Source organism: Bradyrhizobium sp. USDA 4506, from assembly GCF_054058795.1.
This window is the reverse complement of sequence record NZ_JBSSBM010000002.1, coordinates 7,988,259-8,438,810: the sequence shown is the minus strand read 5'-3', so window position 1 is coordinate 8,438,810 and position 450,552 is coordinate 7,988,259. Positions and strand designations below refer to the sequence as shown.

The 450,552-nt window shown below is 65.0% G+C and carries 427 protein-coding genes, 3 tRNA genes, 1 other RNA gene, 3 pseudogenes and 2 riboswitches (2 of these 436 running past the window's edge); of the genes and pseudogenes, 202 read left to right on the top strand and 232 right to left on the bottom strand.

All coding sequences use genetic code 11. The features are described 5' to 3' along the window. The 5 genes from rpoH to ACVIHF_RS41885 all read left to right on the top strand — a co-directional run. Positions 1-171, top strand: partial view of an RNA polymerase sigma factor RpoH gene (gene rpoH / locus ACVIHF_RS41905; RefSeq protein ID WP_024581019.1) — the end only. Its footprint begins 726 nt before the window's first position; 171 of the gene's 897 nt are visible here — the last part of the coding sequence; the start codon falls outside the window, past its left edge; it ends in the stop codon at positions 169-171. A 447-nt stretch (positions 172-618) separates the two neighbouring features. Further along, positions 619-1,026, top strand: a complete 408-nt coding sequence (locus ACVIHF_RS41900; RefSeq protein ID WP_253604095.1) for a hypothetical protein — start codon at positions 619-621, stop codon at positions 1,024-1,026. 413 nt (positions 1,027-1,439) lie between these two features. Further along, on the top strand, positions 1,440-2,459 hold the full coding sequence (locus tag ACVIHF_RS41895; protein ID WP_141340036.1) for an OmpA family protein: 1,020 nt from the start codon (positions 1,440-1,442) through the stop codon (positions 2,457-2,459). A 178-nt stretch (positions 2,460-2,637) separates the two neighbouring features. After that, positions 2,638-3,447 carry a phosphotransferase gene (locus ACVIHF_RS41890; protein ID WP_253604097.1) on the top strand — a complete coding sequence of 270 codons (810 nt, stop codon included), beginning with the start codon at positions 2,638-2,640 and terminating at the stop codon, positions 3,445-3,447. Between the two features lie 177 nt (positions 3,448-3,624). Continuing rightward, positions 3,625-4,437 (top strand): aminoglycoside phosphotransferase family protein, encoded by an 813-nt coding sequence (locus ACVIHF_RS41885; RefSeq protein WP_253604099.1) that lies wholly within the window; start codon positions 3,625-3,627, stop codon positions 4,435-4,437. Positions 4,438-5,588: 1,151 nt separating this feature from the next. On the opposite strand, the gene ACVIHF_RS41880 is transcribed toward ACVIHF_RS41885, so the two are convergent. The 7 genes from ACVIHF_RS41880 to ACVIHF_RS41850 all read right to left on the bottom strand — a co-directional run bounded on the left by ACVIHF_RS41880 (position 5,589) and on the right by ACVIHF_RS41850 (position 11,774). Further along, on the bottom strand, positions 5,589-6,476 hold the full coding sequence (locus tag ACVIHF_RS41880) for a L,D-transpeptidase (protein ID WP_456793810.1): 888 nt from the start codon (positions 6,474-6,476) through the stop codon (positions 5,589-5,591). A 956-nt stretch (positions 6,477-7,432) separates the two neighbouring features. After that, positions 7,433-7,810, bottom strand: a complete 378-nt coding sequence (locus ACVIHF_RS41875) for a VOC family protein (protein WP_283064371.1) — start codon at positions 7,808-7,810, stop codon at positions 7,433-7,435. Between the two features lie 178 nt (positions 7,811-7,988). Next, positions 7,989-8,609 carry a peptidoglycan recognition protein family protein gene (locus tag ACVIHF_RS41870; RefSeq protein ID WP_456777571.1) on the bottom strand — a complete coding sequence of 207 codons (621 nt, stop codon included), beginning with the start codon at positions 8,607-8,609 and terminating at the stop codon, positions 7,989-7,991. 35 nt (positions 8,610-8,644) lie between these two features. After that, positions 8,645-9,850: a GGDEF domain-containing protein gene (locus tag ACVIHF_RS41865; RefSeq protein WP_253604106.1), complete on the bottom strand. Its 1,206-nt coding sequence runs from the start codon at positions 9,848-9,850 to the stop codon at positions 8,645-8,647. A gap of 231 nt (positions 9,851-10,081) precedes the next feature. Further along, positions 10,082-10,336 (bottom strand): hypothetical protein, encoded by a 255-nt coding sequence (locus ACVIHF_RS41860; protein ID WP_456793809.1) that lies wholly within the window; start codon positions 10,334-10,336, stop codon positions 10,082-10,084. Positions 10,337-10,642: 306 nt separating this feature from the next. Continuing rightward, positions 10,643-11,254, bottom strand: a complete 612-nt coding sequence (locus ACVIHF_RS41855; protein ID WP_456793808.1) for a LysE family translocator — start codon at positions 11,252-11,254, stop codon at positions 10,643-10,645. 115 nt (positions 11,255-11,369) lie between these two features. Beyond that, positions 11,370-11,774: a response regulator gene (locus tag ACVIHF_RS41850; RefSeq protein WP_057018055.1), complete on the bottom strand. Its 405-nt coding sequence runs from the start codon at positions 11,772-11,774 to the stop codon at positions 11,370-11,372. Positions 11,775-11,934: 160 nt separating this feature from the next. On the opposite strand from ACVIHF_RS41850, the gene ACVIHF_RS41845 reads away from it, so the two are divergent. Next, positions 11,935-12,804 carry an SDR family NAD(P)-dependent oxidoreductase gene (locus ACVIHF_RS41845; RefSeq protein WP_283064377.1) on the top strand — a complete coding sequence of 290 codons (870 nt, stop codon included), beginning with the start codon at positions 11,935-11,937 and terminating at the stop codon, positions 12,802-12,804. A gap of 613 nt (positions 12,805-13,417) precedes the next feature. Here the strand turns inward: ACVIHF_RS41845 and ACVIHF_RS41840 are convergent. From ACVIHF_RS41840 to ACVIHF_RS41830, 3 genes and pseudogenes are all read right to left on the bottom strand, one after another. Beyond that, positions 13,418-14,266, bottom strand: a complete 849-nt coding sequence (locus ACVIHF_RS41840) for an FRG domain-containing protein (RefSeq protein WP_076827937.1) — start codon at positions 14,264-14,266, stop codon at positions 13,418-13,420. 153 nt (positions 14,267-14,419) lie between these two features. Further along, on the bottom strand, positions 14,420-15,226 hold the full coding sequence (locus tag ACVIHF_RS41835) for a lytic murein transglycosylase (RefSeq protein WP_076827939.1): 807 nt from the start codon (positions 15,224-15,226) through the stop codon (positions 14,420-14,422). 168 nt (positions 15,227-15,394) lie between these two features. Further along, positions 15,395-15,805 (bottom strand): annotated as a pseudogene (locus ACVIHF_RS41830) (ester cyclase). A 454-nt stretch (positions 15,806-16,259) separates the two neighbouring features. Here ACVIHF_RS41830 and ACVIHF_RS41825 point away from each other — a divergent pair. Then, on the top strand, positions 16,260-19,076 hold the full coding sequence (locus ACVIHF_RS41825; protein ID WP_253604118.1) for a CHAT domain-containing protein: 2,817 nt from the start codon (positions 16,260-16,262) through the stop codon (positions 19,074-19,076). Positions 19,077-19,246: 170 nt separating this feature from the next. Continuing rightward, complete coding sequence (locus ACVIHF_RS41820) at positions 19,247-19,483, top strand: hypothetical protein (RefSeq protein ID WP_026192271.1); 237 nt, start codon at positions 19,247-19,249, stop codon at positions 19,481-19,483. 159 nt (positions 19,484-19,642) lie between these two features. On the opposite strand, the gene rpoD is transcribed toward ACVIHF_RS41820, so the two are convergent. Next, entirely contained in the window at positions 19,643-21,775 is a 2,133-nt protein-coding gene (rpoD, locus tag ACVIHF_RS41815; RefSeq protein WP_057018061.1) for an RNA polymerase sigma factor RpoD, read from the bottom strand. A gap of 366 nt (positions 21,776-22,141) precedes the next feature. Beyond that, positions 22,142-24,151, bottom strand: coding sequence for a DNA primase (gene dnaG, locus ACVIHF_RS41810; RefSeq protein WP_456793807.1), 2,010 nt, complete (start codon positions 24,149-24,151; stop codon positions 22,142-22,144). 210 nt (positions 24,152-24,361) lie between these two features. Between dnaG and ACVIHF_RS41805 the strand changes: the two genes are divergently transcribed. Then, positions 24,362-24,916 carry a chlorite dismutase family protein gene (locus tag ACVIHF_RS41805; protein ID WP_076827947.1) on the top strand — a complete coding sequence of 185 codons (555 nt, stop codon included), beginning with the start codon at positions 24,362-24,364 and terminating at the stop codon, positions 24,914-24,916. Positions 24,917-25,071: 155 nt separating this feature from the next. On the opposite strand, the gene ACVIHF_RS41800 is transcribed toward ACVIHF_RS41805, so the two are convergent. The 3 genes from ACVIHF_RS41800 to ACVIHF_RS41790 form a co-directional block, all read right to left on the bottom strand. Continuing rightward, the gene (locus tag ACVIHF_RS41800) at positions 25,072-25,470 is read right to left on the bottom strand and encodes a gamma-glutamylcyclotransferase family protein (RefSeq protein ID WP_456794174.1); all 399 of its coding nucleotides are present in this window, start codon (positions 25,468-25,470) and stop codon (positions 25,072-25,074) included. A 109-nt stretch (positions 25,471-25,579) separates the two neighbouring features. Then, complete coding sequence (locus ACVIHF_RS41795; protein ID WP_456793806.1) at positions 25,580-26,392, bottom strand: transglutaminase-like domain-containing protein; 813 nt, start codon at positions 26,390-26,392, stop codon at positions 25,580-25,582. Positions 26,393-26,394: 2 nt separating this feature from the next. Further along, on the bottom strand, positions 26,395-27,294 hold the full coding sequence (locus ACVIHF_RS41790) for a transglutaminase family protein (RefSeq protein WP_168855223.1): 900 nt from the start codon (positions 27,292-27,294) through the stop codon (positions 26,395-26,397). A gap of 104 nt (positions 27,295-27,398) precedes the next feature. Here ACVIHF_RS41790 and ACVIHF_RS41785 point away from each other — a divergent pair, with 104 nt between their 5' ends. Both ACVIHF_RS41785 and ACVIHF_RS41780 read left to right on the top strand, forming a co-directional pair. After that, positions 27,399-28,196 carry an N-formylglutamate amidohydrolase gene (locus ACVIHF_RS41785; protein WP_456793805.1) on the top strand — a complete coding sequence of 266 codons (798 nt, stop codon included), beginning with the start codon at positions 27,399-27,401 and terminating at the stop codon, positions 28,194-28,196. Positions 28,197-28,324: 128 nt separating this feature from the next. Continuing rightward, complete coding sequence (locus ACVIHF_RS41780) at positions 28,325-30,064, top strand: adenylate/guanylate cyclase domain-containing protein (protein WP_456793803.1); 1,740 nt, start codon at positions 28,325-28,327, stop codon at positions 30,062-30,064. Positions 30,065-30,233: 169 nt separating this feature from the next. Here the strand turns inward: ACVIHF_RS41780 and ACVIHF_RS41775 are convergent, their stop codons facing one another. From ACVIHF_RS41775 to ACVIHF_RS41755, 5 genes are all read right to left on the bottom strand, one after another. After that, complete coding sequence (locus ACVIHF_RS41775; protein WP_016839685.1) at positions 30,234-30,416, bottom strand: hypothetical protein; 183 nt, start codon at positions 30,414-30,416, stop codon at positions 30,234-30,236. Between the two features lie 7 nt (positions 30,417-30,423). Next, positions 30,424-31,566 carry a PepSY-associated TM helix domain-containing protein gene (locus ACVIHF_RS41770; protein ID WP_256558834.1) on the bottom strand — a complete coding sequence of 381 codons (1,143 nt, stop codon included), beginning with the start codon at positions 31,564-31,566 and terminating at the stop codon, positions 30,424-30,426. Positions 31,567-31,596: 30 nt separating this feature from the next. Next, positions 31,597-33,891 carry a TonB-dependent siderophore receptor gene (locus ACVIHF_RS41765; protein WP_456793802.1) on the bottom strand — a complete coding sequence of 765 codons (2,295 nt, stop codon included), beginning with the start codon at positions 33,889-33,891 and terminating at the stop codon, positions 31,597-31,599. Between the two features lie 303 nt (positions 33,892-34,194). Next, complete coding sequence (locus ACVIHF_RS41760; protein ID WP_253604137.1) at positions 34,195-35,400, bottom strand: NAD(P)/FAD-dependent oxidoreductase; 1,206 nt, start codon at positions 35,398-35,400, stop codon at positions 34,195-34,197. A gap of 113 nt (positions 35,401-35,513) precedes the next feature. Continuing rightward, positions 35,514-35,846 (bottom strand): hypothetical protein, encoded by a 333-nt coding sequence (locus ACVIHF_RS41755; protein WP_253604139.1) that lies wholly within the window; start codon positions 35,844-35,846, stop codon positions 35,514-35,516. A gap of 178 nt (positions 35,847-36,024) precedes the next feature. Here ACVIHF_RS41755 and ACVIHF_RS41750 point away from each other — a divergent pair, with 178 nt between their 5' ends. Continuing rightward, the gene (locus tag ACVIHF_RS41750) at positions 36,025-37,107 is read left to right on the top strand and encodes an IS630 family transposase (RefSeq protein ID WP_253604297.1); all 1,083 of its coding nucleotides are present in this window, start codon (positions 36,025-36,027) and stop codon (positions 37,105-37,107) included. Between the two features lie 61 nt (positions 37,108-37,168). Here ACVIHF_RS41750 and ACVIHF_RS41745 read toward each other — a convergent pair whose 3' ends face one another. Continuing rightward, the gene (locus ACVIHF_RS41745) at positions 37,169-38,119 is read right to left on the bottom strand and encodes a helix-turn-helix transcriptional regulator (RefSeq protein WP_253604140.1); all 951 of its coding nucleotides are present in this window, start codon (positions 38,117-38,119) and stop codon (positions 37,169-37,171) included. Between the two features lie 369 nt (positions 38,120-38,488). On the opposite strand from ACVIHF_RS41745, the gene ACVIHF_RS41740 reads away from it, so the two are divergent. Next, positions 38,489-39,421, top strand: coding sequence for a helix-turn-helix domain-containing protein (locus ACVIHF_RS41740; RefSeq protein WP_456793800.1), 933 nt, complete (start codon positions 38,489-38,491; stop codon positions 39,419-39,421). 12 nt (positions 39,422-39,433) lie between these two features. On the opposite strand, the gene ACVIHF_RS41735 is transcribed toward ACVIHF_RS41740, so the two are convergent. Both ACVIHF_RS41735 and ACVIHF_RS41730 read right to left on the bottom strand, forming a co-directional pair. Further along, complete coding sequence (locus ACVIHF_RS41735) at positions 39,434-39,613, bottom strand: hypothetical protein (protein WP_456793799.1); 180 nt, start codon at positions 39,611-39,613, stop codon at positions 39,434-39,436. A gap of 9 nt (positions 39,614-39,622) precedes the next feature. After that, positions 39,623-39,856 carry a DUF6894 family protein gene (locus ACVIHF_RS41730; RefSeq protein WP_253604146.1) on the bottom strand — a complete coding sequence of 78 codons (234 nt, stop codon included), beginning with the start codon at positions 39,854-39,856 and terminating at the stop codon, positions 39,623-39,625. Positions 39,857-40,049: 193 nt separating this feature from the next. On the opposite strand from ACVIHF_RS41730, the gene ACVIHF_RS41725 reads away from it, so the two are divergent. From ACVIHF_RS41725 to ACVIHF_RS41715, 3 genes are read left to right on the top strand one after another with little or no spacing between them, the layout of a single operon-like run. Further along, a complete protein-coding gene (locus ACVIHF_RS41725) occupies positions 40,050-40,712 on the top strand; it encodes a TetR/AcrR family transcriptional regulator (RefSeq protein ID WP_310879691.1) in 663 nt (220 codons plus the stop codon). Further along, entirely contained in the window at positions 40,709-43,390 is a 2,682-nt protein-coding gene (locus ACVIHF_RS41720) for a molybdopterin-dependent oxidoreductase (protein ID WP_456793798.1), read from the top strand. Before ACVIHF_RS41725 ends, ACVIHF_RS41720 begins: the two co-directional genes overlap by 4 nt. Beyond that, positions 43,387-44,310, top strand: a complete 924-nt coding sequence (locus ACVIHF_RS41715; RefSeq protein ID WP_456793797.1) for an FAD binding domain-containing protein — start codon at positions 43,387-43,389, stop codon at positions 44,308-44,310. Before ACVIHF_RS41720 ends, ACVIHF_RS41715 begins: the two co-directional genes overlap by 4 nt. 64 nt (positions 44,311-44,374) lie before the next feature. Here the strand turns inward: ACVIHF_RS41715 and ACVIHF_RS41710 are convergent, their stop codons facing one another. From ACVIHF_RS41710 to ACVIHF_RS41695, 4 genes are all read right to left on the bottom strand, one after another. Beyond that, positions 44,375-46,162, bottom strand: coding sequence for an adenylate/guanylate cyclase domain-containing protein (locus ACVIHF_RS41710; RefSeq protein WP_456793796.1), 1,788 nt, complete (start codon positions 46,160-46,162; stop codon positions 44,375-44,377). 149 nt (positions 46,163-46,311) lie between these two features. After that, the gene (locus ACVIHF_RS41705) at positions 46,312-46,929 is read right to left on the bottom strand and encodes a LysE family translocator (protein ID WP_028333127.1); all 618 of its coding nucleotides are present in this window, start codon (positions 46,927-46,929) and stop codon (positions 46,312-46,314) included. Positions 46,930-47,175: 246 nt separating this feature from the next. Further along, positions 47,176-47,718: a hypothetical protein gene (locus tag ACVIHF_RS41700; protein ID WP_456793795.1), complete on the bottom strand. Its 543-nt coding sequence runs from the start codon at positions 47,716-47,718 to the stop codon at positions 47,176-47,178. A gap of 7 nt (positions 47,719-47,725) precedes the next feature. Further along, positions 47,726-49,165, bottom strand: coding sequence for an LVIVD repeat-containing protein (locus ACVIHF_RS41695; RefSeq protein ID WP_456793794.1), 1,440 nt, complete (start codon positions 49,163-49,165; stop codon positions 47,726-47,728). Between the two features lie 120 nt (positions 49,166-49,285). On the opposite strand from ACVIHF_RS41695, the gene ACVIHF_RS41690 reads away from it, so the two are divergent. The 4 genes from ACVIHF_RS41690 to ACVIHF_RS41675 are packed head-to-tail and all read left to right on the top strand — an operon-like array spanning position 49,286 to position 51,065. Next, positions 49,286-49,600 carry an ArsR/SmtB family transcription factor gene (locus ACVIHF_RS41690; protein WP_028343393.1) on the top strand — a complete coding sequence of 105 codons (315 nt, stop codon included), beginning with the start codon at positions 49,286-49,288 and terminating at the stop codon, positions 49,598-49,600. Further along, complete coding sequence (locus ACVIHF_RS41685; RefSeq protein ID WP_253604166.1) at positions 49,593-50,057, top strand: SRPBCC family protein; 465 nt, start codon at positions 49,593-49,595, stop codon at positions 50,055-50,057. Before ACVIHF_RS41690 ends, ACVIHF_RS41685 begins: the two co-directional genes overlap by 8 nt. Then, a complete protein-coding gene (locus tag ACVIHF_RS41680; protein ID WP_057018077.1) occupies positions 50,050-50,517 on the top strand; it encodes an SRPBCC family protein in 468 nt (155 codons plus the stop codon). The genes ACVIHF_RS41685 and ACVIHF_RS41680 overlap by 8 nt, the downstream gene beginning before the upstream one ends. A 32-nt stretch (positions 50,518-50,549) precedes the next feature. Beyond that, the gene (locus ACVIHF_RS41675) at positions 50,550-51,065 is read left to right on the top strand and encodes an SRPBCC family protein (RefSeq protein ID WP_456793793.1); all 516 of its coding nucleotides are present in this window, start codon (positions 50,550-50,552) and stop codon (positions 51,063-51,065) included. A gap of 193 nt (positions 51,066-51,258) precedes the next feature. Here the strand turns inward: ACVIHF_RS41675 and ACVIHF_RS41670 are convergent, their stop codons facing one another. The 8 genes from ACVIHF_RS41670 to ACVIHF_RS41635 form a co-directional block, all read right to left on the bottom strand. Next, the gene (locus ACVIHF_RS41670) at positions 51,259-51,696 is read right to left on the bottom strand and encodes a hypothetical protein (RefSeq protein ID WP_456793792.1); all 438 of its coding nucleotides are present in this window, start codon (positions 51,694-51,696) and stop codon (positions 51,259-51,261) included. 3 nt (positions 51,697-51,699) lie between these two features. Beyond that, positions 51,700-52,068, bottom strand: a complete 369-nt coding sequence (locus ACVIHF_RS41665) for a nuclear transport factor 2 family protein (RefSeq protein ID WP_092087414.1) — start codon at positions 52,066-52,068, stop codon at positions 51,700-51,702. Positions 52,069-52,147: 79 nt separating this feature from the next. Next, positions 52,148-52,618, bottom strand: coding sequence for a MarR family winged helix-turn-helix transcriptional regulator (locus ACVIHF_RS41660; protein ID WP_283064440.1), 471 nt, complete (start codon positions 52,616-52,618; stop codon positions 52,148-52,150). A gap of 32 nt (positions 52,619-52,650) precedes the next feature. Continuing rightward, a complete protein-coding gene (locus ACVIHF_RS41655) occupies positions 52,651-54,261 on the bottom strand; it encodes an acyl-CoA synthetase (RefSeq protein ID WP_456793791.1) in 1,611 nt (536 codons plus the stop codon). Positions 54,262-54,530: 269 nt separating this feature from the next. After that, the gene (locus tag ACVIHF_RS41650; RefSeq protein ID WP_456793790.1) at positions 54,531-56,051 is read right to left on the bottom strand and encodes an FAD-dependent oxidoreductase; all 1,521 of its coding nucleotides are present in this window, start codon (positions 56,049-56,051) and stop codon (positions 54,531-54,533) included. Between the two features lie 27 nt (positions 56,052-56,078). Then, the gene (folE, locus tag ACVIHF_RS41645; RefSeq protein ID WP_456793789.1) at positions 56,079-56,696 is read right to left on the bottom strand and encodes a GTP cyclohydrolase I FolE; all 618 of its coding nucleotides are present in this window, start codon (positions 56,694-56,696) and stop codon (positions 56,079-56,081) included. Positions 56,697-56,814: 118 nt separating this feature from the next. Continuing rightward, positions 56,815-57,270, bottom strand: a complete 456-nt coding sequence (locus ACVIHF_RS41640) for a GatB/YqeY domain-containing protein (RefSeq protein WP_028333117.1) — start codon at positions 57,268-57,270, stop codon at positions 56,815-56,817. Between the two features lie 58 nt (positions 57,271-57,328). Beyond that, positions 57,329-58,030 carry an alpha/beta fold hydrolase gene (locus ACVIHF_RS41635; protein ID WP_456793787.1) on the bottom strand — a complete coding sequence of 234 codons (702 nt, stop codon included), beginning with the start codon at positions 58,028-58,030 and terminating at the stop codon, positions 57,329-57,331. 160 nt (positions 58,031-58,190) lie between these two features. Here ACVIHF_RS41635 and carA point away from each other — a divergent pair, with 160 nt between their 5' ends. The 5 genes from carA (at position 58,191) to ACVIHF_RS41610 (ending at position 63,829) form a co-directional block, all read left to right on the top strand. Further along, positions 58,191-59,384, top strand: a complete 1,194-nt coding sequence (gene carA / locus ACVIHF_RS41630) for a glutamine-hydrolyzing carbamoyl-phosphate synthase small subunit (RefSeq protein ID WP_057017029.1) — start codon at positions 58,191-58,193, stop codon at positions 59,382-59,384. 149 nt (positions 59,385-59,533) lie between these two features. Then, on the top strand, positions 59,534-60,031 hold the full coding sequence (locus ACVIHF_RS41625) for a PaaI family thioesterase (protein WP_253604173.1): 498 nt from the start codon (positions 59,534-59,536) through the stop codon (positions 60,029-60,031). A 137-nt stretch (positions 60,032-60,168) separates the two neighbouring features. Then, complete coding sequence (locus ACVIHF_RS41620) at positions 60,169-61,269, top strand: mandelate racemase/muconate lactonizing enzyme family protein (protein WP_080666992.1); 1,101 nt, start codon at positions 60,169-60,171, stop codon at positions 61,267-61,269. 71 nt (positions 61,270-61,340) lie between these two features. Continuing rightward, complete coding sequence (locus ACVIHF_RS41615) at positions 61,341-61,862, top strand: cupin domain-containing protein (protein WP_253604174.1); 522 nt, start codon at positions 61,341-61,343, stop codon at positions 61,860-61,862. 503 nt (positions 61,863-62,365) lie between these two features. Further along, positions 62,366-63,829, top strand: coding sequence for a DUF1254 domain-containing protein (locus ACVIHF_RS41610; protein WP_456793786.1), 1,464 nt, complete (start codon positions 62,366-62,368; stop codon positions 63,827-63,829). 107 nt (positions 63,830-63,936) lie between these two features. Here the strand turns inward: ACVIHF_RS41610 and ACVIHF_RS41605 are convergent, their stop codons facing one another. Next, complete coding sequence (locus tag ACVIHF_RS41605; RefSeq protein ID WP_253604176.1) at positions 63,937-64,464, bottom strand: Dps family protein; 528 nt, start codon at positions 64,462-64,464, stop codon at positions 63,937-63,939. Between the two features lie 123 nt (positions 64,465-64,587). On the opposite strand from ACVIHF_RS41605, the gene ACVIHF_RS41600 reads away from it, so the two are divergent. The 5 genes from ACVIHF_RS41600 to ACVIHF_RS41580 all read left to right on the top strand — a co-directional run bounded on the left by ACVIHF_RS41600 (position 64,588) and on the right by ACVIHF_RS41580 (position 70,638). After that, on the top strand, positions 64,588-65,277 hold the full coding sequence (locus ACVIHF_RS41600; RefSeq protein WP_253604177.1) for a class I SAM-dependent methyltransferase: 690 nt from the start codon (positions 64,588-64,590) through the stop codon (positions 65,275-65,277). Between the two features lie 77 nt (positions 65,278-65,354). Beyond that, positions 65,355-65,430, top strand: a tRNA-OTHER gene (locus tag ACVIHF_RS41595). A gap of 322 nt (positions 65,431-65,752) precedes the next feature. Beyond that, positions 65,753-69,217, top strand: coding sequence for a carbamoyl-phosphate synthase large subunit (gene carB, locus ACVIHF_RS41590; protein WP_456793785.1), 3,465 nt, complete (start codon positions 65,753-65,755; stop codon positions 69,215-69,217). 197 nt (positions 69,218-69,414) lie between these two features. Further along, positions 69,415-69,888, top strand: coding sequence for a transcription elongation factor GreA (gene greA / locus ACVIHF_RS41585; RefSeq protein ID WP_018269816.1), 474 nt, complete (start codon positions 69,415-69,417; stop codon positions 69,886-69,888). Between the two features lie 354 nt (positions 69,889-70,242). After that, a complete protein-coding gene (locus ACVIHF_RS41580) occupies positions 70,243-70,638 on the top strand; it encodes a DoxX family protein (RefSeq protein ID WP_057017035.1) in 396 nt (131 codons plus the stop codon). A 125-nt stretch (positions 70,639-70,763) separates the two neighbouring features. On the opposite strand, the gene ACVIHF_RS41575 is transcribed toward ACVIHF_RS41580, so the two are convergent. Further along, positions 70,764-71,243 carry an Lrp/AsnC family transcriptional regulator gene (locus ACVIHF_RS41575; RefSeq protein WP_016845095.1) on the bottom strand — a complete coding sequence of 160 codons (480 nt, stop codon included), beginning with the start codon at positions 71,241-71,243 and terminating at the stop codon, positions 70,764-70,766. Positions 71,244-71,525: 282 nt separating this feature from the next. Between ACVIHF_RS41575 and trxB the strand changes: the two genes are divergently transcribed. The 3 genes from trxB to dapA all read left to right on the top strand — a co-directional run bounded on the left by trxB (position 71,526) and on the right by dapA (position 74,859). Then, positions 71,526-72,491: a thioredoxin-disulfide reductase gene (gene trxB, locus ACVIHF_RS41570; RefSeq protein WP_253604180.1), complete on the top strand. Its 966-nt coding sequence runs from the start codon at positions 71,526-71,528 to the stop codon at positions 72,489-72,491. Between the two features lie 2 nt (positions 72,492-72,493). Then, positions 72,494-73,414: a LysR family transcriptional regulator gene (locus tag ACVIHF_RS41565; RefSeq protein WP_026192264.1), complete on the top strand. Its 921-nt coding sequence runs from the start codon at positions 72,494-72,496 to the stop codon at positions 73,412-73,414. Between the two features lie 530 nt (positions 73,415-73,944). Further along, entirely contained in the window at positions 73,945-74,859 is a 915-nt protein-coding gene (gene dapA / locus ACVIHF_RS41560; RefSeq protein ID WP_456793784.1) for a 4-hydroxy-tetrahydrodipicolinate synthase, read from the top strand. A 105-nt stretch (positions 74,860-74,964) separates the two neighbouring features. Here the strand turns inward: dapA and ACVIHF_RS41555 are convergent. Continuing rightward, a pseudogene (locus ACVIHF_RS41555) lies at positions 74,965-77,359 on the bottom strand (heavy metal translocating P-type ATPase). A gap of 65 nt (positions 77,360-77,424) precedes the next feature. Here ACVIHF_RS41555 and ACVIHF_RS41550 point away from each other — a divergent pair. Then, on the top strand, positions 77,425-77,700 hold the full coding sequence (locus ACVIHF_RS41550; protein WP_018269815.1) for a metal-sensitive transcriptional regulator: 276 nt from the start codon (positions 77,425-77,427) through the stop codon (positions 77,698-77,700). Positions 77,701-77,778: 78 nt separating this feature from the next. Here ACVIHF_RS41550 and ACVIHF_RS41545 read toward each other — a convergent pair. The 5 genes and pseudogenes from ACVIHF_RS41545 to ACVIHF_RS41525 form a co-directional block, all read right to left on the bottom strand. Next, positions 77,779-78,678: pseudogene (locus ACVIHF_RS41545) on the bottom strand (IS481 family transposase); the annotation flags it as partial. A gap of 284 nt (positions 78,679-78,962) precedes the next feature. Continuing rightward, the gene (ychF, locus tag ACVIHF_RS41540; RefSeq protein WP_456793783.1) at positions 78,963-80,060 is read right to left on the bottom strand and encodes a redox-regulated ATPase YchF; all 1,098 of its coding nucleotides are present in this window, start codon (positions 80,058-80,060) and stop codon (positions 78,963-78,965) included. Positions 80,061-80,182: 122 nt separating this feature from the next. After that, entirely contained in the window at positions 80,183-80,797 is a 615-nt protein-coding gene (gene pth / locus ACVIHF_RS41535; protein WP_253624882.1) for an aminoacyl-tRNA hydrolase, read from the bottom strand. A 55-nt stretch (positions 80,798-80,852) separates the two neighbouring features. Continuing rightward, positions 80,853-81,575: a 50S ribosomal protein L25/general stress protein Ctc gene (locus tag ACVIHF_RS41530; RefSeq protein WP_283064486.1), complete on the bottom strand. Its 723-nt coding sequence runs from the start codon at positions 81,573-81,575 to the stop codon at positions 80,853-80,855. A gap of 276 nt (positions 81,576-81,851) precedes the next feature. Continuing rightward, positions 81,852-82,112, bottom strand: coding sequence for an accessory factor UbiK family protein (locus ACVIHF_RS41525; protein WP_050384261.1), 261 nt, complete (start codon positions 82,110-82,112; stop codon positions 81,852-81,854). 177 nt (positions 82,113-82,289) lie between these two features. On the opposite strand from ACVIHF_RS41525, the gene ACVIHF_RS41520 reads away from it, so the two are divergent. The 8 genes from ACVIHF_RS41520 (at position 82,290) to ACVIHF_RS41485 (ending at position 90,169) form a co-directional block, all read left to right on the top strand. Beyond that, complete coding sequence (locus tag ACVIHF_RS41520; protein ID WP_456793782.1) at positions 82,290-83,024, top strand: dienelactone hydrolase family protein; 735 nt, start codon at positions 82,290-82,292, stop codon at positions 83,022-83,024. A gap of 15 nt (positions 83,025-83,039) precedes the next feature. Continuing rightward, entirely contained in the window at positions 83,040-83,882 is an 843-nt protein-coding gene (gene lgt / locus ACVIHF_RS41515; RefSeq protein WP_456793780.1) for a prolipoprotein diacylglyceryl transferase, read from the top strand. A 99-nt stretch (positions 83,883-83,981) separates the two neighbouring features. Further along, positions 83,982-85,040: a class I SAM-dependent methyltransferase gene (locus tag ACVIHF_RS41510; protein ID WP_456781767.1), complete on the top strand. Its 1,059-nt coding sequence runs from the start codon at positions 83,982-83,984 to the stop codon at positions 85,038-85,040. Beyond that, complete coding sequence (pgeF, locus tag ACVIHF_RS41505; RefSeq protein ID WP_456783649.1) at positions 85,037-85,804, top strand: peptidoglycan editing factor PgeF; 768 nt, start codon at positions 85,037-85,039, stop codon at positions 85,802-85,804. The genes ACVIHF_RS41510 and pgeF overlap by 4 nt, the downstream gene beginning before the upstream one ends. A 74-nt stretch (positions 85,805-85,878) precedes the next feature. After that, a complete protein-coding gene (locus tag ACVIHF_RS41500; RefSeq protein ID WP_456793779.1) occupies positions 85,879-86,811 on the top strand; it encodes a MerR family transcriptional regulator in 933 nt (310 codons plus the stop codon). 102 nt (positions 86,812-86,913) lie between these two features. After that, entirely contained in the window at positions 86,914-87,534 is a 621-nt protein-coding gene (locus tag ACVIHF_RS41495; protein WP_456793778.1) for a hypothetical protein, read from the top strand. Between the two features lie 179 nt (positions 87,535-87,713). Continuing rightward, positions 87,714-88,667, top strand: a complete 954-nt coding sequence (locus ACVIHF_RS41490) for a ribose-phosphate pyrophosphokinase (RefSeq protein WP_028344316.1) — start codon at positions 87,714-87,716, stop codon at positions 88,665-88,667. Positions 88,668-88,924: 257 nt separating this feature from the next. Beyond that, entirely contained in the window at positions 88,925-90,169 is a 1,245-nt protein-coding gene (locus tag ACVIHF_RS41485; protein WP_456794172.1) for an IS4 family transposase, read from the top strand. A gap of 146 nt (positions 90,170-90,315) precedes the next feature. Here ACVIHF_RS41485 and ACVIHF_RS41480 read toward each other — a convergent pair whose 3' ends face one another. Then, a complete protein-coding gene (locus tag ACVIHF_RS41480) occupies positions 90,316-91,122 on the bottom strand; it encodes an SDR family NAD(P)-dependent oxidoreductase (protein ID WP_456793777.1) in 807 nt (268 codons plus the stop codon). Between the two features lie 106 nt (positions 91,123-91,228). Beyond that, complete coding sequence (locus tag ACVIHF_RS41475; protein ID WP_456793776.1) at positions 91,229-91,810, bottom strand: 6,7-dimethyl-8-ribityllumazine synthase; 582 nt, start codon at positions 91,808-91,810, stop codon at positions 91,229-91,231. Positions 91,811-91,888: 78 nt separating this feature from the next. Continuing rightward, positions 91,889-92,042, bottom strand: a riboswitch (FMN riboswitch). Positions 92,043-92,483: 441 nt separating this feature from the next. Here ACVIHF_RS41475 and ACVIHF_RS41470 point away from each other — a divergent pair. Together ACVIHF_RS41470 and proC are read left to right on the top strand one after the other, a co-directional pair. Then, entirely contained in the window at positions 92,484-92,984 is a 501-nt protein-coding gene (locus tag ACVIHF_RS41470) for a type III secretion system chaperone family protein (RefSeq protein ID WP_016844492.1), read from the top strand. Between the two features lie 150 nt (positions 92,985-93,134). Beyond that, the gene (proC, locus tag ACVIHF_RS41465; protein WP_456794173.1) at positions 93,135-94,010 is read left to right on the top strand and encodes a pyrroline-5-carboxylate reductase; all 876 of its coding nucleotides are present in this window, start codon (positions 93,135-93,137) and stop codon (positions 94,008-94,010) included. 123 nt (positions 94,011-94,133) lie between these two features. On the opposite strand, the gene ACVIHF_RS41460 is transcribed toward proC, so the two are convergent. The 5 genes from ACVIHF_RS41460 to ACVIHF_RS41440 form a co-directional block, all read right to left on the bottom strand. Further along, the gene (locus tag ACVIHF_RS41460) at positions 94,134-94,544 is read right to left on the bottom strand and encodes a thioesterase family protein (protein WP_456793775.1); all 411 of its coding nucleotides are present in this window, start codon (positions 94,542-94,544) and stop codon (positions 94,134-94,136) included. A gap of 150 nt (positions 94,545-94,694) precedes the next feature. After that, positions 94,695-95,939: an IS4 family transposase gene (locus ACVIHF_RS41455; RefSeq protein WP_456794172.1), complete on the bottom strand. Its 1,245-nt coding sequence runs from the start codon at positions 95,937-95,939 to the stop codon at positions 94,695-94,697. Between the two features lie 258 nt (positions 95,940-96,197). Continuing rightward, positions 96,198-96,401: a tautomerase family protein gene (locus tag ACVIHF_RS41450; RefSeq protein ID WP_018269806.1), complete on the bottom strand. Its 204-nt coding sequence runs from the start codon at positions 96,399-96,401 to the stop codon at positions 96,198-96,200. Between the two features lie 119 nt (positions 96,402-96,520). After that, a complete protein-coding gene (gene hisS, locus ACVIHF_RS41445) occupies positions 96,521-98,122 on the bottom strand; it encodes a histidine--tRNA ligase (protein ID WP_456793774.1) in 1,602 nt (533 codons plus the stop codon). Positions 98,123-98,265: 143 nt separating this feature from the next. Then, a complete protein-coding gene (locus tag ACVIHF_RS41440) occupies positions 98,266-99,345 on the bottom strand; it encodes a branched-chain amino acid aminotransferase (RefSeq protein ID WP_456777606.1) in 1,080 nt (359 codons plus the stop codon). A gap of 330 nt (positions 99,346-99,675) precedes the next feature. Between ACVIHF_RS41440 and ACVIHF_RS41435 the strand changes: the two genes are divergently transcribed. From ACVIHF_RS41435 to ACVIHF_RS41425, 3 genes are all read left to right on the top strand, one after another. Then, positions 99,676-100,224, top strand: a complete 549-nt coding sequence (locus ACVIHF_RS41435) for a MarR family winged helix-turn-helix transcriptional regulator (protein ID WP_092089044.1) — start codon at positions 99,676-99,678, stop codon at positions 100,222-100,224. A gap of 19 nt (positions 100,225-100,243) precedes the next feature. After that, positions 100,244-100,948 (top strand): response regulator, encoded by a 705-nt coding sequence (locus ACVIHF_RS41430; protein ID WP_038377300.1) that lies wholly within the window; start codon positions 100,244-100,246, stop codon positions 100,946-100,948. A 113-nt stretch (positions 100,949-101,061) separates the two neighbouring features. Beyond that, on the top strand, positions 101,062-102,447 hold the full coding sequence (locus ACVIHF_RS41425) for an ATP-binding protein (protein ID WP_456793773.1): 1,386 nt from the start codon (positions 101,062-101,064) through the stop codon (positions 102,445-102,447). A 1-nt stretch (position 102,448) separates the two neighbouring features. On the opposite strand, the gene ACVIHF_RS41420 is transcribed toward ACVIHF_RS41425, so the two are convergent. The 3 genes from ACVIHF_RS41420 to ACVIHF_RS41410 all read right to left on the bottom strand — a co-directional run bounded on the left by ACVIHF_RS41420 (position 102,449) and on the right by ACVIHF_RS41410 (position 106,348). Further along, the gene (locus ACVIHF_RS41420; protein WP_456793772.1) at positions 102,449-104,584 is read right to left on the bottom strand and encodes a TonB-dependent siderophore receptor; all 2,136 of its coding nucleotides are present in this window, start codon (positions 104,582-104,584) and stop codon (positions 102,449-102,451) included. Positions 104,585-105,474: 890 nt separating this feature from the next. Continuing rightward, a complete protein-coding gene (locus ACVIHF_RS41415) occupies positions 105,475-106,005 on the bottom strand; it encodes a DUF3617 domain-containing protein (RefSeq protein WP_456793771.1) in 531 nt (176 codons plus the stop codon). 43 nt (positions 106,006-106,048) lie between these two features. Next, entirely contained in the window at positions 106,049-106,348 is a 300-nt protein-coding gene (locus ACVIHF_RS41410) for a hypothetical protein (protein WP_028341043.1), read from the bottom strand. A 166-nt stretch (positions 106,349-106,514) separates the two neighbouring features. On the opposite strand from ACVIHF_RS41410, the gene ACVIHF_RS41405 reads away from it, so the two are divergent. The 4 genes from ACVIHF_RS41405 (at position 106,515) to ACVIHF_RS41390 (ending at position 109,362) form a co-directional block, all read left to right on the top strand. Continuing rightward, on the top strand, positions 106,515-106,991 hold the full coding sequence (locus ACVIHF_RS41405; RefSeq protein WP_283064523.1) for a hypothetical protein: 477 nt from the start codon (positions 106,515-106,517) through the stop codon (positions 106,989-106,991). Between the two features lie 114 nt (positions 106,992-107,105). Beyond that, on the top strand, positions 107,106-107,792 hold the full coding sequence (locus tag ACVIHF_RS41400) for a ribonuclease T2 family protein (RefSeq protein ID WP_057016621.1): 687 nt from the start codon (positions 107,106-107,108) through the stop codon (positions 107,790-107,792). Positions 107,793-108,027: 235 nt separating this feature from the next. Continuing rightward, entirely contained in the window at positions 108,028-108,888 is an 861-nt protein-coding gene (locus ACVIHF_RS41395) for a 23S rRNA (adenine(2030)-N(6))-methyltransferase RlmJ (RefSeq protein WP_456793770.1), read from the top strand. 261 nt (positions 108,889-109,149) lie between these two features. After that, positions 109,150-109,362: a cold-shock protein gene (locus ACVIHF_RS41390; RefSeq protein WP_016844477.1), complete on the top strand. Its 213-nt coding sequence runs from the start codon at positions 109,150-109,152 to the stop codon at positions 109,360-109,362. A gap of 272 nt (positions 109,363-109,634) precedes the next feature. On the opposite strand, the gene ACVIHF_RS41385 is transcribed toward ACVIHF_RS41390, so the two are convergent. Further along, complete coding sequence (locus tag ACVIHF_RS41385; RefSeq protein ID WP_253604218.1) at positions 109,635-110,258, bottom strand: outer membrane protein; 624 nt, start codon at positions 110,256-110,258, stop codon at positions 109,635-109,637. 266 nt (positions 110,259-110,524) lie between these two features. Here ACVIHF_RS41385 and uvrC point away from each other — a divergent pair, with 266 nt between their 5' ends. From uvrC to ACVIHF_RS41350, 7 genes are all read left to right on the top strand, one after another. Then, the gene (uvrC, locus tag ACVIHF_RS41380) at positions 110,525-112,624 is read left to right on the top strand and encodes an excinuclease ABC subunit UvrC (protein ID WP_456793769.1); all 2,100 of its coding nucleotides are present in this window, start codon (positions 110,525-110,527) and stop codon (positions 112,622-112,624) included. Between the two features lie 193 nt (positions 112,625-112,817). Continuing rightward, positions 112,818-113,432: a CDP-diacylglycerol--glycerol-3-phosphate 3-phosphatidyltransferase gene (pgsA, locus tag ACVIHF_RS41375; RefSeq protein ID WP_028333075.1), complete on the top strand. Its 615-nt coding sequence runs from the start codon at positions 112,818-112,820 to the stop codon at positions 113,430-113,432. Then, positions 113,429-113,680, top strand: coding sequence for a molybdopterin converting factor subunit 1 (gene moaD, locus ACVIHF_RS41370; protein ID WP_456793767.1), 252 nt, complete (start codon positions 113,429-113,431; stop codon positions 113,678-113,680). Before pgsA ends, moaD begins: the two co-directional genes overlap by 4 nt. Positions 113,681-113,747: 67 nt before the next feature. Continuing rightward, positions 113,748-114,215, top strand: coding sequence for a molybdenum cofactor biosynthesis protein MoaE (locus ACVIHF_RS41365; protein WP_456793766.1), 468 nt, complete (start codon positions 113,748-113,750; stop codon positions 114,213-114,215). Next, on the top strand, positions 114,215-115,174 hold the full coding sequence (gene prmB / locus ACVIHF_RS41360; protein WP_456793765.1) for a 50S ribosomal protein L3 N(5)-glutamine methyltransferase: 960 nt from the start codon (positions 114,215-114,217) through the stop codon (positions 115,172-115,174). The genes ACVIHF_RS41365 and prmB overlap by 1 nt, the downstream gene beginning before the upstream one ends. 164 nt (positions 115,175-115,338) lie before the next feature. Further along, positions 115,339-116,751 carry an EAL domain-containing protein gene (locus tag ACVIHF_RS41355; protein ID WP_456793764.1) on the top strand — a complete coding sequence of 471 codons (1,413 nt, stop codon included), beginning with the start codon at positions 115,339-115,341 and terminating at the stop codon, positions 116,749-116,751. Positions 116,752-116,766: 15 nt separating this feature from the next. Then, on the top strand, positions 116,767-117,621 hold the full coding sequence (locus ACVIHF_RS41350; RefSeq protein WP_076825548.1) for a TIGR01459 family HAD-type hydrolase: 855 nt from the start codon (positions 116,767-116,769) through the stop codon (positions 117,619-117,621). A 425-nt stretch (positions 117,622-118,046) separates the two neighbouring features. Here the strand turns inward: ACVIHF_RS41350 and ACVIHF_RS41345 are convergent, their stop codons facing one another. After that, the gene (locus ACVIHF_RS41345) at positions 118,047-118,442 is read right to left on the bottom strand and encodes a response regulator (protein WP_016844467.1); all 396 of its coding nucleotides are present in this window, start codon (positions 118,440-118,442) and stop codon (positions 118,047-118,049) included. A gap of 213 nt (positions 118,443-118,655) precedes the next feature. On the opposite strand from ACVIHF_RS41345, the gene ACVIHF_RS41340 reads away from it, so the two are divergent. From ACVIHF_RS41340 to arfB, 8 genes are all read left to right on the top strand, one after another. Further along, positions 118,656-119,627 (top strand): bifunctional riboflavin kinase/FAD synthetase, encoded by a 972-nt coding sequence (locus ACVIHF_RS41340; RefSeq protein ID WP_229190504.1) that lies wholly within the window; start codon positions 118,656-118,658, stop codon positions 119,625-119,627. After that, the gene (locus ACVIHF_RS41335) at positions 119,624-120,175 is read left to right on the top strand and encodes a sugar O-acetyltransferase (RefSeq protein WP_310879660.1); all 552 of its coding nucleotides are present in this window, start codon (positions 119,624-119,626) and stop codon (positions 120,173-120,175) included. Before ACVIHF_RS41340 ends, ACVIHF_RS41335 begins: the two co-directional genes overlap by 4 nt. 210 nt (positions 120,176-120,385) lie before the next feature. Further along, positions 120,386-123,400 carry an isoleucine--tRNA ligase gene (gene ileS, locus ACVIHF_RS41330; protein ID WP_456793763.1) on the top strand — a complete coding sequence of 1,005 codons (3,015 nt, stop codon included), beginning with the start codon at positions 120,386-120,388 and terminating at the stop codon, positions 123,398-123,400. Beyond that, positions 123,373-123,894, top strand: a complete 522-nt coding sequence (gene lspA / locus ACVIHF_RS41325; RefSeq protein ID WP_310879658.1) for a signal peptidase II — start codon at positions 123,373-123,375, stop codon at positions 123,892-123,894. Before ileS ends, lspA begins: the two co-directional genes overlap by 28 nt. 101 nt (positions 123,895-123,995) lie before the next feature. Beyond that, positions 123,996-124,727 (top strand): hypothetical protein, encoded by a 732-nt coding sequence (locus ACVIHF_RS41320; RefSeq protein ID WP_028341057.1) that lies wholly within the window; start codon positions 123,996-123,998, stop codon positions 124,725-124,727. A gap of 152 nt (positions 124,728-124,879) precedes the next feature. Continuing rightward, a complete protein-coding gene (locus ACVIHF_RS41315) occupies positions 124,880-126,271 on the top strand; it encodes a M16 family metallopeptidase (RefSeq protein WP_310879657.1) in 1,392 nt (463 codons plus the stop codon). Then, on the top strand, positions 126,268-127,632 hold the full coding sequence (locus tag ACVIHF_RS41310; protein WP_375166629.1) for a M16 family metallopeptidase: 1,365 nt from the start codon (positions 126,268-126,270) through the stop codon (positions 127,630-127,632). Before ACVIHF_RS41315 ends, ACVIHF_RS41310 begins: the two co-directional genes overlap by 4 nt. 509 nt (positions 127,633-128,141) lie before the next feature. Next, a complete protein-coding gene (gene arfB, locus ACVIHF_RS41305; protein WP_310879656.1) occupies positions 128,142-128,561 on the top strand; it encodes an alternative ribosome rescue aminoacyl-tRNA hydrolase ArfB in 420 nt (139 codons plus the stop codon). Between the two features lie 264 nt (positions 128,562-128,825). Here arfB and ACVIHF_RS41300 read toward each other — a convergent pair whose 3' ends face one another. Continuing rightward, positions 128,826-129,125 carry a hypothetical protein gene (locus tag ACVIHF_RS41300; protein WP_057016634.1) on the bottom strand — a complete coding sequence of 100 codons (300 nt, stop codon included), beginning with the start codon at positions 129,123-129,125 and terminating at the stop codon, positions 128,826-128,828. 390 nt (positions 129,126-129,515) lie between these two features. On the opposite strand from ACVIHF_RS41300, the gene ACVIHF_RS41295 reads away from it, so the two are divergent. From ACVIHF_RS41295 to ACVIHF_RS41280, 4 genes are read left to right on the top strand one after another with little or no spacing between them, the layout of a single operon-like run. Then, the gene (locus ACVIHF_RS41295; RefSeq protein WP_456794171.1) at positions 129,516-129,836 is read left to right on the top strand and encodes a c-type cytochrome; all 321 of its coding nucleotides are present in this window, start codon (positions 129,516-129,518) and stop codon (positions 129,834-129,836) included. Then, positions 129,837-130,232, top strand: coding sequence for a VOC family protein (locus tag ACVIHF_RS41290; RefSeq protein ID WP_057016635.1), 396 nt, complete (start codon positions 129,837-129,839; stop codon positions 130,230-130,232). Positions 130,233-130,286: 54 nt separating this feature from the next. After that, complete coding sequence (locus ACVIHF_RS41285) at positions 130,287-130,835, top strand: Twin-arginine translocation pathway signal (protein ID WP_069278855.1); 549 nt, start codon at positions 130,287-130,289, stop codon at positions 130,833-130,835. A gap of 17 nt (positions 130,836-130,852) precedes the next feature. Continuing rightward, positions 130,853-132,421, top strand: a complete 1,569-nt coding sequence (locus ACVIHF_RS41280) for a GMC family oxidoreductase (protein WP_253604242.1) — start codon at positions 130,853-130,855, stop codon at positions 132,419-132,421. Between the two features lie 305 nt (positions 132,422-132,726). On the opposite strand, the gene ACVIHF_RS41275 is transcribed toward ACVIHF_RS41280, so the two are convergent. Continuing rightward, positions 132,727-133,047: a ribbon-helix-helix domain-containing protein gene (locus ACVIHF_RS41275; protein WP_310879655.1), complete on the bottom strand. Its 321-nt coding sequence runs from the start codon at positions 133,045-133,047 to the stop codon at positions 132,727-132,729. Positions 133,048-133,280: 233 nt separating this feature from the next. On the opposite strand from ACVIHF_RS41275, the gene mutL reads away from it, so the two are divergent. After that, a complete protein-coding gene (gene mutL, locus ACVIHF_RS41270; RefSeq protein WP_456793762.1) occupies positions 133,281-135,098 on the top strand; it encodes a DNA mismatch repair endonuclease MutL in 1,818 nt (605 codons plus the stop codon). 127 nt (positions 135,099-135,225) lie between these two features. Here the strand turns inward: mutL and ACVIHF_RS41265 are convergent, their stop codons facing one another. The 3 genes from ACVIHF_RS41265 to ACVIHF_RS41255 form a co-directional block, all read right to left on the bottom strand. Then, the gene (locus ACVIHF_RS41265; RefSeq protein WP_253604246.1) at positions 135,226-135,852 is read right to left on the bottom strand and encodes a hypothetical protein; all 627 of its coding nucleotides are present in this window, start codon (positions 135,850-135,852) and stop codon (positions 135,226-135,228) included. Positions 135,853-135,979: 127 nt separating this feature from the next. Beyond that, the gene (rsmD, locus tag ACVIHF_RS41260; protein WP_456793761.1) at positions 135,980-136,543 is read right to left on the bottom strand and encodes a 16S rRNA (guanine(966)-N(2))-methyltransferase RsmD; all 564 of its coding nucleotides are present in this window, start codon (positions 136,541-136,543) and stop codon (positions 135,980-135,982) included. A gap of 6 nt (positions 136,544-136,549) precedes the next feature. Continuing rightward, positions 136,550-138,589 (bottom strand): pseudouridine synthase, encoded by a 2,040-nt coding sequence (locus tag ACVIHF_RS41255; RefSeq protein ID WP_456793760.1) that lies wholly within the window; start codon positions 138,587-138,589, stop codon positions 136,550-136,552. A gap of 140 nt (positions 138,590-138,729) precedes the next feature. Here ACVIHF_RS41255 and ACVIHF_RS41250 point away from each other — a divergent pair, with 140 nt between their 5' ends. Continuing rightward, on the top strand, positions 138,730-139,176 hold the full coding sequence (locus tag ACVIHF_RS41250) for a nucleoside deaminase (protein ID WP_225163883.1): 447 nt from the start codon (positions 138,730-138,732) through the stop codon (positions 139,174-139,176). Between the two features lie 312 nt (positions 139,177-139,488). Here the strand turns inward: ACVIHF_RS41250 and ACVIHF_RS41245 are convergent, their stop codons facing one another. After that, positions 139,489-140,394, bottom strand: coding sequence for an alpha/beta fold hydrolase (locus tag ACVIHF_RS41245; RefSeq protein ID WP_310879653.1), 906 nt, complete (start codon positions 140,392-140,394; stop codon positions 139,489-139,491). A 120-nt stretch (positions 140,395-140,514) separates the two neighbouring features. On the opposite strand from ACVIHF_RS41245, the gene ACVIHF_RS41240 reads away from it, so the two are divergent. Continuing rightward, positions 140,515-141,171: an acyl-CoA dehydrogenase family protein gene (locus ACVIHF_RS41240; protein ID WP_456793759.1), complete on the top strand. Its 657-nt coding sequence runs from the start codon at positions 140,515-140,517 to the stop codon at positions 141,169-141,171. Continuing rightward, a complete protein-coding gene (locus ACVIHF_RS41235) occupies positions 141,141-141,749 on the top strand; it encodes an acyl-CoA dehydrogenase family protein (RefSeq protein ID WP_456793758.1) in 609 nt (202 codons plus the stop codon). Before ACVIHF_RS41240 ends, ACVIHF_RS41235 begins: the two co-directional genes overlap by 31 nt. A gap of 135 nt (positions 141,750-141,884) precedes the next feature. On the opposite strand, the gene ACVIHF_RS41230 is transcribed toward ACVIHF_RS41235, so the two are convergent. Further along, on the bottom strand, positions 141,885-143,210 hold the full coding sequence (locus tag ACVIHF_RS41230) for an adenylate/guanylate cyclase domain-containing protein (RefSeq protein ID WP_253604256.1): 1,326 nt from the start codon (positions 143,208-143,210) through the stop codon (positions 141,885-141,887). A gap of 46 nt (positions 143,211-143,256) precedes the next feature. Next, positions 143,257-144,534: a phosphoribosylamine--glycine ligase gene (gene purD / locus ACVIHF_RS41225; RefSeq protein ID WP_456793757.1), complete on the bottom strand. Its 1,278-nt coding sequence runs from the start codon at positions 144,532-144,534 to the stop codon at positions 143,257-143,259. A 165-nt stretch (positions 144,535-144,699) separates the two neighbouring features. On the opposite strand from purD, the gene xseA reads away from it, so the two are divergent. Beyond that, positions 144,700-146,322: an exodeoxyribonuclease VII large subunit gene (gene xseA, locus ACVIHF_RS41220; protein ID WP_456793756.1), complete on the top strand. Its 1,623-nt coding sequence runs from the start codon at positions 144,700-144,702 to the stop codon at positions 146,320-146,322. Between the two features lie 16 nt (positions 146,323-146,338). Here the strand turns inward: xseA and ACVIHF_RS41215 are convergent, their stop codons facing one another. Further along, a complete protein-coding gene (locus tag ACVIHF_RS41215; protein ID WP_456793755.1) occupies positions 146,339-147,169 on the bottom strand; it encodes a dienelactone hydrolase family protein in 831 nt (276 codons plus the stop codon). A 186-nt stretch (positions 147,170-147,355) separates the two neighbouring features. Between ACVIHF_RS41215 and ACVIHF_RS41210 the strand changes: the two genes are divergently transcribed. Further along, a complete protein-coding gene (locus ACVIHF_RS41210; protein ID WP_016848019.1) occupies positions 147,356-147,583 on the top strand; it encodes a DUF2093 domain-containing protein in 228 nt (75 codons plus the stop codon). A 14-nt stretch (positions 147,584-147,597) separates the two neighbouring features. On the opposite strand, the gene lpxK is transcribed toward ACVIHF_RS41210, so the two are convergent. From lpxK to ACVIHF_RS41180, 6 genes are all read right to left on the bottom strand, one after another. Next, a complete protein-coding gene (gene lpxK, locus ACVIHF_RS41205; RefSeq protein ID WP_310879649.1) occupies positions 147,598-148,620 on the bottom strand; it encodes a tetraacyldisaccharide 4'-kinase in 1,023 nt (340 codons plus the stop codon). After that, a complete protein-coding gene (locus ACVIHF_RS41200) occupies positions 148,613-149,947 on the bottom strand; it encodes a 3-deoxy-D-manno-octulosonic acid transferase (protein WP_253604265.1) in 1,335 nt (444 codons plus the stop codon). The genes lpxK and ACVIHF_RS41200 overlap by 8 nt, the downstream gene beginning before the upstream one ends. Then, positions 149,910-150,623, bottom strand: a complete 714-nt coding sequence (locus ACVIHF_RS41195) for a lysophospholipid acyltransferase family protein (protein ID WP_050384219.1) — start codon at positions 150,621-150,623, stop codon at positions 149,910-149,912. The genes ACVIHF_RS41200 and ACVIHF_RS41195 overlap by 38 nt, the downstream gene beginning before the upstream one ends. Next, complete coding sequence (locus ACVIHF_RS41190) at positions 150,620-150,868, bottom strand: DUF4170 domain-containing protein (protein WP_016848023.1); 249 nt, start codon at positions 150,866-150,868, stop codon at positions 150,620-150,622. Before ACVIHF_RS41190 ends, ACVIHF_RS41195 begins: the two co-directional genes overlap by 4 nt. A gap of 160 nt (positions 150,869-151,028) precedes the next feature. Beyond that, complete coding sequence (locus tag ACVIHF_RS41185) at positions 151,029-151,838, bottom strand: 3'(2'),5'-bisphosphate nucleotidase CysQ (protein ID WP_225163891.1); 810 nt, start codon at positions 151,836-151,838, stop codon at positions 151,029-151,031. Then, positions 151,825-153,213: a TldD/PmbA family protein gene (locus ACVIHF_RS41180; protein WP_310879648.1), complete on the bottom strand. Its 1,389-nt coding sequence runs from the start codon at positions 153,211-153,213 to the stop codon at positions 151,825-151,827. The genes ACVIHF_RS41185 and ACVIHF_RS41180 overlap by 14 nt, the downstream gene beginning before the upstream one ends. Before the next feature lie 274 nt (positions 153,214-153,487). On the opposite strand from ACVIHF_RS41180, the gene ACVIHF_RS41175 reads away from it, so the two are divergent. Continuing rightward, positions 153,488-154,012 carry a DUF6101 family protein gene (locus ACVIHF_RS41175; protein ID WP_310879647.1) on the top strand — a complete coding sequence of 175 codons (525 nt, stop codon included), beginning with the start codon at positions 153,488-153,490 and terminating at the stop codon, positions 154,010-154,012. 298 nt (positions 154,013-154,310) lie between these two features. On the opposite strand, the gene ubiA is transcribed toward ACVIHF_RS41175, so the two are convergent. Together ubiA and ACVIHF_RS41165 are read right to left on the bottom strand one after the other, a co-directional pair. Beyond that, positions 154,311-155,243 carry a 4-hydroxybenzoate octaprenyltransferase gene (gene ubiA, locus ACVIHF_RS41170; RefSeq protein WP_310879646.1) on the bottom strand — a complete coding sequence of 311 codons (933 nt, stop codon included), beginning with the start codon at positions 155,241-155,243 and terminating at the stop codon, positions 154,311-154,313. 10 nt (positions 155,244-155,253) lie between these two features. Beyond that, positions 155,254-155,988, bottom strand: coding sequence for a hypothetical protein (locus ACVIHF_RS41165; protein WP_092086865.1), 735 nt, complete (start codon positions 155,986-155,988; stop codon positions 155,254-155,256). Positions 155,989-156,437: 449 nt separating this feature from the next. Between ACVIHF_RS41165 and ACVIHF_RS41160 the strand changes: the two genes are divergently transcribed. The 6 genes from ACVIHF_RS41160 (at position 156,438) to ACVIHF_RS41135 (ending at position 162,689) form a co-directional block, all read left to right on the top strand. After that, on the top strand, positions 156,438-157,214 hold the full coding sequence (locus ACVIHF_RS41160; protein ID WP_456793754.1) for a 16S rRNA (uracil(1498)-N(3))-methyltransferase: 777 nt from the start codon (positions 156,438-156,440) through the stop codon (positions 157,212-157,214). Between the two features lie 323 nt (positions 157,215-157,537). Beyond that, complete coding sequence (locus ACVIHF_RS41155; RefSeq protein WP_456793753.1) at positions 157,538-158,704, top strand: ATP phosphoribosyltransferase regulatory subunit; 1,167 nt, start codon at positions 157,538-157,540, stop codon at positions 158,702-158,704. Continuing rightward, the gene (hisG, locus tag ACVIHF_RS41150) at positions 158,701-159,678 is read left to right on the top strand and encodes an ATP phosphoribosyltransferase (protein WP_456793752.1); all 978 of its coding nucleotides are present in this window, start codon (positions 158,701-158,703) and stop codon (positions 159,676-159,678) included. The genes ACVIHF_RS41155 and hisG overlap by 4 nt, the downstream gene beginning before the upstream one ends. A 141-nt stretch (positions 159,679-159,819) precedes the next feature. Then, positions 159,820-160,866 (top strand): glycosyltransferase family 2 protein, encoded by a 1,047-nt coding sequence (locus ACVIHF_RS41145; protein ID WP_456793751.1) that lies wholly within the window; start codon positions 159,820-159,822, stop codon positions 160,864-160,866. Next, a complete protein-coding gene (locus ACVIHF_RS41140) occupies positions 160,863-161,705 on the top strand; it encodes a ChbG/HpnK family deacetylase (RefSeq protein WP_310879642.1) in 843 nt (280 codons plus the stop codon). Before ACVIHF_RS41145 ends, ACVIHF_RS41140 begins: the two co-directional genes overlap by 4 nt. 129 nt (positions 161,706-161,834) lie before the next feature. Further along, positions 161,835-162,689: a DUF2076 domain-containing protein gene (locus tag ACVIHF_RS41135; protein ID WP_310879641.1), complete on the top strand. Its 855-nt coding sequence runs from the start codon at positions 161,835-161,837 to the stop codon at positions 162,687-162,689. 209 nt (positions 162,690-162,898) lie between these two features. Here the strand turns inward: ACVIHF_RS41135 and ACVIHF_RS41130 are convergent, their stop codons facing one another. Further along, on the bottom strand, positions 162,899-163,705 hold the full coding sequence (locus ACVIHF_RS41130) for a L,D-transpeptidase family protein (RefSeq protein ID WP_456793750.1): 807 nt from the start codon (positions 163,703-163,705) through the stop codon (positions 162,899-162,901). Between the two features lie 310 nt (positions 163,706-164,015). Here ACVIHF_RS41130 and ACVIHF_RS41125 point away from each other — a divergent pair, with 310 nt between their 5' ends. After that, on the top strand, positions 164,016-164,792 hold the full coding sequence (locus tag ACVIHF_RS41125; protein WP_456793749.1) for a protein phosphatase CheZ: 777 nt from the start codon (positions 164,016-164,018) through the stop codon (positions 164,790-164,792). Positions 164,793-165,027: 235 nt separating this feature from the next. Continuing rightward, complete coding sequence (locus tag ACVIHF_RS41120; protein WP_092086845.1) at positions 165,028-165,306, top strand: hypothetical protein; 279 nt, start codon at positions 165,028-165,030, stop codon at positions 165,304-165,306. A gap of 224 nt (positions 165,307-165,530) precedes the next feature. On the opposite strand, the gene ACVIHF_RS41115 is transcribed toward ACVIHF_RS41120, so the two are convergent. Continuing rightward, entirely contained in the window at positions 165,531-166,049 is a 519-nt protein-coding gene (locus tag ACVIHF_RS41115; protein ID WP_026192247.1) for a hypothetical protein, read from the bottom strand. A 317-nt stretch (positions 166,050-166,366) separates the two neighbouring features. On the opposite strand from ACVIHF_RS41115, the gene ACVIHF_RS41110 reads away from it, so the two are divergent. The 3 genes from ACVIHF_RS41110 to ACVIHF_RS41100 all read left to right on the top strand — a co-directional run bounded on the left by ACVIHF_RS41110 (position 166,367) and on the right by ACVIHF_RS41100 (position 168,895). After that, positions 166,367-166,663 (top strand): co-chaperone GroES, encoded by a 297-nt coding sequence (locus ACVIHF_RS41110; protein WP_018269780.1) that lies wholly within the window; start codon positions 166,367-166,369, stop codon positions 166,661-166,663. 204 nt (positions 166,664-166,867) lie between these two features. Continuing rightward, a complete protein-coding gene (gene groL, locus ACVIHF_RS41105; RefSeq protein WP_038388056.1) occupies positions 166,868-168,514 on the top strand; it encodes a chaperonin GroEL in 1,647 nt (548 codons plus the stop codon). 90 nt (positions 168,515-168,604) lie between these two features. Next, complete coding sequence (locus ACVIHF_RS41100; RefSeq protein WP_092086841.1) at positions 168,605-168,895, top strand: hypothetical protein; 291 nt, start codon at positions 168,605-168,607, stop codon at positions 168,893-168,895. Positions 168,896-168,926: 31 nt separating this feature from the next. Here ACVIHF_RS41100 and ACVIHF_RS41095 read toward each other — a convergent pair whose 3' ends face one another. After that, on the bottom strand, positions 168,927-169,295 hold the full coding sequence (locus ACVIHF_RS41095) for an antibiotic biosynthesis monooxygenase family protein (RefSeq protein ID WP_456793748.1): 369 nt from the start codon (positions 169,293-169,295) through the stop codon (positions 168,927-168,929). Positions 169,296-169,393: 98 nt separating this feature from the next. Between ACVIHF_RS41095 and ACVIHF_RS41090 the strand changes: the two genes are divergently transcribed. Then, positions 169,394-169,870 (top strand): MarR family winged helix-turn-helix transcriptional regulator, encoded by a 477-nt coding sequence (locus ACVIHF_RS41090; protein ID WP_253604291.1) that lies wholly within the window; start codon positions 169,394-169,396, stop codon positions 169,868-169,870. A 108-nt stretch (positions 169,871-169,978) separates the two neighbouring features. Then, complete coding sequence (locus tag ACVIHF_RS41085; RefSeq protein ID WP_283064620.1) at positions 169,979-171,178, top strand: hypothetical protein; 1,200 nt, start codon at positions 169,979-169,981, stop codon at positions 171,176-171,178. A gap of 18 nt (positions 171,179-171,196) precedes the next feature. Here ACVIHF_RS41085 and ACVIHF_RS41080 read toward each other — a convergent pair whose 3' ends face one another. Further along, on the bottom strand, positions 171,197-171,394 hold the full coding sequence (locus tag ACVIHF_RS41080) for a hypothetical protein (protein ID WP_168856536.1): 198 nt from the start codon (positions 171,392-171,394) through the stop codon (positions 171,197-171,199). Between the two features lie 249 nt (positions 171,395-171,643). On the opposite strand from ACVIHF_RS41080, the gene ACVIHF_RS41075 reads away from it, so the two are divergent. After that, complete coding sequence (locus ACVIHF_RS41075) at positions 171,644-172,171, top strand: ester cyclase (RefSeq protein ID WP_309144997.1); 528 nt, start codon at positions 171,644-171,646, stop codon at positions 172,169-172,171. Between the two features lie 202 nt (positions 172,172-172,373). Here the strand turns inward: ACVIHF_RS41075 and ACVIHF_RS41070 are convergent, their stop codons facing one another. Next, positions 172,374-172,841, bottom strand: a complete 468-nt coding sequence (locus ACVIHF_RS41070) for a PaaI family thioesterase (RefSeq protein ID WP_310879634.1) — start codon at positions 172,839-172,841, stop codon at positions 172,374-172,376. Positions 172,842-172,860: 19 nt separating this feature from the next. After that, positions 172,861-173,436 (bottom strand): bifunctional transcriptional activator/DNA repair enzyme AdaA, encoded by a 576-nt coding sequence (locus tag ACVIHF_RS41065; RefSeq protein WP_253609800.1) that lies wholly within the window; start codon positions 173,434-173,436, stop codon positions 172,861-172,863. A 206-nt stretch (positions 173,437-173,642) separates the two neighbouring features. Here ACVIHF_RS41065 and ACVIHF_RS41060 point away from each other — a divergent pair, with 206 nt between their 5' ends. Then, the gene (locus ACVIHF_RS41060; RefSeq protein WP_456793747.1) at positions 173,643-174,320 is read left to right on the top strand and encodes a hypothetical protein; all 678 of its coding nucleotides are present in this window, start codon (positions 173,643-173,645) and stop codon (positions 174,318-174,320) included. A 57-nt stretch (positions 174,321-174,377) separates the two neighbouring features. Here ACVIHF_RS41060 and ACVIHF_RS41055 read toward each other — a convergent pair whose 3' ends face one another. Together ACVIHF_RS41055 and ACVIHF_RS41050 are read right to left on the bottom strand one after the other, a co-directional pair. Then, positions 174,378-174,794, bottom strand: a complete 417-nt coding sequence (locus tag ACVIHF_RS41055; RefSeq protein WP_253604295.1) for an META domain-containing protein — start codon at positions 174,792-174,794, stop codon at positions 174,378-174,380. 155 nt (positions 174,795-174,949) lie between these two features. Next, a complete protein-coding gene (locus ACVIHF_RS41050; RefSeq protein WP_038380167.1) occupies positions 174,950-176,620 on the bottom strand; it encodes an L-lactate permease in 1,671 nt (556 codons plus the stop codon). 310 nt (positions 176,621-176,930) lie between these two features. Between ACVIHF_RS41050 and ACVIHF_RS41045 the strand changes: the two genes are divergently transcribed. Beyond that, the gene (locus ACVIHF_RS41045) at positions 176,931-178,676 is read left to right on the top strand and encodes an ABC transporter ATP-binding protein/permease (protein WP_456793746.1); all 1,746 of its coding nucleotides are present in this window, start codon (positions 176,931-176,933) and stop codon (positions 178,674-178,676) included. A gap of 172 nt (positions 178,677-178,848) precedes the next feature. On the opposite strand, the gene ACVIHF_RS41040 is transcribed toward ACVIHF_RS41045, so the two are convergent. The 5 genes from ACVIHF_RS41040 to ACVIHF_RS41020 all read right to left on the bottom strand — a co-directional run bounded on the left by ACVIHF_RS41040 (position 178,849) and on the right by ACVIHF_RS41020 (position 184,195). Next, the gene (locus ACVIHF_RS41040; protein WP_057018099.1) at positions 178,849-179,844 is read right to left on the bottom strand and encodes a TorF family putative porin; all 996 of its coding nucleotides are present in this window, start codon (positions 179,842-179,844) and stop codon (positions 178,849-178,851) included. Positions 179,845-180,239: 395 nt separating this feature from the next. Further along, positions 180,240-180,656 carry a histone gene (locus ACVIHF_RS41035; RefSeq protein ID WP_310879631.1) on the bottom strand — a complete coding sequence of 139 codons (417 nt, stop codon included), beginning with the start codon at positions 180,654-180,656 and terminating at the stop codon, positions 180,240-180,242. A gap of 214 nt (positions 180,657-180,870) precedes the next feature. Further along, entirely contained in the window at positions 180,871-182,187 is a 1,317-nt protein-coding gene (gene glcF, locus ACVIHF_RS41030) for a glycolate oxidase subunit GlcF (RefSeq protein WP_310879630.1), read from the bottom strand. Then, positions 182,184-183,422, bottom strand: a complete 1,239-nt coding sequence (locus ACVIHF_RS41025) for an FAD-binding protein (protein ID WP_456793745.1) — start codon at positions 183,420-183,422, stop codon at positions 182,184-182,186. The genes glcF and ACVIHF_RS41025 overlap by 4 nt, the downstream gene beginning before the upstream one ends. A gap of 152 nt (positions 183,423-183,574) precedes the next feature. Further along, the gene (locus ACVIHF_RS41020) at positions 183,575-184,195 is read right to left on the bottom strand and encodes a hypothetical protein (RefSeq protein WP_456793744.1); all 621 of its coding nucleotides are present in this window, start codon (positions 184,193-184,195) and stop codon (positions 183,575-183,577) included. A 397-nt stretch (positions 184,196-184,592) separates the two neighbouring features. Here ACVIHF_RS41020 and ACVIHF_RS41015 point away from each other — a divergent pair, with 397 nt between their 5' ends. Further along, positions 184,593-185,075: a putative quinol monooxygenase gene (locus ACVIHF_RS41015; protein ID WP_225162242.1), complete on the top strand. Its 483-nt coding sequence runs from the start codon at positions 184,593-184,595 to the stop codon at positions 185,073-185,075. 143 nt (positions 185,076-185,218) lie between these two features. Here the strand turns inward: ACVIHF_RS41015 and ACVIHF_RS41010 are convergent, their stop codons facing one another. Next, positions 185,219-186,364 carry an acyltransferase family protein gene (locus ACVIHF_RS41010; RefSeq protein WP_456793743.1) on the bottom strand — a complete coding sequence of 382 codons (1,146 nt, stop codon included), beginning with the start codon at positions 186,362-186,364 and terminating at the stop codon, positions 185,219-185,221. A 320-nt stretch (positions 186,365-186,684) separates the two neighbouring features. Here ACVIHF_RS41010 and ACVIHF_RS41005 point away from each other — a divergent pair, with 320 nt between their 5' ends. Further along, complete coding sequence (locus ACVIHF_RS41005; protein ID WP_456793742.1) at positions 186,685-187,098, top strand: hypothetical protein; 414 nt, start codon at positions 186,685-186,687, stop codon at positions 187,096-187,098. A gap of 97 nt (positions 187,099-187,195) precedes the next feature. Here the strand turns inward: ACVIHF_RS41005 and ACVIHF_RS41000 are convergent, their stop codons facing one another. Next, positions 187,196-188,689, bottom strand: coding sequence for an FAD-linked oxidase C-terminal domain-containing protein (locus ACVIHF_RS41000; RefSeq protein ID WP_456793741.1), 1,494 nt, complete (start codon positions 188,687-188,689; stop codon positions 187,196-187,198). Between the two features lie 235 nt (positions 188,690-188,924). On the opposite strand from ACVIHF_RS41000, the gene cycA reads away from it, so the two are divergent. Next, entirely contained in the window at positions 188,925-189,317 is a 393-nt protein-coding gene (cycA, locus tag ACVIHF_RS40995; RefSeq protein ID WP_018269764.1) for a cytochrome c-550 CycA, read from the top strand. 192 nt (positions 189,318-189,509) lie between these two features. On the opposite strand, the gene poxB is transcribed toward cycA, so the two are convergent. Together poxB and ACVIHF_RS40985 are read right to left on the bottom strand one after the other, a co-directional pair. Beyond that, positions 189,510-191,246 (bottom strand): ubiquinone-dependent pyruvate dehydrogenase, encoded by a 1,737-nt coding sequence (gene poxB, locus ACVIHF_RS40990; protein WP_456793740.1) that lies wholly within the window; start codon positions 191,244-191,246, stop codon positions 189,510-189,512. Positions 191,247-191,357: 111 nt separating this feature from the next. Then, positions 191,358-192,320, bottom strand: a complete 963-nt coding sequence (locus ACVIHF_RS40985) for an alpha/beta fold hydrolase (protein ID WP_456793739.1) — start codon at positions 192,318-192,320, stop codon at positions 191,358-191,360. Positions 192,321-192,678: 358 nt separating this feature from the next. On the opposite strand from ACVIHF_RS40985, the gene ACVIHF_RS40980 reads away from it, so the two are divergent. After that, positions 192,679-192,855 (top strand): hypothetical protein, encoded by a 177-nt coding sequence (locus ACVIHF_RS40980; RefSeq protein ID WP_018269760.1) that lies wholly within the window; start codon positions 192,679-192,681, stop codon positions 192,853-192,855. A 97-nt stretch (positions 192,856-192,952) separates the two neighbouring features. Here ACVIHF_RS40980 and ACVIHF_RS40975 read toward each other — a convergent pair whose 3' ends face one another. Both ACVIHF_RS40975 and ykgO read right to left on the bottom strand, forming a co-directional pair. Continuing rightward, entirely contained in the window at positions 192,953-193,621 is a 669-nt protein-coding gene (locus ACVIHF_RS40975; protein WP_225162236.1) for a tetratricopeptide repeat protein, read from the bottom strand. Between the two features lie 123 nt (positions 193,622-193,744). Beyond that, positions 193,745-193,870: a type B 50S ribosomal protein L36 gene (ykgO, locus tag ACVIHF_RS40970; RefSeq protein WP_002718645.1), complete on the bottom strand. Its 126-nt coding sequence runs from the start codon at positions 193,868-193,870 to the stop codon at positions 193,745-193,747. 469 nt (positions 193,871-194,339) lie between these two features. Between ykgO and ACVIHF_RS40965 the strand changes: the two genes are divergently transcribed. The 4 genes from ACVIHF_RS40965 (at position 194,340) to ACVIHF_RS40950 (ending at position 197,462) form a co-directional block, all read left to right on the top strand. Beyond that, positions 194,340-195,224: an amidohydrolase family protein gene (locus ACVIHF_RS40965; RefSeq protein WP_438077701.1), complete on the top strand. Its 885-nt coding sequence runs from the start codon at positions 194,340-194,342 to the stop codon at positions 195,222-195,224. Between the two features lie 164 nt (positions 195,225-195,388). Then, complete coding sequence (locus tag ACVIHF_RS40960) at positions 195,389-196,228, top strand: dienelactone hydrolase family protein (protein ID WP_456793738.1); 840 nt, start codon at positions 195,389-195,391, stop codon at positions 196,226-196,228. Next, the gene (locus ACVIHF_RS40955) at positions 196,225-196,968 is read left to right on the top strand and encodes a haloacid dehalogenase type II (RefSeq protein WP_225645662.1); all 744 of its coding nucleotides are present in this window, start codon (positions 196,225-196,227) and stop codon (positions 196,966-196,968) included. Before ACVIHF_RS40960 ends, ACVIHF_RS40955 begins: the two co-directional genes overlap by 4 nt. 20 nt (positions 196,969-196,988) lie before the next feature. After that, the gene (locus ACVIHF_RS40950; protein ID WP_456793737.1) at positions 196,989-197,462 is read left to right on the top strand and encodes a YbaK/EbsC family protein; all 474 of its coding nucleotides are present in this window, start codon (positions 196,989-196,991) and stop codon (positions 197,460-197,462) included. Here the strand turns inward: ACVIHF_RS40950 and ACVIHF_RS40945 are convergent. The 4 genes from ACVIHF_RS40945 to ACVIHF_RS40930 all read right to left on the bottom strand — a co-directional run bounded on the left by ACVIHF_RS40945 (position 197,459) and on the right by ACVIHF_RS40930 (position 202,891). Next, complete coding sequence (locus tag ACVIHF_RS40945) at positions 197,459-197,839, bottom strand: hypothetical protein (protein WP_168856521.1); 381 nt, start codon at positions 197,837-197,839, stop codon at positions 197,459-197,461. The genes ACVIHF_RS40950 and ACVIHF_RS40945 overlap by 4 nt on opposite strands. Before the next feature lie 141 nt (positions 197,840-197,980). Beyond that, positions 197,981-198,970 (bottom strand): tripartite tricarboxylate transporter substrate binding protein, encoded by a 990-nt coding sequence (locus tag ACVIHF_RS40940; protein ID WP_456793736.1) that lies wholly within the window; start codon positions 198,968-198,970, stop codon positions 197,981-197,983. 398 nt (positions 198,971-199,368) lie between these two features. Continuing rightward, positions 199,369-201,804, bottom strand: a complete 2,436-nt coding sequence (locus ACVIHF_RS40935; protein WP_456793735.1) for a Nal1-like putative serine protease — start codon at positions 201,802-201,804, stop codon at positions 199,369-199,371. 172 nt (positions 201,805-201,976) lie between these two features. Then, entirely contained in the window at positions 201,977-202,891 is a 915-nt protein-coding gene (locus ACVIHF_RS40930; RefSeq protein WP_016846155.1) for a LysR family transcriptional regulator, read from the bottom strand. Between the two features lie 116 nt (positions 202,892-203,007). Here ACVIHF_RS40930 and ACVIHF_RS40925 point away from each other — a divergent pair, with 116 nt between their 5' ends. From ACVIHF_RS40925 to ACVIHF_RS40905, 5 genes are all read left to right on the top strand, one after another. Further along, the gene (locus ACVIHF_RS40925) at positions 203,008-203,760 is read left to right on the top strand and encodes an SDR family NAD(P)-dependent oxidoreductase (protein ID WP_456793734.1); all 753 of its coding nucleotides are present in this window, start codon (positions 203,008-203,010) and stop codon (positions 203,758-203,760) included. Positions 203,761-203,835: 75 nt separating this feature from the next. Next, positions 203,836-204,534: a pirin family protein gene (locus tag ACVIHF_RS40920; protein WP_092086905.1), complete on the top strand. Its 699-nt coding sequence runs from the start codon at positions 203,836-203,838 to the stop codon at positions 204,532-204,534. Between the two features lie 146 nt (positions 204,535-204,680). Next, positions 204,681-205,280, top strand: a complete 600-nt coding sequence (wrbA, locus tag ACVIHF_RS40915; protein WP_456793732.1) for an NAD(P)H:quinone oxidoreductase — start codon at positions 204,681-204,683, stop codon at positions 205,278-205,280. Positions 205,281-205,518: 238 nt separating this feature from the next. Beyond that, positions 205,519-207,135: a B12-binding domain-containing radical SAM protein gene (locus ACVIHF_RS40910; RefSeq protein WP_253604324.1), complete on the top strand. Its 1,617-nt coding sequence runs from the start codon at positions 205,519-205,521 to the stop codon at positions 207,133-207,135. Between the two features lie 132 nt (positions 207,136-207,267). Beyond that, the gene (locus ACVIHF_RS40905) at positions 207,268-208,215 is read left to right on the top strand and encodes a DUF5996 family protein (protein WP_456793731.1); all 948 of its coding nucleotides are present in this window, start codon (positions 207,268-207,270) and stop codon (positions 208,213-208,215) included. 20 nt (positions 208,216-208,235) lie between these two features. Here the strand turns inward: ACVIHF_RS40905 and ACVIHF_RS40900 are convergent, their stop codons facing one another. Next, the gene (locus tag ACVIHF_RS40900; protein ID WP_168856515.1) at positions 208,236-208,382 is read right to left on the bottom strand and encodes a hypothetical protein; all 147 of its coding nucleotides are present in this window, start codon (positions 208,380-208,382) and stop codon (positions 208,236-208,238) included. Positions 208,383-208,546: 164 nt separating this feature from the next. Here ACVIHF_RS40900 and ACVIHF_RS40895 point away from each other — a divergent pair, with 164 nt between their 5' ends. Beyond that, positions 208,547-209,653: a glycoside hydrolase family 5 protein gene (locus ACVIHF_RS40895; protein WP_456793729.1), complete on the top strand. Its 1,107-nt coding sequence runs from the start codon at positions 208,547-208,549 to the stop codon at positions 209,651-209,653. 51 nt (positions 209,654-209,704) lie between these two features. Beyond that, positions 209,705-211,249: a hypothetical protein gene (locus tag ACVIHF_RS40890; RefSeq protein ID WP_456793728.1), complete on the top strand. Its 1,545-nt coding sequence runs from the start codon at positions 209,705-209,707 to the stop codon at positions 211,247-211,249. 60 nt (positions 211,250-211,309) lie between these two features. Here the strand turns inward: ACVIHF_RS40890 and ACVIHF_RS40885 are convergent, their stop codons facing one another. Next, positions 211,310-211,909, bottom strand: a complete 600-nt coding sequence (locus ACVIHF_RS40885; protein WP_028332990.1) for a 3-keto-disaccharide hydrolase — start codon at positions 211,907-211,909, stop codon at positions 211,310-211,312. Between the two features lie 218 nt (positions 211,910-212,127). Here ACVIHF_RS40885 and ACVIHF_RS40880 point away from each other — a divergent pair, with 218 nt between their 5' ends. The 3 genes from ACVIHF_RS40880 (at position 212,128) to ACVIHF_RS40870 (ending at position 213,307) form a co-directional block, all read left to right on the top strand. Continuing rightward, positions 212,128-212,598, top strand: a complete 471-nt coding sequence (locus tag ACVIHF_RS40880; protein WP_225645673.1) for a cupin domain-containing protein — start codon at positions 212,128-212,130, stop codon at positions 212,596-212,598. 71 nt (positions 212,599-212,669) lie between these two features. Beyond that, positions 212,670-212,909, top strand: coding sequence for a DUF2171 domain-containing protein (locus tag ACVIHF_RS40875; RefSeq protein WP_456793727.1), 240 nt, complete (start codon positions 212,670-212,672; stop codon positions 212,907-212,909). Between the two features lie 56 nt (positions 212,910-212,965). Beyond that, a complete protein-coding gene (locus ACVIHF_RS40870) occupies positions 212,966-213,307 on the top strand; it encodes a hypothetical protein (RefSeq protein WP_253604337.1) in 342 nt (113 codons plus the stop codon). Here ACVIHF_RS40870 and ACVIHF_RS40865 read toward each other — a convergent pair. Beyond that, positions 213,281-217,396: a bifunctional diguanylate cyclase/phosphodiesterase gene (locus ACVIHF_RS40865; protein WP_456793726.1), complete on the bottom strand. Its 4,116-nt coding sequence runs from the start codon at positions 217,394-217,396 to the stop codon at positions 213,281-213,283. The genes ACVIHF_RS40870 and ACVIHF_RS40865 overlap by 27 nt on opposite strands. A 403-nt stretch (positions 217,397-217,799) precedes the next feature. Between ACVIHF_RS40865 and ACVIHF_RS40860 the strand changes: the two genes are divergently transcribed. The 4 genes from ACVIHF_RS40860 (at position 217,800) to ACVIHF_RS40845 (ending at position 222,579) form a co-directional block, all read left to right on the top strand. Further along, complete coding sequence (locus ACVIHF_RS40860; protein ID WP_456793725.1) at positions 217,800-218,852, top strand: Ldh family oxidoreductase; 1,053 nt, start codon at positions 217,800-217,802, stop codon at positions 218,850-218,852. A 24-nt stretch (positions 218,853-218,876) separates the two neighbouring features. After that, on the top strand, positions 218,877-220,241 hold the full coding sequence (locus ACVIHF_RS40855) for an LLM class flavin-dependent oxidoreductase (RefSeq protein ID WP_310883262.1): 1,365 nt from the start codon (positions 218,877-218,879) through the stop codon (positions 220,239-220,241). Between the two features lie 12 nt (positions 220,242-220,253). Continuing rightward, positions 220,254-221,039 carry a fumarylacetoacetate hydrolase family protein gene (locus ACVIHF_RS40850; RefSeq protein ID WP_057015462.1) on the top strand — a complete coding sequence of 262 codons (786 nt, stop codon included), beginning with the start codon at positions 220,254-220,256 and terminating at the stop codon, positions 221,037-221,039. Positions 221,040-221,523: 484 nt separating this feature from the next. Next, positions 221,524-222,579: a serine hydrolase domain-containing protein gene (locus ACVIHF_RS40845; RefSeq protein WP_456793724.1), complete on the top strand. Its 1,056-nt coding sequence runs from the start codon at positions 221,524-221,526 to the stop codon at positions 222,577-222,579. A gap of 54 nt (positions 222,580-222,633) precedes the next feature. Here the strand turns inward: ACVIHF_RS40845 and ACVIHF_RS40840 are convergent, their stop codons facing one another. Beyond that, complete coding sequence (locus tag ACVIHF_RS40840) at positions 222,634-223,554, bottom strand: LysR family transcriptional regulator (protein ID WP_310883293.1); 921 nt, start codon at positions 223,552-223,554, stop codon at positions 222,634-222,636. 111 nt (positions 223,555-223,665) lie between these two features. On the opposite strand from ACVIHF_RS40840, the gene ACVIHF_RS40835 reads away from it, so the two are divergent. Beyond that, complete coding sequence (locus tag ACVIHF_RS40835) at positions 223,666-224,100, top strand: hypothetical protein (RefSeq protein ID WP_456793723.1); 435 nt, start codon at positions 223,666-223,668, stop codon at positions 224,098-224,100. Between the two features lie 57 nt (positions 224,101-224,157). Further along, positions 224,158-224,652 carry a hypothetical protein gene (locus ACVIHF_RS40830; protein WP_456793722.1) on the top strand — a complete coding sequence of 165 codons (495 nt, stop codon included), beginning with the start codon at positions 224,158-224,160 and terminating at the stop codon, positions 224,650-224,652. A gap of 301 nt (positions 224,653-224,953) precedes the next feature. Here the strand turns inward: ACVIHF_RS40830 and ACVIHF_RS40825 are convergent, their stop codons facing one another. After that, the gene (locus tag ACVIHF_RS40825; protein WP_057015467.1) at positions 224,954-225,409 is read right to left on the bottom strand and encodes an Lrp/AsnC family transcriptional regulator; all 456 of its coding nucleotides are present in this window, start codon (positions 225,407-225,409) and stop codon (positions 224,954-224,956) included. Positions 225,410-225,566: 157 nt separating this feature from the next. On the opposite strand from ACVIHF_RS40825, the gene ACVIHF_RS40820 reads away from it, so the two are divergent. Then, positions 225,567-229,043, top strand: a complete 3,477-nt coding sequence (locus tag ACVIHF_RS40820) for an indolepyruvate ferredoxin oxidoreductase family protein (RefSeq protein WP_456793721.1) — start codon at positions 225,567-225,569, stop codon at positions 229,041-229,043. Here the strand turns inward: ACVIHF_RS40820 and mctP are convergent. The 4 genes from mctP to ACVIHF_RS40800 all read right to left on the bottom strand — a co-directional run bounded on the left by mctP (position 229,014) and on the right by ACVIHF_RS40800 (position 233,117). Beyond that, the gene (gene mctP, locus ACVIHF_RS40815; RefSeq protein ID WP_076827599.1) at positions 229,014-230,504 is read right to left on the bottom strand and encodes a monocarboxylate uptake permease MctP; all 1,491 of its coding nucleotides are present in this window, start codon (positions 230,502-230,504) and stop codon (positions 229,014-229,016) included. The genes ACVIHF_RS40820 and mctP overlap by 30 nt on opposite strands. 10 nt (positions 230,505-230,514) lie before the next feature. After that, positions 230,515-230,700 (bottom strand): DUF3311 domain-containing protein, encoded by a 186-nt coding sequence (locus ACVIHF_RS40810; protein ID WP_057015470.1) that lies wholly within the window; start codon positions 230,698-230,700, stop codon positions 230,515-230,517. Positions 230,701-230,845: 145 nt separating this feature from the next. After that, complete coding sequence (locus ACVIHF_RS40805) at positions 230,846-231,817, bottom strand: tripartite tricarboxylate transporter substrate binding protein (RefSeq protein WP_253604353.1); 972 nt, start codon at positions 231,815-231,817, stop codon at positions 230,846-230,848. Positions 231,818-232,205: 388 nt separating this feature from the next. Further along, a complete protein-coding gene (locus ACVIHF_RS40800) occupies positions 232,206-233,117 on the bottom strand; it encodes a LysR family transcriptional regulator (RefSeq protein ID WP_456793720.1) in 912 nt (303 codons plus the stop codon). 143 nt (positions 233,118-233,260) lie between these two features. Between ACVIHF_RS40800 and ACVIHF_RS40795 the strand changes: the two genes are divergently transcribed. The 3 genes from ACVIHF_RS40795 to ACVIHF_RS40785 all read left to right on the top strand — a co-directional run bounded on the left by ACVIHF_RS40795 (position 233,261) and on the right by ACVIHF_RS40785 (position 236,843). After that, positions 233,261-234,409: an HlyD family secretion protein gene (locus tag ACVIHF_RS40795; RefSeq protein WP_456793719.1), complete on the top strand. Its 1,149-nt coding sequence runs from the start codon at positions 233,261-233,263 to the stop codon at positions 234,407-234,409. 331 nt (positions 234,410-234,740) lie between these two features. After that, entirely contained in the window at positions 234,741-236,357 is a 1,617-nt protein-coding gene (locus ACVIHF_RS40790) for an MDR family MFS transporter (protein WP_310883301.1), read from the top strand. A gap of 27 nt (positions 236,358-236,384) precedes the next feature. Further along, entirely contained in the window at positions 236,385-236,843 is a 459-nt protein-coding gene (locus ACVIHF_RS40785; protein ID WP_057015474.1) for a carboxymuconolactone decarboxylase family protein, read from the top strand. Positions 236,844-237,085: 242 nt separating this feature from the next. Here ACVIHF_RS40785 and ACVIHF_RS40780 read toward each other — a convergent pair whose 3' ends face one another. The 7 genes from ACVIHF_RS40780 to ACVIHF_RS40750 all read right to left on the bottom strand — a co-directional run bounded on the left by ACVIHF_RS40780 (position 237,086) and on the right by ACVIHF_RS40750 (position 242,881). Next, positions 237,086-237,946 (bottom strand): D-amino-acid transaminase, encoded by an 861-nt coding sequence (locus ACVIHF_RS40780; protein ID WP_028332971.1) that lies wholly within the window; start codon positions 237,944-237,946, stop codon positions 237,086-237,088. A gap of 331 nt (positions 237,947-238,277) precedes the next feature. After that, complete coding sequence (locus tag ACVIHF_RS40775; protein ID WP_057015476.1) at positions 238,278-239,009, bottom strand: amino acid ABC transporter ATP-binding protein; 732 nt, start codon at positions 239,007-239,009, stop codon at positions 238,278-238,280. 69 nt (positions 239,010-239,078) lie between these two features. Continuing rightward, positions 239,079-239,771 carry an amino acid ABC transporter permease gene (locus tag ACVIHF_RS40770; RefSeq protein WP_225162205.1) on the bottom strand — a complete coding sequence of 231 codons (693 nt, stop codon included), beginning with the start codon at positions 239,769-239,771 and terminating at the stop codon, positions 239,079-239,081. 2 nt (positions 239,772-239,773) lie between these two features. Continuing rightward, positions 239,774-240,505 (bottom strand): amino acid ABC transporter permease, encoded by a 732-nt coding sequence (locus ACVIHF_RS40765; protein WP_050385176.1) that lies wholly within the window; start codon positions 240,503-240,505, stop codon positions 239,774-239,776. 151 nt (positions 240,506-240,656) lie between these two features. Further along, positions 240,657-241,574 carry an amino acid ABC transporter substrate-binding protein gene (locus tag ACVIHF_RS40760; RefSeq protein WP_057015477.1) on the bottom strand — a complete coding sequence of 306 codons (918 nt, stop codon included), beginning with the start codon at positions 241,572-241,574 and terminating at the stop codon, positions 240,657-240,659. 30 nt (positions 241,575-241,604) lie between these two features. Continuing rightward, positions 241,605-242,468, bottom strand: coding sequence for an alpha/beta fold hydrolase (locus ACVIHF_RS40755; protein WP_456777677.1), 864 nt, complete (start codon positions 242,466-242,468; stop codon positions 241,605-241,607). Further along, positions 242,465-242,881: a hypothetical protein gene (locus ACVIHF_RS40750; protein ID WP_310883303.1), complete on the bottom strand. Its 417-nt coding sequence runs from the start codon at positions 242,879-242,881 to the stop codon at positions 242,465-242,467. Before ACVIHF_RS40750 ends, ACVIHF_RS40755 begins: the two co-directional genes overlap by 4 nt. Before the next feature lie 387 nt (positions 242,882-243,268). Here ACVIHF_RS40750 and ACVIHF_RS40745 point away from each other — a divergent pair, with 387 nt between their 5' ends. From ACVIHF_RS40745 to ACVIHF_RS40735, 3 genes are all read left to right on the top strand, one after another. Next, on the top strand, positions 243,269-244,234 hold the full coding sequence (locus ACVIHF_RS40745) for a Bug family tripartite tricarboxylate transporter substrate binding protein (protein WP_038384272.1): 966 nt from the start codon (positions 243,269-243,271) through the stop codon (positions 244,232-244,234). Positions 244,235-244,389: 155 nt separating this feature from the next. Next, the gene (locus ACVIHF_RS40740; RefSeq protein WP_028332964.1) at positions 244,390-244,875 is read left to right on the top strand and encodes a tripartite tricarboxylate transporter TctB family protein; all 486 of its coding nucleotides are present in this window, start codon (positions 244,390-244,392) and stop codon (positions 244,873-244,875) included. 6 nt (positions 244,876-244,881) lie between these two features. Then, positions 244,882-246,390 carry a tripartite tricarboxylate transporter permease gene (locus tag ACVIHF_RS40735; RefSeq protein ID WP_310883304.1) on the top strand — a complete coding sequence of 503 codons (1,509 nt, stop codon included), beginning with the start codon at positions 244,882-244,884 and terminating at the stop codon, positions 246,388-246,390. A gap of 234 nt (positions 246,391-246,624) precedes the next feature. On the opposite strand, the gene ACVIHF_RS40730 is transcribed toward ACVIHF_RS40735, so the two are convergent. The 3 genes from ACVIHF_RS40730 to ACVIHF_RS40720 all read right to left on the bottom strand — a co-directional run bounded on the left by ACVIHF_RS40730 (position 246,625) and on the right by ACVIHF_RS40720 (position 250,653). Beyond that, a complete protein-coding gene (locus ACVIHF_RS40730) occupies positions 246,625-247,470 on the bottom strand; it encodes an IclR family transcriptional regulator (RefSeq protein ID WP_310883305.1) in 846 nt (281 codons plus the stop codon). 246 nt (positions 247,471-247,716) lie between these two features. Then, a complete protein-coding gene (locus ACVIHF_RS40725) occupies positions 247,717-249,006 on the bottom strand; it encodes an MFS transporter (RefSeq protein WP_310883306.1) in 1,290 nt (429 codons plus the stop codon). A 267-nt stretch (positions 249,007-249,273) separates the two neighbouring features. Then, the gene (locus tag ACVIHF_RS40720; RefSeq protein WP_456793718.1) at positions 249,274-250,653 is read right to left on the bottom strand and encodes a M20 family metallopeptidase; all 1,380 of its coding nucleotides are present in this window, start codon (positions 250,651-250,653) and stop codon (positions 249,274-249,276) included. Positions 250,654-250,890: 237 nt separating this feature from the next. Here ACVIHF_RS40720 and ACVIHF_RS40715 point away from each other — a divergent pair, with 237 nt between their 5' ends. Continuing rightward, complete coding sequence (locus tag ACVIHF_RS40715) at positions 250,891-252,270, top strand: LLM class flavin-dependent oxidoreductase (RefSeq protein WP_456793717.1); 1,380 nt, start codon at positions 250,891-250,893, stop codon at positions 252,268-252,270. A 282-nt stretch (positions 252,271-252,552) separates the two neighbouring features. On the opposite strand, the gene ACVIHF_RS40710 is transcribed toward ACVIHF_RS40715, so the two are convergent. The 3 genes from ACVIHF_RS40710 to ACVIHF_RS40700 all read right to left on the bottom strand — a co-directional run bounded on the left by ACVIHF_RS40710 (position 252,553) and on the right by ACVIHF_RS40700 (position 256,053). Further along, positions 252,553-254,217, bottom strand: a complete 1,665-nt coding sequence (locus ACVIHF_RS40710) for a thiamine pyrophosphate-binding protein (RefSeq protein ID WP_456793716.1) — start codon at positions 254,215-254,217, stop codon at positions 252,553-252,555. 130 nt (positions 254,218-254,347) lie between these two features. Continuing rightward, a complete protein-coding gene (locus ACVIHF_RS40705; protein ID WP_456793715.1) occupies positions 254,348-254,863 on the bottom strand; it encodes a GFA family protein in 516 nt (171 codons plus the stop codon). A 62-nt stretch (positions 254,864-254,925) separates the two neighbouring features. After that, a complete protein-coding gene (locus tag ACVIHF_RS40700; protein ID WP_456793714.1) occupies positions 254,926-256,053 on the bottom strand; it encodes an alkene reductase in 1,128 nt (375 codons plus the stop codon). A gap of 161 nt (positions 256,054-256,214) precedes the next feature. Here ACVIHF_RS40700 and ACVIHF_RS40695 point away from each other — a divergent pair, with 161 nt between their 5' ends. Both ACVIHF_RS40695 and ACVIHF_RS40690 read left to right on the top strand, forming a co-directional pair. Further along, positions 256,215-256,598: a winged helix-turn-helix domain-containing protein gene (locus ACVIHF_RS40695; protein ID WP_016846469.1), complete on the top strand. Its 384-nt coding sequence runs from the start codon at positions 256,215-256,217 to the stop codon at positions 256,596-256,598. A 253-nt stretch (positions 256,599-256,851) separates the two neighbouring features. Then, positions 256,852-257,280 carry a hypothetical protein gene (locus tag ACVIHF_RS40690; RefSeq protein WP_456793713.1) on the top strand — a complete coding sequence of 143 codons (429 nt, stop codon included), beginning with the start codon at positions 256,852-256,854 and terminating at the stop codon, positions 257,278-257,280. 183 nt (positions 257,281-257,463) lie between these two features. Here ACVIHF_RS40690 and ACVIHF_RS40685 read toward each other — a convergent pair whose 3' ends face one another. Further along, positions 257,464-258,960: an aldehyde dehydrogenase family protein gene (locus ACVIHF_RS40685; RefSeq protein ID WP_456793712.1), complete on the bottom strand. Its 1,497-nt coding sequence runs from the start codon at positions 258,958-258,960 to the stop codon at positions 257,464-257,466. Positions 258,961-259,152: 192 nt separating this feature from the next. Between ACVIHF_RS40685 and ACVIHF_RS40680 the strand changes: the two genes are divergently transcribed. After that, positions 259,153-260,004: an SDR family NAD(P)-dependent oxidoreductase gene (locus ACVIHF_RS40680; RefSeq protein ID WP_456793711.1), complete on the top strand. Its 852-nt coding sequence runs from the start codon at positions 259,153-259,155 to the stop codon at positions 260,002-260,004. A 241-nt stretch (positions 260,005-260,245) separates the two neighbouring features. Here the strand turns inward: ACVIHF_RS40680 and ACVIHF_RS40675 are convergent, their stop codons facing one another. Further along, positions 260,246-260,626 (bottom strand): hypothetical protein, encoded by a 381-nt coding sequence (locus ACVIHF_RS40675; RefSeq protein ID WP_456794170.1) that lies wholly within the window; start codon positions 260,624-260,626, stop codon positions 260,246-260,248. Between the two features lie 345 nt (positions 260,627-260,971). Here ACVIHF_RS40675 and ACVIHF_RS40670 point away from each other — a divergent pair, with 345 nt between their 5' ends. Continuing rightward, entirely contained in the window at positions 260,972-262,381 is a 1,410-nt protein-coding gene (locus tag ACVIHF_RS40670; RefSeq protein WP_456793710.1) for an aldehyde dehydrogenase family protein, read from the top strand. Between the two features lie 71 nt (positions 262,382-262,452). Then, positions 262,453-263,028 carry a DUF2478 domain-containing protein gene (locus ACVIHF_RS40665; RefSeq protein WP_456793709.1) on the top strand — a complete coding sequence of 192 codons (576 nt, stop codon included), beginning with the start codon at positions 262,453-262,455 and terminating at the stop codon, positions 263,026-263,028. 241 nt (positions 263,029-263,269) lie between these two features. On the opposite strand, the gene ACVIHF_RS40660 is transcribed toward ACVIHF_RS40665, so the two are convergent. The 8 genes from ACVIHF_RS40660 to ACVIHF_RS40625 all read right to left on the bottom strand — a co-directional run bounded on the left by ACVIHF_RS40660 (position 263,270) and on the right by ACVIHF_RS40625 (position 270,162). Then, positions 263,270-263,476: a hypothetical protein gene (locus tag ACVIHF_RS40660; protein WP_024581255.1), complete on the bottom strand. Its 207-nt coding sequence runs from the start codon at positions 263,474-263,476 to the stop codon at positions 263,270-263,272. Between the two features lie 82 nt (positions 263,477-263,558). Further along, a complete protein-coding gene (locus ACVIHF_RS40655; protein WP_456793708.1) occupies positions 263,559-264,554 on the bottom strand; it encodes a hypothetical protein in 996 nt (331 codons plus the stop codon). Further along, positions 264,551-265,672, bottom strand: a complete 1,122-nt coding sequence (locus tag ACVIHF_RS40650; RefSeq protein WP_456793707.1) for a GNAT family N-acetyltransferase — start codon at positions 265,670-265,672, stop codon at positions 264,551-264,553. The genes ACVIHF_RS40655 and ACVIHF_RS40650 overlap by 4 nt, the downstream gene beginning before the upstream one ends. Then, positions 265,669-266,868 (bottom strand): hypothetical protein, encoded by a 1,200-nt coding sequence (locus ACVIHF_RS40645; RefSeq protein ID WP_456793706.1) that lies wholly within the window; start codon positions 266,866-266,868, stop codon positions 265,669-265,671. Before ACVIHF_RS40645 ends, ACVIHF_RS40650 begins: the two co-directional genes overlap by 4 nt. Beyond that, positions 266,865-267,740 carry a HesA/MoeB/ThiF family protein gene (locus tag ACVIHF_RS40640; RefSeq protein WP_456793705.1) on the bottom strand — a complete coding sequence of 292 codons (876 nt, stop codon included), beginning with the start codon at positions 267,738-267,740 and terminating at the stop codon, positions 266,865-266,867. Before ACVIHF_RS40640 ends, ACVIHF_RS40645 begins: the two co-directional genes overlap by 4 nt. After that, positions 267,737-268,804: a hypothetical protein gene (locus ACVIHF_RS40635; protein WP_253604390.1), complete on the bottom strand. Its 1,068-nt coding sequence runs from the start codon at positions 268,802-268,804 to the stop codon at positions 267,737-267,739. The genes ACVIHF_RS40640 and ACVIHF_RS40635 overlap by 4 nt, the downstream gene beginning before the upstream one ends. A 303-nt stretch (positions 268,805-269,107) precedes the next feature. Further along, positions 269,108-269,383, bottom strand: a complete 276-nt coding sequence (locus ACVIHF_RS40630) for a YiaA/YiaB family inner membrane protein (protein ID WP_310881450.1) — start codon at positions 269,381-269,383, stop codon at positions 269,108-269,110. Between the two features lie 83 nt (positions 269,384-269,466). Beyond that, the gene (locus tag ACVIHF_RS40625; RefSeq protein WP_253604392.1) at positions 269,467-270,162 is read right to left on the bottom strand and encodes a PspA/IM30 family protein; all 696 of its coding nucleotides are present in this window, start codon (positions 270,160-270,162) and stop codon (positions 269,467-269,469) included. 112 nt (positions 270,163-270,274) lie between these two features. On the opposite strand from ACVIHF_RS40625, the gene ACVIHF_RS40620 reads away from it, so the two are divergent. The 3 genes from ACVIHF_RS40620 (at position 270,275) to ACVIHF_RS40610 (ending at position 272,756) form a co-directional block, all read left to right on the top strand. Beyond that, the gene (locus ACVIHF_RS40620) at positions 270,275-270,883 is read left to right on the top strand and encodes a TetR/AcrR family transcriptional regulator (protein WP_050385268.1); all 609 of its coding nucleotides are present in this window, start codon (positions 270,275-270,277) and stop codon (positions 270,881-270,883) included. Positions 270,884-271,180: 297 nt separating this feature from the next. Next, positions 271,181-271,390, top strand: coding sequence for a cold-shock protein (locus ACVIHF_RS40615; protein ID WP_028341292.1), 210 nt, complete (start codon positions 271,181-271,183; stop codon positions 271,388-271,390). 232 nt (positions 271,391-271,622) lie between these two features. Next, complete coding sequence (locus ACVIHF_RS40610) at positions 271,623-272,756, top strand: acyl-CoA desaturase (RefSeq protein WP_310881520.1); 1,134 nt, start codon at positions 271,623-271,625, stop codon at positions 272,754-272,756. A 26-nt stretch (positions 272,757-272,782) separates the two neighbouring features. Here the strand turns inward: ACVIHF_RS40610 and ACVIHF_RS40605 are convergent, their stop codons facing one another. Next, the gene (locus ACVIHF_RS40605; RefSeq protein ID WP_253604394.1) at positions 272,783-273,154 is read right to left on the bottom strand and encodes a cupin domain-containing protein; all 372 of its coding nucleotides are present in this window, start codon (positions 273,152-273,154) and stop codon (positions 272,783-272,785) included. Between the two features lie 300 nt (positions 273,155-273,454). Here ACVIHF_RS40605 and ACVIHF_RS40600 point away from each other — a divergent pair, with 300 nt between their 5' ends. Next, positions 273,455-273,739: a hypothetical protein gene (locus ACVIHF_RS40600; RefSeq protein WP_253604395.1), complete on the top strand. Its 285-nt coding sequence runs from the start codon at positions 273,455-273,457 to the stop codon at positions 273,737-273,739. Between the two features lie 272 nt (positions 273,740-274,011). Here ACVIHF_RS40600 and ACVIHF_RS40595 read toward each other — a convergent pair whose 3' ends face one another. Together ACVIHF_RS40595 and ACVIHF_RS40590 are read right to left on the bottom strand one after the other, a co-directional pair. Continuing rightward, complete coding sequence (locus tag ACVIHF_RS40595; RefSeq protein ID WP_310881451.1) at positions 274,012-274,836, bottom strand: amino acid kinase family protein; 825 nt, start codon at positions 274,834-274,836, stop codon at positions 274,012-274,014. Positions 274,837-274,849: 13 nt separating this feature from the next. Further along, complete coding sequence (locus tag ACVIHF_RS40590; protein ID WP_310881452.1) at positions 274,850-275,662, bottom strand: amino acid kinase family protein; 813 nt, start codon at positions 275,660-275,662, stop codon at positions 274,850-274,852. Between the two features lie 301 nt (positions 275,663-275,963). On the opposite strand from ACVIHF_RS40590, the gene ACVIHF_RS40585 reads away from it, so the two are divergent. Beyond that, positions 275,964-278,111, top strand: a complete 2,148-nt coding sequence (locus ACVIHF_RS40585) for a hypothetical protein (protein ID WP_456793704.1) — start codon at positions 275,964-275,966, stop codon at positions 278,109-278,111. A gap of 68 nt (positions 278,112-278,179) precedes the next feature. Here ACVIHF_RS40585 and ACVIHF_RS40580 read toward each other — a convergent pair whose 3' ends face one another. Then, positions 278,180-279,157 (bottom strand): zinc-dependent alcohol dehydrogenase family protein, encoded by a 978-nt coding sequence (locus ACVIHF_RS40580; protein ID WP_253604401.1) that lies wholly within the window; start codon positions 279,155-279,157, stop codon positions 278,180-278,182. 119 nt (positions 279,158-279,276) lie between these two features. Here ACVIHF_RS40580 and ACVIHF_RS40575 point away from each other — a divergent pair, with 119 nt between their 5' ends. Both ACVIHF_RS40575 and ACVIHF_RS40570 read left to right on the top strand, forming a co-directional pair. After that, positions 279,277-279,858 (top strand): TetR/AcrR family transcriptional regulator, encoded by a 582-nt coding sequence (locus ACVIHF_RS40575; protein ID WP_456777701.1) that lies wholly within the window; start codon positions 279,277-279,279, stop codon positions 279,856-279,858. A gap of 142 nt (positions 279,859-280,000) precedes the next feature. Further along, positions 280,001-280,357 (top strand): hypothetical protein, encoded by a 357-nt coding sequence (locus tag ACVIHF_RS40570; protein ID WP_456793703.1) that lies wholly within the window; start codon positions 280,001-280,003, stop codon positions 280,355-280,357. A gap of 32 nt (positions 280,358-280,389) precedes the next feature. On the opposite strand, the gene ACVIHF_RS40565 is transcribed toward ACVIHF_RS40570, so the two are convergent. The 5 genes from ACVIHF_RS40565 to ACVIHF_RS40545 all read right to left on the bottom strand — a co-directional run bounded on the left by ACVIHF_RS40565 (position 280,390) and on the right by ACVIHF_RS40545 (position 286,012). After that, positions 280,390-282,465: an FAD-binding oxidoreductase gene (locus ACVIHF_RS40565; RefSeq protein ID WP_456793702.1), complete on the bottom strand. Its 2,076-nt coding sequence runs from the start codon at positions 282,463-282,465 to the stop codon at positions 280,390-280,392. Positions 282,466-282,526: 61 nt separating this feature from the next. Beyond that, a complete protein-coding gene (locus tag ACVIHF_RS40560) occupies positions 282,527-283,141 on the bottom strand; it encodes a glutathione S-transferase family protein (RefSeq protein WP_229192412.1) in 615 nt (204 codons plus the stop codon). A 199-nt stretch (positions 283,142-283,340) separates the two neighbouring features. Further along, a complete protein-coding gene (locus ACVIHF_RS40555) occupies positions 283,341-283,754 on the bottom strand; it encodes a Rieske (2Fe-2S) protein (RefSeq protein ID WP_141339593.1) in 414 nt (137 codons plus the stop codon). 7 nt (positions 283,755-283,761) lie between these two features. Continuing rightward, on the bottom strand, positions 283,762-284,874 hold the full coding sequence (locus ACVIHF_RS40550; protein ID WP_092089441.1) for an amidohydrolase family protein: 1,113 nt from the start codon (positions 284,872-284,874) through the stop codon (positions 283,762-283,764). A gap of 73 nt (positions 284,875-284,947) precedes the next feature. After that, on the bottom strand, positions 284,948-286,012 hold the full coding sequence (locus ACVIHF_RS40545) for an amidohydrolase family protein (protein ID WP_456794169.1): 1,065 nt from the start codon (positions 286,010-286,012) through the stop codon (positions 284,948-284,950). A 237-nt stretch (positions 286,013-286,249) separates the two neighbouring features. On the opposite strand from ACVIHF_RS40545, the gene ACVIHF_RS40540 reads away from it, so the two are divergent. Next, positions 286,250-286,729, top strand: coding sequence for a hypothetical protein (locus ACVIHF_RS40540; protein WP_456793701.1), 480 nt, complete (start codon positions 286,250-286,252; stop codon positions 286,727-286,729). A gap of 6 nt (positions 286,730-286,735) precedes the next feature. Here ACVIHF_RS40540 and ACVIHF_RS40535 read toward each other — a convergent pair whose 3' ends face one another. Next, positions 286,736-287,449, bottom strand: a complete 714-nt coding sequence (locus ACVIHF_RS40535) for a DJ-1/PfpI family protein (protein ID WP_456793700.1) — start codon at positions 287,447-287,449, stop codon at positions 286,736-286,738. A 64-nt stretch (positions 287,450-287,513) separates the two neighbouring features. On the opposite strand from ACVIHF_RS40535, the gene ACVIHF_RS40530 reads away from it, so the two are divergent. Further along, entirely contained in the window at positions 287,514-288,509 is a 996-nt protein-coding gene (locus tag ACVIHF_RS40530) for a GlxA family transcriptional regulator (RefSeq protein ID WP_456793699.1), read from the top strand. A 57-nt stretch (positions 288,510-288,566) separates the two neighbouring features. Here ACVIHF_RS40530 and ACVIHF_RS40525 read toward each other — a convergent pair whose 3' ends face one another. Both ACVIHF_RS40525 and ACVIHF_RS40520 read right to left on the bottom strand, forming a co-directional pair. Next, entirely contained in the window at positions 288,567-289,115 is a 549-nt protein-coding gene (locus tag ACVIHF_RS40525; protein WP_076827645.1) for a carboxymuconolactone decarboxylase family protein, read from the bottom strand. Positions 289,116-289,408: 293 nt separating this feature from the next. After that, the gene (locus ACVIHF_RS40520) at positions 289,409-290,326 is read right to left on the bottom strand and encodes a LysR family transcriptional regulator (RefSeq protein WP_283064738.1); all 918 of its coding nucleotides are present in this window, start codon (positions 290,324-290,326) and stop codon (positions 289,409-289,411) included. Positions 290,327-290,440: 114 nt separating this feature from the next. Between ACVIHF_RS40520 and ACVIHF_RS40515 the strand changes: the two genes are divergently transcribed. The 3 genes from ACVIHF_RS40515 to rnk all read left to right on the top strand — a co-directional run bounded on the left by ACVIHF_RS40515 (position 290,441) and on the right by rnk (position 292,253). Continuing rightward, positions 290,441-291,007 (top strand): chromate transporter, encoded by a 567-nt coding sequence (locus ACVIHF_RS40515; RefSeq protein WP_076827649.1) that lies wholly within the window; start codon positions 290,441-290,443, stop codon positions 291,005-291,007. Then, positions 291,004-291,534 (top strand): chromate transporter, encoded by a 531-nt coding sequence (locus ACVIHF_RS40510; protein WP_057017908.1) that lies wholly within the window; start codon positions 291,004-291,006, stop codon positions 291,532-291,534. The genes ACVIHF_RS40515 and ACVIHF_RS40510 overlap by 4 nt, the downstream gene beginning before the upstream one ends. A 299-nt stretch (positions 291,535-291,833) precedes the next feature. Beyond that, positions 291,834-292,253: a nucleoside diphosphate kinase regulator gene (rnk, locus tag ACVIHF_RS40505; RefSeq protein WP_456793698.1), complete on the top strand. Its 420-nt coding sequence runs from the start codon at positions 291,834-291,836 to the stop codon at positions 292,251-292,253. Positions 292,254-292,258: 5 nt separating this feature from the next. Here rnk and ACVIHF_RS40500 read toward each other — a convergent pair whose 3' ends face one another. Both ACVIHF_RS40500 and ACVIHF_RS40495 read right to left on the bottom strand, forming a co-directional pair. Next, entirely contained in the window at positions 292,259-292,453 is a 195-nt protein-coding gene (locus ACVIHF_RS40500) for a hypothetical protein (RefSeq protein ID WP_057017911.1), read from the bottom strand. A 141-nt stretch (positions 292,454-292,594) separates the two neighbouring features. After that, positions 292,595-293,659, bottom strand: coding sequence for a ketopantoate reductase family protein (locus ACVIHF_RS40495; protein ID WP_456793697.1), 1,065 nt, complete (start codon positions 293,657-293,659; stop codon positions 292,595-292,597). 245 nt (positions 293,660-293,904) lie between these two features. Between ACVIHF_RS40495 and ACVIHF_RS40490 the strand changes: the two genes are divergently transcribed. From ACVIHF_RS40490 to ACVIHF_RS40465, 6 genes are all read left to right on the top strand, one after another. Next, positions 293,905-295,131 carry a TetR/AcrR family transcriptional regulator gene (locus ACVIHF_RS40490; protein WP_082653828.1) on the top strand — a complete coding sequence of 409 codons (1,227 nt, stop codon included), beginning with the start codon at positions 293,905-293,907 and terminating at the stop codon, positions 295,129-295,131. Positions 295,132-295,521: 390 nt separating this feature from the next. Beyond that, positions 295,522-296,760: a branched-chain amino acid ABC transporter substrate-binding protein gene (locus ACVIHF_RS40485; RefSeq protein WP_057017914.1), complete on the top strand. Its 1,239-nt coding sequence runs from the start codon at positions 295,522-295,524 to the stop codon at positions 296,758-296,760. Between the two features lie 165 nt (positions 296,761-296,925). Then, the gene (locus tag ACVIHF_RS40480; protein WP_016847025.1) at positions 296,926-297,873 is read left to right on the top strand and encodes a branched-chain amino acid ABC transporter permease; all 948 of its coding nucleotides are present in this window, start codon (positions 296,926-296,928) and stop codon (positions 297,871-297,873) included. After that, positions 297,870-299,162 (top strand): branched-chain amino acid ABC transporter permease, encoded by a 1,293-nt coding sequence (locus tag ACVIHF_RS40475; protein ID WP_456793696.1) that lies wholly within the window; start codon positions 297,870-297,872, stop codon positions 299,160-299,162. Before ACVIHF_RS40480 ends, ACVIHF_RS40475 begins: the two co-directional genes overlap by 4 nt. Continuing rightward, a complete protein-coding gene (locus tag ACVIHF_RS40470; RefSeq protein ID WP_028332917.1) occupies positions 299,159-299,908 on the top strand; it encodes an ABC transporter ATP-binding protein in 750 nt (249 codons plus the stop codon). The genes ACVIHF_RS40475 and ACVIHF_RS40470 overlap by 4 nt, the downstream gene beginning before the upstream one ends. Continuing rightward, a complete protein-coding gene (locus ACVIHF_RS40465) occupies positions 299,908-300,603 on the top strand; it encodes an ABC transporter ATP-binding protein (RefSeq protein WP_050385202.1) in 696 nt (231 codons plus the stop codon). Before ACVIHF_RS40470 ends, ACVIHF_RS40465 begins: the two co-directional genes overlap by 1 nt. Positions 300,604-300,893: 290 nt before the next feature. Here ACVIHF_RS40465 and ACVIHF_RS40460 read toward each other — a convergent pair whose 3' ends face one another. Continuing rightward, on the bottom strand, positions 300,894-301,940 hold the full coding sequence (locus ACVIHF_RS40460) for an AraC family transcriptional regulator (RefSeq protein ID WP_229159805.1): 1,047 nt from the start codon (positions 301,938-301,940) through the stop codon (positions 300,894-300,896). Positions 301,941-302,256: 316 nt separating this feature from the next. Here ACVIHF_RS40460 and ACVIHF_RS40455 point away from each other — a divergent pair, with 316 nt between their 5' ends. Together ACVIHF_RS40455 and ACVIHF_RS40450 are read left to right on the top strand one after the other, a co-directional pair. Next, entirely contained in the window at positions 302,257-302,547 is a 291-nt protein-coding gene (locus ACVIHF_RS40455; RefSeq protein ID WP_310881464.1) for a hypothetical protein, read from the top strand. Between the two features lie 80 nt (positions 302,548-302,627). Then, complete coding sequence (locus ACVIHF_RS40450; RefSeq protein WP_456792940.1) at positions 302,628-303,593, top strand: IS481 family transposase; 966 nt, start codon at positions 302,628-302,630, stop codon at positions 303,591-303,593. Here ACVIHF_RS40450 and uca read toward each other — a convergent pair. The 7 genes from uca to ACVIHF_RS40415 form a co-directional block, all read right to left on the bottom strand. Beyond that, positions 303,590-307,132, bottom strand: a complete 3,543-nt coding sequence (gene uca / locus ACVIHF_RS40445; RefSeq protein ID WP_456793695.1) for an urea carboxylase — start codon at positions 307,130-307,132, stop codon at positions 303,590-303,592. The genes ACVIHF_RS40450 and uca overlap by 4 nt on opposite strands. A gap of 3 nt (positions 307,133-307,135) precedes the next feature. After that, complete coding sequence (locus ACVIHF_RS40440) at positions 307,136-307,789, bottom strand: urea amidolyase associated protein UAAP2 (RefSeq protein ID WP_310881466.1); 654 nt, start codon at positions 307,787-307,789, stop codon at positions 307,136-307,138. Further along, positions 307,786-308,631, bottom strand: coding sequence for an urea amidolyase associated protein UAAP1 (locus ACVIHF_RS40435; protein WP_253604430.1), 846 nt, complete (start codon positions 308,629-308,631; stop codon positions 307,786-307,788). The genes ACVIHF_RS40440 and ACVIHF_RS40435 overlap by 4 nt, the downstream gene beginning before the upstream one ends. Then, positions 308,628-309,461, bottom strand: coding sequence for an ABC transporter ATP-binding protein (locus ACVIHF_RS40430; protein ID WP_168858506.1), 834 nt, complete (start codon positions 309,459-309,461; stop codon positions 308,628-308,630). Before ACVIHF_RS40430 ends, ACVIHF_RS40435 begins: the two co-directional genes overlap by 4 nt. Continuing rightward, positions 309,458-310,276, bottom strand: coding sequence for an ABC transporter permease (locus tag ACVIHF_RS40425; RefSeq protein ID WP_253604432.1), 819 nt, complete (start codon positions 310,274-310,276; stop codon positions 309,458-309,460). Before ACVIHF_RS40425 ends, ACVIHF_RS40430 begins: the two co-directional genes overlap by 4 nt. A 46-nt stretch (positions 310,277-310,322) precedes the next feature. Beyond that, positions 310,323-311,396, bottom strand: coding sequence for a putative urea ABC transporter substrate-binding protein (locus ACVIHF_RS40420; protein ID WP_456793694.1), 1,074 nt, complete (start codon positions 311,394-311,396; stop codon positions 310,323-310,325). A 77-nt stretch (positions 311,397-311,473) separates the two neighbouring features. Then, positions 311,474-311,584, bottom strand: a riboswitch (guanidine-I (ykkC/yxkD leader). 334 nt (positions 311,585-311,918) lie between these two features. Beyond that, positions 311,919-313,727, bottom strand: coding sequence for a peptidoglycan-binding protein (locus tag ACVIHF_RS40415; RefSeq protein ID WP_456793693.1), 1,809 nt, complete (start codon positions 313,725-313,727; stop codon positions 311,919-311,921). 247 nt (positions 313,728-313,974) lie between these two features. Here ACVIHF_RS40415 and ACVIHF_RS40410 point away from each other — a divergent pair, with 247 nt between their 5' ends. After that, positions 313,975-314,100, top strand: a complete 126-nt coding sequence (locus tag ACVIHF_RS40410; RefSeq protein WP_456793692.1) for a hypothetical protein — start codon at positions 313,975-313,977, stop codon at positions 314,098-314,100. A gap of 152 nt (positions 314,101-314,252) precedes the next feature. Next, positions 314,253-314,690: a hypothetical protein gene (locus ACVIHF_RS40405; protein ID WP_456793691.1), complete on the top strand. Its 438-nt coding sequence runs from the start codon at positions 314,253-314,255 to the stop codon at positions 314,688-314,690. Between the two features lie 76 nt (positions 314,691-314,766). On the opposite strand, the gene ACVIHF_RS40400 is transcribed toward ACVIHF_RS40405, so the two are convergent. The 5 genes from ACVIHF_RS40400 to ACVIHF_RS40380 all read right to left on the bottom strand — a co-directional run bounded on the left by ACVIHF_RS40400 (position 314,767) and on the right by ACVIHF_RS40380 (position 323,371). Further along, complete coding sequence (locus ACVIHF_RS40400; protein ID WP_456793690.1) at positions 314,767-315,528, bottom strand: hypothetical protein; 762 nt, start codon at positions 315,526-315,528, stop codon at positions 314,767-314,769. Between the two features lie 13 nt (positions 315,529-315,541). Beyond that, positions 315,542-316,117, bottom strand: a complete 576-nt coding sequence (locus ACVIHF_RS40395) for an invasion associated locus B family protein (protein WP_253604436.1) — start codon at positions 316,115-316,117, stop codon at positions 315,542-315,544. Further along, complete coding sequence (locus ACVIHF_RS40390) at positions 316,114-320,319, bottom strand: beta strand repeat-containing protein (RefSeq protein ID WP_456793689.1); 4,206 nt, start codon at positions 320,317-320,319, stop codon at positions 316,114-316,116. Before ACVIHF_RS40390 ends, ACVIHF_RS40395 begins: the two co-directional genes overlap by 4 nt. A gap of 336 nt (positions 320,320-320,655) precedes the next feature. After that, positions 320,656-321,708 (bottom strand): helix-turn-helix domain-containing protein, encoded by a 1,053-nt coding sequence (locus tag ACVIHF_RS40385; RefSeq protein ID WP_456793688.1) that lies wholly within the window; start codon positions 321,706-321,708, stop codon positions 320,656-320,658. A 748-nt stretch (positions 321,709-322,456) separates the two neighbouring features. Continuing rightward, positions 322,457-323,371, bottom strand: a complete 915-nt coding sequence (locus ACVIHF_RS40380) for a LysR substrate-binding domain-containing protein (protein ID WP_253609803.1) — start codon at positions 323,369-323,371, stop codon at positions 322,457-322,459. 173 nt (positions 323,372-323,544) lie between these two features. On the opposite strand from ACVIHF_RS40380, the gene ACVIHF_RS40375 reads away from it, so the two are divergent. Continuing rightward, positions 323,545-324,057: a GNAT family N-acetyltransferase gene (locus tag ACVIHF_RS40375; RefSeq protein ID WP_456793687.1), complete on the top strand. Its 513-nt coding sequence runs from the start codon at positions 323,545-323,547 to the stop codon at positions 324,055-324,057. 208 nt (positions 324,058-324,265) lie between these two features. Here ACVIHF_RS40375 and ACVIHF_RS40370 read toward each other — a convergent pair whose 3' ends face one another. The 3 genes from ACVIHF_RS40370 to cpdR all read right to left on the bottom strand — a co-directional run bounded on the left by ACVIHF_RS40370 (position 324,266) and on the right by cpdR (position 326,327). After that, positions 324,266-325,243 carry an IS481 family transposase gene (locus tag ACVIHF_RS40370; protein ID WP_456793686.1) on the bottom strand — a complete coding sequence of 326 codons (978 nt, stop codon included), beginning with the start codon at positions 325,241-325,243 and terminating at the stop codon, positions 324,266-324,268. Between the two features lie 571 nt (positions 325,244-325,814). Beyond that, a tRNA-Val gene (locus ACVIHF_RS40365) sits at positions 325,815-325,889 on the bottom strand. Positions 325,890-325,967: 78 nt separating this feature from the next. Next, positions 325,968-326,327 carry a cell cycle two-component system response regulator CpdR gene (gene cpdR / locus ACVIHF_RS40360; protein ID WP_016843340.1) on the bottom strand — a complete coding sequence of 120 codons (360 nt, stop codon included), beginning with the start codon at positions 326,325-326,327 and terminating at the stop codon, positions 325,968-325,970. 306 nt (positions 326,328-326,633) lie between these two features. Here cpdR and ACVIHF_RS40355 point away from each other — a divergent pair, with 306 nt between their 5' ends. The 3 genes from ACVIHF_RS40355 (at position 326,634) to ACVIHF_RS40345 (ending at position 329,923) form a co-directional block, all read left to right on the top strand. Next, a complete protein-coding gene (locus ACVIHF_RS40355) occupies positions 326,634-327,521 on the top strand; it encodes an N-formylglutamate amidohydrolase (protein WP_456793685.1) in 888 nt (295 codons plus the stop codon). A 571-nt stretch (positions 327,522-328,092) separates the two neighbouring features. After that, positions 328,093-328,872 carry a histidinol-phosphatase gene (gene hisN / locus ACVIHF_RS40350; RefSeq protein WP_456777748.1) on the top strand — a complete coding sequence of 260 codons (780 nt, stop codon included), beginning with the start codon at positions 328,093-328,095 and terminating at the stop codon, positions 328,870-328,872. A gap of 82 nt (positions 328,873-328,954) precedes the next feature. Then, entirely contained in the window at positions 328,955-329,923 is a 969-nt protein-coding gene (locus ACVIHF_RS40345; RefSeq protein ID WP_456793684.1) for a tripartite tricarboxylate transporter substrate binding protein, read from the top strand. An 8-nt stretch (positions 329,924-329,931) separates the two neighbouring features. On the opposite strand, the gene ACVIHF_RS40340 is transcribed toward ACVIHF_RS40345, so the two are convergent. After that, positions 329,932-330,825, bottom strand: coding sequence for a LysR family transcriptional regulator (locus ACVIHF_RS40340; RefSeq protein WP_456793683.1), 894 nt, complete (start codon positions 330,823-330,825; stop codon positions 329,932-329,934). 93 nt (positions 330,826-330,918) lie between these two features. Here ACVIHF_RS40340 and ACVIHF_RS40335 point away from each other — a divergent pair, with 93 nt between their 5' ends. Then, on the top strand, positions 330,919-331,671 hold the full coding sequence (locus ACVIHF_RS40335) for a sulfite exporter TauE/SafE family protein (protein ID WP_456793682.1): 753 nt from the start codon (positions 330,919-330,921) through the stop codon (positions 331,669-331,671). Positions 331,672-331,701: 30 nt separating this feature from the next. Here ACVIHF_RS40335 and ACVIHF_RS40330 read toward each other — a convergent pair whose 3' ends face one another. Beyond that, on the bottom strand, positions 331,702-332,337 hold the full coding sequence (locus tag ACVIHF_RS40330) for a LysE family translocator (protein ID WP_253604447.1): 636 nt from the start codon (positions 332,335-332,337) through the stop codon (positions 331,702-331,704). A gap of 239 nt (positions 332,338-332,576) precedes the next feature. On the opposite strand from ACVIHF_RS40330, the gene ACVIHF_RS40325 reads away from it, so the two are divergent. Both ACVIHF_RS40325 and ACVIHF_RS40320 read left to right on the top strand, forming a co-directional pair. Next, positions 332,577-334,376 (top strand): adenylate/guanylate cyclase domain-containing protein, encoded by a 1,800-nt coding sequence (locus ACVIHF_RS40325; protein ID WP_057016253.1) that lies wholly within the window; start codon positions 332,577-332,579, stop codon positions 334,374-334,376. 60 nt (positions 334,377-334,436) lie between these two features. Next, positions 334,437-335,096 carry a hypothetical protein gene (locus ACVIHF_RS40320; protein WP_310881477.1) on the top strand — a complete coding sequence of 220 codons (660 nt, stop codon included), beginning with the start codon at positions 334,437-334,439 and terminating at the stop codon, positions 335,094-335,096. 63 nt (positions 335,097-335,159) lie between these two features. Here ACVIHF_RS40320 and ACVIHF_RS40315 read toward each other — a convergent pair whose 3' ends face one another. Next, positions 335,160-336,107 carry an alpha/beta fold hydrolase gene (locus tag ACVIHF_RS40315; protein ID WP_016844028.1) on the bottom strand — a complete coding sequence of 316 codons (948 nt, stop codon included), beginning with the start codon at positions 336,105-336,107 and terminating at the stop codon, positions 335,160-335,162. Between the two features lie 221 nt (positions 336,108-336,328). Between ACVIHF_RS40315 and ACVIHF_RS40310 the strand changes: the two genes are divergently transcribed. Continuing rightward, positions 336,329-336,805: an Hsp20 family protein gene (locus tag ACVIHF_RS40310; protein ID WP_456793681.1), complete on the top strand. Its 477-nt coding sequence runs from the start codon at positions 336,329-336,331 to the stop codon at positions 336,803-336,805. 81 nt (positions 336,806-336,886) lie between these two features. Here the strand turns inward: ACVIHF_RS40310 and ACVIHF_RS40305 are convergent, their stop codons facing one another. After that, complete coding sequence (locus ACVIHF_RS40305; protein ID WP_456793680.1) at positions 336,887-337,720, bottom strand: hypothetical protein; 834 nt, start codon at positions 337,718-337,720, stop codon at positions 336,887-336,889. 470 nt (positions 337,721-338,190) lie between these two features. Here ACVIHF_RS40305 and gltB point away from each other — a divergent pair, with 470 nt between their 5' ends. Both gltB and ACVIHF_RS40295 read left to right on the top strand, forming a co-directional pair. After that, positions 338,191-342,927 (top strand): glutamate synthase large subunit, encoded by a 4,737-nt coding sequence (gltB, locus tag ACVIHF_RS40300; protein WP_456793679.1) that lies wholly within the window; start codon positions 338,191-338,193, stop codon positions 342,925-342,927. A 136-nt stretch (positions 342,928-343,063) separates the two neighbouring features. Further along, entirely contained in the window at positions 343,064-344,521 is a 1,458-nt protein-coding gene (locus ACVIHF_RS40295) for a glutamate synthase subunit beta (RefSeq protein ID WP_225163834.1), read from the top strand. A gap of 176 nt (positions 344,522-344,697) precedes the next feature. Here ACVIHF_RS40295 and ACVIHF_RS40290 read toward each other — a convergent pair whose 3' ends face one another. Beyond that, a complete protein-coding gene (locus ACVIHF_RS40290; RefSeq protein ID WP_456793678.1) occupies positions 344,698-346,389 on the bottom strand; it encodes an outer membrane beta-barrel protein in 1,692 nt (563 codons plus the stop codon). A 260-nt stretch (positions 346,390-346,649) separates the two neighbouring features. Here ACVIHF_RS40290 and ACVIHF_RS40285 point away from each other — a divergent pair, with 260 nt between their 5' ends. Then, positions 346,650-347,657: a KpsF/GutQ family sugar-phosphate isomerase gene (locus ACVIHF_RS40285; protein WP_057016246.1), complete on the top strand. Its 1,008-nt coding sequence runs from the start codon at positions 346,650-346,652 to the stop codon at positions 347,655-347,657. Positions 347,658-347,757: 100 nt separating this feature from the next. On the opposite strand, the gene ACVIHF_RS40280 is transcribed toward ACVIHF_RS40285, so the two are convergent. After that, positions 347,758-348,297: a carboxymuconolactone decarboxylase family protein gene (locus ACVIHF_RS40280; RefSeq protein WP_456793677.1), complete on the bottom strand. Its 540-nt coding sequence runs from the start codon at positions 348,295-348,297 to the stop codon at positions 347,758-347,760. Between the two features lie 87 nt (positions 348,298-348,384). Between ACVIHF_RS40280 and ACVIHF_RS40275 the strand changes: the two genes are divergently transcribed. Then, positions 348,385-348,720, top strand: a complete 336-nt coding sequence (locus ACVIHF_RS40275; protein WP_456793676.1) for a winged helix-turn-helix transcriptional regulator — start codon at positions 348,385-348,387, stop codon at positions 348,718-348,720. A 189-nt stretch (positions 348,721-348,909) separates the two neighbouring features. Here ACVIHF_RS40275 and ACVIHF_RS40270 read toward each other — a convergent pair whose 3' ends face one another. The 3 genes from ACVIHF_RS40270 to hemH all read right to left on the bottom strand — a co-directional run bounded on the left by ACVIHF_RS40270 (position 348,910) and on the right by hemH (position 351,623). Beyond that, entirely contained in the window at positions 348,910-349,356 is a 447-nt protein-coding gene (locus tag ACVIHF_RS40270) for an NfeD family protein (RefSeq protein ID WP_028332871.1), read from the bottom strand. A gap of 41 nt (positions 349,357-349,397) precedes the next feature. Further along, a complete protein-coding gene (locus ACVIHF_RS40265; RefSeq protein WP_076827695.1) occupies positions 349,398-350,402 on the bottom strand; it encodes an SPFH domain-containing protein in 1,005 nt (334 codons plus the stop codon). Between the two features lie 183 nt (positions 350,403-350,585). Then, a complete protein-coding gene (gene hemH / locus ACVIHF_RS40260) occupies positions 350,586-351,623 on the bottom strand; it encodes a ferrochelatase (protein WP_456793675.1) in 1,038 nt (345 codons plus the stop codon). A 114-nt stretch (positions 351,624-351,737) separates the two neighbouring features. Here hemH and ACVIHF_RS40255 point away from each other — a divergent pair, with 114 nt between their 5' ends. Then, positions 351,738-352,136, top strand: a complete 399-nt coding sequence (locus ACVIHF_RS40255; RefSeq protein WP_016842609.1) for an MAPEG family protein — start codon at positions 351,738-351,740, stop codon at positions 352,134-352,136. Positions 352,137-352,294: 158 nt separating this feature from the next. Here ACVIHF_RS40255 and ACVIHF_RS40250 read toward each other — a convergent pair whose 3' ends face one another. The 3 genes from ACVIHF_RS40250 to ACVIHF_RS40240 are packed head-to-tail and all read right to left on the bottom strand — an operon-like array spanning position 352,295 to position 356,152. After that, positions 352,295-353,416 (bottom strand): nickel/cobalt transporter, encoded by a 1,122-nt coding sequence (locus ACVIHF_RS40250; RefSeq protein ID WP_456793674.1) that lies wholly within the window; start codon positions 353,414-353,416, stop codon positions 352,295-352,297. Further along, the gene (locus ACVIHF_RS40245; protein WP_225648381.1) at positions 353,413-354,051 is read right to left on the bottom strand and encodes a DUF1007 family protein; all 639 of its coding nucleotides are present in this window, start codon (positions 354,049-354,051) and stop codon (positions 353,413-353,415) included. The genes ACVIHF_RS40250 and ACVIHF_RS40245 overlap by 4 nt, the downstream gene beginning before the upstream one ends. A gap of 13 nt (positions 354,052-354,064) precedes the next feature. Beyond that, complete coding sequence (locus tag ACVIHF_RS40240; protein ID WP_456793673.1) at positions 354,065-356,152, bottom strand: M3 family metallopeptidase; 2,088 nt, start codon at positions 356,150-356,152, stop codon at positions 354,065-354,067. A 130-nt stretch (positions 356,153-356,282) separates the two neighbouring features. Between ACVIHF_RS40240 and ACVIHF_RS40235 the strand changes: the two genes are divergently transcribed. The 6 genes from ACVIHF_RS40235 to ACVIHF_RS40210 all read left to right on the top strand — a co-directional run bounded on the left by ACVIHF_RS40235 (position 356,283) and on the right by ACVIHF_RS40210 (position 361,250). Then, entirely contained in the window at positions 356,283-356,543 is a 261-nt protein-coding gene (locus ACVIHF_RS40235; protein WP_168857868.1) for a hypothetical protein, read from the top strand. Positions 356,544-357,214: 671 nt separating this feature from the next. Next, the gene (locus ACVIHF_RS40230) at positions 357,215-358,357 is read left to right on the top strand and encodes a type III PLP-dependent enzyme (protein WP_456793672.1); all 1,143 of its coding nucleotides are present in this window, start codon (positions 357,215-357,217) and stop codon (positions 358,355-358,357) included. A 130-nt stretch (positions 358,358-358,487) separates the two neighbouring features. After that, positions 358,488-359,105: a GNAT family N-acetyltransferase gene (locus ACVIHF_RS40225; protein ID WP_456793671.1), complete on the top strand. Its 618-nt coding sequence runs from the start codon at positions 358,488-358,490 to the stop codon at positions 359,103-359,105. 12 nt (positions 359,106-359,117) lie between these two features. After that, entirely contained in the window at positions 359,118-359,285 is a 168-nt protein-coding gene (locus tag ACVIHF_RS40220; protein ID WP_456793670.1) for a hypothetical protein, read from the top strand. A gap of 92 nt (positions 359,286-359,377) precedes the next feature. Beyond that, a complete protein-coding gene (locus ACVIHF_RS40215; protein ID WP_456793669.1) occupies positions 359,378-359,767 on the top strand; it encodes a RidA family protein in 390 nt (129 codons plus the stop codon). A 40-nt stretch (positions 359,768-359,807) separates the two neighbouring features. Then, a complete protein-coding gene (locus ACVIHF_RS40210) occupies positions 359,808-361,250 on the top strand; it encodes a homospermidine synthase (RefSeq protein ID WP_028341360.1) in 1,443 nt (480 codons plus the stop codon). A gap of 122 nt (positions 361,251-361,372) precedes the next feature. Here ACVIHF_RS40210 and ACVIHF_RS40205 read toward each other — a convergent pair whose 3' ends face one another. From ACVIHF_RS40205 to ACVIHF_RS40145, 13 genes are all read right to left on the bottom strand, one after another. Continuing rightward, positions 361,373-362,113, bottom strand: coding sequence for an acetoacetate decarboxylase (locus ACVIHF_RS40205; protein ID WP_076827705.1), 741 nt, complete (start codon positions 362,111-362,113; stop codon positions 361,373-361,375). Positions 362,114-362,232: 119 nt separating this feature from the next. Next, positions 362,233-362,565: a hypothetical protein gene (locus ACVIHF_RS40200; protein ID WP_092087548.1), complete on the bottom strand. Its 333-nt coding sequence runs from the start codon at positions 362,563-362,565 to the stop codon at positions 362,233-362,235. An 81-nt stretch (positions 362,566-362,646) separates the two neighbouring features. Then, the gene (locus tag ACVIHF_RS40195) at positions 362,647-363,363 is read right to left on the bottom strand and encodes an MgtC/SapB family protein (protein ID WP_038384367.1); all 717 of its coding nucleotides are present in this window, start codon (positions 363,361-363,363) and stop codon (positions 362,647-362,649) included. A gap of 98 nt (positions 363,364-363,461) precedes the next feature. Then, complete coding sequence (locus ACVIHF_RS40190) at positions 363,462-364,481, bottom strand: WD40 repeat domain-containing protein (protein ID WP_176937088.1); 1,020 nt, start codon at positions 364,479-364,481, stop codon at positions 363,462-363,464. Continuing rightward, on the bottom strand, positions 364,481-365,536 hold the full coding sequence (locus tag ACVIHF_RS40185) for a CobW family GTP-binding protein (RefSeq protein ID WP_225163849.1): 1,056 nt from the start codon (positions 365,534-365,536) through the stop codon (positions 364,481-364,483). The genes ACVIHF_RS40190 and ACVIHF_RS40185 overlap by 1 nt, the downstream gene beginning before the upstream one ends. A gap of 55 nt (positions 365,537-365,591) precedes the next feature. Further along, the gene (locus tag ACVIHF_RS40180; RefSeq protein ID WP_253604471.1) at positions 365,592-366,464 is read right to left on the bottom strand and encodes a metal ABC transporter substrate-binding protein; all 873 of its coding nucleotides are present in this window, start codon (positions 366,462-366,464) and stop codon (positions 365,592-365,594) included. Between the two features lie 5 nt (positions 366,465-366,469). Further along, entirely contained in the window at positions 366,470-367,339 is an 870-nt protein-coding gene (locus ACVIHF_RS40175; protein ID WP_168857863.1) for a metal ABC transporter permease, read from the bottom strand. A gap of 5 nt (positions 367,340-367,344) precedes the next feature. After that, entirely contained in the window at positions 367,345-368,100 is a 756-nt protein-coding gene (locus ACVIHF_RS40170; RefSeq protein WP_028332852.1) for a metal ABC transporter ATP-binding protein, read from the bottom strand. Between the two features lie 5 nt (positions 368,101-368,105). Then, positions 368,106-368,297 (bottom strand): hypothetical protein, encoded by a 192-nt coding sequence (locus ACVIHF_RS40165; RefSeq protein WP_225648378.1) that lies wholly within the window; start codon positions 368,295-368,297, stop codon positions 368,106-368,108. A 930-nt stretch (positions 368,298-369,227) separates the two neighbouring features. Beyond that, positions 369,228-369,548: a LysR substrate-binding domain-containing protein gene (locus ACVIHF_RS40160; protein ID WP_456793668.1), complete on the bottom strand. Its 321-nt coding sequence runs from the start codon at positions 369,546-369,548 to the stop codon at positions 369,228-369,230. A 70-nt stretch (positions 369,549-369,618) separates the two neighbouring features. Beyond that, the gene (locus ACVIHF_RS40155) at positions 369,619-370,359 is read right to left on the bottom strand and encodes a class I SAM-dependent methyltransferase (protein WP_057016230.1); all 741 of its coding nucleotides are present in this window, start codon (positions 370,357-370,359) and stop codon (positions 369,619-369,621) included. A gap of 24 nt (positions 370,360-370,383) precedes the next feature. Next, positions 370,384-371,871, bottom strand: coding sequence for a glycoside hydrolase family 71/99 protein (locus ACVIHF_RS40150; RefSeq protein WP_253604473.1), 1,488 nt, complete (start codon positions 371,869-371,871; stop codon positions 370,384-370,386). A 471-nt stretch (positions 371,872-372,342) separates the two neighbouring features. Then, on the bottom strand, positions 372,343-373,260 hold the full coding sequence (locus ACVIHF_RS40145; RefSeq protein WP_092087561.1) for a LysR family transcriptional regulator: 918 nt from the start codon (positions 373,258-373,260) through the stop codon (positions 372,343-372,345). Between the two features lie 252 nt (positions 373,261-373,512). On the opposite strand from ACVIHF_RS40145, the gene ACVIHF_RS40140 reads away from it, so the two are divergent. Further along, a complete protein-coding gene (locus ACVIHF_RS40140) occupies positions 373,513-374,826 on the top strand; it encodes an MFS transporter (protein WP_456793667.1) in 1,314 nt (437 codons plus the stop codon). Positions 374,827-374,846: 20 nt separating this feature from the next. Further along, positions 374,847-375,920: a tartrate dehydrogenase gene (locus ACVIHF_RS40135; RefSeq protein ID WP_253604478.1), complete on the top strand. Its 1,074-nt coding sequence runs from the start codon at positions 374,847-374,849 to the stop codon at positions 375,918-375,920. An 89-nt stretch (positions 375,921-376,009) separates the two neighbouring features. Here ACVIHF_RS40135 and ACVIHF_RS40130 read toward each other — a convergent pair whose 3' ends face one another. From ACVIHF_RS40130 to ACVIHF_RS40085, 10 genes are all read right to left on the bottom strand, one after another. Then, positions 376,010-377,173 (bottom strand): IS4 family transposase, encoded by a 1,164-nt coding sequence (locus ACVIHF_RS40130; RefSeq protein ID WP_253605569.1) that lies wholly within the window; start codon positions 377,171-377,173, stop codon positions 376,010-376,012. 276 nt (positions 377,174-377,449) lie between these two features. Continuing rightward, a complete protein-coding gene (locus tag ACVIHF_RS40125) occupies positions 377,450-378,214 on the bottom strand; it encodes a serine O-acetyltransferase (protein ID WP_456793666.1) in 765 nt (254 codons plus the stop codon). A gap of 153 nt (positions 378,215-378,367) precedes the next feature. Beyond that, positions 378,368-378,859, bottom strand: coding sequence for a DUF2852 domain-containing protein (locus tag ACVIHF_RS40120; RefSeq protein WP_253604484.1), 492 nt, complete (start codon positions 378,857-378,859; stop codon positions 378,368-378,370). A gap of 130 nt (positions 378,860-378,989) precedes the next feature. Next, the gene (locus ACVIHF_RS40115) at positions 378,990-379,691 is read right to left on the bottom strand and encodes a TetR/AcrR family transcriptional regulator (RefSeq protein WP_092087570.1); all 702 of its coding nucleotides are present in this window, start codon (positions 379,689-379,691) and stop codon (positions 378,990-378,992) included. A gap of 122 nt (positions 379,692-379,813) precedes the next feature. Then, a complete protein-coding gene (locus ACVIHF_RS40110) occupies positions 379,814-380,344 on the bottom strand; it encodes a dihydrofolate reductase family protein (protein WP_253604486.1) in 531 nt (176 codons plus the stop codon). A 190-nt stretch (positions 380,345-380,534) separates the two neighbouring features. Beyond that, positions 380,535-380,900 (bottom strand): YciI family protein, encoded by a 366-nt coding sequence (locus ACVIHF_RS40105; RefSeq protein WP_028341377.1) that lies wholly within the window; start codon positions 380,898-380,900, stop codon positions 380,535-380,537. A gap of 103 nt (positions 380,901-381,003) precedes the next feature. Beyond that, positions 381,004-381,429, bottom strand: coding sequence for a YciI family protein (locus tag ACVIHF_RS40100; RefSeq protein ID WP_092087574.1), 426 nt, complete (start codon positions 381,427-381,429; stop codon positions 381,004-381,006). Positions 381,430-381,584: 155 nt separating this feature from the next. Further along, complete coding sequence (locus tag ACVIHF_RS40095) at positions 381,585-382,001, bottom strand: YciI family protein (protein WP_456793665.1); 417 nt, start codon at positions 381,999-382,001, stop codon at positions 381,585-381,587. A gap of 134 nt (positions 382,002-382,135) precedes the next feature. Further along, the gene (locus tag ACVIHF_RS40090) at positions 382,136-382,507 is read right to left on the bottom strand and encodes a nuclear transport factor 2 family protein (protein WP_092087578.1); all 372 of its coding nucleotides are present in this window, start codon (positions 382,505-382,507) and stop codon (positions 382,136-382,138) included. A gap of 145 nt (positions 382,508-382,652) precedes the next feature. After that, positions 382,653-383,324: a glutathione S-transferase family protein gene (locus ACVIHF_RS40085; protein WP_456793664.1), complete on the bottom strand. Its 672-nt coding sequence runs from the start codon at positions 383,322-383,324 to the stop codon at positions 382,653-382,655. 428 nt (positions 383,325-383,752) lie between these two features. On the opposite strand from ACVIHF_RS40085, the gene ACVIHF_RS40080 reads away from it, so the two are divergent. Further along, entirely contained in the window at positions 383,753-384,541 is a 789-nt protein-coding gene (locus ACVIHF_RS40080) for an SDR family NAD(P)-dependent oxidoreductase (protein WP_456793663.1), read from the top strand. Positions 384,542-384,750: 209 nt separating this feature from the next. On the opposite strand, the gene ACVIHF_RS40075 is transcribed toward ACVIHF_RS40080, so the two are convergent. Continuing rightward, a complete protein-coding gene (locus tag ACVIHF_RS40075) occupies positions 384,751-385,317 on the bottom strand; it encodes a histidine phosphatase family protein (protein ID WP_456793662.1) in 567 nt (188 codons plus the stop codon). 70 nt (positions 385,318-385,387) lie between these two features. Beyond that, complete coding sequence (gene cobS / locus ACVIHF_RS40070) at positions 385,388-386,140, bottom strand: adenosylcobinamide-GDP ribazoletransferase (RefSeq protein ID WP_456793661.1); 753 nt, start codon at positions 386,138-386,140, stop codon at positions 385,388-385,390. Positions 386,141-386,318: 178 nt separating this feature from the next. On the opposite strand from cobS, the gene cobT reads away from it, so the two are divergent. The 3 genes from cobT (at position 386,319) to ACVIHF_RS40055 (ending at position 388,337) form a co-directional block, all read left to right on the top strand. After that, on the top strand, positions 386,319-387,332 hold the full coding sequence (gene cobT, locus ACVIHF_RS40065) for a nicotinate-nucleotide--dimethylbenzimidazole phosphoribosyltransferase (RefSeq protein WP_456793660.1): 1,014 nt from the start codon (positions 386,319-386,321) through the stop codon (positions 387,330-387,332). 178 nt (positions 387,333-387,510) lie between these two features. Further along, positions 387,511-387,801 carry a hypothetical protein gene (locus ACVIHF_RS40060; RefSeq protein ID WP_016842535.1) on the top strand — a complete coding sequence of 97 codons (291 nt, stop codon included), beginning with the start codon at positions 387,511-387,513 and terminating at the stop codon, positions 387,799-387,801. Positions 387,802-387,914: 113 nt separating this feature from the next. Further along, on the top strand, positions 387,915-388,337 hold the full coding sequence (locus ACVIHF_RS40055; RefSeq protein ID WP_057016263.1) for a S49 family peptidase domain-containing protein: 423 nt from the start codon (positions 387,915-387,917) through the stop codon (positions 388,335-388,337). Between the two features lie 277 nt (positions 388,338-388,614). Here ACVIHF_RS40055 and ACVIHF_RS40050 read toward each other — a convergent pair whose 3' ends face one another. From ACVIHF_RS40050 to ACVIHF_RS40030, 5 genes are all read right to left on the bottom strand, one after another. Then, positions 388,615-389,025 (bottom strand): VOC family protein, encoded by a 411-nt coding sequence (locus tag ACVIHF_RS40050; protein WP_253604505.1) that lies wholly within the window; start codon positions 389,023-389,025, stop codon positions 388,615-388,617. A 118-nt stretch (positions 389,026-389,143) separates the two neighbouring features. Then, positions 389,144-389,680, bottom strand: coding sequence for an SRPBCC family protein (locus tag ACVIHF_RS40045; protein ID WP_253604507.1), 537 nt, complete (start codon positions 389,678-389,680; stop codon positions 389,144-389,146). A gap of 33 nt (positions 389,681-389,713) precedes the next feature. Next, positions 389,714-390,124, bottom strand: coding sequence for a DoxX family protein (locus tag ACVIHF_RS40040; protein ID WP_253604509.1), 411 nt, complete (start codon positions 390,122-390,124; stop codon positions 389,714-389,716). A 438-nt stretch (positions 390,125-390,562) separates the two neighbouring features. Continuing rightward, positions 390,563-391,840 (bottom strand): RNA polymerase sigma factor, encoded by a 1,278-nt coding sequence (locus ACVIHF_RS40035; protein ID WP_456793659.1) that lies wholly within the window; start codon positions 391,838-391,840, stop codon positions 390,563-390,565. Next, positions 391,837-392,205, bottom strand: a complete 369-nt coding sequence (locus tag ACVIHF_RS40030) for a YciI family protein (protein ID WP_456793658.1) — start codon at positions 392,203-392,205, stop codon at positions 391,837-391,839. Before ACVIHF_RS40030 ends, ACVIHF_RS40035 begins: the two co-directional genes overlap by 4 nt. Before the next feature lie 528 nt (positions 392,206-392,733). Between ACVIHF_RS40030 and ACVIHF_RS40025 the strand changes: the two genes are divergently transcribed. After that, positions 392,734-393,699 (top strand): 2-hydroxyacid dehydrogenase, encoded by a 966-nt coding sequence (locus ACVIHF_RS40025; protein ID WP_456793657.1) that lies wholly within the window; start codon positions 392,734-392,736, stop codon positions 393,697-393,699. Between the two features lie 254 nt (positions 393,700-393,953). Here the strand turns inward: ACVIHF_RS40025 and ACVIHF_RS40020 are convergent, their stop codons facing one another. Continuing rightward, positions 393,954-394,607: a dihydrofolate reductase family protein gene (locus tag ACVIHF_RS40020; protein ID WP_456793656.1), complete on the bottom strand. Its 654-nt coding sequence runs from the start codon at positions 394,605-394,607 to the stop codon at positions 393,954-393,956. An 89-nt stretch (positions 394,608-394,696) separates the two neighbouring features. After that, on the bottom strand, positions 394,697-395,356 hold the full coding sequence (locus ACVIHF_RS40015) for a TetR/AcrR family transcriptional regulator (RefSeq protein ID WP_456793655.1): 660 nt from the start codon (positions 395,354-395,356) through the stop codon (positions 394,697-394,699). Positions 395,357-395,449: 93 nt separating this feature from the next. Here ACVIHF_RS40015 and ACVIHF_RS40010 point away from each other — a divergent pair, with 93 nt between their 5' ends. Then, a complete protein-coding gene (locus tag ACVIHF_RS40010) occupies positions 395,450-396,094 on the top strand; it encodes a glutathione binding-like protein (protein WP_456793654.1) in 645 nt (214 codons plus the stop codon). A gap of 184 nt (positions 396,095-396,278) precedes the next feature. Here ACVIHF_RS40010 and ACVIHF_RS40005 read toward each other — a convergent pair whose 3' ends face one another. The 9 genes from ACVIHF_RS40005 to ACVIHF_RS39965 form a co-directional block, all read right to left on the bottom strand. Continuing rightward, entirely contained in the window at positions 396,279-396,563 is a 285-nt protein-coding gene (locus ACVIHF_RS40005; RefSeq protein ID WP_456793653.1) for a hypothetical protein, read from the bottom strand. Between the two features lie 418 nt (positions 396,564-396,981). Further along, complete coding sequence (locus ACVIHF_RS40000; protein ID WP_456793652.1) at positions 396,982-397,449, bottom strand: nuclear transport factor 2 family protein; 468 nt, start codon at positions 397,447-397,449, stop codon at positions 396,982-396,984. 271 nt (positions 397,450-397,720) lie between these two features. Beyond that, positions 397,721-398,170 (bottom strand): tol-pal system-associated acyl-CoA thioesterase, encoded by a 450-nt coding sequence (gene ybgC, locus ACVIHF_RS39995; RefSeq protein ID WP_028332822.1) that lies wholly within the window; start codon positions 398,168-398,170, stop codon positions 397,721-397,723. Positions 398,171-398,270: 100 nt separating this feature from the next. Beyond that, positions 398,271-398,888, bottom strand: coding sequence for a hypothetical protein (locus ACVIHF_RS39990; RefSeq protein ID WP_456793651.1), 618 nt, complete (start codon positions 398,886-398,888; stop codon positions 398,271-398,273). A 189-nt stretch (positions 398,889-399,077) separates the two neighbouring features. Further along, positions 399,078-399,995 carry a metallophosphoesterase gene (locus ACVIHF_RS39985; protein ID WP_456793650.1) on the bottom strand — a complete coding sequence of 306 codons (918 nt, stop codon included), beginning with the start codon at positions 399,993-399,995 and terminating at the stop codon, positions 399,078-399,080. Between the two features lie 239 nt (positions 399,996-400,234). Next, complete coding sequence (gene ruvB / locus ACVIHF_RS39980; protein ID WP_016842550.1) at positions 400,235-401,284, bottom strand: Holliday junction branch migration DNA helicase RuvB; 1,050 nt, start codon at positions 401,282-401,284, stop codon at positions 400,235-400,237. A gap of 193 nt (positions 401,285-401,477) precedes the next feature. Beyond that, entirely contained in the window at positions 401,478-402,095 is a 618-nt protein-coding gene (gene ruvA / locus ACVIHF_RS39975; protein ID WP_253604535.1) for a Holliday junction branch migration protein RuvA, read from the bottom strand. Further along, entirely contained in the window at positions 402,092-402,619 is a 528-nt protein-coding gene (ruvC, locus tag ACVIHF_RS39970; protein ID WP_057016204.1) for a crossover junction endodeoxyribonuclease RuvC, read from the bottom strand. The genes ruvA and ruvC overlap by 4 nt, the downstream gene beginning before the upstream one ends. A 229-nt stretch (positions 402,620-402,848) precedes the next feature. Further along, the gene (locus ACVIHF_RS39965; protein WP_016842553.1) at positions 402,849-403,595 is read right to left on the bottom strand and encodes a YebC/PmpR family DNA-binding transcriptional regulator; all 747 of its coding nucleotides are present in this window, start codon (positions 403,593-403,595) and stop codon (positions 402,849-402,851) included. A 213-nt stretch (positions 403,596-403,808) separates the two neighbouring features. Between ACVIHF_RS39965 and ACVIHF_RS39960 the strand changes: the two genes are divergently transcribed. Together ACVIHF_RS39960 and ACVIHF_RS39955 are read left to right on the top strand one after the other, a co-directional pair. Further along, on the top strand, positions 403,809-405,587 hold the full coding sequence (locus tag ACVIHF_RS39960) for a methyl-accepting chemotaxis protein (RefSeq protein ID WP_456793649.1): 1,779 nt from the start codon (positions 403,809-403,811) through the stop codon (positions 405,585-405,587). 197 nt (positions 405,588-405,784) lie between these two features. Next, the gene (locus tag ACVIHF_RS39955; protein ID WP_456793648.1) at positions 405,785-407,209 is read left to right on the top strand and encodes a methyl-accepting chemotaxis protein; all 1,425 of its coding nucleotides are present in this window, start codon (positions 405,785-405,787) and stop codon (positions 407,207-407,209) included. A gap of 107 nt (positions 407,210-407,316) precedes the next feature. Here ACVIHF_RS39955 and ACVIHF_RS39950 read toward each other — a convergent pair whose 3' ends face one another. From ACVIHF_RS39950 to ACVIHF_RS39930, 5 genes are all read right to left on the bottom strand, one after another. Continuing rightward, entirely contained in the window at positions 407,317-408,141 is an 825-nt protein-coding gene (locus tag ACVIHF_RS39950) for a TIGR00282 family metallophosphoesterase (protein ID WP_076825021.1), read from the bottom strand. A 2-nt stretch (positions 408,142-408,143) separates the two neighbouring features. Continuing rightward, positions 408,144-408,722, bottom strand: a complete 579-nt coding sequence (locus ACVIHF_RS39945) for a 5-formyltetrahydrofolate cyclo-ligase (protein ID WP_057016202.1) — start codon at positions 408,720-408,722, stop codon at positions 408,144-408,146. Between the two features lie 171 nt (positions 408,723-408,893). Then, positions 408,894-409,054: non-coding RNA, 6S RNA (gene ssrS, locus ACVIHF_RS39940), on the bottom strand. A gap of 265 nt (positions 409,055-409,319) precedes the next feature. Then, entirely contained in the window at positions 409,320-409,703 is a 384-nt protein-coding gene (locus ACVIHF_RS39935; protein WP_028332812.1) for a cell division protein ZapA, read from the bottom strand. After that, on the bottom strand, positions 409,700-410,020 hold the full coding sequence (locus ACVIHF_RS39930; protein ID WP_018269681.1) for a DUF4164 domain-containing protein: 321 nt from the start codon (positions 410,018-410,020) through the stop codon (positions 409,700-409,702). Before ACVIHF_RS39930 ends, ACVIHF_RS39935 begins: the two co-directional genes overlap by 4 nt. 336 nt (positions 410,021-410,356) lie before the next feature. Between ACVIHF_RS39930 and tkt the strand changes: the two genes are divergently transcribed. The 8 genes from tkt to ACVIHF_RS39890 all read left to right on the top strand — a co-directional run bounded on the left by tkt (position 410,357) and on the right by ACVIHF_RS39890 (position 420,228). After that, positions 410,357-412,339: a transketolase gene (gene tkt, locus ACVIHF_RS39925; protein WP_456793647.1), complete on the top strand. Its 1,983-nt coding sequence runs from the start codon at positions 410,357-410,359 to the stop codon at positions 412,337-412,339. 160 nt (positions 412,340-412,499) lie between these two features. Next, positions 412,500-413,507 (top strand): type I glyceraldehyde-3-phosphate dehydrogenase, encoded by a 1,008-nt coding sequence (gene gap, locus ACVIHF_RS39920; RefSeq protein ID WP_016842563.1) that lies wholly within the window; start codon positions 412,500-412,502, stop codon positions 413,505-413,507. A gap of 179 nt (positions 413,508-413,686) precedes the next feature. Beyond that, positions 413,687-414,883, top strand: a complete 1,197-nt coding sequence (locus ACVIHF_RS39915) for a phosphoglycerate kinase (protein WP_456793646.1) — start codon at positions 413,687-413,689, stop codon at positions 414,881-414,883. 131 nt (positions 414,884-415,014) lie between these two features. Beyond that, positions 415,015-416,082 carry a class II fructose-bisphosphate aldolase gene (gene fba / locus ACVIHF_RS39910; RefSeq protein ID WP_057016199.1) on the top strand — a complete coding sequence of 356 codons (1,068 nt, stop codon included), beginning with the start codon at positions 415,015-415,017 and terminating at the stop codon, positions 416,080-416,082. A gap of 316 nt (positions 416,083-416,398) precedes the next feature. Next, positions 416,399-417,424: a class I fructose-bisphosphate aldolase gene (locus ACVIHF_RS39905; protein ID WP_092088011.1), complete on the top strand. Its 1,026-nt coding sequence runs from the start codon at positions 416,399-416,401 to the stop codon at positions 417,422-417,424. Beyond that, the gene (locus ACVIHF_RS39900) at positions 417,425-418,114 is read left to right on the top strand and encodes a thiamine phosphate synthase (protein WP_456793645.1); all 690 of its coding nucleotides are present in this window, start codon (positions 417,425-417,427) and stop codon (positions 418,112-418,114) included. A 7-nt stretch (positions 418,115-418,121) separates the two neighbouring features. Beyond that, positions 418,122-419,204 (top strand): tetratricopeptide repeat protein, encoded by a 1,083-nt coding sequence (locus ACVIHF_RS39895; RefSeq protein ID WP_253604552.1) that lies wholly within the window; start codon positions 418,122-418,124, stop codon positions 419,202-419,204. Positions 419,205-419,433: 229 nt separating this feature from the next. After that, positions 419,434-420,228 carry an inositol monophosphatase family protein gene (locus ACVIHF_RS39890; RefSeq protein ID WP_225163992.1) on the top strand — a complete coding sequence of 265 codons (795 nt, stop codon included), beginning with the start codon at positions 419,434-419,436 and terminating at the stop codon, positions 420,226-420,228. A gap of 14 nt (positions 420,229-420,242) precedes the next feature. Here ACVIHF_RS39890 and ACVIHF_RS39885 read toward each other — a convergent pair whose 3' ends face one another. The 3 genes from ACVIHF_RS39885 to ACVIHF_RS39875 all read right to left on the bottom strand — a co-directional run bounded on the left by ACVIHF_RS39885 (position 420,243) and on the right by ACVIHF_RS39875 (position 425,863). Then, positions 420,243-421,379, bottom strand: a complete 1,137-nt coding sequence (locus tag ACVIHF_RS39885; RefSeq protein ID WP_253604554.1) for an AAA family ATPase — start codon at positions 421,377-421,379, stop codon at positions 420,243-420,245. 116 nt (positions 421,380-421,495) lie between these two features. Continuing rightward, the gene (locus ACVIHF_RS39880) at positions 421,496-424,651 is read right to left on the bottom strand and encodes a multidrug efflux RND transporter permease subunit (RefSeq protein ID WP_310881519.1); all 3,156 of its coding nucleotides are present in this window, start codon (positions 424,649-424,651) and stop codon (positions 421,496-421,498) included. 6 nt (positions 424,652-424,657) lie between these two features. Then, positions 424,658-425,863 carry an efflux RND transporter periplasmic adaptor subunit gene (locus ACVIHF_RS39875; protein ID WP_141341973.1) on the bottom strand — a complete coding sequence of 402 codons (1,206 nt, stop codon included), beginning with the start codon at positions 425,861-425,863 and terminating at the stop codon, positions 424,658-424,660. 541 nt (positions 425,864-426,404) lie between these two features. Here ACVIHF_RS39875 and ACVIHF_RS39870 point away from each other — a divergent pair. The 3 genes from ACVIHF_RS39870 (at position 426,405) to ACVIHF_RS39860 (ending at position 429,217) form a co-directional block, all read left to right on the top strand. Beyond that, positions 426,405-427,391: a hypothetical protein gene (locus tag ACVIHF_RS39870; RefSeq protein WP_057016194.1), complete on the top strand. Its 987-nt coding sequence runs from the start codon at positions 426,405-426,407 to the stop codon at positions 427,389-427,391. A 27-nt stretch (positions 427,392-427,418) separates the two neighbouring features. After that, entirely contained in the window at positions 427,419-428,447 is a 1,029-nt protein-coding gene (locus ACVIHF_RS39865; protein ID WP_057016193.1) for a peptidoglycan -binding protein, read from the top strand. Positions 428,448-428,830: 383 nt separating this feature from the next. Continuing rightward, entirely contained in the window at positions 428,831-429,217 is a 387-nt protein-coding gene (locus tag ACVIHF_RS39860; RefSeq protein WP_456793644.1) for a hypothetical protein, read from the top strand. A 113-nt stretch (positions 429,218-429,330) separates the two neighbouring features. Here the strand turns inward: ACVIHF_RS39860 and ACVIHF_RS39855 are convergent, their stop codons facing one another. Further along, a complete protein-coding gene (locus tag ACVIHF_RS39855; RefSeq protein ID WP_310883518.1) occupies positions 429,331-429,651 on the bottom strand; it encodes a PilZ domain-containing protein in 321 nt (106 codons plus the stop codon). A 323-nt stretch (positions 429,652-429,974) separates the two neighbouring features. On the opposite strand from ACVIHF_RS39855, the gene ACVIHF_RS39850 reads away from it, so the two are divergent. From ACVIHF_RS39850 to ACVIHF_RS39835, 4 genes are all read left to right on the top strand, one after another. Further along, positions 429,975-431,489 (top strand): AMP-binding protein, encoded by a 1,515-nt coding sequence (locus ACVIHF_RS39850; protein ID WP_456793643.1) that lies wholly within the window; start codon positions 429,975-429,977, stop codon positions 431,487-431,489. 144 nt (positions 431,490-431,633) lie between these two features. Continuing rightward, complete coding sequence (locus ACVIHF_RS39845; RefSeq protein ID WP_057016190.1) at positions 431,634-432,605, top strand: S1C family serine protease; 972 nt, start codon at positions 431,634-431,636, stop codon at positions 432,603-432,605. Positions 432,606-432,628: 23 nt separating this feature from the next. Beyond that, positions 432,629-433,711, top strand: a complete 1,083-nt coding sequence (locus ACVIHF_RS39840; protein ID WP_310883516.1) for a carboxylesterase family protein — start codon at positions 432,629-432,631, stop codon at positions 433,709-433,711. 199 nt (positions 433,712-433,910) lie between these two features. Continuing rightward, positions 433,911-434,747, top strand: coding sequence for an IS5 family transposase (locus ACVIHF_RS39835; protein ID WP_253605076.1), 837 nt, complete (start codon positions 433,911-433,913; stop codon positions 434,745-434,747). A 74-nt stretch (positions 434,748-434,821) separates the two neighbouring features. Here ACVIHF_RS39835 and ACVIHF_RS39830 read toward each other — a convergent pair whose 3' ends face one another. Further along, positions 434,822-435,721: an SDR family oxidoreductase gene (locus ACVIHF_RS39830; protein ID WP_456793642.1), complete on the bottom strand. Its 900-nt coding sequence runs from the start codon at positions 435,719-435,721 to the stop codon at positions 434,822-434,824. A 55-nt stretch (positions 435,722-435,776) separates the two neighbouring features. Further along, a complete protein-coding gene (locus tag ACVIHF_RS39825; protein WP_456794168.1) occupies positions 435,777-436,517 on the bottom strand; it encodes an SDR family oxidoreductase in 741 nt (246 codons plus the stop codon). Between the two features lie 120 nt (positions 436,518-436,637). On the opposite strand from ACVIHF_RS39825, the gene ACVIHF_RS39820 reads away from it, so the two are divergent. Further along, a complete protein-coding gene (locus tag ACVIHF_RS39820) occupies positions 436,638-437,525 on the top strand; it encodes a LysR family transcriptional regulator (protein WP_456793641.1) in 888 nt (295 codons plus the stop codon). Positions 437,526-437,588: 63 nt separating this feature from the next. After that, a complete protein-coding gene (locus tag ACVIHF_RS39815) occupies positions 437,589-437,795 on the top strand; it encodes a hypothetical protein (protein ID WP_253624987.1) in 207 nt (68 codons plus the stop codon). Positions 437,796-437,868: 73 nt separating this feature from the next. On the opposite strand, the gene ACVIHF_RS39810 is transcribed toward ACVIHF_RS39815, so the two are convergent. From ACVIHF_RS39810 to ACVIHF_RS39785, 6 genes are all read right to left on the bottom strand, one after another. Further along, positions 437,869-438,546, bottom strand: a complete 678-nt coding sequence (locus tag ACVIHF_RS39810; protein ID WP_456777802.1) for a DsbA family protein — start codon at positions 438,544-438,546, stop codon at positions 437,869-437,871. 36 nt (positions 438,547-438,582) lie between these two features. After that, positions 438,583-439,320, bottom strand: coding sequence for a sulfite exporter TauE/SafE family protein (locus tag ACVIHF_RS39805; RefSeq protein ID WP_051003131.1), 738 nt, complete (start codon positions 439,318-439,320; stop codon positions 438,583-438,585). Positions 439,321-439,536: 216 nt separating this feature from the next. Further along, positions 439,537-440,259: an LrgB family protein gene (locus ACVIHF_RS39800; RefSeq protein ID WP_253604578.1), complete on the bottom strand. Its 723-nt coding sequence runs from the start codon at positions 440,257-440,259 to the stop codon at positions 439,537-439,539. After that, positions 440,256-440,642 (bottom strand): CidA/LrgA family protein, encoded by a 387-nt coding sequence (locus ACVIHF_RS39795; protein ID WP_456793640.1) that lies wholly within the window; start codon positions 440,640-440,642, stop codon positions 440,256-440,258. The genes ACVIHF_RS39800 and ACVIHF_RS39795 overlap by 4 nt, the downstream gene beginning before the upstream one ends. Before the next feature lie 457 nt (positions 440,643-441,099). Further along, positions 441,100-441,579, bottom strand: a complete 480-nt coding sequence (locus tag ACVIHF_RS39790) for a PaaI family thioesterase (RefSeq protein WP_456793639.1) — start codon at positions 441,577-441,579, stop codon at positions 441,100-441,102. Positions 441,580-441,584: 5 nt separating this feature from the next. After that, positions 441,585-442,019, bottom strand: a complete 435-nt coding sequence (locus ACVIHF_RS39785; RefSeq protein WP_057016296.1) for an acyl-CoA thioesterase — start codon at positions 442,017-442,019, stop codon at positions 441,585-441,587. 208 nt (positions 442,020-442,227) lie between these two features. Between ACVIHF_RS39785 and ACVIHF_RS39780 the strand changes: the two genes are divergently transcribed. Then, positions 442,228-442,785, top strand: coding sequence for a TetR/AcrR family transcriptional regulator (locus ACVIHF_RS39780; protein WP_028342569.1), 558 nt, complete (start codon positions 442,228-442,230; stop codon positions 442,783-442,785). Positions 442,786-442,866: 81 nt separating this feature from the next. Here the strand turns inward: ACVIHF_RS39780 and ACVIHF_RS39775 are convergent, their stop codons facing one another. After that, entirely contained in the window at positions 442,867-443,352 is a 486-nt protein-coding gene (locus ACVIHF_RS39775; RefSeq protein WP_456793638.1) for a hypothetical protein, read from the bottom strand. Positions 443,353-443,560: 208 nt separating this feature from the next. Here ACVIHF_RS39775 and ACVIHF_RS39770 point away from each other — a divergent pair, with 208 nt between their 5' ends. Next, the gene (locus ACVIHF_RS39770) at positions 443,561-443,842 is read left to right on the top strand and encodes a PsiF family protein (protein ID WP_168857374.1); all 282 of its coding nucleotides are present in this window, start codon (positions 443,561-443,563) and stop codon (positions 443,840-443,842) included. Between the two features lie 325 nt (positions 443,843-444,167). Continuing rightward, the gene (locus tag ACVIHF_RS39765; RefSeq protein WP_375167014.1) at positions 444,168-445,253 is read left to right on the top strand and encodes an AbrB family transcriptional regulator; all 1,086 of its coding nucleotides are present in this window, start codon (positions 444,168-444,170) and stop codon (positions 445,251-445,253) included. A 234-nt stretch (positions 445,254-445,487) separates the two neighbouring features. Here the strand turns inward: ACVIHF_RS39765 and ACVIHF_RS39760 are convergent, their stop codons facing one another. Then, positions 445,488-446,060 carry a disulfide bond formation protein B gene (locus ACVIHF_RS39760; RefSeq protein WP_456793637.1) on the bottom strand — a complete coding sequence of 191 codons (573 nt, stop codon included), beginning with the start codon at positions 446,058-446,060 and terminating at the stop codon, positions 445,488-445,490. A 113-nt stretch (positions 446,061-446,173) separates the two neighbouring features. Continuing rightward, complete coding sequence (locus ACVIHF_RS39755; RefSeq protein ID WP_456793636.1) at positions 446,174-446,842, bottom strand: imm11 family protein; 669 nt, start codon at positions 446,840-446,842, stop codon at positions 446,174-446,176. A gap of 333 nt (positions 446,843-447,175) precedes the next feature. On the opposite strand from ACVIHF_RS39755, the gene ACVIHF_RS39750 reads away from it, so the two are divergent. Next, a tRNA-Leu gene (locus ACVIHF_RS39750) sits at positions 447,176-447,260 on the top strand. 134 nt (positions 447,261-447,394) lie between these two features. Here the strand turns inward: ACVIHF_RS39750 and ACVIHF_RS39745 are convergent. Then, positions 447,395-448,771: a SagB family peptide dehydrogenase gene (locus tag ACVIHF_RS39745; RefSeq protein WP_310882957.1), complete on the bottom strand. Its 1,377-nt coding sequence runs from the start codon at positions 448,769-448,771 to the stop codon at positions 447,395-447,397. Positions 448,772-448,863: 92 nt separating this feature from the next. Beyond that, positions 448,864-450,552 carry the 3' portion of a TOMM precursor leader peptide-binding protein gene (locus tag ACVIHF_RS39740; RefSeq protein WP_456793635.1) on the bottom strand. Its footprint extends 558 nt past the window's final position, so 1,689 of the gene's 2,247 nt are visible here — the last part of the coding sequence; the start codon falls outside the window, past its right edge; its stop codon occupies positions 448,864-448,866.

The window sequence follows — 450,552 nt, the reverse complement described above, 5'->3', positions numbered from 1 at the left end:
GAGGCGCGGCGTCTGGCGGATGAGCCGATGACGCTGGAAGACCTCGCCGCCGAGTTCGGCGTGTCGCGCGAGCGCGTGCGGCAGATCGAGGTCCGCGCGTTCGAGAAGGTGCAGTCGGCCGTGAAGGGCACGATTGCCCGGCAGGAAGCCGCGCTCGAAGCCGCGCACTGATCGCGCAGCAGCGAGCCAACAGACACGAAAGCCGGCGGCAACGCCGGCTTTTTTGTTGTTTGCAAAGTGGTGCTCGGCACGCACCTCGATCCGGGGCGTGTAGCCATCAATCCGCCTGCCGACGAATGTCCGCATCAGCCTCGGGTGCGGACCCGCGAGGCGCACTCGGTCATGCCGGCTAAGGGGCCAGTTTCGGACCTTCCCGACAGGCTGCAGTGTCTTCGTGCAACGCCACCTGTTCCCCGGATGCGTCAGGTGACGTAGAATGTCACGGCCCTTGAAGCGGGACGTGCCGAAATCACCGTCCGGGCAAACGAGCAGCACTGGTGCTATCGGCAGGCACGCTCTCCTAGAGGCCGTTCTTTTTTCGGTTTCGCACCACCGTTCACCACGAACTTTGCGCGCTGCATTTGCGGCCGCTCGTTCGGTAACGTCGGGAGAAAAGCGATGAGGAAGGTCGATCGAAGGTCCGCACTGGGAATCGCGTTGGCAGCGGTTTCGACTGCCATGATCAAGCCCGCCGAGGCTCAAGCCACGGGCTACAAGGATACGGCACCTTGGCCAGGTGTCGTGTTGCGTGAATATGAAGGCGAGACACCATCCCTGATCCCAGGATTTAAGACGGTCTCAATGCGCGATGTCATTATGCAGCCGGGATCGAAGACCATGGGCCCCCCGATGATGAATGCCATGATCTGCCATATCACCGAAGGGGAGCTTCGGCTTGAACAGGAGGGAAAGACCTTTACGGGCAAGAAGAATTTTGTCTGGACCTGCAACAAGGAAACAAAAGAGCAGGCGTACAATGATGGGAATGTGGTCGCGATCATGCGGATCACGGACCTGAAGGCCTGAGGCTCTCTTTCTTCGCAAGAGATAGCAAGAGATAGATTGCAGGAGCGGATGGCGCACGCGACGGCGCGCCATCCGCGTGCAGGACCGCTTCGGGCCAGAAGGCGATATCCCTGAACTCGGATCGGGTTTCCGCTTCGTCCCCGAAAGCAGGCGTCCTGGATTTTAATGGAGTACGCGGCCCTACTCGCCCACTGCCGCGCGAGCTCATTCCGCCGAAAACCACGGAGTGTCCTATGGCTTCGCCTTCGCCGACTTCGACGGCACCTTCAAGTCACTGACGGGAAATCCGAGGGCGACGATGAACCGGCATAAACTCCAAAGCGACCCATTGATGCGCGGATATTGATACGCGGATATTTCAATCCGGGTCCTACCCGTTCCGCAGTCGGTCTCTCCGTTGGGAGATAGTCAACATGGCATCACCTGGAAAAATCCAGGAGTACGGATCGCAGGCACCGGATACGATTGCGGCGAAGTTATTCAACTTCGAAGTCGGCAAGTTCGCCATAAAGCCGGAACATTCCAATTGGCTGATCAGTGTCGTCGCTCCAAAATTGAGGAGCGGAGGAAGCCTTACAATTATAGGACTTGCAAGTCGTACCGGCAGCGACGATTTCAACATGGAATTGTCGCAGAATAGGCTGCGGGCCGTAATCGATCTGCTTCGCAAACAAGTGCCCAACAATTTCAAAGTTGCGCTCGAGGTGGCGAAAGGGGAACGCGCGGCCAAGTATGCAGGTGAAATGGATGGGGTGGAAAACGAAGCTTGGCGTGGTGTGATCATCTCGGTTTGGAATAAGCCAAATCCACCACCGCCACCGCCACCACCGCCGCCTCAACCGAAACCTCAATTTTATCCGGAGGAACGCAAATTCTTCAAACGTTGGCTTGGCTTCGGCGTCAAGTCTGGCGGACAGTTGTTAATCGGCGGCATCGAGAGCACGACCGCTTACGTCGTGAACCTGGGAGATTTGGAGACCTTTGACCTCCAGATTATTAGCAGCCGGTGGGGACTGGGTCTTGGAGGCAGCGGAGGGGCCGTTGCTGTTATCGGCTTTGGTTTCAGCGTTCCATATGAGTTGCACCGTGAACCCCTGAATGACTGGGGCGTCAATGTCGCATTTACCGAAAAGCTGATCTCGAAATCGGCACTACAATCGATCCATAACAGCAAGTACTTCATCGATGGCTTGAAAAACGGCAGGTACGTGGCACCCGCGCTGAATACGCGAAACACCTTTACGGCTATCGGCTTGCTTCAGAACGTGAGAAATGCGCTCCACACGCTGTACGGAGGATTCGAGGCAGCCAAGGGCTCGGGCGTCATTGTGCTCGACTTGCCGTTTTTAGGTGTGGGACTTGAATTGTCCGCTTTCTTGACGCGAGGAACCATGTACGTCTCGAATCCTTCCCATTGGATTGAACCGAGTTAAAGGCTCGGACGAGACTCGCCAAAGCCTTGCCGCTACCGAGGGACTTCCGGTTCACCTCGAAGACCCGGCGTTCTCGATGGTCACGCAGGCCGTCAGCGATGGTGTCCGCGGCCCCCGCGACGGAGGGGGTTCCTTTTTGCTCGCCGCCGGTGTTTGCTCTGCACGGCGGAGAACGGGCATGCGGGGATCGCTGGGGGAAAAGATCGGTGAAGGCGTCTTCGCTGATGTCCACGCCTGGGCGCCCGGTCAGGTCGTCAAATTGTCCAAGCCAGGTATCCCGCAGTGGGTCGTCCGGCACGAGATGCAAATGACCCGCGCGGTCTTCGCCGCCGGCGGCCCGGCGCCGGAGGTGCTCGGCGAAGTCACCCTGGACGGCCGCTTTGGCATCGTGCTGCCGCAGTTCGATGGGCCGACCCTGACGCAGGCTACGCGCACCGGCGCCATCACGCGTGAACAAGCGGGCGCAATCCTCGCGACGCTCTGCCTTGCCGTCCACAAGACGCGACCGCCGCCGGACGCACTCTCGCTGCGCGAGGCGATGGACGCCCGATTGCGGTTCGGCGGCAGCGTGCTTCCGGAGCGCATCACCACCGGCGTCCTCGCGCTGATCGAGCACCTCTCGCCCGATGACGTGCTGTGCCATTCCGATCTTCACCCCGGCAACGTGATCATGACGGCGCAGGGTCCGAGACTGATCGACTGGCTCGGCGCGGCTCGTGCGCCCGCCGCCTACGAGATTGCACAGTGCCATGTCCTGATTGCCGAGCTTGACCCGGAACACGCCGACGATCCGGAGCGGGCCACGGTCAATTCGGCTCTGCAGGCGGAGTATGCGCGGCTGGCCGGCATAGCCCCTGCGGCGCTGACGGCGGCGATGCAGCCCTATTTGCCGATCGTCCGCGTCTTCCTCCTGCTCGGCGGAGCCATGCCTGAGATGCGGGAGCGGCTGATCCAGCGCGTCGAGGCGGCCCTGCGCCCGGCGGGGTGATTACTCCCGGTCATCCCGCCTACGCCAAGGCTACGCCGGGCCGACATACTCGCTCGGCCGCCGAAGCTTCAGCGAAGGCGGCATGCCCGGCCATGGCCGTTCGAACAACGGCGTCGCTTCGCTCCGCCTATGACGAGTGACCATAGGGTGAGGGTCACAGCAACACGGAGGCTAAAGATGCAGGGATCGCTGGGGGAAAAGATCGGTGAAGGCGCCTACTCCGAAGCCTACGCCTGGGCGCCAGGGCAAGTCGTCAAACTGTTCAAGCCCGGCTTGCCGCGGCGGATGCCCTGGTTCGAGGTGCACATGATCCGCGCCGTCCACGCCGCCGGCGCTCCGGTGCCGGAGGTGTTCGGAGAGGTGACCCTGGACGGGCGCTTCGGCATCGTGCTGCAGCGCCTCGACGGACCGACCCTGCTGCAGCTAACCCGAACCGGCGCGGTGACGTTCGAACAGGCCGGCGCGATCGTCGCGGCTCTTGCCATGTCCATTCACAAGACGCCCCTGCCGCCGGAGGTCCTCTCCATGCGCGAGTATATGGAGGCTCAGTTGGAGCACGACGACGGCAAGCTCCCGAAGCACATCGCCACTGAAATCCTCGCGCTGATCGATCGCTTGCCGCCGGGCGACGGGCTTTGCCATACCGACCTGAGCCCCGGTAACGTGATCATGACAACGGAAGGCCCAAAGCTGGTCGACTGGGTCAGCGCGATGCGCGGGCCCGCCGTCCTCGAGCTTGGGTTCTTGCACGTGATCCTGTCCGAGCTCGGGCCGGAAGTCGCCGACAATCCGGAGCGGCCGCGCGCGACCAATGCGGCGGCGCAATCCGAATATGTTCGGCTGGCCGGCATGTCTCTCGCGGAGCTGACGGCGGCAATGGAGCCGTATTTGCCCATCGTCCGCACCTTCGCCGTTCTCGGCAACGCGGTGCCTTCGCTGCGGGAGCGGCTGATCCAGCGCATCGAAGCGACTCTGCGCTCGGAAGACTGAATGGTGACCTCTCCGCACGCTTCACAGCGCTCCGTCGCAATTCATCGAACGGCGGTTAATTGCCTGGCGTTTTCGAACCTTGCTTGGGCCTCTGAGAGGGCACTGTCGATGGCGAGTCCCAGTCAATCATTTTCAAGCAAATGAGGAGTTCGACGTAGCTTTGTACTTGCCCTGACCCTGCCATGAGTTCGCAACTTTCTCGCGGTCCCGCCGGGACAGTTAGCCAGATCGAGTTTAGCTGCTGCCGCGCAACCGCCTCGTCACTCACGCACTTGCTCGCGTCCTGGGGAAGTCCCGACGCTTTATCGTCAACGGAAACGTCCGCGCAAAGCGACTTGATGTCGAAGTTGGGAACACTGTCTGAAATTTGTACGGGCGGCTGACCAACGAGCGATAATGCCAAGAGCGCTGCCCTCATGAGATCTCCCTCCCCGTCCGGTGCGCCCAGCTGGAAGGCGGATTGAGCTGGGACTGACGCGGCTTCGGAGGCTGTAGCGGCCGCCCTCCGCCCACGACGTTACATTGCGCCTTTTTCCCAGTTTCTATCCACTACGAACCGCAATGCTGCGGCGCGCTACTACTTTTGCGCACGCGATTTGCCTGCCCGTCTGTTGGTGACGAATAGTTCGGAATGGCAATTGCCGCGGGCATTTGCCGATTTACGATGTGCTCAGTGAGACGTGATCCCTAACGCGAAAGGACGGCTGTGACCGCGGGCCCTGCATGCTGGTGCTCTTGGCCGTCGCGATGGTGTGGGGGTTGTAGCGCTGATCATCCGAGCAGAAGAGCGCCCCCGCCGACGACGAAGAAAACGATCGCTAGACCTATCAGGCCGTACTCGACGCCATCCATCCCGATCGACCATCGAACGAGGAACCAAGCAAGCCCCAGCTCAGGGGGTGAGCTGGGGCTGCCGGGGCTGGAAGGCTGTAGCGGCACAGCCTCTACTCACGACGCTACGACTTTCCCGAATTTGATCCACAAGAAACCGCTGTTGCTGCAGCGCGCTACTACCAATGCCCCACGCACGCGATCATACGGTCTCATACAGCGCACCGACGCCTGGCATGCCGCAGGTTACGGTGCGGCCACCCAGCCCATTTTGAACGGGGCTGCTTCTCAAGTCGTAGATCTGGGACAGAAGAATTGAGTTACTGGGCGTCGGCCATCTTCGATCGAGAAGCCTGCGGTTGCGCGTTGACTGCCGAGGGCCGGCTCGACGGCGACACCGGTTCCTGCGATGAGACGGCGGCGTCGGGCGGCGCGCCCGGGGATGGTCGATGGGCAGCTTGTGCCGGAAGCACGATCACTTTCGCGCCGACTTTCACCCGATCATAGAGGTCCATGACGTCGTCATTGGTCAGCCGGATGCAGCCGGATGAAACCCGCTTCCCGATCGTATCGGGCTTGTTGGTGCCGTGGATTCTGTATTCGGTATCGCCCAGATACATCGCCCGGGCACCGAGCGGATTGCCAGGACCGCCCGCCATGAACCGCGGCAGATAAGGCTGGCGCGAAATCATCTCTGCCGGCGGACGCCAATCCGGCCATTCTGTCTTGCGGGCCACGACCTGTTCACCGGACCATGTGAAACCTTCGCGGCCGACACCGATGCCGTAGCGCATCGCCTGCCCGCCATTCAGAACCAGATAGAGGAATGTGTTTCCGGTATCGATGACGACGGTGCCCGGCGGCTGGTGACTGACGTAGTCAACCACCTGCCGAGCAAATTTTCCGGGAGCGTCAGCGGCTTTTGGTGTTTCGATCCGGGGCGCGGGGACCGGGATCGGAACCGGAGCTGGCGCTGGCGCTGGCGCTGGCGCCTGAACCGCCGCCGCTACGTGAATGGGAGTCGACGGCGCAGGACTAGATGGTGCCGGCACCTGATGCGCGGCTTGCTTCCGTATCGGTTGAACGCTCGCCGGCCGCCACAGCAAGCCGTACCCCAATGCGGCAGCGGCCACGACGCCAACTACAACTCTTCCGGCCACTGGTAGCGCGAGCGTCTCGGTCTTTCCACGTTTGGCCCGCTTACCCATACCTCTCCCCTGATCGCTGTGCCCGGAAGGGGTATCCGGCAAATTTTAACAAGCTTCGAAGCGATGTCGCCCAGGCTGGAAATCGCCAAGCGTCGTTAACGCCAGCCCCTGTGCTGCAACACCCATCGTCCACATTCGATCGCCGGTTCGGGCAAAGCAAGGGCCGCCCAAAGGCGGCCCTCGCGCAAAGATGCAACATCACTTCAACGTATAGGTACCAGTCTGGTGATTGCAGTCTTGAAAGGTTCCCTCTTTGATGACCGGGAAAGGCCCTAAGGGTTGTATCGTTGCGGTCATGACCATGCCGTCGTACTTCCCAGTCCCCGCCACTGTCTCTCTGGTTACCTTTCCTTCTGACGTCGAGAAGTACGAAAGTCGCTTATCACCGTCTCGGTCAATGGACTCGCAGACCGTGGTGCCAGTAATCTTCCCACCAAGAGACGCACTAACCCCTACGCACCGGAATGTATCTTTGTCGAAAAGCCCACCCGGAGGATTGCTTCGGATAGAGCCGGTATGCTCATAGCTTCGCGCGATGTGGGTCTTGGAAAATGAGATAGTGTTGCTCGTGCCCGACCAGCACGCCGTGTAATCGAAGTTGCCTTCTTTTGGGAGCTCGGCGGCGAAAGCAGACGGTGCCAACGCAAAGACGATCAACGCTAAGGGATACCTGCATGCGCTTTCCATAGTACCCTCCGTATGGATTGGCAGAACGAACGATGCCAACGCGAGCGTGAGGGGACGCATTGATCCAGATCAATGGATGAAGACGAGGAAATGTCCGCGATGGGTCAAGGCCTGCCCTGGCCAGTCCGTAGGATAGGTAGAGCGCAGCGATACCCATCATCCCACCGCGCAGCACAAGCTTGATCGGTATCGCTTCGCTCCACCCATCCTACGAAGCGGACAAAACAGGCGCTTTTGGCTATGTCGGCCAGGGTCCAAAAGCAGACGAATTATTGCGCGCCGGCGCGGAGACGGGTTGGCCAACCGACACGGACCAACGTTTCATCCGGGTCAGAGACCGCGAATTCGTACATCCCCCACGGCTTGTCTTCGGGTGACTGCTGAAATTCGCGCGCCGCAGCATCAACACTCTCGAGGTAGAGATAAAGCCCAAAAGGGTTTCTGCCCGGCGTCAGCCATCCCTCGACCGCGTCCGTCAGATGTAGATAGCCGCCCTTCCCGTTCGACAGCATGCGATAGGTGTCGGGCTCTCCCGGAGCAGGCCTTTCGCCGTCCGGGCGCGCAAAGCCCAGCCGATTGTAGAACCGCTCCGACGCATCAAGGTCATTACACGGCAGGATCGCGATCAAAGCTCCAGAAGGGCTCATCTTGGTGCACTCCGACGTCACGCAACAAACTTGCGTCCGCTCTTCTCAATGTCTGAAAATTTGTCACCTTTAAGGTGGGCGTTGGGTTGGGACAGCCAGATGACCGCTCAGGGTCAGAAGGCGATATCCCTGAGGTCGGGTCGGGTTGCCGCTTCGTCACCGAACGCCGGCGTCCGCCCTACTCGCCCCACTGCCGCGCCATGGTGGCGAGCGCGCAGCCTTCGCAGTAGCGGGCATCCTTGAAGTCGATCCAGTTGTGGGCGTAGACGCGCTCCGGCGGGATGCCGTAACGCGCGCGCAGCAACTTCACCAGCACCCGCCAGGCCGCGACCTGTGCGTCGGTCGGGCCGGTCGTGACGTCGGGGTAATTGCCGGCGAACTCGACGCCGATCGACGTGTCCTTGTTCACCTGGTGATAGGTCTTGCTGTTGTCGATGTATTTGTTGTCGTTGCGATCGGCGCCGTCTGTGTGGGTCGGAACGAGGTTGTCGGAGACCGCCCAATAGACCGTGCCGTCGGTTTCGACCCAGACCATGACGCCGCGCCGGGTCGGGTTCTTGTGCTGCGCCTCGGCGCCGTATCGCGCCGAGCCCTGCGGCCCCTCGGTCTGGTGCACGATGATGTTGCGCCAGGGATGCGATTTGGCGACGTCGCCCCAGGGCGCCAGCCAGACCATCTTCAAGCCGGGAATCTCGGGCGTGCCTTGCGATCGCGCGATAGTCGCGAGATCGGGCGTTTCGGCCGATGCGGCAGCGGACAGGACCAGCGCGACGAGCGCGGTGAGCAGGCGAGGCATCATCACGGAAGATCCGGTGTCGTCTCTCGTTAGCACGCTCAGGCGCGCTTGCGCAGGCTCGCCTCGACCGTCTCGGGCGCCGGCTTCGGCTCGTAGGTCGCGTAGCCGTTCTTGCCGCCCTTCTTGGCGTCGTAGAGCGCGTGGTCGGCGGCGGCGACCAGGCGATCGGGATGCAGGCCGATCTCGCGGGTCCATTGCGCGACGCCGATCGAGACCGCGATCGGAATGTCCCTGCCGGTGCACTGCTCGGCATCGGCGCGGCAGACCTCGAGCACGCGGCGCGCGATCATCGCGCCTTCGCGCAGCGTCGAGGACGGCAACACGATGCAGAACTCGTCGCCGCCGGTGCGGGCCAGCATGTCGCCCGGGCGGAGCCGCGTCTGCGCCATCAGCGTGAAATGCTGCAGGCAGGCGTCGCCGGCGGCGTGGCCATGGGTGTCGTTGATGCCCTTGAAGCCGTCGAGGTCGATCACCAGCAGCGCGAACGCCTCGCCGTTGCGGTCGGAGCGCGCGCATTCCTCGGTCAGCCGCTGCAAGAGATGGCGGCGGTTGCCGACGCCGGTGAGATCGTCGAGCAGCGCGAGGTCGGCGACCTCGTTGCGCAGCCGGTCGATCGCCATCAGCAGGAAGCCGAAATTGAGCGCCATCGACAGAAACACCATCAGCAGGATCACCAGCGACTGCCCCGCAGAGAAGCGGACGAAGGAGAACTCGCCGGGCTGCAGCAGCGCGCCGACGGCACGCAGCGCATAGATGCCGATCAGCACGGAGGCGACGATGCCGGCGAGCCGGGCACCGGGGCTGACGCGGCCGTTCTCGGACGACAGCAACAGCTTCAGCGTCAGCGCGAACGGCGTGACCTGGGCAATGGTGTAGACCAGGATGCGCATCGGCATGCTGTCATAGGCGAAGATGAAGGTGCCGAGACCGGCGAAAGCCAGCGCCGTGGTCAGCAGGGTGGCGCGCCAGGTCGCAGGCTTGTCGTAGAACCGCTCGATGCCCATCGCGGCAAGGCCGGCGGCGAACACCATCAAGGTCCCGGCCGCGAGCAGCGGCAGCAGCGAGTCCGTCAGCATCACGCGAAGCATCGCGCAGCTGGCCCCGGCGGAGGCGACGAGGGCCGACGCGGTCCAGAACCGCGCCGCGCCGAAAGCAGGATAGCTGCGCGCGACATAGGCCCAGATCAGCCCGAGCGCGAGAAAATTGATAATGAATACCGTCCAAAGCGTCGGAACGCTCAACATCGCCCCTGTTCGAGAGCCGTATCGGCCTCGCCTCTCCTGAAATGACCGTCTGCCGCTAAAGCGCGATGAGATCAGGCTGAATCATCATCGCGCGTTAGATTCTTGTTTTGGCATGATCTTTTCGGAAAACCGCTTCGCACTTTTCCGGATCATGCCCCCCGGGGCGCTTCCTCAAATGACAATCCCCGTTGTCTTACGGAACAGCATGCGGCCGCGCCGCTTAACGGAGCGTCACCCACAACGTGCCAATCCGCGCCGTGGTTTTGAATTGATGAAGATCTGCGCATCCGCCGTTTGCGCATCGTTAAGCATGATGGATGCGCCGACGCCGCGACGCGCGACATGCGCAACGCTTTGCGAAAAAGCTGGCGAAAACGCGTAACAGTTGTGGATAACACGATGACGACGCCGTGACAGCACGCGGCAGCAGCCTCCGAATCTGCTGAGTTTGATATCGAGGATGTTGCGAGGCTGGCCCTCCGCCAAGCATGCCTCGGAGTCGCGTTCAATCCATGAAACCCTGAGAGGATACTATGGCTAAGAAAGCGAAGAAGGCGAAGAAGGCGAAGGCGAAAAAGGCCACCAAGAAGAAGGCCGCCAAGAAGTAACGAATTCCAGCCCGGGTAGCGGCTCTTGCCCTGCCCGGGCACCCGGACCGGGACAACCGGTCGCAGCGACGTCAACCTCGAATTCACCACCCTACATCGATCGGCCCCGAACTGACGGGGCGCAAGGCAGCAGGCGCAACGCCTGCTTTTTTATTGCCTGCGTCCGGGCGTGACGGCCGCGACGTCAGCGCTCCGCCAAGGCGAGCCTGGCGCCGAGCAGGGCAAAGCCAGCGGCAAAGCTTCGCCGCAGCCAGGCCATCACCTTCGGCCGGGTGATGACGCGGTCGCGCAGCGAGGCGGCGAACAGCCCGTAGACCGCGAACACCGCAAAGGTCATCGCCATGAAGACACCGCTGAGCTCGACCATCCGCGCCAGCGGATGCGGCTCGTCGACCGCGATGAACTGCGGCAGGAAGGCCAGGAAAAAGATCGACAGCTTTGGATTGAGGATGTTGATCAGGATCGCGGTCACGATCACCCGCCGGCGCGAGCGCGGCTTGATCTCGGTGTCGACGGCAAGCGCGCCGCGCTCGCGCAGCGCCTGCCAGGCCATGTAAAGCAGATAGACGACGCCGCCCCATTTCAGCGCCGCGAACGCCACGGCGCTGGTGTGCAGGATGGCCGCGAGCCCGAGCATCGCCGCGATCATCTGCGGCACGATCCCGAGCGTGCAGCCGAACGCCGCCGCGACGCTCGCCCGCGCTCCCCGGGTCAGCGCCACCGCCAGTGTATAGAGCACGCCGGTGCCGGGCGAGGCCACCACGATCAGCGACGTCAGCAGAAAGGACCAGGTCACTTCAAATCCGTCACTTCAAACCCTCGGCGGGCGAGACATCGTCCGCCAATATCACGGCGACGGGGACGGCGGAAGCGGCTGCCGGCCTCCGCCCGGCGCCAGCGTCGACACCCCGTTATGACGACCTGCGCCATCCGCGATGCGAAAGCTCCGACGCCTTCATCTCGGCGACCCGGATCACGTCCAGCGGCGCCCAGGGCTTGGCCCAGAACAAGGCGCCTTCGGGCAGGCGCTGCCGCAGCGGCTTGCCCGAGGTGACGATCACGTCGAGATCGGGTCTGTACTTCTTCGCGGCATAAGCGAGCTCGATGCCGGTCATGTTTCCGGCCAATTCGACGTCGGTCATCATCAGCACGACGTTGTCGCCGTTGCCCTGCAGCACCAGCTCGGCGGCCTCGGCGCTCTCGCAGGCGATGACGTCGAACTCGCTCTCCTCCAGCAGCAGCCCGATCATCTCGCGCTGCATCGGGTCGTCCTCAACCACCAGGGCCTTCGCACGGTAGGGCTTTGACTGTCCCATGGGTGTGGCTCCCTTGGTTTGAATGCTTCGGTTCGAGCGCGTAACATAGATTAAATGCCCAAAATCACTGGATGGTTCAGTTCCAATTTGAGAAAAGCGTGGAAATGCCGTGTTCCTCGCTTGGCAACCACCACCCCCGTTGAGATGGAGCTCACCCGACATGACCGCGATCCCTGGATCCGCCGCTGCCGTGACCGGAGCCGCCAGCGGCATCGGCCGCGCGCTCGCGCATGAACTGGCGCTGCGCGGCTGCGATCTGGCGATCGCCGACCGCGACGAGGCCGGCCTGCAGGCCGCCGCCGCGGAGATCGCGAAAGCGAGCCCGCGCAAGGTCACCGTGCATCGGCTCGATGTCAGCGAGCCGGACCAGATCACGGCGTTCGCGGAGGCCGCCGTTACAGCGCACCCCTCGCTCAACATCGTCGTCAACAATGCCGGCGTCGCGCTGCTCGGCGAGTTCGGCGAGTTCGATCAGGCGCAGATGGAGTGGCTGTTCAACATCAATTTCTGGGGCGTGGTGCACGGCACCCGCGCCTTCCTGCCGCAGCTTTCGCGGCAGCGCGAGGCGCATATCGTCAACATCTCGTCGATCTTCGGCATCATCGCCCCGCCCGGCCAGAGCGCCTATTGCGCGGCCAAGTTCGCGGTGCGCGGCTTCTCGGAAAGCCTGCGCCACGAGCTTGCGGTGGCGAACAGCCCGGTGCGTCTGTCCGTGGTGCATCCGGGCGGCGTTGCCACCAGCATCGCGCGCAACTCGCGCGCCGGCACCGGCGTCACCGACAATGCCCGCCGTGCCGAATCGATCGAGCGCTTCGACGCGCTGGCCAGGACCACGCCGACCGCGGCCGCGCAGCGCATCATCGCGGGCATCGAGAAGAACCAGCCCCGCATCCTGATCGGCAAGGACGCATACTTCATGGACCTGCTGCAACGCTTCCGCCCGGCGACCTACTGGAAAACGATGCAACGGATGATGGAGAAGACGGCGGCGCGGCGGATCGCCCGCGATGCCGCGAGGGCGAGCCAGTAGCGCAATGGCGCGGCGTAACCCGCGCATCACCCGTCGTCCCGGCGAAAGCCGGACCCATAACCACAGGATCGGGTTGGCGAGACACGCCGGCGGCCGCAGCGCCATGCAACACGGACATTTGTGGTTATGGGTCCCGGGTCAAGCCCGGGACGACACCGGGGATGTCGCACGAGCAGTGAGCAAACGGCTGCGACGTGAGGCCCTGTGGCGCAGACGCGCATACGCCCGTCGTCCCGGCAGCCGGGACCCATAACCACAGGATCGGGGTGGAGAGACACGCCGGGGCCGCAGCGTCGTGCAACAACAGACATTTGTGGTTATGGGTCCCGGGTCAAGCCCGGGACGACACCGGGGATGCTGCACGAGCAGTGAGCGAACGGCCGCGACGTGAGGCCCGGTGGCGCAGACGCGCATGCACCGTCGTCCCGGCGAAAGCCGGGACCCATAACCACAGGATTGGATTGTTGAGCACGCCGGGGCCACAGCGTCGTGCAACAACCGACATTTGTGGTTATGGGTCCCGGGTCAAGCCCGGGACGACGCTGAGGATGCTGCCGGCCCGCGGGTCATACTGTGCCTGCGCATCACAGCTGCGCGTCATCGTGACACGAGATTACCCGCCCAGCTGCTTCTTCACCCCGAGCGCGAGCCGGAACAGCGGGTCGCTCCGCTCCGAGGGATAGAGCGCGCTCCTCGCCACCTGCGGGAAATTGTCGTTCTTCCAGAACGACGCCGGCGCGAACGAGAATTTGGCGACCAGCCGCCGGCCGAAATCCATCTCGTAGGGAAAGTAGTTTTCCTTCTGCTCGGTACCGGACATCTCCGGATACTCGCCGAGCAGATAGCCCTCCTGGATGTGCGGCCGCACCGCCGACGGCGGGCAGACGCTGGCGAGGCGCACGATCTGCAGGCCGGCCTCGGCGCTCGCGGTGATCGCGCCGCTCAGATTCGGCACGCCGAGCACATAGAGGAAGGCGGTGCCGGTCTCCGCCAGCGAGGCAAAGGAGGCGGCAATCCGGATCGAATGGGTGACGTCGAGCAGCGGCGTGGTGCAGACCTCGTAATGCTGCAGGATCGACCAGCGCAGGATGCGATGCCGCTTCAACCGCTCGAGCCCGAGCAGCTTTTCCCTGGCGTATTCGGCGATCAGGATCCGCTCGGCGCGTTGCAGCGCATCGAACCGGCCGACCAGCGTCGCCTGATCGGGATTGCCGCGGCCGCCGCGAAACAGCGTCGGCTTCAGCGACGAGTTGCGCTTGATGTTCCTGTAGTCGGCGCCCTGGCCGCGAAACAGCAGCACATGATCGCGGTTGAGGAATTGCAGCTCGGCGATCTTGGTGGCGAGCTCGAGATAGGAGCCGACGCGATGGCCCGGCCCCTCCCGCACCGCCGAGTTCTTCGCGACCTGGCATCCGCGGCGGTCGAAGAACGACCAGATTTTTTGGCTACCGATGGTTTCCATGGGACATTGCGCATCTGGGGCTCGCGAAGCGAGAGCCCGGAATTCATTTCTCAACACATGATGCGACCCGATGGAAGCAATCCATCGTCCCGCATTTGCCGAAAGATGGATTGCTTCGCTCCGCTCGCAATGACGGACAAGGCCGCCGCGCCTTCACCGCCCCACGAGCTGATCGGCAAAATACCCGATGGTCTTGCGATAGATCACCGCCCTGTTCCACTCGCGCATCGCCTCGAAATTCGCGGTGCCCTCGCCATAGGGCGCGCCCATCTTGAAGCCACTGGTGTGCAGGAGGTTCGCGGTCGAGGCCAGCACGTCGGCGACCGAGTGGCGCAGGTCGACATGGCCGTCGCCGTCGAAATCGACGCCATACTTGATGTAGGACGACGGCAAGAATTGCGTCTGGCCGATCTCGCCGGCATAGGCGCCGATCATGTCGTTGAGACGGAGATCGCCGCGCTGCACGATCTTGAGCGCGGCGAGCAGCTCGCCCTGGAACAGGTCGGTGCGGCGGCAATCATGCGCCAGCGTCGCGAGCACGCGGAACACCGGCAGCTTGCCCATGTCGCCCTTGCCGAAATCGGTCTCGAGCCCCCAGATCGCGACCAGGATCTGGCGCGGCACGCCATACTGCTGCTCGATCTTCGAAAGCAGCGCGGCGTGCCGCTGCAGCATCGCGCGGCCGCCATTGATGCGCCCGGGCCCGACCCGGGTTGCGACATACTGCTCGAAGGTCTTGTTGAAGGTGTAGCGCTGCCGGCGGTCGAAGGCGAGCACCCCGCCATCCTGCTGCACGCCGCCGAGCGCCGCGGAGATCACGTCCTGCTGGATGCCGGCGCTCGCCGCCTCCTGCGAGAACGACTGGACGAAGGTCGGAAAACTGCCGCCGCAGCGCGCGGCGTAGGAGGGGGTGGCAAGCAGCAAGGCGCCGAACACAACCGCCAAACGACACCTGAGCATGCAAAAAATCCCCCTGCTTCGATTGGCCGATCATGCCATGGAGCAAACGAGGCAGTCAAAGCGTCGGCACGACACTCCATCCTCGGCGGGCAGCTACGCGCCTCCATCCATGTTCGCACGGTGAATGACCACGGCGCATCCATCAACCGATCGGCACGTAGCCGAAGCTCAATCCCTGAGCTGGCGCTCCAGCCCCACAAAATCGATCTCGGCCCAGCGCTCGGAAATCCTGCCGTCCCGAATCCGCCAGAACGTCATGCCGCGGAATTCGACGTGGCGGCCGGTCGGCGCGATGCCGCGCCATGGGCTGCGGTGCCGGCCGCGTCAGACGAAGCGGCCGGCGACGATGTCGCGCTCGGCCACCAGGCATTCCGCCACCGCCGACAGGTCGGCGAAGGTCTCGTGCATCGCGGCCGAATGCGCGATCACGTCCTCGGCGCTCAGCCGCTTGCCCACCGCATGGTCGAAGAAGTCGGGCGCCAACTGCGCGCGGATCGCCTCGGGATCGTGGCGGTTGGTCACGGCGTCGTAATGCGCGAGCACGAGCGCCTTGTTGGCGTCGATTGTGGCGTTGGACATCGGCGATCGATTCTCGAAGGAAAGGTTGTAGAAAGAGAGAGATGCGCCTCATACGCGAATCGGACGGGATGGCGCAAGTGACGATGGTCAGAAAAAGCTCAGCTTTCGGCCGTCGTTCGTTTGCGCGCTGCGCGGCTCCGCCGCCAGCCACGGCGGGCCGGCCGGCCTACCGGCGGTAACATCATCCGTTGGCTTGACTGCCGGTGGCAGCAAGCGGCGGTCGGCGGCGAGCGACGCACCGCACGGCAGCATTTGAGGACGCGAAGCATGAACGCCGAAGCCGCCGGCCGCGACCAAGAAGCACGGGCCGGGCAAGCCGCTTCCGCCACGCGGCCGGCCGCGCTGTCTTGTTCATGCAACGCCGCGCCGCTAAAGCCAGGCACGCCGGCTGCAACGCCGCCGTCATTTGGGGATGCCATCCGATGACGCGTTTGGGGATGAGGGTGTGCTGCCGATGACGATCGCCTTGGGCTTCCCCTTGGGTTTCGCACGCGCGCGCAGGGCTGCCGCATCGATCGGTGTCGTGCTCGCGCTCGGCGCTGTTTTGAGCGCAGCGATCGACACCGCCGCCGCGCAGAACCTCCCCGCCAAGCGTGCGCCGGCGCAAGGTGGCGGCAGCACGCAGGCGATCGCCGCGCAGCTGAAGAACGCCATCGCGCTGACACGCAGCGGCAAGTTCGACGCCGGCTATGCACAGCTGCTTGCAGCACTGGATGCCGCAGACAAGCTCGACGACGCCCAGTTCGTCATGGAGCAGTATTTCGACGCGACCGCGACGCTGCGCGCGGTCAAGCGCGACGATCTCGCCGAAAAACTGTTCGTGCGCGCGTTCCAGAGCAAGGCGGCGGCGCAACGGCCGCCCGGCAATGCCGACGTGCTGCTGATGTACGCGATCCTGCTGTCCGACCACGCCAGGATCGCCGAAGCCGTTCCGCTCTACATGAAGGCGATCGCGGCGTTCAACGCCTATTGGGGCGAAGGCTCCGAGGAATCGCTGATCGCAAACGACAAGCTCGCGGTCGCGCTGTCCGCCAACGGCTCGGCGGCGTCGGCGACCAATTTGGGCCGGCACAATTTCGAGCGCGCGGAGAAGGCGCTCGGGCCCGACCACCGCACCACCTGGAAGCTCGCCAACAATTATGCCGACATGCTGCGCGAGATCGGCGCGCCGGCGAAGGCGCTCGAGCTCGATCTGTTCGCGATCGAGAAGCGCGCCAGACATTATGGCGAGAACCATCTCAACACGCTGGTGACGGTCAACAACGCCGGCCAGGATTTCCTCAATCTCGGCCGCTTCGACGACGCCCGCCGCTATTTCCGCCGCCACCGCGCGATCGCGGCCGCGATGGCGCCGAAGGATCCGAGCTTTGCCGGACAGGCCGACGCCTGGCTGTTCTACACCGACATGCTCGCCGCCGGCGATGCCGCGATCGCGCCGGCCGATCTGGCGCGGCTGGAGGCGATCGTCGCCAATGAGGCGAATTTTGCGGATTTCCTGCGCATCAAATCCGCGGTGCTGGCTGCCGGCCAACGCGAGCAGCGCGGCGAGCGGGACAAGGGGATGCGGCTGCGCGAGACCGCGCTGGCGATCTCGAGCCGCGCCTTCACCGCGCAGCATCCGATCAGCTTCGAGATCAAGCTCGGCATCGCGACCGCCCTGATCGCTGATGATCCGAGCCGCGCGGTGCAGGCCTTCGCCGCGCTTGACCGCCAGATGTTCGACTGGATGAAGCGCGAGGTCGGCACATCGGGCGATCGCGCCGTCGCCGAAGCGATCCGCGCCCATGCCGACCATCTCTTGTTCGCGTTCGGCCGCTTCGCCACCGGCGCCGGCTCCGCCGTGGCGCAGCCGGCCTTTGCCGCCGCCGTGCTGCGCTGGAAGACGCTCGGCGGCGCCGACGCCACGGCGCTGCGCCAGCTCGAGACGGAGGTCGCCGGCAAGGACGAGGAGACCGCGACGCTGCTGCGGACGGCGCTCCGGCTCAACGGCGAGAAACAGGAGCTGTTCTCGTCGGGCAATATCGACGACTGGGCGAGGTCGGTGTGGGGGCGGCAGGACGCCGCCGAGAAGGCGCTGCAGAAGCGGCTCGATGCGATCGGTGCGAAGCTGCCGCAAGACCCGATCCGTCCGTCACAGCTGCTCGCGGCGCAGGAAGCCGTCGTGAACTATTTCATCACCCGGCAATGGAAGGCGGATCGCCAGGCGAATGCGCCGCTGGCGGCGACCGTGCTCTACGCGATCGTCGAGACCGCAACGAGCGAGGCGCGCGTGGTCGATCTCGGCGATCCCGGCCGGATGGTCGACACCGGCGTGCGCACCGAGATCGCGCGGCTGCGCGCGACGCGGGCCGCTGCGTCGGATCCGGACACGCACGCGCCCGACGTCAAGGGCCGCTTCCAGAACCTCCGGGCGCGGCTGTTCGCGCCGCTGGAGCCGCTGCTGAAGGACAAGACCACGCTCTATGTCGTGCCTGACGGCTTCCTGTTCGCCGTGCCGTTCGCGCTGCTGCCTGGCAGTGGCGGCGGCCTGCTGGAGGACAAGTTCACGATCCGGATGCTGACCAGCCCCGATGCGCTGATCGCGATCCATGCGCGCGAGACGCTCGATCAGCGGGGCGCGATGCTGCTCGCCGGCGGCATCGAATATGGCGAGCCGGGGCCGATGCCGCTGCCCGCGACCCGGACCGAGATCGAGGCGATCGCCAAACTCGCCCGCACCCGCGGCGCGCCGGTCGAGATGCTGACCGGACGCGGCGTCAGCGAAGGCACGCTGCGCGCGGCGATCGGCAAGGCGCGCATCGCGCATCTGGCGACGCACGGCTTCTATCGCGACGGCACAGCGTCGGGCCTCGACACGCTGTGGCAGAGCGGCATCGTGCTGTCGGGCGCCGGCGACAGCCGATTTCCGCTGCGCGACGAGAACGACGGCTATCTCTATGCCTTCGAATTGATGGACTGGGACCTGTCCGGGCTCGACCTCCTGGTGCTGTCGGCCTGCGAAACCGGTCGCGGCGACGAGAGCTTCGTCAGCGGCCTGCGCGGCCTGCCGACCGCGCTCGGCATCGCCGGTGCGCGCCGCGCGCTGCTGACGCTGTGGCCGGTCGCCGACGATGGCACCGCGAGTTTTACCGTGCGGTTCTACGAGCACCTCGCGGAGGGGCTGACCTATTCCGATGCGCTGCGCCAGACGAGGCGCGATGCGCGCGACGGCAAGGTCGCGGGCGCGGGCGACGCCAGCGTGTGGGCGGCGTTCGTGCTGTTCGAGGGCTGAGCCGTATATGTCGTTGATGTGACCGGACGGGCACCGCGAGCGCATGCCGGGCCGAACTGCGCCCGGCGTTGCGCAAGGGCGGCACGCAACTCGATCGCGCAGGGCAGACCGGCGCACGGGCGCGGGCGATTTGCTTTGACAGCGGCGCCCCGATCGAGGACAAGCCGCGCATGCCGAAAAAACCCGGGACCAATCCCAAAGGCGAATTCGCCTTCTTCAACGTCTTCTATGAAGACGGCTCGCAGCGCTCCAACCGCCGCGTGCCGTCGGAGCTCATTGGCGGGCTCGACGGCGACGAGCCGGTGCGCGCCTTCCTGCGCGAGCAGGACCGCGAGATCGCCGAAAAGGGCGGCCGCCCGCCACTCGAGATCAAGTCCATCGAGCGCGTCGGCGCCAAGAAGAAGTAGCGGCGTCCACACAACTCTATCCACGTCATTGCGAGCGCAGCGAAGCAATCTCCTCGCGATGACGTCGGAGACGGATCAAAATGAAAACGGCGGGCCCAGGCCCGCCGTTGTTGTTTCGATGGATTGCCGGGTCGAGCCCGGCAATGACAATCGGAAATATTAGTTGTCCAGGAAGCTCCGCAGCTTCCGCGACCGCGACGGGTGCTTCAGCTTGCGCAGCGCCTTGGCTTCGATCTGGCGGATGCGCTCGCGGGTGACCGAGAACTGCTGGCCGACTTCTTCCAGCGTGTGGTCGGTGTTCATGCCGATGCCGAAGCGCATGCGCAGCACGCGCTCCTCGCGCGGGGTGAGCGAGGCCAGCACGCGCGTCGTGGTCTCGCGCAGGTTGGACTGGATCGCGGCGTCGATCGGCAGGATCGCGTTCTTGTCCTCGATGAAATCGCCGAGATGCGAATCCTCTTCATCGCCCACAGGCGTTTCGAGCGACAGCGGCTCCTTGGCGATCTTGAGGACCTTGCGCACCTTCTCGAGCGGCATGCCGAGCTTCTCGGCGAGCTCTTCCGGGGTCGGCTCGCGGCCGATCTCGTTCAGCATCTGGCGCGAGGTGCGGACGATCTTGTTGATCGTCTCGATCATGTGCACGGGGATGCGGATGGTGCGGGCCTGGTCGGCGATCGAGCGGGTGATCGCCTGCCGGATCCACCAGGTGGCGTAGGTCGAGAACTTGTAGCCGCGGCGATATTCGAACTTATCGACCGCCTTCATCAGGCCGATATTGCCTTCCTGGATCAGGTCGAGGAACTGCAGGCCGCGGTTGGTGTACTTCTTGGCGATCGAGATCACGAGCCGGAGGTTGGCTTCCACCATCTCCTTCTTGGCCTGACGGGCCTCGCGCTCGCCCTTCTGCACGCCGTGCACGATCTTGCGGAATTCGCCGATCTCGAGCCCGGTGAGCGCCGCCAGCGACTGGATCTCGTGGCGCAGGTCCTTGATGCGGTCCTTCTCGTGATGGACGAAGTTCTTCCAGCCCTTGGCCGACAGCTTGGAGACGCGGTTGAGCCAGCGCGGGTCGAGCTCGGAGCCCTGGTAGTTGCGCAGGAAGTCCTCGCGCGCGACGCCGTGGCTGTCGCCGAGGCGCAGCAGGCGGCCCTCGAACGAGACCAGCTTCTTGTTGATGTCGTAGAGCTGCTCGACCAGCGAATCGATGCGGGCCTGGTTGAGGCGCAGCGACTTCACCTCGACGATGATCTCGTCCTTCAGCTTCTTGTACTTGCGCTCCTGCGAGGGCGACAGCGACTCGCTCTGCAGCTGGTTGGCGATGTCCTGCTCCTGCAGGCGGCGCAGCTTCTTGTACTCGGATGCGATCTTGTCGAAGGTCTCGACCACCTTCGGCTTCAGCTCGGCCTCGATGGCGGCGAGCGACATCTGGTTCTCGAACTCGTCGTCGTCCATGTCGCCTTCGGCGGCGGCCTCGGCGGGATCCTTCTCCTCGGTGGCGGCTTCGCCACCGGCGGGCGCGGCGCGGAACGGGGTCGGCGACGGCGGCGCTGCCGGCGGCGCGACATGGGCCGGCGCACCGGCCTGCGCGTCGCCGCCATTGCCCTCAGCGGCGGCACCCTCGGCGCCGTTGTTGCCGATCAGGTTCGGATTGATGCCGCCCTTGGACTCGGGGCCGGCATAGGTGGCTTCGAGATCGATGATGTCGCGGAGGAAGATCTTTCCTTCGTTGAGCTCGTCACGCCAGATGATGATGGCCTGGAAGGTCAGCGGGCTTTCGCAGAGGCCCGCGATCATCGCCTCGCGGCCGGCCTCGATGCGTTTTGCAATCGCGATTTCGCCTTCGCGCGACAGCAGCTCGACAGTGCCCATCTCGCGCAGATACATGCGCACGGGATCGTCGGTGCGCTCGCCGGGCTCCGACTTCTTGACCTCGGTGACGGCCTTCTGCGTGACCTCGACGAGCTCGTTATCGGTCTCGTCGTCGCCGTCGTCCTTCTCGTCCTCGCCTTCGCTGTCGTCGGCCTCGGTGACGTTGATGCCCATGTCTGACAGCATCGACATGATGTCTTCGATCTGTTCGGGCGACGTCGTGTCGGAGGGCAGCACTTCGTTGAGCTGATCGAAGGTCACGAAGCCGCGCTTCTTGGCCTGCTTGATCATCTTCTTCACCGCGGCATCCGACAGGTCGAGCAACGGCGACGGCGCGTCAGCGGCATCCTTCTCAGGAGCATCCGCTGCCTTGTCGTCCTTTTCCTTGTCCTTAACCTGCAGCGTCTTTGCCTTGGTGGCCATTCACTAAGCTCCCGAAACGCGGTCATGCAAAATGGCGCCACGCACGCGCATCCGCACGAAATCTAGATTTACTCTCTCGACGCACAAAGGGCGGCGCAATATCTCGCCACCCCTGTCATCCGTCTCGACGGTTTCCAATCTGCAATAGCCCGTCGCGTCTTCCGTAAAAGTGGACACCGGTTTTACGATCGGAAGACGCGACAGATCTAGATCTGACGCATTTTCTGACGGCGAACCGGGAACCACTTCGCCTGAAAATGCTACGGTAGCTATTAAGTTTCGCTTAACCCTGTTTTTGCAGCCAAACCATGGATTTGGCGAGTCTTTTTGCGGGTGCGGCCAGCGCCGTCCGCAGCATTTTTGTTATCAGACATTACGCTGGAACCGGCCCGATAATTCGCCGAACCCTTCAATCAGGGCTTCGGTCCCGTCGGCTTCTGCCATCCGGGCCTGGATATCCTGCAACCATGTCAGATTGGCCTCGCTGGAGTCTTCAGCCAAAGCCGCTTCCGCATCTTTTCTTTCCCTAAGTAAGGCGTGGGTTTTCTGATGCAAGGCAACGAGTTGACGCCAGGTTGATAAAACATCCTCGCGCGCCGCGCCGATCTGCGCGCCCCACACCGCCTGGGTTGTGATCGCCCGCTCAACCCTTTGAAGAATCGGGGATAATCCGCCCGCTTCGAGGTCGGCCCGCATCTTCTCGGCCTGCTCCTCGGCGTCCGGGGAATGGTGATGGTCGTGGGCAAAGGCGGCGATGATGGCGGCCCTGAGCTTGTGGGCCTCGGGATGGGCGAGCTCCAGCGCCGCCACCTCCTCGAGATGGTCGTGCAGCAGCCAGGGGTGGTTGATCAGGGATTGCAGGATAAGGGCCTCGCGGCGGGAGATCGCGCTGCGCTGGCCGCGCATGATCGGACTGTTGGCCAATTGGGGGCTGGCGGCCTGGTAGGGACCCCGTGAAATCCCGGGGGTGGCACCGAACCGGCCGCCCTGCCGGCCGTTTTGGGCAGGTCCCCGGGGGGCAAACTGGCGGGGAGATTCGCCGCCGCGGCCGCCGCCGAAATTGCCCCGACCGTAGCCGCCGCGGCCATAACCGCCGCGGCCGCCCTCGGGCGCAAAATTGCGCTGCAGCCGCTCCTGCAGGTCCTGCCGGTAATAGCGGCGCACCACCTCGTCGCGGATGCCATTGGTGAGCTCGCCGATCCGCGCCTCCAGCGCGGCGCGGCGCTCGGGCGTATCGAAATTGCCGCCCTCGATCTCGCGCGACCAGATCATTTCGGCGAGCGGACGCGCGGCCGAGATCACGTCCTCGATCGCGCCGCGGCCGCCGGAGCGGGCGAGATCGTCGGGATCCTGCCCTTCCGGCAGCAGCGCAATCCGCAGGCTCTTGCCGGGCTTGAGCTGCGGCAAGGCGATATCGGCCGCGCGGTACGCCGCCTTCTGTCCGGCGCGGTCGCCGTCGAAGCAGAGGATCGGCTCGTCGACCATCTTCCAGAGTAGGCCGAGCTGGTTCTCGGTCAGCGCGGTGCCAAGCGGCGCGACGGCGCCGGGAAAGCCCGACGTGACCATGGCGATGACGTCGACATAGCCCTCGACGACGATCAGTTGCGCGCCGTCATGCGCGGCCTGCCGCGCGGTGAACAGATTGTAGAGATTGTCGCCCTTGTGAAACAGCGTGGTTTCCGGCGAGTTCAGGTACTTTGCCGGAACGTCCTTCTCCAGCGCACGCCCGCCGAATGCGATGACGCGGCCGCGGGCATCCGTGATCGGGAACATGACGCGGTCGCGGAAACGATCGAACGGCACCGGCTTGTCCTCGCCGGACACCAGAAGCCCGGCCTCCACCATGTCGTCAGTGGAGATCCCTAACGCGCCGAGATGCTCCTTCAGCGCGAAGCGGTCCGGCGGCGCATAGCCCATCCGGAACTGGAGCTGGGTCGCCGGCGAGATGGCGCGGTCGGCGAGGTAGCCACGCGCCTTGGCGCCGCCGCGCGAGGCCAGCGTGTCGGCGAAGAACTTGGTCGCCAGTTCCATCACGTCGTGCAGGGTGCGGCGGTGCTGCTCGTGCCGCGCGGCGTCGGGCGTCACCGCCGGCAGCGGGACACCCGCCATCGCGGCGAGACGTTCCACCGCCTCGGGGAAAGTCACGCCCTCCGTCTTCATCAGAAAGTCGAAGATGTTGCCGTTCAGCCCGGACGAGAAGTCGAACCAGGCCTGCTTCTGGTCGTTGACGAAGAACGACGGCGTCTTCTCCTGCTGGAACGGCGACAGCCCCTTCCACTCCCGGCCGGCCTTCTTGAGCTTGACGCGCCTGCCCACGACTTCCGAGACCGGAAGCCGGGCGCGCAGCTCATCGAGGAATTCGGGCGTGAAACGCATCAGTCAGGATTTTGGGCTCGGGCGGCGAATCGCGGACAACCGGTTAGCCATATAGCGGCACGGCCCGCCATGCCGAACAATGTGGGGCTTTTCCGGGCTATTCACAGGTCTGGTCCGTCGCGGCTCCGTCGAGCGGGCTACCCCCAAATCCACGGTGGAGAGCCTGTGCGGCAAGCTTGCCCCCTCCCCGCTTCCGGGATTGGATAGGCCATGTTCACGACATTCAGAGGCGGACAGAGCGGCGGCTGGCAGGTCACGTCCATCACGCGGGTGAAGGGCGAGACGCTGCCGAAGGTCGCGGCGTTGTCGATCGTTGCGAGCGAGTCGATCGCGCTGCCGCTGCTGCCGGCGCAGACCTCCTGGCGGCTCGCCGGCGTCGCCAGCCATCTGCGCTACACCGAGAAGGAGGAGCGCGAGAAGCTCTTGGCCGTGCAGGCCGGGCTCGGCCGCAGCGAGGCAACCCACGCAGCGCTGATCCCAATCAGGAAATCCGCGGCGTGGTGGGAGCTGACGCAGGAGGAGCGCCGCAAGATCTTCGAGGACAAGTCGCACCACATCGAAGGCACCCTGAAATTCCTCCCCGCGATCGCCCGCCAGCTGTTTCATTCGCGCGACCTCGGCATGCCCTTCGACTTCCTGACCTGGTTCGAGTTCGCCCCCGACCACGTCACCCTGTTCGACGAACTGGTCGGCATGCTGCGCGCGACCGAGGAATGGAGCTATGTCGAGCGCGAGGTCGATATCCGCGTGGTGCGGGAGGATTGACTTCTCTTTCGTCGTGGCCGGCACAGCCGTCAGAATGACGGCGTCGCTTCCGCTCGCCTATGACCCGGCAATCCATCAAAAGAATGACTATTGCGAAGTGAGATGGATGCCCGGGTCAAGCCCGGGCATGACGAAACATGCGGCACGTCCGAGCGCTAATGCTCCAGGAATTTTCCTGACGCGATCCGTGGCAGCTCGGTGACCGGCCAGTTGTAGAGATAGGTCCACGCCTCGCTCACATTGCCGTCGGCAAGCGTGACCTCGAGCATCTCGCGGACATATTCGGTCGGCGGCGGAAAGCCTTCGCCGCAGGCTTCGTACATGTCGAATTCACGCAGCATGGCCTCGCGCTCACGCAAGCGGAACAGTTCACCATGCACGATGTCGGCCGGATCGTCCGACACGACCAGGCCCGGATAATGCTTCACCAGATAGAGCCGGCCGCTGCACTGCGCCGGCCCGAGAAACTCGGCATTGCCCGCGAGCAGCTTCGCCATCGGATGGTCGAAGCCGCGCATCAGCGTGCCGTAGACGAAAAGAAGATCGGGGGTCATGGGTTCAGTTGTCATTCCGGGATGGTCCGAAGGACCAGACCCGGAATCTCGAGATTCCGGGTCTGATGCTAACGCACCATCCCGGAATGACAGAAAATCCCGGGGGACGCTAGGCCGCCGCCACCTCATCGGTCACGACGACGAACTTCGTCAGCGTCATGCGGCCGAAGCTCGTGGTGAGGGCGACGTCGGCGGCGTCGCGGCCGGTTGCCATCAGGATGCGGCCGATCCGCGGCGTGTTGTGGCGGGCATCGAAGGTGTACCACTGGCCGGACAGATAGACCTCGAACCAGCCGGAGAAATCCATCGGCGCCGGGTCCGGCGGCACGCCGATGTCGCCGAGATAGCCGGTGCAGTAGCGTGCCGGAATGCCCATGCAGCGGCAGAAGGTGAGCGCCAGATGCGCGAAGTCGCGGCAGACGCCGGCGCGGCTTTTATAGACGTCGTGCGCCGACTTCATGTGATGGGCGTGCTGATAGCCGAACGTCACGTGGTGGTGCACGAAATCGGTGATCGTCTGCACCCGCGCCCAGCCCTGCTGTGTGTTGCCGAACAGCGACCAGGCAATGTCGGTCAGCTTGTCGGTCTCGCAGTAGCGGCTCGGCATCAGATAGAGCAGCATATCGTCAGGCAATTGCTCGATCGGCAGCTGCTGCGCCGCCGGATTGACGGGATCCGGCAGCCCGGGATCGCGCACCAGCGCGCTGCCGCGGAAGGTGACGCCACCGCTGGGCGCCACCAGACGCCCGCAGACATTGCCAAAGCCGTCGCGATAGAGGCCGATCGGCACGTCCGGCTCGGTCGAAAGGCGCTCGGTGCCGACGATGTCGGCGTAGCGCGACGGATGGATCGACAGCATGATCACCATCGGGGTCGGCTGCGCCGCCGTGTAGGTGATCTCGAAGCCGACCTTGATCTGCATCGTCAGGCCGTCTCCTGCTCCGCGTTCTCGCCGACCGAGACCACCTTGATGTCGACATCCATGCCGAGAAAGGCGTCCGCCGCGCCGAGATAGACGCCGTGCAGCGGGATCGCCTGGCGCGGGTCGCGCGCCACCGCGACGCGGATCAGATCGCGCGTGCCGACGATGCCGTTGGTCGGATCGAACTCGATCCAGCCCGCGCTCGGCAGATAGACCTGCACCCAGGCATGGGTCGAGCCGCCGCCGACATAGCCGTGCGCGCTGCCGGGCGGCATGGCGAGATAGCCGGAGACGAAGCGCGCGGCGACGCCGAGCCGGCGCAGCGCCTCGATCATGAACAGCGCATAGTCGCGGCAGGTGCCGGACTGCGTGCGCAGCGTGTCGAGCGGATGCTGGGTGCCCTGCTCGTAGCGCTTGCGATAGCTGAACGCCTCGCGGATGCCGTGGGTCATGCCGCTGAGGATCTTGAAAGTCGGCGTCGGCGCCTCGACATCGAGGAAGCGCCGCGCCCAGGCCGACAGCTCACCGTTCGGGTCGCCATATTGCGGCGTAATGAACTGCTGCAGGTCGGGGAATTCCTCATCGTCGTAGAGGAACGGATAGAAATAGGCGGGATCGTCCGGCGTCAGCGCAAACGTATCGGCCGGATTGTGCTCCACCGTCGCGGTCGAGACGAAGGACAGCATGTCGGCGCGCTCGTCGAAGGCGGCGATCGCCATGCTGTTGCCGAACACGTCGTGGATCCAGCGCAGCGACATCGGCTGTGGATCGATCACAAGTGCGCTGTCGAGCACGCGCAGATCATGGCCGTCACGGGGGCGCAGCATGATGCGGTGTTCGCCGAACGCCACCGGGCGCGCGTAGCGATAAACGGTCTTGTGATGAATAGTCAGCAGCGGCATCTTCAAACAATCATCGTGATTTCGGGCTGCATAATCTATAGAGAAAGCTGCCCGATTCCAGATCAGCATGCCGCCTGAATAGGCAAAGTTGAGGAAAAAAGCCCTTGAATTACGGAGGCGGTCCATCGTTCCTGCTCGCGAGCACCGACGCTTCACCGGTTCTTGAACACAATGCCGACGGCCGCTCGCCGTTCCTGTTCACCTGCGACCACTACGGCAGGCTGATTCCCTCTCCGCTCGGCGACCTCGGCCTGCCCGAAGATGAACTGGTGCGGCACATCGCCTGGGACATCGGCATCGCCGGCGTCGCAACCCGGCTCTCGGAGCGGCTCGGCGCGCATTTGATCGCGCAGCGCTATTCGCGGCTCGTGATCGACTGCAATCGTCCGCCGCATGTCGCAAGCTCGATCCCGCTGATCAGCGAGGCCACCACGGTGCCGGGCAATGAAGGCCTGTCGCGCGAGGCCGCCGAGATGCGCCACGCGCAGATCTTCGATCCCTATCACAAACGCATCGACGAGATCATCGACGCGCGTGCGCGTCGGGGCCTGCCGACGATGCTGGTGTCGCTGCACAGCTTCACGCCGATCTACGCCGGCATCGCGCGACCCTGGCACATCGGCACGCTCTACCACCGCGACACGGTACTGCCGCCGCTGCTGCTGAAGCATCTGCGCGCCGAGGGCGATCTCGTGGTCGGCGACAACGAGCCCTACGCGGTCAGCGACGAGACCGACTACACGATCCCCGTGCATGGCGAGGCACGCGGCCTGATGAACTCGGGCATCGAGATCCGCCAGGACCTGATCTCCGACCAAGCCGGCGAGACGGCGTGGGCCGAACGGCTGGCGCGCATCCTCGGCGAGATCGAGGCGACGCTGCGCACGGAAGCGCTGATCTAGCGACTGACGGTCAGCCAGGGCGTGGCCTCTAGCCCGAAGGCGGCTCGACGTGCTTTAATTGGCCGGGTTGAACTTCCAAGTTAGGGTAGTCCGTGGCGCCCGAGCGAGTGGAAAGGCGACTGGCAGCAGTGCTGGCGGCAGATGTCGCCGGCTACAGTCGCCTGATGGGAGCGGACGAGGAAGGCACGCTCGCGCGGCTCAAGGCGGCCAGAAAGAATCTCATTGATCCAACGATCGCCGCTCATCGAGGCCGCATCGTCAAAACGACCGGCGACGGCATGCTTGTCGAATTCGGCAGCGCCGTCGATGCAGTGCGCAGCTCTGTAGAGGTTCAGGGCAGGATGGCGGAGCTCAACGTATCCGCACCGCAACAGCAGCGGATCGAATTTCGCATCGGCATTCACGTCGGCGACATCATCATCGACAACGACGACATCTTCGGCGACGGCGTCAACATCGCCGCGCGGCTGGAGAACATCGCGGACCCGGGCGGCATATGCCTGTCTGACGACGCCTACCGGCAGATCCGGAGCAAGGTCGATGCAGCCTTCGAAGACATGGGCCAACAGAATCTGAAAAACATCACTGAGCCGATCCGCGCCTGGCGAATGAAGATTGGCGCCAGACCTTCGCCTGAGCGCCATCCAACTCCCGCCGAATCGCATCACGTGCGCCCGTTTTCGGGAAAGCCCTCCATCGCGGTGCTGCCGTTTCAGAACATGAGCGGCGACAGCGAGCAGGAGTATTTCGCGGACGGGATCGCGGAAGACGTCCTTACGACCCTGTCAAAGATACAGGAATTGATGGTGATAGCTCGCAACTCGAGCTTCGCGTTCAAGGGGCAGAACCGGGACATTCGCGAAATCGGGCAGATCCTGGGTGCTCGTTATCTGCTGGAGGGGAGCGTTCGAAAGATCGGCAATCGCATCAGGTTGACGGCGCAGTTGATTGATGGTCGAGACGGCGGCCATCTCTGGGCGGATCGCTTTGACGGAGACCTGGACGACGTGTTCGATCTCCAGGACCGAATTACGCAAGAGATCGTCGAAGCGCTCGAGGTCCAGTTGACGGTCGGCGAACGCGCAAGGGTGTGGAGAAAGCGCTCGGGCAGTCCGCTGGCTTATGAGTATGTCTTAAAGGGACGCGCCCTGTACGTTAATTTCGCAAGGCAAACTCACGCACAGGCCCGGAAGCTTTTTGAACAGGCGCTGGAGATCAATGCCTCGTTTATGCCGGCGCTCTACTTGTTGGGTCTGACCCTGACCGACCAGGCGCGCTTCGGTTGGATCAAGGATGAAAATGAAGCGTATCAAGCCGCACTGGGCTGCGCTGATCGGGCTCTCGCCGCCGACCCGAGCTTCGGGGAAGCATACCTGGTGATCGGCTATGTTCGTACCTATCAACGTCGTCATGATGAGGCTGTGGCAGCAGGAGAAACGGCGATCAGCCTCGCTCCCAGCAGCTCTGACGCCCATCACATGGCGGGCATGTACCATGGCTACGCCGGCAATTTCCGAAAGGCCGTCCTCTACGAGGAACACGCCCAACGGCTCAGTCCGATTGAGCGCAACGAATCGATGGTGGACGAAGCGCGCGCAAGATTTCATCTCGGAGATTTCGCGGCGGCGCACGATATAGCCTCCCGCGTGCTGAGGCAGCGGCCGCTCTGGCTGACCGCGCAGTCGACACTCATAGCGGCGCTCTGGAATCTCGGCCGGCAAGATGAAGCGCGGATGATCTCAAGCGACTTGCTGGCGGGCCACCCCAATTTCAGCCTGGCCCGCTGGGCGGGGCTGCTGCCGTATCGTCGACAGGGCGACCTGGACGCATTGGTCAACCCGCTACGCATGGCGGGGCTCCCGGAGTGAAGCCCGATGCCGCACGCCAGGCACCTGCGCGGCCGCGACTGCTTGTTCGGTTGCCGGTACGGCTTCTTGCGCATCTCCGCGGATGAGACACCGCAGGGATCGGCATATTCCGATTGGACCGGCTTTGCTGATTGCCCGGCCGGTTCGAAGCGCGATCAGGCGAACCCGATCAATTCGGCTGGCGCCGCCAGATGAACACCAGATAGAGCAGCACAGGCAGGCCGAGCCCGGCCCACGAGACCGCATCCCACCAGCCGTCGCCGACCAGCGCGCTGATCAATCCGACCGTGCTCACGATCGCGATGACGAGCGGGGCGGCGAAGATCTGGGTCAATGAACGATGCGAGACCATGCTGGCGTCACGACGATAATGCGGGGTTGTCGAGGGAGGCGGCGTTGGCGATCGCGCGTTCCTGGCTCACGCCCGCCTTGCGGCGGCGCATCCACAGATACACGCCGGTCACCAGGATGAAGATGGTCAGGATGTCGAGCAGTGCCCAGACGATCTTGAGCGGCATGCCGCCATAGTCGCCGAAATGCAGCGGCTGCGAGACGAACAGGGTCGTCACATACCAGGGCATGTCCCTTGTGTCGGTCAGCTTGCCGGTTTCCGCGTCGATCAGCGCCGGTTTGAGCAGCCGCGAGGTCAGCGGCGTATCGCCATGCAGGAACACGGCGTAGTGGCTCTTGCTGCTGAACAGGGTTCCCGGGAAAGCAACGAAGCTCGGCGTCATGCCGGGCACCGCATGGGTGGCCACTTCGACCGCCGCATTCAGCGAGGTCAGCTTCGACGGCACCGGCCGGTCCCTGTACTGCGCCGTCATTTCGGCGAGCTGGCCGAACTGCCACATCTTGAGCACGAGGTCGGCCCAGGTGTTGATGACCCCGGTGAAGCCGACGACCAGCGTCCAGGCGACGAGCAGGATGCCCGCGAGATTATGGACGTCGAGCCAGCGCACGACGCGGGTCCGCTGCGCGCGATAGGCGCCGAAACGCAGTTTCCGCATCGACGGCGCGTAGACCACGATGCCGGAGATGATCGCGACGCAGAACAGGATCCCCATCAATCCGAGGAACAGCTTGCCGGGCAGGCCTGCGAACATGTCGGTGTGCAGCTTCAACATGATGTAGGTGAAGCGGCCGGTCACATCGGGCGCATCGAGATAGGCGCCGCTATGCGTATCCATCCGGATCAGCAAATTGTTGGTCGGATCGGCATCGATGGTCGGACCGACGCTGACGAACATCGCGCTCGGATCGTCGCGATCCCAGATCAGGAAGTGAGGCACCTTTCCGGGTGCCTGCGCCAACGCGTTGCCGAGCAGACGGTCCAGATTGGCCGGCGGCGTGCCTGGCGGCACGTCGGGCGGCTTGACCTGGCTGTGCAGGAGATCGTCGATCTGCTCGTGGAAGATCAGCGGCAGGCCGGTGATGCAGAGCAGCAGCATGAACAACGTGCAGATAAGGCTGGTCCATTTATGGACAGCGCCCCATCGCCGCAAGGATCTGGTCGTCGCAGTCAATTTCGTTACCTAGTTCCAGGTGTACTTCATCGTGCCCAGCACCGTGCGGCCATTGCCGAGGCCGCAATAGGGAAGCCCGGTGAGGCAGGATGCAACGTAGAAGTGATCGGTCAGGTTGGTCACGTTGACCTGTGCCTTCCAGCCCTTCAGGTCCGGCCGCAGATAAGCGAAGTCGTAGCTGACCGACGCATCGAGCAAGGCATAGGAGGGAATGACAAAGGTATTGAGGTTGTCGCCGTAGGTCTCGCCGACATAGCGCACGCCGAGGCCGAGCCCAAGGCCCGCGAGCGCGCCGTCATACCAGGTATACTTGCCCCAGACCGCGCCCTGGTCCTGCGCCGTGTTCATCATGTACTTGCCGGCATAGCCGGCGATGCTCGTCGTCACCCGCGGATCGAGATGGGTGTATCCCGCCGTGATCTCGAGCTCGCGCGTGAGATTGCCCTTCAGCTCGAGCTCGAGGCCGCGGACACGCACGGCATCGGTCTGCACGTTGAACAGCGGGTTCAACGGATCGGCGGTCAGCACGTCCTGCTGACGGATATCGAACGCTGCCGCCGTCACCATGAAGTTCGAGCCGTTCGGCTTGAACTTGACGCCGACTTCCGCGCCCTCGCCCGTCGTCGGCCTGAACGACCGGCCGGCGCTGTCGGCGCCGAGGTTGGGCGTGAACGAGGTCCCGTAGCTGACATAGGGCGCGAGGCCGATATCGAACAGGTAGCTCAGGCCGATGCGCCCGGTTTGCGCCGAGTCATCGCGCGAATAGTGGCCGGCCGGCGGATAGAACGCCATGCTGGTGAAGCCGGAGCTGACCCAGTCCTGGCGGCCGCTCATGGTCAGCGTCCAGCGATCGAGCTTGATCTGATCCTGCAGATAGGCGCCGAGCTGCGACTGCCTGTCGTCGCGCAGAATGAAAGGCGCCAGCGAGCTGGCTGACGGAACGGCGGTGCCGTAGACCGGACTATAGGCATCGATCGGCGCAATCGGCGTCGTGCGATAGTCCGTGTTCGCCCACAGATCGAAGTAGTCGACGCCGGCCAGCACCTTGTGGACCAGCGGCCCGGTGGCGAAATCCGCCTGCAGCTGATTGTCGAGCGCGACATTGGCGGCGTTGGCCTTGACGTAGTTGTAGGTGCGCGCGACCAGACGATCCGTCACCATGCCCTCGGTCCGCACCGATGCGAGGTCGTTGCTGACCTGGGTGTAGCGGAGGTTTTGCCGGAACTGGAAGATGTTGTCGAAGCGATGCTCGAACGCGTAGCCGACCGCGAACTGCTCGAGATGATAGCCATCCAGCCCGGGCTCGCCGAGGTAACGGCTGTAGGGAATATGTCCGTTGGGGTTGGGCAGGAACGACACCTGTCCCGGGACGTATTGCTGGTAACCCTTGTTGTCGACCTTCTGGTACTGCGAGAGCACGGTGAAGCTGGTGTCGTAGGTCGGGCGCCAGGTGAAGCTCGGCGCGATGAACAGCTTGTTGTCCTGAACGAAGTCGGTCTGGCTGTTGCTGTCGCGGCCAAGGCCGACGATGCGGTAAAGGAACCGGCCGTCCTTGTCGGCCGGACCGCCGATATCGAAGGCGCCCTGGAAGCGATCGAACGAGCCGAACGATCCCTCGATCTCGTAATGCGGCGTCTCGGTGGGCCGCTTGCTGACCAGGTTCAACAGGCCGCCCGGATCGGATTGTCCATACAGGCCGGATGACGGCCCCTTCAGGACCTCGATGCGCTCGAGACCATAGGTCTCGATGCGCGGGACCGCGAAGGTCGTGGTGTCGGTCGGCAGCCGCAACCCGTCGAGATAGCGCGGCGCGGTGAAGCCCCGCAGCTTGAACTCGTCGAAGAACGCGTTGGCGCCAAAACTCTCGATCGTCACGCCGGGCGTGTAACGCAGCGCTTCGGTGATGTTCTGCGCACCCTGCGCCTGGATCTGATCCTGGGTGACGATCGAGATCGACTGCGGCGTCGTCAGGACCGGGCTGTCGGTCTTGGTTGCGGTGACGCTCTGGCTGGCGAGATAACCGGTGACCGGGCCGTTGCCGCGCTCTCCGCCGCCACCTGCCCCCGGTGCTGGAACGTTCTGCGCGGGCGCCCGGTTCGCGATCGATCGCGGCGTCGTACGTGCAGGACGCGCCGCGCGTCGCGCCGGCAGCGTCCGCCGCGCCTGCTGCTGTTGTTTCGGCGCCTCGACCGTCACCGGCGGCAGCGCCGATTGCGCAACGCTTTCACGCGGCGTCACCACACTCAGCGCGAACAAACCGCTGCCAGCCATGTACCCGGCCGCCAGCGCAGTGCGACGAAACATCCGACCCCCGTCAACTCACATCGCCTTCATCCTCGCCGTCACTAACACGATGAAAGACGTACGCAGCTGATCGGTGATTAGAACACATCCAGTGTTGGGCTTATCGCCGATGGTGTTGCGAGCTCGCAACGTGAACGCAGCGAAACTGCGTCAATGCGCCTCAGATTTTTCGAGCGCTTCTAAGGACGATTCTAAACTGCGTTTCGCTCCGCGATACTTCGAGTCAGTTCCGCGCACAGCGATCGAACGACGCCGTGCGCGGAAGCGATGATCGCAGTTGCGGTGCTCTCGCCGAGCTCAGCGTCAGACTTCGGTGACGTGCTCCGGATCGGCGGATGCGAGCGCCGCGGCACGCTCGGCGCGCGGCGGATAGATCCAGACGGTGTTGATCTCCCGCTTGGTCTTCTTGGCCACATCGCCGACCATCTCGACCTTGCGCTCCCAGCCGCGGGTGAACAGCGCACCGGCCTCGCCGAGGTCGAGGCAGGTGACATAGGCCTTCTGGTGATACGGCTTGGTCGCGACACCGAGCAGCTCTGCCGCGGCGTTGTTGCCTGCAAAGGCGCCCATCCGCGTCGCGTGCTGGCACGACATCAGCGCGTAATTGCCGACATCGTCGCATGCAGCGCGCGCCGCATCGCCGGTGGCGAACACGCCCGCGACCGACGGCACGCGCAGATCACGATCGACCAGCAGCCGGCCGAAATTGTCGCGTTCCGCCGGGATCTGCGTGGTCAGCGGCGCGGCGCGAATGCCCGCCGCCCAGACCACGGTCGCGGCCTCGATATGCTCGCCGCTGGAGAGCGTGACGCCGGACTTGCTGACCTCGGCGACGCCGGCACCGAAGCGGCCTTCCACGCCGAGCTTGCGCATCGCGTCCTCGATGATCGGGCGCGGGCCCTCGCCCATGTCGGGTGCAATCGCGGCGTTGCGATCGACGATGACGACGCGCGGCTTGGCGTCCTTGCCAAGGATCTCGCGCAGCCGCGCCGGCATCTCGGTCGCCGCCTCGATGCCGGTGAAGCCGCCGCCGGCAACGACGACAGTGTCGCGTGCCACTGATGCCGGCTGCCTGGCGAGGTCGTGCAGATGGCGGTCGAGCGCGATCGCATCCGCAAGATTGTCGACGCTGAAGCCATGCTCGGCGAGACCGGGTACGTTCGGACGGAACAGCCGGCTGCCGGTCGCCACCACAAGGCGATCATAAGGCAGCGTCTTGCGCGCGTCCTTGGCGGTGACGATCTGTACGGTGCGGGCCTTGGTGTCGACGGCTTCGGCGCTGCCCTGCACATAGACGACGTCGATCGCGTTGAAGACGTCGAGCAGCGGCGCGGTCAGCGTCTCCGGCTTCGGCTCGTAGAGCCGCGGGCGGACCACCAGGGTCGGCTCCGGCGCGACCAGGGCGATCTCGAGCTCCTCGGGCGAAACGCCCTTGATGTCGCGCAGGCGGGCTGCGGAGAGCGCGGCATACATGCCGGCAAAGCCGGCGCCAATGATGACAATTCGCATGGGTATCTCCTCTGGGTTGACAGTCTCTGATGTCCGCGCGTTGCCGTCGCTGCCTGCCGCTTGCGGCGAAGCCTGTCGCGATCGGCGACGCGAAGAGGTGGAAAGGCGAGCGCCTATTGCCGGGCGCAGCTCGACAGGAACGGCGTGCGCGCCCCGGGCATGCAGGCTGCGCGGCAGCCTCTCGCGCCCGACAGCGCTCCATGGTGAAGGCCGATCGGCAGCGCGGCGCTCGGGAGCCAATCGCGGTAGAGCGCCTGGGCGGCGTCGCTGATCATCACCGACGTCATGGCATCGGCGCCCTGAACGGCCTGCGCCGGCGCATCGGCATCCTCGCCGGTTGCCGACGTGAAGCGGACGGTGAGCGTAAGCCCGTACATCAGTGCAGTCGCGAGAACCCGGCGTCGCCGCGTGACTGCAAGGGAGCTACCGAAATCCTTCCAGGCCATCGCTTGTCTCCGTTGTTGGCGTGGGCGCCACGGTGATCTAGCGAATTGGCCGTATGAGTGCCCCAGAGCGATTGCCTGACCTGAAGAGCGATTGCGGCTAGTGTCCTGAATCAAAAGTTCGGCGGACTCCAAATCGACTCGATGATAGCGGACTCTCCTGATTTGGGGAGGATTGGCGATGGGTCGGCGCTTTGCTCCGCTGGAGCTTGATGAGGTGGAACGTGCTGAGTTGACATCGTTGGCGTCGCGTCGAAGCACTGCTCAGGCGTTGGCGCTGCGGGCTCGGATCGTCCTGGCCTGTGCTGAGGGCGAGCAGAGCAAGGTCGTGGCGGCCCGTTTGGCTGTCGATCCCGACACGGTCGGCAAATGGCGGCGGCGGTTCTCCGAGCATCGGCTTGAAGGTCTTTGGGACGAGCCGCGATCGGGGACGCCACGCACGATTGAGGATGCCCGGATCGAGGCGGTGATCGTTCGCACCCTTGAGACCCAGCCTCCCGGGGCCACCCACTGGAGTTCGCGCAGCATGGCGCGGGCCAGCGGGCTGTCAGTCTCAACAGTACAGCGTATATGGCGCGCTTTCGGCTTGCAGCCGCATCGGTTGGAGACCTTCAAGCTCTCAACCGACCCCGACTTTGTCGCCAAGGTTCGCGACATCGTCGGCCTTTACGTAGCTCCGCCCGAGCGCGCCATCGTACTGTGTGTCGATGAGAAGTCGCAAATCCAGGCGCTGGATCGCAGCCAGCCCATGCTGCCCATGCGACCTGGCCAGCCGGCGCGCCGTAGTCACGACTACAAACGCCATGGCGTCACCTCGCTGTTTGCCGCCCTCGACGTCGCAACCGGCCGGGTCATTGGCAAATGCTATGGACGCCATCGTGCCAAAGAGTTCCGCAAGTTTCTCGATGAGATCGAAGCTGCGGTTCCAGACGATCTGGACGTCCACCTCGTCATGGACAATTACGCAACCCACAAGACGCCGTTGATCCGCAACTGGCTGGCAAAGAGGCCGCGCTGGCACGTCCACCTGACGCCAACCAGTTCATCCTGGCTCAATCAGGTCGAACGCTTCTTTGCACTCATCACCGAGCGTAAGATTAGGCGCGGCATCTATCGCAGTGTGGCGGCGCTACGGGCCGAGATTGCCTCCTTCATCGACCATCACAACGCTGACCCAATGCCGTTCCGATGGACCAAATCAGCTGACGACATTCTCGGCTCAATCGAACGCTTCTGCGCTTACAATCTGCCCGCCAAGGCATAAAATGCCATGAACTTTTGGTTCAGGACACTAGAGCATTTTCGGTTCTTTGCTCGAAAACGCTCTACCGCAGACGGCGCCGCCAATCGCTCGGGGTTTCGCCGGTCAGCTTCCTGAATGCGGCCGCGAACGCGGTCTGCGAACTGTAGCCGAGCGCCGCCGCGATCGAGACCACGGATGCGTCGGTGTCGCGCAGCATGTTCATGGCCTGCTCGAGCCGGTGCTGGCGCAGCCAGGCATGCGGCGAGAGCCCGGTGCTTTCCTTGAATGCGCGGCAGAAGTGAAAGCGCGACAGGCCGGCGTCCGCCGCCAGCGCCGCGAGCGAGACGTCCGCATCGCTGTCCGAGCGCAATCGCTCGATGGCGCGGCGCAGCGCCGTCGGCGCAAGACCGCCTACGGTCACCTGCACGGTCGCAGGCACGCCGGCGTGCGCCGACAGCAGGCGCGTGGCCAAAAGATCCGTCAGTTGCTGCCGGAACAGCGCATCCAGCGCCGCGCTGCCCTCGAGTGCATCAGCGGCGCTCAGCAGCAACCGCGATGTAATCGGATCGGGATGCCCGGTGCGCTCCAGCAGATCGCCGGGAGCGGCGGTGTCGGCCTCGCCGGCGACGCGCGCCAGCGTCGCATGCGGAAGATAGAGCTGAACGACATGCACCGACTGGTGAATATCCCAGCGCGAGCTCGAGCCGGCCGGGATGATCGTCACGACCCCGGACCGGGCCGTTCCGATCGAAGCCACCCTGCCGGTGCGCCGCTCCAGCCGCTGCGAGCCTGCGGGATAGCTCATGACGACGTGGTCGACCATCGGCCTGACCACGTCGTGCAGCGCGTCATGCTTCCAATAGGCGATCGCGCCGCTCGACGGGTCGGCCGCCATGCGAAGCGGCTGCGTCTTGAGCACGCGGGCCATCTCCTGGCCGGCCGGGCAGCGCGGACCGGCCGGCGCCTCGGCCTGCCGCGCATCGGATGCGGCGGGCGAATCCCGCAAAGGATCGTGCAGGATCGGCTTACTCATCACCTGTGCTCGCGTTTGAAGGCTCATGCGCTCCCTCCTTGCGGGCCGGTCTGTCGGACCCATGAGGCGCGGAACTGCCCGCCGGACCTAAGCGCCGCGCGGTTCGAATGTCTTTCCTGAAACGGCCATGCTTTGCCCAATTCTGCGCCAAGCGCGCGGCTGCGACATTTCTGCGTCCGGCACGGTCGATTGGACCAAAGCAGTTGAATTCATTCCGGAATCGCATTGCGCTGAACGACCGGCAGCATCGTTCATGATCGCGTGAGACAACTGGACTGCGCCGCAGCAATCCCGGATAATGAGTGACGGCTTCGCAGGCTGACTGACAAGTCCCTGCCCGGCTGCACATCAATGATGGACTCAACACGCATGGCACAGGCGGGCGCCTACGGGCAGCGGCTCGGGCAATTCCTACGCCTGAGGGATACGCCGCCGGCGCTGATCACGCGCACGCTGCGCAGCGCCGAACTCGCGGTCACCGAAACCCGGGACGACAACCCGGTGCCCGGGCTGTCCGGATCGCTCACCGCCGAGGATGCCTTTCTGGTCAGCCTGAAGCTGCACGATTATCCGGACTGCGAATTGTGGGAGGGCGGCAAGTGCCTCATGAAGCGGGATATCCCGGCGGGCGCGACCTATCTTTACGATCTCAAACGCGATCCGCGCTACGTGATCGACAAGCCGTTCCACTCGCTGTTCTTCTATCTGCCGCGCTCGGCGCTCACTGATTTCGCCGAACAGACCGGCTCGCCGCGCATCGGTGAACTGTCCTGCGAAATCGGCACCGGTCACGACGATGGCGTCATTCGTCACGTCGGGGCGCTGCTGCGCGAGGGATTGCGCCGGCCGGACGAAACCAACCAGCTGTTCATCGATCACATGATGCTGGCGCTGACCGCGCACGTCACCCGGACCTATGGCGGAATACAACATCCGACCGGACCGACCCGTGGCGGCCTCGCCGCCTGGCAGATCAACCGCGCCTGCGAAAAGCTCGAATCCGACCTCAGCGGGAAGATTTCGCTGAAGCAGATCGCGGCCGAGCTCGATCTGTCGGTCGGCCATTTTTCGCGCGCCTTCCGCATCTCCACCGGCCTGCCACCGCACCAATGGCTGCTTCAGCAGCGCCTGAAGGTGGCCAAGCAACTGATGGCGGCGCGCGACCTGTCGCTGTCCGAGATCGCGATTTCGGCCGGCTTCGCCAATCAAAGCCACTTCACGCGGGTGTTTTCCGCCGTGGTCGGCGTCAGCCCGGCGGCGTGGCGGCGCGAGATGCACCGCCCGGCGAGAAGCGAGAGCTGAACAGCGCCGCGCTCAACCGGCCGGCGCGGCTTGAACGGCGTGCTTCGCATGCCATTTGGGACCCGGTCCGCGCATGTAGTGCAGCTCGGGCCGGTAGGGATCGCGAATTCGCGCGATCAGGTTCTGCAAGCCCGTCGTGATCGCGTTCCAGCCGTCGCGCAGAGCGAGCAATGATGCGTGCGGTGACAGCATGGCGCCCTCTCAGTGCGGCTTGCCGAGCACGGATGCGAAGGACAGGATCAGGATCTCCTCGCCGGCGTCGTCGCTGACATGCACGACCCAGTCGCGCCAGTCTTCCAGGCTGACCGTTGCGACAAGCGATCGCATCATGCACGTCGCCGCCTCGCAGGCCTCCGAGAGGCTGGTCACCGAGGTGCCGCGGCGATCCATCAGCACCCCGTGCGTGGTCGAGCAATGGAAAAAGACCTGGGTCATGTGCGTATCCTCGCAAGCTCCGGACCAGAAGGTCATCTTTGGAGCTCCACGTTTCTTCGACGCGACCATTCGAAAGGCGGTTCACACGGACGCGGGCCGCGCGGCGGCCTCGCGGAATGGTGATCAAGCCCCAGCACCGCCTCCTCACCAAATCGCGATTTGACAGTTTTTCCATATTTGTCAAAATCGTCAAATGGGACCGAAAACCCGCATCCTCGATGCCACCATGCTGGTGTTCCGCCGGCACGGCTTTCGCCGCTCCTCGATCGAGCAGGTCGCCGAGGCGGCCGGCCTGACGCGGCAGGCGCTCTATCACCACTTCGAATCCAAGGAAGCGCTGTTCCGTGCCGTGATCGAGCGCGTGCATGAGTCCGCGATCGCGGCCGAGGAGACCGCCCTTGCCGCGGCGGAGACCGCGGGCGGCGATCTCGGCGACATCCTCGCCGCGGGCATGACCGCACGGATGTCGACCATGATCGGCTCGCTGGACGGCTCGCCGCATCTCGAGGAGTTGTATTCCGAGCACCTCGTGCACGCGCGCGACCTCTACCAGACCTACGCCGCGCGCTATGCGGAGCGCATGGTCGCGACGATCACGCGGATCGTGCGCAAGCAGCAGCTCGCGCTGCCGCAGGACCTCTCGCCGGCCGAATTCGCGCGGCTGGTCGAGATGGCGATGTACGCAGCGAAGTCGCAATATCCGGCGATGCAGCCGGCGGATGCGTTCCTGAAGGACATGGCGATCATGGTGCGGACGCTCTGCGCCGGCGCGCTACCGAAATCGCAGAAGCCGCCCGTCAAGAAGGCGGCAATCCCCAAGAGGCCGACCCGCAGGACAACTGGAGGACATCCATGAGCACGACGACCGTCAATGGCCGCGTCGAATCCCTGCCCGATGATCCCGATGCGCTCTTGATCGACATCGTGCGCGACCAGCTCAAGCTAACCGGCACCAAGCTGGTGTGCGGCGCCGGCGTCTGCGGCGCCTGCACCGTGCTGGTCGACGGCGCGCCGGTCGCAAGCTGCCTGATGCCGGCGCACGCCGCCGCCGGCAAATCGGTGACGACGGTGGAAGCCATCGGCGCGTCCGGGCTGCATCCGGTGCAGAAGGCGTTCATGGCGCATGACGCCCTGCAATGCGGCTTCTGCACGCCCGGCTTCATCGTGGAAGCGACCGCGTTCTGCGACCGCTGGCGCGCGACCAGGGGAACGGCGGTGCCGTCGCGCGAGGAGATCGGCGCGGCGCTGTCCGGTCATCTCTGCCGCTGCGGCGCCTATGACGGGATCTTCCGTGCGGTGGCGGATGCCTGCGCCGGCCGTTTCGACGGCGATCATGTCACGGCGCCCCGCATCGAGGCCCGCGACAAGGTGACGGGCGCGGCGAAATACACCGTCGACATCCATCATGACGGCCAGCTCGAAGGCCTGATCCTGCGCTCGCGCGAGGCGCATGCGCGCATCGCCACGCTCGATCTGGCGCCGGCGCGCGCGCTCCCCGGCGTTACCGCGGTGTCGCTGCTCGGCGACGACCGTGTCGTGCGCTATGTCGGCGAGCCGATTGCGGCGGTTGCCGCCCGCGATCGCAAGACGGCGCTGGCCGCGCTGGCCGCGATCAAGCTGACCAGCGAGCGCCTGCCCGCCGTGGTCGGGCTCGACGCCGGACGCAAGGATGATGCGCCCGTGGTGTTCGACAAGGCGAGCCGCAAGCGGGCCGGCAACGTCTCGGAAGCGGCCGGCGGGCCGGCGCCCTGGAAGCAGAACGTCCGCGGGCCGACCGCGGTGTTCTCGACCCGCGCCAAGAAGGCCCGCAACTGGGTGGACGAGGCGCGCCAGGCCAACAACAAGCTACTCGTCGAAGCCACCTTCCGCACCGCCACGCAGCAGCATGCTTGTCTCGAGCCCCACGCCGCGGTGGCGCGCTTCGACGGCGACCGGCTGACCCTGCACGCCTCGACCCAGCAGGTGTTTCACCTGAAGGAGCAGATCGCAAAACGCTACAAGCTCGATCACGACAAGGTCCGCGTGATCGCGGAGCACGTCGGCGGCGGCTTCGGCTCGAAAGCGAGCCTCGGCACCGAGACGATCGCCGCGATCGAGCTGGCCCGCGCGGCGAAAGCGCCGGTGCGGGTCGCCTATGATCGCCAGGAAGAACTCTCGGTCGCCGGTTATCGGCCGGCCGCGGAGTTGAAGGTCGCGCTGCTACCTTCCGAGCAAGGCGGCCTGAAGGCGCTCTCGGTCACCGCGCATGCCGATACCGGGGCCGCGACCAACTCGACCATCGCGGGACTGGCGCGGCTGATCTATCCGGCCGAGGCGAAGGACCTTTCGGATTTTGACGTCATCAGCAATCTGCCGCCCGGCGCCGCCTTCCGCGGCCCCGGCGGTCCGCCGATGGCATTCGCCGTGGAGCAGTCGATCGACGAGGCCGCGCTGCGGCTCAACGTCGATCCGATCGCCTTGCGCAAGCGCTGGGATCCCGATCCCAACCGGCAGCGGCTCTACGATTGGGCATCAGGGCTCGAGATCTGGCGCAACCGCAAGCCGGCGCAGAACGGCCGCTATCGCCGCGGCATCGGGGTCGCCACGGGCTACTGGCTCTATCTGTGGCAGCCGAAGGTGAAGGTCGAGGTCGCGGTCAAGGGCGGCCGCATCGTCGCCAGCACGGCGACGCAGGACATCGGCACCGGCACCCGCAGCGTGCTTGCCGACGCGATCGCGCGCGAGTTCGATCTCGAACCCGGCGAGATCGATGTGCGGATCGGCGATTCCTCGCTGCCCGAAGGCCCCGGCTCCGGCGGCAGCCGCGTCACCGCCTCGGTGATGCCGCCGACGCTGCAGGCGGTGCGGAAACTGAAGGCCGCGATGCTCGAACAGGCCACGCGAAAGCCGGCGCCCGGCTCGAACGCGCCCTGGCGCGAGCTGATCGCGCGCTCGCCCGACATCGCAATGGTGGAGACGCGCGGCGAGGACGGCAAGAACACCGCGCCCGGCATCCGCTCGCCGCTGCGCGAAGTCGGCCTGATGGGCATGGTGTTCGGCTGGATGATGCGCCGCTTCTCGAACATCGCGGTCGGCGCCGGCGTGCCGAGCTCGGTGCAGGTCATCGAGGTGGAGGTCGACACCTGGCTCGGCCATGTCCGCGTGCTCAACGTGCATACCGGCATCGCGGTCGGCAAGATCGCAGCGCCCGCGCTGGCGCGCAGCCAGGCTTGCGGCGCGGTGATCCAGGGCCTCGGCTACGCGCTCTACGAGGCGCGCGAGCTTGATCCGAAGACCGGCGACGTTCTGACCGCGGGGATGGAGGATTATCGCATCCCTGGGATCGCCGACACGCCGGAGATCGAGGTCCATTTCGACGAAGCCGGCTTCGACCATGTGCTCGGCAACAGCGTCGGCATCGGCGAGGCGTCGACGGTGCCGACCTCGGCCGCCGTCGCCAACGCGATCCACAACGCGATCGGCGTCCGCCTCACCGAGATTCCGATCCGGCCCGATCGCATCGTCGCCGCGCTGAAAAGGAGGGATGCCGCATGAGTGTCGCGACTGCAGACGTCATATCCGCGCCCGAATTCCGCGCCGCCGGCACCGATCTGTCGGAGCGTCGCCGCAGCGGCCTGTCGTGCGGCTCGATCATCGATCTCGCCGCCAGTCCCGATACGATCGGTGTTGCGTCGAATGCGGACGGCTCGGCCCGCATCGGCGCCCTGACCACGATCGCTGCGATCGCATCCGATCCGCGGCTCGCCGAGGCTTACCCCGGCATCGCCGCCGCCGCGCAGGGCCTCGCCACGCCGCAGATCCGGCACATGGCGACACTCGGCGGCAATCTCGCCCAGCGCTCGCGCTGCTGGTATTTCCGCAATCCGCAGATCGCCTGCCTCAAGAAGGGTGGCGCCGACTGCCCGGCGCGATCCGGCAACCACCTCTATCACGTCGCGTTCGATCTCGGCCCATGCGTCGCGCCGCATCCGTCGACGATGGCGATGGCGCTGCTCGCCTATGATGCGAAGGTCACCACCGATCGGCGCAGCGGCTTGTCGATCTCCGAGCTGCTCGGCGACGGCAGCAACGGCGCGGCCGACAATCTGCTTGCACCGGGCGAACGCATCGAGCGGATCGAGCTCCCCGTTCCGCTGGCCGGCGAGCGCGCGCTGTACAAGCGCGCCATCAGCCGGACGCATGCGGAATGGCCGCTGGTCGAGATCTGCGTGCGGGCGGTGATCTCCGGCGGCGCGTTCCAGCAGGTCCACATCGCCGCCGGCGGCATCGCCCCGGTCCCGCTGCGTCTGACCGCGTCCGCGGCGGCGCTGCAGGGTAAGCAGATTAACGCGGCGACCATCGCGCAAGCCACCGAGCTGGCGATCTCGGGAGCCAGGCCGCTGCCGATGACCGGATACAAGCTCGAGCTGCTGACGGGCCTGGTGCGCGACGTGGTCGAGCGGATCGTGGCGTAGGATCAAGCGCCCATTCGCGGCCTCGAGACAGCGTCGCGTCTGGAATGCATAGATCCAGGAATTCCTACGCCGGTATGCCGGCCTCACACAGCACGGCGACCATGCGGTCGCCCCATTCGGCGGATCTGGTCGGAAAATTCTGCCGCGCGTAGGACGCGCGGAAATCGGGCCGCAGCTTGAGCAGCCGGCCGGCGATGACGCGCGCCTCGTCGAGGCGCCCCGAGCCGACCTCGTTCATGATCAACGCGCTGAGCGTGTGCGCGTCTTCGCCGATGACCAGCGCCTTGGCGGCGGCCGCACGGCCCTGCTCATACTGACCGAGCATGAAATGCGCGAAACTGATTCCGTTCCACATGGACGCCCGCCCGGGATCGATCGGGCTGAGCCGGAGTCTGTGCTCAAAACTTTCGATCGCGCGTGCCGGCTGGACGCACATGAGCGAAATCCAGCCGCGATATCCCCACGCCGCAGCATCATTCGAATTGAGCGAGATCGCCTCTTCGATCATGGTCTCAGCGCGATCGTAGTCGTGGCCGAGATAGGCAAACATGTGAGCCGCGCGCGCCAGCACGAACGGATCGTCGCTGGCTAGCGCGCAGGCGAGCCCGGCGATCCGCAGCGCCTCCGCCAACTCCTCCGCGCCGGGGGGCGTGCCGCGCGTGGTCTGTTTCAGCAGCGACGAATAGGCCAGCATGACCTGAGCGGCTGCATAGTTCGGATCAAGCCCGCAGGCCTTGTTGAACCACTCGCCGAGTTCAGCGTCGCCCCACTTGGAGCGATCTGCATAGGCCGCAATGCCTCTCAGAAAGAGATCGTAGCTATCGAGACGGTCGGTCGGCTTGGTTCGGGTTCGTTCGATTTCGCTCTGCTGGATCTTCGGAGCTATGATGCTGACGACATTCGCGGTGACCTGGTCCTGCAGGTCGAACACATCCCTCAGTTCGCCGTCGAACCTGTCCGCCCAGAGATGCGTACCGCTGCCGGCCTCGATCAGTTGCGCGGTGATCCGAACGCGGCCGCTCGACTTGCGCACTGATCCCTCCAGCACGTATCGCACACCGAGCTCGTGCCCGACCTGCTTGATGTCGACGGACTTCCCCTTGTAGGTGAAGCTTGAATTGCGCGCGATCACAAACAGCGATCTGAAGCGCGACAGCGCGGTAATGATGTCCTCGACGACGCCGTCGGCAAAGTATTCCTGCTCCGGATCGCCGCTCATATTCTGGAACGGCAGCACCGCGATGGAGGCCTTCTCGGCAATCGCGGCTGGGGAAGCCGGTGCAGTGAACGCGTGCTTCGCGATCGCGGCCGCTGCGGAGGCGCCGCCGACGCGAACTCTCCATGTCCGAATAGGCTCGGCAATATTCTTCAGGACCTGCGGCCCCATGTCCTCGAAGGTCGCATCGACCTTGCCGCGAATGTGCCGTTGCACGTCATCGGAAATGCAGACGCCACCCGGCTCGGCAATCCCCTCCAGGCGCGCTGCGATGTTGACGCCGTCGCCAAAGATATCGTTGTCATCAAAGATGATGTCGCCGACGTGGACTCCGATTCGGAATTCGAGCCGCTGCTCCGTTGGCACGGCAGCATTCTGATCGGCCATGCGGCGCTGCACTTCGACGGCACTGCGCACCGCGTCGACGGCGCTGGCGAATTCAACGAGGATTCCGTCGCCGGTCGTCTTGACGACGCGGCCGCGATGTGCCGCCAGCGCTGGATCCAGCAACGCTCGCCTGACCGACTTCAGCTTGGCCAGAGTGCCTTCCTCGTCGATTCCCATCAGCCGGCTGTAGCCGGCGATATCGGCCGCCAGAACCGCTGCCAGACGCCGATCCATGCTATCGGTGGTCAAAGACATGCCCCCGGACGAGGGGTTAATTTTCGTCGCCGATCAAAGCACGGCTGACGGCCTCCGGGCTAGAGCAAACGTCTGCGCTGCTTGCCCAGGCTGGAAATCGGCGGCATTGTCAACGACGACCTTGAGGCTATCGCCCAGCGGGTCTATCGCGCCCGGGTCAGCGCCAGCCAGATGCCGCCGCCGATCATGAAGCCGCCCGAGATGCGCGACATCAGCCGGGTCCGCTCCTTGGAGAAGAATTTGCGGGCGCGGCCGGCAGCCAAGGCGTAGGCGGCGTCGGTCAGCACGGCGGTCGCCATGAAGGTGAGGCCGAGCAGCGCCACCTGCGGAACGTGCGGCTTGTCCATATCCATGAACTGCGGGATGAAGGCGCCGAAGAACACCAGCACCTTCGGGTTCGAGAGCAGCACCAGAAAGCCTTGCAGGAAGAAGCCGCCGCGCGGCGGCGGCGGCGTGTCGTCGGTGCTGACGCCCTCGACCGGCGAGCGGATCAGCTTGAAGCCGAGCCAGACCAGATAGGCGGCGCCGGCAAAGCGCACCCAGTCGAACCAGTAGCCCATCGTCGCCATCAGCGAGGTCAGCCCGACCGCGACGGTGCCGATCACGATCGCAAGTCCGACCTGCGCGCCCAGCACGTTGGTGAGCGCGGCGCGCGTGCCGTAGCGCAGCCCGTTGGCGATCACCATCGTGACGATCGGACCGGGCAGCAGCGCCAGCGCGATGCAGGCGGCGACGAAGGCGAAATAGGCTTGCAGGGACATGGGAGAGCTCGTTTGTTTCTTATCGTCATTATGCACGCAAGAGCCGAACATGGAAGCGGCCCGCCGCCTCTCCCCGTTCTTCGCGGGGTCGAGACGAGCGAAGCTCGCTCTTAGAGGGTTGGGGTGAGGGGCTCTCTCCGCCAGGCGGTGCGGGCCGTTAGACCTGTACCCCCCTCACCCGGATCGCATCTGGCGATGCGATCCGACCTCTCCCCGCAAGCGGGGCGAGGTGAAGAGAGATCACGCTCAACGGCCCTCCATGGCCGCGATCATCCATGACCTGATCTCTTGCCCCTCCAGAAATTTCAACGTCGCTAGCTGCACGCGCGCGGCATCGCCGCTCCCCTGCGCCGCGACCGCCATCAGGTCGCAGCGATGCGACACCGCGATGCCGATCGCAGTGCGCTTCCCGTTGGGCATCTCGAGATCATAGACCCTGATCCGCCCCGGCATATCGGCGACAGCAACGACATCGCCCGCCTTCAGCGGCACAAAGCGCGGGCTGATCATGTCGACATCGGCGACGCGATCGACCTCGTCGTCATCGGCGACGCCGCCGTCGCAATTGCAGAAGCCGAGCTTTGGCCTGAGATAAACCTCGACGTCGTCACCGCACTCCGCCGCGCCGCAACGGAAAGCCCGGCCGGCAGGCCAGCCGTCGCGCGGAAACGGCCAGCCGATCTCGCGCCACGCGGCCGCGCGCGGCGGCGCCATCTCGTAGCCGGCGACGGCGGAGAGCCCGCCGAGCACGAGGATCATCGCCGCGATGACCCGCCATGAGTGCATCATCGCGTGCTCACGGCAGACCGGCGACGGCGCGCGCCGCGCCGGTCAGTTCGAGGATGTGCAGGCCGGTGTTGGCGCGGTCGACCGCATAGATGTAGCCGCGCTCGTCGGTCTCGACATTGTTGGTCTGGATCGCGGCCTTGCAGCGGTCCTTGCCGTCGATGGTGACGCAGCGCTTGTCGGTCGCCGCCGTGATGGAGGGAATGAAGTACCCCACTTCCTTCGGGTGATAGGGATCGCGGATGTCGAGCGCGCGGACGCCGGCGTTGAAGAAGGCGATGAAGGCCAGCTTCTTGTAGTAGACCGGCGCCATGCTCTCGTTCGACGAATGCGAGCCGAACCGGCCGCCGCGCGCGCAGAACGCGCCGGAGGCCTCGGGTACCGTGTAGCTCGAGATCAGCATCGGCCGCGCCTCGGTGGTGACGTCGGCGAACCACACCATCTGCCGGGCCTCGCCACATTCGTTCTGGATCGCCTCGTCGACGATCATCACGATGTCGCGGCTCTTGCCATCCTTGTCGTGGGCGAATTCGGCGATCGGCATGCCGGGCATCGGAAACACCGTATGCGCGCCGTTCATGGCGGACAGCGGCATCCGCGCGATCTCCGGGTATTTCAGATTGTCCGGCGTCGGCTCCTTCGGTCCGTTCAACAGCTTGTCGCGGTCGACGATCTGCAGGAAGCCGCCCTTGTTGGTGCCGTAGCCGAAATAGACGCGATTGCCCGTTGGCCCGGTCGAGATCGGCCCGTGCAGTTCGGTCGGCACCGCGCCGGTCGCGCCCGGCTCCTGCCCGGGCAGGCCGAAGTCCCTGATCTTCTTTGGCTGCGCGGGATCGGAGAGATCATAGACCTGCGTCATGCGCCGCGTGCGCCAGTCCGGCGCGCCCGACACCAGGAAGGCGATGCCGGTGCTGCATTCCCAAAAACTCTTGTGCGTGTCCTTCAAGCCGCCGATCCGGGTGACGAGCGCCGGATTGGCGGGATCGGCGACGTTCCAGATCTCGTGCGCCTCGCTGCCGAAGGTGCGCAGCATGTAGACTGCGTTGCGATCGCCCTTCGGCAAATCCTTGCCGTCGCAGATCCGCACCATCTGCGCGCCGCCCGATTCATACTTGCCTTCCTGTCCGGGAATGTGCCGCAGATATTTCGGATGCGCGGGATCGGTGACGTCGACGATCGAGGTGCCGTTCGGCTCGGCCTTGCCGGTCACCGGGTTGACGGGATCGGGAATGTCGTCGGTGCCGCCGTGATGACCGATATAGGCGATCCATCTGTCGCCCTGATGATGGATGGTCGGCTGATAGGCGCTGCGCGCCTGCAAATCGTTGGTTCCAACCAGCCTCATGTTGGAGGCCTCGGGCGGATCGCCGATCTTCTGCCGGGCGCTCGCACCATTCGCGAGCAGGACAAGAACCAACGTGCAGCAAACTGCCGTAACGCGACCGCCCATGCGCACCACCCAATGTTCCACACCAATCTGCGTTGGCTGCCGGCGAAGCTAGCACGGTGCTGCCGATGCCAAAACACACGCTCTTGACATGCAACCATTCGGTTGCCTATTATCCGACCCATGGATGAAGTCTTCAAAGCCCTCGCGGATGCCTCACGGCGAACGCTGCTTGACCGGCTTCACGATCAGAACGGGCAGACGCTCGGTGAGCTCTGCGACGGCCTCGACATGACGCGTCAGGCCGTCACCAAGCACCTTGTGATTCTCGAGGAGGCCAACCTCGTCACCACGATCAAGCATGGCCGCGAGAAGCTGCACTATCTCAACCCGGTTCCGATCCATCAGATCGGCGAGCGGTGGATCAGGAAGTTCGAGCGCGGGAAACTCGCCGCGCTGAGCGAGTTGAAAAGACAATTGGAGAAGCGTGATGAGTAAACCGGACTACGTCTACGTCACCTATATTGAGACCACCGCCGACAAACTGTGGCATGCGCTGACATCGAGCGACTTCACCGAACGCTTCTGGTTCGGCTATCGCATCAGTTCCGACTGGAAGGTCGGCTCGCTTTATTGTCTTACCAAGGACGGGCGACGCAGCGTGCAGGGCGAGGTGCTGATCGCAGATCCCTCGAACAAGCTCGCCTACAGCTGGGACGTCGTGAAGGAAGGCGTCGAGCGCGAGCAGGTCTCGCGCGTGACCTTCGACATCGAACCGCACGGCACGGTCGTCAAGCTGACCGTGACGCACGACAATCTCGGCCCGAAGACGCTGCGCGACATCTCCGGCGGCTGGCCGATGGTGATCGCAAGCCTGAAGAGTTTCCTGGAGACCGGGCGCGAACTGCCGGCCGACCTGCTCACCAGCGGCGCCAGGGAGGCCTACCATGCCTAAGCCCGAATTCGCCTACGTCACCTACATCGAGACCACGCCGGACAAACTGTGGGACGCGCTGACCAAGAGCGCGTTCACGCGGCAATACTGGTTCGACACCGAGCTACAATCGGACTGGAAGGTCGGCTCGCCGCTCGCGCTGGTGATGGGCGGCAAGACCACCGACACCGGTGAGATCCTCGAGGCCGACCGGCCGCGGCGTCTCGCCTACACCTTCAAGCACGTGCTCGACGAGGACATGCGCAAGGAGCCGGCAACCAAGGTGGTCTTCACGCTGGAGGCCCATGGCAAGATCGTGAAGCTGACCGTGACCCATGAGGGCTTCGGTGCGGGCAGCAAGCTGCTCGACGGCATTTCCAAGGGCTGGCCGGCGATCCTGTCGGGGCTCAAGAGCCTGCTCGAGACCGGCAAGGCGGTCACGATCCCGCCGGCCGCGCTCGGGATCGACGGCTTCGAATGACAATGAAAATCTATCGACGGGTGCGTACAGACATGAACATCGAGAAATTCAAACCGGCAATCGTCTACGCGATCTACATCGCCGCCACGCCCGAGAAGGTGTGGCAGGCTTTGACGACTGCCGAATTCAGCCGGCAGTATTTCTCCGGCAACGCGATCGAGGTCGACCTGCGGATCGGCGGCGCCTACGTCGTGCGGACGCCCGACGGCGCGCTGCACATCTCCGGCGAGGTGATCGAGTGCGATCCCCTGAAGCGGCTGACCGTCACCTTCAACGTCAACTGGCCGCAGCTGGTCGAAAAGCTCGGGCCGACGCTCGTCACCTGGGAGATCGAACCGGCAGGCGACGGCGTGAAGCTGACGCTCCTGCAATCGCATGACCGTCCGATCAGCGACGACATTCTCGCAGGCGGCCGCACCGGCTGGCCGGCGATCCTCTCCAGCCTGAAGAGCCTCGTGGAGACCGGCAAGGCAATGGTGATCCCGATGCAGCCGCCAGCGCGCATGATGGCCGCGCTGAAGGAATTGGGAATCCCGATGCCGACGTAAGGTTGGCGATACAGTCGCTCCATACTCCGCTGTCGTCCCTGCGAAAGCAGGGACCCATAACCACCGCTCTGCGTGTGAAGTTCGCTGGGGCCACGGCGTCGCACAACAACATATAGCTGTGGTTATGGGTTCCGGGTCGCGCTTCGCTTGCCCGGGACGACGGTGAGGAGGTATTACGCCCAGCCCTCGTAGCTCACGCCACGAGCAAGAGCGCAACAATCAGGTTGGCCGCAAACAGCGTCGCGTCGATGGCGAAGATCCTGAGCATCGGGCCCTTCAGCACCGGCCAGTAAGCGACCCCGACGCGCCCGCCGCGCATCAGCACAGGCAAATTATAGGCGAACTGGCTGAAGTGACACGCGGCGAAAAACAGGAACAATGCGAGCTGCGCCTCAACGCCGTGAAAGAACGGCGGCCTTGCGGCCAGGAAGTACATCGAGAGCAGCCCGATCGGCAGATTGATGCCGCCGAGAAACGCGACGCTGGCCGACAAGGTCGGCGCAATCGGGTTGCCACGCTCCTCGCGTGGGACCAGGATCTTCAGCGTGTTGCGTTGGGCGATGCTGAACTGGACGAATGCGGCGCCAAACCAGAGCGCGTTGAGCAGCAGGACGACATCCGAAAATCGCATGGGCTATTTTCCGTAGAACGCTTCGCTGCGCACCACACGGCCGGCGCCATCGAAGTCCATGAACTCGCTGGCGCGCGTATCGCCGAGTTGCCACCACACCGTCAGGCGCGCGATGGTCTCGTCCCAGCTCCAGTTCAGGATCTTGAGGTCCGCGCTTGCGATGCTGCCATAGGCCTTACGCCAGTAGGCGCGGATATTCTCGGCCCCCGTGACCACCGGGGCATCCGTCAACTTGAGCGCCAACGGGCTGCGCATCTCGGCATCGTCGGCGAAGTGCGCGACGACGGCGTCGATATCGACGTTGCACCAGTTCGCGCACCACGCCTCGACAAAGCGTCCGGCAGCCGCCCGGTCCATGATCTGTTCGCCCATGCGACTGCCCTCCCCCGCGTGACTGCGGGGCAGACTGGCACGACGAGCCTATCACGTCAACTATGTTGACTTGAGGAGGCTAATTGTTGTCGGCGATTGCTCCCATCACCGCCATCCATGCGGCGGTGCCGGGCGCGCCGACGCGACCGAACGCCTCACGGAGCACCTCGCGCTCGTGGTCGGACGCGCGCTGCTCGATGCGTTGCCCTGCTGCGGTCAGGTGCAGCAATTTGGAACGATGCTGCTCGGGCGACCGCTTCGCCGCCACGAGCTTACGCTCCAGCAACAGGCCAAGTGGCCGGTTCAGGGCCTGCTTGGAAATACCGAGCACCTCGATCAGCGAGCCGATCGAGATATCGGGCCGCCGCGCAATGACGTAGAGAATGCGATGATGCGGCCGCGACAGGCCAACCGTGGCAAGATACTGATCGGCCGCCAGCGTCATCCCGCGCCAGCCGTAATACATCAGCTCCAGCGCCGCATCCAGTTCGTGGAGCTTCCTGAGCGAGGCGCGATGCAGGCCGGGGGCCTGCGAGGCAGTCTTTTGCATGTGCGTATCGTGACGGACTTGCCGGAGAGAATCTAGCCCAGCGCCCTCAGCTCCCGCCGCAGCACCTTGCCCGTCGCCGTCATCGGCAGGCTGTCGGCGAACTGCACGAAGCGCGGATACTCGTGGGCGGCGAGCTGAACCTTGACGAACTCCTGGATCTCGCGCGCCAAAGCATCGTTCGGCGCGTAGCCCGGCCGCAGCACGATCCAGGCCTTGATCGATTCGGTGCGGATCGGGTCGGGGATGCCGACCACCGCCGACATCGCGACCGCCGGATGCTTCATCAGCGTGTGCTCTATCTCGGACGGGCCGACACGATAGCCGGCGGTGGTGATGACGTCGTCCTCGCGGCTGACGTACCAGAAATAGCCGTCCTCATCCTGCACGCCGAGATCGCCGGTCAGCAGGAATTCGCCGGCATATTTCTTCGCGGTCGCTTCCGGATTGCGCCAGTACTCGATCATGGTGCACGGGCACGGCTGGCGGACGCCGATGATGCCGCGCTGGCCCCGCGGCAGCTCCTCGCCCTTCTCGTTGACGATGCGGACGTCGAAGCCCGGCGTGGCGCGGCCCATCGAGCCCGGACGGATCGGAAACAGGTTGGAATTGCTGCCGATCACGAGGTTGCATTCGGTCTGACCGAACACCTCATGGGCGTCGATGCCGAAGGTGTCGCGCACCCAATCCAGCAATTCGCCGCCGAGCGACTCGCCGCCGGTGAAGATGCTGCGCAGCCTGACGCCGGAATTCTTTACATTGGCCTGCCGCATCAGCTTCAGCGCGGTCGGCGGCAGGAACACGTTGCGGATGCCGAGCTCGGCCATCATCTGCATCGCCGCCTGCGGCTCGAACTTGCGGGCGCGGTGACCGACCATCGGGATGCCGTGGTACCAGAATGCGAACAGGCCGTTGATCAGGCCGCCGATCCAGGCCCAGTCGGCCGGCGTCCACATCAGGTCGCCGGGCCGTGGCAGGAAGTTGTGGCACATCTCGACATTGGGCAGATGGCCGAGCACGACGCGATGCGCGTGCAGCGCGCCCTTCGGATTGCCCGTGGTGCCCGACGTGTAGATGATCAGCGCGGGATCGTCGGCCGAGGTGTCGACGGTCGCAAACTCAGGCGACGCCGACTTGATCGCGCTCCAGAACGGTCTCGTCCCCGCCGGCGTCTTTTCGCCGACGATATAGATGCTCTTCAACTCGGGCAGGCGATCGCGGATTTTCGCGATCTTCTCCCAGCCGACCTCATCGGTGATCACGGCCTTGGCAGCAGAATTCGACAGGCGGAATTCGAGCGCATCCTCGCCGAACAGCGCGAACAGCGGGATCGAGATCATCGCTGCGCGAAACGCCGCGAGATGCGCGACCGGCAGTTCGAGCGATTGCGACAGGAACACCGCGACGCGGTCGCCGCGCACCAGCCCGTCGTTGGTCAGCACATTGGCGAAACGGCGCGAGGCGTCCGCGACCTCGTCGAACGAGGTGCGCGTGGTGCCGCCATCCTCGTCGACATAGACCAGCGCGAGCCGCCCGGTGCCGTCGGCATGGCGGTCGCAGCACGCGGTCGCCATGTTGAAGCGCGCGGGAACGTCCCAGCGGAAGTTGCGATAGAGTTCGTCGTAAGTAGCGGCTTCCTTGAGCATGGTGTGTTTTGCTTCCGTCCCTCGTCATGGCCGGGCTTTCCCCTGCCATCCGCATTTGCCGCGGCAGATTGTAGAGACGTCGATGCCCGGGACAAGCCCGGGCTGACGAAGAATGTGATGCCCGGATAAAGAACCCCGGATGGAGCGGTCGCGCGAACGCGCGCCCGATGACAGGCTCCGCGCAATCCGGGGTTCTCATCGAGTGGACAGACTCCCCCGGATTTCGCTTCACTGCATCCGGGCTACGAACATCCTTGAGGAGAAAGCCGTCAGGCTGACGCCCGCTCCATTGCGACCTCGGCCTTGAGGCTATCGAGGTCGCGATAGATCGACGCGACCGCGAGCACGCGCCCGCCGCGCTTGTAGCGCAGCACGCAATCCCTGCCGGCAATGCTGCCGTCCACCGCGATCTCGTCCCACTGCTCGGCATGGCCGACATAGTTGATCGGCACGTCGTAATGCTGGCTCCAGAAGAACGGCACCGCGTCGAACACCTCGCGCTGCCCAAGCATATTCCGCGCGGCGGTCTGGCCCTGGCGCTCCGCCACCACCCAATGCTCGACCCGGATCGTCTCGCCGCTGTGCGGATCGGGCCAGCGCGCGATATCGCCGGCCGCGTAGATGCCGGGAACGCTGGTCTCGAGATAGGCGTCGACTGTCACGCCGCGGTCGATGGCGAGCCCGGCCGCTTCCGCCAGCGCCAGCCGCGGCTTCACGCCGACACCGACCACGACGAGATCGGCATCGAGCACAGGCCCGCTCTTCAGGCGGGCTCGCTTGCCCTCGATCGCGGTCACCGTGTCGCCGAGGTGGAATACGACACCATGCTCTTCGTGCAGCGCACGGACGAAATCGCCCATCTCCGGCCCGAGTACGCGCTCCATCGGCCGCTGTTCCAGCCCGACCACGTGAACCTCGATCTGGCGCGCGCGGAGCGAGGCCGCCGCCTCGAGACCGATGAAGCTTGCACCGATCACCACCGCGCGGCGCGCTCCGCTGGCCGCGGCGATGATGGCCCGGCAATCGTCGACGGTGCGTAGCACATGAACGTGGGGCTGGTCCGCGCCCGGGATCGGCAGCCGCACCGGCTCCGCGCCGGTCGCCAGCAGCAGCCGGTCATAGGCGAGCGTTTCGCCGCCGGCGAGCACGACATTGCGGCGGCCGGTATCGATCGACTTGACCTCGGTCCTGAGTTTCAGATCGATCGCCGCGTCACGATAAAAATCGTCCGGCTTCAGCGGCAGCCAGTCTTCCGGCGCGCTGCCGGCGAGGAAGTCCTTTGACAGGTTCGGACGATCCACCGGCGGCGCGGCCTCGCCGCTCAGCATGACGATGCTGCCGCGATAGTCCTGCCGTCGCAGCATCTCGGCGGCGGCAAACCCCGCCCCGCCGCCGCCGACAATCACGATGCTGCCGGGCGCATCGACCGGGCCCTTGACGCGGAGTTTCGGCTGCGCGCGCTTCTCGCGCACGATGATGCGATCGCCCTCCCGCTCGACCTTCCAGACAGCGAGCGCGTTGAAGGCGGGCGCGGCGGTCGCTTCACCGGTGCGAATATCGAAGCAGGCGTGATGCCAGGGGCAATGGACGGTCTCGCCCTCAAGGAGGCCTTCGGCGAGCGGGCCGTGGTAATGGCTGCAATGCGCGTCGATGGCGAAGATATCCGCCCCCGAGCGCACCAGCAGCACGTCCTCGTCGCCGACATGGCCGAGCAACATCGCGCCCGTGAAGTCGGAGAGGGCAACGCCTTGTGTCAGATCCGGACCGGAAGGAGCTTGCTGATCGGCCATATCATTCCTCCATCGCCCTGTGACGCTCTAAACCGCTATGCCGAGGAATTCCTGGCGGGTTAGCGCATTGTCGCGAAAGCAACCCAGCATGCGGCTGGTCACGAGATCGGTATCCGGCTTGTGCACGCCGCGGGTCGTCATGCAGTGATGCGACGCCTTGATGATGACGCCTACGCCCTGAGGCTTCAAGACGTCGTTGATGGTGTTGGCGATCTGCGCCGTCATCTTCTCCTGGATCTGCAAACGCCTGGCATAGATGTCGACCACCCGCGCCAGCTTGCTGATGCCGACCACGCGGCCGTTCGGGATGTAGGCAACCCAGGCCTGACCGATGATCGGCGCCATATGATGCTCGCAATGGCTCTCGAAGCGGATGCCCCGCAGGGCAATCATTTCGTCGTAGCCTTCGATCTCCTCGAAGGTCTTTTCCAGGATCTCCGCGGGACGTTGGTCGTAACCCGCAAAGAATTCCTCGAACGAACGCGTCACACGCGCCGGAGTTTCAAGCAAACCATCCCGCTCGGGATCGTCACCAGTCCAGCGGATGATGGTGCGGACTGCGGCCTCGACTTCGGCCCGGGTCGGCTTGTCGGATTCGGTTTGAGCGGCTCTTGCACGATCCAGCGTATGCACAATCGGGTTCATCGGGCCTTTCCTTTGCGGAGTCATCGCGAGGTCATGCCCGTCAGATGCTCCGTCAGCAGAAAGGTTCCCGCAATTCGGCTCGCGACACTTTGCGCCGCAAGCCAGCCGGGACGAACGGCTAGCCCGTCAGCGCCGCCTTCACCAGGCCGCTGGCCTTGCCGAAATCCATCTGGCCGGCGTATTTCGCCTTCAGCGCGCCGATCACCTTGCCCATGTCCTTGATGCCGGCGGCACCCGTCTCGGCGATGATCGCCGAGATCGCGGCCTTCACGTCGTCATCGGACATCTGCTTCGGCAGGTACGCCGAGATCACGGCGATCTCCTCGCGCTCCTGGGCCGCGAGCTCGGCGCGGCCGCCCTTGTCATAGAGCTCGACCGACTCCTGGCGCTGCTTGATCATCTTCTGCAGCAGGCCGAGCAGGTCGGCATCGGAGAGGGGCGGCTTGCCCTGCCCGCGCGCGTCGATGTCGGCGTTCTTGATGGTCGAATTGACCATGCGCAGCGTGGACAGCTTGCGCTCGTCCTTCGCCTTCATCGCTTCCTTGACCGCAGTATTGATGTCGTCGCGCAGCATTTCGTTGTCCTTGAGCCAGCAATCCCCTCATCTAGGCAGTTTGCACCGGCAGAACAACCTAGTTCCTCAGCCATTCGACCAGCGCATCGGCGCAGGCCTGCGGCAGTTCCAGCTGCGGCAGGTGACCGCAATTGGCGAGCACTACAAGTTTTGCGCCGGGAATGCCGTTGGCCATCTCGTCCGACAGCGAATTTGGCACGGTGTTGTCGGTATCCGACGTCAGCACCAAGGTCGGGCACTTGATCCAGGCCATGCTCGGCCGCGAATCCGGCCGGCTGAGCACCGCGTTCTGCTGGCGGATGAAAGCCTCGGCGCCGACGTCCTCGCTCATGTCGTCGACGATCCGGCGCAGGCTTGCATCGCCCTGCCGCGACGGATGCACGAAGCCCGGAAACAGCTCATCGACCACGCTGCGATATTGGCCGCTTCTAGCACGCTCGATCATGCCGCGGCGACGCGCGGTCACTTGCGGCGTATCGGCCCGCGCCTGGGTGCTCATCAGCGCCAGCTTCGCAACCCGGTCCGGCGCCTGCCGCATGATCTCGAAGGCGATGTAGCCGCCCATCGAGTGCCCGGCGAGCGCAAAGCGCGGCGGCGCCTCGGCCAGGATCCGGCGGGCGATGGCCCCCATATTGTCGTCCCTGATATGGTTGGCGACCGTCACCGGCCCGCATCGCCACAGCGCCGGAATGACGGGGGCGAAAATCCGCGGCGAGCAGATGAGGCCCGGGACGAGCAGGATCGGCATCGTATTATCCATGCGGGAGCTCCGGACGGGTCATTTTCGGCAAGCAAACGGCCGCTTCAGGGAACTTTAGATTAAAAGGCCGTTCGGGCCTGTCAAATCGGCCGGTATTGCCGTGTGAATCCGTGCCCTTTCGCTTTGACGCCGCAGGGTGCGGCGTCTATTTAAAGGGCTCATGACAACATCCGAAAACGCTCCCGCCTGGCCGGACCATAAACCGACCGCGCTCCTTGTGCTCGCCGATGGTACCGTGCTGGAAGGCTTCGGTCTCGGCGCGGAAGGCCACGCCGTCGGCGAGGTCTGCTTCAACACCGCGATGACCGGCTATGAGGAGATCCTCACCGATCCGTCCTATGCCGGCCAGATCATCACCTTCACCTTCCCGCATATCGGCAATGTCGGTACCAACGAGGAAGACATCGAGACGGTGAACATGGCGGCGACGCCCGGCGCGCGCGGCGTGATCCTGCGCTCGGCGATATCAGATCCCTCGAATTACCGCGCCACCCGCCATCTCGACCTGTGGTTGAAGGCGCGCGGCATCATCGGCCTCTCCGGCATCGACACCCGCGCGCTGACCGCGCTGATCCGCTCCAAGGGCATGCCCAATGCGGTGATCGTGCACGCCAGAAACGGCGAGTTCGACCTGCACGGCCTGAAGGAAGAAGCCCGCGAATGGCCCGGCCTCGAGGGCATGGACCTGGTGCCGATGGTCACCTCCGGCCAGCGCTTCACCTGGGACGAGACGCCCTGGGTGTGGGGCAACGGTTTCGGCCAGCAAACCGCGCCGGAATTCAACGTGGTCGCGATCGATTACGGCATCAAGCGCAACATCCTGCGCCTGCTCGCCGGCGTCGGCGCCAAGGTGACCGTGGTGCCGGCGACGACCGCCGCCGAAGACATCCTGGCGATGAAGCCGGACGGCGTGTTCCTGTCGAACGGCCCCGGCGATCCCGCCGCCACCGGCAAATATGCCGTGCCCGTGATCCAGAAGGTGATCGCGTCGGGGACGCCGACCTTCGGCATCTGCCTCGGCCATCAGATGCTTGGCCTTGCCGTCGGGGCCAAGACCATGAAGATGCATCAGGGCCATCACGGCGCCAACCATCCGGTCAAGGACGAGACCACCGGCAAGGTCGAGATCACCTCGATGAACCACGGCTTTGCCGTGGACCAGGCGACGCTGCCGAAAGGCGCGACCCAGACCCATATCTCGCTGTTCGACGGCTCCAATTGCGGCATCGCGCTTGAGGGCAAGCCGGTGTTCTCGGTGCAGTATCACCCGGAAGCCTCGCCCGGCCCGCGCGACTCGCACTATCTGTTCCAGCGCTTTGCCGATTTGATGCGGAAGAACAAGCGCGCGGCTTAGAGCCCGATCGTCATTGCCGGGCTTGACCCGGCAATCCATCCCTTGAAGAAGATGGATGCCCGGATCAAGTCCGGGCATGACGGCTATTGCGCGCGGCTGGCACCGACAGCGGCAATGCGTCTTCGCATCACATCACGGGAAATCTCGACATGACCGCCCCCGCCACCCCGAAGCCCGTCTACGGCGTCTCCTCGATGGCGGTGATGACGTCGATGCCGGGGCTCGACTTCGTGCGCGGCATCTTCGCCCGGACCCTGCCGGAGCCGCCGATCATGGAGAATGTCGAGCCGTTCGACTGCACCGCCGAGACCGGCCATGTGGTGATCCACAGCATCCCGGGCCTGCGCCACTACAACCCGATCGGCTCGGTGCATGGCGGCTACGCCGCGATCCTCTTGGATTCCGCGATGGGGCTTGCGGTGCAGACCACGCTGCCGCAGGGCTTTGGCTACACCACGCTGGAGTTCAAGATCTCCTTCGTCCGCGGCATGAGCCAGGACACCGGCAAAATCCGCACCGAGGGCCATGTGCTCAACGCCGGCCGCCGGGTTGCGACGGCGGAAGCGCGGATTACCGACGACAATGGCAAGCTGCTCGCCCATGCCACCACGACCTGCCTGGTGTTCGAGTTGCCCAAGACGACCTGAAGGCAATCGGATCTTGGCGCCAGATCTTGGCGCATTGGAGCCATGACGAAGCGCGCTGGATCGCGGCCTGCGCTCTGTGATTGAGTTTCCCTGTCCGAGATCAGGCAAACATGATCCGGCCTGGAAAGGAAACGCCGATGATTTCAGCCCATTCAGACATGACCATCCGCGACATCCGCGTGACGATGCTGCGGCTGCCCTGGGCCGACGATCCCTGGCTGAAAGGCGCGGCGCTCGGCGCGACGCGCGACATTCTGATCTGTGACGTCGAGACATCAGGCGGTGTCACCGGCATGGGCTATCTGTTCGTGTTCAAGCCGGCGATGAAGTCGATCGCGGCCTGTCTCGAGGAGTGCATCATCCCGCGCGTCATCGGCAAGGACGCCACCGCGATCGAGGCGATCTGGCGCGATCTGTGGACGGCGACGATGACCTATGGCCGCGGCGGCATCGCCGCGATGGCGATGTCGGCGCTCGACATCGCGCTGTGGGACGCGGTGGGGAAACGGGCCGGCCTGCCGCTGCATCGGCTGTGGGGGCATTATCGCTCCGAAATCCCGATCTATGGTTCCGGCTGCTTCCGGGGCGCCGGTGGCGACGGGATGATCGAGAAGGCGCTGCATTTCGTGAAGCAGGGCTACAAGGCGATCAAGATGCAGGTCGCGCATGTCCACACTCCGGCGCAGGACCTCGACAATGTGCGCCGCATGCGCGAGGCGCTCGGGCCCGACATCGACATCATGATCGACGTCAACATGGGCTGGAGCGCCGATGTCGCCATCGAGATGGGACGCAAGTTCGAGAAGTACGATATCTACTGGCTCGAGGAGCCGGTGCCGGCCGATGATTTCGCCGGCTATCAGCGCATCGCGGCGGCGCTCGACATGCGCGTCGTCGGCGGCGAGACGCATTTCACGCGCTACGACCTGCGGCCGTTCTTTCTCAATCCCTGCCTGCCGATCCTGCAACCCGACCCGATGCGCGGCGGCATGACCGACCTGCGCAAGATCGCGGCGCTTGCGGACACGTTCGGCATCACGATCGCGCCGCATCTGTTTCCCGAACTCAATGTGCACCTCTTGGCTTCGATTCCGAACGGCATCTGGTGTGAGAACATGGCGCTGATCGACGATCTCTGGGTCGACCCGCCCGAAATCGCCAACGGCATGATCACCGCGCCGGAGCGGCCCGGGCACGGGCTCAAATTCAAGGAAGACGTGCTGAAGTTCAAAATCTAGCTGGAACGGTTTGCGGACCGAGGGTTTGTTGGTTTGGAGACCACGCCACCTCGCAGCGCTGGAGAGCCACCATGTCGGTCGTCCGTACCGATATCGAACCACTGACCATCGTCTTCCAGGACGACGGCCTGGTGCCGAACAACCCGATGCCGTTCCTGGTCTACAGGGCCGCCGTCGACGTCAGCAAGAATCCTGAGGCCAGCATCGAGCAGCTGTTCGGCAACAACGGCTGGGGCGCGATGTGGCGCAACGGCGTCTACGACTTCGCGCATTACCACGCCACCGTGCACGAGGTGCTGGGCGTCGCGCGCGGCCGCGCGCGCGTGCAGTTTGGCGGCGAGCGCGGGCAAGCACTCGAGATCGCGGCCGGCGACGTCGCGATCCTGCCCGCCGGCACCGGGCATCAATGCCTGTCGGCGAGCGACGATTTCTGCGTGGTCGGCGCCTATCCGCCGGGCCCCCCGATGGATCTGCAGCGGCCGACGCCGGAGAACCACGCCAGGGCGCTGAAGACGATCCCACAGGTTGCGATCCCCGCGACCGATCCGGTGATGGGCAAGGACGGGCCGCTGGTGCGGCTGTGGAAGCGCTAGGATTCAAGATTATCGAACGGACTGTGCTTCGTTCTCCCCCTTGGGGAAGGTGACGGGATACAGGCAACCTAAATTGATTATCCGTAGCCCAATCGTTATGCGTGGGGCTCTTTTTGCGCGCTCAACGGATTCCCGAAACTATGCGGGCAGAGAATGCCCGTGATCACGGAAGGCCGCTGACGATTCGGCCTGTCGCCATATTGAGCGCTACTCGCTCCCGCTTCCTGCTCGTGCTAGAGTGCCACGCGTGGAGGTAGTGCAGCCCTTTTCAACGTTAAGCCTGCCGGCATCACTTTTCAAAGAACCTTGATTTAAGTCAGCATCGCTGCGGCGATTTATACCGCCAATGACACCTTAAGGCGCGCGATTCATCTGCGGGAGTGACAGAGCTTCCGCGTCCGCTGCTGCTCTTTTTGCGGAGGTCATACACATCACCTGACGGCATCAGATGCTCCGCGCCTCCCACAAGCAACCGCAACACATATCAGAAGAGGAAATTCGACATGTTTCGAGGAATTCTGACGCTGACATTGTCGCTCTGCATTGGCGCGGCTACCGCGCCTGCAGCGCTGGCCCAGACGGCGCCGGCAATCAACGAGCAGGAGGCACACGCGATCGCGGTGGACGCCTATATTTACTTCTACCCGCTCCTGACGATGGACATCACGCGAAAGCAGTTCACCAACGTCGAGCCCGGCAAGGACAACTTCAAGGGCCCGATGAATACCTTCGTCAACGTGCCCGAATACCCACCGGCGAATTTCAAGGGCGTGGTGCGGTCCAATTTCGATACGCTCTATTCCGTTTCATGGCTGGACATGACCAAGGAGCCGGTTGTCGTCTCCGTTCCCGATACCGATGGACGCTTCTATTTGCTCCCGATGCTGGACATGTGGTCGGATGTGTTCGCCTCGCCCGGCTGGCGCACCACGGGCACCAAAGCGGGGACCTTTCTGGTGACGGCTCCGGGATGGCGGCCTGATCTGCGCGACAGGTTTGCGGAGGAGTTCAAGCTTCCGAAGGATACCCAGCGCATCGACGCGCCGACGCCTTACGTCTGGGTCATTGGCCGCACCAAGACGGACGGCCCGCCGGACTACGATGCGGTCCACAAGATCCAGGCCGGCTACAAGGTCACGCCTCTTTCCGAGTTCGGCAAGACTCAGAAGCCGACCGAGGTCAGGATCGATCCCAGCGTCGACATGAAGACGGCGCCCAAGGTGCAGGTCGATACCATGTCGGCCGGCGTCTACTTCGCGCAGGCCGCCGAGCTGCTCAAGCTTCACCCGCCGCACATCACCGATGAACCAATCATCGCGCAGATGAAGAGGATCGGCATCGAGCCCGGCAAGAGCTTCGAAATCAGCAAGGTGGACCCGGTGCTGCAACGGGCGCTGGAGACGGCGCCGCAGGACGGGCAGAAGCTGATGGCATGGAAGGTGCCGACGCTGGCGCGCGTTGCGAACGGCTGGTCGATGAACACCGACACGATGGGCGTTTACGGCAACTACTATTTGAAGCGTGCGATCGTCGCGCAGGTCGGGCTTGGCGCCAACCTGCCGGAGGACGCCATTTATCCGCTCAATCTCGCCGACAATACCGGCAAACCGCTCGACGGCGCCAACAAGTATACGATCACCTTTGAGAAGGGCGCGGCCCCGCCGGTCAATGCCTTCTGGTCGATCACGCTTTACGACCAGGAAGGATTCCAGGTCGGCAACGTGCTGAACCGCTTCGCGGTCTCCAGCTGGATGCCGTTCAAATACAACCCGGACGGCTCGCTCGATCTCTACTTCCAGAACGAAAGTCCGGGCGCGGACAAGCAAGCCAACTGGCTCCCGGCGCCGAAGGGCGCTTTCAACCTGACCATGCGCCTTTACGGTCCGAAATCGGAGGCGCTGACCGGAAAGTGGAATCCTCCGCCGATCGTGCGATTGGAGACAGCGGTGGGTCTGTCAGCTCAGTAGGCTTCAACCGCACTGACCGCAGCCGGGCGGCCAGACCGCAAGCTTCGCGAAGCAGTCCGGAGCAAAGCAGCTCTGGATTTGCTTCCTCGCGGGTGCGGCAACGCAGCTTACGCCGCGTTGCTGCCTTCCTGGCGGCTGGCCTCGAACAGGAACCAGGTGCGGCGCTCGGTTTCGTCGATGAACGTTTCGAGCAGGCCCGCGGTGCCGGAGTCCTCCTGGTCGTCAGCCAGCTTGTGCGCCTTGCGCATCGCAGCCGCCATGTGCTTGTTGTCTTCCATCAACTCGCGCAGCATTTCGCGCGGCGGCACATAATCGTCGTCATTGTCCTTGATGGTCTGATGCCTGGCGATATCGCCGATCGACTTCAGCGTCGCGCCGCCAAGCTTGCGCACCCGCTCGGCGAGCTGGTCGGTGGTCGCGAAGATCGCCTCCGACTGCTCGTCCAGCAACAAATGGTAATCATGGAAATGCCGGCCGCTGACGTGCCAATGGAAATTCTTGGTCTTAAAATAGAGCGCGAAGGCGTCGGCCAGAAGCGTGTTGAGCGAGGTCGAGATCGTGTCCACCGCAGCCTGCGGCAGGTCGCTCGGCGTGTCGAGATCGGGCGAGATCTTGTCAGTCTTGGCTTTGCTCACGTTGGACCTTCCTGTTAGGAACCCGTATTTCGGCGCATTGAACATTGGCCGCCGGACCGCTAACGCATCATCAGCCCACCCGTTCCTGAGGCCAGGAACCCGTTCTGCCGGATACCAAACGCGATGGATGAATGGATCGATTATTACGATTCCACGCATACGATCTATGCGAGCCGACTGCACCGTGACCTGCATTTCCAGATCATCGCAAACGACATCATCGGCTACATCACGTCGCCGGATGCCGTGGTGCTCGACTATGCCTGCGGCGAGGCGCTGTCGGCGGCGAAGGTCGCCAATGCCTGCGCCCAGCTCTATCTGGCGGAGCCGGCGCCCGGCGTACGCGGCCGTCTGGTCGCGCGCTTTGCGCCCGACACCCGAATCCGTGTCCGCTCGCTCGATGATCTGAAGCACATGGACGCGGATTCGATCGACCTCGTGGTGATGAACTCGGTGGCGCAATACATGACGCCGCAGGAGCTCGATTCCGCGTTCGACGTGATCCACCGCCTGCTGAAGCCATCGGGCCGGTTCGTGCTCGGCGATATCCTGCGGCCTGAAGTCGGGATGGCGAGGGACGTCGCGGCCCTGCTGCGCTTTGCGGCGACCCACGGCTTCCTGCGCGATGCGCTGGTCGGGCTGGCTTCAACCGCGCTGTCCGACTACCGCCAGCTGCGCACCCGGATCGGACTGCAGCGCTACCGCGAGGACGAGATGATCGCCAAGCTCGGCGCCGCGGGGTTCAGCGCCCGACGCGCGCCGCGCAACATCGGGCACAATCCGTGGCGGATGACGTTCGTGGCGCACCACTGATCCTGGGTTGCGCCAGCTATTAACGTTACCCACCAGTAAACGTGGCGGCCGCTGAAATAATCAGCAATGATCCACTCGGCCCGGTGGCGGAAGCTTCGACGCGGCAGTGGTGCAACACTGTTTATCCTGGTTCAAATCCAGGCCGGGCCTCCAGCCTTCGCTGCTGACGCAGCTTCGGCTCGGCAGGCCTTCTCGTAGCGAAGGCTGCCGCGGCGTAGCCCGCAGGGCGAAGCCGGGCCGGTAGCCCCTCCCAATCCCGAGCACCCCCAACCGGGCATACGCCGAATGCGGATTTTCCCCCAGAATCGCGGTTGATTGCGCGTTTTTGGGGGTTTCGCGGGTGCGGAAACTGGTCTAAAGACCACCCGCGCGCGAGGGATCGCGCTTCCGGCGCTACAACATGTAGCGCATGGCTCGAGGGACGCGCGGGAAGCGCGCCCTTTTTTTGTGCCTAAATTCCAGTCCGCGAGAGCCGATGCCCAAAAGAACCGACATCTCTACCATCCTGATCATCGGCGCCGGTCCCATCGTGATCGGCCAAGCCTGCGAGTTCGACTATTCCGGCACGCAGGCCTGCAAGACGCTCAAGGAAGAGGGCTATCGGATCGTCCTGGTCAATTCCAACCCGGCGACGATCATGACCGACCCGGAGCTGGCGGATGCGACCTATATCGAGCCGATCACGCCCGAAATCGTCGCCAAGATCATCGAGAAGGAACGCCACGTCGTGCCCGGCGGCTTCGCGCTGCTGCCGACCATGGGCGGCCAGACCGCGCTGAACTGCGCGCTGTCGCTGCGCAAGCAGGGTACGCTGGAGAAGTTCGACGTCGAGATGATCGGCGCCACCGCCGACGCCATCGACAAGGCCGAAGACCGCCAGCTGTTCCGCGACGCCATGGAGAAGATCGGGCTGCAGACGCCGAGGTCGCGGCTCGCCAATGCGTCGGCGCTGAAGAAGTCCGACCGCGACAAGTACCTCGCCGATCAGGCCAAGCTGTCCGGCCCCGAGCTCGAAGCCTTCGAACGGCAGTGGGAAGGCGGCGAGAACGAGCGGCGCAAGCGCTACCAGCAGCAGGCCTTGGCCGAAGCGCTGATGGCGCTGTCCGACATCGGGCTGCCCGCGATCATCCGCCCCTCCTTCACGCTCGGCGGCACCGGCGGCGGCATCGCCTACAACAAGGAAGAATATCTCGACATCATCGAGCGCGGCCTCGATGCCTCGCCGACCAACGAGGTGCTGATCGAGGAATCCGTTCTCGGCTGGAAAGAGTTCGAGATGGAGGTGGTGCGCGACAAGAAGGACAATTGCATCATCATCTGCTCGATCGAGAACGTCGATCCGATGGGCGTGCACACCGGCGATTCGATCACGGTGGCGCCGGCGCTGACGCTCACCGACAAGGAATACCAGATCATGCGCGACGCATCGATTGCGGTGCTGCGCGAGATCGGGGTCGAGACCGGCGGTTCCAACGTGCAGTTCGGCATCAATCCGGACGACGGCCGCATGGTCGTGATCGAGATGAATCCGCGAGTTTCTCGTTCTTCGGCATTGGCTTCGAAGGCCACCGGCTTCCCGATCGCCAAGGTCGCCGCCAAGCTTGCGATCGGCTACACGCTCGACGAGATCGCCAACGACATCACCGGCGGCGCGACGCCGGCCTCGTTCGAGCCGACGATCGACTACGTCGTCACCAAGATTCCGCGCTTTGCGTTCGAGAAATTCCCCGGCGCCTCCTCCACGCTGACCACCTCGATGAAGTCGGTCGGCGAGGTGATGGCGATCGGTCGCACTTTCCAGGAGAGCCTGCAGAAGGCCCTGCGCGGGCTCGAGACCGGGCTGACCGGCCTCGACGAGATCGACATCGAGGGCCTCGGCCGCAGCGACGACAAGAACGCGATCCGCGCGGCGCTCGGCACGCCGACGCCGAACCGCCTGCTGCAGGTCGCGCAGGCGATGCGGCTCGGCTGGTCCAACGAGGATATCTTCAATTCCTGCAAGATCGATCCCTGGTTCCTCGCGGAGCTGCGCGCCATCGTCGAGATGGAAGGCAAGATCCGCAGCAGCGGCCTGCCGACCAATGCGTTCGCGATGCGGATGCTGAAGGCGATGGGCTTCTCGGACGCGCGGCTCGCCGTGCTCACGGAGACCACCGAGGCCGACGTCACCGCCAAGCGCCACGCGCTCGGGGTGCGCCCGGTGTTCAAGCGCATCGACACCTGTGCGGCGGAGTTCGCGTCGCCGACCGCCTACATGTATTCGACCTATGAGCGGCCGTTCGCCGGCGAACTCGCCGACGAGAGCGCGCCGTCGGACCGCAAGAAGGTGATCATCCTCGGCGGCGGCCCGAACCGCATCGGCCAGGGCATCGAGTTCGACTATTGCTGCTGCCACGCCTGCTTCGCGCTCGAGGACGCCGGTTACGAGACCATCATGGTCAACTGCAACCCGGAAACGGTGTCGACCGACTACGACACCGCCGACCGGCTGTATTTCGAGCCGCTGACCGCCGAGGACGTGCTCGAGATCATCGCGACCGAGCGCAAGAACGGCACGCTGCACGGCGTGATCGTGCAGTTCGGCGGCCAGACCCCGCTGAAGCTTGCCCGCGCGCTCGAAGCCGCTGAAGTGCCGATCCTCGGCACCTCGCCTGATGCGATCGACCTCGCCGAGGACCGCGACCGCTTCAAGCGCGTGCTCGACAAGCTGCGTCTCAAGCAGCCGAAGAACGGCATCGCCTATTCGGTCGAGCAGGCCCGCCTGGTCGCCGCCGATCTCGACCTGCCGCTGGTGGTGCGTCCGTCCTACGTGCTCGGCGGCCGCGCGATGCAGATCATCCGCGAGGAGAACCAGCTCAACGACTACCTGCTGGGAACGCTGCCTGAGCTGGTGCCCGCCGACATCAAGGCGCGCTACCCGAACGACAAGACCGGGCAGATCAACACCGTGCTCGGCAAGAACCCGCTGCTGTTCGACCGCTATCTGTCCGACGCAACCGAAGTCGACGTCGACTGCCTCTGCGACGGCAAGGACACCTTCATCGTCGGCATCATGGAGCACATCGAGGAAGCCGGCATCCATTCCGGCGACTCCGCCTGCTCGCTGCCGCCGCATTCGCTCGACGCCAAGACCATCGAGGAGCTGGAGCGGCAGACCCGCGAGCTCGCGCTCGGGCTCGACGTGGTCGGCCTGATGAACGTGCAATACGCCATCAAGGACGGCGAGATCTACGTGCTCGAGGTCAACCCGCGCGCATCCCGCACCGTGCCGTTCGTCGCCAAGGTGATCGGCACGCCGGTCGCCAAGATCGCGGCGCGGATCATGGCCGGCGAAAAGCTCGCCGACTTCAAGCTGAAGAAGAAGAAGCTCGGCCATGTCGGCGTGAAGGAATCGGTATTCCCGTTCGCGCGCTTCCCCGGCGTCGACACCGTGCTCGGACCGGAGATGCGTTCGACCGGCGAAGTGATGGGCATCGACCGCTCCTTCGAGGTCGCGTTCGCGAAGAGCCAGCTCGGCGGCGGCACGCGCGTGCCGCGGCAGGGCACGGTGTTCGTTTCGGTGCGCGGCGACGACAAGATGCGCATCGCGGATGCGGTGCGGCTGTTGCACTCGCTCGGCTTCAAGGTGATGGCAACCTCGGGCACGCAGCGCTACCTCAGCGACAACGGCGTGCCGACGGAAAAGGTGAACAAGGTGCTCGAAGGCCGTCCGCACATCGTCGACGCCATCACCAATGGCGACGTCCAGCTGGTCTTCAATACCACCGAAGGTCCGCAGGCGCTGGCCGACAGCCGCTCGCTGCGGCGGGCTGCCCTCTTGCATAAAGTGCCATATTACACCACTCTTTCGGGCGCGGTGGCGGCCGCACGGGGAATCCGGGCCTATCGGGCCGGGGACCTTGAGGTCCGCACGCTTCAGAGTTACTTTTCCGAAAGCTGACCGCTGCCCGGGCTGAAGGCCCGAAGCGGTCAATTAGCCGAATGGCTGGAACTCACCGCGCGATTGGATGTTGTCACGGCCCTTAGCGGGGCCGAATATCACTGGGCTTCCGGGCGCGTTGGCGCCCTGATTCCTGCGTTAGCTGAACTGGATATTCGTGCACGGCCGCCGGGCGCGCGCGATGAAGGACGAAGATGATGGATAAGGTTCCGATGACCGCGGGCGGATACGCCGCGCTGACGGACGAGTTGAAGCATCGCCAATCGGTGGATCGTCCGCGCATCATCGAACACATCGCGGAAGCGCGCTCGCACGGCGATCTCTCGGAGAACGCCGAGTATCACGCCGCCAAGGAAGAGCAGTCGCACAACGAGGGCCGCATCGCCGAGCTCGAGGACAAGCTCGCGCGCGCCGACATCATCGACATTTCGAAACTGTCGGGCGACACCATCAAGTTCGGCGCGACCGTGACGCTGATCGATGAGGACACCGAGAAGAAGGCGGTGTGGCAGATCGTCGGCGAAGTCGAGGCCGACGCCAAGAAGGGCCGCATCTCCATCACCTCGCCGCTCGCGCGCGCGCTGATCGGCAAGAAGAAGGGGACCACCGTCGAGGTGATGGCGCCGGGCGGCGCCAAGGCCTACGAGATCACCAAGGTCGAGTGGCGGTAGTTACCTTCACGTGACTGGTGCAGAAAAGCCGCGTCCCGCACGCGGCTTTTTTTATGCCCCGCGTTTCTCCCCGGTCTGACAGCAATGTGAATGGAGAGCCGCTGCACGCCATGCCAGTGAGGCCGTGACATGTTTATGCAGTATAATCATGTCGGGGGGACGGAGTTCGGGCTGACGATCGCGTCGCAACACGGATCGCTGCGCGTCACCGTGTCACTGCCGCGTTCTCTCGCAACTGCCATCGCGCGAGGAATGATTCCAGGCGCAAGGTGTTGACATCACACTCCGGTGGCGGACACCGTGTGTTTCTGCATCTTGCAACGTTCCAGTGTGTCAAACAGGGGGTAAATGACAATGGACCAGATGTTCTCCAAGCTCCAGCCGGTGGCGCTCAGCCTGTTCCGGTTCATCACCGGACTGCTGCTGTTTCAGTTCGGCGTTGCCAAAATTTTCAAATTCCCACCCGGGACAATGTTCGAGAAGGTCGAGCTGTTCTCATTGATCGGCGCGGCCGGCGCACTCGAATTGGTGCTCGGCGGGCTCCTGATGATCGGCCTGTTCTCGCGGATCGTCGCCTTCATCCTGGCGGGTGAAATGGCCTTCGCTTACTTCATCGGCCATTTCCCAAAAGGGTTCTACCCGCTGCTCAATAACGGCAGTCTGGCGATCGCGTTCTGCTTCGCCTGCCTCTACCTTGCGACCTCGGGTCCGGGTCCGATCAGCGTCGACGCTGCGATGGGGAAGAGGTAGCAGCGCTAGGCGCTTCCCACTCATTGACGACGTCATTCCGGGATGGCGCGTTAGCGTCAGACCCGGAATCTCGAGATTCCGGACTCGATGCTAACGCATCGCCCCGGAATGACGCGCACGGCGCTCTAGCCGACCGCCTTCAATCCCAGCGGCACCGCGGCCTCATATTTCGAATTGTGCAGCACCAGTGACGTCCTGACGTTGCGCACATGCGGCGCCGCCGTCAGGTGGGTGACGAAATCCTGGAACGTCGCCATGTCGGGCGCGACGCATTTGAGGATGAAGTCGACTTCGCCCGACAGCATCCAGCATTCCCGCACCAGCGGCTCGGCGCGCACGAAATTCTCGAAGGCGCGGAGATCGGCGTCAGCCTGGCTCGACAGATGCACCGAGGCGAACACCGTGACGTCGTAGCCGAGGCGGCGCGGATCGAGCAGGCCGCGGTATCCCTGGATGTAGCCTTCCTCCTCCAGCGCCCGGACCCTGCGCAGGCAGGGCGGCGGCGAGATACCGACGCGCTTGGCCAGTTCCACATTGGTGATTCGGCCATCGGCCTGGATCTCGGCGAGGATTTTGAGGTCGATCTCGTCAAGGTTCTTCGACACGCGACTACAGTTCCCTAGGGGTTTGGAAGGCTTGGCGGGTCCGCCGGCAACTCTCATAGCGCAGCCCGCTGGCATTGCGCAATTTTATTGCGCGTGCAGCGCACGATTTCGCGAATGTGACTTCAGTTCCGGGGAAAAATCGCTGCCATGGATTGCAAATCTTGCATAGCTTCCCAGATATCTTAGACTTGGATTTGACACTTTCAGCACCGCCGTGACCTGCTTCCGGGGTGCTTCCCACACAAGTCCCCGTCAAAGTCCCCAGCAGAGAGGGATCAGCTAATGCCCGCGCCTGTCCACGCCAAGGTCGTCATCATCGGGTCCGGCCCCGCCGGCTACACCGCAGCGATCTACGCGGCACGCGCGATGCTCGAGCCGGTGCTGATCCAGGGCATCCAGCCGGGCGGGCAGCTCACCATCACCACCGACGTCGAGAACTATCCCGGCTTCGCCGATGTGATCCAGGGCCCCTGGCTGATGGAGCAGATGGAGAAGCAGGCGGCCCATGTCGGCACCAAGATCGTTACCGATCACGTCAACAAGCTGGAACTCGGCCAGCGCCCGTTTCGCCTGACCTGCGATTCCGGCGACGTCTATCTCGCCGAGACCGTGATCCTCGCCACCGGCGCCCAGGCGCGCTGGCTCGGACTGCCCTCGGAAGCAAAGTTCCAGGGCGGCGGGGTGTCGGCCTGCGCGACCTGCGACGGCTTCTTCTACCGCGGCAAGGACGTCGTGGTGGTCGGCGGCGGCAACACCGCGGTCGAGGAAGCGCTGTACCTGACCAATCACGCCTCCCAGGTCACCATCGTGCATCGCCGCGATCATTTCCGCGCCGAGCGCATCCTGCAGGAGCGGCTGTTCAAGAATCCCAAGATCAAGGTGGTGTGGGATTCGGCGATCGACGAGATCTGCGGATCGGAGAACCCGAACAAGGTCACCCATGTGCGGCTGAAGAACGTCAAGACCGGCGCGCACACGAACCTCAAAACCGACGGCGTCTTCATCGCGATCGGCCATGCGCCGGCGACGGAGCTCGTCAAAGGCCAGATCAAGCTGAAACCGTCGGGCTATGTCGAGGTTGCGCCGAACTCCACCGCGACCTCGATGCCCGGCCTGTTCGCCGCGGGCGACGTGGCGGATGAAACCTTCCGGCAGGCGGTCACCGCCGCCGGCCTCGGCTGCATGGCTGCGCTCGAGGCGGAACGCTTCCTGGCTCTTCGCGCGAGCGATCGCGCAGCGGCGGAATAATCATGGCACGATCTCGCGACGGATTTACGGATATGGATTGGGACAAGCTGAAGGTCTTTCACGCAGCGGCGGAGGCTGGCAGCTTCACGCATGCCGGCGAACAGCTTGGCCTGTCGCAATCGGCGGTCTCCCGCCAGGTCAGCGCGCTGGAGCAGGAGCTCTCGGTGTCGCTGTTTCACCGCCACGCCCGCGGCCTGATCCTCACCGAACAGGGCGACCTCCTGTTCCGCACCGCGCATGACGTGTTCATGCAGCTGCAGGCGGCCCGCGCAAAGCTCACCGACAGCCGCGAGCGGCCGAGCGGCGACCTCAAGATCACGACGCCGCCGGCGCTGGGCATCAACTGGCTGATCCCGCGGCTCGACGAGTTCACCGCGCTCTATCCCGACATCCGGATCTCGCTGATCGTCACCGACGAGGATCTCGACCTCTCGATGCGCGAGGCCGACGTCGCGATCCGCACCCGCAAGCCGACCCAGCCGGACCTGATCCAGCGCAAGCTGTTCTCCATCGGCTTCCATGCCTACTGCTCGCCGGAATACATCAAGCGCTTCGGCACGCCACGCACGCTCGATGATCTCGACTCGCACCGCATCATCATGCTCGGCGACTCGCAGGTGCCGGCGCATCTGCAGAACCGCAGCTGGCTGATCGATGCCGGCCGCAACGGCTCCGGTCCGCGCGAGCCCTACTTCAAGGTCAACAACATCCTCGGCCTCGTGCGCGCCTGCCAGCAGGGCCTCGGCATCGCCGCGCTGCCGGACTATCTGGTCGAACAGAACAACCTCGTGCAGCTGTTCGGCGAGTCCGACTCGATCGCACTCGACACCTACTTCGTCTATCCGGAAGAGCTGAAGACGGTGGCCCGGGTGCAGGTGTTCCGCGACTTCGTGGTCAGCAAGGCGCAGCGCTGGCCGTCGTGATTAAGCCGCCCTTATCGGGCTGCTTTATAGGGATATCCGTGCTGCCCCCGGTCTCCGCATGACTGACATGCGACCTGGATAGTTGCTGCAAGCCGTCGATGGGGATCATAGTGCTTACACGCTGAGCGTTCGCGTCGCGCATATGTCCCCCTCCTCCAGTGGCGCGGAAGTTCAGTAATCCCTCTTGGAAGGTGATTGTGTCGGCCTCACGTGGCCAATACCTTAAGCCGGGCTCACTCGAGCCCGGCTTTTTTTCATCGCCGTGCCTTTTCACCTCCACGTCATGCGCAAAACGCGCTGCACGCGCCGATCAGCATGTGCATTGACAACAACCTCGCAGCGCAGCATCATTGTCCCATGATCACGACTTCGTGCGCCGTTCTGTCGTCGAAAAAAGCTCCCCTCCCGGGGACACGAGATCGCGCGCGATAAGATCACCTTCGCATTCAGACCGATCCCGAAACCCCGCCGCCTCGACGGGGTTTTTTGTTGGTCCCGTCTCCGGCTTTGCCTTCTTAAGGAGATGGAACATGACCGATCTACACCAGCAATTGCAGGGCCTCTGGCTCCCCCTGATCACGCCATTCCGTAACGGCGAGCTCGACGTCACGTCGCTGCGGCGTCTCGTACGGCACTACGCCAATGGCCCCGTCGACGGGTTCATTCTCGGCGCAACCTCCGGCGAGGGCATGGCGCTCAGCATGGACGAGCAGGAGGGGCTGGTCAGCGTCGTGCTCGACGAACTCAGTGCCAGCTCCCGCCATTTGCCGGTCTGTCTCGGGCTCTCCGGCGCCTCGACCGCCCGGATGAAGGAAGCGCTGGATGATACGGCCGACTGGCCGATCAACGGCTATCTGATCGCCAGCCCCTATTATATCAGGCCCTCGCAACGCGGGCTCGTGCAGCACTTCAACGCGCTCGCCGATCACGCGTCGTGGCCGATCGTGCTTTACAACATTCCCTATCGCACGGCGGTGAACCTGACCAACGAGACGCTGCTGGCGCTCGCGGACCATCCGAACATCGCCGGCATGAAGGATTGCTGTGCCGACCGCGCGCAGTCGATCGACTTCCTCAACCGCCGGCCGGCCGGCTTTCGCGTGCTAACCGGCGAGGATGCGCAAACCTTCGATGCGCTCTCGGACGGCGCCGACGGCGCAATCCTGCTGTCCGCACATCTGGAAACAAACACCTTCGCTGCGATCCGCACGCTGCTGCAGCAGGGCCAGCGCGATGCGGCGCTGGCCGCCTGGCAGAGCGTCGTCGGCCTGACGAGGCTGCTGTTCGCCGAACCGAGCCCCGCGCCGGCCAAGCACTGGCTGTGGCGGCAGGGGCTGATCGACAGCCCCGAGGTGCGGCTGCCGATGGTCGCGGTGAGCGAGGATCTCGCAACCTGGCTCGATGCCGAGATGGAGCGCCGCGCGCAGCTGCTGCTGCCAGCCTAAGTCTTGTAGCCCGGATGCAGCGCAGCGAAATCCGGGGGCATCTCCACGTGGCGAGACCGGCCCCGGATTACGCTGCGCTTCATCCGGGCTACCGATCTTGCTGGCTCAATCCAGCCTAGTCCTCGCCAACCGCAGCGCATTGCCGATCACGCTGACCGAGGACAGCGCCATCGCGGCGGCGCCGACCATCGGCGACAGCGGGATGCCGAACAGCGGATACAGCACGCCGGCCGCGATCGGCACGCCGGCGGCGTTGTAGACGAACGCGAACGCCAGGTTCTGGCGGATGTTGCGCATGGTCGCGACCGACAGCCGCCGCGCGCGCACGAGGCCCATCAGGTCGCCGGTGAGCAGCGTGACGCCGGCGCTCTCGATCGCGACGTCGGTGCCGCCGCCCATCGCGATGCCGACATCGGCGGCGGCGAGCGCCGGCGCGTCATTGACGCCGTCGCCGGCCATCGCGACGGTGCGGCCCTCGCCGCGCAGCCGCTGCACGACCTCGCTCTTGCGCTCCGGCAGAACGCCGGCCTCGACGTCGTCGATGCCGAGCGTCTTTGCCACCGCCCGCGCGGTGGTCTCGTTATCGCCGGTCAGCATCACGATGCGCAGGCCCTCGGCACGCAGTGCCTGCAGCGCGCTTGTCGCGGACGGCTTGACCGGATCGGCAATCGCGATCACGCCGGCGATGCGGCCATCGACCGCGACATGGATCGCGGTCGCGCCGTCCCTCCGTGCGGCCTCGGCCGCCTCGTCGAGCGCAGCCGTCGCGATCTTCAGCTCGGTCATCAGCACCGCGTTGCCGAGCGCAACCTGCCTGCCCTCTACCGTGCCGGTCGCGCCCTTGCCGGAGGGCGAGGTAAAATTGCCGACGGCGGCGAATGCGAGCTTGCGCTCCCTGGCAGCGGCGATAATCGCCTGCGCCAGCGGGTGCTCGCTGCCCTGCTCGACACTGGCGGCAACGCGCAGCAGATCGCTCTCGTCGAATCCTTCGGCGGCAATGACGCGCACGACCTTCGGCTTGCCTTCGGTGAGCGTTCCGGTCTTGTCGATGACCAGCGTGTCGATCGCCTCCATCCGCTCCAGCGCCTGCGCGTCGCGGATCAGGATGCCGGAATGCGCGCCGCGGCCGACGCCGACCATGATCGACATCGGTGTTGCCAATCCCAGCGCGCACGGACAGGCGATGATCAGCACCGTGACGGCGGCGACCAGCGCGAAGGTCAGGCGCGGCTCAGGGCCGAACACCGTCCAGGCGATGAAGGCGAGCACGGCAGCGGCGATCACCGCCGGCACGAACCAGCCGGCGACGCGATCGGCCAGCCGCTGGATCGGCGCGCGTGAGCGCTGCGCCTTCGCCACCATGTCGACGATCCGCGACAGCATGGTGTCGCGGCCGATCTTCTCGGCGCGCATCACGAGGCCGCCGCTCTGGTTGACGGTGCCGCCGATCACGTTCGCGCCTTCGGCCTTCGTGACCGGCATCGACTCGCCTGTGACCATGGACTCGTCGATGACCGCACTGCCCTCGACGACGACGCCATCGACCGGAACCTTCTCGCCCGGCCGCACGCGCAGGCGGTCGCCGACCTTGATCGCGTCGATGTCGATATCCTCGTCGCCATGATCGGTGATGCGCCGCGCGGTCTTCGGCGCGAGACCGAGCAGCGCGCGGATCGCGCCCGAGGTCTGCGCGCGGGCGCGCAATTCCAGCACCTGGCCGAGCAGCACCAGCACCGTGATCACGGCCGCCGCCTCGAAATACACCCGCGACCGCGCCGTGCATGTCGCGGAACGCAGGCGGGAACAGCTGCGGCGCCAGCGTCGCGACCACGCTGTAGACATAGGCAACGCCGGTGCCCATCGCGATCAGCGTGAACATGTTGAGATTGCGGGTGACCAGCGACTGCCAGCCGCGCACGAAGAACGGCGCGCCGGCCCACAGCACGACCGGCGTCGCCAGCACGAGTGAGACCCAGTTCGACCAGTGCTGCGGCACCAGCTGCATCAATCCGAGATGGCTGCCCATCTCGAGCACGAACACCGGCACGGTCAGCGCGAGGCCGATCCAGAACCGCCGCGTCATGTCGATCAGTTCGGGATCGGGACCGTCGTCGAGCGAGACCTGCTCGGGCTCCAGCGCCATGCCGCAGATCGGGCAGCTGCCGGGGCCGACCTGGCGCACCTCGGGATGCATCGGACAGGTGTAGATGGTGCCCGCGGGCGCCGGCGGCTCCTCCTCGCGCGGCTTGAGATACTTCTCAGGGTCGGCCTCGAAACGCTCGCGGCAGCGGCCGCTGCAGAACAGGTACTCCTCGCCCTTGTAGCTGAAGCGGTGCTTGGCGGTCGCCGGATTGACCTTCATGCCGCAGACCGGATCGATGGCGAACGACGCCTCGGCCGGCGGCGTGTCGTGATCATGCTTGCCGCCGCAGCAGGAATGCGCGGCCGCGCCATTGTGGTGATGATCCGCGTGCGAATGGTCGTGCTTTGCGTGTGCCACGAAACTCTTCCCGGCCGGTAACCCGACCTCTTGATTTAGATACCCTAGGGGGGTATATGAGATCTATGAGAGACGAGGTCAAGACATCCTGCTTAAAACGGCTCAAACGGATCGAAGGTCAGATCCGCGGATTGGCCGCCATGGTCGAGGACGACCGCTATTGCATCGACGTGGTGACGCAGATCGCGGCCGCGCGCGCGGCGCTGCGCCGCGTCGAGGAAGAGGTGCTGCGCGATCATGTGGCGCATTGCGTCGAGCATGCGATCTCGTCCGGCGACAAGGCCGACCAGCGGCGCAAGATCGCCGAGCTGATGGACGTAATCGGGCGCGCGGATCGGTGAGCTAAGCGCCACCCCCATACTCGATGTCGTCCCTGCGAAAGTGTTCAGTCCCGTGAGTTTAGCAACGGCCTGGATCGGGGCCTGGTAGCCGAGGCATTTGAGGCGAGTCCGGTTGTAGTCGTGGACGAACTTGGCGATGAAGGCGTCGCGATCGGCATGGTCGATGAAGGTCCGCCGGGCGCTGCCGCGCTTTTGTTCGCGGCCAATGGCTTCGGCGATACGCCGGTTGAAGCGTTCGACGAGGCCGTTGGTCTGCGGGTGGTAAGGCTTGGTCAGGCGATGCTGGATGCCGCGCTGCTTGCAGAGCCGATCAAAGGGGTGGTCGCCGGAAGGCTTCCCGGGCGGCTTGTTCTTCTTGTCGACAGCGAAGCGGTCGGTGAACTCCGCGCCATTGTCGGTCAGGATGGTGTGAACCTGGTGCGGGAAGTCGGCCAGGAAGCGCTCGAGGAAGCCGGTCGCGGTGGCCCCGTCCCGCCTGGAATGGATCTCGACAAAGACGTAGCGGGTGGCGCGGTCGATGGCGACGAAGGCATAGCTGGTGCGGCGCTGCAGGGACGGCAGATACTTCACGTCGATATGGATGAAGCCGATGCTGGCGGTCTCGAAGATGCCGACCTTGGGTTTGTCAGGCTTGGCGAGCCGGCTGATGCCATTGCGCTGCAGGCAGCGGTGAATGGCGCTGCGGGACAGCTTGGCATTGATGCATCGCTGCATCACCTCGACGATGTCATCCAGCGGCAACTGCAGCGACGTCCGCAGCTCGCAAACCGCCCTTTCTTCGACAGCCGACAGGCTGGTCACCAGGTTCTTCGGCCGGTGCGAGCGATCTTCGACCGTCGTGCGGTCGCGCCAACGATAGATCGTGGTCTCGCTGACCCCCAGTTCCGTCGCCAATTCGGCAACCGACTTCCTGCTGCGCTGGATATAGGCGCGCGTCTTCGGCGTCGTCGTGGCGTTCGCGTGCAGGCTCAGTTCCATGACCCGAGGTGCTCCCTGACAAAGGCCACGCCTCGTTCTACACCGATTCCATCAAACCAATCAGCAGGGACCAAACACGAAAGCAGGGACCCATGACCACAGGACGTGGCGATGGAGCGAGCTGGGGCCACAGCTCGCTTCAACAACGCAACCCTGTGGTTATGGGTCCCGGGTCGCGCTTCGCTTGCCCGGGACGACGTGGGAAAGAGCGCCACCCGCACATTCAGCGTCGTCCCGGCCTTCGCCGGGACGAGGTGGGGAAAAAGCTCTCTCGAAATCGATGCTCAGGTATTGAATCTGAAATGCATGACGTCGCCGTCGGCGACGACGTACTCCTTGCCTTCAAGCCGCAGCTTGCCGGCATCGCGCGCGCCGGCTTCGCCGTTGCCGGCGATGTAGTCGGCATAGGCGATGGTCTCGGCACGGATGAAGCCCTTCTCGAAATCGGTATGGATCACGCCGGCGGCAGCGGGCGCCTTGGTGCCGCGGTCGATGGTCCAGGCGCGGGCTTCCTTCGGGCCGACGGTGAAATAGGTGATGAGATCGAGCAGCCGGTAGCCGGCGCGGATCAGCCGATCGAGGCCGGCCTCTTCCAGACCCAGCGTCTCCAGGAAGTCAGTGCGTTCCTCACGCGACAACGTCGCGATTTCGGATTCGATCTTGGCCGAGATCACGACCGCGACCGCGCCCTCCTCCTTGGCGCGCTCGAACACTGCCTTGGAGAAATTGTTGCCGTCCTTGGCCGAGCCTTCCTCGACGTTGCAGACGTAGAGCACGGGCTTCGAGGTCAAGAGCCCGAGCATGCGGAACGCACGCTCCTCCTCCGGCTTGCGCTCCAGTCCGCGGGCAGGCTTGCCGTCGCGCAGCAGCACCAGCGCGCGGATGACCAGCTCGAGCTGCTCCTTGGCTTCCTTGTCGTTGCCCTTGGCCTTCTTCGAGAGGTTATCGACGCGCTTCTCGAGGCTGTCGAGATCGGACAGCATCAGCTCGGTCTCGATGGTCTCGATGTCGGCGAGCGGCGCGATCTTGCCTTCGACATGGGTGATGTCGGAATCCTCGAAGCAGCGCACCACATGGGCGATGGCGTCGACCTCGCGGATGTTGGCGAGGAACTGGTTACCGAGACCTTCGCCCTGCGACGCGCCGCGGACGAGGCCCGCGATGTCGACGAAGGTCAGCCGGGTCGGAATGATCTGCGCGGACTTCGCGACCGCCGCGAGCTGCTCCAGCCGCGGATCGGGCACCGCAACCTCGCCGACATTCGGCTCGATGGTGCAGAACGGATAGTTCGCCGCCTGGGCGGCCGCCGTCTCGGTCAGCGCATTGAACAGCGTCGACTTGCCGACGTTAGGCAGCCCGACGATCCCGCATTTGAATCCCATGTCTTCCTCAACATTCTCTGATCCGTCATGGCCGGGCTCGTCCCGGCCATCCACGTCTTACGTGCACGCGGCAGGTAAGACCTGGATGCCCGGCACAAGGCCGGGCATGACGACAAGGGAGATCAGGCCGGCTTCTCGCCGCCGTTCTCACCCTTGTCGAAAAACCCCTTGGCCTGCATCGTCAGATGCACCTTGTTGGCGAACGACGCGTCGTGCCCCGCAGCCAGCAGGCCGGCATTGTCGGCGACGGCCTGGCACAGGGCCTCCACCCACGCCCGGTCGCTCTTGGCGAAGTCCGACAGCACGTGGCTGTGCACGAGCTCCTTGACGCCGGGATGACCGATCCCGAGCCGCACCCGCCGATACTCGTTGCCGATATGCGCGGAGATCGAGCGCAGGCCGTTGTGGCCGGCGATCCCGCCGCCGATCTTGACCCGCACCTTGGCGGGCGGCAGTTCGAGCTCGTCCTGGAACACGGTGATGTCGGAGGGCGCGAGCTTGAAGAAGTTCGCCGCTTCCTGCACCGCGCGCCCGGAGTCGTTCATGTAGGTGGTCGGCTTCAGCAGCACGACCTTCTCGCGATCGACGACGCCCTCGGAGGTCTCGCCCTGAAAGCGACGGCGCCATGGTCCGAAACCATGACGCCGTGCAATCTCATCGACCGCCAGGAAACCGATATTGTGCCGGTTGCTGGCGTATTTCGCGCCGGGATTACCGAGACCGACAAAAAGGCGCATGGCGCGGCATCCCGCGTCGGCGCGCCATCAGACGATCGCGCGCCGACCTGATCGGTTACTTCTTCTTGTCGCCACCGGCGGGAGCCTTGGCGCCCGCGGCCGGAGCCGCAGCACCCGCAGCCGGAGCCGCCGCAGCGGCCGGAGCTGCAGCACCCGCGGCAGGAGCAGCGCCACCGGCAGCAGCCGCAGCCGCGGCCTTCTGCTCTTCGGCGTAGCCGGACGGCGGCACGAGGGTGACCAGGGTCGCGTCCTCGCGGGTCAGCGACTTCACGCCCTTGGGCAGCTTGATGTCGGTGAGATGCAGCGAGTGGCTGATCTCGAGGCTGCCGACGTCGGCTTCGATGTATTGCGGAATGTTGTCGACCGCGCATTCGAGCTCGAGCGCGTGGGTAACGATGTTCACGGTGCCGCCGCGCTTGATGCCGGGGGCGGTTTCCGCGTTCACGACGTGCAGCGGCACGCTGACGCGGATGGTGGCGCCTTCGCCGAGCCGCATGAAGTCGACATGGACCGGGAAGTCCTTCACCGGGTCGAGGTGGTAGTCGCGCGGAATCACGCGGTGCTTCTTGCCCTCGAGATCGATATCGAACAGCGTGGTGAGGAACCGGCCCGCCAGGATGCGCTGGCGCAGTTCACGGTCGTCGACCGAGATGGTGACGGGGGGCTGGTTGTCTCCGTAGATCACTCCGGGAACTCTCCCGGCGCGACGCTCTGCCCGGGCGGCCCCCTTGCCGCTCTTCGGACGCGCGGTCGCCTTCAATTCCTTGACGGTCGCCATAGCGTTAAGTCCTTGTATTTAAAAAGTTAAAGGCCGCAGCGCGGCCCATGCTCAGGTCCACAGCAAGCCTCCAGGGGTGCGGGGGCCGCGGACGTGGCGGGCTTTTAGCCCTAAAGGGCCGAAATGACAAGGAAATGAAGGGATTTTTCTTGGGTTACCGAGCGAGGATCGTAGCCCGGATGGAGCGAAGCGAAATCCGGGACCACTGCCTCCGCGGGGCCGGCCCCGGATTGCGCTTCGCTCCATCCGGGCTACGGGGCTGCGCTCCGGGCCGTATCAGCCGGCCGTACCGCCGAGCTTGGCTTCCAGCGCCGCGATCCTCGCCTTCAGCGCCTCGTTCTCCTCGCGCGCCAGGCGGGCCATGTCCTTGACCGCGTCGAATTCCTCGCGCTTGACCACGTCGAGGTCGCGCAGGATCCGTTCCGCCTGGTTGCGCATGACCGTGTCGACCTCGCGCTTGACGCCCTGGGCGGCGCCCGCGGCATCGTTCATCAGACGGCCGATCTCATCGAAAAACCGGTTGCTGGTCTGGGTCATTTCGCAAAACTCTCCGCGTTCACTGCCTCGCGCCAAAGACAATGGCGATCTCAGCCATCCGGTTCAAGTCCGCCGCGAATGGCAGGCCTCCCGAGGCTTGCCTTGTCATGCTCCGGTTTCCTTGCAATCGTATGAACTCACAACAGAAATCGCACACATAACGCGAGCAGAAACGCCATGATCGACCAGACCGTCGAGATCCCGACCAAGGACGGCAAGACCACCACCTTCATCACCCATCCCGAGCGCGGCGGCCCCTTCCCCGTCGTCATCTTCTACATGGACGCGCCGGCGATCCGCGAGGAGCTGCGCGACATGGCGCGCCGGCTCGGCACCTCCGGGTACTATGTGATGCTGCCGAATCTCTACTACCGGTCGGGCGTGATGGAGCTCGGTCCGATCCCGCCCGCCCCCGACGCACCCGAACGCAAGCGCATGTTCGAGTACATGAACTCCATCAACATTCCGCTGGTCATGGAAGACACCAAGGGCCTGCTCGCCTATGCCGAGACTCAGAAGGCCGCCAACACCAGGATCATCGGCACCGTCGGCTATTGCATGAGCGGCCGCTATGCGGTGAACGCGGCGACGCATTTCGGCGATCGCGTCAAGGCCGCCGCCTCGGTCTACGGAACGCACCTGGCGACCGACCAGCCCGACAGTCCGCATCTTGCCGCGCAGAAGACCAAGGCCGAACTCTATTTCGCCTGCGCCGAGACTGATATCTATGCGCCCCAGGACATCATCGAGCAGGTGAAGGCCGGCATGAAGGGATCGAACAACGAGGTCGAGATCTATCCCGGCACGCATCACGGCTTTGCGTTCCCCAAGCGTCCGGTCTATGACCGCGACGCCGCCGAACGCCATTGGGAGCGGCTACTCGCGCTTTACCGGCGCAACCTCGTGGGCTGAGTCTCAAGACGCACGATGCCGTTCCTGCTGATCGACTTTCCGGTGTTCAATCCCGTCGCGCTCTCGCTCGGGCCGATCGTGATCCGCTGGTATGCGCTGGCCTATATCGTCGGCATCGTGCTGGGCTGGATCTACGCCCGCTCGCTGATCAAGAAGGAACGGCTGTGGGGCGGCCCGGCGCCGATCACGCTGCCGCAGCTCGACGATTTCATCCTCTGGGTCACCATCGGCATCATCGTTGGCGGCCGCACCGGCTATGTGCTGTTCTACAACCTGCCCTTCTTCATCGCGCACCCTTCCGAAATCCTCGAATTGTGGAAGGGCGGCATGTCGTTCCACGGCGGCTTCCTCGGCTGCGTCGCCGCGGTGATGCTGTTTGCCCGCCGCAACGACATCCCGATCCTGTCGCTCGGCGATATCACCACCGCGGTCGCGCCGATCGGGCTGTTCCTCGGCCGGCTCGCCAATTTCATCAACAGCGAATTGTGGGGCCGTCACGCCGATCCGAGCCTGCCCTGGGCCATGATCTTCCCCAATGGCGGGCCGCTGCCGCGGCATCCGAGCCAGCTCTACGAGGCCGGGCTCGAGGGCATCGTGCTGTTTGCAGCGCTGGCGATCATGATCCGGATGGGCGCGCTGAAGCGTCCCGGCCTGATCCTCGGTAGCTTCATCACGATCTACGGCGTTGCCCGAATCATCGGCGAGCACTTCAGGGAGCCCGACCCGCAACTCGGATTCCTGTGGGGCGGACTTACCATGGGCATGCTGCTGTCGGTGCCAATGATCATCGTGGGCGTTATCATCATCACGGCCGCCGTCCGCCGCAGGGCGAACGGTCCGGCACCGAGTTCAACCTGAACAAGTTCAATCTAAAGCAAGTGCAATCCAAGGAAGGCCGTGAACGAACCCTCCCCGCTGCTGGATGAGATCAGGAAGCTGATCAAGCTGTCCGGGCCTATGCCGGTCTGGCGCTACATGGAATTGTGCCTGATGCATCCGCGGTACGGCTACTATCTGTCGCGCGATCCGCTTGGCCGCGAGGGCGATTTCACCACGGCGCCCGAGGTCAGCCAGATGTTCGGCGAACTGCTCGGGCTGTGGAGCGCCTCGATCTGGCGCGCGATCGGCTCGCCGGAGACGTTCCGCCTGATCGAGCTCGGGCCCGGCCGCGGCACCATGATGTCCGACGCGCTGCGTGCGCTACGCGTGCTGCCGCCGCTCTACCAGTCGCTCAGCATCCACCTCGTCGAGGTCAACCCGGTGCTGCGCGAGAAGCAGTACGCGACGCTGGCGGGCGTGCGCAACATCACCTGGCACGATAGCATCGATGACGTGCCCGAGGGACCGGCGGTGATCCTCGCCAACGAATATTTCGACGTGCTGCCGATTCACCAGATGGTCCGGCGCGAGACCGGCTGGCACGAGCGGACCGTCGGGATGGATGCCAATGGCAACCTGTATTTCGCTCCCGCGCCCGAGCCGACGCCGCATTTCGAGGTGCTGCTGCCGCCGCTGGTGCGCGCCGCGCCACTCGGCGCGGTGTTCGAATGGCGGCCCGACAACGAGATCATGAAGCTCGCCACGCGGCTGCGCGACCAGGACGGCGCCGCGCTGATCATCGATTACGGCCATCTGCGCAGCGACGCCGGCGACACCTTCCAGGCGATCGCGCGCCACAGCTTCGCCGACCCGCTGAAGAACCCCGGACAGGCCGACGTGACCGCGCATGTCGATTTCCAGGCCCTGGCGCGGGCCGCCGAGGATGTCGGCGCGCGCGTCCACGGACCGGCGACGCAGGGCGACTTCCTCAAGCGTCTCGGCGTCGAGGCCCGTGCGGCCGGGCTGATGGCGAAGGCAAGCCCCGAAGTCTCCGCCGACGTTGCTGGTGCGCTGAAGCGCCTGACCGATTCCGGACGCGGCGGGATGGGCTCGATGTTCAAGGTCATGGCCATCTCCGACCCACGCCTCACCTCGATCGCCGGATTGAGCGATCAGCCTGACGAGACCGAACAATGACATTGGGATCACCGCTGCTGTCGTCCATTCCGGGCCTGCGCCATGCCTTCTTCTCGCGCGAGGGCGGCGTGTCGGAGGGCATCTATGCCGCCCTCAATGGCGGGCTCGGCTCGCGCGACGATCCGGCCAAGGTCGCGGAGAACCGGCGACGGATGGCGGCGCAGCTCGGCGTGCCGCTCGATCACCTCGTCAGCGTGCATCAGGTTCACTCGCCTGACGTCGTGGCCGTGACCGGTCCATGGAATGGCGCCGCGCGCCCGAAGGCGGACGCGCTCGTCACCCGCACCGAGGGCCTTGCGATATCGGTCACGACGGCCGACTGCGGCCCGATCCTGTTCGTCGATCCCAATGCGCGGGTGATCGGCGCGGCGCATGCCGGCTGGAAGGGCGCGCTGACCGGCGTGTTGGAATCGACCATCGACGCGATGGAGAAGCTCGGTGCGGAGCGCGGCGGCATCGTCGCCGCCATCGGCCCGCTGATCCGCAAGGAGTCCTACGAGGTCGGCAACGAATTCGTCGAACGCTTCATCGAGGCCGATGCGGAGAACGGCATGTTCTTCATGCCCGCCGAACGCGACGGACACGCGATGTTCGATCTTGCCGGCTTCATCCGCATGCGGCTAGAAAATGCCGGCGTGCTGATGATCGACGATCTCGGCATCGACACCTATTCCGACGAGCGCTGCTTCAGCTACCGCCGCTCCGTGCATCGCAAGGAAGCCGATTACGGCCGGCTCGTTCACGCCATCGCGCTGGAAGGCTGACGCCGGGCACTCCCGCGATTTTTGTGCGACAAGCGTCTTGACTCTCCACCTGCTGGAGACCGGACAAGCGGCGCATGACACAACGCACCTACAGCATCGGCGAGGCGGCGCGGCTCAGCGGAATTTCCGTCCGCAAGCTCCGCTTCTATTCGGACCAGGGGTTGCTGCCGCCGGCCGGCCGCACCGCGAGCGGCTATCGCGTCTTCACCGACGACGAACTGGTTCGCCTCGACCTGATCCGCTGCCTGCGCGATGCGGGGCTCGGTCTCGATGCCATCCGTGAGGTTCTGACCAAGGAACTCTCGCTGGTCGAGGCGCTGCAGCTTCGCCTCGAGACGCTGGAAGCGGAGATCGCGGCACAGCGCCGCGTCGCCTCGGCCCTACGGGCTGCGTTGCGTTCACCGCAACTCACCGAAGCAGACTTGAGGAGATTTTTGACCATGACGCAGCTGTCCCGCACCGAGCGCCGCAACGTCGTCGAACGCTTTTTCGAGAAAGTGTCCGACGGCATCAACATCGACCGGAAATGGATCCGGCAGATGATCGAGACCAGCGTGCCCGAATTGCCGGACCAGCCGACGCCCGAGCAGTGCGATGCCTGGATCGAGCTTTCGGAAATGCTCAACGACCCTTCCCTCGTCGCCAACATCCGCGCCAACGCGGAGGACGTCTGGAATCACCACGTGCTGGATCTCGCCGCTTGGCAAGCGGCCAACGAAACCGTGCTGGCGAGAGCCAAGGAGATTATCGCGCGCGACCTCGGCCCGACGTCGGAGGCCGGCCAGGCGCTGGCGCGCGACTGGCTGGAAACATCGGCGCGATTGCTGAAGCGAAAACCTGATCTGGAATTCCGCAACTGGATCCGCGGCAAATATGCCCTGCACGATGCCCGTGCGGCGCGCTATTGGGAGCTCGTCGCCATCATGCGCGGGCAATCGCCGGACGCGAGCCCGAACCGCGAATGGGCCTGGATCACCGCAGCCATGCGGCACCATCTCTCTGACTGAGCAGGGAAATCCGAAACCTCGTGGCGCGCCGCCCGGATCGGTTAAGTGCTGTGGCCGTCCTGCCCTAGACGTTAAGCCGTTTTAACGATATCGCAGGATGCAATGAGGGAAGCGTCGAACCGCCAGTTTCAAACTGGGACAGCCGTGCGTGCCGCGATCGCATGCTCGTGGCTCGCGATCGCGTGCGCGCTTGGCGGCTGCGCGGCCGGCGGCAACGTGGCCGATTCCTACGCCATGGCCACGCCGGCAAGCAGCGGCGCAACGGTTGCGTTCGAATCGATCGACGGCCCGCCGCCCCAGGTGTTCGACCGCATGGTCGGCGTGCTCGACAGCGAGTCCAAGCTGCGCAGCCTGTCGATCGTGTCGCGCCAGGGCGCTGCCGCCTATCGCGTGCGCAGCTATCTGTCGGCACAGGTGGTGCGCGGCCGCACCATGATCGCGTGGGTGTGGGACGTCTACGACAGCAACCAGCAACGCGCGCTGCGGCTCTCCGGCGAGGAGCCCGCCGGCAAGGCCGGCCGCGACGCGTGGGCCGCCGCCGACGACCTGGTGCTGCGCAAGATCGCCCAGGCCGGCCTCAGCGGCCTGTCCGGCATGATCAATGGCGGCCCGGCGGACAGCCTCGCGCCCGCCCCGGCACCGGACCTCCGCGGGCCCACGGTGGCAAGCACCCCGGCCGCCGCCGCGCCCGAGACCGTGGCGCTCGGCTATTCCGCCGACTAAACCCCGTTATCGCCCGGGGAAATGCGTTTTTTGCCCAGGAAAACGGCGGCCAAAGCCGGCTAATGGGTTGCCATCGGATGCGCCTGCCTGATATTCCCTCGCGCACCGAAAACCCGCCGGTTCTGTAAGGACTTGAGATGCTGAACGTCGTATCCAGCAAGGCGCGGGGGGAAGCATCGATGTCGGCAAAGAACGGATCAATCAAACTCGTCGCCGGCAACTCCAATCCTGCGCTGGCGCAGGACATCGCCAAGGGACTTGGCATCGAACTGACCAAGGCCGTGGTCCGGCGCTTCGCCGACATGGAGATCTTCGTCGAGATCCAGGAGAACGTCCGCGGCTCGGACATGTTCATCCTGCAGTCGACGTCGTTTCCGGCCAACGACAATCTGATGGAACTGTTGATCATCACCGACGCGCTGCGCCGCTCCTCGGCGCGCCGCATCACCGCGGTGGTGCCCTATTTCGGTTATGCCAGGCAGGATCGCAGGTCCGGCTCGCGTACGCCGATCTCGGCCAAGCTGGTCGCCAACCTGATCTCGCACGCCGGCGTTGACCGCGTCATGACGCTCGACCTGCATGCCGGCCAGATCCAGGGCTTCTTCGACATCCCGACCGACAACCTGTTCGCGGCGCCCCTGATGGTGCGCGACATCAAAGAAAAGTTCGACCTCGCCAAGGTGATGGTGGTGTCGCCCGACGTCGGCGGCGTGGCGCGTGCCCGCGGCCTCGCCAAGCGCATCAACACCCCGCTCGCCATCGTCGACAAGCGCCGCGAGCGCCCCGGCGAGTCCGAGGTGATGAACGTGATCGGCGACGTCGCCGGCTACAACTGCATCCTGGTCGACGACATCGTCGATTCCGGCGGCACTCTGGTGAATGCGGCCGAGGCGCTGATCGCGCACGGCGCCAAGGAAGTCTCGGCCTACATCACCCACGGCGTGCTGTCCGGCGGCGCCGCCGCGCGCATCGCCTCGTCGCGTCTGAAGGAACTGGTCATCACCGACTCGATCCTGCCGACGGAAGCCGTCAACAAGGCACCGAACATCCGCCAGATCTCGATCGCCGGACTGATTGCCGAAGCGATCGGCCGCACCGCGGCGGAAGAGTCGGTCTCGAGCCTGTTCGATTAAATCGATATTTGCTGTCGTCCCTGCGAAAGCACTAGCGTGTCTACACGGTTTTGGGGCGCGACAGATTGACTCGGTGCAGCAAGAAGTGGCGTCTCTGCAGCATGTTGTATGATTCTCTCACTGGCGCTTTGATTCGAAGGAGCGCCAGCGATGCAGCCGGATTTGTCTTTGGGTGAGTTCGGGGACGTTCGTCTCGACAAAAGGGGGCGACGCTTCTCCGGGCTATGCTTTGCACGCGCAGCGTCTGCTTGCGCCAGATGGCCCGGGGCGATTGGGCTGCCAATATGGCGTTCTGGCGGTTTGTGAACAACCCCCAAGTCACGATCGATAAATTGATTGAGGGCTGGAGCGCGCAGACGCGGACTGCGGTCAGCGGGCGTCATGTGCTGGCGATCCAGGATACGAGCGAGGTCAAGTTCCAGACCCAGGCGGGACGGCGGCGCGGGCTGGGCAAAGTCGGCAAGGGCAATGCTCGCGGCGTGCTGTTGCATGCGATGATGGCGGTGGATGCCGACAGCGGGGTCTGTCTTGGCCTTACTGGCGGCAACGTTTGGACGCGCAAAGGCAAGGTAAAAATCCCGCATGAGCGGCGCGCCTTGGCCGACAAGGAGTCGGCGCGCTGGGTGACGGCCGCCGAGCAAGGCCGCGACGTCCTGGCAGATGCCCGCATGATCACCGTCGTCAACGACCGCGAGGGGGATTTCTTTGCTCACTGGGCGCTGACGCCAGCTGAGAATGTCCATCTTCTGTCGCGTGCCATGCACGACCATGCGCTGGTCGATGGCGACACACTTTATCAGGCGGTCGAGCGGAGCCGCTTCTGCGACAACGCGGTGATCGATCTGCCGCAGCGAATGGATCGGCGCGGCCGGCAGGCCCATCTCTCGATGCGCTTCGGAACCGTCGTGCTCAAGCGGCCGCAGAGGCCCGGCGTCACCGACTTGGCGGAGGGCATCAAACTCAGCTTCGTAGAAGTGGTCGAGTTGCATCCGCCGAGAGGTGCGGAGCCCATTCGCTGGCTGCTCCTGACCACTCATCCGGTCGCCACCGTTAAAGACGCCTGGCAGATCGTCTCCTGGTACCGCCAGCGCTGGATCATTGAGCAACTCTTTCGCTCGCTGAAGAGCCAGGGTTTGCGCATCGAGGATAGTCAGATCGAGAGCGCCGAAGGCCTGATCAAGCTCGTGGCGGTCGCCACCAGAGCGGCATGTATCGTCATTCAACTCGTTCAGGCCCGCAACAGTGGCGAAGAATTGCCGGCTGAATTTGTCTTCACCGCAGAAGAGATCGAGACGCTCAGGGCCATCAACAAAACCATGAAAGGTCGCACCGAGCTTCAGAAAAACCACCATCGCCCCAACACTCTTGCTTGGGCGGCATGGATCATCGCAAAACTCGGCGGATGGACCGGCTACGCCTCCCACCGTCCACCTGGACCAATCACCTTCCACACCGGAATGGCCCGCTTCCAAATCCTCGCAAATGGCCCGACAAACGCGTAGATGCACTAGTGCGAAAGCAGGGACTCATAACCACAGGCCTTGTTGTTGCGAAGGCTGTGGCTCCAGCGTTGTAAATCAATTCGCATTGGTGGTTATGGGTCCCGGCTCAAGGCCGGGACGACACCGAGTATGCGGCAGCCACCCCGCTAAAACCCCGGCCGCGGAACGTGGCTCATCAGCGTCCGCGCATAGCCGCCATCGACGATGATCTCCTCGCCATTGACGTATGATGAGCGGTCGCTGGCCAGGAACAGGGTCGCGTCCGCCATGTCCTGCGGTGCGCCGATCCGGCGCATCGGCACCACGGCGGTGCGCCGCTCGGTGACCCCTGGCGTGTCGTAGAAGGCCTGGCTCATCGGCGTCACGACAAGGCCGGGGCTCACCACATTGCTGCGGATACCATGCGGCCCCCATTCGGCGGCGAGTTGCTGCGAGAGCATCACGACCGCGGCCTTGCTGACGCTGTAGGCGCCGCTCTGCCCCTGCGCATTGCTGGCAGCGATCGAGGCGACGTGGATAAGGCTGCCGCGTCCGGCCTTCCGCATCTGGCGGCCGAACGCCTGGGCGCAGATGAAATAGCCGGTGAGATTGACCGCCACCACTGCATTCCATTCCGCGAGCGCGAGCGTATCGAGCCCGCCCGGACGCAGCACCGCCGCGGTGTTGACGAGGATGTCGCAAGCGCCGAGCGTGCGCGCGACGGCGTCGGCGGCTGCCGCGACATTGTCCTCGCTGGTCGTGTCGCAGGTCGCGACGAGATGACCGTCGCCGAACTCGCCAAGCTGTGCCTTGGTCTCCGCGAGGGAGCGCTCGTCGCGATCGAGCGCGGCGACCCTGGCGCCGGCCCGCGCGAAACTGACCGCGGTGGCGCGGCCGATACCGCCGCCTCCGCCGGTGACGACGGCAACGCGGCCCGACAGGCCGAGCCAGTCGGAAGAATGTTGTTCGGTCATGGGGCGCCTCCCCCGCGCATTTTGGTTTTATACCGCAAGCATAACCGAACGCGCCGCGGGCGAGAGCGATCCCGGCACGCATGCCGGAATCGCTTTTCCGCCGATGCTAGCCGGGAATCCCCGCCGCGACCTGGCCGCGCAGACGCTCGAGGCTGAGCAGCGTGTTGGCGCAGGCTTCCGCGACCTCGATCCCCTTGATGACGAAGTGCTTGCGGAAGAACTCGTAATGCACCTCGGTCTCGTGGAATTGCTGCGGCGTCAGCACCGCCGAGAACACCGGCACCTCGGTGCGCAATTGCACATCCATCAACGCCTTGATCACGGTGTTGGCGACGAATTCGTGGCGGTAGATGCCGCCATCGACGACGAGCCCGGCCGCGACGATCGCGGTGTAGCGGCGGGTCTTCGCCAGCAGCTGGGCATGCAGCGGGATCTCGAACGAGCCCGGCACCTCGAACACATCGACATTGGTGATGTGCCTCGCCTCGATCTCCTTCAGGAAGGAGATGCGGCACTCTTCCACCACGTCCCGATGCCAGGACGACTGTACGAAGGCAACACGCTGCGGCTTTGCGAAGTGCGGATGCTCCGGCGTCGGCGGAATGGCCGGCGTATCGGGAGCGCTTTCTGCCTGGGGGGGTTGGACTTGAGAGGCTTGAACGTCTTGGTCTTGCAACATCTGATTCATGGCTTTCCTCTTTCAGGACCAGAATCAGGGCACACGGACAACGACACGAGCCCACGCGAAAATCGCGTTGGCTGCCGCAACCGTTCTCTTTCATCCGGACTGTAACCGTCGGCTTCGGAATTGCACCGAATCTGCTGACCCTTCTCCCGGCTTCGCGGAGGAAGGCGCTCGCGGGCTTGGGTTCATCACCCTTACCGCCGGTGGGGATTTTCACCCCGCCCTGAGAACTCGGCACGCCCGGGATGGACGTGCCTGAGCAGAAATATGACCAAAGCGCGACAGCCGGGCAAGGCCTTTGGCATGGGGAAACGGCATGTCCCCATGAGCGCGTTGCGGCTCTGCGAGGTTGATGCGCGGGCCCGACGGCTGATTCACGGGCGCGGCGAAGCGCCGGCAAATGGTTAACAAAGCGTTACGCGAACGCTTAGATTCCGATTTGTTCTCAAAATCACAGATGTGGCGGAGATCAGCTGTGGACGATGCGCGCTTTGGCTGTGGACGGACTCGGCGTGCGGTTGCGCGGATTCCGCAAATCACATCACTTCATCGGCGTCAGGTCCAGGGGCATCCGGAAGCCCGCATCAGGAACTGCACTCGGCCACGACGCAGTATGTCGCAAGTGCCGGCTTCCGTGTGCGTATCAAGCGATCATAAGAACAAGGTCCGAGACGGCATGTCCCTCCTCGAAAGCATTATCGATTCCCGGAACAACCCGCTTGCGGTGGTCGAAGATATCGCCACCGACAACAACTGGGCGTTCGAGCGTTCCGGCGAAGACGAGGTGACGATCGTCTCCAAGGGAGACTGGATCGATTATCAGCTCTCGTTCACCTGGATGGGCGAGATCGAGGCGCTGCATCTCGCCTGCGCCTTCGACATGAAGATGCCGCAGGCGCGCCGCGCCGAGGTGCAGCGGCTGGTCGCCGCGATCAACGAACAATTGTGGGTCGGCCATTTCGATCTGTGGACCCACACCGGCATGGTGATGCACCGTCAGGCGCTGGTGCTGCCCGGCGGCCTCACCGCCTCCACCGCGCAGTGCGAGGCCATGGTGGTCAACGCAATCCACGCCTGCGAGCGCTACTACCCGGCGTTCCAGTTCGTGGTGTGGGCCGGCAAGTCGACCGCCGAGGCGATGGCCGCGGCGATGTTCGATACCGAGGGCGAGGCGTAAGCTCCACGGACTCAATCGTCGTGCGCGGGCTCGACCCGCGCATCCATCCGACAAAGCTGCTTTCATTCCGATGGATTGCCGGGTCAAGCCCGGCAATGACATTTGGCAGCTTGTGGCTCGCGCTTCACTTCACTAGAACCGCCTGTGGTTATGGGTCCCGGCTTTCGCCGGGACGACACCGGGTTTGTGGAGACGCCTGTGAGCACGAGCAGCGCACTGAAAAACTCGACCGGCACCATCGCGCTCGCGGGCGCGGGCAAGATGGGCGGCGCCATGCTGACCGGCTGGCTCGCACAGGGCCTTGCACCCGACCGTGTCGCGGTGATCGACCCGCATCTCTCGCCGGAAATCTCCACGCTTGCCGCAAAGGGCGTGCGGCTCAATCCGCAGGCGAAGGATCTCGGCACGGTCGACACGCTTGTCGTCGCGGTGAAGCCGCAATCGTTCCGCGACGCCGGCGCCGCACTGAAATCCTTCGTCGGTCCCTCGACACTCGTCGTCTCGATCATGGCCGGCACGACCATGTCAGCGCTGGAAGAGGTTGTCGGCGGCGCGGTGGTGCGCGCGATGCCGAACACGCCGGCAGCGATCGGCCGCGGCATCACCGTCGCTGTACCGTCGAAGCGCGTCACCGCCGCGCAGCGCGCGATGACCGATGCGCTGCTGAAAGCGACCGGGCTCGTCGAATGGGTCGACGATGAGAGCCTGATGGACGCGGTGACCGCGGTCTCCGGCTCGGGCCCTGCCTATGTCTTCCTGCTCGCCGAGGAGCTGGCGCGCGCCGGCGTTGCGGCCGGCCTGCCCGAGCAGCTCGCGACCACGCTGGCGCGGGCGACCGTCGCCGGCTCCGGCGAGTTGCTGCATCGCTCGGATCTGCCGTCGGCGACCCTGCGGCAGAACGTCACCTCGCCCGGCGGCACCACGGCTGCGGCGCTCGAGGTGCTGATGGCCAGTGACGGCATGCAGCCGCTGATGACCCGCGCGATTGCCGCCGCGACAAGGCGCTCAAGGGAATTGGCGAAGTAGCGCATGCACCGTCATTGCCGGGCTTGACCCGGCAATCCATCGAACAAGGACGCTTTCTTCCTTGATGGATGCGCGGGTCAGGCCCGCGCATGACGAGTTCGCCGGACCAACGACACAGGCCGCCTACTGCGCCTGGCCCGATGTCCCGGCAAGCCGCTTGTTGAAACTCTCGACATTGACGAGACCGCGGGCGTGGCGGCCTTCGCCGAGTTTGCGCGTGCCCTCAAAGGCCTCGACCTCGAAGCGGATCACGCGGCGCTCGACCGCGATCACTTTTGAGGTCGTCCGCACGGTGGCGCCGACGAGCGCGGCCGCGAGATGGCGGATATCGACCTCGGTCCCGACCGTGACCCAGCCGGGCTGCAGCGCGGCGCGGATGGCATCGCCCGACGCCATCTCCATTTCGAGGATCATCATCGGCGTCGCATAGACCATCGGCATGCCCGGCACGAAGTGACCGACGGTGCGCTCCGGCGGCACCACGAGCATGCGCTCGGCGCTCATGCCGATCTTGATGAAGTCGCGTGCATCCATTGGGCGCCTCAAAACAGGTGTCGTCCCGGGCAAGCGAAGCGCGACCCGGGACCCATAACCACGGATATCAATCGGTCGAAAGCTGAGGCCGCAGCCTTTGCCAATCACCGGCATCGGTGGTTATGGGTCCCTGCTTTCGCACTAGTGCATCTACGCGTTTGTCGGGCCATTTGCGAGGATTTGGAAGCGGGCCATTCCGGTGTGGAAGGTGATTGGTCCAGGTGGACGGTGGGAGGCGTAGCCGGTCCATCCGCCGAGTTTTGCGATGATCCATGCCGCCCAAGCAAGAGTGTTGGGGCGATGGTGGTTTTTCTGAAGCTCGGTGCGACCTTTCATGGTTTTGTTGATGGCCCTGAGCGTCTCGATCTCTTCTGCGGTGAAGACAAATTCAGCCGGCAATTCTTCGCCACTGTTGCGGGCCTGAACGAGTTGAATGACGATACATGCCGCTCTGGTGGCGACCGCCACGAGCTTGATCAGGCCTTCGGCGCTCTCGATCTGACTATCCTCGATGCGCAAACCCTGGCTCTTCAGCGAGCGAAAGAGTTGCTCAATGATCCAGCGCTGGCGGTACCAGGAGACGATCTGCCAGGCGTCTTTAACGGTGGCGACCGGATGAGTGGTCAGGAGCAGCCAGCGAATGGGCTCCGCACCTCTCGGCGGATGCAACTCGACCACTTCTACGAAGCTGAGTTTGATGCCCTCCGCCAAGTCGGTGACGCCGGGCCTCTGCGGCCGCTTGAGCACGACGGTTCCGAAGCGCATCGAGAGATGGGCCTGCCGGCCGCGCCGATCCATTCGCTGCGGCAGATCGATCACCGCGTTGTCGCAGAAGCGGCTCCGCTCGACCGCCTGATAAAGTGTGTCGCCATCGACCAGCGCATGGTCGTGCATGGCACGCGACAGAAGATGGACATTCTCAGCTGGCGTCAGCGCCCAGTGAGCAAAGAAATCCCCCTCGCGGTCGTTGACGACGGTGATCATGCGGGCATCTGCCAGGACGTCGCGGCCTTGCTCGGCGGCCGTCACCCAGCGCGCCGACTCCTTGTCGGCCAAGGCGCGCCGCTCATGCGGGATTTTTACCTTGCCTTTGCGCGTCCAAACGTTGCCGCCAGTAAGGCCAAGACAGACCCCGCTGTCGGCATCCACCGCCATCATCGCATGCAACAGCACGCCGCGAGCATTGCCCTTGCCGACTTTGCCCAGCCCGCGCCGCCGTCCCGCCTGGGTCTGGAACTTGACCTCGCTCGTATCCTGGATCGCCAGCACATGACGCCCGCTGACCGCAGTCCGCGTCTGCGCGCTCCAGCCCTCAATCAATTTATCGATCGTGACTTGGGGGTTGTTCACAAACCGCCAGAACGCCATATTGGCAGCCCAATCGCCCCGGGCCATCTGGCGCAAGCAGACGCTGCGCGTGCAAAGCATAGCCCGGAGAAGCGTCGCCCCCTTTTGTCGAGACGAACGTCCCCGAACTCACCCAAAGACAAATCCGGCTGCATCGCTGGCGCTCCTTCGAATCAAAGCGCCAGTGAGAGAATCATACAACATGCTGCAGAGACGCCACTTCTTGCTGCACCGAGTCAATCTGTCGCGCCCCAAAACCGTGTAGACACGCTAGTGCTTTCGCAGGGACGACGAAATGAATGCGAATTATTTTTTCGCCGCGGCCGCGCGCTCGACGAACGACTTGCCGCCCTTCATCTTGTGATGCAGCGGCGCTTCGTTGATCTGGATCACGACCGCGTCGGCATCGACGCCGAGATTCTTCACCAGCGCCTGGGTGATGTCGCGCATCATGCCGAGCTTCTGCTCGTCGGTGCGGCCGGCGGCCATGCTCACGGTGATCTCAGGCATCGTTGCTCTCCCTCTTGTTGTCGCCATGGCCGGGCTCCTCCCGGCCATTCACGTCGCCGTGCATCAAACAAGAGGTGGATGCCCGGCACAAGGCCGGGCATGACGTCACAAGCGAATGGCTATCCCCACGCCACGTCATGCCGCGCCAGGACCTCGCGGACCCTGGCGACCAGATCGGCCTCTGCGCAGGAGAACTGCGCCGGACGCGTTTCACGCCATTCCTGGTTGGAGGCGATCGCAGCGGCGGCCTTGGCGCCCTCGATCAGATCCTTGATCTGCACCTCGCCGCGCGCCTTCTCGTCCGAGCCCTGGATGATCACGCAGGGCGAGTTGCGGCGATCGGCATATTTGAGCTGGTTGCCCATGTTCTTCGGATTGCCGAGATAGAGCTCGGCGCGGATGCCGGCCTGGCGCAACTGCGCGACCATCTTCTGGTAGTCGGCGACGCGATCGCGGTCGAACACGGTGACGACGACAGGGCCGAACTCGGCCCGCGTCTCGAGCTGGCCGAGCATCGTCAGCGCGGCCTGCAGGCGCGATACGCCGATCGAGAAGCCCGTCGCCGGCACCGGCTCGCCGCGGAAGCGCGAGACCAGGCCGTCATAGCGGCCGCCACCGCCGACCGAGCCAAACCGCACCGGGCGGCCCTTCTCGTCCTTGGTGTCGAGCAGCAGCTCAACCTCGTAGACCGGGCCGGTGTAGTATTCCAGGCCGCGGACAACAGAAGATTCAATACGAACGCGCTTCGAACCATAACCCGCCGAACGAAACAGGGTTAGCATCGACGAAAGCTCTTCGATTCCCTCGTGTCCAACGGTGCTTTGACCCACAAGGCTGGCCCAAGCTTCAAGGGTCTTCGCAAAGTCCGGATAGGTGTTTGCCCCATCTCTGTGGATAGCCTCGTCTTCTGTGGGCGGAGGCTCCTCTGAAACAGAAGAGAGATGCTCAAGTTCGTGCTCTGGAAGCACGAATCGGAGGACACGATCTATCGCGTCCTCCGAAAGTCCGGCGCCTTTCGTAAAGTCGCCCTTCCCTTCTTCACCGCCATCCCAACGACCGGGCCCGAGAAGCTTACGTATCTCGGCGCGCGGAAACTTATCAGCCTTATCAATTGCCCTAAGTACCGTGAGCCGCTTTCCGGCATTCTCGTCACCGCCGAGACCGATCGCCTCGAGCACGCCGTCGAGCACCTTGCGGTTGTTCACCTTCACGACATAGGAGCCGCGCGGAATGCCGAGCGCTTCCATCGTGTCGGCCGCCATCATGCAAATCTCGGCGTCGGCCGCCGGCGTCGCCGAGCCGACCGTGTCGGCGTCGAACTGCATGAACTGGCGGAAGCGGCCGGGACCGGGCTTCTCGTTGCGGAAGACATAGCCGAACCGATACGACCGATAAGGCTTCGGCAGCGCGTCGAAGTTTTCCGCGACATAGCGCGCCAGCGGCGCGGTGAGGTCGTAGCGCAGCGATATCCACTGCTCGTCATCGTCCTGGAACGAGAACACGCCCTCATTGGGCCGGTCCTGGTCGGGCAGGAACTTGCCGAGCGCGTCGGTGTATTCCATCGCCGGCGTCTCCACCGGCTCGAAGCCGTAGAGCTCGTAGACGGCGCGGATCTTCTCGACCATCGCCCGCGTGGCATTGATCGCGGCCGGGCCGCGATCTTCCAGCCCGCGCGGCAGGCGCGCCTTCAGTTTCTGGGGTTTCTTGGGTTTCTCGGCCATGAGCGGCCGTTTACCAGCCGGCGCGCAAGGCGGCAACCGGTGCCGCTACGCTGTCGTTCCGGGGCGCGTCGAACGACGCGAACCCGGAATCTCGAGATTCCGGGTTCGATGCTGCGCCTCGCCCCGGAATGACGTTGCGTCCGTCACTGGACGTTCCTGATCCAGTTATGCGGGTCGTTGGTGCGACCGTACTGGATGTCGACCAGCTTCTTGCGCAGGCCCATGGCGACCGGGCCGGCCACGCCGCCGCTGATCTGGAAGTCGCCGCTCGCCGAGCACACCTTGCCGATTGGCGAAATGACGGCCGCGGTGCCGCAGGCGAACGCCTCCTTCAGCTTGCCGCTGGCGGCGTCAGCGCGCCATTGCTGGATGGTATAGGGCTCCTCGCGCACACGCGTGCCGGCATCCTTGGCAAGCGCGATGATCGAGTCGCGGGTGATGCCGGGCAGGATGGTGCCGAGCGGCGGCGTCAGCAGCGAGCCGTCGTCGAACGCGAAGAACACGTTCATGCCGCCGAGCTCCTCGATGTAGCGGCGCTCGACCGCATCGAGGAACACGACCTGGTCGCAGCCCCGTTCGATCGCCTCGGCCTGCGCGCGCAGGCTGGCGGCGTAGTTGCCGCCGCACTTGACGGCGCCGGTGCCGCCGATCGCGGCGCGGGTGTAATTCTCCGACACCCAGATCGACACCGGCGCAGGGCCGCCCTTGAAATAGGAGCCGACCGGGGAGGCGATGACCGAGAAGATGTATTCGGCCGACGGCTTCACGCCGAGGAAGACCTCGCTCGCGATCATGAAAGGCCGCAGATAGAGACTGCCCTCGCCACCCGGGATCCAGGCGCGATCGATCCGCACCAGCTGCTCGACTGCATCGATGAACAAATCCTCGGGCAACGGCGCCATCGCCATGCGCTCGGCCGAATCATGGAAGCGGCGGGCATTGGCGTCCGGCCGAAACAGGTTCACGCCGCCGTCGTCGCGCTTGTAGGCCTTGAGACCTTCGAAAATTTCCTGGGCGTAGTGCAGCACGGCGCCGGCCGGATCGAGCGGAAAATTGGCGCGGGCCTCGATGCGGGCGCTGTGCCAGCCCTTGCCCTGGCTGTAGCGGACGATCGCCATGTGATCGGTAAAGACCCGGCCGAAGCCGGGGTCCACGAGCTTCGCCGCGCGATCCTTGTCGGACGTCGCATTCGGCGAAGGCTGGATGTCAAATTTCAAAGTCATTTTTCTTGCTTTCCGCTGTCGGAACCGGCGCGATACCCAGCGCCGGCCTGTTTCCCCCGGAGCCATCAGGCTCGGCTGGCCCGAACTTCACCACCGCCGGCCGCGCCGCCGGCTTCCATCGCCAACATGCCGTTTAGACATGCTTTTGCGGAATGCTGAAGTCCAGTATGTTTGCCGAAATGCCGCTCGACAATCGCACGGTAGTCCAATTTGCGGCCCAAACCGCCTCACAGGCTCGTTCAGGCCGCCTTAAACGCTGTCGAGGACAAAACGACCTAATGTTTCGTCGTGACATGCAGTTTTGTAACATTGAACCCAAGATACGTCAATATGACTGACATAAATTTCTCAGGCATGGCTGCCAAGCCCGATTCGCAGGGAGACGACAACGCTCCTGGGGCGGGGGTACGCGACCTGCGCTGGGACATCATCGAGCTGTTGTTCTTCGCCTACCGCGACTTTGTCGGCGACGCCGACCAGGAGCTGGAGGCGTTCGGCTTCGGCCGCGCCCACCACCGCGTCATCCACTTCGTCACCCGCTATCCCGGCCTGAAGGTCGCCGACCTGCTCGACGTCCTGCGCATCACCAAGCAGTCGCTCGGGCGCGTGCTCAAGCAGCTCTTGGACGAGGGCTACATCGTGCAGAAGACCGGCAACAACGACCGTCGGCAGCGCCTGCTCTACGCCACCCCGAAAGGCGAGGCGCTGGTCGCCAAGCTCGCGGGGCTGCAGACCGACCGCATCAACCGCGCGGTCGCCGGCATCGATCCGGCCGGCGTCGAGACGGTTCGCCAATTCCTCCGCGCGATGATCGACCGCGACGATCCCGACAAGGTGCTCGAAGCGATCTTCGGCGGCGGCAGAAAAACGAGGGAGTGAGCTGGTGCAGGCTGCAACCATGATGCGCGCGCCGGTCGAGCCGGCCGACGACGCGCCGCATCTTCTCCTGGTCGACGACGACCGCCGCATTCGCGACCTGCTGTCGCGCTTTCTCTCCGGCGAAGGCTACCGGGTCACGACGGCGATGAGCGCCACCGATGCGCGCGCCAAGCTGCTCGGGCTGCATTTCGACCTGCTGATCCTCGACGTGATGATGCCCGGCGAGAACGGCTTCGACCTCGCCCGCTTCATCCGCAGCTCCTCGACGGTGCCGATCATCATGCTGACCGCCCGCCACGAGGCGGAAGCCCGCATCGAGGGCCTGCAGATCGGCGCCGACGATTACGTCGCCAAGCCGTTCGAGCCGCGCGAGCTGGTGCTCCGGATCGGCAATATCCTCAAGCGCACCGCGCCGCCGCAGGTCGCAGTCGTCGAGCAGATCGCGTTCGGCCCCTATATTTTCCATATCGAGCGCAGCGAACTGCGTCAGGGCGAAGAGATCATCCATCTCACCGATCGCGAGCGCGAGATGCTGCGCATCCTCGCCAGCGCGCCCGGCGAGACCGTGCCGCGCGCCGAGCTGACCTCCGGCGGCACCGTCAACGAACGCGCGGTCGACGTGCAGATCAACCGCCTGCGCCGCAAGATCGAGCACGATCCCGCCAATCCGCTGTTTCTGCAGGCGGTGCGCGGCATCGGCTATCGCCTAGTGGCTTCGCCCTGAGCATGACCCAGAAAGTAGCCCGCATGAGCGAAGCGATATGCGGGGTTGGCAAGCCCCGCATATCGCTTCGCTCATCCGGGCTACGAAATCCCATCGCTCTATAAGTATCGAACATGAGCACGCTCGACTCCGGCCTGACCCTGATCCGCAACGCCTCGCAGCACGTCTCGAAGGCGAACGGCTGGATGGGCAACGCGTTCAAGAGCTGGATGCCGACCGGCCTCTATGCGCGCGCGCTGCTGATCATGATCGTGCCGATGGTGATCCTGCAGACCGTGGTGGCGTTCGTGTTCATGGAGCGGCACTGGAACACGGTGACGCGGCGCCTGTCGGCCGCGGTGGTGTCCGATATTGCCGCGCTGATCGACGTCTACAAGAGCTACCCGCAGGACAAGGACCGCGCGCAGCTTCGCCGCATCGCCCAGAAACTCCAGCTGGTGGTCGACTTCCTTCCCGCCGGCGACATGCCGCCGCCGGGGCCGAAGCCGTTCTTCTCGCTGCTCGACCAGACGCTTTCGGTGCAGCTCGGCCGCCAGATCAGCCGTCCGTTCTGGATCGACACCGTCGGCAAATCCAATTTGGTCGAGATCCGCGTGCAGCTCGACGATTCCGTGATGCGGATCTTCGCCCAGCGCAGCGCGGCCTACGCCTCCAATTCGGAGATATTCATCTTCTGGATGCTCGGCACCTCGACGATCCTCCTGATCGTCGCCGTGCTGTTCCTGCGCAACCAGATCAAGCCGATCCTGCGGCTCGCCGACGCCGCCGAAAGTTTCGGCAAGGGCCGCGAGGCGCCGAACTTCCGGCCACGCGGCGCGCGCGAGGTGCGGCGCGCGGCGCAGGCCTTCATCGAGATGAAGGCGCGCGTCGAACGTTCGATCGAGCAGCGCACCGCGATGCTCGCCGGCGTGTCGCACGATTTGCGCACCATCCTGACCCGGTTCAAGCTCGAGCTTGCCCTGATCGGCGAAGGCCCCGAGATCGACGCGATGCGCAAGGACGTCGACGAGATGTCGATGATGCTGGAGGATTATCTCGCCTTCGCGCGCGGCGATTCCGGCGAGGTCGCGCAGCCGACCGACATGGCGTTGGCGCTGGAGGAATTGCGCAGCGACGCCGAACGCCACGGCCACACCGCAACCGTTGCATTCCACGGCCTGCCCGTCGTCACGGTGAAGCCGGCCTCGTTCAAGCGCTGTCTCGCCAACCTCGTCTCCAACGCGGCGCGCCACGCCAACACCATCTCGATCACCGGCCATCGCGACCATCGCTATCTCAACGTCACGGTCGACGACGACGGGCCGGGCATCCCCGCCGACATGCGCGAGGAAGTGTTCAAGCCGTTCCTGCGGCTCGACGATGCCCGCAACCAGGACGAAGGCGGCACCGGGCTCGGGCTTGCGATCGCCCGCGACATCGCCCGCTCGCATGGCGGCGACATCATGCTCAGCGAAAGTCCGATGGGCGGCCTGCGCGCCGTCGTGCGGGTGCCGGTGTAACCTACCAGCGGTAGGACAAGGTGCCGATGACCTGCCGCCGTTCGCCGGCATAACAGTAACCGGACTGGCAGGTCTGGTAGTGCGTGTCGAACAGATTGGTCGCGTTGACGCGCATCGTGGCGCCGAGGAAGCGCCGGTCCAGCTTGCCCAGATCGTAATCGATCACCGCATCGAACAACGTCGTCGCAGCGTTCTGGAACGTGTTCTGGTCGTTACCGAAGTTCGTGCCGATATAACGCACGCCGAGACCAAGCCCGAGGCCTTCGACGGGCACGCCGGACTGGAACGTATACTTGCCGAAGGCGGCGAAGGAATTCCTCGGCATGCCGGAGAGCTCATTGCCGGTCGTATCGGGATTGCCCTGCGTGATCACGACGTTGAGATGGGTGTAGGCGGCGGTGAGATCAAATCCCTGCTTGAGCGCGAGCTTCGCCTCGAGCTCCACACCCTTGGATTCGACCTGCCCGGTCGCTGCCTGGAATGCCATGTTGTTCGGATCGGTACGCAGCACATTGTCCTGCGTGATGTCGAACACCGCGGCGGTCAACAGCACCGGAACGTTCGGCATCTGGTACTTGATGCCCACTTCCTTCTGCTCGCCGGTGGTCGGCCTGAACGGCAATCCGGATGCGTCGATGCCGACCTGCGGGGCGAATGCCGTCGCGTAGCTGATATAGGGCGCAATGCCATTGTCGAAGACGTAGCTCAGGCCCGCACGGCCCGTGAAGGCGGTCGCCTTCTGCGTTGACGGCACGCCGTCGAGACCCGCGGTCGTGGTCTGCGACACCCAGCTCTGGCGGCCGTTGAGCGTCAGAATAAAGCCTCCGAGCTTGGCCTGCTCCTGCGCATAGACACCGACCTCGTCGGTCGACTGCTTGTTGAAGATCGAGAATGCCGGCGTCGCGATGGCCTGGGCGCCGTAGTTCATGGTCAGGAGATTGAGATCGGGCGCCGGGCCGTAACCGATCTTGTCGTTGTAGTAGGAGTGACCGTAGTCGACGCCGAACAGCACGGTATTCTTGATCGCGCCGAGCATGAACTTGGCCTCGGCCTGATTGTCGAGCGTCACCGTGTTGAAGCTGTCCAGGATCCGCCACGCGGACCGCGACGCCAGATTGGTGCTGCTGTCGATTGAATCGATCTGGGTGTATTTCGCGTCGACGTCGACCTGGTAGAAGCGGAAGTTCTGCCGCACCGTCCACACGTCGTCGACATTATGCTCGAACGCGTAGCCGATGCGATATTGCTTCTGATCCATCGCGCTGAACGCCGGATCATTCGAATAGATGTTGGTCAACTGTCCGTCAGGCGTGCGGAAATTGCCGATGCTGGCGGCGGTTCGGCTCTTTTGATATTCGCTGAGGATGGTGAAGGACGTGTCGGCGTCCGGCCGCCAGGTCAGCGCCGGCGCGATATAGGCGCGATCGTCGTCGTTGCCGGGGTACCAGGTCTTTGCGTCGCGAAGCAGGCCCGTCAGCCGGTAGTACAGCTGATCGCTGCCGGGCACCGGACCACCGACATCGAAACTGCCCTGGTAACGGTCGTAGGTGCCGCCCTGCAGCTGCACCTCACCGAATGCCGTCAACGGCGGCCGCTTGGTCGTGACATCCACGATGCCTCCCGGAGAGCCGAGGCCATAGAGGCCCGAGGCTGGTCCGCGGAGGATCGACACGCTGTCGAGACCGTAAGGTTCGATCTTGGGAATTGCGAAGTTGCCGCCGCCGTGGCGCAGGCCGTCGCGATAGATCCCTGTATAGGTCGCGTCGAAGCCACGGATGTAGAAACTATCGAACCTTGGATCATAGCCGAACGCCGTGGTCGTCACGCCGGGCGTGTAGCTGACGGCGTCCTTGAGCGTCTGAACGTTGCGATCCCTTAGCTCCTTTTGCGTCACGACCGAAAGCGACTGCGGCGTTTCGATCAGCGCTGTGCTGGTCTTGGTGCCGGCCGTGCTCGCGGTTGCGACGTACCCCGTGGTCGTACCGATCGCGCCTCCTGTGCCTTGCGACCGCGGAGCCTGGCTCCGGGCGGGCGCCGCGGCACTGCGGCGCCGGTTCGCCGCGACCGCGCGCGAAGTCCTGGTGTTCTGGCTTGAAACGACGGCACCGCGCTTCCTTGCGGCGCCAGGTTCATCCACCGTCACTGCGGGAAGTTCGCTGACATTGCTCTGCGGAGGACTTGTCTGCGCCTGAGCGCTGGCGACGTCTGCACCCATTGGCACAAGTATGACCGAACCGAGTAGCGCCGCATTGATCGCAGCCGTTGATGCGAGCAAGCCGCGCTTGCTCCGCAACGAAGCCGTTCCCACCGAACAAATCCCCACATTGCCTTACGCCGACATCGATCGAGTCGCGTTTGCGACAAGGCCGACATCGATTGGGGCGGACTTCTATCGGCGGGATGATCGAAATTCCACACGCGCAAAATAGAATCGATGGAAGCAGCAACGAAGCGCAACACTGGAGTGATTCAAGATGCGCATCACTGGAACGATTCAAAACGACATGTTGGCGCGTCAGGCTTTCGACACGACGAATGCGATGCGCGTCGTCTCTCGCAGAGAGTCTCGAACGCGGGAGCACGCGGCGATCATTCAATGATGTTGCATCCCGTCGACGTCATCGCGCGCCAAGGAGCGCACGAACGCGGTGAACCGTCATCTCCGCGCAAAGGCTATCGCATTTCGTGGCGGCGTGCTCGTGGCCATCCTTCGAGACGCCCGCCTTCGGCGGGCTCCTCAGGATGAGGTCTTGTTCTGCGGCACAATAGTAGACCCTCATGGTGAGGAGCGCCGCTTGCGGCGCGTCTCGAACCACGAGGCCAAGCACTTGCGCGGTCGCCAAGGGGCATATGCGATAGCCCTGGGGGTGACGGGAAGGATCAGATGGATTGCGCATCGCGTCAGCGCAAGGTTGCTCCGCATTTTCGTCGCGAGCTACTCGAAATGATGGTGCGGCAAGCGGCGCAGCCTCTCAGCGTGCGAGGCGATGCATTCAGGCGCGCGGCAACAGCCGGATGCGCTGCGCGCTACTTCTGCTTGGGCAGGAGGCCCTTCAGCTTTTCCATGTCCTTGACGTTCATCTTCATGCCGCCGGGCATGATGATGTCGCCGGCCTTCTGGTCGCTCTTGCAGGCGCCGAGCCATTTCGCCTCGATGGTCATCGTGGTGTCGCGCGAGCCGGCCGCGCCGCCCTCGGCATGGGAGGCGCTCTTCACCGTGTAGGCGGAATTAAAATCGCCGACGATCTCGGCATGGCTCTGCATCGTCATGCCGGCGACGCTGCAGACGCTGTCGCTGACATAGCCGGTCGCGGTCTTCTGGATATCCTGCTTCGAGCAGACTTCCTTGGCCATCGGCGAGGCCGCCGCGCTCATCTCCTTGTCGGTGGTCTCGTCGGTGCAGTGCTGCATGGTGATTTCGGGCATCGGCCCGCCGGTGCGCACCATCTTCATCTCCCACAGACCGGCCTTGCGGATCGGCAGGTCGACGGCACTTGCGGCGCCAGCGGACAGGACAAGGCACACAGCCGAACCAAGCAAGGCAAGCTGTCGGGTCATGCGGTCGGCTCCCGGCTGAACGATCGAAAGATCCGGTGCGCGCTCAGTAGAGCGTGCGCAGCGGCCTCTGGGCTGCGCCATAGGGCACCCAGCGACAGGCGAAAGAGATGTAGCCGCCCGGATAGTTCTGCATCGCAAGGAACTTAACCACCTTGCCGTAGGAGGCGCAGTGATCGACTGCGAGTTGCCGGGCGTCGCTCTGGGTCGCCAGCGTATAGGCGATGATACCGCCGGTATCATTGCCCTTGAACGGCGGTACCGGCTGCATCCAATCCGCCCGCGCCGGCACAACGGCCAGCATCCCGCAAACGGCAACCAGGCACGCGGCCAATTTCCTTCGCATCGCAGACTCCATTTCGCTTCGAGCCAACATAGAGTGCGCCGGCGACCGTGAAAAGAACGAGCCGGCTCCCCAAAGTGGACTTCTCCGCAGGTGTTGCCGCCCTGCACTTGACCTTGCCGGGGCTTCGCGGCACCGTCCGCGGCATCGGATAATCGGGTGGATTCCCATGCGCAACCTGTTCAACTCCCGCAATAAACTCGGCCGCAAGCTCGGCCTCGGCGCCGCACTCGTGGTCGGCCTGCTGGCTTTCGGGGGTACGGCCCAGGCCGCCAATCCGCTCGAAATGAACTTCTGGCTGTCCGGCCCGCGCTATGACGGCAATGTGGCCCCATGCGAGAAGGCCCTGACGGTCATCAGCACGCAATTCCAGGAAAAGGAAGCCACCTTCTGGAATTCGCCGCTCGTGATCACCGGCTTCAACGGGATTCACGAAACCGCCTTCCGTCCCTGGCAGTCCGACAATATTCCGCGCCGTTATTGCACGGGCGAGGCGATGCTGAGCGACGGCAAGGTGCGCAAGGTGCACTATTCGATCATCGAGGATGGCGGCTTTGCCAGCATCAATCAGGGCGTCGAATGGTGCGTCGCGGGGCTCGACCGCAACTGGGCCTATAACCCGTCCTGCAAGGCCGCCCGGCCCTGATCTCCGACCAGACTGCTCAAGCAGGAGCCGCCGCCATTTGGACGGCGGCTTTTTGTTCTTGAAATGTTCTCGCGGCCTGCTAGGCTCCGGGCGGTCGAGTGAGGGGAGCATTTGATGCCTCGGTTGGACACGATTTCCCGATTTTTGATTTCGGTTGCTATTATTCTGTGCGGTGCGGTCGGGGCGTCGGCCCAGGATCGCCGCCAGAATGCGCCCGGTGAGTTCGATTTCTACGTGCTGTCGCTGTCGTGGTCGCCCTCGTTCTGCGAGGCGGCGAGCGAGCGCGGCAACAACGGCCGCGGCACGCAGGCGCAGTGCGGCGGACGGCCCTATTCCTTCGTGGTGCACGGCCTCTGGCCGCAATATGAGCGGGGCTTTCCGGAATACTGCCAGCGGCCCTCGCCGCGACTCGCCCGCAGCATCATGAGCTCGATGCTCGACCTGATGCCGGCGCCCGGGCTGATCTACAACGAGTGGGACAAGCACGGCACCTGCTCCGGTCTCGGCGAACGCGCCTATTTCGAAGCCATCCGCAAGGCCCGCGCCACGGTGAAGATCCCCGAGGAATTCCTGCAATTGTCGGAGCCGAAGACGGTCGCACCCGACGAGCTGGAAACGGCGTTCATCAAGGTCAATCCGGGCCTCAGCAACTCCGCGATCTCGGTGACCTGTGACAGCAAGCGGCTCAGCGAGGTGCGGATCTGCCTCAGCAAGGATCTGCAATTCCGCTCCTGCGAGGAAATCGATCGCCGCGCCTGCCGCCGCGATCAGGTGCTGATGCCGCCGGTTCGCGGCGGCTGAAACTCTCTGCGTCATGGCCGGCAGACCCGCGCTGCGCGTCGTCGCGCAGAACGCCCCGGCCACCTGCGCCATCGTGAAACAAGCAGGATAAGGCGCAGATGCCCGGGAGCCGGCTACGCCAAGGCTTCGCCGAGCCCGCACGTTAACCCCGCCGAAGCTTTAGCGAAGGCCGGGACAAGCCCGGGCATGACGAGTACAACATGCGCACTCTTTGGGAGCGCAGCACGATCATCACATGAACTACCGTCACGCCTTTCATGCCGGCAGCTTTGCCGACGTCATCAAGCACATCGTGCTGGTGCGCATGCTCACCTATCTGCAGGACAAGCCGGCGCCGTTCCGCGTCATCGACACCCATGCCGGCGCCGGCCTCTATGATTTGACGTCGAGCGAAGCGCAGCGCGGCGGCGAATGGCTCACCGGCATCGCCCGGCTGATGCAGGCGCGGCTCTCCGACCAGGCATTGCCGCTGATCGCGCCCTATCTCGACATCGTCAGAGCATTCAATCCGAAAGGCGACCTGAAAGCCTATCCTGGTTCGCCGTTGATCGCGCGGGCGCTGCTGCGTCCGCAAGATCGCCTCACCGCCTGCGAGATCGAACCGACGGCGCGCAAACAACTGATCGACGCCTTGCGACGCGACGCGCAAGCGCGCGTCGTCGATCTCGACGGCTGGATGGCGCTGCCCGCATTCGTGCCGCCGAACGAACGGCGCGGCCTGGTGCTGATCGATCCGCCGTTCGAAGCGAAGGACGAGTTCGAGCGGCTGGCCAGTGCTTTCACGGAAGCGTACGCGAAGTGGCCGACCGGCTCGTATCTTTTGTGGTACCCCGTAAAAACCCGGAGAGCCACCGACGAGCTAACGCGCAGTGTGGCCGCTGCAGCAGCAAGCAGCCGGCCCGCCGGCAAATGCCTGCGATTGGAATTCAGTGTGGCACCGCAAGAAGCAGGCGCAGGCCTCGTTTCCACAGGGCTTTTGCTGGTGAATCCGCCGTGGACGCTGGCGAATGAGTTGAAGATCATCCTGCCCGAACTCGAGAAGCCGCTCGGTCAAGGCGGCGCGGGACGCTTCAGACTCGAGACGCCTAAACCATGATCGACACCTCCTACTGAAAAGTTCAATTTTGAGCATAGGCAATTTGCGCGGAACCGTATTATGCTCATCCTGTTACGACTGGCTTTACGTTCCGCTTCCGCGAATGGTTGCGGCGGAGTGACAAGGCCGAAATAAAATCCAGGCGGACCGGCGGCGTGACGCCGGCCTGTTCAGGTGGCCAAGCTTCCGACAAGCGAATGTCGGTCAACCGCTACGCGGCGTGCGCGTAGCGGTGGAGCAATACGGGGGAGGAGTTTCCCGATGGCCATGACTGGGACAGTCAAGTTCTTCAACGGAGAGCGTGGCTACGGCTTCATCAAGCCTGATGATGGCGGCCGCGATGTGTTCGTTCACATCACAGCCGTCGAGCGTGCAGGATTGAAGGACCTGACTGAAGGACAACGCATTACGTTCGAGGTTGAGCCCGACAAGAAGGGCAAGGGCCCGAAGGCGGTCAACCTGGTGGTCTCATGACGAGCGCTCGCGATGCGCGGCTCGGGATGAACACCGAATGAGGCGTTGCGTGTGAGTTGACTGCCGAGCGCGGCTAGCGCTCGCTGGATGACCACCTGCATGATGCGGACGCGACTGGCGGTGCCGCATATCCCACACGTGCGGCCCACCGATTGGATTCGCGGACGCCGCGGCATGCATGCCGCCGTGCACGACGTTGAGATCATCAACACAAAGAAAAACCCGGCCGCGCAAGGCGCGGCCGGGAGTTGATGGTCGACGTTTTCTTGTTCTCAGAAGTGATAGTTGATGCCGGCGCGAACCAGGCTGAAGCTGTAGCCGTTCGACACGCCACCGGTGATCGTGAAATTGCTGTTGGCAAGGTCGACGTAGAGATACTCGATCTTGGCGCTCCAGTGCGGGGCAAAGCCCATTTCGGCGCCGGCACCGACGGTGAAGCCCGCATTGGTGTGGCTCTCCGTGATGCCGAACGTCTCGCCGCGCAGTTCGCCGAAGGCGAGACCGCCGGTCGCGTAGAACAGCACGTTGTTGACCGCATAGCCGGCGCGGCCGCGCACCGTGCCGAACCACGGGTTGGAGAACTTCCACGGCGCGAACCGGTCGTCGGCTGTGGTGCCCTGGATATCGGCCTCGATACCGAACACCCAGGGGGAGCCGTTCTGGAAGTTGTAGCCGGCCTGTACACCGCCGACGAAACCGGACGGCTTGGTCGGGTTGTTCTCGACCGAGCCCCAGCCATAGCCGACATTGCCGCCGAGATAGGGGCCGGCCCAGCTATAGGCATTGAGCGGCTGATAGACGGTATAGGGCGATCCGTAGTTGAGATCGGCCGACGCCGCCGAGGTCGTCCAGCCTGCAACGATCAGTGCCAGCGCACGCGCAACAAACCGGGGCATTGGTACTCTCCAGAACGCAACTGCCGCAGCCCGCCGGCCAGGGCCGGCGTGGTTACGGAATTCCACTTTTTTCGCTAAGGTTTATCGAGAGTTTTAAGTTAAAGGGCTGTTAAGCCCGGTTACCGGCCCGCTCATCAGTCTTAACAAGGTGTTACACACCCCTCCCGCATGCGCGCGGGGCCCCGGTAACCTCCTGCAATCGAGGTGCTTTTTGTTGGTGCCGTCAGCGCTGGCGACCGGTCGCCCAAGCACTTAGTTTACGGCCCATGGTTCACGATTCTCCCGAGCGCCCGACGCCGGCCCCCAAGGTTGACTCCAAGGCTGCCCCCAAGCCACGGCGCGGTTCAAAGTCCGACCTGCCACAGGACGATCTGGCGCTCGATACAAGCGACGTCGATCCCGAAACCTCCGCCGCCGAGGAGGACGACGAGGCACGCCTGCCCGAGGCTTCGGAGGACGCCGCCGAGGCGGTCGCCGAGGGCACGCTCTCGGTCGGACATGCCGCGATCGAGAACGCGGTCCGCCTCGCCCCGACCTCGCCCGGCGTCTATCGCATGCTCAACGCCGCCAACGACGTGCTCTATGTCGGCAAGGCGAAGAACGTCAAAAAGCGGCTGTCGTCCTATGCGCGGGCCAACGCGCCGCTGCCGGCGCGCATCCTGCGTATGATCGCGGCGACCACGCAGGTCGAGATCGTCTCGACCATGACCGAGACCGAGGCGCTGCTGCTCGAAGCCAATCTGATCAAGCAGCTCCGTCCGCGCTTCAATGTGCAGCTGCGCGACGACAAGTCGTTTCCCTATATTCTGATCACCGGCGACCATTGGGCGCCGCAGATCCTCAAGCATCGCGGCGCGCAGTCGCGGCCCGGGCGCTATTTCGGGCCGTTCGCCAACGCCGGCGCGGTCAACCGCACCATCACGGCGCTGCAGCGCGCGTTCCTGATCCGCTCCTGCACCGACGGCTTCTTCGAAAGCCGCAGCCGGCCCTGCCTGCTCTATCAGATCAAGCGCTGCGCCGGCCCCTGCACGCGCGAGATCGACTTCCCCGGCTATAGCGAACTGGTGCGCGAGGCGACCGAATTCCTCTCCGGCCGCAGCCACGCCGTGAAGGAGCTGCTCGCGGCCGAAATGGAGAAGGCCTCCGGCGAGCTCGAATTCGAAACCGCGGCGCTGTACCGCGACCGTCTCGCGGCGCTGTCGGCGATCCAGTCGCAGCAGGGCATCAATCCGCGCACGGTCGAAGAGGCCGATGTGTTCGCAATCCACCAGGAGGGCGGCTACTCCTGCGTCGAGGTGTTCTTCTTCCGCACCGGCCAGAACTGGGGCAACCGCGCCTATTTCCCGAAGGCCGAGAAGAGCTTCACGCCCGAGGAGGTGCTGTCCTCGTTCCTCGCGCAATTCTACGACGACAAGCCGCCGCCGAAGCTGATCCTGCTCTCGCACGAGGTCGAGGAAAGCGCGTTGCTCGCCGACGCGCTGTCGGTCAAGGCCGGATCCAAGGTCGAGGTCACCGTGCCGAAGCGCGGCGAGAAGAAGGAGCTGATCGGCCACGCCCTCACCAACGCGCGCGAGGCGCTCGGCCGCAAGCTCGCCGATACCGCGACGCAAAGCCGGCTGCTGGAGGGCATGGTCTCGACGCTCGGCCTGCCGCACACACCCAAGCGGATCGAGGTCTACGACAACAGCCACATCCAGGGCACCAACGCGGTCGGCGCGATGATCGTGGCGGGACCCGACGGGTTCATGAAGAACCAGTACCGCAAGTTCAACATCAAGTCCGAAGGGCTGACGCCGGGCGACGATTACGGAATGATGCGCGAGGTGCTGGAACGCCGCTTCAAGCGGTTGCTGAAGCCGCCGGAGGGCGAGGCCGCAGCCAAGACGAAAGCGGATGACGATTCGTTCCCGCAATGGCCCGACCTCGTCATCATCGACGGCGGCCGCGGCCAGCTCAACGCGGTCCGGGAGATCTTCCAGAATCTCGGGCTGACCGAGGTCTCGCTGATGGCGGTCGCCAAGGGTCCGGAGCGCGATGCCGGGCGCGAAACCCTGTTCATGCCCGACCGCGAGGCCATCAAGCTGGAGCCGCGGGACCCGGTGCTCTATTTCATCCAGCGGCTGCGCGACGAGGCCCACCGCTTCGTGATCGGCTCGCACCGCAAGCTGCGCAAGAAGGACATCCGCGAAGCCGGCCTGCAGGAGATCCCGGGCATCGGCCCGTCCCGCAAGCGTGCCTTGCTGCACCACTTCGGAACGCTCAAGGAGATCGAGCGGGCCTCGATCGCCGACCTCGGCAAGGTTCCCGGCGTCAGCGCCGAGAGTGCCCGCAAGATTTTCGAGTTTTTCCACGCCCAGCCGGGTTAAACCAAAGGCGAGTCATCAGGGCGTCGCCTGCGACAGGGCATCTAGGGCATGATGCGGAAAAGTGTGAGGCAGTTATCCGAAAAGATCATGCTTAAACAACGGGCTAAGGCGCTATGACGATGCAGCGCAATCTGGTCGCGCTTGACGCGTCCGCACGGTTGACCTTCTCACTTCAGCGGTATTGGTAGAACGGATGAACATCGCCACGACCCGGGGACAGACCAAGACCATGTCCCTCCCGAATATCCTGACCTACGCCCGGATCGCCGCGATCCCGGTGGTGATCGGCTGCGTCTACTGGCAATCGATCCTGGACGGCCCGTTGTGGCTGCGCTGGGTGGCGCTGGCCGTGTTCATCGCGGCGGGGGTCACCGACTATCTCGACGGCTATTATGCCCGGATCTGGGACCAGCAGTCCGCCTTCGGCCGGATGCTCGATCCGATCGCCGACAAACTCCTGGTCGCCTCCAGCCTCTTGATGCTGGCCGCCGACAATTCGATCCATGGCTGGACGCTGTGGGCGGCGATCGTGATCCTGTGCCGTGAGATCCTGGTCTCGGGCCTGCGCGAATATCTCGCAGGGCTCAGGGTCAGCGTTCCCGTGACCAAGCTGGCGAAATGGAAGACGACGATCCAGCTGGTGGCGATCGGCTTTCTGATTGCCGGCGAAGCGGGCGAGCAGGTCTTCCCTGCCACCACCTTGATCGGCATCGTGTTGCTCTGGATGTCGGCGATCTTCACGATCTACACCGGCTGGGATTACTTCCGTGCCGGCATCCATCACCTCATCAAGGAGGATGAGGGATGAAGCTGAAATATTTCGCATGGGTGCGTGAACGCGTCGGCAAGGCTGAAGAGATCGTCGAGCCGCCGGCCGAGGTGCGCACCGTCGGCGACCTGATCGGCTGGCTTGCGGCGCGCGACGATGCCTACGCCTATGCCTTCGAGAAGCCGACGGTGATCCGCGCCGCGATCGACCACACCCATGTCAAATCGGACGCGGCGATCTCCGGCGCCCGCGAGATCGCGTTCTTTCCGCCGATGACCGGCGGGTAGGATAGCGTTTTCGAGCGAAGTGGGTACCGGTTCGCGTGAAGAAAACGCGTCAAGCAAAGAAGTCCACATGACCGTCGCAGCGACCATCCGTATCCAGCAGGCCGACTTCGACGTCGCGCAGGAGATCGCGGCCTTGAGCAGGGGCCGCACCGATGTCGGCGCGGTCGTCAGCTTCAGCGGCATCTGCCGCGGCAGCGAACAGGGCGAGCCGATCGCGGCGCTGACGCTCGAACATTATCCTGAAATGGCGGAAGCCGAGATTGGACGCCACGCCGACGAGGCGCTGGCGCGCTGGCCATTGCAGGGCCTCACCATCATCCATCGTTTCGGCCGCATCGCGCCGGGCGAGAACATCGTACTGGTCGTGACCGCCTCGGCGCACCGGCAGGCCGCGTTCGAGGCCGCCGAGTTCCTGATGGACTATCTGAAGACCAGCGCACCGTTCTGGAAGCGCGAGGAAAGCGCGCGCGGCGCGAGCTGGATCGAGGCGCAGGGCCATGACGACGCGGCCGCCGCGCGCTGGACCAAATCCTGATGGCCAAGCGCAGCAAAGTGCCGGCCAGGCGCAGCCCCGCCGTGCCGAAAGCGCCGAAAGTCGGCGCCGGCGAGCTGCACACCCTGTTTGATTTCCTGCGCTATGCGACGAGCCGCTTCAACGCGGCGAAGCTCGCGTTCGCGCACGGCACCACCGATCCGGTGGCCGAGGCCGCGTTCCTGATCTGCGAAACGCTGCACCTGCATCCCGACCAGTTCGAGAACTTTGCCACCGCGCGCGTCACGATTGCCGAGGGCAAGCAGATCCTCGACCTGATCGAGCGCCGGATCGCGACGCGGAAGCCGGCCGCCTATCTCGTCAACAAGGTCTATATGCGCGGCCTGCCGTTCTATGTCGATGAGCGCACAATCGTGCCGCGCTCCTTCATCGGCGAATTGCTGGATTCGCATTTCGGCGGCGACGAGGACGGCACCTCGCTGATCGGCGATCCCGAGGAGGTCGAACGCGTGCTCGACCTCTGCACCGGCTCCGGCTGCCTTGCGATCCTGGCGGCCCGGCATTTCCCCAACGCCGTGGTCGACGCCGTCGATATTTCAAAGGACGCGCTCGAGGTCGCCGCGCGCAACGTCGCCGACCACGGCCTCGACGGTCGCCTGACGCTCCATCGCGGCGACCTGTTCAAGCCGCTCGGCGGCAACAGATACGATCTCATCATCTCGAACCCGCCCTATGTCGACGCCGAAGGCATGGCGGCGCTGCCGCGCGAGTGCCGCGCCGAGCCGAAGATCGCGTTCGACGGCGGCGCCGACGGGCTCGACATCGTCCGTCGCCTGCTCGATGAGGCGAGACAACATCTGACCCCGCAGGGCGGGCTGCTCTGCGAGATCGGCCGCGGCCGCGACAATCTGGAGGCCGCCTATCCGAACCTGCCGCTGCTCTGGCTCGATACCGAGGACTCCGAGGGCGAGGTGTTCTGGATCGCCGCCGCGGACCTCTGACCGGCGTGCCGCCGCCGGCTCCGGCGATTTACGGAGCCCGATCCTGGCGAAACGAAAATCGTGCGCAGTTCCAGCCGGTTCCGAAGATCGCTGGCCCGTCGAATCAACAATGGTGCTAAGGTCGCGATCCGGGGACGTTCGGACAGAGGGCGCGGGCGCGCGACATGATTCGCATTTCGACGATCTTCATTGCCATCTGCATGGTGCTGGTCGCAGCCTCGCTCGGCTTCGTGCTGTATTCGATGGCGGGCATCAGCGGATCGGAGTCGGCGATCGTGGCGCTTACCGCCCTCACCTGCCTGATCCTCTACAATGCGGTCTCGATGCGGCTGCGCGACCGCAGCGACGTCGGCGGCCAGATCGCGGATCTGTCGCGCGGCACCGCCGACCTTGCCCGCCAGGTCGCCGAGTTCGGCCGCCGGCTGGCCGCAGTCGAAGGCCGCGTCGCCTCGGCCAACTCCACCGGCGCCGACCGGATGCAGGGCATGGCCGGCGAGATCAGCGAGCTCGGCGGGCTGGTGCGGCAGCTTGCGGCATCCGTCGCGCATCATGAGGATCTGCTGGCGGCGGCTCCGGCGGTGCAGCCGGTCGCGTCCCCGCGCGACGATGTGCTGCAAAGGGTTGCGCCGGCGCCGACCGTCGTGGTTGCGCCTCCGCCGCCACCTGCGGCTCCGCCGGAGGTCTCGCGCAGCCAGACCCAGCTGATCGGCGCGATCAAGCAGGCCATCGACGAGAACCGCCTCGACATCTACCTGCAGCCGATGGTGACGCTGCCGCAGCGCAAGGTGCGCTACTACGAGGCGGTGACGCGGCTGCGCGACGAGCGCGACCAGGTGCTGGCCGCCGAGGATTTCATCGAGGCGGCCGAGGCCGGCGGCCTGATCGGCCGCATCGATCACATGGTGATGCTTCGCTGCGTCCAGGTGCTGCGCCGCCTGATGATCCGCAGCAAGGATGTCGGCGTGTTCTGCAACGTCTCGGCGGCGACGCTGTCCAACCCGGCGCATTTCACCCAGTGTCTCGACTTCCTCGAGGCCAACCGCGCGCTGGCGCCGTCCTTCGTGCTGGAGTTCAAGCAGGCGACCTTCCGCAATCTCGGCCCGACCGAGAGCGAGAACCTCGCGGCGCTGGCGCAGCGCGGTTACCGGTTCTCGATCGACCATGTCAGCGACCTTCGCCTCGAGCCGCGCGAGCTCGCCGATCGCGGCGTCCGCTTCATCAAGGTGCCGGCGGCGCTGCTGCTTGACGCCAAGCAGATCGCGAGCACCGATATCCATCCTTCCGATCTGTCCGACCTGCTCGGCCGCTACGGCATCGACCTGATCGCCGAACGGATCGAGGGCGAACGCTCGGTGGTCGATCTGCTCGACTACGATGTCCGGTTCGGCCAGGGGTTCCTGTTCGCGCCGCCGCGGCCGTTGCGGCCGGAGGGGGCATCTGCTACCGCCGAGGCTCCGCAGACCAACCCCCAGGATCTTAATGGCGCCAGCACTTCAGCCCCTGTCTCCAGCCCCGCAGCTCCGCCGCGCGCAACCGGCAGCGCCGCGCTGGCGCGCCGCGCCCTCGGTCCAAATTAGCCGGCAATTCGCATCATGACCTCACTGCGTTTCGTGGAGCAGCTGCGCGACCTCGTCGGCGGCGTCGATGTGGTGCTGTCGGACATCTGGGGCGTCGTGCACAACGGGCTCGAGTCCTTTCCCGAGGCCTGCGAGGCACTGCACACCTTCCGCCAGCAGGGCGGCACGGTCATCCTGATCACCAACGCGCCGCGGCCGGCCGATTCCGTGCAGCGACAACTGCGCAAGCTCGGCGTCGCCGACGAGACCTATGATGCGATCGTCTCCTCGGGTGACCTGACGCGCCACTTCGTGGCCGATCATCCGGGCCAGAAGATCTTCTGGATCGGCCCCGAGCGCGACAGCTCGATCCACCGCGGCCTCGACGCCACCTTGGTGCCGCTGGAGCAGGCCGACTACATCATCTGCACCGGCCTGTTCGACGACGAGACCGAGTCGGCCGAAGATTATCGCGACACGCTGCTGAAGGCGCTCGAGCGCAAGCTCACGCTGGTCTGCGCCAATCCCGATATCGTGGTCGAGCGCGGCGACCGGCTGATCTATTGCGCCGGGGCGGTCGCCGAACTCTATCGCGAGCTCGGCGGCGAGGTGATCTTCTACGGCAAGCCGCACCGGCCGATCTATGAGCGCGCCATGGCACTGGCCACCGAGCGTCGCGGGCGTCCGACCGAGCTCAGCCGGGTGCTCGCGATCGGCGATTCCGTGCGCACCGATCTCACCGGCGCCCTTGGCTTCGGCATCGATCTCCTGTTCGTCACCCGCGGCATCCATTCCGAGCAGTTCGAGGGCATCGAGCAGCTCGATGCGGCCTCGATCAAGGAATTGTTCGGCCATCCGCCGCGCGCGCTGATGCGCGAGCTGAAGTGGTAGCGGCAAGCGACGCTGTCCCTCGCCCCGTTCTTCACCGGGTCGAGACGAGCGAAGCTAGCTCTTGGAGGGTTGGGTGAGCGGCTGCCTCCCCAGGCGCCGGATGCCGGGAGACCTGTGCCCCCTCACCCGGATTGCATCTCTCGATGCAATCCGACCTCCCCCCGCAAGCGGGGCGAGGTGAAGGGGCGCGCCGCCAAAATATCGAAAACAACCCCATGCAAAGTAGCGCGTGGCGCGCGGGGTTCGACCAGTCGCCTTGACACGTCGGGCAACTCAGCGATACTCTTCTAATATTCCGAAATCGTGCATCCGCCCCCCTTCGTCCCGCAAGCGGGGCGGGTAAAGGGAAGCGTGATCAAATGCAAATGCCCGGGACAAACCCGGGCATGCGTGAATTTCAGCCGATGCGATCGATGTCGGGCGTCTTACGCCGTCGCCATGTCCGGGAACACCGCCTCGATCTTGGTCTTCAGCGTGGCCGCGTTGAACGGCTTGACGATGTAGTTGTTCACGCCGGCCTTCTTGGCCGCGATCACGTTCTCGGTCTTGGATTCCGCCGTGATCATGATGAAGGGCGTGGTCGCAAGGTTGGGATCGGCGCGGACTTCCTTGAGCAGGTCGTAGCCGGTCATCGGCTCCATGTTCCAGTCGGAAATCACCAGGCCATACTTCTTGCCGCGCATCTTGTTCAGCGCTGCGGAGCCGTCGGAGGCATCGTCGATATTTTCAAATCCAAGCTGCTTGAGAAGATTCCGGATGATGCGGATCATGGTGCTGTAATCATCAACCACCAGAACCGGCATGGACAAATCAACCGCCATCTTTCCCCCCAAAACACAAACGCAACTTGGCTTCTGCACGAACGCAGCTTTCCGCCAACGACTAACAGCAGCCGTTAAACAGCGCGTTAACCGGCTGAATCCGGATTGTTACGGATTTGACGCGATTTTCGTTAGCCTTGACTTCCACGCCGCCGCCGCGTCACGGTCCGGCCCGCACCAATCATGCTTAAGAATCCTTGAAGAATACCACTCATGAGCACCGGCTTTACCGTTATCCGCGACAACACCCCCACAAGCGCCATTCCGAAAGGCGCCGTGGTCGCGATGGGGAATTTCGATGGCGTCCATCTCGGTCACCGCGCCGTGATCGGCGCGGCGCTTGCGATGGGCAGAGCGCGCGGCGTGCCCGCGCTCGCCGTGACCTTCGAGCCGCATCCGCGCAGCTTCTTCAGCCCGAACACTCCGCAATTCCGTCTCACGGACGAGACCAACAAGCTGCGGCTGCTCGCGGCCACCGGCCTCGCGGGCGCCGTCGTCATGACGTTCGACAAGGCGCGCGCCGGTACCACGGCACAGGATTTCATTCACCATGACCTGATCGGCCGGCTCGGCATCAGCGGGATCGCGGTCGGCTACGACTTCCATTTCGGCAAGGGCCGGGTCGGCTCGCCGAGCCTGCTGGTCAGCGAAGCGCCGCGGCTCGGCATCGAGGTCGATGTGCAGGCCCATGTCGACATCGAGGAGCGCCCGGTCTCCTCCAGCGCGATCCGCATGGCGCTCGCCGAAGGCGAGATCGCGGATGCGACCACGATGCTGGGCGGACCGTGGTTCGTCACCGGCAAGGTGGTCCACGGCGAGAAGCGCGGCCGAGATCTCGGTTACCCCACCGCCAATATCCGCCTCGACAAGCATTGCGGCTTGAAGCACGGCATCTACGCGGTGCGGGTCGGCAAGGGCTCGCAACGGTTCGACGGTGTCGCAAGCTTCGGGCGCCGGCCGACCTTCGACAACGGCGCGCCGCTGCTCGAGGTGTTCCTGTTCGACTTCAAGGGCGATCTGTACGACGCGGTCCTTGATGTCGCATTCATCGGTTTCATTCGCGAAGAGCTGAAATTCGACACCATCGAGGCGTTGATACGCCAGATGGATGACGACAGCGCCAAGGCGCGCGCGGTGCTGGCCGCGGCGCCCGACGCGTTCCCGCAGCTCGGAGTGATTGGTTGAACCGGACTGAAAAGCAAAAAATGCTGGCGGGCGAGCTGTATCGCCCGGATGCAGAGCTCGCCGCCGAGCATACAGCGGCGGAACAATGGATGGCACGCTACAATGCGTCGGGCGCATTGTCCGCGGCCGAGTTGCACGCGCTGCTCGGCGAGCGCTTCCGCAAGGTCGGCAGGGATGCCGTGATACGCCCGCCGTTCTTCTGCGATTACGGCAGCAATATCAGCCTCGGCGACGGCGTGTTCCTCAACTTCAATTGCGTCATCCTCGACGTCGTCGAGGTCGCGATCGGCGATCGGACCCAGATCGGACCCGCGGTGCAGATCTATACCGCCGACCACCCGCGCGATGCCGAAACCCGCCGCGCCGGGCTGGAATTCGGCCGCCCGATCCGGATCGGCAGCGACGTCTGGATCGGCGGGGGTGCCATCATTCTGCCCGGCATCACGATCGGCGACGGCGCCCTGGTCGGGGCCGGCAGCGTGGTCACACGGAACGTCGCCCCCGGCGCGATCGTGGCGGGAAATCCGGCCCGGGCACGGCCGGCCTGAACCGCGCCATGCGCGGCCCTGCGAGCCACCGGGGGCTTTGCGATTTCCCCGTCCGGCTGCTATGGAAACCCCATGTTTTCGCGGCGCATCATACGGATTAGCGGCCCGGCTTCCGCCTGAGCCTGAAGGCTCGGCGCAAGACCGGGACTTCGCCGTTTCACCCGCGATTGATCGCGTATCCGCGCCCGCACCTGCCAAATCAGAGCTTTCATGTCCGACAAGCCGCAAAAGACCGACGCCCAAAAGACTGACGTTAGGGACTATTCCAAGACCCTTTACCTGCCGCAGACGGATTTCCCGATGCGCGCCGGCCTGCCCCAGCGCGAGCCGGAAATCCTGAAATACTGGAACGACATCGGCCTCTACGACAAGCTCCGCCGGGAAGCCGAGGGCCGCGCCAAATTCGTGCTGCATGACGGCCCACCCTACGCCAACGGCAACATCCATATCGGGCACGCGCTGAACAAGATCCTCAAGGACGTCGTGACCAAGAGCCAGCAGATGCTCGGCTTCGACTCCAACTACGTGCCGGGCTGGGACTGCCACGGCCTGCCGATCGAATGGAAGATCGAGGAGGAGAACTACCGCTCCAAGGGCAAGCAGAAGCCCGATTTCCGCGACTCGGCGGCGATGGTCGCGTTCCGCAAGGAATGCCGTGCCTATGCGACGCACTGGATCAACGTGCAGCGCGAGGAGTTCAAGCGGCTCGGCATCATCGGCGACTGGGACCATCCCTACCAGACGATGAGCTATCCGGCCGAGGCCCAGATCGCCCGCGAGCTGATGAAGTTCGCCGCCAACGGCACGCTCTATCGCGGCTCGAAGCCGGTGATGTGGAGCGTGGTCGAGAAGACCGCGCTTGCCGAAGCCGAGGTCGAATACGAGGACTACACCTCCGACATGGTGTGGGTGAAATTCCCGGTCACCTCGCCGGCGCATGGCGCGCTGGCCAATGCCTCGGTCGTGATCTGGACCACCACGCCGTGGACGCTGCCCGGCAACCGCGCCATCTCGTTTTCGCCGAAGATCGCCTATGGCCTCTACAAGGTGACGGATGCGCCGGCGGACAATTGGGCCAAGACCGGCGATCTCCTGATCCTGGCCGACGCGCTTGCCGCCGAGGTGTTCAAGCAGGCCCGCGTCACGTCCTATGAGAAGGTCCGCGATATTCCCGGCGACACGCTGGACGCCGTGGAATGCGCCCATCCGCTGCGCGGCTTCGGTGGCGGCTACGAATTCATCGTGCCGCTGCTCGCCGGCGAGCATGTCACCGACGACACCGGCACCGGCTTCGTGCACACCGCGCCGAGCCACGGCCGCGAGGACTTCGACGTCTGGACGGCCAACACCCGCGAGCTCGATGCGCGCGGCATCCCGACGGCGATCCCGTATACGGTCGACGAGAACGGCGCCTACACCGCGCAGGCTCCGGGCTTCACCGGCAAACGCGTGCTCAACGACAAGGGCGAGAAGGGCGATGCCAACGAGGCCGTGATCAAGGCGCTGATCGAGGCCGGCAGGCTGCTCGCGCGCGGCCGCCTCAAGCACCAGTATCCGCACTCCTGGCGCTCCAAGAAGCCGGTGATCTTCCGCAACACGCCGCAATGGTTCATCGCGATGGACAAGCCCATCGCCGAGAACGGCCATGCCAGGAAGGGCGACACGCTGCGCGCCCGCGCGCTGCACGCGATCTCGGTCACGCAATGGGTGCCGCCGGCCGGCGAGAACCGCATCAACGGCATGATCGCCAACCGTCCCGACTGGGTGATCTCGCGGCAGCGCGCCTGGGGCGTGCCGATCGCCGTGTTCGTGCGGGAGAACAGCGACGGCTCGGCCGAGATCCTGCAGGACGAGGTCGTCAACCAGCGCATCACCGAGGCGTTCATGGAGGAAGGCGCCGACGCCTGGTACATGGACGGCGCCCGCGAGCGCTTCCTTGGCAGCCGCGCGTCCGAGAACTGGAAGAAGGTCGACGACATCTGCGACGTCTGGTTCGATTCCGGCTCCACGCACGCCTTCGTGCTGGAAGACCGCCAGAACTTCCCGCAGCTCGGCAACATCGTCCGCAAGGTCGATGGCGGCAACGACACCGTGATGTATCTCGAAGGCAGCGACCAGCATCGCGGCTGGTTCCACTCGTCGCTGCTGGAAAGCGCCGGCACGCGCGGCCGCGCGCCTTATGACATCGTGCTGACCCACGGCTTCACGCTCGACGAGAACGGCCGCAAGATGTCGAAGTCGCTCGGCAACACCGTCGAGCCGCAGAAGGTGATCAAGGATTCCGGCGCGGACATCCTGCGCCTGTGGGTCTGCGCGACCGACTATGCCGACGACCAGCGCATCGGCCCGGAGATCCTCAAGAACACCATCGAGACCTACCGCAAACTGCGCAACTCGATCCGCTGGATGCTCGGCACGCTGCATCATTTCAAGCCGAGCGAGAAGGTCGCCTTTGCCGAGATGCCCGAACTCGAGCGGCTGATGCTGCACGAGCTCGCCGGCCACACCGAGACCATCCGCAAGGCCTATGCCGACTTCGACTACAAGACCGTGGTCGCAAGCCTCGCGGCCTTCATGAACTCCGAGCTGTCGGCGTTCTACTTCGACATCCGCAAGGACACGCTGTATTGCGATCCGCCGTCCTCGGTGGCGCGCAAGGCGGCGCTGACCACGATCGATCTGCTCTGCGACGCGATCCTGAAATGGCTGGCGCCGATCCTGAGCTTCACCACCGACGAAGCCTGGCGGATGTATCGGCCGAACGCCGAGCCTTCGGTGCATCTCACGTTGTTCCCCGAAGGTCTCGAACAATTCCGCGACGACGCGCTTGCCGCGAAGTGGGAGACGATCCGCGACATCCGCCGCGTCGTCACCGGCGCGCTCGAGCTCGAACGCGCCGCCAAGCGAATCGGCTCCTCGCTCGAGGCATCGCCGGTGATCTACGTCGCTGACAGACAGATGCTGGCCACGTTGTTCGACATCGATCTCGCCGAAGTCTGCATCACCTCGAGCTACGAGGTGCGCGAGGGCGAGGCGCCGGCCGCAGCTTTCCGCCTCGATGCCGTGCCTGGCGTTGCGGTCGTGGTCGAGAAGGCGGTCGGCACCAAATGCGCCCGTTCGTGGAAGATCCTGCCGACGGTGGGCGAGGACGGCGAATATCCCGACGTCTCGCCGCGCGACGCGCAAGCGCTGCGCGAATGGAAGGCGCTGGAGGTCACGGCTTGAGCTCGCCCGTGCGCGCCGGTGTGCTTGCGGCGGTGATCACCCTGATCGCCGACCAGGCCTCCAAGCTCTGGCTGCTCCACGTCCTCGACATCGTGCATCACGCCCCGGTGCGGGTGACGCCGTTCTTCGACCTGGTGCTCGCCTGGAATCCGGGGATCAGTTTCGGCTGGTTCCAGAGCGAGACCCCGGCGGCCCAGATCCTGCTGATGGTGATCAAGGCCGCGGCCGTGATCGCGCTGGCGATCTGGATGGCGCGGTCGCGGACCTGGCTCGCGACGGTGTCGCTCGGCCTGATCATCGGCGGTGCCATCGGGAACGGCGTCGACCGCTTTGCCTATGGCGCGGTGGTCGATTTTGCCCTGCTTCATGCCGAGATCGGGGGAAAAACCTTCAATTGGTACATCTTCAACCTCGCCGACGTAGCGATCGTTGCTGGCGTGGCAGCCCTATTGTATGATTCCGTGGTGGGGACCCCCGCCGTAAAAGCGCCCTGATCCCGGCCGATACGAGCCGGTCAGCGGCCCACACCTGTATCAAGCGGAACTGTGCCTAAGCCAGTGATCGCTTTGGCGAATTTTGAGATGGGAATGGCGCAATGCGCAACACCAAAGCCCGCGGTTACCTGATCGAGACGTCCCGGCTGTCGCTGATGCGCGGCCTGCGCCTGGCGTTCGTCGCAGCCGGGATCGGCCTTGTCATGACGGCCGGCCCGGTGCGCGCCGGCGACGATGAAGATGACGGCGACGACGGCCTGACCTTCGAAGAGCGGATCGTCGACAATCTGATGACCGGGCTCGGCGCCAAGAGTGCGGCCAGCAAGGGCATCGACTACCGCGAGCGCTCGCCGCTGGTAGTGCCGCCGAAGCTGGATTTGCCCCCGCCGGCGTCCACCGCCCAGGTCAACGCGCCGAACTGGCCGAAGGACCCTGATATCGCGGCGCGCAAGGCTGCGATCGCGGCGCGCAAGAAGGAAGTCAAGAAGGAGCCCTGGCAGTCAGCGGTAGCGTTGACGCCGGCCGAGATCGAGGCGGGCCGCAAGCAGCAGACGGCCACCGACGGCCGCAAGGAGCCGCTGGAGCCGGGCGTGAGCACCAATCCGTCGCTGATGCCGAGCCAGCTCGGTTACACCGGCGGCCTGCTCGGCATGTTCAAGGGAAACAGCAGCGAGTCCAAACCGTTCAAGGGTGAGCCGACGCGCGACTCCCTGACCGAGCCGCCACCGGGCTACCAGACGCCGTCCGCAGGCTATGCCTACGGCACCGGCCCGCAGGCGCCGATGGCGAAAGAAGGCCAGTACGACGTCATGACCGGAAAACCGGTGCAGTGATCGCTTGGCCTCCGCGGGCGAAGGCTGACATGAGCAAAGCTTAATGCGGGGCGGCGGGTGTCTCTCCGCTTCGTGACCATCGGCACGGGAACGACCGTGTACGATGGCATGCTTTCGCGCCCCGGCCGTGGGTCCGGGCTTTCATAAGGACCATGATGCGCTCTCGCCGATCGATCGCCCTGTTCGCTGCCGCATTCGTTTCCACCATCCCGCTGCCGGGTGCCAGCCTCCGCGCCCAGACCACCGTCACCTCGGAACGCCCCGCCAGTTTCACGCTCGACAACGGCCTGCAGGTCGTGGTGATCCCCGACCACCGTACGCCGGTGGTCACGCAGATGATCTGGTACAAGGTCGGCTCGGCCGACGAGACGCCCGGCAAATCGGGCCTCGCGCATTTCCTCGAGCATCTGATGTTCAAGGGCACCGCCAAGCATCCGGCCGGCGAGTTCTCGCAGACCGTGCTGCGCGTCGGCGGCAATGAGAACGCCTTCACCTCGGTCGACTACACCGGCTACTTCCAGCGCGTGCCGCGCGAGCAGCTGCCCACCATGATGGAGTTCGAGGCCGACCGCATGACCGGCCTGATCCTCAAGGACGAGAACGTGCTGCCGGAGCGCGATGTCGTGCTGGAGGAGTTCAACATGCGGGTTGCCAACAACCCGGATGCAAGACTGACCGAGCAGATCATGGCCGCGCTTTATCTCAACCATCCCTATGGCCGGCCGGTGATCGGCTGGCACCAGGAGATCGAGAAGCTCGACCGCGAGGATGCGCTCGCCTTCTACCGCCGCTTCTACGCGCCGAACAACGCGATCCTGGTCATCGCCGGCGACGTCGACGTCAAGGATATCCGCCCGCTGGTCGAGAAGAACTTCGGCCCGATCCCGGCGCAGCATGCGATCCCCGAGAAGCGGGTCAGGCCGCAGGAGCCGACACCGGCCGCGCCGCGCACCGTGACGCTGTCGGATCCGCGCGTCGAACAGCCGAGCCTGCGCCGCTATTACCTGGTGCCCTCGGCGACAACCGCCGCTTCAGGCGAGAGCCAGGCGCTCGATGTGCTCGCGCAGTTGATGGGCGGCGGCGCCAACTCCTATCTCTACCGCTCGCTGGTGATCGACAAGGGCCTCGCGATCTCGGCCGGCGCCGGCTACCAGGGCACTTCGCTCGATCCGTCGCAATTCTCGATCTCGGTGACGCCGAAACCCGGCGTCGAGTTCGCGCAGATCGAGGACGCGATCGACAAGGTGATCGCCGACCTCGCGCAGAACCCGGCGCGCGCCGAGGATCTCGAACGGGTCAAGACCCAGCTCATCGCGGAGGCGATCTACGCCCAGGACAACCAGGCGACGCTGGCACGCTGGTATGGCGGCGCGCTGACCACCGGGCTCAGCATCGAGGATATCCGCAGCTGGCCGGACCGCATCCGCGCCGTCACCGCCGAGCAGGTGCGCAATGCCGCCGCCAGCTGGCTCGACAAGAAGCGGTCGGTGACCGGCTACCTGATCAAGGATACTGCGCCGAAACGCGAGGAGAAGCGCTCGTGATCTATTCCCTCACCCGCCGTGCGGCGCTGATCGGCGGCGCCTGCGCCGCGCTGCTGACGCTGACGTCGGCGCCCTCGCAGGCCGCGGCCAAGATCCAGCGGCTGGTGTCGCCGGGCGGCATCGAGGCGTGGTTCGTGCAGGACGCGACCGTGCCGCTGATCGCAATGGAATATGCCTTCAGCGGCGGCGCCAGCCAGGATCCGCCCGGCAAGCCCGGCGTCGGCAATCTGGTCGCCGACCTGCTCGACGAGGGTTCCGGCGATCTCGATTCCAAAACCTATCATGAGCGGCTCGAGCGCCGCGCCATCGAGCTCAGCTTCCAGTCGAACCGCGATCAATTCCGCGGCTCGCTGCGCATGCTCAAGGACAACAAGGACGAAGCCTACGACCTGTTGCGAATGGCGCTGACCTCGCCGCACTTCGAGCCGAAGGACGTCGAACGGATCCGCGCCCAGGTGATCGCCAATCTGCGCCGCGAATCGACCAATCCGTCCTCGCTCGCCGGCCGCAAATTCCTCGAGCTCGCCTTCGGCGATCATCCCTATGCCAGGACGGCCACCGGCACGCTCGACAGCGTGCCGACCATCCAGATCCCGGATCTCAAGGACTACACCCGCCGCATCATCGCCAAGGATACGCTGCGCGTTGCCGTGGTCGGCGACGTCGATCCCGATACGCTCGGCAAGCTGCTGGACAAGACCTTTGGCGGCCTGCCGGCGAAAGCCGAATTGACGCCCATTCCCGACGTCGTGGCGACCAGGCCGCCGCAGCGCGCCTTCGTCCCGCTCGACGTGCCGCAGACCGTCGTCACCTTCGGCGGCCCCGGCATTGCCAGGCACGACCCGGACTTCATGGCGGCCTATGTGGTGAACCACATTCTCGGCGGCGGTGGATTGTCGTCGCGGCTCTACAAGGAAGTGCGCGAGAAGCGCGGGCTGGCCTACTCGATCTATGAAGCGCTGGTCTGGATGGATCACTCCGCGCTGTTCATCGGCAACACCGGCACCCGCGCCGATCGCGCCGGCGAGACCGTCGATGCGATCGAAGCGGAAGTGCGCCGCATCGCCGAGGAAGGTCCGACGCAGAAGGAGCTCGATGAGGCGAAGTCCTACCTGAAGGGCTCGCAGATGCTGGCGCTCGACACCTCCTCCAAACTCGCGCAGGCGATGCTGCAATACCAGCTCGACAAGCTGCCGATCGATTACATCGAGAAACGCAACGCCATCGTCGATGCGGTGACGCTCGACGATGCCAAGCGGGTCGCCAAAAAGCTCTGGGGCAACGGCCTGCTCACCGCAATCGTCGGCCGCGCCCCGCAGGCCGCGGCGCAGCCGGTGTCGGCGCCACCGAAGGCGAACTGACGCGCTTCGGCGGGCTCACTTCTTCGTCCGCATCACCGCCGTGGCCACCCCTCTCCCCACCCTCCCCCGCAAGGGGGGAGGGAGCCGGAACAGCGTGCTGACCTCACAGCGAGTCACCGCAAACACTACAGCCCGTTCTCGGGCCGTCAGGGACGTATAGGCGGTAGGGCTCCCTCCCCCCTTGCGGGTAGGGCAATCGCATATGGCCGTTTGAGGCGATCGGAGTTCCCACAAACTCGTCATGCCCGGGCTTGTCCCGGGCATCCACGTCTTCGTTTCCACGCGAAGAAAAGACGTGGATGGCCGGGACAAGCCCGGCCATGACGGCGCGGAAGCATCGGTTCATTCCATATGCGATTGCCCTGCCCTTGCGGGGGAGGGTGGGGAGAGGGGTAAGCCGCACGCGGCGCTCTCAAACGTACCTAACGCTGCATCTACGCAGCTGAAGCACGCACAGCACAAACCCGCTATCCTGCGGCCTGCCGATTCTTCCTTCCACGGGTGATGTCATGCTGCGGGTGTCCCGCGACCTTGCGATCGACGAGAACGACATTGAGATCGTCTTTGTCCGCGCCTCCGGCCCGGGCGGACAGAATGTCAACAAGGTCTCGACCGCTGCGCAGCTTCGCTTCGACACCAACAAGATTGCATTGCCGGCAGACGCCGCGCAGCGGCTGGCGCGGCTCGCCGGCAGCCGCATGACCAAGGACGGCGTGATCGTGATCCACGCCTTCCGCTTTCGCACCCAGGAACGCAATCGCGCCGATGCGATCGAGCGGCTGCTCGAGATGTTGAGGGAGGCGATGGTGCGGCCGACACCGCGGCGGCCGACCAAGCCGACGCTCGGCTCCAAGCAGCGCCGGCTCGAGGGCAAGAAACGCCGCAGCGACATCAAGGCGGGGCGCGGCGCCCGCCGTTTCGACGATTAGATCATAATGCGTTTCCACGGAATCGCATCATGATCTCATCTCCTTGTTTGAGCATGATCTTTTCGGAAAACCGGTTTCCACTTTTCCGGATCATGCTCCAGGGAACGCCGGACGCAGCGCGCGCGGCACTGCATCCGGGATCCGGTCAGCGTAACCAGAAGCGTTTTCGCGCGAAGCGGATGTCGGTTCGCGCGAAGGAACGCGTCAGAACAAGAAGCTCGAGCCTTGGTTCCGATTGATCAGAACCGCGAAGGCTCTCGTGCTTCAGTACTTCTTGGTTGCGGGCGCCATCTCGGAACCGCCCGACTTCGGTGCCGTGCGTCCGCTGCCGACCGTTCCCTTGCTGCCCGACTTGGCGGCGGCGCCGCTCTTCTGCGTCGTCGCGCCAGGTTGCGCCGTCATTTCCTCATCGCCGCTGCCGGACATGCCGCCGCCCTGCTGCATGGTACCTCTGCCCTGTGCACCGCCGCGGGTATCCGGTGCAGTCGTTCCCTGTGCCAGGACGGGGCCGGCCATCGCGGCCGAGATGGCAAGGGCGAGCACGCTGGTTTTTGCAAACGTCATCCATTTCTCCTGGGACTTTAATTGACGATGGAGGAGCGGCGCAGGTGGTGCGCCGTTTGCAGCGCCGACCCTGAACCCCATCGCGCAAGACTGCATTTTCCGCAAACGGCGCACGCGAGATGCAAGCTGCGTCGTGTGGTGATCGTGCAGGGATTTCGCGGTCATTTTGCGAAATTGTCGTCCGCATATGCGGCAACCACCGGTTCCGCGCCAGATCACCGCCCAGCTTTGTTCTGCTGTGAAACAGCCCGCTACTACCAACGGCGGATTTCAGCCTCCTACAGTCTCCGCACAGAGGCGGTGATGTAGATGACAAAGCTGCGCGCAAGGTGGTCGTTGGGGCTGGGATTTTGCAGCGCAATGCTTGCAGTGCAAATGACGGCTGCGCAGATGCCCTTGCCCGCCGCCAAGCCGCCCGATGGGGCGACGCTGTTCAAGCAGCAATGCGCGACCTGCCACACCACCAACATGTCGGATGCCGTCCGGCAAGGACCGTCGCTCTACAAGGTCGTCGGCCGCCACGCCGGCAAGGCCGACGGCTTCAAATATTCCGCGGGCTTCAGCAAGGCCGACTTCGTCTGGGACGACGCCAGGCTCGACGCCTGGCTGACCAATCCGCAGGAGATGATCCCCGGCGCCGTGATGGCCTACCGGCAGGCCAAGCCGGAAACCCGCGCCATGATCATCGCCTATCTGAAGGAGCTGAACTGAATGGCGAAACCCGTGCATTCGATGATCCGCGTGTTTGACGAAGGAAAAGCGCTCGACTTCTACCAGCGCGCGTTTGGCCTGGAGATCGCGGACAATCTGAGATTTCCCGATTTCGCGCTGATCTATCTGCGCCATCCCTCCTCGCCCTTCGAGGTCGAGCTCACGGTCAACTTCGATCGCAAGGAGCCCTACACGCTCGGCGACGGCTACGGCCATCTCGCCGTCATCGTCGATGACGTCGATGCCGAGCACGCGCGCTTCGAAAAGGAGAAACTGTCGCCGGGGCCGCTGCGCGACTTCAAGCATGACGGCAAGACGCTGGCGCGCTTCTTCTTCGTCTCCGATCCCGACGGCTACAAGATCGAGGTGATCCAGCGCGGCGGGCGCTTCGGCTAGAGCATGCTCGAAATAACAAGGCAATTGCACAAATAAAAATTGACGGAGGAACCCATGAGAGAAATCGATCGACGCAGCAAATATGACCGGCGTGTCTTTCTCAAAGGCGCGGCCGTGACCGCACCCGCAGTCGCGATTGCCACCTCGACGGGGCTCGGCATCACCGATGCGTGGGCCGAAGGCGCCACGACGCTGACGCCGGCCACGATGAAGACGCTGCTCAAGATGGCGCGCGACATCTATCCGCACGATTTCCTCGGCGACAGCTACTACATAGCAGCGGTCAAGCCGTGGGATGAGAAGGCCGCGAAGGATCCGGCGGTCAAGTCGCTGATCAATGACGGCGTCACGAGGCTCGATCAGGCGGCCAACGACCGCCACAAGATGCCATATGTCCAGGTCGCCTGGGAAAACGACCGCGTCGCGCTGCTGCAGCAGATCGAACAGAGCGCGTTCTTCCAGAAGATCCGCGGCGACCTCATCGTCTCCATCTACAACAACAAGGAGGTGTGGCCGCGGTTCGGCTACGAGGGCTCCTCGGCCGAGCATGGCGGCTACATCAAGCGCGGCTTCGCCGATATCGACTGGCTGCCGAAGGTCTAACGGGTCGGGAGGAAACAATGGCAAAATTCGATCTGAATGACAGCGGCGTTGTGGTGATCGTCGGCTCCGGTGCCGGCGGCGGAACGCTCGGCAATGAACTGGCGCAGAAGGGCGTCAAGGTCGTCATCCTGGAGGCCGGCCCGCGCATCGAGAACCAGGACTTCATCAACGATGAATGGGACAGCTTCACCCAGCTCGCCTGGTCCGACGCGCGTTCGACCTCGGGCAGCTGGCGCGTCCACCAGGACTTTCCGGGCCTGCCGGCCTGGATCGTGAAGGCGGTCGGCGGCTCGACCACGCACTGGGCGGGCGCCTCGCTGCGCTTCGACGAGCACGAGTTCAAGATCAAGTCGGCCTATGGCACCATTCCCGGCGCCAACCTGATCGACTGGCCGATCACGCTCGCCGAGATGGAGCCGTGGTACGCCAAGGCCGAGGACAAGATGGGCGTCACCCGCACCAACGGCATCCCAGGGCTGCCCGGCAACAATAACTTCAAGGTGATGGAAGCCGGCGCGAAGAAGCTCGGCTACAAGGAGGTGCACACCGGGCGGATGGCGATCAACAGCGAGCCGCGCGACGGCCGCGGTTCCTGCCAGCAGATCGGCTTCTGCTTCCAGGGCTGCAAGTCGGGCGCCAAATGGTCGACGCTCTACACCGAGATCCCGAAGGGCGAAGCCACCGGCAATCTCGAAGTGCGTCCCGGCAGCATGGTGATCAAGATCGAGCACGACCAGTCCGGCAAGGTCACCGGCGTGGTCTATGCCGATGCAACCGGCGCCATGCAGCGCCAGAAGGCCCGCGTGGTCGCGGTCGCCGGCAACTCGATCGAGAGCCCGCGGCTCTTGCTCAACAGCGCGTCCAGCATGTTCCCGGACGGGCTCGCCAATTCATCCGGCCAGGTCGGCCGCAACTACATGCGGCATATGACCGGCAGCGTGTATGCGAGCTTCGAGAAATCGGTGCACATGTATCGCGGCACCACGATGGCCGGCATCATCCGCGACGAGGCCAAGAACGATCCGAAACGCGGCTTCGTCGGCGGCTACGAGATGGAGACGCTGTCGCTCGGCCTGCCCTTCATGGCCGCGTTCCTCAATCCCGGCGCCTGGGGACGCAGCTTCACCAGCGCGATCGAGGGCTATCCGCGGATGGCCGGCATGTGGCTGGTCGGCGAGGACATGCCGCAGGAGACCAACCGCATCACGCTGGATCCGAAGATCAAGGACAAGTTCGGCATGCCGGTCGCCAGCGTGCATTTCGACGATCATCCGAACGACGTCGCGATGCGCGATCACGCCTACAAGCAGGGCTCCGCGGTCTATGAGGCGGTCGGCGCCACCGTCACCTATCCGACGCCGCCCTATCCCTCGACCCACAACATGGGCACCAACCGGATGAGCGAGAAGCCGCGCGACGGCGTGGTCAACAAGTTCGGCCAGACCCACGACATCAAGAACCTGTTCGTCTCCGACGGCAGCCAGTTCACGAGCGGAGCGGCCTGCAACCCGACGCTGACGATCGTGTCGCTGGCGATCCGCCAGGCCGACCACATCGCCGGCGCGATGCAGCGCAAGGAGATCTAGACCAGACGACCATTCGAACCGAGTCGCGGATTCCGCCTCACCTCGCCCCGCGTGCGGGGAGAGGTCGGAGCGCATCGTTAGATGCGTTCCGGGTGAGGGGAGTCTCCGCAAACGCAGCTGTCACCGGATACGCGGAGACGGCCCCTCACCCCAACCCTCTCCCCGTAAGAACGGGCGAGGGAGCGCAGCGCCGTCGTGGTCGCCACTGCGCTTTAGCAAGAAAATACAATTCCCCTCTCACTGAAGCGGCCTTGCCCAACTGGACAAGGCCGCTTTCTTCTTTGCGTGATGGACCGGTGCGAAATCTATTCCGCCGCATCCATGATCGCCGCCGCCCCGCGATAGTCCGGGACCACCGCCGACGCATTGGCCTTGGCGCGGTAGATCAGGCAGGAGCAGCGCAGCAGCGAGGCGAAATTGTTCACCTCGCCGTGATGATCGAGCACCTCGTTGTGCAGGGTGGTGAGGAACTTGGCCAAGGTCATGCCTTCCTTGGCCGCGATCTCCTCCAGCGTATCCCAGAACGACATTTCCAGCCGGATCGAGGTGCAATGGCCGTCGATCCGCAACGATCGGGTCTGCGATTCATAGTCGCGTTGCGGCTGATGCGCGAAAAGATGGCACATGGCGTTCCTCCGGCGAGAACTTATAATTTTTCTAAACGATATACCTGTGCGCGCGGCCCCACAATCGGGACGTAGGGCGTAACGCACCGGCCGCCGAAGCCAAGCGTCTTCAAGGCGATAGGCCGGACTCATCCCCAACCTGCTTGCGGCCGCCATATCGGTCCCATGCATTTGCCGGCGCGGCGACTTATAGTAACGGCCAGCCTCGAATCGCTCCTCCGACCGTCCAATCCATGCCCGTCCGCCAGCTTCCCGAACAGCTCGTCAACCGCATCGCCGCCGGCGAAGTGGTCGAACGCCCCTCGAGCGTGGTCAAGGAACTGGTCGAGAACGCGATCGACGCCGGCGCCAGCCGGATCGACGTTTTCACCGATGGCGGCGGGCGGCGCCGGATCGGTATCACCGACGATGGCGGCGGCATGACCCGCGCCGACCTCGCGCTTGCGGTCGACCGTCACGCCACCTCCAAGCTCGACGACGAAGACCTGTTGCGCATCCGCACGCTCGGCTTCCGCGGCGAGGCGCTGCCCTCGATCGGGGCGGTCGCAAAGCTCGGCATCACGACGCGTCATGCCAGCGAGCCGCATGCCTGGTCGCTGTCGGTCGAAGGCGGCGAGAAGTCGGAGGTCATGCCGGCCGCGCTCGGCCAGGGCACCCGCGTCGAGGTCAACGAACTCTTCTACGCAACGCCGGCGCGGCTGAAATTCCTCAAGACCGACCGCACCGAGGCGGAGGCGATCCGCGAGGTGGTGCGCCGCCTCGGCATGGCGCGCCCGGACGTCGCCTTCACGCTGGCCGGCGAAGAGCGCGCGCCGGTCACCTGGGCCGCAGCGCTGCCCGGCGCGGCCGGCCGGCTGACCCGGCTCGGCGATATCCTGGGCGCGGATTTTCGCAGCTCCGCGATCGAGGTGCGCGCCGAGCGCGAGGGCGTCGTGGTCGAAGGCTTTGCCGCCGCGCCGTCGCTGACCCGCGCCAATGCGCTCGGGCAATATCTGTTCGTCAACGGCCGCCCGGTGCGCGACAAGCTGATCCTCGGCGCCGTGCGCGCGGCCTATTCCGACTATCTGCCGCGCGACCGCCATCCCGTCGTGGCGCTGTTCGTGACCTGCGACCCGCAAGAGGTCGACGCCAATGTGCATCCGGCCAAGACCGAGGTGCGCTTCCGCAACGCCGGCCTGGTCCGCGCGCTCATCGTGCACGCCCTGAAGGAAGGCCTCGCGCGCGAAGGCAGGCGCACCGCGGCCAATACCGCCGACGGCGCCGCGCTCTCGGCCTTCCGCCCCGCCTTCACGCCGCCGCGTCCGGGCAATTGGGACTGGCGCGGCTCGCCGTCCTATCCGGCTGGTCCGCTGCGCGCGTTCGACGGTGCGGCGGCGCCCGCCTTCGCCGAGCCCGGACAGGCTGCCTTCGACGTCGGCGCGCCGACTGCCGATGTGCGCTTCGAGGCCGCGCCCGCGCCAGACCTGCTCGACCGGCCGCTCGGCGCCGCGCGCACCCAGATCCACGAGACCTACATCGTCTCGCAGACCCGCGACGGCCTCATCGTGGTCGACCAGCACGCGGCGCATGAGCGCATCGTCTATGAGAAGCTGAAGGCCTCGCTGGCGAAGAACGGCGTGCAGCGGCAGATCCTCTTGATCCCCGAGATCGTCGAGCTCGATGAGGCGACCGTCGAGAAGCTGCTCGATCGCGCCGAGGAGCTGGCGTCATTCGGGCTCGCGATCGAATCCTTCGGCCCCGGCGCCGTCGCCGTACGCGAGACGCCCTCGCTGCTCGGCAAGGCCAATGCGGCGGGCCTGTTGCGCGACCTCGCCGAGCACATGGCGGAGTGGGACGAGGCGCTGCCGCTGGAGCGCCGACTGATGCACGTCGCCGCCACCATGGCCTGCCACGGCTCGGTCCGCGCCGGCCGCCGCCTCAAGCCGGAAGAGATGAACGCGCTGCTCCGCGAGATGGAAGACACGCCGAACTCCGGCCAGTGCAACCACGGCCGCCCGACCTATGTCGAATTGAAGCTGAGCGATATCGAGAAGCTGTTCGGGCGGCGGTAGTCTCCATCCCCGTCGTCCCGGGCAAACCAACGGGTCGGCGCAAAGCGCGGCCCTATGATAAACTCAGCGAAACCCATCATCTCTCCCGCGGCCCGGAAGTCGATGGGTTTCGCTGGCTCTACCCATTCTACGAATTGTTCCGCCGGGCAAACACGTCCAGCACCGTGCGAAGTTGCGCGATCCATTCGTGACCGTCCTCGAACCCGCCTGCCGCGATCCGCGTGCAGATCTGATCGAGATCTTCGCCCCCAGGTGATGCTTGATCCTTGCCGACCTGCCTCGCAATCGCGACATAGCCCTCCGTCAGCAGCACGAGGCCGGGCGCGCTCGCGACAACATAATGCTCGCGTGCTTCGCGAAACATGCTGATCGCCTCCTCATAGCGGCCAAGCGCCAGGTCAAACGCCCCCACCATCCAGACGCCCGTCGCCTCGCGCAGCGGTCCGAGCTCCAGAGTCCGCACCAGCCGGAGCGAGCGTTCTGCAAGCTCGCGTGCGGCCAGCAGATTGTCCTGATTGATCGGCTTGTCGGACACGCTCCAGCCCGGCCAGCAATCGGCCGCCGCATTGAACGTCCAGCGCTGGACCATCATGAGCGCGTCACGCGCGTCCCCATCCCGCGCGCCGCAACCGCGCTCGATCTGATCGGCGGCATCGCGCGCTGCCGCAAGCAGCGCCGCATCATCGCCAGCGCCGCGCAACGCCTTGACCTGCGTCTCCAGCTGACCGGCCAGCCCGGCAAGAGTGTCGGCCATGGTTCGCGCTCCCCTAGCGGTGATGAATCAGTATCGCGTAGGATGGGTAGAGCGCAGCGAAACCCATCATCTTTCCCGCGGCCCGGAAGTTGATGGGTTTCGCTTCGCTCTACCCATCCTACGAATTCTAGATTGCGGTGACAGCACGCAAAAACACGAACTCCGTGTCGTCATACGCGCGCCGCTCGAGCTCCTCGAAGCCCTCGGGCGCCGCGAACGCCGCGGCCTTGGCCTCCTCCACCACGAGCAGCGCGCCCGGCGTCAGCCAGCCGCCGTCGCGCAGCGAGGCGAGCGCCTTGTCGGCTAGCCCCTTGCCATAGGGCGGATCGAGAAACACCAGCGAGAACGGCTCGACCGGATGCGCCGGTCCAAGATCGGTGGCATCGCGGCGATAGACCTTGGTCGTGCCGCCGAGACCCAACGATTCGACATTGTTGCGCAGCAGCGCCCGCGCCTCGGCGCCATTGTCGACGAACAGCGTGAACCTGGCGCCGCGCGAGACCGCCTCGATGCCGAGCGCGCCGGTGCCGGCAAACAGATCGAGCACGCGCGCGTCCTCAATCGGATTGTCGTAGGCGTGGATCAGAATGTTGAACACGGACTCGCGCAGGCGGTCCGCGGTCGGACGAATCTCGCGGCCCGCAGGCGAAACGAGATTGCGGCCCTTCAGCCTGCCCCCGACGACGCGCATTGACCGTTACTCGTCCCGCGGCTTGAGATCGCGCTTGCCGTGATAGCCGCGCTTGGGACGACGCGGCGGGCCGTAGCCGTTGGCCTCGTCTTCATTGCGGGCACGCGCTTCCTCGCTGCCGGTGCGCTGCACCAGCACGCGGCGGCCCTTGCGATCGTTGATGGTTTCGCGCTTGCTGGGCTTCGGCTTCCTGGCCGGTGCATCGTCGCCGTCGGCTGCGTCACGCTGCTCCGGCCGCGTGAAGTCGGCGCCTGCGATCTTGGCGATCTTCTCGCCGAGCTGCTCGCGCAGCACCCGCGTCTTGACCTCCTCGACCTTGCCCTCCTCGAGCTCGCCGAGCTGGAACGGGCCGTAGGAGATCCGGATCAGGCGGTTCACCTCGAGCCCGAGATGCGCCATCACGTTGCGCACCTCGCGGTTCTTGCCTTCGCGGATCGCGAACACCACCCACACATTGGCGCTCTGGTCGCGCTCCAGCGTCGCGTCGATCGGTCCGTATTTGACGCCGTCGACCTCGACGCCACCCTTGAGCTGGTCGAGCTGGCCCTGCGTCACCTCGCCATGCGCACGCACGCGGTAGCGGCGCAGCCATCCGGTGTCGGGATGCTCCAGCGTCCGCGCCAGGCCGCCGTCATTGGTCAGCAGCAACAGGCCCTCGGTGTTGAAATCCAGCCGGCCGATCGAGATCAGCCGCGGCAGGCCCTCGGGCAGATTGTCGAACACGGTCGGCCGCCCCTCGGGATCGGCATGCGTCGTCATCAGCCCGCGCGGCTTGTGATACATGAACAGCCGCGTCCGCTCGCGCGGCGGCAACGGCTTGCCGTCGACCGCCACGACATCGTTCTCGGTGATATCGAGCGCCGGCGAGTTGATCACGCGTCCGTTGACGGTGACGCGCCCTTGCGTGACGATCTCCTCGGCATCGCGGCGCGAGGCAAGACCGGCGCGCGCCAATACCTTGGCGATGCGTTCACCTGTCTTCTTCGGCTTCGGCTCGGGACGCTCGCGCCGGTCGTCATAGGCGCGCTCGCGATAGGCGCCGCGGCCGCCGAAGGCCGGGCGCTTCGCAAAGACCTTGCTGTCGTCCTCATTGTCGCGGCGCGGCCGGTCGGAGAAGCGGCCCTCGCTGCGCGGATGCTCCTGCCAGTCGGTACGGCCTTCGGGGCGCTCACGCCGACGATCGTCGCGGCCACCATCTTCATCATGACGATCCCAGCGCGGCCGGCCGAACTTCGGACGATCACCTTGCTCACGGTCGTCGCGGGACCTCGAGAACCGCGGACGTTCGCCGCCACCGCGATCCTCGCGCGACCGCGAAAAGCGCGGGCGCTCGTCGCCGCCGCGGTCGTCGCGCGATTTGCGATCCCGCTTTTGCCAGGGCTTCTCGTCGCTGCGGTCGCGGCCTTCGAAGTCGCGGTCGCGCTTGAAGCGCGGTCGATCGCCGAAATCGCGGCGCGGTGCGTCGCCGTCCTCGCGGCGGCGGAACGGGCGGCCCTCGCCCTTGTCGCGGAATGAACCCTTGTCGCGATCGCCGCGCGAAAACTTCCTGTCGTCGAATTTGCGCTCGGCACGCTCGCCGCGCGGTGCAAAGGTCCGCTTCTCGCCGTCACGCTCGCCGCGCGGCGTGTAGGGACGCTTCTCGCGATCGCCATAGGACCGCTTCTCGCCGAACTTGCGGTCGGACGACCGGCCCTCCGAACGCGCGCCGCCGCGCTGCGGACGATCGCCCGCATCAAAGTCCCGGCGCTCGCCGCGCGGTTTGAACGGGCGCTTTCCGCCACCCTCGCCGCCGCGGTCGTCGCGCTTGAAGCGCGGCCGGTCGCCGTAATCGCGGCGCGGCGCATCGCCGTCCTCGCGGCGGCGGAACGAGCGGCCCTCGCCCTTGTCGCCGAACGAGCGCTTGTCGCGATCACCACCTTTACCGCCGAAGCTGCGCTTGCCGAACGGCTTGTCCGATCCGCGGGAGCCACTGGGCCGCCCCTTCCCGGGCGCCCCCCGGTCCCGCCGGCCGCGGGAATCGTTGTTTTTGTCGCTGTCGCGGGGCATGAATGTTCTCGCCTGGAGGTTCAATTGGGGCGCAGGGCAACCGGCGATACGCGCGCCATCTGGGCGCGACTGGCGCAAAACCGGCATCCACTTCTGCTGAAGGCGACGCTACTAGCAGGTTTCTTCCGATGATACGAGGCATGTCTGCCCCTTCTTTCATGGATTTGGCGCTAAAAACCGCCGAAAGTGCCGGAAAAGCTGGCGAGGTTCCGATCGGATGCGTGATCGTGCGGGGCTACGAGGTGATCGCCACCGCCGGCAACCGCACCCTGACCGACCATGATCCGACGGCCCATGCGGAAATCCTTGCGATCCGGCAGGCCGCCGAGGCCATCGGCACCGAGCGGCTGGTCGATTGCGACCTCTACGTGACGCTGGAGCCCTGCACGATGTGCGCCGGCGCAATCTCCTTTGCCCGCATCCGCCGGCTCTATTACGGCGCCGCCGACCCCAAGGGCGGCGCGGTCGAGTCCGGCGTGCGGTTCTTCGCGCAGCCGACCTGCCACCACGTGCCGGAGGTCTATGGCGCGGTCGGCGAGACCGAGTCTGCGCGCCTGCTGCGCGAGTTCTTCAGGGAGCGACGCTGACGAATTCGTAGCGCGGACGACCTGTAGCCCGGATGAAGCCAACGGGTCGCGCGAACGCGCGCCCGATGACAGACTCCGCGCAATCCGGGGAGACCTCTCCGCGGAAACCGTCCCGGATTTCGCTCCGCTCCATCCGGGCTACGCAGTTCTCAGCGTGCAAAATGCTGATCCCGTCATCCCCGCGCAAAGGCTTCGCCTTTGTCGCTGGAGGAGCGCGTAGCGCGTCTCGAAGGATGCACGGCCACAGTCGGGCCGTCGCCCTTCGAGACGCGCGCGATGCGCGCTCCTCAGGGTGACGGTGATAGAGTGGAGTCACCCCGCCAGGAAAAACTCCCGCAGCAGCTTCGCGGTCGCGTCCGGAGCTTCCTCGGGCAGGAAGTGCCCCGACGCCACCGGCGCGCCGCTGACATTGGTGGCCCAGGTCTTCCAGGTGTCGAGCGGCGTGGTTGCCGCGCTCGCAACCCCGGCATCGCCCCACAGCGCCAGCATCGGGATCGTGATCTTCTTGCCGGCGTCGACATCGGCCTTGTCGATCTCGTAGTCGGCATAGGCGCCGGCGCGATAGTCCTCGCACATCGCATGGATGCGCGCGGGATCGCGGAATGGCGCAAGGTAGTGCGCGAGCGCGCGCGGATCGATCGCCTCCAGCGTCTTGCTTTTGGTCTGGCTCGCCATCTTCTCCTTGAGGAAGAATTCGCCATTGTTGGAGATCAGCGTCTCCGGCAGCGGATAGGGCTGCGCCAGGAACGCCCAGTGATAGATCTTCAACGCCGACAGGCGATTGAGCTTCTGCCAGTAATCATAGGTCGGCGCGATATCGAGCACCGCAAGCTTCGACAGCCGTCCGGGATGATCGAGCGCGAGCCGGTACGACACCCGGCCGCCGCGGTCGTGGCCGGCGAGCGCGAAATGCACGTGCCCGAGTTGCTCCATCACCTCGACCATGGTCTTCGCCCAGGCCCGCTTGGTGTAGGGCGTATGGTCCTTGTCGCTGTCGGGCATATCGGACCAGCCGTAGCCCGGCAGGTCGGCGACGATCAGCGTGAACCTGTCGTCGAGTTTCGGCGCAACCGAGTGCCACATCACGTGCGTCGAGGAGAAGCCGTGCAGCAACAGCAATGGCGGGCCCTTGCCGCCGACGCGGGCGAAGATGCGGCCCTGCGAGGTGTTGATCCATTTTGATTCATAGCCGGGAAAAAGATCAGCGAGATCAGGCATCGGTAGCTCCTTCCCTGTCGCGGGCGCTGCTTCAAACTTTGTTCGGCGTTGCCGCTGGCTTTGGCGAGGTTTATGCCATCCCCAAGTCCTGCCAACAACAACATGAAACGAGGAAGTGCCATGTCGATCGACTTCGAAATCCCCGCCGAGGCCAAGGCGATCCGCGAGAAGGTTCGCAAATTCGTCCACGACGAATGCATTCCGGCGGAAAAGGAACTCGACACCAAGCCGCTTGCCGAGGTGCTGGGACCGCTGCGGAAGAAAGCCCGCGCGCAGGGCCTGTGGTGCCCGTTCGTGCCGAAGGAGTATGGCGGTATGGGCCTCGGCCCGCTCGCCAACGCCCTGGTGCAGATGGAGCTCGGCGAGAGCATGCTCGGCGCGCTCTCGATGAACACGCAGGGACCGGACGACGCTTCGATGATGACGATCCTGGCGCACGGCACCGAGCACCAGAAGGAAAAATTCCTCAAGCCCCTGCTGAACGGCGAAAAGCGCATCTGCTTCTCGATGACCGAAAAGGCCGCCGGCGCCGATGCCACCGGCATGCAGACCACGGCGGTGAAGGACGGCAACGAGAACTACATCCTCAACGGCGAGAAATGGTTCTCCTCGTCGGCGAGCGTCGCCGACCTCGCGCTGGTCATGGCGAAGACCGATCCGAACGCGCCGCGCCACAAGCAATACTCGACCTTCATCGTCGAGTTGCCCAACCCCGGCTACCGCATCAAGCCCGCAACGTCGCCAACATGGCGATCGAGGGTCCGCATGACGACGTGATCCATGGCGGCCACTCCGAGATCGAGATCAAGGATCTGAAGGTGCCGGCCGACAACCTGCTCGGCGGCGAGGGCAACGGCTTCAACATGGGCCAGCACCGCCTCGCCTACGGCCGGCTGCGCCACGGCATGCACAACGTCGCCAAGGCGCAGCGCGCGCTCGACATGGCGGCCGCTCATGTCACCAAGCGCTCGACCTTCGGCCAGTTGCTGGCCGACCGCCAGGCGGTGCAGTTCATGCTCGCCGACTGCGCGAGCGAGCTGTATATCGGCCGGCTGATGCTGCTGCACATCGCCTACAAGGCCGAGAAGGGCCTCGACATCCGCCAGGAGAACTCGATCGCCAAGATCTTCCACGCCCACATGGTGCACAAGGTGATCGACACCGCGATCCAGCTGCACGGCGCGCTCGGCTTCAGCCAGGATACCCCGCTGGCGAAATGGTACACCCAGGTGCGCTCGCAGCGGCTGGTCGACGGCCCCGACGAGGTGCACAAGTGGAAGATCGGCAAGAACGTCATCAAGGCGTTCCGCGAGCACGGCACCACAGCGTCAGCGGCAGGCGGGGATCTGCTCTGACCCACTTCGTCATTCCGGGGCGGCGCAACGCGCCGAACCCGGAATCCCGAGATGAGGTGAGAAGGTGTCCACAACATCGAGATTCCGGATCGACGCGCGATGCGCGTCGTCCGGAATGACGGCGTGGGGTCGAACCTAGCCGCTCGCCGCAAACAGTTCCCATGTCCCGGGCAGTCCCTTCAGCTCGAACGCGCCGCGCTCGGCGAATTTCAACCCGGCGCCCGCGACCAGATCGGTCACCACGCGTGACACCAGCACCTCGTTCGAGCCGCACTGCGACATCACGCGCGCCGCGGCGTGGACCGCTATGCCGCCAATATCCGTCCCCCTCACCTCGATCTCGCCGGTGTGCAGGCCCGCTCGCACCGGCAGGCCGATCTGCCGCGCGGCCGAGCCGAACGCCAGCGCACAGCGTACGGCGCGGCCGGGACCGTCGAAGGTCGCCAGAATGCCGTCGCCAGTGCTCTTCACCAGATGGCCGCGATGGCGGCCGACCATCTGCTGCGCGAGTTGATCGTGATCGTCGAGCAGACGTCGCCAACGATGATCTCCCATCGTCGCGGCGCTGCGGGTCGAATCGACGATATCGGTGAACAGCACGGTCGCAAGCACACGATCGAGCTCGCCATCACCACCATCGCGATGGCCGGTGACGAATTCCTCGACATCGCCAAGCATCGCCTCGGTCTCGCCGACCCAATAGTAGTGATCGCCGCCCGGATATTCCACGTATTTCGCGCCGGGGATCGAGCGCGCGACGGCACGGCCGAGCGCCACGGGAACGCGGCCATCGCCGGTCCGATGCAGGACAAGCGTCGGAGTCTGGAGCATCGGCAGGATCGCCGTGACGTCGATCGCGCGATTGAGAACGAGCAGCGTCCGCAACGCTCCCGGACTGCTCGACAGCCGCTCGAATTTCGCGATCTGCGCGATCACTTCCGCATTCGTTGCCTGGCTCGGCGCGACGGTCTTGACCGTGTCGCCGGAACCCCAGTTCTGCACGATCTCGTCACAGCGCAGCTGCCACACATCGTCCGCCAGGCGATCCTTCGAGCGGGCAAAGCTGCCGAGCAGAACGAGATGCGAAACGCGGTCCGGATAGGTCGCTGCAAACAGCACGCTCATCGGACAGCCCTCGGAGAAGCCGAACAACACCGCCTTCGCGGAGCCGATAGCATCCATGATGGCCCGGACGTCGTCCATGCGCTGCTCGAGGGAGGGCGCGCCGGTCATCCGATCCGACAATCCCTGTCCGCGTTTGTCGAAGGTCACGACCCGGGCGAAGCGCGACAGGCGGCGCAGCACGGCGGTGTAGCCGGGCATCTCGTGCATGAACTCGATGTGCGAGAACAAGCCGGGGACAAGGATGATGTCGACAGGACCATCGCCCATCACCTGATAGGCGATGCTCGCGTCGGCGCTTTGCGCGTAGTGCGTCTCGGGCAGTCTGAAATCGGTCATTCGAAGGCCCCGGGGCGCGCCATTGTCGCCGCTGAGGCCGGATCGATCAACCCTTCTCCGCCTCCACCGCCTGCCAGGCGATGTCGCGGCGGCAGAAGCCGTCCGGCCATTTGATGCGATCGATCGCCTGATAGGCGCGGTCGCGCGCCTCGGTGACCGTCTTGCCCATCGCGCAGACGTTCAGCACCCGGCCGCCATTGGCGATGATTGCGCCATCCTTCGCCACCGTGCCGGCGTGGAAGATCTCGACGCCCTCGACCTTGGCGGCGGCGTCGAGGCCATCGATCCGCGTGCCCTTGATGTAATCGCCGGGATAGCCCTTCGCCGCCATCACCACCGTCAGCGCCGGGTCCGGATACCAGCGCAGATCGAAGTTCTTCAATTGCCCGTCGATCGAGGCGAGCAGCGCCGGCACGATGTCCGACATCATCCGCAGCATCAGCACCTGGCATTCGGGATCGCCGAAGCGGACATTGTATTCGAACAGTTTTGGGCCCTGCGCGGTCAGCATCACGCCGGCGTAGAGCACGCCCTTGAACGGCGTGCCGCGGCTCTTCATCCCCGCCACCGTCGGCAGGATGATCCGCGCCATGATCTGGTCGTGCACCTCTGATGTCACGAACGGCGTCGGCGAATAGGCGCCCATGCCGCCGGTGTTCGGCCCCTTGTCGTGATCGAACACCCGCTTGTGGTCCTGCGCCGAGGCCAGCGGGATTGCGGTCTCGCCGTCGCACAGCGCGAAGAAGCTGATCTCGCGGCCCGACAAGAATTCCTCGATCACGACCTCGGCGCCGGCCGAGCCGAACGCGCCCTCGAACATCATCGCAATCGCGGCCTCGGCCTCGGGCAGCGTCTGCGCCACCACGACGCCCTTGCCGGCCGCAAGCCCGTCGGCCTTGACCACGATCGGCGCGCCCTGGGCACGGACATAGGCCACCGCGTCCTTCGCATTGTCGAAGCGGCGATAGGCACCGGTCGGAATGTTGAACTCGCTGCAGAGGTCCTTGGTGAAACCCTTCGAGCCCTCGAGCTGGGCGGCCTGCCGGCTCGGTCCGAACGCCTTGATGCCTTCAGCGGCGAGGTCGTCGACGATCCCGGCGGCGAGCGGCGTCTCCGGACCGACCACCACCAGATCGACCGCATTGCCCCGGCAGAATTCGATCACCGCGGCATGGTCGGCGATATCGAGCGCAACGCATTCGGCCTCGCGCGCGATCCCGGCATTGCCCGGCGCGCACCACAGTTTCGTCACCAGCGGGGATGCGACGATCTTCCACGCCAGCGCATGTTCGCGGCCGCCGGAACCGAGCAGGAGGATGTTCATCTGTGTCGCCGATCAGAGGGGTTGTAACGCCATTTCGTCCGGTTTAGCACGCTCCCGAACCGCAGCAACACGCGGTTCGATCAGATGTGGATATGTGATTCGACGCCCGAAACGCGGCGTCCGGACCTTGCACACGGGGTCGAAAACCCCGATTCTATAGATCAGATGATCGCTGCTCCGAATCTCGTCAACGCGCCCGAATTCACCGTCTCGGAACTCTCTTCCGCCCTGAAGCGGACGGTGGAGGACCGCTTCGGCCACGTCCGTGTCCGCGGCGAGATTTCGGGCTTTCGCGGCCCGCATTCCTCCGGCCACTGCTATTTCGCCCTGAAGGACGAGAGCGCCAAGATCGAGGCGGTGATCTGGAAGTTCGCCCATGCCCGGATGCGTTTCAAGCCGCAGGAGGGCCTCGAGGTCATCGCCACCGGCAAGCTGACCACCTATCCGAACTCCTCGAAGTACCAGATCGTCATCGATTCGCTGGAGCCCGCCGGCGTCGGCGCGCTGATGGCGCTGATGGAGGAGCGCAAGAAGAAGCTCGCCGCCGAGGGCCTGTTCGACGAGGCCCGCAAGCGGCTTTTGCCCTGGCTGCCCGAGGTGATCGGCGTCGTCACCTCGCCGACCGGCGCCGTGATCCGCGACATCCTGCACCGGCTGGAGGACCGCTTCCCCCGCCGGGTGCTGGTCTGGCCGGTCAAGGTGCAGGGCGACGGCTCGGCCGAGCAGGTCGCGGCCGCGATCCGCGGCTTCAATGCGCTTCCGGAGGGCGGCCGGATTCCACGGCCTGACCTCTTGATTGTCGCGCGCGGCGGCGGCTCGCTGGAGGACCTCTGGTCGTTCAACGAGGAGATCGTGGTCCGCGCCGCGGCCGAGAGCCATATCCCGCTGATCTCGGCGGTCGGCCACGAGACCGACATCACGCTGATCGACTTCGTCGCCGACAAGCGCGCGCCGACGCCGACCGCCGCCGCCGAAATGGCGGTGCCGGTGCGCAGCGAGCTGTTCGTCGAGGTCGCGGCGCTCGCCCGCCGCACCATGGTGTGCTGGCAGCGTGCCCAGGAGGCCCGCCGCAACGAGCTGCGCGCTGCGGCGCGGGCGCTGCCGGCGGCGCACGAACTGCTCGCGATCCCGCGGCAACGGCTCGATCATCTCGCAGCGGGATTGCCGCGCGGGCTGAAGGCCAATACGCACGCGCATTTCCGCCGCTTTGCCGCCAGCAGTTCGCGCCTCACCATCGGCGTGCTGCGCGGCCAGATCGCGCATGCGCGGCAGCGGCTCACCGCATCCGGCGAGCGCATCACGCTGTCGGCGCGCGCGCTGCTGCATCGCCGCCGCGAGCGCTTTAGCGGGCTCGAGATCCGGCTCAAGGCCTCGAAGCTCGCCAACGCCAAGGCCCAGCGCAACGCGATCGCCCGCGATCTCGAGCGCACCCACCGCCTCGCCGAGCGCGCCCGCCGCGCGCTGGTGACGACGATGCAGCGGCTCGAGGCGCGCGTTGCCCATAGCGGCCAGCTGTTGTCGGCGCTGTCCTATCGCGGCGTGCTGGCGCGCGGCTTTGCGCTGGTGCGCGACGCGCACGGCCACGCCCTGCACTCCGCCGCGGCGGTCGGCCCGAACGCCGGCCTGTCGATCGAGTTCGCCGATGGCCGCGTTGCCGCCACCGCGAACGCCGATCAGCCTCCGGCAACGGTAGCGCCCGAGAGCCAGCCGAAGCCTCAGCCGCGCGAGGCGAAACCGGCGGCGCCGAAGCGCGTCACCAAGCCGGTCGATCAGGGTAGTCTGTTCTAGCCCGGCAACAACTGACTTAGCGCGACAGCCACTCGGCGACTTGCTTTTGCGCATCCTGGCGCGCGCCGGTATCGGTGCCGACGTGACCGCGCTCGGCGATCTCGGCATCGGAGGCCGCGACCGCGTGCAGCGGCAGGTTGGGCCGGTCGAAGTCGTGATAGGCCTCGGGATAGACCACGATCCGCGCCAGCGCGCTGCGGCCGCGGGCGCCGTCGACCATCTGGTGGCAGGCCGATGACGATGTCACGTCGTCGCGCGCGCCGATCAGCACCAGCGTCGGCACCCGCGCGCTCCAGCCGAGGCCGAACGAGGCGCGGCAATCCGGATAGAATGCGACCGCCGAGCGAAAGTCCGGCTCGACGTTGCGCGACCACATCTGCGGCCGCACCGCCCACAGCAAAGCGGCGGCGCCGTTGCCCCAGCCGATCAGGCTGATGCGGTGCTTGGCCACCCATTTCTGCTGCACCAGCCACTGCCGCGCCGCGTTGATGTCGGCGACCCGCGCACGGCGGGTCTGGACCTGATGCTCTTTGATGCGGCACTGCGGACCGAGCTCGCGCGAGCCGTAGCTGTCCGGCAACAGCACCGCATGGCCGGTCGTCAGCAATTGCTCGGCCCAGTCGCGATAGCGCGGCAGGACCGGCTCGGAACGGCCGGCGAGACCGCCGCAGCCATGCAGCGCGATCACGGTCGGGAACGGGCCATCGCCATCGGGCCGGTAGAGCTGCGCGTGCAGCGTGACGTTGCCTTCGGGGATCTCGACCTGATGCGGGGCCGGGAGTGGCGCCGCGGCCACGGCCGGCACGGCAAGCATGGCGAGGCACAGGAAAACTGACGTGAGGCGCATCCGATCCGGCCGGCTCGTTATGGCGCTGCAAACACAGCGGACCACGGCCGCAAGGCTACCATGCGCCTCCGCCGCCAAATCATCACAAGTCGGTGGTTTAACGGGCGGACATGACACCCTATCTGTGATAGACGGTTTCATCGACATCCAGATGGCCTCATTGGAGGCAAGGCGGAGAGCTCAATCGTGCTGAACAAGTTCGGTCCCTCGGGCCATGGCGAAGCGCAGGTGCAATATCTCGACGGCGATTTCCGCGTGATCTCGCCCGGCACCTTTGTGCGTTGTGCCATCACCGACGTCCGGATTCCGCTCGACGAACTGAAGTACTGGAGCGTCGACCTGCAGGAAGCCTACGCCACCCCGACCGCCGTGCTGCAGCGCCATCATCCCGGCGTCCTCAAGCCGCAGGCCTAGGCTCAACGCCGGGTTCATTTGGAGAGCCTCCTGTCCCGCGCCCTGAACAGTTGATCGGCCACCAGGCGCCGCAGCGCGTCGCCATCATCGAATTGCAGCGTCACCGCAAACGGCACGATCGCCTGTGCCCAGGCCGGCATCCCGTCCGGACCACGCAACCGAGCGAGATCCTTTTCCGTCGTCACCAGCGTCAGTCCGTCGCGACGCGCGTCGGCAACGAGCGCTTCGATCTCCTCCTTCGTGAAGGCGTGATGATCGGCGAAAGCCTTGCTGCGCACCACGTTGACGCCGCTTGAGCGCAACGTGCTGAAGAAGCGCGCGGGATCGCCGATGCCGGCAAAGGCGAGCGCGCGCGTTCCGCGCAGCGCCGCCAGCGAAGCTTGCTCCGGCTTCAGATGCGCCGACAGCACCGGCTTGCCGCGGGACGCGAGATCGGCCGCAATCCTTTGCGCCGCGCTCCCCTCGCCGACCACGATCAGCGCGTCGGTCCGTTCCAGCTGCCCCACCAGCGGCGCGCGCAACGGTCCGGCCGGAATCACGCGGCCATTGCCGACGCCGCGCGTGCCGTCGATCACGATCAGGCAGGCATCCTTCGCCACCGAGGGATTCTGGAAGCCGTCGTCCATCAGGATCACGCTGGCGTCCTGCGCGCGCGCCAGCGCCAGGCCTGCGGCGCGATCGCGCGACACCACGACCGGCAAGCTCGCCGCCATCATCAGCGGCTCGTCGCCGACATCGGCCGCCGTGTGGCTGCCGCGATCGACCTTGACCGGGCCAGCGAGCCTGCCGCCATAGCCGCGGCTGAGCACCACCGGCCGCTCGTCAATTTCGCGCAGCAATTTTGCCAGCGCCAGCACCGTCGGCGTCTTGCCGGCGCCGCCGACATGGTAATTGCCGACGCAGACCACGGGAATGCCGGCATCGACGCCGGATTGCCGCATCCGCCGTGCGGCGACCGCGCCGTAAAGCGCGGCGAGCGGTTGGAGCAGTTGCGATGTCCAAGACGACGGCCGGTGCCAGAAGGCCGGCTCACGCATTGGCGGCTCCCATCTCGAGCCGCAACTGCAACAGATAGGGCTCGAGAGCGGTCACCGTGCGCTCCAGCGCGCCACCGAGCTGTTCGACGACGCGCTCGGAGGCCGCCAGCGAATTGTCGCGGGCTGCGGAATCCGCAAGGAACTGGCCGAGCTGCTTGACCAGCGCTTCCCGATCATCGGCGCGGCGCGCGCCGCCGGCGCGATCGAGCGCCTCATAGACATCGGTGAAGTTGAACACGTGCGGGCCGTGCACGATCGCCGCGCCGAGCTTGATCGCCTCAATCGGATTCTGGCCACCATGCGCAACCAGCGAGCCGCCCATGAACACGATCGGCGCGAGGCGATAGAACAGGCCGAGTTCGCCCATCGTATCGGCGACATAGATATCTGTTGTCGCGACCGGCAGATCCTCGTGCGAGCGCAGACCAGCGCGCAGGCCGGCCTCCGTCACCAGCCGCGCCACCGCCTCGCCGCGCGCGGCATGCCGCGGCACGATCACCGTGAGCAGGCCGGGGAAGAATCCGGCGAGCGACTTGTGCGCCTCGATCAGGATCTCCTCCTCGCCGGGATGGGTCGACGCCGCAACCACGATGGCGCGGCCGCGGGTCACCGACATCAACCGCTCCAGCTTGGCCGGATCGGCCGGCGGCGCCGCGACGTCGAGCTTGAGGTTGCCGGTGACGACGACGTTGTGGCTGCCGAGCGCGGCAAAGCGTTCGGCGTCGGTGTTCGACTGCGCGAGGCAGATGTCGAACCGGCCGAGCAACGCGCCGATGGTGTTGGAGACCCGGCGCCAGCGCGGGAAGGAGCGCTGCGACATTCGCCCATTGATCAGCACCATCGGCAGCCGCCGCGCGGCGCTCGACAGGATCAGATTCGGCCACAAATCGGATTCGATGAACAGCGCCAGCGACGGATGCCAGTGATCGAGGAAGCGCGTCACATAACGCGGCGAGTCGTACGGCACGTATTGATGGATGACGTCGGGCGGGAAGCGCTTGGCGACGATCGCGGCCGAGGTCACCGTGCCCGAGGTGAGCAGGATGCGCAAATTGAGCGCGCGCAGCCGCTCGATCAGGCCGGCCGCTGCCAGTACCTCGCCGACGCTGGCGCCGTGAATCCATACCAGCGGGCCCTGCGGCCTGGTATCGGCGCTCACGCCGCGCCGCTCGCCGACACGTTCGGGATCTTCCTTGCCGAGCTTGAGCCGCCGCTTGATCAGGGCAGGCGCGAGCGGCACCATCGCGGACGACAGCTTGCGGTACACACGCAACGTCATCGGTAGCGAGCTAGCCAAGCGCTGCCTCCGGCCGCCCGACCGCTGCATAGGCACGTCGGGTCGCCTCGTTGAGAAGTTCCTCCACGTGCTGCCGAAGCTTTTCCATCGTCGCGGCGTCGGCGTCGGGCGGCACATAGACCGGCTCAATACCTACCACTGCGCCGCGCCCGAATGGCAAATTGATGGTGGTCGAATCCCAGTTTTTCAACCGGATGAATCGGCTGGTGACCATCGCAAAGGGGATGATCGGCCGGCCGGTCTCCCGCGCCAGCATGATGGCCCCGAGGCCCGCCACCCGCGCCCGCTTCGGCACGTCGGCGGTGGTGGCCATGTTGCAGCCGTCTTCCAGCGCCCGAACCATCTCCAGGAAGGCGCCGACGCCGCCCTTGCGATGGAACGCGCCGGAATGATCGCCGGAACCTCTGATGGTGCCGATGCCGAGCCGCTCCACCGCGAGGGCGTTGAACTCGCCGTCGCGGTGGCGGGAGATCAGGACCTTGGCGCGGTAGCTCTCCTTGGTCTTGATGAACGGCGTCATGAAGTGCTGGCCGTGCCAGAACACGAAGATCGCCGGCATCAGGGGCTCGACGATCCCGTACACGTCATGCGGCTGGTAGCTGAAGCGGTTGGTGTACCACACCAGCCGCAGATACTCGGCCGCAAGCACACCCAGCGCGCGCTGCACGAAGCCGCTGCGCAGCAGATCGCGAAAAAGTCGTTTCAATGGGAATGCTTTGTGTCCTGCTCAGGATCGAGCAACCGGTGGAGGTGAACGACGAAGTAGCGCATCTGGGCGTTGTCCACGGTCTGCTGCGCCTTCGCCTTCCAAGCCGCATAGGCGGTCGCATAGTTCGGGTAGACGCCGACGATCTCGACTTCGTCCAGGTTCTTGAAGGTGTTGTGCTCGAGATCGGTCAACTCGCCGCCGATCACGAGGTGAAGCAGCTGGGGCTGGGCATTGTCTGACATGATGGTGCTTTTCCTAACGAGATGCCCGGCAAACAAATGAAGTCGTAGTCGTCACAGGTCTGGTCGTAACACGTCTGGTCGTAACACGTCTGGTCGTCACAAGGCGGTCGCAACAGGTCTGGTCGTCACAATCGGAAACGCGGCGCGGATCGGCGAGGCCTCACGGCAAAGGACGGCTGCGAAAATGCTCGACAATGCGTGCATGACGTTCGCGTCCCGCTGCCACCAGCACCCCATGCGTCACCTCCCGGCGATTGTACTCAATCGCGTCCCCCGAGAGCGCGGTCATCTTACCACCCGCTTCCTGCACGATCAAATTCGCGGCGGCAAGATCCCAGTCGCGGCTTTGCCCGCCCGCAAAGGCCGCGTCAAGTCGACCTTGTGCTACACGGCACAACCGCAGCGCCAGCGATCCGATGCGCGGATAGAGCGTGATCTCGTCCGGCGTCGGGCTGAGCCGCTGCACCAGCGGCTTCGGTCCCGCCATCCGCGGAAAGTTGAAATCGGTGCCTGCGGTTGCATGCACCGCGCCGTCGTTCAGGGTGGCGCCCTGTCCGCGGGCGGCGAAGAAGAACTCCTCGCTGACCGGCGCATACACCGCCGCGAGCACCGGCGATGCATTTTCAACCAGCGCCACACTGACGCACCAGTCCTCGCGGCCGGCGAGATAGGCGCGGGTGCCGTCGATCGGATCGACGATCCAGGTGAAGCGCCTGCCGAGGCGGGTGTCGTTGTCGGCGCTCTCTTCCGACAGCCAGCCGTAGCCGGGCGTTGCCGAACGCAGCTGCTGCTCCAGCAGGTCATTGACCGCGATGTCGGCCTCGGAGACCGGCGAGGACGCGCCCTTGATCCAGTTCTTCAATTCGGTGCGGAACAGTGACGATGCGAGCCGGCCCGCTTCCTGCACCGATCTGGTCAGCAAGGCGGCATCGCGCGCCTTGGTCCAGTCGTCCGTATCAGCGTCCGCCAAGCGTCAGGCCCTCGATGCGCAGCGTCGGCGAATTGACGCCGTAGCGGAATTCCAGATCGTTGGCGGCGACCAGCGACTTGAACATCGGCAGCAGATGGCCGGCGATGGTCACTTCGCTGACCGGATAGGTGATCTCGCCGTTCTCGATCCAGAAGCCGGACGCGCCGCGGCTGTAATCGCCGGTCACGCCGTTGACGCCGGAGCCGATCAGGTCGGTGACATAGAAGCCCTGCTTGATGTCGGAGATCAGCTCCTTCGGCGTCACCGCACCCGGCTCGAGATGCAGATTATACGTTCCGGGCGACGGCGAGGACGACACGCCGCGATGCGCATGACCGGTCGTAACAAGCCCGAGCTCGCGCGCGGTCGCCGAATCCAGTACCCAGGTGGTGAGCACGCCCGCATCGATCAGCGCCGTCTCCTTCACCCTGACGCCCTCGGCATCGAAGGTCTGCGAGCGCAGGCCGCGCACGCGCAAGGGATCGTCGATGATGCGGATGTCTTTGGAGAACAGCTGCTCGCCGAGCTTGTCCTTCAGGAAGCTGGTCTTGCGCGCGATCGAGGCGCCGTTGATGGCGCCGACGAGATGGCCGACGATCGAACCGGCCACCCGCGGATCGAACACCACCGGCACCTTGCAGGTCTCGACCTTGCGCGGATTGGACCGCGCCACCGCTCGCTCTCCGGCCTTGCGACCGACGGTAGCAGGTGAATCGAGATCGGAGGCATGCGGCGCGCTGGTGAAATCGTAGTCGCGCTCCATGCCGGTGCCCTCACCGGAAATCGCCGTCGTCGAGATGCCGTGGCTGGAGCGCAGATAAGAACCGTGGAAGCCGGTCGACGTCACCAGCACCATGCCGCCGATCCCGGTCGAGGCCGACGCGCCGCCGGACTTGGTGACACCCTTGACCGCAAGCGCCGCAGCCTCGGCTTCGATCGCGCGCTGCTCCAGCTCGGCCGTGCTCGGAACCTTGCGATCGAGCAGATCGAGATCGGGGAAATCGTGGGCGTGGAGCGCCGGATCGGCGAGACCGACATATTTGTCGTCCGGCGCCACGCGCGCCATCGCGACCGCACGCTCGGCAAGCTTGGCGACCCCGTCGCCGCTGACGTCATTGGTCGACACCACCGCCTGGCGCTGTCCGACGAACACCCGCAGGCCGACGTCATCGCCTTCGGAGCGCTCGGTTTCCTCGACGCGGCCGTCGCGCACCTCGACGCCCTGCGAGACGCCGCGCACCGCGATGGCATCGGCCGCATCGGCGCCCGCGCGCCTGGCGGCATCGACCAGGCGCTGTGCAAGGTCGCTCAGGCCCGATTGGTCGAACAGATCGGAGCTATCGCCGTGTCGCGATGCAGATGGTGAAGAGTTCACGAACGAATTCCTGCGGATTGAGGGGGGCCCGGAACGAGGTCGACAGACCCACCAGATGTGCCGGTTTCACAGGGATTTCAAGCACTTTGCGCCGGCAGGCAACAAAGATTTGAGTGATCGGGGCAAGGCTTCGTCAATCATGCGGGCCAACCTCTTGTCAATCATGGCACGAGGTGAGGAGGGATTAACCAGGCTTTTTAAGGGGGAACGGACATCGCTCGGCTAGGCTCTCACACAACGACCGGGAACATAATCCCGGCGGGGAGACAGAGCTTTGAGGCGTCAAACACCAACAAGCGGAATCAATTCCGCCGGGTCGAGCTGCGCGTTGCGGCTCGACCCTCTTTCCCTTCCGCTCAGCTTCCACGCGCAGGACGCGCGCGCGGATGGCGGCATGCGGCAGGTCGAGCTTCATCGCGAACATGTCGTGCTGCGCCGTGCCGTTCTCGGCATGCGGATGGCGGTCAATGTTCGCGTCAGCGACTTTCTCGGCGTCGCGGTGCGCGGCATCGACGACGCGCAGATGCTGGTGCTGGTTCACCGCGATCCCGCGCTCAGCATTCCGCTCGGCTCCAGTTCGGATGCCGAGGAGATCAGCTCCGCCTGGCAGATGTGGAGCGACATCTTCCGTCTCCCGCAACTGACCGAGCCTGCGCCGCGGACGCCCTCCCCGCGCCGCCGTCGCCGCAACGCGATCCGCGCGCGGAGACCGAAATTCCTGGTCCGCCGCCGCGCCGGCGTCAGCCTCAACGGCACCAGCGTACATCGCGGCGAACGCGAGATCATCGCGCGGGATTGAGTTCGGCGCACTCAGCATGAACGGGATCGCGGCCCCAGCGTCGCGCAACAATTGTGATTTGGGGTAATGGGTCCTGGCTTTCGCCAGGACGACGATGAGGATGGGACGACGATGAGGATGGGTTTCGATTCATCGTCTCACACCACGCGGTGTCATCACCCGCGCATGCGTGATTTGTCGTACCTCTCGCCGTCATTTCGAGCTGCGTAGGATGGGTAGTGCGAAGCGAAACCCATCAACTCTTGTTCTGCGGCGAGAATGACGGGTATCGCTTCGCTCCACCCATCCTGCGAAGTCATCACGCCGCGCGCAGCACCGCGTCGACGACGAGGCTCGCGAACAGGATCAAGCCGGCGTCGCGGTTGGACTTGAAGATGCGCAGGCAGAGCGCACCATCGCTGATGTCGAGCCGCCGGACCTGCCAGGCGAGATGCAACGCAAACGCCGCCAGCCCGATCCAGGCCGGCCAGCGCGCCCCTGCGAGTGCGAACGCCACGCCGATCAAGAGCACGGCGAGACCATAGAAGATCACGAGCGCACGATGGGTGCGTGCACCGAACAGGCGCGCGGTGGATTTGACGCCGATCAGCGCATCATCCTCGGCGTCCTGATGGGCGTAGATGGTGTCGTAGGCGATCACCCAGGCGATCGATCCGGCGTAGAGCGCAATCGCGGCCAGATCGATGCGCTCGAGCGTCACCGCAAATCCCATCAGCGCGCCGTAGGAGAAGGCAAGGCCGAGCACGACCTGCGGCCACCAGGTAATCCGCTTCATGAACGGGTAGATCGCGACGATCAGAAGCGAGGCGATGCCGGTCATCACCGCGAAGCGGTTGAACTGCAGCAGCACGAGAAGCCCGATCAGCGCCTGCAGGACCATGAAGACCACCGCCTGCATCACCGTGACCTGCCCGGCGGGGATCGGCCGCGATCGTGTGCGTTCGACCTTGGCGTCGAGATCGCGATCGGTGATGTCGTTCCAGGTGCAGCCGGCGCCGCGCATCACAAAGGCGCCGATGAAGAACAGCAGGACCACGAGCGGCAGCGAGCGCACATCATGCGCGACGCCGGCGGCAAGCGCCGCCGACCACCAGCACGGCATCAACAACAGCCAGGAGCCGATCGGCCGGTCGTAGCGCGCAAGCCGCAGATAAGGCCGCGTCCAGACCGGCGCATGGGTATCCACCCAGTTGCCTGTGGAGTCGGCAACGCGGGTGGAGACATCGCTCATGGGTGATCCATCAACGGGTGAGGACGTTGCCGTTCAGCGTATCGAAGGTGCTGCCGCCCTTCTTGGTCGGCGTCGCTTCCGGCAGCGAGGCGGACGAACCGAGCACGTCGCTCAAGCTCGGCCCCGCTGGCCCACGCGGCTGCGCCGCCGCCTGCTCCGCGACATTGCAGACCTTCTTCAGCAGCGCTTCGGTATTCTTGTGTCCGGCCTTGAGCTGGTCGGCGATCTGCGGCGGAATTCCGCACTTCTGCGCGTTGGTGTCGACATATTTGATCATCTTGATCTCGGCCTGGCTGTAATTGCCGATCAGCTTGCAGGCCTCCTGGGGGCTGGCGTGGCGATCGCTCGCCGCCTTGATCGCCTTGCCGCGCTTCTCCGCATCCTCGCGCAGCGGCGTGAAATTCTTCATGCAGGCGTCGGCGGCACCACCACCACCCGCACCCGGCGGGGGCGGCGACGACAGCCCGCCGCCGGCGATGGGGGCCGCGCCACTGCTCGGAAATGCCGACGGCGTGGCACCGACCCTGGCCGCCGGCGCGCCGTTGACCGGCGGGAATGCGGAATCCGAGGCGGTTCCGGCCTGGCTTGGACGCATGCCATTGACCGGCGGAAACGCAGGGTCGGACGCGGTGCCGGCCTTACCGGCCTGATTGGGCAACGGGGCCGGAAAGGCGCTCTGCGCGGCGGCTTGCCCCACGGACAGGGCGGTCGCGGCAACGGTCAGCACGATCAGACGGCGGATCATCGAGGGTGTTTCTCCGGCAAAAGGTCCAGGCAACCCCAGCGCAACAAAAACGAAGCAACGAATTTTGGGGGCGTTTTACGATTCCTGTGAGGCCTTAACAACCCGTGGATTTGGGCGACAGCGCGGCGTAGGGCCACACCGGCCACATTAAATTGTGCCCCGATTCTAAGCCTTTAGGCTACGAACGGCGGTAAAATGGACCATCAAATTTGCCTGAACAGGATTTTCGGTAAGGCCCCGGTTTGGATTTATGGGCCGACGCCGCGGGCGACCGAACAGCAAAAGGGACCGCGTGCAAGCGGCCCCTTGGACTAAAGAAATGACTTGGTGACAGAAGCAATATATCGACGCTCAATATTACCTGGCTGGCGAGTTCCTGAGGAGTCCGCGGGATTACGGTGTCGCGCAGTTTGGTAAACTGGCCACACCGCACTGAAGCCGCCTCGGATATGCCTGAACTCGATTTCCGCAGCCCCCGCCTGTTTGTCGACGCACCGCTCGGCGCCGGCGCAACCGTTCCGCTCGAACGCGATCAGAGCAACTATCTCGGCAACGTGCTGCGGCTCGGCGCCGGCGACAGCGTGCTGGTGTTCAACGGGCGTGACGGCGAATGGCGCGCCGAGATTTCCGGCCGCAAGCGCCCCGACACGCTGACGGTCGCGGCACAGACCCGCGCACAGGACCGCCTGCCCGACGTCACCTATGTGTTCGCGCCGCTGAAGCATGCGCGGCTCGATTACATGGTGCAGAAGGCGGTCGAGATGGGCGCCGCGCGGCTCGTGCCGGTGCTGACACGCTTCACCCAGGTGTCGCGGGTCAACGGCGAGCGGATGCGCGCCAATGTGGTCGAGGCCGCCGAGCAATGCGGGATCATCTCGCTCGCCGAAGTCGCCGCCCCCCTGCCCCTCGAACGTTTCCTGGCGGGCCGCGACCCGGCGCGGCTGCTGGTGTTTTGCGACGAGGCGGCCGAGGTCGAAAGCCCGGTGCAGGCGCTGGCGGCGGCAACGGCTGCGAATGCCGGGATCGATGTCCTGATCGGTCCGGAAGGCGGCTTTGCCGAGGAGGAGCGCGCGCTGCTGCTGCGCCAGCCCGCCATCCTCCGCCTCGCCCTCGGCCCGCGCATCCTGCGCGCCGACACCGCCGCGGTCGCCGCGCTGGCGCTGGTGCAGGCGGCACTGGGGGACTGGCGAGGAAATGGGCCACACACTCCCTCCCCGTCATCCTGAGGTGCGAGCCTCTTCGGCGAGCCTCGAAGGATGCACGGCCCGGCTGGTGGCCGTCGATCCTTCGAGGCTCACTGCGCTCGCGCCTCCAGCGACAAAGGCGAAGCCTTTGCGCCGGGATGACGGAACCTGCAGCTCGTTTGCCCGATGAAAGCCGTGGACAAACATCTGCCCCTAGCCAAGCCGTCGCAAAATCGTTAACGCACGCAATCATTAAGCCACTTGGCCGATCGCTGTCGAAACCCCGATCCAGCCATGGTAAGGGCTGCCCCGAACCACCCTTGGAACCCGCACCGGAACCTGGTCCGGAGCTATTGGACGTCGAGATGACCGAAGCTGCCGCACCACGATCCGCCGCCGGATCCGCCGTCTGGGCGGATGCGCTGCTGGCCTCGTTCGCGCAGGCCGGCTATCAGAGGTCCGAGCCCGCGATCCTGCAGCCCGCCGAGCCGTTCCTCGATCTCTCCGGCGAGGACATCCGCAAGAGCCTGTACCTGACGACCGACCCGAGCGGCGAGGAGCTCTGCCTGCGCCCGGACCTCACGATCCCGGTGGCGCGCGACTACCTCGCCTCTGCCCGCGCCGGCCAGCCCGCCGGCTTCAGCTATCTCGGCCCGGTGTTCCGTTATCGCGGCGGCGCGCCGAGCCAGTTCCTGCAGGCCGGCATCGAATCGTTCGGACGGCAGGACCGCGCCGCGGCCGATGCCGAGATGCTGGCGCTGGCGCTGGAGGCGACCACGGCGTTCGGGTTGAAGGACGTCGAGATCCGCACCGGCGACGTCGCGCTGTTCAACGCGCTGATCGATGCGCTCGACCTCTATCCGGTGTGGCGGCGCCGGCTGATCAAGGACTTCAACCGCAAGGTCTCGCTGACCGACGACATCGAGCAGCTGGCGCTCAAGACGGCACCGGGCCGCAACGAATATGAGGGCGTGCTCGCTGCGCTGGCCGGCTCCGACCGCAAGGCGGCGCTGGCGCTGGTCACCGATCTGATGTCGATCGCCGGCACCACTAATGTGGGCGGCCGCACGGTGGCCGAGATCGCCGACCGCTTCCTCGAGCAATCGACGCTGAAGGGCGGCGCGCTGCCGCGCGATGCGGTCGCGACCATCAAGCGCTTCCTGGCGATCGCGGGCGATCCCGACGACGCGGTCGCGCAATTGCGCGCGCTGGCTGGCGAGGCCAAGCTGAACCTTGCCGCCGCGATCGACCAGCTCGAGAGCCGGATCGGCTTCATGGCCGCGCGCGGCATCGACATCCGAAAGACCCGGTTCTCCACCGCGTTCGGCCGCGGCCTCGACTACTACACCGGCTTCGAGTTCGAGCTGCACGCCAAGGGCAACGGCGCCGAGCCGCTGGTCGCCGGCGGCCGCTATGACGGGCTGATGACGCAGCTCGGCTCGGCGAGCCCGATCCCCGCGGTCGGCTTCTCGGTCTGGATCGAGGCGATGACCCGGCATGGCGAGGCCACCTCCTTCGGAGGCGCCCAATGAGCACGCCCTTCGTCGTCGCCGTGCCCTCCAAGGGGCGGCTGCAGGAAAACGCCGAAAGCTTCTTCGCCCGCGCCGGGCTGACCTTGTCGAAGGCCGGCGGCGCCCGCGACTATCGCGGCACCATCGCCGGCGTCGACAATGTCGAGATCGCCTATCTCTCGGCGAGCGAGATCGCGGCCAATCTGGCTCGCGGCTCGGTGCATCTCGGCGTCACCGGCGAGGACCTGGTGCGCGAGAGCATTCCCGATGCCGACAAGCGCGTGCTGATGATCGAAGGCCTCGGCTTCGGCTTTGCCAATGTCGTGGTCGCGGTGCCGCAGGCGTGGATCGACGTCCGCACCATGGCCGATCTCGACGACGTCGCGTCCGGCTTCCGCGAGCAGCACAATCACCGCATGCGGGTGGCGACCAAATACATCAATCTGACGCGCGGCTTCTTTGCCAAACACGGCGTCGGCGACTACCGCATCGTCGAAAGCGCCGGCGCCACCGAGGGCGCGCCCGCCGCCGGAACCGCCGAACTGATCGTCGACATCACGACGACCGGGGCGACGCTCGCCGCCAACGGGCTCAAGGTGCTCGACGACGGCGTCATGCTGCGCAGCCAGGCCAATCTGGTGGCGTCGAAGGATGCCGACTGGTCGAAGGGCGCCCGCGAGACCGCGCGCGTGATCCTCGACCATATCGCGGCGCGCGCCCGCGCCAGCAAGTATCGCGAGGTCCGCACCCGCTTCGCCGGCTGCAACGATGCGCTGCTCTCCGAGGCGCATAACCGCTTCGGCGTGGTCGCCCCGTTCGGCGGCCCGACCTCGTCGGGCATGCTTACGCTGCACTGCCCACCGGGCAAGCTCTACGCGCTCGGCAGCTTCCTGCGCGAGCACGGCGCCGAAACCGTGTCGGTGGTGTCGCTGGACTATGTGTTCGACCGCGAGAACCCGCTGTTCGCCAGGCTCGAGGTGTTCCTGCGACAATGAGGCGGCCACGCCGTTCATGTTGGCGACAGCTACCCTGCGGTACCATATTGTGTTCGAGGGATCTCTCGTTTTGACGCGGTTTCTTCGTGCGAGGCGGAAGGCCATTTCGCTCGAAAACGCTCTAGTTCTGGAACCTGATCGATGATGCTGGGCTCTGACGTTTCCAGCCTGACCACGACCGCCAAGACCGCCGCCGGGCAGGGTCTGTCGATCGTCGTTCCCGTCTACAACGAGGCGGCCGGGCTTGCTGCGTTGCATGAGCGGCTGATCAACCTCGCCAAGACGCTGCGCGCCCGCTACGGCCTCGCCTGCGAGGTGGTCTATGTCGATGACGGCAGCGCGGACAACACGCTGACGATCGCGCGCGGCCTGCCCGCCGACGGGCTCGACCTGCAGGTGGTGTCGCTGTCGCGCAATTTTGGCAAGGAGGCGGCGCTGATGGCCGGCCTCGACCACGCCCGCCGCGGCGCGGTGCTGTTCATGGATGGCGACGGCCAGCATCCGCCGACGCTCGTCGAGCAACTGGTCGCACACTGGATCGATGACGGCTACGACGTGGTCTACACGGCGAAGGCGCATCGCGACAACGAATCGGCCGCACGGCGGCTGGCCGTGCGCGGCTTCTACGCGCTGATCAATTGGGGCGCCCGGCAGCAGATCCCGGAGGATGCCGGCGACTTCCGTCTGCTGTCGCCGCGCGCGGCCGCGGCGCTGCGGCAATTGCCGGAGCGCAACCGCTTCTTCAAGGGCCTCGCCAGCTGGATCGGCTTCAGGCAGATCCGCGTCGATTACGAGCCGGCGCCGCGCGCGCATGGCGTCACCACCTTCAATGCCGGCCGGCTGATCGGTCTGTCGATCGAGGGCCTGACCTCGTTCTCGGTGGCGCCGCTGCGCTTCGCCAGCCTGCTCGGCGCGCTGCTCGCCGGCGTGGCGTTCCTGTTCGGCCTCTCGATCCTGTGGGAAGTGCTGACCACCGGCAAGCAGGTCCCCGGCTATCCGTCGCTGATGATCGGCATGATGACGATCGGCGGCGTGCAGCTGATCATGATCGGCATCGTCGGCGAATATATCGGCAAGATCCTCTCCGAGCTGAAGGCACGGCCGATCTACTTCGTCGCCGAGCACACCGAGAAGCACGCCGACGGCGGCGCGGCGCAAAATGCCTCCGAGCGGACCGCCGCGGAATGAACACCGATACGCCGCGCCGGATCTGGCTGTGTGCTGACGATTATGGCTTGAGCGACGGCGTCAACCGCGCGATCCGCGACCTGATCGAGCGCGGCCGCCTCAATGCGACGTCGGTGATGACGGTGACGCCGGCGATCGGCCGCGATGCGGCCAGCGCACTCACGGCGTCGGTGGCGAACAGCCCGCGCTGCGCGATCGGGCTGCATGTGACGCTGACCGCGCCGTTCCGGCCGCTGACGATGCATTTCCGCCCGCTCGACAGCGACATGTTCCTGCCCTTCCCGCGGCTGCTGCGCGCCGGGCTGATGCATCGGCTCGACGCCGAACTGGTCCATGCCGAGGTGCTGGCGCAGCTCGACGCCTTCCATGATCTGTTCGGCCGCGCACCCGACTTCGTCGACGGTCACCAGCACGCGCAGCTGTTCCCGCAGGTGCGCGACGGCTTCCTGCGCGCCGTGAAGGAGCGCGCGCCCAATGCCTGGGTGCGGCAGTGCGGCCGCGAAGGCCCGCTGGCGCGCCAGCTGGCGGCGCCGAAGGCGCTGGTGCTGAACGTGCTCAGCACGCAATTCCGGATCAAGGCGCAGCGAGCCGGCCTGCGGTTCAATCCGGCCTTCGCCGGCGCCTATGACTTTACGCGCGGCAATGATTTCGCGGCGCTGATGCAGGGCTTCCTCGACGGCATGCCCGAGGACGGGCTCGTGATGTGCCATCCCGGTTTCGTCGACGAAACGCTGAAGAGCCTCGACCCGCTGACGACGCAGCGCGAGACCGAGCATGCCTATCTGGCAGGCGACGATTTCCCCGCGCTGCTGGCCCTGAATAAAGTTACACTGGCCTGATAGGGTTCACGAAAAGCGGCCGGTCGTATTGTCGCATACATAAATTTAATTCTGGCCCCCACTCCTTGCGCCACAAACCCCGTCCTACATCTCGGACGCGCCGATTCGATCGACGCGATGGAGAACGCCATGACACCGCAAGAACGCCAACTGATCGACGATCTCTTCGACCGGCTCGCCAAGCTGGAGAATGCCCCGCGCGACGGCGAGGCCATGTCCGCGATCATGCAGGGCCTGCGCAGCGCGCCGAATGCGGTCTACGCGCTGGTGCAGACCGCGCTGGTGCAGGACGAGGCGCTGAAGCGCGCCCACGACCGGATCCAGGAACTCGAGGCCGCGGTCGGCCAGCAGCAGGGAGCCCAGCAGCAGGGCGGCGGTTTCCTTGATTCGATGCGCGATGCGATCTTCGGCGGACAGGGCCAGCAACATGGTTCGGTGCCGCCGGTGCGGGCGCCCGACATGGGCGGCCGCGATCCGGGCAGCCGCCCGGTCTGGAACTCGGGCCAGGCGATGCAGCAGGCCGGCGGCGGCTATGGCCAGCCTTACGGCCAGCCCGCGCAACCCTACGGCCAGGGCTATGGCGGCCCGCAGCCGCCGGCGCTCGGCGGCGCGCCGGGTGGCGGTGGCGGCTCGTTCCTCGGCACGGCGGCGGCGGCCGCGGCCGGCGTGGTCGGCGGCGGACTGTTGCTCTCCAGCATCCGCGGCATGATGGGTGGCGGCAGCCACCAGTCGATGGCCGATGCCGGCGGCCTCGGCGGCGGTTCGCGTCCCTGGGGCGGCGACCAGTCGTCGAGCGACCTAGCGCGCGACGCCGGGGTCAACGACATCGGCTCCAACCGCGACAGCGGCTCGCGCGCCGGCGCGTTCGACCAAGCGCAGGCCGACCGGGACAGTGACGATGATCAAGACGCCGACGACTTCGACAATGATGACGACGGCTTCGATGGTGGTGGCGGCGACGGCGACGACAGCAACTACGCGTAAACGCGATCGCTGAAACGACAACGGCCGCTCCAATCGAGCGGCCGTTTTGCCTCCGTCGTCCCGGCGAAAGCCGGGACCCATAACCACAACCGTGCGGGATTTGATACGGCTGGGGCTACAGCTTCTCTCAGTAACAACCGCCTGTGGTTATGGATCCCGGCTTTCGCCGGGACGACACCATCTTTGGGGCAGCTGCTTCAAAACCAACTTCACATCACGACGACCCTGGCGCCGACATTGACGCGGCCGTAGAGGTCGATGACGTCCTCGTTGCGCATCCGGATGCAGCCGGACGAGACGTTGGTGCCGATCGTCCAGGGCTCGTTGGAGCCGTGGATGCGGTAGAGCGAGGAGCCGAGATACATCGCGCGGGCGCCGAGCGGATTTTCCGGGCCGCCTTCCATGTGCCGCGGCAGATCGGGACGGCGCGCCAGCATTTCCGGCGGCGGCGTCCAGGCCGGCCACTCCTTCTTGGCGGAGATCGTCTTCACGCCCGCCCAGGTGAAGCCGGGCCGTCCGACGCCGATGCCGTAGCGCAGCGCGCGGCCGTCGCCCTGCACCAGATAGAGAAACTTGTTCGGCGTATCGACGACGATGGTGCCGGCGCTTTCCCTGCCGCTATAGTCGACCAGCTGCTTCTCGTATCTCGGATCGAACGGACGCTGCGCCGGGTCGCCCGCGGCCTCTTCCTGCTGCCGGAGCATCTGCTGCTGCGGATCCATCGGCGGCAGCTGACGGTTGCTGTAGTAGCCCGGCTGCTGCTGATACATCGGCTGCGGCGAATACCCCTGCGACGACGGCGCATCGCCGAACAGGAATTCGATGAAGCCGCCGCCCATGTTGGAGCGCTGCGGCTGCACATAGGCGGTGCGCATCGGCGGCTGCGGAGCGCCCTGATTGGCATAGATGACGGCGGGCCCGACGGGCGCTGCCGCGTCGATCGCCATGGCGTGATGGGGAACGGCAATAAGAGAAGACGCGCCGGCGAGCAGCGCAAGCGTGGTTTTCCTGAACATCGACGTACTCTGTACTGGTTTCGTCGTGACGTGATGCGCGCGGCGCCGACTTTGCGCCGTTGCACGTGGTCAATAAGCAATGAAAACCGCATCGGTTTGGTAAACGGAGCGGCCGTTTCGATTCACCACATCGGCAATGGGGCGCGGTTTTCCGTGACAGCGTTTATTTTGCGTGAACGGCGCGGCGACATGGTTAATCGCCGGTAGCGCCGCGCTTGCGCGCTATCCGCGCAAACAGTTCCGGCGTGAACCTGACGTTAAATCCGCTCTGTCTAGAACGGACTTCAGTGAAGGGGCGGGAATGAAAATCATGTCAGTGAAGCGCAAGCGTTTTCGTGTCGAGCAGGCGATGGGCGAGGCTGTGATGCCGGAGCCGGATGTTTCCAGCGGCGCCGATCTCGGTCCGATGCATCGCGAGATCATGGCCGAGCTTCGCTCGATCCGCGCCCAGATGGCCGCAGCACCGGCACAGCGCACCGGCGACAGCGTCGATGCCGCGGTCGCCCGCGAAGTCGCCGAGACCCACGCGCTGCTCGAGACCTACCGTGCGCAGGTCGAACAGTGCGAGAAGCTCAAGGTCGAGCTCGACCTGATCCACGACGCGATCAGCCGCACCAAGCGCGAGATCGCCGTGCTGCACGGCAAGAGCTTCAACGGCGAGGAGATGGCGAAGGTCAATGGCGAACTCGGCGCCGTGGTCGGCGGCACCGAACAGGCCACCCAGCAGATCCTCGAGGCGGTGGAGGCGATCGACCAGGCCGCGACCGCGCTCGCGAACAACGTCACGCCCGACCAGCAGAAGCGGCTCAGCGAAGATATTCAGGAGCGCGTGGTCTCGATCTTCGAGGCCTGCAACTTCCAGGACCTCACCGGCCAGCGCATCAGCAAGGTGATGCAGACGATGAAGTTCATCGAACAGCACATCAACGAGATGATGAACATCTGGGGCGGCGTCGACGCGATCAAGTCGCACGTCCCGGCGATCGTCGACACGCGCGAGGGCGATGCCCGCCTGCTCAACGGCCCGAAGCTCGACGGCGACGCCGGCCACGCCTCGCAGGACGACATCGACGCGATGTTCAACTGAGGTTTGTCGGATCAAAACGAAAAACGCCTGCCTTCGGGCCGGCGTTCTTGTTTGCGCGAGCCCACCCAGTAGAGGTCACCAGACACAGCGCCATGCTCGCGCTGTCGTTGCGCCGACTTCACGCACAGACGTACGGCCGCGCGCGGGCGTTGATCTACGTCAACGCGATCCGTCCCTTGCCGCTCATATGTTGGGCCGCGCCTGAAGCGGCGCACCATCTTTTGGCCCGCCCGCGATGAGGAGGATCACCATGCGTCGGACGAACATTGTTCCAGCCAAGTCAGTGACGGTTGCGGGAATAGCCGCGAGCCTCATGTTGGGGATTGCCGGTGTGGCGCTCACTCCAGCACCGGCCAAGGCCGTGGTTTACTGCACGTATGTCGGTTATCCGCAGGGTTGCGTGGCGCGGGCGGGCGTTGTGCTCAGGCCTCGTCCGGTGGCGCGCGCTGCGGTCCGTCACAATGCGGGCGGCAACCTGAATGGCGGCGTCAATCGGGTTGGCGTGCGGCGATAAGGCCGCGTTTTCGGGTCTCCTTCCCTTCTCCCCTTGTGGGAGAAGGTGGCGCGGATGCAATCCGCGCCGGATGAGGGGTTGTCGCCGCCTACTCAAATCTCGAAAGGGTCACTCGCGGAGGAGACCCCTCACCCGGATCGCATCTGACGATGCGATCCGACCTCTCCCACAAGGGGAGAGGTGCACCCCGATGCGGCGCTATCTCATGCTGAAGTAGCTCGCCGTTACGCCCTTGGCGCGCAGCGGACATAGACCATGTTGCCGTAGCGGACCCCGGCGTCCTTGTCGACGAAGCGGGTGATCATGACGCGGCCGTCGAACGAGACGATCTCGCGGTCCTGCTCGCCGGGCGTCGGTCCTGGCGGGCCGATATAGTTCTTGCCGCTCGGGGAACCCTTCAGCCGCAGTTCCTGCGGGGTGGCCTGGTCGGCCAGATGCATGATGACGCCGCCGTTCTGGCCGGCGCCGATCACGTAAGGCTGCTTGCACTGGCCGCGCGCAGCGGCCTCGGTGCGGGCGCGATCGGCGGGATTCTGGAACGAGGCGAGACCCCAGCGGCCGACGATCTCGTCGGCGCGGATGCTTGCGGGCATTTCGGGGGCGACCCCCGGCTCGGCTGGCGCCGGCTCAGGGTTCGACGACAACGACGGCAGGCTCATGCTGCCGCACGCCCCCAAGAGTGTCGTCAGCGCCGAAACAGCCGCGAACCGTGCGACCAATCGCGCGTTGAATGACCTGATCATATGCATCCCCCGACTATGTCCCGGCCGCACCCGTCCCGCAGCCAAGCGTAAAACTTAAGACGGAGCAATGACGTCTGACAAAATTACGTCATCGCTACGATTTGGTTTCTGGTCCACCATCCTATATTGGCCTCACCAAGGCCTTAACCCGTTTGCTTGACAGAAACTGCGCCAAGCCATATTTCCCGCCCACAATTAGCACTCTCGCACCACGATTGCTAAGAGCGTCGGGCGTCCTGCCCAGCGCCGACCGGGCCGGCATCCAACGCCGGTCCCGATGAACCGGACCTGAAACCGAGCCTCCAAGAGGGAACGTCATGGCTAAATCCACCTTCCGCCCCCTGCACGACCGCGTCGTGGTCAAGCGTATCGATGCCGAGGAGAAATCCAAGGGCGGCATCATCATTCCGGACTCGGCGAAGGAGAAGCCGTCCCAGGGCGAGATCGTCGCCGTCGGCCCGGGTGGCCGCGACGAGGCCGGCAAGCTGATCCCGATCGACCTCAAGGTCGGCGACCGCGTGCTGTTCGGCAAATGGTCGGGCACCGAGGTCAAGCTCGACAACCAGGAACTCCTGATCATGAAGGAGTCCGACATCATGGGCGTGCTGGCGTAAGCGCCACGACCAATTCGAGAGCGCCCAGTCTCTCCGTCGTCATGCCCGGTCTTGATCCGGGTATCCATCAATCTTCGCAAGATTCTCGCAAGGACGATGGATTGCCGGGGCATCTGGCACGAAGACGCACTTCGTGCTTTCGCCCGGCAATGACGAGCGCAGATGCCGGGCGACCGCATCCAATCATTCCAGGAGTTCAAATCAATGGCTGCCAAGGACGTAAAATTCGCCGGAGAGGCCCGCGACCGCATGCTGCGCGGTGTCGACGTGCTCGCCAACGCCGTGAAGGTGACGCTCGGCCCGAAGGGCCGCAACGTCGTCATCGAGAAGAGCTTCGGCGCTCCCCGCATCACCAAGGACGGCGTCACCGTCGCCAAGGAGATCGAGCTCGACGACAAGTTCGAGAACATGGGTGCGCAGATGCTGCGCGAGGTCGCTTCCAAGACCAACGACACCGCCGGTGACGGCACCACCACCGCGACCGTGCTGGCGCAGGCCATCGTCCGTGAGGGCGCCAAGTCGGTCGCCGCCGGCATGAACCCGATGGACCTGAAGCGCGGTATCGACACCGCGGTCGCGGCCGTGATCAAGGACATCGAGAAGCGCGCCAAGCCGGTCGCCTCCTCGTCCGAAGTCGCCCAGGTCGGCACCATCTCGGCCAATGGCGATGCCGCGATCGGCAAGATGATCGCTCAGGCGATGCAGAAGGTCGGCAACGAGGGCGTGATCACCGTCGAGGAGAACAAGTCGCTCGAGACCGAGGTCGATATCGTCGAGGGCATGAAGTTCGACCGCGGCTACCTCAGCCCCTACTTCATCACCAATGCCGAGAAGATGACCGCCGAGCTCGAGGATGCCTACATCCTGCTGCACGAGAAGAAGCTGTCCGGCCTGCAGTCCATGCTGCCGGTGCTGGAAGCCGTGGTGCAGTCGGGCCGTCCGCTCTTGATCCTCGCCGAGGACGTCGAGGGCGAGGCGCTGGCGACCCTGGTCGTCAACCGCCTGCGCGGCGGGCTCAAGGTCGCCGCCGTCAAGGCGCCGGGCTTCGGCGATCGCCGCAAGGCGATGCTGGAGGACATCGCGATCCTGACCGGCGGTCAGCTGATCTCCGACGACCTCGGCATGAAGCTCGAGAGCGTCACGATCAACATGCTCGGCCGCGCCGGCAAGATCGTGATCGACAAGGAGAACACCACGATCGTCAAGGGCGCCGGCAAGAAGAAGGACATCGACGCCCGCGTTGGCCAGATCAAGGCGCAGATCGAGGAGACCACCTCGGACTACGACCGTGAGAAGCTGCAGGAGCGCCTCGCCAAGCTCGCCGGCGGCGTTGCCGTCATCAAGGTCGGCGGTGCGACCGAGGTCGAGGTCAAGGAGAAGAAGGACCGTGTCGAGGACGCGCTGAACGCGACCCGCGCCGCGGTGCAGGAAGGCATCGTGCCGGGCGGCGGCGTGGCGCTGCTGCGCGCCAAGAAGGCGGTCGGCCGGCTCACCAACCCGAATGCCGACGTCCAGGCCGGCATCAACATCGTGCTCAAGGCACTCGAAGCTCCGGTCCGCCAGATCTCGGAGAACGCCGGTGTCGAGGGCTCGATCGTGGTCGGCAAGATCCTCGAGAACAAGTCGGAGACCTTCGGCTTCGACGCGCAGACCGAGGACTATGTCGACATGGTCGACAAGGGCATCATCGACCCCGCCAAGGTGGTGCGCACCGCCTTGCAGGACGCCTCCTCGGTGGCCGGTCTGCTCGTGACCACCGAGGCCATGGTCGCCGAACTGCCGAAGGATGCAGCGCCGGCAATGCCGGGCGGCGGCGGCATGGGTGGAATGGGCGGCATGGGCGGCTTCTAAGCCTCCCACATCCCTATCGAGATCGAAGGCCGCCTCCGGGCGGCCTTCTTTTTTGCAGTTTGATTACGATCGGGATGCAAGGATCATCTGATGTCCCGCGACGCCAAATCACTGACGTCAACGCTCGTGCTGTTCTACGCGATCGGCGCGCTGCTTGCGCTCGGCGCCTATGCCCTGGACAGCATCGATGATCTTGCGGTCGTCTTGACGTTCTGGCTCAGGCAAACGCTGACGTTTGTCGTCCTCGGCGCGGGTTATGGCGTCTATTACGTCATTTCGGGTTCTGCCGGTCATCGTCCAAAAGCGCCGTTGCGATTTCTGGACATCTCGTTTCTGGCCGCTGCTTCCACGCTTGGGGTTGGCATCCTCGTGCACAGCTGAGCGATCCTTGATGCGACGGCCTGACAGTCCGTTACGCGACGCAGATGTCGGACACCGCCACCTTCTGGAACAGGTGCGGCGAGGCTACCGCCGAGGCCGGATAGGCCGAGAGCTTGGCCCTGAACTCGGGGTTCATGAAGGCGGCGCGGAAGGCGGCGGTGGATTCCCAGACCGCGTAGTTCAGATAGGCCGGGCTCTCGCCGATCGCGCGGTGCAGCTGGGTCGAGATGAAGCCCGGCTGCCGCTTCATGATGGCGGCGTCGTCCTGCCAGGCCTTGAGAAAGCTGTCCTCATCGGCCGGATCGAGGGTGAAGAGGTTGACGAGCACGACATTGGTGGCATCGACCGCGAGCTGGCGGTCGATCGGGAAAGCGGGGTCCAGGGGGCGCATCTGCGGCATGGTTGGCTCCGTTCGATATGGTGTTATGATGTCATTCCGTTATGATGGATACATATAGAAATTGACATTATGATGTCAATACGTTTGTATGGTGGCAAATGCCGAATGCAAAGCGAACGCCGGCGGGCGAAGCCCTGAGCACCCTGATTCCCGACCTGTTCAGGCTCAACAGCCTGCTGTTCACATCAGGCGACCGGCTGGTGGCCGGGCTCGGGCTGACCAGCGCGCGCTGGCAGATCCTCGGTGCCATCGTCGCCACAGAGCGCCCGCAACCGGTCGCATGGCTGGCGCGCGACCTCGGCGCTGCCCGACAGAACGTGCAGCGGATCGTCAACGACCTCGAACGGGACGGGTTCGTCGCCTTCGAAACCAACCCGCATCACCGCCGCGCCCAGCTCGTCGTGCTGACCGCCAAGGGGCGGCAAAGCTTCGACGCGGCCATGCGCCTGCAGCTGCCCTGGGTGAACGGCCTCGCCGACGGGCTGTCGATGAAGGACCTCGAAACCGTGAGCCGGGTCGTGACGGTGCTGCGCGGCCGACTGGAGGGCGGCGAGGAACCTGACGAACGCACATGACCGCGATCGCGGCGCGAGGCCGCCGTTAGGCGGCCTTCTTTTTTGGCCAATGACATGGAGGTTTGCTAGTTACGACGGAACCGATTCTGCCCTTCGAGGACTTATCGTATGCGCGCGCTCCCGCTCCTGCTGCTCGGTCTTGCCGTCACCTCGGCGCCTGCCCTCGCCCAGATGAAGCTGCAATCGAAGTCGGCTCCCGCCAATGGCCCCGAGACGCGCTATTTCACCTCGATCGACGGCCTGATGGACGGCAATGCCGACGTCGTGCTGAAGGAAACCCGCCAGGGCAAGACCGTGACCGCGGCCGTGCTCGACGTCTGTTATCCCGCCGACAAGAGCTCCGACCGCAAGGACCGCTTCGTCGCCAACCTGACCGTCAGCGGCCAGACGCTTTCCGGCACCGCCCAGAGCGTCGCCGACAAGCAGCCGGTCACCATCAAGCTGAACCGCAAGCAAACCGGCGACGGTTTTGAGTTCCGCGGCCAGATCACGATCGGCCAGACCGTGACCGAGGTCGCCTCGACGGACAATTCCGATCTCAGCGAGAAGGAATTCCAGGACAACCAGGCCACCGAGGACGGCATCACGCCGCAGCCGAAGGATTTCACCGACGTTTCGCCGGAATCGATCGGTGTGCGGGTGAAGCTCGATGCGGCGGCGGATTTCCTCAAGAGCCTGAAAGGCGAGGCCGTCGAGATCGGCACCTCCAGCCTCGCGGTGACCTGCGATGCGATGCGCTCCGGCGAGCAGACCATCAACCTCACCGTCGATCCCGAGCACGCCGGCGCGCTGCTCGCCAAGGCGAAATCCGCGCCCGGCGTGACCGCGGCCGGCTGGACCAGCGGCGTGGTCGAGATGGACCGCACCATCCGCTTTGCTGCCGCCGATTGGCGCGAGGGCGACAAGATCAACAAGGACAAGCTGGCATCGGCGATCGCGGGTGTGCTGGCGAAGACGCTTGCCGCAAAGCCCGCCTCGGCGACGTGGAACGCGAACACCGGCAAGCTCAAGCTGGTGCTGAAGCGGCCCAGCACGATTTACCCGGCGCTCGGCCTCACCCAGAATTACGAGGTCACTGCCCTGGTCTCGCCCGACAAGCCCGGAAGCTCTGACAGGCTGATGCTGTGGGTCTCGAGCCCCACCGTCTCGACATCGGACGACAGCGCCGGCGCCAAGCTCAATCTTTCCGACGATTCCAGCAGCGACGAGGAAGGCAGCGAGACCAGGGACGACAACGGCGCGATCGACGCGCTGCTCAAGGAGTTCAAGGGCCAGCGCTGGGACGCCGACAAGTCGGTGTGGCGGTAAGGCCGCCGCTGTCCTGAGTTAAGCCGCCTGCGTCTTCAGCGGCACGACGTTGTCGCGCACCGCCTTCGGGGTGGCGTCCGGACCGGACTGAAGCATCCCGTCGCTTCTGACGAACAATTCGGAACGAGGCTCGATCGCGGCACGATCGAGCAGCGCCCGCAGCTCGGGACGAAGTCCGTCGCCACGCAGCGCGGCGATCGCATCGAAGTTGCGCATGATGTTCTCCTGCGTTCATCGCAATCAGATTCTCGCATTCGTCTTCCGCGAGCCACCCGCTTCCCGATTCCGCGACGACGCTCGAGAAGCGGTGCTAAGCGCCATATCGACACAGCGGAATCTCGTCTGAAACTCGATCGCTCGCCCGATCTGAAATCGGGTGGTGCGAGACACGCCTCCAAATGTTCACTGCGCGCATCGAGAGAGCGCCGGTCGCGATACCGGCAACGCGCAAATGGAGACGAAGAGATGTCAGAGGAAAACAAGAACGTCGTAGGCCGGTGGTTCAAGGAGTTCTGGGGCAACCCCTGGAATCCGCGCATCATCAACGAGCTCGCTACAGCAGACATTGTCGTGCACTACCCGATGCACGAACCGAAGAAGGGCCGCGCCGCGGTCACGCAGTTCATGACCGAATTTCGCGAAGCCTTTCCGGATCTCAATTTCTGGGGCGTCGGCGATCTCGTCGCGGAAGGTGATCTCGTCGTCGGCCGCTGGGAAGGCGGCGGTACGCACACGGGACCTGCGTTCAGCGACTTCCGCCTCGGCTCACTTCCCGCGGCCTCCGGCCGCAAGATGACGTTCGCCGGCACCACCGTGCTGCGCGTGCAGGACGGACGGATCGCCGAAGAGCTCGGACAGGAAGATGCGATCACCGCCATGCTGCAGCTCGGCCTCATTCGTTTGCCCGAAAGCGACGGAGCCGCGTCGCGGCCGGGCGGCGAGCTGCCCGCCGGCTGGAACAACATGCCGGGATATCCGGAGGGGCCGCGCTGAGCACGGCCGGAGCATGGCTCCATCGACGATCGCATCATGACTACCCGAACGCGCTTGATGCGCGTTCGGGTAACGCAATCGATCGGCGCGGTGAATTTGAAGGTCTCTAAGCCGCAGGCTTGCCGGAGGCATTCCAATATTGCTGCGCCGGCATCGCATCTCCCGATGCAGTGCCGGCGCGGTCTTGCCGCCGCAATTTGCGTCAAGACGGGAAGATCAGGCACGTCGTCGTGCCGTGGGCGAGCAGCCGGCCCTGCTCGTCGGTGACCCTGCCTTCGGCGGTGCCGATGCGACGGCCGCAATTGAGCACATTGCCTTCCGCCCTGATCGGACCGGTGTCGGGCGTGATCGGACGCACTAGCGAGATCTTGAACTCGAGCGTGGTCTGGCTGGTGCCGGCATCGAGCGTCGACTGCACCGCAAGCCCCATGCAGCTGTCGAGCAGCGTCGCGGTGAGGCCGCCATGCACGGTGCCCGCCGGATTGAGATGCGCGTCGGTCGGCACCAGCGTGACGACGACGCGGCCGCGCTCGGCCTCGGTGACGTCATAACCGAGTGTCCGTGCGATGGTGTTGAGCGGCAATGCGCCGCTGGCGAGACCCTGCACGAATGCGAGGCCGCTCATCTTAAGCTTCTGTTCCGCACTGACGGTGCCGTAGCTCTTGGCCATTGCCGATCTCCATCGGGGTTTATTGCATCGTGACGGCTGGCCGCTTGCCCCGCAGCGACGCGGCGGAGCGGCCGTAGAGTTTTGCGAATGCGGCATTCATGCGCCGCGCGCTGGAAAAGCCGGCATGCTGCGCCACCAACGCAAGCGGCAGGTCGCTGCCGTCGATCAGGCGCTTTGCGCGCTGCACGCGCAGCGACAGCGCGACCTGGAGCGGCGAGGCATCGAGATGCTCGGCGAACAGACGCGACAGGTGCCGCGCGCCGACGCCGAGCCGCCCCGCCAACGCCTCGACATTGCCGCGGTCGAGCGCGCCCTCCTCGATCAGCGCCAGGGCGCGCTCGACCGTGGTCCTGGTGCCTTTCCAGGCCGGGCAGAACGGCGCCGCCTCGGGACGGCAGCGCAGGCAGGGCCTGAAGCCAGCACGCTCGGCCGACGCCGCGCTGCCATAGAACCGCACGTTGCGCGCGAGCGGCGTGCGTGCCCGGCAGACCGGGCGGCAATACACACCGGTGGTCTTGACCGCGACGAACACGACGCCGTCCCAGGCCGGGTCGCGGCGCTGAAAGGCTGCATATTGTGCGGCGAAATCGAGCATGCGACCGCTATAGCCCCGCCCGCGCGCCGCGACGACCCGCTTTGCGGGGACGACGTCCGGAAACGACCGCTGGTGCGGAAAATACCCGGGCATCTACGGGGGCCTGCGACCAAAAGACTTCGTGCCGCCGCAGTTCGGTCACCGAAAATTAAGGCTCGATTTAGTTTCGAGGATCATGCTTCGCGCCATCGAACACAGGTCACGCCATGCAAGACCGCGAGCCGATCAACGCTGCGAGCATCTGGCCGACAGATGTGACGGAGGGTCATTCGCCGGCACAGACGGCGGACCTCTGGGATGTCACCGGCGAGAACCACGACGCCGCCCTGCTGCTGCGGGAGCCGTTTGCCGACCGCATCGGCACCGCGCTCTTGGCAGCCACCGCGCTCGCCGCAAGCTTCGTGCTGGGATGGACCGGCGGAGCCAACTGGCACGACCTTGCAGCTCCCGCCCCGGTCCCGGTAGCCCAGAAGGAAGCGCCGGCCCCGCACGTTGCGGAGGTGGCGCCGACCCGAAAGAACGAGAGCCCGCGCCGGGCCGCGTCCAACGTCGACCCTGTCGTCACCGGCAGCATTCCGAGGACCGCGCCGGCAAGCCCGCGTCCGCTCGCCTTGGGCGCCGCGCCGACGACCTTGAATGCACAGGCCGCCGCATTGGGGCCGAAGCAGGCGCCGGCGGCGGCGCCGGAGACGCGGCCGAGCACCATCCCGGGCTGGTCGGTGGTCGAAGTCCGCGACGGCACCGCCGTGCTCGAGGGGCCCGAAGGCGTCAAGATGGCCGCGCGCGGCGACGTCGTGCCCGGCCTGGGACGGGTCGATTCCATCGTGCGCTGGGGCAACCGCTGGATCGTCGCCACCGCAAGCGGACTGATCGCAACGCCCTGAGCGTTTTGTCTTGACGCGTTTCCTTGACGCGACCGCCGTCCGCTTCGCTTAACGCTTTTAGTTGCTGTTGATCACGAAACGCAGCGACTTGCTGCCGGTGAAGGTCACCTCGTCACCGTGCCGCCGCCAGCCCGTCATGTCGCCGAGCGCCGCCAGCAGATCCTTGTCCGCCTGCGCCCGCTCCGGCGTGCAGCTGCGGTTCTCCATCGCGCCGGGAACGAAGACGATGGTGTTGCCGGCCACCGAAAACTGGCCCTTGCCGCCGTCGCACCACAGCTCGAGGATCACCTCGCCATTGTCGCCGACCTCGATCGAGGGAATCCGCTTGGAGCCCGGCATGCGCGCGGCGTCGAGCGTCATGACGAAGCCGAACGGGAACTCCTCCTCGGCCCGCGCCGGCCCCGCGCCGAGAGCCGCGGCAACCAGCGCCAACGCGGCGATGCCGCCGTTCAAACCTCGCCTCATCGAAATCATGCCAATCCTCGAAATGCGACGCGCAACTGCGGCCCCTTCTATGGGAGCAGAGCGCGATTGGCCAGATTGGCATTGCCGGAAAATGTGCCTGAAAAGCAAATCCCCGCGAGTCGTTCGCTCGCGGGGATCCGTGGTTCGATGGACGCGTCGTGGCGCTATTTCAGCACCAGCATCGTGAACGGATAGACATAGGCCTGCAGGGTCACGAACAGACCGACCAGACACGCCAGCACGATCGAGTGCAGGAACACGTAGCGCAGGATCGAGCCCTCGTGGCCGTACCAGTTGGTCGCGGTCGAGGCGACCACGATCGATTGCGCGTCGATCATCTTGCCCATCACGCCGCCCGAGGAGTTCGCCGCCGCCATCAGGATCGGCGACAGGCCGAGCTGCTCGGAGGTGATCTTCTGCAGATTGCCGAACAGCACGTTCGACGCAGTATCCGATCCGGTCAGCGCCACGCCCAGCCAGCCGAGCAAGGTGCCGAAGAAGGGATAGAGCACGCCGGTCGCCGCGAAGGCGAGGCCGAGCGTGGCGTCGACGCCGGACAGCCGGGTCAGCGTGCCGATCGCCAGCATCGCCGAGATCGTGATCAGCGAGATCGCGCAGATGCGGATGGTGCGGCCATACTCGGCGATCAGCTTGAGCGGCGAGAAGCCCATCAACAGACCCGAGATGATCGCGGCGATCAGCATGCCGGTGCCGGTGAACGACAGATAGGTGAAGCCGAACACGGCGCCTTCCGGCGTCGGCTTGGCGGCCACCGGCGGCACCTTGAAGATCAGCTTGTCGAGCTCGGGGACCGGATAGTTCCAGACGAAGTTGGCGTTCGCCCAGGCCTTGAAGGCACCGTTGCCCCAGATCAGCATCAGGATGCAGACGATGATCCACGGCAGCAGCGCGCTCCACATTTCGCCCTGGGTCAGCGGCGTCTTGTCGAGCGGCGGTGCGGCGGCCATCGTCGCCGCCGATTCATCGCGGCCGCGCAGCGCCGGCGACAGCCAGAGCTGCCGCGGCTGCCAGACCTTCAGGAACAGGATCAGCGCGCCCATCGAGATCAGCGAGGCGCCGATGTCGACGATCCAGGGGTTGATGTAGTTCGAGATCACGAATTGCGGGACCGCAAACGACACGCCGGTGACCAGGATCGCCGGCCACACCTCCTTCATGCCTCGCCAGCCGGCAAACGCCCACACCACCCAGAACGGCACGATCAGCGAGAACAGCGGCAGCTGCCGGCCGACCATCGCGCCGAGGATGTAGGGGTCGAGCCCGGTGACCGAGGCGAGGCCCTGGATCGGCGTGCCGAGCGCACCGTAGGCAACGGGTGCCGTGTTGGCGATCAGCGACAGGCCGGACGCGGCGAGCGGCGAGAAGCCGAGCCCGATCAGCACCGCGCCGGTGATCGCGACCGGCGTGCCGAAGCCCGAGGCGCCCTCGAAGAAGGCGCCGAACGAGAACGCGATCAACAACAGCTGCAACCGCCGGTCCTCGGTGACGCCGCCGACCGCGCGCTTGAGCAGCTCGAACTTCCCGCACCTCACCGTGACCTGGTAGAGGAAGATGACGTTGAGCACGATCCAGCCGATCGGGAAGAACCCGGTGATCACGCCGAGCAGGGTGGCGCGGATCGACATGTTGGCCGGCATGGTGAAGACGAAGATCGTGATCAGGTTGGTCACGATCACGGCGATGATGGCCGCAATGTGCGCCTTCACCTTGCCGCTGGCGATCAGCACCAGAAGCGTGACCACGGGAATGGCGGCCGCGACGGTCGACAGCGCCGCATTGCCCAGCGGGTTGTAGATTTGATTCCAGGTGTTCATCTCGGGATCCTTCCCACATTATTATGCAGCGCGCCGGCCTGCATGCGGGCAGGCGCGACTGGTGCGATTGCGGGAGTCCGTCGGAAAATCTGCAGCCCCGGCTCGCGAATGAACGATCGGTAAGGATCGCTCACATCCTCGCGAAAAATCGAAGGTCCCCCGCCCCTCGCCGTTGTCCTCATGCTAGGATTGACTCGATTGCCGGGACAAGCCAACGCTTGCATGCCAGACCTACGACTTTAGTCGAGGACTACCCCGATTGTCCCGATTCTTCAGGCCTTTGCGGCCCCTTCCCCGGAGACGATAATCTGTGAACAACATTCGCTCGACGCTCGCGACGGTGTGGCGCATCGCCTCGCCTTATTTCAACTCCGAGGACAAATGGGCCGGCCGGGGGCTGCTTGCGGCGGTCATCGCGATCGAACTGGCGATCGTGGGCATCAACGTTCTGATCACGCAGTGGAACAACCGCTTCTACAACGCGCTGCAGGAACGCAATTGGGATTCCTTCGTCAGCGAGATCATCTATTTCTGCGTCGTCGTCGCGTTCTTCATCCTGCTGGCGGTCTACCAGCTCTACCTCAATCAATGGCTGCAGATCCGCTGGCGGCAATGGATGACGACACACTATCTCGGGGACTGGCTGCATCAGGCCAATCACTACAGGATGCAGCTGCAGGGCGACGCGGCCGACAACCCCGACCAGCGCATGACCGACGACGTCAAGCTGTTCGTCGACCGCACGCTCACGCTCGGCCTCGGCCTGTTGAGCTCGGTCGTCACGCTGGCGTCTTTTCTCACCCTGCTGTGGGGCCTTTCCAATGAGGCACCGCTGCACCTGTTCGGTACGGAATATTCAATTCCCGGCTACCTTGTCTGGTGCGCGCTGATCTACTCGGTGCTCGGCACCGTGCTGACCCATCTGATCGGCTGGCCGCTGGTCGGCATCGATTTCAAGCAGCAGCAATATGAAGCCGATTTCCGCTTCAACCTGGTGCGCGTGCGGGAAAACTCCGAGCAGATCGCGCTGCTGCAGGGCGAACCGGCCGAGCGCGAGCGCCTGCGCGTTCGCTTCGGACGCGTAGTGGAGAACTGGATCGCCCTCATGAACCGGACCAAGAAGATCACCGCGTTCACGGCGAGCTATAATCAGGCCTCGGTGATCTTCCCCTATGTGCTGGTGGCGCCGGCCTACTTTGCGCAAAAGATCCAGCTCGGCGGCATGATGCAGACCGCATCGGCGTTTTCGAACGTCCAGGGCGCGTTCTCGTACTTCGTCAGCATCTATCGTCAACTAGCCGAATGGCAGGCCGTGGTGAACCGGCTCGATGGATTCGAGGCAGGGATCGCGGCTGCATCAAACCTCGCCAAGCGCGACGACCGAATTCATGTCACGGCGACGCCGGGCGACGGCGCCGTCAGCCTAGAAAACCTAGTGCTGCGGCTGCCGGACGGCACGCCGCTGCTGAACGCGGACCGGTTCGGCTTCCGCAAGGGCGAGCGCACGCTCATGACCGGCCCCTCCGGCGCCGGCAAGTCGACGCTATTCCGCGCGATCGCCGGCATCTGGCCGTTCGGCGACGGCGCGGTCGAGATCCCGGCCAATGCCAGCCTGATGATGCTGCCGCAACGTCCCTATCTGCCGATCGGCTCGCTGCATGACGCCGTCGTCTATCCGGGCGAGGCCAGGCAATTCGATGCGGGACGGGTCCGCGAGGTTCTCACCGCCGTCGGACTGCCGCAGCTTGCGTCGCGGCTCGAGGAACAGGCGCACTGGAACCGGATGCTGTCGCTCGGCGAGCAGCAGCGGCTCGGCATCGCGCGGGCGCTGCTGCATGCGCCGCAGTTCCTGTTCCTCGACGAGGCGACGGCCTCGCTCGACGAGCCGGCGGAAGCCGCGCTGTACAGGCTGGTTGCCGAGAAGCTGCCCGGCACCACGGTGGTTTCGATCGGCCACCGCTCGACGCTCGACACCTTCCATCAGCGCAATGTCACGCTGGTCCGCGACGGCGACCGCTTCATCCTGCGCGACGCGGTCAAGGTCGCCGCGTCGTAAACGGCATTAGGGGTCAGCCGCGGCCACGGCTTGCCGCTGACCCCGGCGGGGGCAGCCCACAGGTCTCGCGAGCGCCTTTAGCTATTGTCCGCCCTGTGCCGATCAGACCTGTCCGCAAAAACAAAAGGGGCGGCAGATTGCTCTGCCGCCCCTCGATCTCCGGAAGGAGAGATTACTTCAGGTTGGACATCGCGGTCAGGTCAACCGAGAGCTTGGCGATACCGGCCGCGCCGCACCAGTTGGAGCTCGTGCCACCCGGATTGATCGGGGTGACGGCAGTGGTTCCGCCCGCGGTGAAGTCGCTGGTGAAGGCGCTGCAATCACCCTTCGACATGTCGGTGTCGGAGTAGCGCAGATCGAGCGTGAACACCTTGTAGGTGAAGCCGATGCCGATGTTCCAGGTGTTGTAGTCGGCATACTTGATGCCGTTCGGGAACGCCGGGACGCCGTAGAAGCTGTCCGAGGTGCCGAGCCACTGCCGGCCGAACTCACCCGACACATACATGCCGACGCCGCTGCTGCCGAACACGGTGCTCGGCGCAGTGTACTTGCCGATGATCGAGGAGTAGTTGCCCCAGGCGCCGGTGTTGAGGAAGTTCGGCGAGTAGTATTCGTTGATGGTGAACGCCCAGTTGTCGTTGATGGTCCAGGTCGCCTTGCCATAGACTTCGAAGAACGAGACGTCCTTCTTCATGACCGCGAGGTTGGTGAGGGTGTTGGCCTGGCAATCGGCGCTCAGCGGATTGCCGGCGAAGTCGGCCACGGCACCGCCGCCGTAATAGCAGGTTCCACCCGGATACAGGTAACCCCAGACACCGATGTCGAAGGCGAAGGCGCCGAAGGTCGGGCGGATACCGCCGTAGACGTCGACTTCAGCCGCGGCGCGGTTGGCGAAGGAGATGCTTTCGGTCGACGTACCGACGTACAGCTGCAGGTCCTTGCTGACGTTGTAGCGCGGCTCGAAATAGGCGGTGACCGACGGATTGTGGTTGGACTGGGTGACGCCGCGGAAGATGTAGTCGCTCATGATGCCGGCGCCAAAGGCGATGTCCCACGGGTCGAACGGAGCCGGCGGCGGCGCCTTGACGGCTTTCACCGCCATGTCAGCTGCCATTGCCGAGCTCGAAATCATTGCTAGCGCCGTTGCTAACAAAGCCAGTTTCTTCATGACGATCCCCATCTAACTTTTCCAGACAGCCCAGCTCCGGTGGCCCCCCAGGGCGCGCGCTAACGGACTGCAACTAAATCGCGTGGATCAATCTGAGGCCCGTGCACGGTACCGTGAAGCCAAAAAGACATGCATGTGCCGCCTTTTTAGGCGTTCTAGCTATCTTGCCGCATGTTGACTTGCGGGTGTTGCATTTGCACCACAAGACTGCTGCTCCCGCACCGGTTGAACGGGTCATTCGGACAGGGAAACGGCAACAGTCGGCTCGGCGCGAGAGCGTTCGGTGCGAATCGCCGTGCCCGTAAAAGCACGGATTGTCACCGCACCTACGGAAGAAGCCGCAGCGTGGCGCGCTGCGGCTTCGATCACTTGAACCTCGGCAATGTGGCAGCGGCTTAGTGGTGCTCGCCGCCGTCGGCCGATCCGGCAATCCAGCCCGGCGCCGGTTCGTGGCTCGGTGTGGCCCAGCTCGGAGCCGGCTGCGGCGCGGGCTCGGGCGCCGGAGGTGCCGCAACCGGGGCCGCCGGCTTCGGCGCGGCAGCCTTCTTTGGAGCAGCGGCCTTCTTCGGCGCGCTCTTCTTGGCGGCGGCTTTCTTGGCAGCCTTCTTCGGCGCAGCCTTCTTGGCGGCTTTCTTTGCCGTTTTCTTTGCAGCTTTCTTGGCCGATTTCTTCGCCGATTTCTTTGCAGCCTTCTTGGCGGATTTCTTCGCAGCCTTCTTGGCCGACTTCTTCGCGGACCTCTTCTTCGCCGCTACCACCTTCTTGGCCTTTTTGGCCTTCTTGCTTTTCTTCGCCTTCTTCGACTTCGCCATCGTGGTCCTCCTGTTGCCGCTATCTGAGTCCACCGGGCGTATTGAAGTGATCGCTTGCCGGACGTTGGCTGCACCTCGAAGAGAGGCACCCTCCACTTCGCTTGTCGGGCATGATGGCCGCGCGATCGCTTCGCGTCTGTGGCAAGGAAGCGCCGGTCCTTCACGTTGCGTCAGGGCAAGGCTGAGGTCCGGATCATGCTCGAGTGGCAGTCGATCAATTCAATCCTGGCCGGGGACCTCCTGTCGCCCAATCGAGAAGCTCAATCGTGTGCACCACAGGAACTGACGTACCGCCGGCAATCTGAACCATGCAGCCAATATTGCCCGCAGCGATCATGTCCGGTTTGACAAGCGCAATATTGGCGACCTTGCGATCGCGCAATCTGCTCGCAATGTCGGGCTGGAGAATGTTGTAGGTCCCCGCCGAACCGCAACACAAATGGCTCTCCGGCACATCTTTCACCACGAATCCATTCTTGGAAAGCAATTCTTTCGGAAGTTGAGTGATTTTCTGTCCATGCTGCAACGAACAAGCCGAGTGATAGGCGACGGTGACGTCGCCTTTCTGCGTTGAAGGCGCGAGCTCGAGGCCAGCGAGATACTCGGTGATATCCTTTGCCAGCGCCGAGATTCGCTTGGCCGGCTCCGCGAATGTTTTGTCCTCGCGCAGCAGGTAGCCGTAGTCCTTGACAACTGTCCCACAGCCCGAGGTCGTCACCAGGATGGCGTCGAGCCCGTTCTGGTCCGCTTCCCTTTGCCACACTGTGATGTTGGCCCGCGCGCGCGCCAGCGCGTCGCCGTCCTGTCCCATGTGATGGGTCAACGCGCCGCAGCATTGCTCGTCCTTGACCAGCACCACCTCGACGCCGTGCCTGGTCAGGACATTGATCGCGGCCTGATTGATGCGTGGCGCCAGCACCTGCTGGGCGCAGCCCTGCAGCAGCGCGACCCGGCCGCGCCGCCGGCCGATCGGCGCAAACACGGTTCCCGCAGCCGGCCCCGGTTGCGGCAGGCCGCGCGGCGCAAGCGCCAGCATCGCCTTGATCCGCCGCAGCAGACCCGGGCTCGACGCACCGACCGATGGCGTCGGCAGCAATGCGGCGAACGGACGGGCGAGCCCGGCCAGGATCATGCTGATCCGGAATAGGCCCGGCCGCGGCAGCACGAGGGCGAGTACCCACCGCAGCAGCCGCTCGGTCAGCGGTCTATGGTAATCCCGCTCGATCCGGACCCGGGCCTGGTCGACGAGGTGCATATAGTTCACGCCCGACGGACAGGTCGTCATGCAGGCGAGGCACGACAGGCAGCGGTCGATATGCTTGACCACGTCGGCCGTCGGCGGCTTGTCCTTCTCCAGCATCTCCTTGATCAGGTAGATACGGCCGCGCGGGCTATCGAGCTCGTCGCCGAGCAGCACATAGGTCGGGCAGGTCGCGGTGCAGAAGCCGCAATGCACGCAGGCGCGCAGGATCTTGTCGGCTTCCTTGATGTCGGGATCGGCGAGCTGCGCCAGGGAAAACTCGGTCTTCATGTAGCCCCGCCTCGCATCATCCGGCCGCGGTTGAGGACGGACCTAGGATCGAAGCTCGCCCGGACCCGTTCACCGAGCGCGGCAAGCCCGGCCGCCTGCGGCTGGAACACATCGACCGCCCGGCGTACATCCTCGGCGGCGCGGATCAGGGTGGCGTGTCCGCCGATGGCCTCGACCTGGCCGCGGACCAGCGCGGCCTGGGCGTCGGCGCCCGGCGGCAGCGCGGCCCAGATCAGCCCCCCGCCCCAGTCGTAGATCACGTCGCCGCCGGTGGCGCGCGACAACGCCTGGCCCAGCGCGCCGCCAGAGGCCGGCGGGCAAACGATACGCCACACCGGCCAGGCTGCGAGCGCGCCGTTCGCCGCGAACGGCACCACGTCGCGCAGCGCGCTCCAGATTGCGGCCGACGCATCGTCGACGAGGCTGTCGACCGTGCCATAGGACGAGAGCGTCTGGCTGAGCGAGGCCGCCCGATGTGCCGCCGACGCCGAAATCCCCTCCAGCCGCACCAGCGTGACCGGCTGGCCTGAGGCTGCGAGGCCGGCGAGCGCGCCGCCCCCGGTCCGCAACGCCGAACCCGGAAGATGCGCGGCGCCGGAGACGTCGAAGGGCGAACCCAGCGCCGCCGTCATCGCCTTGTTGGCGGTGACGTCGTCGAGCCCGCGCAGCAGCAGCGTCCGTTCGGCTTCCGGCTTCGGCATGACCTTAAGCGTGACCTCGGTCATGACCGCGAGCGTGCCCCAGGAACCGGTCAGCAGCTTGCAGAGATCGTAGCCGGTGACGTTCTTCACCACCCGCCCGCCGGTCTTGAAGCTGTCGCCAAACCCGGACACCGCGTGCGCCCCGAGCAGATGATCCCTGATACCACCGGCCTTGATGCGGCGGGGACCGGCCAGTCCGGCGCCGATCATGCCGCCGATCGTGCCGGCGCCCGCGGTGCCGAGCAGCACAGACGTGTCCATCGGCTCGAAGGCGAATTGCTGGTTCTTGGCGTCGATCAGGGATTGCACGTCGGCGAGCGGCGCGCCGGCCTGCACGGTGATGATCAGTTCGTTCGGCTCATAGGAGGTGACCGCATTCAGCGCCGAGACGTCGAGCAGCGCATTGGTCGCCATCGGATGGCCGATGGCGCGCTTCGATCCATGTCCAATGACCTCAAGCGGCTGCTCGCTGGCAACCGCCGCGCGCACCACTTCCTCGACGTCTTTTGCGTCTCTGACCTTGAGCGTATCCACACGCTAGGCGGTAACGAAATTTCGCGCCGAAATCAAATGCGTACCGAACGAACGTCTGAATGCGGCAAGCCGACCTCGTAATCCCGACGGAAGGGCCCGGCGGCCGGGGCTTGGCGCCATCCGGCAGGCATGGAAACCGCGGTCAGGCTGCCCTACTCGGAACGTCCCGCCAGCTCAAAAATTCGCCGCGCCAGGAGAGTTTGGCCCGAGAGTTCGAAGGGCTCGTCACCTCTGTGGGCGCGCCACCGGCCGTCCCTCCATCCGAGCGCCAGCGCCTTGACCAAATCGAAGAAGCTGACCCGGCCTGATTTGACCCCCTGCTTGAGCGTGTCCGGCATGGTCGACCAGATCAGCTCACACTCGGCATCGCGCTCGATGCGTTCGATTGCCTCGACGGATCGGTCTTGATCGTTCCATATCTGGCTGGCGCGCATCGCCGGCCCGATCCTGTCGGTCCAGCGGAACGCGTGCTGCTCCCGTTCGGCGTATCCGTGGCGTGCGAGCCACTTCATCGCCGTCGCGTATCCGGGAGGAGGTTCGAACCAGTCGCGCTGGTCCGACAGGACGTCCCGGCTGTAGCCGCCGCAGGCGATGGCGACAAAGGACTGCACGATTTGCGCGATACGCGGGTCGCCGTCGCCAATCGAAGCAGCGAGGAAATCCGGCATCTCCGTCGCATTCATCGAAAACACGGCCCTTGTCACGGCGTCGTCGGCTCCGACCGGCTCGACATGCATCACGCCGACGTCGAGCAGCGCCTGCTCGGCGGCCACCCAGTCGCTCGGGCAGGTGCGCGCGATGAAGCCGCCTTTCTGGCCGGTACCATCGCAGCCGGGTCCGGCAAAGAATGCGCAGAGGCTGGCCGCCAGATGACCGCACATACGCCCTTCGAGGCCTCCGATGTCTGTCACCTTGACCATGCCGGAACTGTACGACTGGCGACTTAAGCCGCCGTTAGCGCGATGCTCCCATGCGTCGCAGCGTGGCAAGCGCCGATAGCGGGAAAATCGCGTCGTGCGGTCTCTGCTGCAACACTTCGATCATTGCCGAACTGTTTTCACGACATCGACATTTCGATCATCGCCGAACTCGGTTCGCCGAATGATCCACTATCTCTCGCGTTGCGGTTCGGCCGGCAGGACGGTTGGCGCGAATCATCTGGAGGCGAACATGAAACGTTCGGAAGTTTCGACCACGACGATGATCCTCACCCGACGATCGGCCATCGGCTCGTTCGCGATCATGGCGATCGCCGGCGTCTCGCCCTGGGCCGGATCGCAAGCTCGATCGGAGCACAGCAACGGAGGAATGCCAATGAAGCACTATGCGATGAGCACGAGAACCATCAGCGACGCGATCAACACGTCAGGCCTTCTGGTTGTGGCGCAATGGGAAGCCAAGGAGGGACAGGCCGACAAGGTCGCGGAAATCCTCGACGGCTTCCTGCCCGAGGCGCAGAAGGACCCCGGCACCAAGCTGTTCCTGATCGGCCGCGGCAAGGATAATCCGGCGCAATTCCTGTTCTACGAATTGTTCCAGGACGAAGCGGCGTTCAAGGCACACCAGGACAGCGCGGCTTTCAAGACCTACATCGCGGAGCAGGCGCTGCCGCTGCTCGCCAAGCGCGAGCGGTCGCAATACGCGCTGCTGTGAAGAAAAGCGCGGCGGGGAGGATGGTAGAGCGTTTTCGAGCGAAGTGGACCCGGTTCGCGTGAAGAAAACGCGTCAAAACAAGAAGCGAGAGCTTCGGTTCTGATTCGATCAGAACCGAAGCTCGTCCTTCCCGCCGGCGCGGGTCAGATCGACGCGCCGCTGTTGCCGAGCGTTGCGCGCAAGCCGGCCCGCTCGGGCGGCCTGCGCCAGAAGCCGACGATCGAGATCCGCGACAGCACCGCCGCCTCGAGGCTCTCGACCTGGGTTCGGAGCCGAAGCGCGCGTTTCTCGACGAGATGCCAGGACGCGACGGCGACGCCGAAGGCGAGCGGCAGGCTGATCAGGAGGTTCAGATACCAGTGCTGGACCGGCGGGCCGAAGGTGGCGACGCATTGCTGGATGACGAAACCGTAGAGATAGAGCCCGTAGGAGTAATCGCCTGACGAGACGATCCAGCTCCGCCGCGGATTCATCAGGCCGAGATAGCAGGCGACATAGGCGGCCGGCACGGGAGCCAGCGCGTCGCCGCGCCCGGTCGCCATGCCGGCGGCGCACAGCACCAGCGCCAGCAGGCACACCGTGCGGTTGAACGGCACCTTGTCGCGCCAGAGGTAGAAGCCGACGCCGGCAAGGAAGCAGAACACCAGAAGGTGCGGGCGAAGCTGGATCGGTACCTCGTCCCAGCGCCAGATGTCGTAGACGATGAGCCCGATCTGGGCGATCACCATGAACCCCAGGAACGCCACCCGGTTGAAGCAAATCGTGAGCACGGCGAGCAGCGCCAGAATGACGTAGCACCACAGCTCGTACGGCACGGTCCAGAGCTGGGCGTTCACCAGATCCGGCAGCGGATTGTGCAGGAATACGCCCGGCAGCTCGTAATGGATGTCGCCGACGATATTGAGAAAATAGGCGTGGAATTTCGGATCGGCGACATATTGCGCCAATGGCAGCTCGGTGAAGACCGAGCCGATGATGATTGCCGACAGCGTGGTTTCGACCGCGAGCGCCGGCCCGATCCGCAGCACGCGCAGGCCAAGGAAGGAAATCAGGCTCTTGCACCGGAGCAGGCTTGCGGTCACCAGGAAGCCGCTCAGGGCAAAGAACAGCGCAAGGATCATCGCGACGCCGATGCGCAGCGTGCTCTGGATTTCCAGCGCGCGGCCGAGCCCAAGCGTCACGTTCGTGCTGTGCAGGCCAATGATCGACGCCGCGAGCGCGATCCGCATGTAATCGAAACCCGCGGGCCGATTGCGCGAAAGCGCCAGCTGATCGGCCAGGCTGGACATCGATGTGCTCCCGAAGACATGCATCTGCGGAAAATACCGAGCAACAGTCTAAGGCCGTGTAAATGGGTCCGCGCTGTAATTGCAGCGACGCGCGGGCGCCGGCCACCGCGCAAGGATCGGTTAAGGTTATCGGCTGGCTAGGGCGATCCGTCGAATTGTATCGACCGGCCCTCGCGCGTTGGTGGCCCTGGGCGCACGCTCACGCATGCTGGCCTCGGGGCCAATAGCTGAGGTAGCTCCTGATGCCCTCGAAGCAGACTTGTTATCGTCATTCGGCAACCGTTGATTTGATCGCGGCTCCGCCAGGAGAAACCACCACGATGCACATCAAACTGACAGCCATCGTGCTGCTCGCCATGATCGCGCCGGGACAGGCGGGTGCCGCCATGCTCACCGACGCCGAGGCGACGTTCCTCGACCAGCTCGCTACCGCAGCCGCGGTGCTCGAACAACGATGCACCGGCTATGAGGCCAATGGTGCCGGCGGCGTTCAAACGGGCGCCAGACTTCTCGGCAGCCCCGACGCCGCGATGGCCATGATCAATGCGTTCGACGCGGCCATCAAGGCTCACGACGGCAATGACTACGATCCGCGCAAACTCCGCCCCGAGGTGTCCGAAGCGGTCGGCAAGACATTCATGCGAGTCCGGGCGGCTTTGATCACAGACCCGGAACGGGCCTGCGCCGCCTTTGGCGATAGCGGCGCGGCGTCGGGGCTACTCAGACGGTACTGAAGCGCGATGAGATCGGGTTGAATCGTCATCGCGCTTTAGCTCTTTGTTTGACCATGATCTTTTCGGAAAACCGCTTCGCACTTTTCCGGATCATGCTCTAGAACCGCGGGATATCCGGGAACGCCAGCTTGCCGGCGTGGACATGCACGCGGCCGAGCTCGGCGCAGCGGTGCAGGGTCGGAAACACCTTGCCGGGGTTGAGCAGGCCCCCGGCATCGAAAGCGCATTTCAGCCGCTGCTGCTGGTTGAGGTCGATCTCGGTGAACATGTCCGGCATCAGGTCGCGCTTCTCGATGCCGACGCCGTGCTCGCCGGTGAGCACGCCGCCGAGCTCGACGCAGCAGCGCAGGATGTCGGCGCCGAACGCCTCCGCCTTCTCGATCTCGCCCGGCTTGTTGGCATCGTAGAGGATCAAGGGGTGCAGATTGCCGTCGCCGGCGTGGAACACATTGGCGACGCCGAGGCCGTATTTCTCCGAGAGGTCGCGGATCCGCGCCAGGGCCTTCGGCAAGGCACCGCGCGGGATGGTGCCGTCCATGCAGAGGTAGTCCGGCGAGATGCGCCCGACCGCGGGGAACGCCGCCTTGCGGCCGGCCCAGAACAGATTGCGCTCGGCCTCCGAGGTCGAGATCTGGCAGGAGGTCGAGCCGCAGCCTTGCGCGATCGCCTCGACCCGCTTGATCAGCTCGTCGACCTCGACCTGGGGGCCGTCGAGCTCGATGATCAACAGCGCCTCGACGTCCAGCGGATAACCGGCGTGAACGAACGCCTCCGCGGCGTGGATCGCGGGCTTGTCCATCATCTCCATGCCGCCCGGGATGATGCCGGCGCCGATGATCCGGGCGACGCATTCGCCGGCCGCCTCGACCTCGGCGAAGCCGACCATCAGCGCGCGCGCCGTCTCCGGCTTCTGCAGGATGCGCACCGTGATCTCCGTGATGACGCCGAGCAGCCCTTCCGAGCCGGTGATAATTCCCATCAAATCATAGCCGGCATTCTCGGCCGACTTGCCGCCGATGCGCAGGATCTCGCCACTCATCAGCACGATCTCGCAGCCGAGCACGTTGTTGGTGGTCATGCCGTATTTCAGGCAGTGCACGCCGCCGGAATTTTCCGCGACATTGCCGCCGATCGAGCAGGCGATCTGCGACGACGGATCGGGCGCGTAGTAGAAGCCGGCATGGGCGACCGCCTGGCTGATCGCGAGGTTGGTGACGCCGGGCTCGGTGACCACGACGCGGTTCTCGAAGTCGATCTCGCGAATCCGCTTGAACTTGCCGAGCCCGAGCAGCACGCCGTCGGCAAGCGGCAGCGCGCCGCCGGACAACGAGGTGCCGGAGCCGCGCGGCACCACCTTGATGCCTTGGCCCTGGCAATATTTGAGCACCTTTGACACCTGCTCGGTGGTATCGGGCAGCACCACGACCATCGGCGGCTGCCGATAGGCGGTCAGGCCGTCGGATTCATAGGCCAGCATCTCGGCGGCGCTGTCGATCACGCCCTCGCCCGGGACGATTGCGCGCAAGGCGGCCACGATTTCGGCGCGGCGAGCGAGGACGGCCTGGTCGGCCGCCGGCATCATGATGGACATCGTTGTTCCCTCGGCTGGGCTTTTGCCCTTCGCCGATTTGTTACGACAAATCAATCACGTCTGCACCTGTTTCAGTGCACCGGCCGAAGGTCGGATTGCCCCACCCCGCAATGGCGAGTTCTCTCTCGGACAAGCGGGCGGCCGCGAAACCTGTCAAAGTTTCGTGGCTTGTCCTGTCCAAGCCGGACATGCCACAAACGATCACTACCTCCCGGGACGAAACGAAGAGAACCCCATGAACCTAAAGACCTTGAGCGCGCTGGCGGTCGTCACATCGCTGGCTTCCGCATCCTCCGCGCTGGCGCAGGATGCCGCCGCCGGCAAGACCTCGTTCAATAAATGCCTCGCCTGCCACGCAATCGGCGAAGGCGCCAAGAACAAGGTCGGCCCCGAGCTCAACGGCCTCGACGGCCGCCATTCCGGCTCCGCGCCGGACTACAATTATTCCGATGCCAACAAGAATTCCGGCATCACCTGGAACAAGGAAACCTTCCTCGAATACATCAAGGATCCGAAGGCCAAGATCCCCGGCACCAAGATGGCATTCGCCGGCATCAAGAACGAGAACGAGGCCAACAATCTCTGGGCCTACGTCTCCTCGTTCGACAAGGACGGCAAGCAGAAGTAATCGGCGGTATCGGTCGCGCTGTCCGCCCGGCGCCAATGCCGGGGCGGAGGTTAGAACGGGGATGGCCTTTCTTCGAAACGCCATCCCCTTCTGGCTCTCTGATTTGAACATGATCTCCGCGCAGACGCGTCCCGCGTTTGTCGCGAGGGAAAATCGCCACGCACTTTTCCGCATCATGCCCGGCCGCCGCGATCAGCGCGGCAACAGATTGGTCTTGGCGAGATCGACCACCTCGTCGCCGCGGCCGCTCATCACCGCGCGCAGCACCCACAGGCTGAATCCCTTTACCTGCTCGAGCGTGATGGTCGGCGGCATCGACAGTTCCTGCGTCGCGGTCACGACGTCGAGCACGGCCGGGCCGTCATGCGCGAGCACGTCGCGGATCGCGCCCTCGAGCTCGCCGGGATCCTCCACCCTGACGCCGTGAATGCCCATGGCGCGGGCCATCGCCGCAAAATCCGGATTCTTCAGATCGACCCCGGTCTCGATGAAGCCGGCGGCCTTCATCTCCAGCGCGACGAAGCCGAGCACGCTGTTGTTGAAGATCACGACCTTCACCGGCAGCTTGGCCTGGGTCAGCGTGATCAAATCGCCCATCAGCATGGCGAAGCCGCCGTCGCCAGACATCGACACCACCTGCCGTCCCGGCTGCGCCGCCTGCACGCCGATCGCATGCGCCATCGCATTGGCCATCGAGCCATGGACCCAGGAGCCGACCAGACGGCGGCGGCCGTTCATTTTCAGATAACGCGCGGCCCAGATCGTCGGCGTGCCGACGTCGGCGGTGAACACCGCATCCTCGCTCGCCTGCTCGCTCAACAGGCGCGCCAGATATTGCGGATGGATCGGCTTCTGGCCCGGCTTGCCGCGGGCGAGATCGTCGAGCCCGGCGCGGGCGTCCTTGTAATGCGCGAGGCTGGCATCGAGATGCTTGCGGTCGGTCTTCACATGGAGCTTCGGCAGCAGCGCGGCGATGGTCTCGCCGACCTCGCCGACGATGCCGAGATCGAGCTTGCAGCGGCGGCCGAGATTTTCGGGGCGGATATCGACCTGCGCGATGTTGATGCCGGTCGGGAAGAACTGCTTGTAGGGAAAATCGGTGCCCAGCATCAGCAGCACGTCGCAGCCGTGCATGGCGGCATAGCCGGAGGAAAAGCCGATGAAGCCGGTCATGCCGACGTCGTAGGGGTTGTCGTATTCGACATATTCCTTGCCGCCGAGCGCGTGCACGATCGGGCTCTTCAGCGTCTCGGCAAGCTTGATCAAGCCGTCATGCGCGCCGGCGCAGCCGCGGCCGCAGAACAGCGTGACGCGCCGCGCGCCGTTGAGCAGCGCCGCCAGCGCGTTCAACTCGTTATCGGCCGGACGCACCACCGGCGCCGGCGGCAGCAGGCCGGCATTCGGTGCGATGTCGCGTTTCGGCGCCGTCCGCATCGCGACGTCGCCCGGCAGCACCAATACGGCGACACCGCGCTTGCCGACCGCGGCGCGGATCGCGTTCTCCAGCATGTAGGGCAGTTGCGCCGGATCCGACACCAGTTCGCAATAATGGCTGCATTCGCGAAACAGGTCCTGCGGATGCGTCTCCTGGAAATATCCGCCGCCGATTTCAGCGGAGGGGATCTGGGCCGCGATCGCCAGCACCGGCGTGCGGCTGCGATGCGCGTCGAACAGGCCGTTAATAAGATGCAGATTGCCCGGACCGCAGGAGCCCGCGCACACCGCTAGCGCGCCCGTGATCTGGGATTCGGCGGCGGCGGCGAACGCGGCCACCTCCTCGTGACGCACATGCAGCCAATCGATCGTGCCGCGCTTGCGCAACGCCTCGGTCAGGCCGTTGAGGCTGTCGCCGACGACACCATAGATGCGTTTGACGCCGGCCTGGGCAAGGGTTTCAGCGATGAGGTCGGCAATGTTGTCGATCCGCATGAGAGGTGTCCTTTGCTGCAATCCGAAACCGCGTGGGCCGCATGATGTTCGGCGCCACGCGGCGGCGCAAGCCTTGCCGGATCACATTCGCGCGGCGCAAACGCGCGGCAGCTATTGCGCCGTCGCCACGTCCGGCACCATCAGGCCGGCCATCGTTTCGATCTCGGACGCCACAACATCGGGCGCGACGTATTGCACCATGTGGCCTGTGTCCGGCAGCACGATCAGCTTCGCGTTCGGCGCCGATGCGGCGAGCGGCCGCGAGTGGATGCCGGTCGAGACCGTCTTGTCGACGTCGCCCGAAATGATTGACAGCGGCGCCCTGATCTCGGCATAGCGCGGGGCCTGTTCGACAACGGCCGCCTTCAGCGTGACGAGGTCGCGCGCATTGCCGATGAACTCGCGCGGACGCAGCAGGAGCAACGACTCGCTGTCGCAGGCGAAATCGGCCGGCACCGGCTGCGGCGCGAACACGCCGCGCGCGGCCGAATTGGCGACGAGGAAACCGAGCGGCAGCGTGATCGTGTGCGCGAGCAATGGCCCGATCAAAGGCGTCGAGATCACATCATTGTAGCGTCCGGCGCCGCCGCGCCACGGATAGGCGACGGGCGCGAGCAGCACGAGGCCGGCGACGCGGTCCGGATGATCCAGCGCAATGCGCAGGGCGAGCGCGCCGGCCCAGGAATGCGCCACCACGATCGCCCGTTCGACGCCGAGCCTGGTCAGCGCCTCCACGATCATCCGGGCCTGGATCGCGGGCGTCGAATCCGCGACGCGCTCGCGGGTGCTCCAGCCGTGACCCGGCCGGTCGATCAGGATCACCCGGCGCGCTTTGGCAACGCGATCGCCGAGCGGCTGCATCGCGCGGAGATTGGAGCTTGCACCATGCAGCATCACGACCGGCGGCCCGACCGCGTCGCGCGGGCCGAGTTCGACCACATGCAGCCGCGCGCCGGCCACATCGATCATTCGCCCCTGAGGCGGGAAGCCGCGCTGGATCAGCAGGGCGCCGATTTGCGTCACCAGCGCCAGGGCCAGCCCTGCGGCCGCCAGCGCAATGATTGCGGTCAACATCGAGGGGATCCGAAAGGTCTTAGGCACCTGATTGGGCACCTGACAATTACGACGAAGCCGAAATCAGGTTTCGCGCGGATGTACCCCCTGCCAGGGCATGCTCTTGTTCGCAAAGCCAATTGTCGATTATCCGGCTCGCGCCCGGCGCGGAGTTGTCCACAATGCGCCCAGCCTGTGGATAGCGGGTTCATACCTGCGTCATTAGTCATTTCATAGATTGGCGGTGGCAATTTCGCCATCAGACGCGAGGCTTCATCGAAACCGGGACGCCACTGGAACGCTTCCTGGTTTGTACACAGTATCCACAGGAACCGGCGTCCGCATGACGAGTTCAACGGGAAGTAATCGGAGGAGTACCATGATTTCCGACCCTAGCGATGCGGCCATCGATCAGATCGTGGCGAGCTGCAATGGCGACCTGCGCGGCGCCCTGAAGGCACTGTTGCTGGTGAATGAGCACCTGGAGGCGGAGCTTCAGCAATTCTATGCTGCCGTAGCCCAGGACACCGCGTCCCGCGGCAAGTTCTTGCACTAGCCTCCTGCGCCGGACCGTACCGCGGGCAAGCATCAAGCTCGTGCGCAACGTGCCCATTCGCGGCCATCGCCCCACGATCGCGATCAATCGCACGCAATCAGATATCGCGGCCTTCGACCTTTTCGGTCAGCTGCTTGACGATCTGCGGCACCTTCTCGAGGTAGGGATCGACAGCCAGCGCCTTGCGGAAGGCGTCGAGCGCACGCTTGTCGTCGCCCATGTCCTGCATGATCATGCCGACGCCCGCCAGCGCGCCGAAATGGCGGGGTTCACGGGTCAGCACCTGCTGCAGGTCTCCCAGCGAACGAACGTAATCGTTCTTCAAATAGTAGATCGTCGCGCGCCGGTTCCAGGCCTCGACATAGTCGGGCCGGAGCTTGATCACCGCGTCCAGCAGCTTCAGCGCGACATCGACATTCTGGGCGTCGATCGCCGCCTTGGCGCGCACCATCAACAGCGCCGCGGTATCGCTCGGGGTTTGCAGCCACAGCGCCCAGATCCGCGCCTCGACATGGCGGGCACTGTCCTCGTCGGGCGCGGCCTTCAGCGCGCCGAACAGGAAATCCAGCCCGCGGGTCCGGTCGGCCGGCACCTTCGGCAGCTTGGTCGGAGCTTCAGGTAGTTTTTTCTGGGCCCTGGGCGGCGGGACCACCCGCGGATCGTCCTGCGCGACGGCTGCAACTGGCATGGCCAGAAGCGCGGCGATCAGGATCGCCAGCCGGCGGTTGGTGGGCCCCAGGAACTTGAATCCGAGCTTTAATCCCATGGCCGAAGTCTAGACGCACAACGCCGCACTGCAAAGCAGCGCGGCGTCAAAGACCTGTGAAGGAAGGATCGGAATCGGCCGGCGATCCGGGCGGGATCGGCCTTGTCGATCAGATTTGTCGGATCAACCCTGGCGCGCCTTGAAGCGGCGCTGGACCTTGTTGATCACGTAGACGCGGCCCTTGCGGCGAACCAGACGGTTGTTGCGATGGCGGCCGCGCAGCGACTTGAGCGAGTTACGGACCTTCATGGGACAATCCTGTTACTTCGAAAGGCCCGTGTTGGAGGCCGTACCTGATCAATGCCAATATTTGGCAAAATGGGATTTATCCCGACAAGCGGCCTGCCGCCCGGGACGGCCGGGTTCTAAGCCATCGGACCGTTAAATGTCAACCGAGACGGGCCGATTTTCGGGCCTGACCCGGCTTGGAACCCGCGCCAGGCACCGCGCCACGCCATTGAGATTGCTTTGGAAACGGCAACGGCCACAATTATCCGGACCAACGACGGACCCGCCATCGCCTTTTGACGATGGCGCCACGGCCGCCGAATCGAGTTTTCGTCCTCCTCGCGCCCGCCCCGACCGTGACCGAACCGGACTTTGCGCCGGATTGAGCTCGGCGCGGGGCCATAAGCCTTCAACGCCACGGCGCTTGCGAAAATCGTTATATCATATAATTATTTTCCATCACCAATGAACACGCCGCCGGGGAAACCGAATGCCCAAGCTTAAACTGCCCGACATCGAAAAGGTCACCGCGATCGACATCCACACCCATGCCGAGGAGCCGTGCGGCATGCATGGCGACGACGGTTATGACGACTTCCAGGCGCAGATGGCCGACTACTTCAAGTCGCCGCACAAACATCCGCCGACCGTGCCGGAGACCGCGGCCTACTACCGCGCCAAGAACATCGCCGCGGTGATCTTCCCGGTCGACGCCGAGCGCGAGACCGGTTTCCGCCGCTACAACAATCACGAAATGCTCGAGGCCGCCTCCGACCATCTCGACGTGCTGATCCCGTTCGTCTCGATCGACCCGCACAAGGGCAAGCTCGGCGTCCGCGAGGCCCGCAAGCTGATCGAGGAATACGGCGTCCGCGGCTTCAAATTCCACCCGACCATGCAGGGCTTCTACGCCAACGACCGCATGGCCTATCCGCTCTATGAAGCCATCAATGACGGCGGCGCGATCGCGCTGTTCCACACCGGCCAGACCGGCGTCGGCTCCGGCATGCCGGGCGGCATGGGGATGCGGCTGAAATATTCCAACCCGATGTACATGGACGACGTCGCGGCCGATTTCCCCGACCTCAAGATCATCCTCGCGCATCCCTCCTTCCCCTGGCAGGAAGAGGCGCTGTCGGTCGCGACCCACAAGCCGAACGTCTATATCGACCTGTCCGGCTGGTCGCCGAAATACTTCCCGCCGATCCTGGTCCGCTACATCAACTCGATCCTGCAGGACAAGATGCTGTTCGGTTCCGACTGGCCGGTGATCACGCCGGACCGCTGGCTCGCCGACTTCGCCAAGCTCGACATCCGCGAGGAGATCCGGCCGAAAGTCATGAAGGCCAACGCGCGGAAGATTTTGGGGATCTAGAGCATGATCCGGAAAAGTGCGAAGCGGTTTTCCCTCGCGACAAACGCGGAACGCGTTTGCGCGGAGATCATGGTCAAACAAGGAGATGAGATCATGATGCGATTCCGTGGAAGCGCATCATGATCTAAGGGAGTATTGTCGGCGGCAAGCTTCGGAGGTGGTTCATGACGAACTTCACCGGACTTGCCACCCTCTCCGCACTCCTGATCGGAAGCGCAGGGCTCTGCTGCGCGGCACGCGGCGGGCAGCCGCCCGCGTTCGTCGAATTCGAGAGCCCGCTTGCAAGTGCACAGCCGCTGCAAGGCTATCTGCGAACACCCGATGGACCGGGCCCCTCGCCCGCCGTGGTGCTGCTGCACGGCTGCGGCGGCTTCTTCAAGCAACTCGACGAACGCTGGGGCAAGCGGCTGGCGGCCTGGGGCTATGTCACGCTCACGGTCGACCGGTTCGGGCCGCGCGGCATCATCAGCGCCTGCACGGGCGGTGCGCCGGCCGCAACCGTCCATGACGCCTATCGTGCGCTGAGCTATCTCGCGCGGCAATCGGCGGTCGATCCCGATCGCGTCGCGGTGGTCGGGTTCTCGCAAGGCGCCTGGCTCGCCCTGCTCTCGGTCGAGCGTGGCGCGATCGAACATAACGCGGCAGAGAAATTCCGCGCGGCCGTCGCGTTCTACCCGCCCTGCCTCAGCATCAAGGGCGACATGACGGTGCCGACGCTGATCATGGTCGGCGAGCTCGACGACTGGACGCCGGCCAATGAGTGCCGGACCCTGGCCGAGGGCCGCGACGACTACGGCATCTCCCGGCAGAATAGTGCGGGACACCCGATCGAGCTGATCGTCTATCCCGGCGCCTATCACGGTTTCGACGTGCCACATTACAGCACGCCGGTGCAGCTGCTCGGTCATCACCTCGAATTCAACGAGGTGGCCAGGGATCAATCCATCGACGCACTCAGGAAATTCCTGTATGCGACAATCGGCGGGCAAGAGAGATCACAATGACCATCAAGGCAATCGTCTTCGACGCCTACGGCACACTCTACGACGTCCAGTCGGTGGCCGACGTCACCGAGGATGCGTTTCCCGGCTATGGCGACATCATCACGCAGGTCTGGCGCATCAAACAGCTCGAATACTCCTGGCTGCGTTCGCTGATGCGGCGCTACCAGGATTTCGCCGTCGTAACGCGCGACTCCCTCGCCTACACGCTGCGCTGCCTCGGCCTGCAATATGACGCGGCGACCTTCGCCCGCATCATCGACAAATATCAGCATCTGGCGCTGTATCCGGATGCGGTCGGCGCGCTCGAGGCGATGAAGGACAAGAAGCTCGCGATCCTGTCCAACGGCAGCCCCGACATGCTGAATGCACTGGTGCGCAATTCAGGCCTCGACCGCGTGCTCGATGCGACCATCAGCGTCGATGCCCACAAGGTGTTCAAGCCGGCGCCGGAGGCCTACACGCTGATCGAGGAGGTGCTGAAAGTACCGCCGGCGGAGGTGCTGTTCATCTCGTCCAATCCGTGGGACGCCTGCGGTGCCAAGTCGTTCGGCCTCAACGTCGCCTGGATCGAGCGGGTGACGCCGCAAGCGATGGCGCTGGCCTGCGTCGAAAGCGAGACGGTCGCCCCATTGACGATGTTCAAGGCGCTACGTACCCAGATGGACGAGCTCGGCGTCGTGCCCGATCACCGGATCCACGGTCTCTCCGAACTTCCTGCCCTGGTGTCTGCCAGATCCTGACTAGCAAGGTCCTGAACAACATGAGCCTCGAGTCCGTCCGCGCCTTCTTCGCCGAGAAGGCGCCCGAAATCTCCGTGATCGAATCCAACACGAGCTCCGCGACCGTCGTGCTGGCGGCGGAGGCCTATGGCGTCGAGCCGGCGCGGATCGCCAAGACGCTGAGCCTGCGGGTCGGCGACCGCGTGGTGCTGATCGTCGCCGCCGGGACGTCGCGGATGGACAACAAGAAGGTCAAGGCGGCGTTCGGCGGCAAGCCGAAGATGCTTGGCCTCGACGAGGTCGCCGACATCACAGGCCACGAGGTCGGCGGCGTCTGCCCGTTCGGGCTGAAGACGCCGCTGCCGGTCTATTGCGACTTATCGCTGAAGGCGTTCGATGTCGTGGTGCCGGCGGCAGGCTCGACCCACAGCGCGGTCCGCATCACGCCCGACAGGATGGCGGAGCTGACCGCGGCCGAATGGGTCGACGTCTGCGAAGTCAGACCTGGGGATTAGTCCTCATCGTCGAACGGCGGCCGCGATGGCGCCGGCTGCATCGGCTGTGGTGCGCGCGGCCGCTGCTGCATCTGCGGCTGCTGCGGCGCGCGGCCCTGCGCTTGCGGCTGCTGGGCCCGGCCCTGCGTCTGCGACTGTTGCGCGTTTGATTCGAACACGGCACGACAACTGTTGGAAAGTTGCGGCGTGTTCTGCCGCAGGCAAGCCACGATACGCTGCACGTCGGGCACTTGGTCGCTGCAGAGCCGCCACACGTCCGGTGTGCACGCCATCTGCTGTTCCCAGGTTCCCCGATACTCCTCGGCGACGGCGGCCGTTGCCGTGACAGCTCCGCCGATCGCTATGGCAAGGCTCAGGACGATCCGCTGCGATCGCATGTCGGGCTCCCGTTGTTCCAGATACTGGCCCGCGCGCGCATGTTCCCGCGCCGCGATTTGCTCCAAAGCTGCCCAATGAATGCGGCCAAGGATCGTTCGCGCGGACAACTAAAAGTGAAGAGAGTTTGTCCCGGGAGTTCCCTATTCGACCTTGCCGATCTTCTTCACCGCCGCGATCAACCGCGCGCTGTCGTCTGCAACAAATTTTGAGAACGCCGGCGCGTCCATATAGGCGACCGGACTGCCCGCAGTCTCGAAAGTCTTGATCACCTCCGGCGCCTTCACGGCATCAGCCATCGCCGCGCGCAGCCGCTCCATGATCGGCGCCGGCAGCGCTGACTGCGCGAACAGTCCCGCCCAGATGTAGAACTCGACGTCCTTGTAGCCGAGTTCCTTGAAGGTCGGCAGATCGGGGAAGCTCGCAATCCGCTCGGCGCCCCAATTGGCGAGCACGCGCATCTTGCCGTCCTCGACCTGCTGCTTGAGCGTGCCCGGCGCCGACGCCAATGCCTGCACGGTGCCGGAAAGCAGCGCGGTGAGCGCCGGGCCTGCGCCGCGGAACGGCACATGCAGCAGCTTTATTCCTGCGCTTGCCGCGAACATCTCCATCGCGACATGCAGCGTGCCGTACGGACCGGACGAGCCGTAGGGGATCTGTCCCGGGCGTTTCTTCGCGTCGTCGACGAATTCCTGCAGTGTCTGCCACGGTGCCGAGGCCGGCACCGCCAGCAGCGTCGGGTCGGCGAGCACGCGCGCGATCGGCGCGAACTGCGACACCTCATAGGCCACCGGGCGATCGAACAACCGGTCGGCCTCCGGCAGCACCGCGAGCGAGGACAGCGTCATCAGCAGCGTATAACCATCGGGCTCGGCGCGCGCGGCCTGCGCATTGCCGATCGATCCGCCTGCTCCGCCGGCGCGATTGTCGACGATCACGGGCTTGCCGAGGATGCGCTCCAGCGCGAGCGCCACCGGGCGCGCCGCTAGGTCGGCCTGGCCGCCGGCCGGAAACGGCACGATCATCGTGATGTTGCGGTTGGGATAGGCGCGTTGCGCAAACGCGGAGTTGGCGAGCGCAGTCTGCACAAGCGGCAATGCGGCGGCGGCGCGCAGCAGTTCGCGGCGATTCATCGAGAGCTTCTCCCCAATCATCTTTTTTGGCGATCGCAACCGATCGCGATGCCGCAGTCAGAGCCGCGGCTTGGTCGCATCGTGCAGGAGCGGAGCGCTGATCTCAAGCGTCCCGCGCGTCGCATCCGACGCCGACTGACCGATGGGGAAGATCGAGCCTGGTCGGGCCGAGTGCATGCTGAGATTCGATCGAATAACGACGGCGCTGTGCTCCCTCTCCCCGTTCTTGCGGGGAGAGGGTTGGGGTGAGGGGCTGCCTCCGCGTAAACGGCGACAGTTGGACTTGTGGAGGCTCCCCCTCACCCGGAACGCATCTAACGATGCGTTCCGACCTCTCCCCGCACGCGGGGCGAGGTAAAGCTGAATCCGCTGCGCGATGTGATGTAAGTCATCTTGCTCTAACGCTTGCGCGCCGCCCTGCGGGTCTTTCCGACCGACCGCTTGCTGGCCGCGCCGCGCTTGGTCGCGGTCTTCTTGCTGGCGGCCGCGCGCCGGACCGGAGCAGCCGCGGCCGGCCGCTTGCGCGCCACCGCCTTCTTCGGCGCCTTCCTGGCCGTTTCCCTCGCAGCTTTCTTGGCGGCCTTCTTCGCTGCTTGCGGACGCGCGCGGCGCGCGGTTGTCGCGCCGCGGCGCCGCGTGCTGCTGCCTCCGATCGGAACGAGGTGGTCGTCGGCATCCAGTGTGAGTTGCTGGAGCGGAAACGCCGGCAGGAAGCTCGGGTCGTTGTAGAGCTTGCTCAAACTGTCCTGATCGAACTTGCCGCCCTGCCCGCGGTCCTCGCCCGCGCCGGCGCGCCAGGCCGCTTCCCAGACCCGGGCCAGGGCCTTGGCACCATCCTGCATGCAGGCCGCGGTGGCATCCTTCAGCTTCGACCACAGCGCCTCGACCTGGCCGCTGCCCATGTGGGAGTTGAACAGGTTGACGATGGTCATCGGCGGCAGCCGCTTCACGGTCCGCTGCATCAGCGCGACCACGGCAACCGCGGCGTCGCGGCCGGTCGGGGTGCCGCCCGGGACGATCTCCGCGACGTCGCTGGTCCTGGCGTCAGGGATCATCTTGATGAGATCCTTGCCGTGGCGGCCGATCATCGTGGTCTCGTACACGCTGTGCACCTTGGCATGCGCCTTGTCGTTCGGATCGAGGCCATGGTGGAATTGCGAGATATGCAGCGGCTGGCAGGCATCGCCGATGTAATGTGCGACGATGCCCGCGGCGCAGACGAATTCCAACTTCTTGTTGGCGGCGGCATACTCGACCATCTCGTCGAAAATCTGCCAGACCCGGAACGGCAATGCACCGCGCCGGTCCTCGCCGATCCCTTCGTAATAGTCGTTCCAGACCTTCGGATCGACGCTGCGCGTCGACTCCGCGCAAAGATCGAGCAGCGTCTTGCCGTCCCTGCCGGGCTTGTCCATGTCGGCGAAATGGTTGCTTTCGTCGGTGTGCCGGGTGAAGCGCCAGACCAGGTCGGCGACATCGGCCAGCGGCGAGAACGTGCCTCGCTGATGCGGCTTGAGGTCGACGAGCAGCTTGTCGTCGAGGCCGATATTGTCGGCATTGGCGTCCATCATGGCGGCAAGCTTGGGAAGCTTCGCGGCAATCAGACCGGTCGCGTAGGCGCCGATCTTGACGTGACCCCATTCGCCCCAATACTCGGTATGGCCCGCGTTCCAGTCGCCGATCAGTTCGACATCGAGCTCACGGCACAGCGTCGACATGCAGATGCCGAGCGCGACCTGCATCGGGACCTTGCCGCTCGATCCGAACAATTCCTGGCCGCCCCATTCGAGCGCCAGGGGACTGAGGATCCGCGCGCCGCTGGCGTTCTTCTTGGCGTCCGGATCGTCGACAAACCAGACCGTGCCGGAGTCGCCCGGATAATTGTTGAGCGGCGTGTCGCCGTCGCGCGGGCCGATCACGAAATCGCTGACATATTCCACGCCGCCGACGGTCTTGTAGCGATAGAACAGGCCGAGGATCTTGCCCTTCATCAATCCGCTGGTCGCACCGAACGCGATCAGCGGCTGGTTGATGATGTCGAGACGGAAGGTGCCGACATTGAGGTCGACGACGTCGCCGACCTGGCCGACGCCGTAAACCTGTGCGGTCCAGCCCTTGACGTCATCGACGCGGATCAGGCCGGCATCGAGATTGGCCACCACGCGCGAGCCGGGCCAGCCGGGATAGACCTCGCTGAAGGCGCGCTTGCCGAGTTGCAGTGCATCGCTGATGCCGAGGCGGCGGTCGGTGTTCTTGAAGCCGGCGAAGATCTCGCGGCCGGCGGCGCCGACCACGTGACGGTTGGAGAGCGCAAACACCGTCTCGCCATTGGTGACGAGACAGCCGATCGAGCCGCGGTGGATCTTGCCCTGGATCATGGTCTGCACCGGAAAGCCGCCGCCGACCAGATCGCTCTTGAACACCGGCGGATCGACGGTGCCGGGACTGCCCTCGTTCGGATCGACCTTGACGACGCAGGTGGGCACGACGCGACCATCCGGCAGATAGAGGAACGGAGGCACCAGCTGGTCCTGCTTCTCGGGATGGTTCTTCAGCTCGGAGCGCTTCATCCAGTCGCGGACGAAGACGAGGATGCAGGGCCACGACCAGTCCTTGACCGACGAATTGAACAGCGTGCGCGGTCCGAGTGCCTGCGGCTTGGAGTGCGCCTTTCTTTCCGTCGCGTTGCGGTCGTTGTCCCGGATCAGATAGCGGCCGATCGCCGTGGCGTAGACCGATTGCAGATGTGCCAGATGCACGTGATAGGCCTCGCGGGCATCGAGCAGATCCTTCACCGACAATGACGTGAAGTCATGCTTGGTCAGATCAATCATCTGGTTCCTCCGAAAATGCGCTTTGCGGCAACACCGGTGCAGGACGCAGAAATAGACGATCGCGGCAGCCCTCGATCGTGGGTTAGTTCACATAAGCAATACAATTTAAAAGGGATGACACGAATGTGACGGGGCGGGCCGGATGTCCCTCCACCGCTCCGCGTGCGGATTTCTATTTCCGCTGCGCGCGCCCTTTGGCGAAATGCTTCGCCAGGAAATCCGCCAGCACCTCGACGCGCGCGGGCCGCGGGCCGCCGGGCGGGGTGACGAGATGCACGGCGCCCTCGGGCTGCTTCCAGCCTTTCAGGATCACCTCGACCTCGCCGCGCGCGATCGCATCGCCGACGATGAAGTCGGGCAGATCGGCGATGCCAAGACCGGCGAGCAGCGCGGGCATCACCGCCTCGCCATTGTTGACCCGGAGCTGGCCGGCGGGACGCACGCTCGCCTGCTCGCCCGACGCGTTGGTGTAGTGCCAGACGCCCTGAGTCGAGAGATAGGCGTAGCCGAAGCATTTGTGCTCGGCGAGATGCATCGGATGGGTCGGCCGGCCGTGGCGCTTCAGATAGGACGGCGCGGCCACGGTGTAGCGCGGCATGCCACACAGCCGCCGCGCGATCAGTGAGGAGTCCGGCAGCCGCGCGATGCGCAGGCCAGCATCAAAGCCCTCGCCGATCAGATCGACCGTGGCGTCGCTCAAGTGCAGGTCGATCGAAACCTCCGGATAGGCCTCCATGAATTCCGGCAGCAGCGGCGCCACCGTCTTGATGCCGAAGCTCATCGGCACTGCGAGCCGCACCAGGCCGCGCGGCGTGGTCGATTGCGCCAGCGCCTCGTTCTCGGCGGCCTCGCCATCGGCGAGCAGCCGCGCGGCGCGCTCCGACAATTTCTGGCCGGCATCGGTCAGCGCCAGCCGCCGCGAGGTGCGGTTGAACAGCCGGGCGCCGAGCCGCTCCTCCAGCCGGCTGACCGCCTTGGACACCGTCGCCTTGGACAGCGAGAGCTCGGTCGCGGCCGCCGCAAACGACCGTAATTCCACGACTTTTGCGAAGATCGCGAGCGCCTCGAAGTCCGGCAGTTTCGACATGGGCCGCTGTCCTGATTGCTCAATACTGGAAACAATAAGTTTCAATAGTTTCTATTTCTATACCACGGCCGGAGGCATATCCAAGTGCCATCAAATTCAACCGATGGAGAAATCCAATGACAAAGAAGCTCTCAGGCAAGGTTGCCCTCGTCACCGGCGGCTCGCGCGGCATCGGCGCGGCCAGCGCCCGTGCACTCGCCGCGGAAGGTGCGAGCGTCGCGATCAGCTACGTCGCCTCTCCCGAGAAGGCCGAGGCCGTGGTCGCCGAATTGAAGGGCAAGGGCGTCAACGCCCGCGCCTACAAGGCTGACCAGGCCTCGTCATCCGATGTCGATCAGCTGGTGAAGACCGTCGCCAAGGATTTTGGCCGGCTCGACATCCTGGTCAACAATGCCGGTGTCGCATCCGGCGGCGCGGTCGACGACCCCAAGGCCGACACCGCGACGCTCGCCCGCCAGGAGGCGATCAACATCAACGGCGTGATCACCGCGATCCGCGCCGCCTCCAAGCTGATGGGCGAAGGCGGCCGCATCGTCACCGTCGGCTCCATGCTGGCGAACCGCGCCTCGTTCCCGGGCCTTGCCGACTACGTCGCTACCAAGGCGGCCGTCGTCGGCTACACCAAGGGCGCGGCGCGCGACCTCGGACCGCGCGGCATCACGGTGAACGTGGTGCAGCCCGGCTCGATCGACACCGACATGAACCCGAAGGACGGTGGCGAGTTTGCCGAGACGCAACGCTTGCAGCACGCGCTGCAACGCTTCGGCCGCCCGGAGGAAGTCGCAGCGGGCGTCGTGTTCCTGGCAAGCCCGGAAGCCTCGTTCGTGACCGGCACCGTGCTCAACGTCGATGGCGGCTTCGGCGCCTGATCGCAAAATTTTCTGGAGACGCCGGGCGCGGTGCGCCCGGCCTGCTCCTCAACATCGACATCAAGGGGAATGACCATGATCGAACTCAGACCATTCGCAAAGCTTGGCGGCGCCGACCACGGCTGGCTGAAGGCCAAGCACCACTTCTCGTTCGCGAGCTACTACGATCCCGATAATGTCAGCCACGGCGCGCTGCGCGTCTGGAACGACGATGAGATCGCGCCCAACTCCGGCTTCCCGGCACATCCGCACGCCAACATGGAGATCATCACCTATGTTCGCGAAGGCGCAATCACGCACCAGGATTCGCTCGGCAACAAGGGACGTACCGAAGCCGGCGACGTCCAGGTGATGAGCGCCGGCAGCGGCATCCGTCACTCCGAGTACAATCTGGAGCCCGCGAAGACCAAGATCTTCCAGATCTGGATCGAGCCGACGACGAAGGGCGGCCACCCGACCTGGGGCTCCAAGCCGTTCCCGAAGGCGGACCGCTCCGGCAAGCTCGTCACTATCGCCTCGGGTATCGACGGCGACGACGACGCGCTGCCGATCCGTGCCGATGCGCGGGTGCTCGCCACCACGCTGAAGGCCGGCGAGAGTGCGGAATACGCGGCCGACAAGGCCCGTCACCTCTATCTGGTGCCGGCGGCCGGCAGCATCGAGGTCAACGGCGTGCGCGTCAATGCCCGCGACGGCGCCGCGATCCGCGACGAGGCCAAGCTGAAGATCACCGCGCTCGAGGATGCCGAGCTGGTGCTCGTCGACGCGGCCTGATCACCACATCCACACTCGTCATGCCCGGGCACCCGGGCATCCATCGGGCTTCGCAAGGGTTCTTCGTTTGATGGATTGCCGGGTCAAGCCCGGCAATGACGGGGTTCCTTAACCTCACCCTACTGCCAAACCACAAGGAGGCCATCATGGCCAAGGTTCTCGTTCTCTATTACTCTGCCTACGGTCACATCGAAGCCATGGCGAATGCCGTCGCGGAAGGCGCGCGCGAAGCCGGCGCCATCGTCAACATCAAACGCGTCCCCGAGTTGGTGCCGGCCGAAGTCGCCAAGGCCTCGTACTACAAGCTCGACCAGGCCGCGCCGATCGCCAAGATCGACGATCTCGCCAACTACGATGCGATCATCGTCGGCACCGGCACCCGCTTCGGCCGCATGGCCTCGCAGATGGCCAACTTCCTCGACCAGGCCGGCGGCCTCTGGGCCAAGGGCGCGCTGCACGGCAAGGTCGGCGGCGCCTTCACCTCGAGCGCGACCCAGCATGGCGGCCAGGAGACCACGCTGTTCTCGATCATCACCAACCTCCTGCATTTCGGCATGACGGTGGTCGGCCTGAACTATGGCTTTGCCGGACAGATGAAGCTCGACGAGGTCACCGGCGGCGCGCCCTACGGCGCAACCACGATCACCGGCGGCGACGGCAGCCGCCAGCCGAGCGAGAACGAACTCGCCGGCGCCCGCAATCAGGGCCGCGCGATCGCGGAGACCGCGAGGAAACTTCACGGCTGATGCGACGGGGGCGGCATTCTCGTTCGCGATTGCCGCCCCTACCAAAGTCGCGACGTCGTTCCCGGACAACGGCGCAAGAGCGATCGCTGCTCGAACGCCAAGAGACGCCAAGAAAGGCCGATAATCGACGTAATAGGCGTCCATGCCCAGGATTGCCTGACAATTGGCCGCGAATTGAGCCCTTGAGCGGCGACAAACCGCGTGTCATCGTGCCCGTCAATATCCAGGCCGGAGCAACATGACGGTTCCCTGTCGCGTCCTAATGATCTATCCGAAGTTCGTTCAGGACTCCTTCTGGAACTATACGGAAGCTTGTGAACTCGTCGATGCGAAGTATCCGGCGGCGCCGCTCGGACTGATCACCGTCGCCGCCATGCTGCCGAAGCATTGGGATATTCGCCTCATCAACCGTAACACCGAGCCCTTGACGGACGCCGATCTCGACTCGGCCGATCTTGTCATGATCGGCGGCATGCTCAACCAGCAACCTGATTTTCTCCACCTGATCGATCTCGCACACCGGCACGGCAAGCCGGTATGTGTCGGCGGACCTGACGTCTCCTCCAGCCCGCATCTTTACGCCGACGCGGACTTCCAGGTGATCGGTGAGGCAGAGCAAATCATTCAGCAATTCGTCGCCGCCTGGGAAAGTGGAGAGCGCAAGGGCGTGTTCGTCGCCGAGAAATTCAAGATCGACGTCACGTTAAGCCCGATGCCCCGCTATGACCTGATCAAGTTCGAGCACTATCTCTTCATTGGCGTGCAATATTCGCGTGGCTGCCCGTTCACCTGCGAGTTCTGCGATATTATCGAGCTGTATGGTCGTGTGCCGCGCACCAAGACCCCCGATCAAATTCTCGCTGAGTTGCAAGCGCTCTACGATCACGGTTATCGCGGACATGTCGATTTCGTCGACGACAACTTCATCGGGAACAAGAAAAACCTCCGCATCCTGCTGCCGCAGCTCAAAGCCTGGCTGGAGGAGCGAGACTATCCGTTCGAGTTTTCGACGGAAGCCTCGATCAATATCGCTGACGACAGCGAGCTGTTGCAGGCGATGAAGGACGCGAACTTCTTCGGGATTTTCGTCGGCATTGAGAGCCCGGATCCGGAGACCCTCGTGCAGATGAAGAAGAAGCAGAACACCCGGCGCGACATCGCCGAATGCATTCACAAGATCTATGGCTACGGCATGTTCGTCACCGCGGGTTTCATCGTCGGGTTCGATACCGAGAAAGCCTCGATGGGGCACGCGATGATCGACTTCATCGAGGAGGCGAGCATTCCAGTCTGCATGGTTGGACTGCTCTATGCACTGCCGGGCACACAGCTGACGCGGCGGCTGGCGAAGGAAGGCCGCCTGCACGAAGGCCACGATCTCATGAAAGTCGAGCAGGCGGGCGACCAATGCACGCTCGGCTGCAATTTCGACACCGTACGTCCGCTGCGTGACATCCTTGAGGACTACAAGGCCGTGATCGGGCACGTGTTCGACCCGACGGCCTATGCAGGACGGCTGTCGCGGCTCGCCGCCATGCTCGACCGGTCCGACCGGCGCCGCGACCTGCCGGATGGCGACATACGCAAGAGGCTTGGCGGCATCGAGGGCGTGCACACGATCATGCGTGCCCTGCCGGAGGTCCGCGAACCGTTCTGGAAGACCTTCGTCGAGGTCGCCAAGTCCAATCCGGGCGCGCTTCGCTACATCGTGATGCTGATGGCGCTGTATTTGCATTTCGGGCCATTCTCGAAACACGTGATCCGTGAGATTGACCGCCGGATTGCCGCCCTCGACGATATGCCGCCGGTGAGGGCCACGGAGCTTGGGCCGCGAACTAACCTACGTGCGGTTTGACGGCAAAGCGCGTTCGTGCGCTTCGCCGACCAGAGCACGTCGCGCGGAACGAGAGGATCGGTTCCCCCGAGGTCATCACGACCAATTCGTAATAGCCGAAACACTGTACGTCGCGCAGCCCAGAGGTTTGTCATGACCAACACACAGAAGACACGCTGGCCGGAACTGCCGACCGCGGCGTGGCGCGACAGCTGTGCCACGCTCCAGCTCTTCACCCAGATCGCCGGCAAGATCCGGCTGGCGAAGTCGCCCTGGCTCAATCACTCCTGGCACGTCACGCTCTATGTCACGGCGCGCGGGCTGACGACCTCGCCGATCCCCGACGGCGATCGCACGTTCCAGATCGACTTCGATTTCATCGATCACATGCTCCGCATCTCGACCAGCGACGGCACCGAACGGCAATTCGCGCTGGCCGGTCAATCGGTCGCGAGCTTCTACGCGGCGGTCATGAGCAATCTGAAGGACCTCGGCATCGACGTCGCCATTGACGAGATACCGAACGAAGTCGCCGATCCGATCCGCTTCTCGCAGGATACGCAGCATGCGTCGTACGACGCGGATGCCGTGCGCCGGTTTCACCAGATCCTCGTGAACTGCGATCGCGTGTTCAAGCAATTCCGGACCGGCTTCCTCGGCAAGGCGAGCCCGGTGCATTTCTTCTGGGGCAGCTTCGATCTCGCGGTGACGCGGTTTTCCGGCAGAACCGCGCCGCGGCATCCCGGCGGCGTGCCCCATTTGCCCGATGAAGTGGCGCACGAGGCCTATTCGCACGAGGTCAGCAGCGCCGGCTTCTGGCCGGGCGGCGGCGCGATCGATTATCCCGCGTTCTATTCCTACGCCTATCCGGAACCCGCGGGCTATCGCAGCGCGCCGGTACGGCCCGATGCTGCGTTCTTCAGCGAGGCGCTTGGCGAATTCATCCTGCCCTACGACGCCGTGCGGACGGCTGCGGACCCCGACAAGGCGCTGCTCGAATTCCTGCAATCGAGCTATGAGGCCGCGGCCATCAACGCGAACTGGGACCGTGCTGCGCTGGAATGCGCACCGGGCCAGCCGGGCGTGGTCCGAGGGGTCTAGCGGCGCGCTGTGCCGGCGGCTCAATCCTCTTCGCGCGACGGGGTCGCCTTGCCGAGCGCCTGCTTCAGCCGCGCGGAGAATTTCGGATAGTGACGCAGCGCCAGCACGGCGCGGTCGCGACCAAACGCTTCGTTTGCGATTCTCGTGGATAGTCGGCGAAGGCGCATAAGTTAAATTTTCGTGTTACGCCTTTACCGCATCGGTGCATCGCCGAGCTATCTTTCGGACGACGCCCCGCAACCCCGGCCGGCTCGAACACTACAGGCAGTATATTCGTGAGCGCCCCGCAACCCGTCACGATCCCGCGACAACCATCGCACGCTGATCGGTCATGACGCGGCCATCGATCCTTGCCCTCGCGGTCAGCGCGTCGATTCTGCTGTCGGTCGCCGCGCGGGCCTGTCCCGCCTTGATCGAAGGCGTCCCGGCCGAGCGGCTCGAGGCGCTGTCACGCGGCGTCAATGCCGACGGCTGGATCGCCGATCCGCGGTCGGCGCCGCCCCGCGGCCTGCTGCTCGAGTTGCGCAAGGCCGGCATGACCCACATCCGGCTGCCGGTGCCCGCCGACTTCGTCATGCCTCGCTTCGCCGCGAAAGCCGAGATCGACAGCCGCCTGCGCACCGTCGATGCGGCGCTCAAGACCCTGCTCGCGCTCGGCTATGCGGTGTCGATCGACCTGCATTCCGGCGAGCGCTTCAACGCGCTGCACAAGGACGATCCGCCCAATGCGATGACCGAAATGAAGCGCGCCTGGACCGAGCTCGCACGGGTCATGCAGCGCTATCCGTCCGACCGTGTGTTTGCGGAACTGTTGAACGAGCCGGATGTAGAGGCCGCGCAATGGCAGGGCGAAGTCCGGGAGCTGGCCGGCTTCATTCGCGGCCTGCTGCCGCAGACCACGCTGGTCACCGGTCCGGTCAACTGGCAGCGCGCGGATTCGCTGCCGGATTTCACTCCGCTCGACGATCCGAACGTCGTCTATGCCATCCACTTCTACGATCCGATGGTGTTCACCCATCAGGCCCATTGGGATCCGAGTGAGCCGCTGCACGACGTCACCGGATTGCCCTATCCGGTCCGCGCCGACGATCCCAGCGTTCAACAGCTGCGGAAGCAGCTCACCGCGCTGGACAAGCGCAAGGCGCTCGCGATGGTGGACCGCGCCATTCCCGACCGCGGCATTAACAAATGGCTCGAGCCTGCCGCCGCCTGGCAACGGCAATATTCGCGGCCGATCATCATCAATGAATTCGGGGTGCTGAAAGCCGGAGCGCCGCGCGACAGCCGGCTGCGCTGGCTCGCCGGCGTGACGGCCTACGCCCGGCAACAATGCTGGGGCTGGACCCATTGGGAGCTGTCGCAGGGTTTCGGCCTCGCCGACGCCGTCACCGGCAAGGTCGACCGCGAGACGCTGAGGGCCCTGCTCGGGCCCCGCTGACCCATCTGGTTAACCGGTTCTTACACAATGCACGGCTAGATCGACGATGCGGTGTGGCACTTCCACACGTCCGGTCACGTTAGGTCAGAGCCTGTGCGAGCAGAGATAGCCCCGCGGCCGCTGTTGGCCGGCGATCTGATTCCTGCACTCGGCATCGCCGTGGCATCGATCGCATTCGCACCGATCATGCAGGCGGCCAACGCCGGGCTCGCGATCGTCGTCGAAAGTCTGATCGGCTGCGCCATCGTGCTCGCGGTGCCGGCCTACGCGCCGTCGATCGCCATCTTCATCATCTTCTTCCAGAATCTCTTCGTCTCGATCCTGTCGTCCTACATGACGACCGAGCAGGAGATGGATTTCGTCAAGGGCTACAATTTCCTGGTCATCGCGGTGATGTGGCTGGTCACGCTGGCGCTCTACGCGCTGCACGAGCGGAAACATTCCGCCGAGATCGACCGGATCATGAAGTGGGGGTCGATCACCCTCGCAACCGTGACGGCGTATTTCCTGCTCGGCGCCACGCAGGACTCGCACGCGGCCCTCGTCTATCTGCGCAACATTGCGCTGCCGCTGTTTCTGTTTCAGCTATCGCTGCTGACGGCCGCAACCTTCGAGATCCGCATCACGCCGTTCCTGGTGACGGTTGCCGCGCTGCTCATCGTCTGCGGATATGTCGAACTGCTGTTCCGCGATTTCTGGCTCTCCATCACCAACGGCTACACGTTCTGGCATTTCGACGAGCTGAAGGCGACCCGTTCCGGATCCTGGGAAGCCGAGATGCGCGCAACCGGCAGGGTGCCGGTGGATCTGATCGATCGCTTCCGTTTCAGCTTTCTCAACAGCCCGTTGTTCGAGGACCTCGGCCTCTCGTCGTTGCTGCGTATCTTCGGACCGAATATGAGCCCGATCAGCTTCGGTTACGGGATCGCCTTCTCCATCCTGTTCCTGTTCGCGGTCGGATATCGCTGGCTGGCGCTGGCTGCGATACCGCTGCTGATTTGCTGTAGCGTGAAGGGTGCGCTCATCCTGGTCATCTTCGTCGCCCTGGGCTGGACGGCAACCTGGCTGCTCGGCGCAACCGTCACCCTTGCCGTCGCGCTGGTCGGGCTCGTGCTGTACGCCATCGCGGCGATCTATATCGGACTCCAGATCGGCGACTTCCACGTAATCGGCTTCATGGGCGGATGGGACGGCTTTCGGCAGAATCCGATCGGCCGCGGACTTGGCGTCGGCGGCAACCTCTCCGAAGGTTATTTCTCGATCGATTGGAACGCCGCGCAGGCGGCCGGCACGATGGACGGCGCGGTGGAGAGCGCCGTCGGCGTGCTGCTGTACCAGATGGGGATCGGCTCACTGGTGCCGCTTGGCTACTTCCTGGCGATGGCGCTGAAGGCCTGGCGGCTCTACGCCTCGTCGGGAATCCTCATCCAGGGGCTCGCCGCTTTCGGCACGATGGTCGTGCTGGTGAACGGCATCTTCCAAGAGGAGGCGCTGTTTGCGCCGCCGGCACTTGGGCTGCTGCTGTGCCTGACCGGGCTCGTGATCGGCCACCATCTGCGCACGCAGAGTGACGATCAGGCGACGACCGATCGATAGCGCATGACGGCAAGCAGAAGCCCGGCCGCGCCGCGACCGGGCTCCGCTCGCGAATAGCCGTCAGAGCGGCTTGATCTGCACCTTGCGGAACTTGACCACGCCCGAACCATACTGGAGCGCGATATAGCCGTTGGCGTGCTTGGAATCCTGGGCGTCGACGGTCTTCTGGCCGTTCAGCGTCACGACGAAATGCGGCCCCTGCGCCGTGATCTCGTAGACGTTCCACTTGCCTGCCGCCTTGGGCATCGGATCGACCTTGCCGACGTCGACAATCGCGCCGGTGCCGTAGGTCGGGTCCGGCCGCTTGTCGAAGATGTTGACCTCGTAGCAGACCTTCGAGTCGATCACCTTGTTGCCTTCGCAACGGATGAAGATGCCGCTATTGGCATCCTCGTCGGTCCAGAACTCCGCCCGGATCTGGAAATCCTTGTATTGGTTTTTGCTGACGAGATAGGAGAGATCCTTGCCGTCGAGCTTGTCGGCGACCAGCGCGCCGTCCTTCATCGCCCAATTGGCCTTGCCGACCTCGTCCCAGTCACCCTTCTTGGAGCTGTCGAGCAGCGTGACCCAGCCGTCGTCCCCCGAGGCGGCGGTGGAAAATTGCAGCGCGGCCGCACCGATCACAAGTCCCGCCGCCAGTATCGACAGATGCTTCTTCAAGGTTATCCTCCCGTCTTTTGGTTGGCGCGCAACCTATCATCGTCTGCGGCGGCGTAAATGCTTTTTCATATTGCAACTGCGTTGTGTCACGGATCGCTGTCGCAATCCTGAGATCAGACATGCGCGCACGTGTCTTGCCCGGCGGAAGCGAGGGCGACTAGCTTGCGCCGCATACGGGCGCGGCAGTCGCCCGAGAAATCCGATCTGGGAGCATACCGATGACGGCGTCGAACCGATCATGGCGATACCTGATGATGCCGCTGGCCTTCGCCGGCATGCTGAGCGTCAGCTCCGCGGCAGAGCTCAATCCGGCCGCCGTCACCTACAAGCTGCCGGATCAGATTCCCTGGAGCCCGGTCGATGCGCGCGGCGCGCAGAATGCCGTCGTGGTCGGCGATCCCGCGAAGCCCGGCTTCTACATGGTCTACACCAAATGGACCAAGGGCAATCACTTCAGCCGTCCGCACTTCCATCCCAACGACCGCTACATCGTCGTGCTCAAAGGCACCTGGTGGGTCGGCTCGGGTCCGAAATTCGATCCCGATCACGGCACCGTGGCGATGCCGGCCGGCAGCTTCGTCACCCATTTCGGCAAGCAGGTGCACTGGGACGGCGCCAAGGACGAGGACGCCGTGCTGCTGATCATGGGCGAAGGCCCGGCCACCGCGACCGAGGTCGAGCAGAAGTAGCCGGAACCCGGCTAGCAACCTTTGCATCCACGCGGCGTTTCATCCTCATCAGCGTGACGAGGAGATGACGCATGGCAAACGCTGCCGACATTCGGGAACATATGGATGTGATCTCGTCGGACAAGAAAACGGTCGGCAAGGTCGACCACATGGAAGGCACCGACCAGATCAAGCTGACCAAGCAAAGCTCGCCTGACGGTCGGCACCATCACTTCATTCCGCTGTCCTGGGTCGACCATGTCGACCAGCACGTCCACCTCAACAAATCGGGCTCCGACGTGACGGCGCATTGGCAGCACGGCCGCCAATAGCCGCGTTGCGCGAGGTGGGAGCGATGCTATCATCCCGGCCCAAGGAAGGGCCTTCGATGCATCCCGCCGCCAAGCTGCAATTTGCCCGCATCGTCGACGAGTTCGCGCGCTGGCGCGCCATTGCGGAACCGGAACGGCCGCCCGCGCCGGCCTGGTGGTGGGGGCCGGCATTCGAGATGCGCGATGCCGCCGAACCGCTGCCATCCGCCTGGAGCCGCCAGCTCCGCCTTGCCGACGGCGCGAGCTTTGCGGAGGCTGCCGTTGTGTTGCGCCAGACGTTGGCCGGCCAGGACATCCTGCCGTGGCCCTATGATTTCTCGCGCAAGGTCGCATCAACCGATTCCGACGTTCGCGACCTGCCCGTGCAGCCGTCAGACGACAGCGCGTTTCCGCCCTAGATCCGGCCCCGCCTCGCTGGTCGCCTCGCCATCCAGCGACGGCTGCAACGGCGGCGACGCCTCTGCCTGCGACGGCTTCAACAATTCGGCGAGATCGCGCGGCGGCAGCGGCCGGCTGAACAGGAAGCCCTGCATCTCGTCGCAGGCATGGGCGCGCAGGAATTCCTGCTGCTCGGAGGTCTCGACGCCCTCGGCGACGATGGTCATGCCGAGCGCCTTGCCCATCGAGATGATCGCCTGCGCGATCGCGACGTCCTCGGAATCATTGGGCAGGTCGCGCACGAAAGAGCGGTCGATCTTGATGGTGTCGATCGGGAACTGCTTCATCAGCGACATCGATGAATAGCCGGTGCCGAAATCGTCGATCGCCAGCCGAATGCCGCGATTCTGGATCGCGTCGAGCACGCGCACCGCACGCGTCACGTTGCGCATCACCATGCTCTCGGTGACCTCGAGCTGGAGCAACGCCGGCGACATGCCGCTCTCCTCCAGCGCCGCGTCGATGTCGTCGAGCAAGTTCGGATCGCCGAACTGCCGCGGTGAAAGGTTGACCGCCATCGTCACGGCCCTGAGGCCGCGGCGCTGCCACGCCATGTTCTGCCCGCAGGCTTCCTTCAACACCCAGCGGCCGATCGGCACGATCAGGCCGGTTTCCTCGGCAAGCGGGATGAACTGCCCCGGCGATACCTTGCCAAGCTCGGGATGGGTCCAGCGCAGCAGCGCCTCGACGCCGCTGATCTGCCCGCTCGCCATGTCCACCTTGGGCTGATAGTCGAGCGAGAATTGCTTGCGCTCGAGTGCGCGGCGCAATGCGCTCTCCATCGTCAAGCGCTCGATCGACTGCGCCCTGATCTCGTTGGAGAAGAAGCGGAAGCCATTCTTGCCGTCTTCCTTGGCGAGATACATCGCCATGTCGGCATTCTTGGTCAGCGTCTGCACGTCCGAGCCATCGGCCGGATACATCGCGATGCCGATCGAGGCCGTGGTGTGGCACTCATGCCCGCTGAGCTGCAGCGGCTGGCTGAGCGAAACCAGAAGATCGCCGGCGATGCGCTCGACGTCGTCCCGTTCGGCGGTTTCCTCGAGGATGACCACGAACTCGTCGCCGCCGAGCCGCGCCACCACGTCGCTCGCGCGCAACGATCCACGCAGCCGCTCGGCGATCGCCACCAGCAGCATGTCGCCGGCGTCGTGGCCGAGCGAGTCGTTGATCACCTTGAAGCGGTCGAGATCGATGAACAGCACCGCGAGCTGCCGGCGATGGCGATCCGCCGCCGAGATCGCGTGATGCAGCATCTCGTTGAACGTCTCGCGGTTCGGCAGATTGGTCAGGCTGTCGTGCGAGGCAAGATATTCGATGCGCTCGTCGGCGTTGTGTTTCTCATCGGCGCGATCGAAGCTCTCGAGCGCAAACGCCAGATTGTCGGCGAGGCGCTGCAGCAATTCGGCGAACTCCGACGTGAAGGTGTCCTTGTCGAGCGCGACGAAGATCATGACCCCGACCACCTGCCCGCTGACAACAAGCGGAAACGAGGCGCTGGACTGCGTTCCATCGAGCCGGGCGCGCTCATGGAAGGCGGCGGTCTCGGGATCGGCAAAATAGTCGTTGATGATGCACGCCTTGCCGGAGCGGAACGCCCGGCCGCAGGCGCCGCGCCCCTCGGGGTGCGCCTCGCTGGTCGAGAGCGTCACCTGGCGCGCGCCCTCCGCCGCCGGCCCCGCAATCGCGACGATCCGCAGATAGTCGCTTCCGGTCTGCGCCAGCGCGATCGTGGTCGAGGTGAACTTGCCGCCGGTCGCCGCCGCCGCGCAGACCAGTCGATACAATTCTGCGCGGGACTTCGCCCGCATGATCGCCTCATTGGTCGCGCTCAGCGCCGCGAACATCCGCGACAGCCGCTCCTTCTGCTCGTCGTCCCGCGCCTTCTCGTCGGCGCGATCGAAATTGGCCAGCGCAAACGACACGTTCTCGGCAAGCCGCTGCAACAGCGCCATCATCTCCGGGCTGAAGGTGCCGAACTCGCTGGAGAGAAACACCAGCGCGCCGATCGCCTCGCCGTTCTTGAGCAGCGGCAGGGCTGCGCCCGATTTGCTGCCGCTGTCGCGTACGGCCGGATAGACGTGCGATTCGGGGCCGAAATCGCTGAGATAGTCGTTGCTGATGCAGGGCCTGCGCGTGCGGATCGCAACGCCGGTCAGCGTCTGTCCCTCCGGACGCGTCGCGTCGGCCGACAGCTGAACCTCGCGGGCCCGCACCCGGTCCGGGCCCGAGGCGGCCACATTGTCAAGGAAGACCTCGCCGGGGCGAACCAGCCTGATCGTGGCCGAGACGAACTGGCCGCCGACCGCTGCGGCATCGCAGACCAGATCGAACAGTTCGCTGCGGGATTTCGCCCGCATGATCGCCTCGTTGGTCGCGCTCAGCGCCGCGAACATCCGCCGCAGCCGCTCCTTCTGCGCCTCGGTCCACGCCTTCTCGTCGGCACGGTCGAAGCTGCCGAGCGCATAGGAGACGTTGTCGGCGAGCCGCTGCAGCAGCTCGGCGAATTCAGCCGAGAAGGTGTTGCGCTTGGCGGAGATGAACAGCATCACGCCGACCGGCTCGTCGTCGACGATCAACGGGAACGCCGCGCCCGATCGCGCATCCTCGCGGTCGATGACGTCGCGGAACGGATTGTTGGCGACGTCGCCCAGAAAATCGTTGTTGATGCAGGCGCGCCGCGAGCGGAACGCCCGGCCGCAGACGCCGCGCCCTTCGGGGCGAGCCTCGCTGAGCGAGACGTTGAGGCGGCGCGCATTTGCCGCGGTAGGCCCCGCGACCGCCATCATCTCCAGGAAATCGTCGCCGGGCTTCGCGATCAGGATGCTGGTGGAGTTGAATCCGCCGCCATGCGCCGCCGCCGCGCAGACCAGCTCGAACATCTCGAGCCGTGATCTCGCGCGCATGATCGCCTCGTTGGTCGCGCTCAGCGCCGCGAACATCCGCGACAGCCGCTCGCGCTCGGCGTCGGCCTTGGCCTTTTCGGTGGCACGGCCGAAATTGTCGAGCGCGACCGAGACATTCTCGGCGATCCCCGCGAGCAGCGCGATGATCTCCTCGTCACGCGCCCAGGAATTGCCGGTGAAGAAGATGAGGACGCCGACGCTCTTGCCGAACCGGGTGAGCGGCAGCGCCACGCAGGCCATCAGGCCGCTGCCGCCGATCGGCATATGCGACGGGCTCATCGATATCGGGATGTCGTGCTCGACGCAGGGCCGCTGGGTCCGGAACGCCTCGCCGCAAATCCCCTTGCCGTAGACGTTGTCCGGATCGGTCGAGAAGCGCGTCTGCGTGATCAGGTCGAGCGCCTCGCCGGTGCCGGCGACAGGCTCGAACCAGTGCGTGTCGGGTTCGGCCAGCAGCACCACCGTCGCGAAGGACTTTCCGCTGAACACGGCGGCATCGCAGACCCGCTGATAGAGATCGTGCTCGGTCTTGGCGCGAAGGATCGCCTCGTTGGTTGCGCTGATCGCACCGAACATGCGGTTAAGCCGACGCATCGCCCGCTCGCCGCTCTTGCGCGAGGCCTCGTGGTCGAAATTATCGAGCGCGAAGGACACGTTCGCGGCCATGCGCTCCAGCAGCGAAACGGCCTCGTCGCTGAGCGAATTGATCTCGCGCCGCGTCACCATGAAGACGCCGACGCTGCGCCGGTTGCAAACCAGCGGCACCGCGGCGGCCGCCCCGACGCCGGCCGCTGCCGCGCCGCTGCGCCAAGCCGCCGAAACAGCGTCGTTGACATAGTCGTTGCGGACGCAGGCCTTCTGGTCGCGGAACGCGCGGCCAGCCACGCCTTCTCCCTCCGGGGTGTTGGCGATCGCGGAAATGGTGATGCTGCGTAGTCGCGCGACATCGTCGCCGTAGCCAGCCGCGAACCTCAAGAGACCGGTATCCGGCTCCAGCAAAAACACGGTCGCGGCCAGGAAGCTCCCGCTCGAGAACGCGGCTTCGCAGACCTTGCCGTACAATTCTTCTGGTGATTTCGCGTACAGGATCGCTTCGTTGGTGGCACTCAACGCCGCGAAGGTACGCCCGATGCTCGACTGCACGATTCCTGAAGGCCCCGGGGCCAACCCCTCCAATCTGGCGGGGAACATTGCCCGCGAGAGGCCTAAGTGGTGGTTAGCGTATCCGGCAAGTTGCACGACAAAGTAAACGGCTGACGAACGCCGGCGGCGGTTTTCCGGGATATTACGGACACCGGTGTGCCAGCCTGAGGCGGAGGGTGGCGAGGCGCGGATGGACGTCCTGCTCGCGCCGCCCGAGCAGCCAAATTCCGCATCGCGACCGCGCCCGTTCCACTCCGTGAAATCGCGGCGGCGAGCACCCTGCTGGCGGTATGGCCGCCCGGATTTTTCTGCCCTTGCTCGCCCCTCGGCGCTTTGAGAGCATGACGTCGACAACAGCAAGCACGACCCGCGCATCACGCGGGCAGACCGCGAGGAAAATCCCATGCCAATCGTCCAGGCCGACCGTCTCACGCGCATCGGCGCGGCACTCCTCAAGGGTGCCGGCGCATCGGAGGAGGAAGCCAGCGCAGTCGCCTCCGGCTGCGTCAACGCCAACCTCGCCGGCCACGACTCCCACGGCGTGATCGCAATCCCGACCTATATCGGCCGCATCAAGGCCGGCCACATCGTGCCCGGCGCGAAATGGACCATCGTGCAGGAGACACCGACCACGACCGTGATCGACGGTCATTGGGGCTTCGGCTTCCACGTCAACGCCAAGGCGATGGAGATGACCATCAACAAGGCGAAGACCGCCAATGTCGCGGCCTGCACCGTGTTCCGGCAGAGCCATGTCGGACGCCTCGCGCATTACCTGATGATGGCGATGCGCGAAGGCATGATCGGGATTGCGGCCGCCGATTCCGGCCGCTCGCCGAAACACGTGGCGCCGTTCGGCGGCCGCGAGGCCCGGCTCGGCACCAACCCGCTCTCGATCGCGGTGCCCTCCGACCTCGAGGCGCCATTCTATCTCGATATGGCGACCTCGGCAGTCGCCGCCGGCAAGATCCAGCTCGCGGTGGCGCGTGGCGAGAGCATCCCGAAGGGTTGGATCATCGATGCCGAGGGGCGCGACACCACTGACCCGAAAGACTACCGCAAGGGCGGCGCGCTGCTGCCGCTCGGCGGCAGCGAAGGCTACAAGGGCTCGGGCCTTGCCGCGATGATCGAGGTGCTGTGCGGCCTCCTGACCGGGCTCGGCTTCGGCGTCGAGCCGACCGGCCGACACAACGACGGCTGCTTCATGGCGGTGTTCAACGTCGCCGCATTCCGTCCGCTCATGGACTTCAGGAAGGAGGTCGCCGACTTCGCCCGCTACCTGAAATCGACGCCGCCCTCGGAAGGGAGCCGCGGCGTGTTCTATCCGGGCGAGATCGAATATCTGCGCGAGCAGCAGCGGCGCAAGGACGGCATCGAGATCGAGGATGCGACCTGGGACAAGCTCAAGGCGCTCGCCGCCGATTACAAGCTCACCGATGAGCTCGACCTTCGCTGACAGTTGCGGACACAGGAGAACGACATGACACGGCAAATGGCGCTGGTTGGCTTTTTGCAGGCGCAGAACTGCACCAACCTGCCGAGCTCCTGGCGCCACCCGGAATCGCGCGACGATTCGATGTCGGCGGACTACTATCAGGAGATCGCGCGCATCCTGGAGCGCGGCAAGTTCCACATGGCGTTCTTCGACGATCGCCTCGCGATGCCCGATCGCTACGGCAACGATCACGCCCACACCGTCGAATACGGCATCCGCTGCGTGAAGATGGACCCGATCGTGGTGCTGACCACGATGGGCATGGTCACCACCAAGCTCGGCCTCGCCTCGACCGCCTCCACCACCTATTTCGAGCCGTTCGACGTCGCCCGCCGTTTCGCCACGCTCGACCTGATGACGGGTGGCCGCGCCGCCTGGAACGTGGTGACGTCGGTCAATGACGGCGAAGCGCTCAACATGGGCCGCGAGCAGCATCTCGAGCACGACCATCGCTATGACCGCGCCGACGAGTTCATGGAGGTGGTGCTCGGCCACTGGGACGCCTGGGAAGACGGTTCGCTGCTGATCGACAAGAAGAGCGGCCGCTTCGCCGATCCGACCAAGGTGAAGCGGCTCGACCACAAGGGCGCGTTCTTCACCTCGCGCGGCCCGTTCACGGTGCCGCGCTCGCCGCAGGGCCATCCCGTCGTGATCCAGGCCGGCGCCTCCGGCCGCGGCCAGCGCTTTGCCGGGCGTTGGGGTGAGGTGATCTTCACCGCGGCGCGCAACCTCGCCAATGCCAGGCAGGGCTATGACGCGATCCGGGGCGAAGCCGCCAAGGCCGGGCGCGATCCCGACCAGATGTTCCTCTGCAATCTGATCACCCCGGTCACCGGCGCGACCAAGGCCGAGGCCGAGGACCGGATGGCGGTGATCCAGAAGCTGCCGCTCGAGATCGACGCGTTGTCGCTGCTCGCCGAAGGCCTCAACTTCGATTTCGGCGCCAAACCGATCGACGAGCCGCTGACATCAGAGGAGTTGCAGGGCATGCAAGGCATGCTCGGCATTCGCGACGGCGTGCTGCGCACCTCCGGCAAGAGCAATCCCTCGACCCGCGACTTCATCACCTTCTCCGGCCGCGGCCAGGTGCAGGACGCGATGGTCGGCGGCCCGAAGGAGATCGCCGACCGGCTGGAGGAGATGTTTGTCAATCGCGGCTGCGACGGCTTCGTCGTCGCGGCGAGCTACGTGCCGGGCTCCTATGCCGACTTCGTCAACCACGTGGTGCCCGAACTGCAGAAGCGCCGGCTGTTCCACAAGGATTACGCCGGCACGACGCTGCGCGAGAATCTCGGGCTGAAGCGCCCGGCCGCGGGCGCCTGGAAGACCCGCGCGCAGGCCGCGGAATAGAGGGACATCATCATGCGCTGGCTGAAATTTACTGCCGCAGGCACTACGTCTTGGGGCCTCGTCGAGGGCGACGCCGTCACCACCGTCAATGGCGATCCCTTCGGTGAATGGAGCAAGACGTCGAAGACGCATGCGTTGAAGGACGTCAAGATCGAGCTGCCGCTGATCCCGCGCACCTTCTACTGCGTCGGGCTGAATTATTTGAAACACCTCAAAGAAGCCGCCGACAAGGCCGGCACGGTGCCGAACGTTCCCGATCGTCCCGAGATCGGCTACCGCGCGCAGAACGCGCTGATCGCCCATGACGAGAACGTCGTGATCCCCGCGAGCGCGACCGAGAAGATCCATTACGAGGGCGAGCTCGTCGTCGTGATCGGCAAGACCGCCAAGCACCTGACCGAGGCCAACGCGATGGACTGCGTGTTCGGCTACACCATCGGCAACGACGTCTCCGAACGCAGCTGGCAGAAGGCCGATCGCGGACTGTGGCGTGCCAAGAACGCCGATACCTTCAAGCCGATGGGTCCGTGGATCGAGACCGATGTCGACCTCGACCGCATGGAGACCGCGATCCGCGTCAACGGCAAGGAAACCGGCCGCTTCCACACCAACGAGATGATCTTCGGCATCGTCCCGTTCCTCGTCGAACTGACCAAATATTTCACGCTGTCGCCCGGCGACGTGATCTGGATGGGCACCGACGGCGCCTCGCCGGACCTGAAGGACGGCGACGTGGTCGAGATCGACATCACCGGCATCGGCACGCTGCGGAACAGGTTCGTGAGGGAGAAGGTGTGAGGCGGCTTGCACCACTTTAGAGCCGTCATCCTGAGGTGCTCGCGAAGCGAGCCTCGAAGGATGCACGGCCGCCGCTCCATCCTTGCGTCGAGAGGCCGGGCCGTCGTGCTTCGAGGCTCGCTGCGCTCGCACCTCAGCATGACGGTGATGGACCGGGTCGCTTCTCTCTCCATTTGTCGTCCCGGCGTTCGCCGGGACGACGGCGAGTTTGTGGCGCCGCTTGTGGATCATACATCCGCATTCTCGCGACATCATTTGCCCGACGGGCCATCGTGACGTGATCACACAGCCGTTCGCATCGTGACAACACAGGGCGAAGCGCAATAAGGTCCGCGCGCACTCATCAGACAAGTCAGCCATGCCACTTTCACGCCGAACGTTGCTTCAGGGCTCCCTGCTATCGGCCGCAGGGATCGTCTGCGGGCCGTCGACCGCCCTTGCCGAGCAGCCCCCGGAGCTTCCGACATCGGAGCAACGCAAGCAGATGGCTGACCTGGCCGCCGACTTCATGAAGGACTACGATGTACCGGGTCTTTCGATCGCTATCGCAATCAAGGGAAAGCCGGCTTATGTCGAGGCGTTCGGGGTTGCGGATCGGGAGACCGGCGAAGCATTGACCCCGCAACACCGCTTCCGGATCGCGAGCATATCGAAGCCTGTGACCTCGACCGGGATCTTCACCCTGATCGAGGCCGGCAAATTGCGGCTCGGCGACTATGTGTTCGGCGCAAGCTCCATTCTCGGCAAGGACTATCCGACGACACCCACGCCGCCAAGCTTGATGCCACCCGGCTCGTCTCGCTCCCATGTCGAGCAGATCACGGTCGAGCATCTCTTGACCCACACCACCGGGACCTGGGGAAACCAGTCTCGCGATCCGATGTTCATGAACCAGAACCTGAAGCATCGCGAACTGATCAGCTGGACGCTGGAGCATATGCCGCTCACCAGTCCGCCAGGCGAAGCCTATGCCTATTCGAACTTCGGCTATTGCATCCTCGGCCGCGTGATCGAAAAGCTGAGCGGCCAGAGCTACGAGCAATACATCAAGGACGCCGTCCTGAAGCGATGCGGCATCACCGACATGCAGATTGCCGGCAATACGCTGAGCGAGCGCGCAAGCAACGAAGTGAAATACTACAGCCAGACCGGCGATCCGTACCGGATGAACGTTGCCCGGATGGATTCGCACGGCGGCTGGATTGCGACGCCGGGCGATTTGACGACGCTGTTCGTCCATATCGACGGCTTCAAGGACACTGAGCAGCTGCTGACCGACGACAGCCTCCGCGTCATGAGCACCCCCAGCGCCATCAACCCCCGCTACGCCAAGGGCCTGTTCGTCACCGCGAACAACAATTGGTGGCACAGCGGCCTGCTGGACGGAACGACGACGATCTCGGTGCGAACCAGCGGCGATTTCTGCTGGTCGGCGTTCACCAATACCAGGTCGCGGGAAGGCATGACCCGCGCCCTCGACCTGCTGGTCTGGCACATGGTCAAGACGGTGCCTGACTGGCATCCTCAGAAGCGCGCCTAGACCCTCCCGTCATTCCGAGATGACCTGAACGAGCCATGCAAATCCGTGCTCTCCTCACCGCGCGGCCCGCGGCCTGCTCTTCACGTGATCGATGAAGGCGCGCAGCTTCGGCATGATCTGGCGGTGGCCGGGATAGTAGAGGAACACGCCCGGCGTGGTCGGTGCGAACGGCTCCAGCACGCGGACGAGCTTCTTCTCCTTCACGGCGCCTGATATCAGCGGTGCGGGGACTTGCGCGAGGCCCACGCCTTCGATGGCGGCGCCGACCAGCGTCGGGAAATCATGCCCGATGAAGGATCCCGACACGGCAAGCTCGATCGAACGGCCGTTGTCGGTCAGCGACCATGGCGCGAGCCCGCCGTTCGATCGCCGCAGCCGCAGGCACGCGTGTTCGCGCAAATCGTCCGGGCGTTTCGGCCGGCCGCGGCGCGCGAGATAGTCCGGGCTACCGACGATGGCGAACGGGAACGGCTTGGTCAGGCGCACCGCGACCATGTCCGGGTTGATGAACTGGCCCATCCGGATGCCGGCATCGAAGCCGCCGGCGGCGAGGTCGACCAATTCCTCGCTGGCGGCGAGCTCGACCTCGATCTCGGGATAGGCCTTGCAGAACGACGCGATCAGCGGCTCCAGCAGGATCGGCACCACCGAGCGCGGTACGGTGAGACGCAATAGCCCGGCGGGCTTCTGCCCGAGCTCGCGCGCCGCCCCACTCGCCGCGACCAGCTCCTCGAATGCCGGTCTTGCGCGCGCCAGAAACCGTTCGCCGGCATCGGTCAGCCCGACGCTGCGGGTGGTGCGGATGAACAACACGGCGCCGAGACGCGCCTCGAGGGCGCGCACCGCCTGGCTGATCGCCGATGGCGTGACGCCGAGCTCGGCCGCCGCGCGGCGAAAACTGCGGTGCTGGGCGACGGCAAGGAATGCCTCGACGCCGTCGAGCGCGCCCTGCCGGACTGTGAAGTTCTGCTTCATGGCCTGTGAACATTATCGCGAATAGTCGCTCGCGGAAAGCCGCCCTACATCGGAGCCACAAGCAGCAGCAAACGCGACGCGCGCTGCTCACGCGACATCACGACATCCGTCGTGAACGGAGACATGCGACCGATGCAAGCAATCCGTCACACAATCCTGGCTCTCACCCTCACTTTGACAGGCACCACTTCCATGACCGCTCCCTCCTTTGCCCAAGCTCAAGCACAAGCCCAAGCCACCTCCACCGTCACCACCGGCGTGATGGTCATCCTCACCGCGAAAGCCGGCGTCACCCGCGATCAGGTGATGGCCGTGATGCCGGACGAAATCCGGCAGACCGTGCAGCTCTATCTCAACGGCAAGATTCGCGAATGGTATTCGCGCTCCGACGGGCGCGGCGTGGTCTTTCTGCTCGACGCCAAGGATGCATCCGAGGCGCACGCGATCATGGAAGGCCTGCCGTTGTCCAAGCTCGATCTGATGGATCACGAGTACATCGGGGTCGGCCCGCTGCTGCCGCTCCGCCTGCTCGTCGCCAAGCCCTGAGCGTCAAGGTCCTGAACGCAAGCCAACCGAACCGATCGACAACAAGGGAATCCGCCGATGCCCCCGGGCTTCAATCTTCCATTCGTCCTCAGCGTCGCCGGCGGGTTTCTGACAAGTGCCGTCGTGGCCGTCACCTACGTCTGGCCGGCGCTCCGCGCGATGCCACGTGACAACGCGCTCCGACTGCTCGCAGCGTTCCATGCGTTCAGGTTCCTGGGTATGAACTTCATGGTGGCCGGGTTCGTGTCGCCGCAGTTGAGCGCGGATTTCGCCAGCGAGGTCGGATGGGGCGATCTCACCGCCGCCGTTCTCGCGCTGCTTGCCATGGCGGCGCTGTCCTGGCGGTGGGCGATCGCGATTCCGATCGTCTGGGTCTTCAACGTCTGGGGCACGCTGGATCTGCTCAATGCCTATTACAACGGCGTGAAGATCGGCGATCCCGGCCTGTTCGGCGCCGGCATCTACATTCCGGCGCTCTATGTGCCGCTGCTGCTGGTCAGCCATGTCATGGTGTTCATGCTGCTGACGCGGGCCAAACCGGCGGAGGCGTAGATGCGTAGGATGGGTAGAGCGCAGCGAAACCCATCGCTTCCAACCCGCGGCACCATGATGGGTTTCGCTTCGCTCTACCCATCCTGCCGACTACTTCGACCGTCATCCCCGCGCAAAGGCTTCGCCTTTGTCGCTGGAGGCGCGAGCCTTGCGGCGCACTTGCGCCGCTGGGCGAGCCTCGAAGGATGCACGGCCCAGCTGGTGGCCGTTCGCCCTTCGAGACGGCCGCTACGCGGCCTCCTCAGGGTGACGGGACAAAATTGAGCGCGCGGCCACATCATCGTCGTCAGACCACATCACTTCAAAACGGCAACGCCACGCCGGTCTTGATCTCCTTCAGGATCACGTTGGTGCGGACATGGCGGATGCCGGGGATGCGGAACATGAACTCGTCGAGGAATTTGTTGTAGGCGTCCATGTCGCGCACCACGACGCGCAGGTGATAATCGGCGTCGCCGGTGGTCGCGAAGCATTCCAGCACCTCGCGGCGCTTCATCACCCGGGCGACGAACTCGTCGACGAACTTGACGTCGTGGCGCTCCAGCGAGACGTGCAGGATCGCCGAGGTCGCAAAGCCTGCGCGCTCGCGCGCGACCAGCGCCGAATAGCCTGAGATGACGCCGGATTCTTCCAGGGCGCGGACCCGGCGCCAGCAGGCGGAGGTCGACATCCCGACGGTTTCCGCAAGCTGCTGGTTGGTGGCGCGGCCGTCCTTCTGCAGTTCGGCGAGGATTTTCTCGTCCTGCTCTTCGACCATTGCGAGGCCCTCGATTTGGTAGATCCTACCGAACTACATCGTTCTCAGCAATATCCTGCCGATTTTTCAGCGACAAATGAATGGATAGGTAAGACCTACCACGCCCACAGGCATAGCCTTGTCGGATCAGACATCGCGAATCCCGGAGAGGTCAGTCATGGGCCAGATGCCGTTGCTCGACGCCTATCAGCTGTCCGAGCGCTACAGCCGCGACCGCGGCCGCGTCTTCCTCACCGGCACGCAAGCGATCGTCCGCATCGTGCTCGACCAGGCGCGGCGCGACCGCGCTGCCGGCCTCAACACCGCGGGCTTCATCTCCGGCTATCGCGGCTCGCCGCTCGGCGGCGTCGATCTCGAACTGTGGAAGATCGGCGAGCAGCTCAAGGACAGCCGCATCGAATTCCTGCCCGCGGTCAATGAGGACCTCGCGGCGACCGCCGTACTCGGCTCGCAGCAGGTCGAGACGCAAAGAGATCGCGAGGTCGATGGCGTGTTCGCCCTTTGGTACGGCAAGGGCCCCGGCGTCGACCGTTCCGGCGATGCGCTGAAGCACGGCAATGCCTATGGCTCCTCGCCGCGTGGCGGCGTGCTCGTCGTCGCCGGCGACGACCATGGCTGCGTGTCGTCCTCGATGCCGCATCAGTCCGACGTCGCCTTCATGAGCTGGTTCATGCCGACGCTGCATCCGGCCGATGTCGGCGAATATCTCGCATTCGGCGAGTATGGGTACGCGCTGAGCCGGTTCTCCGGCATGTGGGTCGGCTTCAAGGCGATCTCGGAGATCGTGGAGTCCGGCGCCTCGGTCGAGCTGCGGCCGCCGCGCCGTTTCGTGCAACCGGATTTCGTGCCGCCGCCCGGCGGCCTGCATTATCGCTGGCCGGATCTGCCGGGCCCGCAGATCGAGGAACGGCTGGAGGCGAAGAAGCACGCGGTCTACGCCTTCGCGAAAGCCAATCCGATCGATCGCCACATCTACGACATCAAGGATGCGAGCTACGGCATCGTCACCACGGGCAAGGCGCATCTCGATCTGATGGAAGCGCTGCGGCTGGTCGGCCTCGACGAGGCGGCGTGCCGCCGCTTCGGCATCGACATCTACAAGGTCGGCATGGTGTGGCCGCTGGCGCTGCACGATGCGATGGAGTTCGTGAAGGGCAAGCGCGAGATCCTCGTGGTCGAGGAGAAGCGCGGCATCATCGAGAGCCAGTTCAAGGAGTATTTCTACGACTATCCCGGCGCCAAGCCGGACCGGATGGTCGGCAAGCATGACGAGAGCGGCGCGCGGCTGATCTCCTGGACCGGCGAATTGTCGCCGCGCATGCTCGCCGACGTGCTGGCGCGCCGGCTCGACCCGATGTTTCCGGAATTGCAACTCGCTCGCCGCGTTGCCGCGCTGGTGCCGGAACAGGACCGCATGATCGCGGTGCCGGGCGCGACCCGTACGCCGTATTTCTGCTCGGGCTGCCCGCATAACACCTCGACGAAAGTGCCCGAGGGCTCCAAGGCGCTGGCCAGCATCGGCTGCCATTTCATGGCAAGCTGGATGGACCGCGAGACCTCGTCGCTGATCCAGATGGGCGGCGAAGGCGTCAACTGGGCGGCGTCATCGAAATTCACCGGCAACAGCCACGTCTTCCAGAATCTCGGCGAAGGCACCTACTATCACTCCGGCTCGATGGCGATCCGGCAGGCGATCTCTGCGAAAGCCAACATCACCTACAAGATCCTGTTCAATGACGCGGTGGCGATGACCGGCGGCCAGCCGGTCGACGGCCCGGTCAGCGTGCAGGCGATCGCGCACTCTGTCCGCGCCGAGGGCGTCGCGCGGATCGCGCTGGTCTCCGACGATCCCGCGCATTTCTCGCCGGCGGATCTGCCCGCCGGCGTCACCATCCATCCGCGCGAGGCGATGGATGCCGTGCAGCGCGAGCTGCGCGCAATTCCCGGCGTCACCGTGCTGATCTATCAGCAGACCTGCGCCACCGAGAAGCGGCGGCGGCGCAAGCGCGGCACGATCGAGGATCCCGCGCGCTTTGCCTACATCAACGACCTCGTCTGCGAGGGCTGCGGCGACTGCTCGGTGGAATCCAACTGCCTCAGCGTCGAGCCGAAGGAAACGCCGTTCGGCCGCAGGCGCCGGATCAACCTCTCAACCTGCAACAAGGACTTTTCCTGCCTCAACGGCTTCTGCCCGAGTTTTGTCACGATCGAGGGCGGCAAGCGGCGGGCGAAGAGCGCGAGCGCGATCGATCCGCTGACGCGTGCAGCCGCGCTGCCGGCGCCGGAGCTTGCGGGACTGGAGCGGCCCTATGATCTCCTTGTCACCGGCGTCGGCGGCACCGGCGTCATCACGGTCGGCGCATTGATCGCAATGGCCGCGCATCTCGAGGGCCACGGGGTCTCTGTGCTCGACTTCACCGGTTTTGCGCAGAAGTTCGGCCCCGTGCTGAGCTATCTACGGCTGGCGGTTACGCCCGACGCGCTGCATCAGGTGCGGATCGACCAGGGCGCGGCCGACGCGCTGATCGGTTGCGACCTCGTGGTGAGCTCGTCGGCAAAAGCATCCGGCACCTATCGCAAGGGAATGCGCGCCGCGGTCAATATCGCCGAGATGCCGACCGGCGACGTGGTGCGCTTCCGCGATGCCGACCTCGCCTCGCCGGTTCGCTTGCGCGCGATCGAGCGGGTGATCGGGTCGGGCAACCTCACCATGATCGACGCCAACGCGCTGGCCGAGCGGCTGCTCGGCGACAGCGTCTTTGCCAACATCATGATGCTCGGCTTCGCCTGGCAGCAGGACCTGGTGCCGGTCTCGCTGGAGGCGCTGACGCGCGCGATCGAATTGAACGGCGTCGCCATCGAGCTCAACAGGCAGGCGCTGGCCTGGGGCCGGATCGCCTTCGCCGATCCGGAGTTTTTGCCGAAGGCCGACGGTGCTGCGGCCGATGTACCGGAGACGCTGGAGCAGGTGATCGCGCGCCGCGCGGATTTCCTTCGTGACTATCAGGACGAGGCCTATGCCGCGCGCTATCGGGCGACAATCGACCGCGTGCGTCGCGCCGAGGCCGCGCTGGGCAGCGAGACCTTGACCGACGCCGTGGCGCGGTCGCTGTTCAAGCTGATGGCGTATAAGGACGAATACGAAGTGGCGCGGCTGCATATGCAGAGCGGCTTCCTCGACGAGCTCAGCCAGGAATTCGACGGCGACTTCACGGTGCAATATCACCTTGCGCCGCCGTTCCTGCCAGCGCGGCGCGATGCACGGGGACGGCCGAGGAAGCGCGCGTTCGGACAGTGGATCCAGACGCCGCTGCGGTTGCTCGCGAGCCTGAAAGGGCTGCGCGGCACACCCTTCGACCTGTTCGGCTACGCCGCGGAGCGCCGCACCGAGCGCGAGCTGATTACCTGGTATGAGGCGCTGATCGAGACCATGCTCGGCAAGCTCGACAAGGCACGGCTGCCCGATCTCGTCGCGCTGGCAAAGGCGCCGATGGAGATCCGCGGCTATGGGTCGGTGAAGGACGCCGCGATCGAAAAGACCAGGGCGGAGGTTGCGCGGCTCACCGCGCGACTTGCCTCCGCCCCGTCAGACCAAGGCGACGGCTCAGGCCGCCGCGCGGCGCTTGGCGGGTGATATCAGGCCGACCACGACAGTCGCGAGCACCGCCACGACGATGTTGAGCAGCAACGCGCCGAGGCCGACATAGAAGCTGTAGCTGGCATCGCCGAGCGAGATGCTGGCGAGCGGCTTCAGCCCGTTGCTCCACGCCGTATACGTGCCCCAGCCGATGCCGACCGCCCAGCCGAGCAGCAGCCCTTCGGCGCGGAACCAGACGGTGAACAGCCCGAACACCAGCGCCGGCAGCGTCTGCACGATCCAGAGGCCGCCGAGCAGTTGCAGGTCGAGCGCATATTGCGTCGGCAGGAACAAGATGAAGGCGAGCGCACCGACCTTGACCACCAGCGATGTGATCTTCGCCACCGACGCCTCACCGGCGTGCGAGATGTCCGGGTTGACGTAGGACTTCCAGACATTGCGCGTGAACAGGTTGGCGGCGCCGATGCTCATCACCGCCGCCGGCACCAGCGCGCCGATCGCGATCGCCGAGAACGCAAAGCCCGCGAACCATTCCGGGAACAGCGTCTTGAACAGCATCGGCACCACGTCGTTCGGCGAAGTCACCTTGATGCCGGCGGCATAGGCCATGTAGCCGAGCAGCGCGATCAGGCCGAGCAAGAGCGTATAGGCCGGCAGCAGGATCGCATTCTTGCGGATGGTATCCGCCGACTTCGAGGCGAAGATGCCGGTCAGCGTGTGCGGATACATGAAGGCGGCGAGCGCCGAGCCCAGCGCCAGCGTCGCATAGGGCAGATACTGTCCGGGCTTCAACGTCAGGCCGGTGGCGCCGCCCTTCGCCGTGAAGGCGTCGTTGGCGGCCGAGAACACCGCGCCGTAGCCGCCGAGCTTCGCGGGCACCACGACCACGGCGGCCAGCACCACGATGTAGATCATGATGTCCTTGACGAAGGCGATCAGCGCCGGCGCGCGCAGGCCGGAGCTATAGGTATAGAGCGCGAGGATCACGAAGGCGGCGATGATCGGCAGTTCGCCGGATAGCCCCATCGCCTTGATCACGACCTCCATGCCGATCAGCTGCAACGCGATGTAGGGCATGGTCGCGACCAGGCCGGTCAGCGCCACCGCGAGCTCGAGCGCGCGCGAGCCATAGGCGCCGTGGACGACATCGGCGGCGGTGACGTAGCCGTTCGCATGCGCCTTCTTCCACAGCACCGGCATGACAGCGAATACGAAGGGATAGACGATGATGGTGTAGGGCAGCGCGAAGAAGCCGTAGGCGCCGACCGCGTAGACCAGCGCTGGCACCGCGATCACGGTGTAGGCGGTGTAGAAATCGCCGCCGACCAGGAACCAGGTGATCCAGGTGCCGAACTGGCGACCGCCGAGGCCCCATTCGTCGAGATGCTCGCTGACCGGGCCGGATTTCCAGCGCGCCGCGAAGAAGCCCATCACGGTGACGAGCGCGAAGAAGAAGATGAAGACGGAGAGCGCCACCCAGGCGATGTGATCGGTCATGGCTGTCCCCTCACCGCGGCTCGTCGGTATCGGGCCGGCGGCTGCGATAGACCAGCCAGATCAAGAGCGAGGAGATCGGCACCCAGGCGAGCTGGTACCAGTAGAAGAAGGGAAAGCCGAACAGCGACGGCTCGACGAAATTATAGAACGGCACCCACAGCAAGCCGATGAACGGCAGCAGCAACAGAATCCACATGGCCTACTCTTTGACGCAAGACACAGCTCAAGGCGGCAGGTTCCGCTGATCATGGCAACGATCCAGGAACCGGTCCGTTGCGTCTAGAATCACGGTTACGGCAATGCGACGCAAAAAGATGTGATCGTCACCTGGCGCATGCCGCCTATTCGGCCTTGATGCCGGCGTCCTTTGTCACCTTGCGCCAGCGCGCTTCCTCGCCGGCAAAGTAGCGGTCGAGCTCGGCCGGCGGTGAGGCCACCATCACGAGGCCCTCATTGACGCTGAGCTTCTTGAAGGCCTCCGCCTGCACGGCCTTTGCCGCCGATCTGTTGAGGCGATCGATGATGTCGGGCGGCGTATTCGCCGGCGCGTAGAGGCCGTACCAGGATTCGGCGACATAGCCGGAGGCGCCGGCTTCCGACACCGTCGGCAATTGCGGGAACGCGGCCGAGCGCTCAGCGGACGTCACTCCGATCGCGCGCAGCTGCCCGGCCTCGACCAGCGAGGCGCAGCTTGCCACCGTGGTGAACATTACCTGGATCTGGCCACCCAAGAGGTCGGTGATGGCAGGCGCCGCGCCCTTGTAGGGAACGGTGGTGAGATTGACCCCGGCCATGTGCTTGAACAGTTCGCCGGCGAGATGCGCCGAGGTGCCGGTGCCATAGGTGCCGTAGGACAGCTTTTGCGGATCGGCCTTCGCGGCCGCGATCAGATCGGCAATCGACTTGATCGGCGAAGCGGGATTGACCACAACGACGTTGAAGGAGCGCGCCACCAGCGCCACGGGCGCAAAATCCTTGTGCGCATCATAAGGCAGCTTGCTGTAAAGGCTCGGATTGACCGCGTTGGCGAAGGTCGCCATCAGCAGCGTGTAGCCGTCGGCTCGGCTCGTCGCGACGCTCTGCGTGCCGATGATGGTGCCGGCCCCCGGCTTGTTCTCGATGATGACGGTGACGCCGAGATCCTTCTGCATCTCCTGCGCCAGCGTCCGCGCGACGACATCGGTGCCGCCGCCCGGCGCGAACGGCACCACGATCTTGACGATGTGATCGGGATAGGCGGCGCGCGCCGGCAGTTGCAGCAGCAGGTTTGCTGCGAGCGCGAACAGGAGTGATGCGAGAAGACGAAGCGGCATGGCAAGCTCCGGCGGCAGACGCTGCCGTCTTCATACACGCGAACGCCATGCAAGGGATGCCGGGCCGTCATGACGCGCCGAAAAAGCTCTGCTAGTCCCGTCATCTGGGGTGGCGCGACGGGCCGCGAGCTTTCGGATGTCTGACTCACCGGTCGTGCAACACACACACTGTCGTCCCGGCGCAGGCCGGGATCCATAACCACAGCTGGTCATGGTTGCGCGACGGTGGAACGACGGATCCCGTTCACGACACAAGCCGCGGCGTATGGGTCCCGGCCTTCGCCGGGACGACGAACAGAGAGAGACGAACAGAGAGAAATGCGGCCAGCTCCATCACCGGAGCGCGGAGGCCGCTCAGTGCAAGCGTGCCCACCCTGCACACCGCCCATCACGAATACGGATTGATCAGCTTCTGCTGCTCGGTGGCGTGATGGACCAGCAGGTCGATGAAGGTGCGGACCTTCGCCGAGAGATGATGGCGATGCGGATAGACAGCATTCATGGTGAGCTCGACCGGCCGGTATTCGGGCAGCAGGCGGACCAGTTGTCCCGACTCCAGCTCGTCGCGAACCAGGAAGCCGGCCGCGAGGAAGACGCCGACGCCGGCCAGCGCCGCGAGCTTCAGGGTTTCGCCGCTGTTGGAGATCAGATTTCCGGAGACGCGCACCGCAGCCGGCGTGCCCTTGCGGTCGGCGAAGCGCCACTCGTCGCCATAGGGATAGTTGGCGTGGCGCATGCAGTTGCGCGCGGAGAGGTCGGCCAGCAGCGTTGGCTTGCCGTGCTGTTTGATATAGCCGTGCGAGCAGCACAGCACGTGGCGCCAGGTCGCGATGGTGCGCACGATCAGGCTGGAGTCCGGCGGCGGCACCATGCGCACGGCGAGATCGTAGTTCTCGTCGATCAGATCGGCACTGCGCTCGCCGATCGTGAGATCGACCTTGACCTCGGGATAGGTGGCGAGGAACTCGGCCACCGCGGGCGACAGGAACTGGACGAGATGGGTGTTGGTGAAGATGCGCAGGGTGCCGCGCGGCACCGATTGCTGGGCGCCCGCGATGTCGTCGGCCTGCTCGATGTCGGCGAGGATCTGGACGCAGCGGTCGTAATAGGCCTGGCCGACCTCGGTGAGGCTGACCTTGCGCGTGGTGCGGTTGAGCAGCCGGGCGCCGAGCCGGTCCTCCAGCGACTGCACGTGGTTGCTCACCATGGTGGTGGACATGTTGAGCTTGCGGCCGGCCGCGGAAAAGCCGCCGGTGTCCACAACCCGGACGAAGGCGGTCAGGCTGGTCAGGCGATCCATGCGGCAAGGTCCGGATTATCAGCGCTGGCTTGATAATGCTTCCAGATTTATCGGGATTATCACAGCGGGAAGGACATTGCATCTAAGGGGGCGTACTGGGCGCCCTTTCTGGAAGGACGCGAATGTTCGACCCGGAGGATGCCATGTCGACCACTACTTATGTCCCTGAACAAGCAACAAAAATCGGCCTCCGCCCGTCGCGGAAAGCGGTCAAGCGGGTGGCGCTCGGGCTCGCCGCGATCATCGGCGTCGCCGTGGCAGCCGACTTTGGTTACGACTACGTCACCACCGGCCGCTACCTCGAAACCACCGACGACGCCTATGTGAAGGCGGACTCCACGATCATCGCCCCGAAGGTCTCGGGCTACATCGCCAAGGTGCTGGTCACCGACAACCAGCCGGTGAAGGCCGGCCAGCTGCTGGCCGAGATCGACGACCGCGATTACCGCACCGCGCTCGGTCAGGCCAAGGCGGATGTCGACGCCGCCACAGCCTCGGTGCGCAACCTCGATGCCCAGCTCGAACTGCAGCAGCCGATCATCGACCAGAGCACGGCCGACGTCACCGCCGCCGAGGCCAACCTGAAATTCGCGCAGGAGGAGCAGACCCGCTACGACGGGCTGATGAAGTCCGGCTCCGGCACCATTCAGCGTGCGCAACAGACCGACGCGGCGCTGCGCGCCAACACCGCGCAATTGCAGCACGCGAAGTCGGCGCTGTCGGCGGCCCAGCGCAAGGTCGACGTGCTGACCACGCAGCGCGCCCAGGCCGCAGCGCAGGTGGACCGCGCTCGCGCGGTCGAGCAGCAGGCCGAGCTCAACCTGTCCTACGCCCGGATCACCGCGCCGGTCGACGGCACGGTCGGCGCCCGCACGCTGCGCGTCGGGCAATATGTGCAGGCCGGCACCCAGCTGATGGCGGTGGTGCCGCTGGACGCGGTCTATGTGATCGCCAATTTCAAGGAGACGCAGCTGACCCATGTGCGCAACGGCCAGCCGGTCGAGCTCACGGTCGACAGTTTTCGCGGCACCACGCTGAAGGGTCATGTCGACAGCCTGTCGCCGGCCAGCGGCCTCGAATTCGCGCTGCTGCCGCCCGACAACGCCACCGGCAATTTCACCAAGATCGTACAGCGCGTGCCGGTGAAGATCGTGCTCGACGATCACAGCCTAACCGGCCTCTTGCGCCCCGGCATGTCGGCGATCCCGACCGTCAACACCAAGGCGACGGTGCTGGCCGAGCGCGAGGAGAAGCGGCGGCTGGCATCGGCGACGCGGGCGAACGGCGGATAGAGACTACGGTCAACGATAAGAGTGCGAACTTTCTTCGCCTCTCCCGCCTGCGGGGGAGGCCGACGTGCGCGTAGCGCACGGCGGGTGGGGGCTCTCTCCACGACACTACTCGCGGAGAGAGCCCCCACCCCGCCCTCCCCCGCAAGCGGGAGAGGGAGCCTGACAGGCGTGCCCACCTCACGAACTGACGGCTGGCAGATGAAGGATCTGCGTCGCGCGTCGTAACAGCGCCCGATTATCAACCGCGACAGAACAATCCTTCCAGTCTTTCCCGGATTATCGAAAGTGCCCGCCTAATACATCTTGCGTGTGTGAGCCAGAGAACACGCCGATGACCGCACTTCAGCCCACAGCCGACGCAGCGAACGCCGCCGCGCTCCCCGCCCCCGCAGCGCCGGCGGCGCCGGCGATCCCCACGAAAACCTGGATCGCGGTGATCGGGGCGACGCTCGGCGCGTTCATGGCCGTGCTCAATATCCAGATCGTCAACGCCTCGCTCGCCGATGTGCAAGGCGCGATCGGCGCCGGGATCGACGACGGCGGCTGGATCTCGACCTCCTATCTGATCGCCGAGATCGTGGTGATCCCGCTCTCCGGCTGGCTCGCGCAGGTGTTCTCGGTGCGCATCTATCTGCTCACCAATGCGTTCCTGTTCCTGGTGTTCTCGGCGGCGTGCGCGCTGGCGCAGGACCTGCCGCAGATGATCGCGCTGCGCGCGGTGCAAGGCTTCACCGGCGGCGTGCTGATCCCGATGGCATTCACGCTGATCATCACGCTGCTGCCGAAGGCCAAGCAGCCGATCGGGCTCGCGCTGTTCGCCCTGTCGGCGACGTTCGCGCCGGCGATCGGCCCGACCATCGGCGGCTACCTCACCGAGAACTGGGGCTGGCAGTACATCTTCTATGTCAATCTGGTGCCGGGCGCCGTGATGATCGCGATGCTCTACGTCTCGCTCGATCCGAGCCCGATGAAGCCGTCTCTGATCCGCCAGGGCGACTGGCTCGGCATCATCACCATGGCGATCGGCCTCGCCGCGCTGCAGACCGTGCTGGAGGAAGGCAACAAGGACGACTGGTTCGGCTCGCCCTTCATCGTCCGCCTGTCGGTGATCGCCGCCGTCGCGCTGGCCGCCTTCCTGATGGTCGAGTTCACCGTCGAGAAGCCGCTGCTCAATTTGCGCCTGCTCGCCCGCCGCAATTTCGGCTTCGGCATGCTGGCCAACTTCCTGCTTGGCATCGCGCTGTACGGCTCGGTGTTCATCCTGCCGCAGTACCTGTCGCGCATCCAGGGCTACAATGCCGAGCAGATCGGCATGGTGCTGGCCTGGACCGGGCTGCCGCAGCTCGTGCTGATCCCGCTGGTGCCGCGGCTGATGCAGCGCTTCGACCCCCGCATCATCATCGGCGTCGGCTTCGCGCTGTTCGCCGGCTCCAACTTCATGAACATCTTCATGACCAACGACTACGCCACCGACCAGCTGTTCTGGCCCAACATCGTCCGCGCCATCGGCCAGGCGCTGGTGATGGCGCCGCTGTCGGCGGTTGCGACCGCGGGCATCGAGCTGGAGAACGCGGGCTCGGCCTCCGCGCTGTTCAACATGATGCGCAACCTCGGCGGCGCGGTCGGCATCGCCGTGCTGCAGACGCTGCTGACCAAGCGCGAGCAATATCACTCCAACGTACTGATGCAGTCGGTCTCGCTGCTGGAACAGGCCACGCGCAACCGGATTGAGCAGCTGACGCAGTATTTCATGAACCACGGCGTCGCCGACCAGGCCGCGGCCGCCCACCGCGCAATCGCGGCGATCGGCAAGGTCGTGCAGAAGCAGGCCTACATCCTCGCCTTCAGTGATACCTTCTACCTGCTCGGCGTCGCGCTGATCATCGCACTCGCGGCGACACTCTTCCTGAAGAAGCCGGGCCAGCTCGCTGGCGGCGGTGCGCACTAACCCAAGCCACAACCACGGAGAACGACCATGAAGCCCCGCATGAACTTCTACCAGGCCGCACCCGAGACCATCAAAGCGCTGGTCGCAGTCGAAAACCAGATCGCTGCGAGCGGCCTCGAGCAATCGCTGATCGAGCTGGTCAAGACCCGCGCCTCGCAGATCAACGGCTGCGCCTACTGCATCAACATGCACACCGAGGATGCCCGCAAGCACGGCGAGACCGAGCAGCGGCTCTATTTGCTCAACGCCTGGCGCGAATCGCCGCTCTACAGCGAGCGCGAGCGCGCGGCACTGGCCTGGACCGAAGCGTTGACGCTGGTGTCAGAGACGCATGCGCCGGACGCCGACTATGAAGCCGTGCGCGCCCAATTCTCGGACAGCGAGCTGGTCAACCTGACCACGCTGATCGGCGCGATCAACGCCTGGAACCGGATCGCCATCGGCTTCCGCGCGGTGCATCCGGTGAAGGCGAAGGCGGCGGCGTGAGCAGCGCGGACGATCCATCCCCGTCATCCTGAGGAGCCTGCGCAGCAGGCGTCTCGAAGGATGCACGGCCACAGACGGGCCGTCGACCCTTCGAGGGCCGCTGAAGAAGCGGCCACCTCAGGGTGACGGTGCCAAGGCGATGCGCAGACCGTAGGGTGGGTTAGCCGAAGACGTAACCCACCATTCTCTCCGCGGTGAGCAAAGTCGGTGGGTTACGCTGCGCTAACCCACCCTAGGCAGTGTCAAACCGCCGTCGCGCGGGCGAACTCGACGTAGATCTCGCGCAGGCGGTCGGTGATCGGGCCGACCTTGCCGCCTCCGACCTTCTTGCCGTCGATCGCGACCACGCCCTGCACGAAGACGGAAGCGCTGGTGATGAAGGCTTCCTTGGCAGCGAGCGCTTCCTCGATCGTGAAGGCGCGCTCCTCGATGCGCAGCTGGCGTTCCTCGGCGAGCTTGACCACCGCCTTGCGGGTGCAGCCGGGCAGGATCTCGTTGCCGTTCTGCCGGGTCACGATGACATCGTCCTGGGTGACGATGAAGGACGAGGACGAGCCGCCCTCGGTGACCTTGCCGTCCTCGATCATCCAGGCTTCGCCGGCGCCGGCCGCGGCGGCCGCCTGCTTGGCCAGCACCTGCGCCAGCAGCGCCACGCTCTTGATGTCGCGCCGCTCCCAGCGAATGTCGGGCACCGTGATGACGTTGATGCCGGTCTTGGCCGAGGGCGCGTTGATGATGTCCTTTTCCGAGGTGAACATCACGAGCGTCGGCTTGACGTCGGCCTTCGGGAAGGCGAAGTCGCGGCCCTTGTCGGCGCCGCGGGTGACCTCGAGATAGACCATGCCGTTGACGAGGTCGTTGCGCGCAACCAACTCCTTCTGGATCTCCTCGATCCGCTCCAGCGTCTCCGGCAGCGCGAGCTGGATCTCGCCGACCGAACGCTTGAGCCGCGCCAGATGCGAGGCGTTGTCGATCAGCTTGCCCTCGAGCACCGCCGCCACCTCGTAGATGCCGTCGGCGAACAGGAATCCGCGGTCGAAGACCGAGACCTTGGCCTCCGAATGCGGCACGAACGAGCCGTTGACGTAAGCGATCTTTTCCACGCGAGTTCTCCTGCGGACGAAGGGGGTTTCAGGCCTTCGTATACGCAAATTGTTAACGGGGGAAAACCCTGTAGCCGCCGTCATTCCGGGGCGATGCGCAGCACCGAACCCGGAATCTCGAGATTCCCCGTACGCAATTGCGCACCTGCGGTCTGGTCCCTCGGACCATCCCGGAATGACAGCCAGGCCCTCCACGTCATTGCGAGCGAAGCGAAGCAATCCATAGCGCCGCCTACGCGGATGGATGGATTGCTTCGTCGCTTCAGCGCAAATTGCCTTGCAATTTGCGAGCTCCTCGCAATGACGGAGGGGCGTCCGGCGCTCCCCGGCCTCAGTGCTGCAGGATCTTCGACAGGAACTTCTGCGCGCGGTCGCTGCGCGGCGTGCCGAAGAAGTCGGCCTTCTTGGCGTCCTCGACGATCTCGCCACGGTCCATGAAGATGACGCGGTCGGCGACCTTGTTGGCAAAGCCCATTTCGTGGGTCACGACCATCATGGTCATGCCCTCGCGGGCGAGGTCGACCATCACGTCGAGCACCTCGCTGATCATTTCCGGGTCGAGCGCCGAGGTCGGCTCGTCGAACAGCATCGCGATCGGGTCCATCGCCAGCGCGCGGGCGATCGCGACGCGCTGCTGCTGGCCGCCGGACAGCTCGGCGGGAAACTTCTTGGCATGATCCTTCAGCCCGACGCGCTCCAGAAGCTTCATGCCCTTGGCGGTGGCGTCCTCAGACTTGCGGCCGAGCACCTTCTCCTGTGCGAGGCGGAGATTGTCGATGATGCGCAGATGCGGAAACAGCTCGAAGTGCTGAAACACCATGCCGACGCGCGAGCGCAGCTTCGGCAGGTCGGTCTTGGGATCGTTGACCTTGACGCCGTCGAGCGTGATGTCGCCGCCCTGGATCGGCTCCAGCGCGTTGACGCATTTGATCAGGGTCGACTTGCCCGAGCCGGACGGGCCGCAGACCACCACCACCTCGCCCTTGGCGACGCTGGTGGTGCAGTCCTTCAGCACCTGGAAGCTCGGCCCGTACCATTTGTTGACGTGGTTGATCTCGATCATGATGGCTCAGCTTTTTTGTTTAGGCATGACCTTGTCGGAAAACCGGTTCCCACTTTTCCGGGTCATGCCTCAGCGAACGATGGCAATGCGCGCCTGCAGGCGGCGAACGCCGTAGGACGCGATACAGGAAATGACGAAGTAGACCAGCGCGGCGAACAGATACATTTCGACCAGGCGGCCGTCGCGCTGCGCGACCTTGCTGGCGGCGCCGAGGAAATCCGGGATCGACAGCACGTAGACCAGCGAGGTGTCCTGGAACAGCACGATGGTCTGCGTCAGCAGCACCGGCAGCATGTTGCGGAACGCCTGCGGCAGCACGACGTAGCGCATCGACTGCGCGTAGGTCAGGCCGAGCGCGCTGGCCGCAGCCGGCTGGCCCTTCGAGATCGACTGGATGCCGGCGCGCATGATCTCGGAGAAATACGCCGCCTCGAACGCAATAAAGGTGATCAGCGAGGAGGCGAAGGCGCCGACCGTGATCGGCCGCGACGCGCCGGTCAGCCACTGCCCGATATACGGCACCAGGAAGTAGAACCAGAAGATCACCAGCACCAGCGGCAGCGAGCGGATGAAGTCGACATAGAAGCCCGCGATGCGCCCGAGCACCTTGTAGCTCGACAGCCGCATCAGGGCGATCAGGGTGCCGAACACCAGGCCGCCGAACGCTGCGAGCGCGGTCAAGGTCAGCGTGAAGCGCATGCCCTCCAGGAACAGGTAGGGCAGCGAGCGGCGGATGACGTCGAAATCGAAACTGCCGATCATCGTCATTTGCCCGTGATGTAGCCGGGGATCGCGACATAGCGCTCGAGGAAGCGCATCGCGGTCACCACGACGAAATTGAGGAGCAGGTAGAGCACGGTTGCCGCCGTGAACGCCTCGAACACCTGGAACGAGAACTCCTGCATCGAGCGGGCCTGGCCGGTCAGTTCGATCAGGCCGATGGTGATGGCGACCGCGCTGTTCTTGATGGTGTTGAGGAATTCGGAGGTCAGCGGCGGCAGGATGATGCGGAATGCCATCGGCAGCAGCACGTAGCGATAGGTCTGCACCGTGGTGAGGCCGAGCGCGGTCGAGGCCTGCTTCTGCCCGCGCGGCAGCGAGGTGATGCCGGCCTGCAATTGCACGGCGACGCGCGCCGACATGAAGAAGCCGACGCCGATCGCGGCGGTCCAGAACGGCGCATTCGGCAGTTGCTTCAGCCACAGCCCGGCCGACCGCGGCAACAATTCGGGCAGCACGAAGAACCACAGGAACAGCTGCACCAAGAGCGGCATGTTGCGGAAGAACTCGACCCAGCAGAAGCCGATCCACGACGCGGTCCGCGACGGCAGCGTGCGCAGCACGCCGATCACCGAGCCGGACACCAGCGCGATGATCCAGGCCAGCACCGACACCTTGACGGTGACCACCAGCCCCGACAGCAACAGGTCGAGATAGGTGCCGGTCCCCATCGGGTTCGGCTCAAGGAAGATGTGCCAGTTCCAATTGTAGTTCACAGGTCCCCCACGCGGCCGTGCCGGTCACGGCATTACGCCGGCATCGCGCGCGGCGTCTATGCAAATGTCCGGCCATTCTCCTCCAAAAATGGCCGGACATGCTAACTTTCAGGACCCGCTCCCAAAAGGGACGACGGGTCATACACAGCGGTCAGTTGACCAGATAGGCATCTGGATCCGGAGAGTCCGACGGCTTCGCAAACTGCTTCTTCATCTCCGGTCCAGCCGGCGAGTTGAGATTAAGGCCCTTCGGCGGGATCTTTTGGGTGAACCACTTGTCATAGATCTTCTGGCCCTCGCCGCTGGTGTAGAGCGCGGCGGTTGCGGCGTCGACGACCTTCTTGAACGGCGCGTCGTCCTTGCGCAGCATGATGCCGTAGGGCTCGGGCTTGGAGAACGCGTCCTTGGAGATCACGTAGTCATCCGGCGACTTCGAGCCGGCGACGAGGCTCGCGAGCAGGATGTCGTCCATCACGAAGGCGACCGCGCGATCGGTCTCGACCATCAGGAAGGCCTCGGCATGATCCTTGGCCGGGATGATATTGACGCTCAGCCCGCGCGCGAGGTTGGCCTCGGTGAGCTGCTTGATGTTGGTGGTGCCGGCGGTCGAGACCACCGTCTTGCCCTTCAGATCGTCGATCGAATTGATCTTGCTCGCCTTCTTGGTGACGTAGCGGCTGGCGGTCAGGAAGTGGCTGTTGGTGAAGGAGACCTGCTTCTGGCGCTCGGCATTGTTGGTGGTCGAGCCGCATTCGAGGTCGACGGTGCCGTTGGCCATCAGCGGAATACGGGTCGCCGAGGTCACCGGGTTGAGCTTGACCTCGAGCTTGTCGAGCTTCAGCTCCTTCTTCACGGCATCGACGATCTTGTAGCAGATGTCCATGGCGTAGCCGACCGGCTTCTGGTTGTCGTCGAGATAGGAGAACGGGATCGAGGAGTCGCGGTAGCCGAGCGTGATCGCGCCGGTGTCCTTGATGTTCTTCAGCGTGCCGGTCGGCTCCTGGGCTTGCGCCTGGCTCGCGCCCAGCGCGGCGGCGAGCGCGAAGCCGATCAGATAGTTGCGTGTCATACGTCTACTCCTTGCGTGGAAACGGTCGTTCTAGTGCGTGAGAATATCAGCGAGGACGGGTGCGATATAGCGGCGAAACTGTTCCGGATTCTCGCTCATCGGAAAATGACCGAGCTGCTCCATGATCGTGACGCTGGCGCCCCCTATTGCCGCTGCCGTCCGCCTCGTGTCCTCAGGCGTGCAAGAGAAATCATACTCGCCCGTAAGCAGATAGAGGTTGCATACTTTAGTCTCGATTGACGCGACCCGGCCGCGCAGGTCGCCGTCGACACGGTAGAAATACAGGTCGCCCTTGAACACGCCGGGGCCGCCCTGCTTGTAGGCCCACAGCGTTTCCATCCGCGCAGGCTCCGGGCTTTGCGGGGCGATCAGCCCGGACACCAGCGCGGCGCAGACTTCGCCGCCGTGAACGTCCGGCCGGTTCAGCCAGTTCGTATCATACCACGGCGCCTGGAAATCGGCAGCCTCGAGCCCGATCAGCGCGCGGAACTCGGCGGCATACTCGATCGCAAGGTTAAGCACGATGCGGCCGCCGATCGAGCAGCCCATCACGACAGGCTTCTCCAGCCGCAGCGCACGGCAGAAAGCGCGGATGGTCTCGGTGTAGCGCGCAGTGGTGAGTTGGTATTCATCGCCGGTCCAGCTCATCGGCGGATTCGACTTGCCATGCCAGGGCATATCGAAGGCAATGATGCGGAAATTTTCGGCAAATTGCGTATCCGCGAGCAGATGGCGCCACTGCCGCGCATCCGATCCCGCGGTGTGCAGGCAGACCAGCGGAATGCCCGTGCCGTTCTCCTCGAAATAGATCCGGTGCAGCTCGCCGCCGATCTCGACGTGAACGTAGCGGCCGACCATCGGCTCGATGTGGCCGTCCATGATCTTGCCGCTCATGATACGGCCGCCGCGAAATGCTGCCGCGGCAGCGCCAGCAGGTCCTTGAAGTATTGCAGATGCGCCATGAAGGGATGCAGGTCGCCTTCCAGCACGGCCTCGCCGCGCTTGGTCAACGCCAGCAGATCGTGCCAGCCGGGCTTCGGCTCGGCCTGCCAATAGGCGGACCAGGCCTGCGGCGTCGCGCGATAGGAAAAGCGCCAGGAGCGCATCAGGACCGGCGAAGGCGCAAGCTCGACGATGCGCCCGGCCCGGATCGCGGCATGAAACGGCCGCGCCATCGGGCCGATCAGGCAGTCGCAATCAAGCAGCCGCCCGCGCGCAAGCAGCCGAGGGGCCTCGTCGAGCAATGCGGGAAGGCCGGCAAACGCCCTCGTCACAGCGTCGTCGGTGGCGTCAGGCGATGGCGTCATCTGTCGGGCGGCGTTCCTGCAGCGGGCGGCGCCATGATGACGGCAAGCGCGCAATCCCGCAAGGCGCCGATGCCTTTGGGTTCCCTTGATTATTCGCTTGACCAAACCCGGCTTGCCGGTCAGGCGCGCACACCCCGCGCCCTCCCGGCACATTGCGAGGAACGGCCAATCCGTCCGACCAAAGGCCGATTGAATTCCGCGGCTCGGCAGGTCGCGCCAAATCGCGGCAGACCAATTGTCGCAGCCGGCGCTTCGAGCGCAATTCGCGCTTCCGTTGCCCGCCCCGTTCTGTCCAATGCGCTCGGTCCCAGCATGACAGGGACGATCATTGCCAACACCGAACAAGACGCGGCCGCGATCGAACGCGGTCATAAGGGAGAGATCGAGATGTCGCACCGCAATCGCTTGATGGTCCTGCTCGCCGCCGCCGGCATGCTGGTGTCAACAGCGGCGCTCGCGCAGGACTATCCGACCAAGCCGATCACGCTGATCGTGCCATGGCCGGCGGGCGGCTCGACCGATATCTCGATGCGCGCGATCGCCGAGAGCGCCTCGAAGGTGCTGGGCCAGCCGATCGCGGTCGACAACAAGGCCGGCGGCGGCGGCACCGTGGGTCCCGCGACGATGGCCGCCGGCGCCAAGCCCGACGGCTACACCATCGCCCAGATCCCGATCACCGTGTTCCGCCTGCCCCTGATGCAGGAGGTGTCGTGGGATCCGGCGAAGGATTTCTCCTACATCATTCACCTCACCGGCTACACCTTCGGCGTCACCACCAACGCGGAGTCGCAGTTCAAGACCTGGCAGGACGTGGTCGATTTCGCCAAGAAGAACCCGGGCAAGGTGACCTATGCGACGCCCGGCACCGGCACCTCGCTGCATGTCGGCATGGAGCAGATCGCCCTGATGGCCGGGATCAAGCTGACCCAGGTGCCGTTCAAGGGCGGCGCCGAGACCAATGCCGCCGTGCTCGGCCAGCACACCATGCTGCAGGCGGATTCCACCGGCTGGCGGCCGCTGGTCGATGCCGGCAAGCTCCGCCTGTTGATGGTATGGACCGGCGCGCGCTCGCCGAACTATCCCGACGTGCCGACGCTGAAGGAGCTCGGCTACCCCATGGTCTATGACTCGCCGTTCGGCATCGCCGGCCCCAAGGGCATGGACCCCAAGATCGTCGCCAAGCTGCACGATGCCTTCAAGAAGGCGATCGAGGACCCGGCGGTGATCGCGACGCTCGCCAAATACGACATGGTGCCGAACTACAAGAACACCGAGGACTACAAGAAGTTCGTGGGCGAGGTCACCGAGTCCGAGCGCAAGGTGATCGACACGCTGGGGCTGGCGAAGAAGTAAGGACCGGCCGCGAAGCCTCCGCCCGTCATTGCGAGGAGCGAAGCGACGAAGCAATCCATCCTTCCGCACATGCGGTGAAATGGATTGCTTCGCTTCGCTCGCAATGACGGGGATAGGTCGATGCCCCACCTCGCGACTTGACGAGAGCACATCCCATGACAGACCAAACCAACGTCAAATTCCGCCTCAACAACTCCGAGCTCTGGGGCGGGCTGATCGGGCTCGGGCTCGGCGCCTTCGTGATCTGGTCGGGCCTCAAGCTGAAGCTCGGCACCATCAACGATCCCGGCTCCGGCTACGTGCTGTTCTACACCGGCATCCTGATGTGCGTGTTCGCGGCCTCGATCATGATCGCGGCGGTCACCGAGGGCGGCCCGACCTTCGCCTCGCGCTGGGAGAATGCGCGCTGGGGCAAGCCGGTGCTGGTCATCGTCTGCCTCACCGCGTTCGCCTTTGCGCTGGAGCCGCTCGGCTTCCTGCTGTCGGCGATCCCGCTGATGCTGTTGCTGCTCCGCGTGATCGATCCGGTGCGCTGGTCGCTGGCGATCCCGCTGTCCATCCTTGCCCCGCTCGGGATGTGGTGGGTGCTGAAGCACCTGCTCGCGATCCAGCTGCCGAGCGGCATGTTCGAGATCGGTTGAGCGCCCATGGATACCCTCGTCAACGTCGCCCACGGCCTCGGCGTCGCGCTGCTGCCGGTCAACCTGCTCTACTGCTTCATCGGCGTGTTCATCGGCACGCTGGTCGGCGTGCTGCCCGGCATCGGCCCGATCTCGGCAATGTCGCTGCTGCTGCCGGTGACGCTGTCCGGCACGCCGGAATCCGGCATCATCATGATGGCCGGCATCTATTACGGCTCGATGTATGGCGGATCGACCACCTCGATCCTGGTCAATATCCCCGGCGAAGCGGCTTCCGTCGTCACCTGCATCGACGGCCACCAGATGGCCAAGCAGGGCCGCGCCGGCCCCGCGCTCGGCATCTCCGCCTTCGGCTCGTTCATCGCCGGCACCTTTGCGCTGATCGCCCTGATGCTGGTGGCGCCCTCGCTTGCCAGCGTCGCGATCGCGTTCGGGCCGGCCGAATATTTCAGCCTGATGGTGCTCGGCCTCGTGGTGCTGACATTCCTCACCCAGGGCTCGATGGCCAAGGCGCTGTTGATGGCCTGCATCGGCGTCGTGCTCGGCCTGGTCGGGCTCGACAGCATCACGGCGCAGCCGCGGCTGACCTTCGGCCGCCTCGAGCTGATCGACGGCATCGGCCTCGTGCCGGTCGTGATGGGCCTGTTCGGCGTCGCCGAGGTGCTGCTCAACACCGAGCAAGCGATCAAGCGCGACATCATCAAGACCAGGATCAACCAATTGCTGCCGAGCAAGGAGGACTGGAAGGCCAGCGCCGGACCGGTGGCGCGCGGCACGGTGCTCGGCTTCTTCCTCGGCATCCTGCCCGGCGGCGGCGCCGTGGTGGCATCGTTCGCCTCCTACGCGCTGGAGAAGCGGCTCTCGAAGCATCCGGAGCGCTTCGGCCACGGCGCGATCGAGGGCGTCGCGGGGCCTGAATCGGCCAACAATTCCGCGGCCGGCGGCGCCTTCATTCCGCTGATGACGCTCGGCATCCCACCGAACGTGGTGATGGCGCTGCTGCTCGGCGCCTTCGTGATCCACGGCCTGCAGCCCGGACCGTTGATGATCTCGCAGAACCCGACGCTGTTCTGGGGCATCGTCGCCAGCATGTATATCGGCAACCTGATGCTCTTGGTGCTCAACCTGCCGATGATCGGCATGTGGGTGCAGCTGCTGCGGCTGCCCTACAACGTGCTGTTCCCGCTGATCATCCTGTTCACGATCATCGGCGTCTATTGCTCCAGCAACAACGTGTTCGACGTCCACGTCATGATCGCGTTCGGCGTGATCGGCTATTTCATGCGCAAACTCGGCTACGAGCCGGCGCCGCTGGTGCTGGCCTTCGTGCTCGGGCCGATGCTGGAGAACAATCTGCGCAAGTCGCTGATCCTCTCCCAGGGCAACCTCATGACCTTCGTGGAACGGCCGATCTCGGCGATCTGCCTCGCCTTCGCGCTGGTGCTGCTGGTCGGCCCGCTGCTGCCCTCGCTGCGCAAGAAGCGCGAGCTGGTGGCGCTGGATGAGGGGGCGTAGGAGCGAGGCTGGATCGGGTTGAGAAGCAGCCACGCCGGCAGCGCGCCCCCTCGCCCCGTTCTTACGGGGTCGAGACGAGCGGAGCTCGCTCTTAGAGGGTTGGGGTGAGGGCTGCCTCCGCAGGCACGGTGATAGCAGTATCCGCGGAGGCTCCCCCTCACCCGCAACGCATCTGACGATGCGTTGCGGCCTCTCCCCGCACGCGGGGAGAGGCGACGGATAGCGCGGGACCATTCAACTCGCCTTCACGCCCCGCCCATTCTTCGGCGCCTGGGCCAGTGCGCGGGCCAGCACCTGGGCTTCCTTCTTCAGCATGTCGGCGAGCTCGCCTTCGCGGCGGCGGATGCGGTCGGACGCGGCGCCGATCGAGAGTGCGGCGACCACCTCGCCGGCATCGTCGCGGACCGGCACGCCGACGCCGCCCATGCCGGGGAACGCGGCGTCGATCAGCACGGTGTGGCCGGCCTTGCGTGCCATGGCGATCCGCTCGCGCAGGAACTTTGGCGTGATGCGCGGCGATTTCGCCAGCCGCGGCACGATCACCTCGATCACAGCCTCGATCTCGGCATCCGGCAGCCAGACCAGCAGCGCCAGCGCGCCGGCGCCGACGCCGAGCGGACGGCGGCTGCCGATCTGCAGATAGTTCGGCTGCAGCGGATGGTTGCCGACCGAGCGCGCCAGATAAAGCGCCTCAACGCCGGAGCGCACCGACAGCAGCGCCGTATCGGCCGAGCGCTCCGACAGCCGGAGCAGGCTCGGCTGCGCCAGCTCGGCGATGTCGACCGAACGGCGCGCGCCGACCGCCATCACCCGCGCCTCCTGGCCGAGCTCATAGGTCTTGGCGCCGGCGACGCGGCTGACGAAGCCTTCCTCAATCAGCGAGTTGAGAATGCGCAGCGCCGTCGCCTTGTTCAGCGAGGTGGAGTCGGCGATGTCGGTGAGCCGCAACGGCGAGCGCTGCGCCAGCACGCGCAGGATCGCGCAGACCTTCTGGATCGCGTTGAACTTGTCGGGTTGGCCCGGCTCCGGCAGTGGCCTCTTGCGGCTGGTCCGTGCGGTCGCAGTCGTGGAGGCGTTCATGCCCTGGCCTTCCTTGCCGTCAATTCCAAATCCTGAACCGCGCACGACGTTTAGACGCGCCCGGCGGACATCATCCTAGGACGGATGACGTGCGCCGGACACCGTATACTTTCGTCAGATGAAACTTTGATTTCGACTATCTACGCTGCTGTGCAACAATAAGGATATTTGAATTTCGCATCACGAAATCTGATGCGGTTAGCATGATCCTTTCGAAAAACCGCTTCGCACTTTTCGGATCATGCGCTACGCCAGCCGCAGCCTGCGGATCGTGAACAGCGCGCAGAGGCTGAGGATGCAGACGGCGGTGAGATAGTAGCCCGGCGCGAGCTCGCCGATCGGCGCGAAGCCGCCCATCCAGGTCATGATCGCCGGCCCCATGCCGCCGAACAAGGTGACGCCGATATTGTAGCTGAGACCGAGCCCGGTCGCACGCGTCGCCGCCGGAAACAGTTCCGACATCAGCGCGGCGAGCGGCCCGTAGTACAGCGACTTCAGGACGCCGAGCCAGAGCACGCCGATCAGGATGATCATCGGCGTCGGCTTGCCGGTGAGCAAGAGGAAGGCCGGGAAGATCGACACCAGCAGCAGCAGCGCGAACAGGATCATGTGGGTGGTGCGTCCGATCTTGTCGGAGACCATGCCTGCGATCGGCGCCAGCAGCGCAACCGCGGTCTGCGCGGCGAACGAGGCGATGAAGCCGACCGATGGCGCGAGGTTGAGCGTCTTCACCACATAGGTCGGCATGTAGACGATCAAATAGTTGACCGCGGTCGACACCGCGAGCGCGCCGATCGCGAGCATCGTGGCGAGCTTCTGCCGCGCGAACACTTCCCTGACCGGCGATTCCTTCTTCGCCGCCGGCGGCGGGGTCGCATCGTCGACGTGGTTGCGGATGTAGATGCCGACCGGGCCGATCAGGACGCCGAACAGGAACGGCAGCCGCCAGCCCCAGGACTGCAGATCCTCCGGGCTCATCAGCGAGGTCAGGAGCGCACCGAAGCCCGCGCCCAACAGACCGCTGACGCCCTGGCTCGCGAACTGCCAGCTCGCCACGAAACCGCGCCGCTCCGGCATGTGCTCGACCAGGAACGCGGTCGAGGAGCCGAACTCGCCGCCGGCGGAAAAGCCCTGCACCAGCCGCGCCAGCAGCACCGCGATCGGCGCCAGGATGCCGATGGTCTGATAGGTCGGCATCAGCGCCAGCACCAGCGTGCCCAGCGTCATCAGCACGATCGACAGCATCAGCGAGGCCTTGCGGCCGTGCCGGTCGGCATAGGCGCCGAGCACGACACCGCCGATCGGGCGGATCAGAAACGACAGGCCGAAGCTGCCGAAGGTCAACAGCAGCGAGGTGGTCGGATCATTGGCCGGGAAGAACGCCTTGGAGAGATACACCGCGAAATAGGCATAGACCGAGATGTCGTACCATTCGAGCGCATTGCCGACCGAAGTCGCGACGATCAGGCGGGTGATGTTTTTCTTCGTGGTGGCGTCGGCTTCGGAGGTAAGCGGCGTCGATGTCGATAGTGTCATCAAATTTCCTTGGCCGTGTCGGCACTCTTTCAACGCGTTGCACCCGGGCTTATACGTTCGAAGAACGGCGTTGCGTCCGCTCGCCTAAGCCCGGCCATTCACATCCTCCCCGTCATCCTGAGGAGCGGCGTCTGCCGCGTCTCGAAGGATCGACGGTCACCGGCGGGGCCGTGCATCCTTCGAGGCTCGCTCCGCTCGCACCTCCAGCGACAAAGGCGAAGCCTTTGCGCGGGGATGACGGGGAAAAAGCGCGCCCGTCCTTCGACCTTAACGCTTTGCCTCGCCGAGATCCCAGAACAGGCCGGCCATGATGGTCAGCGCCTCCTCGGTCACCGGCAGCAGGATGTGCTCGTCGGGGGCGTGCTGCGAGCAGCCCGGATAGGAATGCGGCACCCAGATCGTCGGCAGGCCGAGGCCTTCGGAGAACACGTCGTTCGGCAGCGAGCCGCCGAAGTTCGGCAGCACCGCCGGCGCCTTGCCGGTGGTGGCGCGGATCGAGTTCGCCGCCCAGTCGATCCACGGGCTGTCCATGTCGGTGCGCGAGGCGGCAAAGCGCTGCGTGCCGGAGACCTCGACCATCGGAAAGCCGTTGTTGTGCAGATGATCCCGCACTGCGTCGATCACCTCGAGATGCCGGGTGCCGACGACGAAGCGGAGCTGCAGCACGGCGTTGGCCTTGCCGGGAATCGCGTTGGCGGGCTTTTCGATATTGCCCGACGACATCGCCAGCACTTCGAGCGTGTTCCAGGCGTAGAGCCGCTCAGCCGCGGTCAGGCCCTCCTCGCCCCAATCTTCCGCCAGCGCCGGTTCGTCCGCCGTCGGCTTGACCTCGACGTCGGCGAGCGCGGCGCGGACGCGGTTCGAGATCGGCGGGGGCTTGAGGATTTCGAGCTTCATGCGACCCTTGCCGTCGACCAGGCTCGCGATCGCGCTCGCCAGGATCGTGGCAGGGTTGGCGAGCACGCCGCCCCAATTGCCGGAATGGTTGCCGCCCTCGCGCAGATTGACGTCGAGATGGATGCGGTTGCCGCCGCGGCAGCCGAGGAAGATGGTCGGCCGCTCCGCCGACAGCCGCGGCCCGTCGGAGGCAATGAACAGGTCGGCCTTCAGCTCCTCGCGATGCGCCTCGCAGACCTCGCGCAGATCGGGCGAGCCGATCTCCTCGCCGGTCTCGATGATGAATTTGGCATTGAAGCCGAGCTTGCCGCCGCGCGCCTGCTTCACCGCGCGCAGCGCCGCCATGTTGATCGAATGCTGGCCCTTGTTGTCGGCGGTGCCGCGGCCATAGACGCGCTCGCCCTTGACCGTGGTCTGCCACGGATTGAGCCCGTCGCGCCATTCGCCGACCATGCCGTCGACGACGTCGCCATGGCCGTAGGTCAGCACGGTCGGCCGCGAAGCGTCTTCCTGATAGTCGGCAATCAGATAGGGCCCGCGGCCGGTCGGCGACTCGATCAGGTGGGTCTTGAAATCGAGCTCGGCGAAGGCCGGTTGCAGATTCTCCACCAGATAGGCGCGCAGCGCATCGGCCTTGTCGGCATTCAGGCTCTCGGTCTGGTAGCCGACCCTGCGGTCCAGTTCCTTCAAGAACTCTCCCGATTGAAAATGCTCTCGCACCTTTGCGATTGCGTCGGCCCGTGTCGCCATGATTGTTCCTTCGTCCGGTCGCGTCGTGGCATGATCGCACCGGAACGCCACGCTTTGCGTCCCGATCATGCTTCTGGAGGGGCGCAACCTATCGGGATCGGCTCGCGACCGGAAGGGCGCGAAATGCGAATGGGCCTTGCCAAAACGTGGGAAGTCGCAACAAGTTGAAGCGGGACGCCCGGCATCGACCGGGCAGCATTCGAAGCGGCGCGCAAGGTTTCGACCAAGGTTTCGACAATGACAAAACAAATCCGGCTCAACGCCTTTGCCATGAACTGCGTGGCGCATCAGTCGCCGGGGCTGTGGACCCATCCGCGCGACCGCACCAAGGACTACAACAAGCTTTCCTACTGGATCGATCTGGCGAAGACGCTGGAGCGCGGCCGGTTCGACGGGCTGTTCCTCGCCGACGTGCTCGGCGTCTACGACGTCTATGCCGGCAATCCGGATGCGGCGCTGCGCAACGCGGCGCAGACCCCGGCCAACGAGCCATTGATGCTGATCCCGGCGATGGCGGCGGTGACCGAAAATCTCGGCTTTGGTGTCACCAGCAATCTCTCCTTCGAGCCGCCCTACCCGTTCGCGCGGCGGATGTCGACGCTCGATCATCTGACCAATGGCCGGGTCGGCTGGAACGTGGTGACCGGCTATCTCGATTCCGCCGCGCGCGGCGCCGGCAAGGACAAGCAGACCGCGCATGACGACCGCTACGAGCTCGCCGACGAATATATGGAGCTGGTCTACAAGCTCTGGGAAGGCAGCTGGGAGGACGACGCCGCGATCCGCGACGTCGCGCGCGGCATCTTCACCGATCCGAGCAAGGTGCATCCGGTACACCATGACGGCAACAACTACCGGCTCAACGCGATCCACCTGTCGGAGCCGTCGCCGCAGCGCACGCCGGTGCTCTACCAGGCCGGCACCTCGCCGCGCGGCCGGCAGTTCGCCGCCGAGCACGCCGAATGCGTGTTCATGTCGGGACCGTCGGCGAAGGTGATCGGTCCGCGCGTTTCGGCGATCCGCGAGCTCGCCGCCGCGAAGGGCCGCAACCCGGCCGAGATCCTGATGTTCTCGATGATGTGCGTCGTGGTGGCGCCGACCGAGGCGGAGGCGAAGGCGAAGTACGCCGAGTATCGCCGCCATATCAGCCATGAGGGCGCACTGGCGCTGATGTCGGGCTGGACCGGCGTCGACTTCTCGACCTATTCGCTCGACCAGGAAGTGCGCCACGTGCAGAACGACGCCGGTCGTTCCGCGATGGACAACGTCACCCGCGCCGATCCCGACCGGGTCTGGACCGTGCGCGAGGTCGCCGAGCATGTCGGCATCGGCGGCGCCGGCCCCGTGGTGGTCGGCTCGCCGGAGCAGGTCGCCGACAAGATCGAGCAATGGTTCGAGGACACCGACGTCGACGGCCTCAATGTCGCGTTTGCGATCTCACCCGGCGATTTCGAGGACATCGCCGACATGCTGGTGCCGGAGCTCGTCAAGCGCGGCCGCTACAAGCGCGAGTATGCGAAGGGCACCTTGCGGGAGAAGCTGTTCGGCGCAGGGCGTGCGAGGCTCGACGCGACGCATCCGGCGAGTCGGTATCGGGTGAAGAAGACGACGACGTAGCCAGCCCCGTCATTGCGAGCCACCCGGTCGGCGCGAAGCGCCGCCGGATGACAGGCTCAGCGAAGCAATCCATCCTTCCGCTTGTGTGGAACGATGGATTGCTTCGTCGCTCCGCTCGTCGCAATGACCAGGTTAAGCACAGCTCACGATCCCGTCATCCTGAGGAGCGCGCTCTTGCGCGCGTCTCGAAGGATCGACGGCCACCGGCCGGGCCGTGCACCCTTCGAGACGCGCTTCGCGCTCCTCAGCGTGACGGGGATGGATTGAGCACGCAGCGAAATCTCAATTCACCGAATTGCTCACCACCACCTCGATCAGCTTCGCGCCCGGACGGCTGAACGCCGACTTCATCACACCCTTCAGCTCCTGCGGATCGGTGACCTTGATCGCCTCGAGCCCAAGCGAGCGCGCGACGCCGGTGAAATCGACCGGCGGGTCGATGAAGTCCATGCCGACATAGTTGTCGTCGCCGTGGAAGGCGAGCAGGCGCTGCTTGATGATGCGGTAGCCGCCATTGTTGACGATGACGAAGTTGAGCGGCAGCTTGTGATTGGCTGCGGTCCACAGCGACTGGATCGAATACATCGACGAGCCGTCGCCGGAATAGCACACCACCGGACGCTCTGGATTGGCGAGGCTGACGCCGACCGCGGCCGGCAGGCCCCAGCCGATGCCGCCGGATGCCAGCGCGTGATAGCCGTAGCGGTCGCGATGCGGCCGCAAGCCGATGATCTGGCGCGACGAGGTCAGGCCCTCGTCCACCAGGATCGCGTCGTCGGGCATCGCCTCCACGACCTGCAGCGCCAGCCAGTCCGGATTGATCGGCGAGGTCTGGCTCGCCTTCGAGATCTGCTCGACCAGCGCCTTGCGCTTCGCCGCCCAGTTCTTCGTCGACAAGGCCGCGAGTCCCTGCCTGGCACGCGTCTCCAGCGCGCCGCCGCCGGCCTCCTTCAACGCCGGCACCAGCGCGCGCAGCGTTTCCTTGACGTCCGCCTTCACCGCGATCTCGGCGCCGTAGTTCCTGGCAAGGTCGCTGTCGACCAGGCCGACCTGCACGACCGAGAGCCCGTCCGGCAGCGGATCGACCTCGCTGTAAACAGACATCCGCAGCGGATCGCCGCCGAGCGCGATCAACAGATCATGTGGCGCCAGCACGTCGCGCGCGACCTTCTGCAGCCGCGCGATCGCGCCCATGAAGCTCGGGCTTTCGGACAGGAAATGCGAACCATAGGGCGTCGGCGATTGCCAGGCCGGACAGCCAAGCGTCTCGGCAAGATCGGCCGCCTCGCGCAGCGCATCGCTTTTCACGATCTCGTCGCCGACGACGATCACCGGACGCTCCGCTTTCAGGATGCGCGCGGCCAGCGCCTTGAGGGAATCCTCCGACGGCCGCACCCGGGTGTCGATCCGGGTGGAGCGGCCGAGCTCGATGCCGGCTTCGGAATTGAGGATGTCGCCGGGCAGCGAGATGAACACCGGCCCGGTCGGCGGCGTGGTCGCGATCTTGGCGGCACGGCGCACGATCCGCGGCAGGTCTTCGAGGCGCGTCACCTCGACCGCCCATTTCACCAGCGGCGTCGCCATCTGCACCAGCGGACCGTAGAGCACCGGTTCGGTCAGACCATGGCCCTGTTCCTGCTGACCGGCGGTCAAGATCAACGGCGTGCCGGTGAAGCTCGCATTGTAGAGCGAGCCCATCGCGTTGCCGAGGCCCGGCGCGACATGGACGTTGCAGGCGACCAGCTTGCCGGAGGCGCGGCTGAAGCCGTCGGCCATCGCGACCACCAGGCTCTCCTGCATCGCCATCACATAGGTGAGATCGGGATGGTCCTTCAGCGCGTGCATGATCGGCAATTCGGTGGTGCCGGGATTGCCGAACAGATGGGTGACGCCCTCATCCTTCAGCAGCGCCAAAAATGCCGAGCGGCCGGTAATGCGATTCTTCATGTTCCCTCCAGGCCTGTCGGCGCGTTGACCGACGGGGATCGAGGGAGATGACCAAACTTGCGCAGCTGGAGCAATCGAGCGGGCGGTCATGGCCGCATTCCGCAGGCGCGCGCCTGAGGTGAAGCACTCGCTAGAACATCCCCTCACGCTCGCTGCGCTTCTTCTTTTTCGAGCGCTGCCAGACCACGCCGGGATAGCCCTTCAGCGGCACCAGCGGCTCGCCGGTGTAGGCCCATTCCTGCAGTTCCTCGATCGCGATGTGATAGAGCGGCTGCCGGCCGGTGCGCCCGGAGAACAGCGCGCGCGGGATGTTGACCATGTGCGGCGACCGCGCGCGTTCGTAGATGATGGGCGTGCCGCAATTGGCGCAGAAGCTGCGCGCGGTCTTGCTTTTCGCGTCCTCGTAACGCGACAGCTCGCCTTCGCCTTGCGTGATGCGGAAGCGCTTCTTCCAGCTGCCGACATAGGTCGCATAAACCGCGCCGTGCGCACGACGGCTGGCGGCGCTGTGATCATGCCAGGCCCAACGTGCCGGCACGTCGATCTCGAACCGCACCTTGCCGCACAGGCATTGGCCGGCCGCGGGCTTCGCCAGCGCCACAGGCTTTGGTTTCTTGGTCGGCTCGAACTCGTCGTCCGGAAACATCGCGGTCCCCCATCAAGGCGTTGTTGCCCGGACGAGCGAAGCGATATCCGGGCTACGAAGAGTTACGCCTGCGCCAATTCGTCGTGCACCGGATAATCCGTGTAGCCCTTCTCCTCGCCGGCATAGAAGGTGGCGCGGTTGTACTTGGTCAGTGGATAGCCGCGCTGCAGACGGCGCGGCAGGTCCGGGTTGGAGATGAAGTAGCGGCCGAACGCGATCGCATCTGCATGGCCTTCGGCGACCGCGCTCTGTGCGGTTTCGCTGACGAAATTGCCGGCCGTGATCAGCACGCCGCTCCACATCGGGCGGTACAGCACCATCGCGGACGGCACGTTCTGCCAATCGACCTCGGCACGCCCGGTGCCCGAGGCGCGCGGCTCGATGAAATGCAGATAGGCGAGCCCGAGCTTGTCCAGCGCCGTGATGGCGTGGCTGTAGAGCGGCATCGGGTCGGCCTCGCCGCTGCCATTGGCGATGCCGTACGGCGAGAGCCGCACGCCGACGCGGCTCGCGCCCCAGATCTCGGTCACCGCCTGCGTCACCTCCATCAGGAAGCGGACGCGGTTCTCGATCGAGCCACCGTACCGGTCGGTGCGCAGATTGCTGCGCGACTGCAGGAACTGCTCGATCAGATAGCCATTGGCGCCGTGAACCTCGACGCCGTCGAAGCCGGCGGCGAGCGCGTTCTTCGCGCCTTGCCGGTAGGCCTCGACCATCAGGGCGACCTCGTCGGTCTCGAGCGCGCGCGGCGTCTCGTAATCGACCACCTTGCCGTCCGCCGTCATGCACTTGAACTCGGAGGGGATCGCCACCGCCGACGGCGCCACCGGCAGCGCGCCGCCCGGCTGGAACGAGGAATGCGAGACGCGGCCGACGTGCCAGAGCTGCAGGAAGATCAAGCCGCCTTTGGCGTGCACGGCATCCACCACCTCGCGCCAGCCCGCGATCTGGGCCTCGCTGTAGATGCCGGGAACACCGGGATTGCCGAAGCCGGTGGCAACCACCGGCGAGGCCTCCGCGATCAGCAAGCCGCCCGGCGTGGCGCGCTGCGCGTAATATTCCGCGTTCATCGGCCGCGGCGCGAGGCTCGGCCGCGCCGCCCGCATCCGCGTCAGCGGCGCCATCACGACGCGATGTTCGAGCTGGTAGGGACCGATCTTGAGCGGAGAGAACAGCGACGGAGGATTCATGCCTGCCCCAATTAATCTTGTGTCATTTCCCATTGTAGTCTGGGCATGATCCGCCCGGAAAACCGGTACCCACTTTTCCGGATCATGCCCGTTATCTAACGGGTTCATCTTGTTCATGAAAGCGGGTAGTGGCAATCTGTTGCCACGAGAACAGGTCTCCCATGTCGAAATCGAGCGCCTCATCGCTCCCCTCCCTCAGCGTCCGCATCGACCTCGATGCCGAGGACCGGATCGGGCCGGGCAAGATCCTGCTGCTTGAGCGGATCAAGGAATGCGGCTCGATCTCCGCTGCCGGCCGCGCCATGGACATGAGCTACAAGCGCGCCTGGGACCTGGTCGACGAGATCAACCGCATCTGCCGGCAGGCGGCAGTGGAACGGCAGACCGGCGGCAAGAATGGCGGCGGCGCGGTGCTGACCCCGTTCGGCCTCTCCTTGGTGGCACGCTACCGCAAGATCGAGCGCGACGCGGCAAGCGCCGTACGCAAGGATCTCGAGGCGCTGCGCAGCGACATCGGCAAGCCGAAGAAGGCCGCGGGGCGGTGAACGCAGGAACCGGCGGCTGTCGCTGGGGCGCTTACGAAAATATCGAAAACAACCCCATGCAAAGGAGCCGGCGACGGCCGGCGTTCGACAACCCAACTTGACGCGTCGGGCAAATCAGGGATATTCTTCTAATATTCCGAAATCATCTAGGCATTGCGGTAAGGGCTTCTCTCCGCACCACAGGCTTTTGGGCTATCGATTTTCTTATAGCAACGTACCAGGCAGCGGAAGAACGGGCGTTTGAGGCGAGGATATGGGTAAGGTCACCGAAATAACCCATGCCGCTCGGTTGTGCTACCATAGAGAGATCAGATATCGATCAACAACTGAATCGACAGATACGTCATGTCTACCGTCGGATGAAACCGATGGCGAGGTGTGGCCGATGATCCTTCGCCGTGGCGATAAAGCGATCCTCGCCGCCTACAACGAGTTCTGGGAAAAAGTCTGGTGGAATAGGCACCAGAATTGGCTCTATCGTCTCGAAACCGGCGAAGAGACCCTGACTGAGGCCCAGAAGCCGATCATGGCAACTGCCCGCAAGGCGGCGCGGCGCATAGAGCGAAAATACGGCAAGAAGAATTTAGGATGGGATGACTTCGAATGGGGCTTGCTGAGCGGCAAGCTTTCCGCGCTGTCCTGGGTGTTTGGCTCTGAGTGGGAGGAGTCGCTTGACACCTGAGGCAACGTGCTGGCGATAGGTTCAGTCTCCTGATCGCCTTGGGCTTTTGCACAGTTTGCGCGAGCAGACCCACGCTCGAAAAACCTCGATTCCGGCCGAAATACCCCCTCACCCGGATTGCATCTTCGATGCAATCCGACCTCTCCCCGCAAGCGGGGAGAGGTGAGAAGCAGCGAACTCTGCCTAGCCCGTCTTGATCCAGACCGCCTTGACGTTGAGATATTCCTCGACGTGCTGCTTGCCGGACTCGCGGCCGTAGCCGCTCATCTTGTAGCCGCCGAACGGCACCGCCGGATCCATCGCCTGGTAGCAATTGACCCAGACCGAGCCGGCACGTAGCGCCTTGGCGACCTGGTGCGCCTTGCTGACATTGGTGGTCCAGACACCCGAGCCGAGGCCGAAGGTGGTGGCGTTGGCGCGCTTGATCAGCTCGTCCGGATCCCTGAACGAGATCGCCGAGATCACCGGGCCGAAGATCTCCTCCTGCGCGATGCGCATGTTGTCCTGCACATTGGCGAACACGGTCGGCTGCACGAAATAGCCCTTCGACAGCGCGCCCTCGGTGAGGCGGCCGCCGCCGGCCACCGCCTTGGCGCCTTCCTTCTGGCCGATGTCGAGATAGCCCGAGACGCGGTCCATCTGCTGCTGCGACACCAGGGGACCGATCTGGGTGTTGGGGTCGAGGCCGTTGCCGACCTGCAGCTTCTTGCCGAACTCGGCGACGCGGCCGACGAATTCGTCATAAACCTTCTGCTCGACGAACAGCCGCGTGCCGGCGCTGCAGATCTGGCCGGAATTGGCGAACACCGCCATCGCCGCACCCGGCACCGCCGCGTCGAGATCGGCGTCGGCGAACACGATGTCCGGCGACTTGCCGCCGAGCTCGAGCGAGACGCGCTTGAGGTTGCCGGCCGAGGCACGGATGATCGACTGGCCGGTGATGTGCGAGCCGGTGAAGGCGACCTTGTCGACATCCGGATGCGAAGCGAGCGCGGCGCCCGCGGTCTCGCCATAGCCCGGCACGACGTTGACGACGCCGGGCGGAATGCCGGCCTCCATGCAGAGCTCGCCGATGCGCAGCGAGGTCAGCGGCGATTCCTCGGCCGGCTTCAGCACCACGGTGCAGCCGGTCGCGATCGCCGGGCCGATCTTCCAGATCGAGGCGGTCAGCGGCCCGTTCCAGGGGATGATGGCGCCGACCACGCCGATCGGCTCCTTCAGCGTGTAGGAGAAGATCTCGCCGGGCAGCGAGTTCTCGATGGTCTCGCCGTGGATCGCGGTGGCCTGGCCGGCATAGTAGCGCAGCATGCCGAGCGCGCGCAGGCGGTTGCCGCGGGTCCGGCTGATCGGTGCGCCCATATCGAGCGTGTCGAGCTGGGACAGTTCCTCGAAATTGGCTTCGACCAGCTCGGCGAGCTTGAGCAGCATGTTCTGCCGCTCGAACGGCTTCACCTTGCTCCAGGCCCCTTCGAACGCGCGGCGCGCCGCCGCGACCGCACGGTTGATGTCCTCGGCATCGCCCTCGGCGACCGACGCGAGCAGCTCGCCGGTCGCGGGATTATGCGTCTCGAATTTCTTGCCGGAGGCGGCGTCGACCCATTTGCCGTCGATCAGCATCTTCTTGTAGGAGCCATCGGCATAAGGATGGCGCGTGAGCGGAATAGCCTGCGAAACAGCCATGTTTGCACTCCCTGTAAAATGTCGGCTGAGGTCTTTTGGAAGCGTTATATCCCGAATTCTACAGCGCGAACGCGAAACCGTAAAGCCGAGCCGGCGTTGATCAGGGCGGCGCGCACGAAAACCTCCCATGCGCGCGCGTGCATGGTACGATAGCGACTGAACCTCAGCCACACATGTGTCCGGAGACCACCGATGCCCCTCCCCGTGATATCAGCCAATCATGTTGCCGTGATCACCGGCGGTGCCTCCGGCATCGGACTTGCCGCCGCATTGCGGTTCGCGCAGGCCGGCATGAAGGTCTGCATCGCCGACCTCGGCGATGACCGGCTGAAGGATGCTGCGACAAGACTGTCATCTGCGGCGCCGGGCGGCGCGGCTGATATCATGACGGCAGCGGTCGATGTCAGCCGCGCCGACGCGGTCGCAAGCCTGGAGGCCGCGGTCGCGAAAAAGTTCGGCGGCACCGATATCCTGATGAACAATGCCGGCATCCAGCCCGGCAGTGCGATGTTCGGGCCTGCGGACAATTGGCAGCGCATCCTCGGCGTCAATTTGTGGGGCGTGATCAACGGCACGCAGGCGTTCGCGCCCAACATGATCAAGCGCGGCCGGCCGGGGCTGATCATCAACACCGGCTCCAAGCAGGGCATCACCACGCCGCCGGGCGATCCCGCCTACAACGTCTCCAAGGCCGGCGTGAAGGCATTCACCGAAGCGCTGCAGCACGAGCTGCGCAACACCGACGCCTGCAGGATATCAGCGCATCTCTTGATTCCGGGCTTTGTCTTCACCGGATTGACCGCGCGCGGCCGCACCGAGAAGCCGGCCGGCGCCTGGACAGCGGAGCAGACCATCGACTTCATGATCGAACGCCTCGATGCCGGCGATTTCTATATCCTCTGCCCCGACAACGACGTGCCGCGCGCGCTCGACGAGCGCCGCATCCTGTGGGCCGCCGGCGACATCGTCGAGAACCGCCCGCCGCTGTCGCGCTGGCATCCGGATTACGGCGATGCTTTCGCCGCGTTCGTGAAGGGGAGGTAGGGCCACCCGTCATTGCGAGGAGCTCGCGACAAAATTGCAAAGCAATTTTGCGCTGAAGCGACGAAGCAATCCATGGCACCGCATGCGCGGAGGCATGGATTGCTTCGCTTCGCTCGCAATGACGTGAAAGCGTCGTCGAGCGCACTATCGTAGGACGGGTAGAGCGAAGCGAAACCCATCATCTCTCCTGCGGCCCGCTATTTGATGGGTATCGCTTCGCTCCACCCATCCTACAAAGCTCTCAATTCGCCCGCATCTGCACCCTTGTCGCCGGCTGCGCCACCAGCGCCTCGCCGAGCTCGCTCTGCTGGGCGCGCGGGATCGAGAAGCAGACGCTGAAGCCGTCCGACGTCTTGAGCGTCATCATGCCCTGCGCCGGATCGGTCGACTGCTCGATCACCCAGGAATCCAGCGGATAGGCGTAGCGCAAGGTCTGGTCGCCGAAGCGGGTCTGCAGCGCCTTGCTGATCAGCCCGGGCAACGTCATGACCAGCGCGCCGACCTGGTTGATCGACAGGCGGATGGTTGCGGGCTCGCCCTTGCCGTCCACGAAGCCAAGCGAAATGGCGCAGCCATCGGACGCGACTTCGCAGGTGGTGAGCTCCTGGGTTTCGATCTGCATGCCGCCGGCACTCCGGATCATCGTTATATTCGATTTAATATATCGTGAAGACGATCAGCGTCCAGCCCTTAAAAGTATAGCCGCGGCGGCCACCGGCACAGCCGCGCGCGGCATTAGAATCTATTGAAGCCCGCGGTGCCCCGATTGACGCCGGGCGGGCAACCGCGAATAAATCGGCACAAAGCCCAGGCTGATTTTTCTTCGCGATTTTCCAGAGAATTCATTCGGTTCGGCAGTGCCGCGCGCGTGCCCTGAATGGCCGTGGCATCCGCGCCGCAGTCGTGATATACACATGAATATAGCGAGGTCCGCGAAGGACCCGTTTGACCAGGGAGAGCAAGGCCAATGAGTGATTACAAGCTTCTCATCGACGGCAAGATGGTACCCGGCGACCAGACCATGCCGGTGCTCAATCCGGCGACCGAAGAGGTGGTGGCGCAATGCCCGCGCGCCTCCAGGGACCAGCTCGACAAGGCCGTCGCCGCCGCCAAGGCCGCCTACCCGGCCTGGGCCGCCACGCCCATCGAGGAGCGCCGCAAGCTGATCATCAAGATGGCCGAGGTGATCGAGACCAACGCCAACGAGCTCGCACATATCCTGACCAGCGAACAGGGCAAGCCGCTCGCCGATGCCACCGGCGAGGTGATGGGCATGGCCGGCTTCTTCCGCTATCTCGGCTCGCTCGAACTGCCGATGCGCGTGATCGAGAATTCCGGCGACCGCAAGGTCGAGGCCTATCGCCGTCCGCTCGGCGTGGTCGGCGCGATCATTCCCTGGAACTATCCGCTGCTGATCCTGGCGTTCAAGCTGCCGTCGGCACTGCTCGCCGGCAACACGCTGGTGGTGAAGCCTGCGCCGACCACGCCGCTGGCCTCGCTGCGCTTTGCCGAACTGGTCAAGGACATCCTGCCGAAGGGCGTGCTGAATTTCATCGCCGACGCCAACGATCTCGGCGACCACATGACCAAGCACCCCGACATCCGCAAGATCTCCTTCACCGGCTCGACCGCGACCGGCCAGAAGGTGATGGCGAGCGCATCGCAGACCTTGAAGCGGATCACGCTCGAGCTCGGCGGCAACGATGCCGGCATCGTGCTCGACGACGTCGATCCGAAGAAGGTCGCGCCGGGGATTTTCGAGGGCGCGTTCCAGAACTCGGGCCAGGTCTGCCTCGCCATCAAGCGGCTCTATGTGCACGAGTCGGTCTATGACGAGATCTGCAACGAGCTGGTCGCGATCGCGAAGAACACCGTGGTCGACGACGGCTCCAAGCAGGGCACCAAGCTCGGGCCGCTGCAGAACAAGATGCAGTACGAGAAGGTCAAGGCGTTCCTCGACGACGCCCGCAAGAATGGCAATGTGATCGCCGGCGGCGCCGCGATGGACCGTCCCGGCTATTTCATCGAGCCGACCATCGTGCGCGACATCAAGGAAGGCTCCAAGCTGGTCGACGAGGAGCAGTTCGGTCCGGTGCTGCCTGTCATCAAGTACTCCGACAAGGACGATGTGATCCGCCGCGCCAATGCCACCACCTACGGCCTCGGCGCATCGGTCTGGTCGTCCGACATCAAGCGCGCGCACGAGATCGCGACCCAAATCGAGGCCGGCACGGTGTGGATCAACAAGCACCTCGACATGGCCCCGAACATTCCGTTCGGCGGCGCCAAGCAGTCGGGCATCGGCACCGAATTCGCCGAGGAAGGCCTCGCCGAATTCACCCAGCTGCAGATCATCAACGGCCCGCCGGCCGCCTGATCCATCAACATGCGGCCGCGACGCCCAGGCGCCGCGGTCGCCTCTCCCCTCCACAACGAACAGAGCCCATCATGTTCGATGCCCAATGCGACCTTGCCGCCCTGGTCTATGACGCCAATGACGATCCCGATGCCGTCCTGCGCGACTTCGCTGCCGATCTGAGAGCACACGGCGCGCGCGTGGTCGGCATGGTGCAATCAGGCCAGTGTGCGGACTCCACCCTGTCGGCGGTGCTGGTGCATAGCGGCGAGACGCTGCTGCTGGCGCAACCGCCGAGCCAAACTCCTGCGAGTCCTGGCGCGACCGGCTGCAAGCTCGATCTGTCGCGGCTGCAGGCCGCCGGCATCCGCGTCGCCGACGCGCTCGCCGGAGGCGCCGATCTCGTCATCGTCAATCGATTCGGCAAGCGGGAACGCGACGGCAAGGGGCTCGGCTTTGTGATCGAGCGCGCGCTCGGCGCCGACATCCCCGTCGTGATCGCGGTGTCTCGCACGAGCTTTGCGGACTGGATCAAGTTCGCCGGCGGGATGAGCGTGAAGCTCGCCTGCGACCGCCACGCGCTCGACGCCTGGTGGCACAGCGTCTCGCTGCGCGCCGCGGCCCGGACCGCACCGGATCACGTCACGGTCTGCGAGGCGTTCAAGTAGGCCGCTTCGTAGAGTGGGTTAGCCGAAGGCGTAACCCACCTCTTCTCCCAACGCCGCACAAATGGCGGGTTACGCTTCGCCAATCCACCCTACAAAGCTATCACCGTCATCCTGAGGAGCGCGCTCTTGCGCGCGTCTCGAAGGATGCACGGCCCGGCCGGTGGCCGTCGATCCTTCGAGACGCCGCTTCGCGGCTCCTCAGGATGACGGGATAACAGAACCGGACGCGTTAGGGGCTCGCCTACAGCGTTTCCTGCTTGTGGTCACAGTTCTTGCAGGTGAATTTGACGCGGGACTGGCCCTTTTCCGCCTGCACCCGGTTCGGCGCACCGCATTTGCCGCAAACGGCCTCGATCCGGGTCGTGCCCTGCTTGATGACCAAGTTCCGCTTTTCCATGGTCTCGCGGATGAGGCGTTCGGCCTCCTCGCGCAGCGATTGCTTCGACATCATCTCCACCGGTCGTTGGTTAGCGGGCGGCGTCATAGCACGACCGCGTGAAGTTTTGACAGCGGGGATTGCAGCTTAATTTTCAGACAATGAGCCGGTCAACCGGCAACCGGAAATGCCGCGGTTTGATCGGTTTTGACGGCCGGCCGATGCGGAACACGTTGACGAGGCGCAGATCGGCACCAATTTTGCCGAGCTTTCGCAGCCGGTCGTTGAAGTCAGGGTGATCGGCCAGCGCCGAAATCGGGCACGCCGCGAAACCGGCGCGATCGATCTCCAGCCAGGCGCGGTAGAAATGCCGTCCGGTCGTGAGTGGATCCTCACCGAGCGGACGGCAAAACAGCACGATCGCCGATGCCGACGCAGTCTTGGCGCCGTCGGCAAGCAACGACGCGGCGAAGCCGAGACGATCGAGCGGCTTGAACAGGTTGCCGAGCACGTAACGCGCGGCGGTGGCCTCGACCACATTCATGGCCAGCGCATCACGGTTGAGGCCATCGAGCAGATAGTGCGGATGGCCGGGCGACAGCCGCATCCATGCGAGCAGCTCAGCCCGGTAGTCGTCACCGCGGACAAAGGAGAATTCGGCCCGATCGGCCCAGCCGGCGATATCGGCAATCGCCCGGCGATCGCCAATGCAGATCACATCGTCGCGCGCTGCAACGAGCTGCGCCAGCGCCGCCGCATCGTCCGGCGATGCCGCAAACTTGCCGCGCCACGACATGCGGCGTGCCACGAGGTCCGCCAGCGGATCGGGCTCGGCTCCTTGCCTGATCGCAAAAGAGCAGAGCACGGAAAGTTGCGGCGACAGCGGCTGCTCGATCGTGGTGATGCCCGTGATTGCAAAGCCACGGCGGTTGAGCGCGAGGCTCATGCCCTCCAGCGCCGCGCCGTGCGACACCAGCACGTCATGCCCCGCGGGGTCGGCGACCGGGGCGCGCACGCCGGTCGCATCGACCAGCGCCAGCCGCCCGTCGCCGAGCAGGCGCCAGCGGGTCGGCTGGATGTTGTGGACGCTCGGCGCCAGCCGCGCCTCCGCGACCAGTTCGCGCAGCAAATCCGGCGTCAGCTCGCTCATGCCGCGGCCAGCCGCTTGGTGAACAGATGCAGCCGGTGCAGCGGCCTTGCGCCGACCTTCTCGACCTGGCGCAGCGACGGACCGTTGATATCGGCGATCCAGGTGCCGCCCAGCGTGCGGTAGCCCGCCTCCTGCAACGCCAGCGCGGTGCGGTAGAGCATCGCGCCGTTGAGGCCGCGATTGTGCAGGTCGCGGCAGACCGACTGATAGATCAGCACCGCGCGCCTGTTCATCACGCGGTGCTGCACGAATTTGAACGGCGCTGACAGCCCGACCCGGCCGTCGATCGCCTTGATCAGCGGATTGAGGTCAGGGATCGCGATGATCGCGCCGGCGGGCCGGCCGCGGTGATAAACCACGGTCGAAATCCGGTTGTCGATGATCCACATCATGTCGCCGGCCTGGAACAGATATTCGGCGGCGGTCGGCGGCACGAACATCGAATTGTCGGCAAAGCCGTCATTGAGGATCAGCCGCGCGTCCTCCAGCCGCACCTTGAAGGCGGAACGCTTGATCGGCTGCCAGACGAAATCCGGGTCAGTGAGCACCGCGCGCTGCTTGTCGCCGAGCAATTGCTCCGGCTTGCCGCCGTCGAGGGCGATCTCGAACGTCGTCATCGGGAAGGTCGCGGCGTAGCCGGCGCGTTCGAGATGCTGTGCAATGTGCGGCGGCGACCACATCATGTCGGTGAACGGCGCATGGTCGAACCCGTCGGTCATCACGCCGATCTGCTGCATCGCCGTGAGGTTGAAGTTGCCGGTGACGCGGCTCATGCCGCGCGCCGACAGCCATTGCTCGGCGGCGCGCAGCAGCGCATCGGCCACCTCGTCATCGTCGATGCAATCGAAGAAGCCGAATGCACCGTGGCGGGTGCCGTGCTTGCGGTTGGACGCGTCGTGGATCGAGGCGGCGATGCGGCCGACCGGCCGGCCATCGCGATGCGCGGAGAACAGCGCATAGCGGCCGTGGCCTTCGGTGACGAACGGATTCTTCGCCGGATCGAACATCCGGTCGAAATCGCTCCACAGCGGCGGCACGTAGAGGCTGTCGGGCCCATAGGCGTTGAGCGCGGCGTCGAATGCCGCCCTGCGGTCGCCCTCGCGGATCTCTGATGTCATTTGGCCTCCGGGGTCAACGCCAGCAGCCGGCGCACCAGCGCCAGCGCGGTTTCAGTGGCGGGATCGGCCGCGGTGACGGGCACCGCGAGCACGATCAGGTCGAGCGGATCATGCGCGAGCACGATGACATGGGAGGCGTTGTTGGCTGCGATCAGCGACACGATGCGCTCGGCCGCGGGATCGGTCGGCGCCAGTCCCCACGGGGCGTCGGACCGCCGCAGCACACGCCGTGTCGACAGGAAGTCGTGCAGCAGCGGCGGATCGTAGAGCGCAAGCTCGTTCTCGCGGAAGCGCCGCGCGCTTTCGAAGATCGGGTGCCGCGCCAGCTCGGCGATCAACTGCTCCCTTGTCTGCGCCGGCGATGCCGCGACTGAGTTGAGCACGCCCGGCTCCTGCGATTCGAACAGCGCCCGCAGCGCGTCCGTCATCAACCCGATGGTCAGGACGCCGGCGATCGCAACCGCGACGAAACGGATCATCTGCGCGGCGTCGACGTCGGGCGCCATGAAGGCAGCGGCGAGCCCCAAGAGGCCCGAAGAGATCAGCCGTAGCGCCATCATCGCAAGGCCGTGCCGGCGCGTCTCGGCGCCGCCGCCGGCGATCAGCATCACGGTCACGGTGAGCAGCGCGCCCAGCGCGCCGAGCCGCACGGGGATATCGGGAAACAGCGTGCGGAAGTCGGTCAGGATGAACGGGATCACGACCAGCGCGCCGACCGCCATGCGGCCGATGCTGCGGTTCTCCGCGGCCATCAGCGAGGCGCGATCGCGCGTTGCCAACAGCAGCGCGCAGGTGGCGAAGCCCAGCAGCTGGAACAGCGCCAGCGCGATCGCGTAGGGCATCGCCAGCCGTTGCAGTCCGAACAGGCCACCGAGACCGAGCAGGATGGCGCCCGCGAGCGCCGCGATCTTGACCGCGCGCGGCGCGTGGCGCCGCAGGATGCCTTCGGTGACGATCAGGGCGCCGAGCGGGACCAGCGAGGCCGGGATCACCGAGAGGCGGTCGAGCAGGCGGCTTCCGGTCCACCAGGCCAGACCGCGGTCGAGGAACAGAATCGCGATCACGCCGAGCGCGAGCAGCAGGCGGCGCGTCAACGGGCTCCTTGGATCGCGCCGGTAGAACGTCATCATCGCCACGGCGAGCCCGATGGCGCCGCACAGATTGACGATGGAATCGGCGATCACCCCGGAGGTCATTTGCCGCCCGTCAGGTCATCGATCGCCCGCCGCACCAGCGGACGCATCAGGGCGGCGACGAGCGCATTGCGCGGCTTCTCGATCGCGGGCCGATGCGGGTTGAGAAACCAGCCGCGGCAATCGGTGCCCGAGGTGCGGCCGAGGATCAGCGCGACCGCCTCATAGGCCATCAGCATGCCGGTCGAGATCACCATCGGCGCAAACGACATCCGGCTACGGCGGCCGGCGGCGACTTCGCCGGCGATGGCGAGGTCGACATAGTTGCGCGACGAGGAGTGCAGCATCACGTGCTCGATCTCGGCACGCATCGCGGCGCGACGGTCGTCCTCGGTGATATCGGTCCAGTCCTTGCCAAGCGTCGGAAAGCCGAGGCGCTGCTCGGGCCGCGGATCGTGCGGGCGCACCACGATCACCGACGGCAGCGGCGACATATAGGCGTCGATCACCGTTGCATCGGCGCGCTTCGCGGTCCGGTACAGATGCACGCCGGCAGCGATATCGTCCATGCCGTTGACGATCACCGGGCACTGCGCGGCAATCGCGGCGAGCTCGCTGGTCCAGTTCTCGCCAAGCACCTCGATCTCGATGGTCGGATTGATCCGTTTTGCGGCTTCGGCGGCAACCGCCGCCTTCTCGCGCCCGACCTCGTCGGCGAATGCGAACACCTGGCGGTTGAGGTTGGAGACCTCGAAACGATCGATGTCGGCGATCACGAATTTGCCGACGCCGGCGCGCGCCAGCGCCATGAAGGCCGCGCCGCCCATGCCGCCGACGCCGCAGACGAACACCCGCGCCTGACGCAGCAGCTGCTGCTCGTGCTCGTCGATGAAGCCGATATTGCGGCCGGTGAAGGAGTAGTAGTCGAAATTCATCGCGCGGCCCCGCTATCCTGCTTGCGCGGACGCAGCGTGCCGAAGGCGCGGCTGTCGTCCATCCAGTAGACCACCGGCAGCACCAGCCGCTGCAGCGCCAGCATCGCGGACGCCGCGAGCAGCGACGGCAGCGAGCCCGAGGGCACCTCGCTCATGAGATAGCGGCGCGCGCCAGCAAGATCGACGCGGCCGATCTGCAGCACGTCGTCGCCGCGGCCGTAATCCAGCTCGCGCTCGCAGAACTCGTTGTAGATTGCGTTGCGATGTTTCGGTGCGATCTCGAAGGTCTTCTTCAGCGCGTCCGAGCCGCCGGTATAGGCGTTGGTGATGACCGAGCGCGCCTCGTCGAAGCCGGCCTCCTCGCCGACGCCGAACACCGCGCGATGCCTTGCCATGATGCCGCGCGCGAGTTGCAGGTGCGCAAAGCTCTGTCGCGCGCCCGGCAGCGGCGACGGGTAGACGTCCGAGAACGTATCGCTGACCATGCCGACCACCGCCGGGACCTGGGTGACGTTGGAAATCCATTTCGGCCGCAGCCCGTCGCGGGCGAACAGCACCAGCGCGGTCAGGCCGTAGAGCACCCAGGACAGCCCCTGCCCGCGCACATCGGGATCGACCATGACGAGGCCGAGATGGGTGACCTCGGCCGGCTCGCCGTCGAGCGGCACGTCCATCACCGACAGCGCATTGAAGGCGATCGGCCGCCCGGTGTCTTCCTCCGAGATCAGCGTGACGACGGCGCGCGACAGCCGCTCGGGTTCGCCGGAGAAGATGCCATACGTCAGGCTCTCCTCGGGCAGCGTCTTTGCGGCGACGATGCGCAGCTGCTCGACCAGCGCGTCGAGCTCGTCCCTCGGCAGCGACAGACCGGGCGATTCGACGATGCGGGTGCGTTGGCCGGCCTGGGTGCGCAAGCTGAGATCGATGGTCGGCTGCGACAGCGCCTTCAGCCAGAAGCCGCCATGGCTGCGCAGACCGTCAAAGGCGGCGCGCGCCTTGCCAAGACTCTTGCCAAGGTTCTTGCTGCCGCGCGAAGCCGGCGTGGGATTGTCCGTGGACGCCATTTCTCTGTCCCTCGGGCGCGATCTCTGCACTCGCGCCTGTTAAAGAGCCATGAGCGCAACCTGACGCTGTTTGCCGCACGGTAAACAAGGCCTTCCGGAAACGGAACAAGTTGGCCGCAAGCGGTCGGCGGCCTATCCACACCGTCATTGCGAGGAGCGATAGCGACGAAGCAATCCATCGCTCGGCATACGCGGAAGAATGGATTGCTTCGCGCGCTCGCAATGACGGCGGGGTCGGCCAAGTCCCCGGAACGACGAAAGCGGCGGGTGAGAAACCACCCGCCGCTTCGACTTGACTTCGGCTCACCCTGCCTTGGAGACCTCCATCAGCAGGCGCTCCGCCTTGGCGTCCTCGATGCGGTTGACGAACTTGCTGCTCTCGTAATTGTCGCGCACCGTCTTGGTGAGCGTGACGCAGGTCTGGATCAGCATCACGATGCCCATCGTGAGATAGCCCTTCATCCAGAGGTCGATCGGCAGGAAGAACACGCCGACGGCGACGAGGAAGGCGGAGGCTGCAAAGGACGCGTAAGTGAAGGTAACCCAGCTGCCGCTGTGGGGTTGGACGGTCTGGTTCATGGTGGTCTCCTTGATGATAGATGGTTTGAAATTGGCTTGGTTTCATACTTGAAGTTCAGGCTTGAGGTTTCAGGCTTGGGATTTCAGGCTGCTGGCGGGCGCCTGGCTTTCAGCCGCGCCAGCACGTCGTCGGCGGTCGATTTCATGCGCGGGCCAAAGCCCTGCTCGGCGAGCTTCTCGGCGGTGGCTGATGGTCCCGAGGCGGCGTCGATCTCGACCAACGCCTCGTCGGCGGCCTGGATCTCCATCTGTCGCTCGCGCAGCCGCTTCAGCGTCGCCTCCGCTTCCGGCAGCGTCGACTCGTAGGGGCGCGCCGCCTCGATGCCGCTCCGGCGCAGCGAACGCACCGCTTCCGATGCGCGGGCCAGCCGGCGGCCGCGGTCGAGCTCGGCGATGCGCGCCTCGGCGTTGCCGACATGGCGCTTCAGCCGTGTGATCTCGGAAGCGAACAACGCGCGTGCGGTCATCGCGGCGTCGCGCTCGGCTTCGAGATTGGCGATCGCCTGCGCGGCTTCGCGGGCGAGGTCTTCCCGGCCGCCATCGAGTGCCGCCGACGCGCGCACCTCGAGATCGGCGATCCGGGCGTTGGTGGCGTCGAGCCGCCGGCCCTCCTGCTGGTCGCCGGCGATCGCCAGCGCCAGGGTCCGCTTCGAGCGGTCGACGGCGGCGGCGGCATCGCGCATCTGCTGGTCGAGGATGACCAGCGCGGTGCGGTCTTGAAGTTCCTCTTCGGCCACCGCAACGGTGCCGCGGAAAAGAGTGAAAACAGTTTTGAACATTTCATCGCTCCCTGTTATGAGCATCGCTCATGAATCTCTTGTACCACATAATGAGCATTGCTCAAGAACTATTTGAGCAACGCTCAAGACAATGGCTAACGAAGGATCAAAGATGTCCAAGGCATTGGAACGACGTGCAAAACTGCGGGAAGCGCTGATCGAGGCGGCGGAACGGGCGATTGCGGCAAAGGGTCTCGGTGGCCTGAAAACCCGCGAACTGGCCCAGGAAATCGGGGTCGCCAATGGCGGCGTCTACAATCTGGTCGAGGATGTCGACGAGCTGATCCTGCGCGTCGGCTCGCGCACGCTGGCGCGGCTCGATGCGTCGCTGTCGCTGGCCGAGATCGGCGGGGCTGCCGCGCCGCGCGAGATGCTGGTGCGGATCGCGGTCGCCTATTGCGACTTCGCCGCCGACAATCTCGAACTGTGGCGCGCGCTGTTCGAGCATCGCATGCAGCCCGGCAAGCCGGTGCCGGAATGGGCGATCACCGAGCAGATGGAATTGTTCCGCCACATCTACAAGCCGCTCGCCGCGCTGTTTCCGCAGCGTTCGCCGGCGCAACTCGGCGTCACCGCGCGCAGCCTGTTCTCCGCCGTGCATGGCATGGTCGCGCTCGGGCTGGAGCACAAGCTGATCGCGGTGCCGATCGGCGCGCTGCGGAGCGAGATCGCGACCTTGACGCGCGCGATGGTCGACGGGCTGACGGCGAAGAAGGAATAGGCCGCGTGCCCCAAAACCGCACGATGTCCCCGCCATCCGGTCAAGCAAAGTTGCCGCAGAGCACCGTGAATTGCAGCCGTCGCCCCAGGGGACGCAGCGGCCGAGGCCAGAAAGGGGGGAAAGCCACTTGCGGAATGACCGAACCGTAGCTATCTACCGCTGATCGAATTTCGGCCGAACGACTTGGCCTCGCCGCTGATAGCGTGCCTGACTGACGACCCTCACCCCCTGAACTTCGAATTCGCCTGCTGCGCTCGTGAGTGCGGCTCCAAACACGCATCTATAGGACGATTTTCCATGAGCATGGGAACTGTGAAGTGGTTCAACAGCCAGAAGGGTTTCGGCTTCATTCAGCCGGACCAGGGAGGCCAGGACGTTTTCGTTCATATCAGCGCAGTCGAACGCGCCGGCATGAGCACCCTCAACGAGGGACAGAAGGTCTCTTTTGAGATCGTTGCAGACCGCCGGACCGGCAAATCTGCTGCGGACAATCTGCGCGCGGTGTAAGCTGCGACAATCGGCCATGATGCTTTGACCCCGGATGAACTGGCAAAGCCTCTGGTTACGCGACCCCGCGACCGGTCACCCGGCCGCGGGGTTCTCTTTGTCAACACCGCGCGCAATGCCCGCCAGGACCAGGACTTGAACCGTCTGCCGGCGAAACGGCCCGCGCATCGAAGCAGCTGAGGTCGCGAGCGTGTCCACCAATATCGATCCAGCTCGGCAGCACGACGACATCATGTACCCGCAAGTCCTCCCGTTCCTGCTGGTCCACGTGGGGTGTCTGGCGGCGATCTGGACGGGCGTCTCATGGCAAGCGATTGCAATTTGCGTCGCTCTGTACTGGCTGCGCATGTTTGCGATCACCGCCGGCTATCATCGGTACTTCTCGCATCGGGCTTATTCAACAAGCAGGACGTTTCAATTCATCCTAGCATTCCTCGCCCAAAGCAGCGCTCAGAAAAGCGTCCTTTGGTGGGCCGCGAAACATCGACATCACCATCTTCATTCGGATACCGAGCAAGATGTGCATTCGCCGGGGCATAAGGGCTTCGTATACAGTCATCTCGGGTGGATTTTTTATCGACAGCACGATGCAACTGATCTGACGAAAGTTGCGGATTTTGCCTCGTATCCGGAGTTGATGTGGCTTCACAGATTGGAGGTCTTGCCGGCGATCGTGGTCGCAGGTCTGTGCTTCCTCATCGCCGGATGGCCCGGGCTCGCGGTCGGTTTCTTCTGGAGCACCGTGCTGCTGTATCACGCCACGTTTTGCATCAACTCCCTCGCGCATGTTCACGGGCGCAAGCGATACGTTACGGGCGATGACTCCCGCAACAATTGGCTGCTGGCTCTGTTTACGATGGGTGAGGGTTGGCACAACAATCATCACGCCTACCAAAGCAGTGCGCGGCAAGGCTTCCGGTGGTGGGAGATTGATGTGACCTATTATGTTTTGGTGACCTTGTCCTTGCTCGGTATTGTCTGGGATCTGAAGGCGCCGCCCACGCAGGTTCTCCGCAACGAGCAGCGCTTGGGATCGCGTGTGATAAAGCGAACGGCTGAACAACTCGCTGGTCGCTTCAATCCCGAATACATCGCGCAGGCCATCAAATCGTCGGTCCACGAAACCGGATTGTCGGTGCGGGAAGCGCTTGTTCTGTTACAGCATCGCGCCGACTTGCATCTGCCGAGCATACCAACGCGCGACCGGTTGTTGGCTGAAGCCCAGGCCATGTTCGCGAAGACAAGTTCGTTGGACGACATTGTCGACCGTGCGCATGAACTCCTGGTGGAGTCGGTTTGCCTCCTGCTCGCCGTTCCACCTCGGATGGCCGGCGCAAACCCGAAACCTCAGGTGAGCCAACCGTAACATTTTGCCTTGGCCTTTTCCCAACCTCACGGCTCCATCGTGTAGGCGCGCCCGGGTTCGAGCGCGTAGATGGTCAGGAAGCGCAGCGGCCGGTCCGGATCGCAATTGCGAAACAGCGTGTGCGGAACGTCGGGTCGATCCTGCAAGGTCTCGCCCGCCCGATACTGGCGCGGCGCCTCGTCGCCATACGCCGACTCGGCAACGCCTTCGACGATGAAGACCACGCCGCCAACGGGGTGCCGGTGCAGCGGAGCGACCCCGCCGGGCGGATAGGTCACCTCGGCAACGACAAGCTCGCGATCATCGCCGGGCAAAGCGAGACGCTCAAGGGTCCTGCGGGTGACGCCGGCGAATCCGGCTTGTTGAGCTTTTGCCTGACCGTCGCTGCTTTCAGCCATTGGAACCCTTCCCTGTCACGCGCGCCTTTGCCCCGTTCAGATCAAGGCTGCGGTGACTATGGGGGCGCTTCAACGACGCAACAAGCGCCCAAGCATTTCAACACATGTCGCGCGGGCGAGGCGAAGCCCTTGCCACCCCTGCTCCCACGTTGCAGGATTCCTGCGAGAACCTTCAGCAGTGGGCCTTGCATGAAAACGAGTATCGTCACGACGCGGGCGTCGGGGATCGCCGCCCTGGCGCTCATCTTTGCATTAAATGTCACGCCGGCATCTTCGGCGCAGCCCGTGCCGGAATGTTCGATGTCGATGACATTGGCGGATTGGGGCGAGAATTCGAGCGGCGATATCGACGTCGCCTCGGGCGAAAGCTGCCAGATCCCGATCGGGATCCGCGGCACGGTGACGGACTCAGCGATCTTGCAAAAGCCGGCCTACGGCAAGCTGAAGAAGATCAACGCATCGACCTTCGAATACAGGGCGAAGGCCAAGTACAAGGGCAACGACACGTTTGCCATCAAGGCCACGGGTCAGGGGCCGAAGGCGTCCGGCACCTCGGTCATCACGGTGCGCGCGACGATCAAGTAGTCGCCCCGTCGCGCGCTGAAAAAACCGACTAGATTAGTTCGAATGGCGTTGTGCTCCCTCTCCCCGTTCTTACGGGGAGAGGGTTGGGGGTGAGGGGCTGCCTCCGCGCATACGGTGATAGGTGCGTCCGCGGAGACTCCCCCTCACCCGGAATGCATCCATCGATGTATCATAGCCGAAGCTCCGCTTCGGCGTTCTTGAGAACGGCCGCCGAAGGCGGCCTATGCCTCTCCCCGCACGCGGGGCGAGGTGAACGGAGTCCGCTGCTCGTATCAGGCCAGCCGCGCGCCGGTGCGGATGATCGATCCGACATGCTGGCCACGCAGCGCCGCCGTGAGCCGGCCGGAAACGAGGCCGTTCACGACCTGCACCCGCTCGATATGCCGCGCATTGGCCATCACCTCGAGTAGCGCGGGATCGAACGGCAGCGTGCCCTTCAGCTTGGCAAGGTCGGCGAGGCTGGCCTCGCGCAGCAGCTGCGCCTTCTTCCCCTCGGGACCGTTCGGATCGTCGGTGTAGACGCCGTCGACATCCTCGACGATCGTCAGCCCGGCGGCGCCGAGCGCATCGGCGATCAGGAACGCACCGGTGTCGGCGCGATGCAACGGGATGCGCGAGACCGGGAATTCATGATGGTGATAGGGCGGAAACGCGCTGCCCACGACCGCGCGGGCCGCGGAGAGATGGATCGCAAGCTGGCTCGCGATGGTCGGATGCTCGATATAGGACACACCCTCCGGCGCGAGCAGGCAGGCCAGGATATGGCCGTTTTGGCCGGCTTCGCTGGCAGCGAGCGGCGCGAGCGAGCCGACCGGCAGGCCGAGATCGAGGCCGACGCTGTAGAGATGACGGGCGCGGATGCCTGCGCCGGTCAGGATCAGAAGGCGGTGCTCGGGCAGCAGCGAACGCAACTCGGCGACGATCGGCAGGATCGCCTCGTGGCCGCGATCCATGATGGAGCGGCCGCCGATCTTCACCACCTGCACCCAGGGCAGCAGCGGGATCGGGCGGCCGCCGGCAACGGGACGGGTGAGATCGCTGTCGAGCAGGGTCTGGCGCGCGAGCGGCGAGGCGACGTGCTTGATGGTGTCATCCATGGTCGGTCCCTGATCAGTTCGCGGTGATGATGGTGCCGACATGCTCGCCCGCAAGCGCACGGGTGAGGTTGCCGGGGACGAGGCCATTGACGACCTGCACCTGCTGGACATGGCGCGCGGTGGCGAGCAGATCGAGCACCGGGAATTCGAGGATCGAATCCTGCAACCCCTTGGCCTTCATCTCGGCGACCGAGATTTTCGGGATGAAGGTCGCGCTCTTCGAAGTCTTGGGGTTCGCGGTGTAGAGGCCGTTCTCGTCCTTCACATAGATCATCGCCTTGCAGCCGAACTGTTCGGCGACCAGGAAGCATCCGGCATCGGTGCGATAGGGCGGGATCATGCCCTCGGCTGCCGGCCGCATCCAGAGGCCGTAGGGCGGCATGCCGCTGAAGATCACGGCGTTCACCTCGGCGAGATAAAGCGGCACGGCCGAAAGCCCGGCGCCGCTGACCGCGGAGATGCCGTGCTTGGCGAGCAGCTGGCCCAGCATCACCGCGTTCTGGTCGGCGACCGAGGCGCCGAGCTGCGACAGCACGCCGGCCGGCAGCCGCAGCCCGGCCGCGATCGAATAGAGGTGCCGGGCGCGGGTGCCCGCGCCGGTCCCGATCAGGATCTTGTGCGCCTTGCGGGCCGCGACGATCTCATCGACCAGCGGGTAGACGGCGGCGCGGCCGCGGTCGATCACGCTCTGCCCGCCGATCTTGATCACGGTGGCATCCGGCAGGATCCGGAAGTCCGATGCCGCCTCCGCCGTCGCCAGAAGCTGCGGATCGGTCAACGATCGCTGCATCAGCAGCGCTTCAAGCTCCGCCGTCGTGTTCGCCATGAGAAACGTTCCTTATGTCCAATACGCCGGGCATTGCTTCCGTCGGCCCGCGATGTTCGATGTCTCCACCGGTGGCTCGCAAAGACCCGTGTTCGAATTGCACTGCTAACGGCAAGCCTGGCGCGTCTCAAGCCGCAACGGCAGGGATAGACCATCGCGAATGGCGCCGGCGAGTGCGTTTCCCGACACCCGCTGCGAGGCCGTTCGGAACGGGATACCTATGACGTTTTGCCGCACGCGACCCGACTGATGGGTGTGACACCCATCATAGATGCTGCATTGAAATTCTGCGATCCTGAATTTGATATTAACGATTTCTTTGGAATGCGCTGATCTCAGCCGGACGACACTAATCTCAGCCTGGCCCGCCTCACGGGCCAAAATTGATTGCCTTGCACCTTGGAAATTAGCCGGTCTCGACCGGCGCACCCCCACGAGGAAGCAAACCATGGCCAATTCCGCACCGGTCGTCACGATTGGTAACCACAGCCTGTTGTACAATCAGTGGCAAAAAATACAGCCATGGCTCACTTATGCCGACTCCGACGGCAATCCCGCGCAGAAATTTCAGTTCTGGGACGGCGGCACAGCTGCGAACAGCGCCTATTTCTGGACTTCCACCAACGACCATTGGGCCGCCAACACGACGATCGAAGTTTCGGCCTCTGACCTCTCCGACGTGTGGGTGCGCGCCGGTGCGGTCGGCGGCACAGAGACACTGTGGGTACGCGCTTTCGACGGGACCGATTGGGGCAACTGGACGTCTTTCACGCTCACGACGATTCCAAACACTGCGCCGGTCGTCACGGTCCCCGACGTGCAGCTGCACACCAATACATGGACGCAAGCCAAGAATTGGCTGACCTACTCCGATGCCAACGGGGATGCAGCCACCAAATATCAATTCTGGGACAGCGGCACCTCCGCAACAAGCGCCTATTTCTGGACTTCCACCAATGACCATTGGGCTGCCAACACGACGATCGAAGTGGCGGCCGCCGACCTGGCCGATGTCTGGATCAAGGGTGGCTCGACAACCGGTGCCGAGACGTTCTGGGTCAGAGCGTTCGACGGAACAGACTGGAGCAATTGGGACAGCTTCACGCTGACGTCGGCCAATACTCCGCCCGTCGTGACAGCCGGTGATCATTCCATACATATCGATCAATGGGTCACCGTCGACAACTGGTTGACCAAGACCGATGCCAATGGCGATGCGATCACGAAGTACCAGTTCTGGGATAGCGGCACCGCCGCCACCAGCGCCTATTTCTGGACACCCGACAATTCCCACTGGGCCGCCAACACGACGATAGACGTTTCGGCTGCGGACCTCGCCAATGTCTGGATCCATGGCGGCTCGACAACCGGTTCCGAGACGATGTGGGTAAGGGGATTCGACGGAACGGAGTGGAGCTCCTGGGACACATTCACCGTGACGTCGACGCCAAACACGATCCCCGTCGCGACCATCAACGACCAGTCGCTACACGTCAATCAATGGGTCAAACCGCAAGGCTGGCTCACTGCCACCGATGCCGAAGGTGACACGATCACCAAATACCAGTTCTGGGACGCCGGCGCGGGCGCAACCAGCGCCTATTTCTGGACACCCGACAATTCCCACTGGGCTGCCAACACGACGATCGACGTTTCAGCATCCGATCTGGCCAATGTGTGGATCAAGGGCGGCTCGACGACCGGTTCCGAGACGATGTGGGTAAGGGCATTCGACGGTACCGCCTGGAGCAATTGGGACAGCTTTAATCTGACGTCGACCAATACGGCTCCGACCGCGACGATCAACGATCAAACGCTGAACGCCGCGCAGTGGGCGCAGCTCGTCAACTGGACGACGGCATCCGACACTGACGGCGATGCAATCACCCAATACCAGTTCTGGGACGGTGGCGGGGCTGCGACCAGCGCCTATTTCTGGACGCCCGACAATTCACACTGGGCGTCCAGCACGGTCATCGACGTCTCGGCGTCCGACCTCGCCAATGTATGGGTGCGAGGTGGCACCGCGGCCGGTACCGATTCCATGTTTGTGCGCGCTTTCGACGGAACGAGCTGGAGTGCCTGGGACAGCTTCACCGTGACCAGCCTGGCAAACCACGCACCCGATGCCTCGATCAGCAATCAGACCTTGCATGTCAACGAGTGGAGCCAGGTCGGCAACCTGGTGTCCTATGCTGACGCTGACGCGAATCCCGCGGCCGCCTATCAGTTTTGGGATGGCGGCGGCAACGCCAACAGCGGCTATTTCTGGACCTCTGCGAATTCCCATTGGGCAGCCAGCACCGTGATCGACGTCAATGCCGCCGACCTCGATGATATCTGGATGCGTGGCGGCGCCACCACCGGCAGTGAGACGATGTATGTGCGCGCCTATGATGGTATTGACTGGAGTGCGTGGCACGCGTTCACGCTCTCGACCATCGTCTAGCTGCCCCGGCGTGACGTCGTGCGGACATGCGCCGGCGTGTCGCGCCGGCGAATATCGGGGGGTACGACCTAACTTGGCGTGAAGATCACCTTGCCCTTGAATGCCGCCGCCTGCGCGATCGCCTGTGAAAAATCCTCCAGGCGATAGGTGCCGACCACCGGCGCGCTGATCGCACCCGATGCGACCATCGGCACCAGATGGTCATACATTCCGGCCAACGCTTCGTCCGTCGCAGTCTTGCCCCAATGACCGAGCCAGAAGCCGCGCACCGACACCTCGTTGAAGATCACGCTCAAGGCCGAGCCGGAGAACGGCTGTCCGCTCATCGCGCTGTAGATGACGAGCACTCCTTTTGGCGCGAGGCAGTTCATCAGGTTCAAGGCGGATGAGCCGCCGACCATGTCGAGCGCCAGCTGGATCGGCGCCCCACCCGTTTCCCTGGCGACGCGCTTCGCGAGATCCGGCCCGTCGAGCAGCACGATATCGCCGCCGACCGACTTGACCTCCTCCATGACCTCCTCGCGGCGGACGATGTTGACGGTCTTGAGCCCGAGCGACTTGGCGATGGCGATCACCGCGCGCGCCGTCGCCGAATTGGCGCCGTTCTGGATCACCCAGCCGCCGGGCGGCACTTTCACGAAATCGGTCAGCAAGAGATAGGCGGTGGCCGGATTGACCCCGATCATGGACAATTGCTGGACATCGGCATTGTCAGGCAGCGCACGCTGCCATGATGCGGTGAATTTGACCCGCTCGGTCCAGGTCGGGACCGTGAAGGGAATCAGCGTGCGGTCGCCCTCCTTCAGATTCCTCACCTGCGATCCGGCGGCAACAACCCGCCCGACGCCCTCGATCCCGAGCGTGGCCGGCGGTGACGGCAGATAGCCGTAGCGCCCGGCGATGATCATGAAATCCGAATTGTTGATCGGCGCAGCCTCAACCGCGACCACGATCTCGTCGGGGCCGGGGCTGCCGACGTCCGGCACCTCGTTAAGCTTGACCACGTCCGCTGCACGTCCGAACGCAACGACCTGAACCGCTTTCATGGCGTGATCTCCCGATTTCGTTGTGTACTTCTAAGTATAGAATATGGATTGCGTCAATAGCCGGACCTGCCTTCGCGGCAAGGTGAAGGCTTCACATCCGACGCGGGAGTACATAAAAGATGGATATGGCAAGGCCGCGCAGCTTCGATCCGGACGATGTCCTGGAAATCGCCCGCCAGATGTTCTGGCAGAAGGGCTTTCAGGCGACTTCGCTCGACGACATCACGGCGGCGAGCGGCGTCGCGAAACCCAGCCTCTATGCGGCGTTCGGCGACAAGAACGCGTTGTTCCTGAAGGTGCTGGACCGCTATCACGACGGCATCCTCGGCTGGGCCGAGCGCGTGCTGGCGCAGCCGGGGCCCACGCGGGACGTCATCAGGCAGTGGCTTACCGGCTTCATTCCCTATTGCTCGGGCGAGAAGGGACAGCGCGGCTGCCTGTCGATCAATTCCGCGACCGACGGCTCGCTCGACCAGGTCGAGCTCCGCAAGAGCATCGAGCGCTACAACCGGCGGCTTGAAGAGCTGCTGCGCACGCGGCTGCGCACCGATCGCGCCCAGTTCAGGAAGGGCTTTGACCCCGACGTCACCGCCCACACCATCATGGTGGTGCATGCCGGACTGCTGGCGCTCGCGCATCAGAGGCCGGATTCGAAGCAGGTGAAGGCCGTGATCGACCAGGTGATGAGCCTGCTCGCCTGAGTTTGTCGGCACCCGGCCTTCCGGCAGCGCTCCGCTGCTCTCACGATTGTGATTATATTACACTTATCATCTAATTGATGTCCCGATCTCGATGACCATGTCCGGGTTGGCTGTCATGGGCTTTCCGGAATTTGGGGATCAGATGAACAAACGGTTTTGGCGTGCGGTAATCGTTGTAGTCACCGCCCTGCTGGCGAAGCCGGCGGTCGGCCCGGCGCAGGCCCATGATCACGGGCATCCCGAATTGAACGCCTGGTATGAGAGCCTGCGCAGCGTCAAGGGCCCCTGCTGCGACGGCAGCGACGCGAAGCGTGTCGATGACGCCGATTGGGACACCAAGGACGGCCACTATCGCGTCCGGCTCGAAGGCGAGTGGGTCGATGTTCCCGACGAGGCCGTCGTCGCCGGACCGAACCGTGCCGGCCGCACCATGGTCTGGCCGTATTATCTGGACGGGCACCCGAGGCCACGCTGCTTCATGCCGGGCAGCATGGGCTGAGTGCCCGCGAAAGCGCTATGCGCCCGGTTCGGTCACAGCGCGAGCTGGATCCGGTCCTCGCCGTCGGCCTCCGGCTTCGCCGGCACGGCGCAGCAGATCAGCACCTCGTCGTCGCCCACCTCGGCGGCGGGCTGCTTCACATAGGTCACGGCGCCTGCCAGCAATCGCGCTCGGCAGGTTCCGCAATTGCCCTCCCGGCAGCTGAAGGCGGGGCTAAGGCCACGCGCTTCCGCCAGTTCGAGCAGCGTCCCCGCCTCCGGCGTCCAGCGCGCCTCCTTCAACGAAGTGGTGAAGGCGACCGGGACCGGCGTCGTCGCCGGTGGCCGGCGCGGCGGCGCTGTGGTGATGAGGTCGGGCGTCCGGACCAGCGACGAAGGACCGAAGGCTTCGGCGTGAATCCTGCCGTCGGCAATATTGTAGCCGCGCAGGGCGTCATAGAGCGATTGGGTGAACTGAGGCGGTCCGCACAGATAGAAGTCATAGTCGTTGAACGGCAGGACGCGCGACAACAGCGCCATGTCGATCCGTCCCGCCGCGTCGTAGTCTGTGCCCTGCTCGGCACCGTCGACATCGCCGAGGACGCGGATGATCCGCACCGCGCCGCCGGCGGCATCCACCAGCTGCTGCAATTCGTCGCCGAACGCGCGATCCTGTTTCGTATGCGCAGCCTGAAACAGGAATGTCGGCCGGATGCCGCGGGTGCGCAGCCCCTCATAGACCACGTGGCGCAGCATCGCGAGCAGCGGCGTGATGCCGACACCGCCGGCGAGCAGCACCGCGGGCCGCTTCTCGCGCGCATCGATCGTGAAGCCACCAGCCGGAGCGCGCGCTTCGATGATGTCGCCGACATGGATGGTGTCGTGGAGATGCTGCGATACGACACCGTCGCGCTTCACGCTGATCCGGTACATGCCGTCCGACGGCGCGACCGACAGCGTGTAGGTGCGGATGACTGGCTTGTCGATACCGGGCAACGAGAGACGGATCGGCAAATGCTGTCCCGCCCGGTGCGGAAGCAACCCCGCGCCGTCGTCCGGCTGCAAATGAAACGAGCGGATCGATCGGCTCTCGTCGACGATCCCAGTGACCTTGAACGGCCGCCACCGCGTCGCGCGCTCGGCCGCGCGGATTCGGTCGGCGGTCTGCCCCCAGTCGCCGGTCATCAGCGAATTCGGCGACCAGCCTTCGGCCCGGAACGCCCAGCGCAGCGGCAGCGCGCCGCGCCTGCGCACCAGACGGCGGGCACGGAAACTCCAGATCCGCTCGGCGCCCTGAAACGCCGCGATCTCCGGCGAGTCCAGCATCACCTCGGCATCGCCGCTCAGCTGCAGCAGGTCGCCGGTCTCGAAATCGACGAACACCAGCCCGGCCTTGCCGTTGACGAGGATGTTGCCGAGCGTGTTGAAGAACAGATTGCCGGCGAAATCGGGAATCGTCAGCGTGCCGTCGTCGGCGACGCGGACGAAGCCCGCCCGGCCGCCGCGATGCGAGACGTCGACCTGGCGACGGTCCTCACGCTCGGCATAGGACGCCACGAAGAACGTGTCGGCCGCCTTGATCATGTCGCGCGCGGCCTGATCGAGCGTCGTGCTGGCCTCGATCTCTCCCGTGAACGGTTCTTCCGGCGCACGCACGAAGGCGAAATCGCGGAGCTGGATATACTGCGCGCAATTGCCAAAGCTCTGATCGAGCTCGAAGCTGAGTGCCTTGCCTGACGATGCACGCAGCAGCCCGTTGGCACGGTTGCGGCGCCGCGTGTGCAATTCGATTCCGAGCAGTCCGATCGCATCGCCCTCGCGCATCCCCTCGCTGACGGGATCGCTGCGGTCGGGCCGCGCATCGATCTCGAGGCTGCGCGGTGTCGGCGAGGAAATGAAGCCGGGCCTACCGGCCAGCAACGAAGCCCAGGCGTCGCCGCTTCGGTCCACGCTGCCGACGACGATGAAGGGAATCTGCGCGAAGAAATCGCGATGCTGGTCGGGCATGAAGTCGCGCACCGCGCGCTGGCCGACGGCCTCCATCTTCTCGGCGACACCAACCTGCTGCTGGATCGCCTTTTCGCCGGCATGCCAGGTCGCGAGCTTGCTCTTGGTTCGTCTGTCGCTCATCGTATCGCCCTCCCCTTCGGGGGTTGGACGGGCGCGCCCGACGGCACGCCCGGTCAGCAGGTCACGCGGCCGCCAGACCGACTGGGGTCTTGGCGAAGGCCACGAAGCCCGGCAGCGCCTCGATCCGGCGCAGCCACGCGTTGACGCGCGCATAGGCGGAGAGATCGACATTGCCTTCGGGCGCGCTGGACAGATAGCTGTAGAGCGCAACGTCTGCGATCGTCGGCGCCGCGCCGACCAGCCAGTCGCGCCCGGCGAGATGGGCTTCGAGCCGCTTCAGCAGAACATGCGCCCGCGCGATCACGTCGTCCGGATTGTGCTTCGCGCCGAACACGGTGATGAGCCGCGCCGCAGCGGGCCCAAACGCAAGATCGCCGGCAGCAACCGACAGCCAGCGCTGGACCGCGGCAGCGCCCCTTGCATCCTGCGGCAGCCAGTCGGTGCGGCCGAGCTTGGTCGCGAGATAGACCAGGATCGCGTTGGAGTCCGGGATGATTACGCCGTCATCGTCGAGCACCGGCACCTGGCCGAACGGGTTGAGCGCGAGATATTCCGGCCGCTTCTGCGCGGCGGACTTGAGGTCGACGTCGACCAGTTCGTGCGGAATTTCCAGCAGGGACAAAAACAGCCGCGCGCGGTGCGCGTGGCCGGAGAGAGCGAAGTGATACAGCTTCATGTGCCGTTCCTGATGTGGTGGACGGGTTCATTCCCGATCGCCAGCGCAAGGTGGCCCATTGCAGCGGTTATTATAATTGCCGTCGACGGCACTTCATTATTGCATAAGTCGCAATAACACCTACTTGCGTCATGGCCGGGACTGTTCCTGCCACGACGAGGCCCTCGGCGGCGCACACGGTCGCGCGAACTGCGCCAACCTAAATCTCGACGATCACGTAGTTGTCCTCGATGTGCACCGGGAACGTCTCGGCAACATACGGCCCCTTCTGCAACTCGGCGCCGCTCTCGACCGCGACCGGATAGGAGCGGATCCTGAACCGCTTGGGATCGAACCAGGACTGCCCGTTGCGCATGTCGAATTCCCAGCCGTGCCACGGACAGCGCAGCATCTCGCCGACGCGGTCTCGCTGATAGATGCCGGGCTCCGGCGAGGTCAGGCGCGCGACGCAGGCCGCCTTCTCCAGCGGCGCGCCCTCATGCGGGCAGCGATTGAGCAGCGCGAAGAACTCGCCATTGACATGGAACACGACGATGTCGCGGCCCTCGATGCCGAACACCTTGTTGCCGCCGGCCGGAATCTCACTGGTGCGCGCGACGATGTGACGGGTCATCTGTGTCCTAGAATTTGTAAACCGCGCGGGCGTTGGCATTGAAGATCTTGCGACGCTCGGCGTCCGTCAGCGGCGTCTTGAAGGCGTAGCGCGCGTCGTCATAGTCCCAATGCGGATAGTCCGACGAGAACAACAGCCGGTCGATGCCGACCCATTCGATCAGCTGCCGCAGGTGCCTGGCTTCATCCGGTTCGTCGATCGGCTGGGTCGTGAACCAGAAATGCTCCTTCACATATTCGCTCGGCCGGCGCTTCAGATGCGGCACCTCGCTGCGGAAGCGTTCGAAGTGCTGATCCATCCGCCACATCGTCGCGGGAATCCAGCCGAAGCCACCTTCGATGAACACGATCTTCAGTTTCGGGAAGCGCTCGGGAACACCTTCCAGCACCAGGCTGGTGAGGTTCGAGGCCACCGTGTGCGCGTTCGACTGATGCTCTTCGCAATAATAGGACGGCCAGCCGCCGCCGGTCGGTGCATGGCCGCCATAGCCGCCGACATGGATGCCGAGCGGCAGGTCGAGCTCTTGCGCGCGTTCATAGATCGGCCAGTAGCGGCGGCGGCCGAGCGGCTCGTTGGCACGCGGCGAGACGTTGATCTGGATGTATTCGCCTGATTTGGCGCAGCGCTCGATCTCGGCGAGGCCGAGGTCGGAGCCATCCTGCCCGACCAGGATCGAGGCCTTCAGGCGCGGATCGCGATGCGCCCAGAACGCCAGTTGCCAGTCGTTGATGGCGCGCTGGATCGCGGCGCCGAATTCCAGATTCTGCTGCGAGAAGATGAAGAGATCGAGCACCTGCAGGATCCCGAACTCGACGTCGAAGGGATCGAGATGCTGCTTGCGCATGAAATCGAGGTCGGAGCCGGGCACGCCGCCGGTCGGCGGCCAGGCATCGCGCCGCGCGATCAGCGGCGAGGAGCGCGGATACGGCGTGGTGCCGATATAGGGCGTGCGCAGGTGGCTGCCATATTCCTTCAGATGCTGCTGCCAGCGCTTCGGCAAGAACTCGTTGAGGTCGCTGTGCGCGTGAAGGCTCGGATGGATGTCGCAGTCGATGATCTTCAGCCGCGTCGCCGCGGTCTTCTCCTGGTCGAGCATCGGGCGGTCGATGACGTCACTCATGCGATCCTCCTTCTTGTTTGCGCATGATCTTGTCGGAAAACCGGCTCCCACTTTTCCAGATCATGCGCGCGAATTACGAATTCAGCTTCAAACGCGGGAACGTTTCAATCGGGTTGTCTTCGCACATCCGCTTGATGATGCTGTCGGGCAGATGCGGCGGGATCGGATCGTCGCCGTCGAACTGCCAGTGCGGATAGTCGGATGCGAACAGGAACATCTTGTCGGAGCCGATCTGATCGATGATGTCGGCGACACCTGTTGCGTCCAGCGGCGCGTCGAACGGCTGCATGGTGACGCGGAAATGGTCGCGGATGATCGCGGCGGGCTCGCGCTCCACCCACGGCACCTCGACGCGCACGCCGCGCCAGGTCTTGTTGGCGCGCCACATGAACGCCGGCAGCCAGCTGACGCCCGACTCCATCAGTACGACGGTCAATCCGGGATACTTCCCGAACACGCCCTCATAGATCAGGCTCAACGTCTGCGCCTGAAACGCCTGCGCCTCGGCGAGATAATATTCGTAGCGGTAGGACGGCCAGCCGATCGAGCTCGGCGCGCCCCGGTAGGCACTGCCGGCGTGGATCGCGATCGGAAGCTTGTATTTCTCCGCGGCCTGATAGATCGGCCAGTAATGCCGCCGGCCGAGCAGCGTCTCGCCCTGCGAGGGCACCAGCACCGAGACGAAGCGATTGTCGCCGGCCCTGCGCTCGATCTCCTCGACCGCAAGGTCGGGCGCCTGGATCGGCACCACGATCGAGGCGCGCAGCCGCTTGTCCCTGGCAAGCCACTCGGCCGCGATCCAGTCGTTGATCGCCCTGCAGAAGTCAGCGGCCATGTAGGAATCGAACACCGCCTGCGCGCCATAGACGACGTTGCAGATGGCGTGGCTGGCGCCGAGCTGGTCGAATGCGCCGCGCTGCACCATGGCAAGATCGCTGCCGGGCTTGCTGCCGTCCGCCGGCCGCCAGTCGGCGCGGCCGGACAGCGGCATCGACGGCGGATAGGAATTGAGGTCGAGCCCGTCGATGGCGCGGCTGACGACCTGTTCCTTCCAGTGATCGCTCAGATAGGGCAGCAGCGTGGTGCGCGTTCCCCCCACCGCGGGATGGATGTCGCAGTCGATGCGCGTGGCCGCCATGGCGTTCCCCGGATTGATCTTCTTGTCGTCGTTGTTGGCGGCATCGCTGCCACGGATCGGACTGTGACGCCGATGGCGCGATCGTGCAAGCGGGTCCACGCGGGGCCGCCCTGCCCTGTGCGCGCACCGCACCTCACGCGAAGTTGCGGGATCGCCTATGAATGGCGTCACCTGTTCAGGCCGCGAGATGTGCTAGCGATTCCGCGCCGCGGAAAGCGCGGGCACCGGGAGACGGGAATGAGACTGGGCCAACTGACGATCCTCGCATGTTCATTGTTACTGGCCTCGTCGGCCACATGGGCCGCACCCGCGACCACCTCGGGCTCGGTCGCGCTGGCGCTCGCCGGCGTGGTGGCGCCCTATTCGCCGTTGCCGGCCAAGGAGAAGAAGGCGGTCGCCGCGTTCCTTGGCGGCGACAGCAATGTCCCCATCACCAGGAAGATCACCGTCACCGCCGACAAGGTGGTCTGCCGCGCCAGCAATGTCGACATCACCTCGCGTTCATGCGAACTGAGCTTCGGCAGCAAGACCCACACCGTGAGGGGCAGCGAAGCCAATGCAATGTTCGCGACCGTGGCGCTGGCCGGCGTGCCGCCCGACGGCGCCGCGGGCACGATCTACGAGGCGCTGTCGAAACTGTCCTGCACGCTGGATCCGAAGGTGATCAAGGACAAGGCCGGCGGCGGCGCCGCCTGCAGCTTCGAGCCAGGGAATTAGCCCCACTCAATCTCCCTGCAGGGCGACGCCCAGCCTCGCCGCGACACGGCGCGCGGTTTCCTCCCGCTGCTCCGTGATCGCGCGCACAGCCTGGCGCGACTGCTGCAGGATCTCGGGTGGCGCGGTCTCCGGCGTGCCGCTGTCGAACGGCGGCTCCGGCGCATACACCATGTAGAGCTGGATCGCGCGCGCAGCATCGTCGCCGCGCAGTTCAGCCGCGAGCCGCAATGCGCCATCGATGCCTGCCGTGACTCCGGCGGCAAAGACGAAGCTTCCGTCCACCACCACGCGTTGGTTCACGGGCGTAGCGCCGAAAAACGGCAGCAGATGAAACGACGCCCAATGCGTCGTCGCCCTGCGCCCCTTCAGCAGGCCGGCCGCTCCGCAGATCAGCGCGCCCGTGCAGACCGAGAAGATGCGGCACGCCCCCGCCGCCTGCCGGTTGATCCAGCCGAGCACCTCCGTGTCCTCCATCAGGGCTTGCTGACCGAAGCCGCCCGGCACATGCAGCACGTCGAGCGGCGGCGCATCGGCGAGCGCCGCATCCGGTGTCAGCCGCAATCCCTTGATGTCGCGGACCGGCTCGGCGGTCTTGCCGTAGATGCGGTAGGTCGAATTCGGAATCCGCGACAGCACCTCGAACGGCCCGGTCAAATCGATTTGATCGACGCCTTCGAACAGCAGCGAACCGATCCGGAGATGAACATCGTGAGCAATCATCGAACTTCCCTCGAACTTTCCTTGCGCTATGGACAAAGCGAATCTAGCGCGGCAGGTTTCGGCGATGACGCCAACCAGCCCACGTTTTTCGCCAAACCGCCGCCGCTCGATCGAAGTGCTGGCCTATCCGGCCGTGCAGTTGCTCGACGTCACCGGGCCATTGCAGGTGTTCGCGTCCGCCAACGCGCTGGCGGCCAAGGCAGGCAACGCCGAGCCATATGAAGTCCGCGTCGTTGCAAAGGATGGTTCACACGTCGAGTCATCCGCCGGTGTCGGGCTCGCGGTGCATCCGCTGCCCGCAATCGACACCGCGGTCGACACGCTGGTGATTCCGGGCGGCGACGGCGTCAACGCTGCGGCGGCCGATGCCGTCCTGGTGGACTGGGTGCGCGAGCGCGCCGGGCAGGCGCGCCGCACCGCATCGGTCTGCACCGGCGCGTTCCTGCTCGCCGAATCGGGCGTGCTCAATGGCCGGCGTGCCGCGACCCATTGGGGATTTTGCGCAGAGCTCGCCGAGCGCTTTCCCGATGTCCGCGTCGAGCCCGATCCGATCTTCGTGCGCGACGGTTCGTTCTGGACGTCGGCCGGCGTCACCTCCGGCATCGATCTGGCGCTGGCGCTGGTAGAGGAGGATCTCGGCCGCACGGCGGCGCTTGCCGTCGCCCGCTATCTCGTCGTGTTTTTCAAACGGCCGGGCGGACAGGCGCAATTCAGCGAAATCCTGTCGCTGCAAGCAACCGACGACAGGTTCAGCGCGCTGCACGACTGGATCAGCAACCATCTCGCCGGCGATCTCTCGCTGTCGACGCTGGCGAAACAGGCCGGCATGAGCGAGCGCAGCTTCAGCCGCCATTACGCGGAAGCGACCGGCTTGACGCCGGCACGCGCGATCGAGCGGCTCCGGGTCGAGGGCGCGCGGCATCTGCTCTCGGAAACGCGCCTGCCGATCAAGCGCATCTCGCAGCGCTGCGGCTTCGGGTCCGAGGAGACGATGCGGCGCAGCTTCCTGCGCCTGCTGTCGACCACGCCGCAGGACTATCGCGCCAGGTTTGCGCTCTGACGTGCACGGCCGGCCGCGCGGTCGACGTGCAATGATTGACGCTCAGGCGAGACCGTCTCAGCCGTTCCAGGCATATTCCTGCAACGCCGCCTCCAGCGGCGGATTGGTGACGCTGCCGGTGTAGTTGGTGATGGTCGACGCCGCCACGATGGTGATCACCTCAAGCACGAGGTCCTTGTAGAACCCGGCTGCCAGGAATCGTTCGATCTCCTCGTCGTCGAGCCGCCCACGCTTTTCGATCAGCGACCGCGCCAGCGTCGAGAGCGCGCCGAGCGTCTTGTCGGCAGGCGAGCGGCCGGCACGCATCGCGTCGACATCGGCCGGATCGAGCCCAGCCTGCAAGCCGAGCGCGGAATGCAGCGCGACCGCCCAGGCGCAGCCATTGGTCACCGCGTCGGTGAGCAGCACGGTCTGGATCTGCTGCTCGGTGAAGCTGCCGCCGTGAACCTTGTCGAAGATGCCGATGAAGCTCTGGATCAGCACGGGCGAGGTCGCCATCGCCGCCGCAAGGTTCGGGATCATGCCAAACCGCGCCTCGACCTCGCGCAAAGTAGGCCTCGAGGCTTCGGGGGCAGACTCGAGCGTATGGACAGGAAAACGCGCCATTGGAAATGCCTTTCGCGGTGTTGATTGAACCCGAGGCCTCCGGACGCAGCTGAGCTGTTGCGATCCACGCGCGGGCAACCGGATTCGATGCAGGCTATCTAGCCGCGCCCTGACGCGCGCGTTCGCCAAACTCCCCACATTCCGCGCCATCCAGGCGGCGGTGCGGGGCTCGCTGAGCTTCAGCTCCGTCCACTGTCATTGCGAGCGAAGCGAAGCAATCCATGTTTCCGCGCAACGGATAGATGGATTGCTTCGTCGCTGTCGCTCCTCGCAATGACGGTTGCAAGTCCCGCTTAGACCCCGGCGCGGTCCTTCACCCGCCGCGTCACGATCCCGAGCAAGCGGCCGAGCGTGCCGGCGGCGGGCCCCTTCTTGCGCGCCAGCGCGAGCGGCGCGACGAGGCCGGTGGCGCGGTCGAGGCGGAGATAGGAGACGCCGGCGGTCTCGAGCCGCGCCATCGATTCCGGCACGATCGAAATGCCGAGCCCCGCCGCGACGAGGCTGAGCGTCGACACCATCCGCGTCGCCTCCTGCGCCACCTTCGGGCTGAAACCCGCGGCGCGGCAGGCGGCGATGATGCTGTCATAGAGGCCGGGCCCGGTCGGACGGCGGTAGAGGATCAGCGGCTCGTCGGCGAGCGAGGCCAGCGAAGTCCGCCGGCGGGTGTCCTTGCGGGCGCGCGGATGATGGTCCGGCAATGCGACCACCATCTCCTCGTCGAGCAGATGCGTGATCGTGAGGTTCTCCAGCCGCTCGCCTGGCGCACGCACGAATGCGGCATCGAGCCGATCGGCCTCGACGGCTGCGATCAGCTCGCCGGTCGAGGCCTCCTCGAGCGACAGCGTGATCGCCGGCGCGCGCTCGCGCATTTCGCGCATCACGCCGGTGACGAAAGGATGGAAGGCGGCCGAAGAGGTGAAGCCGATCGCAAGCTGGCCCTCCTGGCCGCGGCTCGCGCGGCGCGCGGCTTCAACCGCGAGGTCGGCGTCGCGCAGGATCGCGCGCGCCTTGCCGACGAAGGCACGGCCGGCCGCGGTCAGCTCGACCCCGCGCGGCTGCCGGCGAAACAGCGGCGCGCCGATCGCGGCTTCCAGGGCGCGGATCTGCTGGCTCAGCGGCGGCTGCTGAATGCCGAGCCGCGCGGCGGCGCGAGTGATATGGCCTTCCTCGGCGACCGCGACGGCATAGCGGAGATGGCGCAGTTCGATCATCGGGGCAATCCATATGCAATAGATATGCAAATTCGCATATCCATATATTGGATATTTGGCACGCGGCCAACTAGAGTCGGCTCAACAACAAATCGAACCGGAGCCGCCCCGCCGATGGACGCCATCCCCGCCGCGCAAACCACTAAGCATCACGCACCTGACGTCGGCGAGTTGTTCACGGGCTTCTTCATCCTCGGACTGACCGGCTTCGGCGGCGTGCTGCCGCTGGCGCGCCACATGATGGTGGAGAAGCGCGGCTGGCTCACCGGCGCGGAGTTCACCGACCTGCTCGGGCTGTGCCAGTTCCTGCCCGGCGGCAACATCATCAACATGTCGGTCGCGGTCGGGCTGAAGTTTCGCGGCATTCCCGGCGCGTTCGCGGCGATCCTCGGCCTGATCGCGGTGCCGACCGCGGTCGTGATCGGCCTTGGTGTGATCTATGGCCGCTTCGCCGACGACCCGGTCGTCCGTCATCTGTTCGGCGGTCTCGCCGCCGCGGCGGCCGGGCTCCTGATTTCCACGGCGATCAAGATCGCCTGGCCGCTGCGGCGCGATGTGCTCGGCCTCTTCATCGGCGCGCTGTGCGTGCTCGCTATTGCCGTGTTCAGATTGCCGCTGCTGCCGACCCTGTTGACGCTCGCGCCGCTCAGCATTGTCCTCAGGTCGAGGCAGGCATCATGAGCGCAACCCTCGTCACGCTCGCGCTGATCTTCGCCGAACTCTCGCTGCTCGCCTTCGGCGGCGGCAACACCATCCTGCCGGAGATGCAGCGTCAGGTGGTCGACGTCCATCACTGGATGACGGCGCAGGAATTCGGCGCGCTGTTCGCGCTGGCGCAGGCGGCACCCGGGCCGAACATGATGGTGGTGCCGCTGGTCGGCTGGCATGTCGCGGGCTTCTCCGGCGTGCTGGTGACATCGCTCGCCAAGTTCGGGCCGTCGTCGCTGGTGACAGGCTTCGCGCTGCGGCTCTGGGAACGCTTCAAGGATCGGCCCTGGCGCCGCACCGTGCAGGCGGGGCTGGTTCCGGTCACCGCCGGGCTCGTCACGGCCAGCGCCATCGTCATCACCCACGCATCGGCCTCGAGCTGGGGCACCATCCTGATCGCGGCCGGCGTCGCGATCGCCACCACCACGACGCGCATCCATCCGCTTGTCGCGCTCGCCGCCGGCGCGGTGCTCGGCCTGTCCGGCATCGGACAGCCCTGACGCTCTGCTTGCGGCGATGGCGTCTCGTTCCACGCGGCGATGTGCGCGCTTTCGCCGCAATGGATGCGACGTCGCCAGCGGCTATGTTGATAATGCCATGATCGACACGCTCCGCATCGACACCCGTATTGCGCGCCGCGAATTGCGCGCCGGACGTCTGCACGCAGGCAATTAGCCGGCCGGCGATCGCGCGCCGTCCGGATTCCTCTACGTCACCAAATCATTTCAGTCCGTCGCGTCGCGAGATGTCCGCGCGCCGGCGCTCGTGCGCCTCCGATCAACCGCAAAGATCAACCCACATGACCCGAACCATTCAGAACAGCTTTACCGCCCCGGCATTGCCGCCGATCGTGATCACCGCGAGCGAGGCGCATCGCCTCAGCGCGCTGGCCGATTCCAGCATGGCGGTGTTTCCCCGCGTCGCCCAGTTCCTCGCACGCGAGACGGACCGCGCCCAGCTGGTCGCCGACGATGCCGATCTGCATGACGTGGTCCGCATGGGCTCGCTTGTGCGCTACCGCGACGACGAGACCGGCGACGTCAGGGAGGTCGTGCTCGTCTATCCGCACGAAGCCGACATCGCGCTGCGGCGCATCTCGGTGCTGACGCCGGTCGGTGCGGCGCTGATCGGATTGTCGGTCGGCCAGACGATCGATTTTCAGACGCCCAGCCAGCAGACGCGTTCGGTGACGGTTTTGGCCGTGACGCATGAGCGCTAGCGGCTTTACGCCGCCTGATGACACTGTCCCATCTCGATCCCGTGCCGGCGCCCACGCGCGATGCCTTCGGCGATTGCCTTCACGACGATCTCGGCATCTTCGGCGGAGAGATGGTCGAGCGGCTGCCAGGCGCGCATGATGTCGCGTGCGCGATCGAGGTCGCCGTAGATTGCAAGGAGAGGAAGCGATTTGCTCGGCATGTCCGTTGCTCCCAACCGCAGCTGAGCGAGTCTACCTCATCTGGACAGGTCGAGCCATGCGTCCGGCAACCGCGATTGGGTGCATTGCAGATCGCCGATGCATGGCGAGGGCATTCCTGCCCCCGCCGTCAACGCATTCGGTTACTCCGCGCCGGAGCCGCCCTGCACGATCTTCTCGTTCAGCTTCTGATCGACGGTCTCGACCGTGCGGTCGATCTCGGCGCTCGGCGTGCCGAGCTGATGCGAGATCAGCTTCACCAGCAGGTCGACGCGTTCTATGAAGGGCGCGCCGGCGGCGACCGCGCGGGCCGCCGATGACGGCTTGAGCAGGCTTTCCGCGGCCTTGGCGTATTTCGCGAACGGCACCTGGTCCGCGGGGTCGGCGCCGAGCTTGCGCGCGATGCCGTCGACGTGGTCGTAGATCGCCTGCGAGCGCGTCAGGTCGCCGTGCACGGCGTCGCGGATCGATTGCGGCTCCGTCGGCGTGATGCAGCGATAGTTGCCGGTCAGCAGCATCGACCACTTCGCCAGCGGCACGAACAGCGAATCGAACACCTTCAGCTTCACCGGAACGTCCTGGCCGTCGAGCGTCACCGCGTCGATGTCGGCTTCGAGCTCGCGCAGCACCTTGTTGTGCTTGTCGTCGGCGAAGGCGGAGGCCTTGAAGTTGGTCGGCAGGCCGACATGCAGCACATTGGCCTTCTCCTCCGGCGGACGGAAGGCCTGCGGATCGGGCGAGCACAGCGTGACGAGGCCCGGCTCGAAGCGCTCCCACACCTGCGCGTTGGTGTAGGCCTCCTCGAGGTCAAGGCCGGCGAGCGCGGGGATCCGCTTCAGATACGGCAAGGGCGGCATGTTCATGATCGACAGGCAGGGCAGCTTCGCCGCCGCGATCTTGATCATCAGCACGCGAACCGTGTGGTTGGTGTATTGCGGCTCCTGCATCGCAAGGCCGACCATGTCGTAGCGCGAGACGTCGACGTCGGCGGGCGTGACGGCGTCGAGCTTGCCCGGCAGATCGCGCGAGAAGATCGAGCGGTGCTCCTTCTCGTCGCGCAGCTTGATCCGCACCTCGGTGCCTTCGCGGTTGATCAGGTCGGCAGTGTTCTTCCGGCACACCAGGGACACGTTGTGACCCGCCATCAGCAGCTTGGTCCCCAGCAGGGAGCCGTAGGAAGCTCCCAAAATCAGAATGTTGCGCGCCATGCTCTCTCCAATAGCCCCTCTCACGAAAGGCTTGCTCTCCAAATCCTGTCCGAAGCTGCTGCCGAACCGATGCCCGGTCGATATTGGCCGTCCCGCACCCACGGGCCGACGATCGCTACATCACCAGACAATCAAGATCAGCTGGTGTATGGTATGCCACCGTCTATCGCAGATCGACAAGCGGCTGCCAAGGGGATTATCTCGCGTGCGGACTTTCGTTCCGCGGTCAAGAAGGGCATTCGAGCTTGCAAGTCGCCGCCGACCCGACGGATCGGGCTGAAGAAATCCTCGTCTCAGCTTCCCGGCTGTTTGCCCGCCACTCCTATGCCAACGTGACGATGGAGCAGGTCGCAGCATCGGTGCAGGCCGTGCCGGGCGCGCTGTATCACTATTTCCGCGACAAGGAAGATCTGATCTTCCACTGCTATCTGCGCGGCCTTGCGATCTATCGCCACGAGATCGAGGCGGCCGCCGAGCCCGGCATCGACGGGCTCGAGATCATCAGGCGCTTCGTGCGCGGCAGGCTGAGGCCCGAAGGCCAGCGCATGATCCTGTTCAGCGATATCGATGCGCTGGCCGCGCCCTACAGCAGCGAGGTCCATGCCAAGCGCTGGCAGAACGCCGCGCTGCTGGCGGACATCCTCGATCGGGGCGTGGCGGACGGCTCGATCGCCTGCGACGAGCCGCTGCTCACGGCGGTGGCGCTGATCTCCATCCTGGACTGGGTTCCGTTCTGGCTGTCCGAACGCGACTACTACACGCGGCAACAGGCGATCGATGCCATCGACGACATCATCACGCATGGCGTCTACCGGCGCGAGATCGCGCTCCCCAAAATGCCCGAGCCGCTCAGCCTCGCCCCTTTTCTCGAGGCTCGCGCAGCGTTGAACAAGCGGGCCGCCAAGTTCGACAGGATGCTGTCGATCGCCTCCGACAGCTTCAACCGAAGGGGCGCCTCGGGCACGTCGCTCGAGAGCATCGCAGCCGATGCGGGCATGACCCGCGCCGGCATCTACTATCATTTCAGTGAAAAGGAGAGCCTGTTGCTGGCCTGCCTGCGACGCGGGCTCGCCGGCGAGGTCAGCATTCGCGAGCATCTGCAAGAGCACAGCCTTGGAGCATTCGATCACATCGTGCAGCGAATTCGCCTGCTGCTGATGCTGCACGACACGCCCTGCGGCCCAAAGACGACCTACCACAACATCAACTATCTCAACGACGCAGACCGAAAAGCCTATGTCGGAGACGTGCTGGCGACGATCCGGCAAGACCAGAACAGCTATCAGCGCTGGGTCGACGAGGGCCGTTTCCGCCGCATCGATACCTATTTCGCGGAGCGCATTCTCACCGGAATGGGCCACTGGTATCCGATCTGGTTCAAGACCAGGCGTGACTGGTCTCCAGCCGAGATCGCCGATCATTTCGCGCGGCTATTCCTCGCGGGCCTCAAGCCGCGCCGACATCCGGGCTAGATCCGCCACGGTAGCGATCCCGGTTTCCCCTTCCCCCTGAAAGGGGGAAGGTCGGGATGGGGGTCAGCCGCAGGCGACGCTTCAAGTGGAGACAGCCGATCCCCACCCGCTTCGCTCTAACGAGCGAAGCGACCTCCCCTCTTCAAGGGGAGGTTTGGAGACGGACAACGCCGGTTCGGAACCGAGAATAAGCGTGAGCCCCATCCAAAAGTTTACCTGTAATTCAAAACTGCGCCCGATTCCGGCGGCATATGGCCTATAACATCATAATACCTTCTGCTAAAACTTGACGCAGTATTCAAAGCGAAAGTTGCGAAGGCTCGGCGATTGGGGTTATGAGACGGCCTCGATCGCTAAAGATCAAGAAACACGAGCAAGGGAGAACGCAGGATGCATAGGCTGATCGTTGCCGCCGCGGCAGCGCTGACGGTGTTGGGAGGCGCGGCGTCCGCGCAGGAATCCATCAAGATCGGCTATATCGATCCGCTCTCCGGCGGCGGCGCCAGCGTTGGCGAAGGCGGCCTGAAGACGTTTCAGTATCTCGCCGACGAGTTGAACGCCAAGGGCGGCATCCTCGGCCACAAGGTCGAGATCGTCCCGCTCGACAACAAGACCAATCCGCAGGAAAGCCTGGTGCAGGCGCAGAAGGCGGTCGACGCCGGCGTCCACTACATCACCCAGGGCAACGGCTCGTCGGTCGGCGCGGCGCTGGAAGACTTCGTCACCAAGCACAATTCGCGCAACCCCGGCAAGGAAGTGCTCTACTTCAACTACGCCGCGGTCGATCCGGCGATGACCAACGAGAAGTGCAGCTACTGGCACTTCCGCTGGGATGCGAACTCGGACATCAAGATGGAAGCGCTGACCAACTACATGAAGGGCCAGCCGTCCATCAAGAAGGTCTACCTGATCAACATGGACTATTCGTTCGGCCAGTCGGTGCGCACCACGGCGCGCAAGATGCTGGGCGAAAAGCGGCCGGATATCCAGGTCGTCGGCGACGAACTGCACCCGATGCTCAAAGTCACCGACTTCTCGCCCTACATCGCCAAGATCAAGGCGTCCGGCGCCGACACCGTCGTGACCGGCAACTGGGGCCAGGACTTCGCGCTGCTGCTGAAGGCGGCGGCTGACGCCGGCCTCAAGGTCAACTGGTACACCTATTATGCCGGCGGCGCCGGCGGACCGACCGCGGTCAAGCAGGCCGGCCTCGAGGGCCAGGTGTTCCAGATCAGCGAAGGCGTCCCGAACTCCGGCAACAAGGCGGCGATGGATTTCGAGAAGGACTTCCGCGCCAAGACCGGCATTTCCGTCTGGTATCCGCGCGCGGTCAACGAGATGCGGATGTTCAAGGCGGCCGCCGAGAAGGCCAATTCGATCGATCCGGTGAAGGTCGCGGCCGCGCTCGAAGGCATGAAGTTCGAAGTGTTCGACGGCGGCGAGGGCTTCATCCGCAAGGACGACCACCAGTTCTTCCAGCCGATCTACATCTCCTCGTTCGGCGCGCTGGCCGACAAGACCAAGGAGCCGTTCGACGAGGAAAACACCGGCTGGGGCTGGCGCATCGTGTCCAAGATCGACACCGCGCAGACGATGCTTCCGACCACCTGCAACATGAAGCGGCCCTGATCGGCCGCCTCTCTCCCGTCATTCCGGGGCGGTCCGCAGGACCGAACCCGGAATCTCGAGATTCCGGGTTCGCCCGCTGACGCGCGCGCCCCGGAATGACAGGCAAGCTCCTTTCCTTCGACAGGTCTGATCACGTGAACCGTTCCAGTCTCAAGCGAGTGCGCCGTGGCTGAGCTGATCGTCATCTCGACGCTCAACGGCGTCCTGTTCGGCATGCTGCTGTTCCTGTTGTCCAGCGGGCTCACCGTCATCTTCAGCATGATGGGCGTGCTGAACTTCGCGCATGCCAGCTTCTACATGCTCGGCGCGTTCTTCGGCTTTCAGCTCACGCGCTGGATCGGATTCTGGCCGGCCCTGGTGCTGGCGCCGCTGCTGGTCGGCGCGGTCGGCATGGCGGTCGAGCGCTACGGTCTGCGCAACACCCACAAGCACGGCCATGTCGCCGAACTGCTGCTGACCTTCGGACTTGCGTTCGCGATCGAAGAGATCGTCTCGATGATCTGGGGCAAGAGCCCGGTGGACTACCGCGTCCCGGCGGCGCTCGACTTCCCCGCCTTCACCGTGTTCTCCACCAATTACCCCGCCTACAAGATCTTCATGCTGGTGATCTCGGTCGTGATCTTCATCGCGCTGCTGGTCACCTTGAAGAAGACGCGCGTCGGCCTGATCGTGCAGGCCGCGCTGACCCATCCGAGCATGGTCGGCCATCTCGGCCACAATGTCGGCCGCGTGTTCATGCTGGTGTTCGGCGTCGGCAGCGCGCTCGCGGGCCTTGCCGGCGTCATCGCCGGTCCCTCGCTGGTGACGCAGTCCGACATGGCCGCGCTGCTCGGCCCGATCCTGTTCGTCGTCATCGTGTTCGGCGGCCTCGGCTCGCTGCCCGGCGCCTTCATCGCTTCGCTCCTGATCGGCTTGATCCAGACCTTTGCAGTTGCTTTGAACGGCTCGCTCGCCAGCGTGTTCGGCCCGCTCGATCCGAGCCTCGGCCCCTCGCCACTCACCGACATCTGGAACGTCACGATCGCGCAGATCGCACCGATCCTGCCTTATGTGCTGCTGGTACTGGTCCTGATCTTCCGCCCCATGGGCCTATTGGGGACGCGCGAGTCATGAGCAACGCTTCCACGCCCTCCATCGCTGCGGCCAAGCAGGAGCCCGGCAGCGCCTTGAGCTTCTATGGCGTCTGGCTGCTCGCCGCGGTCGCGCTGGTCGTGCTGCCGCTGGTGTTCGGCACCGGCGGCTCGATGACCTCCTTCAGCCTGATCGGCATCGCGATCATCTTCGCGCTGTCCTACAACATCCTGCTCGGCCAGACCGGGCTGCTGTCGTTCGGACACGCCGTGCAGTACGGCCTCGGCGGTTTCCTCGCCGTGCATGTCATGAACGCGGTCGCGAGCCACAACTGGCCGATCCCGCTGCCGGTGATCCCGCTGGTCGGCGGCATCGGCGGCATGGCGTTCGCCCTCCTCGTCGGCTGGGTGATGACCAAGCGCGCCGGCACCGTGTTCGCGATGATCTCGCTCGGTATCGGCGAACTGGTCGCTTCGTCGTCGCTGATCCTGCGCAGCGTGTTCGGCGGCGAATCCGGCATCACCACCGACCGCACCTCGCTGATGCCGATGTTCGGCTGGACCTTCGGGCCGCAGATCCAGGTCTATTACCTGATCGCGTTCTGGGTGATGGTGTCGGCGATCGCGATGTATGCGCTGACCCGCACGCCGCTCGGGCGGATCTGCAACGCGGTGCGCGACAATCCGGAGCGCGTCGAGTTCATCGGCTACGATCCGCATGTGGTGCGCTATCTCGCCTACATGTTCGCCGGCTTCTTCGCCGGCATTGCCGGCGGGCTGGCGGCGATCAATTTCGAGATCGCCAACTCGGCCTATCTCGGCGCGACGCAGTCGGGCCTCGTGCTGTTCTCCGCGTTCATCGGCGGCACCGCCTATTTCTTCGGTCCGATCCTCGGCGCCATCCTGGTGACCTATCTGCAGCTCGGGCTGACCAGCGTCACCTCGGTCTGGCAGCTCTATTTCGGCATCATCTTCATCGGCATCGTGATGTTCGCACCCGGCGGCATCGCCGGCATCCTGATGAAGCACCGCCCGCTGATCCGCGCCGGGACCCTCGGCACCGTGATCCCGTCCTATCTGGTCGCGACGATCCCGACGCTGGCGCTGGCGCTCGGCATCATCCTGACCATCGAAACCGTTGCGCGCTTCTCGGGCGGCGATGTGATCAACCTGCTCGGCGTTCCCTTCGTCGCCACGGCGCCGACGACCTGGGCGGCCGCGGCGGTCCTGCTCGTCGGCGGCTTCCTGGTCGCGCGCATCACCTGGCGGCGCGTTGCGGAAGCCTGGGACCGCGCCGCGACGGTGGCCCGTGACCGGGGGTATCTCGCATGACCGCTGCCATCCAAGTCAACGCCGTCGAGAAGAGCTTCGGCAATGTCGCCATCATCCGCGATCTCAACCTGAGCGTCGCCAAGGGCGAGCGTCACGCCATCATCGGCCCGAACGGCGCCGGCAAGTCGACGACGTTCAACCTGATCAGCGGCCACATCAAGCCGACCTCCGGCGAGATCCGCCTCAACGGCGAGGTGACCTCGGGCTTGCGGCCCTTCGAGATCAACCGGCGCGGGCTGTCGCGCTCGTTCCAGGTCACCAACGTGTTCGCCCGCATGACGGTGTGGGAGAACGTCCGCTGCGCCGTGCTGTGGGCGACCGGCCACCGCTACGCGTTCTGGAAGAACGTCGACAATCTGCCCGAGGTGAAGCAGCGCACCGCGCAGATCCTCGACGACATCCATCTCAGCCACCGCCGCGACGTGCCGGCGGGCCTCTTGACCTATGCCGAGCAGCGCGAGCTCGAGATCGGCATCACGATCGCGGGCGGCGCCAGCGTCATCATGCTGGACGAACCGACCGCGGGCATGAGCCACGCCGAGACCGAGCGCGCCGTCGCGCTGATCCGCCGCCTCACCGAGGGACGCACGCTCGTCATCGTCGAGCACGACATGAGCGTGGTGTTCGGCCTCGCCGACCGCATCTCGGTCTTGGTCTACGGCCACATCATCGCCTCCGGCACACCGGAGGAGATCCGCGGCAACCCGAAGGTCAAGGAAGCCTATCTCGGCGAGGAGGTCGACTGATGCTCGAGGTCAGGAATCTTCACGCCTATTACGGCAAGAGCCACATCCTGCAGGGCGTCGATCTCGACATCGCGGCCGGCGAGGTGGTGAGCCTATTGGGGCGCAACGGCGTCGGCCGCTCCACCACCGTCAAGGCGATCATGGGCGAGGTGCCGCCGCAGGGCACCATCCGCTTCAAGGGCCAGGATATCGCGGGCCTGCCGAGCCACAAGATCGCACGCCTCGGGCTCGGCTATGTGCCGGAGCATCGCGACATCTTCCCGAGCCTGACGGTTCGCCAGAACCTGATCCTCGGCATCAAGGACCCGCGCCGCCCCGGCAAGTGGCGGCTGCAGGAGATGCTCGACATGTTCCCGAACCTCGCCGCGCGCGCCGACACGCCGGCGGGCGTGCTGTCAGGCGGCGAGAAGCAGATGCTGACCACCTGCCGCACGCTGCTCGGCGACCCCGAATTGATGATGATCGACGAGCCGACCGAAGGCCTGGCGCCGCTGATCGTGCAGCAGGTCGGCGAGCTGATCGCGCGGATCGCGAAAGCCGGCGTCGCGATTCTCCTCGTCGAGCAGAAGCTGTCGATCGCGATGAAGATCTCCAACCGGGTCTACATCATGGGCCACGGCCGCGTGGTGTTCGAAGGCACCCCCGACCAGCTCAAGAGCAATGCCGCCGTTCGCGAGGAATGGCTCGAGGTGTGAGGCGGGTGACGGCGATCGACGAAGCAATCGAACGTCGACGTAGTAGCGCCATCAGTCAGTTCGCGAACACGACCCAGACCAGCGCGACCAAGAGACTGTGGAAACAAATTATCGAAGCCAGGAATAGCCAGTCGTCCCCGGTCATGGGGCCGAAAACCACGGCCAAAGCGCGGCGACAGCGACACGCGAGCTGGGACAAGAGGTTCGACTGCATCGGACTGCCCTAGCGGAGTACACTCCGCCAGGTCTTGCTAGTCTGTGCCAGCTAGTTGAGAGCTGGTGTCAGCCCATCACCGATCGCCATTCGAGCTGCGATAGGCCCTCGGCGTGAGGCCGGTCCAGCGGACGAACGCATGTGTGAAGGAAGAGACCTCGCTGTAGCCCAATAGCCATGCGATCTTGGAAATCGGCAGCTCCTCATCTTCGAGGTAATGGCGGGCAAGGGCAATTCGAAACGCCTTGAGAACGTCTGAGAAGTCCACCCCCTCCGACGACAATGCGCGAGCGAGAGTTCTCCGGCTCATGCCAAGACGACGCGCGACCGCCTCGGCATTGGCTTTGCCGTGCGGCAGCAACTGGGCGATGTGTCCTTCGACGCGTGACTGCACGCTGCTTCGTCTCGGTGCCCGGTTACGAAGCGCTTCGTCGGCATATTGAAGCAACATCCTGTTGAGATGCAAATCGGCCCCCACGACAGGCAATGCGCCGATCCGGGACGGAAACAAAAGCTCGTCGCTGTCCGCTGCAAATTCGATCTCGCATCCAAGAAGAGATCGCACATCCGACGGCGTTTCTCGTCTGGAGTGCTTCAACTTGATTTGCTTTGGGACCAGCCTGCCGTCAGTCAGTGCGCGGCAAATACGGATCAGCGCAACCAGCCAGAATTCCGCATGGTGACGATCCGACGACCGATCGATGTTGACATATTCGAACCCGATGGCGAAGCCGCGATCCAGAGAGCTTCGCAACCGCACACCCTCGTTGTTGATCGCGCAGTAGCGTCCGCCGATTTGCAAGGCGTCAACGAGATGCTCCGATGAAGCCATGACGTAGTACAGAAGCCCGATCTCGCCCAGCTCGAAGCCTTGAGCCAGATGGAGTCCGAAGCAGTCGTCCTGCAATTCCCTTGCGGCGAGTTCGAGCAGCCTGACCTGCGCTCGTGCATCGATGCGGCGCTTGCGGTCCTCGACGTCGTCGATTGCCAGGCCTGCAGCTGACACGATCGGGACCGGATCAACCTGCGCATCGCGCAGCCGGGCACATGCGAGACGCGCGATCCCCCCGGCAGAGCTCGGTATCGACGGCAAGGCGCTAGCAACGCGTGTGGCGGCTTTCATTCGGCACCGAACTGTGTTCGTGGCTCAACGTCGGGAGCTTCCGGGATCGTATTTTGACCTATGTCAAACGAGCTCATGGGTTCGAGGCATCCGGTCTGACACCATCTCGCAATTTAACGACCCAGGATCACAAGACGCAACGGACGCAAATCGTCTAGCCGATTGCTCCGCGGCCAATCCATTTCTGCCTTGAAACGACGGCAGTCGGCTTCCAATGGGCCTGCGCAGGGGCGAACTCGTCATGGGCTTGGTCAAGCATGCAAATTCGCTGGGACAGGCGATTGGCGCCGAAGCGAACAGCCATATGAGCTAGGTCGTGGTTGGACAAACACCTGCCCAGCATAGCGGCATTCATCGTTCAATTCATTACACGATCATTGAAGGCGAGACCGCCGGCACCTGGCGTTACTCGTTCTCCATCGGCGATCGCAACTATTCGGGAACGGTTCAGGCGGTCCTGGGATTGCTGGCGGCACGCCGCGTAAGGATGAAGATCGATCGGGTGTTAAGGCAAAACGCGTCAATTGATCATCAAGGCCGGCAGCGGGTGGAGAAAGAGGTCGAGACGCCCGCTCCGCTCGTCCCACCAGCCGATCCCAAGGACTAGCGCGGCTGTAGCCGCGCTAGGTGTCTGGTCCCGGAGTGTGGGGGAATCAGCCAAACTGGTCCTTCATTCCGGGAGGACCTATGGGCCAGATACTCCATGGCAGCGCCACGACCACGCACGCGATCCGAGCGGCAATACAGCGATCGAAGGCTCCGCTCAAAGAGCTAGCCGCCCAGCACGGGCTCAACCAAAAGACGGTCGCCAAGTGGCGTAAGCGCACCTTTGTCCACGATGCGCCGATGGGGCCAAAGACCGTGCGCTCGACCGTGCTTTCTGCCGAGGAAGAGGCGATGGTCGTCGCCTTCCGCAAGCACACGCTCCTGCCTTTGGATGACTGTCTCTATGCGCTGCAGGCGACGATCCCGCATCTCACGCGCTCGTCCTTGCACCGCTGCCTGCAACGTCACGGGATCAGCCGCTTACCCGAGATCGCCGGCGACAAGCCCGCCAGGCAACCCTTCAAGCGCTACGCCATTGGCTACTTCCACATCGATATCGCTGAGGTCCGCACCGAGGAAGGCAAACTCTATCTCTTCGTGGCGGTGGACCGGACCGCCAAATACGCCTTCGCCCGGCTGGTGAAGAAGGCCACGGGTGCAGCAGCCAGGGCCTTCCTCGAAGAACTGGTGGCGGCCGTCCCTTTCCGGATCCACACTGTACTGACCGACAACGGTATCCAGTTCGCCGACCTGCCTAAGAATCGTGATGGCGCCACTGCAAGCTGGCGCGGCCATCCCTTCGACCGGGCCTGCCTGGGACACAGCATCGAGCATCGCCTGACCAAGCCCAATCATCCTTGGACTAACGGTCAGGTCGAGAGAATGAACCGCACGCTCAAGGAGGCAACCGTCCGGCGATACCACTACGAGACCCACGAGCAATTGGAAGATCACCTCGCTGCCTTCCTTGATGCTTACAACTTCGCCAGACGCCTTAAGACCCTGCGTGGTCTCACGCCCTATGAAGCTATCTGCAAAGCATGGGCCGACGAACCAAACCGCTTCAGGATCGATCCCATCCACTTGACCTCGGGACTGAACACCTAGCCCGGCCGGAGCAACGCCACCACGTCGCCCGCGCGCAGCGTCTGGCCGGGCTTCACCGGCACCGAGGCGATGCGGCCCGCCGCGGGTGCGTGCACGGAGATCTCCATCTTCATCGACTCGATGATGGCCAGCACGTCGCCGGCCGCGACCTTGGCGCCTTCCTCGACCAGCACCTTCCAGATGTTGCCGGGCACTTCGGAGAACGCGCCAATCTGACCGTCGGGAATCCCCGTCGCGGCGGCTGCCGCATCGATCGTTTCAGCCGGCGCCTCGTCGAGCTTCATCTCGCGCCAGCGCTGGCGCTCGGCGTCGAACGCGGCCTGCTGCGTTGCCTTGAACGTGGCGATTGACGGCTTCGCGTCGGCCAGTGTCCTGGCATAGTCGGCGTAGGAGAACTCGCCCTCTTCGATCCTGATGTCATACTGCCCGTGCGGGAACGCGGCGCGGGCGTCGAGGAGTTCATCGGCGTCGACCGGGAAGAAGCGGATCTTGTCGAAGAACCGCAGCAGCCAGGGATGGCCCGGCTCGAACACCCGCGTGGTGCGCCAGGTGTTCCAGACCTGGATGGTGCGGCCGAACAGCTGGTAGCCGCCCGGCCCTTCCATGCCGTAGATGCACATATAGGCGCCGCCGATGCCGACCGCGTTTTCCGGCGTCCAGGTCCGCGCCGGGTTGTACTTCGTGGTCACCAGCCGATGCCGCGGGTCGAGCGGCGTCGCCACCGGCGCGCCGAGATAGACGTCGCCGAGGCCGAGCACGAAATAATCCGCGTCGAACACGATGCGGCGGACATCGTCCTCGCTCGCAAGCCCATTGATGCGTCGGATGAACTCGACATTCGACGGACACCATGGCGCATCCGCGCGGACCAGTTCCTGATATTTGCGCATCGCAAGCTCAGCCTCCGGATCGCGCCACGACAGCGGCAGATGCACGGTGCGGCTCGGCACCCGCATCGCGTCGACCGGCGGCAATTCGCGCTCGATCCGCTTGAGCACGTCGAGCAGCTTTTGCCGCGACAGCGCCGTGCCGTCATAATGGATCTGCAGCGAGCGGATGCCGGGCGTCAGATCGACAAGGCCGCGGAGCTTCGCTTCCTCCAACGCCTGCGCCAGCACATGCACGCGCAGCCGCAGCGCGATGTCGAGCTCCATCGGGCCATATTCGACCAGCAGATTGTCGTCGCCGGCGCGGCGGTAGACCACCGGAATCGGGCCGTCGTCATTCCGACCGATGATAGCCGATCCGAGCGCGGGCGCGCGCAGCACCGTGGGGCCGGCAACCGGATCGTCGCGTTTGACCGGCACGAAGCGGACCGTGTCGCCGGGCCGGAGCTGGCCGACCTTCCAGAGTTCGTCGCGGGCGACAACGGCCGGACAGACAAAGCCGCCGAGGCTCGGTCCGTCGGGCCCGAGAATGATCGGCATGTCGCCGGTGAAGTCGATCGAGCCGACCGCATAGGCGTTGTCATGGATGTTCGACGGATGCAGCCCGGCCTCGCCGCCGTCGGCGCGGGCCCAGCGCGGCTTCGGCCCGATCAGCCGCACGCCGGTGCGGGCGCTGTTGAAATGCACCTCATAGCTCGCCGCGAACAGCGTCTCGATATCCTCGTCGAGGAAGAAATCCGGCGCGCCGTGCGGGCCATAGACCACGCCGACCTGCCAGGCCGATGTGAGCTGCGGCCGCTCGTCCTCCGCGGCGCGCCGCGGCGCCGCAGGGCCCGATGGCCCGGCACCGATATGCAAGACGTCGCCGGCCTTCAGCGATCCCGTCGCATGGCCGCCGAACGCGCCGAGCGCAAACACGGCACGCGACCCGAGAATTTCGGGCACGTCGATGCCGCCGCGCACGGCGAGGTATGTGCGCTGGCCCGGGCCCTTGATGCTGCCGATGGCAAGCGTCTGGCCGGCGCGTATCGCGAGCGGCTCATCGTAGGCGACATCAGCGCCGTCGAGCGATGCCTTCATCTGCGCGCCCGACAGAGCGACGATCGCATCGGTGTTGAAGCGCAAGGTCGGCCCGTTGACCGTCAGCTCCAGTGCGGTCGTCGTCTCCGGATTGCCGACCACGCGATTGGCGAGGCGAAACGAGCGTTCGTCCATCGGGCCGCTCGGCGGTACGCCGACATGCCAGAGATGCAGCCGGCCGGGCAATTCCTGCACTCCGCTTTGCGCGCCCGGCGCGACAACGTCGATGGTGCGCGGGCGATAGCCGAATTCGCCAAGCACACTCGTCGCCACTTGCCCGCTGCGGAACACGTCGGACGCCGCGATCGCACGCAGATAGTCCAGATTGGTCTCGATGCCGGCGACGACCGTATCGTCCAGCGCTTTCGAAAGCCGGGCGATCGCGGCCTCGCGCGTATCGGCTGAAACGATGATCTTGGCCAGCATCGGATCGTAGAACGGCGATACCTCGGTGCCGGTCTCGATCCAGCCGTCGATCCGCGCCTCCGGCGAAAAGCTGACCTGCGTCAGCCGGCCCGCGCTCGGGCGAAAGCCCGCGCCCGGGTTCTCGGCATAGAGCCGCACCTCGATCGCCGCGCCCTTTGGTGCAAGCGCGCCCGCCTGGCCGAGCACATCCTCGCCGGCCGCCTGCCGGATCATCCATTCGACGAGGTCGACGCCGGTGACCTGCTCGGTGACGGGATGCTCGACCTGCAGGCGGGTGTTCACCTCGAGGAAATAGAAATCGTCGCGCTCGACGTCGTAGATGAACTCCACGGTGCCGGCAGATTCATAAGCCACGGCCTTGCCGAGCGACACCGCGGCCGCGTGCAGCCGCCGGCGGATGTCGGCGGACAGCCCCGGCGCGGGCGTCTCCTCAAAGACCTTCTGGTTGCGCCGCTGCAGCGAGCAATCGCGTTCGCCGAGCGCGACCACGCCGCCCTTGCCATTGCCGAAGATCTGCACCTCGATATGCCGCGCTCGCGCAACGAACCGCTCGAGATAGACCCGGGCGTCGCCAAAGCTGGCCCGCGCCGTGCGTTGCACCGATTCGAAGCGCTCGCGCAGCGTCGCCATGTCGTGGCACAGCTGCATGCCGATGCCGCCGCCGCCCGCCGTGCTCTTCAGCATCACCGGGAAGCCGATTGCTTCAGCCTGTTGCACCGCCTCGTCGATTGTCTCCAGCAGGCCGGAGCCCGGCAGCAGCGGCACGCCGCTGCGCTCGGCGATCTCGCGTGCCTTGTGCTTGAGGCCGAAGGCGTCGAGATGCTCAGGCCGCGGCCCGATGAACTTGATGCCGTGCTCGGCGAGCCGTTCGGCAAAGCGGCGGTTCTCCGACAGGAAGCCGTAGCCGGGATGCACCGCCTGCGCACCGGTGGCAAGGCACGCCGCCATGATCGCATCGACATTGAGGTAGCTCTCCGCGGCGGGCGCAGGACCGATCCGCACCGCCTCGTCGGCGTCGAGCGCCGGCCGGGTGAAACGGTCGGCGTCGGAATAGACCGCGACCGAGCCGATGCCCATGCGGCGCAATGTTCTGCCGATCCGCCCGGCGATCTCGCCGCGGTTGGCAATCAGGACCTTGCTGAACATGCCTCACGCCTCCGGCTCGACGATCGCGACGTCGAAGATCGTGACCTGGACCGGCGTCGGGAAGAATCCGTTGCAGGGATTGTTGATCTGCGGACAGTTCGAGATCAGGCACAGCACGTCCATCTCGGCGACCAGCTCGATGGCGTCGCCGGGCCTGGAGACGCCGTCGACCACGGTGAAATTGCCGGCGGGATCGATCGGCACGTTCATGAAGAAGTTCAGATTCGGCACGATGTCGCGCTTCGACATGCCGTATTTCGCGGCTTCGATCACGAAATTCTCGCGGCAGGCGTGCTGATAGCGGGTCTGGTGCCCGAACCGCACGGTGTTGCTCTCACAGGAGCAGGCGCCCGCCGATGTGTCGTGCAGGCCGCAACTGTCTGCCGTCACGCGCAGCATCACGCGGCCTTCGTTGGACATGATCCTGGTGCCCAGCCCGACATAGGCCGAGCCCTGCGCGCGCAGCGTATCCTGGCCGCTGTAGCGCTCGCCGAAATCACTGGCGCAATAGAACAGCGTGTCGACCGCCTGCTGGCCATGGCTATCGGTGATCCGCAGCGTCTGCCCCTTGCGGATGATCGCCGACCACGGCTTGCGCGCGGGAATTTCGACATCGAGAACGATGCGGCCGGCGGTGCGAACAGGTTGCATGGTCATCGCACGGCTCCTTCCAGGGCTTCGCCGAGATACAGCGCATTGTTCTCGTAGGCGCGGGCCGCTTCCGCGGTCGCAGTCCGGCACAGATCGTCGGCCGCCGGCGCGGCCGCGCGGTAGCGCACGATCTCCACGCTCGCCTGCGGATAGATTTTGGCGGGATCGAGCGGATGCGGGCAGTTCGACAGCGCGATCAGAAGCTCCATCTCCGCGCGCAGATCGACGAAATCGCCCTGCTGCCGCCGCTGCTCCGACCAGACAAACTTGCCGTCGGCGTCGATCGCGACCGGTGCGAAGAAGCTGACGCAGGGATGCACGTCGCGGCGATCAAGGCCAAGCTTGGCTGCGGCGAGAATGAAGTTGTCGCGCGTGTTGCGGAAATTGCCCTCGCCGTATCTGGCTAGGTTGGTCGCCGCGGTCGAGCCGCCGACCACGGCATCATGTGCGGCGCTGCTGTCCTCAGTGACGCCGAGCAGCGCGCGCCCCATGTCGGACAGCAGCACCCGCCCCTTCTGCAACCGCGCCGCCCACTGCACCTTGATGGTGTCGGCGTGGTTGAGCCGCTCGGTGGTGTCGGCACTGTTCCAGGCGAGCAGGCTGACGGTCGACGTCCCCGATGTGTTGACGACGCGCAGGGTGTCGCCGCGGTTCAGCCGCGTGGTCCAGTACCAGCCGGATGGGATCGTCTCGCGGTGAATGACCGTGTCGGCATCGATCGGCGCGGCGTCGCGCGCGGTCGGCGCCGGCAGCGCCCGCGGCGCGTGCTCCTGCCCCGCCGCCTTCAGCTCGTTATACCGCCGGGTATGCGCCGCGATCTCGGCCCTTTGTTCCTCTGTGAGGATCATGGTTGCTCCTTCAAGACGAGAGCGCCGGGCCGTCCCGGCTGATGCTCCTTGCCTGACCGGGTCGTCCCGGTCGGAGCTGGTTGAACTGACGACCGCAGCTCCGCACTGCGGCGCGGAAAGATCTCGAGGTCGCGCGACACCGTGGCGCCGTAGCGCTCGCGCTCCTCGGGGCGGTTGCGCTGCCGCTCCAGCGCGATCACGCGCGTCGCGAGTCCGAAGGCTTCACTGAGGTCATGCGTCACCATCACGACCGTCAGATGAGTCTCGTTCCAGAGCCGCTTCATCAGAAGGTGAATGTCGGCGCGGATTCCGGGATCGAGCGCACCGAACGGCTCGTCGAGCAGCAGGATCTTCGGCCCGCGCATGATCGCCTGCGCCAGCGCGAGCCGCTGCTGCATGCCGCCCGACAAAGCGGACGGATATTTGCTCTCCTGGCCGGCGAGCCCGACCTCGGCGAGCAGCTTCATCGCTTCGTCGGCGGCGGCGCGGCGCGCGGCACCGAACAGCCGGCCGGTGAATTTGGCGTCGCGCAGTTCGCGCCCGAGCATGACGTTCTGCAAAACCGTCAGATGCGGAAACACCGAGTAGCGCTGGAACACCACGCCACGGTCGGCGTCCGGCTCGCCAGGCAACGGCTTGCCGTCGACCAGGATCTGGCCGCGGGTCGGCTGCTCCTCGCCGAGCAGCATGCGCAGCAGCGTGGTCTTGCCGCAGCCGGACGGGCCGACCAGCGCAATGAAGGCGCGCGGCTCGACCTCCATCGTGATGCGCTCGAGCACGATGTGGTCGCCATATTCCTTCCAGACGTCGTCGAAGCGGATCGCGCTCATTCCGCCCTCACCGAAGCAAACCACGGAAACAACCTTCGCTGCATGACGCGCAGGCCGACGTCGATCAGGAACGCCAGCAGCGTGATCCAGGCGACGTAGGGGATGATGACGTCCATCGCGAGATAGCGGCGCACCAGGAAGATCCGGTAGCCGAGCCCGGAATCGGATGCGATCGCCTCGGCTGCGATCAGGAACAGCCACGCCGGCCCGAGCTGCAGGCGCAACACGTCGATCAGCCGCGGCAGGGTTTGCGGCATCGCGACGCGCAGCGCGATCTGCCAGGTCGAGGCGCCGAGCGTCTGTGCCTTGACGATCTGCTCGCGCGGCAGCTCCTGCACCTTCATGGCGAGATCGCGGATCATGCAAGGCAGCGTCCCGATCACGATCAGCGCAATCTTGGAATTCTCCCCGAGCCCCATCACGATGAACAGGATCGGCAACAGCGCCAGCGGCGGCACCATCGAGGTGACAGACACGAACGGCCCGAGCAGGGCGTTGGCGCCCGGCAACAGCCCGATCACGATCCCGAGCACGAGCGCCGCCACCGTCGAGATCGCCAGCGCCGAGCCGAGCCGCCCCAGGCTGGCGACCGTGTCGGAGGCCATCAGATAGCCGCCGGTGCGCGGGTCGACCTCGAACGCCATCTGCTTGACGGCCTGCACCATGCTCGGCAGCGCCGGCAACAGCTTGTCATTCGCGTTCTGCGCGAGCCGCGCGCTGGAGCCGGCGAAGTAGGCGATTGCGACCAATACGAACGGCAGCGCGAGCAGATAGAACCGCGTCTGCCGTCCCGGCCGTATGTTCACAAGTCGCATGGTCAGCTCCTGCTTGGGGCGACGCACTGCGCGTCAGAGCTTGGCGTCAGAGCTTGCCCTTGGCGGCCTCGTCCATGTAGGTCGGATCGAAGCGCAGCTTGACGTTCGACTTGTCGCCCAGCACCGACTTGTCGGCGAGCTCGATGCCGACCGCGTCGGCCGACTTCGCGCCCTTGCCAAGCAGGTCCTTCTCGAACAGGAACTTGCGCACCCGATCCATGGTCACGCCGACGGTCTGGCTGCGCGTGAAGGCTTCGGCATCGGTTGCCTTGTCGAACAGTTTTGTGGTCGAGAGCTGGCTGTCGAAGCCGGCGAGGTCGGTGCCGGAGGCCTTGGCCATCGCCTCCTTGGCGGCCTTCGCCGCGGCGTCGTTCGCCGTCATTTTGGACAGCGTCTCGTACCAGATGCCGACCAGCGCCTTGGTGAAATCCGGGTTGTCCTTTGCAACCGCTGTGTTCACCACCATCAGGTCCATGATCTCGCCGGGGATTTGCGAGGAATCGAACACCTTCTTCGCGTCGGGCGAGCCGAGGATTTCGGTTACGATCGGATTCCAGGTCACCACCGCGCTGACGTCAGGCGTCTTGTAGGCGGCCGCGATATCGGCGTCGGAGGTGTTGATGACCTTGACGTCCTTCTCGCTCAGCTTGCTAGTCTCGAGTGCGCGCGCCAGCAGATAATGCGACACCGAGAACTCGACCAGATTGACCGTCTGGCCCTTGATCGCGGCGAGATCGGTCTTGTTCTTCAGGATCACCGCGTCGTTGCCGTTGGAAAAATCGCCCATCACGACCGCGGTGGTGTCGACGCCGCCGGCTGCCGGAATCGAGAGTGCGTCCATGTTGGTGATGGTGACGGCGTCATAGCCGCCGGCAGTGTACTGGTTGATCGATTCGACGTAGTCGTTGAACTGCTTGACCTCGATCGCGATGCCGTATTTGTCGGCCCATTTCTTGACGATGCCGGTGTCGGCCGCATAGCCCCACGGCATCCATCCGACATAGATCGACCAGGCGACCTTGAAGCTTTTCTTCGGCGCGGCGTCGGCCGCAGGCGCAGCCGCCAGCACGACCGCGCAGCCGATGACAACAGAGCGAAGGAAGAAAACGAATTTGTTCATTGCCGATCCCTCTTGCGAAATTCACAAAAAGGGACTGGCGAAAAGACCATCGCTCCGCCAATCCCTTGGCTGACGAGGTCTCCCGGGCTTTTATCCCGCCGTGCACCTGCGGGGATGTCTCCCCCGCAAGCGGCTGCTCTCGGACCAGCACCTTGCTTCGCAAGATCGGAACCCTAGCGGCCAACTCGACGCCATTGATGCACGAGGCGTGCCAGCGGGCCGGCAATTGAATCTCATGAGATTTTTCCGCGCGCGCGGCGCGGCCGCGATGGTGCCTTGCTCAAAGATTGCGCAGACCTGCTCAGAATTGGTTCTGTCCTTTCGCCACCGGCATCAGCAGGATCGCACGATGGCTGATGTCGAGGGGGAGTTCGATGCGCAAGCTTCTGAGCGTTCTGTGCGCCGGCCTCTGGCGCGGATTGCACGGCCGGTTCGGCCTGGTGCCGAAGTCCGAACTAAAAGACTGATCGCAAGATCGCAAAAAAGAGCCCCGCTCTGCAGCGGGGCTCCTGCACAGAGATCCTATTTCCGATCGGAGTTTTGCGCCGGCGACTGCGGGCTCTGGCCTGAGCCTGACGACGGCGGATTGTTGTTCTGGTTGGGCTGGCTCGACTGCGTGTCCCGGCCGGCATTTGACTGATTGCCGCTGCCCTGACCGACGGTCGACTGGTTCTGGTTCTGCGGTGCAGCCTGGCCCGTCGTATTCTGCTGCGGGGCCTGCTGCTGAGCGGACGGCTGATTTCCGCTCTGGCCGGTTGTCGACTGGTTCTGCGGCGAGTTCGCCTGACCCGTGGTGTTCTGCTGGGCAGGCTGCTGAGCGCCGGTCTGGCCGGTCGACTGGTTCTGCGGCGCGTTGTTGGTCTGACCGGTCGTCTGTCCAGTCGTGTTCTGCTCGGTGCGGCTCTGGCCGACCGTCGACGATGCGCCCGCGCCCTGACCGATCCGATCCGACAGGCCGAGTGCGGTCACCGTGCGCGTGTCGACGCTGCCGCTGGTCGTGATGCCCTCCTGACGCTGGAAGGTGATCAGCGCCTCGCGGGTCCGCGATCCCAATACACCGTCAGCCTCGCCGACCAGCAGGCCGCGGTCGATCAGCACCTGCTGCACCTCGCGGATCTGCTGCGGGTTCAGGTCCATCATCGCAACGCTAGCGCCACCACCGCCGCCGCCGCGATGGCTGAAGCGCGTCCGCGGTCCGACCGGGACCACGTCGACGACGCGGCGCTCGCGATCGAGGAACACGACTTCATCCTCGACGACGAAGAAACTATCGTCGCGATAATACGGGAACGCATCGATCAGCGCCGGGAAGGTTGCGACCGACACCGCGTTGAATCTCCGCGGCACCACCACGCCCGGATTGACCGCGAAGTTGATCGTACTGACATTGACGCGCGGTGCGTTACGCGCCGACAGCACCGAGCGCTGGATCGTGCTCTGCTGCTGCGAGGTCACGGTGCGCCCGGCCTCGGTCTGGATCGTGGCGTTCGACTGGGCCTGGGTTTGAGCGGTTGTCCCGGTTTGTCCCTGGGCCTGACCGGTGGTCTGTCCAGAGTTCATCCTGTTTTGCGTCGTGCCGGACTGCGGAGCGGCCGCGCCCGTGGTCTGGCCGGCTCGCGTATTCGGGGCTGCCGTTGTGCCCTGACCGGTGGTCGTGTTCGCGCTCTTTGCCTGACCCGTGGTCGTGCTCTGGCCGGTCGTCGTGCCCGCCTTGCCTTGAGTCATGCCTTGAGCCTTGTCCTGAGCCGTCCCCTGACCGGTCGTGGTGCCCTGGCTGCGGTTCGCAGTATTGGCGCGATTCTCCTGCTGCTGCTGGCTTTGCCGCGTCGTGGCGTTGCCGCGTTCGCGGGATTCAGATCGGCCCATCTGCTCGCGCTGGTTTCGGCTCTGGCCGACGGTCTGCTCTTGCTTGCTCTGGTCTTGCTTGCTCTGGCTGCGCTGACCCTGCTCGGCGCGGCCGCTCTCGCGGGCCTGGCCGGTGGTCTGGCTGCGCTCGGCCGCACCGCGGCCCATCTGTCCTTCAGCCCTGCCGCTCTCTCGTGCGCCCTGGCTTTCTCGTGCGCCACCCTGGCCGCGACCGGCCGTCATGCCTTCGCTTCGCCCTTCGCTTCGCGATGCCCCGGGACTGCCATGCATTGCGCCGCCGGAACTGCCGGCCGGCGAGCCTGCGGAGCGGCCGTGTTCGCTACCGCCACCGCCCGCGCCGACGCTTCCGCCACCACCCATGCCGCCCCCGCCCTCGCGCATGCTCTGCGCCGAAGCGAGACTGACGCCGGCCAACAGCACGGCCGTCGTCAGCAGAAACTTGCTCTTCATCATCTTGCTCTGCATTACCGATTCCTCCTGCAGTCTAGCGGCTGGCCGGATTGCGAAGCTTGGCGCCAAATGGCTGGCGCGCTCCGCGCCGTGGCCGCGTTCCAACAAAGCCGGCGAGCGACACGACGCAGCGGCGCGCGCGACTCACCGGTGAACCTGCCTTGTGAGGAAACAGCGTCGCCGCCCGCACCGTTCCTAGATGCCGGCGCGACGCGACATTTCGCACCAAGGGAACTGCCGAGCGATCAAGCTGCAGGAACCGATGGCCGCGCTTTCCCGTTTTGAAATCGAGCGTGGTTTCGCCGTCACGTCGATGTTCGGCCCTTTCACGCGGATCATCATTCGCTGCGACCGGCAGAGGATCGGAACCGGTTCCGTTCGCCCTTGAACATTTGATTCCCCGTCAACGGCGGCACCACTGCGCCCACCTCGCCGCCAGGCTTGTTGCAGGCCCAGGTTCATTGCAGGCGCGCGGCCATTCGCAACCAATGCCCCCCTGCCCCGTTGACCGGCTGGGCAACTATCATCGAGGAGGATCCCATGAGGAAGACAGGCCTTGTTCTTGCAACCGTCGGTGCGCTTGGGGTGAGCGCCATCGCAGCCCCGGCGCCCGCCGAAGCACGGTGGGGACACGGCGGGTGGGGTGCCGCGCTCGCAGGCGGATTGATTGCCGGCGCAGTCGTCGGCGGCCTCGCCTCGTCAGCCTACGGCTATCCCGGCTATTCCTATGGTTACGGCTACCCCGGCTATGGCTACGGTTATGGCTATTCGCCCGCCTATTACGGGTACGGCGGCTATGCCTATGACGACGGCTATTACGCTGCGCCGTATCGTTGGGGCGGCGGCTACACTACGACATATTATAGCGGATACCGGCCGGCCTATTACGGTTACCGCTATCGTCACGTGGTGCGCCCGGCATACGCCTATTATCGCGGCGGCTACCCGCGCTGGCATCATCGCTGGCATCATTGGTGAGATCGGCCAGACCGACGCGGCGCGGCCAGCCGAGCTGACCGGCGCCGGCAACGGTCGACCGGGTTGAGCGGCAGCGTTACCCGGCGACCCGCAGCGCGGTCACCGCGACGCAGGCGTTGCCTAACGGAATCAGCACCACCTGCGCGCCGTTCGGCAGCGCCATCGTCGCGAGATCACCGAGCGTGCCGGTCTGTCCGTTGAGCTTGGCGAGTTCGGCGGCAACCGTCGAACAGCTCTCCGTCCGCGGCGTCACCCGCACCAGATTGCCTTCGCAGGACGATCCAACCGGCGCGGCAAACACGATACCGGCGGCCTGCTGATTGGCGGCGGGGGTGGCTTGGCTGGCCTGGTTAGGTGCGAGCGCGACCAGCGACTGCACCGAATGCGAATTGCCGGCCTTGGCGTCCCACTGCGACTGCGCGGTGTAGCTGGAGTTCATCGCGAGGCCGCGGCCGAGCGTCCCGAACAGATTGGCGCAGGTCACGATGTTGCCCTGCCGCGCGTGCTCGTCGAACACGGTCGGTTGCTGGCCCGCCTGCTGCGGCGGAACGGATGCCGCGGCAGACGGCGGCGTCGGCGCTTCCTGCGGACGCTGCTTGTGCGGCTGCGGCTTCGCGGCGGCGGCGGGCTTTTTGGCCGGCGCGGGCGTCGCCGGCTGCAGCGGCATCGGCTGCGACTGGGCCGGCTGCATCTGCTGGGCATAGCCCACGACGCCGGCCGCACTGAGCGCCGCCACGACGACCGCCGTGAAAATCAGGATGGGGGTCTTCAGTCGCATCGGCGTATTCATCTTCTCGTCCCGCACTTCGATGCGTCGCTCCGGCTTCCGGATCCGCATGCAGCCTGTTGTCTCATTTCAGCTTCGCCAGCACACCGGACAGTCCGTCCAGCGGCGCCTCCAGCACGATCGGCCCTTGCGGCAGCTGATAGGACACGCGGCACGGCGTCGCCGCACGGATGTGCCGCCTCAGCACATTGCCGATCGCGACCGTGGCGAAGCAGAAACTGGCATCGCAGCGATCGGTCTGCGCGACGATGCGGTCCGGACTGTCGCCCAGCGCGAGCTCGATCTGCGCGCCGACCCCGGCGGCCGCGGGTATCCGCATCGCCATCAGCGGTTTGCCGTCGGCGGTCGCGATCAGCGACCAGTTGAAGGCGACCGCGCCCTGCGCGTTGACGATCGATTGCGTGACGTTGCAGACGCGGCGCTTCGATTTGAGACTCTCGTCGCAAATCAGGGTCCAGTTCTTGAACGGCTGGATCATCCGCCTGAACTCGCCGAGCGTCTCGCCCTCCGGCACCACGACGTCCGACGGCTTCACGGCGTAGGCGCCAGGCGGCGCGCCCTGCGCGGCGGCGCTCGCCGCCGCCCCGAGCCAGATCATCAAGGCCAGACACGCCAGCCGCCTCGTCGCCGTCAGGGTCAATTGAGCGTCAGGCTCACGCCGGCGCTGACGCCCCAGTCGCCGCCGGCGGTGGTTGCCGCGGCGTTGGTGCGCAGCTTGCCGTTCTCGCTGGTGTAGCCGATGCCGAAGGCGAGCGCGCCCTGGCTGCGCCAGACGCCGCCGCCCGCCGAGGCGCTCACCTTGCCGGGCCGGTCGTCATAGCGCAGTGATGCGGCGGCCATGCCGATCGCGGCCGCCCGCCAGGCGTCCTGCCGCACCTCGCCGATCTGGCCGTTGAGCTGCTGGAACGCGCTGTTGAGCTGATTGACGTTGACCGCATCGGTGCCGAGGACGCCGGGCGCCACGTTGCTGATGGTCACCGGCGCGCCGTTGCCGCTGTTCAGCGTCAGTTTGTTGGTGGTGTTGCCGGAACCGTCGGAGTCGTAGCGGATCGAGCTCGACGCAACCGCCTGGAGCTGGCTGACATTGACCGCGTCGGTCGCCGCCGAGCCGGCGGCAACATTGGTGACGCGGCGTTCGGCGCCGGACGAGCCGACCGACACTTCGCCGGTCGCAACGCCCGCGACGGTCTTGCCGACGACCGGCGTATAGGCCGCATCGCTCAGATTGGCCGTGGTGGTCGCGTTGGCGCCGAGCGCCAGCGAGTTGGCCTGCGTCGCCTTGGCGCCGGCGCCGATCGCGACCGAGTTGTCGGCCGACGCGGCCGAGCCGTTGCCCATTGAGATCGCATTGGCGCCGCTCGCGACCGACTGCGGCCCGATTGCGACGCTCTCCGCGCCGGTCGCGATGGAATCCGCCGCGGTCGAATTGGCGTGGAAATATTTCACGCCGCCACCGCCGGTCGAGATGTTGCTCACCGTGGTGTAGAGAGCGGCGAGCGAGGTGTTGGTGGCCCAGAGCTGCGAGCCGTTGATCGCGTCGGTCGAGGTCTGGGTGATCTGGCCCGCGGCCACGTTGGTGATGGTGCGCTCCGCACCGGCGCTGCCGACACTGACGGTCGAGGTCGGCGTCGTGCCGGCGAAGTTGTAGGTGTAGGTGGTGCCGCCGATCGAGGTGCTCGAAGTCGCGACCACAGTGGAGGTGGTCGAATTGGCACCGAGCGCGACGTCGCCGGCCTGCGCCGTCGCCTTGGCGTTCGGACCGAGCGCAACGCTTGTCGGGTTGGTGGTCTGGGATCCGGCGCCGATCGACACCGACTGGACGCCGCTGGCCTGGGCATTGGTGCCGAACGCGATCGAATCGGCGAAGTTGGACACCGAATTCTGGCCGATCGCGATGCCGCCGGGCGCGGTCTGCGCCACGGTTGCGCCGAAGCCCATGCCGATGCCGTTGTCGCCGTTGACCACGGTCGCAGGGCCCACCGCGACCGAATTGTTGCCGACCGCGAGCGAGTCGGCGAGCGTCGAGTTGGCGTGGAAGTATTTCGTCGTCGTGGTCGCGAACGACGTCAGCGCACCGGTCAGCTGGCGCACGGTGACGGCGTCGCTGTCCTGGGTGCCGTCGGCCACGTTGGTGATCTGCCGGTAGCTCGTCGCGTTGCCGACCGACACCGCGCCGAGCAGCGCTAGATCGGTGGTGTTGTAGGGGATGATGGTGCCGCCGATCGTGCCGGACGCCGGCGCGAGCGCGCGGTTGGAAATCGACCCCGAGCCGAGCGCAACGCCATCCGCGACCGAGGCCTGGGTGTTGAAGCCGAGCGCCGTGGCATTCGCCGCCGTCGCCGACGCGGCAACGCCGGCCGCCATCGAGTTCACGCCGGTCGCGCCGCTGTTGTTGTAGTTGGCCTGCTGGGTGCCGCCGTCGTTGACGCCATAATAATGCGTCAGGCCGTTGCTGACGACGGTCGACAGGCTGTCGATCGCGGACGTCGCGGCAAACAGCTGCGAGCCGTTGATCGCATCGGTCGAGCCGTTGCTGACCCGTCCCGCCGCGACGTTGGTGATGGTGCGCTCATTGCCGACCGAGCCGACGCTGACCGTCGAGGTCGGGGTGGTGCCGGCGAAGCTGTAGGTGTTGCCGCCGATGACGATGCTGGCGGTTTGAACCGCCGTGCTGGTCTGACTGCCCGAGCCGAGCGCGATGTCGTTGGCGTTCGCGGCGTTGGCGCCGTTGCCGATCGACACCGAGCCGCTGCCGGTCGCGGTCGACACCGGTCCGATCGCAACCGAGTCGGTCCCCGCCGCGGAGGAATCCGCCAGCGTCGAATTGGCGTGGAAATATTTGATGCCGCCGCCGGTGTTGATGTTGTTGACGGTGGTGGCGAGGCCGTCAACCGCCTGGTTGGTGGCCCAGAGCTGCGATCCGTTGATCGCATCGGTCGAAGAGTTGCTGATGCGGCCCGCCGCGACATTGGTGATGGTGCGCTCCGCGCCGACCGCACCGACGCTGACGGTCGAGACCGCTGTCGTTCCGGCGAAGCTGTAGGTGGTGCCGTTGATCACCGTGTTCGGCGTGTTGACCGCGGCAGCGGTGACGCTGCCGGAGCCGAGCGCGACATCGCCGGAGCTTGCCGCCGCTGTGGCGCCGTTGCCCAATGCGATATTGCCCGCAAGACCGGCGGCGCCCGCGGTGGAGCCATTGCCGAGCGCCACGGAGCCCTGCCCGATCGCCTTGTTGTTGTTGCCGATCGCGACGGCGCCGTTGGCCTGGTTGGCGGCGGTGGCGCTCGCCGTACCGTCACTGTTGGCGATGTTGTTCGCGCCGCCGGTGAAGGCGCCGGTGCCGCTGGCATAGCTGGGATCGCCGATCGCCACGGCGCCGTTGCCAAAGGCGGTGTTGTTCGCGCCGATCGAAACGGCCTGCCCGCCGGAGGCCGTCGCATTGGTGCCCACGGCGACAGCATTGGCGGCACTGGCCGCCGCATTGTTGCCAACGGCGATTGCGCTCGTGGCCGATGCTTTGGCGCCGATGCCGAGTGCGGTACTGGCGATTCCGCTGGCGCTGGCGCTGACGCCGGCCGCGAGCGAATTGTCTCCCGTCGCGTGCGCTCCAGACCCGAACGAGGAAGAGTTTTGGCCGCTGGCAACGGCCGTGTTGCCAATCGCAGTGCTGGCGGCGGCACTCGCATTTGAGGCAGTGCCGATCGCCAGCGAACTTGTGCCGGCGGCACTGGCCCCAACACCGGTTGCGAGCGAACTGATGCCGGCGGATGCCGCATTGTTGCCGATCGCGATGCCGCCCGTCGCTGCACTGTTGACGACCGCGCCCGATCCGATCGCAACCGAGCCCCCGGTACTCAGAGCCTGCGCCTGATTGCCCACAGCCACGGCAAAATCTGCGGCTGCGTTGCTGGAGCTGCCTCCGGCGAATGAGTTGATCCCCGACGCGGTCGCCTGCTTGCCAAGAGCAGTCGCGCTGTCCGCCGAGGCAACGGATGCCCAGCCTCCGGCCCACGAATAGTTGGCGCTCGCCAAGGAGCTGACGCCGACCGCGGTGGCATTGCCCCCGGTGGCGCTGGCGAATGTGCCCAGGGCGCTCGTGCCGGCGCCGGTGGCATTGGCTTGAACACCGAGCGCGACCGAATTGACGCCGCTCGAGACCGTGCCCTGGCCCAGCGCCATTGCACCGCCAGTGCCTGTTGCCTTCGCGTTCAGGCCAAGCGCCACCGAGTACTGTGCAGACGCAACGGATGAACGTCCAACCGCAATGGCGTCGACCTGGGATGCTGTCACATCCGTGCCGATGCCGATGGCGCTCGTAGCGAGCGCGCCGGTTCCCGCGGCCGTACGCGACCCGAGATAGAGAGAGTTTAGCTGTGAAGCGATCGACTGAAAACCGATCGCGATGGCGTTCTGGGCGCCGGCGCTGGTGCCGGTGCCTTGGGCAACTGCATCCAGCCCGGCTGCGTTTGCTCCACTCCCGATCGCGATGGCGCGCAGGCCGCTGGCCGACGAATTGGTGTCGATCGCCACGGAATCGGTGCCGGTCGCAGTTCCACCACCAAGCTGTACGCTTCCGGCGCTCGCGGCCGAGGCGGTTACTACGACGACAGCAAATGCACCAAGCGTCACGGCAACGGCCGACGCTCGCCCGCCGCCGCCGAGCGCACCAAGTCCCAGCCGATCGCGCTTCACACCCAAAACCCGGTGCGCCAACCGCAACACCGCCAGCAACCGCCGCCGCAGCGAACGGCTGCCCGCATCGCCCGTTGCGACCCAGCTCCGGACGAAGCCGGCGCGGCCCTGACGCGTCAGCGATTCGGTTGAATTGCGTGCGATGGCCATGGTGCGTCCCCTTTGCGACATCTTGAAAAGACGTCGGGGGAGCCATGCCGCGGACTGTACCGACATGCGCGTCCCTTGGGAGCGCATGTGGAGATGTGAAGACCGCGCGACGTGCGCTCGCCTTCCGGTCCTGGCCGATGATGTGTCGAACTCAACGAGCGCATCTTGCCACCCAGCGCTCGCTCGACTGCCCCACCAATTTGCCCCGAGTCGTCATGAACAAAAATGATAGACACATATTTGACAACGTCACTCAGCAGGCCGTCCAAATAACACGCAGATCGTCTCACAAGTTGAAGGATTTGCTCGATGCACCATGAGTTGTTTGCACGCATCTCAACCGGTGGTTGATCGACGGCGCATGCGTTCGCGCATCTCGCGCGGGCTGACGCCGAATTCGCGGCGGAAGGCGCGGGTGAAATCGGACGCCAGCTTGAAGCCGTGGCGATAGGCGATCTCCTGCACCTGCCTGTCGGCGGACGAGACGAGTTCTGCATGTGCCGCGCGCAGCCGCTTGCGCAGGATGTAGCCGGCAACGCCCCCGACGCTCTCGAATGCACGGTAGAGGGCAGAACGCGAGATCCGCAATTGCTGCGCGATGCGGTCCGGCGTCAGGTCGAAGTCGGCGAGATGCGACTCTATATAAAGACGCGCCCGCTCGAACAGCACGGACTCGATCGCGCCGCGTGCCTGCTCCAGCCGATCCGAGGAGAGCTGGATGCACGCGGCGATCATCTGCGCGGTCGCCCGCCCCGCCTGCCTCAACTCCTCCGCGGACATCAGGGTGATGCGCGTTTCGAGTCGGTCGAGATAGTCCGCCAGCAACTCGATCAGGTTGCCTTCGAGTAGAATATTGCAGACAGCGTCGAGCTGATCGGCCACACCGGCGAACGACTGGCGCGGCAAGCCCAGCACCAGGCCGTCATAGTCCGTGATGCTGCCGCGGAAATCCTCATCGAGCGAGATCAGGAACATGGCGCCCGGCCCGGCGTGAATCCGCCGCTCTGCGGTCTCGAAGCGGGCTTCGCCGGAGCGCACCCGGTACAGCCACCAGATATCGACGGGCGCGCCATGCGACGGTCTGATGACGCGGGCGAATGATTGCGCGGCAAAGCGCCCCGAGGTGAAGACGACGTCGGCCATGTTGCAGGTCAGGTACTCCACCAGGAACCCGTGCGCAGGGCTATGACCTTCCGGTGGCGCAACGTCGACCAGCGAAGCCATCCGCGTTTTCCAGACCTCGAACTGCTCCGAGGGCGGATAGGGTCGTGTCGAGAACAGCCGCGGCGGCGCGGGGGCTATATCCCTGATGTCCCGCGGCTCGCGCGGCAAGGGAGCGTGTTCCAGGAGCTGCGCTGCGTGTGCCGGCGTCTTGTCGTCTTCTTGCATGTACTTTCGTGCCCCGTTGGCGCGAACGACGAACGTTGGCTCAACGGAGGCGCATTCCCAAGGTTGCGTCGCCGGCCGCTCACAGACCGGCGAATTTCGGGGAAGACAAGGAAGAGGCATTTCGGGATTCGGACATCGACGGCTTACGCCGGCCGCTCCCGATAGGGTTGACGCAGGTTCCTCTGGCAGTCGTGCTCGCACATGGCGTTCATCATTGTCGCGTCATTGCCGTGTCCCGCTCGGATGCTCCGTCACGGATCGGCTCGACTGATCTAGAGAACAATCTGCGCGAGAACCAGAGGGGCGGCAACGCGCGTCGTGCAGAAATCCAAAATTGCGTTCATGCGATGCGATCGGGCAACGCATCATCGCAGAGTCTTCGGAAAATTTTCTCGATCTCCGCGCCTGGACGAAACGCATGTCGCTGCAAAGGCGTGACCTAAGCACGGTAGATGACATATCGATTATCCCACGCATGATCGCATTGCGAGCGCTCTTGCCCAATCATGCGGCAACCCACCGCGTGCGACGTGAATGCAGCCGTACGAATCGAACACGAGCGCTGCGTGCATGCGGCGCGCACGCTGCAGCATTCACATCTGCGCGTCGAGATGACGAAAGTCACGACTGCCCGACGAATTTTTTCGGCGAGCACAGCGCGCCGAGCAAGCGAAGCGCCGCAGGCGGCTCGCGCCGTCCCGCGAGGTCATGCCGCGCGCGATGCGAGAGAAAACCCTGCCGCTGCTGCTCAAGCCTGCACGCGCGCGGATTTCCTGTACTGCGCGGTTTCAGCGCGCAGCAGATCGCAGAATTGAAGTGCGAGACGGCTTCGCGGTCGCTGCGAAGGAAGCAGCAACATGGTGGCGATCTCCAGCCGCGGCACGAACGGCTTGAGGACGATTCTGGAGCTTGCAAAATCCCGGGCCACGATCGGGTCGACGATCGAGAAACCCAGTCCCTGCGCAACCAGGGCACAACGCTGCATGCTGTACTGGATCTCCGCGACCGTCTTGATCTCAACCTTGGCCTCATCGAGGATGCGTTCAAAGCGGGATCGATGCGGTGCGCTCGGGGAAGCTGCGATCATGGGCTCCCCCCGCAGGTCTTGCGCTGAGATCGATCGCTTCGAGCGCAACCGGTGCTGGCGGGGCAGGACGCAGACCGCCTCCGTTGTCATGAGGAGCTCGTCGTCGACCGCGGCAAACCCCGCCTGCGGCCGCGCCAGCCCGACGTCGCATTGTCCCGAGGCCACCAGGCTCCAGACGCGCTCGGGGCTGTGGACGGCCACGGATACGACGATGTCGGGATTCTTCCTCAGGAAGCTGCTGACGATCTGCGGCATCAACGAATAGGTGAACGCCGGAAGACATGCGATCCTGAGCGTCCCGCTGCCACGCTCGCGAATGCCGCGCGCGGCGCGCGCCAGATATTCGAGGCCGGCCTGGCTTCTCTCGACCTCGCGCAGGAATATCTCGCCTTCCGGCGTCAGCGTGACGCCGCCTCGCCCGCGTTCGAACAACGCAAAGCCGATCTCGCGCTCGAGACGTGCGATCGCGCGGCTGATGAAAGGCTGCCCCACCCGAAGGCTCAAGGCGGCCTTGGTGATTCCGTTGTGGCGCACGACCTCTCGAAACAGGTCAACATGTCTTGGATTCAGGGGCATGACCAATTTGCATATGAACTGGCGTTCCGGTCATTTGACGGCATGCGCATCGGGTGCGTCAATACGGCATGTACCCGTCGAGCAACCATGCAAGCTTCGCCACCGACCGCATCCTGTTGACCAGGATCACCGGCCCGGAGACTTCGCGCGCGCAGCAGCTTCGCGAGGCAGCCATGCTGCGGCGGCTCGATCGCGGGACATCTGACCGGCCGAATACCGCGCGCCTGGCGACGGCATGGGACCAGGTCGACACCGCGGCCGCGTTCGCAATCGAGGCCGCTGGATCGGGAGACCTTCTCGGCGTTTCCGGGTTCGGCGCGATCGACCGGCACGAGAAGCGGGCGACCTTCGCTCCGATCTGGACCGTCGGACGACTGGACGAGGCCGTGCTCGTCAGTCACGTTGCACATCTGATGACGCGGTATGCGTTCGAGGTGCTCGTCGTCGAGCGGGCCGAGGTGCATCTGGACTGGCGCCGGAGGCATATGCTTGATCTCTACGCCAACCTCGGCTTCCGCTGCGAAGGCAGACTTCGCGCATATTTCGCAGCCGATGAAGAGCCGTCCGCCGATGCTGCGGTCCTCAGCGTGGTTCGCTCCGAATGGCCCTCCGTTGTGCGTCGGCAGCGCGGGGTTCTCGCTGGCGAAACGTGGCGCTACCAGCTTCCGTCCGACCGCCCTCCATAGCGGCGGCCAAGCTCGGACAAAACGATGTCACGAGAATGCGGGCGTATGACTCAACGGTCGAGCCACATACTCGGTGTCGTCCCTGCGAAAGCAGGGCCGAGGTGTGGGAAAGAGCCGCGACGGCTTCCCGGCGCCGTCTGTTCGAGAGACGGGCGGAACGAGATTCAAAGCTCGGACAAATCATGTCGCGAGAATGCGGATGTGTGACTCACCGGCCGCGCAATACATGCGGTGTCGTCCCTGCGAAAGTGTTTGGTCCCGTATGATTGGCGAGGGCCCGCATTGGGGCCTGGTAGCGGAGGCATTTGAGCCTGGTTCGATTGTAGTCGTGGACGAATTTGGCGATGAAGGTGTCTCGATCGGCGTGATCGATGAAGGTCCGCCGGGCGCTGCCACGCTTTGTTTCGCGGCCAATGGCTTCGGCGATGCGCCGGTTGAAACGTTCGACGAGTCCGTTGGTCTGCGGATGGTAGGGCTTGGTCAGGCGATGCTGGATGCCGCACTGTCGGCAGAGTTGATCAAAGGGGTGGTCGCCGGAAGGCTTCCCGGGCGGCTTGTTCTTCTTGTCGACGGCGAAGCGGTCGGTGAACTCGGCACCGTTGTCGGTGAGGATAGTGTGAACCTGGTGCGGAAAATCAGCCAGGAAGCGCTTAAGGAAACCGGTCGCGGTCGCTCCGTCCCGCTTGGAATGGACCTCGACAAAGACGTAGCGGGTGGCTCGGTCGATGGCGACAAAGGCATAGCTGGTGCGGCGCTGCAGTGCCGGCAGATACTTCACGTCGATATGGATGAAGCCGATACTGGCATTCTCGAAGACGCCGGCTTTGGGCTTGTCAGGCTTGGCAAGCCGGCTGATGCCATTGCGCTGCAGGCAGCGGTGAATAGCACTACGGGACAGCTTGGCGTTGATGCATCGCCGCATCACCTCAACGATGTCGTCCAGCGGCAATTGGAGCGACGTCCGCAGTTCACAAACGGCCCTTTCTTCAACCGCGGAGAGGCTGGTCGTGAGGTTCTTCGGCCGGTGCGAGCGGTCTTCGACCGTCGTGCGGCTGCGCCAGCGATAAATCGTGGTCTCGCTGACCCCCAGTTCGGCCGCCAACTGAGCGACCGACTTCCGGCTGCGCTGGATGTAGGCACGTGTCTTCGGCGTCGTCGTGGCGTTCGCGTGCAAGCTCAGTTCCATGACACGAGGCGCTCCCTAACAAAGGCCACGCCTCGTTCTACACCGATTCCATCCAACCAATCTGCAGGGACCAAACACGAACGCAGGGACCCATAACCGCCGACGTCACTTGGCTTGCAGCGCTGGGCGCCACAGCTTGCTTCAACAACACAGCCCTGTGGTTATGGGTCCCTGCTTTCGCAGGGACGACTCGTGGAAAGAGCCGCGCGCTCTCACTCTCCTTGGTGTCATGCCCGTGCGTGGGGGCATCCACTATGCCGCGGCTTCTCGGTTCAAGCACCGGCGTCTCTGGAATACCGGACCACCCGCCTTCGCGAGTGATGACATCGAGAACTTGGAGCGATGGATTGCTTCGTCGCTTCGCTTCTCGCAATGACGGGTCGAGAGATTTATGGAGGTATCAAGAAACGGCTTGCCGAGCCGCAGCTCGCGGCCAAGGGCCCGCCTCCGCCCGTTGGGCTTCGGCGCCGGCGTCCGTCTTCGCTTTCACTACGTTCAAGCTACGCCGGACACGCTTCGACCTGAAGGTCTCCGCGTAGCTGCGCCACGCGAAGCCCGTCAGGGCGAAGCGTGGTGGGTGCGACAGGGATCGAACCTGTGACCCCTACCATGTCAAGGTAGTGCTCTCCCGCTGAGCTACGCACCCAAAGCGTATTTGGATCGGGTCCCTATAACGGACGGCGGCGGGGCAGGCAAGGATACAAAGTGAAGGTTTTTTGGCGAATCAGGCCGCCAGCAACTTATTCACTTCGCTGACCAATTCCCTGAGGTGCACGGGCTTGGCCAGCACCTTGGCGTTTTTCGGCGCCTCCGAATCGGAATTGAGGGCCACCGCGGCAAAGCCGGTGATGAACATGATCTTGATATCGGGATCGAGTTCCGAGGCACGGCGCGCCAGCTCGATACCGTCCATCTCGGGCATCACGATGTCGGTGAGCAGCATTTCGAACGGCTCCTCGCGCAGCCGCTGGTAGGCCGACATGCCGTTGTCGTGCGGCGAGACCTTGAAACCCGCGTTTTCGAGCGCCTTGACCAGGAAGCGGCGCATATCGGTGTCGTCTTCGGCGAGAAGTATTTTCGGCATGGCAGGAATCGTCGAATCCGGCTTGAGGAGCAGTCCGAACAGTAAGCCCGACAGACGGTAAATTTCGGGTGAAATTTGCGTCAAGCCAGCGGCAAATGCGCGCCACCCATTTGTGGACCGAACCAGACATCGAATCAACCGGGTGCCGCATTTGCTGCTTTTAAGACGCGTTCCAGCTGAAACCACACTCTTTTCACTTGGCAGAATGATCGCGATTACCGACAATGCGTGCCCATAAATCTCCGCTTTTCCGGCAGACTCAGTTGCTGCGGGGGCGAGGCGGACGCAAGGGACGGCGCCAAGGGAATGACCGAATTTGCTGGCGAGTTGTCGCCCCCGTTCGAGATCGTTGAGCCGCAGGCCTGGCGCGCGCCGATCATCTTCAATTCCCCGCATTCGGGCTCGGTCTATCCGGCCGAATTCCTCGACGCGTCGCGAATCGATGTGGTGTCGCTGCGCCGCTCCGAAGACTCTTTCATGGACGAGCTGATCGCGGGCCTCAGCGATCGCGGCTTTCCGATCGTGCGGGTCAACTTCCCGCGCTCCTATGTCGACGTGAACCGCGAGCCCTACGAGCTCGACCCGCGCATGTTCACCGGGCGGCTGCCGAGCTTTGCCAATACGCGTTCGATGCGGGTGGCCGGCGGGCTCGGCACCATCCCGCGCGTGGTCGGCGACGGCCAGGAGATCTATCGCGAGCGGCTCGACGTCGACGAGGCGCTGCGCCGGATCGAGGTGCTCTACAAGCCCTATCACCGCGCGCTGCGCCGGCTGATCAACAAGGCGCACCAGGCGTTCGGCGCCGTGATCGTGGTCGACTGCCACTCGATGCCGTCGGTCGGCGTGTCGCGCGACGAGCCGCGCCGGCCCGACGTCGTGATCGGCGACCGCTACGGCACGAGCTGTGCGCCGCTATTGCCCGACCTCGTCGAGGAGATCATGAGCTCGCTCGGCTATTCGATCGGCCGCAACAAGCCCTATGCCGGCGGCTTCATCACCGAGCATTACGGCAATCCGGCGAGCGGCCTGCACACCGTGCAGATCGAGCTCAACCGCGCGGTCTATATGGATGAGCGCCGCCGCGAGCGCGGCCCTCGCTTCGCGCAGGTGGCCGCCGACTTTGCGACCTTGGCCGATGCGCTGGCGAAAATCCCGTTCGGCGATCTCGGCCCGTTCCAGGCGGCCGCGGAGTAGCGCTCGGTTCGGCCGGGACTGCGGTTGCCAGCCGAAGCCGTGAACGTGGAATTCAATTGACGACCGGGCCTCACGCGAAACTGGATTCCGTATTCACGCGCGGAAGCAATGAGCCAAGAAAAAAGGGCCGCTTGAATGAACAAGCGGCCCAAGTCTAGGGAGGAAACGCCCAAGGAGGGCAGCGATAGCGCGAGGCGCTACCGCACCGCAACAATATGCGACCGCGCTGCACAAAACGCAAGAACTTTCGAAACATTTCTTGGGTAATGTTGGAAAGTCTGGCGAAACTGCAACAGGCCGGCAGGAGCGGCTTTCCGTATGTAGGATCAATATCTTACAAGGAAAGCCCCGAGCGGTCGGCGGTTTGCGCATAGCTTGTATACCAGAATTCGCAACTTCGTGATCGAGGCCGAGACCCGGGGCGCTTTCGAATCCGAAGCCAAATCGAAAGTCCGGAACCGCGTCATCGGGCTGGATAACACTCCGTTAATCGTGCGCGCCGCGCCGGATTGAGCTAGGCAAGAACGCATCCGATTTCTACCGCGTCGTTTGCGCAGTTCAGGGACATGCCGTGACGGTCATCGACTTTACCGCCTTCATCGGCCGCCTCGCGACCGCATCCGGCGAAACCATCTTGCCGTTCTTCCGCACCTCGCTCTCGGTCGACAACAAGAGCTCGAACGATTTCGATCCGGTCACCGAGGCCGACCGGGCGGCGGAAGCCGTGATGCGGCGGCTGATCAAGTCGAACTTCCCCCAGCACGGCATTGTCGGCGAGGAGTTCGGCAATGAGCGCGAGGACGCCGACTATGTCTGGGTGCTCGATCCGATCGACGGCACGAAATCCTTCATCGCCGGCTTTCCGATCTGGGGCACGCTGATCGCGCTGCTGCACAAAGGTACGCCGGTATTCGGCATGATGCACCAGCCCTATATCGGCGAGCGCTTCTCCGGCGACAACGGCTCGGCGCATTACTCCGGCCCGTCGGGCGAACGGCGGCTCTCGGTGCGGCGCTGCGCCTCGCTGAAGGAAGCGACCGTCTTCACCACGAGCCCGCTGCTGATGAATCCGGATGACCGCGCCCGCTTCGGCCGTATCGAGAATACGGCGCGCCTGTCGCGCTATGGCGGCGACTGCTACTCCTATTGCATGCTCGCCGCCGGTCATCTCGACCTCGTGGTCGAGACCGAGCTGAAGCCCTACGACATTGCCGGCCTGATCCCGATCGTCACCGGCGCCGGCGGCGTCGTCACCACCTGGGACGGCAAGCCGGCGCAAAGCGGCGGCCGGATCATCGCGGCCGGCGACCCGCGCGTGCATGAAGCGGCCATGAAGCTTTTGAACGCCTGAGTTCCCTGCCTGATTCTTGAGTTGCCGGGCGTCTGATCTGCGCCCATCCTGACCGCAACCAGAAAAGTCAGGGATGGGCGACATGACGATGCGCGGCACGCTGCTGGCAGCCCTTCTCCTGTTTCTCGCGCCCGTCACGGCTTTCGCCCAGGATTTCCCGACCAAGCCGATCCGGCTGATCGTGCCGTTCCCGCCCGGCGGGCCGAACGACATCATCGCACGGGTGATCGGGCAGAAGATCTCGGAGCTCGCAAGGCAACCCGTCATCGTCGACAACCGCGCGGGCCAGGGCGGCGTGCTCGGCACCGACGCGGTCGCGAAGGCGGCGCCCGACGGCTACACGGTGGCGATCGCGAGCGCCGGCGCGCTGGCGATCAGCCCGAGCATGGAGAGGGTCGCCTACGACACGCTGAAGGATCTCGCACCGGTGACGCTGGTCGCGACGGTGCCGGAGATGCTGGTGGTCGCCGCCAACGTGCCGGCGAAGAACATGAACGAACTGGTCGCGCTCGCCAGGGCGCAGCCGGGCAAGCTCAACTTCGCCTCCTCCGGCCCCGGCAGCCTGCCGCATCTCGCCTGCGAATTGTTCAAGCTGACGGCCAAGATCGACATCGTGCACGTGCCCTATCGCGGCGCCGCGCCCGCGGTGAACGACCTGTTGGGTCAGCAGGTGCAGATGACCTTCCTCGACCTGCCGGTGATCCTGCCGCAGATCAAGGCGGGCACGCTGCGGCCGATCGCGCTCGGTGGGCGCGAACGCGCGCCGACCGCAGCCGACGTGCCGACCACCGCCGAGGCCGGCATGCCGGACCTGATCATCGAGAACTGGTACGGCATGGTCGCGCCCGCACGCACGCCGCCCGCGATCCTCGCCCGGCTGAACCAGCTCGCCACCGCGGCGATGGCCGATCCGATCGTCAAGCAGAAGCTCGCCGAGCAGGGTCTGACGCTGGCCGGCGACACGCCGGAGCATTTCCGCGACTTCATCGCCGCCGACATCAGGAAATGGGCGAAGGTGATCCAGGACGCCGGCGTGGTGACGACGAAATGAGCCAGCCGTCAGCGCTGCGCTTCGGCGCGCAGGTACTCCACGAGCTGCTTGGCCGCGCGCGGCAGCGCCTTGAAGCTGCGCGCGCAGATCGTCAGCCGGCGGTTGGCCCAGGCGTCGCGGATCCTTATCGTCGTGATCGGCATCGACGCCGCGCAGCGCCGCGCCGCGGTCTCCGGGATCACGGCGATGCCGACATCGGCGGCGACCATCTGGCAGATCGCGTCGAAGCCGCGCAGACGGGCGCGGAAGCGCAGCCGTGCGCCGAGCTTTGCGGCGTGCCGCGAGATATGGACCTGCAGCGCCGACGTTGCCGTGAGGCCGACGAAATCGCGGCCGACCACCTCCTGGAAGTCGATCTGGCGGCGGCCGCCGAGATCGCTGCGTCGCGACGCTACCAGCATCAAGCGGTCCTCGCTGAACAGGAAGCGCTCGACGCTGTCGGGCAGCGCGTGTTCCGCGGCGAAGCCGAGATCGGCGGCGCCGCTGGCGATCGCGGTCGCGATATCGGTGCTCTCACGCTCCTCGACGTCGACGCTGATATCGGGATGCTCGTGCAGGAAGGCCGCGAGCGCCCGCGGCAGATGCTCCGACAGGCCCGAGGTGTTGGCGAGCAACAGCACGTTGGCGCGTACACCGCTGGCATAGGCGGCGAGATCGCTTTGCAGCGCCTCGACGTTGTGAATCACGATGCGGGCATGGCCGAGCAGGCTCTCGCCCGCCGCCGTCAGTTCGACACCGCGGCGGCCGCGCTTGAGCAGTGCGACGCCGAGCGCCTCCTCGAGGCCCTTGATCCGCTCGCTGGCGGAAGCCAGCGCAAGATTCGCGCGCGCCGCGCCCTGCGTGATGCTGCGCGCATCGGCAACCGCGATGAACAATTGCAAGTCGATCAGGTCGAACCGCATGACGTTTCCCCGCCCCATACCTTCGGGTCACCCGAAGGCTAACTCCGTAACCTCCAGATTGTGCCGATCGGCTCGATCGGTCAATGTGCCGCCATGGTCGACCATCTCCTGATCTTCATCGCTTTCGCCTTCCTGCTCGCCGGCTTCGTCAAGGGCACGCTCGGCCTCGGCCTGCCGACGGTCGCGATGGGGCTGCTCGCAACCACGATGGCGCCGGGCCAGGCGATCGCGATCGTGATCGTGCCGGCGATCGTCACCAATATCTGGCAGACCTTCGTCGGCCCCTATCTGCGCGACATCCTCAAGCGGCTGTGGCCGCTGATGCTCGGCACCGTGGCCGGGATCTGGATCAATGCCGGGCTGCTGACCGGGCCATACGCGGCCTACGGCACCGTCGTGCTGGGCGTGCTGCTGGTGATCTACGCGATCGTCGGCCTGAGCCGGTTCAGCTTCAAGGTCGCGCGGCGCGACGAGAAATGGATCGGCGGCATCGTCGGCGTCATCACCGGGCTGATCTCGGCGGCGACCGGCGTTCAGGTCATCCCCTCGATGCCGTTCATGCAGGCGATCGGCATGGAGAAGGACGAACTGGTGCAGGCGCTCGGCGTGTTCTTCACGACTGCGACCGTGGCGCTCGCCTTCAACCTCACGGCATCTGGCCTTCTGACGGCAGCCACCGCGCTCCCGGGCGCGGTCGCGATGGCGGCGTCGTTCACCGGCATGTTCATCGGCCAGGCGGTTCGCACACGGATGCACCCCGAGGTGTTCCGCCGCTGGTTCCTGATCTCGATGATCCTGCTCGGCATCTATCTCGCCGGCAGCGCGCTGCTCAAGATCCACGGCTAGAGCGGCAAAGCCAGAGCGCCAAGGCGCGAGCTAGCGCGCCTCCAGCGTCGCGACGCGGACGCCGAGGTAGATGAAGAGCGCGCCGAGCGAGCGGTTGATCCAGGCGATCACGCCGGCCGATTGCCTGATGCGGCCGGCAGCCCGCGCCGCGAAGGCCGCAAGGCCAAGGCACCACAGCGTGCCGCCGGTGATGAAGATCAGCCCGAGCACCAGGAAGGCGAGCGTCTTGTGCGGCGAATCAGCCGCCACGAATTGCGGCAGGAAGGCCAGGAAGAACAGTGCCACCTTGGGGTTGAGGATATTGGTCAGCGCCCCCTGCCAGAACACGCGCGAGATCGAGGTCTCGCCGCCCTGCCCGGCGATCTCGGCGATCGGCTTGGCGCGCGAAAGCAGCATCTGCAGGCCGGTCAGCACCAGATAGGCCGCGCCGACCAGCTTGACGGCCAGGAACGCGGTCGACGAGGCCATCAGCAGCGCCGACAGGCCGATCGCCGCGCCCAGCACATGGACCAGGCAACCGCAACTGATTCCGATCGCCGCAGCGGCTCCGCCGCGCCATCCGAGCTGAATCGTGCGCCCGATGATATAAGCGGTATCCGGCCCCGGTGTGACGTTGAGCAGCAGCCCGGACAGGACAAACAGCCAAAGTTCGTGAATTCCCAGCATGGCAGCGACGTTAACCTATGCAAGTAGCCGTCCGGAAAGGATGATCGGCCAGCCGGCGCCATCCCAGCGACACACGAATTCAGTAGACAAACGACTGTACCATCCGTTCGTCGCGTGCCAATTCTTGCTACTATGCATTATAGGTGCCTGCAAACCGGGCTTCCGCCGGACCCGGCCTGTCTTGTAAGTATCGGATTCGGTCACCTCGGCTAAAGTGGCCATCCCAGGGCACAGGAGACATGGAAAGACGGCTCGCTGCCATTCTTTGCGCTGACATCGCCGGCTATTCCCGCATGATGGGTGCCGACGAGGCGGGGACTCATGCCTCGTTCAAGGCGCACCGCAGCGCGATTTACCCGATCATCCTCAACCATGGCGGCCGAATCGTCAAAAACACCGGCGACGGCTTCCTTCTGGAATTTCCGAGCATCATCGGCGCGATCGAGGCCGCCGTCGCGATGCAGACCCTGATGGCCGAGCGCAACGAACATCTGCCGGCCGACCGCGCCATGCACTTCCGGATGGGCGTCCACATGGGCGACGTCATGGCCGACGAGGACGAGGTGTTCGGCGACGACGTCAACATCGCCGTCCGCCTCGAGACGGTCGCAACGCCCGGCGGCATCGCGGTGTCGGACAAAGCCCGCACCGAAGCGGGACGGCGGCTTGCCGTCACCCTCGTCGACGCCGGCCCGCACCGCTTCAAGAACATCGCCGAGCCGGTCAATGTCTGGACCTGGGCGCCGGCCGGATCCGATGCCCAGGAGCAGGTTCCGGACGACGGCCCGCATCTGCCGGGGCAATACCGGACCGCAATCGTCGGCGTGCTGCCGTTCGACAATCTGAGCGGCGGCGCCGACGAATATTTCTCGGACGGCCTGACCGAGGACCTGATCCATGCGCTGTCGCTGCAATCCTTCTACCGCGTGCTGAGCCGCAACTCGACCTTCGCCTACAAGGGCAAGAACGTCTCGACGCGGCTGATCGCGCGCGAGATCGACGCGACCTATCTGATCCAGGGTTCGGTACGGCGCGCCGGCAACAAGATCCGCGTCTCCGCCGAACTGATTGCGCCCGAGAAGGGCGAGCAGCTGTGGACCGGCCGCTACGACCGCGACATGGGCGACCTGTTCGCGATGCAGGACGAAATCACCGCGAATCTCTCCGCCGCCGTCGCGCAGGAGATCTATCGCGCCGAGGCCTCGGCACCGGCGCGCTCGCCCAACGCCGAGCTGACGGCGTGGGATCGCTTCCTGAAGGGGTTGTCGCACTACTACCAGCAGACCAAGGACGATTGCGAAACCGCGATCGCGCTGTTCAAGGAGGCGATCGAGCTCGACCCCGCGCTGTCGATCGCGCGCGCCTATCTGGCGCTGATCCAGATCCAGAGCATCCAGTTCGGCTGGATTCCGAGCACGCGCGAATTGTGGGCCTCGTCGGTCAGCCTGGCCGAGAGCAGCGTGCGGCTCGACCCGCGCTCCTCGTTCGCGTTTTCGCTGCTGGCCTATCTGCACGCGATGCAGGGCCACTACGAAGCCGCGATGGACGCCATCAAGCGGGCGATCGAGCTCAACCCCTACGACATGGGCGCGCGCGGCGTGCTGGGAATCTGCCACATGGTGATCGGCGACCATCGCAAGGCGGTCGATCTGTTCTCGACGGCGGTCCAGCGCGGCAACAGCGACCCGCGCTACCAATGGGCGGCGCTGAACGCGTTCAGCCATTATCTGCTCGGGCAATATGACGCGTCGCTGTCGTGGTCGCGCGAGGGGCTGTATCTGAACCCGAACCATCTGCAATGCCTTGCGGTGCGCACCGCAGCGCTCGCCCAGCTCGGCCGCGCCGACGAGGCCGCGCAGGCGGCCGAGGCCCTGCTCGCCAACCATCCCGAGCTGACGGTCGAGCGTCACTTGCGCAATTTCCACTGGAAGAACCCGGCCGACATCGCGCATTATCGCGACGGCCTCTTGAAAGCCGGCCTGCCGTTCGGCAAACTCGCTCTGGTTGCATCCACCTCGAAATTCGCCGTCGATTCCTGAGCGAATTCATCCACCGGTAATGGATGCTTTTTAAGCTGAAGCTTTTCAGGATGTGGTTTGATGTCCGATACGGCTGCAAGCGCGGCGCCCGCCCCGCAGATTTCCCCTGACAATCCCTGCCCGTTCCTGCGGGCGCTCGTCGCCGGTAACTATGTCGGCGGCCATATCGTGCCGCTGCCTGAACTGACCGGGACCATCGGGCGCGCAACCGGCAAGACCGGGTTCGAGGGATTCACCGCGCGGGCGAAGATCTTCATGGTGGCGCAGATCGCCAACGGCCTCGGTCCTTTCAGCCAGCTGCGCAGCCTGTTCCAGGGCGCCATTCTCGACGCGTTACGCAACGGCCCGCTCGACAAGCACGGCGCCGGCTCGCGCATCCTCGACCAGCACGCGGTGGTCCATGAGGACGAGATCGCGCGGCTCGCGACCTTCGGCAGCGACCACAAGGCACCCGACGGCAGCGTCGAACGCGGGCTGTCGGCCGCCGAGATCAAGACCTTCATGGCGGCGAACTTCCAGCGCGCCAAGGACGAGCATCCACCGTCCTACGGCATCCTGCACTGCTACTATCCGCTCCTGATGCTAGGCGAGTGGCCGGTGCTGCTCGACATCATGGGCAAGGGCGAAGGCAAGAACCGCTATCTCAGCGTCGCCGAGGTCAGGACGCTGTTCGTGGACAAGCGCTTTCCTGACCGGATCGTCGCGCTGCTACAGCGCTAGATTTTTGTTAGACGCGTTTTCTTCACGCGAACCGCTTTCCCCTTCGCTCGAAAACGCCATGTTTCACTTGAACAGCGGCGTGCCCGGCACGAACGCATCGAACGCCGCCCAGAATTGGCCGCGGTAGCGGTCCTGCTCCTGCAGGATTTCGTGCTTGGAGCCGGCGATCACGAGATGCGAGCCGGCGCGCAAGTGATAGGCGAACTCCTCGATCGCGGCCGTCGACACCACCTCGTCATTGCTCGCCGCCAGCATCAGGATCGGCTGGCGGATTTCCGACGGATACGACATGCCGCGGAAGGTGCGCATCGCGGTGAACGCGGTGTCGGCCCATGCGATCGTCGGCGCCGCGATGCCGAGCGTCGGATCTTCTTCCAGGATCGCCGCGTTGCGGGCATGGCGCACCGGATCGCTGGTGACGGGATTGCCGATGAAGGGCGCGAGGCCGACCAGTTCGTCGCTGCCGCCGGGAACATAGCGGCCGCCCTGCCCGGCCAGCCGCATGATCCGAAGCAGCGCGCTCGGGAAGAACGACACGCGGCGGCGCGGCAGGTCGATCATCGGCGCCGACAGCACCATGCGGTCGAACCAGCGCTTGCCGGCATGCGCGAGGCGCAGCATCACCGCACCGCCCATCGAATGCGCCAACGCGAAATAGGGCGGCGGACAATCCGGCAGCACCACCTGCTGCACGAAGGTCTCGACGTCGACCTCGTAGTCGGCGAAGTCGCGCACATAGCCCTTGCGGGGATCGCGCAGCCGCCGCGACGAGTGGCCCTGCCCGCGCCAGTCGATCATCGCCACCGCAAAGCCACGGTCGCGCAGATCACGCACGGTCTCGAAATATTTTTCGATCATCTCGCCGCGCCCGCCGAACACGCAGACCGTGCCCTTGCGGCCGGGCGGTGGCGCCCAGCGCGCAAAGCGCAGCTCGGCCCCGTCTGGTGTCTTGATGGTGCCACTGACAACGTCGTCCGGAACCGGGTTGGCGGGAATCGAGACGAGCGTCATGAAGGGGACCGGAGTGGTGAGACAGGGTGGAGATCAAGGACGCCGGCGCCGAAAAATGCGACGCGGTTTCCGCCTCTTGAACGCGACGTGACCCCTCCCATATCACCTCCGTGCAGGCCGCTACCAGTGCTTCGGAACCGAAACATCAGGCTGCACACATCTAAGCCCGGCCCGATGGCGGGCGGGTAACTGAAACAGTCGCTCAATGGAGGACTATTCCTATGCGTAGCTACGACCTCACTCCGTTTTATCGTTCCACCGTCGGCTTCGACCGCCTCTTCAACCTGCTCGATCAGGTGACCTCGGACGGCAGCCCCGGCTATCCCCCCTACAACATCGAGCGCACCGGCGAGAATGCTTACCGGATCAGCGTTGCGGTCTCCGGCTTCTCGCAGGCCGAGCTTTCGATCGTCGCGAAGGAGAACACGCTGACGATCAAGGGCGAGAAAACCGCCAACGAGAACTCCGGCAATGGCGCCGAAGTGCTCTATCGCGGCATCGCCTCCCGCGCCTTCGAGCGCATCTTCCAGCTTGCCGACTTCGTCCAGGTGAAGAACGCTTCGCTCGAGAACGGTCTGCTCCACGTCGATCTCGTCCGCGAGATTCCCGAGGCCAAGAAGCCCCGCAGCATTCCGATCGGCGGCGGCGAGAAGGCCCCGCAGGTCGTTGACGGCTCGGCCGGCAAGGTCGCCGCGTGAGCAACAATCCCGCGTCAGCAGATATTGGCTGATCGCGAAAACGCCCCGGGAAACCGGGGCGTTTTTTGTTGCCAGTAACCGCTACTCCAATCCCTGCACCTTGGGCATTGCCTGGGTCGGCAGGATCGCGGGCGCGGGCGCCGGCGGCGGAGCACCCTGACCGACGGTCGGAGCCTCGGCTTGCTGGACGGCTTGCGGCGCAGCCTGGGCCTCAGCCGGCTTCGGGGCTGCGGCCTGCTCGGCCGTCGCGGGTGTGGCTGCCTGAGCAGGCTGCGGCGTGGCCGCCTGCGGGACGGCGGCCTGGGCCGCCGGGGCCGGAGCCTGGGCTGCCGCCGGCGCTTGGGCAGCCGCCGGAGTCTGGGTCGCCGGAACCTGAGCCGCCGGAACCTGGGCCTTGGCCCCCAGCGGGTTCCGCTTCGGCACCGGCATGCGGCTGGCAACATGCGGGATCGGGAGTGGCGGGCGCGGCACCCGGGCCTGGATCGGCCGCGGCATCGGCCCGACGGGACCATCGGTCGCGCTCATTTCCTCTTCGTAATTGTCGCCGAGCCGGGAGGCCGGCGTGAAGCGGATGATGTGCCCGTCACGGGCATCGATCACCAGCCGGCCGTCGTCGCCGCCCTGGTCGATCACCGAGATCGTGTAGACGAACCCGCGCTGCCGGGGCGCGCCAAGTGGCAGATAGCCGTTCTCGCGGAGCACGGTATAGACCTCGACCGGCGGCAACAGGCTCGGGACCCGGCCAAAGCGCGGCGGCGGCGGAACCTCGGGCATGGCGGCATAGGGCCCGTCCATGTCGGATACCCTGACCAGAAGCGGGCTGCCGATCCGGGCGGACGTCGCCAGCTGGGCCTCGGCCGAGGCTGCGCTGAGCGCGAGGGCGGCGGCAGCAACCGAACCTGTGAACAACTTCATCGCCGTAACTCCTGTCTGCCCCGCCCTGGAGCGTTTCCGCTCTCTTGCCGGCTTGCCCGGGGCAAAACTTCAGTTTCAAATTCGGCGGTCCTTGGTCCCTCCTTGGGCCAGATCACGGCGTGTTTGCTTCGAATCGGGGGCGCCTCATGCCCGCCGAGCCGTTCGATCCGAGCATGCGGGCGAGGACTTCCTCGCGCTTGTGTGATAGACAAAAATTTGGCAAGGTCTAAGTTAGGACAGTAAAGCTGTCTCAATTTCGAGGCCATCCCGGCATAGGGATTGCAACGAGACCTCGGCGCCCCGAGCTCCGAGAATGCTGCAGGCAGGGCCGTCCCTCAGGGGACGTTGAAACGCCCGTCGTCTGAATTTAGGAAAATGCGGCTCGCGGCGGACGAGCGGTGGCCCGGTGGGTGCCGCAACGTCCAAGGTGCGCCAAATATGGTGGGGCCCTTACGAAAGGGAGAGGACACATGAGCGGGTCGGAATTCGAGCGCGAAAACATCGTGGCAGGAACGCTGTCGGCGACCGCGGACTCGAAAGCCGCCGAGCCCGCGCGTGAGTTGCATACTTGGCGTCCGGAAGCCGAAGGCCTGTTTGATCCGAGCCTGGAAAAGGATTCCTGCGGCGTCGGCTTCATCGCCAACATCAAGGGCCAGAAGTCGCACCAGATCGTCTCCGACGCGCTGAACATCCTGTGCAACCTCGAGCATCGCGGCGCCGTCGGCGCCGACCCGCGCGCCGGTGACGGCGCCGGCATCCTGGTGCAGATCCCGCACGCCTTCTTCGCGCGCAAGACCGCAGAGCTCGGCTTCAAGCTGCCGCAGCCCGGCGAATACGCCATCGGCGCGCTGTTCATGCCGCGCGATGCCGCGTGGCGGAACGTGATCAAGAGCATCATCGCCGACGAGATCAAGAACGAGGGCTTCAAGCTGCTCGGCTGGCGCGATGTGCCCAGCGACAATTCCTCGCTCGGTGTCACCGTGAAGCCGACCGAGCCCTACCACATGCAGGTCTTCATCGGCCGCAATGGTGCGGCCAAGACCGAGGACGATTTCGAGCGCCACCTCTACATCCTGCGCAAGTCGATCTCGCAGGCGATCTATCAGCGCCGCGACCGCGGCATGGCGGGCTACTATCCGTGCTCGCTGTCGTGCCGCACCGTGATCTACAAGGGCATGTTCCTCGCCGACCAACTCGGCAAGTACTATCCCGACCTGCATGAGGCCGACTTCGACAGCGCGCTGGCGCTGGTGCATCAACGCTTCTCGACCAACACCTTCCCGACCTGGTCGCTGGCGCATCCGTACCGGATGATCGCCCATAACGGCGAGATCAACACGCTGCGCGGCAACGTCAACTGGATGGCGGCTCGGCAGGCGTCCGTGCATTCGGAGCTCTACGGCAAGGACATCAGCCGCCTGTGGCCGATCTCCTATGAAGGCCAGAGCGACACCGCCTGCTTCGACAACGCGCTCGAATTCCTGGTGCAGGGCGGTTACTCGCTGCCACACGCCGTGATGATGATGATTCCGGAAGCCTGGGCCGGCAATCCCCTGATGGATGAGCAGCGCCGCGCCTTCTACGAATATCATGCCGCGCTGATGGAGCCGTGGGACGGCCCGGCCGCGATCGCCTTCACCGACGGCCGCAAGATCGGCGCCACGCTCGATCGCAACGGCCTGCGCCCGGCGCGCTACCTCGTCACCAAGGACGACCGCATCGTGATGGCGTCCGAAATGGGCGTGCTGAAGATTCCGGAGGACCAGATCGTCACCAAGTGGCGGCTGCAGCCCGGCAAGATGCTGCTCGTCGACCTCGAGCAGGGCCGCCTGATTCCCGACGACGAGATCAAGGCCGACCTCGCCAAGAGCCATCCCTACAGCGACTGGCTGCATCGCACCCAGATCCAGCTCGAGGAGCTGCCGGATGCGCCGGCCAAGGGCGTGCGCTCCAACCTGCCGCTGCTCGATCGGCAGCAGGCGTTCGGCTACAGCCAGGAAGACATCGCGATCCTGATGACGCCGATGGCGGCCACCGGCGAGGAAGCCGCCGGCTCGATGGGCAACGACACGCCGATCTCGGCGCTGTCCGACAAGCCGAAGCAGCTGTTCACCTACTTCAAGCAGAACTTCGCGCAGGTGACGAACCCGCCGATCGATCCGATCCGCGAGGAAATCGTCATGAGCCTCGTCTCGATCATCGGGCCGCGGCCGAACCTGTTCGACCTGCAGGGCGTCGCCTCGACCAAGCGCCTCGAGGTGCGGCAGCCGATCCTGACCGACGCGGATCTGGAAAAGATCCGCTCGATCTCCGACGTCGCCGAGACCCACTTCAAGTCGCGCACGCTCGACACCACCTTCCACGCCGGGTTCGGTGCGGCAGGCATGGAGCAGGTGCTCGACGAGCTCTGCGCACGCGCCGAGGGCGCGGTGCGCGAGGGCATCAACATCATCATTCTGTCGGACCGCATGACCGGCACCGACCGGATTCCGATCCCGTCGCTGCTGGCCTGCGCCGCCGTGCATCATCACCTGATCCGCACCGGCCTGCGCACCTCGGTTGGCCTCGTCGTGGAATCCGGTGAGCCGCGCGAGGTGCATCACTTCGCCTGCCTCGCCGGCTACGGCGCCGAAGCGATCAACCCCTATCTCGCGTTCGAAACCATCCTCGCGATGAAGGACCGGCTGCCCACCGCGCTCGACGATTACGAGATCGTCAAGCGCTACATCAAGTCGATCGGCAAGGGCCTGCTCAAGGTGATGTCCAAGATGGGCATCTCGACCTACCAGTCCTATTGCGGCGCGCAGATCTTCGACGCGGTCGGCCTGAAGGCGGACTTCGTCGCCAAGTATTTCGCCGGCACCCACACCCGCATCGAGGGCGTCGGCCTCGGCGAGATCGCCGAGGAGACCGTGCGGCGCCACACCGACGCGTTCGGCGACGGCCAGATCTACAAGAGCGCGCTCGATGTCGGCGGCGAATATGCCTACCGCACTCGCGGCGAGGACCATGCCTGGACCGCGGAATCGGTCTCGACGCTGCAGCATGCCGTGCGTGGCAATTCGCAGGAGCGCTACCGGGCGTTCGCCAAGATCCTCAACGAGCAGTCCGAGCGTCTCTTGACGCTGCGCGGCCTGTTCCGGATCAAGAGCGCCGAGGACGACAAGCGCAAGCCGGTCAAGCTCGAGGACGTCGAGCCGGCCAAGGACATCGTCAAGCGGTTCTCGACCGGCGCGATGTCGTTCGGCTCGATCTCGCGCGAGGCGCACACCACGCTCGCGATCGCGATGAACCGGATCGGCGGCAAGTCGAACACCGGCGAAGGCGGCGAGGAGTCCGACCGCTTCAAGCCGATGCCCAACGGCGACAGCATGCGCTCGGCGATCAAGCAGGTCGCCTCGGGCCGGTTCGGCGTGACGACGGAATACCTCGTCAACTCCGACATGATGCAGATCAAGATGGCGCAGGGCGCCAAGCCCGGCGAAGGCGGCCAGCTGCCCGGCCACAAGGTCGATGCCACGATCGCCCGCGTCCGGCATTCGACGCCGGGCGTCGGCCTGATCTCGCCGCCGCCGCATCACGACATCTACTCGATCGAAGACCTCGCCCAGCTGATCTACGACCTCAAGAACGTCAATCCGGACGGCCAGGTCTCGGTCAAGCTGGTGTCGGAAGTCGGCGTCGGCACGGTTGCCGCAGGCGTCGCCAAGGCGCGCGCCGACCATGTCACGATCGCGGGCTTCGAGGGCGGCACCGGTGCCTCGCCGCTGACCTCGATCAAGCATGCCGGCTCGCCGTGGGAGATCGGTCTTGCCGAGACCCATCAGACGCTGGTGCGCCAGCGGCTGCGCAGCCGCATCGCGGTCCAGGTCGACGGCGGCTTCCGCACCGGCCGTGACGTCGTGATCGGCGCGCTGCTCGGGGCCGACGAGTTCGGCTTCGCCACCGCGCCCCTGATCGCGGCGGGCTGCATCATGATGCGCAAGTGCCACCTCAACACCTGCCCGGTCGGCGTCGCGACCCAGGATCCGGTGCTGCGCAAGCGCTTCACCGGCCAGCCCGAGCACGTCATCAACTACTTCTTCTTCGTCGCCGAGGAAGTCCGCGAGATCATGGCGCAGCTCGGCTACAAGTCGTTCGACGAGATGGTCGGCCAGGTCCAGATGCTGGACCAGACCGCGCTGGTCTCGCACTGGAAGGCCAAGGGCCTCGATTTCTCCAAGCTGTTCGTGCGGCAGAAGGAGGAGAAGGGCCAGACGATCTATCACTCGGAGAGCCAGAACCACCATCTGGAAGCCGTGCTCGACCGCCGGCTGATCGAGAAGGCGCAGGCCGCGCTCGATCGCGGCGCCCCGGTCAAGATCGAGGAAGAGATCAACAACACCGACCGTTCCGCCGGCGCGATGCTGTCGGGCGCGGTGGCCAAGATCTACGGCCATGCCGGCCTTCCGCTCGACACCATCCATGTCGGCCTGAAGGGCACGGCGGGACAGGCGTTCGGCGCCTGGCTCGCCAAGGGCGTCACCTTCGAGCTCGAGGGTGAAGGCAACGACTATGTCGGCAAGGGCCTCTCGGGCGGCTGCATCATCGTCAAGCCGCCGAAGATCTCCGGCATCGTGCCGGAAGAGTCGATCATCGTCGGCAACACCGTGATGTACGGCGCGATCGCGGGCGAGTGCTACTTCCGCGGCATCGCCGGCGAGCGCTTCGCGGTGCGCAACTCCGGCGCGGTCGCGGTCGTCGAGGGCGCCGGCGATCATTGCTGCGAATACATGACCGGCGGCATCGTCGTGGTGCTCGGGAAGACCGGGCGCAACTTCGCGGCCGGCATGTCAGGCGGCATCGCCTATGTGCTGGACGAGGCCGGCGACTTCGACAAGCTGTGCAATCTGTCGATGGTCGAGCTCGAGCCGGTGCTGTCGGAGGAGATGATCAACGCCGACACCTACCACCACTCCGGCGATCTCGAGGCGCATGGCCGGGTCGACGTGTTCCAGAACCTGCTCGACTCCGATGCGGAGCGGCTGCACGTCCTGATCACGCGTCACGCCAAGCTGACCGGCTCGAAGAAGGCGGCGGAGATCCTCGCCGACTGGAAGAGCTGGCTGCCGAAATTCCGCAAGGTGATGCCGGTGGAGTACCGCCGCGCGCTGAAGGAAATGAAGGCAAACGCCGACGCCGAGCCGAAGATCGCGATCGGCGCGTAGGGTTCATCACGCGTCATTCCGGGGCGCGCAAGGCGCGAACCCGGAATCTCGCAAGGCAACTTCAAGATTCCGGGTCCGCGCCTTCGGCGCAGCCCGGAATGACGGAACAACTGAGATGCAGGGGCATCGGGTTTCAATGGGTAAGATCACAGGTTTTCTCGAGATCGAGCGGCATGACCGCAAGTACGAGCCGGTCGCCGATCGACTCAAGAACTTCAGGGAATTCGTCATTCCGCTGAGCGAGAAAGACACGCGCGACCAGGCTGCGCGCTGCATGAATTGCGGCATCCCCTATTGCCACGGCACGGGCTCGACCGCGCCGGGCACGCCGGGCTGCCCGGTCAACAACCAGATCCCCGATTTCAACGACCTCGTCTATCAGGGCAACTGGGAAGAAGCCTCGCGCAACCTGCACTCGACCAACAATTTCCCCGAATTCACCGGCCGCATCTGCCCGGCGCCGTGCGAGGCGTCCTGCACGCTCAACATCGACGACAACCCGGTCACCATCAAGACCATCGAATGCGCGATCGTCGACCGCGCCTGGGACAATGGCTGGCTCAAGCCGGAAATCGCTGCGCAGAAGACCGGCAAGAAGGTCGCCGTGATCGGCTCGGGTCCCGCCGGCATGGCGGCTGCGCAGCAGCTCGCGCGCGCCGGCCACGAGGTGCATGTCTACGAGAAGTTCGCCAAGGCCGGCGGCCTGCTGCGCTACGGCATTCCCGACTTCAAGATGGAGAAGGGCATCATCGATCGCCGCGTGGCGCAGATGGAAGCCGAGGGCGTCACCTTCCACTACGGCAAGGCCGTGGGCGGCTCGACGCCCGGTGCGATCGATCCGCAAGAGCTCGCCAAGCAGTATGACGCCGTGGCGCTGACCGGCGGCGCGGAGGCCCCGCGCGACCTGCCGATCCCCGGCCGCGAGCTTTCCGGCATCCACTTCGCGATGGACTTCCTGCCGCAGCAGAACCGCCGCGTCTCCGGCGAGCCGCTGAACGGCGCCGCCGACATCCTCGCCGGCGGCAAGCATGTCGTCGTGATCGGCGGCGGCGATACCGGCTCGGACTGCATCGGCACCTCGTTCCGGCAAGGTGCCAAGTCGGTGACCCAGCTCGAGATCATGCCGGCGCCGCCCGAGCACGAGAACAAGGGCGTGACCTGGCCGAACTGGCCGCTGAAGATGCGCACGTCCTCGAGCCAGGCCGAAGGCGCGGTGCGCGAATTCGCCGTGCTGACGACGAAGTTCGAAGGCGTCGACGGCAAGGTGACGAAGCTGCATTGCGTCAAGGTCGACGACAAGTTCAAGCCGCTGCCCGGCACCGAATTCACGCTCGACGCCGAGCTCGTGCTGCTGGCGATGGGCTTCGTCCATCCGGTGCACGAGGGCCTGCTCAAGACGCTGGGCGTCGAGCTCGACCAGCGCGGCAACGTCCGCGCCTCCCTGCACGACTACCAGACCTCGCGTGCGAAGATCTTCTCCGCCGGCGATATGCGCCGCGGCCAGTCGCTCGTGGTCTGGGCGATCCGAGAAGGCCGCCTGTGCGCGCGCTCGATCGACACCTTCCTGATGGGGAAGACCGATCTGCCGGGGTAAGCGCGTCAGCCGCCACGCCACTGCAGCCACACACTGAACTGTCATCGCCCGCGAAAGCGGGCGATCCAGTATTCCAGAGACGTCAGGGCTTGAACGGACAGGCCGCGGCGTACTGGGTGCCCCGCGTTCGCGGAGCACGACACCTCATTTGAGATGCGACTCGCGCATCCTCACCGCTAATTCTGCACCCGAACGCCCAGCATCACCACCGTCGACGCCGAGCTCTGTCCCGGCTGATTCGAATCCAGCCAGTTCCGGCTCAGCGTGCCCTTGATCCAGAGGCTGCGGGTCAGCTTGTAGATCAGGTCGCCCGACAACACGTAGATCTTGTCGGTGCGGTTGTCGCCCTGGTAATCGAGCGTGCCGTAGGTGAATTTGCCGATGCCGGTCAGCCAGCGGCGGAAGTCGTGATCGACCTCGACGGTGTAGGTGCGCGACAGCACGCCCGAGGTGCCGGGCAGCGTGGTCTCGCCGATCTGGGTGTCGGAATAGAACTTTGCCGTGGTCAGCGGCGTCGCGGTCCAGGTCAGCGAGGCCGTGGTGAGCAGGCCTTCGAGTCGGCTAAGCCGCGGGTCGACATAGTCGCGCATGGCATAGCCGATCGAGATCTCACCGAACAACAGCCGGGTGAACTCGAACGATGTGCCGACCTTGGCATAACCGCCCGACGAATTGCGCGCGTAACCGTTGCGGTCGAGATAGAGATCATGGAAGCGGCTGTCGCCCTCGACTTCGACAAAGGGCTTCACGGCCGGATTGAGCTCATAGCTGACACGGCCGACGCCGCCGTATTGGGTGAAGTTGCGGTCGTCGTTCGACGAAGAGGTGCCGTCGGTGAGCTTCGACCATTGGTAGTCGGTGCGGTCGATGGTGCCGCCGAGCGAAACCTGCATGCGGTTGAAATGCTGGTCGATGCCGAAGGTGCCGCCGACCGTGGTGTAGATCGGATATCTGGCGAGGCCGGCCTGCACGTTCGGGCTGCCGGGATTGTCGGTCGAGACCAGCAGGCGGGCCTGCGCCGTGAGATGCGTGTCCTTGGTGACGTCGACACGGCCGTCGATATGGCCGGTGAAATTCGGACGGTCGATGTCGAGCGGCGCCGACAGCGGCGTGCCGTCGGCGTTCGGCGTCAGCCCGGAGCCATAGCCGTTGAAGGAGCCGCGCAAATCGGCGACGACGGCGTGACGCTCCCAGTCGGAGACCGCGAGGAATTCCGGCGCGACCATGTAGAACGCCCTGCCCTGCGGCGAGTAGAGCCGACCGGGGTTGGTGTCGTAGCCGGCCATCACCTCGACCGCGGTCTTGACCATGAACGAGCCGGCATAATCGCCGACCGCGCCGAACGGATCGTCGTCGATCTTGAGCCGCTTGCGCGGCGGCTGGCCGACGATGGTGCCGGCCATCGCCGGCGGCAGCGGCGTCTTGTTGGCGGTCTCCGAGGGAGGGATCGACAGCCGCAGCTGTCCCGTGGCGTTCAATGGCGGCGACGTCGGCTGCGGCGAGCCCGGTCCGGCCGGCGGCTTCGGTTTGGCCTGGCCCGGGTAGTATTTCGGCTTCTGGCGTTTGCGGTTGAGCGAGTCATAGCCCGACGTCGAGGCGCCGTTCGCCGCGGGGAGCCCGTAGGTCGGGACCTGCCCGATCCGCGTCGTCGTTGGTGTCGATGAAGATGAAGACGAGGAGGAACGGCGATCGCGATCGGCGTCGGGCAGCTTCAGGCCGTTGAGCGGATCCATGGCGTCGGCCGTGGTCCGGCGCAGCGGCGAATCCTGTGTGATCACCTGGCTCTGGCGATTGGGACTGAACAGATCGGGCGTCACGGTCTGGGCCGCAGCGAGCCCTGTGGTCACGGTCAGCGCCAGAGCGGTCACGGCCGGACATGGCAAAACCGCGCGGACAAGGCGTCCACGCCGGTTTGGGCCGCTTGCTGGCCGCCGCAACACGATGGAAAAACTCCAACGAATTCACATACTTGTCGGACGCACTCCGCCGGGCGGCGGAAAACGTCGTTAATGGAGTTAAAACAATTATGGTTAATGAGCCGTTGAGGATCGGCCGCCGCGCGTCGCATCGCGGAATCGAACGTGCTAAGGGAGACGCCCGGGTGCAAAACCCTCCCTTGGAATCCTAAATGGCCAAACCGAAACCGCTGATGACCAAATCATCCGGCCCCGATGACGGCGCCGTTCAATCGGCGCTCCGCACCCTCGATGCCGAAGCAAGCGGCGTCGCAGCCCTCTCCGCGGCACTGAAGTCCGACCTCGGCGCGCCGTTCGCGGCGGCGTCCGAGTTGATCGGCAATGCCAAGGGACGGCTGATCGTCACCGGGCTCGGCAAGTCCGGCCATATCGGGCGCAAGATCGCCGCGACCTTTGCCTCGACCGGCACGCCGGCGTTCTTCGTGCACGCCGCCGAAGCGAGCCATGGCGACCTCGGCATGATCACGATCGATGACGTGATCCTGGCGCTGTCATGGTCCGGCGAGCAGCCGGAGATGCGCAACCTGATCGCCTATGCCGCCCGCTTCGGCATTCCGCTGATCGCGATGACGGCCGACAAGGACTCGACGCTGAGCAAGGCCGCCGACGTGCAGCTGACGCTGCCGAAGGCCCGCGAGGCCTGCCCGCACAATCTGGCGCCGACCACGTCCTCGCTGATGATGCTGGCGCTCGGCGATGCGCTGGCGATCGCGCTGCTCGAGGGCCGCGGCTTCACCTCGACCGATTTCAGCGTGCTGCATCCGGGCGGCAAGCTCGGCGCGCTCCTGAAATATGCCCGCGACCTGATGCATGGCGGCGACGCGCTGCCGCTGAAGCCGCTCGGCACCAAGATGTCGGACGCGCTGGTCGAGATGACCTCCAAGGGTTTTGGCTGCGTCGGCATCGTCGACCGCCACGGCCATCTCGTCGGCATCGTCACCGACGGCGATCTGCGCCGGCAGATGCGCCCCGACCTTTTGACGCTGTCGGTCGACGAGGTCATGACCAGGACGCCGAAGACGATCAGCCGCGATACGCTGGCCGGCGAAGTGCTGGAACTGCTCAACGCCTCGAAGATCACGACGCTGATCGTGACCGACGCCAAGAAGCCGGTCGGCATCATCCATCTGCACGATCTGCTGCGGGCGGGCGTGGCGTAGAGCCGCGCTTTCTTCCGTCATTGCGAGCGAAGCGAAGCAATCCATCTCTCCTCGCGCGGAGACATGGATTGCTTCGTCGCTTTGCTCCTCGCAATGACAACTATGCTGGAAATCTTGCCGCGGTTTCCTCCAGCGGCAGGGCCAGCGCGTTGGCGAGGTAGGAGACCGTGCGGTAGAAGCCGCACAAGAGGATGATCTCCAGAATCTGGTCCTCACCGTAATGTGCCGACAGCGCCGCGAATTCCTCCTCACTCAATGTCGCGCGGGCATGCAGCGCGTCGACTGCCGTGATCATTGCCTGTTCGGCCTGCGACCAACAGCCGGCATCGGCCGCACCGCGCACGGTGGCGTCGACCTGCTGCTCCGTCAGTTCGGCGGCGGCGCGGAACGCCGTGACGTGGACGCCCCATTCATATTCGCAGGCATTGAGTGCGCAGGTGCGGTCGATCACGATCTCCCGCGCCCGCAAGGGAAGCGGGCCGCGGTCCAGCAGGCTGCCGCCGCGAAACTTCTCCCAGGCGCGCGGATGGCCGGCCATCACGCGGAACAGCACCAGCGGCGGCTTGCCGCGCATGGTGCGATCGAAATGCTGTTGAACGTCCGCCGGATAGGGCGGATCGAGCGGCGCGAGGCGTGACATGGGCTGATCCCGTTGCTACATTTAATGTAGCGACACGCTACAATATCTGTAGCGACTCGCAAGAGGGATCCGAACGGAATTCGCGATATGCCGAAGCAGGGCCCAGTCACAAGACCCGGCGTCCGCGGCTCGCGGTCCGGCCGCCCGATCATGGCGCTGCTCGATTTATTGGGACGGCGCTGGACCTTGCGCATCATCTGGGAGCTGCGCGAGGGCGCGCTGACCTCGCGCGCGCTGCGCACCGTCTGCGACGAGGCCTCGCCGACCATCCTGCAGACGCGATTGACCGAGCTGCGCGAGGCCGGGTTCGTTGAACTATCGGAGGATGGTTACGGCCTCACCGCGCTCGGCCGCGAGTTATTTGCGACATTCACGCCGCTCAACCGCTTCGCCGAGCGCTGGAGCAAGCAGGGCGGCAGCTAGACCTCGGCGGCCGTAAGTGTGTAGCCCGCATGAGCGGAGCGACATGCGGGACCGGTTTCCCCGGGTATCGCGGAGCCTGTCATCGGGCGCGCATGCGCGCGACCCGTTGGCTCACCCGGGCTACGGATTACTCGCCCGAAGCAGCATCCGACGCTCGGGGCCGAGTCGTCGTCGATGGCTCAGGCCAGACTAAGCGATCGCCACCGTCAGGCTGGCGCCGTCGGCGCGGACGACCTTCACCCGGCTGCCGGCCGGCGCATCGGGGCCGGCGACGCGCCACACCGTATCGTCGATCCGCACCGTGCCTGAACCGTCAACGATCGGCTTCTCCAGCGTGAATTCGCGGCCGACCAGGGCTTCGTTGCGGCGGTTGAGGAAGGGATTGGTCTTGCTTGCCGCCGTCGCGCCCTTCGCGAAATGCCGCCATGCCGGCACCGCCAGGGCGGCGAACACTGCGAACATCAAGAGCTGTATCTGCCAGGACGGCGTGAAGGCGAACGACAGCAGGCCGACCAGCAGTGCCGCGAGCCCGAGCCAGAACAGGAAAACCCCGGGCGCCGCAAGCTCCAGCGCCATCAGGATGAAGCCGAAGATCAGCCAGTTCCAGGTACCCAATGTCGAAAACATCTCGGCCATGACGTGACCTCTACCATTGCGGGCGCGACGCCGTCACGCCCTCACCGCTGCGGCGGCACCGGAGGCGGCGCCGTCGGGCCGGCCGGCGGCACCGAGCCGCCACGCCGTGCTGCGGCCGTAGCGGACGCCGCACTCTCGCCGAAAGTGGCGCGGGCGATCTCGCCGATGCCGGCCAGCGAGCCCAGCACACTCGAGGTCTCGATCGGCAGCATCAGGACCTTCTGGTTCGGCGACTCCGCAAGCTGGCCGAACGCCTTGATGTACTTGTCGGCGATGAAATAGTTCAGCGCGGCGACGTCGCCCTTGGCGATCGATTCCGACACCATCTGGGTCGCCTTGGCCTCGGCCTCGGCGAGCCGCTCGCGCGCCTCGGCATCGCGGAAGGCGGCCTCGCGGCGGCCCTCGGCCTGCAGGATCTGGCCCTGCTTGGCGCCCTCGGCGCGCAGGATTTCGGATTGCCGCTGGCCCTCGGCCTGCAAGATGTCGGCGCGCTTGACGCGCTCGGCCTTCATCTGCCGGCCCATCGCCTCGACGAGGTCGGCCGGCGGCACGATGTCCTTGATCTCGATGCGGTTGACCTTGACGCCCCAGGGCGACACCGCGGCGTCGACCACGCGCAGCAGGCGTTCGTTGATCTCGTCGCGATGCGACAGCACCTGGTCGAGATCCATCGAGCCCATCACCGAGCGGATGTTGGTCATGGTCAGGACGGTGATCGCCTGGTTGAGATTGGCGACCTCGTAGCTAGCCTTGGCGGCATCGAACACCTGATAGAACGCGACGCCGTCCACCGTCACGGTGGCGTTGTCCTTGGTGATCACCTCCTGCTCGGGGATGTCGATCACCTGCTCCATCATGTTGATCTTGCGCCCGATGCGGTCGAAATACGGCACGATCAGATTGAGGCCGGGCGACAGCGTGCGGGTGTATTTGCCGAACCGCTCGATGGTCCAGTCAAAACCCTGCGGAACGGTCTTGATCCCGGCGAACAGCGTAACGATGACGAGAAGAACAAACGCGATCGCGAAAACGTCGAAGCCAGTCATAAAGTCCTCCAGGGCCGGCGAGACCGTCGCCAGTCACGGTCGTGCATTGGTCGGCAGGACCGCTCCGCCGGTTCAGCCGGCTGTTGTTCTCCCTAGCACATAGGAAGCTGCTGTCGGATGACCAGATGCCAACGAATGCCCGTGCCCGGTGTCACGGATCGTTAACAATCAAATCCAGCCTCCTTAGATCCAGCCTTGCAGCTCGCGCAGCACGAGCTGGCGGATCACGTCCATGCCGCCGTCACTGTCGTTGAGGCACGGGATTGCCGCAAACTGCTCGCCGCCATTGTGCCGGAAGATCTCGGCATTCTCCTGCGCGATCTCCTCCAGGGTCTCCAGGCAATCGGCGGAGAAGCCGGGCGTGACCACGGCAATGCGCCGCACGCCGTCCTTGGCCAGCTTCTCGACGGTCTTGTCGGTATAAGGCTGCAGCCACTCGGCCTTGCCGAAGCGCGACTGGAAGGTGAGGATCAGCTTGTCGGCATCGAGCCCGAGCCGCTTGCGCAGCGCATTGGTCGTGGCGATGCATTGCGCCTGATACGGATCGCCCTTGTCGACATATTCCTTCGGCATGCCGTGGAACGAGGCGACGATGATCTCGGGCTGGAACGGCAATGCCGCGAGATGCGCATTGATCGAGACCGCGAGCGCCTCGATGTAGTCGGGATCGTCGTAGTAAGGCGGCGTCACCCGCAGGATCGGCTGCGCGCGCATGCCTGCCAGCACGCGAAACGCCTCGTCGCAGACGGTCGCCGACGTCGCGGCGGAATATTGCGGATAGAGCGGCACCACCAGCAGCCGACCGCAGCCCTGCGCCGCCAGCGCCTCGATGCGCTCCTTGATCGAGGGGTTGCCGTAGCGCATCGCCCAGTCGACCACGACGTGGTCGTGATCGGCGATCGCCTCCGCCAGCTTGTCGGCCTGCGAGCGCGTGATGGTCTTCAGCGGCGACTCGTTCTTCTCGGTGTTCCAGATCTTCAGATAGTCGCGCGCCTTGCGGGCCGGACGGACCCGCAGGATGATGCCGTTGAGGATCAGCTTCCAGAGCAGGCCCTGATCCTCGATCACCCGTGGATCGGACAGGAATTCCTTGAGATAGACCCGCACGCCGGCGGCATCCGCCGTATCGGGCGTGCCGAGATTGACCAGCAGCACGCCGACGCGTTCCGGCTTCGGCCCCGCGGCAGGCTTCGCGCTCTCGAAGGGGATCACCGTGCTCATGATGGCCTTGCGCTTGATATCCTTCGCCTGGGAGCTTTGGGCTTCGCGCGTTGCTCCAACCTTGTCAAGCCGAGTGCGGGTTGGCTACGTTCCCCTGCGGAATAAGGGGGAACCATGACGATCGCCGAATGGTGCGTCTTCGGGACGCTGATGCTCTCGCTGCTGACGATCGTGTCGGTGAAGTGGACCGGCTTCCGCAGCTTCGACAATGCCAGGCCGCGCGATCCCGACTTCTACGACGACCCGATCCGCTCGCGGGCGCTCGGCGCGCACCAGAACGGCATCGAGGCCTTCCCGTTCTTCGCCTTCGCCGTGCTGCTCGCCGAATTCCGGGTCGGCCCGCTGCGGCTGATCGACGAGCTCGCCGTGCTGTTCCTGATCGTGCGGATCGCCTACGTCTTCACCTATATCGGCAACCGCCCGACGCTGCGCTCGATCCTCTGGAGCATCGGATTCGCGATCAACATCGCGATCTTCCTGCTGCCGGCGATCAGGGGCTATCTGACGAGTTGAGCCTGTTTCTTCTCCCTCTCCCCGTTCTTACGGGGAGAGGGCTGGGGTGAGGGGCCGTCTCCGCAAATTCGATGGAAGCGAGCGTGCGGAGACTCCCCCTCACCCGAAATTCGCGCACGCGAATTTCGACCTCTCCCCGCAAGCGGGGCGAGGTGACTTCAAAGGCACGTCGCCCGTTCGGCCGCGACGTAGCCGAACAGCAGCCCGAGCCCGAACAGCAGCACGAGGCCCGCGGCGGCGAATTCCAGGCCGCGCATGATGACCATGCCGCCGCCGTCGCGCGCCGCGCTCAGCCGCTCCGCCACGCCGCGCGCCGACACCGCGACCAGCGCGATCGCCGCCACCGTGATGGCGGTGCCGAGCCCCATCACGAAGGTCGCGGCAATGCCGGCCCAGAACAGGCCCTGCGCCAGCGCGAACACCAGCACCAGGATCGCGCCCGAGCAGGGCCGGATCCCGACAGTGAGGATCGCAGCTAAGCCGCGCCGCCAGCCACCGGGACCAGCAAGCTCGGCCGGCGTCGGCCCGTGCGAATGGCCGCAATGCTCGTCGTGGACGTGCTGCGCGTCATGCCCGTGATCGTGGCCGTGACCATGATGATGCCCGTGATCGTCATGCGCGTGACGATGATGATGATCATGGCCGTGGTCGTGGTGATCGTGATCATGGTGGTCGTGATCGTGCTGATGTGCGCCGGCCATGGCAAGCGCCGGCCGCGGCATCTGCAGCGCGCGGAAGAAGCCGCCGCCCTTGACCCACACCAGACGGGCGCCGAACGCCGCGATCAGCGCGTAGCTTGCGATCTCGATCGCCTTCTCCGCCCCGCACATGGTCTTCGCGGTCGCGTTGAGCAGCCAGGCACAGATGCCCACGATCAGAACGGCGACCACCGACTGCATCAGCGCCGAGGCGAACGACAGCACGATGCCGCGCCGCGCGGTCTCGCGATTGGCGACCATGTAGGAGGAAATCACTGCCTTGCCGTGGCCGGGGCCGGCGGCATGGAAGATCCCGTAGGCAAAGGAGATCACAAGCAGCGTCCAGACCGCCGAGCCGTCGGATTTCGCGGCGCGGATGGTCTGGGAAATCTCGCGGTAAAACTCCGACTGTTTCGCCAAGAGCCAGCCGACCAGCCCGCCCTGCGGCTCCGCCGCACGTGGCGCGCCGAACGGATTTTGCGCCAGCAGCGCATGAACAGTCCCATCGAGCAGCACGAATGCCGCCAGCACGGCCGCGGACACGGCGAGGCCGCGCATCATGCGGAAGGCAATCGGCGTCATGGGCACTCCACCGAGACCTTGTTGGCGAACATCATGCCGAAATTGCCGTTGCCGCCGTCGAGAAAGGTCTGCTCGCCGAGCTTCTGCGCGGCTGCGGTGCCGTCGCTATTCGGCCGCTCGAACTGCATCTTGCAGTTCGCCGCGGCGCCGACCAGCTTGACCGGCTCCTTCTCGGCATACTGGAAGTCGATGAAATAGGTCGGGTCGAACACTTCGAGCGAGAGCTGCCTGGCCTTGAACGGCGTCTTCACCGGCAAGGTGAAGTGCAGCGTCAGCGCCGAATCCTTGTATTCGAGGAAATAGTCGACCGGCTCGGTGAACTTCTGCTTCTTGCCGTCGCCCTTGGCGAAGGTGAAGTAGGCGTATTCCTTCAGCGATTCGACATTGGTCTGCGCCAGCGGCGCCAGCTCCTCGCGGCTGTAGGCGCCCTTCACCTTGGTCTCGATGCCCTGCAGCGCGTAGGTCGAGAACATGTCGTCAAACGTCCAGGCGTGCCGGACCCCCGTGATGGTGCCGTCGGGCGCGTAGATCAGCTCGCTCCTGGCGACGATCCAGACATGCGGATGGGCCTCGGCGGCCGCCGTGCCGAGCACGACGGACACCGCAAGCACGAGCCAGCCGATCAGCCGGTTCAACGACGGCCGCACCTCAGGCCGCCTCAGGCGTTTCGAGCAGGCCACGGCGGCGCAGCAGCGCGTCCGGCTCGGGCTCGCGGCCGCGGAAGGCGACATAGGCCTCCTCCGGATCGCGCGAGCCGCCCGACGAATAGATGTCGTCATGCAGCCGCTTGGCGGTCGCGGGATCGAAGATGTCGCCGGCCTCCTCGAAGGCGCCGAAGGCGTCGGCGTCCATCACCTCCGACCACATGTAGCTGTAGTAGCCCGACGCATAGTGGTCGCCGGAGAAGATATGGCCGAACTGGGTCGGCCGGTGCCGCAGCGAGATTTCGGCGGGCATGCCGATCTTCTCGAGCTCCTTCTGTTCGAAGGCGCGGACATCCCAGCTCGCCGCCGCCGGCTGGGTGTGGAATTCGAGGTCGACCAGCGCCGAGGAGACGAACTCCACGGTGGCAAAGCCCTGGTTGAACTTGCGCGCGGCGAGGAAGCGCTTGAGCAAATCGTCCGGCAGCGCCTCCCCGGTCTGGTAGTGGCGGGCGAAGCGCTGCAGCACCTCGGGCCGCTCCTGCCAGTGCTCATAGAGCTGCGACGGCAGCTCGACGAAGTCGGTGAACACGCTGGTTCCGGACAGTGACGGATAGGTCACGTTGGACAGCATGCCGTGCAGGCCATGGCCGAACTCGTGGAACAGGGTCCGCGCGTCGTCGGGCGACAGCAGCGACGGCGCGCCATCGGCGCCCTTGGCGAAGTTGCAGACATTGATGACCAGCGGCGCGACGTCGCCGTCGAGCTTCTGCTGGTCGCGCAGCGAGGTCATCCAGGCGCCGGAGCGCTTCGAGGGTCGCGCGAAGTAGTCGCCGTAGAACAGCGCCTTGTGCTGGCCATCGCGGCCATTGACCTCCCAGACCCGGACGTCCGGATGCCACACCGGGATATCCTTGCGCTCCTCGAAGGTGACGCCGAACAGGCGGGTGGCGCAGTCGAACGCAGCCTCGATCATGTGGTCGAGCACCAGATAGGGCTTGATCGCGGAATCGTCGAAATTGGCGCGGCGCTGGCGCAGCTTCTCGGCGTAATAGCGCCAGTCCCAGGACGTCAGGGTGAAATTGCCGCCCTCCTCCGCGATCAGCGCCTGCAGCGCGTCGCGGTCGGCGAGCGCCCGCGCTCGCGCCGGCTTCCAGACCCGCTCCAGGAGGCCGCGTACGGCCTCCGGCGTCTTGGCCATGGAATCCTCGAGGCGGTAGGCGGCGTAGGTCGGGAAGCCCAGGATCTTGGCGGTCTCCTCGCGCAGCCTGAGGATCTCCACGATGGTCGCGTTGTTGTCGTTGGCGTTGCCATTGTCGCCGCGCGCCGTGAAGGCCTTGTAGACCTTCTCGCGCAGGTCGCGCCGCGACGAGCTCTGCAGGAACGGCTCGACCGAGGAGCGCGACAGCGTCACGATCGCCTTGCCTTGCATGCCGCGCTCTTCCGCCGCAGCCTTGGCAGCCGCCACAAATGTGTCGGAGAGGCCGGCGCGGTCGGCCTCGCCGAGCTCCATGAACCACTCCTGCTCGTCGCCGAGCAGATGATGGCTGAATGAGGTGCCGAGATGGGCGAGGCGCTCGTTAATCTCGGCCATGCGGGCCTTTGCCGCATCGTCGAGGCCGGCGCCGGAGCGGCGGAAGCGGGTGTAGGTGCGTTCCAGCAGCCGCATCTGCTCGCCAGTCAGGCCGAGGGAGGCGCGCTTCTCGTGCAGCATGGCGATGCGGCCAAACAGCACAGCGTTCATCATGATCGGATTCCAGTGCCGCGCCATCCGGGGCGACACCTCCTTGTCGATCTCCAGGATCGCCGGGCTCGAATGCGCCGAGACCAGGTCGTAGAACACCGCCGAGACCTTCGACAGCAGCTTGCCGGAGCGCTCCAGCGCGGTGATGGTGTTGTCGAAGTCGGGCAGCGCCGGATCATGGGTGATCGCAGTCACTTCCGCGGAATGATCGGCGAAAGCCTGCTCGAAAGCGGGGAGGAAATGCTCCGGCTTGATCTCGGCGAACGGCGGCGTCTCGAGCGGCGTCCGCCATGCCTTCAGGAGGGGGTTGGCAAGAGCCTGAGCCTTGGCGTCTGCGCTGGTTTCTGACATCGAATGTCCCGTTTTTCGCCTTGAAAATGCTGCCCAATCTATATCACGCGATACGGCATTTTTGGGCCTTTTGCGCTTGATAGATGGGCACTTTTCGGAGAGATTGCGCCCCCTGAACAGGACCTATTTCATGACCATGCAGCCCTCCAACTCAGGCAACCGCACCATCGCCTGGCCAAGCGTCATCACCGTGATCTCGGCGGCGATCCTGATCGGCGCGGAAGTGTTCGGCGCGGCGTTCGCCGGCGGCTGGGCGCTCGCGATTCTGCTCGGGCTCGACGACGTCGCCGCGCACATCCTGCAGGCGGTGCTGTTCGGCATCGGCGTGCTGATCATGATCGCCTTCATCCGCGCAGCGCAACGCGTCGAGCCGTTCACGCGTCGCGCGTGAGCTTGAGCGATTCAAGAAAGCACTGCGGCACAAGGCTAAAACGCACACACGCTTCGTTAGTCATTCTTAACAGCCGTTCATCTTCAGCGCATCCGACGCGTGCTCCGCGCGACATCGCAAGCACGCGTTAGGGAAATTTGCCGCTATCGCAAAAAAATTCTTGCGCCACGAAGTCAAAAGACTTATTTCCTGCCTTGCCCAATTTCGCACGTGCCTGTGGTCGTGTGTCAGTCGGTAGGTATCCGGACAAGAGGCCGGACAGCCGCCAAGGGGTGGAAGAACCGAGGGTCGCTTACGTCCATCAGGACACGAGGCGGCCAGCATCTCTCTCCAGGGATGCCGTTGAAGGTCTCACCACTCTTTGCAACCGTGACTGGCAGCCGGAGGCGAACCGGCGCACCCCGCTCTCAACGGGGGACGCGACTTAAAGCAACGACGGATCGGGCTTTTTTGGTCTCTACCGGCGGTCCAACGCCGGCCCGGGCTACTGAAAAGGCTTGTCCTTCATTGCCAGGTGATCGGGCGGGAAACTCTCCCAACCAATCCACGGCAGCACAGTCTGGTTTGAGTCTCTTGGCCTCAACGCGCCTCCATCGCGCGATGTGGCCGAAGCGCTCTTACCCGACGTCACGTTGATGCGGATCCCGTCGCTGGGACCGTTGGAGAGTGCCATGACTGAACGTATCCAGGAATTCCTGCGCCACCGCCGCCAGGATGGACTCGACACCGAGCCGTGCCTCGTCGTCGACCTCGAAGTCGTGCGCGACAATTACCAGACCTTCGCCAAGGTGCTGCCGGACAGCCGCGTGTTCTATGCGGTGAAGGCCAATCCTGCGCCCGAAGTGCTGTCGCTGCTGGCTTCGCTCGGCTCCTGCTTCGACACCGCGACGGTCGCGGAAATCGAGATGGCGCTGGCCGCCGGTGCGACGCCAGACCGCATCTCCTATGGCAACACGATCAAGAAGGAGCGCGACATCGCGCGTGCCTTCGCGCTCGGCATTCGCCTGTTCGCGGTCGATTGCGCCGCCGAGGTCGAGAAGATCGCCCGCGCCGCCCCCGGCGCCAAGGTGTTCTGCCGCATCCTCTATGACTGCGCCGGCGCCGAGTGGCCGCTGTCGCGCAAGTTCGGCTGCGACCCGGAGATGGCGGTCGACGTGCTCGACCTCGCCAAGCGCCTGGGCCTGGAGCCGTGCGGCATCTCGTTCCATGTCGGCTCGCAGCAGCGCAAGGTGAAGGCGTGGGACCGCGCGCTCGCGATGGCGTCGACCGTGTTCCGTGACTGCGCCGAGCGCGGGATCAACCTCACCATGGTCAACATGGGCGGCGGCTTCCCGACCAAGTACCTCAAGGACGTTCCGCCGGTCCTGCAATATGGCCGGTCGATCTTCCGCGCGCTGCGCAAGCATTTCGGCAACCAGATCCCGGAGACGATCATCGAGCCGGGACGCGGCATGGTCGGCAATGCTGGAATCATCGAGACCGAAGTCGTTCTGATCTCGAAGAAGAGCGACGAGGACGAGGTGCGCTGGGTCTATCTCGACATCGGCAAGTTCGGCGGTCTCGCCGAGACGATGGACGAGTCGATCCGCTACGCCATCCGCACCCCGCATGACGGGGCGGACATAACGCCGTGCGTGCTCGCGGGCCCGACCTGCGACAGCGCCGACGTGCTGTACGAGAAGCTGCCGTATCCGCTCCCGGTGACGCTCGAGATCGGCGACAAGCTGCTGATCGAAGGCACCGGCGCCTATACGTCGACCTACTCGTCGGTGGCGTTCAACGGCATTCCGCCGCTGAAGACCTACCACATCTGACCCGCCTCGTTTTCGAGGCCCGATAAACCGGGAGCCGGCCCCGCCGGCTCCTCCCCGATCATTTTTGATTTTCCTGAACGACGCTTGCCGCGGCGTACGACATGCCGTTGCAAGCGGGGACTGACGTGCCATGACTGCAAAACGGAACACCCCCGTTGCCCTCATCCGAGATGCCGCCCCGTTCGCGATCCGTGCGGAGCGTGGCTCGGACGTCGTCGCACGCGAAGCGCTGCTGGATGCCTGCTTTGGCTGTGATCGCCATACGCGCACCTGCCAGCGCCTGCGCGACGGACGCGCGCCCGCCGAAGGCCTGAGCCTTGCGGCCGTGCGCCAGGACGGCCGGCTGGTTGGAACCGTGCGGTTGTGGCACGTCAGCGCGGGGGGCCGCAGCGCGCTGATGCTGGGGCCGCTGGCAGTCGATGACGACTGCCGCGGCCTCGGCATCGGCGCCGCGCTGATGCAGCGCGCGCTGGCAGTCGCCAAGGCGCGCGGCCACGGCGCCGTGATCCTGCTTGGCGATGCGCCCTACTACGCCCGCTTCGGCTTCACCGCGGCCAAGACCGGCGACCTGTCGCTGCCGGGCACATTCGAGCGCGAGCGGCTGCTCGGCGTCGAGCTTGTCGCGGGCGCGCTGGATGGCGCCTGGGGCATGATCACGCCGACCGGCGCGCCGCTGCCCGAGGCCAAGGCATCGCGGACGCGATCCCGGACCCGGAAGGCACCGCTCGCCGTGCCGCACGCGGCGTAAGGCGGGCCGCCCATGTCGGAGCACCTTCCCATCACCGATGGCGCGCGCCCGCGTTGGCGCGGCCTCGTCACCACGGTCATGTTGATCCTGATCTCGGTGATGATCGTCAGGGATATCCTGGTCCGGCGCTGGACCGGCACGCCGCCATCGCCGCCGGACGCCACGCAGCAGTCCCATTAGTGCCGGCCGCACCAGGCCTGAACCAAGGGGTTGCGCGGGCGCCGAAAATGTCCGTAAACCCCGCGCAAAGCCATTTTCAGTCGAGGTCCAACATGTCCCGCCGCCTGATTTCCACCGGCTCGCCCTTTGAGAAGACCGCCGGCTACAGCCGTGCCGTGATCGACGGCGACTTCGCCTTCGTCGCGGGAACCACGGGCTATGACTACGCCACGATGACCATGCCGGCAGATGTCACGAGCCAGTCACGGAACTGCTTCAAGACCATCGAGGCCGCCCTCAAGGAGGGAGGCTTTGCGATGGCCGACATCGTCCGCGCGACCTACTACCTCACCAACGCCCGTGACGTGGATGCCCATTTCGCGGTCTGCGGCGAGGTCCTCGGCGACATCCGCCCGGCCGCAACGATGCTGATCGTCGCGGGGCTCTACAAGCCCGAGATGAAGGTCGAGATCGAAGTCACCGCGAAGCGTCGCAACCCCTGATCCACTCTGTCCGCCGCTAGGCACTCTCCTGGAGAAAATGATGAGCCCCGCCTCGCAGATCTACGCGAAGATCACAGGTCCCATTGTCATGATCGGCTTCGGCTCGATCGGCAAAGGCACGCTGCCTTTGATCGAGCGGCATCTCGACTACGACAAGTCGCGCGTCACCGTGATCGACCCCAAGGACGAGGGCCGCAAGGCGCATTGCGAGAAGCACAACGTCAAATTCATCCAGAAGGCCGTGACCAAGGACAATTATCGCGACCTGCTGAGCCCGCTGCTCACTGAAGGCGGCGGCCAGGGCTTTTGCGTCAATCTGTCGGTCGATACCGGCTCGACCGACATCATGGAGCTCTGCAACGAACTCGGCGCTCTCTACATCGACACCGTCAACGAGCCCTGGCTCGGCTTCTATTTCGATTCGTCGAAGGGCCCGGAAGCGCGCTCCAACTACGCGCTTCGCGAAGTGACGCTGGCCGCCAAGAAGGCGCGCCCCGCAGGCTCGACGACGGCCGTCTCCTGCTGTGGCGCCAATCCCGGCATGGTCTCATTCTTCGTCAAGCAGGCGCTGCTCAACGTCGCCGCGGATCTGAAGCTCAATGCCCCGAAGCCGAAGACCAAGGCCGAATGGGCGGACTTGATGCGACAGGCCGGCGTGAAGGGCATCCACATCGCCGAACGCGACACCCAGCGCTCCAAATCGCCGAAGGAGCCTGACGTCTTCGTCAACACCTGGTCGGTGGAAGGTTTCCTGTCGGAAGGCGTGCAGCCGTCCGAACTCGGCTGGGGCACCCATGAGAAATGGATGCCCGAGAATGCGCATACCCACGAAGCCGGCTGCGGCGCAGCCATCTATCTGATGCAGCCCGGCGCCAACACGCGCGTACGCACCTGGTGCCCGACCCGCGGCGCGCAGTATGGCTTCCTCGTCACCCACAACGAGTCGATCTCGATCGCCGATTACTTCACGGTGCGTGACGCATCGGGCACGGCGATCTATCGGCCGACCTGCCACTATGCCTATCACCCGGCCGACGACGCCGTGCTGTCGCTGCATGAAATGTTCGGCCGCGCAGCGAAGATGCAGGAAAAGCATCACATCCTCGACGAGAACGAGATCGTCGACGGCATCGACGAGCTCGGCGTGCTGCTGTTCGGCCATGACAACAATGCCTACTGGTACGGCTCGCAGCTCTCCATCGAGGAGACCCGCAAGCTCGCGCCCTATCAGAACGCCACCGGCCTGCAAGTGACCTCCGCCGTGCTCGGCGGCATGGTGTGGGCGCTGGAAAACCCGAACGAAGGCATCGTCGAGGCCGACGAGATGGACTTCGATCGTCTCTTGGAAATCCAGCTGCCGTATCTCGGCCCGGTGAAGGGTTTCTACACCGACTGGACCCCGCTGACGGATCGTCCGGGACTGTTTCCGGAAGACATCGACACCAGCGATCCCTGGCAGTTCAAGAATATTCTGGTGCGCTGACCCGAAAGGTCATCCCGGGATGCGCGCTTCGGCGCGCAGACCCGGGATCTCGAAATTGTTGCGCGAGATTCGCAGGTGCGCGAGTGCGCACCATGGTTTATCGCTGCCCCGGAATGACTTCGTCATCTCGCCATGTAGTCGAACGCGACCGAGCCGAGGCCGAGGGTCAGGTCTGCCTTGAAATGCAGCGCCGAGACCACCTCGCGCACCGGCAGGCGGGCGACGTCGCACAGCGCGTGCGGAAACAGGCCGAGCGCGGCGGGGCCGGTCCAGGCCTCCTTCAGCGTGATGTCTTCCAGATGAAACCGCACCAGCTCGCAGATCCGCGGGCTGCCGTCGACATGCGGGATGATCTTCAGAATGAAGTTCGGCGCCGTCATCGACTTCAAGACGGTGTCGTGGTCGACCTTGCGATGCTTGTAGCCCATGGTGGCGGAGGCGCAGAGCACCGAGCCGTAATGCAGCGAGCCGACCAGCACATCGCTCTCGACCTCGATCCTGGGCTTTGCCAGTTTCTTCGGAAATCCCCACAGCTCGCGGCCGCCGGCGATCGGACCCTCGTCGTCGAGATACATCGCGTGGGTGTAGGCGCCCTCCTCGCCCCTGAAGCGAACCGGGATCACCTGCCCGGTCTCGGTGTAGTCGCCGAAGCCGGTCGAGTCCGGCATGCGGATGAACTCGTACTTCACGACAGGCTCGGCGACCTCGAGCGGCTCCGGCACCACGGCGGCGAGCGCTTCCGGGTCGGTCTTGTAGGTGATGATGAAATATTCGCGGTCGAAGAACCGGTAGGGCCCCGGCGGAAACGACGGGTTGGTAAGCGGCATCGAATAGGCGGTGCGCCGGACGTCCTCGATCTTCATGGCAGGCCCCATCTGTCGTTGGCGAGACGACAGATTATGGAGTGCGCCGGTGGCGGAGGCGAGACCGTATAATCGGCAGCGTCCGTCAAATCCGCGTCACAATGCGGGCCGCGGTGCGCTTACTTTTTCTCGATCGGCGGCGCGGTCTTCTCCGCGGGCGCGGGCGGCAGCACCGGCTTGGCGCCGGCCTTCCGTGCCTCATCGTCGGGACGCGCGGGCTGCGGCGCCGGCGTGGTCGGCCGCTCGCCGCCGGGCTTCGACTCGGCCGGTGGCGCCGTCTGCTGCGGCTCGGGCGTCGGCGTCGGTTGCAGCGGCTGGGTCGCCTGCGCGATCTCTTGCGGCGGAGCGGCATTGATCGCGTGCAGCGAAAGCACCGCGATCGCAACGCCCGCCGCCACCAGCGTCGAGGCGATCAGCATGTCGATTCGCAACCTGGTCCGATCCACAGCCATCTCGTTCACCTGCGCCTTGTCCGCGGGGTCAACGATCCCGCCACGGCATGGTTCCGAAGCGGTGCCTGCGGGAACCTCGGCTCAATCCGTGGTGCTGACCTCCCAGGTCGCGTGCCGCACGCCGGGCTGATGCTGCAGGTCGACCACCACGGCGTTCAACTCGTTGGGCTCGACCGCGGTCGAGACCAGCGTCGCCACGATCTCGAGGAAGTCGTCGCCGGCCTCGACCACGTCGACATCGGCAACCGGGTAGTTCGCTGCCTCCAGCTTCTCGACCAGGCGGTCGCGCATGTCGGGCAATGCCTCGGGAGTGACCGCGAGCTTGAAGTAGTAGGTCGCCTCCGAGGCCTTCTCGTTCAGCGGGATGCGGTTGATGGCGTTGACCAGCGGACGCAGCAGCGTGTTGCCGGCGATCACGAACACGGTCAGCGCCGCCGCCTGCGCCACGAGGTCGGCACCGGCGCAGGAGCCGACCGCGGCCGAGGCCCATAGCGTGGCCGCGGTGTTGAGGCCGCGCACGTCCATGCCCTGCTTCATGATGACGCCGGCGCCGAGGAAGCCGATCCCCGACACCACATAGGCGATCACCCGCACCGCGCCGTCGGCGCCGGCCAGATGCATCGCGAGGTCGACGAAGGCGGCAGCGCCGACCGCGACCAGCACATTGGTGCGCAGACCCGCGGTGCGCTGTCGGTACTGCCGCTCAGCGCCGATCAGGGTGCCGAATACAAAGGCCGTGGTCAGGCTGACCAGCGTGTCGATGAAGTCGGCGAGCTGGAACGTGGTGAGAAATCGCATGACGCTGCGGCCCCGGCGCGAGCTTCGTCTTTTGACGCGTTTTCTTCACGCGAACCGGTACCCACTTCGCTCGAAAACGCTTCGTCTGCCGCGATCTCTTACATTTCCACGATGCCCGCGTCACCATCTTCCGTGCCGAAGGCGAGCAGCGTGCCCTTGGCATTCCATCCGAGCGCCGACACCGCCGTGCCGGCGTTCCGGCGCACCAGGATCTCGGCGCCGTCCTCGAGCCGGACCATCAGCACGGTGCCGTCGGCATAGCCGACCGCCATGATGTCGTTCTTCGGATGGCAGGCGACCACGGCGACCCGCGCCGGCATCGGCGCCAGCATCGCCGGCTCCTTGCCCATCGGGCCGTCCTTGCTGGTGAACGGCCAGACGATCACGGTGTCGGCGCCCGAGGTCGCGAGCCCCTTGCCGCCGACGCTCCATGACATCGAGCGCACGCGGCCGGGATAGCCGCTCATCCGCATATGCCGGTTGTCGGCGAGCCGCCAGCCATGCATCGCGGGCTCGTGCATCGCGGTGACGAGGAATTTGTTGTCCGGGCTGAACATGACGGCGAGATGCGAGCCGGCCCATTCCAGAAACTCCGGATTGGCCGCCATGTTGGGAAACCACAAGGTCACGCCGTTGTAATGCGCGATCGCAAGCCGCAGGCCCTTCGGCGCAAAGGCTAGCCCGCCGACGGTCGACGGTACCTCGAAGGTTTTTTCCTCGCCCTTCGGATTGCGCACGAACGCGGTCTTGCCCGCCGACCATGCCAGCGTGCCGTCGCTGTGCAGGGCGACGTTGTCGATCCAGCGCCGCTTGGCGTCGGTCGCAATGACAGAGGTCTCGCCCTTGGCGTCGATCGCGATCAGCTTGCCGTCGTCACCGCCGGTGACGAGCCGCTTACCGTCGGAGGCGGCGCACAGGATGGCGCCGAAATGCGTCTGCGTCCGCGTGATCTCGCCGTCGGCGGTCGCGATCGCAACGCCCTCCTCGGAGCCGACGAAGAACGCGCGGTCGCCGAGGAAATGCACCGAGCTCACCGCCGCGCCGAGCGGCAGCGGCTTGACGCGGTCGGTGATCGAAACGATGGAAGAAGGGGCCTCGCCCGGATCGAACTCTTTCATCACGTGGTGATGCACTGCTCGAAGCCGTCGCGGATCGCCTGCTCGGGCAGTTCGCGACCGATGAACACGACGCGGCTCTCGCGCTTCTCGCCGTCCTTCCATTTCCGCTGATGGTCGCCCTCCAGCATCATGTGGACGCCCTGGAACACGTAGCGGTCGTCATCGCCGGTGAAGGCGAGGATGCCCTTCGAGCGCAGGATCTTCTGGCCCTCGGTGGCGACGAGCTGCTGCAGCCAGGGCATGAACTTGGTCGGGTCGAGCGGCTTCTCCGAACGCAGCGACAGCGATTGCATGTCCTCGTCGTGATAATGCTTCAACCCGGCATGGCCGTGCTCGTGATCATGGTGGTGGTGATTATGATCATGGTGATGATGATCGTGATCATGGTCGTGATCGTCGCCGGCCTCGAGGAAATCCGGCTCGATCTCCAGGATGCGGTCGAGATCGAACGCGCCGCGCTCCAGCACGTCGGTCAGCCCGACCTGGCAACGCTCGGTGCGGTGCAGCTTGGCATAGGGATTGATGCCGCGGATGCGGGCTTCGACCTCGGCGAGCTCGGGCTTGGAGACCAGGTCGGTCTTGTTCAGCACGATGACGTCGGCGAACGCGATCTGGTTCTTGGCTTCCGGCGCGTCCTTGAGGCGGTCACTCAGCCATTTGGCATCGGCGACGGTCACGACCGCGTCGAGCCGGGCGTTCTTCTGCACGTCCTCGTCGACGAAGAAGGTCTGCGCGACCGGCGCGGGATCGGCAAGGCCGGTGGTCTCGACGATGATGGCGTCGAACTTGCCCTTGCGCTTCATCAGGCCGTCCATGATGCGGACGAGGTCGCCGCGCACCGTGCAGCAGACGCAGCCATTGTTCATCTCGAACACTTCCTCATCGGCGCCGATAATGAGGTCGTTGTCGATGCCGATCTCGCCGAATTCGTTGACGATGACGGCGTATTTCTTGCCGTGGTTTTCCGACAGGATGCGGTTCAACAGCGTGGTCTTGCCGGCGCCGAGATAGCCCGTCAGCACGGTCACAGGAATTTTTTGCGAAGCTTCAGCCATAACAACTCCGAAGGAACTTGGGGCCGCGCTCAATCCAGGCAGGGAGGCCCCTGCCCTACTCGGCGAGCGCGCTGATCAGGGCCTTTATATTGTGCCTGACCATATCAATGTAAGTGGGTGCATCGCCCTTTTCGGCCGTCAAACCGTCCGAATACAGGGTGCCGCCGACCCGGGCGCCGGTCTCGGCCGCGATCCGCTCGATCAGGCGGGGATCGCTGATATTTTCGAGAAAAACTGCCGGAATTTTCGCAACCTTGATCTGGGCGATGATGGCGGCGATATCGCGCGCGCTGGGCTCGGAATCCGTGGACACGCTGAGCGGCGAGAAGAACGTGACGCCGTAGGCGTCGGCGAAATAGCCGAAGGCGCCATGGGTCGAGATCACCTTGCGCCGCGCCTCCGGCACTTTCGCCACCGCCTCATGCACCTCGCGGTCGAGCGCCTCGAGCTTGGCCAGATAGGCGTCGGCATTGGCCTTGAAGATGGCTGTGTGGTCGGGGGCCGCGGCGATCAGCCCGTCGCGAATATTGACGACGTAGATCTTCGCATTGGCCACGGATTGCCAGGCATGCGGATCGTCATGCCCGCCCATCTTTCGTGGCATGATCCCCTTGGTCGCCACCGCGACCGGCGCCTTGCTGCCCGAGGCCTGCAGCAGCCGCGGCATCCAGCCCTCGAAGCCGAGACCATTGATCACCACGAGCTTGGCGTCGGCGACCTTCTTGGCATCCGCCGGCGTCGGCGCGTAGACATGCGCGTCGCCGTCGGGCCCGACCAGCGCCGTCACGTCGACATTATTGCCGCCGACATTGCGCACCATGTCGGCGAGGATCGAGAAGCTCGCGACGACATTGATGCGCTCGGCGGCGCGCGCCGGTCCACTCGCCAGCAGCAGCGCCAGACCAATCAAACCGAACAATCGCCGCATCGTACTCACGCCTCGAGATGGCGGCCGGGAAACAGCTGCCGCACCAGGCCGCTGACATTACCGAACAGCAGCGACACAATATACAGCCCCGCCGCGACCAGGATGATCGCGGGGCCGGATGGAATCCGGGTCTGGTACGACAGCACCAGTCCGGCATAGCCCGACAGCATCGCGCTCACCACCGCGATGCAGATCATGGTGGTGATGTCGCGCGACCAGAACCGCGCAATGCCCGCGGGCAGGATCATCAGTCCGACTCCGAGCAGCGTGCCGAGCGCGTGGAAGCCGTTGACGAGGTTGACCACGACCAGCGCGAGGAAGGCGAGATGCGCCGGCGCGCCGGCCCGGCTCACGGTGCGCAGGAATACCGGATCGACGCATTCGATCACCAGCGGGCGATAGATCACCGCGAGCACCAGGAGCGTGAGGGTGGCGTTGAACGCGATCACCAGCAGGGTCTGGTCGTCCATCGCCAGGATGTTGCCGAACAGCACGTGCAGCAGGTCGATATTGGTGCCCTTGATCGAAACAATCGTGACGCCGAGCGCGAGCGAGACCAGATAGAAGGTCGCAAGCGAGGCATCCTCCTTCAACTCGGTGGTGCGGGCGACGAGGCCGGCGAGCAGCGCTACGGCAAAGCCCGCGATCAGGCCGCCGGTCGTCATCGCGAACAGGTTGAGCCCTGACAGCAGGAAGCCGATCGCCGCCCCCGGCAGGATCGCATGCGCCATGGCGTCGCCGACCAGGCTCATCCGCCGCAGCATCAGGAACACGCCGATCGGCGCACCGCCGAGCGACAGCGCGATCACCGCCGCCAGCGCGCGGCGCATGAACTCGAATTCGGTGAAGGGCGTGACCAGCGCGTCGGATAGCATCGGCGTCAGGCGGCCCGCGAGCGTGGATCGGCGGCGCAGGCCGCGGCGCTATCGTCGAACGCCTCGCACATCCGCATTGCGACCATCAGATTGTCCGCCGTCAGCGCCTCGGCGGTCGGTCCCCATTCGACCGGGCCGCGCGCCAGCAGCAGCGTCTCCGGGAAATTGTTGCGCACCATGTCGAGGTCATGCAGCGCCGCCAGCACGGTGCGCCCCTCGCCGTTCCAGCGCTTCACCAGCGCCAGCAGGTCAGCGGTGGTCTTGGCGTCGATGGCGTTGAACGGCTCGTCGAGCACGATCAGCCGGGCGTCCTGCAACAGCACGCGCGCAAACAGCATGCGCTGGGTCTGGCCGCCGGACAGCGTGCCGATCGGGCGGTTCTCGAAACCGTTGAGCCCGACCGCGGCGAGCGCCGCCAAAATCTTCTCGCGCGCGGCCTTGCCGATGCCGCCGAAGAAGCCGGTCGAGCGCCACAACCCGGTGCCGACGAAATCGAACACCGAGATCGGGAAGCTGCGGTCGATGTCGGCAGATTGCGGCAGATAGGCGATGTCGCGATGATCCAGCCCGTCGAGATCGATCACGCCTGACAGCGGCTTGAGCACGCCGGCGATGCCGCGCAGCAGGGTCGACTTGCCGGCGCCGTTCGGGCCGATCACGGCGAGCAGCGCACCGGCCTCGACTGCGCCATTGAGGTGATGCACCGCCGGGTGGCGGTCATAACCGAGCGTGACGTCACGGAAGGTAACAAGAGCAGCCACCGGTCTCACCTCATCGCCAGCCAGACGACAGCCCACAGGCAGGCACTGACCGCGAGCGCCGCGAGCAGTCGGGCCGGCACGGGCATGCGCAGGATCGACCAGTGCGCGGCCTGCGCCGGATGCGCGTGCGGGGCGTGGCTGTGCCCGTGGGGGGCGTGGCCGTGATGGTGGTGCTCGTGGGTGTGCGTATGCGCCATGGAACGACTGTTATATTATAACATAACGCGAGTCTACAAACGAGGAACTCATGGCCGACCCGCAAAACCGGGGAGATTTGAGCTGATTGTCAAACAGCCGAGCACGCGGGTGATCCAGTGTTCCAGAGGCAGTCGTGCTTGAGCCGAGAGGCCGCGGCGTACTGGGCGCCCGGTCGAGCCGGGCGATGACAGCCTTAGTGGTGACGCAGCTTCGCATTCTCGCGGGCATGTTTTCGATTGGCGCGTGGGGAAAATACCGGCGGAACGCCTTCGGCGACGGAGAGATAGCCCTATGCGACCAGCACATAGACCAGCATGGCAGCGGTGATCGCCATCCAGACGAGCGAGAGGCGGAAATACAGCAGGTCCCAATTCATGGGCGCGAGCGTACACGCCCGCGCTGACGTCAACCTTTCACCAGGTTAAGGCATCGCGGATTTAGTAACTAAGCACGCCAGCGGAATGGATTGGTGGTTGGCACGCCGAAAGACACTGCTCCGGCCCTCAATTTATGAACATGGCAATCGCCACGAGGATGACCGGGCTTAGCCCCATCAGCACGACAAACACGCTGTAAAGTAGGTTGCCCATAACGCCGCCCTACGTTGGAAGGGGAAGCTATGCCGGGAGGAACTCGGCAAGCCAGTGCAGTTTGTGCCAGCGGTGTTCGAGCTTTGGGAATTACCCAGTTATCTCCGGGACCTAGCTGGACATCCCCGTAACACTACGGGGGCGACACAGCTCAGGCAGAGAAAAGGGCGACGAGCGCCACCACCGCCAAAGCGGTAGCAACGCACCCTGCGATCATGACCCAGTCCTGACGCTTCGCCATGCCGGACACGCTCACCCGGCCGGCGCAGGTCGCGTTGACCTAGGTCAACCGGCCAAAATCATTCGTCGGCCGTCGAGCCATCACGCAACGAGGCAGCCTCACGCCTCGCGCGCGTAACTCTTCAACCTTGCCTCAAGCACCGCGATCACCTGGTCGCGGACCGGATCGTGGGAGCCTTTCAGCCAGGCGGCGGCGAGCGGCAGGCGGCCGGCGCTGCTGCCGCGCTTCAGGCGGAGCGGCACAAAGCGGACGCCGGATATCGCCATCCGTGCGGTCCAGCGCGGCACGATGGCGACGCCGAGCCTTGCTGCGACCATGTTGACGATGGTCTGCTTCTCGTCGGCGATCTCCTGGATAAGCGGCGTCAGCCCGGCCTCGAACAGCTTTTTATGCAGCCAAGACGTGAATGCCCGGCGCAAGGCCGGGCATAACGCGTTGTGGGGGAAGCGATCGAGCTCGTGTGCTCTCCGGCAAGAGCCGGGCGCATCGTCACAGTGCGGGGGTCCACCTGTTGCGATGACGGTAGAGCTTTGACAGGCTGAAGTTTCCGACCTCTTGTTCGCCCTTGCGGAAAATGGCTATCGCCTTCTGAACGCTCATTTCCGAAATGATATCGGGCCGGCTCCCACAGAGCATGACGAGCTCGAAGATCAGATTGGTGAGGGCGGGCATATCGGTCCATTGCTGCGTCTGATAGGGCTCCTCCCAATGAGCCCAGGCCCAATCTTCGATCAGATAGAGACCATCGCTCTTGAGATAATGGAAGGACGCCTCGAAGCTTGCTCGCGAGAGCTCGTATTGATGCGAGGCGTCGTCGATAATCATATCTATTCGCTGGCCGGGGAATTCCGTCCTGATGATGGTCTGGACGCGCGCGGTGTCGCCTTGCGACGTATTGTAGTATAATTTGACGCGGTCCGTCAGACCGTGGTCGCGGATCAGGCCAAGCACCGCTGGGCTCGCAGGTCTGATATCGATCCCGACGAACTTGATACGTTCCTCGATCGCGGCAAGAAGCAAAGCCGAACCACCTTCGAAGATGCCGAATTCCAGGATATTGGTAACCCCGTTCTCGCGAATGAGGCTTTTGTAGCGATCAATCATCCCGCGGTTCTTGATGATCGCGATGGAATCCTTCGTCGTCCTGGCATCATTGAAGTTCTGCCTGATCAGGCCAAACTTCATGTTGTTGATCACGAAGGTATTCTCATCACTCCAGACTTCATCCATTGGGAACCCCCTGTCGATATTGACTCAATTAACTGATCGCTGTTGTTTGCCCTGTGGCGTGCAGAGCCTCTCCTGCCAGATAAGCGGTATTTTTTCTCCATCCTCCGACGGTGCTTGGCGCAATTCCTCGCCTGCAATCTGCATGCCTGGCGGACATGGCCACGCAGTTGTCATCGAATCACTGGCCGATTTGCATCCGGCGCCAGCCGTTGTAGTTGAGATCGATGACGAACCGACGGCACACGCCTTCGGATCGATCCGCGTCGGCCACACCAGCTTGAACGGCGGAAGTGTCGGGCGTCGGCCCGCCGCGTTGGCGATCACTTTGAGACGCCGCACGCCTTCAGACAGCGTCGGCTGAATCCAGCCGCCTTCGGAGCTCTCGTTCCAGGCATAGATCACAACGCTCTTGAAGCGATCGTTGCGCGGATTGTTGGCCGCCTGACTGATTGCAGCACGGATTTGCCGTGTCCATTCCTCATCGGTGGCAGGTTGACACCAGTCCGGATTCGGCTTGCGAGTTTTCAGTTCCTGAGGATCGCGCAAAGCCGGTCGATAATCCCAGCCAAGCGTCACGGTTGGTAGGAAGCCTCCAGAACCATTCTGGGCTTCGGCTTGCCAGGCTTTCTGTGCAAGAGCCGCGCAACTGGCGTACGGCAGGGATTTTCCATTCGACCCAAGGGCGGTCGCATATGTACTTGCCGCATCAAATCCTATCCTGTGAGCAACGGGCTCCGTCTCGGACAGGTTGAAGAGCAAGGCAACCAGGTAGAGATCTCGGCCGGTCGCGGCCTTGACCCGATCCCTCATATCCTTCAGGGCCGCCTTTGTACCCTCTTCACCCCCAAGCCCCTTTATCCACGGGGTCATCGTACCAAGCAGGAAGAACACAGGCGCCGAGCCGTCGCTCGCCCGCATGTAATCCGGCCCAGCTACCGCTTTGCTGATTGCATCACTCACCATCGGCACATCACGAGGGGGGAATGACAGGTTGAAATTCAGCGCGTATTTGATGCCGAGCTTGTCTGGAAGCCGAAGAAAATTTCCCAACGCCCGATTGAGCGCCACGGCTCGACTGGGATCGCGTCCCCAGGAAGAACTCTCCAGGTAGTAGCCGAAGATGAAATAATCCAAGCCTGCGGACTTCGCGTAATGCACGTCCGCATTCAGTGCTCGTTCGGTGTTTCCGGGAAAACCGAGATTTCCGTTCGGCAGACGCTCTGTGTAATACGGAGCGCGCGCGCGCAATCCAGGGTCGGCCAGGACCTGCCCATAGGGACTGTCGAGACTCCAATTGTCCCACCGAATGGCACCTAATGAGACCTTGCTCGACGAGGCCGGTGCCGCAGTTGGTGCGGCGGGCGCTGCGGGTGCCACGGCGGAAGGACTGCCCTTGCTCACCTGAGCCATGGCTGGGAATGAGGAGACTGCCGTCGCAAGCACAACAAGCAGACGGATCGAGCAGTGTCGGGCTGTCCACATCATCACTTTCCCTTGGTCCAAAGCCGCCATGATGCGGCTCGGGATTTCGGTTGTTACTCGACATGCATTCAAGAAGTAACAAAGGGCGCTTATGTGGCGGCGCACTGCAATCGTATCCGTTGAAGCGGAACATCGATGCAACAGCGTGACATCAGACTTGCCTTGGTTCTCGCGAGCATTGCGCCGCGATTCACATTAGGTCGAAGCAGAACGGGATCGGTGGAACTTTCTGCGCCATGCGTTTCAGTTGATCGAGGAACTTTCTGCCGCCGAAATGGGCACAGGCGTTACCGCGCTCCATGCCTCGCGACGACACGGTCGAAAAATCGAATGACCCAACCATTGATTGAAGACAGAGGCTCCGCGCTTTGCAACACAGGTCCCGAATCCATCGATCCGCAAAACGCGTGGTGGAATGGATTCCGAGCCCGCGCTTCGCACGCCCCGGAATGAAGAGAGAGAGAGAGAGAGAGAGAGAGAGAGAGAGAGAGAGAGACGTGTTCACGCCTCGCGCGCGTAACTCTTCAACCTTGCCTCAAGCACCGCGATCACCTGGTCGCGGACCGGATCGCGGGAGCCTTTCAGCCAGGCTGCGGCGAGCGGCAGGCGGCCGGCGCTGCTGCCGCGCTTCAGGCGGAGCGGCACAAAGCGGACGCCGGGGATCGCCATCCGTGCGGTCCAGCGCGGCACGATGGCGACGCCGAGCCTTGCCGCGACCATGTTGACGATGGTCTGCTTCTCGTCGGCGATCTCCTGGATACGCGGCGTCAGCCCGGCCTCGTCGAACAGTTTTGTCGTCAGATCGTGGCTGTGCGGCCGCGAGCGGCGTTCCGGCACGATCAGGGGCTGATCCGCGATGTCGGGCAGCACGATCTGCTTGCGCCGCGCCAGCGCGTGCTTGTGCGACAGCGCCACCACGGCGGTCTCCTGCAACAGCGGGACAAACTCGATGCGGCGGTCGGGCCGCTCCGGCGGGCGCACGAAGGCGAGGTCGAGCGCGCCAGACAGCAGCTTCGGCAGCAGGCGGATGGTCTTCTCCTCGAGCAGTTGCACGGCAACATCAGGATGGGCGGCGCGGAGGTCGCGCAGCAGCGGCGGCAGCAGGCCGGCCGCCGCGCTGTCGATCGCGCCGATCCGGAAGCGGCGCGCCTGTGGCTTGCGCAGCCGACGGCGAAAGCCGTTCTCGATCGCCTCAGCGCGGCCGAGCAGCGCGCGGCCCTCGCGCAGCAGCACAGCGCCGTCCTCGGTCAGCGACACCGCGCGCGTGGTGCGCGCGAACAGCCGCACCCCGAGATCCTCCTCCAGCAGCTTGATGTGGCGGCCGAGCGCCGATGGCATCATCTGCAGGCGCTGCGCCGCGCGGCCGAAATGCAGTTCCTCGGCAGCCGCGACGAAGCAACGAAGCTGGTGCAGTTCCAAGACGTCGCTTCCTTATGCCCTGCGTTCGTCATGGCCGGGCTTGTCCCGGCCATCCACGTCTTTCTTTGCCGCCAAGACGTGGATGCCCCGCACAAGGCCGGGCATGACGCCAAGTGAGACCGGGTCCGATTATATCATTTTTTTGTATAAACCGGCGTGGGTTGAAGCGAAAGGGCGCGAGCTTCTAGGCTTTCCGATGGCGCGCGACAGGCGCCGTCCCAACAAACAAGACGAACCCGGGGGAAGAAGCCCATGGAAAGCGAGCTTGGCGCGCGCGTATTGCGCAAGATCTCACTGCGCATCGTGCCGTTCATCATGCTGCTGTACTTCGTGGCCTTCATCGACCGCGTCAATATCGGCTTCGCCTCGCTGACCATGAATAAGGACATCGGCTTGTCGCCGACCGTCTATGGCTTCGGCGCCGGTATCTTCTTCTGGGGCTACTTCCTGTTCGAGGTGCCCTCCAACATCATCCTGCACAAGATCGGCGCGCGGATCTGGATCGCGCGGGTGATGATCACCTGGGGCCTGGTCTCGGCGGCGATGGCGCTGGTGCAGGGCGCGACCAGCTTCTACGTGCTGCGCTTCCTGCTCGGCGCCGCGGAGGCCGGCTTCTTCCCCGGCATCATCCTCTATCTCTCTTACTGGTTCCCGGCGCGACAGCGCGCCGCCGTCACCGCGCTGTTCATGGCGGCGGCGCCGCTCTCAACCGTGCTCGGCTCGCCGCTCTCCGGCGCACTGCTGGAGATGGACGGAATGCTCGGCTTCAAGGGCTGGCAATGGCTGTTCGTGCTGGAGGCCGTGCCCGCCGTGCTGCTGGGCTTCGTCGTGCTGGGCTTCCTGACCGACCGGCCGGAGCAGGCCAGATGGCTGGCCGACGACGAGCGCGCCTGGCTGGTCAAGACCATGAAGGCCGAGAACGACGGCAAGGCCACGACCGCGAGCCACAGCATCTGGCGCGGCCTCGCCGACCCGCGGGTGCTGGCGCTGGCGCTGGTCTATTTCGGCACCTCGGCCGGGCTCTACACACTTGGGGTGTGGGCGCCGCAGATCATCAAGGCGTTCGGCCTGTCGTCGATCCAGGTCGGCTTCCTCAACGCCGTACCGGCGACGGTTGCCGTCATCGCAATGGTGCTATGGGCGCGACATTCCGACCGCACCGGCGAGCGCACCTGGCACGTGGTGCTGGCCTGCCTGATGGCCGCGGCGGGACTTGCGCTCGCCGGGCTGTGGACCGGCCTTGCCGCCGTGATCGCGGCGCTGACCCTGGTCAATATAGGCATCTCCTCGTCGAAGCCGCCGCTGTGGAGCATGCCGACCATGTTCCTGTCCGGCTCGGCCGCAGCGGCCGGGATCGCCACCATCAACTCGATCGGCAATCTCGGCGGCTTCGTCGGGCCGGCAATGATCGGCTGGATCAAGGAGCGCACCGGCAGTTTCGACGGCGGTCTTTATTTCGTCGCCGGCCTCCTGGTGCTCTCGGCCGTGCTCACGCTGCTGCTGTCGCGCGCGCAGAGCGCGCCGGCACAATCCGAACCGCAACCCAATCCCGTGCGAACCCGCTAACCATCGATCGGAGCGATCCCATGCGTATCCATTCCATCGCCGCCATTCCCGCCGACGGCATCGGCCCCGAAGTGATCTCCGCGGGTGTCCGCGTGCTGGAGGCGCTGGCGAAGCGCAGCGGCGACATCAGCTTTAACGTCAAGACCTTCGACTGGGGCTCGGACTATTACAAGAAGCACGGCGTGATGATGCCGGCCGACGGGCTCGCGGAGCTGAAGAACTTCGACGCGATCTATTTCGGCGCGGTCGGCGCGCCCGATGTGCCCGACCACATCACGCTGTGGGGCCTTCGCCTGCCGATCTGCCAGGGCTTTGACCAATACGCCAATGTGCGGCCGACCAAGATCCTGCCCGGCGTCGCCTCGCCGCTGCGCAATGTCGGCGTCGGCGATCTCGACTGGGTGATCGTGCGCGAGAATTCCGAAGGCGAATATGCCGGCATGGGCGGCCGCGCGCACAAGGGCCTGCCGGAAGAGGTCGGCACCGAAGTCGCTGTCTTCACCCGGGTCGGCGTGACGCGGATCATGCGCTATGCGTTCCAGCTCGCGCAGTCGCGGCCGCGCAAATTCCTCACCGTGGTGACCAAGTCGAACGCGCAGCGCCACGGCATGGTGATGTGGGACGAGATCGCCGCCGAGGTGGCGAAGGACTTCCTCGACGTCACCTGGGACAAGATGCTGGTCGACGCCATGACGGTGCGCATGACGCTCAATCCGAAGAGCCTCGACACCATCGTCGCGACCAATCTGCATGCCGATATCCTCTCCGACCTCGCCGGCGCGCTGGCCGGCAGCCTCGGCGTGGCGCCGACCGGCAACATCGACCCGCAGCGCCGCTATCCCTCGATGTTCGAGCCGATCCACGGCTCGGCCTTCGACATCACCGGCAAGGGCATCGCCAACCCGGTCGCGACCTTCTGGACCGGTGCACAGATGCTGGAGCATCTCGGCGAGAAGGACGCCGCGGCGCGCCTGATGGCCGCGGTCGAGAAGGTGTGCGCGGCCGGCGTGCTGACGCCCGACGTCGGCGGCAAGGCGACGACCAGGGAAGTGACCGACGCGGTGATCGACGCGATCCATGGATCGAATGTGTAAGGCGGCGACGGTCTCGTCGCATCACGCAGTGAGGCGAGCGCGCTAGTCAGACTCCCTTCCCCCCTTGTGGCAGGGGTGTCCGGGGAAATTCAGGCATAGCGGAGCTCCATCTGGTCAGGTGAGATGGTTGATTTCCGACGGCTGGGGTTGATGGGCGGAGGTTTGTCGATGGCAGCGAGGGATCGACGCGTGAGCAGGAGCTGGCCGACGAGTTCGGCGAACCTGAGCGGGAGCATTTTGATGCAGTTGGTGTGAGCGGCGATGCGCAGCAGCAGGTAGGCAATCATCGCAGCGAGCACCTGAAGGCGGATCGCGTTGTCGTTGGCGCCGAGGAACTTGCGAATATCGAGATGCTGCTTGATCCAGCGGAACAGCAGCTCGATTTGCCATCGGCTCTTGTAGAGGGCGGCGATCTCGACGGCGCTACGGACAAGGTCGTTGGTCAGGAGTGTGATCTTGCCGCCTTTCTCGCGTCTGATCTTGATGCGGCGGAGCGGGATTGGAAGGCGCGAATCGCCCTTGCTGGTGAGCTTCACCTCGTCATCGGCAAGGATTTCGAAGCCATCCCCGTTACGCTTGCGGATGGCGCGATGCCTGAGCGAGCGAAGACGGATGCTCGTCTTCGCCCGGGTAACGAAGAAAGCCTTGCTATCATTGATCTTCTGCCACCAGTCGAAACGGCAATAGCCCTTGTCAAACACATAGGTGGTGGCGGGCTGGATTGGGGTCTGTCGGCCGATCTCGATGTCATTGACGTTCGCGGCCGTCATCTCGACGCAGGTCGGGACATCGCTCCTTGGGTCGTAGACGACATGCAGCTTCATGCCGCGGATGCGGCCGTTCCACGTCGCCCAACTGCAGACCTTGCCGAGCGGGATCGGACTGGCGTCGATCAGACGCACCATCTCCATGCCTTCACTCCGCAGCTGGCGACGCGCCATCGCCGACAGCGCCGCAAAGGTTTGCGCGAAAATGCCGATCGGACGGCGGGCATTGGCATCGGACAACGTCGAGCGCGACAGCTTGCCGGTTCCCAAGTGATAGTGATGCTGCGAATTGGCGTTGAAGCCAGTCACCACCCCGCGCAGACTGCTGTTGCCGCTAAGCTGGGCATAGATCAGCGCCACCAGATGATCCCAGCTCCTGAACGACTTGTCGTAGGCATCCCCGTCCAGACGATCCACAACCGTCTGAAACTGCCGTCGATTGATCGGTTCAAGCAGCCTTCCAAAAATGCTACCGCGATATCGCATGCTCGGCCCTCTGTGTCTCGACAACCAGAAAAGACCGATTTGCCTCGGTCCTGCCGAGCATGCACCGCGACACAGTGAATCATTCCCCGGACACCCCTGCCCTTGTGGGGGAGGGTTGGGGAGAGGGTACCACTTGCTCCGCTCTCCATGAGGATTAGCGACGCCCGCTGCGCACGCTGATCAACGATTGCCCTATCTCTCGCCGTCTCGCCCGGGGCCACCCCTCACCCCACCCTCTCCCACAAGGGGAGAGGGAGCCTGAGAGGGGTGCTCACCTCACGAAAGCGTACCCGCCTCCGCGCAATTGGTCAGCCGCGCGGGCACGCCGATGGCGGTGCAGCCGGCGGGCACATCCGTCGTCACCAGCGCGCCGGCGCCGATCCTGGCGAAATCGCCGATCGAGAGATGTCCGATCACCGTTGCTCCGGCGCTGAGCAGCACGCCGTCGCCGATCTTCGGCGCGCGGCGCGGATCGTCCTGATGCCGCGCGATGGTGACGTTCTGCAAAATCGTGACCTCGTCGCCGACCGAGGCCAGCGCGCCGATGATGATGCCGGTGCCGTGATCGAGGAAAACCGCCGTTCCAATCCGGGCCGACGGGTGAATGCTGATCTGCAACTGGTCCGCCGTCGCGCTTTGCATCATGAGCGCAAGGTCGGGGCGGTCCTGGCGCCACAGCCAGTTCGATACCCGCCAGGCTTGCAGCGCGACGAAGCCCTTGAAGTTGAGCAGCGGCGGCAGGAAGCCCGTGATCGCCGGATCACGGCGCACGATGGCCGTGAGATCGGTGGCCGCGGCATCGACCAGCACGGGCTCGGCCGCATAGGCTTCGCGGGCGGTCCGCGCGAACTGCGCGCGATCCTCATTCGCGCGGCTGATATGCCGGCCGATCAGAAAAGCGAGCGCACCGCCGAGGTCGCCCTGATCGAGAATGAAGGCGGCCGACGCCTCGAGGAACGGATCGGCCGCGATCGCCGCCTCCGCTTCGCGCCGGATCGCGAGCCAGAGCTCGCCGGCCGTCACTGTCGCTGATCCCGCCATGGTCTTCACCTCATCGTCCGGATCCCAAACGATAGAGTGGGCGTCACCATCCCAAAATGCAAACCGCCCGCTTGCTCATCGCAAACGGGCGGCTCAGGGCCATCAGGTTCTATGGGGGCACATCGCCTGAAGGCTAGCTATTGCCTCGCGCGATCAGCCCTGCGGCGGCTGGTCGGTCGGCGGGGTCGGACGGGTCTTGTGCTGCGCCATGAAGGCGTCGAACTCTTCCTTGTCCTTGGCGTGGCGCAGGCGATCGAGGAAGTTCTTGAACTCGACCTGCTCCTCCTCGAGACGGCGCAGCGTGTCCTGGCGGTACTCGTCGAAGGCACGGTTGCCGCTGGAGGGCGGACCGAAGCCGCCGAACGGGAAGCCGCGGCGCTCCATGCGGCTCTTCATCCGCTCCATCTTGTCCTGCATGCGCTCCATCTTGTTCGCCCAGCGATCCTGATCGTAGTGACTCCAACAGGCCATCTTTCTGCTCCCGAGTGTGAAAAAGAGAAGGGCGAGGCCGATCGGCCACCAGATCATGAAGCCGAGGATGATCCCGGCGATCTTCAGGGGATGCCACGGCGTCGCGTAGAAGTAGGGACGGTAGGGCTCTTCGACGGGGCCGCGCCAGCGATTGACATCAGCGGTGTAGGCCATTTCCTTCTCCATCACGGCATCACGCCGTTGTGAATGTAAATAACATTTACATAGGTAGCCGATCCCTTGGGAAAGTCAAGCAGCGCGGGTGACGCACCCCTCGGATTATTTTTGGCTTGGCCGTTGAACCTTATTTCGGCTTGCCCCACGGACCGGCCGGCTTGTCGTCGGCGGCCGCGGTTCCAGGCCGGCGGTCGGTCGGGAAGCCGAGGCCGCGCAGATAGATCAGCACTTCGGCCTCGAGCAGATCCTCCGGCGACATCGGCAGCTTGCGCCGCGCGGCATCGCCGCGGCCGAACAGCGAGGCGACGCCGTGCGACATCGCCCAGATGTGCAGCGCCATCATCATCGCCGGCGGACGCGGCATGCCGGGCGGCGCCAGTGCCGCAAGCCGTTCGGCAGCGGCGCGGATGATCGCGAAGGCGCGCTCGCTTGCGGCCATCAAGGTCGGATTGGAATCGACCGGTAGGCCGGATTCGAACATCGCGGAATAGAACGCGGGCTCCTCGCGGGCGAAGGCGAGATAGGCCTTGCCGACCCGCTCGAACGCCGTGACAGTGTCGGGGCGGCCGTCGTCCCAGGCCTGCGTCAACAGCGATTCGAACTGCTCGAAACCGCGCTGCGCGATGCTGGCGATCAACTCGTCGCGGTCGCGGAAGTGGCGGTACGGCGCGGCCGGGCTGACGCCGGCCATCCGCGCGGCATCGGCGAAGGTGAAGCCGGCCGGCCCCTTCTTCGAGATCAGGTCGAGTGCGGCCTGCAGCAACGCCTCTTTGAGATTGCCGTGATGATAACCGCGCTCGGCGCGGCCTTGGTCCTTGCGCCAGCTCATGTGAACGGCTTTTACATGAGCTGGCGGTAAAGGTCACTAGCGGGGCGGCGGCGCGTCAATCAAGATTAACGGACCAGTCAGTCGGGGGGCTTCCGCGCAACGCCGTCAGGCACGTTGCATGACTAGGCGGGGACGTAGGTCAACCTGATCGTGTTTTCGCCTATCCGGTCGCTTGCCACCAGGCGGAGCGGCGCGCGGGGCCCGACGAAGAATGGCTTGCCGCGCCCGAGCACGATGGGCCGGAGGTACAGTCGATACTCGTCAATCAGGCCAAGCTCGGTCAGACTCCCCGCCAGGTCCGGCCCGGCGACTTCGATCTCCCCGTCGAGCCGGGCCTTCAGCCCGCGCACCGCCGCCTCAACGTCCCCCTCGACAAGTGTCGCGTTGGGTCCGACGGATTTCAGCGAGCGCGACACGACCCACTTTGGCCGTCTCCGCCACACTGCCGCATAGTCGCGCTCCTCTGCATCCCAATCAGGAAGGTCGTCGTCCCAATAGCGCATCACCTCGTACATGCGGCGGCCGTACAACATGCCGGCCACGCTGCGCACCTGCTCGATGAAATGACGAAAGAGCCCGGTGTCCGGCACCATCGCCTGATGATCGACATAGCCGTCGAGCGACTGGTTCAGTCCGAAGACAAGCTTCGCCATGGCGCAAGACCTCCACTCCAGGGCTTTCAGATTTGCTCGGGCCGGTGTGACCTGGACACGAAGTCGGCCGCTGGCGAGCGGAGGCCCTCTCCGCGAGTTACACAGTGGAGAGGGCCTCCATCCGCCTGCGCGCGACGACCTCCCCCGCGAGCGGGAGAGGTTCAGGGAGCCCATGGGCCAAAACGATTGCCTATCGGCCCGGGATCGGCAGCACCGGCATGATCTCCACGGCTTCGCCTGGGAAGATCGAAAAATGCGGGTGGTTCTCGAACAGCTTTGCCGCTGCCTCATGCGAGGGCGCGCGCACCACGGTGAAGCCGGTCATCAGATTGGCGATGTCGGTGACGCCGCCCTGCCCAACCTTCTTGGTCTTGCCGAGCGGTCCGCCCATCTCGACGATCACGTCATGGTGCTTCTCGACCCAGGCGCCCCAGGCCGCCATGCCCTGCTGCTCCTTGGCACGCCGTTCCGCCTCGGGCAGCGCATTCCAGGCTGCCATCCGCGAGCCGGTGCTGCCGCCGCCGAGATAGACCGCGAGAAAGGTGTTGGTGCTCATCTTGCATCTCCATTGTAGTCGTTGCTGGTTTGACGATCGTTTGCTGACGCGATGACGCCGTGCGGCGGCATCGCTACGTGTTGCAAGGCCGGATCATGCGGTGTCAGCGCAGCGCCTTGCCCCAGCCGCCCTGCGGATGCTCGAAGGTCGCGGCGGCCTGCTGCACCTCTTCGGAGAAATCTGCCATCTCCTGCACCTGGCGGATCTCGATCATCTCGTTGGCGGTGGCCGGGCACTTGCTGGCCCATTCGATGGCCTCGGCGCGCGAGGCGACCTCGATCATCCAGAAGCCGCCGATCACTTCCTTGGCCTCGGTGAACGGGCCGTCGATCACGACCGGCACGCCGGTGTCGAACTTGACGCGCGCGCCGGCAGCCGGCGGATGCAGGCCTTCCAGCGTGATCAGCACGCCGGCGTCCTTCAGCGCCTGATTGTACCGCATCATCGCGGCGACCCGTTCGGGGTCGAGCTCGAGCTTGGCCGGCGCGGACTCGTAGCCGAGCGGGATCATCAGCATCATGAAACGCATTGGTCGGATTTCCTTGCCTGTTGAATCACTCGCAATCTTCACCCTCGTCATGCCGGGAAGCCCCACGCGGCGCCGGCCCGGAATCCACGACTTGCGACGATGATCATGTATTCCGGGCGCATCGCCGGTGCGATATCGCGGAATGACGTCGGGTGTCATTTCTTGCCCACCTGCGCGCGCAGGCGCTCTCCCCGCTCGCGCAGCTCGGGCGTCAGCGCCTCGCCGAAATCCTCCGCGGCAAACACCTGGCGGATTTCGATCTCGGAGCCGCCGTCGAACGGCGCGCGCTTCATCCAGTCGATCGCTTCGTCGAGCGACTTGGTCTCGATCAGCCAGAAGCCGGCGACCGGATCGCTGCTCAGGCCGAACGGGCCGCGCGACACCGTGCTCTGCCCGCCGGCATATTTGACGCGGGCACCCTTGCTGGTCGGATGCAGCCCCTCGCCGGCCTGCATCACGCCGGCCTTGACCATCTCCTCGTTGAACTTGCCCATCGCCGCGAGCAGCTCGGTGCTCGGCATCACGCCGGCCTCGGTGTCCCTGTTCGCCTTCACGATCACCATGAACTTCATTGTCCTGCTCCGTTGTCTTGTTCAGCTGCCTTGCCGGTATCTCCGGTGCTCGTCTCAAGGACGACGCGGGGCTTGCCACGCCGACAGGCCAAGCGAAATTATTTCGGAGGTCATTGCATCGCGCGCCACAGCCCTCAGCGGTCCTGCCTGACAAGTTCGCCGTCCTGGTGCGACGGGCCGAAATAGACGTCGATGCGCGACACCTTGTCGCCGTCGAACACGAAGAACTCGGTGTTGCGAAAGCTCTTGCCGTCGCGGGCGACGCAGCGATAGGTGACGAAGGCTTCGACGCCGTCGACCATGATGCGCTCGATCTCGTGGCGGCCGATCCAGCCGGAGTCGCGCCAGCACTGGGCGAAATAGGTCGGCTTGTCGATGTTCTCGCCATAGGGCGTCGAGAAGCGAAAATCCTCCGCGAACGCCGCCTCGACGCTCGCGCGGTCATTGGCGAGGTAGGCGGCGAAGAGGGAGCGGATGATCTCCGCCCTGTTGCCAGCTGCAGCCATGTCGTCTCCCACACGTATTGCCCGGGCCTCCGGAGCGACCAGCGCTCCGGAAACCCGGGCCACAGGGAGATGACGAACGGGGCGGCGCGAAAGCGACATCCCGCCACGATTTATTTTTTGGAACCGGGTCGGAGGCCGGCTGGCGTCAAGTTTCCCGCGGGAACATGCCGAAATAGGGCTCGGCCTTCTTCAGCACGCGCGCGAAGGACGGCCGCGCCGTCAGCCGCTCGAGATAGGCGGCCAGATGCCGATGGCCATCTCCGAACGGCTCGACCTTGTTGCCGTAGAACATCGTCGGCGCGGCGGCGCAATCGGCCAACGAGAAATGCTCGCCCATCATCCAGCCGCCACGCGCGCGTTGCTGATTCAGGATCAGTTGCTGATCCAGGATCGCATAGGAGGTGCGGAGTTGCGCCCGCGCCTCGGCGACGCCATGCGGATCCTTGCTGTCCGCAGGCCGCAGCCGGTCGCCGACGACCTTCTGCATCGGCAGGTGGACATAGAGATCGAGGAAACGATCACGCAGCCGGGTCTGCAGCGCGAGGTCCGGATCCTCGGGGATCAGCCTGACGGCACCGGGATAATGCCGGTCGAGATATTCGATGACGATGCTCGATTCCGGCACCGTCTCGCCCCGCGTCTCGTCGCGGAGCACGGGAAAGCGGCCGATCGGCGACAGCGCGAGCAGCGCCGCGCGCTCGGCAGGATCGCCGAGATTGACCATGTTCGGCGTGAACGGCGTGCCGTTCTCGTAGAGCGCAATCAGCGCCTTCCAGCAGAACGAGGACAGCGGGTGGTAATGCAGGGTAAGCGACATCGGAACTCCATCATGGAATGAGTGACCGGAGGACGAGCCCGGGACCGCCCTTCCGACATCTCGTGCGGCGATTTTTTTCGTATGGATACTTTTCGTATGGATACTTATTGCGGTCGGCGGGCGTGGAGACCCAAGCATCGAACGCGACGCACATTCATCGAGGACGCGAGACGCGCCTTGTTCCCATGCTGAAAGAGTATAGAACGGCCGACGCACCCATGTCATTGCGAGCCAACGGGTCGCGCGAAAGCGCGCCCGATGACAGGCTCCGCGAAGCAATCCACCTCGCCACACGGGAAGAATGGATTGTTTCGTCGCTATCGCTCCTCGCAATGACGGCCGAGCCGGTTGAGCGCCTCTCAGGTTGACATCACCAGGTAAAGGTCGCAGACGGTCGGGATTTCTTGCCCGAACCGATGGACCATCCGATGAATCCCGCTTCCCCCAAAGTCGCACTCGTGACCGGCGCCGCGCGTGGCATCGGGCTTGCCGCGGCGAAACGCTTTCTCGCCGACGGCTGGCGCGTCGTGCTGCTCGACATCGAGGGCGAATTGCTGCGCGCGGCGGTCGCGGCGCTGAAGCGGCCCGACGACACGCTGGCGCTCACCTGCGACGTATCGGACGCCGCTGGCGTGGCAGCCGCGATCTCTGCGATCACGGACCGCTTCGGCCGGCTCGACGCGCTGGTCAACAATGCCGGCATTGCCGTGTTCACGCCGGTGCTGGAGACCTCGGACGCCGACTGGAGCCGGATCATGGCGGTCAACCTCACCGGCCCGTTCCTGTGCACCAAGGCGGCCGCGCCTGTGATGCGCGAGCATGGCGGCGGTGCGATCGTCAACATCACCTCGATCTCGGCGGTGCGCGCCTCGACGCTGCGCTCGGCCTACGGCACCAGCAAGGCCGGCCTTGCGCATCTCACCAAGCAGCTCGCGGTCGAGCTCGCCTCGCTTGGCATCCGCGTCAACGGCGTCGCGCCCGGGCCGGTCGAGACCGCGATGGCCAAGGCCGTCCACACGCCGGAGATCCGCGCCGACTATCACGACGCCATCCCGCTCAACCGCTATGGGCTGGAGGAGGAGCTGGCGGAAGCGATCTTCTTCCTGTGCTCGGATCGCGCCAGTTACATCACCGGCCAGATCCTCGCCGTCGACGGCGGCTTCGACGCCACCGGCATCGGCCTGCCGACCCTGCGCGGCGCGCGACGGAACGGGTAACGGTTGATCGAACGAACTAATGTCACACCGCGACGGGACTGCACTCCCTCGCCCCGTTCTTACGGGGAGAGGGTTGGGGTGAGGGGCCCTCTCCGCGCGCGCAGTACCAGTTAGTCTCGCGGAGACTCCCCCTCGCCCGGAACGCATCTGTCGATGCGTTCCGACCTCTCCCCGCACGCGGGGCGAGGTAAAGCAGAGTCACTGCGCTATCAGCGCTCGTTCACCGAGACCACGCGCCAGGCATTCGGCAGCCGGTCGATCCGCGTCAATGACAGTGGATCGATGACGAAGCGCAGCGCGAGCTCCGGGGCAAGCTCGAGCGCGATCGCAAGGATCGCGCGAATGGTGCCGGAATGCACGACCAGTACGACGTCGCCGGCCGGCAGACGCGCGAGCCCTGCCCGCGCCCGCGCGATCTGATCGGCAAAGCTTTCGCCGCGCGGCGGCCGGTTGTTGCCCGGCGATTGCCAGAACGCGCGATAGGCTGCGCCGAGCTCGGCTTCGATCTCGCTATGGCGCCGGCCGGTCCAATCGCCAAAATCCTGCTCGCGAAAGGTGTCGTCCTCCGCTGCCGTCAGGCCGAGCTTTGCTGCGGTCTCGCGAGTGCGCCGCGCCGGACTGCAGACCGCGAGAGCGTAAGCCGGCAGCCTCGCCTGCAACGACGCGAATGCCGCGGCATCGCTGAGGTCGGCGGGCGCATCCGGCGCGTGGATCACGCCGCGCGGACCGTCCACCGGCGCATGACGGATTAGCCAGAGACGCGTTTCGCGATCCATGTTCCGCCCACGCTTTCATTTTGACGCGTTCTCTTCACGCGAACCGGTATCCACTTCGCTCGAAAACGCCCTAACCTAACCGCGCCGCAAGCAACACCAGAATCGCGGTCTCCGCGACCTGCTCGGCGCCGCCGAGCACATCGCCGGTCTGGCCGCCGATCTGCCGCTTTGCCGCGAGCACCATGACCAGTGCGCTCGCACCGGCCGCGATCGCCGCCAGCAGCGCGCTGCCGAACGGCAAGGCGAGGACTGCGATCAGCAGCGCCAGGCCGGCCGCGACCACGGCAATTGTCCCATCGGGCCTACCGGCATTGGCGGCGAGCCCGTCCTTGCGCGCATAGGGCAGGCTGATCGCGATCCATGGCAGCACGCCGCGGCCCAGCGCGTGCGCAGATATCAGGCTCTGCACCACAAATCCGTTCGGAAGTGCAGCCAGCGCCGCGAGCTTGGCGGCAAAGCTCACCAGCAGCGCCAGCGCGCCGTAAGTGCCGAGCCGGCTGTCACGCATGATCTCAAGCTTGGTCGCGACATCGCGGCCGCCGCCGAACCCGTCGGCGACATCGGCGAGCCCGTCCTCATGCAGCGCGCCGGTGAGCAGCGCACCGCCGCCGAGCGCGAGCGCCGCGGCGGCGAGATCCGGCACACCGATCGCCCGCAGCAGCAGGCAAAACAGGCCGATCGCCGCCCCGATAGCGGCCCCGACCAGGGGAAACAGCCGCTGCGCCCGCGCAAAGCTCTCCGTCCGCGCGCCGTCCGGATGCGGCATCGGCAGGCGGGTCAGGAAGGCCGTCGCGGTCCGGAGATCGTCGAGCCATTGATTCATGGTGAAGGCCTGGAAATTGGGCTAAAGCGCGACGAGATCGGGCTCGATCTCATCGCGCTTTAGCTTCCTGTTAGGGCATGATCTCCGCGCAAATGCTACGCATTTGTCGCGAGGGAAAACCGCTTCACACGTTTCCGGATCATGCATTAGCTTGCGGCCCGCTCGACGAGGGAATCGCATGCAGTTCAGTACTCTAGACGACATCCGCGGCTTTTGTCGCGACCTGCCGCAGGGCGACGAGGCCAGTGCCGCGGCCGCCACGCAGCGCCAGCGGAACCTGACCAAGCCGCCGGGAAGCCTCGGCCGCCTGGAGGAGGTTGCGATCTGGCTGGCGCGCTGGCAGCGGCGCGAGCTGCCCCGGCTCGACCACGTCACGATCGCCGTGTTCGCCGGCAATCACGGCATCGCCGAGCGCGGCGTCTCAGCCTATCCCTCCGAGGTCACCGCGCAGATGGTGGCGAACTTCGCCGCCGGCGGCGCTGCGATCAACCAGATCGCCAAGCTTGCCGGTGCGGAGTTGTGCGTCGAGCCGCTCGAGCTCGCGCGCCCGACCCGCGATTTCACGACCGGACCGGCGATGGACGCTGCCGATTTCCTCGTCGCGCTCGATACCGGCTGGCGCACGGTGCCCGAGCAATGCGATCTGCTCGTGGTCGGCGAGATGGGCATCGCCAACACCACGGTCGCCGCGACGCTGTGCGCGGCATTGATGGGCGGGCGCGGCGTGCGCTGGGCCGGCCGTGGCACCGGCGTCGACGATGCCGGGCTGATACGCAAGCGCACCACGATCGATGCGGCGCTCAAGCTGCATCGCGGCGTGATCGACGATCCGCTCGTCACCGCGATGTCGCTCGGCGGACGCGAGCTCGCGGCGATCGCGGGGGCCGTGCTGGCAGCGCGCGCACGCGGCATTCCGGTGCTGCTCGACGGCTTCGTGGCGACAGCGGCGGTGCTGCCGCTGGCGCGGCTTGCGCCCGATAGCCTCACGCATTGCCGCGCCGGACATGTGTCGGCCGAGCTCGGCCACCGCGAATTGCTGCGCGAGCTCGAGCTCGCCCCCTTGCTCGACCTTAACATGCGGCTCGGCGAAGGCTCCGGCGCGGGGGTTGCGATCCTGCTGTTGCGCGCGGCGCTCGCCTGTCATGGCGGCATGGCGACCTTTGCCGAGGCCGGCGTCTCCGGCGCGGACTGAGGCTCCCGGGAGAGCCGGAGGGTTCCCTCAAAAAAGCCGGTGCATAGCGTCGGCGCGGGTCGACAATCTTCGCGTGTGCAGCATGACCTCTGCGCGCTGGCGGCCTAACCTTCGCGCCGGTGCGACGCCGGCCGGCGTCTCAGCCGTGCTGAACCAGATACCGGGGAGAAATCACCTCATGTCGGGCGTTCTCATCAATCTGATCATTCAGGTCATCAGCGGAGCCGTCGGCGGCAATGTCGCGGCGGGAGCGGCCAAGAACATCGATCTCGGCACGCTCGGTAACACCATCGCAGGCGCCATCGGTGGCGGCGCGGGCGGACAGCTTCTGGGCATGCTGATCCCGCTGCTCGCCAATTCCGGCGCGACGCCTGACATCGGCAGCATTATCGGCCAGGTCGCCGGCGGCGGCGTTGCCGGCGCCGTGCTCACTGCGATCGTGGGGGCGCTCAAGAACCGCGCGGCCTGAGCCACCTGCTGTCGCGACCGGGACATCGGTCTTGACGATGCCCCATTCCGGCGCGAGCCTTCCGGCTTGAGATGCGGCGGCACCTCGATCGCATCGTGGCAGGGATTGCGCGCATGAAAATACTTGTCGCGGCGGCAGCTCTCTGCGCAACGGTTAGCTGCGCGCAAGCCGATGTTCGTATCCTCGCCAGCCCCGGCGGGCAGGTCGGCCCGTTCATCGAGCTGTTCGACAAGGTGCGCGAATCGGGCGAGCGCGTCGTGATCGACGGGCCCTGCCTGTCGGCCTGCACCCTGGTGCTCTCGATGGTGCCGGGCGACCGCATCTGCGTGACGCGGCGCGCCGTGCTCGGCTTCCACGCCGCGCGCTCGATCGACCAGCGCGGCCGCACCTATGCAGAGCCGGAAGCGTCCGTGGCGGTGCTGCAAGCCTATCCGGCACCGGTGCGCGGCTGGATCGCCCGCCGCGGCGGCCTGACCTCGCGCCTGCTATTGTTGCGCGGCCGCGAGCTCGCGGCGATCTATCCGCGGTGCAGGTGAGATTTGCAGCCTGTAAAGTGTCGTAGCCCGGATGAAGCGAAGCGCAATCCGGGGGACTGCCGGCGCGGATTGGGTGCCCCGGATTTCGCTGCGCTCCATCCGGGCTACGGCTCCCATCCCGTCATCCTGAGGTGCGAGCCTTGCGGTGCACTTGCACCGCTGGGCGAGCCTCGAAGGATGCACGGCCACAGCCGGGCCGTCGTGCTTCGAGACGGCCGCTACGCGGCCTCCTCAGCATGACGGGTAGGGAATGAGCTCGGCGGAATAAGCCGCCAGCCTACATCCCCTGCGGGCAGTTCACCATCCAGGGGATGCCGAACTGATCGACGCACATGCCGAAGCCGTTGGAGAAGAAGGTCTTGCCGAACGGCATCGTCACCGTGCCGCCCTCGGACAGCGCCTTGAAGCGGCGTTCGGCTTCCGCGGGATCCTCGACCTGCAACGCGACGTGGAAGCCCTGCGGCTTCTGGAAGTGGCCGGGCGGGGCGTCGGAGGCCATGATGATCTCGCCGTCGATCGCGAGGCGGGCGTGCATGATCTTGTCTTTCCAGCCGGGCGGCGTCTGCATCTCCGCACTGCCCTCGCCATAGGGAAAAGTTTCCTCGATCCGGGCGCCGAGAACCTTCTCGTAGAATTTCAGCGCGGCGCCGCAATTGCCGTCGTAGGAGAGATAGGGGTTGACCTGCATCGCATGCTCCCTTGGGTCATTCGAGCCTCGTCCCGATGGTATCGGAACGAGGGCTCTGGATTGTTACCTTGACGCGTTTTCCCGACACGAACAGGTAACCACCTCGCTCGAAAACGCGCTACTTCTCAGTCAGTTTCTTCAGATTGGCGAGACCGACCTCGAAATCCCTGCCGATCATGCGATCCAGGTTCATGAACACCTGCATCACCTTCGACATGAAGACGGCCGGACCATACATGGTCCATGTGACGCTGGTCGCATTTCCCTGCGGCAGCATTGTGAACTCGGCGGTGTTGTGGCCTTCGAACGGCTTGATGAAGTCGAGCTTGATGACGATCTTCGACGGCGCGGAGGATTGCAGGATCTCCATGCGGCCGGCGCCGACATTCTTGTTGCCGTCCCAGGCATAGGCCGCACCCTGCCCGCGCCCGGCACCGCTATAGATCCGCTTCATGGCCGGATCCCGGTTCTCGTAGGGCGACCAGAGCGTCCACTGATGGAAATCGTCGATCAATGGAAATATCCGCTCGGCCGGCGCGTTGATGCTGATCGCACGCGTGACGCGGAGCGTGCCCGGCTTGGTCGCCGCGAGGATGAGGATGACGGCGATCGCGACGCCGAGGACAATCGCGATGATGGCAATGGTCTCGAACATGACAGTCTCCACAGGGATGAATTGAACAATATCTCACCGGCGAAATGGAAGCATTGCGCGCAGATTGCCGTCGCGCAGATAGAGCCCGCCCCACAGCATCAGGCCGAGATAGAGCCCGAACAGCGTGTGGGTGAACAGCGGGCTGCCGATCCGCACATGCGATGCGATCGCGCCGCCGAGATAGCCGGTGAGCAGGATGGCGCCGAGGATCGAGGTCGGCGGCACCGAGTAGAGCAGCGTGCAGACGATGGTGATGATGCCGAGGCTGCGCGCCAGCGCATCGCTCGCGCCGAAGCCCATCCTGTCCATGGTCTCGGTGACGACCGACAACGGCACCAGCTTGATCGCGCCGTCGAACAGCAGGAACAGGACGACCACGCCGCTCATGACGCGGCCGGCGATGCGGGCGGGCTTTGAGACTTCGGTGTCGACGATCGTCGGCATGACAGGCTCCGTAACGCTTGGTGATGGTCTCTGCCTTCATGACGAACGGCGGAGTACGCGGCCGACAAGGCGGGCGAAGATTTTTTCGGAAGCGCTGTCAGGTAGAGTCGATTGAGAGCCGCGACGGGATTGAGCTCCCTCTCCCGCTTGCGGGACGCTCGCGGGGGAGGCGCGTTGCCAAAATATCGAAAACAACCCCATGCAAAGTAGCCGGCGGCGGCCGGCGTCCGACCGGGCTACTTGACACGTCGGGCAACTCAGGGATAGTTTTCCAATATTCCGAAATCACCCAGACGCACGCTCGCCCCCGGCGGGCATATGGCATTCGCGCGCTTCTGCAAGCGACGTTTCCACGTCGTCATGGCCGACAGCCATATGCGATAGCCCTGCGCTTGCGGGGGAGGTGCAGCGAGTATGCCGGTGCGCTGTTGCTGACCGCTACTTCGCCTTCGCGTTGCGCGGCTGGCTGTCGCGCATCAGGCGGTCGATGTGCATGCGGATATGGGCGGCTTCGGCGGTGGTGTTGGCGAGCGCGATGGCGCGGTCGAAGGCGATGCGGGCGTCCTCGTTGCGGCCGAGCTGCATCAGGAAGGCGCCGCGGACGCCGAAATAGTGGAAGTAGTTGGCAAGCCGCGGCGCCAAGGGCTCGATCATCTCGAGCGCGGCTTCCGGCCCCTTTACCTTGGAGACCGCAACGGCGCGGTTGAGCGTGATCACCGGCGACGGCTGCATGACCTCGAGCGCGCCGTACAGCAGGTCGATCTGGGTCCAGTCGGTATCCTCGGGCTTTTCCGCGCGGGCATGCAGCGCCGCGATCGCCGCCTGCACCTGATAGGGCCCGCTGCGGCGGTGGCGCATCGCCTTGTCGATCAGCGCGAGGCCCTCGGCGATCTGCTTCTGATTCCACAGCCTGCGGTCCTGGTCGTCGAGCAGGATCACCTGGCCATCGGCGTCGAAGCGCGCCTCGGCGCGGGCATGCTGCAACAACAGCAGCGCCGTCAGCCCCATGATCTCGGGCTCGCTCTGGAACAGCCGCAGCAGCAGGCGGGCGAGGCGAATCGCCTCCTCGCACAGCGGCGCGCGGATTTCGGCGGTGTCGCCGCTCGCCGAATAGCCCTCGTTGAAGATCAGATAGATCATCGCCGCGACCGAGGCGAGCCGCTCGCTGCGCTCGACCGCGCCAGGCGTCTCGAACGGCACGTTGGCATCGGCGACGCGCGCCTTGGCTCGCGTGATGCGCTGCTCCATCGCCGCTTCCGAGACCAGGAAGGCGCGCGCGATCTGCTTCACCGTAAGACCTGAGACGATGCGCAGCGCGAGCGCGATCTGCTGCGTCGCCGGCAGATCCTTGTGACAGCAGATGAACAGCAGCCGCAGGATGTCGTCGCGGTAATGCGAGCCGTCGAGCCGTTCGGCGATCTCGTCCTCGGCGTCGTCGAGGTCGGAGATCGCCTGGTCGTCGTCGGGCAGCGGCTGCTGCTTCTTGTTGCGGCGGACCTCGTCGATCGCGACGTTGCGGCCGACCATGATCAGCCACGCCGCGGGATCGCGCGGCGGGCCGTTCTGCGGCCAGCTCTTGAGCGCCCGCAGGCAGGCGTTCTGGAACGCCTCCTCGGCGGTGTCGAGATTGCGGAAATAGCGCAGCAGGGCGCCGACCGCCTGGGGACGCGCGGACGTCAACGCAGCATCGATCCAGGCGGTGTCGGTCACGCTCACGCCTTGGTACCTCCCTGATTGAAGTAGCCGACCGGGCGGATCTCATAGGTGCCGCCGGGATTGGCCTCGCCGAGGTCGCGCGCGATGTCGAGCACCTCGTCGAGGTTCTTGCCCTCGACCAGATAGAAGCCGAGCAGCTGTTCCTTGGTTTCGGCGAACGGGCCGTCCAGCACCAGCGGCGGATTTTCCTTGCGCAGCGTGGTCGCCGCGGTGGTCGGCAACAGCCGCGCCACCGGGCCGAGCTTGCCCTGCTTGGCGAGCTTGTCCTGCACGACGGACAGTTTCTGCATGACGGTGGCGTCGTGTTCCTTGCTCCAGGAACCGACCATGTCTTCGTCATGATAGCAGAGGATGGCGTACAGCATCGAAAAGGCATCTCCGTTCATTGCAAGAACGAACGATTATGCCTGCTGCCGACAGGGGGCGCGAAAGAAATTTAGGTTCCGGATGTTGGCGGTGGATTTTGATCGGGGCTCCATGGCGAGCTTCGAGGGACGGGACGTTTGTCGCGGCGGCGATGAACGTGCGGTTGCCAATAGACGCCGTAGCGGGCGGCGATCCGGCGCGCCTTGGCTTCATCGCTCTCGCGATGGCGGACGTGGCTCCTCGTCACCGGACGGGACGCCTGCTGCCGCGGAGACTCCACGAGTTGCGCCTGAGCCTGCGATCGGGCCGGCTGGGCCTCGCCCTGCGTTGGAGCAACGGTCGGTTGCGCCTGAGCCGGCGTGTCAGCGTTTGCGAGCACGGGCGCGGGCCGTGGCGCCGGCGGCGGGGATGAAAGCGGACACCAGGATCAGTTTGCGCATGGAAGTTCTCCCCTGTTGATGGCAGGAGATGAGAGCGGGCCAGACCCGCTCTATGATCTATATCACATAAATGCTGGAGGTATCGGGATGGGTAAGGGCGCGCTCGCGCTGCTGATCAATGGCGGCTCGGAAAACTGGTCGTCGGCGCGCTGGAAGGCGCGATTCGACGCGGTCTGCCCGGACCGCCGCGTGGTGCTGCTGCCGGACGGCGCGCTCGATCCCGCCGAGGTACATTACGCCGCGGTGTGGAAGCCGAAGCCGGGCGAGCTCGCGGCATTCAAGAACCTGCGCGTCATCTTCAATCTCGGCGCCGGGGTCGACGCGCTGATGGCCGATCGCTCGCTGCCCGACGTGCCGCTGGTGCGTGTCGCGGTCTCCGATCTCACCGACCGCATGACCGAATATGTCGTGCTGCACGTGCTGATGCATCACCGCCAAGAGCTCTATCTGCGGGAGTCGCAGCGGGTGAAGCGCTGGGCGCCGGACTACCAGTGGGCGGCGAGCGCGATCACCGTCGGCGTCATGGGGCTCGGCACGCTCGGTGCCGCCTCGGCGCAGGCACTGCGCGCGCTCGGCTTCCGCGTCGTCGGCTGGAGCCGCAGCGAGAAGCGGATCGACGGCATCGCCTGCTATCACGGCGCGGACGGGCTCGACGCATTCCTGCGCGAGACCAACATCCTGGTCTGCCTGCTGCCGATGACGCCGGATACAAGGCATGTGCTGAACCGCGACGCGTTCGCGAAGCTGAACCGCGAGAGCCCGCTCGGCGCGCCCGTCATCATCAATGCCGGCCGCGGCGGCTTGCAGAACGAGGCCGACATCCTGCGCGCGCTCGATGACGGCACGCTGGGCGCCGCCTCGCTCGACGTCTTCGAGACCGAGCCACTGCCCGAGGCGAGTCCGTTCTGGAGCCACCCGAAGGTCGTGCTGACGCCGCACAACGCCGCCGACACCGACGCCGACGAGATCTCGAAATATGTCGCGCAGCAGATCGCGCGATTCGAGGCCGGCGGCGCGCTGGACAACCTCGTCGATCGCAAGCGAGGGTATTGACACCAGCGCGTAGCCCGGATGCAGCGAAGCGAAATCCGGGGTTCTTTGCGCCGGACAAACCGCTCCCGGATTGCGCTACGCTCCATCCGGGCTACGAAACCGGCGATGCGGAATCCCGCTTGAACGTCATTGCGGGGAGCTCGCGACAAAATTGCAAAGCAATTTTGCGCTGAAGCGACGAAGCAATCCATCGTACCGTATACGCGGGGACATGGATTGCTTCGCTTCGCTCGACGGACAAGATGCACGGCTGACTAAGACGCCTTGCGCGCGAAGGTGACGTGGGTCGCGTGCGGGCTCGCGACATGCGAGACGACGGCGTAGCCGAGGGCGGGCAGATCAATGCCCGCGAACAAACTCTCGCCGGCGCCGAGCACGACCGGCGGCAGCACCAGTTGCAGCTCGTCGAGCAGACGCGCCTGCAGGAATTGCCGCACCACCGAGACGCCGCCGCCGACGCGGATATCCTTGTCACCGGCAACCGCGCGCGCCCGCTCGAGCGCCGCGAGCATGCCGTCGGTCACGAAATGGAACGTGGTGCCGCCTTCCATCTCGATGTCGGGCCGTGCGTGATGGGTCAGCACGAACACCGGCGTGTGGTACGGCGGATTGTCGCCCCACCAGCCTTTCCAGGCATGATCCGGCCATGGTCCGCGGATCGGGCCGAACATGTTGCGGCCCAGGATCCAGGCGCCGATCCCCTCCATCGACTTGCGCGCGATCTCGTCGTCGAGACCGGTGGTGCCGCCATCCTGGCCGGTCATCGCGCGAAAGGTTCGCGTCTCGAAGAACCAGGCCGCGGGCAGCGCCAGGCCGCCGACGCCGAACGGATGTTCGAGGCTCTGATTCAGCGCCGCGCCAAATCCGTCGATCGAGACCGTGAATACTGAAGTCCTGACTTTTCCCATGATGTTCCGCTTCCGTGAGTGGGGAGACCTTACGGAAGACGGGCGGGAAAGCCAGCGCCCGACATTTGCCCGGCAAGAAAATTGGACGGCTATTTCGCCCCGCACAGCACGTCGATCGCACCCTTCACGATCGCCTCGAGTTCCTTGCGCGGCACGCGGGCACGGGCGCGGATCGCGATGGTATGGATGGTGGCAGAGGCCAGATGCGCCAGCGCCGCTGGATCGGCCCCCTCAGGCAGTTCGCCGCGTTCCTTGGCATGGCGGAAGCAGATGCCGAACGCCTTGTCGAGCTCGGTCAGTCCCTCGACCACCATGGTGCGGATGTCCGGATCCGACACCGCCTCGGACGCCGCCGTCATCACGGTGAAGCAACCGCGCGGGCCGGACTCGCCGGAGAGATAGATGTCGAGCGCGATGCGATAGATGCGCTCGAGCCGCTCGCGCAGCGGCGCGTCGGCGCGGAAGATATCGACCATCGCGGCGCGCGCGTCGTCGCGATAGCGCTGGTAGCTCTTGATGTAGAGCTCGCGCTTGTCGCCGAACGCGCCATAAAGGCTCGGCCGGTTCATGCCGGTCGCAGCGCTCAGATCATCGAGCGAGGTCGCGGCGAAGCCGTCGCGCCGGAACAGATCGAGCGCCTTGCCGAGCGCGACATCGGGCTCATAGGCGCGCGGCCGCCCGCGGCGCTTCGGCGCGACCGGCCCCGCGATTTTTGCAGCAGTTGGCGGCCTCTTATTTTTTTGTACCATTTCGCATTTAATTCCTTGACGACACCAATATTATCCAAGACAGTACAAAAATCAATAACGGCCGGACCCCCGCGCCAGACACTGGAGGCACCCATGGACCTTTATTTCTCGCCCCTCGCCTGCTCGATGGCGACCCGCGTCGCGCTCTATGAAGCGGGCCAGCCGGCCAACTATCTCGAGGTCGATCCGAAGACCAAGGCGGTGCGCAACGACGGCTCCGACTTCAACAAGGTCAACCCGCTCGGCCTGGTGCCGACGCTGCGCACCGACGATGGCATCGTGCTGACCGAGAACGCCGCGATCCTGCAATATGTCGCCGACCAGTTTCCGCGCGCCGGCATCGGCACGGCGTCGAACGCCGAGCGTTCAAGGCTGCATCAATGGCTGTGCTTCATCGGCACCGAACTGCACAAGGGCCTGTTCCTGCCGCTGCTCGACAAGAAGGCGCCGCCGGAAGCCAAGACCTATGCGCTGGAGAAATACGTCTTGCGGCTCGACTATCTCGAGGATCACCTGAAGGGCCGGGACTATCTGCTCGATCATTTCAGCGTCGCCGACGCCTATCTCGTCACCGTCATCAACTGGACCATGGCAACGCCGCCGATCGAGCTCGCGAAATGGCCGGCGCTGAAGGCTTATTACGAACGCCTGCGCGCCCGGCCCTCGGTCGCGAAGGCGCTCGCGGAGGAGTTCGAGCTCTACAAGGCCGAGATCGCGCGGCACAAGGCGGCGGCGTAAGGCCTCTTACGACGGAGGCACAGTCTTCTCTCCCTCTCCCCGTTCTTACGGGGAGAGGGTTGGGGTGAGGGGCCGCTTCCGCGAGTTGCGAATGCGGTGAGACCAGTACCCCTCACCCGGATCGCACCTTGCGATGCGATCCGACCTCTCCCCGCAAGCGGGGCGAGGTGAAGGGGTGCCGCGGTCAGCATCCTCGGCAAATTGAAAGCTTGCGAGTATCAAGCTCCCCACCGATGGGCTTCCCTGCGCGATCGAGTGGCGTATCAGTAAAGACCGGCACGAACTTCTTCCACTGATGGTAGTATTCCGCCGGCAAAGTGTAAGGTTGGCAGTCAGCAATCGCTCTGAGCGCGCTCTGTTGATAGACCCGAGCCGACTCTGATGTTGCTGAACTGTCCCCCGAAGACAGGATAGGTTGGCCATCCAGCTTGCCCTCTCGCGTCAGCTCGATCACGAACTCGGCCTTCATGCTCCCGGTATCGTTTTCGACGCGTACAGGTTTCCGCCAACACCTCTCGACCTGATGCCTGAAGATCGGTCCCCATGTCTCGGGCCCGCGCATTTTACCTTTCGCTGCGCTTGGCTGAATGGGAACGGCTGTGAAGACGGTCGCGAGGAGGAAGCCTGCGAGCGCAACGGCGGCAAAACGTTTAACTGGCGTGTAATGAGGTCCGATAGACGCGGTGAGGTTGCAACGCGGACCAGAATAAACCGACCCTCATCGAGACCCGCAATCGTTTTCGACGAGCCGGCACAAACGCGCCGTAGCCCGGATGGAGCGAAGCGCAATCCGGGATCGATCCTGCCACAGGAGAGTGGGTGCACTCCAAGAGATCGTCCCGGATTTCGCTGCGCTCCATCCGGGCTTCAAGGCTACGGAGAGCCGATCAGAACGGCTCCTGCGCCAACCCCGGCACGTCGGCCGGACGCGGGCCCGGGGCGGGCCAGTGGAAGCGGCGGTCCTTCTCCGAGATCGCGATGTCGTTGATCGAGGCCTCGCGGCGGCGCATCAGGCCGTGCTCGTCGAACTCCCACTGCTCGTTGCCGTAGGAGCGAAACCAATTGCCGCCGGCATCGTGCCATTCGTACTGGAAGCGGACCGCGATGCGGTTCTCATCGAACGCCCAGAGATCCTTGATGAGGCGATACTCCTGCTCCTTCTCCCATTTGCGGGTCAGGAAGGCCACGATCGCCTCGCGGCCCTGAAACACCTCGGAGCGGTTACGCCAGCGGCTGTCCTCGGTATAGGCGCCGGCAACCCGAACCGGGTCGCGCGAATTCCAGGCGTCCTCCGCCATGCGCGCTTTCTGCGCGGCGGTCTCGCGGGTGAAGGGTGGCAGCGGCGGGCGTGACATCGGCGATCCCTCGCGGTTGAAGCATGATCCGGAAAAGTGTGAAGCGGTTTTCCGAAAAGATCATGCTCGAAATGTAAGACAAACGCGATCAATCTGATCGCGTTTTGTCAGGCGCAAATCTATCGCCGCGCCGCGCAGAGTCGATGGGTCGTTTCTTATCGCCCGATAGCCGGAGCCTATTCCGTTCCGATTGTATCGGAACGCGGCTCCGGATTCTTGTTTTGACGCGTCTTCTTCGCGCGAACCGGTGCCCACTTCGCTCGAAAATGCTCTAAGCCAGATCGGCCTTCATCAGCGCGCGAATAGCCTTCGGAATCGGCTGCGCGCGGCCGCCGCTGATGAAGGCGACGCGGACCTCGGCCTTCACAAGCACGTCATCGCCGCGCCGGACTTCCTGAGCGAGCATGATGGAGGCGCCCTTCACAGCGATCGGCCAGGTCACGACGTCGAGCACGTCGTCCATCCGCGCCGGCTTGAGGAAGTCGAGCGTCATCGAGCGCACGACAAAGGCGAAGCCGCCGGTCTCCTCCTGCGCTTCATCGAACAGCGCCTGCTGCTCGGCGCCCATCAGACGAAGATGATTGGTACGGCCGCGCTCCATGAAGCGCAGGTAATTGGCGTGATAGACGATGCCGGAAAAATCGGTGTCTTCGTAATAGACGCGGACCTGCATATGGTGGCGGCCGTCGCGGATCTGGCCGTCGAGAATGGGTGAGGTCATTTGCAGCCCCCGATTGCGCAAGACTTTGGTTCGTATTGCGCAAAATCGCCGGCCGACGCAAGCACGGTCGGGAAATCTTGGGATCGGCTGGCGATCTGGATCAGGCGACCTTATGGAATACCTTGTTTCTGACGACCTCTTGGTACCGATGATCTGTTCTGACCAGGTCGTCAACGATCATCTTGACTTGAAAAGCGTCGATCTGCTCATCGGTATATTGATCGCCGATTGCCGGAATTTTCGTCGGATCGAGTGACGATCCCCTCAGACGCCATTCATAGTCGTCGAAATCCATGTAACCGCCAACCTTGAGCAGTTTGTCGCACAAGAAGTAGTTCAAAGCGTCGACTGCGACCGTGTGCGCGCCGTCGAGAAAGCAATAATCATAGATCGGAGCGCCCTCATACTGCCTGATCAGCTTCATGAGAGACCAGTTGTAGGAATCGTTGAACTTCTGGGTGTTGCCGAAATATGAGATCTTGTTGGGGTAGGCGCTGAGCTTTGTCTCCGCGCGCTGGACCGCATCGTTGAAATCGAAAAGATGCAGCTCACACTCGGGAAACAGCTGGCAGACGTTTCTTGCGGTATCCGCCATGTAGATTCCAAATTCGGCGTAACGGAACGGCTGCTCCCGGCCGAAAACGGTTTTCATGAACTCGTAGGTGCCTGTCGTCCCCTGAACGCCGACGACGAGCTTCTTGGGATACCAATCCTGCATTTTGCGCAATCCCTCCCGCTACCTTAGGGTGAAGGGTACCGCCCACAGAAATATGCGGCAACTTACCATCCTTCATCGCGGCCATGTCGAAAGGCGCCACTCCGGAACCGGAACGGATACAGCAGTTACTTTCGACGGAACCGCCGTCGGCCCGCATCCGATGCGCAGCTCTCGCCCACGCAAGCGCGCTCAGGACACCACCGGCCCCTTTGCGCCGAGCGTGACCTGCACGATCTCGGGCGGCACGCCGAGGCGGAACGGCATGATGCTGCAGCCGAGGCCGCCGGAGACCACGACGTCGCATTTCAGCTTGATATGGCCATAGGCAAGCCGCATGCCGTGCTTCACCGGCACCGCCGGCGACCAGCCGAGCAGCCGGATCTGCCCGCCATGGGTGTGGCCGGACAGCTGCAATGCGACGCGCGAGGGCACCCGGAGCGCGACGTCGGGCTCATGCGCGAGCAGGATCACCGGCGCGTCGTCCGTGACCTTGGCAAGCGTCGCGTTGAGATCGTCGACGCCGATGCGCGAGACCTGGCGATAGGGCCGCGCCGCCATGAAGGCGAGCTGGTCACCGAGACCGGCGAGCCAGAACGGACGGCCGTCCTTGGCGAGCCGCACCGCGTCGTTCTCGTAGACCGGAATCCCCGCCCCCTCCAGCGCGCGGCGCGCGAGCGGGATGCCGCGCCCCAAGCGCTGTACCGCCTTGTCTTCCCAATAGTCGTGGTTGCCGAGCACGGCGTGCACGCCGAGCGGCGCCTTCAGGCCCTTCAGCACCGCGGCCCAGTCGGAGGCCGGAATGAAGCGGGTGACGTGGCGCAGCCCCGCGACATAGTCGCCGAGCAGCACGATGATATCGGGGTTCAGGCCGTTCGTCCGCTCGACGATCTCTGCGATGCGATCGAGCGACATCCAGGGATCGCAGGCGTGGATGTCGGCGAGCGCGGCGATTTTGAGCGGAAAGTCCGCCGGCCATTGCCGCGGCGACAGATCGTAGCGCGTGAGCGCGAGGCGGACGACCGGCTCGCTCAGGCCATAGGCCGCGGTCGAAGCGGTGGCGGCGGTCAACCCGCCGAACCCGCGCAGAAAATGACGACGTGAAATCATGGACGTGCGATCGGTGATGCTTGGCGCTCGTTGAAAACGCTCTGAGTTATCATAGGCCCTTTGATTGGAGCGAAATTGGGCCGCGTTTGTGCAGACGGCCTGCAGAGATGCCGCAATGGTCAGCTGGCAAGGTTACCGGCGGCGCGACGCGCCGCATCAACACGTCTCTTCACGTCTTCGAGAGCGGAGGGCTCTTATTTGAGCATGAAAATCCGCTTCGCCCTCTTTCGGATCATGCGTCAGTCCTCGTCGCCATTGCCGCCGAACAGGCCGAACTGCGAGGGGTCGCGGTTCGGCTCGGCGAGGCCGAGATGACGGAAAGCATGCGAGGTCAGGAGCCGGCCACGCGGCGTACGCTGCAGATAGCCGCACTGGATCAGATAGGGCTCGATGATGTCCTCGATCGCATCGCGCGGCTCCGACAGCGCCGCCGCCATGGTCTCGACACCGACCGGCCCGCCGCCATAGTTCAAGGCGATGGTGGTGAGATAGCGCCGGTCCATCGCGTCTAACCCGGCGCTGTCCACCTCGAGCGCGCTCAACGCCCGGTCGGCGATGCCGCGGTCGACGGAATCGGCGTCCGCCGCGGAGGCAAAGTCGCGCACCCGGCGCAGCAGGCGGCCGGCGATGCGCGGCGTGCCGCGGGCGCGGCGCGCGATCTCATTTGCGCCATCAGGACTCATGCCGATATTGAGCACGCGGGCGCCGCGGGTAACGATCTTCTCGAGCTCTTCCTCGGTGTAGAAATTGAGCCGGATCGGAATGCCGAAGCGGTCGCGCAAGGGATTGGTGAGCAGCCCCGCACGCGTCGTCGCGCCGACCAGCGTGAACTTCGACAATTCGATCTTGACCGAGCGCGCCGCCGGACCCTCGCCGATGATCAAATCGAGCTGGAAATCCTCCATCGCGGGATAGAGCACTTCCTCGACCGCCGGGCTGAGGCGATGGATCTCGTCGATGAACAGCACGTCGCGTTCTTCGAGATTGGTCAGCAGCGCCGCGAGATCGCCGGCCTTCGCAATGACAGGGCCGGAGGTGGCACGAAAGCCGACGCCGAGCTCACGCGCGACGATCTGCGCCAGCGTGGTCTTGCCGAGGCCGGGCGGACCGACGAACAGCACGTGATCGAGCGCCTCGCCGCGTTTCTTCGCAGCCTCGATGAAGATCGAGAGATTCTTGCGCGCCTGGGCCTGACCGACGAACTCCGTCAGCGACTGCGGCCGCAGCGCGGTGTCACCGACATCGTCGGAGCGGCGTTCAGGCGAGACCATGCGCGAGGGCGTATTCATGATGCGAGACTAACACGAGATTGTTCTCCCTCTCCCCGCTCTTGCGGGGAGAGGGTTGGGGTGAGGGGCTCCTTCCGCGAGCGCAATGTGTGTCGAGACCTGTACCCCCTCACCCGGATCGCATCTGCGATGCGATCCGACCTCTCCCCGCAAGCGGGGCGAGGTGAAGAACAGAGGCGCTCCAATCCACTGATCACTTCGACAGTTCCTTCAACCCCAGCCGGATCAGCTGCGCGGTCTCGGCCTTCTCACCGGCGCTGCGCGAGGCGGCGGCTATGGCGGCGGCGGCCTGCGGCTGGCCGTAGCCGAGATTGACCAGCGCCGAGATCGCGTCGGTGACCGGACGCGGCGCGCGGTTGTTGTCGATTGCGCCCGAGAGCTGCACCACCGCGGGATCGACATCGGCAAAGCCCGGCGCCTTGTCCCTCAATTCGCTGACGATGCGCTCGGCGACCTTCGGCCCGACCCCCGGCGTCCGCGCCACCGCCGCCTTGTCGCGCAGCGCGATGGCGTTGGCGAGATCGGTCGGCGGCAGCGTGCCGAGCACCGCGAGCGCGACCTTGGCGCCGACCCCCTGCACCGTCTGCAGCAGGCGAAACCATTCGCGCTCGTGATCGCTGCGAAAGCCGAACAGTTTGATCTGATCCTCGCGGACATAGGTCTCGATCGAGAGCACGGCGGCGCCGCCTGGCGACGGCAACGCCTGCAATGTGCGGCCCGCGCAGTGCACCTGATAGCCGACGCCGCCGACGTCGAGGATCACGTAATCCTCGCCATAGGAATCGATCAGGCCCTTCAGCTTGCCGATCATAGGCTCGCCACCCTGAGCCGCAGCGCGGTGCTCTGGCGGTGATGGGCGTGGGTGATCGCGACCGCGAGCGCGTCCGCGGCGTCGGCGGACGGCGGCTCGGCTTTCGGCAGCAGGATCTTCAGCATCACCTGGATCTGGTTCTTCTCGGCATGTCCGGCGCCGACCACGGTCTTCTTGACCTGGTTCGGCGCGTATTCGGCGACCGAGATACCGAACATTGCGGGCGCCAGCATGGCGACGCCGCGCGCCTGGCCGAGCTTCAGGGTGGCAACGCCGTCCTTGTTGACGAAGGTCTGCTCGACCGCCGCCTCCACCGGTCTGTGGTCGGCGAGCACAGCGGCCAGCCCCTCATGGATCGCGAGCAGCCGGTTCGCCAGCGGCAGATCGTCCGGCGGCTCGACCGAACCGCAGGCGATGTAGACGAGACGATTGCCTTCGGTCTCGATCACCCCCCAGCCGGTGCGGCGGAGACCCGGATCGATACCGATGATGCGGACGGGAGAGCGAATCGGCTGGGATGTCATGGGCTAGTGATACCGCCTGCGCCGGGAGAACGAAACACAAACGGAGCCTCATCCCCTGCCGCAGTCGTAGTACTCGACCCACTTGTCATCCCCGCCTAGTGCGCAATTGCGCACGGGAGCGGGGGATCCAGTACGCCGCGGCCTCTCGGATCAAACGCAGGTCTCTGGAATACTGGATCGCCCGCCTTCGCGGGCGATGACAGTGGTGTGTTGGGGGCGGACGACGCTCCTACCCGCCCATCTTCGCGATCAGCGCGTCGGACACCTCGAAATTGGCGAACACGTTCTGCACGTCGTCGTGCTCGTTGAGCAGGTCCATCAGCTTCAACAGTTTTTCGCCGGTCTCGTCGTCGACCGCGACCGTGTTCTGCGGCTTCCAGGTCAGCGCCGCCTTGCGCGGCTCGCCGAACTTCGCTTCCAGCGCTTTTGCGACTTCGCGGAAAGTGTCCTGCGAGGCGTAGACCTCGTGGCCGCCTTCGCTGGAGACCACATCATCGGCGCCGGCCTCGATCGCGGCATCCAGCATGGCGTCGTCGGAGGCGACCTTGGCGTCGTATTCGATGATGCCGGTGCGATCGAACATGAAGGCGACCGAGCCGGTTTCGCCGAGATTGCCGCCCGACTTGGTGAAGAAGGAGCGGATATCGGAAGCGGCGCGGTTGCGGTTGTCGGTCAGCGCCTCGACGATCACGGCGACTCCGCCGGGGCCATAGCCCTCGTAGCGGATCTCGTCATAGTTCTCGCCTTCATTGCCGGCGGCCTTCTTGATAGCGCGGTCGATATTGTCCTTGGGCATGTTCTCGGCGCGGGCCGCGACCACGGCGGCGCGTAGCCGCGGATTCATCGCCGGGTCCGGGGTGCCGAGCTTGGCCGCCACGGTGATTTCGCGGGCCAGCTTGCCGAAAAGCTTCGACTTCTGGGCATCCTGCCGGCCCTTGCGGTGCATGATGTTCTTGAATTGGGAATGGCCGGCCATGCGACGTCTCTTCGGAGCTTAGGGTCTGAACAGGGATGGAAAACGCGGCCTTATAGGCCCCTCACGGTCAAAATCAAAGGATCGGCGGGGCCCTCCGGCGGAGGAATACTACCGCAAGCCGGAATATGAGGCACTTGTTAACCATGACTTCATGCCCGGGTGCGAGGATCGCCCCGTCCCGCCGCAACTTTCCACAGCCCCCAAAGAGCCCACATGGCGTTCGGTTTGTTTCGAAAGCAAGTGCCGGAGCCGGCTGCGCCGGCCGTCGCGCCTCAGGTTCCAACCGCGGCCGCAGCCCCTGAGGTCTCGGCCGAGACTGATTCGGCCGAGGATTCCTCCAAGGATTCATCCAAGGAGATCCTGGAATTGCTGGAACTCGAGCTCGGCGCGATGATTCGCCAGCTCGAACGCGCCGCAAGCTCGGTCGCCGACGGCGCCGAGGCGACGGCAGCCAAGCTCGCCACCATCCGCGCCCGCACCGACGCGCTGACCGGCCGCAGCAGCGATGCACAGAGCACCGCGACGACGTTCTCGCAAGCCGCCGACCGCTTCACCCACTCCGCCGAGGGCATCGGGGCGCAGGTGCGCAGTGCGAGCCAGCTCGCCGACGACGCCGCGGCCGCGGCGCGCGAGGCCACCGCCAATGTCGATCGCCTGCGCGAATCCTCAGCCGCGATCGGCAACGTCGTCAATCTGATCGCGCAGATCGCGCGGCAGACCACGCTGCTCGCGCTGAACTCGACGATCGAGGCGGCGCGCGCCGGTGCCGCCGGCAAGGGCTTTGCGGTGGTCGCAACCGAGGTCAAGGCGCTGGCGGTGCAGACCCAGAGCGCGACCGAGGAGATCACCCGCAAGATCGAGGCATTGCAGAAGGACGCCACCGGATCGGCGGACGCGGTGCACCGCATCTCCCAGGCGATCGAAAGGATCCGCCCGGTGTTCGAGAACGTCAACGGCGCGGTTGCCGAGCAGAATGAAATCACCGGCGAGATGGGGCAGAATGCCGCCTCCGCTTCGCAGTTCATCGTCTCGGTCGGCACCAGCGCCGGCGAGATCGACAGTGCAACGCGCGAAGCCGCCGCGCATGGCGACAATGTCGCCAAGGCCGGCAAGGCGGTGACTGCATTCGCGCAGAAGCTGAAAGCGCGCTGCGCGGTGCTGCTGCGCCAGGACGAGCGCGGCGATCCGCGCAAGAACGAGCGCCTGCCTTGCAGCCTCAAGATCGAGATCACGACCGCGCGCGGCCTCGTCACCGCGCCGGTCTACGAAATCGCGATGGACGGCATTCTGATCGGCGGACCCGATGCCGGGAAGCTGCCGATGCAGGAGACCCTGAACGCGACATTGCAGGAGATCGGCGCGTGCCGGGTCCGGATCGGCGAGCGCTCCAAGGCAGGCAGCCAGGCCCGCTTCGAGGCGGCAACCGCCGAGCTGCGCGAAAAAATCGAAGACCGGATGTGGGCGATCCACGAGGAGAACGCCGAGCTCGTCACCCGCGCGATCGAAGCCGGCAGCGCGCTGAGCAAGATCTTCGAGAACGGGCTGGCGAGCGGCGCGATCGCGATCGCCGACATGTTCGACACCGACTATGTCGAGATCGCAGGCACCAACCCGGTGCAGTACCGCACCAAAATGCTGGACTGGGCGGAGCGCACGCTGCCGGTGTTCCAGGAGGCATTCCTTGCCAGGGACAAGCGAATGGCGTTCTGCGTGATGATCGACCAGAACGGCTATCTGCCGGTCCATAACAAGCTCTACTCGCAGCCGCAGCGGCCGGGCGACGTGGCATACAACACCGCCAACAGCCGCAACCGCCGCATCTTCAACGACGCCGCGGGCCTCGCCGCCGGCCGCAACCAGCGCGCCTATCTGATCCAGACCTATGCGCGCGACATGGGAGGCGGCAACACGGTGATGATGCGCGAGATCGACGTACCGATCCGCGTGCGCGGCCGGCACTGGGGCGGGTTCCGCACCGCCTACAAGCTTTGAACGCTTCGTAGCCCGGATGCAGCGAAGCGTAATCCGGGATGCATGTTTCCACGGGCAGGAGTCCCGGATTTCGCTGCGCTGCATCCGGGCTACACAGTGCGCGCTCAGGCAAGACCGGCAGCGCGAATCACGCTTTAGGGTTGGAATGGGGAATGCTGCGGCGGCCGACGGGCCGCTGTAACGGAGGAAGCGTCGACATGTCGGCCGCGCAGCTTGCAGTTCTGGATACGTCATCGGACCGAACGCTGGCCGAGCGGCTGGTGGACCAGCTCGCCGACCGCATCGGCGGCCTGGGGGTGGAACTCGCCGACATCGCCGGCAACGTCCAGGAGGTCGCGAACCGCGTCAGCAGCCAATCCGAGCGCTTCCATCATTTGCAGACGACGGCCGAGACGATGGTCGCCGCCAATCACGACATCGCCAACGCATCGCAGGCGGTGCAGACGACCGCATCCGCCGCGGTCGGCCAGATCGCGGAGTCGCGTCATGTGGTCGAGACCGCGGTCAGCCATATCGCAGAGCTCGTCGCGGCGGTCGGACGGATCGAGGCGCGGCTCGCCGCGGTCGGCTCCGCGCTGAGCCAGGTCGCCAAGGTTTCCGGTTCGATCGAGGCGATCGCCAAGCAGACCAATCTGCTGGCGCTCAACGCCACCATCGAGGCGGCGCGCGCCGGCAATGCCGGCCGCGGCTTTGCCGTGGTCGCGAGCGAAGTCAAGAACCTTGCGGAAGCGACCCGCCAGGCGACGCATCAGATTTCCGACACCGTGCGCGATCTCGACGGCCAGATCGGCAGCCTGATCGGCGAGAGCAGCGATGCCTCGTTGCGCGCCAAGAGCGCCGGCGAAGGCGCCCAGCAGATTTCGGGCATCATCATGCGCGTGCAGGAAGGCTTCTCATCTGTGGGCGCCGAGATCGGCAGCGTGGCGCGCGCCGCGACCTCCAATCTCGGCCATTGCGACAGCGTGATCGCGGAGCTGAACGAGCTGGCCAAGGGCGTCGATCTCTCCTCGCGCGACCTCAAGCACGCCGACAGCCGCGTCGCGAAACTGCTCGAGCTCTCCGAGAGCCTGATCGTGACCATCGCCGACAGCGGCGTGGAGACCAGTGACACGCCGCTGATCCGCGTCGTGATCGACACCGCAAGGCAGATCTCGGAGCTGTTCGAGAATGCCGTGGCGCGCGGCGAGGTCACGCTCGCGCAATTGATGGACGAGAATTATCGCGAGATCGCCGGCACCAATCCGAAGCAGTACCTGACCGACTACGTCGCGTTTACCGACCGCGTGCTGCCCGCGATCCAGGATCCGATCCAGAAGAGCGATCCGCGCATCGTGTTCTGCGTCGCCTGGGCGCGCAGCGGCTATCTGCCGACCCACAATCCGAACTACCGGCAGCCGCAGGGGCCGGACCCGGTCTGGAACAACGCCAATTGCCGCAACCGCCGCCTGTTCAACGACCGCGCGGTGAGCAAGGTCGCGGCCAACACAAAACCGTTCCTGCTGCAGACCTATCGCCGCGACATGGGCGGCGGCAATTTCGTGCTGATGAAGGACCTGTCATCGCCGATCGTCGTAAGCGGCCGCCACTGGGGCGCATTCCGGATGGGTTTTCGGCAGGGCTGACGGCAGTTCCGTAGCCCCGGATGGAGCGAAGCGTAATCCGGGACCGGTCGTGCAACCTTTCAGAACCCCGGATTACGCTTCGCTTCATCCGGGGCTACGTTTCCTCGCTAGGTCCAAAACCCCGGCACCGCAGGCTCGAGCCGCCCGCCGGCGCGCACCGGCGCGACCTTCACCGCGAGCCCGGTCGCATCGTCGGTCTCGACCGCGATGCCGCTCAGTGTTGCCACGCCGCCCGCCGGCTCGAAACGGCCGGAGGGAATGCCGGTGAGGAAGCGCTGCAGCGGCTCCTCCTTCTGCATGCCGATCACCGAGTCATAGTCGCCGGTCATGCCGGCATCGCTCATATAGGCGGTGCCGCCCGGCAGCACCTGATGATCGGCGGTCGGCACGTGGGTATGGGTACCGACCACGAGGCTGACGCGGCCGTCGCAGAAGAAGCCGACGCCCTGCTTCTCGCTGGTCGCCTCGGCATGGAAATCGAGCACGATGGCATCACAGCCCTCGCGCAGCGGGCAGGCCTCAAGCTCGCGCTCGATGGCGCTGAACGGATCGTTCGAGGACGGCTCCATGAAGACGCGGCCGATCGCGTTGAGGACCAGCGCGCGCTTGCCGCTCTTGGTATCGACCAGCGTGGCGCCGCGGCCGGGCGAATGGCGCGGAAAATTCAGCGGGCGGATCAGGCGCGGCGCGCGCTCGATGAAGACCAGCGCCTCCTTCTGATTCCAGGCGTGGTTGCCGAGCGTGATCGCATCGGCGCCGGCGTCGAGCAGCTCCTGATAGATCGCCTCGGTGATGCCGAAGCCGCCGGCGGAATTCTCGCCATTGACGACCACGAGATCGAGCGACCAGTCCCTGATCATGCCGGGAAGGTGGTCGGCGATGGCGGTGCGGCCGGTCCTGCCGACGACGTCACCAACGAAGAGAATTCGCAAGGCTAGCTACTCCGGAAATCGAACGTCTTGCGCTCCGTTAGCACAAAATCGAGCGGGACGTCGTGCGACAGCGCCGGAATCGCCTTGGTTTCCTGTGCAGCAAAGGCAAGTCCGACCCCGATCACATGCTTGGCCTTGCGCAGATGCGCGAAGGTATAGTCGTAATAACCGGCGCCGTAGCCGATGCGGTGACCGAGCTTGTCGAATGCCGCGAGCGGCACCAGCATCACGTCCGGATGCACCTCGGCGGCGGCCGGCGACGGCTCGGGAATGCCGAGCGGCCCGAGCATCAGCCGGTCCTGCGGCGACCAGCTGCGGAAGGTCAGCGACTGGCCGCGCGCATTGATGCAGGGCAGCGCGAGCCGCGCGCCCCTGTCGGCAAGCTTCTTCATCAACGGCGCCGGATCGAGCTCGCTGCGGATCGGCGCATAGCCCGAGACGATCATGCCCGGCGCGATCTCGAACGGCGCGCCGCGCTTGGCGAGCGCTTCGGCAGCCGTCGCGCGCTGCTCGTCGCTCAGCGCATCGCGCTTGGCGAGAGCAAGTGCCCGGAGCTCGGCCTTCGATGGAGATGCGTGCATGATCCATCTTCCGCTGTCGTCGTCCGCGACAACGGACGATCCATCATCCCAGAGACGCTAGCTTTCGTTAAGGCCAGGCCGCGGCGCGCTGGACGACCCGTATCGCGGGGCACAACACTGCTAGACAATTCAACCGCCGCAGCGCGACGACAAGGCAACAGCAAAAATCAGTGCGAAGCCGCAGAGGCCGTTGGAGCGCTCGATCCCGGAGTTCCCTACGAAAGTAGGTGGGCACCATATGTCCGGGTCCACGGACCCGGCCAGGGACAGTTCCCTAAAGGATCGATAAGGCCCCGGGGATATATGGCTCCTGACGCACGACGCAGCTTCGCGGGGGCTAATCTAGCCATCGTTGCCCCAATCCGCCAGCGGTAAGGAAGACGCAGCCGAGACTCATGCACTTCTCTCCACCCTCCCCTGGAGGGGGAGGGTCGGTACGCATGAAGCGTAGCGGAATGCGAACCGGGGTGGGGTGATCTCTCAACGCGGGCGCTACACGTGTGGAAAGACCGTCACCCCACCTCGCCGCTCATTTCATGAGCGTCGATCCTCCCCCTCCAGGGGAGGATAAGATCACCCGATGCCGGAAAATATAGATCACCCGATCGCGATGCCGCCGCCGATGGTGCGGTTGAGCACCTGCGTGGTGCGCTCGATCCGCTCCGCGGCGGCGTTGAGCGCGTTGGAGACCGCGGTCTGGGTCGCGCGGGCGCGGTCGATGGCGGCAACGCGCGCGTTGCGCAGCTGCTCGACCTCTTCCTCGAGGCTGCGGATGCGTGCGCTGGCGTCGACCAGTTCGTCGCAGGCGGTGAGCGCTGCCATCACCGTCAGCCGCGCATCGCCGATCTCGCCGAACTTGCCGCGCAGCGATTCCACGCGCTGCTGGAGATTTTCCGCGAGCTTTAGGAGCCGCACCTCCTGGCCCTCCTCGCAGGCCATCCGGTATTGCCGGCCATTGATGGTGACGTTGATGTGGCTCATCTGCTGTCTCCGCCGTCGAGCACGGCGCGAATGCTGCCGATTGCCGCGTCGAGTTTTTCCGCGATCTCGCGATTGGCGCGCTCGAGCTTGCGCGTCTTCACCAGCGATCCGTCGAGCTCGTCGGCAAGCCTGGAGCGATCGGCGCCGAGCGCCTGGATGCGGCTCGCCAATTCGTTCTCGTCGCGGTCCGCCTCGCGGCGCCGCTCCACCGAGCTTTCCAGCGCATCAAGCGCTGCCATCAGCCGCTTGGTCGCAGCATCGATATCGGCAAGCGGTGCCTCGGTATTGCCAGACCCGTTGGCGAGACGATCACTCATGACACGCGGCGTGGACCTTTCAAGTCGGTTGGCCTTGGTAGCCTGCGGAAGACAGGCCTGCCGCACGGCAAAACTGGCGGTTCGGCAAGCGTTTACGGGACGAAATTTACGTGGCAAGCGAGCCCAGCGCAACGGCGGCGCAGAACTATGCACCGTTGAATGAAATAGGGCGATTTCGGGCCACTTTTCCCCGTTTTGAGGTGTTTCATCGCCTTGGACTTGCGGAATTGAGGTGCTAATCCACCCCCAACCCGTAAGGCCATCCACGCGCGTATCGCGGCTGCCCGCCCCGATCCGTCCAGCAATCAGCTCCTCATTTTAGGCGGACTTTTCATCATGACGCAGGTCGATCACACCCGTATGGCCAATGCGATCCGTGGCCTTGCCATGGACGCCGTCGAGAAGGCTAATTCCGGCCATCCCGGCCTGCCGATGGGCGCCGCCGACGTCGCGACCGTCCTGTTCACAAAATTCCTGAAATTCGATGCGGCGGACACAGCGTGGCCCGATCGCGACCGCTTCGTGCTCTCGGCCGGCCATGGCTCGATGCTGCTCTATTCGTTGCTGTACCTCACCGGCAACAAGGACATGACGCTCGACCAGCTCAAGCATTTCCGCCAGCTCGGATCGCTGACACCGGGACACCCGGAGAACTTCCACACCAGGGGCATCGAGACCACCACCGGTCCGCTCGGCCAGGGCATCGCGACCGCGGTCGGCATGGCGCTCGCCGAGAAGATGCTGGCCGCCGAGTTCGGCAAGAAGATCGTCAACCACCACACCTATGTGCTCGCCTCCGACGGCGACCTGATGGAGGGCATCTCGCAGGAAGCGATCGCGCTCGCCGGTGTCTGGCGGCTCAACAAGATGATCGTGCTGTACGACGACAACGGCATCTCGATCGACGGCCCGACCTCGATCTCCGATTCCGTCGATCAGGTGAAGCGCTTCAAGTCCGCAGGTTGGGCCGCCGAATTGATCGACGGCCACGATCCGCAGGCGATCGCCGCTGCAATCACCCGCGCGCAGAAATCCAACAAGCCCTCGATGATCGCCTGCAAGACCACGATCGGTTACGGCGCGCCGCACAAGGCCGGCACCGCCAAGGCGCATGGCGAGGCGCTCGGCGCCGACGAGCTCAAGGCGGCCAAGGAGAAGCTCGGCATCTCGCTCGAGCCGTTCTCGGTGCCCGACGATGTGCTGAAGGCCTGGCGCGAGGCAGGCGCCCGCGGCGCCGCCGAGCACAAGGCTTGGGACGAGCTGTTCGCGCAGCTCGGCAGCCGCAAGCGCGCCGAGTTCGAACGCCGCGTTCGCCACGAGCGGCCGCAGTCGCTCGCCAAGGGGCTGCGCGCCTTCAAGAAGGGGCTCCTGGAAAATCCGCTCAACGTCGCGACCCGCAAATCGTCGGAAGCCGCGATCGAGGTGATTGCGGCTGCGATGCCGATGGAATTCGTCGCCGGCTCCGCCGACCTCACCGGCTCCAACAACAACAAGGCGAAGTCGGCGACGGCGTTCGGTGCCAAGACGCCGAAGGGCCGCTTCATCCATTACGGCGTCCGCGAGCACGGCATGGCGGCGTGCCTCAACGGCATCTTCCTGCATGGCGGCTTCGCGCCGAACGGAGCCACCTTCCTCGTGTTCACCGACTACGCGCGCGGCGCGATGCGGCTGTCGGCGCTGATGGGCACCGGCGTCGTCTATGTCATGACCCATGACTCGATCGGCCTCGGCGAGGACGGCCCGACGCACCAGCCGGTCGAGCATCTCTCCGCGCTCCGCGCGATGCCCAACATGCGCGTGTTCCGTCCCTGTGACGCGGTCGAGACCGCCGAGTGCTGGGAACTGGCGCTCAACCGCGTCGACGGACCGACGGTGCTGGCGCTGACCCGCCAGAACCTGCCGCAGCTCCGCACCACGGCGCCGAACGACAACCCGTGCAGCCACGGCGCCTATGAGCTGGTCGCGGCGCAGGGTGACGCAAAAGTGTCATTGTTCGCGTCGGGTTCCGAGGTCCAGATCGCGGTCGAGGCGCAGAAGCAGCTCGCCGGACGCGGCATCGCGACGCGGGTGGTCTCGGTCCCGTCGCTGGAATTGCTGCTGGCACAGCCCGCCGAGCGGCAAAATGCCATTATCGGCAACGCCCCGGTCAAGATCGCGATCGAGGCTGCGGTACGCTGGGGCTGGGATGCCGTGATCGGCCATGACGGCGAATTCATCGGCATGCACGGATTCGGCGCCAGCGCTCCGGCGAAGGACCTTTTCCGGCATTTCGGCATTACTGCTGAAGCCGTCGTTAACGCTGCCACGAAGCGCGTCTGACGCTGGCCTGACACCCGTCGGCCAAGGTTGAGCTTGTCGCAAAAAAGGATTACCTAAGCTCCATCTTTTCCGTACGCGCCCGGCCGAACCGGGCGTTCCGCCGTAAAAACCTCGTGGGAGCGCTCCCGCGGGGCTGACAACAGCATTAGAGGAGACGAGCATGGCAATCCGCGTCGCGATCAACGGGTTTGGGCGTATCGGCCGCAACATTCTGCGCGCCATCGCCGAGTCCGGCCGCAAGGACATCGAGGTGGTCGGCATCAACGACCTCGGCCCGGTCGAGACCAACGCACACCTGCTGCGCTTCGATTCCGTGCACGGCCGCTTCCCCGGCACCGTCACGGTCGACGGCGACACGATCAGCCTCGGCGACAACAAGATCAAGGTTTCGGCCGAGCGCGATCCCTCCAAGCTGCCGTGGAAGGCGCTCGGCGTCGACGTCGCGCTGGAATGCACCGGCATCTTCACCGCGAAGGACAAGGCCTCCGCGCACCTCACCGCCGGCGCCAAGCGCGTGCTGGTCTCGGCGCCCGCCGACGGTGCTGACGCCACCATCGTCTACGGCGTCAACCACGACACGCTGACCAAGGATCACCTGGTGATCTCGAACGGCTCCTGCACCACCAACTGCCTCGCGCCGGTCGCCAAGGTCCTGAACGACACCGTCGGCATCGAGACCGGCTTCATGACCACGATCCATGCCTATACCGGCGACCAGCCGACGCTCGACACCCTGCACAAGGATCTCTATCGCGGCCGCGCTGCGGCGATGTCGATGATCCCGACCTCGACCGGTGCCGCGAAGGCGATCGGCCTCGTGCTGCCCGAGCTGAAGGGCAAGCTCGACGGCGTCTCGGTCCGCGTTCCGACCCCGAACGTTTCCGTGATCGACCTCAAGATCGTCGCCAAGCGCGCAACCGACGTCAAGGAGATCAACGAGGCGATGAAGCGTGCGTCCGAGCAGCAGCTCAAGGGCATCCTCGGCTACACCAACGCGCCGAACGTCTCGATCGACTTCAACCACGATCCGCACTCGTCGACCTTCCACATGGACCAGACCAAGGTGCAGAACGGCAACTTCGTGCGCGTGATGTCCTGGTACGACAATGAGTGGGGCTTCTCGAACCGTATGGCGGACACCGCCGTCGCGATCGGCAAGCTGGTTTAAGTTCGACTGTTCGTGATGCCCGGCTCACCGCCGGGCATCTGCGTGTTTGCCGCTCCGTCATTCCGGGATGGTCCGCAGGACCAGACCCGGAATCTCGAGATTCCCCGATGCGCAATTGCGCATCTGAGGTTCGATGCTCCGCATCGCCCCGGAATGACCCCAGGAGTTCGACACCCCCCATGACAAAATCGTTCCGCACCCTCGACGACGTCAACGTGACGGGCAAGCGCGTGCTGCTGCGCGTCGACCTCAACGTCCCCATGGAAAATGGCCGCGTCACCGACGCCACCCGGCTCGAGCGCGTGGCCCCCACCATCACCGAAATTTCCGACAAGGGCGGCAAGGTGATCCTGCTCGCCCATTTCGGCCGCCCCAAGGGACGCGATCCCAAGGAATCGCTGAAGCCGGTCGCTGACGCGCTGTCGAAGGTGATCAAGCGCCCGGTCGGCTTCGCCGAGGACTGCATCGGCGAGCCCGCGGCCGCCGCTGTCGGGGCTCTCAAGGACGGCGACATCCTCTGCCTGGAAAACACGCGTTTCCATAAGGAGGAAGAGAAGAACGACGCCGGCTTCGTTGCAGAGCTCGCCAAGCTCGGCGACATCTGGGTCAACGACGCCTTCTCCGCCGCGCATCGCGCCCACGCCTCGACCGAAGGCCTCGGCCACAAGCTGCCGGCCTATGCCGGCCGCACCATGCAGGCCGAGCTCGATGCGCTCGGCAAGGCGCTGGAAGCGCCGACCAAGCCGGTGATCGCGATCATCGGCGGCGCCAAGGTCTCGACCAAGATCGACCTCTTGGAAAACCTCGTGAGCAAGGTCGACGCGCTGGTGATCGGCGGCGGCATGGCCAACACCTTCCTGCACGCGCAGGGCGTCGCCGTCGGCAAGTCGCTCGCCGAAAAGGATCTTGCCCCGACCGCGCTGCGGATCATGGAAAAGGCCAACGCCGCCAACTGCGCGATCATCCTCCCCGTCGACGCTGTCGTCGCCAACCAGTTTGCCGCCAACGCGCCGTCGCACGCCTATGGCCTCGATGCGATCCCGGCCGACGGCATGATCCTCGACGTCGGTCCGCAATCGATCGCGCGCATCCATGCCGCGATCGACGACGCGGCGACGCTGGTCTGGAACGGACCGCTCGGCGCCTTCGAGCTGACGCCGTTCGACCGCGGCACCGTGGTGTCGGCCAAACATGCCGCCGAACGCACCAAGGCCAGGAAGCTGATCTCGGTCGCCGGCGGCGGCGACACTGTCGCGGCACTGAACCAGGCGGGCGTCGGCGGCGATTTTTCCTACGTCTCGACCGCGGGCGGCGCGTTTCTTGAATGGATGGAAGGCAAGCCGCTGCCGGGCGTCGAAGTTCTGAAAAACCGTTGATCCAGAGCATGATCCGGAAAAGTGTGAAGCGGTTTTCCGAAGAGATCATGCTCAAACAAAGAGCAAAAGCGCGATGAAAATGAGCTCATCGCGCTTCACATCCGCGAACTTGCACTACAGGGAGAAATGGAATGGCTCGCATAACGTTGCGGCAACTGCTCGACCACGCGGCCGAGCATGATTACGGCGTACCAGCCTTCAACATCAACAACATGGAACAGGCGCTGTCGATCATGGCGGCAGCCTCCGAGGTCGACGCACCCGTCATCATCCAGGCTTCGCGCGGCGCGCGGTCCTACGCCAACGACGTCATGCTCAAGCATATGATGGACGCCGTCACCGAGATCTACCCGCAGATCCCGGTCTGCGTGCATCTCGACCACGGCAACGAGCCCGCCACCTGCATGACCGCGATCCAGGCCGGCTTCACCTCGGTCATGATGGACGGCTCACTGAAGGCCGACGGCAAGACCCCCGGCGACTGGGACTACAATGTCGGCGTCACCAAGACCGTGACCGGCATGGCCCATCTCGGCGGCATCTCGGTGGAAGGCGAGCTCGGCGTGCTCGGCTCGCTCGAGACCGGCATGGGCGACAAGGAAGACGGCCATGGCGCCGAGGGCAAGCTGTCGCACGACCAGCTGCTGACCAACCCGGACGAGGCCGTGAAGTTCGTCAAGGAAACCAAGGTCGACGCGCTGGCGATCGCGATGGGCACCTCGCACGGCGCCTACAAGTTCACCCGCAAGCCCGACGGCAACATCCTCGCCATGAACGTGATCGAGGAAATCCATCGCAAGCTGCCTAACACGCATCTGGTGATGCACGGCTCCTCGTCGGTGCCGCAGGAGCTGCAGGAGATCATCAACGCCAATGGCGGCAAGATGAAGCCGACCTGGGGCGTGCCGGTCGCCGAGATCCAGCGCGGCATCAAGAACGGCGTGCGCAAGATCAACATCGACACCGACAACCGGATGGCGATGACCGGCCAGATCCGCAAGGTGCTGAAGGACAATCCGGAAGAGTTCGATCCCCGCAAGTACCTGAAGCCCGCGATGGAGGCGATGACCAAGCTGTGCAAGCAGCGCCTGCAGGAGTTCAACACCGCGGGCCAGGCCAGCAAGATCAAGAAGGTGCTGACCACGGCCGAAATGGCCAAGCGTTACGCCGCGGGCCAGCTCGACCCCAAGGTCGCCTGACGTATCTCTCCCTCTCCCCGCCCTTCGCGGGGAGAGGGTTGGGGTGAGGGGCTGCTTCCACGAGCGGCGAATGCGGTTAGACCTGTACCCCCTCACCCGGATTGCATCTAGCGATGCAACATAGCCGAAGCTCGACTTCGGCGTTCTTTGCCGACGGCCGCCGAAGGCGGCCTATGCCTCTCCCCGCAAGCGGGGCGAGGTGAACAGAACAAGCCAAATCTACGCGCGATCTCAGCCGCGACGAACGTTTTCTAGGCATTTGCCCGAGAACCGCCTATTTTGGTTTGCAAAGGCAATGGCTCTGGAGGACGCCCCGATGAACCTCTCCGACCTCAACAAAATCGCGCTTGCCATGGTCACCCCGGGCAAGGGCATTCTCGCCGCCGACGAATCCTCCGGCACCATCAAGAAGCGGTTCGACGCCATCAAGGTCGATTCGACGGAGGACAATCGCCGTGACTATCGCGAGATGCTGTTCCGCTCGCAGGAGGCGATGAGCAAGTACATCTCCGGCGTCATCCTTTACGACGAGACGATCTGGCAGAATGCCAAGGACGGCACGCCGCTGGTCAAGCTGATCGAGCAGGCCGGCGCGATCCCCGGCATCAAGGTCGACGAGGGCACGCAGGCGCTGCCGAACTGCCCAGGCGAACTCGTCACCGTCGGCCTCGACAAGCTCGCCGAGCGGCTGAAGAAATATTACGAGCGCGGTGCGCGCTTTGCGAAGTGGCGGGCGGTGATCGATATCGGACCGCGAATCCCGACCCAGACCGCGATCCGTGCCAACGCCCATGCGCTGGCGCGCTACGCCGCGCTGTGCCAGGCCGCGCAGATCGTCCCGATCGTCGAGCCGGAGGTGCTGATGGACGGCGATCATGACATCGACCGCTGCTACGAGGTGACGCAGCGCGTGCTGAACCGCACCTTCCAGGAATTGCGGGTGCAGCGCGTCGCGCTCGAAGGCATGATCCTGAAGCCGAACATGGCGATCTCGGGCAAGAAGTGCCCGAAGCAGGCGCCGGTGCAGGAAGTCGCCGAGAAGACCATCCGCCTGCTCAAGAGCTGCGTACCGGCCGCGGTGCCCGGCATCGCCTTCCTCTCCGGCGGCCAGAGCGACGAGGAAGCGACCGCCCATCTCGACGCCATGAACAAGATCGGCAATTTGCCCTGGCGGCTGACCTTCTCCTATGGCCGTGCGCTGCAGGCGGCGCCGCAGAAGGCGTGGTCCGGCAAGTCCGACAACGTCCCCGCGGGCCAGCGCGCCTTCTCGCATCGCGCCCGGATGAACGGGCTCGCGAGCACCGGCAATTGGGAAGCCGGCCTCGAGAAACAGGCGGCATAGTTGGCGACCAAGCCCGTTCCGCCGCGGCCGACGCCGCGCCTCTATCTGGCAACGCCGGCGGTCGATGAGCCTGCGCGGCTTGCGGCCGAGCTCACCGAGTTGCTTGCCGCGGCCGATGTCGCGGCCGTGCTGGTGCGGCTGCGCGAGAGCGATCCGCGCAGCATGATCTCCACCATCAAGGCGCTGGCGCCCGCGATCCAGAACGCCGGCGCGGCGCTGCTGATCGACGGTCATCCCGATATCGTGGCCCGCGCCGGCGCCGACGGCGCGCATCTGACCGGCGTCGCCGCGATGGAAGAGGCGGCGCCGGCGCTGAAACCCGACCGCATTGTCGGCGTCGGCGGACTCGCGACCCGCCACGATTCCATGGCCGCGGGCGAAGCCGGTGCCGACTATGTGCTGTTCGGCGAGCCCGACGCCAACGGACAGCGGCCCTCGCGCGAGGCCATCGCCGAGCGGCTGGAATGGTGGGACGAATTGTTCGAGCCGCCCTGCGTCGGCTTTGCAGCCTCGCGCGAGGAAGCCGAAGCGTTCGCGGCGGTCGGCGCGGATTTCGTGCTGGTCGGAGACTCCATCTGGTCCGATCCGCGCGGCGCCAAGGCGGCGCTTGTCGAGATCGGAGAGGCGATTGCGCGGGCGCATGCAGGCACATTCGGCAAGGCCAAGGCCGACGGAAAGGCCGAGGGATGACGCCGGAATGAAATGCCTGCGTCCGATAGGTGTTGCGCTCGGCTGCACGATGCTGGCGAGCGGCGCGATGGCGCAGCTCTCGATCACGCCGCCGGCACAGACGCCGCCCGCGAAGAAGGAGGCTCCGAAGCCGAAGGTGCATTCGCCGGTCGCGAAGAAGCCGGCGCCGAAGCCCGCCGCCTCAGCGACGCCGAAGCCTGCCGCATCTCCGACGCCCTCGCCGACCCCGACCCAGGCCGTCGACGATCCCAATGTCGACCTCGTCTACGGCGCCTATCAGCGCGGCATGTACAAGACCGCGTTCGATCTCGCGACCGCGCGCGCGCAGAACAACAACGATGCCAAGGCCATGACGATGCTGGGCGAGCTCTATGCCAATGGGCTCGGCGTCAAGCGCGACTACGTCAAGGCCGACGAGTGGTACAAGCGCGCCTCCGATGCCGGCGACCGCGAGGCGATGTTCGCGCTCGCCATGATGAAGATCGCGGGCCGCGGCGGCACGGTCGACAAGGATGCCGCGGTCAAGCTGCTGGCGTCGTCGGCCAAGCTCGGCGAGCCGAAAGCGGCCTATAATCTCGCGCTGCTCTATCTCGACGGCCAGACCCTGCCGCAGGACCTCCGCCGCTCCGCCGAGCTGTTGCGAATGGCCGCCGACGCCGGCAGCCCCGAGGCGCAATACGCGCTCGCGACCTTCTACAAGGAAGGCACCGGCGTGCCGAAGGACCTCGAGAAGGCGGCGCGGCTGCTGCAGGCGGCCTCGCTGGCCGACAATGTCGATGCCGAGGTCGAATATGCCATCGCCCTCTACAACGGCTCCGGCACCCCGCGGAACGTGCCGGCGGCGGTGGCGCTGCTGCGCAAGGCGGCCCGGCAGAACAGCGCGATCGCGCAAAACCGCCTCGCCCATGTGCTGGCGACCGGCGCCGGCGCCCCGGTGGACAAGGTCGAGGCGCTGAAATGGCACACGGTCGCCAAGACCGCCGGCAAGGGCGACCCCGATCTCGACGACATCCTCGCCGATATGAGCCCGGAAGACCGCGCCAAGGCCGAGGCAGCCGCGCGAAAATGGATCGGAAACAACGTCAAATGACGCCTTGACGGCGCCACTTCCAGAGGGCACCCAGTCCGGAGACTCGGGCGGCTAGGTCGCTCCCTCCTGATCCGTCATCCTGAGGTGCGCGAAAGCGCGTCTCGAAGGATGAACGGCCCGGTCCGGGGCCGTGCACCCTTCGAGGCTCGCTGCGCTCGCACCTCAGGATGACGGATTTGCGTGCGCCGCCTGATCGACTTTCACATTTCTCGGGTCACAAGTTCTCATCATGCTCTATTCCGCTCTCATCAATGTCATGGTCAAGGCCGCGCGCCGCGCCGGCCGCAGCCTTAAGCGCGACCTCGGCGAGATCGAACATCTCCAAGTGTCGCTGAAGGGGCCGGCAAACTTCGTCTCGCTCGCCGACAAGCGCGCCGAGGAGATGCTCTACACCGACCTCGAAAAGGCCCGGCCCGGCTACGGCTTCCTCGGCGAGGAAGGCGGCAAGCGCGAAGGCAGCGACAAGAGCCACACCTGGATCGTCGATCCCTTGGACGGCACCACCAACTTCCTGCACGGCATCCCGCAATTCGCGATCTCGATCGGGCTGAAGCGCGAGGACACCGTGATCGCCGGCGTGATCTACAATCCCGCCAATGACGAGCTCTACATCGCCGAGCGCGGCAAGGGCGCGTTCCTCAACGACCAGCGCCTGCGCGTCGCCGGCCGCCGCCAGCTCAACGAATGCGTTGTGGCCTGCGGCCTGCCGCATATCGGCCGCGGTAGTCACCAGCTGGCGCTGCAGGAGATGGCCGCGCTGCAGACCAAGGTCGCGGGCTTCCGCCGCTTCGGCGCCGCCTCGCTCGACCTCGCCTTTGTCGCTGCCGGCCGGCTCGACGGCTATTGGGAGCGCAATCTGCAGGCCTGGGACGTCGCGGCCGGCCTGCTGATGGTCCGCGAAGCCGGCGGCACCGTCTCCGGCATCCAGGGCAATGACGACCCGCTGCAGACCGGCCACATCGTCTGTGGCAACGAGTTCGTGCATGGCGAGCTGATCAAGATCCTGAAGCCGCTCGGGCAGTAACGCGACGGCGCGATTTAATCGTCATCATCCTCATCATCGTCGTCCTGCCCGTCACGAAATTCACCGCCGAGGGACAGGCCCTCGATGGTCGTGGCGCCCTTCGTCTTGATCACCCGGCGCAGCGGCACCGCGCTTTCGCTGCGCAGCGCTTCCATCAGAGGCTCCGAATGGGTGACGATCCAGATGTCGGCGCGGCGCGATGCCTTGGCGATCAGCCGGGCCAATGGCGCCAGCAGCGAGGGATGCAGGCTGGTCTCGGGCTCGTTCAGCGCGATGAACGGCGGCAGCCGATAGCCCATGAACACGGCGAGCAGGCAGATATATTTCAGCGTGCCGTCGGATAGTTCGTGCGCCTTGAACGGCCGCGGCATGTCCTCCAGTTGCAACTGGAATTCACATAGCCCATTTTTTTCCCAAGCCCGCAGTTCGGCGCCCGGAAATGCGTCCTCGATCGCATCCTGCAGATCGCCGGCATCCTGCCTGATCGTGAACAGGGTTGCCAACACGGCAGCCAGATCATGGCCATCGGCGCTCAGCGAAGGTGTCGTGATCGCGAGACACGGCTTTCGTATCGGCGACGCCGGATCGGTCCGGAAGTCGTGATAGAATCGCCAACTCAGCATTGCATTTCGGATCAGGTCGATCTCGGGACTTCCCTTACCATCCGAAAATCCGGCCAGTGCGGTTTCCGACGGCAGCACCGCATCCTTGTGCTGGCTCCAGGTGCCGTTCTCATCGCGGACACTGACGAGTGAGTTGGTGCGCTCCAACATCAGTATTGTCTTCTTGCCGTGGGTCGCCTCGATCGTTTCGGACTTGATCATCGGCTCACCGGGAAATGCCGCCACGACCGGGCTCGGGAATCCGAGCTCGATGGAATATCTGACGTGGTCGAGCCTCACGGCCAACCGCAGACGCGCATCGTCTCCGCGTCTGCGATGGCCGGACCAGAAGACGGAATTCAACCCGCCTTCGTCGGAGATCGTGCGCGTGATCCGGCCGGTCGCAGCATCCCGCAACAGCGACAGGGACTTGTAGAGATTGGATTTACCGACACCGTTCTCGCCGACGAAGACGGACAGCGGCTGGATGGGCATGAAGAGCCGCCGGATCGAGCGATAATTCGAGATCGCAATATCGCTCGGCCGCATCGCATGCCCTCAATCGCCGGGTTGCCCAAACGCTTCCCGTTCAATCCAGAGCTGCAATCTGGATTGGCCGGCTCGCGAAAGCAAGCCGCTGATCTGACCAGCGTCGGTCCCTGATGTCAGTGACCGATCCTTGCCGGCGCGGGCGGGCCATACACCTCACCCTGCCCCGGCGCCTTCTCGCGGTCACCGGCCAGCACGCGCTGCACGCTGACGAAGAACACCGGCACCAGAAGCAGCGCGAGGATCACCACCGCGATCATGCCGCCCATCACCGATGTGCCGAGCGCCTGTTGGCTGGCGCCGCCGGCACCGGTCGCGATCGCCATCGGCAGCACGCCGCAGACGAAGGCCAGACCGGTCATCAGGATCGGGCGGAATCTGAGACTGCAGGCCTCGATGGTCGCCTCGACCAGCGGCTTGCCCTGCGCGCGCAGATCCTTGGCAAACTCGATGATCAGGATCGCGTCCTTGGCGGCAAGACCGATGATGGTGATCAGGCCGACGGTGAAATAGACGTCGTTGGAGAGCCCGCGCATCGTCGCCGCCACCACCGCACCGAGAATGCCGAGCGGAATGGTGAGCAGCACCGCGAGCGGAATGGTCCAGCTCTCATAGAGCGCGGCCAGCAAGAGGAACACCACCAGCACCGACAGCGCGAGCAGGAACGGCGCCTGCGAGCCCGACAGCTTCTCCTGCAGCGACTGGCCGGTCCATTCATAGCCGAAGCCGCGCGGCAGCTTGTCGGCGAGCCGCTCCATTTCGGCGATCGCATCGCCCGAGGTGAAGCCGGGCCGCGCCTCGCCGGAGATGCGCACCGCCGGATAGTAATTGAAGCCCGCGATCTGCGTCGGCCCCTTCGACCACTCGATGGTGGCGAAGGCCGAGAACGGCACCAGCTGGCCGCGGCTGTTCTTGACGTTGTAGTTGAGGATGTCGTCCGCGTTCATGCGGCTGGTCTTGTCGGCCTGCACGATGACGCGCTGCATGCGCCCGCGGTTCGGGAAGTCGTTGATGTAGTTCGAGCCGAGATTGGTCGAGATCGTGTTGTTGATGTCCTCGAAGGTGACGCCGAACGCGCCGGCCTTCTCGCGGTCGATCATCAGATTGACCTGCGGCGCCGGCGGCAGGCCTTCGACATAGACCTTCTGCAGGATCGGGCTGGCATTGGCCTCCGCGATCAGGCGATCGGACGCGGCGATCAGCGCCGAGTAGCCCTTCTGGCCGCGGTCCTGCAGGCGGAACGAGAAGCCCGAGGAATTGCCGAGGTTGTCGATCGGCGGCGGCTGCAACGCCGAGATCCTGGCGTCGCGGATCGACGACAGATCGCGGTTGATGTCGGCAACGATGGCGGCGGCGGAATCCTTCGGGCCGCGCTCCGACCAGTCCTTCAGGGTGATGAAGGCCTGCGCGGTGTTCATGCCCTGGCCGAGGAAGCTGAAGCCAGTGAGGAACGTGACGTTCTCGATGCCGGCGCGGTCCTTGAGGTACTTCTCGACCTGCTCGACCGCGGCTTCGGTCCGGGCATAGGACGACTCCGACGGCGTCTGCACGTCGGTCGTGATGAAGCCCTGGTCGTCAACCGGCAGGAAGCCGCCGGGCAGCCGCACGAAGCCGTAGGCGACGCCGAGGAACAACACGAGGTAGATCAGCATCAGGCGGCCGGTGCGCTTCAGCGAGCCCTGCACGGTGCGGGTATAGCCCGCGCGGCTGGTGTCGAGCACACGGTTGAACCAGCCGAACACGCCCTTGCTGGCATGGCCGTGGCCCTTCGTGACCGGCTTGAGCAAGGTTGCGCACAGCGCCGGCGTCAGCGACAGCGCGAGCAGCGCCGAGAATGCGATCGCCGCCACCATGGTGACCGAGAACTGCCGGTAGATGATGCCGACCGAGCCGGGGAAGAACGCCATCGGCACGAACACCGCCATCAGCACCAGCGTGATGCCGATGATGGCGCCGGTGATCTGCGACATCGCCTTCTTGGTCGCTTCCTTCGGCGGCAGGCCCTCCTCCGCCATGATGCGCTCGACGTTCTCGACCACGACGATGGCGTCGTCGACGAGGATGCCGACCGCCAGCACCATGCCGAACATGGTCAGCATGTTGATCGAAAAGCCCGCGATCATCAGCGTGGCGCAGGCGCCGAGCAGCGCCACCGGAACCACGATGGTCGGGATGATGGTGTAGCGGATGTTCTGCAGAAACAGGAACATCACGACGAACACCAGCACCACGGCCTCGACCAGCGTCGTCAACACCTTCTTGATCGAAGCCTCGACCACCGGCGTGATGTTGTAGGGGATTTCGTAGGAGATGTTGGCCGGGAAGAAGCGCGACAGCTCCTTCATCTTGGCTTCGACCGCGCTCGCGGTCGCCAGCGCATTGCCCTTCGGCGACAGCAGCACCGAGAGGCCGGCGGTCGGCTTGCCGTCCAGGCGCGTGTTGAACTGGTAGCTGAGGCCGCCGACCTCGATCCGCGCGACGTCGCGCAGCCGGACCGTCGAACCGTCATTGTTGGCGCGCAGGATGATGGCGCCAAACTCGTCGGGCGAGGACAGCTGGCCCTTCACCAGCACCTGCGCGGAAATCTTCTGGGTATCGGTGCTCGGCTCGGCGCCGATGCTACCGGAGGCGACCTGGGCGTTCTGCGACGTGATCGCCTTGTTGACGTCGTCGGCGGACAGGCCGTAGCCGACCAGCTTGGCCGGATCGATCCAGATTCGCAGGCTGCGTTCGGTCGAATACAGCGTGGCGCGGCCGACGCCGGGGATGCGGCGCACCTCGCCCAGCACGTTGCGGATCATGAAGTCGCCGAGGCCCACCTCATCCAGCGAGCCGTCGGTCGAGTTCAGCGTGATGATCTGCAGCACGGCGGACGAGGCTTCCTCGACCAGGATGCCCTGCTGGATCACGGCGCGCGGCAGCCGCGCCTCGACGCGCTTGAGGCGGTTCTGCACCTCGACCGAGGCCTGGCTGGTGTCGGTGCCCGGCTTGAAGTTGGCGATGATCTCGACCTGGCCGAGCGAGTCGGAGGTCGATTCGAAGTTCAGGATGTTGGCGGCGCCGTTGAGCTCCTCCTCGATCAGCCGCGTCACGCTGTTGTAGAGGTTCTCCGGCGACGCGCCGGGATAGCTGGTCGAGATCGAGATCGAGGGCGGCGCGATGATCGGATATTGCGCGACCGCGAGCAACGGAATCGAGATCGCGCCGATCAGACAGATGAACAGCGCGACGACCCAGGCGAAGATCGGCCTGTCGATGAAGAAGCTAGGCATGTCGGATCACCGCACTGCGTGCGCGGTCTGGTGCGGATCCGTCGGTGCTGCAGCTGCGTCGACCTCGCGCCAGGCTTGCGGCCGGACCTTGTCGCCGGCGGCGAATTTCTGGAACCCCTCGACGACGACCTTGTCGCCGGCTTTAAGACCGTCGGTCACGAACCAGGAACCACCCTGCAGCGAGCCGGTGCGCACCGGCTGCACCGCGACGTGATTGTCGGCCTTGACGACGAACACCTCGCTGCCGCCGCCGCCATTGCGCTGGATCGCCTGCTGCGGCACGGCAATCGCATCGCTGTCGATGCCCTGCTCGATCAGCACGCGCACATACATGCCCGGCAGCAGGATGCGATGCGGGTTCGGGAACTCGCCGCGCAACGTCACCTGCCCGGTATAGGCGTCGACCTTGGCGTCGGAGAACAGCAGCTTGCCCGGCAGCGGGTAGATCGAGCCGTCGTCGAGCACGAGGCGCACCTTCATCGCGTCGGGCGCGATGCGGTCGAGATCGCCGCTCTCGAAGGCGCGGCGGAGCTGGTTCATCTCGGTCACCGACTGCTGGAAGTCGGCGTAGATCGGATCGAGCTGCTGGATGGTCGCAAGGCTCGCGGCGTCGTTCTGCACGACGAGCGCGCCCTCGCTGACCAGCGCCGCGCCGATGGTGCCGTCGATCGGCGCGCGGATCGTCGCATAATCCAGATTGAGCTTGGCGCGCGCGACTTCGGCCTCGCGACCCTGCACGTCGGCTTCGGCCTGCTTCAGCGTCGCGATCGCCTTTTCGTTCTCGGCTTCCGGCGCCGCGCGCTGGCTGGTCAAGGTGGCGATACGGCGGGCCTGCAGCGCGGCCTGTTCGAGCACGGCCTTGGCGCGCGCCAGCGCCGCCTCGGTCGACTGCAATTCGACTTCGAACGGGCGCGGATCGATCTGGTACAGGGGATCGCCGACCTTCACCTCGCTGCCCTGATGGAACATGCGGTTGACCACGATGCCCGAGACGCGCGGGCGTACCTCGGAAACACGGGTCGGCGCGATGCGGCCCGGCAGCTCGCGCAGCATCGCGCGCGCCTGCGGCTTCACGGTGACGACACTGACGTCCGGCTCGGGTGCTTGCACAGCGGCGGTTGCGGTGTTCGGCTCGTCGCAGCCTGCAAGCAGTGGCGCCGTCACGGCCAGCATCAGAGCAATGCATGCCGATTGCGCGCGAAGTCCAGACATTGAGATAATCGCCCCTGAAAGGTTTGAACAAACGAACGGCGGTGTCACGGCGACACCGCTCGCGTTGCTGCGATGAAAATAAAATCTGCTTGCTGCGACGCAATGCGTTTTTGGGCGGCTCAATGTCACAGAATGCTATCACTCTGATTTCGCGGCATCTTTTGTCTTGTCACCGCATTGTGAGCGGGTTCCATCGCAGGCTGTGGGAATGCATTAAGGTCTGCGTGAGCGGGAACCCCGCCATTTTGCCTGCGCGGAATGCCGCACCTTGCAACACCGAGACCATCGGACCGAATCACCATCGTCGCGTTCGCCTCACCGAATGACGCGTGCAAGCCGACCTCATTTCGCGATCTGCGGGTGGGGTGTGCAGTTCAGCGGATGGTGATGCGCCGAGCGGTCGGAAAGCCGTGCAAAGCGGCAACGGCCCACGAGATTCCAACTCAAGGTCCTGTTTGCTGCCCCTGGAATCGGCTTTCCTCACTCCGCCGCTGTGCCATATTGCTCGCAGATGCGGCCTTCGCGAACGGATGACCCGGCAATGCCTCCTTCCCGCTCCGACATGGAGATCGAATTGAGCAAGCTGTCCTCGCCTCGTATCTTCCTGGTGCGGATGCTGGTGTTCCTGGTGCTCTGCGGCCTGGTCGGGGTCGTGCTGTACAAGCAGATCGTCACCGCCTTCTTTGCCAATCCGGGGCTGAACGCCCTGATCGGGGCGGTGCTGCTGATCGGAATCATCCTGGCGTTCCGCCAAGTGATCCGGCTCTATCCCGAGGTCGCCTGGGTCAACAATTTCCGCATCGCCGATCCCGGCCTTGCGATCGAGCGCCGCCCGACGCTGCTTGCCCCGATGGCCGCGATCCTCGGCGGCGAACGCTCGGGGCGGATGTCGATCTCGCAGCAGACCATGCGACATCTGCTCGATTCGATCGCAACCCGCCTCGATGAAGCCCGCGACATCTCGCGCTACATGACCGGCCTGTTGGTGTTCCTCGGCCTGCTCGGCACCTTCTGGGGCCTGATCGAGACGGTGGGCTCGGTCGGCAAGGTGATCGACGGGCTCAAGGTCGGCGGCGACTCCGGCGCGCTGTTCGATACGCTGAAGGAGGGCCTCGCCGCGCCGCTCGGCGGCATGGGCATCTCGTTCTCGTCCTCGCTGTTCGGCCTCGCCGGCTCGCTGATCCTCGGCTTCCTCGACCTGCAGTCGAGCCAGGCCCAGAACCGCTTCTACACCGACCTCGAGGACTGGCTCGCCGGCACCGTGCGCGGCATTTCCGGCGACGAAGCCGGCGTCTCCGGCGACATGCAGGGCGCGATCGATCGGCTCCGCACCGCGCTCGAGGAAGGCGGCGGCGGCCGCAGCACCACGGCCGCGATGGCCAATCTTGCCGAGGCGATCCAGGGACTGGTTGCGCATATGCGCACCGAGCAGCAGATGATCCGGGAATGGGCCGACGGCCAGGGCGAGCAGAACCGCGAGATCAAGCGGCTGCTCGAACGCCTCGCCCGCCAGCCCGAGAAGAGCTAGCCGGGGAGCAAGCCCAAGGAGACACCCATGGCCCTCGCCCGCTCGCGCCGCAGCGAATCCGGCTTCAACTACTGGCCCGGCTTTGTCGACGCATTGTCGACGCTGGTGCTGTCGATCGTGTTCCTGCTGTCGGTGTTCCTCGTCGTGCAGTTCTTCCTGTCGCAGGAGGTCACCGGCAAGGACAAGGCACTGGAACAGCTCACCGCCAAGATCGCTCAGCTCAACGACCTGCTATCGCTGGAGAAGCTCTCCAAGCTGACGCTCGACGACCAGGTGGCACAGCTGCGCGCCGGGCTTGCGTCCGCGGAAGGCGAGCGCGACCGCATGAAGGGGCTCTATGAGGGGCTCGCGAGTTCCGGCAGCGACGCGCAGGGCCGCGCCAACGAACTCAACAAGGCGCTGGAGTCCGAGAAGGCCGTATCGTCGCGCGCACTGGCGCAGATCGAGCTGCTGAACCAGCAGATCAGCGCGCTGCGCCGCCAGCTCGCTGCGCTCGAAGAGGCGCTCGACGCCTCCGAGAAACGCGACAAGGAATCGCAGAACCGCATCGCCGATCTCGGCCAGCGCCTCAATGTCGCGCTGGCGCAGCGGGTGCAGGAACTGTCGAAATACCGCTCGGAATTCTTCGGCCGGCTGCGTGCGATCCTCGGCAACCGTCCCGATATCCGCGTCGTCGGCGACCGCTTCGTGTTTCAGTCGGAAGTGTTCTTCGACACCGGCCAGGCGACGCTGCTGCCCGAGGGCAAGACCGAGCTCGAAACGGTCGCGAGCGCGCTGATCGATCTCGACAAGCAGATTCCGCCCGAGATCGCCTGGGTGCTGCGCGTCGACGGCCACACCGACGTGCGGCCGATCAACAGCCCGCTGTTCAAGTCCAACTGGGAGCTGTCCTCGGCGCGCGCGATCTCGGTGGTGCAGTACCTGGTCTCGCTCGGCGTGCCGGCGCAGCGACTGGTCGCCGCCGGCTTTGCTGAATTCCAGCCGCTGGACACCGCGCAGACCGAAGAGGCCTACAAGCGCAACCGCCGTATCGAGCTGAAGCTGACGGAACGCTAGGACGACGGCGCCTGGCCAACCAGTCGTCATTGCCGGGCTCGACTGTGTTTGCGTGAACCCGTGAGGACGGGCACACGGCGCTATCCGTTCGTTGTCCTGGCGAATGCCAGGACCTATAACCACCGCATTTGATGATGAACGGGATCGCGGCCCCAGCGTCGCGCAACAATTGAGATTTGGGGTAATGGGTCCTGGCTTTCGCCAGGACGACATTGAGTGTGTGGCGAGGTCTGTGAGTCACACATCCGCATTCTCGCGACATGAATGTCCAAACTTCATGTCGAAAGATCCGCAACACCGGCGAGGCGTCGCCGCGATCGGTGGAGACCGTTCATTACACGGATATTTGCTTCGCCCTGGCGAGGCGTCCGGGAACGCATCAAATGCGGCTGACGTTATGCTGGTATCGCAATCTCGCGGGCTTGGCGGATGTCTCGTCTCCGTCGCGGCTGTGCCTGTCGCTCAAGCCTCACCGCGCCATCTCGGACCAGCACATGTTCAAGACCAAATTTGCCATCGTCGTCGCCACCGGCCTCATCCTCGCACCGGCCCCGCTTCTCGCGCAGAACACCGGCGGCACCCCGCTGCCGCCGAGGCCTGGCGACCGCGCCGCACCGTCGAACGGCGTCGGCGGCACTGCGCTCCCGACCCAGTCCGGCCAGCGCGTCGCACCGTCTTCGGGCACCGGCGGCGGCAGCGCCGCACCGGCGCTTCCGGGAGGCCCGACGGGCACCACCACCGGCAATGCCGACAATCCGCAGCGGCGATGACGCGAGCGACGCTTGCGCGGGAAGTCCTGCGTGAACAATTGAACGCGCGGCCGATGTGATCGGCGATGGCCTGCGCCGAACGTCCATTCGATCATTGATTGATGAACGCCGCGCTAGGTCGCGCCGGCCGGCTCCGCGGCAGGTTCAACCGGCTCGACTTCGGCCGTCACGAATTTGAGCCCGTAGGTCTTGCCGCGACGCCAGACCACCTGGCAAGGGTAGCGCTTGGCGTGATCGGCGAGCAGCGTCAGCGCGAGGCGGTCATTCACCTCGAACTCGACCTCGGTGGTGATCTTGGCGCCGCCCGGCGAGATGTCGACCACGGCGCATTCGCTCTCGGTCGCGCCGTCGTCGACCGTGATCCAGGCCGCACGATTGTTGAGCTGGCGCCGCGGCTCGCGACTGACCTTGATCCGTGCTCCATTGCTCGCCATCGTCGCCGTCCCTTGAAGCCATTGGTCATTGAAAGACATTGCACGCCGTGCACGTCGCTCGACGCGCCCGGCACAGAACCGCAACGGCCACAATGCCGGCCCCCCCGTAAAGCCTGGCTTAGCGCGATCGCTTGAACTTTACCGGAATCTTGACGGGGCTTTTAGCGAACAGGGATTCTGCAATTCCATCAGCGGGATACCGGCCGCGTCGGCAGCCATCGGCTTGACACGGAGACCGCACTGTTGGTGAAGTGGCGGCCGTGGTCTTGACCACATCCCTTCAACAAGAGCGCTTCAAGCCGCCTTTTCCGACGGAAACGACCATGCTGATCCCCCTCGCCGACGTGCCGCGCTGGTATGCCGAACGCAAGCCCACGGATGCGATCGCCATCAGTCATGGCGCGGATGCGCTGACCTGGCTCGAGCTCGAGCGCCGCGCCAATGCACGGGCGCGCGCCTTCGCCGCCAAGGGCGTCAAGCCCGGCGACTTCGTCGCGATCGGGCTGCCCAACAGCAACGCATTCTTCGAGACGACCTTCGCGGTGTGGAAGTGCGGCGCGACGCCGACCTCGCTGTCATGGCGGCTGCCGCGCGGCGAGGCCGCTGCGGTGCTCGAGATTCTGAAACCGTCGCTGGTGGTCGGCGGCGAGGCCGACTGGAATGCGCCGAATTCGCTGCCGGTGAATTTCGTGCCGGATGGATTCTCCGAGGAGCCGCTCGATGCGCCGGTCGCGCGCTACTGGAAGGCGATGACGAGCGGCGGCTCGACCGGACGGCCGAAGGTGATCCTCGATCACAACCCCGCGGTGATCGAAACCACGGCCGAGGCGACGCTCGGCATTGCGCGCGACACCTCGCTGCTCAATCCGGGGCCGCTGTATCACAATGCGCCATTCATCCTCTCGCACTTTGCGCTGTTCGGGGGCGGAAGGGTCACCGGCATGGTGAAGTTCGACGCCGAGGAGACGCTGCGGCTGATCGAACGCGAGCGCGTGCAATGGGTGAACTTCGTGCCGACCATGATGCACCGGATCTGGGCGCTGCCCGAGGATGTGCGCAGCCGCTACGACGTCTCCAGCCTGAAAATCGTGTTTCACATGGCGGCGCCGATGCCGCCCTGGCTGAAGGAGAAATGGATCGAGTGGCTCGGCCCCGAGCGGATCTGGGAGCTCTATGGCGGCACCGAGCGGCAGGGCGCCTGCGTGATCTCGGGCACCGAATGGATGGCGCACAAGGGCTCGGTCGGCAAGATCGGCGAGACCGCGAAACTGCGCATCATCGGCGAGGACGGCAACGACGTCGCGCCCGGCGAGACCGGCGAAATCTATTTCCTGCCCAATGACGGCGCCGGCTCGACCTATCACTATCTCGGCGCAACGCCGAAGCGGCGGCCGGACGGCTGGGAGTCGCTCGGCGACATCGGCCGGCTCGATGAAGAAGGCTATCTCTATCTCGGCGACCGGCTCGCCGACATGGTGCTGCGCGGCGGCGCCAACATCTATCCGGCCGAGGTCGAGGCCGCGGTCAGCGAGCATCCCGAGGTGCGCTCCTGCGTCGTGGTCGGACTGCCCGATCCGGAATTCGGTCAGCGCGTGCATGCAATCCTCGAGCTCGCCGACAGCGCCGATGCGCAAGCGATCGCCGACGGCATGGGCGATTTCCTGAAGGACCGGCTCAGCCGCTACAAGCATCCGGAAAGTTTCGAGCGCGTCGGCACCGCCCCGCGCGACGATTCCGGAAAGGTTCGCCGCACCATGCTGCGCGACGAGCGCGCCGCGTGGATCAAGGACAACCGCGCCTTCCGCATCATGCCGGCGCGTGCGGCAAAAACCGAATAGGTTCAATTATCTTGCGAGGGGCAGGTCTGCACGCCACATGAGCTGTGCAGGCGGCCCTGCAAGGTATATCATTCCATCTTCCCTGCCGGCAGAACCTCGGTCTACCTTGAGGTTCCAGCGCCCTGCACGCCAGGAGATCCCTTGATGCCCTCCACGACCGAATGGAAAGTGCCCGCGGCCTTTCAGCCTCGCCCCGAAGATTACCGCTACGATCTCGATCGCGCGCTGATGAGTGTGGTCGGGCTGCACTCGATCATTCCGCCGGATGCTTTCAGCGCCGAGACGCTCGGCACCGAGCGCGCCGGCAATGGCGTCCTGATCGACGACGGGCTGGTGCTGACGATCGGCTATCTGATCACTGAAGCCGCCACGGTGTGGCTGCATCTCGGCGACGGCCGCGCGGTCGAGGGCCACGCGCTCGGCTTCGATTTCGAATCCGGCTTCGGCCTGGTGCAGGCGCTCGGCCGGGTCGATCTCGAGCCGCTGCGGATCGGCTCGTCGGCGGCGACGCAGGTCGGCGACAATGTGGTGCTCGGCGGCGCCGGCGGCCGCACGCGCTCGGTCGCAAGCCAGATCGCGGCGAAGCAGGAATTCGCCGGTTACTGGGAGTATCTGCTGGACGAGGCGATCTTCACTTCTCCGTCGCATCCGAACTGGGGCGGCACCGGGCTGATCAACAATGCCGGCGAGCTGATCGGCATCGGCTCGCTGCAACTCGAACGCGAGCGCTCGGGCCACGCCGAGCATGTCAACATGATCGTGCCGATCGATCTGCTCAATCCGGTGCTGGACGATTTGCGCAAGTTCGGCCGGGTCGACAAGCCGGCGCGGCCGTGGCTCGGCATGTTCACGACCGAGATCGACAACCGCCTCGTGGTGGTCGGCGTCGCCAGCAAGGGACCGGCGGCGCGCGCCGAACTGAAGACCGGCGACGTGATCCTCGCGGTCGACGGCGACAAGGTGACGAGCCAGGCCGGCTTCTACCGCAAGCTCTGGTCGCTCGGCGCGGCCGGCGTCGACGTGCCGCTGACTATCTATCACGAGGGCGTCACCTTCGACGTCACGCTGACCTCGATCGACCGCATAAAGCTGTTGAAGGCGCCGCGGCTGCATTGAGGCAAAGGGAAGAGGCAGCGGCGATGAGCGAGGCGGTGGTTGACGACATCGTGGCCGTGCTGCCGCCGCTGTTGCAGACGCTGGAATCGCTGTCCTTCGTCGCGCGCAACCTCAATCCGCCGGACTTCGATCGCGTGATGCAGATTGCGGGCGAGCCGGAGGAGGCCTTGCAGGCGGTGCGGCCGCGGCTCGCCGACTGGCCGGAGAAATTCGCGCACATCAAGACCGCGCTGGAAGCCGCGATCGAACCGGCGCTGTCAGGCTATGCGGGACTGCGCGCGGTGCAGAACGGCGAAGGCGATCTGGTCAGCGTGTTCCGCGCGCTGCGCTATCTGCCGCGGGCGCAGGAGGCGCTCTATCCGCTGACCGAGCTGCCGCCGGTCAGCGGCTTCTTTATCGCGCCCGATCTCCGCGACGATACCGAGCTGCAGGCAAAGCTCGCCGCCAAGCCCAACGCCGACACCGGTATCTTCCACGAGCGCAACGAGCCGGGCAGCCGCGGCGGCTTCTCGATGTACGTGCCGGAGTATTACACGCCCGACCGCGCCTGGCCGCTGGTGATGGCGCTGCATGGCGGCAGCGGCAATGGCCGCGGCTTCCTGTGGAGCTGGCTGCGCGATGCGCGCAGCCGCGGCGCCATCCTGGTGGCGCCGACCGCGACCGGCCAGACCTGGGCGCTGATGGGCGAGGACACCGACACGCCGAACCTGAACCGCATCATCGACCAGGTGCGCGCGCACTGGACGATCGACGAGACGCGCACGCTGCTGACCGGCATGAGCGACGGCGGCACCTTCAGCTATGTGAGCGGGCTCGACGGCGCCTCGCGCTTCACGCATCTGGCGCCCGTTGCCGCGACCTTCCATCCGCTGATGGCAGAGATCGCCGACGCGGAGCGGCTGCGCGGCTTGCCGATCTTCATCACCCACGGCCGGCTCGACTGGATGTTCCCGGTGCAGACCGCGCGGCAGACCCAAGGCCTGCTGTCGGCCGCCGGCGCCAGGGTGACCTATCGCGAGATCGACGATCTCAGCCACACCTATCCGCGCGAGATCAATGCGGAGATCATGCAATGGATGAATGGAGCAGCTACTGGCGACACCTGAGGAGCTCTCTTCCGTCACCCTGAGGAGCGCGAAGCGCGTCTCGAAGGGTCGACGGCCCGGCTGCGGCAGCGCGGCTGCATCGGGGCCGTGCATCCTTCGAGACGCGCTTCGCGCTCCTCAGAGCCTGACTGAAAAATGAGTGAGTGATCTCAGTGGGGTGTGATTCCATCGGATTTGCAGAGATTCGAGGGAGAGCACGATGCCCTGGACCAAGATCACTCGGGAGCAATATCGGCGGGACGATCTGCGTTATGCAAGCGATATGACCGATGCGGAGTGGGCGCTGATCAGACGCCTGTTGCCGCGAGCGAACCGGCGCGGCCGGCCGCGTAAGACGGAGCTGCGTCGTGTGATCGAAGCGATCCTCTATATCGTTTCGACCGGCTGCCAGTGGCGGGCGTTGCCGCAGGAGTTCCCGCCCTATTCGACGGTGCAGGGCTATTTTTATAGATGGCGGGATACAGGCCGGTGGCAGAGGATTGTCAGCGTGCTTGTCCGACGGGCGCGAAAAAAGCTTGGACGGACACCGAAGCCGACGGCAGCCGTGATCGACAGTCAAAGTGCGCCGACCACCCAAGCTGGCGGACCGCGCGGCTACGATGCAGGCAAGCGCATCTACGGCCGCAAGCGGCATATCGTGACGGATACCAATGGCCTCCTCCTCGGGGTTCATGTTCATCCGGCCAACGTTCAGGACTGCCATGGCGCCGTACCGCTGCTGAAGAACGTGCGGATGAACTTCCCCCGGCTGCGCCACGTCTTTGCCGACCGGATCTACCGCGGAAATCAACTCCTCGACGCGCTCTCAGACTGCGGTCCATGGACTGTCGAGATCGTCGAGCGGCCTCAAGGCGTCAAAGGCTTCCAGCTTCTGCCGAGGCGGTGGGTGGTTGAACGCACATTCGCTTGGTTCGGCAGATGCCGCCGCCTCGCCAAGGACTTCGAGGCGACGGTGGCAACCGAAGCTGCCTGGCTGCTGATTGCACACATCAGGCTCCTGACCCGCAGACTTGCCGCTGCTGGTAAGGTTGGGTGACTTATGAGTCAGACTCTCAGGATGACGGGTGACGGGTGGGGCCGCGCGGGCGCTACTCTTCAACCCAGACAACGTTACTGGTTATCTCGCGGCTTGAGCAGGTCGGAGAAGCCGACCCGGTGCAGCATCTCGTTGCGGACGCGGTCGATCACGCCGAATGCGACTTCGGCGCCATCTTGCGTCGGATCGATGTGGACGCGGAACGGCCGCTTGCCGAACGTCGTATCGACGACCTTGACGATCGCGTCGGCGACCGACGAGGCGTCGGCATCCTCGGGCACGATCGCCGCGAACGCCTTCATGATCTCCTCGCCGAAGCCGGCATAGGGACCGGCCTCATATTCGGCGACGCGGGCCTCGTCGGCGGGACGGCCGGAATGCGCAAAGTGGTTGGTGCCGCCGGTGAAGGCACCGGGCACGATAATCGAGGTCTCGATGCCCCAGCGCGTGAGCTCCCGGGCATAGATCACGGCCATCGCATCCATGCCGGCCTTGGCCGCGAAATACGGCGCGAGATAGGGCGGCGTGCCGCCGGCCGAAGAGCTGCTCGACACCCAGACCACGAGTCCCCTGCCCTGCTTGCGCAGCTGCGGCAGCGCCGCGCGATTGACGCGCTGGGTCGACAGCACGTTGACGTCGTAGAGCTCGGCAAGCTGCTCGGGCGTGAAGGCCTCCGCCGGGCCGAACACCATGTGGCCGGCATTGTGCATTACGACGTCGAGGCGGCCTTCCTCGGCGACGATCTGCGCAATCGCCGCATCGACCGACGCCTGCGAGCCGACATCGAGCTCGAGCGAGCGCAGGTCGACCTTGTTGTCGCGCGCGAACTCCTCGATATCGGCGACCGCGGCGGCGTTGCGGCCGGTGGTGTGGCGCATCGAGGCGTAGACAGTGTGGCCGGCCCTGGCGAGCGCGTTGGCGGTGAGGCGGCCGAAGCCGCTCGAAGCGCCGGTAATGACGATGACCTGTTTCATGACACGTATCCTTGTGAAGTCGGTTGAATGCGAGTTGGGTTGGAGATGTGCGGCGTCAGACCAGGCCGCCATTGGCGCGGAGCGTCTGGCCGTTGATCCAGGAGCCGTCGGGGCCGGCGAGGAACGACACGGCATTGGCGATGTCATCGGGTGTGCCGAGGCGCTCCAGCGGCACCATCTTGGCGAAGCGGTCAATCAATTCGTCCGACTTGCCGTGCAGGAACAGGTCGGTCGCGGTCGGCCCGGGCGCGACGGCATTCACGGTGATGCCGCGGCCGCGCAATTCTTTGGACAGGATCGCCGTCAACGACTCGATCGCGGCCTTGGTCGCGACATAGATGCCGTAGGTCTCAAGCTTGGTGCCGACGACGCTGGTCGAGAAGTTGACGATGCGTCCGCCGTTGCGCAGCCGGCGCGCCGCCTCGCGCATGGTGTTGAAGCTGCCCTTCAGGTTGACCGCGACCTGCTGGTCGAACGCGGCGTCGTCGCTGTCGGCGATCTTGCCGAGCTTCATGATGCCGGCATTGTTGACCAGCACGTCGACGCCGCCGAAGGCGGCTTCCGCCGCGTCGAACATGCCGCGCACCGCGTTGGCATCGCTGACATCAGCCTTCGCGGTCAGTGCCCGGCCGCCGGCGGCCTCGATCCTGTCGGCCACCACCTGGGCGGACCTGGCGTCGCCGGAGTAGTTGATGACGACGGTGAAGCCGTCCCTGGCGAGGCGTTCGGCAACCGCCGCGCCGATCCCGCGCGAGGCACCCGTCACCAGAGCTACCTTGTTGGTTTGGTTGGTTATTTTCAGTCTCCCATCAGGTTGTGCGGCCGCGCCGCGTTCGATGGGAGGATACTAGGTCTTGGCGTCTTCCGGATAATCATGCATCATCTGACACCACTATTCGTTATTTCCGGACAATAGATGGACCGTTTCGACGCGATGCGCGTGTTCACCCGGGTGGTCGAGCGGCGCAGCTTTTCGCTCGCCGCCGAGGATCTGGGTCTGCCGCGCTCGACGGTGACGGACGCGGTGAAGGGGCTGGAGGCGCGGCTCGGCGTGCGGCTGCTCGAGCGCACCACGCGCACGGTCCGCCCGACGCTCGATGGCGAGGCGCACTACCGCCGCTGCCTGTCGCTGATCGCGGACCTCGAAGACGCCGAGGGCGCGTTCGGCGGCGCGCGGCCGAAGGGGCTGCTGCGGCTCGAGGTGCAGGGCACGCTGGCGCGGCACTTCCTGCTGCCGAACCTGCCGGGCTTTCTCGCCGAATATCCCGACATCGAGATCAACATGAGCGAGAGCGACCGCTGGGTCGATCTGATCCGCGAAGGCGTCGACTGCGTGCTGCGCTTCGGCAAGCTGCCCGACAGCGACATGATCGCGCGGCAGGTCACGATGCTGGAGCGGCTGACCTGCGCGACGCCGGATTACCTTGCGCGCTTCGGCACGCCCGCCGATCCGTTCGCGCTCGACGGCCATCGCATGATCGGCATCCGCTCGCTGACCACGGGACGCCTGCGGCCGATGGAGTTCGTGATCGACGGCACGCTGAAGCAGATTCCGCTGCCGGCGCCGATGTCGGTGACCGGCCCCGAGAGTTACCTGGCGAGCGCCAAACTCGGTCTCGGCCTCGTGCAGGTGCCGCGCTTCCACGCCGAAGCCGATCTGGCAAACGGAACGCTGGTCCCGGTGCTGCAGCAATGCCCGCCGCCATCGGTGCCGGTAAACCTGCTCTATCCGCGCAACCGCCAGCTCTCGCCGCGCGTGCGCGTGTTCATCGATTACGTGATGCGGGCGTTCGCGCGCAGTTGATCGATCGCCGGAACCACAGCGAGCCCCGCAACGTTATGCTTCCGACACCGGAGGGATTGAGCGATGCGGACCTTTTTCGGCATGATTTTGGGCGCGCTGCTGCTGACATGCGGCGTTTATGTCTATGACTCGATGCGGACGTCGAGCGTCGCCAATGGCGAGGTGGCGCAGGACACGCGCACCATCGTCAATTGGGACGTCGCAGCGCGTGACTGGAACCTGCTGAAGACGCGCACCCGCGAGCAGTGGGACAAGATCGCGGCGAAGTAACGATTGTTTTCAAGCCGACACAAAAGCAGATGGCCTCTCGCCGGAGAGGCCATTTTCGTTGCAGGAAGCGCGATCAATTCTGCTCGGTCTTGCGGCCCATATTGGCCTTGCGGGCGTCGGCGATCACCTGCTCGAACTGATCCATGCTGAGCACGCCCGGTACGCGGTACTTGCCGACGATGAATGACGGCGTGCCGTTGAAGCCGAACGCCAGCGCCTGCTCGTTGTTGCGGGAAAGGATCGCGTCGATCGCCTTGGCGTTGGCGTCGTGATCCTTCTTCAGGCGGTCCATGTCGAGGCCGGCGCCCGAGAGCAATTCGGCGATGCGCGGCTCGGTGATGCGCGAATTGACCGAGATCATCGCCTCATGCGCGACGTCGAACTTGTTCTGGTACTTCGCCGCCAGCGCCATCCGCGCCGCGACCTTGGAGACCGGTCCGAGGATCGGCCAATCCTTCAGCACGAGGCGGACCTTGCCGTCGTCCTGCACCACCTGGCGCAGCTCCGGCGCGAGCTTGCGGCAATAGGGGCAGTTGTAATCGAACCATTCGACGATGGTGATGTCGCCCTTGGGGTTGCCGATGTCAGGAATATCCGGATCGCGCAGCACCTGCTCCTCGGTCAGGACATTGTCGTCCTCGGCGCGTGCGGCGCCCGCGGCCATGAGAGCGATGCCGGCACCGAACAGGCCGAGCGCGCCGCGGCGGGTGGCACCGGCGTTGATCAGGGGCGATTTCGTCAGTTGGTTCATAGCTGGCTTTCGCAAGAGCTCTTCGCCCTTCTACGTTCAGGACACATTGATGTTACGCAGCAGCATATAGATCGCCACCACGATAATCACAGTCGCAAACACGATATTAAGCGCGCCGCGCCGTTCCGACAGGTGGCGGGCGCTGCTTGTGCCGAGAAGGCCGCCCGCGATGCCGCCGGCGACGAATAGCCCCGCCAGGCCCCACGACACCAGCCCGGACCACGCATAGCTCAGGGCCGTGGTCATGCCGAAGGCGGTGACGGCAACCAGCGAGGAACTGACCGCGTTCATGATCGGCATCCCGGTCGCCAGCATCAGCGCCGGCACGATCAAAAAGCCGCCGCCGATGCCGAAGAACCCCGACATGGTTCCGGTGGCAAGCCCGAGGCCGATGATCGCGGGCATGTTGGACATCGAGATCTTGACGTCGGTCAGCCCGACCCGCGCGCGATTCTTCAGCATCAGGCCCGCGATGACCAGCATCACCAGCGAGAACAGCGCGAGCAGCTTCTGCCCCTCCAGCATCTTGCCGAGGATCGAGCCGCCGAACGCGCCCAGCATGCCCGACAGCGCGAACACCAGCGCGCAGGACCAGATCACGGTGCCGCCGCGGGCGTGGTTGGAGAGATTGACCGCGGCGTTGGCGGCGACCGCGATCGCCGAGGTGCCGATCGCGACATGCGGCTCCGGCACGCCGACCACGTAGACCATCAACGGCACGGCAAGGATCGAGCCGCCGCCGCCGACCAGGCCCAGCGAAAAACCGACCAGCATGCCCGATGCCAGCCCAAGCACGCTTTGAGTTGCGGAGAAGACCAAGGGGAACAGACTCGCGTTTGAGCCGGCGACCCTAGAAGGATTTGCTGCTCAACGCCATACCAATAGCACAAAACTGCCCTGCAGCCGGACTCTCTATATCAGCATGATCTCCGCGCAAACGCGTTGCGTTTGTCGCGAGGGAAAACCGGTTCCCACTTTTCCGGATCATGCTCAGCGCAGCAGATATGTCACAGCCAGCGGCACCAGCAGCGAGGTGACCAGCGCATTCAGGCTCATCGCGATCCCGGCGAAGACGCCGGCGACCTCGTCGACCTGGAAGGCGCGCGCGGTGCCGATGCCATGGGCGGCGATGCCCGCCGCAAAGCCGCGGGCGCGAAAGTCGGTGATGCCGGTGAAGTTCATCAGCGGCGTGACGATGATCGCCCCCATGATGCCGGTGAGGATCACCGACACTGCGGTCAGCGAGGGATCGGCATGCAGGGATTCGCTGATGCCCATCGCGACGCCGGCGGTGACCGATTTCGGCGCCAGCGACAGGATGACGTCGCGCGGCAGCCCGAACGCCTGCGCCAGCAGCACCACCGAGACGATCGCCGTCAGCGAGCCGATCGCGAGCGCAACCAGCATCGGCAGGATCGCCGCCGCGACCCGCCGGCGATTCTCGTAGAGCGGCACCGCGAGCGCCACCGTCGCCGGCCCGAGCAGGAAGTGCACGAACTGCGCACCGGCAAAATAGGTGGTGTAGGAGGTTCGGGTCAGCAGCAGGAATACGCCGATGATCCACACCGAATGCAGCACGGGATTGGCGAGCGGGTGCCGCCTTGTCTTCAGCGACACCGCGTCGGCCGCAGCATAGGTCAACAGCGTCACCGTCAGCCAGAGCAGCGGCGACTGCGAGAGATAGACCCAGAGCGAGAACGGATTGTCGTTCACGGCCTCTCCTCCTCGCGCGACAACAAACTGCTCGCCGCAACGAAGGTCGCAACCGTCGCCAGCAGGGTGACGATGACCGAAACCGCGAGGATCACCAGGACCGCGATGCCGTGCTCGGCGAGCAGATCGAGCTTCTGCACCACGCCGACGCCGGCCGGAATGAACAGCAGCGAGAGATTGGCGAGCATGCCGCGGCTCGCGCTCTCGACGCCGTCATCGCCGAGCGGCCCGCGCGCCAGCGCCGGAAAGCGGTCGCGCGCCAACAGCACCAACAACAGCAGCACGAGGCCAACTACCGGGCCCGGCACCGGTACCGCCAGCGCGCGCACGGCGACCTCGCCGACCAGCTGGCAGAGCAGGATCAGGCTGAGGCTGGCGATCATGGCAGGAAGCTCACGCGAGACATCCGCCTATCAGGTCGGTGTGGCGGGACCTTGTCAATGCGTGGGTCTTGGATGCATGCGCAGATCTTGGGCGCCGCCGCTCTCAAATCCGTCACACTTTCTCAGACCGTCATCCCCGCTTGTCGTCCCTGCGAAAGCAGGGACCCATAACCACCGCATTCGGTGATGACCGGGATCGTGGCCCCAGCCAGCGCAACAATTGAGATTCGGGGTAATGGGTCCTGGCTTTCGCCAGGACGACACGGGGTGTGTGGCGCGGCCTGCATCCACAATCGTCGTCCCTGCGAAAGCAACCGCGCCTCGACCCGTTCAGCACCGTCATCCTGAGGCGCGAGCTCTTGCGAGCCTCGAAGGATGCACGGCCCGGACAAGCCCGCGCACTCCTTCGTCGTAACGATGGGGCCGTCGACCCTTCGAGACGCCGCTTTGCGGCTCCTCAGGGTGACGGAGATAGAGCTCCACCCGTCGGCGGCGACTCCCGCCGCGCCAGCGCCATCAGCGTGCCGCTCATGGTCGCGACCAGCGTCTCGACGCCGTCCTGGACCGCGTAGGCGCGGCCGTCGCAGACGGTCAGCGTGCGGCCGGGCTTGACCACGACGCCGCGGAACACGAATCGCTCGCCGCGGGCCGGCGCCAGCAGATTGGTCTTGAACTCCACGGTGAGGATGTCGGAGCCTTCGGGCATCAACGTGAAGGCGGCGATCCCGCAGGCATTGTCGAGCCCCGCGGTGATGATCCCGGCATGCACGAAGCCGTTCTGCTGGCAGAATTCCGGCGCATAGGGCATCGCAAGATCGACCTCGCCGGGCTCCATGCGCTCGATCGAGATACCAAGCGTCTGCATCGCGCGCTGGCGTGCGAAAGTATCGGTCGCGACGGCGCGATAGTTTGGATTCTTCGGTTCGAAACGCGGCATGGCGGTCACGCGATTGCGGGCTCTGACGGCACGAGATGCGGCATCGCCGCGTAGCGGATCGCCGGCGCGAACGGCGTCGATCTGCGCGCGGCACGGTCGATATGCACGGCCGCGATCTCGCAGGTCGCGGCGATCTCGCCGGTCTCCGCATTGCGCATCTCGTGCAGGATACGGATCGACTTGTCGCGGAACTCGACCAGCCGGCTCTTGACCTCGACGAGGTCGCCGGCGAGCAGCTCGCGCTTATAGGAGATGTTCTGCTGCACGGCGGCCATGCCGCGGCCGGACTCGCGCAGATAGCTCGGCGTCAGGCCAAGCCGCGCGAACATGTTCCAGCTCGCCTCGTCGAACTTGCCGACATACCACATGACGTTCATGTGGCCGATATGGTCGCAGTGCCAGGGATAGACCGTGCCGCGGTAGGTCGCCTCGCCCTCCATCTGATCCCTCCTTCGATTTTTGATACGGTAGCGTATCAGGGACGAAGCAGGCTAGCAATACGGTACCGTATCAAAGCATGATCCCGGAAAAGTGCAAAGCGGCTTTCCCTCGCGACAAACGCAACGCGTTTGCGCGGAGATCATGCACAAACAAGCGATTAATGCGCGATGACGATCCCATCGCGCATTATGGATGCGCGGAGATCGCATGACTGAAAGCAAAGGCGACGTCTGGGTCGCGGCCGGCTTCGCCGAACTCGCGCATAGCGGGGTCGACGGCGTGCGGGTCGAGGTACTGGCGAAGAATCTCGGCGTCACCAAGGGCGGCTTCTACCGCCGCTTCAGGGATCGCGCCGCGCTGCTCGAGGCCATGCTGACGCGCTGGCGCGACGGCCGCATCGCATCGATCGAGAAGCACACCGCGCTCGACGGCGCCAGCGCGCGCGAGCGGCTGAAGGCGATCATCACGCTGTATTCGGAGCGCATGAACACCGAGGCGATGGCGGTCGAGCTCGCGATCCGGCAATGGGCGCGCACCGATGAGGCCGCCGCCGCCGCCGCCGCGAGCGTCGATGCCGCGCGGCTGAAGAATGTCGCCCAGCTCTATCGCGCCACCGGGCTGCCGACTGAAGAGGCCGATGCGCAGGCCTTCCTGTTCTACTGCTTCATCTTCGGCCAGAGCCTGCTGTTTCTCGAGCGCGGCCCGCGCAAGCGCGCGCAATTGCTGGCGCAGTCGGCGGACAAGCTGCTCACGGAAAACCCGTAGAGAGAGCTGCAGCCAATAGAGCCGGTGCAAACAGAAAGCGGCCGGCTTACGCCGGCCGCTCGCCAGACTCGGTCGGCTCGCTCAGGCGCCCTTCAGGCGCTTGTTGCATTCGCTGTAATAGCCACCGCCCTTCTGGATCCACTTCAGGCCGCCATTGCCGCCGGTGGCCTTGTTGGCGTTGTACTGGTCGACGCAGGTGTGCATGCGTCCCTTGCCTTCGGACTCCTTGGCGTATTTGGGATCGACGGCGTTCGGAAATACGGCGGGTCCTGCCGGCGCCGCCGGTGCCGCGGCGGGCGCCTGCTTGGCTTCCTTCGGCGCGGCCGGAGCGGGCGCGGCGGCTGCCGGCGGCGGAGCGGCGGGCGCCGCAGCCGGGGTCGCGTCGGCGCCGCACTGCGCCTTGCGGAAATCATTCCACTTCTGGCCGCCGAGGGTGCCGGCCGACTTGGCCGCCTGGTACTTGGCGCTGCATTCCTGCGCGGTCAGGGCCTGCGCCGGCGCGCTCGCCGCAAAGGCTGCAAAGCCCGACACCGCAAGCACGCACAACAATCTGGTTTGAATGGTCATCGCTGGTCTCCCGTCATCCCTGGTTTCCCGTTGGTTTCCCGTGGGGAGCATTGGCGTAAGACCATTATCCTAGCGCAACCCCGACTTGCGACAACGCGCCTGCGCGCCTGCGCGTTAAAATATTGTGGCGGCGGGACCGCTGCATGTTCATCCACGGTTCAGCATCGTCGCGCGACGTTTCGGCCCTCTTTCCCTCACGAGGTGCCCCATGAAGACGATTTCCACGCTCGCGTCCGCAACCGCCCTGGCCTCCCTGCTGCTGATGGGCGGAGCTTTCGCGCAAACGGCCGCGCCCGCCGCCAAGGACGCCGCTCCGAAGGCCGAGACCAAGGCGCCGGCCGAGAAGAAGCCGCGCACCGCCGAGTCGCTGGAATGCTCGAAGGAAGCCGACGCCAAGGGGCTGCACGGCAAGGAGCGCAAGAAATTCCGCTCCGAGTGCAAGAAGGAGAAGTCGGGCGGCGCCGCTGCAGCGCCCGCGGCGACGAAGTAACGTCCGGACAGGTCTGATCCGATTCGCTCTCCCCATCGGGGAGGGCAATCGCGAACGCGCTCGATCGCTCGACGAACCCGTGATGCCCGGCCTTGTGCCGGGCATCTGCGTGTTGGCTTGCGCGTGGCAAAGGCGTGGATGGCCGGGACGCCTGCGCGAACACGCGCTTCGCTTCTGCCCGGACATGACGAGTTTGTGGCGATACTGATCGCAATCCCCCGGCTGGTTTCGAAGGGTGAAAATCTGTGCGCCGGGCGAGCCGGGGCGCAATGCTGCAATCGCGAGATGCATTTGTCGCGTTCACGCGAATTTGCCATAAGGCGGCGTGACCCTGATCCGCGCTTCGATGGCAACGGCCATTCCCGACCGCAGCAAAGTCCTGAACGGGCTCGAGACCCTCGTCATCGGCACCGTCGGCGGCTTGCTGTTTCTGTGGGCAGAATTGCCGGGCGGCCTGATCTCGGGGGCGATGGTCGCGGTCGCGATCGCCGCATTGGCCGGACGGCCGCTCGCGGTGCCGGCGGTGCTGACGCAATCGGTGTTGCTGTTGCTCGGCATCTCCCTGGGCTCGCTGATGTCGCAGCAATTGCTGCAGCACATGAGCTCCTATCCGCTCACCATCGGCCTGCTGGCGCTGGCGACGTTCTGCTCGACCTTCGGCTCGAGCCTCTATCTGCAACGCATCCATGGCTGGGACCAGACGTCGGCTTTCCTTGCCGGCAGCCCGGGCGCGCTGTCGCAGATCACGATCCTCGCCGCGGAAAAGGGCGCCGACGTCGCGGCGATCGCGGTGGTGCAGACCATGCGCGTGATCATCTTGACCGCGGCGCTGCCGCTGGTGCTGGCGCTGACCGGGGTGACGCATGCAGCGCCGCCGCCATTGCCGACGACGGTCGCCTCGCCGTTCGGCCTCGTCGCGCTGGTCGCCTTATCGATCGGCGTCTCGCTGCTGCTGCGCTGGATCAAATTCCCCGCCAGCTGGATGTTCGGCGCGATGCTCGCCTCCAGCCTGCTGCACGGCTCCGGGCTGGTCGATGGCGGCCTGCCGCCCTGGCTCCGCAACGTCGCGCTGGTCGGCATCGGCGCCATCATCGGCACCCGCTTCGCGCGGATGAAGACCTCGACGCTGCTCAGTCACGTCAATGCCGGGCTCGGCTCGTTTGCGATTGCCATCCTGATCTCGGCCGTGTTCGTCGCGGTGATCGGCTTCACCACCCATGTGCGGCTCGCCGACGTCGTGGTCGCCTTCGCGCCGGGCGCGATGGACGCGATGCTGGCGCTGGCGTTGACGCTGCACATCGACCCGATCTTCGTCGGCGCGCATCATCTGTCGCGCTTCCTGTTCGTCACCATCTCGACGCCGGGCATCATCCATCTGTTCGGCCGGCCGCAGGACGACGTCGACGATTAGCTCTACCAACCGTCATCCTGAGGAGCGCGAAGCGCGTCTCGAGGGATGAACGGCCACCGGCCGGGCCGTGCATGCTTCGAGACGGCCGCTTCGCAGCCTCCTCAGCATGACGGATCGAGAGACGGGCGGGCTTTATCCGTGGAAGCGTAGGATGGGTAGAGCGCAGCGAAACCCATCGGCTTCGTTCCGCAGCAAGGATGGTGGGTTTCGCTTCGCTCTACCCACCCTACGGGCTTATGCCCGCGCGGCTCGCATCACGCCCCAGCCGGCGATCGCGGCCATCACGAGCGAGATCAGCACGTTGTAGCCGGCCAGCGAGATGCCGAGGAAGCGCCACTGCACCTCGTCGCAGCGCACCACCTTGACCTTGTCGAGCTGGTCCAGCAGCGAGCCGGCCTTGCCGAAATCCACCATCGGGCCGGTGCAATCGGTCGGCCCCGGCCAGAACCCCCATTCGACACCGGCGTGATAGGTGCCGAGCCCGGCATTGGCGAGCGCGGCGAGGCCGAGGATCGCAAGGCCCGCGAGCAGCACCGGACGCGGCGCGCCGCGGGCGGCCGCGAGCGCCACCACGGCGCCGAGCGGCACCGCGAGGTAATAGGCATAGCGCTGCTCGAGGCAGAGCGGACAAGGCATGATCTCCAGCACGAGCTGGAAGAACCAGGCGCCGGCCAGGGTCGCCGCCGCGATCACGGCAATCGCCAGCGACGAGGTCAGCGCCGGATTGCCGGCGGCGGAAGCATGCGACGGATGGGCGGTGGCAATCGTCACGTCGGTCCTCCTGCGGGCATCGTTCGGGAGGGTCATGGGCCCTGCTCCAAGGTCGTCGATTGCGGTCGTATCGCGTGAAAATACCGCTGTCGAGGCGCGGGACAATCACATCCGCGCGGGTTGACCGTGACGGCCGCCGTCCGCCGCGGTCAGATCGCGTTCAGTCGGTGATGCGTGGGAACGCGCAGGCCCCACTGGGTCATCGCCGCCTGCAGCTCATCGGAAAAGAAAAGGCTCGGATTGAGCAGCCTGCGTTCATGCCAGAGATGGGCGCCGACGCTGACACGCTTCAAGACCGTCAGACTGCCATAGCCCTTTTTCGTGGGATTGTTTGCAAAATACGCCGTCGATCCCTCCGACACCTGATGGACGGCGCTTTGTTCCGGCACGAAGCTGTCGATGTAACGGCGGACGATGATGCCGTAATACGGAACGGGGTAGTCCTTGCCCTTCGGCGTGGTGATCCGTAGCGGCCAGAACTGGTGCACGCCCGGCTCCAGCTTCTCGATGATGGCGTGCAAGGTTGCATCGACGGCACGGACGCCGTTGGTCAAATGCAGCAGCGATCCGAGCGATTTGCGTGAATCCTCCATCCTGAATTCCAACGGACGTTCGTGCGGCTCGAGCAGGCCCCTGTCCTCCCTGAACTTGCGAGCCACCTCCCCGATGTAAGCGACGTGCCAGTCGTTCAGCGCCGCCCTTTGCTCCGCAGACATCTGCTCGTCGAAATATTGCTTGAGGCCTTCCTCCCAGCCCACATAGTCGCCGTTCGGGAAGAAGTCGCCGAATTGGCTGCGCTCGTACCATCCCCACACCATGTTCAAGTGCCCCTTGCTTCAAGTGCCCCGTGCGTTCATCGAGATCGACGAACCGGACAATACCGTTACGCTCGCGCCTCCGTCTCGAAGTAGGTTGCCGCAGCCGCGGCCAGGCTTGGGGACGGTGGCAGCGGCTGCCGCCGCCGGGCAAACTCTTCCGTGACTGCCATACGGACGGCAAGCGCCTTGCGTCGTCCTCGGGGTCACACCCGCCGGAAATTCCGCTGCCGGGGCGCGGGACATCCCGCCCGCGCGGGTTGACCATGACGGGCCGCCCGCTATAGTCCGCCGCGCTTCGCGACCCCGGCCTTCCCGGCCGGGACCATTGCGAATGCCCCTGTGGCGGAACTGGTAGACGCGCTCGACTCAAAATCGAGTTCCGCAAGGAGTGCTGGTTCGATTCCGGCCAGGGGCACCATTCAGCGCAGCCGTAGCCGACAAGCCATCCGCACGAAGGCTCGTCCCGGCGTAGCCCGAAGGGCGAAGCCGAATCCCGCCGCTGGGCGCCATTCGCGTGCGATCCAGGCCGTAAACATTCGAAAGACCTCCCCTTTAGCTAGAGGGGGCCGGTTTCCTGCCGCGTCCGAGCGCGAATTGACCGACCGGGCCCTCCACGTGGAATTCAAGCCCCGTCATTTTTGCAAACAGATCGATGTTGCAGGTGCCGATTGCGCAGCCACCAAGGCCCATGTCGGTCGCCGTCAGATAGAACGTCTGGATCAGGTTGCCGACGTCCTTCAGGATCAACGAATATGCGATTGAGCTGTATTTCCAGGAGATCCGCCCAAAGCGCGCGGCGATCGTGATCAAGACCTGCGGTGGACCGGATGCGTCCATGGCAAACTCGGCCGCCGTAGAAAGCGCTTGGAGTTGTTGGGCGGAGGTGTCGATCGCGACAAGCGCGTGGCTGCCCGCGTCATAGTGGTAAAGTCCACGTGCAAGCTCCCCGCAGTTCAAGACCGCCAAGTATAGTTCCAGCTCATACGCGCCGCCTGCCGACGGATAGGGTCTTGCGCTGTAGGTGACCTCGGGACCGCCGTCAAAATCTGCGCCGATCTTGCATTCCGACAGCACGCGGGCTGTCGTGTCGAGAAACTGCGCGAGCTCGGCGAGCGTGACCGGATGCTGGTCGTCGAAATCTCGTATTGAATGGCGTTCGCGCAACAGCTTCGCGAAGTGCGAGACCGACCCCGACGTGGAGAATTTGCCGAGGTCGATCTTCTTGCCGGGCCAAGGCGGGCGCACCGCGGGTAGCGGTGGAACGACGCCCGCATGGGTGAACGCGCCGCCAACTGGATTGGTGTGCCGGCCCTCCGTGCTCCGCGTATGAAACACGAGATCGTGGAAGTCCCAGAGAACGAGATTGCCGTCGCCTTCATTCACCCGAAGGCCGTCGCCGTCTTTCGCATTGAGCCTAATCAGCATCTTGCTGTCGAGCAGCAATCCGAGCAGATCGAGGTTCGCGGAGGCCGCATGGCGGCGAAGCTCGCTGATCTTCTGAGGCCGCGACAGGGCAGCGAGGGTGGCAGCGATGGCGGGATCGAAAATCCGAAACAGCGCGCCGGCGCGCGGTGATTCCAGCACCATCTCGCTGCCGCGCCGGCGCAGATAGGCGAAGCGCGACAGCACAATGGTATCACCGTTCCCCAGCTTTGCACGTTGTGGCCAGTATTCGGCGACCTGCGGCTCGATGACCACGAGGTCTTGCTCGTCACGCGGAGAGCATAAGCGGTATTCGAGAAGTCCATGCCCTGCCAGTCGCCGCACGAGGGCATGAACCTGCCTCGCGAGGACACCTTTGCCCGCAAAGGAGGCGAGCGGCAGGCCGCTGGTGAGATGTCCCGCACGGTCGACCGCTGCCGCACTGAATTGTCCCAGATTGATCGAGTAGCCGCCCAAGCCTGCAGCGATGCTTCCGTCCGCCTGCATGTGAAGGGAGCAACGACCGTTCAATCGGGCGACGATGACGGGTGCGACCTTCCTGAGCTTCGTTTTCCGGAAGTTGCGCAACGAGCCAGCCTTCAGGTGTGTGGAAGGAATGGCGTGAGCTCGCTTTCCAGTCGCGGACGATTCAGCAATCCGAGCTTCATCGGAACATCGTAAAGTCGGCCGGGCGCGAAGCGGCGATAGAAATGTCGCAACCCCGGAACGAGCACTCTGACGACGGGCACCTGGACATCGGGCCGCGTCTGGTCGAGCACGAGGAAATCAAATCCCGCGCCGGTGGCAATCTCGATGCAGGCATTGACCTGGTCGCGCGCGTTGTCGTGAACCTTGAGGCTCGGCGCCGACGGCACGATCGGATTGTCGCTGGGGATCAGGAACGGATAATCGTCCAGTCGCAGCGGCGTGACACCGTCCAGCGTCGGCTTCTCGCCACTTCCGCCGCCCATCATGCCAATCGACATGAACTGGGTCAGTTCGGTGAGGGAACGCAGCAGGGCTATGCGGCGATCGAAATGCGAGCCGGAACCGAATTCGATATTTTCGTGTCCGTTCTGCATCCAATGGATGATCGCCACGTAAGAGGGAATACCGAGATCGCTGGTGATGTCGAGCACCCAAAGCCTGCGCCCCGCATCGGCAAGCTGGGCTTGCAGATCCCGCACATAGGGATCTTCGAATTGCGCGAGGTCGACTTCTGCACGTTGCAGCCGGTTGTACCACCAGATCGCGTAGGCGTCGCGTTCGACCAGTTCGAGGAAGCCTTGAACGATGGCTTCCTCCCGGGTGTTGCCGGCCGCGCATCCGTTGGAATCCGTGTGGAAGCCGCCATAGAAGAAGTACAAGAGGCCCGTTGGAAGATGTTTGAAACGCTTGTCCCGTAACGACCAGACCGGCGACCACTCCGTCTTGGTCGAGGGATCGAGCGGCTCAGGCACCAGATGTGAATCGTCCGGCTGCGAGGTATGTCTGTTTTGAAACTGCGCGTCGCTGAAAAGCTGTACTTCGTTGGGAAGAAGAGCGGCGCCGGGAGCGAAATCGACAAAGCGGCGCTTCGTCCTGATCTCGTCGCCCTGGAAAATGCCCGAATAGCGCTCGATCGCCTCCATCAACGCGCTGGCCTCGCCCTGCTCGGCTGTGGAGCCCTTGCCGAAGCTGCCGCCGCTCAATCCGGATCTGAGCTGGTCGACGTTCCAGGCCGGCGCCGAGAAATTGTGGTAGGCGAAAAAATTCGTGTTCATCGGCAGATCGGCCTCGATCCGCTCGAGCCGTGAGACGACGCCGGTCAGCGGACTGACGTGCTTGCGGAACCGTGCTACGGTGGCTCGCGACGTCACGGCGCGATAACCGCCGCTGGTCATGACGAGCTTTCCGCCCTCCGCGATCTCGATCGGCGCTGTCGCCCGGCGCGGACTCTGCAGCTTCCTGCTGCCGCAGGTACGACACTGCGGGCGTCGCGCGACGTAATGCTTGGCAATGACGGCACCGGTCAGGTCGAAGCTTGCGATGTGATCGCGCAGATCGGTACGAAATCCCGAGGCAATCGCTTTTGCGATTTCAACAGCAGCGAAGTGGATGCCGATTTGTCCGACGGCGTCGCCGACCAGGGGCGATACGGCGACCACCTGCGCCGCTCTGCGATCGAGAAATCCCTTGATCTCCCGATTGCGTATCATGCGATCGAACAGGCAAGTCCAGCAGGCGCTCTCGCCCGGCTTGAACACGGGTCCCACCAGCGGAAACACGCCGGACGGCTGCGCCAGCAG

Bases quoted from the DNA above. Each gene is read 5' to 3' on its own strand.
- ACVIHF_RS41900 (WP_253604095.1), top strand. From the start codon at position 619: ATGAGGAAGGTCGATCGAAGGTCCGCACTGGGAATCGCGTTGGCAGCG.
- ACVIHF_RS41895 (WP_141340036.1), top strand. From the start codon at position 1,440: ATGGCATCACCTGGAAAAATCCAGGAGTACGGATCGCAGGCACCGGAT.
- ACVIHF_RS41890 (WP_253604097.1), top strand. From the start codon at position 2,638: ATGCGGGGATCGCTGGGGGAAAAGATCGGTGAAGGCGTCTTCGCTGAT.
- ACVIHF_RS41885 (WP_253604099.1), top strand. From the start codon at position 3,625: ATGCAGGGATCGCTGGGGGAAAAGATCGGTGAAGGCGCCTACTCCGAA.
- ACVIHF_RS41880 (WP_456793810.1), bottom strand. From the start codon at position 6,476: ATGGGTAAGCGGGCCAAACGTGGAAAGACCGAGACGCTCGCGCTACCA.
- ACVIHF_RS41875 (WP_283064371.1), bottom strand. From the start codon at position 7,810: ATGAGCCCTTCTGGAGCTTTGATCGCGATCCTGCCGTGTAATGACCTT.
- ACVIHF_RS41870 (WP_456777571.1), bottom strand. From the start codon at position 8,609: ATGATGCCTCGCCTGCTCACCGCGCTCGTCGCGCTGGTCCTGTCCGCT.
- ACVIHF_RS41865 (WP_253604106.1), bottom strand. From the start codon at position 9,850: ATGTTGAGCGTTCCGACGCTTTGGACGGTATTCATTATCAATTTTCTC.
- ACVIHF_RS41850 (WP_057018055.1), bottom strand. From the start codon at position 11,774: ATGGGACAGTCAAAGCCCTACCGTGCGAAGGCCCTGGTGGTTGAGGAC.
- ACVIHF_RS41845 (WP_283064377.1), top strand. From the start codon at position 11,935: ATGACCGCGATCCCTGGATCCGCCGCTGCCGTGACCGGAGCCGCCAGC.
- ACVIHF_RS41840 (WP_076827937.1), bottom strand. From the start codon at position 14,266: ATGGAAACCATCGGTAGCCAAAAAATCTGGTCGTTCTTCGACCGCCGC.
- ACVIHF_RS41835 (WP_076827939.1), bottom strand. From the start codon at position 15,226: ATGCTCAGGTGTCGTTTGGCGGTTGTGTTCGGCGCCTTGCTGCTTGCC.
- ACVIHF_RS41825 (WP_253604118.1), top strand. From the start codon at position 16,260: ATGACGATCGCCTTGGGCTTCCCCTTGGGTTTCGCACGCGCGCGCAGG.
- ACVIHF_RS41820 (WP_026192271.1), top strand. From the start codon at position 19,247: ATGCCGAAAAAACCCGGGACCAATCCCAAAGGCGAATTCGCCTTCTTC.
- rpoD (WP_057018061.1), bottom strand. From the start codon at position 21,775: ATGGCCACCAAGGCAAAGACGCTGCAGGTTAAGGACAAGGAAAAGGAC.
- dnaG (WP_456793807.1), bottom strand. From the start codon at position 24,151: ATGCGTTTCACGCCCGAATTCCTCGATGAGCTGCGCGCCCGGCTTCCG.
- ACVIHF_RS41805 (WP_076827947.1), top strand. From the start codon at position 24,362: ATGTTCACGACATTCAGAGGCGGACAGAGCGGCGGCTGGCAGGTCACG.
- ACVIHF_RS41800 (WP_456794174.1), bottom strand. From the start codon at position 25,470: ATGACCCCCGATCTTCTTTTCGTCTACGGCACGCTGATGCGCGGCTTC.
- ACVIHF_RS41795 (WP_456793806.1), bottom strand. From the start codon at position 26,392: ATGCAGATCAAGGTCGGCTTCGAGATCACCTACACGGCGGCGCAGCCG.
- ACVIHF_RS41790 (WP_168855223.1), bottom strand. From the start codon at position 27,294: ATGCCGCTGCTGACTATTCATCACAAGACCGTTTATCGCTACGCGCGC.
- ACVIHF_RS41775 (WP_016839685.1), bottom strand. From the start codon at position 30,416: ATGGTCTCGCATCGTTCATTGACCCAGATCTTCGCCGCCCCGCTCGTC.
- ACVIHF_RS41765 (WP_456793802.1), bottom strand. From the start codon at position 33,891: ATGTTTCGTCGCACTGCGCTGGCGGCCGGGTACATGGCTGGCAGCGGT.
- ACVIHF_RS41760 (WP_253604137.1), bottom strand. From the start codon at position 35,400: ATGCGAATTGTCATCATTGGCGCCGGCTTTGCCGGCATGTATGCCGCG.
- ACVIHF_RS41755 (WP_253604139.1), bottom strand. From the start codon at position 35,846: ATGGCCTGGAAGGATTTCGGTAGCTCCCTTGCAGTCACGCGGCGACGC.
- ACVIHF_RS41750 (WP_253604297.1), top strand. From the start codon at position 36,025: ATGGGTCGGCGCTTTGCTCCGCTGGAGCTTGATGAGGTGGAACGTGCT.
- ACVIHF_RS41745 (WP_253604140.1), bottom strand. From the start codon at position 38,119: ATGAGTAAGCCGATCCTGCACGATCCTTTGCGGGATTCGCCCGCCGCA.
- ACVIHF_RS41740 (WP_456793800.1), top strand. From the start codon at position 38,489: ATGGCACAGGCGGGCGCCTACGGGCAGCGGCTCGGGCAATTCCTACGC.
- ACVIHF_RS41735 (WP_456793799.1), bottom strand. From the start codon at position 39,613: ATGCTGTCACCGCACGCATCATTGCTCGCTCTGCGCGACGGCTGGAAC.
- ACVIHF_RS41730 (WP_253604146.1), bottom strand. From the start codon at position 39,856: ATGACCCAGGTCTTTTTCCATTGCTCGACCACGCACGGGGTGCTGATG.
- ACVIHF_RS41725 (WP_310879691.1), top strand. From the start codon at position 40,050: ATGGGACCGAAAACCCGCATCCTCGATGCCACCATGCTGGTGTTCCGC.
- ACVIHF_RS41720 (WP_456793798.1), top strand. From the start codon at position 40,709: ATGAGCACGACGACCGTCAATGGCCGCGTCGAATCCCTGCCCGATGAT.
- ACVIHF_RS41715 (WP_456793797.1), top strand. From the start codon at position 43,387: ATGAGTGTCGCGACTGCAGACGTCATATCCGCGCCCGAATTCCGCGCC.
- ACVIHF_RS41705 (WP_028333127.1), bottom strand. From the start codon at position 46,929: ATGTCCCTGCAAGCCTATTTCGCCTTCGTCGCCGCCTGCATCGCGCTG.
- ACVIHF_RS41700 (WP_456793795.1), bottom strand. From the start codon at position 47,718: ATGATGCACTCATGGCGGGTCATCGCGGCGATGATCCTCGTGCTCGGC.
- ACVIHF_RS41695 (WP_456793794.1), bottom strand. From the start codon at position 49,165: ATGGGCGGTCGCGTTACGGCAGTTTGCTGCACGTTGGTTCTTGTCCTG.
- ACVIHF_RS41690 (WP_028343393.1), top strand. From the start codon at position 49,286: ATGGATGAAGTCTTCAAAGCCCTCGCGGATGCCTCACGGCGAACGCTG.
- ACVIHF_RS41685 (WP_253604166.1), top strand. From the start codon at position 49,593: ATGAGTAAACCGGACTACGTCTACGTCACCTATATTGAGACCACCGCC.
- ACVIHF_RS41680 (WP_057018077.1), top strand. From the start codon at position 50,050: ATGCCTAAGCCCGAATTCGCCTACGTCACCTACATCGAGACCACGCCG.
- ACVIHF_RS41675 (WP_456793793.1), top strand. From the start codon at position 50,550: ATGAACATCGAGAAATTCAAACCGGCAATCGTCTACGCGATCTACATC.
- ACVIHF_RS41670 (WP_456793792.1), bottom strand. From the start codon at position 51,696: ATGCGATTTTCGGATGTCGTCCTGCTGCTCAACGCGCTCTGGTTTGGC.
- ACVIHF_RS41665 (WP_092087414.1), bottom strand. From the start codon at position 52,068: ATGGGCGAACAGATCATGGACCGGGCGGCTGCCGGACGCTTTGTCGAG.
- ACVIHF_RS41660 (WP_283064440.1), bottom strand. From the start codon at position 52,618: ATGCAAAAGACTGCCTCGCAGGCCCCCGGCCTGCATCGCGCCTCGCTC.
- ACVIHF_RS41655 (WP_456793791.1), bottom strand. From the start codon at position 54,261: ATGCTCAAGGAAGCCGCTACTTACGACGAACTCTATCGCAACTTCCGC.
- ACVIHF_RS41650 (WP_456793790.1), bottom strand. From the start codon at position 56,051: ATGGCCGATCAGCAAGCTCCTTCCGGTCCGGATCTGACACAAGGCGTT.
- folE (WP_456793789.1), bottom strand. From the start codon at position 56,696: ATGAACCCGATTGTGCATACGCTGGATCGTGCAAGAGCCGCTCAAACC.
- ACVIHF_RS41640 (WP_028333117.1), bottom strand. From the start codon at position 57,270: ATGCTGCGCGACGACATCAATACTGCGGTCAAGGAAGCGATGAAGGCG.
- ACVIHF_RS41635 (WP_456793787.1), bottom strand. From the start codon at position 58,030: ATGGATAATACGATGCCGATCCTGCTCGTCCCGGGCCTCATCTGCTCG.
- carA (WP_057017029.1), top strand. From the start codon at position 58,191: ATGACAACATCCGAAAACGCTCCCGCCTGGCCGGACCATAAACCGACC.
- ACVIHF_RS41625 (WP_253604173.1), top strand. From the start codon at position 59,534: ATGACCGCCCCCGCCACCCCGAAGCCCGTCTACGGCGTCTCCTCGATG.
- ACVIHF_RS41620 (WP_080666992.1), top strand. From the start codon at position 60,169: ATGATTTCAGCCCATTCAGACATGACCATCCGCGACATCCGCGTGACG.
- ACVIHF_RS41615 (WP_253604174.1), top strand. From the start codon at position 61,341: ATGTCGGTCGTCCGTACCGATATCGAACCACTGACCATCGTCTTCCAG.
- ACVIHF_RS41610 (WP_456793786.1), top strand. From the start codon at position 62,366: ATGTTTCGAGGAATTCTGACGCTGACATTGTCGCTCTGCATTGGCGCG.
- ACVIHF_RS41600 (WP_253604177.1), top strand. From the start codon at position 64,588: ATGGATGAATGGATCGATTATTACGATTCCACGCATACGATCTATGCG.
- carB (WP_456793785.1), top strand. From the start codon at position 65,753: ATGCCCAAAAGAACCGACATCTCTACCATCCTGATCATCGGCGCCGGT.
- greA (WP_018269816.1), top strand. From the start codon at position 69,415: ATGGATAAGGTTCCGATGACCGCGGGCGGATACGCCGCGCTGACGGAC.
- ACVIHF_RS41580 (WP_057017035.1), top strand. From the start codon at position 70,243: ATGGACCAGATGTTCTCCAAGCTCCAGCCGGTGGCGCTCAGCCTGTTC.
- trxB (WP_253604180.1), top strand. From the start codon at position 71,526: ATGCCCGCGCCTGTCCACGCCAAGGTCGTCATCATCGGGTCCGGCCCC.
- ACVIHF_RS41565 (WP_026192264.1), top strand. From the start codon at position 72,494: ATGGCACGATCTCGCGACGGATTTACGGATATGGATTGGGACAAGCTG.
- dapA (WP_456793784.1), top strand. From the start codon at position 73,945: ATGACCGATCTACACCAGCAATTGCAGGGCCTCTGGCTCCCCCTGATC.
- ACVIHF_RS41550 (WP_018269815.1), top strand. From the start codon at position 77,425: ATGAGAGACGAGGTCAAGACATCCTGCTTAAAACGGCTCAAACGGATC.
- ychF (WP_456793783.1), bottom strand. From the start codon at position 80,060: ATGGGATTCAAATGCGGGATCGTCGGGCTGCCTAACGTCGGCAAGTCG.
- pth (WP_253624882.1), bottom strand. From the start codon at position 80,797: ATGCGCCTTTTTGTCGGTCTCGGTAATCCCGGCGCGAAATACGCCAGC.
- ACVIHF_RS41530 (WP_283064486.1), bottom strand. From the start codon at position 81,575: ATGGCGACCGTCAAGGAATTGAAGGCGACCGCGCGTCCGAAGAGCGGC.
- ACVIHF_RS41525 (WP_050384261.1), bottom strand. From the start codon at position 82,112: ATGACCCAGACCAGCAACCGGTTTTTCGATGAGATCGGCCGTCTGATG.
- ACVIHF_RS41520 (WP_456793782.1), top strand. From the start codon at position 82,290: ATGATCGACCAGACCGTCGAGATCCCGACCAAGGACGGCAAGACCACC.
- lgt (WP_456793780.1), top strand. From the start codon at position 83,040: ATGCCGTTCCTGCTGATCGACTTTCCGGTGTTCAATCCCGTCGCGCTC.
- ACVIHF_RS41510 (WP_456781767.1), top strand. From the start codon at position 83,982: ATGCCGGTCTGGCGCTACATGGAATTGTGCCTGATGCATCCGCGGTAC.
- pgeF (WP_456783649.1), top strand. From the start codon at position 85,037: ATGACATTGGGATCACCGCTGCTGTCGTCCATTCCGGGCCTGCGCCAT.
- ACVIHF_RS41500 (WP_456793779.1), top strand. From the start codon at position 85,879: ATGACACAACGCACCTACAGCATCGGCGAGGCGGCGCGGCTCAGCGGA.
- ACVIHF_RS41495 (WP_456793778.1), top strand. From the start codon at position 86,914: ATGAGGGAAGCGTCGAACCGCCAGTTTCAAACTGGGACAGCCGTGCGT.
- ACVIHF_RS41490 (WP_028344316.1), top strand. From the start codon at position 87,714: ATGTCGGCAAAGAACGGATCAATCAAACTCGTCGCCGGCAACTCCAAT.
- ACVIHF_RS41485 (WP_456794172.1), top strand. From the start codon at position 88,925: ATGGCCCGGGGCGATTGGGCTGCCAATATGGCGTTCTGGCGGTTTGTG.
- ACVIHF_RS41480 (WP_456793777.1), bottom strand. From the start codon at position 91,122: ATGACCGAACAACATTCTTCCGACTGGCTCGGCCTGTCGGGCCGCGTT.
- ACVIHF_RS41475 (WP_456793776.1), bottom strand. From the start codon at position 91,810: ATGAATCAGATGTTGCAAGACCAAGACGTTCAAGCCTCTCAAGTCCAA.
- ACVIHF_RS41470 (WP_016844492.1), top strand. From the start codon at position 92,484: ATGTCCCTCCTCGAAAGCATTATCGATTCCCGGAACAACCCGCTTGCG.
- proC (WP_456794173.1), top strand. From the start codon at position 93,135: ATGGGTCCCGGCTTTCGCCGGGACGACACCGGGTTTGTGGAGACGCCT.
- ACVIHF_RS41460 (WP_456793775.1), bottom strand. From the start codon at position 94,544: ATGGATGCACGCGACTTCATCAAGATCGGCATGAGCGCCGAGCGCATG.
- ACVIHF_RS41455 (WP_456794172.1), bottom strand. From the start codon at position 95,939: ATGGCCCGGGGCGATTGGGCTGCCAATATGGCGTTCTGGCGGTTTGTG.
- ACVIHF_RS41450 (WP_018269806.1), bottom strand. From the start codon at position 96,401: ATGCCTGAGATCACCGTGAGCATGGCCGCCGGCCGCACCGACGAGCAG.
- hisS (WP_456793774.1), bottom strand. From the start codon at position 98,122: ATGGCCGAGAAACCCAAGAAACCCCAGAAACTGAAGGCGCGCCTGCCG.
- ACVIHF_RS41440 (WP_456777606.1), bottom strand. From the start codon at position 99,345: ATGACTTTGAAATTTGACATCCAGCCTTCGCCGAATGCGACGTCCGAC.
- ACVIHF_RS41435 (WP_092089044.1), top strand. From the start codon at position 99,676: ATGACTGACATAAATTTCTCAGGCATGGCTGCCAAGCCCGATTCGCAG.
- ACVIHF_RS41430 (WP_038377300.1), top strand. From the start codon at position 100,244: ATGATGCGCGCGCCGGTCGAGCCGGCCGACGACGCGCCGCATCTTCTC.
- ACVIHF_RS41425 (WP_456793773.1), top strand. From the start codon at position 101,062: ATGAGCACGCTCGACTCCGGCCTGACCCTGATCCGCAACGCCTCGCAG.
- ACVIHF_RS41415 (WP_456793771.1), bottom strand. From the start codon at position 106,005: ATGACCCGACAGCTTGCCTTGCTTGGTTCGGCTGTGTGCCTTGTCCTG.
- ACVIHF_RS41410 (WP_028341043.1), bottom strand. From the start codon at position 106,348: ATGCGAAGGAAATTGGCCGCGTGCCTGGTTGCCGTTTGCGGGATGCTG.
- ACVIHF_RS41405 (WP_283064523.1), top strand. From the start codon at position 106,515: ATGCGCAACCTGTTCAACTCCCGCAATAAACTCGGCCGCAAGCTCGGC.
- ACVIHF_RS41400 (WP_057016621.1), top strand. From the start codon at position 107,106: ATGCCTCGGTTGGACACGATTTCCCGATTTTTGATTTCGGTTGCTATT.
- ACVIHF_RS41395 (WP_456793770.1), top strand. From the start codon at position 108,028: ATGAACTACCGTCACGCCTTTCATGCCGGCAGCTTTGCCGACGTCATC.
- ACVIHF_RS41390 (WP_016844477.1), top strand. From the start codon at position 109,150: ATGGCCATGACTGGGACAGTCAAGTTCTTCAACGGAGAGCGTGGCTAC.
- ACVIHF_RS41385 (WP_253604218.1), bottom strand. From the start codon at position 110,258: ATGCCCCGGTTTGTTGCGCGTGCGCTGGCACTGATCGTTGCAGGCTGG.
- uvrC (WP_456793769.1), top strand. From the start codon at position 110,525: ATGGTTCACGATTCTCCCGAGCGCCCGACGCCGGCCCCCAAGGTTGAC.
- pgsA (WP_028333075.1), top strand. From the start codon at position 112,818: ATGAACATCGCCACGACCCGGGGACAGACCAAGACCATGTCCCTCCCG.
- moaD (WP_456793767.1), top strand. From the start codon at position 113,429: ATGAAGCTGAAATATTTCGCATGGGTGCGTGAACGCGTCGGCAAGGCT.
- ACVIHF_RS41365 (WP_456793766.1), top strand. From the start codon at position 113,748: ATGACCGTCGCAGCGACCATCCGTATCCAGCAGGCCGACTTCGACGTC.
- prmB (WP_456793765.1), top strand. From the start codon at position 114,215: ATGGCCAAGCGCAGCAAAGTGCCGGCCAGGCGCAGCCCCGCCGTGCCG.
- ACVIHF_RS41355 (WP_456793764.1), top strand. From the start codon at position 115,339: ATGATTCGCATTTCGACGATCTTCATTGCCATCTGCATGGTGCTGGTC.
- ACVIHF_RS41350 (WP_076825548.1), top strand. From the start codon at position 116,767: ATGACCTCACTGCGTTTCGTGGAGCAGCTGCGCGACCTCGTCGGCGGC.
- ACVIHF_RS41345 (WP_016844467.1), bottom strand. From the start codon at position 118,442: ATGGCGGTTGATTTGTCCATGCCGGTTCTGGTGGTTGATGATTACAGC.
- ACVIHF_RS41340 (WP_229190504.1), top strand. From the start codon at position 118,656: ATGAGCACCGGCTTTACCGTTATCCGCGACAACACCCCCACAAGCGCC.
- ileS (WP_456793763.1), top strand. From the start codon at position 120,386: ATGTCCGACAAGCCGCAAAAGACCGACGCCCAAAAGACTGACGTTAGG.
- lspA (WP_310879658.1), top strand. From the start codon at position 123,373: ATGGAAGGCGCTGGAGGTCACGGCTTGAGCTCGCCCGTGCGCGCCGGT.
- ACVIHF_RS41320 (WP_028341057.1), top strand. From the start codon at position 123,996: ATGCGCAACACCAAAGCCCGCGGTTACCTGATCGAGACGTCCCGGCTG.
- ACVIHF_RS41315 (WP_310879657.1), top strand. From the start codon at position 124,880: ATGATGCGCTCTCGCCGATCGATCGCCCTGTTCGCTGCCGCATTCGTT.
- arfB (WP_310879656.1), top strand. From the start codon at position 128,142: ATGCTGCGGGTGTCCCGCGACCTTGCGATCGACGAGAACGACATTGAG.
- ACVIHF_RS41300 (WP_057016634.1), bottom strand. From the start codon at position 129,125: ATGACGTTTGCAAAAACCAGCGTGCTCGCCCTTGCCATCTCGGCCGCG.
- ACVIHF_RS41295 (WP_456794171.1), top strand. From the start codon at position 129,516: ATGCCCTTGCCCGCCGCCAAGCCGCCCGATGGGGCGACGCTGTTCAAG.
- ACVIHF_RS41290 (WP_057016635.1), top strand. From the start codon at position 129,837: ATGGCGAAACCCGTGCATTCGATGATCCGCGTGTTTGACGAAGGAAAA.
- ACVIHF_RS41285 (WP_069278855.1), top strand. From the start codon at position 130,287: ATGAGAGAAATCGATCGACGCAGCAAATATGACCGGCGTGTCTTTCTC.
- ACVIHF_RS41280 (WP_253604242.1), top strand. From the start codon at position 130,853: ATGGCAAAATTCGATCTGAATGACAGCGGCGTTGTGGTGATCGTCGGC.
- ACVIHF_RS41275 (WP_310879655.1), bottom strand. From the start codon at position 133,047: ATGTGCCATCTTTTCGCGCATCAGCCGCAACGCGACTATGAATCGCAG.
- mutL (WP_456793762.1), top strand. From the start codon at position 133,281: ATGCCCGTCCGCCAGCTTCCCGAACAGCTCGTCAACCGCATCGCCGCC.
- ACVIHF_RS41265 (WP_253604246.1), bottom strand. From the start codon at position 135,852: ATGGCCGACACTCTTGCCGGGCTGGCCGGTCAGCTGGAGACGCAGGTC.
- rsmD (WP_456793761.1), bottom strand. From the start codon at position 136,543: ATGCGCGTCGTCGGGGGCAGGCTGAAGGGCCGCAATCTCGTTTCGCCT.
- ACVIHF_RS41255 (WP_456793760.1), bottom strand. From the start codon at position 138,589: ATGCCCCGCGACAGCGACAAAAACAACGATTCCCGCGGCCGGCGGGAC.
- ACVIHF_RS41250 (WP_225163883.1), top strand. From the start codon at position 138,730: ATGTCTGCCCCTTCTTTCATGGATTTGGCGCTAAAAACCGCCGAAAGT.
- ACVIHF_RS41245 (WP_310879653.1), bottom strand. From the start codon at position 140,394: ATGCCTGATCTCGCTGATCTTTTTCCCGGCTATGAATCAAAATGGATC.
- ACVIHF_RS41240 (WP_456793759.1), top strand. From the start codon at position 140,515: ATGTCGATCGACTTCGAAATCCCCGCCGAGGCCAAGGCGATCCGCGAG.
- ACVIHF_RS41235 (WP_456793758.1), top strand. From the start codon at position 141,141: ATGGCGATCGAGGGTCCGCATGACGACGTGATCCATGGCGGCCACTCC.
- ACVIHF_RS41230 (WP_253604256.1), bottom strand. From the start codon at position 143,210: ATGACCGATTTCAGACTGCCCGAGACGCACTACGCGCAAAGCGCCGAC.
- purD (WP_456793757.1), bottom strand. From the start codon at position 144,534: ATGAACATCCTCCTGCTCGGTTCCGGCGGCCGCGAACATGCGCTGGCG.
- xseA (WP_456793756.1), top strand. From the start codon at position 144,700: ATGATCGCTGCTCCGAATCTCGTCAACGCGCCCGAATTCACCGTCTCG.
- ACVIHF_RS41215 (WP_456793755.1), bottom strand. From the start codon at position 147,169: ATGCGCCTCACGTCAGTTTTCCTGTGCCTCGCCATGCTTGCCGTGCCG.
- lpxK (WP_310879649.1), bottom strand. From the start codon at position 148,620: ATGCGTGAGCCGGCCTTCTGGCACCGGCCGTCGTCTTGGACATCGCAA.
- ACVIHF_RS41200 (WP_253604265.1), bottom strand. From the start codon at position 149,947: ATGCAGCGGTCGGGCGGCCGGAGGCAGCGCTTGGCTAGCTCGCTACCG.
- ACVIHF_RS41190 (WP_016848023.1), bottom strand. From the start codon at position 150,868: ATGTCAGACAATGCCCAGCCCCAGCTGCTTCACCTCGTGATCGGCGGC.
- ubiA (WP_310879646.1), bottom strand. From the start codon at position 155,243: ATGAGCGATGTCTCCACCCGCGTTGCCGACTCCACAGGCAACTGGGTG.
- ACVIHF_RS41165 (WP_092086865.1), bottom strand. From the start codon at position 155,988: ATGATCCGCCGTCTGATCGTGCTGACCGTTGCCGCGACCGCCCTGTCC.
- ACVIHF_RS41160 (WP_456793754.1), top strand. From the start codon at position 156,438: ATGCCTGAACTCGATTTCCGCAGCCCCCGCCTGTTTGTCGACGCACCG.
- ACVIHF_RS41155 (WP_456793753.1), top strand. From the start codon at position 157,538: ATGACCGAAGCTGCCGCACCACGATCCGCCGCCGGATCCGCCGTCTGG.
- hisG (WP_456793752.1), top strand. From the start codon at position 158,701: ATGAGCACGCCCTTCGTCGTCGCCGTGCCCTCCAAGGGGCGGCTGCAG.
- ACVIHF_RS41145 (WP_456793751.1), top strand. From the start codon at position 159,820: ATGATGCTGGGCTCTGACGTTTCCAGCCTGACCACGACCGCCAAGACC.
- ACVIHF_RS41140 (WP_310879642.1), top strand. From the start codon at position 160,863: ATGAACACCGATACGCCGCGCCGGATCTGGCTGTGTGCTGACGATTAT.
- ACVIHF_RS41135 (WP_310879641.1), top strand. From the start codon at position 161,835: ATGACACCGCAAGAACGCCAACTGATCGACGATCTCTTCGACCGGCTC.
- ACVIHF_RS41130 (WP_456793750.1), bottom strand. From the start codon at position 163,705: ATGTTCAGGAAAACCACGCTTGCGCTGCTCGCCGGCGCGTCTTCTCTT.
- ACVIHF_RS41125 (WP_456793749.1), top strand. From the start codon at position 164,016: ATGTCAGTGAAGCGCAAGCGTTTTCGTGTCGAGCAGGCGATGGGCGAG.
- ACVIHF_RS41120 (WP_092086845.1), top strand. From the start codon at position 165,028: ATGAGGAGGATCACCATGCGTCGGACGAACATTGTTCCAGCCAAGTCA.
- ACVIHF_RS41115 (WP_026192247.1), bottom strand. From the start codon at position 166,049: ATGATCAGGTCATTCAACGCGCGATTGGTCGCACGGTTCGCGGCTGTT.
- ACVIHF_RS41110 (WP_018269780.1), top strand. From the start codon at position 166,367: ATGGCTAAATCCACCTTCCGCCCCCTGCACGACCGCGTCGTGGTCAAG.
- groL (WP_038388056.1), top strand. From the start codon at position 166,868: ATGGCTGCCAAGGACGTAAAATTCGCCGGAGAGGCCCGCGACCGCATG.
- ACVIHF_RS41100 (WP_092086841.1), top strand. From the start codon at position 168,605: ATGTCCCGCGACGCCAAATCACTGACGTCAACGCTCGTGCTGTTCTAC.
- ACVIHF_RS41095 (WP_456793748.1), bottom strand. From the start codon at position 169,295: ATGCCGCAGATGCGCCCCCTGGACCCCGCTTTCCCGATCGACCGCCAG.
- ACVIHF_RS41090 (WP_253604291.1), top strand. From the start codon at position 169,394: ATGCCGAATGCAAAGCGAACGCCGGCGGGCGAAGCCCTGAGCACCCTG.
- ACVIHF_RS41085 (WP_283064620.1), top strand. From the start codon at position 169,979: ATGCGCGCGCTCCCGCTCCTGCTGCTCGGTCTTGCCGTCACCTCGGCG.
- ACVIHF_RS41080 (WP_168856536.1), bottom strand. From the start codon at position 171,394: ATGCGCAACTTCGATGCGATCGCCGCGCTGCGTGGCGACGGACTTCGT.
- ACVIHF_RS41075 (WP_309144997.1), top strand. From the start codon at position 171,644: ATGTCAGAGGAAAACAAGAACGTCGTAGGCCGGTGGTTCAAGGAGTTC.
- ACVIHF_RS41070 (WP_310879634.1), bottom strand. From the start codon at position 172,841: ATGGCCAAGAGCTACGGCACCGTCAGTGCGGAACAGAAGCTTAAGATG.
- ACVIHF_RS41065 (WP_253609800.1), bottom strand. From the start codon at position 173,436: ATGCTCGATTTCGCCGCACAATATGCAGCCTTTCAGCGCCGCGACCCG.
- ACVIHF_RS41060 (WP_456793747.1), top strand. From the start codon at position 173,643: ATGCAAGACCGCGAGCCGATCAACGCTGCGAGCATCTGGCCGACAGAT.
- ACVIHF_RS41055 (WP_253604295.1), bottom strand. From the start codon at position 174,794: ATGATTTCGATGAGGCGAGGTTTGAACGGCGGCATCGCCGCGTTGGCG.
- ACVIHF_RS41050 (WP_038380167.1), bottom strand. From the start codon at position 176,620: ATGAACACCTGGAATCAAATCTACAACCCGCTGGGCAATGCGGCGCTG.
- ACVIHF_RS41040 (WP_057018099.1), bottom strand. From the start codon at position 179,844: ATGAAGAAACTGGCTTTGTTAGCAACGGCGCTAGCAATGATTTCGAGC.
- ACVIHF_RS41035 (WP_310879631.1), bottom strand. From the start codon at position 180,656: ATGGCGAAGTCGAAGAAGGCGAAGAAAAGCAAGAAGGCCAAAAAGGCC.
- glcF (WP_310879630.1), bottom strand. From the start codon at position 182,187: ATGAAGACCGAGTTTTCCCTGGCGCAGCTCGCCGATCCCGACATCAAG.
- ACVIHF_RS41015 (WP_225162242.1), top strand. From the start codon at position 184,593: ATGAAACGTTCGGAAGTTTCGACCACGACGATGATCCTCACCCGACGA.
- ACVIHF_RS41010 (WP_456793743.1), bottom strand. From the start codon at position 186,364: ATGTCCAGCCTGGCCGATCAGCTGGCGCTTTCGCGCAATCGGCCCGCG.
- ACVIHF_RS41005 (WP_456793742.1), top strand. From the start codon at position 186,685: ATGCACATCAAACTGACAGCCATCGTGCTGCTCGCCATGATCGCGCCG.
- ACVIHF_RS41000 (WP_456793741.1), bottom strand. From the start codon at position 188,689: ATGTCCATCATGATGCCGGCGGCCGACCAGGCCGTCCTCGCTCGCCGC.
- cycA (WP_018269764.1), top strand. From the start codon at position 188,925: ATGAACCTAAAGACCTTGAGCGCGCTGGCGGTCGTCACATCGCTGGCT.
- poxB (WP_456793740.1), bottom strand. From the start codon at position 191,246: ATGCGGATCGACAACATTGCCGACCTCATCGCTGAAACCCTTGCCCAG.
- ACVIHF_RS40985 (WP_456793739.1), bottom strand. From the start codon at position 192,320: ATGTTGACCGCAATCATTGCGCTGGCGGCCGCAGGGCTGGCCCTGGCG.
- ACVIHF_RS40980 (WP_018269760.1), top strand. From the start codon at position 192,679: ATGATTTCCGACCCTAGCGATGCGGCCATCGATCAGATCGTGGCGAGC.
- ACVIHF_RS40975 (WP_225162236.1), bottom strand. From the start codon at position 193,621: ATGGGATTAAAGCTCGGATTCAAGTTCCTGGGGCCCACCAACCGCCGG.
- ykgO (WP_002718645.1), bottom strand. From the start codon at position 193,870: ATGAAGGTCCGTAACTCGCTCAAGTCGCTGCGCGGCCGCCATCGCAAC.
- ACVIHF_RS40965 (WP_438077701.1), top strand. From the start codon at position 194,340: ATGCCCAAGCTTAAACTGCCCGACATCGAAAAGGTCACCGCGATCGAC.
- ACVIHF_RS40960 (WP_456793738.1), top strand. From the start codon at position 195,389: ATGACGAACTTCACCGGACTTGCCACCCTCTCCGCACTCCTGATCGGA.
- ACVIHF_RS40955 (WP_225645662.1), top strand. From the start codon at position 196,225: ATGACCATCAAGGCAATCGTCTTCGACGCCTACGGCACACTCTACGAC.
- ACVIHF_RS40950 (WP_456793737.1), top strand. From the start codon at position 196,989: ATGAGCCTCGAGTCCGTCCGCGCCTTCTTCGCCGAGAAGGCGCCCGAA.
- ACVIHF_RS40945 (WP_168856521.1), bottom strand. From the start codon at position 197,839: ATGCGATCGCAGCGGATCGTCCTGAGCCTTGCCATAGCGATCGGCGGA.
- ACVIHF_RS40940 (WP_456793736.1), bottom strand. From the start codon at position 198,970: ATGAATCGCCGCGAACTGCTGCGCGCCGCCGCCGCATTGCCGCTTGTG.
- ACVIHF_RS40935 (WP_456793735.1), bottom strand. From the start codon at position 201,804: ATGATTGATCTGACCAAGCATGACTTCACGTCATTGTCGGTGAAGGAT.
- ACVIHF_RS40930 (WP_016846155.1), bottom strand. From the start codon at position 202,891: ATGTCGAAACTGCCGGACTTCGAGGCGCTCGCGATCTTCGCAAAAGTC.
- ACVIHF_RS40925 (WP_456793734.1), top strand. From the start codon at position 203,008: ATGACAAAGAAGCTCTCAGGCAAGGTTGCCCTCGTCACCGGCGGCTCG.
- ACVIHF_RS40920 (WP_092086905.1), top strand. From the start codon at position 203,836: ATGATCGAACTCAGACCATTCGCAAAGCTTGGCGGCGCCGACCACGGC.
- wrbA (WP_456793732.1), top strand. From the start codon at position 204,681: ATGGCCAAGGTTCTCGTTCTCTATTACTCTGCCTACGGTCACATCGAA.
- ACVIHF_RS40910 (WP_253604324.1), top strand. From the start codon at position 205,519: ATGACGGTTCCCTGTCGCGTCCTAATGATCTATCCGAAGTTCGTTCAG.
- ACVIHF_RS40905 (WP_456793731.1), top strand. From the start codon at position 207,268: ATGACCAACACACAGAAGACACGCTGGCCGGAACTGCCGACCGCGGCG.
- ACVIHF_RS40900 (WP_168856515.1), bottom strand. From the start codon at position 208,382: ATGCGCCTTCGCCGACTATCCACGAGAATCGCAAACGAAGCGTTTGGT.
- ACVIHF_RS40895 (WP_456793729.1), top strand. From the start codon at position 208,547: ATGACGCGGCCATCGATCCTTGCCCTCGCGGTCAGCGCGTCGATTCTG.
- ACVIHF_RS40880 (WP_225645673.1), top strand. From the start codon at position 212,128: ATGACGGCGTCGAACCGATCATGGCGATACCTGATGATGCCGCTGGCC.
- ACVIHF_RS40875 (WP_456793727.1), top strand. From the start codon at position 212,670: ATGGCAAACGCTGCCGACATTCGGGAACATATGGATGTGATCTCGTCG.
- ACVIHF_RS40870 (WP_253604337.1), top strand. From the start codon at position 212,966: ATGCATCCCGCCGCCAAGCTGCAATTTGCCCGCATCGTCGACGAGTTC.
- ACVIHF_RS40860 (WP_456793725.1), top strand. From the start codon at position 217,800: ATGCCAATCGTCCAGGCCGACCGTCTCACGCGCATCGGCGCGGCACTC.
- ACVIHF_RS40855 (WP_310883262.1), top strand. From the start codon at position 218,877: ATGACACGGCAAATGGCGCTGGTTGGCTTTTTGCAGGCGCAGAACTGC.
- ACVIHF_RS40850 (WP_057015462.1), top strand. From the start codon at position 220,254: ATGCGCTGGCTGAAATTTACTGCCGCAGGCACTACGTCTTGGGGCCTC.
- ACVIHF_RS40845 (WP_456793724.1), top strand. From the start codon at position 221,524: ATGGCTGACCTGGCCGCCGACTTCATGAAGGACTACGATGTACCGGGT.
- ACVIHF_RS40840 (WP_310883293.1), bottom strand. From the start codon at position 223,554: ATGAAGCAGAACTTCACAGTCCGGCAGGGCGCGCTCGACGGCGTCGAG.
- ACVIHF_RS40830 (WP_456793722.1), top strand. From the start codon at position 224,158: ATGCCCCCGGGCTTCAATCTTCCATTCGTCCTCAGCGTCGCCGGCGGG.
- ACVIHF_RS40825 (WP_057015467.1), bottom strand. From the start codon at position 225,409: ATGGTCGAAGAGCAGGACGAGAAAATCCTCGCCGAACTGCAGAAGGAC.
- ACVIHF_RS40820 (WP_456793721.1), top strand. From the start codon at position 225,567: ATGGGCCAGATGCCGTTGCTCGACGCCTATCAGCTGTCCGAGCGCTAC.
- mctP (WP_076827599.1), bottom strand. From the start codon at position 230,504: ATGACCGATCACATCGCCTGGGTGGCGCTCTCCGTCTTCATCTTCTTC.
- ACVIHF_RS40810 (WP_057015470.1), bottom strand. From the start codon at position 230,700: ATGTGGATTCTGTTGCTGCTGCCGTTCATCGGCTTGCTGTGGGTGCCG.
- ACVIHF_RS40805 (WP_253604353.1), bottom strand. From the start codon at position 231,817: ATGCCGCTTCGTCTTCTCGCATCACTCCTGTTCGCGCTCGCAGCAAAC.
- ACVIHF_RS40800 (WP_456793720.1), bottom strand. From the start codon at position 233,117: ATGGATCGCCTGACCAGCCTGACCGCCTTCGTCCGGGTTGTGGACACC.
- ACVIHF_RS40795 (WP_456793719.1), top strand. From the start codon at position 233,261: ATGTCGACCACTACTTATGTCCCTGAACAAGCAACAAAAATCGGCCTC.
- ACVIHF_RS40790 (WP_310883301.1), top strand. From the start codon at position 234,741: ATGACCGCACTTCAGCCCACAGCCGACGCAGCGAACGCCGCCGCGCTC.
- ACVIHF_RS40785 (WP_057015474.1), top strand. From the start codon at position 236,385: ATGAAGCCCCGCATGAACTTCTACCAGGCCGCACCCGAGACCATCAAA.
- ACVIHF_RS40775 (WP_057015476.1), bottom strand. From the start codon at position 239,009: ATGATCGAGATCAACCACGTCAACAAATGGTACGGGCCGAGCTTCCAG.
- ACVIHF_RS40770 (WP_225162205.1), bottom strand. From the start codon at position 239,771: ATGATCGGCAGTTTCGATTTCGACGTCATCCGCCGCTCGCTGCCCTAC.
- ACVIHF_RS40760 (WP_057015477.1), bottom strand. From the start codon at position 241,574: ATGACACGCAACTATCTGATCGGCTTCGCGCTCGCCGCCGCGCTGGGC.
- ACVIHF_RS40755 (WP_456777677.1), bottom strand. From the start codon at position 242,468: ATGAGCGGCAAGATCATGGACGGCCACATCGAGCCGATGGTCGGCCGC.
- ACVIHF_RS40750 (WP_310883303.1), bottom strand. From the start codon at position 242,881: ATGACGCCATCGCCTGACGCCACCGACGACGCTGTGACGAGGGCGTTT.
- ACVIHF_RS40745 (WP_038384272.1), top strand. From the start codon at position 243,269: ATGTCGCACCGCAATCGCTTGATGGTCCTGCTCGCCGCCGCCGGCATG.
- ACVIHF_RS40740 (WP_028332964.1), top strand. From the start codon at position 244,390: ATGACAGACCAAACCAACGTCAAATTCCGCCTCAACAACTCCGAGCTC.
- ACVIHF_RS40735 (WP_310883304.1), top strand. From the start codon at position 244,882: ATGGATACCCTCGTCAACGTCGCCCACGGCCTCGGCGTCGCGCTGCTG.
- ACVIHF_RS40730 (WP_310883305.1), bottom strand. From the start codon at position 247,470: ATGAACGCCTCCACGACTGCGACCGCACGGACCAGCCGCAAGAGGCCA.
- ACVIHF_RS40725 (WP_310883306.1), bottom strand. From the start codon at position 249,006: ATGACACTATCGACATCGACGCCGCTTACCTCCGAAGCCGACGCCACC.
- ACVIHF_RS40720 (WP_456793718.1), bottom strand. From the start codon at position 250,653: ATGGCGACACGGGCCGACGCAATCGCAAAGGTGCGAGAGCATTTTCAA.
- ACVIHF_RS40715 (WP_456793717.1), top strand. From the start codon at position 250,891: ATGACAAAACAAATCCGGCTCAACGCCTTTGCCATGAACTGCGTGGCG.
- ACVIHF_RS40710 (WP_456793716.1), bottom strand. From the start codon at position 254,217: ATGAAGAATCGCATTACCGGCCGCTCGGCATTTTTGGCGCTGCTGAAG.
- ACVIHF_RS40705 (WP_456793715.1), bottom strand. From the start codon at position 254,863: ATGTTTCCGGACGACGAGTTCGAGCCGACCAAGAAACCAAAGCCTGTG.
- ACVIHF_RS40700 (WP_456793714.1), bottom strand. From the start codon at position 256,053: ATGAATCCTCCGTCGCTGTTCTCTCCGCTCAAGATCGGTCCCTACCAG.
- ACVIHF_RS40695 (WP_016846469.1), top strand. From the start codon at position 256,215: ATGTCGAAATCGAGCGCCTCATCGCTCCCCTCCCTCAGCGTCCGCATC.
- ACVIHF_RS40690 (WP_456793713.1), top strand. From the start codon at position 256,852: ATGGGTAAGGTCACCGAAATAACCCATGCCGCTCGGTTGTGCTACCAT.
- ACVIHF_RS40685 (WP_456793712.1), bottom strand. From the start codon at position 258,960: ATGGCTGTTTCGCAGGCTATTCCGCTCACGCGCCATCCTTATGCCGAT.
- ACVIHF_RS40680 (WP_456793711.1), top strand. From the start codon at position 259,153: ATGCCCCTCCCCGTGATATCAGCCAATCATGTTGCCGTGATCACCGGC.
- ACVIHF_RS40675 (WP_456794170.1), bottom strand. From the start codon at position 260,626: ATGCAGATCGAAACCCAGGAGCTCACCACCTGCGAAGTCGCGTCCGAT.
- ACVIHF_RS40670 (WP_456793710.1), top strand. From the start codon at position 260,972: ATGAGTGATTACAAGCTTCTCATCGACGGCAAGATGGTACCCGGCGAC.
- ACVIHF_RS40665 (WP_456793709.1), top strand. From the start codon at position 262,453: ATGTTCGATGCCCAATGCGACCTTGCCGCCCTGGTCTATGACGCCAAT.
- ACVIHF_RS40660 (WP_024581255.1), bottom strand. From the start codon at position 263,476: ATGTCGAAGCAATCGCTGCGCGAGGAGGCCGAACGCCTCATCCGCGAG.
- ACVIHF_RS40655 (WP_456793708.1), bottom strand. From the start codon at position 264,554: ATGAGCGAGCTGACGCCGGATTTGCTGCGCGAACTGGTCGCGGAGGCG.
- ACVIHF_RS40650 (WP_456793707.1), bottom strand. From the start codon at position 265,672: ATGACATCAGAGATCCGCGAGGGCGACCGCAGGGCGGCATTCGACGCC.
- ACVIHF_RS40645 (WP_456793706.1), bottom strand. From the start codon at position 266,868: ATGACCTCCGGGGTGATCGCCGATTCCATCGTCAATCTGTGCGGCGCC.
- ACVIHF_RS40640 (WP_456793705.1), bottom strand. From the start codon at position 267,740: ATGAATTTCGACTACTACTCCTTCACCGGCCGCAATATCGGCTTCATC.
- ACVIHF_RS40635 (WP_253604390.1), bottom strand. From the start codon at position 268,804: ATGGCGTCCACGGACAATCCCACGCCGGCTTCGCGCGGCAGCAAGAAC.
- ACVIHF_RS40630 (WP_310881450.1), bottom strand. From the start codon at position 269,383: ATGAACCAGACCGTCCAACCCCACAGCGGCAGCTGGGTTACCTTCACT.
- ACVIHF_RS40625 (WP_253604392.1), bottom strand. From the start codon at position 270,162: ATGTTCAAAACTGTTTTCACTCTTTTCCGCGGCACCGTTGCGGTGGCC.
- ACVIHF_RS40620 (WP_050385268.1), top strand. From the start codon at position 270,275: ATGTCCAAGGCATTGGAACGACGTGCAAAACTGCGGGAAGCGCTGATC.
- ACVIHF_RS40615 (WP_028341292.1), top strand. From the start codon at position 271,181: ATGAGCATGGGAACTGTGAAGTGGTTCAACAGCCAGAAGGGTTTCGGC.
- ACVIHF_RS40610 (WP_310881520.1), top strand. From the start codon at position 271,623: ATGTACCCGCAAGTCCTCCCGTTCCTGCTGGTCCACGTGGGGTGTCTG.
- ACVIHF_RS40605 (WP_253604394.1), bottom strand. From the start codon at position 273,154: ATGGCTGAAAGCAGCGACGGTCAGGCAAAAGCTCAACAAGCCGGATTC.
- ACVIHF_RS40600 (WP_253604395.1), top strand. From the start codon at position 273,455: ATGTCGATGACATTGGCGGATTGGGGCGAGAATTCGAGCGGCGATATC.
- ACVIHF_RS40595 (WP_310881451.1), bottom strand. From the start codon at position 274,836: ATGGATGACACCATCAAGCACGTCGCCTCGCCGCTCGCGCGCCAGACC.
- ACVIHF_RS40590 (WP_310881452.1), bottom strand. From the start codon at position 275,662: ATGGCGAACACGACGGCGGAGCTTGAAGCGCTGCTGATGCAGCGATCG.
- ACVIHF_RS40580 (WP_253604401.1), bottom strand. From the start codon at position 279,157: ATGAAAGCGGTTCAGGTCGTTGCGTTCGGACGTGCAGCGGACGTGGTC.
- ACVIHF_RS40575 (WP_456777701.1), top strand. From the start codon at position 279,277: ATGGATATGGCAAGGCCGCGCAGCTTCGATCCGGACGATGTCCTGGAA.
- ACVIHF_RS40570 (WP_456793703.1), top strand. From the start codon at position 280,001: ATGAACAAACGGTTTTGGCGTGCGGTAATCGTTGTAGTCACCGCCCTG.
- ACVIHF_RS40565 (WP_456793702.1), bottom strand. From the start codon at position 282,465: ATGAGCGACAGACGAACCAAGAGCAAGCTCGCGACCTGGCATGCCGGC.
- ACVIHF_RS40560 (WP_229192412.1), bottom strand. From the start codon at position 283,141: ATGAAGCTGTATCACTTCGCTCTCTCCGGCCACGCGCACCGCGCGCGG.
- ACVIHF_RS40555 (WP_141339593.1), bottom strand. From the start codon at position 283,754: ATGACCCGTCACATCGTCGCGCGCACCAGTGAGATTCCGGCCGGCGGC.
- ACVIHF_RS40550 (WP_092089441.1), bottom strand. From the start codon at position 284,874: ATGAGTGACGTCATCGACCGCCCGATGCTCGACCAGGAGAAGACCGCG.
- ACVIHF_RS40545 (WP_456794169.1), bottom strand. From the start codon at position 286,012: ATGGCGGCCACGCGCATCGACTGCGACATCCATCCCGCGGTGGGGGGA.
- ACVIHF_RS40540 (WP_456793701.1), top strand. From the start codon at position 286,250: ATGAGACTGGGCCAACTGACGATCCTCGCATGTTCATTGTTACTGGCC.
- ACVIHF_RS40535 (WP_456793700.1), bottom strand. From the start codon at position 287,449: ATGATTGCTCACGATGTTCATCTCCGGATCGGTTCGCTGCTGTTCGAA.
- ACVIHF_RS40530 (WP_456793699.1), top strand. From the start codon at position 287,514: ATGACGCCAACCAGCCCACGTTTTTCGCCAAACCGCCGCCGCTCGATC.
- ACVIHF_RS40525 (WP_076827645.1), bottom strand. From the start codon at position 289,115: ATGGCGCGTTTTCCTGTCCATACGCTCGAGTCTGCCCCCGAAGCCTCG.
- ACVIHF_RS40520 (WP_283064738.1), bottom strand. From the start codon at position 290,326: ATGATCGAACTGCGCCATCTCCGCTATGCCGTCGCGGTCGCCGAGGAA.
- ACVIHF_RS40515 (WP_076827649.1), top strand. From the start codon at position 290,441: ATGGACGCCATCCCCGCCGCGCAAACCACTAAGCATCACGCACCTGAC.
- ACVIHF_RS40510 (WP_057017908.1), top strand. From the start codon at position 291,004: ATGAGCGCAACCCTCGTCACGCTCGCGCTGATCTTCGCCGAACTCTCG.
- rnk (WP_456793698.1), top strand. From the start codon at position 291,834: ATGACCCGAACCATTCAGAACAGCTTTACCGCCCCGGCATTGCCGCCG.
- ACVIHF_RS40500 (WP_057017911.1), bottom strand. From the start codon at position 292,453: ATGCCGAGCAAATCGCTTCCTCTCCTTGCAATCTACGGCGACCTCGAT.
- ACVIHF_RS40495 (WP_456793697.1), bottom strand. From the start codon at position 293,659: ATGGCGCGCAACATTCTGATTTTGGGAGCTTCCTACGGCTCCCTGCTG.
- ACVIHF_RS40485 (WP_057017914.1), top strand. From the start codon at position 295,522: ATGCATAGGCTGATCGTTGCCGCCGCGGCAGCGCTGACGGTGTTGGGA.
- ACVIHF_RS40475 (WP_456793696.1), top strand. From the start codon at position 297,870: ATGAGCAACGCTTCCACGCCCTCCATCGCTGCGGCCAAGCAGGAGCCC.
- ACVIHF_RS40470 (WP_028332917.1), top strand. From the start codon at position 299,159: ATGACCGCTGCCATCCAAGTCAACGCCGTCGAGAAGAGCTTCGGCAAT.
- ACVIHF_RS40465 (WP_050385202.1), top strand. From the start codon at position 299,908: ATGCTCGAGGTCAGGAATCTTCACGCCTATTACGGCAAGAGCCACATC.
- ACVIHF_RS40460 (WP_229159805.1), bottom strand. From the start codon at position 301,940: ATGAAAGCCGCCACACGCGTTGCTAGCGCCTTGCCGTCGATACCGAGC.
- ACVIHF_RS40450 (WP_456792940.1), top strand. From the start codon at position 302,628: ATGGGCCAGATACTCCATGGCAGCGCCACGACCACGCACGCGATCCGA.
- uca (WP_456793695.1), bottom strand. From the start codon at position 307,132: ATGTTCAGCAAGGTCCTGATTGCCAACCGCGGCGAGATCGCCGGGCGG.
- ACVIHF_RS40440 (WP_310881466.1), bottom strand. From the start codon at position 307,789: ATGACCATGCAACCTGTTCGCACCGCCGGCCGCATCGTTCTCGATGTC.
- ACVIHF_RS40435 (WP_253604430.1), bottom strand. From the start codon at position 308,631: ATGATCCTCACAGAGGAACAAAGGGCCGAGATCGCGGCGCATACCCGG.
- ACVIHF_RS40430 (WP_168858506.1), bottom strand. From the start codon at position 309,461: ATGAGCGCGATCCGCTTCGACGACGTCTGGAAGGAATATGGCGACCAC.
- ACVIHF_RS40425 (WP_253604432.1), bottom strand. From the start codon at position 310,276: ATGCGACTTGTGAACATACGGCCGGGACGGCAGACGCGGTTCTATCTG.
- ACVIHF_RS40420 (WP_456793694.1), bottom strand. From the start codon at position 311,396: ATGAACAAATTCGTTTTCTTCCTTCGCTCTGTTGTCATCGGCTGCGCG.
- ACVIHF_RS40415 (WP_456793693.1), bottom strand. From the start codon at position 313,727: ATGCAGAGCAAGATGATGAAGAGCAAGTTTCTGCTGACGACGGCCGTG.
- ACVIHF_RS40410 (WP_456793692.1), top strand. From the start codon at position 313,975: ATGGCCGCGCTTTCCCGTTTTGAAATCGAGCGTGGTTTCGCCGTCACG.
- ACVIHF_RS40405 (WP_456793691.1), top strand. From the start codon at position 314,253: ATGAGGAAGACAGGCCTTGTTCTTGCAACCGTCGGTGCGCTTGGGGTG.
- ACVIHF_RS40400 (WP_456793690.1), bottom strand. From the start codon at position 315,528: ATGCGGATCCGGAAGCCGGAGCGACGCATCGAAGTGCGGGACGAGAAG.
- ACVIHF_RS40390 (WP_456793689.1), bottom strand. From the start codon at position 320,319: ATGGCCATCGCACGCAATTCAACCGAATCGCTGACGCGTCAGGGCCGC.
- ACVIHF_RS40385 (WP_456793688.1), bottom strand. From the start codon at position 321,708: ATGCAAGAAGACGACAAGACGCCGGCACACGCAGCGCAGCTCCTGGAA.
- ACVIHF_RS40380 (WP_253609803.1), bottom strand. From the start codon at position 323,371: ATGCCCCTGAATCCAAGACATGTTGACCTGTTTCGAGAGGTCGTGCGC.
- ACVIHF_RS40375 (WP_456793687.1), top strand. From the start codon at position 323,545: ATGCTGCGGCGGCTCGATCGCGGGACATCTGACCGGCCGAATACCGCG.
- ACVIHF_RS40370 (WP_456793686.1), bottom strand. From the start codon at position 325,243: ATGGAACTGAGCTTGCACGCGAACGCCACGACGACGCCGAAGACACGT.
- cpdR (WP_016843340.1), bottom strand. From the start codon at position 326,327: ATGCCGAAAATACTTCTCGCCGAAGACGACACCGATATGCGCCGCTTC.
- ACVIHF_RS40355 (WP_456793685.1), top strand. From the start codon at position 326,634: ATGACCGAATTTGCTGGCGAGTTGTCGCCCCCGTTCGAGATCGTTGAG.
- ACVIHF_RS40345 (WP_456793684.1), top strand. From the start codon at position 328,955: ATGACGATGCGCGGCACGCTGCTGGCAGCCCTTCTCCTGTTTCTCGCG.
- ACVIHF_RS40340 (WP_456793683.1), bottom strand. From the start codon at position 330,825: ATGCGGTTCGACCTGATCGACTTGCAATTGTTCATCGCGGTTGCCGAT.
- ACVIHF_RS40335 (WP_456793682.1), top strand. From the start codon at position 330,919: ATGGTCGACCATCTCCTGATCTTCATCGCTTTCGCCTTCCTGCTCGCC.
- ACVIHF_RS40330 (WP_253604447.1), bottom strand. From the start codon at position 332,337: ATGCTGGGAATTCACGAACTTTGGCTGTTTGTCCTGTCCGGGCTGCTG.
- ACVIHF_RS40325 (WP_057016253.1), top strand. From the start codon at position 332,577: ATGGAAAGACGGCTCGCTGCCATTCTTTGCGCTGACATCGCCGGCTAT.
- ACVIHF_RS40320 (WP_310881477.1), top strand. From the start codon at position 334,437: ATGTCCGATACGGCTGCAAGCGCGGCGCCCGCCCCGCAGATTTCCCCT.
- ACVIHF_RS40315 (WP_016844028.1), bottom strand. From the start codon at position 336,107: ATGACGCTCGTCTCGATTCCCGCCAACCCGGTTCCGGACGACGTTGTC.
- ACVIHF_RS40310 (WP_456793681.1), top strand. From the start codon at position 336,329: ATGCGTAGCTACGACCTCACTCCGTTTTATCGTTCCACCGTCGGCTTC.
- ACVIHF_RS40305 (WP_456793680.1), bottom strand. From the start codon at position 337,720: ATGAAGTTGTTCACAGGTTCGGTTGCTGCCGCCGCCCTCGCGCTCAGC.
- gltB (WP_456793679.1), top strand. From the start codon at position 338,191: ATGAGCGGGTCGGAATTCGAGCGCGAAAACATCGTGGCAGGAACGCTG.
- ACVIHF_RS40295 (WP_225163834.1), top strand. From the start codon at position 343,064: ATGGGTAAGATCACAGGTTTTCTCGAGATCGAGCGGCATGACCGCAAG.
- ACVIHF_RS40285 (WP_057016246.1), top strand. From the start codon at position 346,650: ATGGCCAAACCGAAACCGCTGATGACCAAATCATCCGGCCCCGATGAC.
- ACVIHF_RS40280 (WP_456793677.1), bottom strand. From the start codon at position 348,297: ATGTCACGCCTCGCGCCGCTCGATCCGCCCTATCCGGCGGACGTTCAA.
- ACVIHF_RS40275 (WP_456793676.1), top strand. From the start codon at position 348,385: ATGCCGAAGCAGGGCCCAGTCACAAGACCCGGCGTCCGCGGCTCGCGG.
- ACVIHF_RS40270 (WP_028332871.1), bottom strand. From the start codon at position 349,356: ATGGCCGAGATGTTTTCGACATTGGGTACCTGGAACTGGCTGATCTTC.
- ACVIHF_RS40265 (WP_076827695.1), bottom strand. From the start codon at position 350,402: ATGACTGGCTTCGACGTTTTCGCGATCGCGTTTGTTCTTCTCGTCATC.
- hemH (WP_456793675.1), bottom strand. From the start codon at position 351,623: ATGAGCACGGTGATCCCCTTCGAGAGCGCGAAGCCTGCCGCGGGGCCG.
- ACVIHF_RS40255 (WP_016842609.1), top strand. From the start codon at position 351,738: ATGACGATCGCCGAATGGTGCGTCTTCGGGACGCTGATGCTCTCGCTG.
- ACVIHF_RS40250 (WP_456793674.1), bottom strand. From the start codon at position 353,416: ATGACGCCGATTGCCTTCCGCATGATGCGCGGCCTCGCCGTGTCCGCG.
- ACVIHF_RS40240 (WP_456793673.1), bottom strand. From the start codon at position 356,152: ATGTCAGAAACCAGCGCAGACGCCAAGGCTCAGGCTCTTGCCAACCCC.
- ACVIHF_RS40235 (WP_168857868.1), top strand. From the start codon at position 356,283: ATGACCATGCAGCCCTCCAACTCAGGCAACCGCACCATCGCCTGGCCA.
- ACVIHF_RS40230 (WP_456793672.1), top strand. From the start codon at position 357,215: ATGACTGAACGTATCCAGGAATTCCTGCGCCACCGCCGCCAGGATGGA.
- ACVIHF_RS40225 (WP_456793671.1), top strand. From the start codon at position 358,488: ATGACTGCAAAACGGAACACCCCCGTTGCCCTCATCCGAGATGCCGCC.
- ACVIHF_RS40220 (WP_456793670.1), top strand. From the start codon at position 359,118: ATGTCGGAGCACCTTCCCATCACCGATGGCGCGCGCCCGCGTTGGCGC.
- ACVIHF_RS40215 (WP_456793669.1), top strand. From the start codon at position 359,378: ATGTCCCGCCGCCTGATTTCCACCGGCTCGCCCTTTGAGAAGACCGCC.
- ACVIHF_RS40210 (WP_028341360.1), top strand. From the start codon at position 359,808: ATGAGCCCCGCCTCGCAGATCTACGCGAAGATCACAGGTCCCATTGTC.
- ACVIHF_RS40205 (WP_076827705.1), bottom strand. From the start codon at position 362,113: ATGAAGATCGAGGACGTCCGGCGCACCGCCTATTCGATGCCGCTTACC.
- ACVIHF_RS40200 (WP_092087548.1), bottom strand. From the start codon at position 362,565: ATGGCTGTGGATCGGACCAGGTTGCGAATCGACATGCTGATCGCCTCG.
- ACVIHF_RS40195 (WP_038384367.1), bottom strand. From the start codon at position 363,363: ATGCGATTTCTCACCACGTTCCAGCTCGCCGACTTCATCGACACGCTG.
- ACVIHF_RS40190 (WP_176937088.1), bottom strand. From the start codon at position 364,481: ATGAAAGAGTTCGATCCGGGCGAGGCCCCTTCTTCCATCGTTTCGATC.
- ACVIHF_RS40185 (WP_225163849.1), bottom strand. From the start codon at position 365,536: ATGGCTGAAGCTTCGCAAAAAATTCCTGTGACCGTGCTGACGGGCTAT.
- ACVIHF_RS40180 (WP_253604471.1), bottom strand. From the start codon at position 366,464: ATGCGGCGATTGTTCGGTTTGATTGGTCTGGCGCTGCTGCTGGCGAGT.
- ACVIHF_RS40175 (WP_168857863.1), bottom strand. From the start codon at position 367,339: ATGCTATCCGACGCGCTGGTCACGCCCTTCACCGAATTCGAGTTCATG.
- ACVIHF_RS40165 (WP_225648378.1), bottom strand. From the start codon at position 368,297: ATGGCGCATACGCACACCCACGAGCACCACCATCACGGCCACGCCCCC.
- ACVIHF_RS40155 (WP_057016230.1), bottom strand. From the start codon at position 370,359: ATGGATGAAGTCTGGAGTGATGAGAATACCTTCGTGATCAACAACATG.
- ACVIHF_RS40150 (WP_253604473.1), bottom strand. From the start codon at position 371,871: ATGGCGGCTTTGGACCAAGGGAAAGTGATGATGTGGACAGCCCGACAC.
- ACVIHF_RS40140 (WP_456793667.1), top strand. From the start codon at position 373,513: ATGGAAAGCGAGCTTGGCGCGCGCGTATTGCGCAAGATCTCACTGCGC.
- ACVIHF_RS40135 (WP_253604478.1), top strand. From the start codon at position 374,847: ATGCGTATCCATTCCATCGCCGCCATTCCCGCCGACGGCATCGGCCCC.
- ACVIHF_RS40130 (WP_253605569.1), bottom strand. From the start codon at position 377,173: ATGCGATATCGCGGTAGCATTTTTGGAAGGCTGCTTGAACCGATCAAT.
- ACVIHF_RS40125 (WP_456793666.1), bottom strand. From the start codon at position 378,214: ATGGCGGGATCAGCGACAGTGACGGCCGGCGAGCTCTGGCTCGCGATC.
- ACVIHF_RS40120 (WP_253604484.1), bottom strand. From the start codon at position 378,859: ATGGCCTACACCGCTGATGTCAATCGCTGGCGCGGCCCCGTCGAAGAG.
- ACVIHF_RS40115 (WP_092087570.1), bottom strand. From the start codon at position 379,691: ATGAGCTGGCGCAAGGACCAAGGCCGCGCCGAGCGCGGTTATCATCAC.
- ACVIHF_RS40110 (WP_253604486.1), bottom strand. From the start codon at position 380,344: ATGGCGAAGCTTGTCTTCGGACTGAACCAGTCGCTCGACGGCTATGTC.
- ACVIHF_RS40105 (WP_028341377.1), bottom strand. From the start codon at position 380,900: ATGAGCACCAACACCTTTCTCGCGGTCTATCTCGGCGGCGGCAGCACC.
- ACVIHF_RS40100 (WP_092087574.1), bottom strand. From the start codon at position 381,429: ATGCGTTTCATGATGCTGATGATCCCGCTCGGCTACGAGTCCGCGCCG.
- ACVIHF_RS40095 (WP_456793665.1), bottom strand. From the start codon at position 382,001: ATGAAGTTCATGGTGATCGTGAAGGCGAACAGGGACACCGAGGCCGGC.
- ACVIHF_RS40090 (WP_092087578.1), bottom strand. From the start codon at position 382,507: ATGGCTGCAGCTGGCAACAGGGCGGAGATCATCCGCTCCCTCTTCGCC.
- ACVIHF_RS40085 (WP_456793664.1), bottom strand. From the start codon at position 383,324: ATGTCGCTTACCCTGCATTACCACCCGCTGTCCTCGTTCTGCTGGAAG.
- ACVIHF_RS40080 (WP_456793663.1), top strand. From the start codon at position 383,753: ATGAATCCCGCTTCCCCCAAAGTCGCACTCGTGACCGGCGCCGCGCGT.
- ACVIHF_RS40075 (WP_456793662.1), bottom strand. From the start codon at position 385,317: ATGGATCGCGAAACGCGTCTCTGGCTAATCCGTCATGCGCCGGTGGAC.
- cobS (WP_456793661.1), bottom strand. From the start codon at position 386,140: ATGAATCAATGGCTCGACGATCTCCGGACCGCGACGGCCTTCCTGACC.
- cobT (WP_456793660.1), top strand. From the start codon at position 386,319: ATGCAGTTCAGTACTCTAGACGACATCCGCGGCTTTTGTCGCGACCTG.
- ACVIHF_RS40060 (WP_016842535.1), top strand. From the start codon at position 387,511: ATGTCGGGCGTTCTCATCAATCTGATCATTCAGGTCATCAGCGGAGCC.
- ACVIHF_RS40055 (WP_057016263.1), top strand. From the start codon at position 387,915: ATGAAAATACTTGTCGCGGCGGCAGCTCTCTGCGCAACGGTTAGCTGC.
- ACVIHF_RS40050 (WP_253604505.1), bottom strand. From the start codon at position 389,025: ATGCAGGTCAACCCCTATCTCTCCTACGACGGCAATTGCGGCGCCGCG.
- ACVIHF_RS40045 (WP_253604507.1), bottom strand. From the start codon at position 389,680: ATGTTCGAGACCATTGCCATCATCGCGATTGTCCTCGGCGTCGCGATC.
- ACVIHF_RS40040 (WP_253604509.1), bottom strand. From the start codon at position 390,124: ATGCCGACGATCGTCGACACCGAAGTCTCAAAGCCCGCCCGCATCGCC.
- ACVIHF_RS40030 (WP_456793658.1), bottom strand. From the start codon at position 392,205: ATGCTGTACGCCATCCTCTGCTATCATGACGAAGACATGGTCGGTTCC.
- ACVIHF_RS40025 (WP_456793657.1), top strand. From the start codon at position 392,734: ATGGGTAAGGGCGCGCTCGCGCTGCTGATCAATGGCGGCTCGGAAAAC.
- ACVIHF_RS40020 (WP_456793656.1), bottom strand. From the start codon at position 394,607: ATGGGAAAAGTCAGGACTTCAGTATTCACGGTCTCGATCGACGGATTT.
- ACVIHF_RS40015 (WP_456793655.1), bottom strand. From the start codon at position 395,356: ATGGTACAAAAAAATAAGAGGCCGCCAACTGCTGCAAAAATCGCGGGG.
- ACVIHF_RS40010 (WP_456793654.1), top strand. From the start codon at position 395,450: ATGGACCTTTATTTCTCGCCCCTCGCCTGCTCGATGGCGACCCGCGTC.
- ACVIHF_RS40005 (WP_456793653.1), bottom strand. From the start codon at position 396,563: ATGAAGGCCGAGTTCGTGATCGAGCTGACGCGAGAGGGCAAGCTGGAT.
- ACVIHF_RS40000 (WP_456793652.1), bottom strand. From the start codon at position 397,449: ATGTCACGCCCGCCGCTGCCACCCTTCACCCGCGAGACCGCCGCGCAG.
- ybgC (WP_028332822.1), bottom strand. From the start codon at position 398,170: ATGACCTCACCCATTCTCGACGGCCAGATCCGCGACGGCCGCCACCAT.
- ACVIHF_RS39990 (WP_456793651.1), bottom strand. From the start codon at position 398,888: ATGCAGGATTGGTATCCCAAGAAGCTCGTCGTCGGCGTTCAGGGGACG.
- ACVIHF_RS39985 (WP_456793650.1), bottom strand. From the start codon at position 399,995: ATGATTTCACGTCGTCATTTTCTGCGCGGGTTCGGCGGGTTGACCGCC.
- ruvB (WP_016842550.1), bottom strand. From the start codon at position 401,284: ATGAATACGCCCTCGCGCATGGTCTCGCCTGAACGCCGCTCCGACGAT.
- ruvA (WP_253604535.1), bottom strand. From the start codon at position 402,095: ATGATCGGCAAGCTGAAGGGCCTGATCGATTCCTATGGCGAGGATTAC.
- ruvC (WP_057016204.1), bottom strand. From the start codon at position 402,619: ATGACATCCCAGCCGATTCGCTCTCCCGTCCGCATCATCGGTATCGAT.
- ACVIHF_RS39965 (WP_016842553.1), bottom strand. From the start codon at position 403,595: ATGGCCGGCCATTCCCAATTCAAGAACATCATGCACCGCAAGGGCCGG.
- ACVIHF_RS39960 (WP_456793649.1), top strand. From the start codon at position 403,809: ATGGCGTTCGGTTTGTTTCGAAAGCAAGTGCCGGAGCCGGCTGCGCCG.
- ACVIHF_RS39955 (WP_456793648.1), top strand. From the start codon at position 405,785: ATGTCGGCCGCGCAGCTTGCAGTTCTGGATACGTCATCGGACCGAACG.
- ACVIHF_RS39945 (WP_057016202.1), bottom strand. From the start codon at position 408,722: ATGCACGCATCTCCATCGAAGGCCGAGCTCCGGGCACTTGCTCTCGCC.
- ACVIHF_RS39935 (WP_028332812.1), bottom strand. From the start codon at position 409,703: ATGAGCCACATCAACGTCACCATCAATGGCCGGCAATACCGGATGGCC.
- ACVIHF_RS39930 (WP_018269681.1), bottom strand. From the start codon at position 410,020: ATGAGTGATCGTCTCGCCAACGGGTCTGGCAATACCGAGGCACCGCTT.
- tkt (WP_456793647.1), top strand. From the start codon at position 410,357: ATGACGCAGGTCGATCACACCCGTATGGCCAATGCGATCCGTGGCCTT.
- gap (WP_016842563.1), top strand. From the start codon at position 412,500: ATGGCAATCCGCGTCGCGATCAACGGGTTTGGGCGTATCGGCCGCAAC.
- ACVIHF_RS39915 (WP_456793646.1), top strand. From the start codon at position 413,687: ATGACAAAATCGTTCCGCACCCTCGACGACGTCAACGTGACGGGCAAG.
- fba (WP_057016199.1), top strand. From the start codon at position 415,015: ATGGCTCGCATAACGTTGCGGCAACTGCTCGACCACGCGGCCGAGCAT.
- ACVIHF_RS39905 (WP_092088011.1), top strand. From the start codon at position 416,399: ATGAACCTCTCCGACCTCAACAAAATCGCGCTTGCCATGGTCACCCCG.
- ACVIHF_RS39895 (WP_253604552.1), top strand. From the start codon at position 418,122: ATGAAATGCCTGCGTCCGATAGGTGTTGCGCTCGGCTGCACGATGCTG.
- ACVIHF_RS39890 (WP_225163992.1), top strand. From the start codon at position 419,434: ATGCTCTATTCCGCTCTCATCAATGTCATGGTCAAGGCCGCGCGCCGC.
- ACVIHF_RS39885 (WP_253604554.1), bottom strand. From the start codon at position 421,379: ATGCGGCCGAGCGATATTGCGATCTCGAATTATCGCTCGATCCGGCGG.
- ACVIHF_RS39880 (WP_310881519.1), bottom strand. From the start codon at position 424,651: ATGCCTAGCTTCTTCATCGACAGGCCGATCTTCGCCTGGGTCGTCGCG.
- ACVIHF_RS39875 (WP_141341973.1), bottom strand. From the start codon at position 425,863: ATGTCTGGACTTCGCGCGCAATCGGCATGCATTGCTCTGATGCTGGCC.
- ACVIHF_RS39870 (WP_057016194.1), top strand. From the start codon at position 426,405: ATGCCTCCTTCCCGCTCCGACATGGAGATCGAATTGAGCAAGCTGTCC.
- ACVIHF_RS39865 (WP_057016193.1), top strand. From the start codon at position 427,419: ATGGCCCTCGCCCGCTCGCGCCGCAGCGAATCCGGCTTCAACTACTGG.
- ACVIHF_RS39860 (WP_456793644.1), top strand. From the start codon at position 428,831: ATGCGGCTGACGTTATGCTGGTATCGCAATCTCGCGGGCTTGGCGGAT.
- ACVIHF_RS39855 (WP_310883518.1), bottom strand. From the start codon at position 429,651: ATGGCGAGCAATGGAGCACGGATCAAGGTCAGTCGCGAGCCGCGGCGC.
- ACVIHF_RS39850 (WP_456793643.1), top strand. From the start codon at position 429,975: ATGCTGATCCCCCTCGCCGACGTGCCGCGCTGGTATGCCGAACGCAAG.
- ACVIHF_RS39845 (WP_057016190.1), top strand. From the start codon at position 431,634: ATGCCCTCCACGACCGAATGGAAAGTGCCCGCGGCCTTTCAGCCTCGC.
- ACVIHF_RS39840 (WP_310883516.1), top strand. From the start codon at position 432,629: ATGAGCGAGGCGGTGGTTGACGACATCGTGGCCGTGCTGCCGCCGCTG.
- ACVIHF_RS39835 (WP_253605076.1), top strand. From the start codon at position 433,911: ATGCCCTGGACCAAGATCACTCGGGAGCAATATCGGCGGGACGATCTG.
- ACVIHF_RS39830 (WP_456793642.1), bottom strand. From the start codon at position 435,721: ATGAAACAGGTCATCGTCATTACCGGCGCTTCGAGCGGCTTCGGCCGC.
- ACVIHF_RS39820 (WP_456793641.1), top strand. From the start codon at position 436,638: ATGGACCGTTTCGACGCGATGCGCGTGTTCACCCGGGTGGTCGAGCGG.
- ACVIHF_RS39815 (WP_253624987.1), top strand. From the start codon at position 437,589: ATGCGGACCTTTTTCGGCATGATTTTGGGCGCGCTGCTGCTGACATGC.
- ACVIHF_RS39810 (WP_456777802.1), bottom strand. From the start codon at position 438,546: ATGAACCAACTGACGAAATCGCCCCTGATCAACGCCGGTGCCACCCGC.
- ACVIHF_RS39805 (WP_051003131.1), bottom strand. From the start codon at position 439,320: ATGCTGGTCGGTTTTTCGCTGGGCCTGGTCGGCGGCGGCGGCTCGATC.
- ACVIHF_RS39795 (WP_456793640.1), bottom strand. From the start codon at position 440,642: ATGATCGCCAGCCTCAGCCTGATCCTGCTCTGCCAGCTGGTCGGCGAG.
- ACVIHF_RS39790 (WP_456793639.1), bottom strand. From the start codon at position 441,579: ATGCCGCGTTTCGAACCGAAGAATCCAAACTATCGCGCCGTCGCGACC.
- ACVIHF_RS39785 (WP_057016296.1), bottom strand. From the start codon at position 442,019: ATGGAGGGCGAGGCGACCTACCGCGGCACGGTCTATCCCTGGCACTGC.
- ACVIHF_RS39780 (WP_028342569.1), top strand. From the start codon at position 442,228: ATGACTGAAAGCAAAGGCGACGTCTGGGTCGCGGCCGGCTTCGCCGAA.
- ACVIHF_RS39775 (WP_456793638.1), bottom strand. From the start codon at position 443,352: ATGACCATTCAAACCAGATTGTTGTGCGTGCTTGCGGTGTCGGGCTTT.
- ACVIHF_RS39770 (WP_168857374.1), top strand. From the start codon at position 443,561: ATGAAGACGATTTCCACGCTCGCGTCCGCAACCGCCCTGGCCTCCCTG.
- ACVIHF_RS39760 (WP_456793637.1), bottom strand. From the start codon at position 446,060: ATGACCCTCCCGAACGATGCCCGCAGGAGGACCGACGTGACGATTGCC.
- ACVIHF_RS39755 (WP_456793636.1), bottom strand. From the start codon at position 446,842: ATGGTGTGGGGATGGTACGAGCGCAGCCAATTCGGCGACTTCTTCCCG.
- ACVIHF_RS39745 (WP_310882957.1), bottom strand. From the start codon at position 448,771: ATGCAGGCGGACGGAAGCATCGCTGCAGGCTTGGGCGGCTACTCGATC.